415 protein-coding genes, 3 tRNA genes, 3 rRNA genes and 7 pseudogenes (1 of these 428 cut by a window edge) are annotated in these 461,373 nt (G+C 61.4%); 265 read left to right on the plus strand and 163 right to left on the minus strand.

Features of this window, described 5'->3' with window-relative positions; translation table 11 throughout:
- Positions 1-435 precede the first annotated feature (435 nt).
- Together DAES_RS02000 and DAES_RS02005 are read left to right on the plus strand one after the other, a co-directional pair.
- A complete protein-coding gene (locus tag DAES_RS02000) occupies positions 436-1,425 on the plus strand; it encodes a hypothetical protein (protein ID WP_013513364.1) in 990 nt (329 codons plus the stop codon).
- A gap of 32 nt (positions 1,426-1,457) precedes the next feature.
- The gene (locus DAES_RS02005; protein WP_157864783.1) at positions 1,458-1,922 is read left to right on the plus strand and encodes a hypothetical protein; all 465 of its coding nucleotides are present in this window, start codon (positions 1,458-1,460) and stop codon (positions 1,920-1,922) included.
- A 5-nt stretch (positions 1,923-1,927) separates the two neighbouring features.
- Here DAES_RS02005 and DAES_RS02010 read toward each other — a convergent pair.
- From DAES_RS02010 to DAES_RS17490, 7 genes and pseudogenes are all read right to left on the minus strand, one after another.
- Positions 1,928-2,126: pseudogene (locus DAES_RS02010) on the minus strand (helix-turn-helix domain-containing protein); the annotation flags it as partial.
- A gap of 133 nt (positions 2,127-2,259) precedes the next feature.
- Entirely contained in the window at positions 2,260-3,249 is a 990-nt protein-coding gene (locus DAES_RS02015) for a glycosyltransferase family 2 protein (RefSeq protein ID WP_013513367.1), read from the minus strand.
- The gene (locus tag DAES_RS02020) at positions 3,246-4,166 is read right to left on the minus strand and encodes an SPASM domain-containing protein (protein WP_083808611.1); all 921 of its coding nucleotides are present in this window, start codon (positions 4,164-4,166) and stop codon (positions 3,246-3,248) included. Before DAES_RS02020 ends, DAES_RS02015 begins: the two co-directional genes overlap by 4 nt.
- 3 nt (positions 4,167-4,169) lie before the next feature.
- The gene (locus tag DAES_RS17170) at positions 4,170-4,985 is read right to left on the minus strand and encodes a radical SAM protein (RefSeq protein WP_013513369.1); all 816 of its coding nucleotides are present in this window, start codon (positions 4,983-4,985) and stop codon (positions 4,170-4,172) included.
- A 187-nt stretch (positions 4,986-5,172) separates the two neighbouring features.
- On the minus strand, positions 5,173-5,760 hold the full coding sequence (locus tag DAES_RS02030; protein ID WP_013513370.1) for a Fic/DOC family protein: 588 nt from the start codon (positions 5,758-5,760) through the stop codon (positions 5,173-5,175).
- Complete coding sequence (locus tag DAES_RS02035; RefSeq protein ID WP_013513371.1) at positions 5,738-5,974, minus strand: antitoxin VbhA family protein; 237 nt, start codon at positions 5,972-5,974, stop codon at positions 5,738-5,740. Before DAES_RS02035 ends, DAES_RS02030 begins: the two co-directional genes overlap by 23 nt.
- A 71-nt stretch (positions 5,975-6,045) precedes the next feature.
- Entirely contained in the window at positions 6,046-6,315 is a 270-nt protein-coding gene (locus DAES_RS17490) for a hypothetical protein (RefSeq protein WP_157864784.1), read from the minus strand.
- Between the two features lie 432 nt (positions 6,316-6,747).
- On the opposite strand from DAES_RS17490, the gene DAES_RS02040 reads away from it, so the two are divergent.
- The 3 genes from DAES_RS02040 to DAES_RS17180 all read left to right on the plus strand — a co-directional run bounded on the left by DAES_RS02040 (position 6,748) and on the right by DAES_RS17180 (position 9,440).
- A complete protein-coding gene (locus DAES_RS02040) occupies positions 6,748-7,113 on the plus strand; it encodes an IS5 family transposase (protein ID WP_013513372.1) in 366 nt (121 codons plus the stop codon).
- Between the two features lie 266 nt (positions 7,114-7,379).
- Positions 7,380-8,876 (plus strand): B12-binding domain-containing radical SAM protein, encoded by a 1,497-nt coding sequence (locus DAES_RS17175; protein ID WP_013513373.1) that lies wholly within the window; start codon positions 7,380-7,382, stop codon positions 8,874-8,876.
- A 9-nt stretch (positions 8,877-8,885) separates the two neighbouring features.
- Complete coding sequence (locus tag DAES_RS17180; RefSeq protein ID WP_013513374.1) at positions 8,886-9,440, plus strand: AAA family ATPase; 555 nt, start codon at positions 8,886-8,888, stop codon at positions 9,438-9,440.
- Here DAES_RS17180 and DAES_RS02045 read toward each other — a convergent pair.
- The 7 genes from DAES_RS02045 to DAES_RS02080 form a co-directional block, all read right to left on the minus strand.
- On the minus strand, positions 9,424-11,172 hold the full coding sequence (locus DAES_RS02045) for an HD domain-containing protein (RefSeq protein ID WP_157864785.1): 1,749 nt from the start codon (positions 11,170-11,172) through the stop codon (positions 9,424-9,426). The genes DAES_RS17180 and DAES_RS02045 overlap by 17 nt on opposite strands.
- Before the next feature lie 492 nt (positions 11,173-11,664).
- Positions 11,665-12,785 (minus strand): IS3 family transposase gene (locus DAES_RS02050; protein ID WP_157864786.1). Its coding sequence is split into 2 segments (ribosomal slippage): positions 11,665-12,509 and positions 12,509-12,785, totalling 1,122 coding nucleotides; the frame shifts between segments, so codons are not numbered across the junction.
- Between the two features lie 287 nt (positions 12,786-13,072).
- On the minus strand, positions 13,073-14,065 hold the full coding sequence (locus tag DAES_RS02060) for a hypothetical protein (protein ID WP_041271314.1): 993 nt from the start codon (positions 14,063-14,065) through the stop codon (positions 13,073-13,075).
- A 207-nt stretch (positions 14,066-14,272) separates the two neighbouring features.
- Positions 14,273-14,491, minus strand: coding sequence for a hypothetical protein (locus DAES_RS02065; protein WP_041271315.1), 219 nt, complete (start codon positions 14,489-14,491; stop codon positions 14,273-14,275).
- Between the two features lie 174 nt (positions 14,492-14,665).
- A complete protein-coding gene (locus DAES_RS17185) occupies positions 14,666-15,883 on the minus strand; it encodes a site-specific integrase (RefSeq protein ID WP_013513379.1) in 1,218 nt (405 codons plus the stop codon).
- Positions 15,884-16,233: 350 nt separating this feature from the next.
- Positions 16,234-17,265, minus strand: a complete 1,032-nt coding sequence (locus DAES_RS02070) for a tyrosine-type recombinase/integrase (protein WP_013513380.1) — start codon at positions 17,263-17,265, stop codon at positions 16,234-16,236.
- A gap of 297 nt (positions 17,266-17,562) precedes the next feature.
- The gene (locus DAES_RS02080) at positions 17,563-18,081 is read right to left on the minus strand and encodes a helix-turn-helix domain-containing protein (RefSeq protein ID WP_013513382.1); all 519 of its coding nucleotides are present in this window, start codon (positions 18,079-18,081) and stop codon (positions 17,563-17,565) included.
- Between the two features lie 335 nt (positions 18,082-18,416).
- On the opposite strand from DAES_RS02080, the gene DAES_RS02090 reads away from it, so the two are divergent.
- From DAES_RS02090 to DAES_RS02140, 13 genes are all read left to right on the plus strand, one after another.
- Entirely contained in the window at positions 18,417-18,899 is a 483-nt protein-coding gene (locus DAES_RS02090; RefSeq protein ID WP_013513384.1) for a phage regulatory CII family protein, read from the plus strand.
- 8 nt (positions 18,900-18,907) lie between these two features.
- Positions 18,908-19,258, plus strand: a complete 351-nt coding sequence (locus DAES_RS02095; protein WP_013513385.1) for a hypothetical protein — start codon at positions 18,908-18,910, stop codon at positions 19,256-19,258.
- 1 nt (position 19,259) lies between these two features.
- A complete protein-coding gene (locus tag DAES_RS16800; RefSeq protein ID WP_013513386.1) occupies positions 19,260-19,502 on the plus strand; it encodes a hypothetical protein in 243 nt (80 codons plus the stop codon).
- Complete coding sequence (locus tag DAES_RS02100; protein ID WP_013513387.1) at positions 19,495-22,176, plus strand: toprim domain-containing protein; 2,682 nt, start codon at positions 19,495-19,497, stop codon at positions 22,174-22,176. The genes DAES_RS16800 and DAES_RS02100 overlap by 8 nt, the downstream gene beginning before the upstream one ends.
- Before the next feature lie 9 nt (positions 22,177-22,185).
- A complete protein-coding gene (locus tag DAES_RS17770) occupies positions 22,186-22,410 on the plus strand; it encodes a hypothetical protein (protein WP_013513388.1) in 225 nt (74 codons plus the stop codon).
- The gene (locus DAES_RS17495; protein WP_013513389.1) at positions 22,407-22,571 is read left to right on the plus strand and encodes a hypothetical protein; all 165 of its coding nucleotides are present in this window, start codon (positions 22,407-22,409) and stop codon (positions 22,569-22,571) included. Before DAES_RS17770 ends, DAES_RS17495 begins: the two co-directional genes overlap by 4 nt.
- Before the next feature lie 2 nt (positions 22,572-22,573).
- Entirely contained in the window at positions 22,574-22,789 is a 216-nt protein-coding gene (locus DAES_RS02110; RefSeq protein WP_013513390.1) for a hypothetical protein, read from the plus strand.
- Between the two features lie 175 nt (positions 22,790-22,964).
- Positions 22,965-23,276: a hypothetical protein gene (locus DAES_RS02115; RefSeq protein WP_236608448.1), complete on the plus strand. Its 312-nt coding sequence runs from the start codon at positions 22,965-22,967 to the stop codon at positions 23,274-23,276.
- A 289-nt stretch (positions 23,277-23,565) separates the two neighbouring features.
- The gene (locus tag DAES_RS18090) at positions 23,566-23,802 is read left to right on the plus strand and encodes a Lar family restriction alleviation protein (protein ID WP_013513392.1); all 237 of its coding nucleotides are present in this window, start codon (positions 23,566-23,568) and stop codon (positions 23,800-23,802) included.
- Positions 23,799-24,032 (plus strand): hypothetical protein, encoded by a 234-nt coding sequence (locus tag DAES_RS17500; protein WP_013513393.1) that lies wholly within the window; start codon positions 23,799-23,801, stop codon positions 24,030-24,032. Before DAES_RS18090 ends, DAES_RS17500 begins: the two co-directional genes overlap by 4 nt.
- Positions 24,033-24,108: 76 nt before the next feature.
- Positions 24,109-24,543, plus strand: a complete 435-nt coding sequence (locus DAES_RS02130; protein WP_041271317.1) for a hypothetical protein — start codon at positions 24,109-24,111, stop codon at positions 24,541-24,543.
- Between the two features lie 462 nt (positions 24,544-25,005).
- A complete protein-coding gene (locus DAES_RS02135) occupies positions 25,006-25,209 on the plus strand; it encodes a hypothetical protein (RefSeq protein WP_013513394.1) in 204 nt (67 codons plus the stop codon).
- Positions 25,210-25,335: 126 nt separating this feature from the next.
- Entirely contained in the window at positions 25,336-25,515 is a 180-nt protein-coding gene (locus DAES_RS02140) for a hypothetical protein (protein ID WP_013513395.1), read from the plus strand.
- 60 nt (positions 25,516-25,575) lie between these two features.
- Here the strand turns inward: DAES_RS02140 and DAES_RS02145 are convergent, their stop codons facing one another.
- Together DAES_RS02145 and DAES_RS02150 are read right to left on the minus strand one after the other, a co-directional pair.
- Complete coding sequence (locus DAES_RS02145) at positions 25,576-25,983, minus strand: type II toxin-antitoxin system HicB family antitoxin (protein WP_013513396.1); 408 nt, start codon at positions 25,981-25,983, stop codon at positions 25,576-25,578.
- A 73-nt stretch (positions 25,984-26,056) separates the two neighbouring features.
- On the minus strand, positions 26,057-26,254 hold the full coding sequence (locus DAES_RS02150; RefSeq protein WP_013513397.1) for a type II toxin-antitoxin system HicA family toxin: 198 nt from the start codon (positions 26,252-26,254) through the stop codon (positions 26,057-26,059).
- 120 nt (positions 26,255-26,374) lie between these two features.
- Here DAES_RS02150 and DAES_RS16810 point away from each other — a divergent pair, with 120 nt between their 5' ends.
- Positions 26,375-26,737, plus strand: coding sequence for a BRCT domain-containing protein (locus DAES_RS16810; protein WP_013513398.1), 363 nt, complete (start codon positions 26,375-26,377; stop codon positions 26,735-26,737).
- Here the strand turns inward: DAES_RS16810 and DAES_RS02160 are convergent.
- The gene (locus DAES_RS02160; RefSeq protein WP_013513399.1) at positions 26,727-27,359 is read right to left on the minus strand and encodes a hypothetical protein; all 633 of its coding nucleotides are present in this window, start codon (positions 27,357-27,359) and stop codon (positions 26,727-26,729) included. The two genes, DAES_RS16810 and DAES_RS02160, sit on opposite strands and share 11 nt — an antisense overlap.
- Before the next feature lie 292 nt (positions 27,360-27,651).
- Between DAES_RS02160 and DAES_RS17505 the strand changes: the two genes are divergently transcribed.
- The 3 genes from DAES_RS17505 (at position 27,652) to DAES_RS02175 (ending at position 29,095) form a co-directional block, all read left to right on the plus strand.
- Positions 27,652-27,819, plus strand: coding sequence for a hypothetical protein (locus DAES_RS17505; protein ID WP_013513400.1), 168 nt, complete (start codon positions 27,652-27,654; stop codon positions 27,817-27,819).
- Between the two features lie 291 nt (positions 27,820-28,110).
- Positions 28,111-28,299: a hypothetical protein gene (locus DAES_RS02170; protein WP_013513402.1), complete on the plus strand. Its 189-nt coding sequence runs from the start codon at positions 28,111-28,113 to the stop codon at positions 28,297-28,299.
- Positions 28,286-29,095 carry a DUF6414 family protein gene (locus DAES_RS02175; protein WP_013513403.1) on the plus strand — a complete coding sequence of 270 codons (810 nt, stop codon included), beginning with the start codon at positions 28,286-28,288 and terminating at the stop codon, positions 29,093-29,095. The genes DAES_RS02170 and DAES_RS02175 overlap by 14 nt, the downstream gene beginning before the upstream one ends.
- A 44-nt stretch (positions 29,096-29,139) precedes the next feature.
- Here the strand turns inward: DAES_RS02175 and DAES_RS02180 are convergent, their stop codons facing one another.
- From DAES_RS02180 to DAES_RS02190, 3 genes are read right to left on the minus strand one after another with little or no spacing between them, the layout of a single operon-like run.
- Complete coding sequence (locus DAES_RS02180) at positions 29,140-29,466, minus strand: ogr/Delta-like zinc finger family protein (RefSeq protein ID WP_013513404.1); 327 nt, start codon at positions 29,464-29,466, stop codon at positions 29,140-29,142.
- A gap of 22 nt (positions 29,467-29,488) precedes the next feature.
- Positions 29,489-30,469: a phage portal protein gene (locus DAES_RS02185; protein WP_013513405.1), complete on the minus strand. Its 981-nt coding sequence runs from the start codon at positions 30,467-30,469 to the stop codon at positions 29,489-29,491.
- A gap of 9 nt (positions 30,470-30,478) precedes the next feature.
- Complete coding sequence (locus DAES_RS02190; RefSeq protein WP_013513406.1) at positions 30,479-32,251, minus strand: terminase large subunit domain-containing protein; 1,773 nt, start codon at positions 32,249-32,251, stop codon at positions 30,479-30,481.
- A 112-nt stretch (positions 32,252-32,363) separates the two neighbouring features.
- Here DAES_RS02190 and DAES_RS02195 point away from each other — a divergent pair, with 112 nt between their 5' ends.
- The 16 genes from DAES_RS02195 (at position 32,364) to DAES_RS17780 (ending at position 40,563) form a co-directional block, all read left to right on the plus strand.
- Positions 32,364-33,227: a GPO family capsid scaffolding protein gene (locus DAES_RS02195; protein ID WP_013513407.1), complete on the plus strand. Its 864-nt coding sequence runs from the start codon at positions 32,364-32,366 to the stop codon at positions 33,225-33,227.
- Between the two features lie 11 nt (positions 33,228-33,238).
- The gene (locus DAES_RS02200) at positions 33,239-34,273 is read left to right on the plus strand and encodes a phage major capsid protein, P2 family (RefSeq protein ID WP_013513408.1); all 1,035 of its coding nucleotides are present in this window, start codon (positions 33,239-33,241) and stop codon (positions 34,271-34,273) included.
- A 75-nt stretch (positions 34,274-34,348) separates the two neighbouring features.
- A complete protein-coding gene (locus DAES_RS02205) occupies positions 34,349-35,026 on the plus strand; it encodes a phage terminase small subunit (protein ID WP_013513409.1) in 678 nt (225 codons plus the stop codon).
- A gap of 84 nt (positions 35,027-35,110) precedes the next feature.
- Positions 35,111-35,572, plus strand: a complete 462-nt coding sequence (locus tag DAES_RS02210; RefSeq protein ID WP_013513410.1) for a head completion/stabilization protein — start codon at positions 35,111-35,113, stop codon at positions 35,570-35,572.
- Complete coding sequence (locus DAES_RS02215; RefSeq protein ID WP_013513411.1) at positions 35,569-36,024, plus strand: phage tail protein; 456 nt, start codon at positions 35,569-35,571, stop codon at positions 36,022-36,024. Before DAES_RS02210 ends, DAES_RS02215 begins: the two co-directional genes overlap by 4 nt.
- A gap of 10 nt (positions 36,025-36,034) precedes the next feature.
- Positions 36,035-36,727: a phage virion morphogenesis protein gene (locus tag DAES_RS16815; protein WP_269077526.1), complete on the plus strand. Its 693-nt coding sequence runs from the start codon at positions 36,035-36,037 to the stop codon at positions 36,725-36,727.
- 15 nt (positions 36,728-36,742) lie between these two features.
- Entirely contained in the window at positions 36,743-37,861 is a 1,119-nt protein-coding gene (locus tag DAES_RS02230; protein WP_013513413.1) for a DUF2586 domain-containing protein, read from the plus strand.
- 11 nt (positions 37,862-37,872) lie between these two features.
- Positions 37,873-38,325 carry a DUF2597 family protein gene (locus DAES_RS02235; protein WP_013513414.1) on the plus strand — a complete coding sequence of 151 codons (453 nt, stop codon included), beginning with the start codon at positions 37,873-37,875 and terminating at the stop codon, positions 38,323-38,325.
- A gap of 9 nt (positions 38,326-38,334) precedes the next feature.
- Positions 38,335-38,535 carry a TraR/DksA C4-type zinc finger protein gene (locus DAES_RS02240; protein WP_013513415.1) on the plus strand — a complete coding sequence of 67 codons (201 nt, stop codon included), beginning with the start codon at positions 38,335-38,337 and terminating at the stop codon, positions 38,533-38,535.
- Positions 38,535-38,756, plus strand: coding sequence for a hypothetical protein (locus DAES_RS17775; protein WP_173358446.1), 222 nt, complete (start codon positions 38,535-38,537; stop codon positions 38,754-38,756). Before DAES_RS02240 ends, DAES_RS17775 begins: the two co-directional genes overlap by 1 nt.
- Entirely contained in the window at positions 38,701-39,270 is a 570-nt protein-coding gene (locus DAES_RS02245; RefSeq protein WP_083808685.1) for a transglycosylase SLT domain-containing protein, read from the plus strand. Before DAES_RS17775 ends, DAES_RS02245 begins: the two co-directional genes overlap by 56 nt.
- An 11-nt stretch (positions 39,271-39,281) precedes the next feature.
- Complete coding sequence (locus tag DAES_RS16820) at positions 39,282-39,689, plus strand: hypothetical protein (RefSeq protein ID WP_157864788.1); 408 nt, start codon at positions 39,282-39,284, stop codon at positions 39,687-39,689.
- Positions 39,649-39,888: an Rz1-like lysis system protein LysC gene (gene lysC, locus DAES_RS17900; protein WP_083808613.1), complete on the plus strand. Its 240-nt coding sequence runs from the start codon at positions 39,649-39,651 to the stop codon at positions 39,886-39,888. The genes DAES_RS16820 and lysC overlap by 41 nt, the downstream gene beginning before the upstream one ends.
- An 8-nt stretch (positions 39,889-39,896) precedes the next feature.
- Complete coding sequence (locus tag DAES_RS02255; RefSeq protein WP_041271318.1) at positions 39,897-40,097, plus strand: hypothetical protein; 201 nt, start codon at positions 39,897-39,899, stop codon at positions 40,095-40,097.
- A gap of 20 nt (positions 40,098-40,117) precedes the next feature.
- Complete coding sequence (locus tag DAES_RS02260) at positions 40,118-40,399, plus strand: putative phage tail assembly chaperone (RefSeq protein ID WP_013513418.1); 282 nt, start codon at positions 40,118-40,120, stop codon at positions 40,397-40,399.
- Between the two features lie 20 nt (positions 40,400-40,419).
- Positions 40,420-40,563, plus strand: coding sequence for a DUF6890 family protein (locus DAES_RS17780; protein ID WP_013513419.1), 144 nt, complete (start codon positions 40,420-40,422; stop codon positions 40,561-40,563).
- A 56-nt stretch (positions 40,564-40,619) separates the two neighbouring features.
- Here the strand turns inward: DAES_RS17780 and DAES_RS02270 are convergent, their stop codons facing one another.
- The 3 genes from DAES_RS02270 to DAES_RS02280 all read right to left on the minus strand — a co-directional run bounded on the left by DAES_RS02270 (position 40,620) and on the right by DAES_RS02280 (position 41,747).
- Positions 40,620-40,847 (minus strand): hypothetical protein, encoded by a 228-nt coding sequence (locus tag DAES_RS02270; protein ID WP_013513420.1) that lies wholly within the window; start codon positions 40,845-40,847, stop codon positions 40,620-40,622.
- Positions 40,848-41,141: 294 nt separating this feature from the next.
- Positions 41,142-41,456: a HigA family addiction module antitoxin gene (locus DAES_RS02275; protein ID WP_013513421.1), complete on the minus strand. Its 315-nt coding sequence runs from the start codon at positions 41,454-41,456 to the stop codon at positions 41,142-41,144.
- Between the two features lie 12 nt (positions 41,457-41,468).
- Positions 41,469-41,747 carry a type II toxin-antitoxin system RelE/ParE family toxin gene (locus DAES_RS02280; protein ID WP_013513422.1) on the minus strand — a complete coding sequence of 93 codons (279 nt, stop codon included), beginning with the start codon at positions 41,745-41,747 and terminating at the stop codon, positions 41,469-41,471.
- Between the two features lie 50 nt (positions 41,748-41,797).
- Between DAES_RS02280 and DAES_RS02285 the strand changes: the two genes are divergently transcribed.
- From DAES_RS02285 to DAES_RS02295, 3 genes are read left to right on the plus strand one after another with little or no spacing between them, the layout of a single operon-like run.
- A complete protein-coding gene (locus DAES_RS02285; RefSeq protein ID WP_013513423.1) occupies positions 41,798-43,603 on the plus strand; it encodes a phage tail tape measure protein in 1,806 nt (601 codons plus the stop codon).
- A 14-nt stretch (positions 43,604-43,617) separates the two neighbouring features.
- Entirely contained in the window at positions 43,618-43,950 is a 333-nt protein-coding gene (locus tag DAES_RS02290) for a DUF2590 family protein (protein ID WP_013513424.1), read from the plus strand.
- The gene (locus DAES_RS02295; protein WP_013513425.1) at positions 43,947-45,122 is read left to right on the plus strand and encodes a baseplate J/gp47 family protein; all 1,176 of its coding nucleotides are present in this window, start codon (positions 43,947-43,949) and stop codon (positions 45,120-45,122) included. The genes DAES_RS02290 and DAES_RS02295 overlap by 4 nt, the downstream gene beginning before the upstream one ends.
- Positions 45,123-45,194: 72 nt before the next feature.
- On the opposite strand, the gene DAES_RS17200 is transcribed toward DAES_RS02295, so the two are convergent.
- On the minus strand, positions 45,195-45,413 hold the full coding sequence (locus DAES_RS17200) for a hypothetical protein (protein ID WP_013513426.1): 219 nt from the start codon (positions 45,411-45,413) through the stop codon (positions 45,195-45,197).
- Positions 45,414-45,591: 178 nt separating this feature from the next.
- Between DAES_RS17200 and DAES_RS02305 the strand changes: the two genes are divergently transcribed.
- From DAES_RS02305 to DAES_RS02340, 8 genes are read left to right on the plus strand one after another with little or no spacing between them, the layout of a single operon-like run.
- A complete protein-coding gene (locus tag DAES_RS02305) occupies positions 45,592-46,206 on the plus strand; it encodes a phage tail protein (RefSeq protein WP_013513427.1) in 615 nt (204 codons plus the stop codon).
- A gap of 9 nt (positions 46,207-46,215) precedes the next feature.
- Positions 46,216-47,655, plus strand: a complete 1,440-nt coding sequence (locus tag DAES_RS16825; RefSeq protein WP_013513428.1) for a phage tail protein — start codon at positions 46,216-46,218, stop codon at positions 47,653-47,655.
- A gap of 8 nt (positions 47,656-47,663) precedes the next feature.
- A complete protein-coding gene (locus DAES_RS02315) occupies positions 47,664-48,464 on the plus strand; it encodes a hypothetical protein (RefSeq protein ID WP_013513429.1) in 801 nt (266 codons plus the stop codon).
- 12 nt (positions 48,465-48,476) lie between these two features.
- Positions 48,477-48,794 carry a hypothetical protein gene (locus DAES_RS02320; RefSeq protein ID WP_013513430.1) on the plus strand — a complete coding sequence of 106 codons (318 nt, stop codon included), beginning with the start codon at positions 48,477-48,479 and terminating at the stop codon, positions 48,792-48,794.
- Between the two features lie 4 nt (positions 48,795-48,798).
- Positions 48,799-49,704 carry a hypothetical protein gene (locus DAES_RS02325; protein WP_013513431.1) on the plus strand — a complete coding sequence of 302 codons (906 nt, stop codon included), beginning with the start codon at positions 48,799-48,801 and terminating at the stop codon, positions 49,702-49,704.
- Positions 49,701-50,240 (plus strand): baseplate complex protein, encoded by a 540-nt coding sequence (locus DAES_RS02330; protein WP_013513432.1) that lies wholly within the window; start codon positions 49,701-49,703, stop codon positions 50,238-50,240. Before DAES_RS02325 ends, DAES_RS02330 begins: the two co-directional genes overlap by 4 nt.
- Positions 50,237-50,941 carry a hypothetical protein gene (locus DAES_RS02335; RefSeq protein WP_013513433.1) on the plus strand — a complete coding sequence of 235 codons (705 nt, stop codon included), beginning with the start codon at positions 50,237-50,239 and terminating at the stop codon, positions 50,939-50,941. Before DAES_RS02330 ends, DAES_RS02335 begins: the two co-directional genes overlap by 4 nt.
- Positions 50,911-52,008 (plus strand): bacteriophage T4 gp5 trimerisation domain-containing protein, encoded by a 1,098-nt coding sequence (locus DAES_RS02340; protein ID WP_013513434.1) that lies wholly within the window; start codon positions 50,911-50,913, stop codon positions 52,006-52,008. The genes DAES_RS02335 and DAES_RS02340 overlap by 31 nt, the downstream gene beginning before the upstream one ends.
- Here the strand turns inward: DAES_RS02340 and DAES_RS02345 are convergent.
- Positions 52,005-52,280, minus strand: coding sequence for a hypothetical protein (locus DAES_RS02345; RefSeq protein WP_157864789.1), 276 nt, complete (start codon positions 52,278-52,280; stop codon positions 52,005-52,007). The genes DAES_RS02340 and DAES_RS02345 overlap by 4 nt on opposite strands.
- A gap of 792 nt (positions 52,281-53,072) precedes the next feature.
- Between DAES_RS02345 and DAES_RS02355 the strand changes: the two are divergent.
- Both DAES_RS02355 and DAES_RS02360 read left to right on the plus strand, forming a co-directional pair.
- Positions 53,073-54,148 (plus strand): annotated as a pseudogene (locus DAES_RS02355) (IS3 family transposase); the annotation flags it as partial.
- 138 nt (positions 54,149-54,286) lie between these two features.
- Positions 54,287-55,768 carry a DUF5906 domain-containing protein gene (locus DAES_RS02360; protein WP_013513437.1) on the plus strand — a complete coding sequence of 494 codons (1,482 nt, stop codon included), beginning with the start codon at positions 54,287-54,289 and terminating at the stop codon, positions 55,766-55,768.
- A 68-nt stretch (positions 55,769-55,836) separates the two neighbouring features.
- Here DAES_RS02360 and DAES_RS02365 read toward each other — a convergent pair whose 3' ends face one another.
- Both DAES_RS02365 and DAES_RS02370 read right to left on the minus strand, forming a co-directional pair.
- Positions 55,837-56,676 carry a hypothetical protein gene (locus DAES_RS02365; RefSeq protein ID WP_013513438.1) on the minus strand — a complete coding sequence of 280 codons (840 nt, stop codon included), beginning with the start codon at positions 56,674-56,676 and terminating at the stop codon, positions 55,837-55,839.
- Positions 56,677-56,777: 101 nt separating this feature from the next.
- Entirely contained in the window at positions 56,778-57,080 is a 303-nt protein-coding gene (locus DAES_RS02370; RefSeq protein ID WP_013513439.1) for a TM2 domain-containing protein, read from the minus strand.
- 141 nt (positions 57,081-57,221) lie between these two features.
- Between DAES_RS02370 and DAES_RS02375 the strand changes: the two genes are divergently transcribed.
- The 6 genes from DAES_RS02375 (at position 57,222) to DAES_RS02400 (ending at position 62,153) form a co-directional block, all read left to right on the plus strand.
- Positions 57,222-57,548, plus strand: a complete 327-nt coding sequence (locus DAES_RS02375; RefSeq protein WP_013513440.1) for a helix-turn-helix domain-containing protein — start codon at positions 57,222-57,224, stop codon at positions 57,546-57,548.
- A 100-nt stretch (positions 57,549-57,648) separates the two neighbouring features.
- Positions 57,649-58,239: a hypothetical protein gene (locus tag DAES_RS02380; protein WP_013513441.1), complete on the plus strand. Its 591-nt coding sequence runs from the start codon at positions 57,649-57,651 to the stop codon at positions 58,237-58,239.
- A 678-nt stretch (positions 58,240-58,917) separates the two neighbouring features.
- Entirely contained in the window at positions 58,918-59,517 is a 600-nt protein-coding gene (locus DAES_RS02385; RefSeq protein ID WP_041271321.1) for a tyrosine-type recombinase/integrase, read from the plus strand.
- A gap of 105 nt (positions 59,518-59,622) precedes the next feature.
- Entirely contained in the window at positions 59,623-59,859 is a 237-nt protein-coding gene (locus DAES_RS02390) for a helix-turn-helix domain-containing protein (RefSeq protein ID WP_013513443.1), read from the plus strand.
- Positions 59,860-60,882 (plus strand): tyrosine-type recombinase/integrase, encoded by a 1,023-nt coding sequence (locus DAES_RS02395; protein ID WP_013513444.1) that lies wholly within the window; start codon positions 59,860-59,862, stop codon positions 60,880-60,882. It begins immediately after the preceding gene.
- Positions 60,883-60,944: 62 nt separating this feature from the next.
- Entirely contained in the window at positions 60,945-62,153 is a 1,209-nt protein-coding gene (locus tag DAES_RS02400; RefSeq protein WP_013513445.1) for a type 2 periplasmic-binding domain-containing protein, read from the plus strand.
- Here the strand turns inward: DAES_RS02400 and DAES_RS02405 are convergent.
- Positions 62,147-62,524, minus strand: coding sequence for a hypothetical protein (locus DAES_RS02405; RefSeq protein ID WP_013513446.1), 378 nt, complete (start codon positions 62,522-62,524; stop codon positions 62,147-62,149). The two genes, DAES_RS02400 and DAES_RS02405, sit on opposite strands and share 7 nt — an antisense overlap.
- A 210-nt stretch (positions 62,525-62,734) precedes the next feature.
- Here DAES_RS02405 and DAES_RS02410 point away from each other — a divergent pair, with 210 nt between their 5' ends.
- From DAES_RS02410 to DAES_RS17205, 7 genes and pseudogenes are all read left to right on the plus strand, one after another.
- Entirely contained in the window at positions 62,735-62,980 is a 246-nt protein-coding gene (locus DAES_RS02410) for a CopG family ribbon-helix-helix protein (protein ID WP_013513447.1), read from the plus strand.
- Positions 62,970-63,245, plus strand: coding sequence for a type II toxin-antitoxin system RelE/ParE family toxin (locus tag DAES_RS02415; RefSeq protein WP_013513448.1), 276 nt, complete (start codon positions 62,970-62,972; stop codon positions 63,243-63,245). Before DAES_RS02410 ends, DAES_RS02415 begins: the two co-directional genes overlap by 11 nt.
- A gap of 258 nt (positions 63,246-63,503) precedes the next feature.
- Positions 63,504-64,682, plus strand: a complete 1,179-nt coding sequence (locus DAES_RS02420) for a Fic family protein (RefSeq protein WP_013513449.1) — start codon at positions 63,504-63,506, stop codon at positions 64,680-64,682.
- Positions 64,679-64,915, plus strand: a complete 237-nt coding sequence (locus tag DAES_RS17845) for a hypothetical protein (RefSeq protein WP_013513450.1) — start codon at positions 64,679-64,681, stop codon at positions 64,913-64,915. Before DAES_RS02420 ends, DAES_RS17845 begins: the two co-directional genes overlap by 4 nt.
- Positions 64,916-65,350: 435 nt before the next feature.
- Positions 65,351-65,938: a Fic/DOC family protein gene (locus tag DAES_RS02430; RefSeq protein ID WP_013513451.1), complete on the plus strand. Its 588-nt coding sequence runs from the start codon at positions 65,351-65,353 to the stop codon at positions 65,936-65,938.
- 590 nt (positions 65,939-66,528) lie between these two features.
- Positions 66,529-67,467, plus strand: a complete 939-nt coding sequence (locus DAES_RS17515) for a ParB N-terminal domain-containing protein (RefSeq protein ID WP_013513452.1) — start codon at positions 66,529-66,531, stop codon at positions 67,465-67,467.
- 66 nt (positions 67,468-67,533) lie between these two features.
- Positions 67,534-68,622, plus strand: a pseudogene (locus DAES_RS17205) (IS3 family transposase); the annotation flags it as partial.
- 333 nt (positions 68,623-68,955) lie between these two features.
- Here the strand turns inward: DAES_RS17205 and DAES_RS02450 are convergent.
- Together DAES_RS02450 and DAES_RS02455 are read right to left on the minus strand one after the other, a co-directional pair.
- Entirely contained in the window at positions 68,956-71,469 is a 2,514-nt protein-coding gene (locus DAES_RS02450; RefSeq protein ID WP_013513454.1) for a cytochrome ubiquinol oxidase subunit I, read from the minus strand.
- A 3-nt stretch (positions 71,470-71,472) separates the two neighbouring features.
- The gene (locus tag DAES_RS02455; RefSeq protein WP_013513455.1) at positions 71,473-72,519 is read right to left on the minus strand and encodes a hypothetical protein; all 1,047 of its coding nucleotides are present in this window, start codon (positions 72,517-72,519) and stop codon (positions 71,473-71,475) included.
- A gap of 203 nt (positions 72,520-72,722) precedes the next feature.
- Between DAES_RS02455 and DAES_RS02460 the strand changes: the two genes are divergently transcribed.
- Both DAES_RS02460 and DAES_RS02465 read left to right on the plus strand, forming a co-directional pair.
- Positions 72,723-74,852: a methyl-accepting chemotaxis protein gene (locus tag DAES_RS02460; RefSeq protein WP_013513456.1), complete on the plus strand. Its 2,130-nt coding sequence runs from the start codon at positions 72,723-72,725 to the stop codon at positions 74,850-74,852.
- Between the two features lie 160 nt (positions 74,853-75,012).
- Positions 75,013-75,783, plus strand: a complete 771-nt coding sequence (locus DAES_RS02465) for a type III pantothenate kinase (RefSeq protein WP_013513457.1) — start codon at positions 75,013-75,015, stop codon at positions 75,781-75,783.
- A gap of 87 nt (positions 75,784-75,870) precedes the next feature.
- Here the strand turns inward: DAES_RS02465 and DAES_RS02470 are convergent, their stop codons facing one another.
- The gene (locus DAES_RS02470) at positions 75,871-76,458 is read right to left on the minus strand and encodes a DJ-1/PfpI family protein (protein ID WP_013513458.1); all 588 of its coding nucleotides are present in this window, start codon (positions 76,456-76,458) and stop codon (positions 75,871-75,873) included.
- A gap of 224 nt (positions 76,459-76,682) precedes the next feature.
- On the opposite strand from DAES_RS02470, the gene eno reads away from it, so the two are divergent.
- From eno to DAES_RS02555, 17 genes are all read left to right on the plus strand, one after another.
- Positions 76,683-77,972: a phosphopyruvate hydratase gene (eno, locus tag DAES_RS02475; protein WP_013513459.1), complete on the plus strand. Its 1,290-nt coding sequence runs from the start codon at positions 76,683-76,685 to the stop codon at positions 77,970-77,972.
- A 229-nt stretch (positions 77,973-78,201) separates the two neighbouring features.
- Complete coding sequence (locus DAES_RS02480) at positions 78,202-78,450, plus strand: ArsR/SmtB family transcription factor (RefSeq protein WP_049776435.1); 249 nt, start codon at positions 78,202-78,204, stop codon at positions 78,448-78,450.
- Positions 78,451-78,510: 60 nt separating this feature from the next.
- Positions 78,511-79,812 (plus strand): permease, encoded by a 1,302-nt coding sequence (locus DAES_RS02485; RefSeq protein ID WP_013513461.1) that lies wholly within the window; start codon positions 78,511-78,513, stop codon positions 79,810-79,812.
- Positions 79,813-79,822: 10 nt separating this feature from the next.
- Complete coding sequence (locus tag DAES_RS02490; RefSeq protein WP_013513462.1) at positions 79,823-80,056, plus strand: thioredoxin family protein; 234 nt, start codon at positions 79,823-79,825, stop codon at positions 80,054-80,056.
- A 23-nt stretch (positions 80,057-80,079) separates the two neighbouring features.
- Complete coding sequence (locus DAES_RS02495) at positions 80,080-80,448, plus strand: putative zinc-binding protein (RefSeq protein WP_013513463.1); 369 nt, start codon at positions 80,080-80,082, stop codon at positions 80,446-80,448.
- 3 nt (positions 80,449-80,451) lie between these two features.
- Positions 80,452-80,949, plus strand: coding sequence for a thioredoxin family protein (locus DAES_RS02500; protein ID WP_407635888.1), 498 nt, complete (start codon positions 80,452-80,454; stop codon positions 80,947-80,949).
- Positions 80,950-80,952: 3 nt separating this feature from the next.
- Entirely contained in the window at positions 80,953-81,654 is a 702-nt protein-coding gene (locus DAES_RS02505; protein WP_013513465.1) for a cytochrome c biogenesis CcdA family protein, read from the plus strand.
- Between the two features lie 23 nt (positions 81,655-81,677).
- Positions 81,678-82,211, plus strand: coding sequence for a rhodanese-like domain-containing protein (locus tag DAES_RS16830; protein WP_013513466.1), 534 nt, complete (start codon positions 81,678-81,680; stop codon positions 82,209-82,211).
- Complete coding sequence (locus DAES_RS02515; RefSeq protein ID WP_013513467.1) at positions 82,208-82,645, plus strand: MauE/DoxX family redox-associated membrane protein; 438 nt, start codon at positions 82,208-82,210, stop codon at positions 82,643-82,645. Before DAES_RS16830 ends, DAES_RS02515 begins: the two co-directional genes overlap by 4 nt.
- 254 nt (positions 82,646-82,899) lie before the next feature.
- Entirely contained in the window at positions 82,900-83,757 is an 858-nt protein-coding gene (folD, locus tag DAES_RS02520) for a bifunctional methylenetetrahydrofolate dehydrogenase/methenyltetrahydrofolate cyclohydrolase FolD (protein WP_013513468.1), read from the plus strand.
- A gap of 178 nt (positions 83,758-83,935) precedes the next feature.
- The gene (locus DAES_RS02525) at positions 83,936-84,799 is read left to right on the plus strand and encodes an SDR family oxidoreductase (protein ID WP_013513469.1); all 864 of its coding nucleotides are present in this window, start codon (positions 83,936-83,938) and stop codon (positions 84,797-84,799) included.
- Between the two features lie 9 nt (positions 84,800-84,808).
- Complete coding sequence (locus DAES_RS02530; protein ID WP_013513470.1) at positions 84,809-85,576, plus strand: HD-GYP domain-containing protein; 768 nt, start codon at positions 84,809-84,811, stop codon at positions 85,574-85,576.
- Positions 85,577-85,662: 86 nt separating this feature from the next.
- Entirely contained in the window at positions 85,663-86,061 is a 399-nt protein-coding gene (locus DAES_RS02535; RefSeq protein WP_013513471.1) for a cupin domain-containing protein, read from the plus strand.
- A 19-nt stretch (positions 86,062-86,080) separates the two neighbouring features.
- A complete protein-coding gene (locus DAES_RS16835; protein ID WP_013513472.1) occupies positions 86,081-86,890 on the plus strand; it encodes an AraC family transcriptional regulator in 810 nt (269 codons plus the stop codon).
- 107 nt (positions 86,891-86,997) lie between these two features.
- Positions 86,998-89,283, plus strand: a complete 2,286-nt coding sequence (locus DAES_RS02545; RefSeq protein ID WP_013513473.1) for a PAS domain S-box protein — start codon at positions 86,998-87,000, stop codon at positions 89,281-89,283.
- A 291-nt stretch (positions 89,284-89,574) separates the two neighbouring features.
- A complete protein-coding gene (locus tag DAES_RS02550) occupies positions 89,575-90,513 on the plus strand; it encodes a glycine zipper domain-containing protein (protein WP_013513474.1) in 939 nt (312 codons plus the stop codon).
- A gap of 2 nt (positions 90,514-90,515) precedes the next feature.
- Complete coding sequence (locus tag DAES_RS02555; RefSeq protein ID WP_013513475.1) at positions 90,516-92,840, plus strand: DUF4852 domain-containing protein; 2,325 nt, start codon at positions 90,516-90,518, stop codon at positions 92,838-92,840.
- Here DAES_RS02555 and DAES_RS17520 read toward each other — a convergent pair.
- The 3 genes from DAES_RS17520 to DAES_RS02565 form a co-directional block, all read right to left on the minus strand.
- Positions 92,806-93,129: a hypothetical protein gene (locus tag DAES_RS17520; protein ID WP_157864790.1), complete on the minus strand. Its 324-nt coding sequence runs from the start codon at positions 93,127-93,129 to the stop codon at positions 92,806-92,808. The genes DAES_RS02555 and DAES_RS17520 overlap by 35 nt on opposite strands.
- Before the next feature lie 116 nt (positions 93,130-93,245).
- The gene (locus DAES_RS02560) at positions 93,246-93,542 is read right to left on the minus strand and encodes a flavodoxin family protein (RefSeq protein ID WP_013513476.1); all 297 of its coding nucleotides are present in this window, start codon (positions 93,540-93,542) and stop codon (positions 93,246-93,248) included.
- Between the two features lie 10 nt (positions 93,543-93,552).
- On the minus strand, positions 93,553-94,062 hold the full coding sequence (locus DAES_RS02565; RefSeq protein WP_013513477.1) for a nitroreductase family protein: 510 nt from the start codon (positions 94,060-94,062) through the stop codon (positions 93,553-93,555).
- A gap of 202 nt (positions 94,063-94,264) precedes the next feature.
- Here DAES_RS02565 and DAES_RS02570 point away from each other — a divergent pair, with 202 nt between their 5' ends.
- The 7 genes from DAES_RS02570 to DAES_RS02600 all read left to right on the plus strand — a co-directional run bounded on the left by DAES_RS02570 (position 94,265) and on the right by DAES_RS02600 (position 100,188).
- On the plus strand, positions 94,265-94,645 hold the full coding sequence (locus tag DAES_RS02570; RefSeq protein WP_013513478.1) for a winged helix-turn-helix transcriptional regulator: 381 nt from the start codon (positions 94,265-94,267) through the stop codon (positions 94,643-94,645).
- Positions 94,646-94,753: 108 nt separating this feature from the next.
- Positions 94,754-96,277, plus strand: coding sequence for a sensor histidine kinase (locus DAES_RS02575; RefSeq protein WP_013513479.1), 1,524 nt, complete (start codon positions 94,754-94,756; stop codon positions 96,275-96,277).
- Positions 96,192-96,842, plus strand: coding sequence for an IS1595 family transposase (locus DAES_RS02580; RefSeq protein ID WP_013513076.1), 651 nt, complete (start codon positions 96,192-96,194; stop codon positions 96,840-96,842). Before DAES_RS02575 ends, DAES_RS02580 begins: the two co-directional genes overlap by 86 nt.
- 89 nt (positions 96,843-96,931) lie before the next feature.
- Complete coding sequence (locus DAES_RS02585; RefSeq protein WP_083808614.1) at positions 96,932-97,753, plus strand: Hpt domain-containing response regulator; 822 nt, start codon at positions 96,932-96,934, stop codon at positions 97,751-97,753.
- Positions 97,754-97,845: 92 nt separating this feature from the next.
- Positions 97,846-98,391 carry a hypothetical protein gene (locus DAES_RS02590; protein ID WP_013513481.1) on the plus strand — a complete coding sequence of 182 codons (546 nt, stop codon included), beginning with the start codon at positions 97,846-97,848 and terminating at the stop codon, positions 98,389-98,391.
- A gap of 38 nt (positions 98,392-98,429) precedes the next feature.
- Complete coding sequence (locus tag DAES_RS02595; protein WP_013513482.1) at positions 98,430-99,209, plus strand: substrate-binding periplasmic protein; 780 nt, start codon at positions 98,430-98,432, stop codon at positions 99,207-99,209.
- A 214-nt stretch (positions 99,210-99,423) separates the two neighbouring features.
- The gene (locus DAES_RS02600) at positions 99,424-100,188 is read left to right on the plus strand and encodes a substrate-binding periplasmic protein (protein WP_013513483.1); all 765 of its coding nucleotides are present in this window, start codon (positions 99,424-99,426) and stop codon (positions 100,186-100,188) included.
- A gap of 34 nt (positions 100,189-100,222) precedes the next feature.
- On the opposite strand, the gene DAES_RS02605 is transcribed toward DAES_RS02600, so the two are convergent.
- The 3 genes from DAES_RS02605 to DAES_RS02615 form a co-directional block, all read right to left on the minus strand.
- The gene (locus tag DAES_RS02605) at positions 100,223-100,999 is read right to left on the minus strand and encodes an ATP-binding protein (RefSeq protein ID WP_013513484.1); all 777 of its coding nucleotides are present in this window, start codon (positions 100,997-100,999) and stop codon (positions 100,223-100,225) included.
- A 102-nt stretch (positions 101,000-101,101) separates the two neighbouring features.
- Positions 101,102-102,979 (minus strand): anaerobic carbon-monoxide dehydrogenase catalytic subunit, encoded by a 1,878-nt coding sequence (cooS, locus tag DAES_RS02610; protein ID WP_013513485.1) that lies wholly within the window; start codon positions 102,977-102,979, stop codon positions 101,102-101,104.
- A 145-nt stretch (positions 102,980-103,124) separates the two neighbouring features.
- The gene (locus DAES_RS02615; protein ID WP_013513486.1) at positions 103,125-103,775 is read right to left on the minus strand and encodes a Crp/Fnr family transcriptional regulator; all 651 of its coding nucleotides are present in this window, start codon (positions 103,773-103,775) and stop codon (positions 103,125-103,127) included.
- A gap of 186 nt (positions 103,776-103,961) precedes the next feature.
- Between DAES_RS02615 and DAES_RS02620 the strand changes: the two genes are divergently transcribed.
- Positions 103,962-104,585, plus strand: coding sequence for a class I SAM-dependent methyltransferase (locus DAES_RS02620; protein ID WP_013513487.1), 624 nt, complete (start codon positions 103,962-103,964; stop codon positions 104,583-104,585).
- Here DAES_RS02620 and DAES_RS02625 read toward each other — a convergent pair.
- Positions 104,570-105,304, minus strand: a complete 735-nt coding sequence (locus DAES_RS02625; protein ID WP_013513488.1) for a TerC family protein — start codon at positions 105,302-105,304, stop codon at positions 104,570-104,572. The two genes, DAES_RS02620 and DAES_RS02625, sit on opposite strands and share 16 nt — an antisense overlap.
- A gap of 180 nt (positions 105,305-105,484) precedes the next feature.
- Here DAES_RS02625 and pgl point away from each other — a divergent pair, with 180 nt between their 5' ends.
- Positions 105,485-106,216: a 6-phosphogluconolactonase gene (pgl, locus tag DAES_RS02630; protein WP_013513489.1), complete on the plus strand. Its 732-nt coding sequence runs from the start codon at positions 105,485-105,487 to the stop codon at positions 106,214-106,216.
- 31 nt (positions 106,217-106,247) lie between these two features.
- Here pgl and DAES_RS02635 read toward each other — a convergent pair whose 3' ends face one another.
- Positions 106,248-107,105: an AraC family transcriptional regulator gene (locus DAES_RS02635; protein ID WP_013513490.1), complete on the minus strand. Its 858-nt coding sequence runs from the start codon at positions 107,103-107,105 to the stop codon at positions 106,248-106,250.
- Between the two features lie 343 nt (positions 107,106-107,448).
- Between DAES_RS02635 and DAES_RS02640 the strand changes: the two genes are divergently transcribed.
- The 7 genes from DAES_RS02640 (at position 107,449) to DAES_RS02670 (ending at position 113,341) form a co-directional block, all read left to right on the plus strand.
- Positions 107,449-108,006: an RNA polymerase sigma factor gene (locus DAES_RS02640; RefSeq protein WP_013513491.1), complete on the plus strand. Its 558-nt coding sequence runs from the start codon at positions 107,449-107,451 to the stop codon at positions 108,004-108,006.
- Positions 108,007-108,054: 48 nt separating this feature from the next.
- On the plus strand, positions 108,055-108,570 hold the full coding sequence (locus DAES_RS16840) for an anti-sigma factor family protein (RefSeq protein WP_013513492.1): 516 nt from the start codon (positions 108,055-108,057) through the stop codon (positions 108,568-108,570).
- A gap of 19 nt (positions 108,571-108,589) precedes the next feature.
- Positions 108,590-109,087: a Spy/CpxP family protein refolding chaperone gene (locus tag DAES_RS02650; RefSeq protein ID WP_157864791.1), complete on the plus strand. Its 498-nt coding sequence runs from the start codon at positions 108,590-108,592 to the stop codon at positions 109,085-109,087.
- 103 nt (positions 109,088-109,190) lie between these two features.
- Positions 109,191-109,901: an ABC transporter ATP-binding protein gene (locus DAES_RS02655; RefSeq protein WP_013513494.1), complete on the plus strand. Its 711-nt coding sequence runs from the start codon at positions 109,191-109,193 to the stop codon at positions 109,899-109,901.
- The gene (locus tag DAES_RS02660; RefSeq protein WP_013513495.1) at positions 109,894-111,144 is read left to right on the plus strand and encodes an ABC transporter permease; all 1,251 of its coding nucleotides are present in this window, start codon (positions 109,894-109,896) and stop codon (positions 111,142-111,144) included. Before DAES_RS02655 ends, DAES_RS02660 begins: the two co-directional genes overlap by 8 nt.
- Positions 111,145-111,165: 21 nt before the next feature.
- Complete coding sequence (locus DAES_RS02665; protein WP_013513496.1) at positions 111,166-111,918, plus strand: outer membrane lipoprotein-sorting protein; 753 nt, start codon at positions 111,166-111,168, stop codon at positions 111,916-111,918.
- 16 nt (positions 111,919-111,934) lie between these two features.
- On the plus strand, positions 111,935-113,341 hold the full coding sequence (locus DAES_RS02670) for a hypothetical protein (protein WP_013513497.1): 1,407 nt from the start codon (positions 111,935-111,937) through the stop codon (positions 113,339-113,341).
- Positions 113,342-113,711: 370 nt separating this feature from the next.
- Here the strand turns inward: DAES_RS02670 and DAES_RS02675 are convergent, their stop codons facing one another.
- The 4 genes from DAES_RS02675 to DAES_RS02690 all read right to left on the minus strand — a co-directional run bounded on the left by DAES_RS02675 (position 113,712) and on the right by DAES_RS02690 (position 118,268).
- Positions 113,712-115,349 carry an AMP-binding protein gene (locus tag DAES_RS02675; RefSeq protein ID WP_013513498.1) on the minus strand — a complete coding sequence of 546 codons (1,638 nt, stop codon included), beginning with the start codon at positions 115,347-115,349 and terminating at the stop codon, positions 113,712-113,714.
- A 95-nt stretch (positions 115,350-115,444) separates the two neighbouring features.
- On the minus strand, positions 115,445-115,993 hold the full coding sequence (locus DAES_RS02680; protein ID WP_013513499.1) for a helix-turn-helix domain-containing protein: 549 nt from the start codon (positions 115,991-115,993) through the stop codon (positions 115,445-115,447).
- A 64-nt stretch (positions 115,994-116,057) separates the two neighbouring features.
- On the minus strand, positions 116,058-117,698 hold the full coding sequence (locus DAES_RS02685) for an AMP-binding protein (RefSeq protein ID WP_013513500.1): 1,641 nt from the start codon (positions 117,696-117,698) through the stop codon (positions 116,058-116,060).
- Positions 117,699-117,707: 9 nt separating this feature from the next.
- Complete coding sequence (locus DAES_RS02690) at positions 117,708-118,268, minus strand: helix-turn-helix domain-containing protein (protein WP_013513501.1); 561 nt, start codon at positions 118,266-118,268, stop codon at positions 117,708-117,710.
- A 249-nt stretch (positions 118,269-118,517) separates the two neighbouring features.
- On the opposite strand from DAES_RS02690, the gene DAES_RS02695 reads away from it, so the two are divergent.
- Genes DAES_RS02695 through DAES_RS02705 form a run of 3 tightly spaced genes read left to right on the plus strand, consistent with a single transcriptional unit; the run spans position 118,518 to position 120,774 of the window.
- The gene (locus tag DAES_RS02695) at positions 118,518-119,345 is read left to right on the plus strand and encodes a tetratricopeptide repeat protein (protein ID WP_013513502.1); all 828 of its coding nucleotides are present in this window, start codon (positions 118,518-118,520) and stop codon (positions 119,343-119,345) included.
- Complete coding sequence (locus tag DAES_RS02700) at positions 119,342-119,995, plus strand: ABC transporter ATP-binding protein (protein WP_013513503.1); 654 nt, start codon at positions 119,342-119,344, stop codon at positions 119,993-119,995. The genes DAES_RS02695 and DAES_RS02700 overlap by 4 nt, the downstream gene beginning before the upstream one ends.
- Complete coding sequence (locus DAES_RS02705) at positions 119,992-120,774, plus strand: ABC transporter permease (RefSeq protein WP_013513504.1); 783 nt, start codon at positions 119,992-119,994, stop codon at positions 120,772-120,774. Before DAES_RS02700 ends, DAES_RS02705 begins: the two co-directional genes overlap by 4 nt.
- A gap of 88 nt (positions 120,775-120,862) precedes the next feature.
- Here the strand turns inward: DAES_RS02705 and DAES_RS02710 are convergent, their stop codons facing one another.
- On the minus strand, positions 120,863-122,314 hold the full coding sequence (locus tag DAES_RS02710; protein ID WP_013513505.1) for a sigma-54 dependent transcriptional regulator: 1,452 nt from the start codon (positions 122,312-122,314) through the stop codon (positions 120,863-120,865).
- A 214-nt stretch (positions 122,315-122,528) separates the two neighbouring features.
- Between DAES_RS02710 and DAES_RS02715 the strand changes: the two genes are divergently transcribed.
- From DAES_RS02715 to DAES_RS02735, 5 genes are all read left to right on the plus strand, one after another.
- The gene (locus DAES_RS02715; protein WP_013513506.1) at positions 122,529-123,101 is read left to right on the plus strand and encodes a hypothetical protein; all 573 of its coding nucleotides are present in this window, start codon (positions 122,529-122,531) and stop codon (positions 123,099-123,101) included.
- The gene (locus DAES_RS02720; protein WP_157864792.1) at positions 123,091-123,522 is read left to right on the plus strand and encodes a hypothetical protein; all 432 of its coding nucleotides are present in this window, start codon (positions 123,091-123,093) and stop codon (positions 123,520-123,522) included. Before DAES_RS02715 ends, DAES_RS02720 begins: the two co-directional genes overlap by 11 nt.
- 140 nt (positions 123,523-123,662) lie before the next feature.
- A complete protein-coding gene (locus DAES_RS16845) occupies positions 123,663-126,431 on the plus strand; it encodes a response regulator (RefSeq protein ID WP_013513507.1) in 2,769 nt (922 codons plus the stop codon).
- Between the two features lie 84 nt (positions 126,432-126,515).
- The gene (locus DAES_RS02730; RefSeq protein WP_013513508.1) at positions 126,516-128,642 is read left to right on the plus strand and encodes a glycosyltransferase; all 2,127 of its coding nucleotides are present in this window, start codon (positions 126,516-126,518) and stop codon (positions 128,640-128,642) included.
- A complete protein-coding gene (locus DAES_RS02735; RefSeq protein ID WP_013513509.1) occupies positions 128,635-130,323 on the plus strand; it encodes a glycosyltransferase in 1,689 nt (562 codons plus the stop codon). The genes DAES_RS02730 and DAES_RS02735 overlap by 8 nt, the downstream gene beginning before the upstream one ends.
- Before the next feature lie 34 nt (positions 130,324-130,357).
- On the opposite strand, the gene DAES_RS02740 is transcribed toward DAES_RS02735, so the two are convergent.
- Entirely contained in the window at positions 130,358-131,533 is a 1,176-nt protein-coding gene (locus DAES_RS02740) for a THUMP domain-containing class I SAM-dependent RNA methyltransferase (protein WP_013513510.1), read from the minus strand.
- Positions 131,534-131,560: 27 nt separating this feature from the next.
- Positions 131,561-132,832, minus strand: a complete 1,272-nt coding sequence (locus tag DAES_RS02745; protein ID WP_157864793.1) for a hypothetical protein — start codon at positions 132,830-132,832, stop codon at positions 131,561-131,563.
- Between the two features lie 332 nt (positions 132,833-133,164).
- Here DAES_RS02745 and DAES_RS02750 point away from each other — a divergent pair, with 332 nt between their 5' ends.
- Positions 133,165-133,752 (plus strand): hypothetical protein, encoded by a 588-nt coding sequence (locus tag DAES_RS02750; protein ID WP_157864794.1) that lies wholly within the window; start codon positions 133,165-133,167, stop codon positions 133,750-133,752.
- Positions 133,753-134,191: 439 nt separating this feature from the next.
- Here DAES_RS02750 and DAES_RS02755 read toward each other — a convergent pair whose 3' ends face one another.
- The 3 genes from DAES_RS02755 to DAES_RS02765 all read right to left on the minus strand — a co-directional run bounded on the left by DAES_RS02755 (position 134,192) and on the right by DAES_RS02765 (position 137,190).
- Positions 134,192-134,524 (minus strand): STAS domain-containing protein, encoded by a 333-nt coding sequence (locus DAES_RS02755; protein WP_013513513.1) that lies wholly within the window; start codon positions 134,522-134,524, stop codon positions 134,192-134,194.
- An 11-nt stretch (positions 134,525-134,535) separates the two neighbouring features.
- A complete protein-coding gene (locus DAES_RS02760) occupies positions 134,536-134,955 on the minus strand; it encodes an ATP-binding protein (RefSeq protein ID WP_236608449.1) in 420 nt (139 codons plus the stop codon).
- Between the two features lie 114 nt (positions 134,956-135,069).
- The gene (locus DAES_RS02765) at positions 135,070-137,190 is read right to left on the minus strand and encodes a SpoIIE family protein phosphatase (RefSeq protein ID WP_013513515.1); all 2,121 of its coding nucleotides are present in this window, start codon (positions 137,188-137,190) and stop codon (positions 135,070-135,072) included.
- A gap of 158 nt (positions 137,191-137,348) precedes the next feature.
- Between DAES_RS02765 and DAES_RS02770 the strand changes: the two genes are divergently transcribed.
- Both DAES_RS02770 and DAES_RS02775 read left to right on the plus strand, forming a co-directional pair.
- Complete coding sequence (locus tag DAES_RS02770; protein ID WP_013513516.1) at positions 137,349-139,880, plus strand: ABC transporter ATP-binding protein/permease; 2,532 nt, start codon at positions 137,349-137,351, stop codon at positions 139,878-139,880.
- 311 nt (positions 139,881-140,191) lie between these two features.
- Positions 140,192-140,521, plus strand: coding sequence for a carboxymuconolactone decarboxylase family protein (locus tag DAES_RS02775; RefSeq protein WP_013513517.1), 330 nt, complete (start codon positions 140,192-140,194; stop codon positions 140,519-140,521).
- Positions 140,522-140,745: 224 nt separating this feature from the next.
- Here DAES_RS02775 and DAES_RS02780 read toward each other — a convergent pair whose 3' ends face one another.
- Complete coding sequence (locus DAES_RS02780; protein ID WP_013513518.1) at positions 140,746-141,813, minus strand: tyrosine-type recombinase/integrase; 1,068 nt, start codon at positions 141,811-141,813, stop codon at positions 140,746-140,748.
- A 522-nt stretch (positions 141,814-142,335) separates the two neighbouring features.
- Entirely contained in the window at positions 142,336-142,632 is a 297-nt protein-coding gene (locus tag DAES_RS02785) for a hypothetical protein (protein WP_013513519.1), read from the minus strand.
- A 1,187-nt stretch (positions 142,633-143,819) separates the two neighbouring features.
- Between DAES_RS02785 and DAES_RS16850 the strand changes: the two genes are divergently transcribed.
- The 14 genes from DAES_RS16850 to DAES_RS02860 all read left to right on the plus strand — a co-directional run bounded on the left by DAES_RS16850 (position 143,820) and on the right by DAES_RS02860 (position 161,671).
- A complete protein-coding gene (locus DAES_RS16850; RefSeq protein ID WP_013513520.1) occupies positions 143,820-144,875 on the plus strand; it encodes a helix-turn-helix domain-containing protein in 1,056 nt (351 codons plus the stop codon).
- 254 nt (positions 144,876-145,129) lie between these two features.
- On the plus strand, positions 145,130-146,947 hold the full coding sequence (locus DAES_RS02800) for an ABC transporter ATP-binding protein (protein WP_013513521.1): 1,818 nt from the start codon (positions 145,130-145,132) through the stop codon (positions 146,945-146,947).
- A 13-nt stretch (positions 146,948-146,960) separates the two neighbouring features.
- Positions 146,961-148,751, plus strand: a complete 1,791-nt coding sequence (locus tag DAES_RS02805; protein ID WP_013513522.1) for an ABC transporter ATP-binding protein — start codon at positions 146,961-146,963, stop codon at positions 148,749-148,751.
- Positions 148,752-148,862: 111 nt separating this feature from the next.
- Complete coding sequence (locus tag DAES_RS02810) at positions 148,863-151,028, plus strand: TonB-dependent receptor (RefSeq protein WP_013513523.1); 2,166 nt, start codon at positions 148,863-148,865, stop codon at positions 151,026-151,028.
- 83 nt (positions 151,029-151,111) lie between these two features.
- Entirely contained in the window at positions 151,112-151,999 is an 888-nt protein-coding gene (locus tag DAES_RS02815; protein ID WP_013513524.1) for a DUF4198 domain-containing protein, read from the plus strand.
- 98 nt (positions 152,000-152,097) lie between these two features.
- On the plus strand, positions 152,098-152,892 hold the full coding sequence (locus DAES_RS02820; protein WP_013513525.1) for an outer membrane lipoprotein-sorting protein: 795 nt from the start codon (positions 152,098-152,100) through the stop codon (positions 152,890-152,892).
- 2 nt (positions 152,893-152,894) lie between these two features.
- Positions 152,895-154,148 (plus strand): DUF1302 family protein, encoded by a 1,254-nt coding sequence (locus DAES_RS02825; RefSeq protein ID WP_013513526.1) that lies wholly within the window; start codon positions 152,895-152,897, stop codon positions 154,146-154,148.
- A gap of 9 nt (positions 154,149-154,157) precedes the next feature.
- Complete coding sequence (locus DAES_RS02830; protein ID WP_013513527.1) at positions 154,158-156,494, plus strand: efflux RND transporter permease subunit; 2,337 nt, start codon at positions 154,158-154,160, stop codon at positions 156,492-156,494.
- Between the two features lie 143 nt (positions 156,495-156,637).
- A complete protein-coding gene (locus DAES_RS02835; RefSeq protein ID WP_013513528.1) occupies positions 156,638-157,393 on the plus strand; it encodes a DUF3450 domain-containing protein in 756 nt (251 codons plus the stop codon).
- Entirely contained in the window at positions 157,390-158,817 is a 1,428-nt protein-coding gene (locus DAES_RS02840; RefSeq protein ID WP_013513529.1) for a MotA/TolQ/ExbB proton channel family protein, read from the plus strand. The genes DAES_RS02835 and DAES_RS02840 overlap by 4 nt, the downstream gene beginning before the upstream one ends.
- Complete coding sequence (locus DAES_RS02845) at positions 158,804-159,424, plus strand: MotA/TolQ/ExbB proton channel family protein (protein WP_013513530.1); 621 nt, start codon at positions 158,804-158,806, stop codon at positions 159,422-159,424. Before DAES_RS02840 ends, DAES_RS02845 begins: the two co-directional genes overlap by 14 nt.
- Positions 159,425-159,432: 8 nt before the next feature.
- On the plus strand, positions 159,433-159,843 hold the full coding sequence (locus tag DAES_RS02850) for an ExbD/TolR family protein (protein ID WP_013513531.1): 411 nt from the start codon (positions 159,433-159,435) through the stop codon (positions 159,841-159,843).
- Positions 159,843-160,502 (plus strand): energy transducer TonB, encoded by a 660-nt coding sequence (locus tag DAES_RS02855; protein ID WP_013513532.1) that lies wholly within the window; start codon positions 159,843-159,845, stop codon positions 160,500-160,502. The genes DAES_RS02850 and DAES_RS02855 overlap by 1 nt, the downstream gene beginning before the upstream one ends.
- Positions 160,499-161,671 carry a tetratricopeptide repeat protein gene (locus DAES_RS02860; RefSeq protein WP_013513533.1) on the plus strand — a complete coding sequence of 391 codons (1,173 nt, stop codon included), beginning with the start codon at positions 160,499-160,501 and terminating at the stop codon, positions 161,669-161,671. The genes DAES_RS02855 and DAES_RS02860 overlap by 4 nt, the downstream gene beginning before the upstream one ends.
- Positions 161,672-161,714: 43 nt before the next feature.
- On the opposite strand, the gene DAES_RS02865 is transcribed toward DAES_RS02860, so the two are convergent.
- The 11 genes from DAES_RS02865 to DAES_RS02915 form a co-directional block, all read right to left on the minus strand.
- Positions 161,715-162,539 carry a class I SAM-dependent methyltransferase gene (locus DAES_RS02865; RefSeq protein ID WP_013513534.1) on the minus strand — a complete coding sequence of 275 codons (825 nt, stop codon included), beginning with the start codon at positions 162,537-162,539 and terminating at the stop codon, positions 161,715-161,717.
- Positions 162,540-162,890: 351 nt separating this feature from the next.
- Positions 162,891-163,487, minus strand: coding sequence for an ATP-binding cassette domain-containing protein (locus DAES_RS02870; protein WP_013513535.1), 597 nt, complete (start codon positions 163,485-163,487; stop codon positions 162,891-162,893).
- Entirely contained in the window at positions 163,484-164,239 is a 756-nt protein-coding gene (locus tag DAES_RS02875; RefSeq protein ID WP_013513536.1) for an ABC transporter permease, read from the minus strand. Before DAES_RS02875 ends, DAES_RS02870 begins: the two co-directional genes overlap by 4 nt.
- Positions 164,236-165,234: a substrate-binding domain-containing protein gene (locus tag DAES_RS02880; protein WP_013513537.1), complete on the minus strand. Its 999-nt coding sequence runs from the start codon at positions 165,232-165,234 to the stop codon at positions 164,236-164,238. The genes DAES_RS02875 and DAES_RS02880 overlap by 4 nt, the downstream gene beginning before the upstream one ends.
- A gap of 36 nt (positions 165,235-165,270) precedes the next feature.
- Positions 165,271-167,268, minus strand: a complete 1,998-nt coding sequence (locus DAES_RS02885; protein ID WP_013513538.1) for a TonB-dependent receptor — start codon at positions 167,266-167,268, stop codon at positions 165,271-165,273.
- A 28-nt stretch (positions 167,269-167,296) separates the two neighbouring features.
- Entirely contained in the window at positions 167,297-168,175 is an 879-nt protein-coding gene (locus DAES_RS02890) for an ABC transporter substrate-binding protein (protein WP_013513539.1), read from the minus strand.
- Positions 168,172-168,930 carry an ATP-binding cassette domain-containing protein gene (locus tag DAES_RS02895; protein WP_013513540.1) on the minus strand — a complete coding sequence of 253 codons (759 nt, stop codon included), beginning with the start codon at positions 168,928-168,930 and terminating at the stop codon, positions 168,172-168,174. The genes DAES_RS02890 and DAES_RS02895 overlap by 4 nt, the downstream gene beginning before the upstream one ends.
- Positions 168,927-169,664: a GTP-binding protein gene (locus DAES_RS02900; RefSeq protein ID WP_269077524.1), complete on the minus strand. Its 738-nt coding sequence runs from the start codon at positions 169,662-169,664 to the stop codon at positions 168,927-168,929. Before DAES_RS02900 ends, DAES_RS02895 begins: the two co-directional genes overlap by 4 nt.
- Before the next feature lie 116 nt (positions 169,665-169,780).
- The gene (locus tag DAES_RS16855; RefSeq protein ID WP_013513542.1) at positions 169,781-170,680 is read right to left on the minus strand and encodes a helix-turn-helix transcriptional regulator; all 900 of its coding nucleotides are present in this window, start codon (positions 170,678-170,680) and stop codon (positions 169,781-169,783) included.
- Positions 170,681-171,715: 1,035 nt separating this feature from the next.
- Positions 171,716-172,918, minus strand: a complete 1,203-nt coding sequence (locus DAES_RS02910; RefSeq protein ID WP_083808618.1) for an MFS transporter — start codon at positions 172,916-172,918, stop codon at positions 171,716-171,718.
- A gap of 46 nt (positions 172,919-172,964) precedes the next feature.
- A complete protein-coding gene (locus DAES_RS02915; protein ID WP_013513545.1) occupies positions 172,965-173,402 on the minus strand; it encodes a MarR family winged helix-turn-helix transcriptional regulator in 438 nt (145 codons plus the stop codon).
- Between the two features lie 44 nt (positions 173,403-173,446).
- Between DAES_RS02915 and DAES_RS02920 the strand changes: the two genes are divergently transcribed.
- A complete protein-coding gene (locus DAES_RS02920) occupies positions 173,447-173,788 on the plus strand; it encodes an ATP-binding cassette domain-containing protein (RefSeq protein ID WP_236608451.1) in 342 nt (113 codons plus the stop codon).
- A 3-nt stretch (positions 173,789-173,791) separates the two neighbouring features.
- Here DAES_RS02920 and hydF read toward each other — a convergent pair whose 3' ends face one another.
- The 10 genes from hydF to DAES_RS02970 all read right to left on the minus strand — a co-directional run bounded on the left by hydF (position 173,792) and on the right by DAES_RS02970 (position 185,150).
- Positions 173,792-175,027, minus strand: coding sequence for a [FeFe] hydrogenase H-cluster maturation GTPase HydF (gene hydF / locus DAES_RS02925; RefSeq protein WP_013513546.1), 1,236 nt, complete (start codon positions 175,025-175,027; stop codon positions 173,792-173,794).
- Complete coding sequence (gene hydE / locus DAES_RS02930) at positions 175,017-176,015, minus strand: [FeFe] hydrogenase H-cluster radical SAM maturase HydE (protein WP_013513259.1); 999 nt, start codon at positions 176,013-176,015, stop codon at positions 175,017-175,019. Before hydE ends, hydF begins: the two co-directional genes overlap by 11 nt.
- Positions 176,012-176,644 (minus strand): hypothetical protein, encoded by a 633-nt coding sequence (locus DAES_RS02935; protein ID WP_013513260.1) that lies wholly within the window; start codon positions 176,642-176,644, stop codon positions 176,012-176,014. The genes hydE and DAES_RS02935 overlap by 4 nt, the downstream gene beginning before the upstream one ends.
- Positions 176,641-178,083 (minus strand): aspartate ammonia-lyase, encoded by a 1,443-nt coding sequence (locus tag DAES_RS02940; RefSeq protein ID WP_013513547.1) that lies wholly within the window; start codon positions 178,081-178,083, stop codon positions 176,641-176,643. The genes DAES_RS02935 and DAES_RS02940 overlap by 4 nt, the downstream gene beginning before the upstream one ends.
- Positions 178,084-178,094: 11 nt before the next feature.
- Positions 178,095-179,519, minus strand: a complete 1,425-nt coding sequence (gene hydG / locus DAES_RS02945; RefSeq protein ID WP_013513548.1) for a [FeFe] hydrogenase H-cluster radical SAM maturase HydG — start codon at positions 179,517-179,519, stop codon at positions 178,095-178,097.
- A gap of 16 nt (positions 179,520-179,535) precedes the next feature.
- Positions 179,536-179,778, minus strand: coding sequence for a TM1266 family iron-only hydrogenase system putative regulator (locus DAES_RS02950; RefSeq protein ID WP_013513549.1), 243 nt, complete (start codon positions 179,776-179,778; stop codon positions 179,536-179,538).
- 427 nt (positions 179,779-180,205) lie between these two features.
- The gene (locus DAES_RS02955) at positions 180,206-180,544 is read right to left on the minus strand and encodes an iron hydrogenase small subunit (protein WP_013513264.1); all 339 of its coding nucleotides are present in this window, start codon (positions 180,542-180,544) and stop codon (positions 180,206-180,208) included.
- A 13-nt stretch (positions 180,545-180,557) separates the two neighbouring features.
- Positions 180,558-181,817 carry a [FeFe] hydrogenase, group A gene (locus DAES_RS02960; RefSeq protein ID WP_236608447.1) on the minus strand — a complete coding sequence of 420 codons (1,260 nt, stop codon included), beginning with the start codon at positions 181,815-181,817 and terminating at the stop codon, positions 180,558-180,560.
- Between the two features lie 1,126 nt (positions 181,818-182,943).
- Entirely contained in the window at positions 182,944-183,795 is an 852-nt protein-coding gene (dapF, locus tag DAES_RS02965; protein WP_013513550.1) for a diaminopimelate epimerase, read from the minus strand.
- Between the two features lie 74 nt (positions 183,796-183,869).
- Positions 183,870-185,150 carry an APC family permease gene (locus tag DAES_RS02970; RefSeq protein ID WP_013513551.1) on the minus strand — a complete coding sequence of 427 codons (1,281 nt, stop codon included), beginning with the start codon at positions 185,148-185,150 and terminating at the stop codon, positions 183,870-183,872.
- Positions 185,151-185,272: 122 nt separating this feature from the next.
- Between DAES_RS02970 and DAES_RS02975 the strand changes: the two genes are divergently transcribed.
- From DAES_RS02975 to DAES_RS03005, 7 genes are all read left to right on the plus strand, one after another.
- Positions 185,273-186,166, plus strand: a complete 894-nt coding sequence (locus DAES_RS02975; protein ID WP_013513552.1) for a LysR family transcriptional regulator — start codon at positions 185,273-185,275, stop codon at positions 186,164-186,166.
- 93 nt (positions 186,167-186,259) lie between these two features.
- Complete coding sequence (locus DAES_RS18025; RefSeq protein WP_041271573.1) at positions 186,260-187,039, plus strand: polysaccharide deacetylase family protein; 780 nt, start codon at positions 186,260-186,262, stop codon at positions 187,037-187,039.
- 198 nt (positions 187,040-187,237) lie between these two features.
- Positions 187,238-187,909: an ABC transporter permease gene (locus DAES_RS02985; RefSeq protein WP_013513554.1), complete on the plus strand. Its 672-nt coding sequence runs from the start codon at positions 187,238-187,240 to the stop codon at positions 187,907-187,909.
- Positions 187,910-187,921: 12 nt separating this feature from the next.
- The gene (locus tag DAES_RS02990) at positions 187,922-188,692 is read left to right on the plus strand and encodes an ABC transporter ATP-binding protein (protein ID WP_013513555.1); all 771 of its coding nucleotides are present in this window, start codon (positions 187,922-187,924) and stop codon (positions 188,690-188,692) included.
- 3 nt (positions 188,693-188,695) lie between these two features.
- On the plus strand, positions 188,696-193,693 hold the full coding sequence (locus tag DAES_RS02995) for an FtsX-like permease family protein (protein WP_013513556.1): 4,998 nt from the start codon (positions 188,696-188,698) through the stop codon (positions 193,691-193,693).
- Complete coding sequence (locus DAES_RS03000) at positions 193,690-195,696, plus strand: DUF6785 family protein (RefSeq protein WP_013513557.1); 2,007 nt, start codon at positions 193,690-193,692, stop codon at positions 195,694-195,696. The genes DAES_RS02995 and DAES_RS03000 overlap by 4 nt, the downstream gene beginning before the upstream one ends.
- Positions 195,697-196,500: 804 nt before the next feature.
- Positions 196,501-198,459: an OPT family oligopeptide transporter gene (locus DAES_RS03005; RefSeq protein ID WP_013513558.1), complete on the plus strand. Its 1,959-nt coding sequence runs from the start codon at positions 196,501-196,503 to the stop codon at positions 198,457-198,459.
- Positions 198,460-198,560: 101 nt separating this feature from the next.
- Here the strand turns inward: DAES_RS03005 and DAES_RS03010 are convergent, their stop codons facing one another.
- The 6 genes from DAES_RS03010 to dnaE all read right to left on the minus strand — a co-directional run bounded on the left by DAES_RS03010 (position 198,561) and on the right by dnaE (position 205,170).
- On the minus strand, positions 198,561-199,997 hold the full coding sequence (locus DAES_RS03010) for a sensor domain-containing diguanylate cyclase (protein ID WP_013513559.1): 1,437 nt from the start codon (positions 199,995-199,997) through the stop codon (positions 198,561-198,563).
- Positions 199,998-200,036: 39 nt separating this feature from the next.
- A complete protein-coding gene (gene dtd / locus DAES_RS03015; protein WP_013513560.1) occupies positions 200,037-200,501 on the minus strand; it encodes a D-aminoacyl-tRNA deacylase in 465 nt (154 codons plus the stop codon).
- Between the two features lie 2 nt (positions 200,502-200,503).
- Positions 200,504-200,746 carry a hypothetical protein gene (locus tag DAES_RS03020; protein ID WP_013513561.1) on the minus strand — a complete coding sequence of 81 codons (243 nt, stop codon included), beginning with the start codon at positions 200,744-200,746 and terminating at the stop codon, positions 200,504-200,506.
- A complete protein-coding gene (queD, locus tag DAES_RS03025) occupies positions 200,746-201,126 on the minus strand; it encodes a 6-carboxytetrahydropterin synthase QueD (RefSeq protein ID WP_013513562.1) in 381 nt (126 codons plus the stop codon). Before queD ends, DAES_RS03020 begins: the two co-directional genes overlap by 1 nt.
- Positions 201,127-201,138: 12 nt before the next feature.
- Positions 201,139-201,486 carry a nucleotide pyrophosphohydrolase gene (locus DAES_RS03030; protein ID WP_013513563.1) on the minus strand — a complete coding sequence of 116 codons (348 nt, stop codon included), beginning with the start codon at positions 201,484-201,486 and terminating at the stop codon, positions 201,139-201,141.
- Between the two features lie 162 nt (positions 201,487-201,648).
- Positions 201,649-205,170 (minus strand): DNA polymerase III subunit alpha, encoded by a 3,522-nt coding sequence (dnaE, locus tag DAES_RS03035; protein WP_013513564.1) that lies wholly within the window; start codon positions 205,168-205,170, stop codon positions 201,649-201,651.
- A 238-nt stretch (positions 205,171-205,408) separates the two neighbouring features.
- Between dnaE and DAES_RS03040 the strand changes: the two genes are divergently transcribed.
- A complete protein-coding gene (locus tag DAES_RS03040; protein ID WP_041271328.1) occupies positions 205,409-206,656 on the plus strand; it encodes an SLC13 family permease in 1,248 nt (415 codons plus the stop codon).
- Positions 206,657-206,687: 31 nt separating this feature from the next.
- Here the strand turns inward: DAES_RS03040 and DAES_RS03045 are convergent, their stop codons facing one another.
- Entirely contained in the window at positions 206,688-208,985 is a 2,298-nt protein-coding gene (locus tag DAES_RS03045) for a hybrid sensor histidine kinase/response regulator (RefSeq protein ID WP_013513566.1), read from the minus strand.
- 692 nt (positions 208,986-209,677) lie between these two features.
- Between DAES_RS03045 and DAES_RS03050 the strand changes: the two genes are divergently transcribed.
- The 5 genes from DAES_RS03050 to rrf all read left to right on the plus strand — a co-directional run bounded on the left by DAES_RS03050 (position 209,678) and on the right by rrf (position 214,659).
- Positions 209,678-211,229, plus strand: a 16S ribosomal RNA gene (locus DAES_RS03050).
- A 60-nt stretch (positions 211,230-211,289) separates the two neighbouring features.
- Positions 211,290-211,366: transfer RNA gene (locus tag DAES_RS03055), tRNA-Ile, on the plus strand.
- Positions 211,367-211,382: 16 nt separating this feature from the next.
- Positions 211,383-211,458: transfer RNA gene (locus DAES_RS03060), tRNA-Ala, on the plus strand.
- A gap of 81 nt (positions 211,459-211,539) precedes the next feature.
- Positions 211,540-214,479 (plus strand): 23S ribosomal RNA (locus tag DAES_RS03065).
- Positions 214,480-214,544: 65 nt separating this feature from the next.
- Positions 214,545-214,659, plus strand: a 5S ribosomal RNA gene (gene rrf / locus DAES_RS03070).
- Together the 16S, 23S and 5S rRNA genes with 2 tRNA genes alongside form the textbook arrangement of a ribosomal RNA operon.
- Before the next feature lie 110 nt (positions 214,660-214,769).
- On the opposite strand, the gene DAES_RS03075 is transcribed toward rrf, so the two are convergent.
- The 3 genes from DAES_RS03075 to DAES_RS03085 form a co-directional block, all read right to left on the minus strand.
- The gene (locus DAES_RS03075) at positions 214,770-215,435 is read right to left on the minus strand and encodes a hypothetical protein (protein WP_013513567.1); all 666 of its coding nucleotides are present in this window, start codon (positions 215,433-215,435) and stop codon (positions 214,770-214,772) included.
- 63 nt (positions 215,436-215,498) lie between these two features.
- The gene (locus DAES_RS03080) at positions 215,499-216,113 is read right to left on the minus strand and encodes a hypothetical protein (RefSeq protein ID WP_013513568.1); all 615 of its coding nucleotides are present in this window, start codon (positions 216,111-216,113) and stop codon (positions 215,499-215,501) included.
- An 80-nt stretch (positions 216,114-216,193) separates the two neighbouring features.
- Complete coding sequence (locus DAES_RS03085; protein ID WP_013513569.1) at positions 216,194-216,541, minus strand: helix-turn-helix domain-containing protein; 348 nt, start codon at positions 216,539-216,541, stop codon at positions 216,194-216,196.
- A gap of 189 nt (positions 216,542-216,730) precedes the next feature.
- Between DAES_RS03085 and DAES_RS03090 the strand changes: the two genes are divergently transcribed.
- A complete protein-coding gene (locus DAES_RS03090; RefSeq protein WP_013513570.1) occupies positions 216,731-217,678 on the plus strand; it encodes a chymotrypsin family serine protease in 948 nt (315 codons plus the stop codon).
- A 216-nt stretch (positions 217,679-217,894) separates the two neighbouring features.
- Here DAES_RS03090 and DAES_RS03095 read toward each other — a convergent pair whose 3' ends face one another.
- From DAES_RS03095 to DAES_RS03105, 4 genes are all read right to left on the minus strand, one after another.
- Positions 217,895-218,230, minus strand: coding sequence for a hypothetical protein (locus DAES_RS03095; RefSeq protein ID WP_013513571.1), 336 nt, complete (start codon positions 218,228-218,230; stop codon positions 217,895-217,897).
- A 15-nt stretch (positions 218,231-218,245) separates the two neighbouring features.
- Entirely contained in the window at positions 218,246-218,971 is a 726-nt protein-coding gene (locus DAES_RS03100; RefSeq protein WP_013513572.1) for a DUF4198 domain-containing protein, read from the minus strand.
- Positions 218,972-219,550: 579 nt separating this feature from the next.
- Complete coding sequence (locus tag DAES_RS17525) at positions 219,551-219,907, minus strand: DUF7660 family protein (protein WP_157864796.1); 357 nt, start codon at positions 219,905-219,907, stop codon at positions 219,551-219,553.
- Positions 219,908-219,984: 77 nt separating this feature from the next.
- On the minus strand, positions 219,985-221,607 hold the full coding sequence (locus tag DAES_RS03105) for a peptide chain release factor 3 (RefSeq protein WP_013513574.1): 1,623 nt from the start codon (positions 221,605-221,607) through the stop codon (positions 219,985-219,987).
- A 663-nt stretch (positions 221,608-222,270) separates the two neighbouring features.
- Between DAES_RS03105 and DAES_RS03110 the strand changes: the two genes are divergently transcribed.
- Complete coding sequence (locus DAES_RS03110; protein ID WP_013513575.1) at positions 222,271-224,271, plus strand: sensor histidine kinase; 2,001 nt, start codon at positions 222,271-222,273, stop codon at positions 224,269-224,271.
- Positions 224,272-224,652: 381 nt separating this feature from the next.
- Here the strand turns inward: DAES_RS03110 and DAES_RS03115 are convergent, their stop codons facing one another.
- From DAES_RS03115 to DAES_RS03135, 4 genes and pseudogenes are all read right to left on the minus strand, one after another.
- Positions 224,653-230,130, minus strand: coding sequence for a beta strand repeat-containing protein (locus tag DAES_RS03115; RefSeq protein ID WP_157864797.1), 5,478 nt, complete (start codon positions 230,128-230,130; stop codon positions 224,653-224,655).
- A 94-nt stretch (positions 230,131-230,224) separates the two neighbouring features.
- Positions 230,225-231,299, minus strand: a pseudogene (locus tag DAES_RS03120) (IS3 family transposase); the annotation flags it as partial.
- A 50-nt stretch (positions 231,300-231,349) separates the two neighbouring features.
- Positions 231,350-233,344: a filamentous hemagglutinin N-terminal domain-containing protein gene (locus DAES_RS03130; RefSeq protein ID WP_013513579.1), complete on the minus strand. Its 1,995-nt coding sequence runs from the start codon at positions 233,342-233,344 to the stop codon at positions 231,350-231,352.
- A 10-nt stretch (positions 233,345-233,354) separates the two neighbouring features.
- Positions 233,355-235,100, minus strand: coding sequence for a ShlB/FhaC/HecB family hemolysin secretion/activation protein (locus DAES_RS03135; protein ID WP_013513580.1), 1,746 nt, complete (start codon positions 235,098-235,100; stop codon positions 233,355-233,357).
- Positions 235,101-235,549: 449 nt separating this feature from the next.
- Here DAES_RS03135 and DAES_RS03140 point away from each other — a divergent pair, with 449 nt between their 5' ends.
- The 6 genes from DAES_RS03140 to DAES_RS03165 all read left to right on the plus strand — a co-directional run bounded on the left by DAES_RS03140 (position 235,550) and on the right by DAES_RS03165 (position 241,819).
- Positions 235,550-236,176 (plus strand): response regulator, encoded by a 627-nt coding sequence (locus tag DAES_RS03140; RefSeq protein WP_013513581.1) that lies wholly within the window; start codon positions 235,550-235,552, stop codon positions 236,174-236,176.
- A gap of 375 nt (positions 236,177-236,551) precedes the next feature.
- The gene (locus tag DAES_RS03145) at positions 236,552-237,841 is read left to right on the plus strand and encodes a hypothetical protein (protein WP_013513582.1); all 1,290 of its coding nucleotides are present in this window, start codon (positions 236,552-236,554) and stop codon (positions 237,839-237,841) included.
- A 229-nt stretch (positions 237,842-238,070) separates the two neighbouring features.
- Positions 238,071-238,868, plus strand: coding sequence for a DUF3100 domain-containing protein (locus DAES_RS03150; protein WP_013513583.1), 798 nt, complete (start codon positions 238,071-238,073; stop codon positions 238,866-238,868).
- 2 nt (positions 238,869-238,870) lie between these two features.
- Positions 238,871-239,317: a hypothetical protein gene (locus tag DAES_RS03155; protein ID WP_013513584.1), complete on the plus strand. Its 447-nt coding sequence runs from the start codon at positions 238,871-238,873 to the stop codon at positions 239,315-239,317.
- Positions 239,318-240,472, plus strand: a complete 1,155-nt coding sequence (locus tag DAES_RS03160; protein ID WP_013513585.1) for an amidohydrolase — start codon at positions 239,318-239,320, stop codon at positions 240,470-240,472.
- A 126-nt stretch (positions 240,473-240,598) separates the two neighbouring features.
- Positions 240,599-241,819, plus strand: a complete 1,221-nt coding sequence (locus DAES_RS03165; RefSeq protein ID WP_013513586.1) for an L-serine ammonia-lyase, iron-sulfur-dependent, subunit alpha — start codon at positions 240,599-240,601, stop codon at positions 241,817-241,819.
- 318 nt (positions 241,820-242,137) lie between these two features.
- Here DAES_RS03165 and DAES_RS03170 read toward each other — a convergent pair whose 3' ends face one another.
- From DAES_RS03170 to DAES_RS03195, 6 genes are all read right to left on the minus strand, one after another.
- Positions 242,138-243,445 (minus strand): ABC transporter substrate-binding protein, encoded by a 1,308-nt coding sequence (locus DAES_RS03170; RefSeq protein WP_013513587.1) that lies wholly within the window; start codon positions 243,443-243,445, stop codon positions 242,138-242,140.
- Between the two features lie 68 nt (positions 243,446-243,513).
- Complete coding sequence (locus DAES_RS03175) at positions 243,514-244,611, minus strand: ABC transporter ATP-binding protein (protein ID WP_013513588.1); 1,098 nt, start codon at positions 244,609-244,611, stop codon at positions 243,514-243,516.
- A gap of 11 nt (positions 244,612-244,622) precedes the next feature.
- A complete protein-coding gene (locus DAES_RS03180; RefSeq protein ID WP_013513589.1) occupies positions 244,623-245,471 on the minus strand; it encodes a phosphodiesterase in 849 nt (282 codons plus the stop codon).
- A gap of 15 nt (positions 245,472-245,486) precedes the next feature.
- The gene (locus DAES_RS03185) at positions 245,487-246,317 is read right to left on the minus strand and encodes a carbohydrate ABC transporter permease (RefSeq protein ID WP_013513590.1); all 831 of its coding nucleotides are present in this window, start codon (positions 246,315-246,317) and stop codon (positions 245,487-245,489) included.
- Complete coding sequence (locus DAES_RS03190; protein WP_013513591.1) at positions 246,307-247,173, minus strand: carbohydrate ABC transporter permease; 867 nt, start codon at positions 247,171-247,173, stop codon at positions 246,307-246,309. Before DAES_RS03190 ends, DAES_RS03185 begins: the two co-directional genes overlap by 11 nt.
- Positions 247,166-247,975 carry an HAD-IIA family hydrolase gene (locus DAES_RS03195; protein WP_041271331.1) on the minus strand — a complete coding sequence of 270 codons (810 nt, stop codon included), beginning with the start codon at positions 247,973-247,975 and terminating at the stop codon, positions 247,166-247,168. Before DAES_RS03195 ends, DAES_RS03190 begins: the two co-directional genes overlap by 8 nt.
- A gap of 343 nt (positions 247,976-248,318) precedes the next feature.
- Here DAES_RS03195 and DAES_RS03200 point away from each other — a divergent pair, with 343 nt between their 5' ends.
- A complete protein-coding gene (locus DAES_RS03200; RefSeq protein WP_013513593.1) occupies positions 248,319-248,882 on the plus strand; it encodes a glycerol-3-phosphate responsive antiterminator in 564 nt (187 codons plus the stop codon).
- A gap of 118 nt (positions 248,883-249,000) precedes the next feature.
- Here the strand turns inward: DAES_RS03200 and DAES_RS03205 are convergent, their stop codons facing one another.
- The 5 genes from DAES_RS03205 to DAES_RS03225 all read right to left on the minus strand — a co-directional run bounded on the left by DAES_RS03205 (position 249,001) and on the right by DAES_RS03225 (position 256,864).
- Positions 249,001-250,311: a dicarboxylate/amino acid:cation symporter gene (locus DAES_RS03205; protein ID WP_013513594.1), complete on the minus strand. Its 1,311-nt coding sequence runs from the start codon at positions 250,309-250,311 to the stop codon at positions 249,001-249,003.
- A gap of 24 nt (positions 250,312-250,335) precedes the next feature.
- Complete coding sequence (locus DAES_RS03210; RefSeq protein ID WP_013513595.1) at positions 250,336-251,199, minus strand: substrate-binding periplasmic protein; 864 nt, start codon at positions 251,197-251,199, stop codon at positions 250,336-250,338.
- Between the two features lies 1 nt (position 251,200).
- Positions 251,201-253,312: a SpoIIE family protein phosphatase gene (locus DAES_RS16860; RefSeq protein WP_013513596.1), complete on the minus strand. Its 2,112-nt coding sequence runs from the start codon at positions 253,310-253,312 to the stop codon at positions 251,201-251,203.
- 436 nt (positions 253,313-253,748) lie between these two features.
- Positions 253,749-256,163 (minus strand): Cache 3/Cache 2 fusion domain-containing protein, encoded by a 2,415-nt coding sequence (locus tag DAES_RS03220; RefSeq protein WP_013513597.1) that lies wholly within the window; start codon positions 256,161-256,163, stop codon positions 253,749-253,751.
- Positions 256,164-256,345: 182 nt separating this feature from the next.
- Positions 256,346-256,864 (minus strand): thermonuclease family protein, encoded by a 519-nt coding sequence (locus DAES_RS03225; RefSeq protein ID WP_013513598.1) that lies wholly within the window; start codon positions 256,862-256,864, stop codon positions 256,346-256,348.
- A 57-nt stretch (positions 256,865-256,921) separates the two neighbouring features.
- Here DAES_RS03225 and DAES_RS03230 point away from each other — a divergent pair, with 57 nt between their 5' ends.
- Positions 256,922-257,758, plus strand: coding sequence for an MBL fold metallo-hydrolase (locus DAES_RS03230; RefSeq protein WP_013513599.1), 837 nt, complete (start codon positions 256,922-256,924; stop codon positions 257,756-257,758).
- 82 nt (positions 257,759-257,840) lie between these two features.
- Here DAES_RS03230 and DAES_RS03235 read toward each other — a convergent pair whose 3' ends face one another.
- The 6 genes from DAES_RS03235 to DAES_RS03260 form a co-directional block, all read right to left on the minus strand.
- The gene (locus tag DAES_RS03235) at positions 257,841-258,092 is read right to left on the minus strand and encodes a hypothetical protein (protein ID WP_013513600.1); all 252 of its coding nucleotides are present in this window, start codon (positions 258,090-258,092) and stop codon (positions 257,841-257,843) included.
- A 49-nt stretch (positions 258,093-258,141) separates the two neighbouring features.
- Positions 258,142-258,972, minus strand: coding sequence for a phage capsid protein (locus DAES_RS03240; protein ID WP_013513601.1), 831 nt, complete (start codon positions 258,970-258,972; stop codon positions 258,142-258,144).
- Positions 258,973-259,525: 553 nt separating this feature from the next.
- A complete protein-coding gene (locus DAES_RS03245; RefSeq protein WP_013513603.1) occupies positions 259,526-260,530 on the minus strand; it encodes an asparaginase in 1,005 nt (334 codons plus the stop codon).
- A gap of 92 nt (positions 260,531-260,622) precedes the next feature.
- On the minus strand, positions 260,623-263,244 hold the full coding sequence (gene glnD, locus DAES_RS03250) for a [protein-PII] uridylyltransferase (protein ID WP_013513604.1): 2,622 nt from the start codon (positions 263,242-263,244) through the stop codon (positions 260,623-260,625).
- A gap of 145 nt (positions 263,245-263,389) precedes the next feature.
- Positions 263,390-263,728, minus strand: a complete 339-nt coding sequence (locus DAES_RS03255; protein ID WP_013513605.1) for a P-II family nitrogen regulator — start codon at positions 263,726-263,728, stop codon at positions 263,390-263,392.
- A 22-nt stretch (positions 263,729-263,750) separates the two neighbouring features.
- Positions 263,751-264,953, minus strand: coding sequence for an ammonium transporter (locus DAES_RS03260; protein WP_013513606.1), 1,203 nt, complete (start codon positions 264,951-264,953; stop codon positions 263,751-263,753).
- 250 nt (positions 264,954-265,203) lie between these two features.
- On the opposite strand from DAES_RS03260, the gene DAES_RS03265 reads away from it, so the two are divergent.
- The gene (locus DAES_RS03265; protein ID WP_013513607.1) at positions 265,204-265,653 is read left to right on the plus strand and encodes a hypothetical protein; all 450 of its coding nucleotides are present in this window, start codon (positions 265,204-265,206) and stop codon (positions 265,651-265,653) included.
- A gap of 335 nt (positions 265,654-265,988) precedes the next feature.
- Here the strand turns inward: DAES_RS03265 and serB are convergent, their stop codons facing one another.
- Positions 265,989-267,203, minus strand: coding sequence for a phosphoserine phosphatase SerB (gene serB, locus DAES_RS03270; protein ID WP_013513608.1), 1,215 nt, complete (start codon positions 267,201-267,203; stop codon positions 265,989-265,991).
- Between the two features lie 878 nt (positions 267,204-268,081).
- Between serB and DAES_RS03275 the strand changes: the two genes are divergently transcribed.
- Positions 268,082-269,773, plus strand: a complete 1,692-nt coding sequence (locus DAES_RS03275) for a hypothetical protein (protein ID WP_013513609.1) — start codon at positions 268,082-268,084, stop codon at positions 269,771-269,773.
- A 1-nt stretch (position 269,774) separates the two neighbouring features.
- On the opposite strand, the gene DAES_RS03280 is transcribed toward DAES_RS03275, so the two are convergent.
- Positions 269,775-270,617, minus strand: a complete 843-nt coding sequence (locus DAES_RS03280; RefSeq protein WP_013513610.1) for a mechanosensitive ion channel family protein — start codon at positions 270,615-270,617, stop codon at positions 269,775-269,777.
- A gap of 84 nt (positions 270,618-270,701) precedes the next feature.
- Between DAES_RS03280 and corA the strand changes: the two genes are divergently transcribed.
- The 3 genes from corA to DAES_RS03295 all read left to right on the plus strand — a co-directional run bounded on the left by corA (position 270,702) and on the right by DAES_RS03295 (position 274,061).
- A complete protein-coding gene (corA, locus tag DAES_RS03285) occupies positions 270,702-271,754 on the plus strand; it encodes a magnesium/cobalt transporter CorA (protein ID WP_013513611.1) in 1,053 nt (350 codons plus the stop codon).
- A gap of 142 nt (positions 271,755-271,896) precedes the next feature.
- Positions 271,897-273,378: a sensor histidine kinase gene (locus DAES_RS03290; protein WP_013513612.1), complete on the plus strand. Its 1,482-nt coding sequence runs from the start codon at positions 271,897-271,899 to the stop codon at positions 273,376-273,378.
- A gap of 59 nt (positions 273,379-273,437) precedes the next feature.
- Entirely contained in the window at positions 273,438-274,061 is a 624-nt protein-coding gene (locus DAES_RS03295) for a LysE family translocator (protein WP_013513613.1), read from the plus strand.
- A 71-nt stretch (positions 274,062-274,132) separates the two neighbouring features.
- Here the strand turns inward: DAES_RS03295 and DAES_RS03300 are convergent, their stop codons facing one another.
- The 3 genes from DAES_RS03300 to DAES_RS03310 all read right to left on the minus strand — a co-directional run bounded on the left by DAES_RS03300 (position 274,133) and on the right by DAES_RS03310 (position 278,361).
- Positions 274,133-275,287, minus strand: coding sequence for an AI-2E family transporter (locus DAES_RS03300; protein ID WP_013513614.1), 1,155 nt, complete (start codon positions 275,285-275,287; stop codon positions 274,133-274,135).
- A gap of 168 nt (positions 275,288-275,455) precedes the next feature.
- Positions 275,456-277,375: an acetate--CoA ligase gene (acs, locus tag DAES_RS03305; RefSeq protein ID WP_013513615.1), complete on the minus strand. Its 1,920-nt coding sequence runs from the start codon at positions 277,373-277,375 to the stop codon at positions 275,456-275,458.
- Between the two features lie 107 nt (positions 277,376-277,482).
- Positions 277,483-278,361: a LytR/AlgR family response regulator transcription factor gene (locus tag DAES_RS03310; protein ID WP_013513616.1), complete on the minus strand. Its 879-nt coding sequence runs from the start codon at positions 278,359-278,361 to the stop codon at positions 277,483-277,485.
- 492 nt (positions 278,362-278,853) lie between these two features.
- Here DAES_RS03310 and DAES_RS17910 point away from each other — a divergent pair, with 492 nt between their 5' ends.
- The 3 genes from DAES_RS17910 to DAES_RS03320 all read left to right on the plus strand — a co-directional run bounded on the left by DAES_RS17910 (position 278,854) and on the right by DAES_RS03320 (position 279,760).
- On the plus strand, positions 278,854-279,081 hold the full coding sequence (locus tag DAES_RS17910) for an acetate and sugar kinases/Hsc70/actin family protein (protein ID WP_236608452.1): 228 nt from the start codon (positions 278,854-278,856) through the stop codon (positions 279,079-279,081).
- A complete protein-coding gene (locus DAES_RS17915; RefSeq protein WP_236608453.1) occupies positions 279,078-279,206 on the plus strand; it encodes a toxin-antitoxin system HicB family antitoxin in 129 nt (42 codons plus the stop codon). Before DAES_RS17910 ends, DAES_RS17915 begins: the two co-directional genes overlap by 4 nt.
- Before the next feature lie 296 nt (positions 279,207-279,502).
- A complete protein-coding gene (locus tag DAES_RS03320) occupies positions 279,503-279,760 on the plus strand; it encodes a hypothetical protein (protein WP_013513617.1) in 258 nt (85 codons plus the stop codon).
- Between the two features lie 4 nt (positions 279,761-279,764).
- On the opposite strand, the gene DAES_RS03325 is transcribed toward DAES_RS03320, so the two are convergent.
- Positions 279,765-281,072, minus strand: coding sequence for an acetyl-CoA hydrolase/transferase family protein (locus DAES_RS03325; RefSeq protein ID WP_013513618.1), 1,308 nt, complete (start codon positions 281,070-281,072; stop codon positions 279,765-279,767).
- Between the two features lie 356 nt (positions 281,073-281,428).
- Here DAES_RS03325 and DAES_RS03330 point away from each other — a divergent pair, with 356 nt between their 5' ends.
- A complete protein-coding gene (locus DAES_RS03330) occupies positions 281,429-283,687 on the plus strand; it encodes a KAP family P-loop NTPase fold protein (RefSeq protein ID WP_083808622.1) in 2,259 nt (752 codons plus the stop codon).
- Positions 283,688-283,823: 136 nt separating this feature from the next.
- On the opposite strand, the gene DAES_RS03335 is transcribed toward DAES_RS03330, so the two are convergent.
- A tRNA-Leu gene (locus tag DAES_RS03335) sits at positions 283,824-283,910 on the minus strand.
- A gap of 124 nt (positions 283,911-284,034) precedes the next feature.
- On the opposite strand from DAES_RS03335, the gene DAES_RS03340 reads away from it, so the two are divergent.
- A complete protein-coding gene (locus DAES_RS03340; protein ID WP_013513620.1) occupies positions 284,035-284,718 on the plus strand; it encodes a DUF554 domain-containing protein in 684 nt (227 codons plus the stop codon).
- Positions 284,719-284,768: 50 nt separating this feature from the next.
- On the opposite strand, the gene DAES_RS03345 is transcribed toward DAES_RS03340, so the two are convergent.
- From DAES_RS03345 to DAES_RS03365, 5 genes are all read right to left on the minus strand, one after another.
- Positions 284,769-285,257 (minus strand): hypothetical protein, encoded by a 489-nt coding sequence (locus DAES_RS03345; protein ID WP_013513621.1) that lies wholly within the window; start codon positions 285,255-285,257, stop codon positions 284,769-284,771.
- 113 nt (positions 285,258-285,370) lie between these two features.
- A complete protein-coding gene (locus DAES_RS03350; protein WP_013513622.1) occupies positions 285,371-286,279 on the minus strand; it encodes an AEC family transporter in 909 nt (302 codons plus the stop codon).
- 152 nt (positions 286,280-286,431) lie between these two features.
- Positions 286,432-287,181: an N-acyl homoserine lactonase family protein gene (locus tag DAES_RS03355; protein ID WP_013513623.1), complete on the minus strand. Its 750-nt coding sequence runs from the start codon at positions 287,179-287,181 to the stop codon at positions 286,432-286,434.
- Positions 287,182-287,709: 528 nt separating this feature from the next.
- Positions 287,710-288,963: a NupC/NupG family nucleoside CNT transporter gene (locus DAES_RS03360; RefSeq protein ID WP_013513624.1), complete on the minus strand. Its 1,254-nt coding sequence runs from the start codon at positions 288,961-288,963 to the stop codon at positions 287,710-287,712.
- 107 nt (positions 288,964-289,070) lie between these two features.
- Entirely contained in the window at positions 289,071-290,267 is a 1,197-nt protein-coding gene (locus DAES_RS03365) for an MFS transporter (protein ID WP_013513625.1), read from the minus strand.
- A gap of 217 nt (positions 290,268-290,484) precedes the next feature.
- Between DAES_RS03365 and DAES_RS03370 the strand changes: the two genes are divergently transcribed.
- Together DAES_RS03370 and DAES_RS03375 are read left to right on the plus strand one after the other, a co-directional pair.
- Positions 290,485-290,943, plus strand: coding sequence for a chemotaxis protein CheX (locus DAES_RS03370; RefSeq protein WP_013513626.1), 459 nt, complete (start codon positions 290,485-290,487; stop codon positions 290,941-290,943).
- A 32-nt stretch (positions 290,944-290,975) separates the two neighbouring features.
- Positions 290,976-292,562, plus strand: a complete 1,587-nt coding sequence (locus tag DAES_RS03375; RefSeq protein WP_013513627.1) for a HEAT repeat domain-containing protein — start codon at positions 290,976-290,978, stop codon at positions 292,560-292,562.
- Positions 292,563-292,658: 96 nt separating this feature from the next.
- On the opposite strand, the gene DAES_RS03380 is transcribed toward DAES_RS03375, so the two are convergent.
- Positions 292,659-293,549, minus strand: a complete 891-nt coding sequence (locus tag DAES_RS03380) for an alpha/beta fold hydrolase (RefSeq protein WP_013513628.1) — start codon at positions 293,547-293,549, stop codon at positions 292,659-292,661.
- Positions 293,550-293,654: 105 nt separating this feature from the next.
- Here DAES_RS03380 and DAES_RS03385 point away from each other — a divergent pair, with 105 nt between their 5' ends.
- The 3 genes from DAES_RS03385 to DAES_RS03395 all read left to right on the plus strand — a co-directional run bounded on the left by DAES_RS03385 (position 293,655) and on the right by DAES_RS03395 (position 298,611).
- Positions 293,655-294,686: a DUF1786 domain-containing protein gene (locus DAES_RS03385; protein ID WP_013513629.1), complete on the plus strand. Its 1,032-nt coding sequence runs from the start codon at positions 293,655-293,657 to the stop codon at positions 294,684-294,686.
- Positions 294,687-295,008: 322 nt separating this feature from the next.
- Positions 295,009-297,084 (plus strand): AsmA family protein, encoded by a 2,076-nt coding sequence (locus tag DAES_RS03390; protein ID WP_013513630.1) that lies wholly within the window; start codon positions 295,009-295,011, stop codon positions 297,082-297,084.
- A 135-nt stretch (positions 297,085-297,219) separates the two neighbouring features.
- Positions 297,220-298,611 carry an esterase-like activity of phytase family protein gene (locus tag DAES_RS03395; protein ID WP_013513631.1) on the plus strand — a complete coding sequence of 464 codons (1,392 nt, stop codon included), beginning with the start codon at positions 297,220-297,222 and terminating at the stop codon, positions 298,609-298,611.
- 76 nt (positions 298,612-298,687) lie between these two features.
- Here DAES_RS03395 and DAES_RS03400 read toward each other — a convergent pair whose 3' ends face one another.
- Positions 298,688-299,446 carry a dimethylarginine dimethylaminohydrolase family protein gene (locus tag DAES_RS03400; protein WP_013513632.1) on the minus strand — a complete coding sequence of 253 codons (759 nt, stop codon included), beginning with the start codon at positions 299,444-299,446 and terminating at the stop codon, positions 298,688-298,690.
- A gap of 202 nt (positions 299,447-299,648) precedes the next feature.
- On the opposite strand from DAES_RS03400, the gene DAES_RS16865 reads away from it, so the two are divergent.
- Entirely contained in the window at positions 299,649-301,982 is a 2,334-nt protein-coding gene (locus DAES_RS16865) for a GAF domain-containing protein (RefSeq protein WP_083808623.1), read from the plus strand.
- A gap of 322 nt (positions 301,983-302,304) precedes the next feature.
- On the opposite strand, the gene DAES_RS03410 is transcribed toward DAES_RS16865, so the two are convergent.
- From DAES_RS03410 to DAES_RS03435, 6 genes are all read right to left on the minus strand, one after another.
- A complete protein-coding gene (locus tag DAES_RS03410) occupies positions 302,305-303,132 on the minus strand; it encodes a class I SAM-dependent methyltransferase (protein WP_013513635.1) in 828 nt (275 codons plus the stop codon).
- A gap of 218 nt (positions 303,133-303,350) precedes the next feature.
- Positions 303,351-304,541, minus strand: a complete 1,191-nt coding sequence (locus DAES_RS03415) for a pyridoxal phosphate-dependent aminotransferase (RefSeq protein ID WP_013513636.1) — start codon at positions 304,539-304,541, stop codon at positions 303,351-303,353.
- A gap of 72 nt (positions 304,542-304,613) precedes the next feature.
- Positions 304,614-305,603, minus strand: coding sequence for a signal peptide peptidase SppA (gene sppA / locus DAES_RS03420; RefSeq protein WP_013513637.1), 990 nt, complete (start codon positions 305,601-305,603; stop codon positions 304,614-304,616).
- 77 nt (positions 305,604-305,680) lie between these two features.
- On the minus strand, positions 305,681-306,418 hold the full coding sequence (locus DAES_RS03425) for an adenosylcobinamide-GDP ribazoletransferase (RefSeq protein ID WP_013513638.1): 738 nt from the start codon (positions 306,416-306,418) through the stop codon (positions 305,681-305,683).
- Positions 306,419-307,243: an SAM hydrolase/SAM-dependent halogenase family protein gene (locus DAES_RS03430; protein WP_013513639.1), complete on the minus strand. Its 825-nt coding sequence runs from the start codon at positions 307,241-307,243 to the stop codon at positions 306,419-306,421.
- Between the two features lies 1 nt (position 307,244).
- Positions 307,245-308,123 (minus strand): YitT family protein, encoded by an 879-nt coding sequence (locus DAES_RS03435; protein ID WP_013513640.1) that lies wholly within the window; start codon positions 308,121-308,123, stop codon positions 307,245-307,247.
- Positions 308,124-308,327: 204 nt separating this feature from the next.
- Here DAES_RS03435 and DAES_RS03440 point away from each other — a divergent pair, with 204 nt between their 5' ends.
- Together DAES_RS03440 and DAES_RS03445 are read left to right on the plus strand one after the other, a co-directional pair.
- Positions 308,328-308,903: a PocR ligand-binding domain-containing protein gene (locus tag DAES_RS03440; RefSeq protein ID WP_013513641.1), complete on the plus strand. Its 576-nt coding sequence runs from the start codon at positions 308,328-308,330 to the stop codon at positions 308,901-308,903.
- 82 nt (positions 308,904-308,985) lie between these two features.
- Positions 308,986-309,951: a universal stress protein gene (locus tag DAES_RS03445; protein WP_013513642.1), complete on the plus strand. Its 966-nt coding sequence runs from the start codon at positions 308,986-308,988 to the stop codon at positions 309,949-309,951.
- A 129-nt stretch (positions 309,952-310,080) separates the two neighbouring features.
- Here DAES_RS03445 and DAES_RS03450 read toward each other — a convergent pair whose 3' ends face one another.
- The 12 genes and pseudogenes from DAES_RS03450 to DAES_RS03510 all read right to left on the minus strand — a co-directional run bounded on the left by DAES_RS03450 (position 310,081) and on the right by DAES_RS03510 (position 324,577).
- Positions 310,081-312,048, minus strand: a complete 1,968-nt coding sequence (locus DAES_RS03450; RefSeq protein WP_013513643.1) for a hypothetical protein — start codon at positions 312,046-312,048, stop codon at positions 310,081-310,083.
- 489 nt (positions 312,049-312,537) lie between these two features.
- Positions 312,538-313,613 (minus strand): annotated as a pseudogene (locus tag DAES_RS03455) (IS3 family transposase); the annotation flags it as partial.
- A gap of 50 nt (positions 313,614-313,663) precedes the next feature.
- A complete protein-coding gene (locus tag DAES_RS03465) occupies positions 313,664-314,185 on the minus strand; it encodes a class I SAM-dependent methyltransferase (RefSeq protein WP_013513645.1) in 522 nt (173 codons plus the stop codon).
- Positions 314,182-314,919: a class I SAM-dependent methyltransferase gene (locus DAES_RS16870; protein ID WP_049776374.1), complete on the minus strand. Its 738-nt coding sequence runs from the start codon at positions 314,917-314,919 to the stop codon at positions 314,182-314,184. The genes DAES_RS03465 and DAES_RS16870 overlap by 4 nt, the downstream gene beginning before the upstream one ends.
- A 97-nt stretch (positions 314,920-315,016) precedes the next feature.
- A complete protein-coding gene (locus tag DAES_RS03475; protein ID WP_013513647.1) occupies positions 315,017-316,786 on the minus strand; it encodes a hypothetical protein in 1,770 nt (589 codons plus the stop codon).
- 3 nt (positions 316,787-316,789) lie between these two features.
- On the minus strand, positions 316,790-318,685 hold the full coding sequence (gene asnB, locus DAES_RS03480) for an asparagine synthase (glutamine-hydrolyzing) (RefSeq protein WP_013513648.1): 1,896 nt from the start codon (positions 318,683-318,685) through the stop codon (positions 316,790-316,792).
- Between the two features lies 1 nt (position 318,686).
- Positions 318,687-319,433, minus strand: a complete 747-nt coding sequence (locus DAES_RS16875; protein ID WP_013513649.1) for a class I SAM-dependent methyltransferase — start codon at positions 319,431-319,433, stop codon at positions 318,687-318,689.
- Positions 319,426-320,388 carry a glycosyltransferase family 2 protein gene (locus tag DAES_RS03490; protein ID WP_013513650.1) on the minus strand — a complete coding sequence of 321 codons (963 nt, stop codon included), beginning with the start codon at positions 320,386-320,388 and terminating at the stop codon, positions 319,426-319,428. The genes DAES_RS16875 and DAES_RS03490 overlap by 8 nt, the downstream gene beginning before the upstream one ends.
- Entirely contained in the window at positions 320,388-321,842 is a 1,455-nt protein-coding gene (locus DAES_RS03495; protein ID WP_013513651.1) for a B12-binding domain-containing radical SAM protein, read from the minus strand. Before DAES_RS03495 ends, DAES_RS03490 begins: the two co-directional genes overlap by 1 nt.
- 79 nt (positions 321,843-321,921) lie before the next feature.
- Positions 321,922-322,446, minus strand: a complete 525-nt coding sequence (locus tag DAES_RS03500) for a winged helix-turn-helix domain-containing protein (protein WP_013513652.1) — start codon at positions 322,444-322,446, stop codon at positions 321,922-321,924.
- Between the two features lie 260 nt (positions 322,447-322,706).
- A complete protein-coding gene (locus tag DAES_RS03505; RefSeq protein ID WP_013513653.1) occupies positions 322,707-323,663 on the minus strand; it encodes a proline dehydrogenase family protein in 957 nt (318 codons plus the stop codon).
- 74 nt (positions 323,664-323,737) lie between these two features.
- Positions 323,738-324,577, minus strand: a complete 840-nt coding sequence (locus DAES_RS03510) for an AraC family transcriptional regulator (protein WP_013513654.1) — start codon at positions 324,575-324,577, stop codon at positions 323,738-323,740.
- A 239-nt stretch (positions 324,578-324,816) separates the two neighbouring features.
- Between DAES_RS03510 and DAES_RS16880 the strand changes: the two genes are divergently transcribed.
- The 11 genes from DAES_RS16880 to DAES_RS03565 all read left to right on the plus strand — a co-directional run bounded on the left by DAES_RS16880 (position 324,817) and on the right by DAES_RS03565 (position 339,262).
- The gene (locus DAES_RS16880; protein WP_049776375.1) at positions 324,817-326,460 is read left to right on the plus strand and encodes an ATP-binding cassette domain-containing protein; all 1,644 of its coding nucleotides are present in this window, start codon (positions 324,817-324,819) and stop codon (positions 326,458-326,460) included.
- Between the two features lie 160 nt (positions 326,461-326,620).
- Entirely contained in the window at positions 326,621-327,304 is a 684-nt protein-coding gene (locus DAES_RS03520; RefSeq protein ID WP_041271334.1) for an FkbM family methyltransferase, read from the plus strand.
- A gap of 8 nt (positions 327,305-327,312) precedes the next feature.
- Positions 327,313-329,316: a B12-binding domain-containing radical SAM protein gene (locus DAES_RS03525; protein ID WP_013513657.1), complete on the plus strand. Its 2,004-nt coding sequence runs from the start codon at positions 327,313-327,315 to the stop codon at positions 329,314-329,316.
- A gap of 51 nt (positions 329,317-329,367) precedes the next feature.
- Positions 329,368-330,345, plus strand: a complete 978-nt coding sequence (locus DAES_RS03530; protein WP_013513658.1) for a radical SAM/SPASM domain-containing protein — start codon at positions 329,368-329,370, stop codon at positions 330,343-330,345.
- 74 nt (positions 330,346-330,419) lie between these two features.
- Complete coding sequence (locus DAES_RS03535; protein WP_013513659.1) at positions 330,420-331,532, plus strand: glycosyltransferase family 4 protein; 1,113 nt, start codon at positions 330,420-330,422, stop codon at positions 331,530-331,532.
- A 31-nt stretch (positions 331,533-331,563) separates the two neighbouring features.
- A complete protein-coding gene (locus DAES_RS03540) occupies positions 331,564-332,310 on the plus strand; it encodes a class I SAM-dependent methyltransferase (RefSeq protein WP_013513660.1) in 747 nt (248 codons plus the stop codon).
- 6 nt (positions 332,311-332,316) lie between these two features.
- Entirely contained in the window at positions 332,317-333,423 is a 1,107-nt protein-coding gene (locus tag DAES_RS03545; protein WP_013513661.1) for a glycosyltransferase family 4 protein, read from the plus strand.
- 42 nt (positions 333,424-333,465) lie between these two features.
- Positions 333,466-334,296 carry a class I SAM-dependent methyltransferase gene (locus DAES_RS03550; RefSeq protein ID WP_013513662.1) on the plus strand — a complete coding sequence of 277 codons (831 nt, stop codon included), beginning with the start codon at positions 333,466-333,468 and terminating at the stop codon, positions 334,294-334,296.
- 1 nt (position 334,297) lies between these two features.
- Positions 334,298-336,190 carry an asparagine synthase (glutamine-hydrolyzing) gene (gene asnB / locus DAES_RS03555; RefSeq protein WP_013513663.1) on the plus strand — a complete coding sequence of 631 codons (1,893 nt, stop codon included), beginning with the start codon at positions 334,298-334,300 and terminating at the stop codon, positions 336,188-336,190.
- A 73-nt stretch (positions 336,191-336,263) separates the two neighbouring features.
- On the plus strand, positions 336,264-338,144 hold the full coding sequence (gene asnB, locus DAES_RS03560; protein ID WP_013513664.1) for an asparagine synthase (glutamine-hydrolyzing): 1,881 nt from the start codon (positions 336,264-336,266) through the stop codon (positions 338,142-338,144).
- Complete coding sequence (locus DAES_RS03565) at positions 338,141-339,262, plus strand: glycosyltransferase (RefSeq protein WP_013513665.1); 1,122 nt, start codon at positions 338,141-338,143, stop codon at positions 339,260-339,262. The genes asnB (DAES_RS03560) and DAES_RS03565 overlap by 4 nt, the downstream gene beginning before the upstream one ends.
- Before the next feature lie 460 nt (positions 339,263-339,722).
- Here DAES_RS03565 and DAES_RS03570 read toward each other — a convergent pair whose 3' ends face one another.
- Complete coding sequence (locus DAES_RS03570; protein ID WP_013513667.1) at positions 339,723-340,670, minus strand: lysylphosphatidylglycerol synthase transmembrane domain-containing protein; 948 nt, start codon at positions 340,668-340,670, stop codon at positions 339,723-339,725.
- 441 nt (positions 340,671-341,111) lie between these two features.
- Complete coding sequence (locus DAES_RS03575; protein WP_013513668.1) at positions 341,112-341,597, minus strand: CinA family protein; 486 nt, start codon at positions 341,595-341,597, stop codon at positions 341,112-341,114.
- Between the two features lie 123 nt (positions 341,598-341,720).
- Here DAES_RS03575 and DAES_RS03580 point away from each other — a divergent pair, with 123 nt between their 5' ends.
- The 19 genes from DAES_RS03580 (at position 341,721) to DAES_RS03670 (ending at position 359,325) form a co-directional block, all read left to right on the plus strand.
- Positions 341,721-342,143, plus strand: coding sequence for a hypothetical protein (locus tag DAES_RS03580; RefSeq protein ID WP_013513669.1), 423 nt, complete (start codon positions 341,721-341,723; stop codon positions 342,141-342,143).
- Positions 342,144-342,235: 92 nt separating this feature from the next.
- On the plus strand, positions 342,236-342,589 hold the full coding sequence (locus DAES_RS03585) for a DVU0772 family protein (protein ID WP_013513670.1): 354 nt from the start codon (positions 342,236-342,238) through the stop codon (positions 342,587-342,589).
- A 179-nt stretch (positions 342,590-342,768) separates the two neighbouring features.
- Positions 342,769-343,950: a bifunctional glutamate N-acetyltransferase/amino-acid acetyltransferase ArgJ gene (argJ, locus tag DAES_RS03590; RefSeq protein WP_013513671.1), complete on the plus strand. Its 1,182-nt coding sequence runs from the start codon at positions 342,769-342,771 to the stop codon at positions 343,948-343,950.
- Between the two features lie 20 nt (positions 343,951-343,970).
- A complete protein-coding gene (locus tag DAES_RS03595; protein ID WP_013513672.1) occupies positions 343,971-344,585 on the plus strand; it encodes an HD domain-containing protein in 615 nt (204 codons plus the stop codon).
- Between the two features lie 209 nt (positions 344,586-344,794).
- Positions 344,795-345,601: an MlaE family ABC transporter permease gene (locus DAES_RS03600; protein WP_013513673.1), complete on the plus strand. Its 807-nt coding sequence runs from the start codon at positions 344,795-344,797 to the stop codon at positions 345,599-345,601.
- Positions 345,602-345,611: 10 nt separating this feature from the next.
- Positions 345,612-346,472, plus strand: coding sequence for an ABC transporter ATP-binding protein (locus DAES_RS03605; protein WP_013513674.1), 861 nt, complete (start codon positions 345,612-345,614; stop codon positions 346,470-346,472).
- Positions 346,460-346,906 (plus strand): outer membrane lipid asymmetry maintenance protein MlaD, encoded by a 447-nt coding sequence (gene mlaD / locus DAES_RS03610; protein ID WP_013513675.1) that lies wholly within the window; start codon positions 346,460-346,462, stop codon positions 346,904-346,906. Before DAES_RS03605 ends, mlaD begins: the two co-directional genes overlap by 13 nt.
- A gap of 31 nt (positions 346,907-346,937) precedes the next feature.
- On the plus strand, positions 346,938-347,588 hold the full coding sequence (locus tag DAES_RS03615; protein ID WP_013513676.1) for a Tgt2/MlaC family protein: 651 nt from the start codon (positions 346,938-346,940) through the stop codon (positions 347,586-347,588).
- An 8-nt stretch (positions 347,589-347,596) separates the two neighbouring features.
- Positions 347,597-348,433, plus strand: a complete 837-nt coding sequence (locus tag DAES_RS03620) for an MlaA family lipoprotein (protein ID WP_013513677.1) — start codon at positions 347,597-347,599, stop codon at positions 348,431-348,433.
- Between the two features lie 12 nt (positions 348,434-348,445).
- Positions 348,446-348,925: a metallophosphoesterase family protein gene (locus DAES_RS03625; protein WP_013513678.1), complete on the plus strand. Its 480-nt coding sequence runs from the start codon at positions 348,446-348,448 to the stop codon at positions 348,923-348,925.
- A 202-nt stretch (positions 348,926-349,127) separates the two neighbouring features.
- Positions 349,128-350,387, plus strand: coding sequence for an ABC transporter substrate-binding protein (locus DAES_RS03630; protein WP_013513679.1), 1,260 nt, complete (start codon positions 349,128-349,130; stop codon positions 350,385-350,387).
- Entirely contained in the window at positions 350,384-352,957 is a 2,574-nt protein-coding gene (locus DAES_RS03635; RefSeq protein WP_013513680.1) for an EAL domain-containing protein, read from the plus strand. The genes DAES_RS03630 and DAES_RS03635 overlap by 4 nt, the downstream gene beginning before the upstream one ends.
- 109 nt (positions 352,958-353,066) lie before the next feature.
- Positions 353,067-353,807 (plus strand): tetratricopeptide repeat protein, encoded by a 741-nt coding sequence (locus DAES_RS03640; protein ID WP_013513681.1) that lies wholly within the window; start codon positions 353,067-353,069, stop codon positions 353,805-353,807.
- A gap of 33 nt (positions 353,808-353,840) precedes the next feature.
- Positions 353,841-355,268: a cobyrinate a,c-diamide synthase gene (locus tag DAES_RS03645; RefSeq protein ID WP_013513682.1), complete on the plus strand. Its 1,428-nt coding sequence runs from the start codon at positions 353,841-353,843 to the stop codon at positions 355,266-355,268.
- A gap of 33 nt (positions 355,269-355,301) precedes the next feature.
- The gene (locus tag DAES_RS03650; RefSeq protein WP_013513683.1) at positions 355,302-356,666 is read left to right on the plus strand and encodes an MFS transporter; all 1,365 of its coding nucleotides are present in this window, start codon (positions 355,302-355,304) and stop codon (positions 356,664-356,666) included.
- Complete coding sequence (gene amrA / locus DAES_RS03655; RefSeq protein ID WP_013513684.1) at positions 356,666-357,226, plus strand: AmmeMemoRadiSam system protein A; 561 nt, start codon at positions 356,666-356,668, stop codon at positions 357,224-357,226. Before DAES_RS03650 ends, amrA begins: the two co-directional genes overlap by 1 nt.
- Before the next feature lie 198 nt (positions 357,227-357,424).
- Positions 357,425-358,627 (plus strand): HD-GYP domain-containing protein, encoded by a 1,203-nt coding sequence (locus DAES_RS03660; protein WP_013513685.1) that lies wholly within the window; start codon positions 357,425-357,427, stop codon positions 358,625-358,627.
- 6 nt (positions 358,628-358,633) lie between these two features.
- Entirely contained in the window at positions 358,634-358,897 is a 264-nt protein-coding gene (locus DAES_RS03665) for a hypothetical protein (protein WP_013513686.1), read from the plus strand.
- Positions 358,897-359,325, plus strand: a complete 429-nt coding sequence (locus tag DAES_RS03670; protein WP_013513687.1) for a hypothetical protein — start codon at positions 358,897-358,899, stop codon at positions 359,323-359,325. Before DAES_RS03665 ends, DAES_RS03670 begins: the two co-directional genes overlap by 1 nt.
- Positions 359,326-359,362: 37 nt before the next feature.
- Here the strand turns inward: DAES_RS03670 and DAES_RS03675 are convergent, their stop codons facing one another.
- The 4 genes from DAES_RS03675 to DAES_RS03690 form a co-directional block, all read right to left on the minus strand.
- The gene (locus DAES_RS03675; protein ID WP_013513688.1) at positions 359,363-359,698 is read right to left on the minus strand and encodes a cysteine-rich small domain-containing protein; all 336 of its coding nucleotides are present in this window, start codon (positions 359,696-359,698) and stop codon (positions 359,363-359,365) included.
- Positions 359,695-360,012 carry a DUF4389 domain-containing protein gene (locus DAES_RS03680; RefSeq protein WP_013513689.1) on the minus strand — a complete coding sequence of 106 codons (318 nt, stop codon included), beginning with the start codon at positions 360,010-360,012 and terminating at the stop codon, positions 359,695-359,697. Before DAES_RS03680 ends, DAES_RS03675 begins: the two co-directional genes overlap by 4 nt.
- Before the next feature lie 101 nt (positions 360,013-360,113).
- Positions 360,114-361,997, minus strand: a complete 1,884-nt coding sequence (locus DAES_RS03685) for a FapA family protein (protein WP_013513690.1) — start codon at positions 361,995-361,997, stop codon at positions 360,114-360,116.
- Positions 361,998-362,201: 204 nt separating this feature from the next.
- Positions 362,202-363,494 (minus strand): BPL-N domain-containing protein, encoded by a 1,293-nt coding sequence (locus tag DAES_RS03690; protein ID WP_013513691.1) that lies wholly within the window; start codon positions 363,492-363,494, stop codon positions 362,202-362,204.
- Positions 363,495-363,793: 299 nt separating this feature from the next.
- Here DAES_RS03690 and DAES_RS03695 point away from each other — a divergent pair, with 299 nt between their 5' ends.
- The 4 genes from DAES_RS03695 to purN all read left to right on the plus strand — a co-directional run bounded on the left by DAES_RS03695 (position 363,794) and on the right by purN (position 369,757).
- Positions 363,794-366,460, plus strand: a complete 2,667-nt coding sequence (locus tag DAES_RS03695; protein ID WP_013513692.1) for a valine--tRNA ligase — start codon at positions 363,794-363,796, stop codon at positions 366,458-366,460.
- 194 nt (positions 366,461-366,654) lie between these two features.
- Positions 366,655-367,293, plus strand: coding sequence for an Abi family protein (locus DAES_RS03700; RefSeq protein WP_013513693.1), 639 nt, complete (start codon positions 366,655-366,657; stop codon positions 367,291-367,293).
- Between the two features lie 24 nt (positions 367,294-367,317).
- Positions 367,318-368,838 carry a uroporphyrinogen-III C-methyltransferase gene (cobA, locus tag DAES_RS03705; RefSeq protein ID WP_013513694.1) on the plus strand — a complete coding sequence of 507 codons (1,521 nt, stop codon included), beginning with the start codon at positions 367,318-367,320 and terminating at the stop codon, positions 368,836-368,838.
- Positions 368,839-369,052: 214 nt separating this feature from the next.
- Positions 369,053-369,757 carry a phosphoribosylglycinamide formyltransferase gene (gene purN / locus DAES_RS03710; RefSeq protein ID WP_013513695.1) on the plus strand — a complete coding sequence of 235 codons (705 nt, stop codon included), beginning with the start codon at positions 369,053-369,055 and terminating at the stop codon, positions 369,755-369,757.
- A gap of 134 nt (positions 369,758-369,891) precedes the next feature.
- Here the strand turns inward: purN and cbiD are convergent, their stop codons facing one another.
- The 4 genes from cbiD to DAES_RS03730 are packed head-to-tail and all read right to left on the minus strand — an operon-like array spanning position 369,892 to position 373,854.
- Positions 369,892-370,968 (minus strand): cobalt-precorrin-5B (C(1))-methyltransferase CbiD, encoded by a 1,077-nt coding sequence (cbiD, locus tag DAES_RS03715; RefSeq protein ID WP_013513696.1) that lies wholly within the window; start codon positions 370,966-370,968, stop codon positions 369,892-369,894.
- Positions 370,965-372,476, minus strand: coding sequence for an SDR family oxidoreductase (locus tag DAES_RS03720; protein ID WP_013513697.1), 1,512 nt, complete (start codon positions 372,474-372,476; stop codon positions 370,965-370,967). Before DAES_RS03720 ends, cbiD begins: the two co-directional genes overlap by 4 nt.
- A 49-nt stretch (positions 372,477-372,525) precedes the next feature.
- The gene (locus tag DAES_RS03725; protein WP_013513698.1) at positions 372,526-372,843 is read right to left on the minus strand and encodes a hypothetical protein; all 318 of its coding nucleotides are present in this window, start codon (positions 372,841-372,843) and stop codon (positions 372,526-372,528) included.
- 18 nt (positions 372,844-372,861) lie between these two features.
- Entirely contained in the window at positions 372,862-373,854 is a 993-nt protein-coding gene (locus DAES_RS03730) for an NAD(P)H-dependent glycerol-3-phosphate dehydrogenase (protein WP_013513699.1), read from the minus strand.
- A 172-nt stretch (positions 373,855-374,026) separates the two neighbouring features.
- On the opposite strand from DAES_RS03730, the gene ahbB reads away from it, so the two are divergent.
- The 6 genes from ahbB (at position 374,027) to DAES_RS03760 (ending at position 379,649) form a co-directional block, all read left to right on the plus strand.
- Positions 374,027-374,503 (plus strand): siroheme decarboxylase subunit beta, encoded by a 477-nt coding sequence (gene ahbB, locus DAES_RS03735; protein WP_013513700.1) that lies wholly within the window; start codon positions 374,027-374,029, stop codon positions 374,501-374,503.
- 9 nt (positions 374,504-374,512) lie between these two features.
- Positions 374,513-375,772, plus strand: a complete 1,260-nt coding sequence (gene hemL, locus DAES_RS03740; protein WP_013513701.1) for a glutamate-1-semialdehyde 2,1-aminomutase — start codon at positions 374,513-374,515, stop codon at positions 375,770-375,772.
- Between the two features lie 86 nt (positions 375,773-375,858).
- Positions 375,859-376,893: a cobalt-precorrin 5A hydrolase gene (locus DAES_RS03745; RefSeq protein ID WP_013513702.1), complete on the plus strand. Its 1,035-nt coding sequence runs from the start codon at positions 375,859-375,861 to the stop codon at positions 376,891-376,893.
- Positions 376,887-377,645: a precorrin-3B C(17)-methyltransferase gene (gene cobJ, locus DAES_RS03750; RefSeq protein ID WP_013513703.1), complete on the plus strand. Its 759-nt coding sequence runs from the start codon at positions 376,887-376,889 to the stop codon at positions 377,643-377,645. Before DAES_RS03745 ends, cobJ begins: the two co-directional genes overlap by 7 nt.
- Before the next feature lie 154 nt (positions 377,646-377,799).
- Entirely contained in the window at positions 377,800-378,204 is a 405-nt protein-coding gene (locus tag DAES_RS03755; protein WP_013513704.1) for a cytochrome c3 family protein, read from the plus strand.
- A gap of 74 nt (positions 378,205-378,278) precedes the next feature.
- Positions 378,279-379,649 carry a hypothetical protein gene (locus DAES_RS03760; RefSeq protein ID WP_013513705.1) on the plus strand — a complete coding sequence of 457 codons (1,371 nt, stop codon included), beginning with the start codon at positions 378,279-378,281 and terminating at the stop codon, positions 379,647-379,649.
- A gap of 70 nt (positions 379,650-379,719) precedes the next feature.
- On the opposite strand, the gene DAES_RS03765 is transcribed toward DAES_RS03760, so the two are convergent.
- The gene (locus DAES_RS03765; protein ID WP_013513706.1) at positions 379,720-380,289 is read right to left on the minus strand and encodes a hypothetical protein; all 570 of its coding nucleotides are present in this window, start codon (positions 380,287-380,289) and stop codon (positions 379,720-379,722) included.
- A gap of 217 nt (positions 380,290-380,506) precedes the next feature.
- On the opposite strand from DAES_RS03765, the gene DAES_RS03770 reads away from it, so the two are divergent.
- The 18 genes from DAES_RS03770 to DAES_RS03855 all read left to right on the plus strand — a co-directional run bounded on the left by DAES_RS03770 (position 380,507) and on the right by DAES_RS03855 (position 396,077).
- Positions 380,507-381,655 carry a pyridoxal phosphate-dependent aminotransferase gene (locus tag DAES_RS03770; RefSeq protein ID WP_236608455.1) on the plus strand — a complete coding sequence of 383 codons (1,149 nt, stop codon included), beginning with the start codon at positions 380,507-380,509 and terminating at the stop codon, positions 381,653-381,655.
- A complete protein-coding gene (locus DAES_RS03775; RefSeq protein WP_013513708.1) occupies positions 381,652-381,987 on the plus strand; it encodes a TraR/DksA family transcriptional regulator in 336 nt (111 codons plus the stop codon). The genes DAES_RS03770 and DAES_RS03775 overlap by 4 nt, the downstream gene beginning before the upstream one ends.
- 386 nt (positions 381,988-382,373) lie before the next feature.
- Positions 382,374-383,879 (plus strand): signal recognition particle protein, encoded by a 1,506-nt coding sequence (gene ffh, locus DAES_RS03780; RefSeq protein ID WP_013513709.1) that lies wholly within the window; start codon positions 382,374-382,376, stop codon positions 383,877-383,879.
- A 92-nt stretch (positions 383,880-383,971) separates the two neighbouring features.
- Entirely contained in the window at positions 383,972-384,211 is a 240-nt protein-coding gene (rpsP, locus tag DAES_RS03785) for a 30S ribosomal protein S16 (protein ID WP_013513710.1), read from the plus strand.
- Between the two features lie 84 nt (positions 384,212-384,295).
- Positions 384,296-384,529, plus strand: a complete 234-nt coding sequence (locus tag DAES_RS03790; protein ID WP_013513711.1) for a KH domain-containing protein — start codon at positions 384,296-384,298, stop codon at positions 384,527-384,529.
- 183 nt (positions 384,530-384,712) lie between these two features.
- Entirely contained in the window at positions 384,713-385,312 is a 600-nt protein-coding gene (gene rimM, locus DAES_RS03795; protein WP_013513712.1) for a ribosome maturation factor RimM, read from the plus strand.
- Entirely contained in the window at positions 385,309-386,604 is a 1,296-nt protein-coding gene (trmD, locus tag DAES_RS03800) for a tRNA (guanosine(37)-N1)-methyltransferase TrmD (RefSeq protein WP_013513713.1), read from the plus strand. Before rimM ends, trmD begins: the two co-directional genes overlap by 4 nt.
- Before the next feature lie 31 nt (positions 386,605-386,635).
- Positions 386,636-386,986 carry a 50S ribosomal protein L19 gene (gene rplS / locus DAES_RS03805; protein WP_013513714.1) on the plus strand — a complete coding sequence of 117 codons (351 nt, stop codon included), beginning with the start codon at positions 386,636-386,638 and terminating at the stop codon, positions 386,984-386,986.
- A gap of 883 nt (positions 386,987-387,869) precedes the next feature.
- Positions 387,870-388,493 carry a ribonuclease HII gene (locus DAES_RS03810; RefSeq protein WP_013513715.1) on the plus strand — a complete coding sequence of 208 codons (624 nt, stop codon included), beginning with the start codon at positions 387,870-387,872 and terminating at the stop codon, positions 388,491-388,493.
- Positions 388,494-388,570: 77 nt separating this feature from the next.
- Entirely contained in the window at positions 388,571-388,963 is a 393-nt protein-coding gene (locus DAES_RS03815; protein ID WP_013513716.1) for a YraN family protein, read from the plus strand.
- Positions 388,960-389,790 carry a 16S rRNA (cytidine(1402)-2'-O)-methyltransferase gene (rsmI, locus tag DAES_RS03820; RefSeq protein WP_013513717.1) on the plus strand — a complete coding sequence of 277 codons (831 nt, stop codon included), beginning with the start codon at positions 388,960-388,962 and terminating at the stop codon, positions 389,788-389,790. The genes DAES_RS03815 and rsmI overlap by 4 nt, the downstream gene beginning before the upstream one ends.
- On the plus strand, positions 389,787-390,812 hold the full coding sequence (bioB, locus tag DAES_RS03825) for a biotin synthase BioB (protein WP_013513718.1): 1,026 nt from the start codon (positions 389,787-389,789) through the stop codon (positions 390,810-390,812). Before rsmI ends, bioB begins: the two co-directional genes overlap by 4 nt.
- 15 nt (positions 390,813-390,827) lie before the next feature.
- Positions 390,828-391,379, plus strand: coding sequence for a biotin transporter BioY (locus DAES_RS03830; RefSeq protein ID WP_013513719.1), 552 nt, complete (start codon positions 390,828-390,830; stop codon positions 391,377-391,379).
- Between the two features lie 24 nt (positions 391,380-391,403).
- On the plus strand, positions 391,404-392,198 hold the full coding sequence (locus DAES_RS03835) for a PTS system mannose/fructose/sorbose family transporter subunit IID (protein ID WP_013513720.1): 795 nt from the start codon (positions 391,404-391,406) through the stop codon (positions 392,196-392,198).
- A gap of 50 nt (positions 392,199-392,248) precedes the next feature.
- Positions 392,249-392,554 (plus strand): HPr family phosphocarrier protein, encoded by a 306-nt coding sequence (locus DAES_RS03840; protein ID WP_013513721.1) that lies wholly within the window; start codon positions 392,249-392,251, stop codon positions 392,552-392,554.
- On the plus strand, positions 392,555-394,339 hold the full coding sequence (gene ptsP / locus DAES_RS03845; RefSeq protein WP_013513722.1) for a phosphoenolpyruvate--protein phosphotransferase: 1,785 nt from the start codon (positions 392,555-392,557) through the stop codon (positions 394,337-394,339).
- A 102-nt stretch (positions 394,340-394,441) separates the two neighbouring features.
- A complete protein-coding gene (gene smpB, locus DAES_RS03850) occupies positions 394,442-394,918 on the plus strand; it encodes an SsrA-binding protein SmpB (RefSeq protein ID WP_013513723.1) in 477 nt (158 codons plus the stop codon).
- A gap of 517 nt (positions 394,919-395,435) precedes the next feature.
- Positions 395,436-396,077: a M15 family metallopeptidase gene (locus DAES_RS03855; RefSeq protein ID WP_013513724.1), complete on the plus strand. Its 642-nt coding sequence runs from the start codon at positions 395,436-395,438 to the stop codon at positions 396,075-396,077.
- Between the two features lie 324 nt (positions 396,078-396,401).
- Here the strand turns inward: DAES_RS03855 and DAES_RS03860 are convergent, their stop codons facing one another.
- Complete coding sequence (locus tag DAES_RS03860; protein WP_013513725.1) at positions 396,402-397,808, minus strand: sigma-54-dependent transcriptional regulator; 1,407 nt, start codon at positions 397,806-397,808, stop codon at positions 396,402-396,404.
- A gap of 581 nt (positions 397,809-398,389) precedes the next feature.
- Between DAES_RS03860 and DAES_RS03865 the strand changes: the two genes are divergently transcribed.
- Genes DAES_RS03865 through DAES_RS03905 form a run of 9 tightly spaced genes read left to right on the plus strand, consistent with a single transcriptional unit; the run spans position 398,390 to position 409,681 of the window.
- Positions 398,390-398,659, plus strand: a complete 270-nt coding sequence (locus DAES_RS03865) for a transposase (protein ID WP_013513726.1) — start codon at positions 398,390-398,392, stop codon at positions 398,657-398,659.
- 21 nt (positions 398,660-398,680) lie between these two features.
- Positions 398,681-400,711, plus strand: coding sequence for a CoB--CoM heterodisulfide reductase iron-sulfur subunit A family protein (locus tag DAES_RS03870; RefSeq protein WP_013513727.1), 2,031 nt, complete (start codon positions 398,681-398,683; stop codon positions 400,709-400,711).
- A gap of 9 nt (positions 400,712-400,720) precedes the next feature.
- Positions 400,721-401,146, plus strand: coding sequence for a hydrogenase iron-sulfur subunit (locus tag DAES_RS03875; RefSeq protein WP_013513728.1), 426 nt, complete (start codon positions 400,721-400,723; stop codon positions 401,144-401,146).
- Positions 401,147-401,170: 24 nt separating this feature from the next.
- Entirely contained in the window at positions 401,171-402,313 is a 1,143-nt protein-coding gene (locus DAES_RS03880) for a 4Fe-4S binding protein (RefSeq protein ID WP_013513729.1), read from the plus strand.
- Between the two features lie 27 nt (positions 402,314-402,340).
- Positions 402,341-405,814 (plus strand): 4Fe-4S binding protein, encoded by a 3,474-nt coding sequence (locus DAES_RS03885; RefSeq protein ID WP_013513730.1) that lies wholly within the window; start codon positions 402,341-402,343, stop codon positions 405,812-405,814.
- Positions 405,815-405,830: 16 nt separating this feature from the next.
- Positions 405,831-406,400 (plus strand): 4Fe-4S dicluster domain-containing protein, encoded by a 570-nt coding sequence (locus DAES_RS03890; protein ID WP_013513731.1) that lies wholly within the window; start codon positions 405,831-405,833, stop codon positions 406,398-406,400.
- On the plus strand, positions 406,397-407,407 hold the full coding sequence (locus DAES_RS03895) for a CoB--CoM heterodisulfide reductase iron-sulfur subunit B family protein (RefSeq protein WP_013513732.1): 1,011 nt from the start codon (positions 406,397-406,399) through the stop codon (positions 407,405-407,407). Before DAES_RS03890 ends, DAES_RS03895 begins: the two co-directional genes overlap by 4 nt.
- Positions 407,400-408,302: a universal stress protein gene (locus DAES_RS03900; RefSeq protein WP_013513733.1), complete on the plus strand. Its 903-nt coding sequence runs from the start codon at positions 407,400-407,402 to the stop codon at positions 408,300-408,302. Before DAES_RS03895 ends, DAES_RS03900 begins: the two co-directional genes overlap by 8 nt.
- A gap of 59 nt (positions 408,303-408,361) precedes the next feature.
- On the plus strand, positions 408,362-409,681 hold the full coding sequence (locus DAES_RS03905) for a (Fe-S)-binding protein (protein ID WP_013513734.1): 1,320 nt from the start codon (positions 408,362-408,364) through the stop codon (positions 409,679-409,681).
- A gap of 93 nt (positions 409,682-409,774) precedes the next feature.
- Here DAES_RS03905 and DAES_RS03910 read toward each other — a convergent pair whose 3' ends face one another.
- From DAES_RS03910 to DAES_RS03920, 3 genes are read right to left on the minus strand one after another with little or no spacing between them, the layout of a single operon-like run.
- Entirely contained in the window at positions 409,775-411,886 is a 2,112-nt protein-coding gene (locus DAES_RS03910; RefSeq protein WP_173358459.1) for a tetrathionate reductase family octaheme c-type cytochrome, read from the minus strand.
- Between the two features lie 44 nt (positions 411,887-411,930).
- Positions 411,931-413,094, minus strand: coding sequence for an NrfD/PsrC family molybdoenzyme membrane anchor subunit (gene nrfD / locus DAES_RS03915; protein ID WP_013513736.1), 1,164 nt, complete (start codon positions 413,092-413,094; stop codon positions 411,931-411,933).
- Positions 413,084-413,992, minus strand: coding sequence for a 4Fe-4S dicluster domain-containing protein (locus tag DAES_RS03920; protein WP_013513737.1), 909 nt, complete (start codon positions 413,990-413,992; stop codon positions 413,084-413,086). The genes nrfD and DAES_RS03920 overlap by 11 nt, the downstream gene beginning before the upstream one ends.
- Before the next feature lie 111 nt (positions 413,993-414,103).
- On the opposite strand from DAES_RS03920, the gene DAES_RS03925 reads away from it, so the two are divergent.
- The 5 genes from DAES_RS03925 (at position 414,104) to secA (ending at position 421,245) form a co-directional block, all read left to right on the plus strand.
- Positions 414,104-414,766 (plus strand): Crp/Fnr family transcriptional regulator, encoded by a 663-nt coding sequence (locus DAES_RS03925; protein ID WP_013513738.1) that lies wholly within the window; start codon positions 414,104-414,106, stop codon positions 414,764-414,766.
- A gap of 371 nt (positions 414,767-415,137) precedes the next feature.
- A complete protein-coding gene (locus DAES_RS03930; protein ID WP_013513739.1) occupies positions 415,138-416,535 on the plus strand; it encodes an FAD-binding oxidoreductase in 1,398 nt (465 codons plus the stop codon).
- Between the two features lie 2 nt (positions 416,536-416,537).
- Positions 416,538-417,680 (plus strand): (Fe-S)-binding protein, encoded by a 1,143-nt coding sequence (locus tag DAES_RS03935; protein ID WP_013513740.1) that lies wholly within the window; start codon positions 416,538-416,540, stop codon positions 417,678-417,680.
- A 13-nt stretch (positions 417,681-417,693) separates the two neighbouring features.
- Positions 417,694-418,506 (plus strand): hypothetical protein, encoded by an 813-nt coding sequence (locus DAES_RS03940; protein ID WP_013513741.1) that lies wholly within the window; start codon positions 417,694-417,696, stop codon positions 418,504-418,506.
- A 192-nt stretch (positions 418,507-418,698) separates the two neighbouring features.
- Positions 418,699-421,245 carry a preprotein translocase subunit SecA gene (gene secA, locus DAES_RS03945; RefSeq protein WP_013513742.1) on the plus strand — a complete coding sequence of 849 codons (2,547 nt, stop codon included), beginning with the start codon at positions 418,699-418,701 and terminating at the stop codon, positions 421,243-421,245.
- A 217-nt stretch (positions 421,246-421,462) separates the two neighbouring features.
- Here the strand turns inward: secA and DAES_RS03950 are convergent, their stop codons facing one another.
- The gene (locus DAES_RS03950) at positions 421,463-421,804 is read right to left on the minus strand and encodes a DMT family protein (RefSeq protein WP_013513743.1); all 342 of its coding nucleotides are present in this window, start codon (positions 421,802-421,804) and stop codon (positions 421,463-421,465) included.
- Positions 421,801-422,235, minus strand: coding sequence for a hypothetical protein (locus DAES_RS17530; RefSeq protein ID WP_157864801.1), 435 nt, complete (start codon positions 422,233-422,235; stop codon positions 421,801-421,803). The genes DAES_RS03950 and DAES_RS17530 overlap by 4 nt, the downstream gene beginning before the upstream one ends.
- Here DAES_RS17530 and DAES_RS03960 point away from each other — a divergent pair.
- Together DAES_RS03960 and DAES_RS03965 are read left to right on the plus strand one after the other, a co-directional pair.
- Positions 422,234-422,491, plus strand: coding sequence for a hypothetical protein (locus DAES_RS03960; protein ID WP_013513744.1), 258 nt, complete (start codon positions 422,234-422,236; stop codon positions 422,489-422,491). The two genes, DAES_RS17530 and DAES_RS03960, sit on opposite strands and share 2 nt — an antisense overlap.
- On the plus strand, positions 422,492-423,448 hold the full coding sequence (locus DAES_RS03965; RefSeq protein WP_013513745.1) for a ubiquinone/menaquinone biosynthesis methyltransferase: 957 nt from the start codon (positions 422,492-422,494) through the stop codon (positions 423,446-423,448). It abuts the gene before it with no gap.
- Positions 423,449-423,486: 38 nt separating this feature from the next.
- Here the strand turns inward: DAES_RS03965 and DAES_RS03970 are convergent, their stop codons facing one another.
- Positions 423,487-423,693 (minus strand): DUF2065 domain-containing protein, encoded by a 207-nt coding sequence (locus DAES_RS03970; RefSeq protein WP_013513746.1) that lies wholly within the window; start codon positions 423,691-423,693, stop codon positions 423,487-423,489.
- 61 nt (positions 423,694-423,754) lie between these two features.
- On the opposite strand from DAES_RS03970, the gene DAES_RS03975 reads away from it, so the two are divergent.
- The 12 genes and pseudogenes from DAES_RS03975 to DAES_RS04025 all read left to right on the plus strand — a co-directional run bounded on the left by DAES_RS03975 (position 423,755) and on the right by DAES_RS04025 (position 436,433).
- Positions 423,755-425,077: a nucleotide sugar dehydrogenase gene (locus tag DAES_RS03975; protein ID WP_013513747.1), complete on the plus strand. Its 1,323-nt coding sequence runs from the start codon at positions 423,755-423,757 to the stop codon at positions 425,075-425,077.
- Between the two features lie 81 nt (positions 425,078-425,158).
- Positions 425,159-425,857, plus strand: a complete 699-nt coding sequence (mqnB, locus tag DAES_RS03980) for a futalosine hydrolase (protein WP_013513748.1) — start codon at positions 425,159-425,161, stop codon at positions 425,855-425,857.
- 42 nt (positions 425,858-425,899) lie between these two features.
- Positions 425,900-426,868: a polyprenyl synthetase family protein gene (locus DAES_RS03985; RefSeq protein ID WP_013513749.1), complete on the plus strand. Its 969-nt coding sequence runs from the start codon at positions 425,900-425,902 to the stop codon at positions 426,866-426,868.
- A gap of 71 nt (positions 426,869-426,939) precedes the next feature.
- Positions 426,940-429,936 carry an AIR synthase-related protein gene (locus DAES_RS03990; RefSeq protein WP_013513750.1) on the plus strand — a complete coding sequence of 999 codons (2,997 nt, stop codon included), beginning with the start codon at positions 426,940-426,942 and terminating at the stop codon, positions 429,934-429,936.
- A 145-nt stretch (positions 429,937-430,081) separates the two neighbouring features.
- A complete protein-coding gene (locus DAES_RS03995; RefSeq protein WP_041271341.1) occupies positions 430,082-430,567 on the plus strand; it encodes a cytochrome c family protein in 486 nt (161 codons plus the stop codon).
- 9 nt (positions 430,568-430,576) lie between these two features.
- The gene (locus DAES_RS04000) at positions 430,577-432,592 is read left to right on the plus strand and encodes a methyl-accepting chemotaxis protein (protein ID WP_013513752.1); all 2,016 of its coding nucleotides are present in this window, start codon (positions 430,577-430,579) and stop codon (positions 432,590-432,592) included.
- Positions 432,593-432,864: 272 nt separating this feature from the next.
- Complete coding sequence (locus tag DAES_RS04005; RefSeq protein WP_013513753.1) at positions 432,865-433,263, plus strand: Fur family transcriptional regulator; 399 nt, start codon at positions 432,865-432,867, stop codon at positions 433,261-433,263.
- 351 nt (positions 433,264-433,614) lie between these two features.
- On the plus strand, positions 433,615-434,187 hold the full coding sequence (gene rbr / locus DAES_RS04010; protein WP_013513754.1) for a rubrerythrin: 573 nt from the start codon (positions 433,615-433,617) through the stop codon (positions 434,185-434,187).
- An 18-nt stretch (positions 434,188-434,205) separates the two neighbouring features.
- Positions 434,206-434,595, plus strand: coding sequence for a desulfoferrodoxin (locus tag DAES_RS04015; protein WP_013513755.1), 390 nt, complete (start codon positions 434,206-434,208; stop codon positions 434,593-434,595).
- A 75-nt stretch (positions 434,596-434,670) separates the two neighbouring features.
- Positions 434,671-434,895: pseudogene (locus tag DAES_RS17920) on the plus strand (rubredoxin); the annotation flags it as partial.
- Between the two features lie 87 nt (positions 434,896-434,982).
- A pseudogene (locus tag DAES_RS17925) lies at positions 434,983-435,132 on the plus strand (rubredoxin); the annotation flags it as partial.
- 98 nt (positions 435,133-435,230) lie between these two features.
- Positions 435,231-436,433 carry an FprA family A-type flavoprotein gene (locus DAES_RS04025; RefSeq protein WP_013513757.1) on the plus strand — a complete coding sequence of 401 codons (1,203 nt, stop codon included), beginning with the start codon at positions 435,231-435,233 and terminating at the stop codon, positions 436,431-436,433.
- Between the two features lie 120 nt (positions 436,434-436,553).
- Here DAES_RS04025 and DAES_RS04030 read toward each other — a convergent pair whose 3' ends face one another.
- The 4 genes from DAES_RS04030 to DAES_RS04045 form a co-directional block, all read right to left on the minus strand.
- Positions 436,554-437,009, minus strand: a complete 456-nt coding sequence (locus DAES_RS04030; RefSeq protein ID WP_013513758.1) for a YaiI/YqxD family protein — start codon at positions 437,007-437,009, stop codon at positions 436,554-436,556.
- A 6-nt stretch (positions 437,010-437,015) separates the two neighbouring features.
- Complete coding sequence (locus DAES_RS04035; protein ID WP_013513759.1) at positions 437,016-437,231, minus strand: YwbE family protein; 216 nt, start codon at positions 437,229-437,231, stop codon at positions 437,016-437,018.
- A 74-nt stretch (positions 437,232-437,305) separates the two neighbouring features.
- A complete protein-coding gene (locus DAES_RS04040) occupies positions 437,306-437,827 on the minus strand; it encodes a hypothetical protein (protein WP_013513760.1) in 522 nt (173 codons plus the stop codon).
- 77 nt (positions 437,828-437,904) lie between these two features.
- Positions 437,905-438,963, minus strand: coding sequence for an OmpA family protein (locus DAES_RS04045; RefSeq protein ID WP_013513761.1), 1,059 nt, complete (start codon positions 438,961-438,963; stop codon positions 437,905-437,907).
- Positions 438,964-439,205: 242 nt separating this feature from the next.
- On the opposite strand from DAES_RS04045, the gene rfaD reads away from it, so the two are divergent.
- From rfaD to DAES_RS04070, 5 genes are read left to right on the plus strand one after another with little or no spacing between them, the layout of a single operon-like run.
- Positions 439,206-440,186 carry an ADP-glyceromanno-heptose 6-epimerase gene (gene rfaD / locus DAES_RS04050; protein WP_013513762.1) on the plus strand — a complete coding sequence of 327 codons (981 nt, stop codon included), beginning with the start codon at positions 439,206-439,208 and terminating at the stop codon, positions 440,184-440,186.
- A 13-nt stretch (positions 440,187-440,199) separates the two neighbouring features.
- Entirely contained in the window at positions 440,200-442,590 is a 2,391-nt protein-coding gene (locus tag DAES_RS04055) for an LPS-assembly protein LptD (RefSeq protein ID WP_013513763.1), read from the plus strand.
- Positions 442,590-444,515, plus strand: coding sequence for a DNA mismatch repair endonuclease MutL (mutL, locus tag DAES_RS04060; RefSeq protein WP_013513764.1), 1,926 nt, complete (start codon positions 442,590-442,592; stop codon positions 444,513-444,515). Before DAES_RS04055 ends, mutL begins: the two co-directional genes overlap by 1 nt.
- 3 nt (positions 444,516-444,518) lie before the next feature.
- Entirely contained in the window at positions 444,519-445,673 is a 1,155-nt protein-coding gene (gene alr, locus DAES_RS04065; protein ID WP_013513765.1) for an alanine racemase, read from the plus strand.
- A gap of 23 nt (positions 445,674-445,696) precedes the next feature.
- Complete coding sequence (locus DAES_RS04070; RefSeq protein WP_013513766.1) at positions 445,697-445,918, plus strand: hypothetical protein; 222 nt, start codon at positions 445,697-445,699, stop codon at positions 445,916-445,918.
- Positions 445,919-446,004: 86 nt separating this feature from the next.
- Here the strand turns inward: DAES_RS04070 and DAES_RS04075 are convergent, their stop codons facing one another.
- Positions 446,005-447,672 carry a methyl-accepting chemotaxis protein gene (locus tag DAES_RS04075; protein ID WP_013513767.1) on the minus strand — a complete coding sequence of 556 codons (1,668 nt, stop codon included), beginning with the start codon at positions 447,670-447,672 and terminating at the stop codon, positions 446,005-446,007.
- Positions 447,673-448,011: 339 nt separating this feature from the next.
- Between DAES_RS04075 and DAES_RS04080 the strand changes: the two genes are divergently transcribed.
- The 4 genes from DAES_RS04080 to DAES_RS04095 all read left to right on the plus strand — a co-directional run bounded on the left by DAES_RS04080 (position 448,012) and on the right by DAES_RS04095 (position 452,876).
- Complete coding sequence (locus DAES_RS04080) at positions 448,012-449,793, plus strand: HAMP domain-containing sensor histidine kinase (RefSeq protein ID WP_013513768.1); 1,782 nt, start codon at positions 448,012-448,014, stop codon at positions 449,791-449,793.
- A gap of 49 nt (positions 449,794-449,842) precedes the next feature.
- Positions 449,843-451,081: an inorganic phosphate transporter gene (locus tag DAES_RS04085; protein ID WP_013513769.1), complete on the plus strand. Its 1,239-nt coding sequence runs from the start codon at positions 449,843-449,845 to the stop codon at positions 451,079-451,081.
- 41 nt (positions 451,082-451,122) lie between these two features.
- A complete protein-coding gene (locus DAES_RS04090; protein WP_013513770.1) occupies positions 451,123-451,797 on the plus strand; it encodes a DUF47 domain-containing protein in 675 nt (224 codons plus the stop codon).
- A 389-nt stretch (positions 451,798-452,186) separates the two neighbouring features.
- Positions 452,187-452,876, plus strand: coding sequence for an HD-GYP domain-containing protein (locus DAES_RS04095; RefSeq protein ID WP_013513771.1), 690 nt, complete (start codon positions 452,187-452,189; stop codon positions 452,874-452,876).
- A 56-nt stretch (positions 452,877-452,932) separates the two neighbouring features.
- On the opposite strand, the gene ilvD is transcribed toward DAES_RS04095, so the two are convergent.
- Positions 452,933-454,594 (minus strand): dihydroxy-acid dehydratase, encoded by a 1,662-nt coding sequence (ilvD, locus tag DAES_RS04100; protein ID WP_013513772.1) that lies wholly within the window; start codon positions 454,592-454,594, stop codon positions 452,933-452,935.
- Positions 454,595-454,862: 268 nt separating this feature from the next.
- On the opposite strand from ilvD, the gene DAES_RS04105 reads away from it, so the two are divergent.
- From DAES_RS04105 to DAES_RS04115, 4 genes are all read left to right on the plus strand, one after another.
- Positions 454,863-455,930 carry an IS110 family RNA-guided transposase gene (locus DAES_RS04105; RefSeq protein WP_013513773.1) on the plus strand — a complete coding sequence of 356 codons (1,068 nt, stop codon included), beginning with the start codon at positions 454,863-454,865 and terminating at the stop codon, positions 455,928-455,930.
- 419 nt (positions 455,931-456,349) lie between these two features.
- On the plus strand, positions 456,350-458,104 hold the full coding sequence (locus DAES_RS17210; RefSeq protein ID WP_157864802.1) for an AIPR family protein: 1,755 nt from the start codon (positions 456,350-456,352) through the stop codon (positions 458,102-458,104).
- Positions 458,105-458,644: 540 nt separating this feature from the next.
- Complete coding sequence (locus DAES_RS04110) at positions 458,645-460,162, plus strand: catalase (protein WP_013513775.1); 1,518 nt, start codon at positions 458,645-458,647, stop codon at positions 460,160-460,162.
- 235 nt (positions 460,163-460,397) lie between these two features.
- Positions 460,398-461,373 carry the beginning of a cobyric acid synthase gene (locus DAES_RS04115; RefSeq protein ID WP_013513776.1) on the plus strand. Its footprint extends 1,757 nt past the window's final position, so the window shows 976 of its 2,733 coding nt (coding positions 1-976); the start codon lies at positions 460,398-460,400; the stop codon falls past the right edge of the window.

Below are 461,373 nucleotides of genomic sequence, written 5' to 3' on the forward strand. Positions count from 1 at the left end.
AGTCTGAAGACGCGATGCCGTGCTCGATTCAGCCGATTAACCCACACCATTAAATCTCGGGATGTTCTGCGGAACGTCCTACTATCAGAACATCCGTCCTGGAGGGGGACATACAGGGTGCTCACAACCGTGCGTGTTCCATGTCCACTGTCCGCTAACCTGTCCGGTTAGTTGGGCGGTGTGCATGGGCAAAACTCGCACGGCTCTAAGAGCGAAGCTCACTTTTGTTCGCAGAACAAAAGTGAGCGACCTCTGGCTCAGCTTGTCTGAGCCAATTCCTTATCCGGTCGGTCCCGAAGGGGCAGCTGGTTCATATAAACAGGAGACACCTGGACTCCTGCAAATAAACAGAGGACCACGGAGCCGCACTCCTAAACTGTTCTATCTTAAGAATAATCGCAGCCCCTCGCAGGGCGGGCCGGAGGGATACAGAGAATGAGAGGAAGTATAATTCGTCAATGCGGCGATGCTCTTCAGACAATCACCAGAATTGGGGAGAGCCGCCATGAGGCCAAGGCAGTCGGTGAAGTTGGAATCTATTCTACGAACACGAGGCATATAACAGGGCAGCGCCTGTTACCTTTGCAGGGGTTCTGCAAGGATCATGGAATCAAAGACATTGAAAGGTTAACGACTGCAAACATTAAGGAGTATGTCGAAGCGCGATTGCGACACCACATGGCACAAGGCAATGCTCTGACGACATTCCGGGCAGAGCTTTCAGCATTGGGGAAGCTTGAGCAGGGTTTGAACCGGTATTTTGAGCTGCATCGAGCGGATCGGATTAAATATGATTGGAACCAACAGAGAAAAGAGATTTCACGACAGGCTGGAGAAGTGCTTTCTCGTTCTACCAGCACATACCGGGATCGGGCCTTTAAAGACCCTCAGGCCGTCGTTAACGCCATTTTTGACCCTGTGCACCGGCTTCAGGCGCAAATTCAATTAGAGGCTGGCTGCCGATCAGAAGGCGTCGGTGCCCCCTCTAAGGGCGTAAAAGGGCGCAACAACAATCCCATCACTATGGCCAATTGGTATGAGCCGGGTGGCGGTAAGGCTCTAGGAGTCGTTCGAGATCCGATTTCAGGCCAAAACGTGGCTACTTTCTGGACGAAGGAAAAAGGCGGCAAAGTCGCGTTTCATTTTTGCACGCTGCGGACGAAGGATGCCATCCTGAGTCACATAGAGAAACACGGCAAACTTGAATCCAATTACAAGCAATACCTCGATTCGGTGAATGAGGCGGCAAAAGCTGTTGGGCAGTTCCATCAAGGCCGTGGCACTCACTCTCTACGGCATTGTTTTGCCCAGGGGCGGTATGACCAAGCCGTACGTCGAGGTTACTCCGATGAGCAGGCCAAATATGCGGTGAGCCAAGAAATGAGTCACAATCGAGCTGATATAACGGAGACCTATTTGCGATGAGAGATACGGCCAAAATAAATCGGATAACAGGCATGTCGGTCCAGGAACGGCAAGACGCATTGCGCTGGTATGCTCGGCAGACCGAAGAGTTTAGGGTCAATCTGATGACAAACCGGTTCCGGCTTTTCTGCGATCTCAAAGCCAAACAGGTGGATAAAGATTTGGCCTTGCTTGAGTACGCCGCACTTTGCTTGGTATTGAAGTCAGAAGGATTTTTTGCGGAGAAGCGATACCGCAGCAAAAAGGTATTAGCCGACAGCGAGATCCAGTTGTTGAGGAAACGACGGACGGAAAAGGCCCAGGCAATCCAATTGAGAACTCGGAAGCGCGGCCAGGTCATGGAGCGATTGGCAAAAAAATGGGGAGTTGTCGTTGAGCTACGAGAGAATGGTCTGAGTTTTCGGGATATCGCGGTCTACTTGAAAGAGAATCATCAGTTAAAGGTGTCATGCGGCTACCTGCATGAAAAGTTCGTAGAGTGGGAAAAGAAGGAGTAGCTACAGTTCTCCAGATTCGGTTTGCGCCGGTTAATTGTCGAGCAATGCTTCGACGCCGCCCTCTTCCTTGGCTGCCTGGTATCGGTAAAAGGTGCCCCGCGAAAAGCCCATCAGCCGACAGGCCTTCGAAACGTTGTCGAGCTCTTCCGTCAGATTGAGCAACCCGACCTTGTGTTTTATGACGTTGTGATTGAAGCTGGACATGAGGTTCTCCTTGAGCGCTGGGCTCAGTTTGATGGTCTTCGACATTTCCATCAAAAGGGAGAACCTCTTGATTTTCAAGAGGAACTATCAGATCAAATCGAAACTACTTCACTTAAGCTGCTCTCGGGGAATTTCACACTTTGGTGCCAGCAATTTCACTCGCGACCACCTCTTCACTATTTATAAAAGCGTCATAGTATTCCGAATGCCGTGTAAGCAAAAGTTTCTCCCCTTCTGCATACCTACGGAACTGTTTCCAGAATTTCATGAGAGCTTGGTGGCGCGGGAGAGACTCATAGCCAAAATTATGGTGGACAACAGCATTGGGGCAATGCTCGATTGCCCAGCCCTTTTTGTTGGCTCGGTAGCAAAGCTCGATGTCTTCGGCTGCGGCAAGCGGGAATTGCTCATCAAAACGCATGATCTTGGCGACGTGGGCGCTGATAGCGAGGTTGCATGTGGGGCCGTAGAGGAGCCTGTCGGTCTCTGTGAGTCTGCGCCCGTTGAGTGTCCCATTCCGCTCATGGTACTTCCCAAGCCAGCAACGGTCGTGGGAAAGAGTGATGCCTGACAGCAGATGTACGTATGGAGAATCGATGTAGCCATCATGGAGAGCTTTGAGCCAATCCTTAGAGGGGAGGCAGTCAGAATCTGTGAAGGCTATGAAGTCCGCACCAAGCGCAAGCGCTTTCTCCATCCCCTTGTTTCGAGCTACGGCTGGGCCTGAATTGCTATTCAAGAGCAGGAGCTCGATGTCAGGATAGAGGGGACATGGGATTGGCGACGCATCGTCAACAATTATGATCTGACCGCCAAGCGTTTGATTCTTCAAGCGTGAGACCAAGTCGTTCAGCATTTCCAGATCAGCGGCGGTTTTGAGGTAAGCTGGTACGACGACAGCCGGGGCCGACCTCTGATATATTTCATTAGGTACCAGCTTGAGTGGGAAGTTGACCTTTCCTTCCTTGCGAGCAAGCTTTTTGTTTTGACTGATACTATTTCTGAAGGCCGAGACTTCAATAGCTTTGGTCAGCAAGAAACGAATCCGGTTGGGCTCCCCCTTCAAGGCTTGCCACCAGTAGTCGAATATCTGACCATAGGGGAGGCTGGTAAGACAACTCATGCGGTACCTCCCATACAGGCGCAGTTCGCGCAGTAGGAATGAGCTTTGTTGTTTTCGAGAAACCATCGGCGCTTCTCGCTTTCGAGGATGACACCCAAGCGTTCCTGCAGGATGTTTCCATACTCGTAGGGGTTGAACATGTTGCAAGGTGTAACTGCCCCATTGTGAAGAATACATAGCTCCTCGCGAAGAGCTGGGCATTCTTTTTTGCCGCCGAACGTCTGGTTCGTGCCATTTTCTTGTATGATGATACCTTGGATTGAGTTGGGGAGAAGGCAATTTAATTCCGTCCCATCATACAAAGCATGTATCAACCGATACGCCTCTGCAAGCTCTTCGCGTTTGTTTTGTACCATTTCAATGAATGGCTCAATTCCTTCGTCTCTTCGAATTGTGTTGAAAATTATGTGCATATTCCTATCGATACAGTATCGAGCCATGTCGACCATTCTGTGTAGGTTGGCCTCTTGTATGGTGAAAACTACGTGAGGCCTACGTTTCATTATGGCAAGTCTCTTTATATTCTTTTCGAGGATTGAAAATCGCGCACCTCGGCGAATTGATTCAAGCTCTAGTGCATTCGGGCTATCCATTGAAATGAAAAGCTGTACCTCTTTCTCAGCCAGGGAATAGACCAAGTCCTTGTTAGTCACCATCAGGTTGCTGAATAGATTTATGATAGATTGCGGGTATCGCGACTGAACATGCTCCATCATGGGGATGAACGCAGGGTGGATCGTGCTTTCTCCTCTTCCGTTTAGGCGAACTCGCTCTGGGACGGATGGAACTTGGTCGAGTATGAGATTGAGGGTCTGCCATGTTATGAACCGTTTGGGACTCGCAGGCTTACCTCCAAAACCGCACATGATACAAGCTAGATTACAATTGTGGCTTAGTTCGATGATGAGTTCTTTCATTGTCTATTGGTTGCACTTCAACTTTTTGCAGGGGAGGTTGCATGTCTTCATACAATTAAGCACGTTTGATGAATAGACTGAAGACAACATGGATATTATGGACGCTTCACCGAGTCTCCCGAGCGGTTGGTCGCAGCCATGCATGAGTGGTTGTTGGAAACATGTCAAGACGCTGCCGTCAGGCATGATGGAGAGATTACGCCCTGCGGCTTGGCATCGGTCCGTTGGGACGGGCGCAGAGAGTGATTCGGGGAGTTCTGTCCACTCGCCTTCAAAGCCCTGCTGAATATAATTTTGCACCGAGTGGAAGCGATTCAATTCACGGCAAAATGCCCCAACTGCCTGAACATGCTCCACAGTCTCTTGGGCGAGAACCGACTGGACACTAAGTTGTTCAGGGGCGAGTTGGTTAACGGCATAATGAAAATGCTTCATGACCCGATCGTAAGAGTCCGTCCCTCGAACGTATTTCCAGAAGGTGGGATCGATCGTGTCGAGGGAGAAGATGATATGCAGGTTGAAATCCCGAACGCGGTCAATGAATTGAGGCGTACAAGCTACTCCATTGGTGATGAGGATTGTACGTACAGATGTGTCGGCAATTCCTTCCAACAGGTTGAGAACTCTATTTTTGTAAACGAGTGGCTCGCCTCCAACAATGCAAAGTTCTTGTGCTTTTTCCAGGTCGTGAATTGCGTCGATGACTGCGATCAAGGGCACTTGAAGACCATGATCAGTAAATGTCCAATGAGAGCATTTTGAGCAGCGTTCGTTGCAAAGCAATGACATGAGATAGTAGAGATGGGTCGGAGAAAACATAGATTTTTAGTGTCTGAACGGTGAGTTATGACGGAGTGTTTTTTTAAATAAGAGGTAGAATCGTCGATGAGTTCATTCTAATTCAGGTTGATATAAAGACTTCACATTTTGGAATTATTTCTTCGTCCCTTTTCTCTATGTCCTTGGTGGCGCATGGTGCATCATGAAAAATGCCTTTGGCTGAGGTTTAGTCTTCGTACACAATTAAAGCACTGGCAATCAAGTCACACATGGGTTGTTCGCTCCCGGCCACTCCTTCGATGCATGCGTCCAGCCAGCCGTGTTTGAGCTTTTCCGTGTCAATGTCATACCCTGCGTTGTGGGCCAGCAGGGAAAGATAGTAGCGAGCCGTGCGCCCGTTTCCTTCCCTGAAAGGGTGGGCAACGTTGAGTTCCAGCATATAGTATGCTGCCTGTTCAACGAATTTTTCTGGAGAATTGTTTTTGAGATGGTTTTCCTGTGCCAGTTCGGCGGTCAGGGTCGTAACTGAGTTGGCGATGAAACGCGGATTGCAGAATAGAGTCTCCCCCTTGCTGATGGAAACGGTTCTCTCCTCCCCGGCCCAGTCGTAGACGTCCTGGAACAGGTGACGGTGGATGGCTTTGATGTGCTGGTAGTCGAAGTTGCCGTTGGGCGGGTCTTCAACCATGCGGTTGGCAACTGAGAGGCGCTCGAATTTATCAAGCGCCTCTTGGTCTCTGTGGCCGGCCTTGTTTTTCAGGACGGACGAATTTTCGTATGTGTATGCGTCTTTATGCGCGTATCGCGTAGTCATAATTGGGGAAGCGTTCCTTCAACCGCTTGCTGCGTTCTTCTAGGGTGCATTCCTTGTTGATGCACTCTTCGAAGACGGCAATCTCTTCACTGGTCAGTTGGAATCCTTCGATCTCAAGCGAGGCCTTGGCGTGCATGAAGCGGCGAGTCAAGACTTCGACTTTCGTTTTTGGGCGTTTGGCCTTTGCGAAGGTGTATTTACGACTGCTTTTCATCCATCAAGATTAATCATTCTGGAAGGGAAAAGCAAATATTACGAGTCCGGCAAGTCGATGAAGCTCAAGAGCTAAACCAATCGGAGAGTGCATCCCACTTCGCCCAGTGCCTCCCATATGTCATCCAGCTGGATTCCAAACGGGGAAAGCTCGATTTCGATTTCTCTTGATGGGAATGTGCGTTCGAATATGTCGATTTTCTTTTCATTCTGGAGCCGAGCTGAGGCAATTCGAGCTGTCAAATCAACGATGGGAAGTGGACTCGTTTCAGTGAGGCCGTCCAACGCATATGCCAGCGAGGGTTCGTCTTTGAGGAAATGTTCTGTCGGCAGCAGGGGCATGGTCATCTTCGGTGAGATAGATCGACCTCGTAGTAATCGACATGGGCATAATCGGGATGCCAGAAAAGCCAACCTCTAGCCGGGACATTTCTCCATGCCTTCAGAATCAGGGACGGGCTTCCTTTCATCGAAGCCACAGCGGGGGAGCGTCATAGAAATCGAAGACGACGGCCTTCTCTTGCCTAGCTTCGTCCGGGATGAATGTAGCGAATTCCTCATCTGATATTCCCACGTTGTGCCTGGCGGGCGATTGGGGGATGCCGGTTGTATGCCGGGGCAATTCGGGCGTTGGTCCAAACATCAGTCGGCCCTGACAAATTCACAACAACCTGAAACAGAAAGACAAAATTGGATCCTCAATGTTTCATTCTTGACCAGTAACTGTAGTAATTCTGCAAGAAACCGGTCGCGCACGCCGGGTCGAGAGTGCTCATGAAGGCCAAACCCGCCAGAAATGACCAGGGCAATTTTCTCTACGAGGACCTCATCGATCAACTCAATCCCAAGGATCCTCTGCTCAAGCTCGCGGCGGCCATCTCCTGGGAGCGGTTCGAGCAGGAGTTTCCCGGTCTCTACAGCGAGCATGGCCGACCGGCAAAGCCCATCCGGCTCATGGCCGGCCTCATGATCCTCAAGCGACTCGAAAACCTGAGCGACGAACGCGTCATTGAGGAATGGGTCCGCAATCCCTACTATAGGCCTTCTGCGGCGAAACACATTTTCAATGGAAGTTTCCCTGCGACCCCACAGACTTGGTCTATTTCCGCAAGCGTATCGGCGAGGAAGGCGCACTGCTGATCTTTGAAGCCTCGGTCACATGCACGGTGACGCGCAGAGGTCTCCAGGAAGTAATCGCCCAACCGAGGCCCCTTCTGTCGAATAGCCATACCCTCCTACTTTGAATAAAGAAAGAATAGCATAATAAACCGAATGTTTTAAGAGAAAAGTGTAAGTTTGCCGTGCAGAAGCCTCATAAAAGGTATCGACGTCTATATCGCGTTTGATGTATATGGTTTTCGCATCGTCTGAGTGCCGAAAATTGTCCCTTTCAAGCTGTGGTGAATATGAATCTTGCACTGTTATCTATTCCTTTGGATGCTACGAAAAAAGAATCTGATCGGGCTCTGCCTTTTTCAATTGCTCTTAATTATGGCCTGCTGTCCATAGCAACCTATGTCTCTCAACATGGGTTTAAGGCTGAAGTTTTTGACACCCAACCTCTGCCTCGAGCAGAGGCAGTGGATCGAGCACTTGAGTGGCTCTTAGATGCCAAACCTCATGTGATAGCACTCTCCTGCATCAGCGGTTTTAGCTATAATAATTTAAAAGAATATTCAACTCGCATTCGTGAACAATTTCCGACCACACCAATTGTAGTTGGAGGACAAGATCATGTCGGTAGATTAGGGGAGAGGGTGTTCGATGATATCCCTGAGATCGATGTTGTAGTCTATGGCGAAGCAGAAAAAACAACACTAGCTATACTTCGGCATTGTATTGCTCAAAAGGATTTGGAGCCACTTTGCCGAGAGTATCCGATTTGGGTTAAAAGCCGTGACAACAAAGTATCTACTTTTTCTTCTTGTTCAGAATATAATGTAGAAGAGATCGGAGGGCTAGATTATTCGCTGTATTGCAATGCTAAAGCTTTTCCTGCTTCAATTGAAGTGGCAAGAGGTTGCCCTTTTCATTGCAGGTTTTGTTCAAACATAAAACGTAGATATATAAAGAAATCAGTAGTCAATATTTTAGGTGAAGCAAAGGAACTAGTCAAATTTTATGAAAAAAATGACATCTCGATTTATTTCCAGTCTCCCATTTTTCGGATGGAGAAAGAAGAAATTGAGTTGTTGAAGGCTGAAAGGAATAGGGAAGGACTTTGTTTCAAATGGAGAGCTCAAACTCGTGTAGATACTTTGTCGCCAGACGACATCCCATTGCTTGTTGAGGCCGGGGCGGCGGTTATTGATCTTGGATTCGAAAGCGGAGCTCCCGAAATTTTGTTGGCAATGAAGAAAACTAAAACACCGGAAAGCTATCTTAACGATGCAAAACAAATTTTGTTGGCCGCCCATCAAGCTGGTTTAATTATCAAGCTTAACATCCTTTTTTATGCAGGAGAAAGGGATACTACTTTGCTTGAAACATTTGATTTTTTGTCAAGCAGTGAGCGTTACCTTCATTCAATTTCAGCATATCCATTGTTGGTGTGCCCTGGCACACAACTTGAGGAGTCGATCGAACCAATCCTTCTCAAACATGGTGGTTCAGTTTGCAGATCACCGGAGTGGGCAGAAAGGCACATATTTCCCGTCAATAGTAGTGCGGCATATTCATATGACAGGCTTAAAGAAATCGGCAAGATGTTTGGAAAAGCTTTTCAAACAGTTGACAACTATTATCAAGAAAGGCGTCATGGGTATTATCGCCCTGGACTGACAAAGAGTGAATTTGATGCTCAGTTGAACTCAGGTGTGATAGAGCTATTGCCATGCTCTATTGATAAGAAAAGTATGCTTGAATATCGTAACCGACTACATCAAACAATCATTGAAGGATAGGTTGTTTCAATGAAAATAGCATTAACTGGCCCCTCCTCAACCGGAAAGACTACCCTAATGAACGATTTGTTGGATTGCAGTAGCATGTCGCAGATAGACGCTTCGTGTGCACGAGTGGATATTCGGTCATTGCTTCGCAATCTCGGCCTGAGAGCTGACGGTAAAGGGTGCAATAAAGAGCAGATGAGAAAAATGCAATGGGCTATTCTAGAGGAAAAGCAACGTGTTGAAAAAACGTTGGATAGCTTGGTTACTGACAGGTCTTATTTAGACCTGGCAGCTCACTGGCTTCATAGAGATGGAACTGACGATGAAGAAACAAAAGTATATGTTAATCAATGTGTAGAACTGGCGAGTGCTAACTACGATTGGCACATTTATCTTCCTTTAGGAAGAATTCCATTTGTCCCAGATGGAGAACGTCCTGAGGACATGGGCTTTCAACTGGCCGTCAACACGAGTATTGAGCAGCTTTTAGGGAGATGCGATTCAAACGTGCTAGTTCTTCGTGAAAGTGACCGAAGGGCTAGCATCAAGGAAATACTGCTTAATCTGGGTCTTTAAGAGACTCAACTGGTATGTCGCAATGCTCTTGGAAGTGGTCATTGATTCGAGCTAAAGTCGTATTGATGGCTTCCAACGCTAACTCCTCGGAGGCGAAGGATTGCCATATTGTTGAAGTACTTCCGACAGAATTTTCATCATAATCAAGAAAGTACCTAACTGGGAAAGCTTTCTCTGATCTACTAAAAAAGCTTATAAAAAGAATTCGAACGACGCCTTGAAAAACCTGAGGGAAGATTGCAAAAGGTGTTTCAAATTCATTGTTTTCAAACGGCCTAACCCCTTGGTTCACAATTGCCTTGTGGATGAAGTCGTACACGGAACGTCCACTTATATTACTTGTCTTAAAGACTAGAACTCTTCCGTGTCGCGTTCCCGTTAATCCTTTTTCAGCTATGATTTTTGTGAAATCTGTAGCTTTTGACGTGAAGTGCTTTAGATTATTTTGGATGATGAGAGACATCAGCTGCTCATAATGGTCATCTTCTTTTTTCTCTTGCCCAGAAACCATGATTTCATATCTTATCCCCATGGCAACGTCATGCTCTTCTCTTGTTATACCTGCTACGTGAGGATTGTCGAAGTTGCATAAACCGGCCACTTTCATCCAAAAAAGCGAATTTGAATCGAGCGAGTTGCCCGTGAATAGAGCCCGTTCATCACACAAATAGAGATTGATCCCTGCTGAAATCATCTTTTTTACTTCGATCCCAGTGATCGCGAGCGGAGATGCGAAATGCCAAGAACAATTTGAATTTTCTTGGATTTTCTTAAGAGTGACGTCGAGCAGTGAGGGGGACAAATATAGGTCTAAAAGTGATACCGAGCTGTATTCTCTGAAGTCAAAATCTTGGAATGTTTCCTTCCAAAATGTTGTGGTTGAAAAAGTCTTATTGTGATTGCAAATCGTCGTCACTTCAAAGCCTTGCTGCTCAAGTTGTTTTTTTGTGATTGAAGCAGAAATTAAGCCATGCGCGTTGCAGTAGGCAAATACGATAGCTTTCTTCTTGGATGCGACCTCTAGGCTGCTTTGAGGTAAAGATGGGTGAATGGGGACCAGTTGCACAGGCCAAGAAAATCGAATTCCCAACAGTTCCTCTATCAGTCGGTCAATCTGCAGGCTTGCTAATTTGAAATTCTCAACGAAAAGTTCCAGTTTGGTCCCAATATGATTCACGCGCAACCTAAGAGCTATAATACTAAGCACGCTCAAATGATGTGGAATCTGGTCTTTGTTTATTCTTTCGATGATTTTTTCTCGAGATCCTTGGAAATCGGGACTTCTTCTGTAGTCTAAGTCCATACTGTCAGCAATGCGTATCATTGAGGCCAAAAGGCCCGTCCTAATTTTTAATTGCTCCTCCACTTCATCCGGATCGAAATCTTTTCTATGCCATTTACAAAGGGTGGCAACTACATGGGCTTCTTCGGCGGAGAAAGGGAGTTCTCCAGACTCAGAGAGCTCAAGCACTAAATCATGTGCGACGATGTGGTGATTGTCTCTGTCGTCTGCCATCCCAATGTCATGGAGAAGTGAGGCAGCGAGTAAAAGAGCTTTTTCGTGCGGTGAGATGTCAAAAAGAGAGCAAAGTAACTTGGCATTCATGTACACCCGCTGGGCGTGGAGTGGCCCATGATCGTTCATTTGCAGGGCATTGGCCGTGTCCTTAGCCGCCTCCATAAAGGGCAGGCTCGCTTTATAAACATATATTTCATTTGATAAATCATACATTTAAGCACCATTGACCATAGTGATTCGGTTCAAGAACAACACAATAAGTGGTTCGAAACATAAGAAGATCTATCCACAAACCGTGAAGCAACTCAGCTGCTGTTCTATATTTTTTCGCCCCTTAACTCTAGCACGCTCAGACTCGCCTTTCTGGGAGCAATTCCTATTCACTGCAGATTGAACGATCAAAGCTAGTTTCAAATTCTCAAAGTCCGCCTCTCCGATATCGCTTCGCCTGAAAACCGTGCTTCCCATTTTTGAGTGAGGCTTTCTGCTTTGGCGTGATCATTTGAATCCAAGTGGACTGGCATAATGACCTTTGCGCCTCCACCCATCCTTTGGACCACTGATCGGTCTTTTTAAGGTGGAGCCCGGCGTCCGAGTTTGTGCCTCCGAGGAGGCGGGTCGCCATAGCGTTGTGGAGCGTAGCCCGTCCCCGTAGGGGCGGCCCGAAGGGCCGAGGGCGGAGCGGAGCAACGGCTACGAGCCAAGTCAATGAACATTCAAGTTGCCCCTGTATACGTCAGCGGGAGTTCTTTTGTCCAACGACGAATGACCGCGCTCCTCGTTGTAGTACCGTAAATAGCACGTAAGCCCATGGTATAGCTCGATTCCTTCACAGTACGCCCTGGGGTAAATATCCTCATATTTCACCGTCCACCACAGCCGCTCAATGAAGACGTTGTCGATTGCGCGACCTTTGCCGTCCATGCTGATTGCAATTCCCTTGCTCTGCAGAACTCCGGTAAATTCACGACTCGTGAACTGCGCTCCCTGGTCCGTGTTGAACACCTCCGGCGTAGAGATGCGCAAAGCCTTGTTGAGCGCATCCACGCAGAAAGAACTATCCATCGAGTTCGATAGCTCCCAAGCCAGCACGAAGCGGCTCCACCAGTCTATCACTGCCACCAAGTACAGAAAGCCGCGCTGCATGGGGATGTAGGTGATATCAGCGCTCCAGACTTGATTTTTTTGTTCAATGGCAACTCCTTTCAGCAGATAAGGAAACACGGGATGCTCCGGGTTGGGGACACTCGTATGCGGCCCTGGAGTAATAGCCTGCAAACTCATCATCTGCATCAGTCGCTCAACCCGCTTGTGGTTGACCTGATGCCCTTGTGTCCTCAGCCAATCTGTCATGCGCGGCGAGCCGTAATCAGGCTGACGCAGGTACTGCTCGTCGATCAGACGCATCAGGGCCAAATTTTCATCGGATTCGGCCTCAGGCTTGTAGTAAAATCCCGAACGGGAAATGTCTGCCAGCTTGCATTGCCGCCGGATGGAATACTCCCGATCCGGTTTGATCCACTGGCGGCGCAGCTCAAGCGGCAGGCTTACAATTTTTTTTCAAGCCACTTGATATCCATTTTGAGCCGACCGATCTCCTCAAATAAAGGTGCGGTGATCTCTTCCTGGCCCTTGGCTTTCTTGCCACTGGAAAAGATGCCCTCGGCATTCTCAAGAAGCTGCCGCTTCCACGTGGAAATCTGGTTTGGGTGCACCTTGTGCTCCGCAGCCAGTTGCGCCAGCGTCTTCACGCCACGAATCGCCTCAAGCGCGACCTTGGCCTTGAACTTGTCCGACTGTTTCCGTCTTTTGCTGCTCTTTGTCATACGTCCTTCCTTATCGGTTTAAGGACGCTGATTCCACCTTAACCGGGTGGTCCGAATTTCGGGGGAAAGCGTAGTATGTACCAGCTGAGAAAACGGAAACAATTTGATCAGGCTGTGGGTGGCAGAGGCGCACGCGCGTCCTGACATCCATCGGTGAAGTTGCGAGGTGAAGTCGGGGATATCGTCTTTTGGAAAGAGTTGTGTGAGAAACTCGCAGAAGCAGGGGGCTTGGGTTGTCCCAGACAATATGTCGTTGATGATTTTGCTAGCGCTTGAAGGGGTAATCTTCATTTTTGAGTGCTTTGTTCGGCTCTTGCTTTTGCTTTTTTGAACTCGCCCTGTTGCCAATTTGCCTTTTTGATTTCGTTGATAAAAGGACTGGTCGGGTACACCGTCACCACGTAGTCCACGACCTTCTTCCTACCTCCGGCTTGATAGACCGGCTTTATCTTGTAGCTGGTAAACTTGCAGCGCGGTTTACCTATGTTTGGATTGTCGAGCCGAATTTGTAGGTTCAAAATCTGCCGCCTGATATCTTCGTATCCCGACTTCTCTGCCAACTTTTTCGCATAGGATCTCTCTAGTTCCTTGATCTCTCGTTGGAATTTCTCAGATTCTGTTTTATTCTCCGAAAATCGGGCGTCCAAAGTTATTTGATCCAGTGCGACTCGAAGCTGCCGCAGCGATTCGCGCAACCTTTTACCCACCGCAAACCCTGCACCAGTGAGAAATTGGATAAGTCCAAAACTATAGCCCTTACCGTCGAGCTGCTTATGAGTATGAACAATCCGCTCTAGGAGTTTGCGACCCAAGGTGCTGATCCGGATCGAGGTCTCATAATCAAGAATTCTAAAGTCGCCATCTATGACGGCCGCAGTGGTGAGGGTGTTGAAGCTCACCACCACTTTTTTATTCTTGCCCTCCCCCATCACGCCTAGGCCCAAAATGTATGATTCCTCAAAACTAGTGCCCAGCTCGCTTTTGAGGATAAACGAAGATCTCCGCAGAATTTGAAGGCTCGTTAGAACCTCGACGTGGCTTGCCGTATGCCCCACCCTTCTTAGTTCTCTTCTAATCTCGCGGATCGAAAAAATCACGGTCATATGGCTATCCAGTACAGTGGCTCTTCCTGTGGTTGCCGCCATGTTCTTGAGGACTTCCAGAAGAATTTCTTCCTTTCCGCCTGGGTAGTAGTCCTGCCACTCCCCTTCCTGGTGACCCTTTATGATTTCCACCCTACCGGGCAGGATCGAAACAGAGGCAACTAAGCCATTACACACGCAAAATGTCCTATTCAATACAGGCAAATGGCCACTCTTACTTCGCGGCTGTCGAGTTTGGTAAAAGAATAAAGGCGCCATGTTGATACGGGTTGTGAAAGAATGATTGAACGACGCTTTTATCTGACTAAAGAGGGGTAGCCACTTAGGCCTACTCTCTACCATTGCTGATAGGTCATCATATTTTGTTCGGGTAAGCATAGGCGTCTACCCGAATGTCTCTTTCAACCATTCCAAAAAGCGATCCCGCTGGATCACATCCTTCTTCCCAAAGCGAAGCAAAATGCTTTGCGGGAACTCCCCGCGGGCTTTCATGTTTTGCAGAGTTCGCCAACGCACAGCTCCACCGGTGTATTCATCAACCGTCTTACCTGCAAAAATAGCAGGCATCTCTGCCCTCAGTTGCTCGATAATACTTTCGTTCATTTTATTAACCCTTAAAACAAAAAGGAGAGGACCACGAAAGCCATAGCCATCGTTGTTTCTCTCCTTTTGCTGGCATAACCAGCTTGGGGTTTCCGCTAGGTGGGTTAATCCCTAGCCCCCCGGTGGTCCACTAATGAGCGCATTGCTGCACTCACTAAATCCTGTAACTCAATTTTATTGCTTCTCCAAGCTGTTTTTTAACAACTTATCCCACATCTCCATTACCAACCGCTTCTCAGCCACGTGCTGAGACTTGTCATAGTGTTTTTCGCCCACGCCTTGTTCCCCATGATTAAAATGCCAATTAAGTAAATATGGAGCGCAGCCAGCATCAGACAAATGGGTTCGACACGTCCTGCGAATGTCACTTGGGCGCCAAAGCTCAACTTCCTCATGAGCACAAAACTTTTTCACAATGTCATTAATACTAGTGCAAGGCATAGTTTCCTTGGGACGCCAACGCTTCGGGAAAAGATATTGACTCTCGCCCTTAAGGCTTTTTATAATACTTACAGCGCGTTCAGTAAGCGGTACAACATGCTCCCTCTTATTCTTGGTTCGTTCGCCAGGAATAATCCAAATCATTTCTTCTAGATTGAATTCAGAAAAAGGAGCTTCGAGCACTTCTTTAACTCGCTGGCCACCAACCGCCAGAACAAGCCTAAAAAAAGAAGCAGTCTGGACAGTACAGTATTTATCCATGTTTTCCCATAACAGTTTAATTTCTACATAGCTTAAGAACCGATTTCTAGGTTGATATGCTGCTGCGTTGCGGGGAACAACTGCAACCGGATTTGCTTTCAAATCAAATTTGACGCACTGATTTGGGCGAAAGTAGTCAAATTCCCGCGAGATACCATAAGCAAATGCCCCATGAAGATATGACCTCAGGTGCGCCGCCATGGACGGCGCATCAGCGTGAACCTGCTCTAAAACGCGCTGAATATCCCGACTGCTGATTGTATTTGCCGCCCGATTTCTACCTAAATTGTCTGCAGCAGGAGTTACATTTCGGGAAGTAAGTAAAGAACGCGCAACCTCTTTCCAAGATGTTTTATTTTGGGATCTTAGGTGATCAACATAGCCTTCAAAAAGGTCTTCAACGCTGCCGACGTCCCTCTCCTCTTCAAAAGCATACTGCTTGGCCTCCTTCATTTCGGAGTAGGTTTGAGGCCCCTCACAATTGCGGTGATTTGCTTTGAGTTGTCGAAGAATGTCATCACACTCTTTAGCGCTCACTTTATGCGAAGCCCAGCCAATAGCCTCCGACTTCGTTTTCCCTTTCAATTTGTAGGTTATCGTGAAGTACTGGTCATATTTGACCCCATGTCTTCTTTTCTTGTGTTTTCTATATCTTACGCCAGGAAAATCTGTCTTGTGCCAAACAGTCATTCAGTACAACTCCTGTACAACTTTTCTCTGTGAACTGTTTATATATTCTGTGCACGATTGTGCAGGTTCACAAATTAAACTATTAAATAAAACATCGGACTGTCAACGTGTTAGTGAAGAGCTGTGTACAAATGTGAAGGTTTGATATTTCAAAGAAATACCGATTCGTAATCAGTAGGTCCGGGGTTCAATTCCCCGTTCTGGCTCCAAGGAAATCAAGGGCTGACAAGGGTTTCTACCCAAGTCAGCCCTTTTTCATACTGTCGAAAATTGACGAAAATTGACGACCGAGGGACCCTTGTGCGGGTCCCTCGGTCCTGTTTTTGGGTCCCTAACGGGTCCCTCAAAAATCACTTCTTGTCGGTGGTCAGGTCGAGCGGACCTAGGCGCACGAGATTGACGGCGAGCTGCAAGGCATCATCCGTGACATCCGCGTATGTGTCGGCGGTCACCCTGAACTCGGAGTGGCCAAGCAGTTTTTGCAGGGCCTTCATCCCTCCGCCGGATTCCAGCATGGCCACGGAGAAGGAGTGCCGAAGATCGTGCAGGGAAAGGTGGCCGAAGCCGCCGCGCTCCAGGGCGCGCTTGACCTCGTGGGTGTAGGTGTCGGCGTGGGCGTAGCGGTTGAAGATCCGGCCCTTGCCCCTCGGCATGGACTTGAGCACGGCCAGGAACGAGGCGCTCATCGGGTACGTCTTGCAGAGGTGCCGCTTCTCCTTGGCGATGAAATACTCGCGCCGGTCCCACATGATATCTTCCCACCGCAAGGCGACCAGCTCCGACCGGCGACGGCCGGTGGCCAGGCAGGCGACGACAAAGCGGCGCAGCCCGACATCCTCAATGGACCGGATGAACTCGGATATCTCTTTCGGCTCGATGAAGCCCACGCGCTTGGCCTGGGGCAAGAGCTTGGCTCCCTTGAAGGGATTGGCCTTCAGGTAGCCCCACTCGACGGCCTTGTTCATCACCGCCTTCGCGTGGCGCACGTAGTTGTTGATGCTTGACGGCTTCAGGTGGCGGTGCGTCCGCTTCAGCTCGTCCATGGTTTTCAGGGTGAGCATATCCAGGCGCTTGGTGCGGCCCTCGATGTCGATGACCTTGCGCATGGCCAGCCGGTTGGCCTTGAAGGTTTTGACCGGCTGTGTCTCGATGGCCCACGCCTCGAACTCGTCAGCGAACTGGCCCAGGTTCTTGTCGTTCTCACCTGTGATCCGCTGTATCTTGCCCTTGAGATATGCGTCCTTTATGGACCGGAGCAGTCGGCAAGCCTCGGAATAGTTGGTCGTACTTAGCGACAGCCGACGCCCGTCGAGCTTGTAGTAGTAGCTGGCCTTCCCGGCGACCTTGAGCGGCTTTTTGCTGATGCCCATGATGTCCGTCATAGGCCCGCCTTTTTCATGAGGACCAGGGCCTTGCTTTCCAGACCATCAGAAAAAACAGGCAGCGAGCTCTCCAGAATCCGCCAATCGTGGCGGCTCCCGGCCTGGACCTTTCGAGCCACCACATACCCATCGCGACACCACTTCCGCATAGTGTCGCGGTGGACATCTGCCAGCGCGCAGGCCCTGCCCATTTTGATCCAACGGTCCATTGATCAGCCCTCGTTTTATGAAGGGCTGAACGTTGCCACGTCGCAACGCTATGCGTCAACTAAACGTTCGCTTTCCACCAAGGCAGAATCATTCTTCCCCGCGCAGGGTCTCCGCTCGCTTCAGGATAACGCCAGGGTCAACTCCCACGGCACGGCAAATCTTAGAGAAGTCGCTGGCACGCATTGAGGCTTTTCCGCGCATCATCGCTTTGATGTCGGGTAAATTCAGTATTTCAAGCTCTCGCGCAATGTCCGCTGTGCCTTTGCCCACAGCCTTGGCCACTACCACCAAGGTTGAGGCAATAGCCTTGTCCAGATCGGTCGGGGCCCGGTCAGGAGAGGGCGGTGGGAGTTCCCCATCATCCGACAAAAACACTTCGCGAAGCGGGATGCGCAGCCGATCTAAATACCTGATCATGTCTCGGAAAGTGGTTCGCTCGCCACCCCTTCTGTCCTGAATCCACCGATTGACTGTGGCCCTGTCGCAGCCAAGCATTCGAGCAATTGACGACTGGGTTGCACCGGCCTTCAATCGCTCGTTGATTCTGGAAAGGATGAGTCCCCAAGCGCGTTCATTGATTTTATAGCTATCCATGATTTCGGCCATATATCCTCCAATGTTAATATGGCGCAGTTTTTGTCGTTGACCTTTGCGTTGTACTATGACAACACTCCACCCATGAAAAACGCACTTGAGCTCTATCGGGAGTCAAATGGCTTTGGCTACGCGGAACTTTCGCGCTTGGTCGGGTTCGACCGGGCTACCGTCTGGAGGCACTGCAAGGCCACATTAGTGCCCGAGGCGGCAGCCGCGCGCTATCACGCAAAACTGCAGATCCCTCTGGAGGACCTGCGGCCGGATCTGTTCGCAAGCGATACCACAACCTAGCACCCGGGTGTGGCCATCGCCACCTATGTGCTGAAACCACGGAGGAGAACACCATGGAAACCAAGCTGGACACCCAAGCCCTGGCCGGGATGGACGCTGTGGACGCATTCAAGGTCGCCATCATGAAGTCGTCAAAGGAGTTGCCCGCAGTCGCCAGGGAGATGGGCTGGAGCGATTCGCACACGCGCCGGATATTCTCCACGGATCGCTACTTCCCCTCCTTCGAGGACATCCCCAAATTTTGCCATGTCGTCGGCAACACCCTGGTCGTCCAGTGGCTGCAGGCAAAAGCCATGACCTACGGGCTGCCCCAGGACGTGCGCAATCTGGACTGCGAGAATCTGGTCTGGAAAATCGGCGAGCTCTTTGCAGAGGTCGGCGACGTCGGGCGCAAAGGGCAGGAGGCCATAGCGGACGGCCAGCTTGAAGCGCACGAGCTGCGTGAGATCATCAACGAAGTGAAGGACGTCCTCACTGCGGGCATGGAGCTGGTAGGCGACCTGCGGGTACTCGAGCGCGAACTGTCCAAGAAGTAGGAGGCCTCATGACGAGCAGAGCCGCAATACGCACAGCACGACAAAGGACCCTAGCCCGACTCATCAAAGAGGGGCTTGCCTCCCACAAGACATGCCTGGAACTCGTAGAGATCCAGGCGCGGTTTCGGGGAGACGCCGCATTCCCCCTCCTCTCACAGCTGCATCTGTTCGTGTCCACCCAGCACGTATCCGCCCCGCACCCCGGCCCCGGCCAAGTGCGCAGAGTCATTCTCCTGAACAACCTCGCCAAGCGCTACGCCAACGAGATCCTCGGGGCCGCGGAGAGCGAGGACTTGGCGACCGCCGAATTTGGCTCCATTGGCGACCCGATCTTCACAATGTCAGCAGCAAGGATGTGACATGCAGGAACTCACCCAGACCCTTTGGGCATGCACCAAATGCAACAGGCTTTTCGCGGGAATCCCGATGCCGGGCGGGGGACTGCCATGCGGGCACACCTACGAAGTCGCCGCAACTGCCCAAGAGGTAACCCGCTCCATGCGGATCGCCCTGGAGGTGGAGGTGCGAATCGCGGAGAAGGACAGCATCGACTTCGACCTACAAGACTTCGTGGAGGGACTGGAGGAGCTGGTGAATGACTAGCTTCCGCCAGGACATCGGGGCCGAGGACGTTGTCCGCGTGCTGCTGAACGACACGACATATGAATTCAAGCGCGAGGGCGGATTCCTGCGCAAGGGCGTGTGCCCGAGCTGCGGCAAGCGGGAGTTGTTCGTAGGGACAGACCACCCCTGGGTCGTGCAATGCGGCAGGCTGAACAAGTGCGGCTGGTCATCGTCGACCAGGGAGCTGCTGCCGGATCTGTTTGCCGAGTTTTCCAAACGATACCCGCCCACGGAGCAGGATCGCAATGCGACCGCCTCCGCCTACCTCGGCATGGATAGAGGGTTCGACCTGTCCAAGATCCGTGGCTGGTACGAGCAGGGGGCGCATCAGTTCCCCAGGAGCAACGACTTCGCGCCCACGGTACGCTTCTATCTGGACAGGGAAGCGGGCGTTTACTGGGAGCGGTTCATAGACATCCGCCCCAAGGACGGACGCAAGGCGCATTTTCAGGGCAGCTACCGGGGCATGGCCTGGACGCCGCCGAACTTCGAGCTTCAGGATGGCGACCGTTGCTTTCTGGTCGAGGGATGCTTCCACGCCATCGCCCTGGCGCACATCGACATCAAGGCCGCGGCCTGCCTGTCGTGCGTCAACTACCCAGCCAAGTTGATCGAGACGAACAAGGGCAAGGGCGTCACATGGGTCATCGCCCTGGACGGAGACCCCGCCGGACGCCGGGACGCAAGGAAGCATGCCGCGGCATTGCAGCAGGCTGGCGAGAAGTACGAGGTCCTGATCCTTCCGGACAACGGCATGGACTGGGACGACTACTACCGGGCCGGGAAGCTGACCAAGGCATTCATCCAACAGCGGCTCTACCACGGCAAGCTCTTCATGGCCGAGAGCGTGGAAGAGAAGGCATATCACTATTACATCCACACCCACTACCGCACCTTCATCCTCGACTTCCGCTCGGCACTCTACAGCGTGGAGATCAACACCACGTCCCTGCGCAACGACCTGACGCCAGGGAAGAAGGACGACCAGGAGCAGGAGCCGGACCCCATCGCCCTGGAGACACGGCAAGGCTGGGACGTCTTCATCCGCCACGTGAACGTCGACCAGATCTCAAACATCTATCCCCGCTTCCTCTACATGGAGCGCGATGAAATCATGGAGGAGCAGCGCTATGTCTTCCAGGTCAACTACTCCAACGGCAACCCTGCGGACATCATCGGCCTGGAGGGTACGAACATCACCAGCCCGGACGCCTTCCACAAGTCACTGCTCAACAAGTCCCGCGGCGGCACCTTCGACGGGGATCCGCGCCAGCTCAAATTTCTGCGCGACGGCTGGCTCAACTCCAAGATGCTGACCGTCACCTCCATCCCGTTCGTGGGCTACGACCGCGACTCCAAGGCATACGTCTACCAGCAGGCTGCCTACTTCAACGGCCGCGAGATCACGCTGAACCGCGATGGCTATTTTCAGGTCGGCAAGACCGGCATCAAGACCAGCCTCAACGGCGTGTCCATCACCACGGATGGAGATTTCTCGCCGGACTGGCTCGACAACTTCCACCGCGCGTTCCACTGGCAGGGCCTCGCCCTGCTGGCGTTCTGGCTGGGCAGCCTCTTTGCCCAGCAGATCCGCGCCATCCACAAGAGCTGGCCCTTTTGCGAGTTCACGGGCGAACCCGGCGCGGGCAAGTCCACGGTCCTCGAGTTCCTTTGGAAACTCATCGGCCGCGACGACTATGAAGGCTTCGACGTCATGAAGGCCACCACGGCGGGACGGCGGCGCGCGTTCAACCAAGTCTCGAACATGCCGGTGGTCATCATCGAGTCCGACCGCGACAACGGCGACAAGGACGCCAAGGCCAAGCAATTCGACTTCGACCTGTGCAAGCCGTTCTTCAACGGCCGCGGCACCGGCACCCTGGGCGTGGCCCGGCGTAACAACGACGTGGAGGAGAGCCTCTTCCAGGCCGCGCTCGTCATCAGCCAGAACGCCGAGGTCGACGGGTCCGAGGCGCTGCTGCAACGCATCGTCCACTTCCACGTGGACAAGCGCCACCACGGGCCGGACTCGCGCGAGGTGGCCCGCTGGTTCGAGAGACAGACCAGCTCCACGGTGGGCGGCTTCCTGCGCACCGCCCTGCGCAACGAGCGGCGGATCCTCCAGGTCTACGAGGAAGCCTTCCATAAATACGAGGCCCTCTTTGCCCGGAGCGAGAAGATCCGCAACGAGCGCATCGTGAAGAACCACGCCCAGGTCGCAGCATTCGGCGATGCCCTGGGCGTGATCTTCCCGGCAATGACCGCCGAGCGCCAGGACAAGCTGGCAGCCTACATTCTGGCGCGGGCCGAGACCAGGGAGCAGCGCCTCGCCCATGACCACCCCATCGTCGAGCAGTTCTGGGAGAGCTACCACTACCTGAACAGCCAGCACGACACCAAAGTCGACGGCTTCCTCAACCACGCCAACGACGACGGGATCCTGGCCATCAACCTGCAGCAGTACCGCGAGATGTGCCAGAAGCACGGCCAGGAGCTGCCGGACTTGAAACTGCTCAAGAAGCTGCTGCCCCAGGGCAAGCGCCACAAGTTTGTCGAGGCCGGCCGCAATGTCTCCAGCAGACACATGACCAGGACCGACGCCATGGGCCGGGAAGTGCCCAGGGCGATCCGCTGTTGGATTTTCCAAAAATAGGAGGAGCAAGTGGACACGAGCATGAATGCCGCCATTGAGCCGAAGGCCCGCATGGGCGCGAGCCGGATCCCTGGCGGGCTCAACCGTAAGAGGCCCCGCTGCATTACCCAGCGCTGTCCGAGCAGGACCAGATGCCAGTGCCCGGAGTTCGACGGGCCACCGCGCGATTACTCGATCAACCTCGGCGCGTGCCAGTTCTGCGGATACTTCAAGATCAAGGAGGAAGACCAATGAAGATCGCAACCCGCCTGCTGTCCATGGCCATGCTCCTGTGCGTCCTCGCCTGGGCCCCGTTCTACCGGCTGGTCATGTCCATCCGCGACGGGATCTCGCTCACATGGATGGACTGGCAGGAGGACCTGGAGGTGTTCCGCAAACTGTGGCGGGAGGCATAGCCATGGCCAGCCACGATGTCCGCACCCGCCTCGAGGCCGTTTCCCAGGAGCTCAGTGAGCTGGTCTCCGAGTGCATGGATTCTCCGGTGCGCGTCGAGGGGACAGGCAAATTGAGCATGGCCAACTTCTTCGCCCGGCAGGCCCTGGAGGCCATGACGGCCCGGCCGGTCATCCCCCGCGGCGGCTTGGACCGAAGCCTCCCGGGCGGGGATCGGTAGGATGGGAATGATGATCACGCAGGAAGTTTTAGACGCATGCTGCGGCGGACGCATGTTCCACTTTGACAAAAACAATCCTCAAGTCCTGTTCGCAGACATCCGGCAAGAAGATTGCCGACTCTGTGATGGCCGGTAGTTCACAGTTTCGCCGGACACTATTGAGGACTTTCGGGACATGTCTTTCGACGACGAGGCCTTCAACCTCATTATATTCGACCCGCCTCACCTTGTCCGCGCGGGAGACAATTCGTGGATGAAGGCCAAGTATGGGCGGCTCGACCGCGACAACTGGAAGGATGATCTCCAGAAGGGTTTCGCCGAATGCTGGCGCTGCCTCAAACCGGGAGGGACTCTGATTTTCAAGTGGAACGAAACGCAGATCAAAATAGGAGAGCTTCGCCCCTGCTTCCCAGCCACCCCGCTGTGTGGCCACACGACAACCCACAACCTGAAAACGCACTGGGTAGTTTTCTACAAGGCAGCATAGGTCTGGCTATCCGCAATGGAGTGACAATGAGCGACTACATCATCGAATGCAGAAAGACTCTCCGGGGGCAACTCCGGGAGATACAGGACGAAAACGGGGACTACCCAGGTATTACCGTCACCTGTCCGTGTGGACGCACCCTCGCCATGTTCAGGGCGTTCCGGTGTTTCCATTGCGGGATTTGGTTTTGCTCGTCCTGCGCAAAAGAACACTTCGGCCCGGACACGTCTGAACACGCTGACCCGTTCAAGACTGGCCGAGTCGTCAACTCATAGGGAAGAGGTAGGCCATGTTTAACCGCCCATGCCCGTTCTGCAAATCCGACAAGGTTACGGCTGTAGGCCGCGATACATCGGCAGAGGTCGCCTATTACACTACCCGCAAACCGAAGATCCAAATCCATTGCACCAACTGCCGCGCCCGTGGGCCGATTGCCCGAACAGAGGCAGAGGCGTGGGACGCATGGAATGGCAAAAAGAAAGCAGACCTTCCGCTGATGTATATGGCCGGGGAGGTGGTGGCGTGACCTACCGAGCAGACGAGATCCAGCGACAGGAGTTCCTCATGCGCGCCAAGCCCGGCCTCTATTATGATTTGGTGGTGTGCCCTCGGTGTTGTGGCCACGGCCAGGAGCCTGCCGGCTTCCATGGGGATGACACGGTACCGTGCCGGGCCTGTGGCGGGCACAGGGTCGTGCAGCGCCGGGTGAGCGTGCGGGTTGACGACGTGCCCGTGGGCTCCCGGTTCCCCAGATAGCTTTCCCTCAACCCCCTGGCCCTGCCGCCGTCCTGGTTCCTCCGTGCCAGGGCGGCGGCTTCATAGGATAATACAAATGGAAAAGACATTCGCACGGCAACTGGACAAATCCCGGCTTGATTGCGTCGTCAAGACGTTGAAGCGGCGGACAGGGATTCCCTTCTCTCCGCAGGACATCCTGGACATGTTCCACGACATAGACATCGCCCTCGGCCATGCCGAGGAAGGAACCCTGCCCGACCACTGGGTCGTGGAGCACTTCTGGGATCTGGTGGAGGAAATAGGGCTGGACAAGCTGGACCACTCGCCGAAGCCGGACATGGTGGCCATCAACCTGCGCGAGTTCCGGGAGGCGTGCTGGGAACGGGTCTTGCCCGAGCCGAGCTTCAGGATGCTGACCCACTACCTGCCCACGTCATCAACACGGTATACGTGGATCGGACCACACCGGAACGTGATGAGCAAATTGACGGGGCAGGTGAAGCGCTGCTGGGTCTTCCATAAAAACTAGGCCACCCACGCCACACCCACGAAAAGCCCTCTGGAGTCATCCAGAGGGCTTTTGTCTGTCATAGGCTTTTTTACGCGCACGCACGCGCAGGCGCACGAGGCTTGCGGGCGAAAATTCCCAGAGCAAAGAGCATCACGGAAAAGTGTAATATTTGTAATTGAGGTCGGCAAAAAGCCCGCAAAGCTATGAGTGGCAACGGTTCCCGGAGATTATGAAAATGTAATAAAAGTGTAATATTTTTGTAATATTATTACACTTTGTGAGTTACATTTTCCAAAAAATCAACATATTGAAATTACTGAATATTACATTTCATATTACATTTGTTTACAGAAATATTACATTTGACTCCTGCCCTGAAACCTATGCACCATGCGGGCTAGCGGGGATTTTGAGCAGTCAATTACAAATATTACACTCTTCCGTGATGACCTCCCGGCTAGAGAAAAAAGGAGAACCTCCATGAAAGCTGGCGACTACATCCTTATTTGTGGGAAACCTAAAAGGATTCTAAGGGCTAACGACAGATTCATTGTCGTTGATGGCGGTCTTCGGCTGACGCTGGCCGAGGCGGAACGATTCAAGCGCAGCTCCGCCCCCTCGCCGGAACCAGGCCCCGGCCAAGGCGACAAAGGCAGGCCCGCCAGGCAACTGGCTCTGCTCTGACTTTGGGCACACGGATAATTACAAATATTTCATGGGCATCCATCTGGCATGAGTGAGCACCCTCTCACACGTCATGCGCATTTTTTGACGCGCGGGCACACTCATAATCCATACAGGAGAAAGCTCATGCTCGAACAGAAACAGACGACTCTTGACGAAGCCCTGAACAAACTCTCCCTGGTGGCCGAGAGCCTCATCCACCTCGGCCAGGCCGAAGCCAGCCCGCTGGGCTCCCTGCTCCAGCTCCTGGGCCACAACATCAACGACTGCGTTGCTGCGCTCGATGCCCAGGAGTCGGAACGATAGAAGAAAGCCCCGGCAGCGTGTGTGCTGCCGGGGCTCGGATTATGAGTTGTTCCTTTCTGCCTAAATCCCGCACGCGCCTGATGCCACATGCTTCCCGGCCATGGCCAGGAATTCGGACCTGTCCATGTCATACTTGGCTGCGGCCTGATCAATTATAGCCAGGTCAGACTCGGTGAAGCTGACGTTCTTACGGATGCGCTTCACCTTTTCAGGGGTGACCACCAGCGTCACGGAGTGAAAGCCCTCCCTGCCCGACACCTCGCGGTGGATCGCCTTGAAGCCGCGCGGGGCCGGGATCGCGCCGCCGTCTTCCTTGCTGGCATCAAGCCACACGAACAAGGCGTCCTTCAACATTGCGTCCAGCATTTCCAGGCTGTCGGCCTGGGTGACGCATCCTTCCAGGTCCGGGAACTCGGCGTAATAGCCGCCCTCTTCGGCGGTAAAGATCGCTGCGTAATAAGTTGCCATATTGATCACTCCTTGGTTTCTCGTTTGCAGCGCCGTGCGGCGCTGCGGGTATATGCCTTGGGGCGGGGGGGCCTTAGCCCCTCCCCCCTAGCTTGACTCCGGTTGCTCTTTCGATGCTCTTCAGAGTCCCGATTTTGATTTCGCCTTTCGGGATGGTCACCTTCCCCGGCTTGTCCGGGTGCCGCATCACGGTGTGGCTTCCCTTTCCGCGCCGCTTCATGGTTTCCCATCCGGCCTTCGCCAATGTCTGTATAACTTCCCTGTCGTTCATGTGTATAATTTACCCACGGCGGCGTAGTGAGTCAAGTGTTTTGTGTGTAAAAAATACCCACAAAACAGTGTTTCACCAAGGCAACACGACGTGTGGTATCGGGCGAAAAATGGAGGAACTATGCCCGAAAGCAGAGCACGCGCAATTATGGTGGAGACCGGCTTGGCTGAAGAGGAATACTCGGACCTTTCCGAGTGGGAACTGTGGGAGGCTATCTGCAAGCTGCCCGGCAGTTTCAGACAGCAATTCTATGCCCCGGAGATATGCTTCACCGGCTTTGGGCGGGGCAAGGAAAAGGCCATGCTACAAGAGATAGCAAGGATGAACGGCTATATTGTCCGCAGTGATGTGACGAATGGTCTCACGTTTCTTTGTTGCGGCCCCGAACCTGGGCCAGCGAAGATTGAGAAAGCCGAGTTTCGAGGAGTTGAGATGATTTCCTTGGAAAGCTTCCTTGGCGCGGTTGGTATACCTATGCCCTGATGTTGCCAGTCATAAGGAATACAATGAATTCATCCTGGGTCATGGTATGAAATTCAAGCTCGGACAATCCATCACGAGCTGCGTTTGGTCGTTTGATAACGAATTCGACTTGCCCTGGGAAACGTGGGTAGTCAGCTTCAAGAATCCAGAACCACCGCCGAGCATTTGGCTTATACTTCAGTTCAACGGTGTATCCCTGTGACGTCAAGGATGCCTCCTGTTCTCTGGCGGCTTCCTTGTCACTTCTTTCCCACTTGCCAGAGACATGAATGGCCGGGGTAGCGGGCATTCCCTTCTTGACCTGGATTACAGCACGGATGGACTTTAACGCTTCACCCCACGGCTGATAGCCATTCGGGGTGTCATAGATGGTCACGCCTTCGTCGAAGCAAAAGGCGCTGCCTTGGGTCCATTGAAGCCCTTCATCAATTGTAGGCGTCTGGGCAATATCCAGCGGGCGGATGAACCGGGCGTCAACAAAATAGACCCAGCCGTCCGCAATCCCATGAATGAGGCCATCCTCGCCAACCGCCATTCCTCCCAGAAATGTCCTTTCGCGGTACTGCCTTTTGCTGAACCTCGGAGTCAGCCTCTCCAACAACGCTATATCCTTGCTTATCATATCCACCTCGTTTGACTCCCACGCTATATTGTTTTGCTTTCTGTCGCAACTTGACAACGGCTCTTCTCTGTGGCTTATTGCTTTTGGTGCTAAACACACCTAGGCGGCAGCCACGCCCGATAGCAGTGGTTTTTTTGCGCCCGACGGAGGGGGCAAATGGCATTGATCTTCATGCCGGGTGGTGGCCGAATACAAGACCCTTCGGGGGAATACGCCAGCAGCTCCTAGCTGTGTTTACCACCCGGCATTTTGCTTTTTGCGATGCCGAATTAAACACACTAGGAGTTTTCCCATGGCACAAGCCACCACCCTTTCCCCTGTCGAGGACATCCGCGATGTGGCCGGAACGCTGGCCCAGCTGTACGACCTGGCTCCCGAAGAATTCACGGCCCTGGACTACCTGGCCGGACAGTTGTTCGGAATTGCCGAAGCACTGGAAACGCGGGAGGCGGCGTCATGACTCCCGCAGACGCACGGCACCGGCTCTATCTCATTTCCTACGCGCTTGACGAACTGGGACTCGTGACAGAGGACGCCACAGAGACAACGCTATCCAGTACCTTGGGAATCCTGTCCAAGGCCATGGAGGATTGCATTGCTGTAATCCATCCCTTTGTCCCGGACCCTGTCAGACATGACGATTAATGAAAGCCCCGGCATTCGTGCCGGGGCTTTCTTGTTGACCAAGCCCTATTCGATTATATACGGTCAGCCTATCCCGTAGATGACCCCCACCCATCAGGAGATTGTCATGACAGAAAGACAGCCCCAAAATAACAAGGCCTGCTCAAAAGGCGATTCGCTTGGCTGCTACATAAAGACTCGTGACCAGATTCTGAAAGACATGGATAAGCAAGCGGAAAGATTTAAGACTCTTCACGATAAAGTGACGCGCAAAATAGCCCAGGGCGTTAGGCGGTACACTGATGACGCTCTATGATTTTCTGTACATCGATCTGGACAGAATGCAGTCCCTTTACGCCCAGCTCAACTCTGGGCTTCTTCATGCCATGGAGGCTCTTGCCAGCACGTCCGAAGAAAAAAGCAATAGCGGGCAACTCGGTGGAGACCCTGTGGGCAACCTGCGGCATGAGAACCGTTCCGCAGTATCGGAAGCGAGTACGCAACACATCTCGCCTCATGACATCATCCTCAGCGACGTGCTCGGAGGACTGCACGAGAAAGGGCTTATCAAGGACGAAGACGAAAACCTCAATGTCGGGAATTTCGTCGTACTGGAAGGGAAGGTCTCCTTTTTGAACTACGGCATAGGGAGAGAGTTTATTGACCTCATCCCCATCTTTGCCGGTTCATCGTCCCCTGATGTGTCTCACTTGCCCAAGAATGAGCGGAAGAAGGCCATCAGAGAACAATCAAAACACCAGGAAACCGGCGCTGCTCTAGTTTCTGCGATAGCCAAAATGCTCCCATGGGAAATCCAGATGGTGATGACCACGGGCAGACGCGAAGCCTGGGCCGTCATCGACAAGCAAAAGCTGCGTAACTCTGCGGCCGGGCTCGGGCTCATGTACGGCATGACGCTAACCGGGAAGTGGTCCGTTCTCGGCATTGTAGACCAACTCCACGACGAAAAGCCCCCACGCCCAACCGCTTTCACGGCGAATGATATGGCCTCTGGACTATGTGACGCGTCAATAGGCATCAAAGACTTGGTCGGCTGTCCTGACTCGGCCATCGGTTTGACTCCACTTCTCCTTTTCCGAAAGGTCGGATAAAGACGAAGCCCCGGCCTAGGCCGGGGCTTTCTCGTTCCTGTCGGCTAGAACCTGATGGGTTCAACCTCCTCGGCCTCCTGCCGAGGCCGTGGCGGCGGGGGGATGTACGCGCCCGGCGCGCCCCGCCTCTCGGAGAACAAACTCGCCTGCTCCTGGGGCGGCGTCGTGCGGATCTGCGCGCGCAGCTCGTCGGGCAGGTTGTGGGCCGATGGGCTCAAGGTGTGGCTGAACTCCACGTTGACCACAAAGGTGTGGCCGCACTCCGGGTCGCGGCAGGCGCAATATGCCTGCTTGAAACGGAGGTCGATCTCGTTGGAGCTGGTGATGGTGGCCAGCCGGCCGCAGGCCGGGCAACGCACACGGAAGGCCATGGTGTTCTCCTGTGGGGTTTCGCTACATTGGGGAGCTTTCAGAACCAGTGTCAAACGTGACCCAGTCCCTGGGCAGCAAGACCTCGTTGATGGATTCCATCAGCAGCTCCTGCACGGGTTTGACCTCGTTGCGCTGATAGACCTCGTCTATCTTGGTGATGTCGCCGAAGCCGCCGGTGTTCTGCGGGATGAGGCAGGCCATGGCCGGGGGGATGCGGTGCGCGGCGATGATGTCATCGCGCGACAGGTTCTTGATCTTCTCCAGCTCGTCCTTGGTGGAGAAGTCGCCCACCGGGATGATCTGGATCTCCTTCTCCTTGCCGTTTGGTATGTGGATGAACATCGAGCGGAAGTTGCCGATGCCCTTGGTCCCCTGGATTCGCTCCTTGATGGCGGTCTGGGTCTCGGGGTCCAGCTGGCCCCCGGCATAGAAGATGTACCCCATGTGCGCCCCGTTCTTGTAATACTTGCGCCGGAACAACGTCGCGTCCTCATTGAGAAGCATGGACTGGATCGCGCCGAGGTATCCGGGCAGCCCGTATATCTCCTGGCACACGTCGTAGTTTTTGACGTGCAGGACCTCGTCGGGCTCGAAGGTGACGACCTTGCCGGTCTCGAGCAGCAGGCAGTACACGCCGGTCGCTTTTGCCCGGCGCATGTTGATGCTCGGCAGCTGGCGCAGGCCGACCACCTCGCCGAAATGATTGCGCACCTTGAGGAAGAAGGCGTTGTAGAAGACATGGAAGTCGGTGCAGCCCGCGTGCATGGTCCGGCGCGACACCGCGCGCGACGCCTTGAACCCGCGCATGACCTGGTTGACTTTGAACTCTATGGCCGGACCGTGGTAGGCATTGGCCCGCAGCAGCCGGGCCAGCCCCTTGAAGGGCACGGGCGGGGCATAGTATGTGCCGTTGTCCGTCAGCCAGGTGCCGAGGTAGTCGTAGATGATCCCGCTCAAAACCGGCTCGGGATCGCCGAAGGTAAACAGCAGCGGTTCGCTCATGAGGGCTCCTTACTTGCCGAAGGCCACCACGGCCTTGCGTTGATGTTGTGAGTTCAGCGGCTCGTTGGCCAGGGCGTGCATGATGGCCCAGGCGACATCCGCGTGGCCGGTGGCCTCTGTCCGCCCGGCGGAATAGGTGATCATGCCGTTGCCGGTGGTGCCCTGGCGGATGGTCAGGAAGGCGTGGGCGATGTCGGTCAGGCTGGCGTCCCACTGAATGCGGCCGGACTCGATGACGTCCTTGGCCTTGAGCACCAGGGTGGTTTTGGTCTGCACCCCGTAGGTGATGGGCATGGCCGCGGGGAAGAACGCCTGCACACTCTCGAAGACGCCGATGCCCGGGCCGGTGACATCGATGCCGATGTGAACGAAGTTGAACTGCTGGGTCAGTTCCTTGATGCGCTGCGCCTGCCAGGTGTAGGACTTGTCCACCCACTTGTACCGGGCCAGCACGCGGAACATGCCGCCGGGCTGCAGCGGCGGGGCCAGGATCACGAAGGAGGCGTCGTCGCGGTTGCGGCTCGGATCATACCCGCCCCAGACCGGCAGGTTGCCAAAGGGCCTGGCCGCGTCGGGGTTGAAATCCGTCCACTCGTCCATGTCGCCGTAGCACGCCTCCAGATTGTGGAGCCGGAACACGGCCTGCAGATCGTCCACGAACTCGCACATGAACAGGTTGCGGAATTCGTCCGTGCTGTACTGCAGATTGAGATCTTCGAAGTCGAAGAGGTCACAGCCTCCGGCCTCGGCATCCTTGATGGTGATGACCTTGCGCCACACCTTGTCGGGACAGACCACGCCGCGCTGCATGGCCTCGAAGGACGGGAACTCCTTGCGCTTGGCCTGGCGCGACCACCGCTTGTTGAATCGGTCGCCCGTCCACAGGTCGTAGGCTTCATGCGTGACCGCCGAGGGGGTGGAGAACAGGGTGATCCGCCACTTCTTGTGCGCGGCCATGGCCGAGGCGACCTTGTAGAGCTCGTTGAACTTGGTGATCCAGAAATACTCATCGATGTAGACATGGCCGTGGTAGCTCTGGGCCGACTTCGAGTTGTTGGAGAGGAAGTAGAGCGTGGCCTGGCCGTGTGCCGTGTGCAGCACGATCTCGTCCTTGCCCTTGAGCTCGATGTCGAACTTCTCCTTGACGATGGCCACAATGTAGGCGCGGAAGACATCGGCCTGGCGGCGGGTGGCCGAGAGGAATATCTGATTGTCACCGGACAGGCAGGCGTCCTCGAACGCCTCCTGGGCAAAGTACCAGGTGGCACCTATCTGCCGACTCTTGAGGATGTTCCTGACCCGGTGGGTCTCCTTGGCCTGGCGCAGCTCGTGCTGGTATTCATAGAACCGGCCGTGGAACTTCTCCCGAAAGTCGCTCTCGGTCAGGTGCGAGACATCGTTCTTGATGATCTTGCCGCGCTTCTTCTTGGGCCTGCGCGTGCGCCCTCCCACCACGGGCCGCCCCTCGTCGCGCGCCTCGTTGGCGGCCTCGATCTCGCGCACCTGCATCTCGCGCAGCCGCACCATGTGGTCCAGCAGGCGGTCCATCTCCTTCAGATCGCCATCGGCCTTGCCGTCGCGGCCGACCAGGAGGGTGTAGCGCCTGGCGACGCAATCCAGGGCGGACTCGCCACCGAGCATGTCGTCCCATTGACCGGCTGATCTCCATTGATATACCGTCCGCTTGGGGACGGCCAGCGTTGCGGCAATCTCCGGTACCTTGTGTTTTTTCAAATACAAGGATTTTGCTGCCTGTATTACCTCGTCAGTATGCTGCTGCATGCAGTATCAATACATGCCTCTTTATCTCGATGCGCCCCGGTTGATTCCGATTATGCCATAATCGGAATCCGCTTTGTTGCGTCACTGTTTTTTGCTGGCGTAGTCTTGCGCCATGCCTGCCACATTCATCACCGACTGGAAGAAGATAGGACAGTCCGGCCCGACCATCGACGGCCGGAACATCGAGCCGCAGTGGCTCATCGATGCCGCCGAATCCTATGATCAGGCCACGTACACCGCCGTGATCTGGGTCGACCATTTCCGCTTCTACGGGAACATGGGCAAGGTGGTGGAGCTGAAGACCGAGCGCGAAGGCGACATCGTCAGCCTGTATGCCCGGCTGCAGCCCAACGACCATCTGCTCACATGGAACAAGGAGCAACAGAAGCTCTATACCTCCATGGAGTTGACCCCCGATTTTGCCGGGAGCGGCAAGTGCTACCTGTCCGGCTTGGCCGTGACCGACCAGCCCGCCAGCCTCGGCACCCACGAGTTGCATTTCAACTCCCGCCTGCAGACCCCCGAGAGCTTTGTCCTGTGCGGTGTCGAGCTCGACTCCCTGCGCGATCTGGACGGGGATGCCGCTCTCCCCCAGTGGCTGACCTCGTTGCTCGGGGCTCTGGGCATCAACTCCCCCCACAGCAAGGGGGCAACCTCAACGGAAGAGGAAACCATGACCGAAGAGCAGATCAAGCAGTTCGCGGAACTCGTCGGCGAGCGCGTCGGCAAGAAAATCGACGAGATGCACGCGCAGCTCGCCGAGCATTTTTCGGCCCCCACGGATGAGCCCGCGCCCGCCCCGGCAAAGGACGACAGCACAGCCACCGGCCCCATCGACTTCACCGCGAGCCTCGCCGAGGCCGTCAAGCCGCTGGCCGACAAGCTCGATGCGCTGTCCGCCCGGTTCGAGCAGGCCCGCCCGGGCCCCGCCGTGCCCGAAACGACCAACCCCGCCGGCGAAGCGGGCCTCGTCTAGGAGATCGCGAAATGAAACCTTTCACTGAGCTCAAGTTTTCCGAACTCTGCGCCGCTCTGGCCGAGGGCTACGGCGTCGAAACGGCCAAGGTGACCCAGGGCTTCACGGTCGCCCCGACCGTCGAGCAGCGCCTGCAGGACGCCATCACCGAGCAGTCGGAGTTCCTGCCGCTGATCAACGTCATCACCGTGTCGGAGCTGGTCGGCCAGAACGTCCTGGGCAGCGCGTCCGGGCCTGTTTCCGGCCGCACCGACACCAAGGTCGACGGCAACGAACGGACCCCGCGCGATGTTTTGGGCCTGGGCAGCTTCCCTTACCAGCTCTACCAGACCAACAGCGACGTCTACATCCGCTACGACACGCTCGACGCCTGGGCCAAGTTCAAGGACTTCGCCGAGCGCTACACGCGCTACGTGCAGGAGCGGATCGCCAACGACCGCGAAATGGCCGGCTGGTACGGCGTCGATGCCGCGGCCGATACCGACATGACCGCCAACCCCCTGCTGCAGGACGTCAACAAGGGTTGGCTGCAGTACATGCGCGCGCACCTCCCCGCCAACATCCTGATCGAGGGCGCGACCACCGGTGAAATCCGCATCGGGACCACTGGCGACTTCGCCAACCTCGACCACGCCGTGTCCGACCTGCTCCAGGGCATCCCCCGCTACCTGCGCAAGGGGCTCATCACCCTGGTGGGCGACGAGCTCATCTCCCACGAGCACGCCGGGCTCTACAAGGCCATCGGCAACACCCCCTCGGAGAAGGTCCTGGCGACCCAGTCCCTGTCCCTGCTGGGCGGCCTGCCCTGGATGACCCCGAGCAACTTCCCCGGCCGCGGCCTGGTGATCACCCCGCTCAAGAACCTGTCCATCTACGTGCAGGAAGAGTCGTGGCGCCGCAAGGTCGAGGACAACCCGAAGAAGGATCGCATCGAGGACTACAACTCCCGCAACGAAGGCTACGTGGTGGAAGTGCCCGAGCAGCTCGTCGGCGTCGAGTTCGACAACGTCAAGATCAGCCGCGACGGCGGCACGACCTGGGAATAGCCTCCCCGACCTTTGAGAGGGGTGGCGGTCCTGCCGCCACCCCTCGTCGCAAAACTCCAACCCATGGAGGAGCCCATGAGCCTGATGAGACACTGGCAGAAAACATTCAAAGACGCGGGCGCAACCTCGGATACCCCCAAACGGGTTCTGGTGGTCGGAGGGACGATCAACCAGCAGCAGCTGCTGGCCCTGATCGGCGCATCCCTGTCCGAGGACATGAAGGCGCTTGGCGAAATCAAATCCGTGGAGGCCAAGGCCGACCTTAAGGGGGCGCTGATCCCCAAGTACGCCGACTACGTCGCCCGGCTGCGTGCCGAGGACTGGCAGCACGAGCTGCTGACCACCTACATGATCTGGCTGTTCGACATCGGACGCATCGAGGCCGCCCTCGAACTCGGCCTGTACTGCGTGCGCAAGGACATCCCCATGCCCGAGCGGTTCACGCGCGAGACATACGTGGTCGTGGCCGACAGCGTGCTGGAATGGGCCGTGGCCGAGTTCGAGGCGGACCGCAGCCCGGAACCTTTCTTCTCCACCGTCTTCGGATTCGTGGACGGCATGAACAGCGCCTCGCCCTGGGACCTGCCCGACAAGCTGCGGGCCAAGTTCTACCGGCTGGCCGGGCTCCTCGAGGACAAGGCCGGACGGCTGGAAGCCGCCGAGGCGTGCCTGATCCAGGCAGCCGCCCTGGGTGCCCAGGTCAAGACCAAGCTCGGCGCGGTGCAGAAGTCCCTGGACGAGAAAACCAACTAGCTCCTCCATACGCCGCTTCCCCCAAGGCCCGCCCGGGCAACAGCCTGGAGGCGGGCCGAAGGGGGAAGCCAAAAAGGATAGACCATGAGTTTTTCCGGCAACGACACGCAGACATCGCCCACCGTGGTCAGCAATGCCCCGTGGTGGCCGTCGCTGTCCGTTGCCGACTTCCAGACCCGCTACCGGCTCCCGCGGGAGTATGCCGAGAGCGTGCTGGTCGACGGGCTGCAGATCGGCATGATCTGGGCCAACATGGCGCTGGCGTCCTGGCAGGCCAAGCAAGATGCCGCGGGGCATGAGTCCCTGTCGGTTGTCCCCTGCGTGGAGATCGGAGGCGAACCGTCCCTGGTCATCAGCTACCGCAGGGCGGTGATGAGCTATGCCAAGGCGTACCTGATGCAGCAGTTCCCGACCATCAACCGCCGGGAGGCTGCCAACAACGAAGCCAGGGAAAGCGAGGCGACCGAGGACAAGTTCCGCGAGTACGCCAGCCAGGCTCTTGCCCAAGTCCTCGGCGTGCCGAGCATAGCCGTGGAGTTGATATGAGGAAGCTGCAGGCGCTGACCAAGGCTCTGCAGACGGCAGGGGCCGCGTCCGACGCGACGCATGCCTTTGCCGACCGGGGCGTGCTCATGCCCACGGGCCGGGATCTGGGCCACGGCATCGAGATCGGCCGGTTCAAATACGACGCCGTGATCCAGCTGGAGCGATACCCGGACGACGCATACGCGCTGCTGGCCTTTGTCACGGCCTGGCTGCAGGAGCACGACCCCGACCGTGAAGCCTACGGGCTCGCTGACCCGGACGTGGACGTGTCACTCAACGACGACAGGACCGCCGATGTCGAGCTGTCCGTGGAGTTCGAGGAAGCGCTGGAGCTGGTGCCCGACGAGTCCGGCCCCATCGAATTCAACGGCCAGCGATGGAGGGTCGCCGAGGTGCCCATAGACGTTGCCGATGCGCTGGAATCCATGGAGGGACGCGCCGATGCCGGGTAGCGCCATGCGCATGGACACAGACAAGGCCGGACGGCTGCGGCTGGGCGAGCAGCTCGGCGTTCTGTCCATGAGCCGCAAGGAGCGGACCGCCATCGCCTTGGAAATAGGTGCCCAGATTCGCAAGCTCTCCAAACAGAACATAGCCTCCCGGCGGACCGTAGACGGCAAGACTATGGAGCAGAGGAAACAGAGCCGCCGCGAGGGGAAAAACAACAGGCTGATGCTTCGCGGGCTGCGAAGGCTCATGGGCCTGAAGAAGGGCCGCGACGGGCAGGCCGATGTCACCTGGAAAAACCCTATCACTGCCGAGATTGCCTACAGACATCAGCACGGCGGTGTCGAACAAAGCGGCAGCATCAAGGCTCGACGGGAAGAGAGCTATGTGAAGCGCAAGGCTCCTTGCCCCAGGTGGCTGGCAAAGGAACTGAAACGCCTGGGATGGCAACAGGAGATCGTAATCCGCAACAAGCAGGGGCAGGCGGTGAAGACCATCCGCAAGCGCAGGCCGCTCAAATGGATAACGAGTAATATGACGCGCGGTGAGGCGTCAGTGGCCCTGTACCTGCTGGAGAACCGATCTCCCAAGGAGAAGTGGGAGATAAGGACCCCGGCCCGTCCCTTCCTAGGCCCCAAGCCGGGAACCGAAAACAAATTTCTGAACAACCTGGCGCGTGAAGCCGTGGCCAAGATCAAAAACCGTTAAACCAGGAGTCCGCATATGTCGCTGGGCACAGTACAGGTCAACAAACTCAATTTGCTGCAGGGGGAGCTGGCGGACGTCGAGCGCTACTTCCTGTTCATCGGCCTCGGCGCTGGCACCAACGAGGGCAAGCTGCTGACGGTCAACACCGACACGGATCTCGACGACGTCCTGGGCGCGGCCGCCAGCAACCTGAAGACACAGGTGCAGGCAGCCAAGGTCAACGCGGGGCAGAACTGGTTCGCGGCCGTGCTGCCCCTGGCCGAAGGCGCGGCCTGGGCAGATGCCGTGGACTACGCCATGGAACGGACCTCGGTCGAGGCCATCGTCATCACCGACCCCGTCACCGCCGCCGCGGAGATCGAGGCGATGCAGGCCAAGGCGGAGGAGATCATGGGCCAGTACATGCGCCCGGTGATCTTCATCCCCACCTGCGCGCCCATCGACCCGGCCACCGAGGACTGGAGCGCCTTCACCGCTGACCGCAACGCCCTCCTGACCGGCCTGGCCTGCGACCAGGTCAACCCCGTGGCCTCCATCTGGCCCGACGACCAGGGCGCCTATTGCGGCCGCCTGTGCGATGCCGCCGTGACCATCGCCGACACCCCCATGCGCGTCATCACCGGCCCGGTGGTGGGCATCCGCTCGGCCAGGCCGGTGGACTCCGCCGACCGCGAGGTGGACATGTCCGTGCTCAAGGCCATGGACGCCGCCCGCTGGACCGTGCCGCAGTGGTATCCCGACTATCCCGGCGTCTACTACGGCGATGGCAACGTGCTGGACGTGCCCGGCGGCGACTACCAGGTCATCGAGTACCTGCGCGTGGTGCACAAGGCCATGCGCAAGGTCTACCCCCTGGCCGTGGCCAAGATTGGCGACCGCAAGCTCAACTCCACCCCGGCCTCCATCGCCTACCACGCGAGCTACTTCATGCGCCCGCTGCGCGAGATGAGCCGCAGCGTGGAGATCCTGGGCGTGACCTTCCCCGGCGAGGTGGAGCCGCCCAAGGATGGCGACATCTCCATCACCTGGACCACCAAGACCAAGGTGCAGATCTACATGGTCGTGCGCCCCTACAACTGCCCCAAGGAAATCACCTGCAACATCATGTTGGACCTGTCCAACCACACTGAATAGGAGGCCCGGCCATGAACCGGATCAGCGGAAAGAGCTTTGACATCAACATCGGCGACATGCTGGTGCACGTCGACAAGGCGACCCTGTCCATCACCGACAACAGCGCGGTGGCCAAGGATCGCGGCGTGCCCAACGGCCGGGTGCCCGGCGACGTGGAAGCCGCGGGCGAGGTCGAGGTGGACGCCACCGCCCTCAACCTCATCATCGAGGCCGCCAGGAGCGCCGGGTCGTTCCGCGACCTCGATACCTTCGACATCCTCTTCTACGCCAACTCGGGCTCGGGCGAGGAGCTGAAGGTGGAGGCGTTCGGCTGCGCCTTCAAGATCGAAAGCCTGCTCGACATCGACTCCAAGGGCGGAGAGAAGCACATCACCAAGCTGCCCTTTGACGTGACGAGCCCGGACTTCATCCGCATCAACGGCGTCCCGTACCTTTCGGCGTCCGAGACCAAGGACCTCATCTAGGGGATTGCCATGCCCGACTTCTGCGACATGGGACACGAGGCCGAGGAGCTGGCCCGCAAGGCGGCGCTCTCCATGGCCGGGACACGGCGGGCCGATGCGCCGAGCCGGGAGACGTGCGCCGAGTGTGGCGCGCCCATCCCCGAGCCCCGGCGCGTGGCCGTGCCCGGCGTGACCCTGTGTGTCGCCTGCCAAGCCGCCAAGGAGGAATAATGGTCGAGCTGATCGGATATTCGTTCGTTGTGGACCTTTTTTACACGGCTGTGGCCCTGCTGCTGCTCTTTTTCGGCCTCCGCTTGTTGGATGCCAGGAGCGGCCGTCCCTGGACGGACACCATCAGAATAATCAGGAAGGACCCGCATGCAACGGCTCTTTACTATGCTGCTCGCTGGATTGGCGCTTGTCTACTTGTTGGCCTGCTCCTCTCGCGCTGACGCCGGACGGTTCCCCACCCGCTACGATGGGCTCATACGGACGGCTGTCCACAGGTGGTGGCCGCGCCACGAGCTTGCTGGGTGGGAATGGTTCAAGGCGCAGCTCTATCAGGAGAGCCTTCTTTCCCCTGACGCCGTGTCCCCAGTCGGAGCGCGAGGGCTGGCTCAATTCATGCCCGCCACATGGGCGGAAGTCTGCTCGCAGTTGGGGACGGGGCTTGTTTCGCCACATGTCGCCGAGCACTCCGTCAACGCCGGGGCATACTACATGGCGAGGCTTTGGCTCGGGTGGTCATCCCCTCGTCCGGAGGCTGACAGGTGGGATCTGGCCCGGGCCAGCTACAACGCGGGATTCGGCAATATGCTCAAAGCGCAGAAGAAGTCTGGCGGGGCCATCCTTTACACTGACATCATCGCGGCGCTCCCCAGTGTCACAGGCCACCACGCCAAGGAGACCCAGACCTATGTCGAGCGCATCCATCATTGGCACAAAGAAATAAGAGGGGGGCGGTGATGCCTGCATGGGTGTCCGCAATCGTATCTGCCGTGACCGGTCTGTTCTCCGGGGCTGGCTCTCTCTCCTCGGTCGCCAAGTGGGTGGGCCTAGGCATAGGTACGCTGGCCGTTGTCCTGCTCATCGTTTGGCTCGGGTGGTCCAGATCCAGCCTCAAGGCTGACCTGGCAGTGGCCCAAGCAGATCTTGCCGCCGTCACCACGGCCTTGGACTCAAACCGTGCCGCCCTCGACGAGCTCAGGGCAGCCGCCGCGACCCAGGCCACGGCCCTAGCTGAACGGGACAGACAGATTTCGAAGATCAACGCGCAGGCCAAGGAATGGCGGCGCAAGTGGCAGGAGGCTCTCCGCAATGACAAGACTACTCGTGAATGGGCTGATGGTCCTTTGCCTGACGCTGTGCGCGGCATGCTCCGGTAGGCCCAAGGTGGTGACTGTGACCGAGGTCGTGCGCGTGGTCCCACCGGCCCACCTTATGGCGCCGACGCCGCTCCCTAGCTGCGCTTCGGCCTCCACGAATGGCGATCTTTTGCAGTGCGCCCAGGAACGCCTTGAGGCGCTGCAGCGCGCCAATGCTGACAAGGAAGCCATCGCCAGGACAGTCGAGGTAAGGCCGTGACTCCGCCCATGGAAGAAAGCGCCCGCGACTTGCTGGTGCGGATCGACGAGCGGGTCAAGGCCATTCAGATTGACATCAAGGACATCAACGAGACCCGGTCATGTGCGAGTCATGGCGTGAAGATAAGGAACCTGGAGCGCATGGTGTGGGGATGCCTGGCCGGACTGGCCGGACTCGGCGTCCGCATCATCTACTCCGCAATCAGATAACCAACAACGTGGAGGAAACCATGAATCGGAACATCACCCTGGACATCAACAGCCGCGAGATCGAGTTCAACGTCAACCCGGACGCCTACAACAAATTCATCAACGAGTTTCAGCCGACCAGCAAGGTCGCGCCCTCGCATGCCTTCCTGATGCGCACCGTGACCGAGGCCAGCAAGCCCGCCCTGCGCGAGCTGCTGGCCATGCCGGGCGCGGCGGTCGAGATCGTGGGTGCCCTGGTCGAGGAGTACAAGCCCAACCTGATTATCACCGTGGGAAAGTCGAGCTCGTCGCCGAGCGAATAGGCGACAACGCGCTGGCCCAGATGCTGGCCCTGCACCACAAGTGGTTCCCCGGCCGCGAGGCGACCGTGCAGACCATGGGCGAGGCCCTGCACCTGGAGACAGACTACTGGGACAAGATGCGCACGGCCATCACCAACGGGATAGCCAGGGCATTCAAAGGATAGAAAAGGCCCCGGAACGGGGAACCGAACCGGGGCCATAAAGGGACGACAGGATGCGATCAGAGACAGGCGGTATCAACCAGATCAGGCTTGGGCGCATGCACCAGAGGGTGCAGCGTCACGGCGCAGTCCTCGGCCAGCTTGTAGAGCAGGCGCAGGGAGCTGGCCATGCCGCCGTCGCCCTCATGGGCCTGGGACTCAAGGTCGGACAGTTCGTCCAGGGTGTGGGCGATGTCCCACAACCGCGCAACGGCTTCTTCCGGGGTCATTGTGACGGGATGCAACATAAAGACTCCTGTAGTTTTGATATGACACCCCGCAAAATGCGAAATGCCGGGTGCTATCAACCGCTACAGGAACGGCGGGTTTATTCCCCTAAGGTCTTGTATTCGCCCACACCCGGCATCGTAAACTCTGCGCTTTTGCCCCCTCCGTCGGGCGCAAAAAAACCACTTCTTTCGGGCGTGGCGACCGCCTGTAGCAAAGGTGTTGATAGCACCTGTTCGAACACATATGGCGAAACCGGGCGCGTTGTCAAATTACAACACGCCCGGTCGGGAGAGGGGGTGGCAGGAAATGGGCTACGCGTCCGGCGAGGGTGTGGCCTTGTCCTTGGGCACGGCGGCTTTCCAGCCGTCCGTCTCGTGCTCGGCCACCCAGAGGTCGTGCCTGCCCTGCAAGTTCATCCAGATCTGCGGCGTGGTGCCCAGGCGGCGGGAGAGGCGCAGGGCCATGTCCGGCGTGACCGCGCCCCGCTCGTTGACGATCTTGGACAGGGTCTTACGGCTGACGCCCAGCTGCTCGGCAAAGGCCTTGACCGACAGGTTCAGCGGCTCGATGCACTCCCGCAGGATAATGCCTCCGGGATGGACGGGCTTTCTCGTTCTCTCAATCATGACGACCTCCTTCTAGTGGTAGTCAAGGTAGTTGACGACATACGCACGGCCGTCTTCAAAGTAAAAAGTCACCCGCCAGTTGCCGGAGACCTTCACGGACCAATGATCTTTCAGCGTGCCGATCAGCGGGTGGAGGTTGAAACCGGGGAGGTTCATTTCCTGGGCCTCATCGGCGGCATGCAGGAAATCAAGAATTCGCTCCAGCTTGTCGGCATGCTTCGCCTGGATGCCCTTGGTGGTGCCGGTCCTGAAAAACTTTTCCAGCCCTTTGTGCTTGAAGCTCTTGATCATGGGGAAACCGTAACCGCAAGGGTTACGCCTGTCAAGGGGAGGTGTGCGGCATGAGCTCCAAACTTGAGAAGCTGTCCTTTTCCATCAGCCTGCTGGACCGGGTGTCCAAGCCTGTGGCCAAGATTCAGCGGCAGCTCGGCGGGCTGGCCGACAAGGCCCGGTCGTCCTTTGCCAATATCGCCGCTGGCGGTCTCGGGGTGCTCGGGTCGGGCATGGGCATACAGCAGCTGGTGCAGCCCGCGCTGGATTTCAACCGGGCCATGGGCGAGGTGGCCTCGCTCGGCGTGGCCGAGGACGTGCTCAAGGGCCTTGGCAAGGAGGCCATCCGCTTTTCCAACCGCTATGGCGTGGCTTCGACCGACTTTGTGCGCTCGTCGTACGACATCCAGTCGGCCATCTCCGGGCTGGCGGGCAACGAGCTGGCCACCTTCACCTCTGCCTCCAACCTCCTGGCAAAGGCCACCAAGGCCAACGCCGCCACCATCACCGACTACATGGGCACCATGTACGGCATCTTCCAGCAGAGCGCGGACAAGATGGGCAAGGCCAAGTGGGTGGAGATGATGGCCGGGCAGACGGCCACCGCCGTGAACATGTTCAAGACAGACGGAAACAAAATTTCAGCGGCCTTCACCGCCCTGGGGGCAAACGCCACGGCGGCGGGCATAGCGGCGGAAGAACAGATGGCCGTGCTCGGCAAGTTGTCGCTCACCCTGCAGGGCGGCGCGGCCGGCACCCAGTACAAGGCTTTCCTGGCGGGCGTGGGCAAGGCGCAGAAGAAGCTCGGCCTGTCCTTTGTCGATTCGCAGGGCAACATGCTCGGCATGCTGGACATCCTGGGCAAGATCAAGGGCAAGTTCGGCGACAAGTTGAGCGTTGAGAGTCAGGATCTGATCCAACAGGCGTTCGGTTCCAGCGAGGCCGGTTCGCTCATCAACAGCCTGATGAAAGACACTCAAGGACTTGCCGACAGCATTGACGCCCTGGGCAAGGTCAAGGGCATGGATGCGGCCTCGATGATGGCGGGGACCATGGTGGACTCGTTCCAGCGGTTCTCCGCCGCCGTGACCAACACGCGGATCGCCTTCGGCAATGTCCTGCTGCCCATCCTCAATCCCATCGTGGACAAGTTCTCGCGCGGCCTGGCCGTGATCACGAAATGGACCGACAGGTTCCCCAACCTCGCGCGGCTCATCGGGCATGTAGCCCTGGGGCTGCTCGGGCTGACCGCCGTGCTCGGCCTCATGGCCATGGCCGGGGGCATCGTCGCCATGGTTTTCAGCCCCGTGTTGCTCGTCGCCGCCGGAGTGGTCGCCGCCCTGGCCGGGGTGGTCATCTATTGGGGCAAGCTGAAGGCCCTCTTCCAGAACACGGCATGGGGGCAGTCAATCCTGCAACTCTTTGACTTCATCCTTCTTCCTGTCCGGGTGGTCATATTCCTCATCGGGCTGCTCATCACCCATTGGGACGCACTGAAAAACGCCTTCATGGACACAAACTTCGGCAAGGGGTTCGTCATGCTGCTGGAGAATATCGGCGAGCTGCTGGGCATCATCTGGAACAGCGCGGCCAGCCTGCTGAACATATTCACGTCCTCGCTGGACTGGTGGTCCAAGGCAACCTCCATGATCCCCGGCTTTGCCAGCTCGGACCCATCGGAGGGCGCGCCCTCGTCCTCGCCTTCGCTTGATGCGTCCAGGCGGTCATCCGTGGCGCCGGGCGGGGTGACCCAGCACATCTCCAACACCATGGCATCGAGCCGGAACAACCAGCGCACCATCGGCCAGGTGGTCATCAACTCCGACCAGCCCATGACCAAGTCGGCCATGGACGAGCTGCTCTTCATGGGGGCCTGAAGATGAGTGTGACGATGGCTGACGGGAAGTATTTCGACCTGCTGATCACCGACGACGACATCACCCTGGATAGGGGCGGGATCCCGGAGCGCTGCCGCGACCGCGACTCCATCGCCCAGGACATCAAGCACATGATCCGCGAGACAGGCCTGCTCGTGGAGCTGGTGGGCAACCGGGACGCCCGCAAGAAGCAGGAGAACATCATCAGGCTGACCATCGCGGTGGACAACGACGAGCGGATCGTGCCCGGCTCCTGCTCCATCCACGAGGTGTCCCTGGGCACCTTCTACCTGGTGGCGGAGACCGCCGAGTTCGGCCCCATTGATTTCAAGCTGGAGGCTCTATGAGCGACAAACTGTTCGAGGGCATGCTCAAGGAGGCGGGGGTGCCGGTCACCGAGGCCGAGATGGAGGCCCGCTGGAAGGCCATCAACGAGGCCGAGGGCAGCCTCATCACCAACGACTCGGCCTGGAGCCCCTTCTGGCGGCTCATCACGGCCATTGTCACCACCCCGTGCAAGTCGCTGGTCAGCCTGCTGGTGACCAAAGCCCTGCCCAATCTCTTTTTGCAGTATGCCGCGGGCACGTGGCTCGATGTCTACGCCTGGGGCGTGGACCTGACCCGCAAGGCCAGCGCCAAGGCCCAGGGCGTGGCCACCTTCACCCGCGCGGCGTCCGCCGGCGCGCTGACCATCCCTACGGGTACCCTCATCGAGAGCCCCACCCTGGACGGATACATCTACCGGCTGGTGGTCGACCAGGACACGGTGTGCCCTGACGGCGTGCTGACGTTCACCGCGCCGGTCACGGCCCAGCAGGCGGGGTCCGCGTACAACCTGGGGCCGGGCTATTACTCCATCCTGCCGTCCCCGATACCGGGCATCTCCTCGGTGACCAACGGGGCCGACTGGCTGACCACGCCGGGGGCCGACGAGGAAACCGACGAGGAGCTGCGGCTGCGCAGCCGCAACCAGTTCAGCGCCGTGGGGCAGTATCATCACGATGCGGCGTACAAGGCCATCATCGCCGGGTACGCCGGGATCCGCACGGACTATCTCTACTTCGAGCACGATGGCCCGCGCGGGCCGGGCACGGCCAACTGCTACATCATCCTGGACACCGGCGCGCCGCCGCAGGAGTTTGTGGACAACATCAACGCCTTTGTCCGGGACTCCGGCAACCATGGCCACGGCGACGACATGATCTGCTACCCCATGCCGGAGACGCCCTACGACCTGGCCTCCACCGTCCACCCGGTGCCCAACCTCTCCGAGGATCGGTGCGCCGCCCTGGTGCAGGACGTGGAAGACATGATCCGCTGCGCCTTCCGGCAAAACAGCGACTTCAACGTGTCCAAGACCTGGCCGCACAGCCGGTTCTCGTTCTCGCGGCTCGATCAGGATCTGCACGCGGCCCTGCCCGACCTGCTGTCCGTGGAGTTCGACCGCACCGAGGACATTGTCTCTGTCATGGACCTGCCGGTGCTGGGCAGCCTGACCGTCGCCCTGGGAGGCGCATAGATGGCTCGGCAAACGAAAAGCCCCGGAACGGTGAACCGAACCGGGGCCATGCGAAAAGGACTATGGATGCAGTCAATGACGGGACGAATCGGGCAGAGAGTGATGCACCAACGGGCGCAGCGCCACGGCGCAATCCTCAAGGGAGTGGTAGAGCAGCATGAGCGTACTTGCCAGCCCCTCTTCTCCTTCGTGGATTTGCGACTGTTGGGTGGAAAGTTCGTCCAGCGTGTGGGCGATCTGCCACAGTCTGGACTCGGCTTCTTCAGGGGTCATTCTGACGGGATGGGACATGGTTCCTCCAAAAAAAGATGCCGGAGTGTTCCTAGCCTAACCAGGCTCGGGGACCTCGCGGTTACCCCACACTCCGGCAAATTCCTTTTCGGATTGCCTAATAAAAAAACCGACGTTTTGCGCCTGTCGATTAAGGGCGGGTTAGTTAGGAACTCCATCAAGCACGAAAGGATCGGCCATGTCAAGTGATCAGCCGACCACCCCCGACGTGTCCCTGCCGTTCTGGATGTCCGGGCCGGAGCTGACCAAGCTCGCCCGCGCCGCCCAGCGGTGGTTCGAGCTGCTCATGGGCTGGGCCATCTGGCCCGCCCAGCAGATGGACCCGGACACCTGCACCGAGGCAGTGCTGAACCTCATCGCCTGGCAGCGCGACATAGACCGCTTCGAGGGGGAGCCCCTGGCCCTGTACCGCAAGCGGGTGAGATACGCATACGCCAACGCGCGCGACGCCGGATCCGTGGAGGGGTTCGCCCGCATCTTCGAGCGGCTGGGCGTGGGCTACCTGGAGACCGAGGAGCGCATGCCGAACCGGGATTGGGACGTCATCGCCCTGTACCTGTCCGACTCGCAGCTGGCCGACAACCAGGGCCTGCTGCAGGTGCTCATCCAGCACTACGGGCGGACATGCCGCCGCTACGAGTGGACCATCATCACGCCCCTGCCCGTGCAGGTGCGAGTGGAGTCCTTTGACAACGACTATCAGGCCATATGCGCATCCGTGCCCGCGCTGGGCATCGGGCCGCGCTTGCGCGAATTCAACCACGACCATGCCGTCATTGCCGCCAAGCTGTAAGGAGCCAACATGAGCAGTGCCATCACCAACGCGGGCGAAGCCCTCATCGCCCTGCACCAGAACCAGGAGACCGCCCTGGTCATCGACACGTTCATCGTCGCCAACGTGACCGGGGTGGACCCGGCCGGGCCGGTGGACCGGGCCGAGGGGCTGCCCGATCCGGGCGACATCGTCTACCAGTACACGATCCCGGCCGAGAACAAGGGCTACATCAACCCCAACCAGGTGGTGTATTCCATGCTGCTGGGGTCGGACATCGGCGACTTCGAGTTCAACTGGCTGGGGCTCTACAGCTCGGCCGACGACACCGTGGTGGCCATCACCTACTGCCCGAGCCTCTCCAAGTGGAAGACGGCGCACCCGGCCATGGGCAACGCCATCACCCGCAACTTCATGCTGGAGTACACCGGGCTGCAGGCCACCACCCAGATCACTGTCGAGGCCTCCACCTGGCAGATAGACTTCACGGCCAGGCTCAAGGGCATCGACGAGCGGGAGCGGCTCTCCAACCGCGACCTGTATGGCCGGGCCTGTTTCTTTGACTCCGGGTTCCTCGTGGTCAACGACGCCGGGGCATTCAAGGTGCAGCCGGGCACCGGCTATGTCGAGGGCATCCGCATCGACCAGGGTGCCGTGCAGGCCATCAGCCCCGGCGCGCTGCCCGCCACCGTCTACCTGGACGTGGCCCTGCAGGCCCAGGGGTCTGACCGGGTGGCCGTGGCCGCTGTGGCCTTCGCCGACCCTGGCGACTACACAGACGCCACCAACGACACCCATTACGGCCAGCCCATCGCCGCCATCGACGCCGGGGGCGTGGTCACGGATCTGCGTCCCACCCGCGCCATGGGCACCGGGATCCTGGCCGGGGTGGCCGGGGTGGACCACACGCATGACGGATACGCTCTGGAGGGGCACACCCACCCCACCATCGAGACCGACTACATCGACGCCAGCGCGTTGCTGCCCACCGAGGACGGCGGCGCGGCCAGCGGGGTGATCGCCACCGCCACCCACGGGCAGCGCTACGGCTACCGGGCGCTGCCCGGCGACACGGACGCGAGCGTGGAGATCACCTACCCCATGCCCGAGGCGTGGGACCGGGGGCCGATCAAACTGCGCGCCGTCTGGACGCCGGGCGAGGGCGCAGCGGCAGGCGAGGACATGACCCTGGTGGCCCAGGCCGTGGCCGTGGGCGATGGCGAGAGCATGGACGCCGCATATGCAGTGGCGGGCGTGACCATTGCGGATCAGGCCCAGGCCGTGGGCGCGGCCCATGTCTCGCCCGCGTCCGCCGGACTGACCGTGGAGGGCGAACCGGCCCTGGGCGACCTGATCCACCTGCGCATCATGCGCGACGTGGACGCCGGGGCCACCCCCATGGCGGCGGACTGCCAGCTGATGGGCATCTGGATACAGTACACGTGCAACCAGGCCGTCACCGGCTGGTAGGAGGCGATATGAGCAGATTGGCATTTGGCGCGCCGGGCAAGAGCGGCATTGATGGCAAGTACAAGTTTGTGCCCTTGCCGTGGGAAGAGAACGCGGCGGACGAGCTTACCTACGTCTGCGAGTTCACCGGCGCAGCCGGGACCAACGAGGTGGGCGTGGGCGCGGGTTTGTCAGGGGCTGACCTTGTGCTAACCCAGTATGCCAACCCCGGCTCTGACGGCACCCACCGCACTATTCAGGACGGGACGTTCCAGTCGTTCTACGGCACAATGGCGTTTTACACTGCCTTTGCACAGTCCCCTCTGGGGTGGTCGTTCGTGCTCAGAAATACCAATTTGAATGGGGCAAACACATACCTCGTTAATCTGATGGGTCAAGACACATCTGGTTCTCAGTCCATGGAGTTGCGGCTGCTGAAAAACACCTCGACATTTACGCTCTCGGTTGGCTCGTCAAACAGTGTATTAGGCATGGGGGTTGGGTTAAAACTCCCTGCCACCAATGAACTCTGGCCCGTCACCGGCCAGCCTTACATGACCATCGCCAGTTTGGACTATGCCAAAGGCATATGCTTCGCAGGCATACTTCAAGACAACGGGGTATTCCCGTCAAAGCTGACCGACTTCCTGACTTTCTCAATCAATCAATTCCCGGAGGATTTTGCCGGGCCAAACCAGATTACGGCTTATAACTCTGGAGTTTATAAGTGCATCCTCGGCTCGTTTTTGAGCTATGGCAGCAACTATTCAGGAGGCCAGACTGTAAAATCTCTCACCCTGGCCAAGCGGCCTTGCTACATCCCCGCATAAGGAGAGCCAAGCATGATCTACACGCAATACACCCTGACCGACCTCGGCTACCGCGCCCCGGTGGCGGGCATCGACCCGCTGCCCGAGATTTGGGGGCTGTCCAACCGCGACGAGGAGCGGTTCGAGCACAAGGGATTCCAGGGCTACCCGGAGACCCACGTCTGGATGGCCGAGCGCGAGGGGCGGGTGCTGGCCGCATTCGAGGCCGAGCCGGACGCGGGCGGCGTGCCCGTGCCTGCCGAGGACGTGGCCGGTCTGCTCATGGCCGACTACGGCTGGCCCGCTGGCACCGCCCTGGGCGCGGACGGGCTGCCCGTGGCGGTGGAGTAGGCACATGGACTGGGCACCTGTCGCATTCTCCGCGCCCACAACGGCGCAGTCGTGGGCGGACTCGCTCATCCCCGCCCTGGGCGGGGCGGCGGTCGAACTGGACGGCAGCCAGGCACGCCTGGCCTCGGTCACAGGATTGGCCGCTGTCGCGCAGAATCCTGTTGCTGGCGAAACAGCGATGGTCGCGGCCATCCGCCAGGGCATGGGCAACCTGCTCCAGGGCGGCGGGCGGTTCTTCTGCCTGCACCCGTTCATCCATCCCCAGGGCGACCGCAGGGGGGACTATGCCTACATGACCCCGCAACAGGCAGCCTCCGGCCTGGCCGACAAGCTGGCCGACACCGTAGACATCCTACCTGCCGGGGCGCTCTCTTGCGTGGCCGTGCTCATCCGCGGCGTGGACTTCGCCGGGCTTGCCGGGGCGCTGGGCGCGTTCAATGAGGTGTTCCCTGCACCGGAGCTGCGCATGGCCCAACGGAGGGCGGACGACCTGGCCGCGCTGGAGCAAAGCAAGCTGGCCCGGCCGAACGGCGGCATCGCCCCGAGGTGGCTCCAGCAGGACGCCCGACGCCACCCAGCCATCAGGCAGTTGGACACAGCCATGGGCAACCTGGTTGCGGCTGGCGAAGGCTACGACCAGGAGAACATCGGCCCGGAAGCCGAGCTGGCCGAGCTCATCGACAAGAAGCGCGCCTCCCTGGCCGGCATCGAGGACGCATGGGCGGCGACGTGCGCCTCGCTCGAGGGCGGCGCCGGGCTCCGGCTTGGCATCGATGGCACGCGCGACACCCTGCACGGCCAGATGCGCAGCGCTATCCCGGCCGTGGAGGGCTACAAGCTGGCCGCGGTGGCCTGCTGGGTGGGCAGCCCGGAGCAAATGACGATCTTCAGGGAGGTATTCGGGGCATGAACAGCATCCTGCGGCTGGGCGACTACAACGTGCCGGGCTACAGCCTGAACGTCACAGGCAACATGGACATCCGTACCTCGGACGCCTCCGGCGAGACCAGCAGCACGGACGAGGTGGACAAGGGCACCAAGGGCAAGACCCTGACCGTGGCCCTGAACATCCTGTTTTCCCGAGAGGCGGACCTGCGCGGGCTGATCCGGGTGGCCGAGGCCAAGGACAATGGATCGCGCCGGATCTACACCATAGCCAACGCCACGGCCAACGCCGCCGGCATCAGGCAGGTGCGCTTTGCCGAGCGCGTGACCTGGCAGGAGCAGGAGGGGCTGCGGGCCTGGGCCGTGTCCTTCACCCTGCGCGAATATCTCTCGAATCCGGAACGGGTCGAGCTGCGGGAGGAGAAGACGGCAACCGTGGCCCAGACGAGCGACGGCACGGCCACGGAACCGGAACGCCCGGCCGAGACGGCGGCGCCGGTCGAGGAGGCAATAACAGGGCTGGAGCGCCTGCTGAAAAAAGTGGACGGCTGGCTGGCATGAAGCTGCGCAAGACGTTCTATGTCAACGACGAGCCCGTGAAGCTTGTCAGCGACGACACCCTACTGTCGCTCTATTCGCCGGGCCGCGCCGTGTATCAGGTGCAGAGCCCCCGGCCCCTGGCCGGGCATGTGCGCCTCGAGGTGGGCTACTCCACCCAGGACAAGGACCAGGTGTTTTTCATCGGCGTGATCCGCGAGAGCCACGTGGTGGACGGGCAGCAGCAGCGGCTGATGTGCAACGAGCTGACCTGTGTGCTCTACACGCACCTGCCCGCGGCCATCCGCCACCCGACCCTGGTGGACGTGGCGCAGTGGTACGCCGAGCAGACCGGGCTCCGGTTCGTCGTGCCGGATCGGCCCTATGCGACCCGGCGTGTCCCGGCCTTCTACACGCTCGGCAACGGGTATCACGGCATCAACTCCCTGGGGGCCGTCTTCGGCATCGAGCGCTACATCTGGCAGCAGCAGGGGGACGGCTCGGTCTATGTGGGCTCCTGGGACGACTCGCGCTGGGCCAGCAGGCCGGTGCACATCCCCGAGGAGCGGTTCTCCCAAGTCAACGCCACGGGGAGCAAGGCGTGCGCGGTCCTGCCCCAGCTGCGGCCCGGGGTCAACCTCAACGGCGAGTACCTAGCCAGCGTGCAGATGAAAGGGCTCGAAATGGTGACGACGTGCGAAAAGCAATTGAGAAAGTTATCCTGAAGATCTTCCCGGAGCTCTCCGGGGGGCTGCATCTCGACCGATACGCGCGCGTCCTGGCCGTGAGCGACGCGCCTGCGGCCGGGGGGCCATCGGAGCGGTTCCGCCCCCGGTATGCCGTGGATCTCGAGATCCTGACCCCTGACGGGGCGAGGGACGAGGCATTCCCGGTCTATGAGGCCGTGCCCCTGCCTGTGCCCGCCGGGTGCGGCCAGGAGGCCGGGCTCTATGCCTTCCCCGAGCCCGGCGCGCTGGTGGTCATCGGCTTTGCCTATGGCCGGGCCGATCATCCCCTGGTACGGCAGATATACCCGCAGGGCATGAGCCTACCCGAGGTCGCCCAGGGCCAGCAGCGGTGGCAGCAGTCCGCGGACGTGTACCAGGGTGTTGACCAGCACGGGAACTGGACCCGCAAGACCGGCCAGGCCATCAGCGACGAATCGCTGCACCGGGCGGCCCGGGCTGTCGAGAACCTGGACGAATTTTCGCGCGAGCTGCGCCGGATCCACGAGCACAGCAAGGAGGTGGTCGGCGGGACCAAGACGCTGGAGGCCCTGGGAGCCCTGCGCCTTCGCTCCGGCGGCTCCGCCAACCTGGTTGCCGTGGACAACATCAACTTCGCCACCAGCCGGGACCGGACCCTCATCGTGGGCCAGGACCGGCACGAGGTGGCCGGCCGGCACATGGTATCCTTGGTCAAGGGCGATATGGAGGAGACTGCCCACGGCAACCGGACAGAGGACGTGGGCGGCAACCGGACGGAATCGACCGGCGGCGATCACACCTCGGACGTGGGCGGCGAGTCCGTCGAGACCGTGGACGGCAACAAGACCATCGCGGCCCTCCACATCAACCTGGAAGCCTCCACCATCCGCCTGGGCCAGCCCGGCTCCGGCATCAGCCTCCTGCCCACCATCATCAGCTTCATGGAAGAGATCCGCTGCGCCCTGCACGACATCGCCATCCACCAGCACAACGGCAGCGTCCCCCCCGACAACGGCGGCGAAATCGACGGCCACTCAACAGCAGTCGGCACCCTGAAGGGGAACATGGGGACGATCAGCGGTTAGGGGCAGATATGAGGTCCATATCCGAGGAAGGTAAAAACCTCGACAACAGCAACTGCCGCTGTCGCTACAGCCGCCATAATCGCGAATAACCCTTGCATCCACGTAAGGGTTATTTTCTTGCTCAGTGCGATCTGCTCTCCATCAAAATAGAGCGCACCGTTTCCCCCCACTCCCAGCTTATCCATCTCCCCAATGGTTATTGGGCGAACCCCTGTCGGCCAATGTGGATATGGCCGTTCTCCTTGTCCACGACTTGTTCCTTCTGTCGCCATAAAACCTCCTCGTTATGTCTCATATGCCTAGGTCGGAAGAAAAAGAAAAGCAGCCCAAAAAATCACTCCTCCGCTCCCGCCTTCGAGCTTTTTCGTCAAAATTTTGTGCAATATCGTGAATGCGCAAAACGGCCACGCGAAGTATGGGGCTGTAAGGCTCTAAAACATTGATCAATCCTGCACGACCGGCAAAGGAATGCAGGGCCATGCGAAATACATGAACCCCCAGCAAACTGACTCGCAATCAGTTTGTCACTAGAGCCATGCGGCTTCCGCCAGTTTTTTCAAAACGCGCGACTTCTCTGACAAGCGAAATTGGCCCCCAGGAGCGAAGCTGTCCCGCGACGAGTTCCGCCATGAGCCGCGCGGATAAAGGCTTCTTGAGGCAGCAATGGGCAGCTTGCACAAACCAGATTCCGCTGGATCGCCCGAGGTCCCTATCGGGTCCCTCCCCTCTGGCAGCCCTTTACTGGAGCCATCCCGCGCCTAATTCGTAATCAGTAGGTCCGGGGTTCAATTCCCCGTTCTGGCTCCAAATAAAATCAAGCACTTATGACACAATCATAAGTGCTTTTTTCATGCCCTGGTATACAGGCTGATATACATCTGAGTGCAGGGGGATGCCCTGGGGTGGTGGGGGGTGTATATCATAAGGCTTGTTGAAGATGTAATCTTTTTTTTGGGGGCGGCTCGCGTTGGCAAATGGACCAACGTGGTCGGGTGTAAAGTCCCCGTAAACTAGGTCCATTGCCAAGTAGAGACTTCTGGCCCAAAATGGGACAGGAGTTTTGTATGCGTAAATCGAAGTTCAGTGAGTACCAGATCGTCAAGATCCTGAAGGCAGTGGAAGGCGGACGGACTGTCGTCGATGTCTGCCGCGAGCACGGCGTGAGCAGCGCCACGTACTACAAGTGGAAGTCAAAGTATGGCGGCATGGAGGCATCCGATATCCAACGGATGAAGGATCTCGAAGCGGAGAACCGTAAGCTCAAGCAGATGTTCGCCGACCTCAGCCTGGAAAACATGGCGCTCAAGGATGTAATCGAAAAAAAACTCTGAGGCCAGTTCAACGCAAGGAAGTTGTCACGCACATGGTCAACGCGTTTGAGCTGAGCTCGCGCAAGGCCTGCGCGGCCATGGGCATCAGTAGGAGCTACTACGCCTACAAGCCGCACCCGCGGGACGATAGCGATGTCATCGCAGCCTTGACTGAACTGGCCGAGAAAAAGCCTACATGGGGCTTCAGTAAACTTTTCAACGTCCTTCGACAGCAGGGCAAGCCCTGGAACCACAAGAAGGTTTGGAGGGTTTACTGCCTCTTGAAAATGAACCTGAAGCGCAAGGCCAAGAAGCGGCTTCCGCAAGCCTCTCGGACGGCAGTGGCCCAGCCGCTTGCGCCAAACCATTGCTGGTCGATCGATTTCATGCGGGACACCCTTTACAGCGGTCGCGTCTTCAGGACTTTCAACGCTGTAGATGATTACAACCGTGAGGCCTTGGCCGTGGAAATCGATACCAATATGCCAGCAGGAAGAGTGGTAAGGGTGCTGGATCGGGTCGCCGAAGAGCGTGGCTGCTATCCCGAAAGGTTGCGAATGGACAATGGTCCGGAGTTCTCGGGGACTGTCATGGCGGCCTGGGCAGAATCGCATGGCGTGAATCTGGAGTTCATTCAGCCTGGCAAGCCCACCCAGAACTCATACATCGAGCGGTTCAACCGGACCTACAGAGAAGAAGTGCTTGATTTGTACGTGTTCAACAGCCTGAGCGAAGTTCGGGCCATTACGGAGGACTTTATCCGTGAGTACAACGAGGGACGTCCTCATGAATCCCTGGGGAATATGTCGCCGATAAATTTTGCTGCCCAGAGGGCAGGGGGTACCCCCTGCCCTCTGGGCAACCCCCCCGAAAACTGTCGGGAGTCTCTACCGTTAACTGGCCCTATGAAAGGGGACTTTACACCGTCTCGCGCATCATCAACAAGATTGTAAGGAACAGAATGCAGAATGACTGAAAACGAAATGACCAACAGCGAGAAGGAGTTGGTCAAAACCCTCATCGAAGAGGCAACGATCCACACTGACGACATCCCGCTACTGATGGGGATGAACCGCCGTTACTGCGTTGTCAGGCACGAGGGCGACATGTGTATCATGGAGAAGACGACTGACCACGAAGACAACATCGTACACAATCCGTTCTCGGAGCGGGCGTTCGGCCTCCGACACCGAGGCGAGATGGTTAGAGTTCTCCACTACACCAAGAACGGCCCGGCATACTGCCCCAAGTCCTTGGCCTCGTTCTGGCTCGGCTGGAAGCACCGCAGTATCAAGGACAGCACCGTCTTTGATCCACGCGGCTCTAAAAGCAAGTACGCCAAGCGGTTCTACAACTTATGGCCAGGTTACGCGATCACGCCAGAAAAGGGTGACTGCTCCCTGATCATCGCCCACCTCCGTGACATCTGGTGCAACGGCAACGAGGAGCAGTTCACGTATCTGATCACTTGGTTTGCCCATATGTTCCAGTACCCGTGGGAGAAGCCGAACGTGGCCTTGGTTGTCAAGGGCGGCAAGGCAGCAGGAAAGAGCACCGTCTTTGATGGCATCCTGCTGCCAATCCTCGGAACGCTGTACAGCAAAATGACCCACCAGGAGCAGTTGGTTGGCAAGTTTAACCGCCATACGCTTTATAAGCTTCTCCTGGTTGCTGAGGAGGCGTTCTGGGCTGGTGATAAAAGCGCTGAAGGACCTCTAAAGGCGATGATCACGGACAAGCCCCTACAGGCTGAGCCGAAAGGCGTCGACGCTTTCGATACGTACACATACTATCGGATCGCTTTCGTCTCCAACGAGACCCGCGTCGTCCCGGCAACAAAGGACGAGCGTCGGTTCTTCGCCATCCGCGTGTCGAGCGACAAGATGAGGGACGTCGGCTACTTCAACGCGCTCTGGAAACAGATCGAGAACGGCGGGGTGGCCGCGTTCATGGACTACCTGATGACCTGGGAGGTCGACCGCAACCTTGTCTTCAGCCCGCCTCGCACGGACGTCCTGACCGAGGACATCCTGGAGAACCTGTCCGCATTTGAAAGATGGGCCTTCGAGTTCCTTCACGCGGACGAGGACGACGACCTGATCGAGTGGGACGCCCCGGTGACGACGTTTGACATCTACGACCACTACAAGCGGTGGCTGAAGGAGGCCAAGGAGCTTGGCGTCTACGTCAGCCGTGCAGAGATCGGCACCCAGACGAGGATGACCCAGGAGTTCAAGCGCCTGTTCGGGTTCACCTTGGCCAAGGCCGGGGGGAAGCGCTGCTTCATCCTCCCTAGCCGCGAGGCAGCTAGGAAGGTCTTCCAGGACAAGGTCAATGCGAAGATCGTTTGGCGCGACATGGTGGTCGAAGAAGAAGGGTTCTTCGACGAGACCCCCGCCAAACCCGAGCACAGAGGGTTCGGCGACCTTGACGAACTCCTAGAAGACTAGGCCCGAAACAGAACCAACAGAAAGGCCCCCGGATTCCGGGGGCCTTTTTCGGTTCCAACGCCAGGAGGCTATCCCTCCTCGACGTAACCCTTTTCGATGATCGATTTCAAGATGACGAACCAGTCCTCGGGCGTGATCGGCCACCACTTGTCATGGGGGTATTGGTCGGTCTGCAGGCTGGCACCAAAAAGCTTGAGAAATGAATCGGCCCTAGTCTCGCCGAACCTCCTCGCCAACTCGTTCTTCAGAGGAGGACATGTGTAGACCACGACCAGCGTCAGTTTCAGCGCCATACCCTCGGCAGCGTTCGCCACGGTCACGAGGATCTCGTGAAGTCCCTTGATGCCGTCCGCATCGGGCTGCTCGAACTCATCATACAAGATGGAAGCGTCAACAGTAAAACCCCTCTCTTGGAAGTACCGGCACACGCCAACGAAATTGTTCATCGGCACTTGGTACACGGGGTCCCAGAAGATGCCGGTCAGCGACGTCTCGATGATCTCCATCTCCTCGGCGGTCAGCCCTTTGGGCAGCTTGATCCAGTCATGCTCGGCCAACTTGGACGGCGTGGGCGTTGCGGCGTTGTCGGCCTGATCAGGCTTGGGCTCAACTCCAGGCAGTTCGGGACTGTCAATGCAGAAACCCCAAACCGGGGTATCTATGACTGTCCCATTCACGACCACCTGCTTCCCCACGTTCTTCGAGAGATAGTCCCGCACCTCCGCGCTCAGCATGGAGTCATCGCCGCACCCGACCAGAAAGCCCATGCCCGAATCGTAGAGCCGATAGTAAACCTCGCCGTTGTCCTCGGACTGCTCGACCACACCCGTCATCGCCTGTGCGGCAGCCGCGCTACACATCGCCGTCAGCACCAGCGCCAACGCCATCATGAGTTTTCGCATGATCATAGTGTCTCCCATGGTCTCGGCGGACGCCCTGTGCCCGCCCTGAACGCGCGAAAGGCCGGGGGCGTAGCTCCCGGCCCAATCCGTTGGTCAAAAATCACCGGCTACCACTCCCTGAGCGGCGCTCCTGCGTTGTCCTTGAAGCTCCCGCTTGAGATGGCGATGGTGTCCATGATCGGGCCAATGACAAAGAGGCCTCCGGTCATGGCGTAGAGCAGACCCTTGCCGTACCTGCCGACATAAAACAGATGGCCTCCAAAAAGTCCCAGCGCGAGGCACAGGAGAAGCGCGGTCTTCCTGCGCTTCTCGGACGACATGGTCATGTATCGGCTGCCGCCGCCCGAGTTCACGTTAACGTTGATGGTCTGCCCCTGGCCCGCTGCCTGCTCCGTGGTCCCTTGCGTCATCACGAATTCTCCTTGTCTCGTGTTCGAAAGTTGCAAATATCAAGGCCGAACACCGATATATCAACCCTGTTGTGAAAAGTAAATATATATCAGGTCCACATCATGTGAGGCCGGATATATCCATGGGGCACGGAGGAACCCATGGACGACATCCTGCTCAAGCTCGGCAAACGGATTCGAGAGCTTCGCAAGAAAAAGGAGCTGTCGCAAAGCAGGCTGGCCGAGATGGCCGGGCTCAACGACAAGTATCTCGGCGAGGTGGAGAGGGGATCGAACAACATCTCGGTCAAGAACCTCGGCCAGATCGCCGCTGCTCTCGGCGTGGAGACCTACGAGCTGCTCGACGGCGCGCATGAGTACGAGATCGACCGAAAGGACATCACCCAGAAGCTTCACGCGATCATCGAGGCAGCGTCTGATGAGGATCTCTGCGCCATCTACGGCTTTGCCTCGGACATCGTCGCCTGAACAATCGTTCCGCCCCGCATAAATAGAAGCGCGAGAGGCACGCGGATCGTCCGCCAGCCCTGATCGCGCTCTTCTACTCTATGTAATACGGGAGGACACGATGACCGAAACCATCGACTTCAAGGACCTTTTCATCGAGCTTGGGCTCGACCCAGCCGACCACAGCGGCAACCTTGCCTGCCCATTCTGCGGCAAGAAGTCTTTCACGCCGTATCGTGACAACGGCGTGGCCCGGTGCCATGCCTGCGCATGGTCCGGCAACGCCATCAACCTCTACGCCCAGGTCAAGGGCGTGGACACCAAGGAAGCCTTCGCTGACCTCGTCGCGCTCTACAACGCGAAGGCGATCAAGCTGAAGCCCAAGACCCGCAAGGAGGCGGTCGAGCAGCTCGCCAGCGACCTCGACTTCCTGGCCTGGGTCCGCCTCCATTTTGCTTTTTTCAAGTCCGAGCGGATGGGCGCGGCCCACTACCAGAAGAAGTCGGGCTACAGCAGGTCGCACTTCACCAAGGTCCTGAACGGCCAGTTCGACAAGGTGTCGCGCAAGGCGTGGAACGAGATCGTCCTCTTCCTCAGGCAGGCCATCAACGTCGGCCAGCTCAAGAAGGACATGGGGATGAAGGCCGCCTACTGGAAGGGACGCATCAAGGCCGACGCCCTGCTCAGGGAGAGCGTGTCGAGGTTCCTGTAGGCGCAAGGGTCGGCAAGGGAGAGTGACGGTTTGGGCGTTCGTGGGTTGCGGCCTGCGAGCGCCTTCTTGCTTTTAGCGTGAACGGCCTTTGAAACGGATTGATTCAATCTGCCAATTCGCAATGCCCTGAAATTTTTCAGCTAGGATTCATTTTGGCACAGATTGAATCCACATCGGCACAGCCATGATTTGTCCTCTTGAGCATCCTCATCACGATGTTCGCCTTGGGTGTTGTCAGCCTGAGATTTTGGAAATCTTAGAATCGACGCAGAGTCATGGGATGACCCATCGAGCGCTTCGCGCATGAGCCCGCCCAACGGAATGTGTGGGCTTCGCCCACCCATCCGATGAGCGATGCTCATAGGTGCATTTCTATCAAGAAATGGCACCTCCGCTGAATCGCCCCGCCGCTTCACCTCCGCTTGCTATTATTTATCAGATCAATGTTTCCGTAAAACACCAAAATCAATGACTTTTCAAAAAAGTTTGACCTTTTTTGGTTTGCGTTGGTTCACGTTGGATTTCCTCACATGTTAAGTTCTTCCAAAAACTTAACGTTTCCAAAATTTATTCAATAATTTCATATATTTGAATGACATAGAAATCAAGTCGATTCTCGAACGTTAAATTACCCATGAAAAACAGCAAGATACTTAACATCCATAGATGTGCCCGAAAATGACCAAAAGGAACCCAAACCATCCCGCCAAGGGGAGTTCCACCATGGTCGAGCCCATCCGCTCCCTTGACGCCATCTCGGCCATCAAGACGATGCTCGGCGACAAGCCCCGCGACCTGCTCCTCTTCGTCATGGCGACCAACAACGGCATCCGTTGCGGCGACCTGCTCAGGCTCAAGGTGGGCGACCTGCGCGGCAAGAGGGTCGACGACATCATCACCATCAAGGAGTCCAAGACGGGCAAGACCAACATCCTCGCCGTCAACGACTCCGTCCACCACGCGCTGACCCGGTACCTGGCATCCGGCTCGCTCAACGACGGGGCATACCTGTTCCGATCCAAAAAGGGCGAGAACGCGCCCCTGACCATCCAGTCGGTCAATCGCATGGTGAAGTCGTGGTGCCGCGAGGCTGGCCTTGACGGCAACTACGGAGCCCACAGCCTGCGCAAGACCTTCGGCTACGTCCAGCGCGTCCACTTCGGGGTCGGGTTCGAGGTGCTCTGCAAACGCTTCAACCACGCCTCGCCCAGCGTGACCATGCGCTACCTCGGCATCAGCGACACCGAGGTGGTCGGCATCCTGAGAAATTCGATCTGATTCCACACGGGCCGTTTACTTTTCCATACGGAATACTGCCAAATGAAAATGGAGGGAGCTGTTCCCTCGCTTGGACAAACCCTTTTACCCAGGAGGATGCCGACAATGGGCAGACCCATCACCGTCGAGAGGCAGTTCTACACCCAGAAGGAGGCCGCAGAGTACTGCGGCTACAGCGTCGTCAAGTTCAGGCAGTTCGCCAAGGACTACGACATCCCGAGGTGCGGCCCCAAGCGGGACCGCTATCGCAAGGAGGACCTGGACGACTTCATGACCGACCCGGCCAGCTTCCACAACCCGATCCGCTCCCGCAGGCCCGGCTTCGTTCCAGTGGAGGTCTAGGTGAGCGTCGGGAAGACACAGGACGGACGTTTCTACGTCCAGTACAGGGTTCAGTACCGCAACAGCCCGAAACGGGAGTACTTCGGGAAAGGAACCGAGGCCAAGAGAGCGGCCAGGGAACGGGATGCCGAGATCAAGCTGATGAAGACCCGCAACGAGGACGTCAGGGAAAGCCACATCTACCTGGACGAGCTTGCCAAGGCATACATCGAGCATGAAAAAGTGAAAGGGCGTGACCGGAAGTTCCTCATAGAGGTCAGGAACCGGCTGAACAAATCCTTCCTGCCCGCGCTGAACCACGTCCCGGTCCACAAGCTCAAGGCCAGGGATTTCGACAAGCTGGCGCTGGAGTACAAGGACCTCTCCAACAGCTCCTTCAACCGCTACATCACGTACCTGAACGTCATCTTCAACTTCGGCGTGGAATTCGAGCACATCGAGAAGAACCCGATGACGAACTGGCGCAAGCGAGTGATGAAACGGGAAAAGCCCCGCGACCTGGAGATCACCATCGACGACGTCAGGGCCATCATGGCCCACGCCGCGCCGCACGTCCAAAAGGCGATCAAGCTGATCCTGAGCACCGGCTGCCGACCCGGCAAGTCCGAACTGCTCAGGATCAAGTACAGCGACGTGGACTTTGATGCCAAGCGCGTCAGGATTCGCGGCTCCAAGACGGCCAGGAGCGACCGCTACGTCCCCCTGCGCGACGAGTTCCTCGCCGAGATCAGGGGCTGGCAGGACGCTGCGGAGAGCGACTACATCGTCGAGTTCGAAGGCAAGCAGCTCAACGGCTTCAAGAAGGGGTTCAACGCCGCCGTCCGCAGATCGGGCATCGGGAAGAAGGTCGTGCCTTACCACCTGCGGCACTTCTTCGCCTCAAGCCTGCTCGCCAACAAGGCCGACATCAAGGCCGTGGCCTCGCTCATGGGCCACGCCGGACCGGACATGCTGTTCAAGGTCTACTACCACCTGATCGGCGACAGCGAGAAAGAGGCCGTGGAGAAGCTCCCCACTCTGTGACCAACCCGCTCGCGTGCTGTCATGTTGCCGCGAGCTTCAACCATCCCCAGTCAGGACATGTCATGACAAATTTCCTTTCGATGACAAAGGGCAAGCTGGTCAACGACGGCTTGCAGCCCACGGACAAGGCCAAGCTCGTCCTCCTGACCGAGTCCGAGAATGCCCAGCCGTCATTTCTATTAATCCTTGAGAACCTTGGGCTCCACGCCTGCCTGGAGGCCATGGGCACCGCCCCATACGAGCACGAGGATCTCGTCGACAGGACGCTCAGGCTCCTCGCCGTCGACGCGGCCTATCGCGCCATGCCTCTGTGGGAGGACGCCAACATCGCCCAGGACGGCCTCAAGGAGCTCGTGGGCATGGCCCACCTCCACGCCCACGGCGAGGTCGAGTACGAGGAGCTTCAGGATCTGCTCTGGGAAACGGCCCAGCCGATACTGGGCGACAATGTCGCTGACTCGGCGTTCTCGACTCGCGACGCGCGGGACTGCGCCCTGCTGACAGGCTCGCACAACCTGATCCCCGCGCTGTACAAGGCGGCTGAAGCCGCCAGAACGCAACATGGAGCCATGGCCAGGATCTGCGCTTACAGCGGCAAGGGCAGCCGGGAGATGGCCCTGCAGTGGGCCTGGAAGCAAGGCAGCCCGATATCGTTCGGCGGGGCGTTCGGAGCCACATCCAAGCACGTCCTGGCAGCCGTAGAGGCCGAGGTGTGGCAGGTCGCCTACACCATCGCCGATGAGTTGCTCACGCTCATCGAGTCCGAAGGCATGAAGATCACGGCCAAGGAGATGGAGGGCTTCCTCCTGGAAGCCCTGGCGTCAGCGGCAAAGGACATCGCGCACGAGGTCGTGCACAAGGGCGCGCGCAGGGTGATCGAGGCGGTGATGGCCGCACGGACCTACGATGAGGCGCAACGGTTGGCGAAAGACGCCGCGCAGGGCTTCTTCAGGGACGCCTGCGCCAGGCCGGACCTGTACGAGCAATTGGCGATCGGCAGGACCACGCTCGCGGTCGCCTGCTACGACTTCGAGGACCACGACACCTTCGCGATCTGCCACACCCTGCACTATCTGCACGAAGGGAGCTTTCACAAGGTCCACCCGCTGCGTCCAAAGTCGGACGAGATCGCGAAAAGGGTCGCCCTGGACGCCAGGAAGCAGCTTTGCCTTGAGCAGGTGGCAGACGCCGCTGCCGGAAGCTACGCCGGGAAGCGTGAGACAGACGCCCAGGCGGCGGTCTTGGCGCGGCTCCTGGCTGAAGATCAATAGCGCACGATGTTCGGATACTTCGCGGCCATCTTCGGCCAGAACGATTTGGCCTCGCCCTCGGTAGAGTCGTAGACGCACACCTTCATGTCCTCGGGCAGGCAGTCCATGACTACGGACACCAGCCCGGTCCCGCCGCCCTTGATGCATGACTCGACCGTGACGATCTGCACGTGCTCCCCGTACTCCTCGTCCTCAAGGTCGAAGTTGAAGTGTAGCGCGATGCAGACGTTGCCCGGCTCGGTGTTGGCCTGGCACTCTCCATCCAGCGACGCTACGAGGACGTCCTTCGACCATGATATCTGGGGCAGATTCAGCTCGGTCAGCCCGTCGACGATGTTTCGGACGACGGGGTGGTTGCGGTATTTTGACATTTTTTGCTCCGTTTTCGCATTCGTTTTGCGGCATACCTTGTCCATGATATCTATTTATCTCGGCGCGATAGGATCAGAAATTTTGTGCCGCCATCGAGTGTACAGGATCAGGAGAAGGGGATAGATTGCGCTTCATTCCCACTTCGGCAGGCGGGGGTTGCCCGTCCCTACCGAGCGTGCTACATTTGTGGCACAAAAGGAGAGCGCGTTATGCAGACGACATCGATAAGCGCACGGTTTGACACTGAAACACTGAGCAGGCTGGACGAGATCGCCAAGGGGCTCGGCAAGTCAAGGACTGCCATCATCAAGGATGCTGTTGCCAACTACCTGGACTATGACTTCTGGTTCAGGGAACAGGTTGCCAAGGGCTTGGCCGATCTGGATGCTGGCAAGACCGTGACGCACGATCAGGTGAAGGACACCATCCGGGATATGGGCTACAATGTTGATTAAATGGGCGGAGAGCGCCCATCGGGACATTGCTGCCATCCTGAGATATTTCATCGAGATTCAGGAAAAGGACGTCGGTCAGCACCTCGTCAAGAGGCTCTTCGCTACAGTCGATATCCTCGCCGAATTCCCCAACTCTGGCCGCCCAGGTCAAGTGAAGGGAACCCGCGAGCTGGTGATCCCCGACCAATCGTATGTTTTGGTGTACAAGGTCACCGACCACGTCGAGATTGCCCGAGTGCTCCACTCCCGCCAGAGATGGCCGTAGCAGGAGCATTTCAGGACGTTCCCTGCTCGACGAGAAAGACGATTTGTATGGAAAATTTACCCTTTGGTGGTGAATTTTCTACCACGCTACCGAGCCCGCCCATCTGGCCAAGCCCGTTGCTCATTCCGAGCGGCTCGGTTCAGCGCGGTCTTGGAGCATATACAGGTTCTCCTACCGTTAATTTCAAGTTGTACTTCCCGCTTGCCTTAATTTACAAAATATGGGATTTTTTAATTAACGCACAGAGCAAGGAACAACATGCAAAGAACGAACACGGGCGAATACTACCTGTCACAGACGGGCGAAGAGAAGGTGCGAGCCTTCATCCCCGCCCCGCTGCCTCCGGTTCCTCCCGTCGAGATGGAGCCGAAGCTCGTAAACGCCCTAGCCGACACCATGCTCGCCCTCGGAAGGCTCAACAGCCTTCGCATCGCCCCTGACTACGGCCTATTTCTGTACCAATATGTTCGGAAGGAGGCTGTCCTCTCTTCCAAGATAGAAGGAACGCAATCGACCCTTGCCGACCTGCTCGCCCATGAGGACTCGGACATCCCAGGCGTTCCCCTGGATGATGTGGTTGAGGTCAGCAACTACATGGCGGCCATGGAATATGGCAGAAAGCGCGTCATGGAGGACGGGTTCCCCATCTCCTCGCGCTTGATGCGGGAGATCCACAAAGTGCTGCTCGCCTCTGGGCGCGGAAGCGACAAGAATCCCGGCGAATTCAAACGCTCGCAGAACTGGCTTGGCGGCACGCGTCCCGGCAACGCGCATTTCGTCCCGACACCGCCGCATGAGACCGCCAGATGCATCGGCGAACTGGAGAAATTCATCCACGACGACCAAACCGGCCTGCACACGCTCCTCAAGGCCGGGTTGGTTCACGTCCAGTTCGAGACCATTCATCCATTCTTGGACGGCAATGGACGCATTGGGCGCATGCTGGTGCCGCTCATGCTCATGCAGGAAGGCATCCTCGACGAGCCGACCCTCTACCTCAGCTTGTTTCTCAAGGAATACCGTTCCGAATACTATGCCCATCTCCAGGCAGTCCGGGAGACTGGCAACTGGGAGTCCTGGCTCCTCTTCTTTCTGGATGGGGTTCGGCTCGTCGCGCTTGACGCCGTCCATGCAGCCGACAGCCTTCAGGAGATTTATCAGAAGGACCGACAGCGTCTTGTGGAGTCGGGAAAGAACTCCAAGGTGGTCATGCAGGTGCATGAGTGCATGATGATCCGTCAAGCTGCGAACCCCAAGCGCATCAGCGAACAGACCGGCCTGTCCATGCCATCCGTCATGCGGGGCCTGCGGACCTTGATGGAAATGGCAATCGTGGAGGAAACAACCGGAAGGCAGCGCAACACCCGATACAAGTACACCGAGACCTGTGCCCTGCTGGCGACCGAAATCGGCAACTTCAGCCAGGAGTCATCGTGAGTGGGACTTACCCAACTCCAGAAAAGGACACCCGGAGCAAGCGCACGGCGGGAAACGGACCGAACGGCGAAACTGACGAGCTGGCCCGCAAAGCCAAGGAGCAGGTCGACGGGATGAAGCTTGATGCACTACGCAAGGAACTCCACGTGGGCGCTGCCCAGGCCGAAGCCGGGGAGTTCGTTGAGGGCGGCGTGAAGTCCATCATTGTCGAGGCCAAGGAGCGCCGTGGCTGAAGCCGGAATCACGCCAGCCGCGAAGGCCCATCTGCTCGACATCTGGCAGTCACGCAAGCGACATGGGGCGGACTCCAGGCTGCCGCATGCCCCATAGGAAGCGGATTCATCTTCTCCGCCCAGGAATGTACAAAATTCCGCAATATCAATATGATACCAGAAACTGACCATTTCCCATATGTCTGTTGGTTGCCTTTCAACCCTTGATCTCTTATAGTTTGATGATGAGTACGTCTAACTACACCTTCACCAAGGCGAAACGCCCGAAGACGAGCCTGGAAATCATGGCCCATCGCTTCAGGAACGCCAAAGCATCGCTCGCAATTGAGGGATTCCATTTGACTCCTGAAGAGGTAGCGGCATTCGAGGAGTGCATCAGAAAAGGATGCAACCTGGAAGAGCGGCAAAGAATCATGAGAGAGCGTTTCCCCAATTATGACAACGCGCTACGCCCATAAAGATGGCTACACATACGACGATTCGCCTGTCCTGAAGAATTTGGCTGGTCATCGGACCCAAGAAGACCTGGACAAATTCGAACGAATTTCAGTCGCCATCCGCATGATGGAGGCTCCTCCTGACGGCGATTTCGACTACCCCCACCTCAAGCGCATCCACCACCACTTGTTTCAAGATGTCTATGATTGGGCGGGCGATGAGCGCAATGTCTCGATCAGCAAGGGCGCAACCCAATTCTGCAATCCGCGCTTCATAGCCAGCTTCGTGACAGGCCTCTTGTCTGAACTGGCGGAGGAAAACCACCTCAGAGCTATCCCTGCCGAGGATTTTGTGGACCGGGCTGCCCACTACATGCTGGAACTCAACATGGCTCATCCCTTTAGGGAAGGAAATGGACGAGCCTGCCGTTATTTCCTGTTTCTGCTGGCTCAGAATGCTGGATATGGGCTTGATGGAGAAAGGCTGGAAAATGGATGGCTGGACGCGTCCATCAAGGGAGTGTCAGGCGACAAGTCCCCCATGCGTGGTCTTATCGCGCAAGCCATCATCCTCTATGAGGATTAGCTCACATTCTTCTGCAAATTTATTTTGGGTGAGCGTTTACCCATTCAGGGCGAATGGTTTATGATATTGGAGGGAGTGGCAGAACTCTGACAAACAGTCAGGGGCGCGTAGCATAAGTGTTTGAAATCACAGACACCGCGTTCGCCATAAAAATCATCATTGGCGCCCGAATCAAGTGCAAGGTCACAAAATTCTTGGATTTCCTTTGGTATACAAAGTGTATACCAGGACGTGCCGAAATGGCGATTCCTGGCCGCTCGCACCAGAATAAAGTCAACAATTACAAGGCTTTTAGATTTGACCCAGGGCTTCGTAATCAGTAGGTCCGGGGTTCAATTCCCCGTTCTGGCTCCAAATGAAATCAAGCACTTATGAGATAATCATAAGTGCTTTTTTCGTGCCCTGGTATACACCCTGATATACATCTGAGTGCAGGGGGATGCCCTGGGGTGGTGGGGGTGTATATCCACAGCTATCTTGATAACCAATTCGGCGTTGTAATTGGCAACCTCAAATGGTATAGGATTCGCGTATCAATTCAAACCATTTTCAATTTGCAGGCTATATGATCCAAGCTGAGGAAGAAATTCATGGCAAAAGAAAATGATATGCTTCTTGGCCCTATCGTTTCAGAAGAGATCGAAAAAAAGAAAGAATATGCCCTACGCAAAGATCCCGTATACTTCAAAACCGTTAAAAGAACTCGTCTCGACAGCTATCTCGATGAGGGGTGGGAGTATGTAAAAAAACTAAAAACAGGGATAAAAATCCAAAAGCCACGTTCCTACGACGAAGTCGTGGAGAACAAGATGTGGTGTCTTCTGTATAAAATGGGGTTTAACGATCTAAATTCTACAAGAAACTTCAAAATTAAGTACAAATTGTCTGGCAAGAACACGGTATCAAAACAAATTGATGTCTTTGCTAAAGACGATGACACTGTAGTTGTAGTTGAATGTAAAAGCGCAGAAGAATTAAAGCCTAAGGGACTGGCATCAGAACTAAGTGAATTTTCAAATTTAAGAACAAGGTTATCGAATTCAATTAAGAAACATTATGGCGATGAGTTTAAGCCCAAAATAATATGGATTTTTTATACTTCAAATATTATATGGTCAAAAATTGATACAGAGAAGGCGCGTGACCATCGCATCAAAATCATTACTGACAGAGAATACGACTATCTAAATCAAATTGTTAATCACTTAGGGGCTGCTGCGCGGTATCAATTTTTAGCAGAATATTGTGGAGGAGAAGCAATACCGAACCTCAAAAACAAACCAGTCCCAGCTATTAAGGGTCGCCTCGGTGGACGCTACTTTTATAGCTTTGTTACTACCCCAGAACACTTGCTCAAAATCGCATTCGTTAACCATAGGGCGCTTGACGATCCCAAGGGTATTCCAACCTATCAACGCCTTGTTCAGAAATCTCGCATAAAACAGATTGAGCAATTCATCCAAGGCGGCGGTTATTTTCCGACCAATATCCTAATCAACTTCACCCACAACCTCGACTTTCAAGTGTAAAGTCCCCGTAAACTAGGTCCATTGCCAAGTAGAGACTTCTGGCCCAAAATGGGACAGGAGTTTTGTATGCGTAAATCGAAGTTCAGTGAGTACCAGATCGTCAAGATCCTGAAGGCAGTGGAAGGCGGACGGACTGTCGTCGATGTCTGCCGCGAGCACGGCGTGAGCAGCGCCACGTACTACAAGTGGAAGTCAAAGTATGGCGGCATGGAGGCATCCGATATCCAACGGATGAAGAATCTCGAAGCGGAGAACCGTAAGCTCAAGCAGATGTTCGCCGACCTCAGCCTGGAAAACATGGCGCTCAAGGATGTAATCGAAAAAAAACTCTGAGGCCAGTTCAACGCAAGGAAGTTGTCACGCACATGGTCAACGCGTTTGAGCTGAGCTCGCGCAAGGCCTGCGCGGCCATGGGCATCAGTAGGAGCTACTACGCCTACAAGCCGCACCCGCGGGACGATAGCGATGTCATCGCAGCCTTGACTGAACTGGCCGAGAAAAAGCCTACATGGGGCTTCAGTAAACTTTTCAACGTCCTTCGACAGCAGGGCAAGCCCTGGAACCACAAGAAGGTTTGGAGGGTTTACTGCCTCTTGAAAATGAACCTGAAGCGCAAGGCCAAGAAGCGGCTTCCGCAAGCCTCTCGGACGGCAGTGGCCCCAGCCGCTTGCGCCAAACCATTGCTGGTCGATCGATTTCATGCGGGACACCCTTTACAGCGGTCGCGTCTTCAGGACTTTCAACGCTGTGGATGATTACAACCGTGAGGCCTTGGCCGTGGAAATCGATACCAATATGCCAGCAGGAAGAGTGGTAAGGGTGCTGGATCGGGTCGCCGAAGAGCGTGGCTGCTATCCCGAAAGGTTGCGAATGGACAATGGTCCGGAGTTCTCGGGGACTGTCATGGCGGCCTGGGCAGAATCGCATGGCGTGAATCTGGAGTTCATTCAGCCTGGCAAGCCCACCCAGAACTCATACATCGAGCGGTTCAACCGGACCTACAGAGAAGAAGTGCTTGATTTGTACGTGTTCAACAGCCTGAGCGAAGTTCGGGCCATTACGGAGGACTTTATCCGTGAGTACAACGAGGGACGTCCTCATGAATCCCTGGGGAATATGTCGCCGATAAATTTTGCTGCCCAGAGGGCAGGGGGTACCCCCTGCCCTCTGGGCAACCCCCCCGAAAACTGTCGGGAGTCTCTACCGTTAACTGGCCCTATGAAAGGGGACTTTACACCGGCCCCCCCCTTCAAAACGTGTTGGGTCTCCGCCGCAAGGAAGGGCGAAGTGCAAGCAAGGGCTTGATGGCAGCGTAGGGGGCTGCCGTCAGCACGAGGCGGGCTTCTTTTTGTCCATACTTTCTGTAAAAGCTCTGCCTTTCCGCGCATCCACGCCATCCCCGCCGCCCTCTGTCTTTCTGCTTCCCCAGCCTCTCCTTGCGGCGGAGCGTAAGCGGTTTCCCCCCCCCTCTGGCCGCCGGAGGCATGCTTACTCCACGCCCATGCCGGGGTGGTGGGCGGCGTCTTGCATTTCGGTCTGGTGGCAGGCGGTGCAGGAGCCGTTCGCGCCGATGGTTTGGGGTTTGCCGGTGTATTGCGCGGGCTGGGTGGTATCGCGCTGGGTGGCCGGGTAGATGGCGTGGGGTGCGCCGTGGCAGGCTGCGCAGTGGACCGCGCCCAGGTCGTCGCGTCGGGTGGCGAACAGGGCGGCGGGGGGGTCAGTCCCGGCGTTGAAGGCGTCGGTGGTGTCTGGCGCGGCATAGTCCGCGTGGCAGGTCAGGCAGTCCGGCTCACTGAGCCAGGGTGTCCGGGGCTTGATGGCGGCCTGGGTGCCCAGGGCGCGCGGCGGGATCAGGGCCAGGAGCCTGTCCGCTCCGGGTTTGCCTGCGGCCTGTTCGCCCTTGAGCAGGGCGATGGAGAAGTCCTCCATGGTGCCGTGGCAGTTGGTGCAGTCCAGTCCGGCCTCGTCGTGGCCGCCACGCAGGGTGTTTTGCGGGTGGCACTTGAGGCAGGAGCCGTCGGCGTCGCGCCCGGCCAGATGGACGGCGTGGACGCCGTGGATGGCAGCCGAGAGGTTGGGCAGGTTGCCTGCGCCCCTGGCGTTCTGGATGGGGTCGTCGTGGCATTCCACGCATAGGATGGGGCCTTTCCTGGACCGGGTCACGTGGTCGGTGTTGTTCATGCGGTCGTGCACGGCCAGGATGTTGTCCGCCGTGGCCGTGGAGATGCCTGATCCGTCGAGGGCCCAGCCGCCGCCGTGACAGTTGCGGCAGCCCATCTGGTCGCTGACGGGCAGGGCCACGCGGGTGGCGGCCAGCACCTGGCCGTTGGCGTCGCGCGCCTCGAGGGTGGCCATGGGCAGCGGGTTGAAGGTGCCGTCCTCGTAGGGGCGGACGGTCAGGGTGGCTTCGAAGCGTCCGCTGTCTTCAAGCGGGGCCAGGGTGCCGGTCAGGTTTTCGCCCGCAAAGCCGGGATCGACCTCGTAGGTCAGGGTGATGTCGTTGGTGACGATTTCGGGCAGGGGGTCGCGCAGGATGAGCTGGGCGCGGACCGTGATGGCCGGGGGCAGCAGGGTCCAGCGGTCGGTCTGGGCGTAGAAGGCCATGCCCTGGTCGGTCCAGGCCAGGAGGACGTGGGTGTCGGCGTCCGGGTCAAAGGGGGCCGGGGTGGCCTTGGCCGGGGCCGGGATCGTGGCCTGTTCCACGGCGGGCTGGTGGTTGAGTTCCTCGGCGATGTAGGCGGCCAGGGCCATGCGCTCGGTCGGGGTGCCCAGGAACGGGGGCATGTAGGTGTTGAGTTTGCCCATGCCGGTCAGGAAGGAGTCCATGCCGTTGGTGTCGTACATGGCGGTGCGTTTGCGGATGTCGTTCATGGGGCCGCCGATGGAGTGGCAGGATGCGCACTGGAGCTGGTAGAGGAAGGCTCCGGCCTGGATGCGGTTGTCGTCGGTGATGGCGTTGCGCAGGTCGGGCGGGGTCCATCTGGCCCTGGCCAGCGCGCCGTCCTGGGTAATGACCGCGGCGTGGGATTTGAGGATGGAGTTGGAGTAGGCGTAGTCCCAGATCAGGTAGGGCTTGCGCCCGGCCTCGCGGATGAATTCAAAGGAGCCGAACAGCCCCTGTCCGGCCAGGAGCACGATCAGGGCCAGGGGGAAGGTCATGAGCCGGGGCAGGCGCAGGGCCAGGATCAGCCCGCCCATGAGGGTCAGCCCGGCGAATATCCAGAACCAGCGCATGAACCCGGCCACGCGGTGGGACTTGAGGGCCACCAACTCGTACTGGGCGGGCGGCAGGTCGGCCATGTACCAGAATCCGGTGGCCACCACGGCCAGCACGCCCGCGATGGTCCAGGCCGAGCAGGTGCGCAGCACCTGTGTGCGGGTTGCCTCGTCGCTGATGCGCGTGGCCGTGACAAAGCTGAACAATCCGGCGCAGGCTGCCGAGAAGAAGGATCGGAACACGAGCGACGACCAGAAGGTGGGGTTGAAGATGCCGTCCCAGAAGTCGCGGGTTTGGAGCCATTCGCCAGGGGTGAGCATGAAGCCGACGATGCCGTTGATGAGGAACAGGGAGAACCAGCCGAAGATGAAGTAGAGGGTGCCGACCATGAGGTGGTCGCGGCGGTTCATGGTCTCCCAAGTATAGTAGTAGATGATCAGGGCCACGATCTCGCCAGTGAAGCAGACCCACTCGGCGGCCCAGGCAAAGACGAAGTTGTGGATCAGGGTGATGGTGGCCTGCGGGGCCAGCAGGGCGATGGTGAACCAGATGGCCACGCCCGAGACTGCGCCAAACGCCATGGTCAGCAGCAGGAAGAACTTGGTGTGTTTCTTGGCGTATTCGAGCAGATGCGGGTTGCCTGAGCGGTAGGCCGCCCGCTCTGTCAGGATCAGGAAGAGCCCGCCGCCCACGGCGAAGTGGGCCACATAGACATGGACCGTGGCGATGAGCGCGATCCAGAATCCGCCGCCAAGGGTCGTCAGTTGCCAGATGGGATATTCCATGGGTTAGGCCCTCCCCTCGCGCGATTTGAAGTAGAGCTTGAGCATGTAGCCCACGGCTGCCAGCCCGGCCACCAGGAAGCCGAGGAACAGGAAGAGCGGGGAGTACTGGCCCGTGACCGGGGTGTCCTCGATGCGGAACCAGGGGCTGAGGAACAGGCTGCGCAGCCAGTGGCGGGTCAGGCTCATGAAGAAGACCGTGAGCACGGCCCAGACCGTGGCCTGGACCGGCTGTTTGCGGAACCCGGCGGCCAGGAGCATGCCCGCACAGCCCAGGCCGATGACCAGGGTCGCGGTGGCCGGGATGCTGCCGCCCATGAAGGCGAGGAGGATCTCGCGCGGCAGGGACATGAGGAACCACAACCCAACGCCGAGATTGACCAGGGTGGCCCGTGTCAGCCAGAGCATGCCCAGGTCCACGTACTCGTCTTTTTTGCCCCAGCGGCCAAGCAGGGCCACGAACAACCCGCCGATAGCCGCCGCGCCGACCATGAAATGCAGGAAGCGCGGGTAGATGGTGGGGTCGCCCCAGTTGAGGAACGCGGCCCCGGCCTTGTCGAAATATTGCGGCCAGTATTCGGGCCGCAGCATCAGGGTCATGTTGGTGGAGAGCATCAGGGCCACATAGAGGGTTCCGGCCAGGGAGACGGCGAGGAGCAGGGTGCGCCGGGCCGGGCTCATGGAATCGTAGCCGAACTTGAAGGCGTAGAATCCGTAGTAGGAGACCATGAGCGCGGCGATGACGGCCAGCCACCAGCCGCCCATGAGCACGGAGCTGACGTAGTCGAACAGGCCGTAGTTGACCTGGAGGAAGAGCAGCGGGGCCACGCCCAGGTTGATGGTCAGGGCGAGCAGGGGTGGCGACTTCATGCCCACCGCGCGGGCCAGCCCGCCATCGCCGCGCAGGGCGCGGACCAGTCCGATGGCCGCCGAGCCGAGCAGGGCGTTCATGAACAGGATGTGCGCCGTGAAGGTGGTCACGAGCAGCACGTCGAACCACGCCCAATGGATGGGGATGGGCTCTGCCAGGGGGATGAGTGATGCCGGATTCATGATGCGCTCCTTTGGGTCTCGACTCACCATATATTGAATTTAAGGGACATGCACAAGGGCGGGCCATAATTGGTCCGATGGTGCCCAAACGGCTTTCTCTCCATTCAATAATTCTTGTTTGGACAATATGTTTCATGTATAGTGCCTCTGCACTCGGCTGAGTTGACCGGGTTTTGCTTATCGAAAAACCGCACGGGGGAAATATGAAGATAGGGGCACGCATGACACTGCTGGGGTCGGCCTTGATAGGGCTGACCACGGCGGGAATACTGGGGATTTTGGTCTGGAAGAGCGCCACCGTGGCCGGGACGCTGACGGAATCCTTCAATCAGCAGGCGCGTAGCGAGATGGGTGTGGCCGTGGCCGATGCCCGCAACATGCTGGCCACCCAGCACGCCACGCTGGTCAAGCAGCTCGGCAACGACATGCGCGTGCTCCTGGACATCGTTTCCAGGAACGGCTCCCTTGGCCTGCTCGACGAGCGGGCCGACTGGGAGGCGGTCAATCAGGTCTCGGGCGAGCGGCGCACCGTGTCGCTGCCCAGGATGGCCCTGGGCGGTCAGTGGCTGGGCCAGAACAGCGATGCGCACACGCCCACCCCCCTGGTGGACGAGATCATGACCCTGACCGGGACCACCTGCACCGTGTTCCAGGCCATGGACGGGCAGGGCGACCTCTTGCGCGTGGCCACCAACATCCTCAAGGCCGACGGCAGGCGGGCGGTGGGCACCTATATCCCGGCGGCAAGCCCGGTGGCCAGGACGGTCATGTCCGGCGAGACCTACCAGGGCACGGCCTTTGTGGTCAACGCGTGGTATCTGACCCAGTACCGGCCCATCCGCGACGCGTCGGGCAAGGTGCTGGGCTGTCTCTATGTGGGCATCCTTCAGGAGGGGGTGGAGCAGCTGCGTGAGGGGTTCAGGTCCGTGGTCATCGGCTCCACTGGTGCCCTGACCGTGGTCGGCGGCTCCGGCGATGCCCGCGGCGTGGTCAAGATGCACCGCGAGGCCAAGGTTGAAGGCACGGCCTTGCTGGACCTCAAAGACATGGCGGGCAAACCGGTCTACGCCGAGCTGATCGACGAGGCCAAGGCGGCTGGCGGCACTCCGGTGGACCGGGCCGTGACTGTGACCGAGCCGGGCGCGACCGGGCCGCGCGACATCTATCTGACTGCTGTCTATTTTGCGCCATGGGACTGGGTCATCATCGGCACCGGTGCTGTGGAAGAGTTCATGGCCGGCAAGCGGGCCGTGGACGCGGCCCTGCGCGACACCAAGGTCTGGGCCGCCGGGGTCGGCCTGTTCATGCTCGCAGCCGCCATTCTGGTGACCCTGTATTTTGCCAGGGCCATGAGCGGGACCATTGGCCGGGTGGTCGACTCCATGAACGCCATCAACAGCGGCGACCTCTCGCTCGACAGGCTGCCCGTGCCGGAGCGCGGCCCGCGTGACGAATTGGAAGAGCTGGCCGACGCCCTCAATTCCATGGGCGACGTGCTGCGCAGGGTGGTGGCCTCGGTCCAGGAAGGCGTCGAGAGCGTGGCCCAGGGCAGCGCGGCCCTGGCCGGAACCTCGCAGTCCCTGTCCGAGGGCGCGACCAATCAGGCCAGTGCCGTGGAGGAGGTCTCGGCCTCCATGGAACAGATGACCTCCAACATCGAGCAGAACACGGACAACGCGCGCCAGACCGAGCAGATCGCCCGGCAGGCCGCTGGCGACGCGCGCCAGGGCGGCGAGTCCGTGGGCCGGACCGTGCAGGCCATGCGTTTGATCGCGGACAAGATCGCCATTGTCGAGGATATCGCGCGCCAGACCAACCTGCTGGCCCTCAACGCGGCCATCGAGGCGGCGCGGGCAGGCGAACACGGCAAGGGATTCGCTGTGGTGGCAGCCGAGGTGCGCAAGCTGGCCGAGCGCAGCGGTGTGGCCGCAGCCGAGATCAGCGAGCTTTCGGGCAACAGTGTGTCCATTGCCGAGCAGGCGGGCCGGATGCTGGAGAAGATGGTCCCGGACATCACCCGCACCGCCGAGCTGGTGCAGGAGATCGCAGCGGCCAGCGCCGAGCAGTATTCCGGCGGCAGCCAGATCAAGGCCGCCATCCTTGAGCTGGACCGCGTGGTGCAGCAGAACACCGCCGAGTCCGAGCACGTGGCCGCAGCGTCCGAAGAGCTGGCCAGCCACGCGGCCCAGGTGCGCGAGGCCATAGACTACTTCCGCATGGAGACCGGCCCGGTGCGCCGGGCCGGGACAGCCCAGGCCAGACCCAGGGCGCTGCCCGCGGGCGGATCGGGCAGCGGGTCTGGCGGCATGTCTGGCGGTTTCGAGCGCTACTAGCGCCTGCCCGGCACAGGACGATCCTTGTCGGCCCGCGCCCGGAGCATATGGGCGCGGGCCTTGCCATTTGCCGGAAAACAGGTAGAAATTCCCCATGCGCCGGACCTTGGGGCAGCCGGACAGGGCGGCCCGGCCCGGCATCCCAACCAAGGAGATTGCCATGGGCACCGTCCTGCTCGTAGACGCGGGCAACACCAACACCAAGATATGTCTGGCCGATGACGCGGGCCTGGGCGAGAGCTACACCCTGCCCACCCGCCCGGCCAACACCGACGACGACTGGGGGATCAAGGTCGAGGCCATCCTGGCCCGCGAGGGCGTGGAGCCAAGGAGCGTCGAGGCGTGCGTCATCTCCTCGGTGGTGCCGCCGCTTGATCCGCTCTTCATGCGCATGGCGCGCCGGTTTCTCGACTGCGAGGCGGTCTTTGCCGGGCGCGATCTCACCATAGACCTGATCAACGAATACGCCCGGCCCGAGCAGACGGGCGCGGACATCCTGGTGGGCTGCCTCGCGGCCCGGCTGACCTATGACGCCGCGAACCTCATCGTCATCGATTTCGGCACGGCCACCACCCTGGCCTGCGTCATGGGCAACGCCTTCAAGGGCGGGCTCATCTGCCCCGGCGTGCTCTCGTCGCGCTCGGCCCTGGCGAGCAACACGGCCAAGCTCCCCAATGTCGACCTCAGGGTCGAGACAGACACCCTCACTTGGGGGAGAAGCACTGAAGAGTGCCTCAACCAGGGCCTTGTCTTCGGCTTCGCGTCCATGATCGACGGCCTTGTCGCCAAACTCTCGGCCCGCATGGACGACCCCTTTGTGGTGGCCACCGGCGGCCTGTCCCGGACCATCGCCCAGGTGGCCGTGTCCATCGACGAGCTGCGCCCGGACCTGGTCATGGAAGGGCTGTGGATGGCGTATTACAATAGGTAGGCCGCGACCCCGCCGATAGCTGAAAAAATGAAAGACGGCACCGGACTCGCGCTCGGTGCCGTCGGTCGTTTCTTGCTGCCGGGAGGCTTACGGTTTGATGGTCGTGCCGAGCAGCTCAAGGAATTTGCGGATCAGCTCCGGGTGGGAGGGCCAGGCCGGGGAGGTGACCAGATTGTCGTCCACGTGGGCGTTGCTGAAGGTCTCGTTGGTGTTGACCCAGGTCGCGCCCGCTACTTCAAGGTCCGGGCGCACTGCGGGGTAGGCGGTGCAGGACTTGCCCTTGAGCACGCCTGCGGCCACCAGGATTTGCGGGCCGTGGCACACGGCGGCGATGGGCTTGCCCGCCTTGGCGAAGTGGCGCACGATGTCCAGCAGCCGGTCATTGAGGCGCAGGTACTCGGGCGCGCGGCCGCCGGGGATGACCAGCCCGTCGTAGGCGGCAGGGTCCACCGCGTCGAAGTCCGCGTTGACCAGGAAGTTGTGGCCCGGTTTCTCGGAATAGGTCTGGTGTCCCTCGAAATCGTGGATCGCGGTGGCCACGGTCTGGCCGGGTTTCTTGCCCGGGCACACGGCGTGGACCTCGTGGCCGACCATGAGCAGCATCTGGAACGGGACCATGACTTCGTAGTCCTCGACGAAATCGCCGACAAGCATAAGTATCTTTTTGACAGACATGGGGATCCTCCTGTGGGTTTTCTGGATTCCCATTCCTACCCCGATTCGGCGGGGGGCACAACAGTCGCGAGGCGTTTTGACGGCATTTGTCTGCGTAGGTCTGGTGACAATATAACTGCAGGCCGGGAGGTTTCCGTATATCCGATTGAGCATCGGGCGGAATTCGTCTAGTATCCGCAGGATCAACGGGAATGCAGTTTTCCAATCACCATAAGGAGTCGATCATGAGTACCATTACAGGCGTCTGGGCCCGCGAAATCCTGGATTCGCGCGGCAATCCCACGGTTGAAGTCGAAGTCATCCTCGAGTCGGGCGTCATCGGCAGGGCTGCGGTCCCGTCGGGCGCGTCCACCGGCTCGCGCGAGGCCCTGGAGCTGCGCGACAAGGAAGACCGGTACGACGGCAAGGGCGTCATGACCGCCGTGGAGAACGTGCGCGGCGAGATCGCCGGGGCGGTCATCGGCATGGACTGCCTGCGCCAGACCACCCTGGACAACACGCTCATCAGCCTGGACGGCACCGAGAACAAGGAACGCCTGGGCGCCAACGCCCTGCTCGGCGTGTCCATGGCCGCCTCCCGCGCCGCAGCCCGGTTCCTGGGCCTGCCCCTCTACCAGTACCTGGGCGGCGTCAACGCCAAGCTCCTGCCCGTGCCGCAGATGAACATCATCAACGGCGGCCAGCACGCGCCCAACAACCTGGACATCCAGGAGTTCATGATCATGCCCGTGGGCGCGGAGACCTTTGCCGAGGCCCTGCGCATGGGCGCCGAGACCTTCCATAAGCTCAAGGGCATCCTGGCCAAGGACGGCCACGTCACCTCGGTGGGCGACGAGGGCGGTTTCGCCCCCAATCTCAAATCCCACGCCGAAGCCTTCCAGTACATCATCCGCGCCATCGAGGCCGCGGGCTACGAGCCGGGCCGCGACATCTGCCTGGCCATCGACGCCGCGGCCAGCGAGTTCTACAAGGACGGCAAGTACGTCCTGGCGGGCGAGGGCAAGACCTTCACCTCTGCCGAGCTTGTGGACTTCTACGACGACTTCACCGAGAAGTTCCCGCTGGTCTCCATCGAGGACGGACTGGCCGAGGCGGACTGGGACGGCTTTGCCCTCCAGACCGACAAGATGGGCGACCGCATCCAGCTGGTGGGCGACGACATCTTTGTCACCAACCCGGACATCCTGGCCGAGGGCATCGACCGGGGCGTGTGCAACTCCATCCTGATCAAGCTCAACCAGATCGGCACCGTGTCCGAGACCCTGGACACCATCGAGCTGGCCAAGACCGCGGGCTACACCACGGTCATTTCCCACCGCTCGGGCGAAACCGGCGACCACTACATCGCCGACCTCGCCGTGGCCGTCAACGCGGGCCAGATCAAGAGCGGCTCCCTGTCCCGCTCTGACCGGCTCGAAAAATACAACCAGCTCCTGCGCATCGAGGAAGACCTGGCCGACGACGGCGTCTACTACGGCCCGGTGCTCGGCAGCAGCTTCTTCGAAGAAGAATAGCAGCTCAGGCCCCACCCCCTTACCCGCCCCCTTGCCGGGCAGGGAAGGGGAGCAAACACAGCGCTGTTCTCCGACACGGAGAACAGCGCTTCTTGATTGAGGCAGACTGACCCTTGACAGCGCCGCTATTTGGTCATATTGCCAAGCAGACACGACACCAAGGAGCGTCAGACCCGTGCAGCCGATTCGAACAGACACTGTTGAAGACTACCGCCGCAAGGCCAAGGTCATGAAGGCGTTGGGGCATCCATCCCGCCTGATGATCGTGGACGAGCTGTCGCGCGGCGAGCGGTGCGTCTGCGACCTGACCGCCCTGGTGGGCCACGACATGTCCACGGTTTCCAAGCATCTCTCAGTGTTGCGCGAGGCCGGGATCGTGGTGGACGACAAGCGCGGGCTCCAGGTGTTCTACCGGCTCAAGGTGCCGTGCGTGCTCAATTTCTTCAAGTGCGTGGATGCCGTGCTCGCTGCGAAGTGATTTTTTTTGGAGCCATAATTTGGCGAAACCTGCAAATAGAGCATTGAAAGAGGCCGTGAAATGACCTGGAAGACCGAATGGAAACCGCTGGCCGTTGTCCTGGGCGTGTTTCTGGCGTTCTACTATCTGCCCCTCGGCGGGGAGCGGTTCGACAACGCCGTGTTCGAGGCGTTGTATCTGGCCAAAGACTATGCGCAGGAGCATGTCCTGCTCTGCCTGGTGCCCGCGTTCTTCATCGCCGGGGCCATCGGCGTGTTCATCAGCCAGGCCTCGGTCATGAAATATCTCGGCCCCAAGGCCAACAAGGCGGTGGCCTACGGCGTGGCCTCCTGCTCCGGGACCATCCTGGCCGTCTGCTCCTGCACCATCCTGCCGCTCTTTGCGGGCATCTGGCGCATGGGCGCGGGCCTTGGCCCGGCCTCGGCCTTTCTCTACGCCGGCCCGGCCATCAACATCCTGGCGGTCATCCTCACGGCGCGCATCCTGGGGCCGGGGCTTGGCATTGCCCGCGCCCTGGGCGCCATCGTCTTCAGCATCGTCATCGGGCTGCTCATGCACTTCTTCTTCCGCAAGGAGGAGCATGCGAAGGCCGCCCGGATGGCCGAGATGCCCGAGCCGGAGGTGGCCCGCCCCCTGTGGCAGAACGCGGTTTACTTCGCCACCATGATCGGCGTGCTCGTCTTTGCCAACTGGGGCAAGCCCACCGAGGCCACCGGCCTGTGGCACGCCATCCACTCGGCCAAGTGGATCATCACCTCGCTCTTTGCCCTGGGTTTTGCGGCTTGTCTGGTGGGCTGGTTCAATGTCCGGCTGTGGCACATGGTCCTGGCCGCGCTGCCTGCCGCGGCCCTTGGGCTGCTTTTCCCGCAGATGCCGCAGCTCGCCTTTGTGGCCGGAGTCATCGGCCTGTCCATGCTGACCTCCACCCGCGAGGACGAGCTTGGCGAGTGGTTTGGCCAGAGCTGGGGATTTGCCAAGCAGATCCTGCCGTTGCTCCTGTTCGGCGTGCTCATCGCGGGCATGCTGCTCGGTCGGCCCGGCCATGAGGGGCTGATCCCCTCCGAGTGGGTCAGCCAGGCCGTGGGCGGCAATTCCTTGCTCTCCAACTTCGTGGCCTCGTTTGCCGGGGCCTTCATGTACTTTGCCACTCTGACCGAGGTGCCCATCCTCCAGGGGCTTATCGGCAACGGCATGGGCCAGGGTCCGGCCCTGGCGCTGCTCCTGGCCGGTCCGGCCCTGTCCCTGCCCAACATGCTGGTCATCAGGAGCGTCATGGGTACGCAAAAGACGGTAGTGTTCGTGCTGCTGGTGGTGGTCATGGCCACCATAAGCGGTATGCTGTATGGAACCTTTTTTGGATAAGGAGACGACAATGAAGAAGATTCTTGTTCTGGGCCCCGGCTGCCCCAAGTGCGAAAAGCTGAAGAACGACGTCGAGGCCGCGGCCAAGGCGCTGGGCATCGAGTACGAACTGACCAAGATCGCGGACATCAACGAGATGATGCAGTACGGCGTCATGAGCACGCCCGCCCTGGTGGTGGACGGCGAGGTCAAGGTGGTCGGCAAGGTGCCGTCGGTGGACGAACTCAAGAAAATGCTCGCCTGACCGGCGATTGTGAGGAAGAACCAATGAGTAATGCATGTGCATGCAGCGCGGCCCCGACACTGATATTTTCTTGTTCCGGCGGTGCCGATGTCGGTGAGATAGCCGACCAGTCCGCCCGGCTGCTGACGCGGCAGGGCACGGGCAAGATGTTCTGTCTGGCCGGCATCGGTGGCCGGGTGTCGGGCATCGTCAAGAGCACCGAGGCCGCGGACCGCATTCTGGTCATCGACGGCTGCCCGCTCAATTGCGCCCGGAAAACGCTGGAAGAGGCCGGGATTACGCACTACAGCCATCTCCAGCTCGACGAAATCGGGCTGAAGAAGGGCGCGTCCGAGCCGTCGGCGCAAAACATCAAACTGGCTGCCGACAGGGCCGCCGAAATCCTGAAGTAGGCAATGATGAAAAAACCCCTCCTGCTGGCCGGGCTGCTCGTCCTGGCCGTGGTCGCGAGCGTGGCCGTGTATCTTCTTGATCCTGACCCGCAGGCAGCCTCGACCGGAACAACGCCCCAGGCCATGGCGGCGGACCCGGCCCCGGCCTCGGGCAGCCCGACCCTGTCCGCCGGGGTGGCAGACCTGCTCTCCGGTCGTCCCCAGGTCACGCCGGTGCCGGGGATGGTGACCATGGTGGACATCGGCGCGCATTCCTGCATACCCTGCAAGATGATGGCCCCAATCCTCAAGGAGGTGGCTGCCGAGCAGGAAGGCCGCGCCGCCATCGTCTTCATCGACGTGTGGCAATACAACGACGAGGTGAAGAAGTACGGTATCCGCGTCATTCCCACCCAGATATTCTATGATGCCGAGGGGCGGGAGCGGTTCCGCCACGAAGGGTTCATGAGCAAGGCGGATATTGTGGTCAAGCTCGTTGAACTGGGCATGCCCGGGGAGTAGCGGATGGACCAGTTCTACCTGCTCATCAATGAGTGGATCGGGGGCGGTCTGGCCCTGGCCGCCTTGGGGTGTTTCCTGTGGGGTGTGGTCAGCGTGCTCTTCTCGCCGTGTCATCTGGCCTCCATCCCGCTTATCGTCGGCTATGTGGGCGGCCAGAACGAGCCGGTGCACGGACGGCGCGCCGTGGCCTACGCCCTGCTCTTCTCCTTCGGGCTGTTCGTCACCATCGCCCTGGTGGGCATCGTCTGTGCCATGCTGGGCCGGATGCTCGGCGACGTGCCGTCATGGTGGACGATTCTGGTGGGGCTGGTGCTGCTGTGGGTGGCCCTGGACATGCTCGGCGTGGCCCGCTGCTCCATGTCCGGCAGCTTGATGGGCCGTCTGCGGCTTCGGGGACTGACCGGCGCGCTGGTGCTGGGCCTGGCTTACGGCGTGTTGTCCGGGTCGTGCACCTTCGGGTTCATCGCCCCCATCCTGGCCATCATCCTGGTCCAGGAGCGCGTAGCCTCGGGCATGCTGCTCATCATCCTGTTCGGCATCGGCCACTGCCTGCCCATCCTTCTGGCCGGGAGTTCCACGGCCTGGGTCAGGCGGGTGCTTTCCAGCAGTGCCTTTGGCAGCGCGGGTCAGAGATTCCGCCGTCTGGCCGGGGCGACCATCGGCCTGCTGGGGGTGTACTTCATCGCCCTGCCGTTCTTCGACTGATCCCTTTTCCACGTGAGGCAATCATGAAGCTGCTGCGCCGCATCCTGTTCCAATCCATGTCGATCGTGCTTCTGAGCGCGATCCTGGCCCTGGCCGCCAACGCCGTGCGGCCCGACGCAATCCCCCTGATCCACGCCGAGAGCAGCGCAGTGGACCTCGCCGGCGGGTCGGACACCATCGAAATCAAGGACGCGGCCATGCTCTTTGCCTCGGGCCGCGCCCTGTTTCTCGATGCCCGCACCCGGCTCGAATACAACTACGGCCACATCAGGGGCGCGCTCTCCCTGCCGCCCGACGAGTTCGGCGAGCTGTACCCGCTCCTTGCCGCGAAAATCCGGCAGGCCGAGATCCTCATCACCTACTGCGACGGCGAGCGGTGCCCGCTCAGCCATGAACTGGCCGAGAAACTCACCGCAGCCGGGCTGGTCAATGTCCGGGTCCTGGTCAACGGCTGGACCGTGTGGACCAGGGAACAACTGCCCACGGAAACAGGCGGGGCGAGCCTGCATTCGGCCTACCCGCCGCCCTCGGCCCTGTGCCCCGACTGCGGCCAATGACCCCCCTGGCCCCTGTCGCCCTGATCCTGAGGCTGGCCCTGGGAGCGGTCTTCCTCTACGCCAGTTGGGACAAGCTGCTCAACCCGGCAGATTTCGCGGCCATCGTGCGCGACTACCGCATGGTGCCGGACTGGTCGTCCAATGTGGTGGCCGTGTGGCTCCCCTGGCTTGAGGCCGTGCTCGGCCTCCTGCTGCTGGCCGGGGTGTGGCGCTGGGGGAGCCTGCTCCTGGCCAACCTGCTCCTGCCCGCCTTCTGGGGGATGCTTTTTTTCAATTACCTCAGGGGGATCGATGTCGGTTGCGGCTGCTTTTCCACCACGCCGGGGGAATCCGGCGACATGGAGTGGTTTCTCCTGCGCGACGGGCTGCTCGTGCTCCTCGGGCTGGCGGCAGCCCTTGCCCAGTGGAAACAACGGGCAGCCAGCCGGGCGTGAGGAACAATCAGGCAGGGGAGGGGGCATGATCGCTCCCTGCGGGTTGCATATTCCTGCCGATTTCTCTACGAGACTTGGAGCGCGGCCAGCCCGCGCCTGTGTGAACGATCCGCGATCCATCAACGCTCCGGGACACGAGACGCCGCCCCTGCATCACTGCTTTCGCTTCTGCGCAGCGTCCTTTTCGCAGTCGGTCCCGGAGATTCTCACGGGGTCTTGTCCAAAAGATTCCCTGAGCCGCCGGAGGCAACACCATGATTCTACTCGACGGCAAGGCAACAGCGGCCACTATCCGGGCCGAAATCAAAGTGGAAGTGACCGAACTCTCGGCCAGATTCGGGCGCAGTCCCGGCTTGGCCGTGGTGCTTGTGGGCGAGGACCCGGCCAGCCAGGTCTATGTGCGCAACAAGGAGCGCGCCTGCGAGGACTGCGGCATCGTCTCCATGCCCTACCGGCTGGAGAGCGCCACCCAGCTTGAACTGGAGGGGCTGATCCAGCAGCTCAACCGCGACGTGAACGTGGACGGCATCCTGGTCCAGCTGCCCCTGCCCAAGGGGCTGGACAGCCAGCGTATCCTCGACCTGATCGATCCCAACAAGGACGTGGACGGCTTTCATCCGGTCAACGTGGGCAGGATGAGCCTCGGCCTGCCCGGATTCAAGCCATGCACCCCGGCGGGCGTGATCACCCTGCTCAAGCGGTACAACCTGGACCCGGCCTGCAAGAAGGCCGTGGTCATAGGCCGCTCCAACATCGTGGGCAAGCCCCTGGCCATGATGCTCTCCCAGGCCGGTCCCTGCGCCAACGCCACCGTGACCCTGTGCCACTCGCGCACCGCAGACCTCAAGGCCGAGTGTCGGGAGGCGGATTTCGTGTTCGCGGCCATCGGCGTGCCCAACTTCGTGACCGCAGACATGGTCAAGGAGGGCGCGGTGGTGGTGGACGTGGGCATCAACCGCACTGACGAGGGTCTGGCCGGGGACTGCGATTTCGAGGGCCTCAAGGACAAGGTCCACGCCATGACCCCGGTGCCGGGCGGCGTCGGCCCCATGACCATCGCCCAACTGATGGTCAACACCCTGGAGGCGTTCAAGCTCCACGTGGGCGCGTAACCGTTTGTATTGAAGCAAGGCGGGGCGGTCCGGGTCTCCGGGCCGCCCTTTTTGCGTGGCCGGAAAACGCCGATTTTCCGGGCTCGGCATTTGCCTTACCCGCCCGGTTTCGTGTAGCGTGGCCCGGACTTGAAACAATCATGGCCCAGGCCGCGAGGCCAAGGGCGGGAGGCAGGCAATGAGCAGCATTTTCGTGGCCGGGGCAGCCGGCACCATTGGGTCCGCAGTTTTGACCGCCCTGCGGGACGCGGGCGCGGACGTGGTGGCCGGAGTCCACACCCCGGAGCAGGCCGAGGGACTCGGGCAGTCTGGCGTCACGGCGCGTCCCTTTGATTTTGCGGACCAGGAGTCCATGGCCAGCGCCATGCAGGGGTGCGACCGGCTCTTTCTCGTGCTGCCCCTGGCCGAGAAGATGACACGCTTTGGCCATTTGGCCGTGCAGGCGGCCAAGGCCGCAGGCATCGGCTACATCGTGCGCTCCAGCGGCTACGGCTCGTCGTCCGATGCCCACTGGCGGCTGGGCCGGGAGCACGGCATGGTCGATCAGTTCGTGGAGGATTCGGGCATCCCCTTCACCACCCTGCGGCCCAACACCGTGATGCAGAACTTTGCCACCAAGCTGGCTCCCATGGTCCGCTCCGGCGTGCTGGCCCTGCCCGAGGCCGAGGCCAGGGTCAGCTACATCGACGCCCGCGACATCGCGGACTGCGCCGCCAGGCTCCTGCTCGACAACGCCGGGCACGAGTCCCGCGTCTATGCCCTGACCGGCCCCCAGGGGCTCTCCCTGGCCGAGGTGGCCGACATCCTGACCCGGACCACGGGCCGCCCGGTGGCCTATCGCCCGGTTGAAGAGGCCGAATACATGGACGCCCTGGCCCGGGCGGGCGTGCCCGAATGGAACACCAACATGCTGGTCAGCCTGACGCGCGTGGTCAAGCTCGGCATGGCGGGCAACGTGACCGGGGCGGTCGAACACCTGACCGGCAGCCCGGCCCGGAGCTTTGCCGACTTTGCCGCCGCCAGCGCGGCCAGTTGGGCCTAGGGGCGGGCCGTGCGCAAGGGGCAGGACCGTCTGATCGGGCTGATCCGGGAGATCGCGGCAGGCCGGTATTCCGACGAGATCATGGAACTGACCAGGCCGGGTTATCCCGCGGAAATCCGGGAGCTGGCCGAGGCAGTGGGCCTGATGATGGTCGGGATCGAGGCCAGGGAGTTTCACCTGGAACAGCTCACCGAGACCATCAGGCGCAACTCCCTGAACACGGTCACTGCGGTGGTCAACGCCCTGGGTGCGCGCGACGCCTATACCGAGGGCCATGGTGAGCGGGTCAGCGTCTATGTCGAGCGGCTGGCCCGACGGCTTGGCCTTGACAACGACGAGGTGGAGCGCATCCGCATCGCGGGCGTGCTGCACGACATCGGCAAGATCGGCTTCAGCGACCTGATCTTCTCCAACGAAGACACGCAGATGAGCGAGGACATGCTCCTTGAGATCCGCAGCCATCCGCAGTGGAGCTACGACATCCTGAAGAATCTCGACTTTCTCGGGCCGTCCCTGGAGTATGTCTACGCCCATCACGAGCGGCTCGACGGGCGGGGCTACCCGCGCGGGCTCATGGCCGACGAAATCCCCCTGGGCGCGCGGGTGCTGGCCGTGGCCGACTGTTTTGACGCCATGACCACCGATCGCCCCTACCAGCGGGGCAAGACGCCGCAGGAGGCCCTGGCCATCCTCGGCTCCCTGGCCGGGAACGCCCTGGACCCCGCCGTGGTGGACGTTTTCATCGTCGAGATCGAGGACAACGGCATGGTCGGGTAGGCCGGGTGTGGCGGGAGAGGGACAAGATCGTGCAAGACCGCTTTGTCCGGCCTGGGGCATCTTCCCGAAAAACACGGGAGGAACCCATGAACGATCTCTTTTCCGATCTTGATTGCGGCATCGTGGCCCGCCTTGCGGACAATGCGGTGGCCGAGACCCTATCCGGCGAGCAGCCCTGGCACGCCCATCCGATTTTTGCGGGTGTGGCCCTCAAGCATCTGGTGACCGGCGCGCAGACCGGGGGCCGATTCAGCGCGCATCTGGTGCGGCTGGAGCCGGGCGCGGAAATTGGCGACCATCTCCACGAGGCGAGCTGGGAGCTGCACGAGGTGGCCGCCGGTTCGGGCCGGTGCCTGCTTGGCGGGCGGCCCATCGACTACGCGCCGGGCGTGGCCGCCGTGCTGCCCCAAAACGTGCCCCACAGCGTGCGCGCCGGGCTGGACGGCCTGCGGCTCCTGGCCAAGTTCGTCCCGGCCCTGCTCTGACCGGGGGCACTGGAGGTCCATGACCGCGCCCGATCAATTTCATTTCACCGCATATCCCGGTCTGGACGGGGTCCACCTTGTTCGCAGCGCCGGGTCTGTGCCCACTGCGGCCCGGCACAGCCACCGCTCCCTGTGCGTGGGCGCGGTCCTGTCCGGCGAGCGCGTTCTGGTCCTGGCGGGCGGAGATATCCGTGTTGCAGCTGGTCAGGTGCTGGTGCTTGCCCCTGGACTGGTCCACGCCTGCCCGGACGCGGGCGCGAGCGAGGCCGTGGTCATCAGCGTGTCCGCCGACCAGCTGGACCGGCTCGGATTCGACGCGGCCTGTCTTGGCCGGGTGGAGCCCTGTCTGGACGACCCGGACCTGTTCGGGTGCGTGACCGGGCTGGCCGGGCTGGCCGGGGGCAGTGTTGCCAGCCTGGAGCGGGACGGTGCGCTCCAGGCCTTGCTGGCCCGGCTTGAGGAGAGAGGCCGGGGCAGGCCCGATCCGGAAGCGGGCAGCGGCTCCAGGCCCGCTCCTGTGGAAGCGGCTGTCCTCCATCTCACGGCGCATGCCGGTGAGGAGGTCCGGCTGGACCATCTGGCCCGGCTGGCGGGCATGAGCCCGTGCCGTTTGAACCGGTTGTTTTCGCATCACATCGGCATGCCCCCGCACGAATACCAGACCCTGCTGCGCGTCCAGGCGGTCAAGGCGGCCATCGGGGCGGGAGTGGGGCTGGCTGAGGCCGCGGCCCAGGCCGGATTCTTCGACCAGAGCCACATGACCCGGTGCTTCAGAAAGGTCGTGGGCATGACTCCGGGCCAGTACGCCAGGGGCGTGTCCCGTTCCTGACCCGCCGAGCGCCCTCCATTTGGAGGCGCATTATCATTTACATTTCATTTGGGTATGCTATGTGCTTGGACGGTAGGTCATGCCGTCATGGCCGCCGGAAATCGAGCATGCCAAGAAGAATCGCCTATCTGATGCCCCTTGTGGTTGGTCTGGTCATGGCCGCGGCCCTGGCCGCCACGATCTATGCCGACGGGCAGCGCCATGCCCAGCAGGCGCGCCTGGAGGTATTTCACCGGCTGTCGGCTGTGCAGAGCGGGTTCGAGAACGCCCTGAACACCCGGCTGCACCTGGTCAGGACCCTCAAGGCCTTCATCGCCCTCAACCCGGACCTGGATCAGGCCACCTTCGCCGCCCTGGTCGGCGGGCTGCTGGCAGATGTGGGCGGCATCCGGTTCATCGAACTGGCCAGGGACAACGCGGTTTCGCATGTCTACCCCGAGAGCGGGGGGGAGGCGGTCCTTGGCAGGAAGCTGACCGCGGAGTATCCCCCGGAGGTGCGCAAGGCGGCCCTGCTGGCCGCAAGGACCGGCCACACCCTGGTCCTGCCGCCCATGGCCGTGCCCGAAGGAGGCGAGGCCATCGTGGCTCTGGCCCCGGTTGCGCTTGGCGCGGATGGCGGCCACTGGGGCATGGTCCTGGTGCTCATCGATGTCCGGACCCTGTTCCGCGAGGCCGGGCTGCCCGGCGTCTCGCAGCTCGACATCGCCTTCAGGGAGCTCTCGCCCGGCGGGAACGACCGCATGATTTTCGGCCAGCCGTCGGTGTTCGACATGGACCCGGTGATCATGAACACCCCGGTCCCCCAGGGACTGTGGCAGGCCGGGGCGCTGCCCTCTGGCGGCTGGCACCCCTCGCCCAACCGCGTTCCGCTGCTCTATGGGGGCGTCGCGCTCATCGCCCTGACCACCGGGTCGCTGCTGGCGGTCATGGCGCTGATCTTCGGCAGGCTCCGGGAGCGCGAGAAATACCGCTATCTGGTGCAGAACGCACGCAGCATCATCCTGCGCGTGGATATCAACGGGCAGATCACCTTTTGCAACGAACACGCCGAGGCCTTCTACGGTTACGGGCCGGGCGAACTGCTGGGCAGGCCGCTGGTGGGGACGCTGATCCCGGAGCGTGGGCCGGGCGGCGAGCCCATGAAGCGGCAGCTCAACAGGCTCCTGGCAAACCCGGCGGAGCCGGTGCTGGCCGAGACCACCTCGGTGCGCCGCAACGGGGAGCTGGTCTGGGTCTCCTGGACCTACTCGCCCGTGTCCGGCCGGGACGGGGCCATGGTCGAGCTCCTGTGCGTGGGCACGGACATCACCGACCGCAGGCAGACCGAGGAGGCGTTGCGCCAGAGCGAGCGACAGTACCGGCTGCTGGCCGACAACATCATGGACATCATCTGGGGCACTGACGCGGACCTGCGCATCACCTTTGTCAGCCGGTCGGACACCGAGCTGCGCGGCTATACCCGGGCCGAGATCATGGGCCGCCCGATTCGCGAGTACCTGACCGGCGTGTCGCGCAACAGGCTGGACGAGGGGGTGACCATGCTCAAGGCCATGGCCCGGACCAAGGAGCAGCCCCTGGCCGTGACCCAGGACCTCGAATTCCTCTGCGCCGACGGTGGCACCCTCTGGCTCGAGACCCGGCTGGGGCTGCTCCTCAGCGAGTCCGACGACATCGTGGGCGTGATCGGCGTGGGTCGCGACATCACGGACCGCAAGCTGGCCGAGGCCCTGCGCGACGATGTGGAGCGCATGGCCCGGCACGACCTCAAGACGCCCCTTGGCGCGGTCATCGGTCTGCCCGGCGAGATATCGCGCCTGGGCGGCCTGACCGGAGCGCAGACCGGGATGCTCAGGACCATAGAGGACGCGGGCGAGGCTATGCTGGCGCTCATCAACCGCTCCCTGGACCTCTTCAAGATGGAGCGCGGCACCTATGCCCTGGACCGCCGCGAGGTGGACGTGCTTGAGGTGCTGGAGCGCTTCAAGGCCGAGGCCCGGTCCATCTTCAGGGAAAAGGGGATCAGCATGGGCATCGAGATCACGGGCGGCCTGCCCGAGGATGGCGTCGTGCTGCTGGCCGAAGCGGAGCTGTTCCGCTCCATGCTCTCGAACCTCCTGCTCAACGCCCTCCAGGCCTCGCCCGAAGGGGGCTCGGTCACAATCACCCTGACCCGCACCGACTCCCTGGCCATCGCCATCCGCAACCAGGGCGAGGTGCCTGTCTCCATCCGCGAGACGTTCTTCCAGAAATACGTGCGCGCCGAGTCCTCCCCCGGCTCGGGCCTGGGCACCTACTCGGCCCGCCTCGTGGCCCGGACCCACGGCGGCGACATCACCCTGGACACCTCCACCCCCGGCGAAACCTGCGTGGTCGTGACCCTGCCGCTGCGCTGATCCCTGTGCCGAAGCGTCGAGCCCGAAATGGTTCCAATTACTGATCATGAATGCGTTGGATGCATATGCATGATGTTGACACTCCTTTGCTTTTTTAATACCTGAACTTGGAGACAAGTCCATTGCTTGATGAAGACGGAAGACTCCGGATATCCGTGAGATTGTCGGGTCGAAGTTGCCTTCTCCTGTGTTCGTCCACCGCATATTTCAATGTGCTGTCCCTGTGGCTTGCTTGTTCGATCTGGCACAGAACATACCTTGCGCTCGCGCATACCGCACCTCGGAGGATTCATGATGTTTGGCCTTCAGAAAACCCGCTTTCCCTCTCTTGCACTCACTTCCCTGTTGATTCTGTGCCTGTTGCTGCCGGGTTGCCAGGCCACCAAGAAGGACACAGGTACCGCTGCCGGGGCTGTCTTGGGCGCGGCAGCCGGAATGTTTTTCGGCAAAGGCGTGGGCAAGGTCGTTGCCATTGGTTTGGGCGCGGTGGTCGGCGGCTTTATCGGCAATCAGATTGGCGGGTACCTTGACGAACAGGACAAGCTGGCCCTTGAAAAGGAGTCGGCCAAGGCTCTCTCGAATCTGAATGATGGAGACACCGCCAAATGGGATAACCCTGACACCAAGGCGGAAGCGGAACTCACTGTTGTCAAAACCGAGACCGTCCAAAGGAGTATCCCGATCGTCAGGCACAAGGAAGTCCAGAAGCCTGGAACCCTTTCTTTGATCGGTGAACCATATGAAATCCTGACGGACTCTAACGTGCGCTTTGGGCCTTCGATGGAGTTCGATGTGGCCCGGGTACTCAAGAAGGGGAGTGTCGTTCTCGCTGTCGGGCAAGTGAAGAATGCCAACTGGATTCTGGTAAATCAGGATCGTCAGGCCATCGGGTATATCCATGCCTCTCTTGTCGGAAAGGAAGGCACTCTGGCTGCCCATGAGGCCGGAAGGAAGGCTACAAGCACTGTAGCCGTGATGCGCCCCGCCCTCGATCTGGATGCGTTGTCGGGCGACATGGCGGCGACAAAGGCCGTTCGGCCAGCCATTGACCTTGACGAGATGGTGGCTAGCTATCCCGATACCCCCGAGACTGAAGACTTGGTTGCAGAGAGGGTGGATGTGGAAGCTCCGGCCAGAACCATGAAAATGAAAGTTGTCACGCCGCGCGGAGTGGAAGAGACTACGGTCGTGGCAAGCAAGGGGACGGACGGAGCCTGGGAGATCCTTTAACTATGCAGATTTGTTGTAGGGCCTTGCTGCTGGCTGTCGTTTGCGCTCTTGTACCAGCAGGGTTTTCCCATGCCGCTTCCTGGCACAAGGTCGCTTACTCAAGGAAGCTGGGGGCGGAAGTGTTCGTCAGCCAGGGGCAAGGCAATTGGTGCAAGGAGACTGTCGAGGCCAAGATCCTTCTTGATGCCGAGAGTCCCTTGTTGGTTGAGGGGCTCGAAGATTTCTTGCAAACCGCGAGCGCGGTCATCGCCCGTGATTGTGAAGCGGTGAGTAAAACGCGCCTGCGCGTGTTCAACAGGTCGGGAGAGGGATTGGTTGCCAATTATATGGCCTCCATTCAGGATGAGTGGCGACCCGTCAAAGCTGATCCGTCGGCTATGCCGGTTGAAATGGCATCCAGCGAACAGGCCGGGCATTCCGAGCCCGCCAGGACGCAGGACACCAAGGCCGCCAAGGCCGTCAAGGCGGATTACATCAACCTTGTCGCGGGAGTCATGCCACCCGCGCAGGACGTTCTGGCCGATGAACAGGCAATAATCGACTATGTAAAAACCAAAGATTGCGAGGCGGTCCAGAGAGCTGAAAGGGACGAGTTCGCCCTGGCGAAATTGAAGCACGATGCCAGAGCCGAGGCCGAGGCCTTTTTGCGGAGTGCAAAACCTGAGCTGGTTGAACTGACTTTTCCGGCTCGGCTTGGCGAGTATGATTTTGACAAGAGCGCCTTTCCTTTTGCGCCAATGCCTACGGGCACGAGCAAGAAGGTCGGTGCCGGTTGGTCTTTGTGGTGTCCCAAGAATACCACTTTTCCCGAGAGCATCCAGGTGTCTATCAAAGGCGGTGAGGTGATTCAGCATCTCGCCATGGCCCCTGACGCCGCGGAATCCCTCCTGAAGTCCATGCGTGGAGACAGGCAGGTCACGATCAGGGCAACACTCAGGGTCGTGCAGTGGGGGCAGTATTTACGGAAGGACCGTACGCCGCCGACCGTCACGACGGTTCCTTGCGCCGTGACGGTCTCCATGCCTAAAACAGGTGAAGCATTTTTTGAATATCCAAGCAGTTGGCTTGAACCCCGTGTGGCCGCATGGCAGAAGGAAAATGAAGAGATAGAAAGAGAACAACGGCTGCGGCAGGAAGCGGAGCGTCTCCGGCAGGAGCGCGAGAAACAGGCCCAGACCGAACGCATTATGACAGGAACCGAGCCGATTCTTGCCACCTCAGAAATTGTCCTTGCCCATTTCAAAAAGCTGTCCGACCCGAAAACGTCCGGTGCGACCACAGTCAATGGCGTCGATGTGAGACGCCCGCTCCTTCTCCAGGTGACTCCGCAGTTCAAGGAAAATGTCTTCAAGGTGCTCTCCACCACCCAAGACGCAGTGGCGGTTCTCAACCAGGGCGGGGCAAGCGCTGGAGCCGATATTGGTTTCCGATCCGACGAGGGAAGGATTACGGTCGTTGTGCAAAATAGCAGGGATTTTGCAACGGTCGTCATTCCCGCCGATGTCTTGCCTGGCGTGAAGGAGGGACTGGGCGCCGCAAGGTTTCCCCTGGCCCCCACAATACAGCTGAGCTATGTGGCAGAACCTGTGGGATATGCGCAGGACCCGTGGAAGGATGGCAGGCTCCTCTATGTCCACGCCGTCAAATGTCGTTACCACATAAAGATGATGGATCAGGGCAATGGACAGACCTGGGAGGTCGAAGCCTCATCGAAAAAACAGCCGTTCACCCAGAAAAAAGATGATCGTACTGCCCGGACGCTGTCGTTGATTGGCGTCACGGGGGGCATGGAGAGCGACAAGGTTGAAAGCCTTGTGGCCGAGACGCTCAAACTGCCCCTGAAGTTTGATGAGCATGTCAAGATTCTCGCTTCACCTGATACGACCCCGTCAACGCAGAGAGATATTCTCGCGTTATTGTATGGGGGAGAAGCTGTTGTCCCAGGCCATCGGGATTTCAAGGGTTTTTTCGTCCAAACCGGCAAGTCGCTGATGGGCTTTGGTTCTCCGGTGTACTCCCTGCGCCAGGCTGTGCTGAAGCAGACGGCTGCGCCTCAGGAGAAAGAGGCCATTCTTGAAGGCCTGGTTGCCAAGTTCGGTGAACCTGATCTGACATTGAGCGAAAGAGGGTTGGACGTTTACAACTGGGGCAGGAGGATCACGGATGACAGGTCGGGAATGCCTGTCGGAAAAGAACTTCGTCGTCCGGTTTCGGCGCTCGAAGCTCAGGTGTACAGCAGCGAAACCGGAGTCCTTACCGTGCTGATCCTCACGGACGGCGAGCTCTACCCGGTCAAGGCCAACATAACGACGCAGACGGTTTTTTGATGTGTTCCAAGGTGGTTGCGACAAGGCCGCGCGGATCGGTATGGTCATGAAGCGCTTGGCGCGCCTTTTCCCATTCCTGCTGGGTTTTTTCCTGCTTGCTGTCCATGCTGCCAACGGCGCGGACGGTCCTATCCATCCACGAATAGCTTCTTCCTTCCTGCTGCTTGTGAAGCACATAGTTCAAGAGAGGAGTCAAAACGCCCCTGGAAGTCATAAGAACTAAAATTTCGCTCCTGACTCCAGAGTCGTCTTCAATGACGATGGCTTTTCTTCTGACTGCTAAATCCAAATTAGTTGTCCTCTTGTTTTTTACAATAACACACATTATACACTATAACTCTATCCTTTCAACCCCAAAATGAATGCCCCTTCGAGGGCGTTTTCAGGGTTTAGGTGCACACTTTATTAACCCGATATAACGGCGGAGACGTTGGCAAAGTAGGTGGGTGAGCCGAGGATGATGCCGTCCGCCGCGTCCATGGCCGCGATACAGTCATTGACGAAATCCTTGGTGACCGCGCAGCGGCGGTCCTTGTTCTTGGCGCACTTGTAGCAGGCGATGCAGCCGTGCATGGCCTTGCCCGACAGCTCGATCATTTCTGTTTCGATACCCTCGGTCTCAAGCTCCTGGAACACGCGGCGGATCATCAGGGCGGTGTTGCCTCCCTTGCGCGCGCTGCCGTTGATGGCGATTACCTTCATGGCGAACTCCTTAGAATGTGTTGGAGTGAATCCTGTCCTCGCGGAACCGGTCGGCCTCTCCGCCAGGTTGGGCGGGCCAGCCCAGGGGCACGAACCCGAGCGGCACCACATGGCCGGGCAGCCGGGCCAGCCCGGCGAATCCCCTGACCCGGTCCTCTATCGGATACACCCCGGTCCAGACCGCGCCAAGGCCAAGCCCGTGGGCGGCCAGGAGCAGGTTTTGCATGGCCGCCGAGCAGTCCTGCACCCAGTAGCCGGGATACTTTTCCAGCGAGAGGTCGCCGCAGACCAGGATGCCCACCGGGGCCTGCGCCGCCATCTTGACGTGGGGATGAATGGCGGCTGCCGCCGCGAGTTTCTCCGGGTCGGTCATGACCACGAATTGCCAGGGCTGTGCGTTGCCCGCGCTGGGGGCCGACATGGCCGCCCGGAGAATCTCGCGGATCATGGCCTCGGGCACGGGTTTGTCCTCGAATTTGCGTATGCTGCGCCGGGTGCGCAGGGCTTGGGTCAGTTCCATTCCAGCCTCCGTTGTGCTTGCGCCCCGCAGGGCGTTGTTTACCCTTGGTATCTTTTCTGCTACTGCTGAAAAAAGATCAAGTACGCACTTCAAAGTGCCATAGTTACCAAAAAGATACTAATGGCGATGCGCCCGGCGGGCCTTTCTCCCGGATCGCGGAGGAGGAGCGGGAGCGTCGGCGGGCGCGGCGACAGGAGACGAGATGAGCGGGAACTGCACTCTGAGGCATTGCGGCAACAAGACCTATTATTGCAACGTGGAGCTGACCCTCCAGGTCATCGGCGGCAAGTGGAAGCCGATCATCATGTACCGGCTGGGCGACGGGGGCACCCTGCGCTTCAGCGAGATCAAACGGTCCATCCCCAACATCACCCAGAAGATGCTCACCCAGCAATTGCGGGAGCTGGAGGCGGACGGCGTGGTCCGCCGCGAGGTCCATGCCCAGGTGCCGCCGAGGGTGGACTACTCGCTGACCGAGCTTGGGCTCAGCGTCATGCCGGTCATTGAGTCCCTGTGCCGCTGGGGCGCGCGCTACGAGGAGTGGGCCGTTTCGCGCGAGTCCGGGGTGGCCCGCTCGGCCTGATTTCCGGCCCGAGTTCCAGCCCGAGTCTGAGACAATCGGGGCCTCTTACTTTCCGCGGCGATTTGGGGTACTGGGGTGTCTGCCCCAGGTGAAGCCACGAGGTGAGCCATGCCCCATTTCCACGACGGTCTGTTCCGCATCCTCCGCCAGCCTTCGGTCGCGCCCGAGCTGCGCCAGGAGTTCCGCCGGACGGTGGCCTTTTCCAACTCGAGCAGGCTCAAGGCCGTCACCTGGCTGCTGTTCTGGTCCCTGGTGGGCTATCTGGTGGCCGATTACTTCACCATCAGACAGGCGGCCACGCCCCGCGCCGATGCCATGTGGGCGGGCATCGTGGGCATGCGTGCGGTGGCCATGGCGACCTGTGTGGCCTTCCTGTGGCTGTTCGGCCCCCTCCGTAGCGAGGATGATCTGCGGTCCAGGCACGGCTGGGTCTGGCAGGCGTACATCGCCTTTTTCCTGATCTACACCGCTGTCATCGTGGCCTACATGTTCCCGCTCAAGGGGAGTATCGGGCCGGTTTACATCTTCATGCTCGGCCCGCCCGCCTTCATCGCCATGACCACGCGGCAGGCGGTTCTGCACCAGACCCTGGGCATGGCGGCGGTGATCGGCTCGCTGTACTGGTTCGCCCCCGGCGCGGCCACGGTCAAGTATCACATCATCAACGCCGCTATCATCTCGTGTATCTCCTTTATCGTGGCCCACGTCACCTATGCGAGCACCCTGCGCGACTTTCTCAACAAGCACCTGATCGAGACGCGCAACGTCGAGCTGGAGGTGGCACGCAAGGCGGCAGAGGCGGCCAGCCAGGCCAAGAGTGACTTCCTGGCCGCCGTCAGTCACGAGATCCGCACACCCATGAACGCGGTGCTCGGCATGACCGAGGCGGTCCTGCACACCCCGCTCGACGCGCGCCAGCGCGACTATGTGGAGACCGCGCGCGAGTCCGCCCTGCACCTGCTCGACGTGCTCAACGACATCCTCGACTTCTCGCGCATCGAGGCGGGCAGGCTCAGGCTTGTGTCCGAGGATTTCGATCTGCCCGCGGTCGTGCATTCGGCCATGAAGACGGTCGGGCTTGAGGCCGGGCAAAAGGGAGTTGCCCTTGATTTCGAGATGATGGAAGGCGCCCCGCGCTTTCTCCGGGGCGATCCGGGCAGACTGCGTCAGGTGCTGATCAACCTGCTCGGCAACGGGGTCAAGTTCACGGAGCAGGGGGCGGTGCGGGTCACGGTCGGCCCCTGGGACGGCGGACAGGGCGGTGAGAGCCCGCCAGACCCCGAGCGGCCAGTGGGTGTGCGTTTTTCGGTCAGCGACAGCGGGCCGGGGATTCCCCCGGAGTTTGGTCAGGCCATCTTTGAGGCGTTCCGGCAGGGGGACGGCACCACCTCGCGTCGCTATGGCGGCTCCGGGCTGGGGCTGGCCATCTGCCGCGACCTCGTGCGGCTCATGGGCGGCGAGATCACGGTCCGGTCCACGGTGGGCAGGGGCAGCGAATTCATTTTGGGGCTGTACCAGATAACTCCTCTGGGTTATCAGTATGGCAATGCGAAAAAGTCGTTTGAGCAAGGACAAGCAGCTTCGTTTAATCGAACATTTTGTTGCCGGCACGACAGCTCGTTGTGCTGCTGATCTGGTTGGTGTGAACGTCAAAACAGCCGCCTATTACTTTCACCGGCTCCGGGAAATCATAGCGGAAGAAGAGTCCTGTGAAGGGATGGATTTTGGCGAATTTGAGGTCGATGAAAGCTACTTCGGTGGCAAGCGAAAGGGCAAAAGAGGACGTGGGGCGGCTGGTAAGGTTCCTGTTTTTGGAATCCTTAAAAGGGGTGGGAAGGTATATACACAGGTGATTCCTGATGCAAAAGGTAAAACCTTGCTTCCCATTATTCAGGAAAGAATCCAGCCAGACAGTGTGGTTTACTCGGACTGCTGGTATGGCTACAATGTCCTCGATGTGTCAGCATTCAAACACTTCCGAATCAACCACTCGAAGCTGTTTGCAGATAGCCACAACCACATCAATGGAATCGAGAATTTTTGGAACCAGGCCAAACGCCATATGAGGAAATTCAACGGCATTCCAACCAAGCATTTTTCTCTGTTTTTAAAGGAATGCGAGTGGCGTTTTAATAACAGCAATCCGCGAAGTCAGTTTAAACAGCTGAAACAGTGGGTTAGAAGGTATATGGGCTAGTTATCTGGCACAGCCCCTTCATTTTTACGGCCCGGTTCGCCCCGGGCGATCCGCAGCGCGCCACCCGGGCCGCTGTCCTGACCGCGTCCATGAACGCCGCTCCAGCTCCAGTCAGGCCGTCGCGGGTGTTGCTGGTGGACGACAACCCCACCAATGTCAAGGTGGCCCGGCTCCACCTGGACCGCATGGGCATGACCACCACCGTGGCCGGGAGCGGTCCTGAGGCGCTCATGCTCCTGGCCGGGCAGGAATTCGACCTGGTGCTCATGGACCTGGAGATGCCCGGCATGGACGGGCATGAGACCATGCGCCGCATCCGCTGCGGCCAGGGTGCGGACAGGCCCGTGCTCCGTCCTGACGTGCCGGTGCTGGCGGTCACGGCCCATGCCCTGGGCGAGGTGCGGCAGCAATGCGGGGCAGAGGGCATGCACGGAGTGGTGACCAAGCCCGTGAGTTACGGCGATCTCGCGGCGGCCATGCGAGAGCTGCTGGGCAGCGGCCTTGCCGGGGACGCAGAGGGGGTGGCGGTCGATCCGATCCGCGGGACAGGGGGTGCCGCGCCGGGGAGGGTCGGTGACGAGCCGGTTCTCGACCTGGACATGGCCGCCTCGTTGCTGGGGGTGTCCCAGGCCGAGATTCGCCGCCTGCTGCCCAACGCCATGGCCGAGATCGGCCATAAGCTGGGGCTGGCCAAGGGTGGGGTGCGGACCGCAGTCCTGCGCGAGACCGCGCTCCAGGCCCATACCCTCAAGAGTGTGGCTGCCTCCATCGGGGCCGAGCGGACTCGTCGCGCCGCCCTGCGGCTTGAGAATGCGGCCCGCCGCGAGGATTTGGAGCGCAGCCGCGAGCGGGTGGCCGAGCTCACCGCCGAGGTGGCCCGGCTGGAAGCCGCGGTGGCTGCCCTGGGCTAGCCGCAGCCAGGGAGCCGTGGAATTGGCCTTTGAACTATTGTTCACCTTTGTGTACGATCTTGCCAGCGCACAAACACAATCGCGAGGTATCCATGCCTGATCCCTTCTCATTCTATCTGACCGAAGCCAAATCAGGGTGGCTCGAATCGCGCATCGTCCTGGACGGCCAGCACTATGACCTCAGCGCCCACTGCGCCCTGTCCGAGCCGCTCAAGGACCTTTTTCGCTGTCTGTGCGACGCCCACGGCCTGGATGCGCCGCCGGACATGGCCTCAGACTACCGCCACCTGGAGTTCGAGTGGGTGGGCGAGGGGTGGCTCTACTACTGGGAGCTGACCCCCGGCCCGGACCGACGCCTGGACGTGAGCGTGGAGTTCAAGGGCAAGCGCGAAGTGGGCGGGGCCGAATACCCGGTCTGGAAGATCGCGTTTGCCACCGATTGGCCCACCCTGGCCGGGCAGGTGTTCACTCAGGCCTCGGAGCTGTTGTGGATGTACGGCTTTTCTGGCTACTTCGAGCGCTGGACCAAGGACTTTCCGGCGGGGCTGATGATGCGGCTGGGCCATCTGCTGCACGGCGCGGCGTCAGGGACCGAGGATTTCGCCCGCGAGATGGGCTATCTGGCCGAAACCCGGTGAACTTTTCGAACACCACGCGACCCAGGCAGAATCCCGGCATGCCCGCAACCCGTTGTCCAGCACTCCCGTTTCTGCTTTGCGCCCTGCTCCTGGGCCAGCTGCTGTGCTGTCCGCGCGCCCTGGCGGGCGGGGTGCATGTCATGACGGAGCAGTATCCCCCCTTCAGCTATCAGGTGGACGGGGAGGCGCGCGGGTTCTGCGTCGAGCTCGTGCAGCGCATTCTCGAGAGGCTTGGCCTGGGCGAAAGCGACATAGTTTTCTACCCCTGGGCCAGGGCGTACATGAAACTCAAGGAAGAGGACGGACACGTCCTCTTCCCCATGAGCCGCTCGGTGGAGCGCGACGGGCTGTTCCGATTTGTCGGCCCGGTCTTTGACGACACCCTGTATTTCTTCCGCCGCAAGGGCTCGGCTGTGCAGGTGCAGGGTCTGGCCGACGCCCGGCGCGTCGGTGCCATCGGCGTGACCCGCGACGACTTCTATCACCAGTTTCTGGTCGAACACGGCTTTGCCAACCTTGATATCAGCGTCTGCCAGCTCCACGACTTCAGAAAGCTGGCCCAGGGCCGGGTGGACCTCGTGCCCATGGGCGAGAAGGCGATGTCCGGGTTCATGGCCCGGCAACAGGGCCTGGACCCGGCCATGTTCGAGAAGGCGGGCCCGGCCATCTACCGCTCCGAGGTGTTCATCGGCTTTTCCGGCTCCACGCCCGACGAGGTGGTCGAAAGCTGGCAGAAGGCGCTGGACGAACTCAAGGAGGCCGGAGTGTACGGAGCCATCATGAACCGGTATTTTCCCCCGGACACCCAGCCTGAGTAGTCGCCTGTGAAAGGGCATCCCCATCACAACCGTCTGTTTGCGGCAGCGTGTTGACATTCCATTGAATGCTGGTAGGTTGGCATAATGCCCAGCCATTTTTGGTGCGATACCTGGGTGCAAGAGGAGCTGAATGCGGGAGACAGGGAAAACCGTTCCCGGCCAGTGCCGGGCATGGGGTGATGCTGCGGCAGGGGGTGCTGCGCGAGGGTGGTCATTGGCGGGATTTGTTCTTGCCCTGGTTGCCCTGGCCGCTTTGGGTTTCTGTCCCCCTGTCCTGGCTGATGGCGGGGTGCTGCGCGTGTCCTTCAACGACCTGCCCCCGTGGAAAGTGCTCGGTCCCAAGGGCGAACCGACGGGCATCGATGTCGAATTCCTGAACATGCTGGCCGCGCGGATGGGGTTGACCGTGGAGTATGTTCACTATCCCTTCAAGCGGGGTCTCAAGCTGACGGAGAGCGGCGATGTGGACGCCATGATCGGCGTGCTGCGCAGGCCGGAGCGCGAAGCCTATCTGCACTACATCGAACCGGCCTACAAGCACGAGACGAGCAAGGCTTTCTTCGTGCTCAAGGGACGCGAGAACACCATTGCCCGGCACGAGGACCTCTACGGTCTGCGCGTGGGTACGGTCCTGGGCGGGCGCTACTACCCCGGATTTGACGACGACACGCGGATATTCAAGCATCCGGTCACTTCCTATGACCTGAATTTCAGGATGCTCTTGGCTGGGCGGATCGACGCCGTGGTCATGACCGAGACCGCCGGAGTGTATCGCGTGGCCCAGCTCGGGCTGGGCAACACGGTGGTCAAGGCAACGTATGTCCACCGGGACCACCAGGATGTTTACATGGTGCTGTCCAAACGGTCGGTCCATGCTGACCGGCTTGAGGAATTCAGCCGGGTCATGGACGAGCTGGTGCGCGAGGGCGCGCTGGACGCCGTGGCCGCGCGCTTTTTCAAGGAGACGGCCCCGCAATAGGTTTGGCTGTGGAGCCAACCCGGCCCGGAGTCCGTCAGCCTCCCAGCAGTGCGAGTACGCGGGTCAGGGCCGCGTCCACGATGTCGGTTTCAGGCAGCGCGAGGACCGAGGCGTCGGTCATCTGCCGTCTGACAAGGCCGGGCAGGGGCGGCATGAGGATCGACCGCTCGGGCAGTCCGGGCAGGTCGGGCACCTCGCCCCCGGCGTGGCGGTTGACCACCAGCACCTGATTGTTCAGGCCCAGGTCGCGGGCCATGCGTCCCACCTCGGCCCCGGTCAGCAGGCTGCGCATGCTCGGCTCGCTGACCACCACCAGCCCGTCCACATGGGCCACGGTGCCACGGCCCAGATGCTCCACCCCGGCTTCGAGGTCCACCAGCACCCATTCGTCGCGGTCCATGACCAGATGGGCCAGCACCGCCTTGAGCAGGGCGTTGGCGTCGCATGCGCAGCCGCCGCCCGCGTTGGTCACCGCGCCCATGACCAGGAGCCGCTTGCGTCCCGCGGCCACGCCGGGCAGGGGCGCGCCGCCCAGGGGCACGTCCACGGCCAGGGTCTCGGGCAGGTCGCCCACGTCCGGGTTGAGGTCAAGAAACCCGCCCGCGTGGATGCGTTCGCGCACGAGATCGGCCCGGCGCACCAGCGGCTCGGGCAACGCCCCGGCGGGCAGGCCCGACGCCTGCCCCAGCGACAGGGCGGTGTCGGCATCGATCATCCAGACGTTGTGGCCGCTGCGGGCCAGCAGGTCGGCCATCCAGGCGGCCAGCGAGGTCTTGCCCACCCCGCCCTTGCCCGCAAAGGCGATCTTCATGCGCGCTCCTGTGTCCTTATCGAGGTTCAGCCAGCATGGCGGCGGGGGGGGCGCACGGGGTTTTCCCGCCGCCGCCCCTCCCGCCGTCGTCCGAAGTCATGCCTATTCGCTCAGCCCCAGCCCCTTGCGCTTGGCCCTGATGCGGATGTCAAAGAGTTCCGCTGCCTTGACCGGGTCGGGCTCGATGACAAAGCACGCACCCACCAGATCCTCCAGGCCGGAAACGGCCAGGTTGGTGACCGTCTCGGAGCCGAGGATGTTGGGCGGATGGCCCAGGTGGGTGTAGATGCCGCTGGCCACGGCGTAGAGCCCGATGGCCGCCGCCTTTTCCGAATACCACTCGGGCGAGGACGCGCCCACGGGCAGGTCCGAGATGTCCACGCCCAGCCCGTTGGCCAGGGCGGCGCAGAGCTGGAGAATGCGCGCATTGTCCACGCAGGAGCCGTAGTGCAGCACCGGCGGGATGCCCAGCGACCCGCAGATCTTGCGCAGGCCGGGACCGGCCTGATCGATGGCGCTGGGCAGGAGCAGCCCGGCCTTGCCCGCCGCCGTGGTCACGCAGCCGGTCACCAGGACCAGGATGTCCTTTTTGATCAGCTCTTTGGCCAGGCCCACGTTCATGGAGTCCTGCTTGAACTTGGGGTTGTTGCAGCCCACGATGCCCACCGCGCCCCGGATGTCGCCGCTGGCAATGGCCTGGATCAGCGGGTCGAGCGAGCCGCCCAGGGCCTTGATGACCGCCTCGTTGGAGAATCCGGTCATGATGTCCACGGGTTCGCCTGGGATGTCCACCCGGCCCGGATCGCGCTCAACGAATCCCTGCACGGCCAGCCCGACGATCTTCCGTGCCTGTTCCATGGCGTTGTGCGGGTGGATGTCGAAGTGAATGGCCCCGGTGAAGCGCGCCTTGGCTGCGGTGTCGATGAACTTGGTGTGGTAGCAGCCCGAGATCTGGACCAGGCTCGGCATGATGCACTGGTAGTCCACCACCACGGCCTCTACCGCGCCGGTGATGATGGCCAGCTCGGTCATCAGGTGGTTGCCTGCCATGGGGATGCCCTGGCGCATGAGCAGCTCGTTGCCCGTGCAGCACAGTCCGGCCACGTTGATGCCCGTGGCCCCGAGCTTTTTGGCCTGCTCGATCAGCTCCGGCTCGCGGGCCGCGGCCAGGATCATCTCCGAGACCACAGGGTTGTGGCCGTGGACCAGGATGTTGACCTGATCCTTCTTGATCACCGCGAGGTTGGCCGTGGACATCTTGGGCGTGGGAGTGCCGAAGATCACGTCCGACAGCTCGGTGCCGATCATGGACCCGCCCCAGCCGTCGGCCAGGGCAGTGCGCGCCGCATGGATCATGGTGTTGGGGGCGTCGTTGTCGCAGCCCATGTGGGTGCGGTGCATCATCTCCGCGATCTCGCGGTCCACGCCGCGCGGGGTCATGCCCAGCTTGGCCCAGATGGCCTTGCGCTTTTCGGGCACGCGGCACAGGAAGCTGATGGATTTGCGGCGGCTGCCGAAGTCGGCATAGAAGGCGTCCATGACATCGCGGGCCACCTCCATGACTGTCCGGCCCTCGGTGGCCACGCCGATCTCGGCGGCAATGGCCCTGAGCTTGGGCTCGTCGGTGATGCGGTAGTCCTTGGTCTCGCCCTCGACGATGGCCTCAAGCACTTCGATCAGGTCGCGGCCATGGTCCGAGTGGCCCGCCGCGCCGCCTGTCACGAAGCGGCCAAAGTTGCGCGCCACCACCACGTCCGCGTCTGCGCCGCATACGCCTCGCGGGGCCTTTGCACTGATGCGGCAAGGCCCCATGGTACAGTTGCGGCAGGTGGTGCCCAGTTCGCAGAATTTGCAGTGGGGCGTCTGCTGGTCCAGCCGCTCGTGCACGGTCTCGATGCCTTCCTTCCTGGCCTTCCTGATCATGGCCCTGGCATCTTCCCAGATGGAGAGTTCTTCGACGGGTCTTGGTTCCTTTGCCATTTCTACCTCCGAATTCCTGGAGCCGCACGAATCGCGCGGTCTGTTGATGATCGCAACCCAATTGAATCTTCAGGATAGGCGTCGGCGCGGCCTGTGTCTGTCGGATAGCCGACAAAAGAGGTCGGAAAAGCGAAAAAGGGGCGGATCAGCCTGCGGCGGCCCGTTTCAGGGCGTCGAGGCTGGGGATGTGGAAGCGTCCGCGTCCGCGTTTTTCCATGAATCCGGCCCGGACCATGTCGTTGAGCAGGGTGGAGACGGTCTGCCGGGTGGCCCCCAGGAGCTGGGCCAGCTGCTCCGTGGTCAGACCCAGGGAGATGGTCAGCCCGTCGCCCTCGGGCACGCCGTTGTCCTGGGCCTCGATGAGGATGTAGTCCATGAGCCGGTCGTAGATGTCCTTGAAGGCGAGGCCGCCGATGATGGAAAAAGTGTTCTGGAGGATGTTGCCCAGCACCCGGACCATGGTCCGGGTGAAGACCGGCATCTCGGTCATGCACCGTTTTACGGACTGCACGTCGGCCAGCAGCAGTCGGGTGTCGTCGAATGCCTGCACATAGCACCCGGCGTGGGTGGCGTAGAGGTCGCCCGGCCCGAGGATGCCCAGGGTGAACTCCTTGTCCTCGTAGGCCAGGTAGACGCGCACCCGCCCCTCGGCGATGATGAAGACGAGGTTGTCCGTCTCGTCGGCGTCGAAGATGATGGCGCCCTTGGACCATGCCCGCTCTCGGAAGACATTCCGCAGCTCGCCAAGTTCGTCCCGCCCCAGCTCGTCGAGCAGGTTGACTCCCGTGAATTTCATGCATGCCCTCCCGGATGTGGGTCACTGCCGCAATCATAGCACGGCGCGGGCCTGCGCGTCCAATGGACCTGGCTGTCCTGCCTTCTTCTTTTGTATTGAACTGGGGCGGGTCCTGGGCAAGGGTGGAGGCATGACTGTTTCCGACATGAAATCCCTGCCCGCCATCCGGGGAGCCGGGCGGACCTGATGGACGAGTACGCCCGCATCGCTCCCCTGTACGACACGGTGGTCGGTCCGTTTCTGCGCCCGGTGCATGCGGCCCTGGTCGAGGCCCTGCGCGCAGTGGCCGGGGACGGCCCGGTGGTCGATCTGTGCTGCGGCACCGGGGTGGTGGCCGGTATGGTGGCCCGGACCGGTCGTGAGGCCATAGGCGTGGACCTTTCCCCGGCCATGCTCGACCGGGCGCGCGCCCGTCATGGCGGCGCGAGGTTCCTGCTCGGCGACGCCACGGCCACCGGGCTGGCTGGCGGCGCGTTTGCCGGGTGCGTGATCAGCTTTGCCCTGCACGAAAAGCCGCCGGAAACAGGGCTGGCCATGCTGGCCGAGGCGCGCCGGCTGGTCGTGCCGGGCGGGGCCATCCTGGTGGCCGACTATCGGGTGGTTCGGGGTGCATGGCTGACCGGGCTGGCCATAACCCTGGTCGAGCGGTTGGCCGGACGGGCGCACCACGACTGTTTCAGCCGCTATATGGCGGGCGGAGGCAGCGGTCCGTTTCTGCGCCGGGCCGGGCTGGCTGCCGGGCCTGCGCCGGGCGCGCTGCGCACCCGGTTCATGGGCGGCTGGGTCGGGCTGTATCAGGCCGTGGTCTGACCGGCCCGGTCGCGCTTCTTCTTGATTCTGAGGTTGAGGAATTCGACGAAGAGCGAGAAGGCCATGGCAAAGTAGATGTAGCCCCGGTCGATGTGTTTGTGCATGCCCTCGGCCATGAGAAAGATGCCCACCAGGAGCAGGAAGGAGAAGGCGAGCATCTGGACCGTGGGATGTTTGGAGACGAACGCGCTGACCGGTCCGGCGAAGAAGAGCATGACCGCCACCGCGATGACGATGGCCGCGACCATGACCGTCAGGTGCTTGGCCATGCCCACGGCGGTGATGACCGAATCGAGCGAAAAAACCATGTCGAGCAGGGCGATCTGGATGATGGCGCTGGCATAGGAGTAGCGGGTGCGGACCATGCCTCCCAGCCCGTTTGATTCCTCCAGCTTGTCGTGGATCTCGTGGGTGGCCTTGGCCAGCAGGAACAGCCCTCCGGCCAGCAGGACGATGTCGCGACCCGAGACCGCATGGTCGAAGACCGAGAACAGGGGCGCGGTCAGCCCCATGATGGCGCTGATGACCAGCAGCAGGGCCAGGCGCGTGACCATGGCCAGCCCGATGCCCAGCCGCCGGGCGTTGGCGCGCACCGCTTCGGGCAGTTTGTTGGTGATGACCACCACAAAGACGATGTTGTCGATGCCGAGCACGATCTCAAGCCCGGCCAGGGTGACCAGGGCCACCATGTTTTCAAGGGTCCACAATCCTTCGAGCATGCCTGCCTCCGCGTTTGATCCGTCATCGCGAACCATGCGCCCGGTGCCTGCGAAAATCAACGGGCGTTCCGCCTGGGGTCTTATAATTTCACGGGAAATCTTGACGCGACCGCGCTGGTGGTGCAAAGGTCCGGCCCATTGGCCGGGCGCATCTGTTGCCCAGGTCGCCGGAGGGAACCCATGGCGGAATTTCATGTCTTCGCGGATGTCGAGGCCCAGAGCCGGGCGGCGGCGTCGCTCATCGTCGGTCTTTCCCACAGGGCGCTCGAGGCGCGGGGCCGGTTCACCCTGGCCCTGTCCGGGGGCAGCGGCCCGGTGCGGCTCATGGAGCTGCTGGCCGGGGAGCCTTGCCGGGGGTCGATTCCCTGGGACCGGACCCTGATATTCTGGGGCGACGACCGGGCCGTGGGGCCGGAACACGAGCTGAGCAATTTCCGGCTGGCGCGCGAACGGCTCCTCTCCCGCGTGCCCGTGCCAGAGGCCAATCTCGTGCGTATCCGGGGCGAGCTGGGCGCGGTGGACGCGGCCCTGGAGCTGCGGCTTGATCTGGCCGAATGTTTTGGCGAGAGTGCCCCGCCCCGGTTCGATCTCGTCCTGCTGGGCATGGGGCTCGACGGCCACACCGCCTCGCTCTTTCCGGGCCGGCCCGAGCTGGACTCCGCCGCCTGGGCCGAGCCTGTACCCGCCCCGGACATGGAGCCGCGCGTGGAGCGCGTGACCATGACCCTGCCGGTGCTGGGCGCGGCCCGCACGGCCCTCTTTCTGGTGGCCGGGCAGGACAAGCGCGCCCTGGTCGATCAAATCAGGCACGATCCAACAGCTCCGGCCCGCTACCCGGCGGCCCGCGTGGCCGCGGAGCAGACCCTCTGGTATCTCGACGAGGCCGCCGCCGGCCCCGGTCGGTCAGACTAGACCTGCACCGGGGCGGGCGGGGCTAGGCGCATTATTTCAAGGGAACATAGACCTCGGTGCGCAGCTCTTCGGGCGCGGTCTTGTCCGGGGTGTTGAGGTATATCTCGATGCTTGCCCCGGCATCGGCCTCGCATCCGTTCTGCGGGGCCCATTGGCCGCACAGCTGGGCATAGGTCTTGTGGAGGTCCGAGTACGGCCCCTTGTGAAGGGTCTTGGCGTACCGCCCGCCAGCAATGGTTTTCATCCCGATGGGAGCCTGCACCTCTGTCTGTCCGGCGACCGTGATGCACGCGTCATAGCGGATCTTGTCCTCGGGCGTGACATCGGGGTCGTCGTGGCAGAGGGCCAGTATCCGCGCATCGGCATTGACGAGCCCCCTGGGGCCGGCCCAGCCGCAGAGGGTGGACCAGGCATGGTTGCAATCCTTGTAGGGGCCGGTGTGGCGGACGAAAACGACGTTCATTTCCTCAAGATTCACGACTGATGCTTCCATGACAATCTCCTTCCAGTAGTTGCAGTGTTTGTGATCAAGGGTCCCATGGTGCGCCTGACGAAACCGCTGGGGAGAAAGGCCGAACATGGCGTTGAACGCGCGGGTGAAGGACTCGTGGGTCTCGAACCCGGCCTGGAACGCGATGTCCGTCACCGGAGCCTCGCCGAGCTTCAGCGTGATGGCCGCCCGCTCCAGGCGAAGCCGCCTGATGTGGGATTTCACCGATTCGCCGATCATGCCGCTGAAGATGCGGTGAAAATGATACGGCGAGAAACAGGCGATGTCGGCCAGGTCAAGCAGTTGCATCGGGTCGTCGAGATGGGCCTGGATGTGTTCGAGCACCCGGTCCATCCGCTCCGCATGATCCTTCTTGGTTTCCTCTTTTGTCGTGCGCATGGGTCTCCTTGTGTCATGGCGTGGTCGCTGCCGCTTGACCGTTTTTGCGCATTCGCAGGCCCGGTCGAAGCGTGTCGGGATCGTGCCCTGCATTGCGCAAAAAATCACCCCGCTTCTCACTGACAAGGCCCCTGGATCAAGGGCTGGGAGGACGGGCCGTGGGAACGCGTGCCTTGACACCGGGCACGACGTTCACCACTGTATCTGCGCGACGACTTAAATGAAATAAAGCGGTTCGCGGTGGAGGCGGATATGATCGTGCCGATTCCCTGGGGTGTCCCGGCCTGTGCGCGGGCGCGGCTGACAGGACTGCGCCGCGGCACCAGGTGCGGGGGAGGCTGCATTGCCTGAACGCGCCAGGGACGACGCGCAGTTGATGCAGGCGGTCGCCCAGGGCGACCTGCACGCCTTTGGCGAGATCGTCCGGCGCCATCAGGCCTGGGCCTGGCGGGTGGCCCACCGCTTTCTGGGCGACGAGGCCGAGGCTGCGGACATCGTGCAGAGCGCCTTCCTGCGCCTGCTGGACGCGGCGGGCCGCTATCGCCACGAGGCGCGCTTTACGGGCTATCTGTCGCGCATCGTCACCCGCCTGTGCCTGGACCGGGTGAAGAAGAAAGAGCCGCTGTTCACGGACACGGTCCCAGATATCGCTGATCCAGCCCCGGACGGGCGCGAAGCCCTGATACAGCGGGAAACCGCCCTGGCCGTGCGCACCGCCCTCGACATCCTGGCCCCGAACCAGCGCATGGCCGTGGTCCTTCGCTACTACGAAGACCTGGCCTACGACGAAATCGCCATGGCCCTGGACACCACGCCCAAGGGCGTGGAACGGCTGTTGGCCAGGGCGCGTGAACGTTTGAAAACCCTGCTTTGCGACCAGCGCGATTTTTTTGCCCCCTGACCGGGGGTTTTTCTTTTTTCAGTCGTTTACCCACAAGGATCGTGCATCATGACAGGCTGTAACAAACACCGCGCCCGGCTCGGGGCCTACCTGGACGGCGAACTTGCCGACCAGGACCAGCGGGAGTGCGAACGTCATCTGGCCGGGTGTCCGGCCTGCCGGGCCGTCCTCGACGAGCTCAAGGGACTGGCTCCGGTCCTGCGCGCCCTTGGGGCAGCGCCCGTGCCCCACGGTCTGACCGCGCGCATACTGGCCGGGGCCGCCGACCGGCAACGGTCCTTCCTGCCCGCCGTTGTCCGGGCCTGGATCTATGAGATTCGCGCCGTCTCCTGGCTCGACGGCAGCCTGACCGCAGCCACCCTGTGCGCGGTCATCGTCATCGGCGGGTTCATGGGCTGGACCAGCCATGCGCCGGGCGAATCGGCCACGCAGACTGCCCATGAAGCCCGCCCGGAACTCTTTGACACGTTTGGCGCGCTGCCGGGCGCGTCCATCGAAGCCGCGACACTCGACCTGTTGACCGGCGACCTGTTGACCGGCGACCAGTCGGTCCGCGACCTGTGAGGAAATGATGTCCACACTCATGCGAAGATCCCTGCTTGTCCTCTCCCTGTGCCTGAACATCGCCTTTGTCGCCTTCTGGGCGGTCCGGGCCATGCCGGACATGTTCGACCCGCCACCCGTGCTGCGCGGCACCGGCCACGGTCTGGTGGCCGTGGCCTTGTTCGACGAGCTGGACGCCACGCCTGAACAGCGGGAACAGCTCGCCGCCTTTGCCGCCCGATTCAGCGAGGAGGCGGGGGCGACGCGCCGGGTCGTGCGCATGGAGCGGGAGCGCCTGCTCGACCTGCTGGCCGCCGAGAATCTGGACAAGGCGGCCATCCAGGCCGCGCAGCAGCGGATACTCGACGGACAGGCCCGGATGAAGGACGCGGTGGTGGACTTGCTCATCGAGGCGCGGGCCATGCTCTCCAGGGAGCAGTACCAGATCCTGATCGCCAGCATCCGCGCCCGCAGCGAACGCCCTGGGGCCGGGATGCCGGGAAGAGGGGGCTTGGGTTCCGGCATGGAACGGGAGTAGCCGTCCGCCGATTTGTTTCCCCTGACAACGAGAATGGGGTATGATGCCCTGGAAATCCGTTGTCCTATTATGACCGCCCAACACGCAACCAGAGGAGCCGACCATGGCGCTCATCGAACTTGACCACATTTCAAAAACATACGTTACCGGCGAAGTGGAGTCCGTGGCTCTGCGCGAGGTCACGGTCTCCATCGAGGCCGGGACGCTGGTGACCTTTGTGGGGCCGTCGGGCAGCGGCAAGACCACGCTGCTCAACATCCTCGGCTGCATGGACAAGCCCACTGCGGGCGAGGCGCGCATCGACGGGACCCTGCTCGGCTCTCTGGGCAGGCGGCAGGCCGCTGCCTTTCGCGGCGAACACCTGGGGTTCATCTTTCAGTCGTTCAACCTCATCCCGGTGCTGACGGTCTATGAAAACGTCGAATATCCCCTGCTGGTCATCCGCAAGACCCCGGCCCCGGAGCGGCGCGAGCGGGTGCTGCGCGTGCTGGAGGCCGTGGGCATGCTTGACCACAAGGACAAGCGGCCCGACCAGATATCGGGCGGGCAGAAACAGCGGGTGGCCGTGGCCAGGGCGCTGGTGACCAATCCGGCGGTGGTGCTGGCCGACGAGCCCACGGCCAACCTGGACCACGACACCGCGCACCGGATCATCACCCTGATGCGCGAGATGCGCGACGCCTTTGGCACCACCTTTGTCTTTTCCACCCACGACCCGCGCATCGTGGAACACGCCGACGTGGTTCACGGTATCGAGGACGGCAGGCTCACGGGCAATATTTCGGCAATGCAGGGAGGACACCACCATGGGTAGCATCCTCAAGATCGCGTTGCGCAACCTGACCCGCTACAAGCGCAGAACCGCCCTGACCTCGCTGCTCATCGTCCTGGGCGTGGCCCTGGTGGTGATCTTCTCCGGGCTGGCCGGGTCGTTCAAGTCCATGATGATCGGCATCATCACCGATTCGAGCCTGGGGCACATGCAGATCCACAAGCGCGGCTATGTCTCGTCCATCGACACCACGCCCCTGAACATGAATCTCAAGGCCAAAGGCTACCAGCAGATGGCCGACATTCTCGACCAGACCGAGGGCGTGGCGGCCTATGCGCCCCGACTCAAGTTCGGGGCGGTGCTCAGCAACTATCTGGAAAGCACCAACATCCGGCTCTCGGCCATTGATCCGGAGAAAGAGGTCGCCGTGTGCACGGCCCTGCCAGGGCGCATCGCCGAGGGCGCGGCGCCGGGAGAACCCCTGCTCGGACGCGGGCAGGTGGTCATTCCCCAGAAGGTGGCCACCAGCCTCAAGATGAAGCCGGGCGACTCGGTGGTGCTCGTGGCCACCAACAAGGACGGCTCGGTCAACGGCATGGAGTTTGAGGTGGCCGGAATCATCGAGGACATCATGGGGCCGGGCGGCAAGGACGCCTACATGCACATCGAGGACGCGCGCTCCCTGCTGCGCACCGAACCGGGCGAGGTGACCGAGATCGTCATCCGCGCCGAGTCCTTTGACAAGCTCGACGCCCTGGCGGCCCGGCTGACCCGGCAGATCGACGCAATCACCAACCAGCAGGGCAAGCCCGCCCTGGAGCTGCACACCTGGGCCAAGCTCTCGCCGTTCGCCAACATCGCCAGCATGATCGACCTGATGCTCATCACCGTGAAGATCGTCATGGTCGCCATCGTGCTCATCAGCGTGCTCAACGTCATGCTCATGTCGGTGTTCGAGCGGGTGCGCGAGATCGGGACCATCGCGGCCATGGGCACCCAGCCCTCCACCATCATGGGGATGTTCGTGGCCGAAGGCGTCCTGCTCGGCATCCTGGGCACCGCGCTTGGCCTCCTGGTCGGCGTGGCCGGGCTGTTCGTCTTCAAGGTCTCCGGGGTCACCTTCTCCTTCGCGCGCATGGACAATCTTGTCCTGCAACCCGAAATCAACGTTCCGGAGCTGGCCCTGGTGGTCGCCATCGTCCTGGTCGCCTCGGCCCTGGCCGCCCTGCAGCCCGCCTGGAAGGCCAGCCGCATGGAGCCCGTGGACGCCCTGGGCCACGTATAACCGCATCCAAGGAGCCATCATATGCATGTCTTGTCCCGTCTTATTTTCGCCGTCCTTGCAGCGCTTGTCCTGGCCGCGCCGGTTGCCCCGGCCCTGGCCGGGATGACCCCGGAGGCCGTGCTTGAGGCCGTGGACCGCAATCTCGCCCCGGTCAGCTACGAATCGTACCGCAAGCTCATCAACATCGAGCCGGACGGCAGCCGACGCGAATACACCCTCTACACCGTCAAGAAGGGGCAGGACATGGTGGCCTCGGTCTTCCTGGAGCCGTCCAGCGAAAAGGGGCGGGCCACGCTCAGGCTTGGCGACAACATGTGGCTGCACATCCCCAGCGTGGGCAAGCCGGTGCGCATCACCAGCCTGCAATCCGTGACCGGCGGCATCTTCAACAACGCTGACATCATGCGCCTTGACTACAGCGTGGAGTACACGCCCGAATCCATGGACGAGCTGGACAACGCCTACCGGCTGCACCTCAAGGCCAAGAGCAACGAGATAGCCTACGACCGCCTGGAGATGCTGGTGGACAAGGAACGCCTCGTTCCCACCGAGATCAAGTGTCTGGCCGCGTCGGGCATGCTCATCAAGACCCTGCGCTTCAAGAAGCCCACGGATTTTGGCGACGGCCTGGCCCGTCCGGCGGTGGTGGAGACCGACAGCCCCCTGCACAAGGGGTATCTCTCGGTCATGATCTTCGCCAGGATGCAAGCCCGCGAGTTCAAGGACGAGGTTTTCACCCTGACCTATCTGCCGCGCATCGAATCCCTCAGGTAGGCAGGGAGTGAAGGGCATGCACGAGGCGCAGTCTGCGTGGCGGTTCCTGGCCGTGATGGTCTGGGCCGCATTCTCGCCGCTCATGGCGCCGCTTATGGCAGCGGACTGGGCGCAGGCCCAGGACGCGGAGCACGACTACAGCATGGACTTTGCCATCCCTGAGCCAGAGGGGAGCCGGTTCGAGGTCTGGGGCCAGGCCGAGCTGCGCGCCGTGGGCCGGGTGATCAACGACACGTCCGCCATCTACCGGCAGCGTTACTACGACGATCCCCAGGAGGACACGGCAGCCGATTTCCTGGTCCGGGTCAAGCCCGAGCTTTCCTTTCATTACAACGACTTCAGCGCCTACGCCAGGCCGCGGGCGGATGTGGCCTGGAGCCAGCTGCCCCTGACCCAGACCGACTACGACGACCCGTCGGTCACCCTGTTCAAGAAGGACAAGCACTGGGCAGGGGAGGTGCTGGCCGAGGAGGCCTTTGTCACCTGGCGACCGGCCCCTGCCTTCACCCTGGAGAGCGGCAAAAAGGTGCTCAAGTGGGGCAAGGGGTATGCCTGGAACCCGGTGGCCTTTGCCAGCCGGGCCAAGGACGTGGACGACCCGGACCAGACCCGCGAAGGGTATGTCATGGCCTATGCCGACGCCATTGCCAGCTTTGACGGCCCGCTCAAGACCGTGGCCTTTACCCCGGTGGTCCTGCCGGTCACCGGCAGCGTCAACCAGGGACTGGCCGACGACTCGTCCCTGGTCTACGGGACCAAGGCGTATTTGCTGCTCTTTGATGTGGATATCGACATGCTGGTCATGGCGGGAGATAACTACGACACGCGAGCTGGCGTGGATTTCGCCGCCAACCTGATGGAAAATCTCGCCATCCACGGCGAATTCTCGACCCGTTTCGACTTTGAGAAGACCACCATGGACCGGGCCGGGAACATCGGCAAGCGCAGGCAGGACGCCCTGAGCTTCCTCCTCGGCCTGCGCTATCTGACGGAGAACGACACTACGTACCTCGCGGAATACTATCACAACGGCGAAGGGTATTCCCACGAAGAGCTGTCGGACTACTACGCCGCCATCGACGCAGGGTATGCGGATTTCACCGGCGGGGCAGGGGACTCGCTGCTCAAGAAGACGCGACAGGTCTCGAACAAATACAACAAGAGCAGTTCTGGTCAGGATTATTTATATTTCCGGGTGTCCCAGAAGGAGCCCTTTGGCATCCTCTACCTGACGCCGACCCTGACCACCATCCTCAACCTCGGTGACGGCAGCTTCACCCTCAATCCCGAGGCCACCTACATGCTCACGCCCGCCCTGGAGATCCGCCCCCGCCTGATCATCCCGGTGGGCGGCGCGGGCAGCGAATACGGCGAAAAGCTCAATTCCCTGCGGGGCGAAATGCGCCTGACCTGGTATTTCTGACGGCCCGGCCAGCCAGGTTGTCCCGGCTCGCCCGCCTGCTCTCCACGGCCTAGAAGCTGATCCAAGCGGCTCCGTGATTCGAAGAGCCGTAGCCCTCGCTTGGTCAGCTTCTGGACCTTAGGATGCTTAAGGGCTGGGGCTGGGTACGGGTGAAGGTGTGTGATTTTGGATGGTTGAAGCATATTTTGCCTGCGAAAAGAGGAGAGGGTTGTCTTGTCGTGCATCCAGGCCCTCTCCGCCGCTCTCCGTTGTCTGGCTCTCGCAGTCTCGCCTTGCGGCGGAGCGCCAAAAAGTTCTGGAAGGGGGAGTCCAGAGGGGGGAAACCTCTTGCAAGAGGTTTCCCCCCTCTGGCCGCCGGAGGCATTGATGGTCAGTTGGCGTATTTTTGCAGGTCCGCTTCGCGGATTTCCTTGCGTTTGATCTTGCCGCTGATGGTCTTGGGCAGTTCGGGGACGTATTCGATGATGCGCGGGTATTTGTAGGGCGCGGTGAGTTCTCGGACGAACGTTTGGAGGGTCTTGGTCAGCTCGTCGGAGCCTTGGTATCCGGCGGAGAGGACCACTGTGGCCTTGACGATCTGGCCGCGCACCTCGTCGGGCACGCCGGTGACGGCGGCTTCGACCACGGCGTCGTGGGCGACCAGGGCGGATTCGACCTCAAAGGGGCCGATGCGGTAGCCCGAGCTTTTGATGAGGTCGTCGGTGCGGCCCATGAACCAGAGGTAGCCGTCCTCGTCGGCCCAGGCCTTGTCGCCGGTGTGGTACCAGCCGTCGAACTTGACCGAGGCGGTTTTTTCCGGCTCGTCCATGTAGTTGTCGAACAGGCCGAGCACGGGGGAGTCTATGTTGATGCAGATCTCGCCTTCCTCGCCTTGGGGGACGGGCTGGCCGGCTTCGTCGAGCAGGGCGATGTTCCAGCCGGGCACGGGCTTGCCGATGGAGCCGGGCTTGGGGGTCATGAACTTGAAGGTGGCCACCTGGAGCGTGGTCTCGGTCTGGCCGTAGCCTTCATAGATGGGCATGCCGAGCGCCTTGTGCCAGGCGTGGTAGACCGAATCATTGAGCAGCTCGCCCGCGGTGGTGCAGTGGCGCAGGGCCGAGAGGTCGTATTTGGCGAGATCCTCGCGGACCAGGAAGCGGTAGACCGTGGGCGGCGCGCAAAAGGTGGTGATGCGGTTGTCGGCGATGATGCGCAGCAGGGCGTCGGCGTCGAACTTGCCCCGGAAGTCCCAGACAAAGACCACGGCATCGGCCATCCACTGGCCGTAGAACTTGCCCCACACGGACTTGCCCCAGCCGGTGTCGGACAGGGTCAGGTGGATGTCGCTTGGGGTCAGGTCGTGCCAGACCGCGGCCGTGGTGTAGTGGCTGTAGGGGTACTTGTGGTTGTGCAGCACCATCTTGGGCAGGCCGGTGGTGCCGGAGGAGAAGAAGATGACCAAGGGGTCGTTGCCGCCGGGCGTGGCCTTTGTGCGCGGGCACTGGGGCGCGGCCTGGGCCATGATCGCCTCGAAGTCGAGCCAGCCCTCGGCAGGGGAGCCGTCCACCTGGATGCGCAGGCCCAGGCCGGGGCAGTCAGGCAGGGCCGCGTCCACGCGCGCGGTGATGGAATCCTCGCAGATGATGGTGGTGATCCTGGCGTAGTTGACGCGCTGGGTGATGTCCTTGGCGGTCAGCAGGGACGGCGAGGGGATGGGCACAGCCCCGATGCGATGCAGGGCGAGCATGGCGGTCCAGTATTCCACCCGGCGGTAGAGGATGAGCATGACCCGGTCGCCGGGGCCGACCCCGCGCGCCAGGAGCGCGTTGGCCAAACGGTGGGAAGTCTGCTGGAAGAAGCCGAAATCGAGATCGCGCCGGGTTCCGGTGTCGTCCACGTGGATCATGGCGGGCTGGTCCGGGTTCTTGGCGTCGAGCACGTCGTAGGCGAAGTTGAAGTCGTCGGGGCAGTCGAGGCAGTAGTTGGCCCGCATGTCGTCGTAGCTGGTGAACGTGGGTTTGGTGTGCATGGCGGTGAGTCTCCGTGCTTGCGTGTCTGAAGGGGTGTCCGTTGTCCTTGGATTCGACACTGTGGTCCGGGCGGGCCGAAGTCTTCCGGCCAGCCCTAGAGAATCACGTCGATGAACTTCGCGTCCCTGTTGTCCAGGCCGCGCATGGCGTGGGGCGTCTCCGAGTCGAAGTAGACCGAGTCCCCGGCTTCGAGGATGAGCGGTTCGCCGGCCAGCCTGAGTTCGAGGCGGCCTTCGAGCATGTAAATGAATTCCTGGCCCCGGTGGCTGGTCTCGGTCATGGTTTCGCCGTCCTTGGGCGGCACGCTGATGAGAAAGGGCTCCATCTGCCGCCCGGCGAACTTGTAGCCCAGGCTCTTGTAGTCGTAGTCCTTGCGCCGGTCCACGGCGAAGCCCTCGCCCTTGCGCACCAGGGCGTGGGACTTGAGGTGCGGCTCGCGGCCCGAGATGAGGGTGGTCAGGTCCACTCGGCACAGGCGCGAGACATCGAGCAGGTAGCCCACCGGGATCTCGTTGGTGGCCGACTCGTAGCCGACCACGGTCTGCTCGCTCACGCCCAGCAGGTCGGCCATTTCCTTGACGGTCCAGCCGATGCTCTCGCGCAGCCCAATCAGTCGTGGCGCTATTTCCTTGTATTGGTCCATGGTTCCTCCCATCGGCTGTTGAAAAATGCCCGATTGCGGCCACGGGCGACGGTCAACGTCTCTCCTACGCGTCGGGCCACAGTTCGGCGGCCAGTTCGCGCAGCTTGTATTTCTGGATCTTGCCCGACGCGGTCATGGGGTAGGCGGTCAGGAAGGTCACGTATTTTGGCGTCTTGTAGCGGGCGATATTGCCCCGGCAGTAGTCGATGACATCCTCGGGCTCCATGGTCGCGCCGTCCTTGAGGATGATGAAGGTGCCCACTTCCTCGCCGAATTTCTGGCTGGGCACGCCCGCCACCTGCACGTCGCGGATGCCGTCCATGGCGTAGAGGAATTCCTCGATCTCGCGCGGGTAGACGTTCTCGCCGCCCCGGATGATCATGTCCTTGAGCCTGCCGGTGATGGACAGGTAGCCGTCGTCGTCCATGACGCCGAGGTCGCCGGAGTGGAGCCAGCCTCTGTCGTCGATGGCACCCTCGGTGGCCTTGGGGTTGTTGTAGTAGCCGACCATGACGCTGTAGCCCCTACAGCAGATCTCGCCCTGGGTGCCGTTTGGCACGCGCCTGCCCGAGTCCGGGTCCACGATCTTGATCTCCACCTCGGGCATGGCCTGGCCCACGGTCTCGGTCATCTGGCGGATGGAGTCGCCGATCTTGGTCTGGCTCATGACCGGGCTTGATTCGGTCAGGCCGTAGCAGATGGTGATCTCCTTCATGTTCATCCTGTCCATGACCCGTTTCATGACCTCCACCGGGCAGGGCGATCCGGCCATGATGCCGGTGCGCAGGCTCGAATAGTCGAACCGCTCGAAGAGCGGGTGGTCGAGGATGGCGATGTACATGGTGGGCACGCCGTACAGGGCGGTGCACTTTTCCTGATCCACGGCGGCCATGACGTCGAGGGGGACGTAGTCCTCCAGGATGACCATGGTCACCCCGTGGTTGACGCAGGCGAGCACGCCGAGCACGCAGCCGAAGCAGTGGAAGAGGGGCACGGGCAGGCACAGCCGCTCACCGGGTTTGAAATCCTGGTTCTTGCCGATCCAGTAGCCGTTGTTGGCGATGTTGTAGTGGGTCAGCTGCACGCCCTTGGGAAAGCCGGTGGTGCCGGAGGTGTACTGCATGTTGACCACGTCGTGGGGGTCGAGCTCCCCCTGGCGGGCGCGGTACTGGGCGTCGGTGACCATGGCGGCCATGGCCTGCAACTCGGGGATGGAGTACATGCCCCGGTGCTTCTCGTGGCCGAGGTAGAAGAGCCGCTTGAGCTTCGGATACTTGTTGGTGCGCAGTTGGCCACGTTCCTGGGTCTTCAGTTCCGGGATCAGCTCGTTGATCGTGGCCAGGTAGTCGTGGTCGCGGTAGTTGCCGATGATGAAGAGGTTCTCGGTCTCTGAGTTCTCAAGCAGGTACTTGAATTCGTGGGAGCGGTAGTGGGTGTTGACCGTGAGCAGGATGGCTCCGATCTTGGCCGTGGCGAACTGGAGCGCCACCCAGTAGGGGACGTTGTTGGCCCACAGGGCCACCTTTTCGCCCCTTTGCACGCCAAGGGCCATCAGCCCCTTGGCCAGGGTGTCCACCAGCGCGCCGAACTCGCGGTAGGTCAGGTGGAAATCGCGGTCCACGTAGACCACGGCCTCGGTGTCCGGGTATTTGGCCACGGTCTCGTCCAGGAGCGCGCCCAGGGTGATTTCTCGGATTGCTGCCATGGGTGCCGCCTATTCGGGGAAGTAGAGGACTGCGTATATTTCGGCCTTCTCGTCTCCGGCGCAGGCCACGTTGTGCGGGACCACGGAGTTGAAGTAGGCGGAATCGCCGGGCGAGAGAATGGACTCCTCCTGGCCGTAGCGCAGGCGCATGCTGCCGGACTGGACCACGATGAACTCCTCGCCCTCGTGGGAGGAGAGGGTGTCGTCCAGGCCGGACTTGGGCAGCAGCTCGATGAAGAACGGCTCCATGTGGCGGTCGGTCTTGCCCCGGCCTAAGGAATGGAAAACCACGCCCGGCTCCTTGCCGTCGGGGTGCATGGTCAGCTCCTCCTCGCGGTCGGCCAGCCGGACCACGAGCGGATCGCTCGACACCTGATCGTCGAGAAAGGTGCCAAGACGCACGCCTAGAGCGCGGGCCAGCTTCACCAGCGGGCGCAGGGACGGGTACATGTCGGTCCCCTCCACCGCCTGGATGAACTCCTCTGTCAGGCCCGTGCGCTCGGCCAGATCCTCGATGCTCAGTTTCTGCCGCTCCCTGTAGGACCGTATCCTGGTGCCGATGCTGCTCATGAAAAGTGCTCCTTGCGTGCATGTCCCTGGCTTGTGGCCGTAATATCTTCAGAAATTCCCTGCGAACCGGGATGCCGATTTGCCGCCCATGCGTGTACCCGAAACAGCGGCAAATGTCACCTTCCCATGAACAACGGGGGCTTGCGGGCAAAATGCCATGCTTGGGCAGAGCGGTTTGGTTGCCTTCATATGTCGGTCGGTGTAGAATATGAACATGCCCACAGCCAGCCAAGAGCAGCGAGGACGCAGATGACCGAACAGGAACGAGTGACCGGGACCAAGGTGTCGCAGGACGCGTCCATGCCGGAGGTGGAGAGACCCGCCTCCGTGAACCGGCATCGGATATCGGGCGTGTTTTCGAGCCAGTCCGTGGTCAGGGTCGGCACTGGCACCACCTCGCGCAAGGTCATTCAGAAGGCGTACTGGTATGCCCAGGAAACGGATCCGGACGAGGACGGCAGCGTCATGGTCATGGTCCGGCCCCTGAATAAGAACAACGTTCCGTCCGGCCAGGCCGAGGCCGTGCCCAAGGCGGACTTCCTGGAGCGGTACAGCCCGGAGCTGGAATATTACCAGAAGGAAGTCTTTCCAAGGATGAAGGAGCTTGACGCCACCCTCAAGCGCGCCGAGACCCAGCGCGAGCAGGGCGCGCTCTATTCGGCCCAGTTCGAGTACGAGGCCGCGCTGAACGTGGACGAGGAGAACGTGCGTGCCAACTTCGGCCTGGGGCTGACCTACATGGAGCGCGGGGACACGGGCAAGGCGAGCGACATCTTCACGCGCGTGGTCGCCCTGGACGCGGCCTTTGCCCCGGAGCACAAGCATTTGTTCAACGAGTTCGGCATCAACTTGCGCAAGTCAAAGCTCCTGGATCAGGCCGTGGAATACTACGAGCGCGCCCTCAAGATCACCGACAACGACGAAAATCTCTACTACAACATTGCCCGCGCCTATTTCGAGCGCGGCGACCGCCAGGAGTGTCTGGACACCCTGCACAGGGCGCTTGAGCTCAACCCCGGTTTCGAGGAGGCGCAGAAGTTCCTGACCTATCTCGAAAAAGAAGGGAACCGGGCGTGACCCTGGCCCTTGACCGGGTGGGGTTCGCCTATCCGGGCCGCGATGCGCTCTTTGAGAACGCCTCGCTGACCATCGCGGACGGTTCGTTCGTGCTGGTGCGCGGGGCTTCGGGTGCGGGCAAATCCACCCTGCTGCGGCTGCTGTGCCGTCTGGAAGAGGCGCAGGCAGGGCGCATCCTGCTCGATGGCGTGCCCATCGACGCCATGGACCCCGCCGACCTGCGCCGGAGCGTGGCCTATGTTCAGCAGATGCCGATACTCCTGCCCGGCACGGTGCGCGACAACCTGCTGCTCCCGTTTTCCTTCAAGGCCAACAATGCGCTGATCCCGCCAACCGACGAGGCGCTGGCCGCCATGCTCGGCGGGTTCTTGCTCGACGGGGTGACGCCGGAGAGCCGGGCCGACACCCTGTCCGTGGGGCAGGCCCAGCGCGTGTGCCTCATCCGCAGCCTGCTGCTCGGCCCCGGAGCCGTGCTCATGGACGAGCCCACGGCCTCGCTCGACGCGGACAGCGCTGGCGTGGTGCTGGCCAAGGCTGCGGAACTCAGCCGCCAGGGCATGACCGTGATCATGGTCTCCCACTCGCCGGACACCCCGGCCGGGATCACCCATGTGGTCCGGGTGACGGGCCGCGCCCTGGAGTACGCATGACGCCGTCCATCATCGAGATCGGCCCGTGGCAACTTGTCTTATGTCTGGGGTTCGTGCTCCTGGCCGGGGGCGTGTCCCTGTACCATCGGCTGGGCCTGGAGCGCGACCTGCTGGTGGGCACGGTGCGCACCTTTGCCCAGCTCTTTCTCATGGGCTATGTGCTCACCTTTGTCTTCGAGGTGCGGCTCGCCTGGGTGGTGCTGCTCCTGTTCACGGTCATGGTGGCCGCCGCGGTCCACATCATACGGGGACGGGTCAAGGAGCGCAGCGTGCCCTTTGTCATCCCCACCTTCGTCTCCATGCTCCTGACCTACGCCCTGGTCTCCTGGGTGGTCACCGGAGTCATCGTGGGGGCCAGCCCGTGGTGGGCGCCGCAATATTTCATCCCCCTGGCGGGCATGATCGTGGGCAACTCCATGACCGCCATCTCCCTGTCGCTGGAGCGACTCTTTGCCGATCTCAAGGCGCGCCGCGCCGAGGTGGAGATGTGTCTGGCCCTGGGCGCGAGCCCGGTAGAGGCGTCGCGCGACATCCTGCGCGGGGCGATCCGGGCGGCCATGACCCCGTCCATCAACTCGCTCATGGCCGTGGGGCTGGTTTCCCTGCCCGGCATGATGACGGGCCAGATCCTTTCCGGCACCGACCCGCTCATCGCCATTCGCTACCAGATCGTGGTCATGCTCATGCTCGTGGCTTCCACCGCCCTGGGGGCCATCCTGGTCACCGGGCTGGTGCGCAGGCGATGCTTCACCAGGGCGCACAGTCTGGCTCTGCGCTGATTCGCCCCGGACAATCCCAGCCTTGAAAAACATGAAGGCCGTCCTCCCTGCGGAAGTCGGCCTTGCTCGTCGATGACGCGGGGGGATGCTACACGTCGATGCCCTGCAACTTGTATTCGTTGAGCTTGTTGCGCAGGGTGCGCACCGAGATGCCCAGCAGCTCGGCGGCGCGGGTGCGGTTGCCCGTGGTTTCCTCCAGGCTCTTGAGGATGAGGCGTTTCTCCATCTCGTGCAGGGGCATGACCGAGAGGGCCTCGTCCATGGAGGCTGGCGGCGCGGCCTCGCTGGCGGCCTTCTGGTCCGCGCTCACCCCGGCCAGATCGTCGGGCGTCCACTGCTCGTCGCCCATGAGGAAGTGGCGGGTCTGGATCGGTCCGGTTCCGGCCAGGAGCACGGCGCGCTCCATGAGGTTCTGCAACTCGCGCACGTTGCCGGGCCAGTCGTAGTCCATGAGCCATTGCTTGGCACTCTCGGTGAAGGCGAGTTGGCCCAGGCCGTAGGTGGCGCAGAATTTGTTGACGAAGAATTCGGCCAGCAGGGTGACATCGTCGCCCCGCTCCGTGAGGGAGGGCAGCTTGAGCGGGATGACGTTGAGGCGGTAGAAGAGATCCTGGCGGAACTTGCCCTCGCGGACCACGTTCTCGATGTCCCGGTTGGTGGTGGCCAGCACGCGCACGTCCACGCTGACCGTCTCCACGCCGCCCACCCGGTCAAACTCGGACTCCTGAAGCACGCGCAGCAGCTTGGCCTGGAGGCCGAGGTCCATCTCGGTGATTTCGTCGAGCAGCATGGTGCCGCCGTGGGCCAGCTCGAATTTGCCGAGCTTGCGGCTGATGGCCCCGGTGAAGGCGCCCTTTTCGTGGCCGAAGAGTTCCGACTCCAGCAGATGCTCGGGCAGGGCCGCGCAGTTGATAGCCACAAAGGGCTTGTCCGTCCGGTCCGAGTTGTGGTGCAGGTAGCGGGCAAACATCTCCTTGCCGGTGCCGGACTCGCCGGAGATGAGCACCGTGGCCCTGGAGCGGGCCACCTGTCTGGCCAGGGCGAGCACGCGCAGGACCGCGTCGTGGCGGCCAATGATGTGAAATCTGCCGGGTGCGGAGGATGCCCCGGAGGCCTGGGACGCTGCCGGGGCGCGGTGCCCCTGGGGCGTTGCGCTGCGGGGCGCGTCGGGGTTCGGCCTGTCGGCGGGTTCGGGCGGGAGCACCAGCCTGATCTTGTCCCAGACCAGCGGCTCCACCCAGTAGTCGCGTGCGCCGTTGCCCAGGAACCGGGTCGCCTCCTCGGCATTGCCGTTGGCTGTGAAGATGACCACCGGCGGGAACCCGTCGATCTTCTGCGCCTGTTCGAGCAGGGCCATGGCGTCAAACCCCTGCAGGGTGGGGCGGCAGAAGATGAGGCAGGGGTGCGATTTCCTGATGAAGCCGAGCGCCCCGTTCAGGTTGTCAGCCAGTCCGGCCTGCAACCCGGCCTCCTTGAGGGTGGGGAAGACAGCGGCAACGGACTGCGGTTCCGCGATGAAAAGCACGGTTCTGGCTGACATGATCCTGTCTATTAACGGTAAGTTGATTTGTTTACAAGAGGTTCGCATGGCCGTGCGGCATCTTGCCCGCTTGAAACCCTGTCAAGCGTCTTCTGTATGCCTTTTCCGCCTGTTTTCATCCCTCTGGCGCCCATTCTCATCCCGGGCCAAAAGTAGGGGATATGGTTTTGGGAAACAACCAATATGGCTTCAAACAGTGAAAGGAGAAAGACGCATGGCGAAGAGAAACGTGCAACATATCGGCGATGATCAACTGGTGTATGGATTGCCCAAGCATATGGTTGGAAGCCCCTCGCAAAAGAACGCAAAGAGAGAAAACAGTCCTGGTTCGAGAGATTCACCCGACAAGCCGGACACACAAGTATTCTGGACTGTTCACCCCAAGGACAAAGCCTGCGACGCTTGCAAGGCCATGGAAGGCATCAAGTTCGCGGAAGAACCGGAACGACCGCATCCGAATTGTAAGTGCGAGATCAGGCGGCATGAGCATACTCCCGGAAAGAGGCGTCTCGGCGGCTTCATTAAAGGGTATGATGGCAATGCCGTGGAGCAGTTCTTCGGGCTAGGGCTTGTCAGGGTAACAATCAGGCACGTAACGGGAGCGTTGGGATCAGGCGTTCATGTCTATTCAAATCTGGATGGAGTAAGACAGGGGCATACGCTCGGAAAGGAGGTCGTCTTTACCTTTGGCGCGTTGACGGATACACCTATTCTCTGGAACATCCATATAGTTCAAAAGGGTGCAGACAACACGCTGGTAAAATACGAGATCGAGTATGAACAATAAACAACTCCTTCAATGGGTTTTGATCCTGGTACTGTTAGCTTTCTCAACAGGGCGGGCTCGAGCCGGAGAGCTCGCTCCTTTTGCCATTTCGTGCGAGGATGTGAAGCGCGTGATCGTTGAACTTGTCGATGAGTTTGGGAAATCTGAACGTTTAGTCGTTGGATGCCAGGTCGAGTTGACTTCAGCAGCCGGGAACAGGCTGGATACGCATTGCGCCAAGTGGTTTGGCGAAATGTTTCCTGTCACTGCCGGTGGTCGTCAAATTGTCATGTACGACAGCACCACTCGATCGATTCCGCCTAAGTTGTTCTTCATGGAAGAGACTTGGGAAGACATCAAGGCAAAGCTCATGGCAATATGCCCGGACAAGATGCCTGAGATTCCCCAACGTGTGTTGGATCATCGACCGGCAGAACAATGAAAGAGCCGCTTCTTGTGAGAGCGGCTCTTCTTCCCTGTCTCAATTGGGTGCCGTGTCCAATTTTCATATTCGCCGGAATGTCCGTGTTTGCCGTCAAAAAGGGTCTTTGTTGTTGAAATGCCCCGGTGTCGGTGGTAACAATGAAAAGGCTGGAATCCGACAGCAAGGAGCGGCATGGACAGCGGACAGGGCTGGGCGAAACAGAACCGGACCGGGCGGGCGGGCGCACTGCCGGGGCGACCTGCGAGCGGGAGCCGCGAATGCCGTTGAGATTCTTTCACGGCTCCATCCGCAAGAAGCTGGTCATCCTGGTGTTGCTGGCCACCCTGCCGCCCTTTGTCGTGCTCGCCTTCAACGAGCTGGCCGGGCGACGGCATCTGGTGGAGATGGCCGGGTCCGACACGGCCACTCTGTTGCGCGGGTTCACCGAGGTGCAGCGCCGGGTGACGGACTCGACCCGGACCCTGCTCCAGACCGTGGCCGCCATGCCCGAGGTGCAGGCAGCCGATGCCGATGAGGTGCATACGATCCTGTCCACCCTGATCTCGGCCAACCCCGTCTACACCAACGCCTTTCTCCTTGATCTCGACGGCAAGGTCGTGGCTGGCAGCATTCCGGGCCGACCCGATTTCGACTTTTCCGATCGCAAGCACTTCATTGAAGCGATGGAGACCGGCTATTTCGCCTCGGGGGAGTTTGTGGTGGGCCGGGCCATGCTCAGGCCCATCTTCCCCTTTGCCATGCCCGTGCACGGCCCGGACGACTTGCTGCGGGGCGTGATCATCATCGGCGTGGACCTGAGCCATTATGGCGTGTTGTTCGATAAATCCGCGTTTCCGACCGGTTCGTTCTTCGGAATCTGCGACCACAAGGGACGCAGGCTCTTTCGCCATCCGGCCAGCGAGGCCACTCCCCTGGGCGCACCCATCGCCCAGGAGGTGTTTCTGGCTGCCAGCCGGAACGACGGACCGGGGATCATGCATTCCATGGGTTCTGACGGGCCGCGCCGCATCGTGGCCTACGAGTCGATCAGGCTGTGGTCCGGCAGCGAGCCCTACATGTACATGTTCATGGGGTTTCAGGAGGCCGAGCTGCTGCGTCAGGCCAACATCCAGGCGGTGCTGGGCGGGGTGACCATCGCGGTTTCGCTGGCCTTGGCCCTGCTGCTGGCATGGTATGCGGGAGGCCGCCCGCTGGCCCGCAGCCTCGAAAAACTGACCAAGGCGGCCTGCAACGTGGGCGAGAGCGGCAGGATGACGCCGAGCAATCTGGACTATTCCGATGGCGAGATGGGGCAGCTCGGCAAGGCATTCGACACCATGGGCCACCTGCTTGAGGAGCGTGAGGCCGAGCGCAACGTGGCCCTGGTCCGGCTCTCGGAGAGCGAGGAGCAGTACCGGATACTGCTGGAGAGCAATCCGGCGGGCATCTGTCTGGTGGACCCGGAGACCATGGCCATCGAGTTCGCCAATCCCGCCTTTTTGCGGCTGCTTGGCCTGGGGCCGGAAGACGTGGGCGCCATCCGGGTGAGCGACATCCATCCGCCCGAGGACCTGGAGGCCATCTCCGAAAGCTTCATGCGGCACAGTCGGCAGGGCGTAAGTTTCAGCGCGGCCATCCCCTGCCTGACCCGCGGCGGCGAGCGGATTCTCGTGGACATCTCGTCGGCCAGGGTCAGGATCTATGGCCGGGTGCTGCTGGCCGGGTTCTTCACGGACATCACCGAGCGCAAGCGGTACGAGGACGCCCTGGTGGTGGCCAAGGAGGCGGCGGAGCAGGCCAACAGGGCCAAGGACGAGTTTCTGGCCAACATCAGCCACGAGGTGCGCACCCCGCTCAACGGCGTCATGGGCATGCTTCAGCTGATCAGGGTTTCGGCGACCAGCGGGGAGCAACTGGCCAACGTGGATATCGCCATCCAGTCCTCGCGCAATCTCCTCAGGGTGCTCAACGACGTGCTCGATTTCTCCAAGATCGAGGCGGGCAAGCTCGATCTCTACAATGAGCCTTTTGATCTGGCCGGGCTCATGCGCCAGTGCGTCAGCCTCTTCAAGCAACAGGCGGACGAAAAGGGACTGGTCCTCGACTCCCGCATCGACCCCTCGGCGCGGGAGTGCTACCTGGGTGACGAGGGCCGCATCCGTCAGGTGCTCTTCAACCTGCTTGGCAACGCCATCAAGTTCACCATGTATGGCTCCATCACCCTTGAGGCATACGCCTTGGCGCACCCTGAGCCGGGGTGCGAGCGGCTTTTCTTCTCGGTGACGGACACCGGCGTGGGCATCCCGGATTCCAAGGTTGACTACATCTTCGACTCCTTCACCCAGGTGGACAGTTCGCTGTCGAGGAAATACAAGGGCGTTGGCCTTGGGCTGCCCATCGTCAAGCGGCTGATCCGGCTCCTGGGCGGCACCCTGGTGGTGGACAGCGAGATGGGCGCGGGCACGACCATCCTGTTCAATGTCCAGGTCCGCATCCCGGCCAAGGGTGCCTGCGTCAAGCCAAAGGGTGTCCCGGCCCCTGAATCGTCCATCCCGTTGCGCGTCCTGCTGGTGGAGGACGAGCGGGTGAACATGCTCATGGCCCGGCGGCTGCTCGAAAACCTGGGCCACACCGTGACCTGCGCCGAAAACGGCGAGAAATGCCTCCAGGTGCTGCGCGGCGAGCGGTTTGATGTCATTCTCATGGACATTCAGATGCCGGTCATGAACGGCATGGAAGTGACGCACCTCATCAGAAATTCCGAGGACTTCCGCCATGTGGCCGACATCCCCATCGTCGCCCTGACCGCCCACGCCACCCGCCGCGACCGCGAGGCGGCCCTCAAGGCCGGGATGAACGAATACATCAGCAAGCCCTTTGAAAAGGAACATCTCGAAGCCACCCTGCAACGGTTTGCGGGCCGGTGATCCGTCCCGTTCGCATCCTCACTCCTTCTTGCCCTGCCCCGGCCCATCTGCTACCACTCGATTGCCCATGCAAGCGAGAAAACCATGATCCTCCCTCTGCGTCCTTCCGTCCCGGTCCTGTGCTACCACAATGTCAGCGAGGTGGACGGCCACACGCCCGCGCGCTTTTGCGAGCATCTCGACGCCATTGCCGACGCCGGGTACCGCACCCTTTCGGCCAGCGAGCTGCTGGCCGTGACGCGGGGCGAACTGAAGCCGCCGCCCAAGGGCGTGGTCCTGACCTTTGACGACGGTCATGTGAGCAACTGGCTGACCGTGGTGCCGGAGCTTGAGCGGCGGGACATGGCCGGCACCTTCTTCATCCTGACCGATTTCACGGACCCCGGCGCGGCACGCTGTTGTGCCGACGCCCCGGCCATGCGGCCCATGCCCGAGGCGCTCAAGGCCGCCCTGCAGGGCGGCGATCACTCCCAGTTCGTCAACGAGGGCGAGGTGCGGGCCATGCTCGACAGAGGCATGGAGGTCTTTTCCCACGGCTGCCGCCACCAGGGCGCGTTCCGCTCCCTGCGCCCCCTGGCCCGCATGGGCGAGGCCCTGGCCCGCTGGCCCGCCTGGTCCATCTATCCGGGCTTTGACCCGGACTGGCCCACCTTCGAGGACGGCAGCGGCTATGTTTACGACGGCTTCTGGCCGCGTATCGACCATGCCGGGCAAGTGCGCATGGTCCAGCGGTCCACGGCCGAGCGGCTCGCCTTCTGCCGCGAGGATTTCGCCCGCAGTTGTGCCCGCATCCGTGAGTTGAACGGGCTGAAAACGCAACTTTTCTGCTGGCCCTGGGGCCATTTCTGCGACGATGCCGAGGCCGAGCTGAAGCGGGCCGGATACGCCGGGGCCTTCACCCTGGAGCGGTGGGTCAACGCGCGCGGGACCGATCCCTTCCGCCTCAACCGCATCGGCGTGGGGCGGCCCAAGACCGGCGACTGGGTCCAGGCCCGGCTGCGCATGTACGGCTCCGACCCCACGGCCCGCGTCTTCTTCAAATTTTGGCGCAAGCGGCCCGAGATCAAACGGGTGCTCTACGTCTCGGACTCCCTGCGCCTGTCCGGCGGCAGCCGCCAGATGCTCAACAACATAGCGGCCATGCGGGCCATGGGCGTGGACGCCTGCGCCGTGCTCGACCCGGCCTCGCCCCTGGTGGGCGCGCTGGAGGGGAGCGGGGCCAGGGTCTTTCCCTTTGCCCGGTTCAAGGAGTATCTGGCCGCCGGATCGTTCCTGAAGCAACTGGTCCGCGACCAGGGCATCGACGTGGTCCACACCTTCCACAACCGGGCCTACAAGATGGGCGCGCTGGCCCGGCTCATGGGCGCGAAGTTCCGGCTGTTCATCAACCGGGGCGTCATCTCGCGGCCCAACGCCATCTTCTTTCTCTGGGCGGCCCTGGCCCACGGCGTGGTCTGCAACTCGGCCAAGTGCGCCGAGGTCCTGCGCGGACACCGGGTGGGGGAGGGACGCCTGAGCGTGGTCTACAACGCCTATTGCGGCCCGGATTTTGGCGAGCCAAAACCGCGCCGGAAGCGGGGGGCGCGGCTGATCTACGTGGGCAACGGTGCGCCCATCAAGGGATTCGACGTGTTCCTGCGCGCCGCGGCCCGGTTCTGCGAGACCGGCGATTACCGCGATGTGGAATTTGCCGTGGTGGGCGTGCGGCCCGACGAGATGGACCGCTACGACGCCATCCTCACCCCGGCGGTGCGCGAGCGGCTGCATGTGACCGGGGAGCTGGCCCACGAGGCGGTGCTGGACGAACTGCGCTTCTCGGACGTGCTGTGCGTGACCTCGCGTCTGGAGAGCCTGCCCAACACCCTGCTCGAAGCCTTTGACCTCGGCCTGCCTGCCGTGGGCACCAGGGTGGGCGGGGTGCCCGAGCTGGTGGTGGACGGGGTCAGCGGGTACCTATGCGAGAGCGGCGACCACGAATGCCTGGCCGCCAAGATGCGGCTGCTGGTGGAAGACCCGGCGGCCCGGTTCGCCATGGGCCGGGCGGGCCGCGCCGTGGTCCGCACCCTGCTCACGCCCGAGGCCAAGGGGCGCGCCCTGATGCGCGTCTACATGGGCGAGCGGCTGCGCGACCCGCTGCCCGTGGCCGAGCTGGCCCGGTCCCTGTCCCCGCTGGACCCGGAAACCCTGTTCGGCGGGAACTCCCATGACTGATTTCGACCCGGCCACCCGGCCCATTGTCTCGTTCTGGGGCGTGCTGCCCGAACCGTTGCGCCACAAGCTGCTGCTCGGATTCACCGGCAGGCTCCACCTGCTCGACATGGCGGGCTGGTGCCTGCGCAGCAATGATCCGGGCCTTGGCCCGGTGGCTGCCGGGGCCATTCAGACGGCCTTTGGCGAAAATCCCCTGGACGGGGGTATGGCCGGAGAGCTGGCCGCCCTGGCCCCGCTGCGCGACCTGTTGCCAGAGACCACGCGCCTCTCCCTGGCCGCCCTGGCCGCCAACTGGCGCAGGCCGGACAGCTCCGGATATTATGAGCGGCTGCTGGCCCGGCGCGATTTCGAGAAGATCCTGGATTTCATCGAAAAGTCCGTGGCCCGCGAGCCGGACAACCTCTATTGGCGCGAGCAGGCCGTGACCATGGGGTTGATCGGCAACGCGCCCGACCGGGCCGAGTCCCTGGCCCTGGACGGTTTTCCTTCCCTGCCGGCCCTGGCGGGCGTCAGGGATTGCGTGGCCGCACGCCTCTATGCCGTGCGCGGGCGCGGTGCGGACGCGGCCCGGCTCTTCCAGCGCACAGGCGATGTCTTTGGACCGGCCTTTGGCTCCCTGAATGCCGGGCTGTGCATGCTCGGCGAGGGCGACCGCGCCTCGGCCCATCTCCTGCTCCTCGACGCCGTGCGCCGCGCGCCCTGGAACACCAGCCTGCTGCTGCGCGCGCACGACCTGCTGGCCGGACACAGCGAGGAGCAGCGCAGCCTGGGCGGCTCCACCGCCATTCTGCTCTATTCGTGGAACAAGGGCGTGGAACTGGACGCCACCCTGCGCTCGCTCATGCAATCCGAGCTGGCCGGGTCGTCGCTCTTTGTCCTGGACAACGGCTCCACCGACGACACGCCCCAGGTGCTCCGGTCTTGGCAGGGGCGGTTCGACGCCCGGCTCGGATCGGGCCGGTTCACGGTCATCACCCTGCCGGTGAACATCGGCGCGCCCGCCGCACGCAACTGGCTCATGCGCCTTGAGGCGGTGGGGCGGCACGACTATGCCTGCTATCTCGACGACGACGTGGAGGTGCCGACCGACTGGCTGCTGCGTCTTGGCGCGGCGGCCCATCACTATCCGGACGCGGGCGTGTGGGGGTGCAAGGTGGTGGACCATGCCAATCCGGCCCTGATCCAGAGCGCGGACAGCCACCTGCTGGTGGAGCCGGACGCAGGCCCGCTCGACCTGTCGCGCATGGCCCCCAACCCCTTCCGGCTCTCGGACCTGCACATCCAGACCCTGGACAGCGGGCTGTTCGACATCCTGCGTCCCTGTGCCTCGGTCACGGGCTGCTGCCACCTCTTCCGCATCCGGACCCTGCTCGAAACCGGGGATTTCGCCATCCACCTCTCACCCTCCCAGTACGATGACATGGAGCGCGATCTGCGGCTGTGCGAGGCCGGGAAGTTCCCTGTCTACCAGGGGCACCTGACCGTGCGCCACAAGAAGCGCACGGGCGCGGCCTCGCGCGTGTCGGGTCAGGAGGAGGGCAACGCCCTGGGCAACCGGTACAAGATGCAGACCATGCACGACCGCGACGCCCTGCTGGCCGCCATGCGCGCCGAGCGCGACCTGCTCGACGCCGACCTGCGGCGCAAGCTCGGGCTGGTGGAACGGGCCGTGCTCGACTGAGCCGGGCCAGGGCCTACTGGGCCGGGCTCCCTTGTCACTTCTGCTTGCGGGTGCCCTCGTAGAGCTCGTATTCGAGCAGGCGGCATTCGATCTTGGCGTTGTAGAGGATGTGCCTGCGCTTGGCCTTGAGGCCCACGCACTTGGACAGGGCGGGGTTGCCGGTGAAGATGAACCCCTTCTTGCCCCCGCACCGCTGCTTGAAGAAATCCCCGATGGCCTGGTAGACCGGCTCCAGCGCCTTGGCGTCGCCCATCCGCTCGCCGTATTCCGGGTTGAGCATGACCACGCCCGGTCCGTCCGGCACCTCGGTCTGGCTGAAATCGCAGACCGCGAACTCGATGAAATCCCCCACCCCTGCGTTGCGGGCGTTGTCGCGCGCCGCCTCGATGGCCGTCGGATCATGGTCCGTGGCGATGATGCGTCCGCCGAAATCCGGGGTCTCTGCATCCTCGGCCTCGTTGGTCAGCCGCTCCCACAGGGCGGGATCGTATCCGGGCAGGCGCATGAAGGCGAAGTCGTCGCGCAGCAGGCCGGGCGCGCCGTGCATGGCCATGAGCGCAGCCTCGATGGCCAGGGTGCCGGACCCGCACATGGGCGCGATGAAGTGGCCGCCCTGCGCGGCCAGCTCTGGCCAGTCCGAGGCCATGACGCAGGCGGCGGCCAGGGTCTCCTGCATGGGTGCGGTGTGAGGCCGCTTGCGATAGCCCCGGCGCGGCAGCGGCTCGCCCGTGGTGTCGAGATAAAGGGTGGCCAGCCGTCCCCGCCAGTGGAGGAAGAGGCAGACCCCGCGCGTTTCCGGCCCGGAATCCGGGCGGCTGCCGAACCGCTCCATGAACCGGTCGGCCACCGCGTCCTTGACCCGCACGGAGGCGAATCGCGAGTCCGTGACCGCGGTGTCGCGGATGGAGGCGTCCACCCGGAAGTAGCCGTCCTTGCGGATGTGCTCCTCCCAGGGGATGGATCTGACCGCTCGGTACAGCTCGTCCGGGCCTGGGGCATCGAACCGTTTCAACTCGTAAAGCACCCGGTGGCCGGTGCGCACCTGCAGGTTGAGGCGCATGCAGTCCTCAAGGGTGCCGCTGCCCAGCGCCCCCGCTTCGAGAATCTCGCCGCTGGTCAGGCCCAGGCCGGCCAGTTCGGTTGCCAGGAATCCGGACATGCCCTTGGGGCAGGTCACGAGGATGGGGGCTGTATCGGAAAATTTGGTCATGGTGTACCTGGGCGTGAAAGGGTGGTGTTACAGGGGACGCAGATCCCACTCGCTGACCGGGTCAGGCGCGGGTTCTACGGTATGGATCGGGTGGGGCGTGGGGATGTCGGCCTTCGGTTTGGGCCTGCCAAGGGCCAGGATGAAGGCCAGGCCCACCGGGGCGGCCATGGCCGGGTCGTAGAGCAGGGGGGTGGACATGCCCTGGGCGAACAGGGCCGCGGTCAACCCCGCGCCCAGCCGGGTGGGGCGGCGCAGGAGCATGGGAAGGAGCGTTGCCAGCACGAGCACGGGCGCGGCAAGGCCCCAGGCCAGCACCGAGCGCAGCCAGAAGGACGGAACCTGCGAGACCGAAACCCCGAACAGGGTCGAGGTGCCCGTGGCCGTCTCCCACACGGCGGTCATGCCCTCCGGGAACTCGATGGGCAGGGGGACGGACAGGGAAAAGCCGGTCAGGAGCGTGGCCGGGTCCGTGCCCCACAGCCTGAGGGCTTCGATCCACAGCCAGGAATCCACGAAGCGGGCCGAGTCCGAGGCGGTGAGCGGGAGCAGGAATGTCCCGGCCAGCAGGGCGGCGCACGCGCCGCTGTACAGGGCGCGCCGTCCGAGGCTCCCCCGGCCAAAGCACAAGACGACCCAGGCCCCGGCAAAGAGTCCGGGCCGAGACAGGCAGGCGAGCAGGCCGAGCATGACCAGCCCGCGCCACAGAGGGCGCCCCTGATCCGGCTCGCGCATGCCGCGCTCGCCCTGGCCCGGCCTGAGCCCGGCGCACAGGGAGACGAGGAGCAGCCCGGCCAGCACGTCCGCATTGCCGATCAGGCGCACGGCGGGCACGGCTCGGAACATGGCTGCCTCGATGGCAAGGTCGATGATGCACAGCGCGCCCAGGAACGCGCCGAAGCGTTGCAGGTCGGCCCGGTCCGGCAGCCCGCAGGTGGCACCCCACAGGACGCACAGCAGCAGCATGACCAGCGGGGAGAGCTCGCGCAGATGGGGCAGGGCCGGGGCCAGGGCAGCCACCAGTCCCGGCGCGTAAGAAGCAAGCCCGGCAGCGAAGAGCGCGAAGAGCGCGGCGTTGAACACGCGCCCGGTGCGCGCGGGTGCGCCGGGGAAAGGGCGGAACATGGCGGTCAGCGTGCCGATGGCGGCCAGGATCAGCCAGGGAAGGAACAGGGATACATCGACCGACATCCCGGCCAGGCCGGTGAAGGCCATGGCCAGCGGGACCGCCCCGTAGGAGACGGCCAGGGGCAGTCCGGTCAATCCGGTCCGTCCGGGCTGTTGCGCTCGCGTGCTGTGCATCAGGGTTGTCGAATACCCCGTTGCCGCACCAAGGTAAAGGCGTGAGCCGCCCGGCCAGCGGCGCGCACGCACGGTTGCCGTTTAATTTTCTCAAGTATTTCAAGATAAATTTTTCAACTTTCTGCTTTTCCTGGATAAAAAAGTCGCGCAAAATGAACATAATAACAGTTTGTTTTTATTGAGTTTTGTCGGGCATAAAAATGATTAATTTCTCAAGTGCTCTAAATGCTTCGTAAACATTGTCCGATAGGAAAAAAGAGTGTAGGGTGGCAATGCGTTATCCGGCTCATTGGGGAATGAGGGTGGTCAACGAAATACCTGTGGGGGTGACCATGAAAGGAAGCGCACGGGCCGTTTTGAGGAAAACGGCCATCATCATTCTGCTGGCGGTCGGCCTGTCCGGCCTGCCTGGCTGCGCGGTCGTGGGCCCGCTCTTAAGCGTTGGCGGCATGGCCGGTCTCGCGCCGCTTCAGTACGCCTCGTCGGTGTACACTGTGGGCGAGTTCACCTATGAGTACGCGGCCAACGACAAGGACCCCGGCGAGGTCATCCAGGCCAAGATCGACGGCGTGGTCACTGGCGACGCCTTTACCCTGCCTGATTCGGCCAGGGGCTACGACGCGCCCAAACGGTATGAGGCGCCACGGCCCATGCCCGACGCCATGCTGGCCCGTGTCGAGACCGGCCCGTCAGCCGGGGAACGGGACGTGGACAGTAATCCGAGCCTGTCGGCCAGCGCGCGCCAGAAGCGGGTCGAGCAACTGCTTGGCCGCCGCACGCTCCAGTTCGAGCGGCTGGAGACCCGGCGCATGGCCTTTCAGCAGTCCCGCTCCAGAGGGCGGCTGACCCTGCGCCAGACAGCCATGGCCTCGACCCCGAACCTCTTCCAGGGTGCCAAGGGCGAGACCACGTTGCGCTAGCAGGCTGTTGACAAACGGTGATCTGCTGCGTTGCTGCAAAAAGCTCAAATCCTCGCGTACAGGGAGTACGTTTCGGCCTTGAGCTTTTTTTGCGCCTAGCACTCGAACCTTTCTCAACAGCCTGTCAGAGCTGGCTTTGTCAATGCTCTGGGACGCCCTGCGGCGTCCCTCTTTCATGAAAAAAGACGGCCCGGACATGCGGGCGGCACAGGAGGACAGGCATGGCCGAGGCAGCCATCAGGCGCATGGCCCTGATCGGCGGGCGGATGGCGGCCCGGTTGGGAGCACAGGCAGGAACGCCCAGCAGGGAGAACTGACAGGCCCACACCAGTAACTGCCGACCTTGGCCGGGTATGCCGGACTGCCTGAGGCAGAGAAGGGGTGAACGGGTTTTGGGCTGCGCCCTGCCCCATCGGGCGGGCATATGCCGCCAGGACGACTACATCCCGGAGACGGCACCCTCCCTGTCGCGGAACAGGGGGAATATCTTGTCATAGCCCGAAACCTCGAACACTTCCTGGATGTAGTCCTTGACCCCACAGATGGCGACCCGGCCCGAGGACTTCTTGAGCCGCTGGTAGGCCAGCACCAGGATGCGCAATCCGGAGCTGTTGATATAGTCCAGCTCGGAGAAGTCGAAGAGCAGGCATTTTTCCCCGGCTTCGAGCAGGGCAAGGACCTTCTCCTCCATGGCCTGGGTGCCTTCGGCGTCGAGGTTGCCGTTCACGGTCAGAATGATGATTTCGTTTTCCTTGGATTCTATCAGTGCCACAGTAGACCTCCCTATGCGGGCTTTTCCCCTTCGGGGAAGCACTCGTTGCAGATGCGTTTCTTGAGCAGCAGGATGTTCCTGCCGTTTTCCCTTGCGTATTCGATCTGATCCATCATCCTCTTGACCAGGTGGATGCCCATGCCGCCGATGGGGCGCAGCCGATCCTCAAGAGGCACCTCCAGCTCAGGGTCCGGGGCTTCGAGGAGGTTGAACGGCTCGGCGTCGTCCTCGATGCGGATGGTGACACAGTCGCCGTCCAGGCTGATGGTCACGTCGATGGGGTGCTCGTCAAAGTCGGCATACCCGTAGTCGATGATGTTGGTGACCAGCTCGTCCAGGCACAGTGTCAGGTGGAACACGGCCTTGGGGGGCAGCCCGTGGGTCAGGCCGAATTGTTCAACCTCGGGCTGGAACCGCCTGAAGCAGTTCATTTTGTTTGTCATTCGAAAGGATGTGACGTATTTGGTCATGCCCTGTTCCATGCGCTGCCGTGCCGGTGTCCCATGGTCTCCGGGCGGACGCCCGACCCGCTGGTGTCCCGTTTCTCAGCCATTGAGTGTCTTCCTGATCACCACCACGGCCATGTCGTCCTCCTGGCCGCCGGCCTGATGCCGGGTGGCGGCCTGCATGAGCGCGGTCCGGATGTCTTCGGGACATTTATGAGCGTTCTCCCGGACTAAGGCAAGCACTCTCTGCTTGCCGAACATCTCTCCGGCCTCGTCGCGGGCCTCCCACACGCCGTCCGTCGCCAGGACGAGCAACTCGCCCTCCTCAAGCACGGTGTGCTCCTCCACATACACGAAATCGCTGGCAACCCCCAGGGGCAGGCCCGCGCCGTCCAGCTCGCCGAACTCGTCCCTGTCCGGCGAGTAGCGGATGGCCGGGTCGTGTCCGGCGCGCACCCAGCGGACCGAGCCCGAGCCGTCGAGCAGTTCCAGGTAGAACAGGGTCAGGAACCGTCCGGTGCCGTCCAGGTCGCGGGCGAGGCTGGCGTTGACCGTGGAGATTCGCGCCTCGGCGCTCATGGGTACCTCGGTCAGGCTGTGCATCTGGCCTCTGGCCGAGGCCATGATCAGGGCCGAGGGCACGCCGTGGCCCGACACGTCGCCCAGCAGCACGCCCAGGGCGCGGCCATGCTCCACTCTGGTGTCGAGGAAATCGTAGTAGTCGCCGCCGGTCTGGTCGCAGTAGACGATGCCTCCGGCGATCTCGTAGCCGGGCAGGGTCGGCACGCTGCCGGGCAGGAGCAGCCCCTGCACCTCCTCGGCCAGGGCCAGGTCGCGCGACAGGCGCACATGCTCGGCCAGCTTGGGCACCATGTTGTTGAAGGAGTCGGTCAGCACGTCGCGTTCGTCGCCGGTCCTGACGGTGTCCATTCTGGCCGAAAAGTCCCCACGCGACAGCCGCTCGGCGGCCTCGGTCATGCGGATGATGGGCCGGGTGATGGCCCTGGAGCCGAACCAGGCGATGAGCCCGGTGGCCACGAGCATGATGGCCGAGATGATGGCCGAGACCGACCTGATCCTGTTGAACATGGTGGTCAGCGATCCGGACACCTCGTCCGGGAGTCGGGCCACCACGCTCTCGGGCGCGATGAGCAGAAAACTGAAGTTCGGGTTGGAGGCAAAGGCCCAGACGCTGTCCTCGCCGTGGTAAGGCAACCGCATGGCCCCGCTGTCGGACGCGTCCATGGCGGCCAGCAGACGGGCAAACGCCTCGGAATCGTCCGAGGCCATCCGCTCCGGCTCGATGCCCGCCCGCCAGTGCTGGCTCTTCGTGGCCTCATAGGATTGCTGGGCCAGGATGAGCAGGCCGCCCCCGGGATCGCGTGCGACCATGAACGAGCGGGTGTCCTCGCTCCAGCGCGAGGTGATATCCGTCTCGTGCAGCACGGACTGGATGGGGATGTCGATGGCCGCCACCCCGGCGAATCCGCCGGAGGCGTCATGCACCGGATGGGCGATGGTGGCCATCACCTGTCGGGTGGTGGGGTCGATCTGGGGCAGGGTCCAGACGGCATGTCCACTGGCCTTGACGTTTTCATACCACGGCTGGTCGCGGTGGTCGTAGACCATGGGGAAACTGTCCAGGCCGGGATAGCGCACGAGCAGGCCGGATTCGAGCCCCACCTGGACCCAGGTGGCGCTGGAGTCCAGCTGGGCATAGACATCGGCAAAGGTGGGGAGCAGCCCGTGGAGTCGGTCCACCTGGGACAGGACCGACGTGTCGCGCACAAAGGGCGAGACGTGGAAGGTCTGGGCCTCGAAGTCCACGAGCAGCGAAATGGTCGCGCCGTGCATGATCTGCTTGTCGTAGCGGCCCTTGGGCGCGGTGATCTTTTGGGCCAGGGGCCAGGGGGAGGGGGGCCGGGCCGAGGTCAGGCTCTCCGGCTTGGTCTCGTCCAGCAGGCTCCCGGCTTGGCGGGCCAGCATCATGGTCCCGAGCCTGAGGGCCTGGCCGCGACCCTCCACGGTGCGCAGAATGGACATGGCGCTGTGCTGCAACTCGGCGGTGACGATGTCGAGCAGTTCGGTCCGGGTTCTGTCCGAGAGGGTCTCGGCCATGGTCGTGGCGGTGTGGCTGGTGACGGTGCGCGAGAGGAACAGCGGCAGCAGGCTGAACGCGACAAGCACGAGGAATATTTTTATGCGGATGGACAGGTTCATAAATCGTCACCTCGCCGGGCGGGCCTGGGCGGCGCGGAATCGCGCCCCTTGCCGCCGTGTGCGCCTATCCGAATATAGCACACTTTGCGCTTGGAAAAGAACTATATTCCGTTTATAGGTTTGTGGCGTTCAAATTCTTCCATCGCAGGGAACCTATCATGCCACATCCCAACGAAACCAAGCGGATCACCAAGACCTCCCTCTATTCCTGGGTCCTCTTCAGGAATCTCCACCTCCAGCTCATCGTGGTCGGCATTATCGTGGTCACGGTGGTCATGCGCGTGCTGCCGCTTGAGATGCAAAAGCGGATCATCAACGAAGCCATAGGCATGAAGGATCTGCACGCCCTGTACCTCTACTGCGGCCTGTACATAGGCACGGTCACCCTGGCGGGCATCCTCAAATATGTCATCAACCTGATGCAGAACTACATTGGCGAAAAAACGCTGATGACCGTGCGCGAGCGGCTCTACGAGCACCTGCTCTCCCTGCCCATCCAGTTCTACCGCCGCACCTCGCCGGGCAACGTCATCTCCTACATCATCACCGAGTTCATCCCGGTGGCCACCTTCATCGGTCAGGCCGTGGCCGTGCCCGCTGTCAACATTCTGACCTTCTTCGCCATGGCCGGGTACATGATCTACCTCAACCCGACCATCGGGATCATCTCCATCACCCTGTATCCCATCGAACTCATTCTCCTGCCGCGCATCCAGAAATATTTCCGCCGGGCCAACCGGCAGCGCATCAAGCACACCCAGCGCCTCTCCGGGCTGGTGGGCGAGGCAGTCACCGGCGTGCATGAGGTCCATTCCAACGCCTCCATTCCCCTTGAAAAGGCGCGGTTCAAGAATATCCTGACCAAGCTCTACAAGGCCACCCTGATGCAGAACGCGCTGCGGTTCGGCATCAAGTTCATCAACAACTTCTTCATGAGCCTTGGGCCGTTCATCCTTTTTCTCATCGGCGGCTACTACGCCATCAAGGGCCAATTCGACGTGGGCGCCATCGTCGCCTTCCTCTCGGCCTACGAGAAGCTCTACGACCCGTGGAAGGAGTTGATGGAGTTCTGGCAGGTCTATCAGGACAGCTCGGTGCGCTACAAGCAGATCATGCGCGCCTTTGACCACGCCCCGGAGTTCGCCCAGGCCGTGGAGGGCCGCGAACCCTACCGGCTCGACAACGACATCGAGGTGCGCGACCTTTCGTTCGTGGTCGGCGGCAACATCAAGCTGCTCGACCGGGTGTCGCTCTCGGTCAAGGGCGGCGAACACGTGGCCCTGGTTGGCTTCTCCGGCTCGGGCAAGTCCACCCTGGCCCTGTGCGTTGCCCAACTCTACAAGTACACCGGCGGCAGCATCCTGGTGGGCGGGCGCGAGGTCACGGAGCTGACCAAGCCCGATATCTCGTTCAACCTGGGCATGGTGGCCCAGCATCCCTTCATCTTCGACGGCACGGTGCGCGACAACCTGCTCTATTCCTGCCGCGCGCTGTCCATGCAGGGCGGCGGCTGTACCGAATCGGGCGGAGAGCCGGATCTCGATACCCTGATCAAGCTCACCCAGCAGGTGGGGCTGTTCACCGATATCCTCGCCTTTGCCCTGCGCGCCCGGCTGGGCGAGGAGGCGAAGAACCCCGGCCTGCGCGACATCATCGTGGCCTCGCGCCGCGAGTTCCAGCAGGGCGAGACCGGCATGTTTGCCGATGTGGCCGAACACATCGAATTCTTCGACCAGGGTACCTACAGCCGCTACATGACGGTGGTCGAAAACATCGCCTTTGGCGCGCCCGTCAAGGATGAATTCGACCAGGAACACCTGCCCATGCTGCCCTGGTTCATCGAGTTCCTGGAGAGCCACGGCCTCATGGCCCACCTCATGGTGCTGGGTGAAACCCTGGCCAGGGTCGTCACCGACGAGATGGGGCCCGAACCCGCCCACGATGCCTTTGCCGGCTGCCCCATCCCCGAGGCGCGCTACGGCGACTATCTGATGGTCGCCAACCGTCTCGATTCGGGCGAGCCGCTGAACAAGGAGGAGACCGGGCTGATCATCAGGCTGGCTCTCGGCTTCATCCCCGGCGTGCATCGGCAGATGGACCTGGACAAGGGGTTCGTCAGCCGCGTGGTCAATTCGCGCCGCGACTTCATCGCCCTGGCCGGGCAGGATTTCCCGGACGCCTTCAGCTTCTTCCTCGCCGACTCCTACATCGAGAGCCTCAACATCCAGGACAACATCCTCTTTGGTCGTGTGCGCACCGATTCGCCCGGAGCCGAGGACGAGATCAACCACCGCATCATGCAGGCCCTGATCATGCAAGGCGCGCTCGAACCCGTGGCCGAGATCGGCCTGGGATTTGAGGTGGGCTCCATGGGCGACCGCCTCTCGGGCGGACAGCGCCAGAAGATCGCCCTGGCGCGCACCTTCCTCAAGAGCCCGCCCGTGCTCATCCTCGACGAGGCCACTGCCGCTCTGGACAACAAGTCCCAGGGCCGGGTGCAGAACATCATCACCTCCAACCTCAAGGGCAAGTCCACCGTGCTCGCGGTCATCCACCGCCTGGACATGCTCCCCTATTACGACAAGGTCGTGGTGCTCAAGGCGGGAAAGATCGTGGAACAGGGACCATACGAGGAACTGCTCGAGCAAAAGGGCGCGCTCTACACCCTCATCCACGGCAGGGAAGAATAGCGGGCAGGATCGCCGGAAACGGTTTTTCCAAAAGGAAAGCAGTTGCAGCCGATTTTGCCCAGCTTGGCGAAATCGGCTGCTTTTTTGAGAAAATGCGCAATAAAATTCTTGGAATTTGAAAAAACAGCGTGGGAATTTCGCTTTACAGGGTGTTTTTTTGGATGTAGTCCCTGATCTCCCAATCGGGACTCTCTCCCTCTCATAGATACTCCGGCTCCGGGGATGGCCCCCGGAGCCGGGGGATCCGAAGGCGCTCGACAACGCTGCCAGCCTGAACAGCTTCTCCCACAGTACCTTTCAAGGAGGCGATCATGTCCGAACCCGCAGAAAAGGCCACCGAACTCTTTCGCCAGATGAACAAGAACCGCCGGGATGTCTTCAAGGCATACCAGGGGTTCACCGCCACCATCAAGAAGGGCAGCGCCATCGAGGACAAATATCAGTCCCTCATCCTCATCGCCTGCTCCATCCTCTCCCAATGCGACATGTGCATCTCGCTCCACGTGCAGAACGCCGCCACCCACGGTGCCAGCCGCGACGAAATCATCGACGCCGGACTCCTCGCAGTCGCCATGGGCGGCTCACCCAAGATGATGTACATGCGCTACGTCTACGAAGAAGTGGACAAACTCTTCGACTAACCCCCACGCACCAGCACATGAAACGGCTGGCCTGTCCACACGGACAGGCCAGCCGTTTCATATGGGAGGGGCTGGGTGTGGGTGGGAGATTCCGGGGGGAAAACTTTTGGAAATAGCCGCCACCTTGTGTGGGACTATCGGCTCTTGCCTTCTGTTTTCAACGGGTTGCGACCGATTGGTCGCAGCCCGTTGATCTTTGTGTGTGACTGCCGTGTGTGAATCTGTCAGGCAACCTGGCGACTTTGGGCTTCATAGATTGCCATGGCGTCCCGTTCCACGTTCCGCAGCTTTTCCAGATAGATCTCGGTGCTCCGTCGGTCGGCATGCCCCAGCAGATGCTGAATGCCCGAGATGAGCGCGCCGTTGTTGTCCATCACCGAAGCGCCCGATGCCCGGAATCGATGGAAGGAATAGTAGCCGACACCGGCTTTCTCGCATGCCGTCTTGAGCATGGAGTAGCGACCCTTGGTGTACGGCCCGACCACCATCCGTTTCTGCTTGTGGCTGTAGCTGCGGCACCAGAACACCCATTCCTTTTCAGGGTCGCGCCTGGCATACAGCTCACTGAGCACCTCGTAGAGCTTGTCGGTCATCGGTACCTGCCTGAGCACGGGCTTGCGGTCCTTGTTCTTGAAGGTCTTCAACTCCACGTACCGCTCTTCGAAGTTGACCCGCTTCCATTTCAGCCGATGCACCTCGACGCTTCGAGCCAGGGTCTCGCGGATCACCCACAGGTATGGCTGGTCTTCAGGTTTGGCCGCCGCAATGATCCGGTCCAGTGCCTGGGAATCCGGTGTCCGCTTCTTCTTCTCGGCCAAATGGCTTGGAAACGATTCTAGCCCGGCAAAGGGGTTGTCGGCGATGAACCGCTGTCCCCTTTTCATGGCCCAGGCGAATGTTGCCCGCAGTAGCAGCAGATCGGCATTGGCCGCCACGGGCGTCGACGACCTGGACCGGGACAGCAGGTAATCGTCAGCCATTCTGCTGGTGATGGTGCTGCACGGCACGTCGCCAAAGTGCCTGAGCAGCCGCTGGGCGGCGTAGCGGGTGTTCTTGTAATATTGGGTCGAAAAGCAGCGCTCCAGCAGCGCATCAAGTCGCCTGTTGAGCATGTCAAGCAAGTCCATGTCGTTCCTTTCGGCCATCCCGTCTGCCTTCGCCACCTCCTTTTTTCTTTGCGCCTGCGCCGCCTGCGCTTCGCGTTTTGTCCCAAACCACGCCTTGGTGTAGCGCTTGCCCTTCACCATGAAGTCGTACCGGAACCCTTTTCCGGCTTTGGAATAGATGGTCATAAATGTCCCTCCGGGAAGGGAAGAACCATGACCCACCGCGTTTGACGCCGCCGATGTCTTCGGCATGGCCGTAGACCCAGTCCACGCTTTTGCCCAGATAGTCTGCGACATCCTTCACGGTGAGTATGCTCAGTTCCGCTTCGTTGTCAAAGCCCACAATTCTTCCCCGGTCTTTTCATTGAATCTCTCGCCCTGTCCGCCGTGAGCCGACATGGATTGTCGCCCCACAGGTCAGTTTGACACTCCCGGAATATGAAAACGCAAGCTCGGCAAGGGGGAAAATTTCAGAAAGTGACATTTTTCCCGGTGGCACTCGGGCCTCCTTGCTTTCGAGTACCATTTTTGGTGCAGAGACTGGCACCATCGGTCTGATGCCAGAGCGCTGCCGGATTGAATGAACGAGTCAATCTCAACCGCTGCGCCTCGCAACCTCATCTGACGAAATCGACATTCGTTCCCAGGTAGCGGACCTCATTTGGCGACCTCACGCCCGAAAGGAAACCCCGCCGAAGCGGGGTTCTGTCAATGGCTGTTGCCAAGGCAGGCATCGGACACGTCACGGCGGGCGGGGGAATGGCCGGCAGTGACTTTGATGTCGTCACGGGCCGCCGGAAAAACTTCGGCGATGCACCCGTCACCCCTGCCATCGTCTTTCATTTGCCGGGCAACTGCCGCAAAATGCGTGCTCGTGATATTGGTCCATTTGCGAACACCCAAGCCCGCACGGCGAAGCCGCCTGGCAAAGGCCTTGGCGTTTTGGTGGGTCCTGTACTGTTTCGATTTGGGGCCGGACAGGGTTGCCCTGTTCGCGCACTTCATATGGATCTCCTTCCTGAAGTTCGGGGCAGCGCCCCGGGACAAAGCAGGTCGGACCTTCCCCGTTTGCCGGGGAATGACCTGCCTATGGCGCGAATGCGCCACACAACAACCGACACGAGACAAATCAATGTCCGTTTCCCACAGAAGAAAAAATCCTGAAAATCCAGTCAATAAGGGGTGCCACCACGCAGGCTCGTTCGTCCTGCGCATAAAGCGGTGGCCGTGGGGGAATTTTGACAACGGCAGATTTCTAGACATCTACCGTTTGTCCGGCGGGGGTGCTGTGTTCCAGCCTGGCGTTTGGATGTGAAACTGTGCCGTTTGGAAATGAACGGCAGCGAAGTGCTCGGTGTTACGGCATGTTAGTGCCACTTTAAGCGTTCATCAGTTTAGACTTCGTCAAAACTTATGAACGCGCCTTGGTTGCGTCATACCTCCTTTTGATTACGAAATTATCCAACGGATATGCCCTACCATATGACGCCGCAAAACCTTCGCGCAAGCTTCAGCGAAGGGATATTTCCCCCTCCCGCCGTTTTTTCCGCGAGCGTGACGCAAGCAGCCGCCGGGGCAAGGCCGAGCCCTTCGGGCGTCCGTCTTCGCCGGACGGCCTTGCCCCAGCGACTTTGCTTGCGTCGTCATCCACGCAGGCGACGGCGAGAGGGATGGCGGAGGCGGCTCCGGCTCAAGGGATTGAAGGGCGCATGCAAGCCAGCAGAGCTTGAAGTGGCTGAAAATCTTTGCGCTGATGCGGGATATGCAGGTGAGGGGCCGCGAAATGCTATCGAAAAAGCAGGGTATGCTCCGCATGTTCGGCCACGAGGAGAAGAGGTTGCGGAAAAAGAGCGCAACCCTGACTTCAAACCTCGGATGGGTCGTTGATGTGAGCCTGTCTTGGCTCAACCGTTTCAGATACTCTTGGTTAGATTTGATAACTTCTTTCATCTCACATGGCTTTGACTCATTTGGCTGCTGCTATCTTCACCTTGATAAAAACAGGAGTTATTGACGGATACATTCTAAAAATGATCTGCCATGATCGCTTGACAGTGCAACACCTTGTTGATAATGAAATTCAAAATCACGAAAGATGGGGGCTGTTTCCCATGCCTGGGCGCAGGCTTTGCTTTTCTTTTTGTTCTGCGGATTGTTCCTAAACGCCTTGTTGAGGCTGTGAGGTTTGTGCCATGTTCATGGATTTGGACCAGGGCGCGGGGGTCGGGGACCCCTCTCCCATGGTTGCCCGGCATCGGGAATATTACGGCAGCCTCGGTATGTTCGAGGAGATGCCCCGGCCTGCACAGCCGCTTTGCTCTGGCTGCCGCTGGGAGGTGGTCCAGGGGTTTGGCGCGGGATTCACCGAGGTGCTGCATCTTGGCAGCGGCCCCAACGTGGGTATATGCGGCTACAAGTTCGACACCGCACCGGAAGGTGACTACAGGAAGTATTGCTCATCCCTTCAGTTCAGCATCATGCTGACGGGATCATTCAGAATATCTTCCCTGGGCGACGGGAGGTCGGAGACCGTGCGCGCCGGTGATGTCTGGTTCTCTGCCGAAGGGGCGGAGGACGAGGTCCGTTGCACCCATCCCGCCGGTGAGCTCATCAGCGGCGTATCGGTCGAAGTGTCGAGGAGCATGCTGGACCATTGGCTCGGCACAGCCTCCTGCAAGCTCAGCCGGACTCTCGAACGGATGGTGGACAAGCGTCTCAGCCACAGGGAGTTCATGGTGTGCGGGTCGTTCCCCAGGATGCGCTGCCTGTCAGCCTGCCATCCACTCATGCAGGTTGCCCGCAGCCTGCTCATGACCGAGCATGACACCGTTTGCGGGCGCTTGATGTTCGAGTCGCGCGCCCTGGATTATCTGAGCCAGGCTCTTGCGCTTGATGGCTCTTTGCCGGAGCGCATGCAGGAAGACCGGTCGCAGCGACGGAAGGCCGTGGAGGCGGCGGTGGACATCCTTGACGAAGAGTGGGGCGCGCCGCCCACCATCTCCGCGTTGTCGCGCCGGGTCGGGGTCAACGAGTGCTACCTCAAGACGGATTTCCGTGAGCGCACCGGGCTGTCCATCGGCGAGTATGTCCGAAGAATCCGGATGGAAAGCGCCCTGGCCCTCATTGAGTCCAGTCGCTGCTCGGTGCTCCAGGCGGCCACCTTTGTCGGGTATTCCAATCCCAGCCATTTCAGCCGCGCGTTCAAGCGGTTCCACGGCTATCTGCCATCCTCCTGCCTCTGCCGATGAGGAGAAACGCCTCCCCCGGATATGGATCGCGAGGATCGGGGCGGGGCTGTTTTCTGAATCTTTCTTTCTGACCGTAGCTGCCTGCCCGTGAATCCCGGTGGAGTTTTTCCCGGTCGCGATTCAGTTATTACCGATCGGGGTGGAATTCCCGCCCTGGCCCCTGCATTGTCCTCGTGTTCCGCTCCAATGCGGCGATCAAAGCGGATCGGGGACGCCATGCCCGGCGTCTCCTTCTTTGCCAAGCGAGGTATTCAATGCGATCACAGGAAGATTGTTCGGGCTGCGGGCAGGAACATGTCGGTTCCGCCCGGCATCGGGAAGAACGGATTCCCGGCATTTGGGAGCTGATGCGCCCGGTGCGGGCGGGCATCCGCACGGCCATAGCCATGTCGGCCATTGGCTCGGTGGCCGGGTTGGCCGGAGTGGCCGCGCTGGCCCTGGTGGTCACGGCGTTGCTGGGTCACGATCCCCGGCTCTGGGTCTGGGTGTGCCTGTCCATCGGGCTGACCCTGGTCAGCATCCTGCTGCGGGTGCAGGCATTCACCGTCTCCCACCTGGCGGCCTTCAAGCTGGAGGTCAGGCTGCGTACCGGACTGACGGACCACCTGGCCCGGATTCCCCTGGGCTATCTTCTGGGGCAGGGGTCCGGGGTCATCACCAAGGTGGTGCAGGACGATGTCAAGAACCTGCACGCGTTCGTGGCGGACAGCACGCCGTTGTTGGGCCGGGGCGTGGCTACGCCCGTGGTCACGCTGGCCCTGCTGCTGGCCATAGACTGGCGGCTGGCGCTGGTGGCGCTCGGCGTGCTGCTGGTCGGCGCCCTGGCGGTGTGCCTGTGCATGCGCGGCAAGACCGAGCTGCAACGCCGCTATGACGCGGAGCGGGAACGGATCAACGGCACGGTGGTTGAGTTTGTCCAGGCCATGCCCGTGGTGCGGACCTTTGACGACGGCGCCGCCTCCTTTGGCCGCTACCAGGCCGCCCTGGACGGATTCAAGGCGACCATGTCCGAGTGGCTTCGGGTCTCCGGCACCAGCGGCAAGCTGGCCATCACGGTGCTTGCCCCTATGCCCACCCTGCTGGCCCTGACGCTGGGCGGGCTGATGCTCTACCACGGCGGTGATCTGGATTTCGCCTCCTGGGCCGCAGTCCTCCTGCTTGGAACAGGCATGGCCGAATCCCTGGCCCCGCTCATGTGGCTCAACTTCTTCATCCGCAAGGCCAACGCCAGCGCGCGCCGCATCCATGAGCTCATGGCCGTGCCCGAGCTGCCCGCCTCGGTCAGGGAGACCCTGCCGCAGGACGCGTCCGTGACCTTTGAGAACGTCAGCTTTGCCTACGAAGGCCGGGATGACGACGCCCTGATCGACATCGGCTTCACGGTGCCAACCGGGACCGTGACAGCCCTGGTCGGTCCGTCGGGCGCGGGCAAGAGCACGGTGGCGCGGCTGATCCCTCGTTTCTGGGACGTGCGCCGGGGCGCGGTACGGATCGGCGGGGCAGACGTGCGCGACATGACCCCGCAGACCCTGATGGGCAACGTCTCCTTCGTCTTTCAGGACGCATTTCTTTTCCACGACACCATTGCCGCCAACATCCGCATGGGCCGTCCCGACGCCTCCATGGAGGAGGTGGAACAGGCCGCCCGCGCCGCCCAGGCGCACGACTTCATCAGCGAACTGCCCAACGGATACGAGGCCATGGCCGGGGAGCGCGGCACCCGGCTCTCGGGCGGACAGCGCCAGCGCATCACCATCGCCCGCGCCATCCTGCAGGGTTGCCCTGTGGTGGTCCTGGACGAGGCCACGGCCTTTGCCGATCCGGAAAATGAGGCGGCGCTCATCGCGGCGCTGGCCAACCTGATGAAGGGACGCACGGTGATCATCATCGCACACCGTCTCTCCACCATCCGCGACGCCGATCAGATCGTGGTTCTGGACTATGGGCGGGTGGCGGAATCAGGCCGCCATGACGGCCTTGTGGCGGCGGGCGGTGTCTACGCCCGCCTTTGGGACAGTTACGAGCGGGCGCGCGGCTGGACATTGGGCCGCGGCGTCGATGCAGAAGCCTGAGGGAGGATGAGCCATGACTATAAGAACTGACGCGGTGCCGCCGTTGGCCGAAACGTGGAAAAGGATGCAACTGGCCAGCGGGGACCAGGTGGGGGCGCTGCGGACGTGCATGCTCTTCTCCATCCTGTCCGCCGTGGCCCAGGGGCTGGGCTTCGCCTGCTTCTATCCGCTGCTGGGGAATCTTCTGGCCACGCCCTCGGACTGGGACACGGTCTGCCTTTGGGCGGGCGCGCTGGCCGTGTGCGCCGTGCTCGACACGGCCTTTGTCTGGATGTCCCGCCGTTTCGACTACACCGGCTGCATTGCCGAAGTGACCCACCAACTGCGGATCAGGCTGGGCGAGCAGCTTCGCCGGATGCCCCTGGAGAATCTCTACGACAGGCGCACAGGGGAGCTCTCCGCCGTGCTGACCGGCAACGTTGACGAGGTGGTCACGCCCATGGGGATTCTCTCCTCGGCCTTCCTGACCATCCTTATCACCCCGGCGGTGTCGGTGGCGGCCACGGCGCTGGTGGACTGGCGGCTGGCCCTGGCCATGGCCGCGGTCTTCCCGCTGGCCCTGCCGCTCTATTATTGGCGGCGTCGCAGCTCGGGCCGGTCCATGCGCACCCTTGCGGCGGCCCACGCCAGAACCAACTCCGAGATGATCGAATATGTCCAGGGGCTGCCTGTGCTCAGGGCCACCAACCAGGTGGGCGGGCGGTTCGAGCGGCTGCGGGCCGCCCTGGCGCATCTGCAAGAGGTCCAGAAAGAGGCGCAGCTGCGGGCCGTGTGGCCGGGCGTGCTTTTCTCCTCCCTGGTCCAGATCGGGATCATCGTGGCCCTCTCCCTTGGCGTGTGGTTCATCCTGGCCGGGACGCTGGACGTGGCCGTGCTGGTGGCGCTGCTCATCGTGGTCGTGCGTTTCAGCGAGCCTCTGGCACTGATCTACGGGCTCAGTCCGGTGTTCGACTACATGGAGGCAGGCTTCGAGCAACTGGAAAAGCTGTTTTCCGTGAGACCCCTGCCCGTGCCTGAATCCGCCAAGACCCCGCAGCGGTTCGATGTGGCCTTTGAGGGAGTCCGGTTCCGGTATGCCGACACCGACGTGGACGTGCTGCAAGAGGTGAGCTTCAGGCTGCCCGAACGCTCCCTCACCGCACTGGTCGGGCCGTCGGGTTCCGGCAAGACCACCATCACCAAGCTGATCATGCGCTACGCCGACCCCCAGGCGGGGCATGTCCGCATCGGCGGGGTGGACGTGCGGGACATGGAACCCAGGGCGCTGATGGGCTGCGTTTCCGTGGTGTTTCAGGATGTCTACCTGTTTGACGACACCATCCACGCCAACATCCTCATGGGTCGGCCCGGAGCCACCGACGCCGAGGTGGAGACCGCGGCCAGGGCCGCGCACTGCCACGAATTTATCACCCGACTGCCCGACGGCTACCGGACACGGGTCGGCGATATCGGCGGCTGCCTGTCCGGCGGCGAGCGTCAGCGCATCAGCATCGCACGGGCCATTCTCAAGGATGCCCCCATCGTCATGCTGGACGAGCCCACGGCCGCCCTGGACACCGAGAGCGAGGTAGCGGTGCAGCAGGCCATCGACACGCTGGTGCGGGACAAGACCGTGGTTGTCATCGCGCATCGGCTTTCAACCATTGTCGGTGCCGACACCATCCTGGTCATTGATGATGGAAAGCTCGTCCAGCAGGGCGGGCACGCCGAACTGCTGGCTCAGGCCGGACGGTATCGCAGCATGTGGGAGGCGCAGCAGGGCGTCAAGGACTGGCACTTTGTCAAGGCGGCCAAGGCCCGATAGACGCAGGGTTTCCCGGTCGGGGCTGGTGTTTTTCCCGATCCGGGTGGACCCGTGCCCCTCCACGCCACTACACCTGCCGAATTATCCATAACCTGAGGAGGATTAATAAGGATGAAACAGATATCGACTCGCTCCGCCACAGGGCGACCCGCTGGCCTGCCTTCGCGGCTGGCGGTCCTGGCCTTGCCGGTACTCGCCTTGTTCCTGTTGTGCGGGGGCGCGCTGGCGGCAGAGAGCGAAACGCGGCAGGAGGGCGCGGTCACGCTGGAGGCGGTCAAGGTCACGGCCAACAAGATGGAGGAAGACCCCATGGACGTGCCTCAGAACATCACCGTGATCAGCGAAATGGACATTGAGGAAAAGGGGATGAAGGACATCACGGATATCATCAAGACCGTTCCGGGCATGTCGTGCTCTCCGGACCACGGCGTAGCGGTCAACTTTCGCGGTCTGAACGCCTCGATGTTCACCAACAACAACCCCGTGGCTCTGTATGTCGACGGCGTGGGGCAAAGCTCCCGCTACGGATTCGACACCTCCCTGGTCAATGTGCAGCGCGTGGAGGTGCTGCACGGCGCGCAGTCGACCCTGTGGGGCAAGGACGCCATGGGTGCGGTCATCAACGTCGTCACCAAGGATCCCACCAACACCTGGGATGGCAAGGTCGGCGGCGAGTACGGCAGCTGGCAGTATGGCAAGGGCATGGCCAGCCTCAACGGCCCCCTGGTTGAGGACAACCTGTTTTTCGGCTTCGGAGCCCAGTATCAGCGGGACCAGGGTTGGATCAAGAACGACTACCCCGGCACGGAGAAGGACGCCAACCGCCAGCGGCAGATGCGCGGCAACAGCTACCTGCTCTGGACGCCCGAAGGCAACCAGGATTTGAAGGTGCGCCTCTCTGTGCGTCATGACGAAGACAAGCGTTACTGGGGCGACATGTACAACATGGGCGCTGGCAAGACCCTGTCCTCGTTCAGCGCTTCCGATGCCAAGCACGTCAGCTATGAAGTGGACACCTGGACCAAGACCACTGATGATGTCCAAAGTGTGAAGGTTGACAATGAATTCAAAAGGTTCAACCTCGAATCCATCACCGCGCACAAGACCCAGAAGATTAAAGGCGTCTGGGACGGGGATCACGCCGATATCGCCGCCAACCTGGGGTTGAGAATGTTCGATGAGAACCACTCGGAGACCTGGTCCCAGGAGTTCCGGTTCTCCAGCCCCGAAACCAAAGGATTCCGGTGGACGGGCGGTGTGTATGCCGACTCCGAGCGGCGCACCCAGGGGCCTTACGGCCAGCAGATGATCTCCGGTGGCATTCCCTATGACTACGATGCCCGCTCCAAGGCGCACAGCGATACCATGGCGACCTTCGGCCAGGCCATGGTCCCGTTGTGGGAGCGTTTCGAGCTGACGCTGGGCGGCAGGGCCCAGCGCATCAACAAGGGCATGGACATGACCTTCAACCAGACCGATCTCTCCACCGGGACGCTGGTGTATTCCTATCACATGAGGGGAGACAAGACCGAGAACGCCCTGCTGCCCAAGGCCGCGCTGACCTACGACTTCAATGACAACTGGGCCACCTATGTGTCCTACTCGCACGGATACATGCCCGGCGGATTCAACTACTTCGCCATGGCAGGCTCGGCGGACGAAAACTCCTTCAAGCCGGAGAAATCCATCAACTACGAGTGGGGTATCAAGGCCGGGCATGATTCGTTCCGTATGTCTGCGGATGTCTTTTACATGGATATCAAGGATATCCATGTCTACAAGGTGGTGGGCGGCATGTTCGTCACGGACAACGCCAAGAAGGCGCACTCCACGGGAGCCGAATTCCAGGCCACCTATCTGCCCTGGGAGACGGTGGAGTTGAGCGCCTCGGCCAGCGTGATCCGGGCCAGGTACGACGATTACGACACCGGCTCGCAGCAATTCAAGGGCTATCGGATCGAGCAAACTCCCGATTATTCCATTATGCTTGGTGCCGCCTACCATGATCCCAGTGGCTTCTATGCTCGGGTGGATGGCCGCCACTATGGCATTCGGACATTCTACAACGGGACCTCCATGGACTTCACCACAGCCGACCCGTACTCCGTGGTCGACGGCAGGATCGGCTACCGCGTTGATGGCTTTGATGTCTATGCCTACATGAAGAACATGTTCAACGAAGGCTATGTCACTGCGTATCGCGCCAACAGCCTGATGACCATCGCCGGCGTCGGGGAACCCCGGAACATGGGCGTCGGCGTGCTCTACAGCTTCTGACGATTTTTTTTGTCAGTGCGGTGATTTTGATTGTCGCCCTCATGATGGGCTGTGTCGGATAACCTGCAATCATAGGAGAAAACATGAAAAAGCTACTTTTTGTCCTCTTCTGCCTGGTCTTTGGTACAGCGGTCAGCGCGCAGGCGCATTCGGTCTGGATCAACAACTTTGTGTCCGAGGCGCACCAGCCGCCCCATTCCATTGTCTCCATCGGCTGGGGGCATGCCATGCCCATGGACGACATCCCCAACTCCCCCAACGGGCGCATCCTGCTGGAGAGCTTCCAGGTGATCGATCCGGACCTGAACCGGACCGACTTGCGCACGCCTGCCGCGGACGAGAGCAAGCCGTCGCAGGTCACGGCCAATTTTGACGTCTTCCCCGGTGATCTGGCCGTGCAGAAGGTCGCGCTGAAGAAAGAGAGCAAGCCCGGCGTATACCAATTCAGCGCGGTTTCCGTGCCCACCTTCTACACGCAGTATCTGGACAAGGGCGGTCGCCAGCGTATCGCCCTCAAGCCCCGCGACCAGGTCAAGGACATCGACAAGCTACTCATGTCGGTCAAGTTCCAGGCCTTTGCCAAGTCCTATATGACCGTGGGTGGCCAGTGGACCCAGCCCAAGCCCCTCGGGCACGGCCTGGAGATCACTCCGGTCACGGACCTGAGCAACCTTCGCGTGGGTGACCTGGTCCAGGTGGAGGTGCTGTTCAACGGCGAACCTCTGAGCGTCACGGCCAAGAGCGTTGACTACATCACGGCCTACAGCGCCGGGTTTGGTCAGAGCGATCATTTCTCCCTGCAATCCTACATCATGCAGGGCAAGGCCCAGTTCCGCGTGCAGTGCGCCGGGCAGTGGATGGTCAGCGTCAACCACAAGGAAGACGTGACCAGCGACGGCCCCATGAAGGAACTCTCCGGCAAGGCGGACCAAGTGTACCACGGCGCGAGCCTGACCTTCACCGTCAAGTAGCCTCCTCCCTCTGGCCGGGGGCTTCGGCCCCCGGCTCCTCCGGGGAGACCCGGTTTTCATTCGACCCTCAGCTTATATCCGACAAGGAGACGTGCGACATGTCGAGATACGCACTCCCGATTCTGGCCTTGATGCTGGCTATTGTCGCGGTTCCGGCCCTGGCCGGGGATCTTTCTGTGGACCTGCCCGGCACGGACATCATGACCCTGGTGCACGACCGGCCCGACGGCGATGATCGGTCCTCGGTCATCATCATGACCCTGCTCAACAAGCGGGGCAGCAAGCGCGTGCGCGAAGTGAAGAGTTATTCCAAGGACTTCGGCAAGGACAAGCAGTCGATCATGGTGTTTCTTGAGCCAGCCGATGTCCGGAAGACGGCCTACCTTTCCTGGGAGTACGACGAGCCGGGCAGAGAGGATGACAAATGGCTGTACATGCCTGCAATGCGCAAGACCCGGCGCATCAGCGGGGCGTCCAGGAACGAGTATTTCATGGGCACGGACTTCACCTACGACGACATGGGCAAGCGCCGCGTGGACGAGGACACCCACCGGCTGCTGGGAGAGGAGTCCGTAGACGGGCTTGATTGCTGGAAGGTCGAGTGCGTCCCCGTGGACTCGGAGGACATGTACACCCGCCGGGTCGTCTGGGTGCGCAAGGACGCCTGCGTGGTGATCAAGGCCGAGTATTACGACAAGGACGGGTTATTGAAGATATTCAGGGTGTTGGACGTACGCAACCAGGACGGAATCTGGACGGTGTTCCGCTCCGAGATGGAAAACGTGGTTCGCGAACATCGGACCGTCATGGAAACCACGACCATCGCCTATGACACCGGACTTGAAGACAGCCTGTTCCGCGTTGCCACCATTGAACGGGGATGGATGCAGTAGGCATGGGACGCCTGTTTGCTGCCGTTGTGCTGATCATCCTGCTGGCTGGCGCGGAAGCCATGGCGGCGGAGGTTCCGGAGTGGCTTGAGCGCGTGGCCTTATCCGGGTGGATCGAGGGGGTCCAGTCAGCTGCGGTGAAGGCTCCCCACGACCCGGTGACCTCGCGGGCGCGGATGCGCCTGATAGCCGAGGCGGATTGGGACGCCGTGTACGCCAATGTGTCGGTGGACGCCGAGAAGAACTGGAAGATCGATGGGCAAAAGGCCCTGAGCCTGCACGAGGGCTGGCTGGAGCACGTCGGGCAGGGGTGGGATGTGCGGCTGGGGCGGCAGACCATCATCTGGGGCAGGGCGGACGGTGTGCAGATCACGGACGTGATCTGCCCGCCGGACTATACCGAGTCCATCACCAGAGACCTGGACGAGATCCGCATTCCGGTGGAGGCGGCCAAGGTGCGCCTGCTCGGCTCGTCCATGGACCTGGAGATGATCTGGATTCCCGTGTTTCAGTCCGCGACGCTGCCTGGCAGGGACAACCCCTGGGGCAGCGAGACCTCCTGGCCGGCCGGAATGACCGTGGTCCAGAACGACACGAAGAAGCCGGACCTGTCTCTGGGCAACAGCGAGGTGGCCATGAAGCTCGCGGCCTACCGATCAGGGTACGACATGTCCGCGTCCGTGTTTTACACCTGGGACGACTTCGCGGCCAACCACCGCACCGTGTCCACCGTGGGGCCGTCCTCGGTCGAGTTTTCGCCCCGCTACCACCGGATGACAGTGCTGGGTCTGGACTTCGCTCGCCCCTGGTCGGATTTTGTCTTTCGCTTCGAGACCGCGGGCTACCTGGGCAGATACTTTGAAACCCGGCAACTGGCCATCGACCCCAAGCGGAAGAATTCGGTGAAGTGGCTGGGAGGCATGGACTGGACGCCGGGCGGGGACTGGTCGGTAATCGCGCAGCTCTACGGGGAGCATCTGCTCAACCACGAGTCCTGCCTGGTGGCCGAGCGGGACGAGGTTTCCACCACGCTGCACGTTTCGAAAAAGGTTCTGCGCCAGACCCTGACCCTGTCCGGCATGGTCTACTACAGCGTGAACGACCAGGACACCTTCTTTCGGGCCAAGGCGGACTATGAGTGGTCTGACGGGCTTCATTTCCTGGTCGGGGCCGATTTGTTCAACGGGCGGCACAGCGGCAGCTACGGTCGGTATGAGGACAACTCCCAGCTGTGGGTGAAGGTCAAATACAGTTTCTAAGGAGCGGATATGTTGAACATAGGCAGGATCAACGCGTGGTTTCATTCTTTTGGCGGGTCGGTCATCCGGTTCAGGTGGCTGGTGTTCGCCGCCTGCGCCGTCCTGACGATCGCAGCCGGGTCCGGGCTGCCGCAACTCAAGGCGGATGTGGACCAGGACAACTGGTTCATGGAGGACGACGCCCTGCTCAAGGCCAAGGAGCGCATGGAACACATCTTCGGCAACGAGGACTTCTGCGCGGCCCTGGTCACGGTGGACGACATCTTTACTCCGGAGAACCTGGGGCTGCTCAGGGAGTTGGGTGACGAACTCCTGGAGCGCGTGCCTTACGCGGACGATGTCATGTCCCTGGCGGACATGGAGTTCACCGAAGGCGTTGAGGGCGGCATCAGCATCGAGGATCTCGTGCCGGAGAGGATCCCCACGGACCCGGCAACCCTTGAGGCCCTGCGGCACAAGGCGCTGTCCAAGACCTCGCTGAAAAACCGGATGGTCTCGGCGGACAGCACCGAGACCTGGCTCATCCTGCGGCTGAAGCCGCTGCCCGGCAACCTCGACGGAGAGGATCCGGTCGTGACCGTGGGGCGGCTCTTCAGCGAGGTGGTTAACCAGCCCCGGTACGCACCCCTGAACATCAAGGCCGCCGGGCTGCCCGTCGTCTTTGTGGACAAGATGGACTTCTTTGCCAAGGAGACGCCCCGTCTGATGGGCATTTCCCTTCTGTTCACCGTGGTGGTGCTCTTCGTCCTTCTGCGCAACCTGCGGGGAATCCTCTTCCCTCTGGTCACGGTTCTGTGCGTGCTGGGCATCGTTTTCGGGGTGCAGGGCTGGCTGGGCATCCGTACAGACCCGTCGGTCATTTTCATGCCGGTGTTCATCACCCTGGCGGTGTCCATCGGGTATTCCATCCACCTGTTCAACCACTTTAACGTCGAGTTCCGCAGGACAGGGCGCAGACGGGAATCCCTGATCCTGGCCGTGGAGGAGGTGGGCTGGCCGTTGGTGTTCAGCGCGCTGACTACGGTGGCGGCGCTGGTCTCATTCCTGTTCATTCCGCTTCGGCCCATCCGCTGGGTGGGCCTGACCTCCGCCTCACTGGTTTTTCTCGCCTGCGTGATCGTCCTGACCCTGCTCCCCGCGCTGCTCAGTTTTGGCAGGGACGGGACGCCGGAGGCTGAAAAGGCTGATGCTCGCGAAAGCCGCATCCAGCGGCTCATGGGGTGGCTGGCCGGTGTCTCCCTGAGGCGGCAGAAGCTCGCTCTGATTGTCCTTGCCGTCGGCATGGGCGTATGCTTGGTCGGCACAAGCCGTATCGACGTGTCCTTTGACGTTCTCAAGACGTTCGGGCGCAAGGTTCCCTACGTGGACCGCATCTACAGCGTCGGCCAGTCCCAGGTGGGCTCGCTCTATTCCTACAATCTGGCCTTGGAGTTCGACCAGCCAGGCGCGGCAAAGGATCCGGACAACCTGCAAAAGTTCGACCAGCTGGTGGCAGAAATAGACAACCTGGAACTGACCAAGAAGACCACGTCCCTGCTCCAGATTCTCAAGGATCTCAATCAGGTCATGCACGAGGGCGATCCTGTCTGGTACAGGCTGCCCGAGAGCCGCGACATGGTGGCCCAATTGCTTCTGCTCTACGAGAACGCCGGCGGCGACGAGGTCGAGCGCTGGATCGACTATGACTACCAACGTCTCAAGCTTCAGGTGGAGATGGGGCACTACAACTCCGGGGAGGCGGCTCGCGAACTTCACTGGATCAGGGAGGAAGCCGCTAGGCTCTTTCCGGACGCCCATGTGGTGCTGACCGGCTCAATCTCGCAATACACGGTCATGCAGGACTATGTCTCCTTTGGCCAGATCAAGTCCTTCTTCATCGCCTTCACAGTGGTCACGCTGCTGCTGATGATCGTCTTCGGCAGCCTGCGCATCGGGCTTATCGCCATGATCCCGAACATCGCCCCGGTCCTTGTGGTGGGGGCGATCATGGGGTTTGCGGACATCCCGCTCGATCTGGTCACCGTGACCATCATGCCCATGCTGCTCGGGCTGGCAGTGGATGACACGATCCATTTCATCAACCATAGCCAGCTCGAATTCGAGCGATGCCGCGACTATGCGCTGAGCAATCGCCGGACGTTCCTCGCCGTGGGCGGGGCGTTGCTGATGACCACCGTGGTGCTGACCCTCAACTTCTCGGCCTACATGGTCTCGGTGGTCAATATATTCGTCAGCATGGGGTTCCTGGTGGGGGCCGGTCTGTTCGCCGCCCTGGCAGCCGACTTTTTCATCACCCCGGTGCTGCTCTCCATGACCAAGCCCTTTGGTCCTGAGCGGCGAGGGTGACGGCGGACTTTACATCAAATCAAAATGGGCATAGGTGATGTTGAAAGTCATTATCGTCAGTGGTGGTGTCAAAGATATATGCCCAACCGTTCGGTAATTGAAGCAATAAACGTGGCGGTTCGTCACTCGCAACTGAGGTGGATATGAATGTGGGGAAAATGGTGGCAGTGGCCGCACTGCTGTTGATGCCGGTCCTGGCCCGGGGGGCGGACACGCCTGTGGCGGTGCATGCGCAGATGGCCGGGGCCGTGGCGTCCGAGGCTGGCGCACAGGCGGCGTACAACCGCTGGTCCGACGAGAAGGCGGGAGTGGCCGACGAGATCCGGGACATGAAGGCTATGGACGACTGGCTGGAGTTCCAGAACAGAAAGTATGTAAAATACATAGAGAAACAACGCGCCACAATCGCCGAATTGGAGCGGCGGAAGGAAGAGGTCAAGCGGATCGCCATGGAGCTTGAGCCGTTTCTGGAGACCGTGGTCGATCGCCTGGAGGAGTTCGTGAACAGCGACCTGCCGTTTTTGGCTGAGGAACGCCGTCAGCGCATCGTCTTCCTGCGCGCCTCTCTGGACGACTACCACCTGAGTCTCAGCGAAAAACTGCGCCGCGTGTTCGAGGCGCTGCTTGTGGAGACGGAGTACGGGCGCAACGTGGCCACCGTTTCCCAGGCGCTGGAACTCGACGGGATCCCGACCCAGGTCACGGTCTTCCGGCTGGGGCGGACCGCGCTCTTCTATCAGGCTGCCGACGGGTCTTCCGCCGGATTCTGGGACCAGGAATCCCAGTCCTGGAGTCCGCTGGACCAGGGGGTGGCCCGCACCCTGCGCCGGGCTCGGGAAATGGCCGAGCGCAAGCGCGCCGTTGAACTTCTCGAACTGCCGATCGGAGCCGCACAATGAAGACCATCATCATGACCTTTGTCGCCGCCGTGTTTCTGGCGATTCCGGCCCAGGCCCAGGCCCCGTGGCAGCAGGTGGCCCAGCAGGTGGCCGCAGTGGCCCGGCAGGCCCGGGAAAACGCCGACCAGACCAAGACCATCATCGAGGGAGAGCGCCGGGAGATCATGGCGGAACAGGACTCCCTCAAGGCGTCCATCAACGCGCGCCAGAAGCGGTTCGACGCCCTCAAGGCAGAGTACGAGAGCTTGCTGGCGCGGGAAAGGGAGTTGCAGGAGGAGCTGGCAGCGCAGGATCACGAGTTGAAGACCATCGACGGGGCCATCCGCACCGCTGCCAAGCAGGCGCGCGACTACTTTCACGAGAGCCTGACCACGCCTGAATTCCCGGAGCGCGGGACCGTGCTGGCCACCGTGCTGGAACCGGACAAGTTTCCCGGCCTTCAGGGCATTCAGAGCCTGCTCACCCTGTTCCTGGACGAGTTGCGGGCCTCGGGTTCCGTGACGCGGCGCACAGGCGGGTTCATCGGCCCGGACGGCAAGGACAGGAGCGGCGAGCTGCTGCGGGTGGGTACTTTCACCATGGCTTATCGCCAGCCCGACGGACACATCGGTTTTTTGCGGCCCAACAGCGACGGCAGCAGGCTGACCGCAGTGCAGGGCGATCCGGGATGGACTCTTTCCGACATGATGGCCGATTATTTCGACGGCAAGGGGCTGTTGTTCCCGGTGGACATCTCCAACGGCGCGGTGTTCAGCCGCCTGGCCCGCCAGCAAACAGGCGTGCTGGAGTGGCTGAGCTCCGGCGGGTTGCTGGTGTGGCCCATCATTCTGGTGGGCGTGGCCGCCCTGATCCTGGTGGTGGAGCGTTTCTATTCCCTGAGCCGGATCCGGGGCAACTCGGCCCGGAACATGACCACCATCCTGGAAATGGTCAACAGGGGGCAGTGGAAGGAATGCCGCAGGTTCTGCCAGGAGCAGAGCAGCTATCCAACCTGCCGGATCATAAACCACACACTTCAGTATCTGGGGAACACGCGTGAGATCATCGAGAACGCCTTTCAGGAAGGGTTGCTCAAGGAGCTGCCCATGCTGGAGCGGTTCCTGCCCACCCTGAACGTGCTCGCGGCCGTGGCGCCGTTGCTCGGACTGCTGGGCACCGTGACCGGCATGATCAACACCTTCCAGATCATCACGGTGTATGGCACCGGCGATCCGCGCATGATGTCCGGCGGTATTTCCGAGGCCCTGATCACCACCCAGCTCGGCTTGGCCGTGGCAGTGCCCATCATGATCCTGCACCATGTGCTGGAGAGGCGGGTGGACAGGATCGTCGGCGACATGGAGGAGAAGGGAACCGGTTTTGCCGTGGCGCTCATGAAGGTCGGCAAGATCAAGACGCGGGAGGAACTTGATGTCGCTGCATAATCTTGGCGAACAATTGGTGGATTATTTTCAGGCCGGGGGCAGCATCATGCTTCCCCTGCTGGTCATCTCGCTTGTCATGTGGACCCTGGCCATTGTCAAGGGGCTGCGCTTTCTGAGCGAACGTCGCAGGGAAAGAACCCCGGAGCGCTGTCTCGACTTGTTCAGAGGGGAAGCCGGTGTGTGCAAGGCAGGACTGGCGCAGTGGCAGTGGGACATCCTCTCCCAGTATCTGGAGCAGCGGTGCGACGATCCTGAACTCAACCGCGACATGCTCGATGCCATGCGCATGCGCCAGGAGATCAAGGCCATGCGCTACATCGGCACCATCTTGCTCCTGTCTGCTGTGGCGCCGCTGCTTGGGCTGCTCGGTACCGTGACCGGCATGATCACCACCTTTGATGTCATCTCCGAGCTGGGGACCGGCAATGCGCGCGCCCTGGCCTCGGGCATCTCCGAGGCCCTGGTGACCACGCAGAGCGGTTTGGTGGTTGCGGTTCCGGGGTTGGTGCTCGGCGGCTTCCTGTTTCAGCGGGCGCAGAAGATGAAGGGCCGCATGGAACTCTTCTGCATCGGCCTGCAGCACCAGACTGAAGTGACGCCAAACTAGGAGGATCCATGCGCAGTATCCGGTATTCGCGCAGCAGGGGGTCGCGCCGTAGCGAGATCAACATGACCCCGCTCATCGACATGGTGTTTATCCTGCTTATCTTCTTTATCGTCACCACCAGCTTCGTTCGCGAATCCGGAGTGGACGTGGAGCGGCCTTCGGCCGAGTCCGTCGAGACCAAGGAAAAAGCCAATGTCCTGTTGGGACTGACCAGTGACGGGCAGATATTCGTCGAGGGCCGCCCTCTCGACATCCGGTCCGTGCGCGCCTACATGGAGCGTTTCCTGGCTGAGGTTCCCAACGGCTCGGTGGTCATCGTGGCCGACAAGGAAAGCTCCACCGGCAACGCCGTGCAGGTGCTGGACCAGTGCCGCATGGCCGGGGTCAAGAACATCAGCATCGCGGCAAGGAAGCAGTGATGGCCGTGCGCGACAGGGGCGCGGGGGAGTTCATGCTGTCCTGCCTGCTGGCCGTCTTTGTGGCCGGTCTGCTGTATGTGGGAGTCCTTCTGCTCAACGAGGCCCCGCCGCCTGACGGGATGATCGTGGTCGAGGGGGCTGTCCGCCTGGCCCAGCCGGAGCGCGACCGGACCGAGCCCGAACTGCGACGCAAGAAGCTCGATGAGGCCAAGCCGCCTGAAGAGTTGCCCAAGACCTTCACTTCCCGGTCGGACAACCGGCCTGCCAAGCCGCTCATGACCATGAGCGTCCCAGGTTTTTCGGCAGACCTTCATCCGGGTATCATGGGTGGCGTCGCCCTCCCTGCGGGCGGTTTCGGCAGTATCGGCTTTTCCATGGACGAGGTGGACGACATCCCGCAGGTGGTCAGGAGCGTTCCGCCGGACTATCCCTATGTGGCCAAGCGCAACCGGGTGGAGGGCGAGGTCGTGGTCCGCATGCTGGTGGACAGCGAGGGTCGCCCGCAGAAGCTGTCCGTTCATTCCTCAACCCCGGCAGGGGTGTTTGACGAGGCCGCCCTGGGCGCGGCTGGACGTTGGCGCTTCAAGCCGGGCCGGTACAAGGGGAAGGCCGTGGACACCTGGGTTCTTCTTCCCTTTGTTTTTGAGTTGAAGCCATGAGCATGAAACGCATCCTTTTCTTGGTGTTGGCCATTGTTGTTGCCGCCGTGCCCGCATACGCCGGGGAGAGTCTTCCCCCGCTGGCCCGGCAGGCTCTGCACACGGCGCAGGTGCGGATGGACGCCGGGCAGTTTGCCGACGCCGCGCTGGTCCTGCGCGAATACATGGCCCAGGCCGGGGAGACGGTCCCCAGCCACATCTACCTCATGCTGGGGAGTGCCCACCATCAGAACAACGACAGAAAGAAAACCCTGGACGCCTTTCAGGCCGGCCTGAAAGCCTACCCGGACAATGACCAGCTTGCCCGCAACTGCGCCGTGGCCTGCTACGAGCTGGGGCGCCATGCCGATGCAGGCCGCCTGTTCGAGAAAGCCTACGCGCTCAAGACGCCAAGAGATCCGGCCCTGTTGTTCCATGCGGGATCGGCCTACTACAGCGGGGAGGATTTCTCCGCAGCGGCCCGGGTGCTGGAACGTCTCCTGGCGGATCAGGCGCAGCCCGAAAAAGACTGGGTGCGCCTGGCGGTCCACGCCCACCTGGAGGCAGGCCTGTCCGAAAAAACCGAGGCGATTTTGAGCCGCTATCTGGCGATCAATCCCGATGAGGCTCCCTATTGGGAACTGCTGGCCAAGCTGCACATGGACCGGGAGGAATACGCCAAGGCGGGTGCGGCCCTGGAAATCTGCTACCGTCTGCGCGAGCCTTCGGGCAAGGAGTTGGAACGGCTGGCCTCGCTGTACGCCTATTCCGATGCTCCGCTCATGGCTTCGGCCACGCTGCTGCGGGCCAGGCCCGACTCCGCGGACATGGAGTACGGAACCAGAATCGCCCGCCTGTACACCGCTGCCGGACGACCGGATGAGGCCATGCGCCTGCTTTCCAGATATGACCGATCAGCCTCGCTGGCAGGGAAGAAGGGAAGGATTCTCTACGACGCCCGCCGGTTCCGGGAGGCCGAGGCCGAACTGGGCGAGGCGCTGGGCCAGGGCGATGGAGCTGCCGAGAACGTGTACCTACTCGGCATGTGCGCCTGGGAGCGGCGGGATTGGGGGGCCGCCAGGGACAATTTCATGAAACTGCTGGGTGACAAGTCCTATTCACGGCTGGTCAAGGTCCCGCTTGTCGTGATCGAGGACATAGAGACCGCCCGCAGGGAGAGCGGCGACTAGCGAAGACAAGCCCCGGAACCATGGTTCCGGGGCTTGTCTTTGGTCATGCTCCGGCGGGGTTCATCTGATAGTGCAGGATTCTGAACGCCTTGGCAAAGGCGGGGATGCGGGCCATGACCCTGCTCAGGAAGTCCCAACGGCGCGGTTCCTTGTCCATATAGTATTCCACGCTGTTCAGTGAAAGGTTGTAGGCCCACAGCTCCAGGCGCTTGTCCTCGTCCATGGCCCACAAAAACCGCGCCCTGGTGTGTTTGATCGTGTCGTGCCGGGAGGAGATCCGGCAGCCAAAACCGGTGCAGGCGTCAAAGAGCAGCTCCCCCGGAGCCAGGACCTCCGCGATCCGTTTGATGAGCGGTCGGACCGCGTCTTCGGAGAAGTACATGAGGACGCCCTCGGACAGGACCAGGATGGGCGCGTGCGGGTGTTTGTCCCTGATCTCCCGCATCCAGGCCGGGTCGAACATGGAGCGGCGCACCGAGATGTTGCGCTCGTCTGGGGGCAGGAGCTGGTCGCGCAGCGCCATGACCTCCGGGAGGTCGAGGTTGTAGAAAATCCCCCTGCCAGGGCCCAGGCGGTTGGCGCGGCTGTCCAGCCCGCAGCCGATGCTGACGATCACGGGATCGTCGTGGGCGTCGATGAACCTCCGGGTGATCCCGTCGAAGTGTTTGACGCGCAGGCACACGCCCACCTGGCTGCGCGTGGCCTTGTCGTATTTGGAGAAGTCGTAATCCAGGCTGCCCACGATGCGGCAGGCGTCGGGGTCCGAGATGATGGCGTCCGGCCTCCCAGTCTCCAGGCATCGCATGTACAGGGGTATGAAGAGGGTGTCCGCCACTGCGTCCGTGATGTTGGTGGTGATGGCTTGCATGTCTGCTCCTTTGACGCGCGCACAGGGGGCGTTGCGTCTGCTCTGTCGTGATGAAACCCGAAATGCTCTGCACAAAACACAGCTGAGGTCGTCGTGGTCAGCTGTTCTCAACAGCCAATGGCCGCATTTGAAAATGACATTCGAAATCAAATGCTGTCAACGGCCACAGGGTTGAAACAAGGGTAGGGCGCAGAAATATTCCCGATCGGGTCAGCCGATTCCCGACCGGGTGGTTTGCCAGCAGGCATTCACACCGGTTTCACTGCCCGAAGAGGGGATCTCTGGCCGATTTGAAGCCGGTTGTCAGCGGCCTCGCGATCAAGACCCTTCGGATCAGGCGCCGTGGCGCGATTATGCTGTCAGTGTGATGGGGCTGTGGTCGATGGAGATGGTCCGGCATTGGAAGGCGTCCAGGTACCGCTCCTGGTGGCTGACCAGGAGCACGGCACCGCCAGCCAGCCGATGGGCCTCAATGAGCATGGCCGTAGTGGTCTGCCATTGATCGTCGAGAAAGGCGAACGGCTCGTCCAGCAGCAGGATATCCGGCTTCACGGCAAAGGCCCTGGCCAGGGAGAGACGCCTGCGCATGCCGCCGCTCATTCGGGGCGGGCGCATTCCGGGGTCGAGTCCGAACCGGTCCAGCCAGCAGCCCGCTCCGGTCTTTGCGTGCGCCGTTGGCTTGGCCATGACCAGGAGCAGATTGTCGAGCGCGGTCAGCCATGGGACGAGGATGTCGTCCTGAAAGGCGCAGCCGATCCGTGTCGAGCCGAGGGCCACGGTGCCGCTGTCCGGGGCGGTCAGTCCGGCGGCGATCTCAAGGAGCGTGGTCTTGCCTATCCCCGAGGGGCCGCACAGGCAGACGGCCTCACGGGCGGCCACGTGCAGCGTCGTGTCGTGGATCAGGGGTGTGCCGCTGATGGCAAAGGTCACGTTGTTCAGCGCTATCATGCCTGCTCCCGTATCTTTCCGGTGAAGGTCTCTGCGGATTTGCGCAACGGGGCAATGACAAGCAGCTCCAGGGCGACGCCGAGCAGGATGACGATGCCGGCCCAGGCGAAGAGCCTGGGGATTTCGAGCATGCGGTAGGCCCAGAACACCTTGGCCCCGATGCCGGTGGACGAGCCGAGGAACTCCGCGACTGCCGTTATCTTCCAGCTGGTCGCCGCCGCATAGGACAGCCCGGCCAGCAGATAGGGCGCGAGGCCGGGCAGGACCACGCGGGCGAGCATGCGGACCTTGGGAATGCGGTAGAGCCGGGCCATGTCGAACAGCCGTCTGTCCAGGGCCATGCACCCTTGGGCGATGTTGGCGAACAGGGGCGGAAAGACCGAGGCGAACACCACGGTCACGGCCACGGTGGACCCGGTGCCCACCCAGACCATGAGGAGCGTGATCCACAGGATGGGCGGGCAGGATTGCAGGGCTGCCACCAGCGGGGTGATCATGCGCATGGCCGTCGGACTGCTGCCTGCGGCCACGCCGAGGACCAGGGCGCAGGCAAGGGCCGCCACAAGGCCTGTCAGTCCCCGGGCGATGGTGATGGCCAGCGTGGTCCAGGTTTCAAGCTGCAGGGCCATGATGCCCAGTTCGCGGCAGACGCTTGCCGGGGTCGGCACGAGCATGGCGCCAAAGGTCAGTGACGCGGCCCACCACGTGCCCACGGCGATGGTCAGGGACACGGCCAGGGGGAGTCCTTTCATCGGCTCCCTCCGAAGAAGTCATCCGGCAGCGGTATGATTCCGTCCGGGCCGACGCATTCAGGGAAGACCATGCTCAGGTATTCGCGGATCATGGACTCTGACTCGGCTGCGGATCGGACCCGGATGATGTCGCGGGCCAGGGACGCCCTGACTATCTCCGGCTCGATGAATTGTTCGAATTCCAGAGGCAGGGTCGCCAGACCCGATTCCGGGTCGTCAAGGAGCGGTTGCTCCTGTTTGCGCATGGCCGCCGCCAATCGGTCGTCCAGGCCGGGATGCAGGGCGAGGGTCTTCGTGTTGACGGCGATTCCCGCCATGGGGAGCAGCGGCTCGCGCCCGGTCATCCTGCCGTACTCCTCCTCGACGCTGGCCACCACGCGCAGATTCGGGGCCTTGGCCAGCAACGCCGTCACCAGTGGTTCGGGGAGGAGCAGTAGGTCCGTGTCGCCCCGCATCGCCTTGAGCGCGAGCTGTTTGGCTTCGTACGGCGCGTAGTTGAACCGGGGCAGCCCGACGCCCTCCAGCGAGTGGAGCACTGCCACGGCTGGGGAGTGGGGCGGGGCCGTGGCTATTTCCGCGCCCTCGGGCAACCGGACGATGTCGTCAAAGGTGCGGATGTCGGGGCGGCTCGTGAGGATGAAAAACTTTTTCCAGCCGGTGACGCAGACGAGGCGGATGGGCGTTCCGCGCATGGCCGCCTGGGCAAAGCCGTCTATGTGGCCGACCCAGATGTCGCCCTTGCCAGCCAGCAGGGTGCCGCGCAGGTCGTCGAGATTTTTCCAGTAGTGGATATCGGGCGCGAAGGAGAGATCGCCCTCGGCCAGAGCCTTCCACAGGGGCATCTGCGGGGTCGTGGCCTGTCCTGTGGTGTAGATCGAAAGCATGGTCCGCCCCCCTTGGGGGGCGGACTGCTTCGCGTGGGGCATCAGGTGCAGGCCGCCCCAGGCCGCAAGGGCGAGCAAGAGCGCCAGCGACGCCAGTTGTGTTTTCTTCATGTCAGCCCGGTGTGCCTCTTCTGCCCGAGGGCAGCGCTAGAATGAAACCGCGTAGTTGATGGATCCGTTGATGCCCGGCTCCAGCAGCTCGATGCTACGGGCGTTGGCCAGGTAGTTTTTGTATTTCTTGTCAAAGAGGTTGTTGATGGCCAAGGAGACCTCGTGGTGCAGTTTGGACCAGTCGAACCCGTACCCCGCTGCCGTGTTGACCGTGACCCAGGCATCGGTCCTGCTGGTGCCGTCCGGCACCTCACTCTGGCCCAGGGCCCAAGGGGTTTCGATGCGCGCCCAGAAACCGTTGCCCGCCGTGTACTTGATGCCGCCCAGGCCGTTGACCGGAGCGATGTTGCGCAGGGCCTCGTCGTTTCTCGTGTCGCGCCCGTTGGTCAGGGCGAGGTTGCCGTAGAGGTTCCAGGCCTCGGCGAAACGCCAGTCAGCCTCAAGCTCTGAGCCGTAGATGCGCGCCTCGCCGATGTTGCCCATGCGGTACAGGGTCGGAGAAACCTGCATCTCGGCGATGTAGTCGGTCAGGAAGTTGGCATAGAGCGAGCCCGCCGCGCTGAAGTTTTCCGTGTTGAAGTGGAGCCCGTATTCGAGGAAATAGGACTTCTCAGGGTCCAGGTCCGGGTTGCCGAGGCTGGTCACGCCGCCGCCCAGGCTGACGTTCTTGAACCGCTCAAGGATGTCGGGCACGCGGTAGCTGGTGGCAGCCAGGAAGGTGTGAGACCAGTGCTCCGCCGGGTTCCAGGTCAGGCCGGTATGGAGGTGCCAGCCCGCCTGCTCCTTGGTGCCGCCGGAATAGTCGGCGTTTTCCTTGTTGGTGGACTGCACCCTGTCCAGCCGTCCGCCGAGGTTGAGGGTGAACCGGTCGTCGAGTTTCCAGTCGTCCTCGGCAAAGATGCCCATGGACGTCTGCGTGGTGTTGGGCGTGGGCTGGTCCTCAAGGGTCGTGCCCGCAACAAGGTACCTGATCCGCTTGGAGGTCATGTGCCAGTTCCAGGCGTCGGCCCCGGCGATGACAGTGTGGTCTCCAAGACCGAGTTCGGTCTGCGCCTTGCCGCCCACTGTCTCGTGAAGGGCCTGGGGGTTGATCAGCTTGACCGCCGCGGTGGGGTTCTCGATCTCCACCTTGCGCTGGTTCTTCATGTAGTAGGCGTTGAGGGCCACCTCTCTGACGGTCTCGCTGTCCGGTGTGAAGGTCAGGTCCGCGCTGGTCATGAAGTTGGCCGTCCGGGGATACCGGATGGGCGCGGTCTGGGGCATGGTGCTTGATCCGCCGGGGATGCCCACATCGTTCGCCTCGATGTTCATGACCTGAAAGGCTCCGGTGAGCAGGTCGCTGAAGCGCGCCTCGCCCGCCATGCGCAGATAGACATCGTTGAACTGGCTGTTGGGTATGCGGGTGGAGTCACCGCCGAAGTAGCTGTCGTGGTCGCGGACGCCGCCGGAGACCTGGAGCCAGAAGTTCTCCCGGCTGAGGACCGAGCGCACGTATCCGTCCGGCCCCTGCGGGTTGGTGGACCAACTCGCGATCATCTCGCCGCCCAGTTCCTGCTCGGGCGTGAACGCGCCTTTTTTCGTGATGATGTTGATGACGCCGCCCGTAGAGCCGGTTCCGTAGAGCGCACTGGCCGGTCCCTTGAGCACCTCGACGCGCTCCACGTCCAGCGGATTGATGAAGCCCAGCCGGGCGTTGATCTCGGTGGCCGTGTTTACGCGCATGCCGTCGATAAGCACGACCACGGACGTCCCGGACAACCCCCGGATGGATACGTCCTGGCCCCACGGGGACTCGCCGCTGCGCGAGACGCCCGCGATGCGCGAGATGGAATCGGCGATGCTCGCCTTGGGTGCGAGCTGGATATCCTCCTTCTCCACCACACCGGTTCCGCCCGGAGTCTGCGACTGCATGCTGTCCACGCCCCGGGCCGAGACGAGGACCTTGTCCAGAGTTATATCCTTTGCCAGGGCCGGGGCAGTGCCGAGCGCGAGCGCGAGCAAGGCCAGCAGGGCGGAAGCGAATCGCCGTTTCATGGTCTCTCCTTTTGAATAGCCTTGTGAATTATTGGGTCGCGGGTCTGCCCAGCGAAACCAGGGCATCCCAGCCGGGCCAGTTCAGCCGGCCATTGTTTTCGGCCATTTCCTCAAACCAGGGGATGCCTTCCACCACAGGGATGAGCGAGCCGGATTCGGCCAGGAACCGCTGGTATTCATTGGAAAGCAGGTAGCGCAGGAATTCCATGGCGTCCGGGTCCGCAGCCTGGCGGACCGCAGCCATGAGCGGCACGGGCCAGGCACCGGAGCGAGGCCAGACCATGATCCCGTTGTCCTCGCGGTAGTTCCGGCTGAAGGCGGGGATGCTCAACCCGGCCAGGAAGGTTCCGGCGTCCACATGCTTGTTGATGTCGAGCGGGGTGTAGTCGGTGTTCTTGGCGGCGATGACCCCGGCGGCCCGCTCGCCGCAGGCCGCAGTCATCATGGCGTCGAAGAGCGCGGGCAGCGGCGTGTCGTGCGGCGGGACCGCGATGGAGTCGCAGATGTCCGGGCGGCACAGGTCCTCCCAGTCCTCGATGGGCGGGCTGACGCTCTTGGCTGCGGCGATGACAAAGGGCACGATGCCGACGACCCGGAAGTATCTGGACGGCTCGGCCATGCCGATGGAGGTCAGCTCGTGGCGCATGGGCGGCAGAGAGTCCGGCAGCGGCGCGAGCAGACCCGTCTTCTGATACTGGAGCAGGTTGTGCAGGAACTCCGGGTAGGCGCACAGCGTGAGTCCCGGCACGGACGCGTCGTTGCTGCCAAAGGCCCTGGAGAAGTCGAGCATCTCCTGGTGCGTCTGGGGCGGGATGAGATCCAGCGAAAGGTTGAGCCGGGCCAGGTCCTGCACGGTCTTGCGCAGGATGTTCGGGGCGATAGCGAGGCATACCGAGCGTGTGGTCATAACATTATCTCCTTTGCCGCCAGGGTTTTGCCCATGCGCAGCGCCTCGCGGGCCTGCATGAGCGTGCTGTCCATCCGCTTGAGATCCTCGGCGCACTCGCGTTCGCCGTCGCTGGAGCGCAGCAGGGCGGACATGCCGCCGTTTTGCATGACCAGCCGGGTGTCGTTCATCAGGATCAGGACCGGATCGTGGGTGGCCGTGACGACCACTTTCCGCCGCCCGGCCAGGACGCTGAGGGCCTTGAACTTGTGGATGCCCGCGTTCTCGACCTCGTCAATCAGCACGATGGGCGTGTCCGAGAGCATGGCGATGTCCGCGATCATCAGGGCGCGGGACTGGCCGCCGCTCAAGACCTGAAGGGACATGTCGGCCCGGATCGGTTCGCCGCACAGGGAATTGGTCATGTCGAGGAGCGGCTTGAGCAGGGCCTGCCCGTCGCGCCCCTTGCTCTCGGCGTGCAGGAGGATGAACTCCTCCACCGTGGCATCCATGACGAAATTGGTTTTCTGGGAGAGGGTTGCGACCAGTCCGGCGGGCAGCTCGGCCAGGGGTTCGCCGTTGACCAGGATGGTCCGGCCTGTCTGCGTGTCCTGGCATGCCGCCTGTTCGACATCGGATAACAGCTCGCTCTTGCCCGATCCGGTGGGGCCGACCAGGGCCAGTGAATCGCCGGGACGAAGATCCACCCGGCCCACCTTTTCGGCCCGGCCTTCCTTGTCGAATCCGGCCAGGATGGTGACGGTTTCAATGATCATGCGGCGCACTCCTCAAGCAGCAGTTTTTCCACGTTGCCCGACTGGAACCGTTTGCCGATGCGCGTCTCACCCGTGCAGTAGGAGCAGATGGACGCGGGCATGGAGTAGCGCAGCGACGCGCCCTCCGTGTCGATCAGGTGGTCCCAGGTGTCTGTCAGCCTCCTGAGAGGCAGCGACCCGGTCCCGGTCAGGCCGTTGACATGCAGGACGCGGGCGGCTGGGTTGACCTGGCTGATCCGGTGGGCGAACACTTCTTTCTCGGCTTGGGAGACGAGGTCGCTCTTGGTGACCACGACCACGTCCGCCAGTGTCAGAGCCGGACCCATCTTGCGCGGGGCCTCCATGCCGCCCAGGTTGTCGATGACCGTCACCGCCGGAACGCCCCGGATGTGCGGCGCGCATCGGTAACAAAGCCCCGCAGTCTCTATGAAGAGAAAGTCGGCCTTGTGCGAACGCCCCCAGTTGCACGCCTCCTCGAAGTTGGAGACAAAGTAGTGGTCGGGGCACAGATAGTCGGAAAGCCCCTGAATGGCCGGTATGCCGAGCTTGTCACGGTATATCCGGTCATCAGTGGTTCCGAGGGTGTCGAACTTGACTGCGGCGGAGCGCTTCCCTTCCTTGTCGAGCTGGCGGATCAGGTGAAGGATCACCGCGGTTTTTCCTGCGCTTGGCGCGCCTGCAACGGTTACTGTTTTCATGGTTTTCCCGGTGTTGAAATTGACTCTCTTTATCATTGCTGAGGGCTAAAAGAGTCCCGGCAAGGATTGTCGGGACAGGCGGAGAGTATCCTGGCAGAGATAAATGACCACCCCTGGACGGTAAAAATAAGCCCGAAGCGGGGGGATTCCGGTCAGGAGGGGCAGTGGGGCTGGTTGGCCGCGAAGAAGACGTTGTCCTTGCGGTAGCGGTAGGGGGTGACGCCGTGGCGTCCCTTGAAGGCCGCGCAAAAATGGCTGACGTTGGTATAGCCCACGCTGCTGGCCACTTCGCTGACCGTGGCCGTGCTCTCCAGCAGCCGCTGGCGGCCCATGTCCACCCTGTAGGCGCGGAAGTATCCGTAGACGGTCTGCCCGAACAACACTTTAAACCCGGTCTTGAGCTTGGTCTCGTTGAGGCCCACGCTCTGAGCCAACTGTCGCAGTCCGGGCGGGTTCTCCAGGTTGGTAGTCAGCATCTCCCTCGCTTTTCGGAGGCATTCGATCTCGTAGGAACTCAGCCGCGTCCGGCACGGTTTGGGCGACTGCTCGGCCAGAACGTGGGACAGCAGTTCCAGGGTCTTGCTTTTCAGGTAGAGGGTGCGGGCCGCGCCAGTGTAGGGGCACTGGGCCAGTTGTGAGGCTGCGACGAACTGTTCCGGATTCATGTCGCGGCTGACGGTCGCGATGGGAAGAATCTCGCCCTTCACCAGTTGCAGGAGAGGATTCGGGAGGCCGCAGGCCTCGTTGGCCAGCGCGATCCCCAGAAAAGACGGACTCAGGACGACATCCACCCAGCGGTGGGTCTGCCGGGCATCCAGAGCGATTGTGCCGCTTGTGGCCGGGAAGAACCGGATTTCGTAGTGGCCCCGACTCCGGGCAACGCTTTCCTGGTTTTCGGCGTCCGAAACGCCCTTGCCCTCGATGGTGAAGCTAAAGCGCAACACCGGGGCGTCAAAGGCAACAGAGAATCGAAGCGGTTGTTTGGCCGCGCATTCCCAGAAGAACACGGCCAGATCGGGCCGAAGGGGGAACCGCCTGACCGGGGCGGCCACACCAGCCTCAAGAAGAGAGTGGCAAGTTCCCGGCCGGACATCACTCGGGCCGCAATTGGTGACAGTCATTTGCATCTGCGCAACCCACTTGAGCAAAATTGGTGATGGAAGACGAGGGTGGCGACTTCCACGCCACACAACAGGACACTAGTGAAAATGATTTTCAAAGTCAACGCCGTGGCGTATGTAGGACACTTTTGTCTCTGGGTTGGCTGAAGTCCGAGCCCCCCCCCATGTATTAGAAAGTTGGAGTTGGCCTTGCGTTTTGAAGCTTGCCATAGGAGATGCTTGTGTCCGCTTTTTCCCCGACGCCGTGCGTAATTAACGACATTCCGCGCCTTCTGCACGGCATGCGACAGGGCGTTTCGAATAGGCTTGGCTGCAAATAAGTCCAATATTATTGTTGTGTTATGTTGTGATCGTGGTCGACAATCCTCAAGAATGGCATTCAAGAGGTCATGGGTTCGGTTCCCTCCAGCTCCACCACAAGAGAGTTTAGGGTTTCAAATAAATACTTGGAATCCTTTTTCCGTGCCTGATGGCGGATTTCAGGAAAACGTCCGCTATCCAGCGTATGTGCATATATCATCTCCAGTCTCCACTATATCCATTTGTGGATAGGCCTACCGTCTTGTTGGTCAGCAGAGCAAGCCAACCTTCTGCGCGTCATCTTTTCCGGAGATACGAGAGCCCCCTTGCTGAAGCCGGGTCACAATGCTAGGGCATTCCCCATGCACAAAGGACACGCCGAAACAGAATAGACAAATAAAATCAAAGCATTGCCGCCCTGCCGAAAAGCGAGAAGTTCCGAGTCTTCTCTTCGGCACCCGGATGATCAAGGGTTGCGGCTAACAAGCTGCAACCCTTTTTCTTTTTCATCCGGCAACGTGCACGATCGTCCTCTTCCGGCGTGATTTGACCCCTCTGGGTCAAAGTGGCGGGTCAGGAAGCGGGATCCTTTCCGCCAAAGGAGGATGCTTGAAGGAAGTGATGTGACGGTTGCGTTGTTTCAGGAGTATCTCGGCGATTGGACTGTCACGCGGTGACCGGGTCCTTTTGAACGGTGTTGCTGTGACGAATCATGATGAGGATAAGCGGCTGAATCAGAGCCATGACTATTGACAGGAGACCCACCCACTTCATGTTGATCAAGTCTCCCTCCGGTCCGGTTGACAGGATTGCAGACGCCAGAAATGCGCCGATTCCGTTGCCGAGGTGTTGTATGGAGGAAAACAGGGACATGAAGGCGGCTCGTTCATGGGGTTGCGGAATCTTGGAGGCTTCGGTCGTGGCCGAGACGTTTCTAAAGCAGACCATTCCCATGAACATGCTGAACACAACCAGAAGAGAGGATGTTGGCTGGTGCATGAATCCGTCATACAGGAAGACCACCAGCAAAATGGTTCCCAGGATGTTGGTCGGAATCGGACCGATCTTGTCCGAAGCTCTGCCGCCGATCTGGATCAGGATGAGACTGAATAGCCCGCCGACGAGGTACAAGAAGCCAAGCGACGACCGGGGGTACCCGAGGTTGAGTTGAAAGTACGCTGAAATGTTCGGGATGATCGCATATGATGAAATCATCGCCGTTGCCATCATGATGAATGCCAGCAGGAACTTGCCGTTGGAAAACAGCCGAGTCAGCTCAAGCGTCCGGGGTTCGCCCTTCAGATGCTCCTTCAAGGAGGGAGTGAGCCGGAGGATGAGCCAGAACACGATGAATCCCAGGATGGATATGGCATAGAAAGGCGTACGCCATGTGCCTTTTTCGGCGAGTTCGAGGCCAAAGGGGATGGCCGCCACAGCTGACACCGAGAATGTCCCCATGACGATGGCCATGGCCTTTCCCCGCCGTTCTGGGGGAACAACGTCGCAGACGATGGAAAAAGCAATGGCGGCTGCCGGTCCTCCGAATAGTCCGGCCAGCACCCTTGCCCCGGTCAGCGTTGTCAGATCCCAGCTAAAAGTCGCCCCTAATGTTGCCAGGGAAAGCCCGAGCACGGCGACGAGGGCGACGTGCTTTCTATCGAACCGGTCCAGAAATTTTGCACAAGCAATTCCCGAGATGCCGACCGCCAACGTGTAGCACCCGCAGATGATGCCGATATCCGAATTGGTGACAGGCAGGTCCTTGGATATGTCCGGCCCCAACGGCATTACCATCATAAAATCAACAATGTTGATAAGTTGAATTATGGCTGCGATCCAGACAATTCGACTTTCCTGTTTCATGTTCATTCCTTTCCCTAATTCGTTTGGAGTCCATACGTTATGAGTAAAAAAATTACTGGTGGTCTTCGATCATTTCGTGCGCCGTAGTAAGAAATTTTTCCAAAACCATGCGGTTTTCAGCATTCAAGGAAACGAGGAAGCATTCCATTTCCTGATGCTTCCGCAGGTGATAGTTGACATGGGTCTGATAGGCCGTCATCCCCTTAATCGTCAGGCAGACTAATTGGCGCGTGTTATTGTTTTTGTCCACGGATTTTTCCGCCAACCCCTTGGCTTCAAGCCTGCTGACGATTTGCGAAACCGTTCCTTTGGTTACTCCGATCAGCCTTGCGATTTCGGAGATGAAAACCTCTCCACGGTCGCCGATCAGCTGGATGATGTGAATTTCACTTCGGTAAATATTTACATCCGTGCCAAAAGATTTGTGTGCCTTGGTCGTGTTTGATATCTTTTCGACAAGCAGCATGTATTTTTCGATGATCGAGTTCATGGGCTAAATATTGTATGGACACCATACGCTTGTCAACACAAAAAATGCTTTCTGCGACGACCTTCAATCGCTGCTTAACAAGACTGGATGTTCTGGGGGTGGACCCGGCCTGGAGCCACCGCTATCCGCACGAGCTTTCGGGCGGCGAGTTGCAGCGAGTCTGTCTTGCCCGCGCCCTGGACCGCAGAACGCGCTACCTGTTGTGCGACGAGATGACCTCCATGCTGGACGCCCTGACCCAGGCGGGCATCTGGAAGGCGGTGCTCAGGGCGGTCCGCGAGCACGGGCTTGGCCTGCTCGTCATCAGCCATGATCACGCCCTCCTTTCAGGGCTGTGCCAGCGCACAGTCAGCCTCTTCGACAGCGGAACGCGCCCCGCTGCCTGACGGTCATCCGCCCGCCAGGCCAAGGGGGGCAGCCCTGAGTTCTGGAAAAGGCGCGATGATCCTGTCGAGCACGCCCTGGACCTTGGAGATGGCTACCCCGTAGTTGGTCACGGGCAGTCCCCGGCGTGCGCATTCGTTGATGCGCCGCAGCATCTCGGTGCGGCCCAGCATGCAGGCTCCGCAGTGGACCACAAGCCGGTACCGCTCCAGGTCGTCCGGGAAATCGTGGCCCGCATACACCTCAAAACGCAAATCCCGGCCTGTGTACTGAGTGATCCAGCGTGGGATCTTCACCCGTCCGATGTCATCGGCCACATCGTGGTGTGAGCACGCTTCGCCGATGAGCACGGTGTCGCCGTCCTCAAGGGTGTCGATGGCGTCTGCCCCGCGGACGAGGCTTGGCAGATCGCCCTTGTAGCGGGCGAACAGGGTGGAGAAGGTGGTCAGCGGGATGTCGTCGGGCACGTCCCCGGCCACGCTCATGACCACCTGGGAGTCGGTGACCACCAGGGCTGGCTTGCACCCCATCCCGGCCAGGACCGCTTCGATTTCGCGCTCCTTGACTGTCACGGCCACGGCGTCGCAGTCCAGAATTTCGCGCAGCACCTGCACTTGGGGCAGGATCAGGCGGCCCTTGGGCGCGGCCAGATCAATGGGCACCACGCAGACCACCCAGTCGCCTTCACTGATGAGGTCGCCCACCAACAGCCGCTCCTGGCGGAATTCCAGAGGCGCGGCATCAATGATGGCCCGCTTGAGTTCGTCCGCCCCGGCTCCGGTCCTGGCGCAGACCGTCAGGCAGGGCGCACCCAGGGACCGGCACAGAGCCAGCTCCTCGGACGCGGGCGTGCGCAGGTCGGTTTTATTGAAGGCCACGATGCACGGGATGGACAACCCCTTGACCATGTCGAGGATGGCCCGCTCGTGGGCGGTGACGCCCTCCTCGCCCACCACGACAACGGCCACGTCAGAGCGGTAGAGCACCTTGCGCGTGGCCTTCATGCGCAAACCGCCCAAATCGCCGGTGTCGTCCAGGCCCGCCGTATCGTAGAAGGTCACCGGTCCGAGCGGCAGCAACTCGTAGTGCTTGGCCACCGGGTCGGTGGTGGTGCCGGGCGTGTCCGAGACTATGGCCGTCTCCTGACCGGTCAGGGCGTTGAGCAGCGACGATTTGCCCGCATTCCGGCGTCCGGCAAGGGCAATGACCAGCCGTACTCCGCGGGGCGCCTTATCCGACATGGCTCCCCCGTGGCGAGAACCCCTTGGCCGATGACGAAATGAACCCGCCGTCCCTGACGGCCTGGCGTGCCGATGCCAGGGACGGCCCGTCCTCGTCGGTCCCGGCGTTCTTGCCGGGATAGATGGCGTAGTCGCCCCGCAACGGCGCCGGAGTCATGGAGGGCATGAGCACGTTGCAGCCACGGGTCAGGGCCAGTGTGCGGCTTCCGGGGCGCAGTGCGTCCAGGGCTGAGGTGGCCGGAATGTTGGCCTCGGGGTTGAGGATGCGCAGCAGGGCGGTCATCCTGTACGACAGATCGACCGAACCGGGAGCGTTTCCGGCCATGGGGGTATCCGGGTTGGGCACGAACGGCCCCACCGCGATCATGTCCAGCCCCAGATCCGTGAGGAAGAGGATGTCGCGCAGGGCGTCCACGGGCGTGGTGCCAGGCAGCCCGGCGATGACCCCGGAGCCGACCTCGTAGCCCATGCGCCGCAACTCCTCCACCCGGTGCAGGCGGGCGGAAAAGTCCTCGCCCTGGCGCAGTTGCTTGTAGCGGGCCGGGTCGGTGGTCTCCAGCTTGAGCAGGCAGCGGTCCGCGCCGCATTCGCGCCAGTACGCGTATTCGTCCAGGCCCCGGTCGCCCAGGGAAAGGGTCACGGCCACGTCGTGGCGGGCCTTGATCTGCCGGACCAGTTCCCCGATGTACTCGGCGGTGTAGCTCGGATCGTCCCCGGACTGCAGCACCACGGTTCCTGCCCGCTGGTCCACGGCAGCCGCGACCGTCTCCAGGATGTGGTAGGCGCGCATGCGGTAGCGGCGCAGGGTGCGGTTGTCCGCGCGCAACCCGCAGTAGCGGCAGTGCTTGTTGCAGGTGTTGGAAAATTCCACGATGGCCCGGATGTAGACCTCGTTGCCAAAGACCCGCTGCCTGATTTCATGGGCATGGGCGAAGAGTGAGGGGTCGTCTGCCCCAATCAGAGCGATGAGAATGTCGTGTGCTTTCATGGTGTATTGGGTGCTGGGATGTCCCGGCGGTCTGGGTGTTGAAAGGAAAACGTCGGGCAGGCGCGGCAGGCGCACATGGCCCGGACGCACTCGTTGATGAGGCGGAAGGCGGCCACCTCCTCGCGGGAGGCCGAGGCCGGGGGCTTGCCGGTATCGGCCCAGCCGAGAAGCGTCTGCACATCGGCCTGGATCATGCCCCAGAAACCCTGGGGCGCATGAATGTCCGCATGGGCGTACTGGCCGAAGACGATGGTGTCGTCGATGACGAGGATGGGCAGGCACGGCAGCCTGCGGGCGGGATGCACACGCACCTGGCCCGGATGACGTGCGGCCAGCTCGCTGACAAAGGCGTGGGACGCGGCCACCTCGTCGTCAGCGGCCTGTCTCGATATGCCGAACCTGAGGGCCTCAAGGAAGGGGCGCACCCAGGGTTCGCAGCATCCCGGTTCCAGAACGATGATGTCGAGACGCTCGAAGCCCGGTTTTGCCAGGGCCGTCTCAAGGCCGTGGCGGTGGGGACGGGATCGGGCGAATGCCCCGTACACCGCCGCGTGCAGGATGATGCGCCGCTCACTGGCCGCGAACAGGCTGGGCGTGTCCAGGGCGTTGATGTCTGCCACGAGCTTCATCGGGGTTCCACTCCTTCGAATTCTCCGGGCGTGAAGCCGAGCTTGCACAGCCGTTTGGGGGAAAGGAGCTTGTCCAGGGTTTCGGGCGAGGCCAGTCCGTCGAGTGCGGCCTGGTCGCGCACGCTGCGCCCGGCGGCTTTGGCCTCGGCCAGGAGCCGCTCCACCCGGTCGTATCCCAGCGCCGGGACAAGCACGGTGGCCAGCGCCCCACTCTGCTCCACCAGAAGCAGGCAGCGCTCCCTGTCGGCCAGGATGCCGTCCACACATCCGGTCGCCAGCCCCTGGCAGGCGCATGTCAACAGAGTCAGGGACTCAAGGATGGCATGGGCCAGGAGCGGCATCAGATGGTTGAGTTCGAGTTGGCCCATGGCCGCGGCCAGGGTCACGGTCTGGTCGTTGGCCATGACCCGCAGGGCGGCCTGGATGACCGCCTCGGGCATGACCGGGTTGATCTTGCCCGCCATGATAGAGGAACCGGCCTGGAGCGGCGGCAGTATCAACTCTCCGAGTCCGGCGCCGGGGCCGCTGGCGAGCAGACGCAGGTCCGAGGCGATCTTCATCAGGGTGGCGGCGCATGCCTTGAGCATGCCCGAAACCTCGACGAACACGTCCATGTTCTGGGTAGCGTCCACGAGGTTTTCGGCCCTGGACACGGGCAGCCCGGCCAGGGAGGCCAGAGTCCCGGTCACGGCCAGGATATAGTCGCGCGGCGCACCGAGCCCGGTGCCGATGGCCGTGCCGCCGAGATTGACCCGCTTGAGCCGCTCCCGACACTTGAAGATGCGCCAGCGATCCCGGGCCACGCCGTCGGCAAAGGCCCCGAACGACATGCCCAGCGTCATGGGCACGGCGTCCATCAACTCGGTACGTCCAGGCTTGACCACGTCGCGGAACTCGGTCTCCTTGCGCTGGAGCGACTCCTGAAGAGCGGACACGGCGGTTTCCAGGTCCAAGAGCATGGTCAGGGCCGCCACTCTGAGGGCGGTGGGGTACACGTCGTTGGTGGACTGGTGCATGTTCACGTGCAGGATGGGGTGGACCCGCTCCCAGTCGCCCCGTTCGCCGCCGAGCAGCTCCGCTGCCCGGCTGGCGATGACCTCGTTGAGGTTCATGTTGGTCGAGGTTCCGGCCCCGCCCTGAAACGGGTCCACCACGATCTGGTCGTGCAGCGCGCCTGCGGCGATCTCGGCGCAGGCCGCGTCGATGGCCTGGCCGCGCTCCCCGGACAGATGTCCGAGGAGCGCGTTGGTCTGCGCGCAGGCCCGCTTGACCAGGGCAAAGGCGCGGATGAAGGCCGGATGCAGCCGGTATCCGGAGAACGGGAAGTTGCGAACAGCCCTCAGGGTGTGGATGCCATAATAGGCGTGCGCAGGCACCTCCAGCTCGCCCAAGGCGTCTCGCTCCAGGCGGAACCCAGGTGCGGGCGCGATTTTCGTCATGTGCCGCATGCCTACAGGTAGAGGTCCCGTTCGCCCGCTTCCATGCGTGTCATTCTGTCGGTGAGCAGGCTTTTGCGGTCCAGGTCGGGGTAGTTTTCGATTTCGTGCCGGATGAGGGCCTCGCCCACTTGCTTGGTTTCTTCGGAGGCGTAGTCCTCCAGGTATTCCTTGAAGGTCAATAAGCCGTTGGGCAGGCAGAACTTCTGGATGAAGCCGGTCTTGGCCAGTTCCATGAAGTGCTCACCGGTGCGGCCCAGCCGGTAGCACGCCGTACACCAGGACGGCACGTAGCCGTGGTCTCCGACAATGGACCGGATGACCTCGTCCAGGCTGCGGCTGTCGCCGATGCAGAACTGCTGTACATCGGGCCGGTCGTATTCCGGATCGCTGTATGCGCCGGGGTAGGTGCGCGAGCCGCCCGAAAGCTGGGAGACGCCGACTTCCAGCAGTTCCTTGCGCATGGCCGCGGTTTCGCGGGTGGTCAGGATCAGCCCGGTGTAGGGCACGGCCAACCTGAGCACGGCGACGATCTTCTTGAACTCGTGATCCGTGGTCGGATAGGGCGGGTTGAAGGCGATGTCAGAGTTCAGGGCGGGCTCCAGCCTGGGGAAGGAGATGGTGTGCGGCCCGACACCCCAGTCGAGTTCCAGCCTGCGGGCGTGGTGGAGCAGGCCGAGCACCTCGAAGATCGGGTCGTAGAGGCCGAAGAGCGCGCCCATGCCCACGTCGTCGATGCCCGCCTCCTGGGCGCGGTGCATGGCGTGCAGCCGCCACAGGAAGTCGGTCTTGCGTCCGGCCACATGCAGCTTTTCATACGTCGGGCGGTGGTAGGTCTCCTGAAAACACTGGTAGGTGCCGATGCCAACCTCATGAAGCTTGCGGAACCCTTCCACGTCGAGCGGAGCACAGTTGACGTTGACCCGGCGGATTTCGCCGCTCTTGGCCGAGGTGACGGCATACACGTCCCTGACGGTCTGGGCGAGCCAGTCCGCGCCCAGGCGGGGATGCTCGCCGTAGACCAGGAGCAGCCGCTTGTGGCCCAGATCCTCAAGGACCGTGACCTCGCGGCGGATCTCCTCGGACGAGAGGGTTCGCCGGTCCAGGTCGCTGTTCTTGGCGTTGAAACCACAGTATCTACACTGGTTGCCGCACTCGTTGGTGATGTAGAGCGGGGCAAAGACTACCAGCCGGTTGCCGTAGATGCCCTTCTTGATGGTTCTGGCCGTTTCGAAGATGGCCTCGTCCAGATCCTTGTCCCGGTTGCCGAGCAGGGCGGCGGCCTCGTCCGGGTCGAGTCCCTGCCGCTCTCCGGCTTTGGCCAGGATTTCGCGAATCAGGCCCGATGCCGGGTTATTCGCCTTTTCCATCTCGGTGCGGATGACTTTTTCGTCGATGAAGTTTTCAAGCCCCTCACTCAGTGAACTGTCCTTTTTCATGATGCAGCCTCCTTGTTTAGACCAGAAGAGATTTGACCTGGACCCCGTCAAGCATGCCGAGCTTGCCGGTCAGGGCGCCCACCTCGTCGGTGGTCGCCTCGATGATCAAATCAATGATGTTCATGCCCCTGTCCCGAAAGGGCAGCCCCATGCGACCGACGATCATCTCCCCATGATCGCTCAGAATAGCATTGACCTTGGAAGCCGCCATGTTCCTGTCCTTAATGATGATGCCGATGATGCCGATTCGTTTCTGCATGTGCAAAACCCCGCTGTTCGTGGTTTCCTGCCGAAAAGGAGAGAGCCCGGAATAGCACTCCCGGGCTCTCTGCATGCTGGGAAGGGGTGGGAGCTTCTGGACGGTATCCTGCCAACGGTGAGGGCAGGGCCAGATGGCTCCACCCTGGGGTTCAGGCTAACCCTTCCCGCAGGCAGACGGTCTCCGGTCGGAGGTGCTCTGGGAATGTCACTACACGCATGCGCTATACGAATCAAGAAAAAGTTATACTACAAGCATAACTTTTTAAATTTAGTAATACCAGAAATGCCGGAGGGGCGCGTCAGGACGCACAGCTTGTCTGGCTGTGTCGCGGGCATGGTGGCCGATGGCTGGCAAAGGTGGTTCGCAGAAGGAATGTCGCCCTTGGATCAGAAGCATCCTCGCCGCAGGTGACATTTGTGAGGCGTTAGAAGTTCAGCTTGAAGCCCTTGCTCTTGAGGGCAGCCGCCTTGGCGCTGCGATCAATGTAGTGGGTGTGCAGCAGATGGTGGGACATGTGGCCACAGGGACCGTCATGCAGGAAGCCGTCCTTGTGGTCGTAGAGCTTTTTGATCATGGGGTTGTCCTGAGACTTCCGCAGCTTGTAGATCTTGGGGTTGGCGTCAGTGGCGTACACGGATTTCTGGCGCAGGCCCACGAAATCCATGACATCGGCCGCAGCCTCCTTGGCCAGGTTCAGTCCGAGCACGGCGTAGCCGGTCATGATGCCACACGTCTTGATAAAGGCACGTCTGTTCATCTTCATGTCTCATTCCTCCTTACGCGCCAACGGTGCGTGCCCGGAAGCGATTGTTGATGCGGGCGACGGTGCTCCTGAACAGGGATGCCCTTACCTCGGGATCAATGGGCTGCCCGCCGCCGTTCACGCAACCGCCGGGGCAGGTCATGATCTCGATGAAATGGTAGGGGGACTTGCCCGCCCGTACCTCGTCGCACAGCTTGGCTGCGTTCTTGAGCCCGCTGGCCACCGCCACCTTGACCGTGCCGAAGCCGGGAACCGCAACATCCGCAGTTTTGATGCCCTCGTGAGTGCGCACCACCAGGATGTTCGGATCGGCCAGCTTCTTGCCGGAGAGCACTTCGTAGGCAAGCCGAAGAGCTGCCTCCATGACGCCGCCGCTGTTGCCGAAGATGGTGGCCGCGCCCGTGGAGTCGCCCAGGATCGGATCGGGCTGCTGCGAGGGCAGGCTGTTGAAGTTGATGCCTGCGGTCTTGATCATGTAGGCCAGCTCGCGGGTGTTGATGGTGGCGTCGATGTCGCGGAATCCGCTGTCGGCCAGCTCCGGACGCAACCCTTCATACTTCTTGGCGACGCAGGGCATGATCGAGACCGTGTAGATATTCTTGGCCTCGGTGTGCGTCTCGTGCGCGCCGTAGGTCTTGGCCAAGGGGCCGAGCATCCCGATGGGCGATTTGCAGCTCGACAGGTTCGGCATGAGGTCCGGGTAGAAGGTCTCGGCGAATTTGACCCAACCAGGGCAGCAGGAGGTGAACTGCGGCAGGGGGCGGGCGTTTTTCTTGCCCTGCTCCTGCACGCGCTGGATCAGCTCGGTGCCTTCTTCCATGATGGTCACATCAGCGGTGAACTCGTTGTCCCAGATGTAGTTGAAGCCGAGCTGGCGCAGGGCCGCGTGCATCTGTCCGCCCACATAAGTGCCGGTGGGGGCGCCAAAGCATTCGCCCAGACCGTAACGCACCGCAGGCGCGGGCATGGAGACCACGATGGTGTTGGGGTCCTTGAGTTTCTCAAAGATCTCATCCACGTAGGACACGCCCTCGTAGATGGCCCCGTAGGGACAATGAGTCAGACATTGACCGCAGTTGATGCAGGCCGCCGGATCGACCACGGCCCGAATGCCGTCGTCGTTTATGGGCTGAATCGCTCCGGTGGCGCAGACCGCCTCACATTCGCCGCACGCCTCGCACTTGGTGGCATCAACCTGGACAAAATAGATATTGTCCGGGTCGACCCCTTTGGGTGCGTTGGTCTGGTACATGACGCCTTCAATCAGTCTCATGGTGCCCTCCTTGTTGGGGTGGATCGAAGACAAGTCCGCCGGCACCACTGCCGGTGTGGACTTTGGTGTGCATCCTGACATCGGATACCCTCCTTTGCCGCCACCGCCCGATTCGGCAGTGTTGGCACGAAATTGAAAATAATAACACAATACGGCTATTATTTTAGAAATGGTAGTTGTGTCAAGTCGTGATGATGATCGGCAGGGTGAAATCAAGCGAGGGCTTTGATCGCATGGGCCAGATACGACCTGATCCGGCATCCAGTTTGTTGACTAAGGTCAATACACTCCATCTGAGCAACTTCGGTCAACGAATCGTCCCGTTGTCTTTTTAATTATCAATCGTGGACGGTCGTGCCGCCGGAGTACCGCCCGGGTGAGTGCAAAACGGTTTGGGCCACTTTAGGGTCCTCCCCTTGCTGAAGCCGGGTCAAAATGCTAGGTCATTCCCCATGCACAAAGGACACGCTGAATCAGGATAGACAAATAAAATCAAGATATTGCCTCCAAGGCGAAAAGCGAGAAGTACCGAGTCTTCCCTTCGGCACTTGAGGTTTGGGCCCTCGCTTTTCATGGGCACACGAAGTATTGTAGCTATTGTCGTTATCCGCATGTTGACGAGGTTTAGTTTCTTAGCTGTGATTGCTTGAAATACGTAGACTATTTGTGTTGAGCCTGTGTGAAAGTATGTGTTGATTCTGTTCCAAAATCACCAGGAATAGTCTGCAATCGCTGAGAATCGCCAAAAGTAAGTCCCCGCCATGTTGGGAAAACACGGCGGGGACTCGCTTCTCGAATACGCGGTGGGTCTTTTTGGAAAAGTTTTCCCCCCGGACCCCCCTTTCAAAACTTGTTGGGTCTACGCCGCCTGGGAGGGCGTAGGGCAAGCAAGGGCTTGATGGCGGCGTAGGGGGCTGCGCGTCCGCACGAGCTGCGCCTCTCTTTTTTACTCTCTAAGAAAAACGCCGTCTTCTCGCGCATCCACGCCCTCTCCGCCGCTGTCCGTCTCCTGGCCACCCTCAGCTTCGCCTTGCGGCGGAGCGCAAAAAAGTTCTGGAAGGGGGGAGTCCAGAGGGGGGAAACCTCTTCCAAGAGGTTTCCCCCCTCTGGCCGCCGGAGGCAGGCCTTATCGGGTCAGTCCGAGGGGGTGCAGGTAGAGCTCGCCTTTGAAGGTGAGTTCTGCCGCGCCCTGGAGGAAGATGGTGTTGTTTTCGAGGAACACGGTGAGAATTTCGCCGCCGGTGGTGGTGAGGTCGGCTCGTGGGTCGGTCAGGCCCAGGGCGTTGGCGACCAGTTGGGTGGCGCAGGCTCCGGTGCCGCAGGCGTAGGTTTCGTCTTCCACGCCGCGCTCAAAGGTGCGCAGGAGCATGGTGGAGCGGTCCTTGACCTGGGCGAAGTTGACGTTGGTCCCGGCTGGGGCGAAGCGGGGGTGGAAGCGCAGCGAGCGGCCCAGTTCCCTAACGTTGACCGCGGCCACGTCGTCCACCAGGACCACGGCGTGGGGCACCCCGGTGTCGGCGAAATGCACGGTCATGGGGGTGTTGTCCACGTCGAGGCTGATGTTGGTTTCGAGTCCCTTGGGCGGGGTGAGCTGGACCTTGACCCGTCCGGCGTCCGGGCCGTCGAGCAGCACTTTGGCCCGGATGGGGCCTGCGTCGGTGCCGAAGACGTGTTCTGCCGGGGCCAGTCCCAGGGCATGGGCGAGCTTGCCTGCGCAGCGCGAGGCATTGCCGCACATCTCGGCCCGTGAGCCGTCGGAGTTGTAGAAGTGCCAGCGGTAGTCGAGGCCCGGCTCGTCGGGGTCCTCCAGGAAGAACAGGCCATCGGCGCAGACGCCGAAGGCGCGGGCGCAGATCTTTTTGGCCCAGTCGGCCATGACTGTGGCGGGCACGCGGGCCACGCGATTGTCGATGACCACGAAGTCGTTGCCGCATCCCTGCATCTTGTGGAAGGGGACGCTCTCGCCGAATATGTTCATCTGTCGCTCCGTTTTTCTGGTTGGTGGCGGCAGGTCCGCCGAGGTCAGAATCCTTGATGGAAACCGCGCCGATGTCAAGACGGGGCCTGGCCTGCCTGGCTCGGGGCAGGGCGCTTTGCGGTTTGGCGTGCGCGGACGGTGGTGATCAGCCCCAGGCAGACGATGGCCGTGAGCACGGGCCAGGCCGAGCGGGTGAGCACGGCGAACACGGCCAGGGCCAGCAGCCCGGCCACGGTCCGGGGCAGAGGCGTGGTGAAGAGCCGGGCCGCGGCCATTGTGCCGAGCAGGGCGTTGGCCAGGAAGAATCCATCGGCGATGGTGACGATGCCCGCCACGTCGAGGGCGCCCAGGGAGACGAGGGCGATCAGGGCCAGGTGGGCCAGGGTGTACAGCCCGATGACCACATGGGGCACGCCGTGTTGGTTGCGGGTGTCGAGGACGGCGGGCAGGGCGCGGTCACGGGCCAGATGGGCCACCAGCCGGGCCACGGCACCGACGATGAGCAGGTAGGTGGTCACGCACAGGGCCATGACCAGCCCGGACATGATCCAGGGCGCGAAGGGGCCGAAGAGCGGGTGGAGCAGCCCGGCCACGCCGTGGCCCGCTTCGGGCGGGAATGTGCCGTATTGCAACCCGGCGGCCACGGCCAGGCTGACCAGCCCGACCACGATGGCGGCCATGACTGCGGCACGGGGCACAGTGCGGCGCGGGTCGGCCACCTCGGCCCCGTAGTTGCCCACCACCTCCCAGCCGACCACGGCCCAGAAGAGCAGGAGCAGGGTGTAGCCCATGGCCGGAGGGTCTATGGGCGGCAGGGTCGTGACCAGGTGTGCGCTTTCTGGCCCGGCGTGCAGGGCGAGGGTGACGATTGATCCGCTCAGCAGCAGGATAGTGGCCGTGACAGCCAGGAGCGTGCCCACCCGGCTCATGGTCCGCAGGCCGGTGGTGAGCAGCAGGGCGCAGGCGACCTGCACGCCCCCGGCGGCCATGCCCCGGACCAGGGGCGAGCCGGGCTGGATGGCCGGGGGCAGGTAGTCGATGATGGTCAGCATGACCGCTGCCGGGCCGAACAGGGCGGCCCCGCACAGGGTGCAGGCGGCGAGGTTGCGCACGCCGGGCCCAAAGGCGCGCTCCACGGCGTCGGCTGCACCGCCCTCGCCGGGAAAGAGCGTACCCGCCCTGGCAAAGACATAGGCAAAGGCCACCCCAAAGACGGCGGTCAGCCCCCAGGCCGGGAGCGCCCACGGCCCGGCGACCTCGATGGCCAGGGGCGGGAGGATGACGATGCCTGATCCGAGCACCGCGCCGATCATCATGCAGCACAGGGGGAGCGTTCCGGTTTTCCGTTGATTCATGATGGATATTCCGCCTTGATTTTTTGCTTTTATCATGGAATGAGCGGGATAAATCCAATTTGAAATTTTTTGGGGACCGTTCTCATTGTCAGAACGCTTGTCCGTCCCGATCCGGAGGGGACATGGATATCAGGAAATTGCAGTGCTATCTGGCCGTGGCCTTTGAGGGCAACCTGACGCGGGCCGCCGAGTCCCTGTATCTGAGCCAGTCGGCCCTGAGCGGCCAGATCAAGCAGCTGGAGGAGACGCTGGGCTATCCCCTCTTTGTCCGGCTGGCCAGGGGAATGGCCCTGACCGCAGAGGGCGAGACCCTGCTCCCCTATGCCCGCAACGCGGTCCAGGCCCTGGAGGATTTCCGCTCGCGCGGGGCTGGGCTCAAGAGTCCGGCAGCGTCCCGGCTCATCGTGGGACTGAACACGGACCCTGCCTTTTTGCGCATGGCCGAGCTGGCGCGGCACATGCGCGTCTCGGTGCCGGGGGTGCAGCTCTCGTTCATCGTCTCCCAGAGCCGGTACACCGCCGGGGCGCTGCGCACGGGCGAGATGCATGTGGGCTTCCGCTACGGCATGTGGGGCGAGGAGGGGGTCCATGACGAGTTCGTGGCCTCGGTCACGCTGGTCATCGCCATCCCGTCGGTCATGGCTGGCCGGGTGCAGCCGGGCGATTGGCGCGGGCTGGCGGCCCTGCCCTGGATATATTCCTTCAGAGGGTGTCCTTTCCACGTGGCCGTGCGCGAGCGCATGTCCGCTTTTGGCGTGGAGCCCAATCCGGTGGAGCAGACCGTGGACGAGAACATCATGCGCGAGCTGGTGGCCGAGGGCATGGGCGTGGCCGTGCTGCGCGAGGACGACGGCAGGCGGCTGGCCGATGCGGGCCAGGCGGTCCTGTGGCCCGAAACCCTTCAGATTCCCCTGTGCCTCTCCTATCCGGCGGGCCGGGGCTACACCGCGCCGCTGCGCGAGTTCCGTGACGTGGTCCGCTCGGTCTGGGGCGGCGAGCGGGCGCTGGTGGCGTGATCTTCGGGATTCGCCCCTGCCCGGCCGGGCAGGGGCGCGCCGTCTGTTTCCGCTTTTGCCATCCGGGCCGGGAGTGTGCTACCTGTGCCCATCATGATCGTCAAAACCGCTGTTTCCGCCCTTTGGTCCGCGCCGCCAGCCCTGCTTGGCGAGGCGGCGCATCGGCTTAATGCGCTCCTGGCCGGGGCCGCGCCGGGCACGGAGATATTCTTCCGCGCCGACGACGTGGCCGCGCCGGGCGAGGCGTGCCGCCGGATGCTGGAGACCTTTGCCCGGCACGGGCTGCCCCTGCATCTGGCCGTGACCCCGGCCTGGCTGACCCCGGCCCGCTGGGACGTGCTGCGGCACTGGGCCGGGGAGCGCGACCTGTGGTGCTGGCACCAGCATGGCTGGCGGCATGTCAACCACCAGCGCGAGGGGCGCAAGGGCGAGTTCGGCGCGGACCGGTCCCTGGCCGACAAGCGGGCCGATCTGGCCAGGGGGCGCGAGCGGCTTGAGGCCATCATGGGGGCGCGGTTCAGCCCGGTCTTCACCCCGCCCTGGAACCGGTTCGACGCCCAGACCGCGCAACTGCTGCTTGAGGCGGGCTATGTGTCCGTGTCGCGCTCGGACGGGGCGCAGCGCAGGGTGCCCATGCCCGGCGGTCTGCCTGATATTCCAATCAACGTGGACCTGCACACCCGGCGCGAGAATGATCCCGCCCAGGGGCTCGCGGCCCTGGTCCGGGAGTTTGAGACCGCCCTGGCCTCGGGCCGGGTGGGGGTGATGCTCCACCACCAGCGCATGAACGAAGCGGCCTTCACCTTTCTCGATCACTGTCTGGCTGCCGTGGCCCGGTCCGGTCTGATGTTCATCCGGCTGGATCGTCCCTGATGGAAACGGTCCGGGCAGGCGCTGTTCCGGATGTGTGTCGAGCCGGAAAATTTTTGCCCGGCCTTGCTCTTTGCGCTTGTCATGGAAGAAGCTTGTGCATAACATTTTGAGAATATGGAAAGTAAGCCGATCACCCCGCCCACCGTGCACGGTTCTCCAAAAAATGCCACAGGCTCCGGCCTTGGCAGGGGATCGGTCATGGGCAGGCCGCAGGGACGGATCGACCGGCTCATCACCCTGCCGTTTTCCAAGTCCGTGGAGATCAGCTTCAAGAGCCTCAGGGTCCGATTTTTCCGGTCCATGATCACGGTGTCCAGCCTTACGCTGGCCGTGTCATTTCTCGCCTTTGTCCTGGTCAACCTTGATGTGGCCACGGGCCTGCTGACCCATGGCGGGAGCCATGCGGCCACGGTGCTGTCCGCCGCAGGGTACGACGTGGATCAGGCAGGCGGCGCGGTGGCCATGTCGGCCAAGGAGCGGTGGATCGTCATCCTTTCCCTGCTGGTCTGCACCGTGGGCATCGTCAATGCCCAGCTCATGTCCGTGACCGAGCGGTTCTCGGAGATCGGCGTCATGAAGTGTCTGGGCGCGCTCGATTCCATGATCCTGCGCCTGTTCCTGCTCGAGGCTGCCATGCAGGGGCTGGTGGGCGCGCTGGCCGGGGCTCTTCTGGGCTGCCTGTTTTCGCTGCTCACGGGCGCGGTCCGGTTCGGGTGGGCCGCCTGGACCGACATCTCCTGGGCCGGGGCGCTCGGCTCCGTGGGGCTGGCCACCCTGGCCGGGTGCCTGCTCAGCCTGCTGGGCGTTCTCTATCCCGCGCTGCTGGCCGCGCGCATGGAACCGATCAAGGCCATCCGGGCCGAGCATTAGGGGTATCCTGCTATGACCGAAGAACGGCGCACCATTGTCCGCGTTGTGGGCGTGACCAAGAGCTTCACCATGGGCAAGGTCGAGGTCATGGCCCTCAAGGGCGTGGACCTTGAAATATTTTCGGGCGAATACGTGTCCATCATGGGTCCGTCCGGTTCGGGCAAATCGACCCTGTTCAACATGATCGGCGGGCTGGACAAGCCCACGGACGGCAAGGTGTTCATCGACGAGGTGGACATCTCCCAGCTCGACGCCTACGAGCTGGCCTGGCTGCGCAACCGCAAGATCGGCTATATCTTTCAGACCTTCAACCTCATCCCGGTCATGTCCGCCCTGGAAAACGTGACCCTGCCCATGACCTTTGCGGGCATGAACTCGGACGACGCCCAGGACAAGGGCATCGAGCTGCTCAAGCTGGTGGGCCTTGGCGAGCGGTTCCAGCACAAGCCGCTGGAGCTTTCGGGCGGGCAGCAGCAGCGCGTGGCCGTGGCCCGCTCCCTGGCCAACGACCCGGCCATCGTCCTGGCCGACGAGCCTACCGGCAACCTCGACCTGACCACCGGCGAGGAGATCATCGAACTGTTGCGGATGCTCTCTCAGGAGCGCGGGGTGACCATCATTTCCGCCACCCATGACTACAAGATGCTCAACGTGTCGGACCGGGTCATCTGGGTGCGCGACGGCGTGGTGGACCGCATCGAGCGGCGCGAGGAACTGAACATCACCGTGGGCGGCATAGGCGGCAAGGGGAACGGAACAGCCCAGACCGGAGAGAGGGGCTAGCCCATGGTCCGGCGCGGGCTGCACGTGTTCCTCGGCCTCCTGCTGCTGGCAACGGCGGCATGGGCCTCGCCCATGGACGAAGCTGCGGGCAACGGCAGGAATTTCATTGAACGGCTGGCCGCCCTGGGCGACCGCTCGCCCGGCGCTCCCGGCGCGACGCTGGCCGCGGACATGGTCGAGGCGGAGTTCAGGCGGCTGTTTCCGGGTGCGACCATCGGGCGGCAGAGCTTCCGTGTCCCGGTGGTGGTGGCCCAGGGGGCCGAGCTGCACGTCATGGGCTCAGGCCGTACCATCAAGCTCAGCCAGCTGCGCGCAAACGCCCTGTCGCCGGGCGCGGTGACCCCGCCCGGCATCCACGGTCCGCTCCTCTATGTGGGCCAGGGCGCGGTCAGGGATTTCAACGGCCTGGATGTGGAAGGGGCCACTGTCCTCATGGACATGGACTCGGGCAAGAACTGGAACAACGCGGCCATGCTCGGCGCGCGCGCCCTCATCTTCGTGGGCCAGGGCGGCGACGGCGGCCCCTCGCCCCGGTCCCTCTTTGATTCCAAGTTCGAGCTGACCCCGGTGGATTTCCCCATTTTCTGGATGTCGGACGAGCTGGCGCGGGTGGCGCTCGGCAACGATGTGGCCGAGGGCGGCCCCCGGCTTTTGGGCATGGCCCGGCTCGCCTCGCGCGCCCAGTGGCGCAACGTGGTCGCCGAGAACGTCTACTGCCTCGTTCCGGGCAGCGACCCTGACCTGACGGGCCAGACCCTGGTCGCCGAGGCGTTCTACGACGCCACGGCGCTGGTGGCGGGCGATTCGCCGGGCGCGGACGAGGGCGTGTCTATCGCCACTCTCATGGAGGTGGCCGCCGGATTTGCCGACAGCCCGCCCAAGCGGTCGGTCATGCTGGTGGCCACGGCGGGCAAGTCGAGCGCCCAGGCGGGCATGCGCGAATTTACCTGGGCCCTGGTGACCAAGGGCAAGCTGCTCAAGGAGCGGCGCAACGAGCTCGACGGGCGCGTGGCCGAGGCCACCCGGATCATAGAAATTCTGGACATGGCCGATCCCTTTGCCGAGGCGGTCATGGCCGACGAGGCGGACCGCGCCCTGGTCAAGCGGGCCATCAAGGCCATGGTCCGCGACCGCGAGGACGACCTGACCAATGAACTGATGCGCCTGCGCCTGCTGAGCCAGACTGGTCGGAGGGACATGGAGTCCAGGCCGGGCAGGGGCCGGGGAATGGGCCGGTCCATGGAAAACGGCATGGGCCACGACGCCATGAGCGAAGCGGCCCGCCAGGACCGGATCAAGCACTTGGCGGCCCAGCGGATCATGCTCAAGAGGCTCAACTGGGTCAATTCCACGGTGGCCGACTTTCCCCTGTCCGACGAGGAGCGGCTCATCCTGGCGGACTTCGTGGCCCCGGCGCGCGGCTATCAGGTCGCCATCCTCGACGACGCCACGGGCCAGTTGCAAGACATCCGCTCGGCCCGCGCCCTGCGCGACACCCTTGGCGAGCGGAGCATCGCGGGCCATGTTTCCCTCTATCTTTCGAGCCACGGCGACGGCGTGGGCGGCTTTGACAAGGGGTGGCTGCACGACCTGATGCCCACGGTCAACCGGACCGCCTTCTTCCGCCCGCTGGACACGGTCATGAAGCGGGCTGTCAGGGAGCTGGAGCAGGACCGGCCCGCTGAGGCCGCGCTTTTCAAGGACACCCTGCGGCCCGGCAGGCGCGCCTGGCAGAGCTACCTGCCTGACATGCCGGAGCTGGGCGGAGAGCCCATGGCCCTGGCCGGATTCGCCGGGATGACCCTGGCCACGGTTCATGACGCCCGCCCGGCCTGGGGCACGCCCTATGATCGGCCCGCGCGGGTGGATTTCGACTTCGTGCGCCGACAGGCCGGACTGGTGCGCACCCTGACCCGCGCCCTGGCCGACCAGCCCATGGACAACGCGGGCGAGCGTGTGGACAGCCATTTCGTCACTGTCGAGGGGCGGGCCAACCTGTTGCGCAAGGGCGAGATTTTTCCGGACCGGCCCGGCACGGGCATGGTCGTGCTCGCGTCCCAGTGGCAGACGCTCAACTACGGCATGGTCGATACCGCGGGCCGCTTCCGCATCCCCGGCTTTGCCAGCAGAAAAGTCAGCTATCACAAGGCGGTGGTCGAGGCCCTGCGTTTTGACGAGCAAACCGGGCTGGCCGTCTGGGCCGTGGACAAGCCCAAGACCGGCAAGGATGCCTATCGGATCAAGCTGAGCCGGGCCGTGCAGGGGACGGATCTGATCCTCTTCACCTGCACCCAGACCACGCTTTTCAATCTGGTGGACCCCCGGACCTTCAAATACCTCTACCTGCCTACCCTCATCGACGGGCGCACCGAAGCCCCGCCCGTGAGCTATTGGTACAGCAGGCTCGACACCCGGCGGTCCACGCTGGGCACCCTGTTCCTGGAGCCGGACACGCCCATCAAGCTGACCCTCTCGGACTCGGTGCTCGACAAGAAGGTGCTGCTGCTCAACGCGGACGCGGACAATCCCCTTGGCCGGGGCTACATCGCCCGGCAGTGGCCGGTCATCCCCATGACCGAGTTCCAGGCCGCGCGCGACATGTGGAGCCTGCTCGACCCGCGCATCGACAACCTCGAAGACAAGGGCATCGTCAACGAGCGCATCCGCACCCTGCGCCGCCAGGGCAACGAGGACCTTGAGCGGGCCGTGGAATACCGGGAGCTGAAGCAGTGGGACCGGTTCGTGGAGGCCTCGCGCTCCTCGCTGGCCAAGGCCAGCCGGGTCTACAGCGATGTGGACAGGACTCAGAAGGACGTGCTCGTGGGCGTGCTCTTCTACGTGGCCCTGTTCGTGCCGTTCGCCTACTGCATGGAGCGGCTGTTCTTCTCCTACTCGGACATCAAGAAGCGCATCTCCGCCTTCCTCGGCTTCCTGGTCCTGATCATCACCGTGGTCTATTTCGTCCACCCCGCGTTCCAGCTGACCTATTCGCCCCTGGTGGTCATCCTGGCCTTTTTCATTCTCGCCCTGTCGATGCTGGTTTCGCTGATCATCTTCCTGCGCTTCGAGCGCGAGATGGTCGATCTGCAAAAAAGGTCGTCCCACATCAAGCTCACGGGCATCAGCCCCATGGCCGCCTTTGGCGCGGCCTTTGTCCTGGGCGTGGGCAACCTGAAGCGCAGACCGGTGCGCACCTTCCTGACCTTTGCCACCCTGGTCATCCTGACCTTCACCATCATGAACTTCACCACGGTCAAGTCCGTGCGCCAGAAGGGATGGGCCAATTTCAGCCCCACGGCCACCTACACCGGCCTGATGCTCAAGTATGTCAACTGGCAGGACGTGCCGCTCGAGGCCCTGGCCGTGGTGGAGAACGCCTACGAGGGCCGGGGCGTGGTCGCCCCGCGCGCCTGGTACGACACCGGGTTCACCAGCGACAAGTCGCGCGCGCCGCTCATCCCGGTCTTTCTTGGCGACCGGGAGACGCCCGGACGCGGCATGGTCGGCCTGTCCCACCGCGAGCCCGAGGTCAGCGGGCTTGACCGCATCCTGGTCAAGGGCCGGTGGTTCCGCGAGGGCGAACGGTTCGCCGTCATCCTGCCCGAGCGCATGGCCGACCAACTCGGCGCGGACCCGGACGACCCGGACCTCAACAAGGTCACCATCTGGGGCATCGAGCTGATCCTGGTGGGCGTGTTCCGGGACGACGGTCTGGGCAGCAATCCCGATCTCGACGGCGAACCCATCACGCCCATCGTCTTTCCCAATCAGGCGGCCAGCCAGCTCTCCGAGGTCGAGGCCGAGGCCATCGAGGACGGTCAGGACATCATCACCACCGAGAGCCGTTACCAGCACATCCCGGACTACGAGACCATCCTGGTCCCGGCTGAGATGCTGCTCTCGCTCGGCGGCGGCGCGGGCCGGCTCAAGGGCATTGCCATCAAGCCGGGACCGGGCAGCGGCGACCTGGGCGATCTTGGCGACCGCTTCGGCATGCTCCTGTTCCGGGGTGGCGCGTCCGGCACCTCGCTCTATTACGCGGCGGATGCGGTCAGCTATTCTGGCATGGCCAACATCCTGATCCCGTTGTGCATTTCAATACTCATCGTCCTCAACACCATGATCGGATCGGTCTACGAGCGCAAATCGGAGATCGCGGTCTACACCTCGGTGGGGCTGGCCCCGCCCCATGTGGCCTTCCTGTTCATCGCCGAGGCCCTGGCCTTTGCCGTCATCTCGGTGGTGGTCGGCTACCTGCTGGCCCAAGGGGCGTCGGCCCTGCTGGCAGGCACCCCGCTGTGGGAGGGCATGACCGCCAACTATTCGTCCACCGCAGGCGTGGCGGCCATGCTCCTGGTCATCGGCGTGGTCCTGGTCTCGGCCATCTATCCGGCCAAGGTGGCGGCGCGCATCGCCATTCCGGACGTGAACAAGTCATGGACCATGCCCAAGGCCGTGGGCGACGAACTGACCGTGGTGCTGCCCTTCCTGATCAAGATCGGGGAGATGTCCAGCGCAGGCGGATTCCTGCATCAATACTATCTGGCCCACTATGACGTGTCCCACGGCGCGTTCTGCACCGACGACATGCAGTGCAACTTCCTCGACCTGGAAGAGCAGGAGGCCAGAACCGGCCTGCTGGCCGGAGTCGTCGACCGGATCACCATCCCGGACGACCTGTGCTTCTACATGAGCCTGCGCGTCTGGCTCGCGCCGTTCGACTTCGGCGTGCGCCAGAAGGTCCGGCTCGTGTTCTGCCCGTCCGATCTCTACGGCGGGTTCAGGCAGGTCAAGGTGGTCATCCAGCGCGAGGCGGGCGAGTTCAAGGCGTGGGAGAATCTCAACAAGACCTTTATCAACGACCTGCGCAAACAGCTCCTGGCCTGGCGCTCGCTGGACGACGAGGCCGTGGGCAAGTACGCCGGGGATCTCGACGCGGTCAAGCGTGATCAGGTCCAGAAAAACCGGGTCATGGGCGAGACCGGGGAGGCCGGACGATGAATGGACGACTCAGGTTGCGGGCACTTGTGACCGGCCTCGTCCTGGGGCTGGCGCTGTGCGTGTTCACCCCCTACAACAGCGCGGTGCTGCACAACGCGCACCTCGGCGGCGGGCATTTCCCGCTCGCCCCGTTCTTCATCGTTGCCTGGATGTTCGTGATCGATGCCCTGGTCTCGCGGCTGACCCGGCGACCGCCCGTGTTCTCGGGCGTGGAGCTGCTGGTGGTCTGGCTGATGATGGTCCTCTTTGCCGCCATCGGCTACACCGGGCTGACCGAGACCTTCTTCGTCAACATCACCGCGCCGGAGCGGTTCGCCAAGGACGCCTACCGCTGGACCGAGGTGCTGACCCCGCTCCTGCCCGAGGCGTGGTTTCCCCATTCGGAAGCGGCGGTCAGGGAGTTCTACAACGGCGTCAAGGGCGGGCGCGACATGGGCGTGCTGGGCGTGCTCGCGGCCATTCCCTGGGGGGTGTGGCTGCCGGTGCTGGCGGTCTGGTCCTTCTTCATCCTCGGCTCGTTCTTTGTCATGCTCTGCCTCATGGCCCTGTTTGGCCGCCAGTGGGTGGTCAACGAGCGCGTGCTCTTCCCGCTGGTGCGCGTGCCCGTGCTCATGGGCGAGGCCCTGGACCAGAAGCAGTTCCTCTCCTGGTGGGGCAACACCTACCTGCTCGTGGGCCTGACCCTGGCCGGAGCCCTGCACCTGCTCAACGGACTGCATTTCTACTATCCCTCGGTGCCGGGCATGCCCACCCTCATCCTGGCCGGGGCGTACTTTCCCAAGTTCGGGCTCTTCTCCGGCTTCCACAAACTGAAACTTTTCATCGTCCCGGCCTTCATCGGGTTCGCCTTCCTGACCACGCGGCAGATTTCCTTTTCCATGTGGGCCTTCCACATCCTCTCCGGCCTGCTCTTCGGCCTGCTCTACGTGCTCGGCTGGCAGTTGCCCGAGGCCGCCCTGGGCACCACCCTGGGGCCGGATCTGGCCCGGCCAGAGGGCGCCCAGACCATTGGCTCCTATCTCGTCTTTTTCGGATTCCTCCTATGGCTGGCACGCCATCACTTGAAGGAAACCCTGCTCTGCACCCTGCGCCGGACCTGCAAGGAGCCGGAACCCGCGGGCAAAAGCCCGTTCGACACTGTCCCGGCCAGATGGGAGCCGCAGGTCTGGCCCCTGTGGGGGCTGGTCATCGGCATGGTCTGCCTGTCGGGCTGGTGCTGGTTCTTCGGCCTGCCGTTTGCCGCAGCCGTGCTTCTGCCCATCATGTTCGTGATCGTCATGCTCGTGTCCAGCCGCGTGGTCTGCCAGGGCGGGCTGCCCTATTTCACCCTGACCGCTGCGCCGTCGGATACCCTGATGGGCCTTTTCGGCACCGGGTTTTTCGGCTCGGCAGGCATGGCCGCCACCGCCGTGATGCAGAAGGTGCTCTTCCTCGACGTGCGCGAGGCCGTGGCCCCGACCCTCTTCCACGGGGCCAAGATCAGGCAGGAGGCGCGCAACCGCAACCTCGTGCTGGCCGCCATCGGGCTGTCGCTGGTGCTGGCCCTGGTCACGGCCTTTGTGACCATGCTCTTCATCGGCTACAAGTACGGGTTGCGCGAGCTGGGCCTGGACTGGGCCACCCAGACCGTGCTGGCCAACTACGAGAGCGCCCAGCGGCTGGTGGATCAGCCGGTCGGGCCCAACGTGTGGACCATCACCTATGCCGGGTTCGGGGCGCTGGCCATGATCGTGCTCATCGGCTGCTACTACCGGTTCCCGTGGTGGCCGTTGCATCCGCTGGGGTATCTGGTGGCGTATTCGTCGGGCATGCAGATTCTCTGGTTTTCCTTTTTTGTCGGATGGATGTGCAATCATCTGGTGTTGCATTACGGGGGGACAAAGTTGTTCAACCGGGTGCGATTCTTGTTTGTCGGGTTGATATTGGGGGATTTCCTGATGGGTGGGGTGTATGCGGTGATCGGGTTGTTCAGCGGGCAGAGTTATTCGGTGTTTCCGCTGTAGGGCGGAGTGGGAAAAGGAAGAGAAGAGGAAGCCGCCTCCGGCGGGATGGGGAGTTGGGTGAGGATTTCGCTCCTCCGTCGCGACTTACTTTTGGACAGGAGCGCCCAAAAGTAAGCAAAAGTCGCTCTTTGAAGACGTGTGATCGGGTCTCCCGCGCCGCGCGCCAGTAACGCCGACCCGCTGGCGAAACAGTTGGGAGCGGTCGAAGACTCCGCTCCCGCCGGGTTTCGCCCGAGTCGCGGGCCGACGCAACTGGCGCTGCGACGCTCCCGCCCATTGCGGGGCTGACGTGAGTGAAACCCGTGATGGTGTGGCCAGTGCAGAGACAGAGAAGGTCTGACGAGACCGCAGGCCCATCCGCCTACCGTGACCGAAGTTTTTCCGGTCTCCGCCTGCTCCAGCCCTTAAGCCTCCTAAGGCTTAGAAGCTGACCAATCAAGCGGAGCGGCTCTTCCGAATCACGGACGGAGCGAAGCGGAGGACTTGATTCGGGGAGCGAAACCGATTGGATCAGCTTCTTGGCCGTGGAGTGCAGGCGGCAAAGATGGAAAGGCCCTTTTCTTTGGTTACTTTCTTTTGGGCCAGCAAAAGAAAGTAACCCCGCCGGGAGGGCAATCAAAAAAGCTGGAGGAGCGAAAGCGACGGCTCTACATTCCTCCCGATGCCCCCCTCCGAGGTTTGCGGGGCTATCGTGAATGGGACTTGAAGAATGGATAGTGATTTTTCTAGACTTGCTTTGATGACGTTTTGCGTGATTGACAGAAAACCGCTTGCCCCTGCCCCGGCAGCCGGAGGCATCAACAGATGTACGATGACAAAGAACTGAACGAATATAGAAATCTGATGAAGCCGCCCGAAACCTTTGAAGAAGGTTTCGATTGGAAGACGATTGTCGGGGCGATTTTCATCGGATTTCTGATGATGCCGGGGTCCATGTATCTGCAACTGGTGATCGGGCAGGGCATTGGTCCGGCAGCGCGCTGGGTAACGATCATCCTGTTTGCGGAGATCGCCAAGCGGTCGTACACGCATTTGAAGCAGCAGGAAGTGTTCCTGCTGTATTACATGGCGGGCGCGGCGTTGGCCTCGCCGTTTCAGGGGCTGCTCTGGAGCCAGTATCTGGTGCAGTCGGACGCGGCGCGCATGCTCGGGCTGACCGAGTTCATCCCCCAGTGGGTGGCACCGGCGATGGGCTCTGGCTCGTATCTGGAGCGCACGTTCATGCATCGGGACTGGCTGGTGCCGATCATGCTGCTCATCGGGTCGCAGCTGGTGCAGCGCATCGACCATTTCGGGCTCGGATATTCGCTGTATCGCATCACCTCGGATGTGGAGAAGCTGCCATTTCCCATGGCGCCGGTGGGCGCGCTGGGCACCATGGCCCTGGCCGAGTCCACCGAGGACCGCAAGACCGGGTGGAAGTGGCGGGTGTTTTCCATCGGCGGGGTGATCGGGCTTGGGTTCGGGTTTTTCTACGTGTTGCTCCCGGCGTTGTCCGGGCTGCTGTTTACCGAGCCGATCCGGCTCATTCCCATCCCATGGATCGAGCTGACCCAGTATACCGAAGGGGTGCTGCCAGCGGTTGCCACTGGCTTGCAGTTCGACCTGGGGCTGGTCTTCATCGGCATGGTCCTGCCCTTTTGGGCGGTCATCGGCGGCTTGCTGGGGCTGATCATCACCATTGTCGGCAACCCGATCCTGTATGCCCACGGGGTGCTGCACCGCTGGCATCCGGGCATGGCCACGGTGGAGACCGTGTTTGCCAACAATTTCGACTTCTACATGAGTTTCGGCATCGGGCTGGGCCTGGCCATCGGCGCAGTGGGCGTCTATTATGTGGTCAAGTCGTTCAGGAGCACGGATGGCAAGGGGCTTGATTTCTCGGCTCTCTTCAATCCTCCCCAGGGGAGGGGCGACATCAATTTCTGGGTGTCCATCGGCATCTATGTTTTCTCGACCTTGTGCTACATCGCGTTCTGCGTCTGGCTGGTGCCGACGTTTCCGTGGATTTTCTTCGTCCTGTACGGGTTCATCTACACGCCGGTGATCTCCTACATCACGGCGCGCATGGAGGGCGTGGCCGGGCAGTTCATTGCCCTGCCCATGGTGCGCGAGTTCTCGTTCATCGCCGGGGCCAAGTTCTTCGGCTATCAGGGCCTTGAGATCTGGTACGCACCCATTCCCATCCACAACTATGGCGAGGCCACGGTCCAGTTCCGGCAGATCGAGCTGACAGGCACGAGTCTGCGCGGCATCATCAAGGCCGAGATCGTGGTTTTCCCCATTGTCATGATCTCGTCGCTGCTTTTTTCGCAGTTCCTGTGGCAGCTGGCACCCATCCCGTCGCCGGAATACCCGTTTGCCCAGGAGCTGTGGCATTTGCAGGCACTGAACACCCTGCTCATGCAGACCTCGACCCTTGAGGGCAACTCGCTCTTTTTCGAGGCGCTGTCCGGGCCGGTGGTGTTCTCCGGGCTTGGGCTCGGGCTGATCATGTACTCGGTGCTCAACGTGCTGGGGCTGCCCGTGCTGCTGGTCTACGGCGTGGTGCGCGGCCTGGGGCAGTCCACGCCGCACGGCATGATCCTGGAGGTGATGGGCGCGTTGCTGGGCCGCTATTATTTCCTGAAGAAATACGGCGCGCAGTGGCGGTACTATGCGCCGGTGCTGCTGGCCGGTTTTTCCTGCGGCATGGGCTTGACGGGCATGTTTGCCATGGGCTGCACATTGATCCTCAAGTCTCTGGGCAGGCTCGCCTATTAGGCAGGCTGCCGGGCGGACACATGGCGGAAAACGAAAGCGGCGGCTCCCTCGGAGGGGCCGCCGCTTCATTGTGTGTCATCACGCCACTGGATACGGGCTGATCAGGCGTCGGGAGGGCTGGCGATGAGGCAGCGGTCGCCTTTGGCCTTGGCCGCATACATGGCTTGGTCCGCCCTGTGGGTCAGGGATTTCAGGTCGTCGTCTGCCGTGAACTGGGCGATGCCGCAGCTGAACGAGATGGTCCTGCCAAGCGGCCCAGGCGGCATGTGCGCGCGGATGCGCTCGGTCACGATGGAGGCGTCCTGGGCCGTGCTCTCCATGAGGATGACGAATTCGTCGCCGCCCCATCGGGCCAGGAGGTCTGTGGGCCGAAGGGTGCGGGTGATGGTGTCGGCCACGGTCTTGATAACCGCGTCGCCTTCCATGTGTCCCAGGGTGTCGTTGATGGCCTTGAAGTCGTCGAGGTCGATGATCACGGCGGAGCAGGGCGTTGCGTTGCGGCGGGCTTTGTAGGCGGCCAGATGGAACCGTTCCTCCAGGGCGCGGCGGTTGGCTGCCCCGGTCAGGGGATCGGTCTTGGCCATGCGCTCCAGCCGGGCCTGGAAGTGGTTGACCGTCAGCACGCACAGGAAAATGATCAGCAGGGATGCGCCAAATCCCACGGACAGGGTGCGGATCAGGTTGTGGCGGGCCGTGGCCAGGGCCTCGCCCTCGTTCTGCTCCACGATGAGGTGCCACTGGAATTCGGGCAGGTAGCGGGAGGAGAGCAGGATGTGCTCGCCGTCAAGGTCGTATTCGTAGTTGCGTGCGTCCTCGTGCGGCTCAAGAATTTTTTGTGCCACAGTGCGGATTCCCTCGGTTTCGGTGATGTAGGATTTCTGGATGCGCGATTTGTCGAGAGCGACCTGGACCAGCCCGTCCTGGTCCACCAGGAAGATGTTGCGGCGGTAGTCGTCGTGGGCCTTCTGGAGCAGGGCCACGGCATTGTCCATGTTCAGGCCCACGCCGGTGACGCCGAGCAGTCGGCCTTGGGCATCCTCCACCCGGAAGTTGACGAAGATGGCGAGCTTGTTGTCCTCGGCCTGGTTGTTGTCCACATCCAGGTCGTATTCCCTGCCTGTGCTGGTGAAGGCGTAATACCAGACATCGTGCTCGTCACGCGCGCTGATCCGTTTGAGAATGCCCTTGTGATAATAGTATTTGTCGGATTTTGCCGAAACGAAGAATGCGGACATGAATCCGTACTTGCGGCGGATTTCCTCAAGATATTTGATGATCTCAAGGGGCTCCTGTTCCCCGCTGACAATCCAGTCCTTGAGAAAGGTGTCGTTGGCCATGGACGAGGAGACCAGGATGGGCCGCATCATGGCCGAGTGGATTTCCGAGTAAATGGTCTTGCCGGTCAGGGGAAGCGACGAGTTGATCAGCTCCTCGCGGATGGAGTCGCGCGTAACCGTGTAATTGACGATGCTGGTGGCCGCAAAGGACACCAGAAGAATGATGGACAGGGCGATGAGCAGCTTGGTCTTGACCGTCATTTTCGCAATATATGGGATTCGTAGTTTCATGACAATGGATTAGAACTGGTCCGAGTCGAGGGTTATGGTCACAGGGCCCCAGTTGGTGAAACGCAGCCGCATGTCGGCCCCGAACTCGCCGCAGGCCACCCGGCCCGGCGCGCAGGCGCGGGCGTCGGCCACGAAGCGGTCAAAGAGCCCGGCGGCCAGATCGGGTGGGCAGGCACCGGTGAAGGAGGGGCGGCACCCTTTGCGGCAGTCGGCATAGAGGGTGAACTGCGAGACAAGCAGCAGATCACCGGATATGGCAACCAGGGAGCGGTTGAACCGGCCCTGGTCATCGGGAAAGATGCGCAGCCCCACAAGTTTGTCGAGGGTCTTGCGCCACACCGGAGAGCCGGGCAGTGCCCCGGTGTCCGTACTGCCAAACCCGACCAGGGCGAGCAGGCCGGTTTCGATTTCGCCCACCACCGCGTTGCCCACCAGTACGGCAGCCTCGGTGACCCGCTGGATGACCAGACGCACGGCTACCCGATCCAGATGGAGACCGCAGCGCGGGACTGCTGGCCCGGTTGGCTGTCGAGCGGCTGGGCGGGCTGGCAGCTCCGGCTTAGGGCCGCGAACAGAAAGACCACGATCAGGGCGATGAAGGCGATGCCGCTGATCACCCGCAGCGGATTGGAGCGCAGGTTTTTCGGGATGAGCAGATCGGTCATGATCCTGCCGTAGGACGGTTCCTTGTCGTTTGTCTCGTCATGCTTCTTGCGCATCATTCTTCCCAGTAGGTCGCTTTGGAGGAGTCTTTTTCCGACACCGAAACCTCGGCCAGCCGGACGTTCTCCGGCATGGAGTCCTTCAATTCCTTATATATGAACATGGCCAGGTTCTCGGACGAGGGGTTGATCTCGGTGAAGCACTCGACCTCGTTGAGGTGCTTGTGGTCGAGCCGGTCAAGCACGGCCTTGGTCAACCGCTTGATCTCCTTGAAATCCACGAGATAGTGGACCTTGTCGTCCAGCCGGTCGCCCTCGACAGCCACCTCGACGCCGAAGTTGTGGCCGTGCATGTTCTCGCACTTGCCGCCGTAGTTGCGCAACTGGTGCGCGGCGGAAAAATCCTGGGTGATGGTCAGACGCCACTTGCCAGCCATAGTCTAGTTCTCCTAGCCCTGGTCCGGGCGGCGATACTCGCCCCGGAAGGCTTCCTTGGGGTACTTGCGGTCGTTCCTCTCGCATTTTTCATGGGCCGCGGCAACCAGATCAATGCCCAGCTCGTCGGCCATGCGGGTCAGGTAGATGAGCACGTCCGCCATCTCCATAGCCACGGCCCGCTTCTTATCCCCGCCGATTTCGCGGCTCTCGGCCTCGCCCAGCCACTGAAAATGCTCCACCAGCTCGCCCACCTCGGCTGTCAGCGCCATGACCAGATTCTTGGGCGACTGATGCCTCTGCCAGTCCCGCTCCGCCACGAAACGGCGTATCTTCTTCGTCAATTCATTCAACGAGTCCATACCATGCTCCATGCTCCGGAAAGCTCTGTCACCCATCCCGCGAAGCGACATAAAAAGTTTAGGAAGGGTGAGGGGATGGGGGGGCCAGGGGGGGAGGGGAGAGGGAAAGCCCTTTCCCAAAGGGTTTCCCTCTCCCCTTCCCCCCTGGCCGCCGGAGGCACCCTACTCCCCCCCGGCCTGATGGCGCAGGGCGTCGCCGTTTTGCCAGGTTTCGACGTCTTTCCAGAATTCGCGGCCAGGGTTGACCTGCCAGCCGTTGCCAAGGCGCATGTTGACCACCGAGTCGCGGGTGATGACGCCGAGGTTGACGGCGGTGGTGCCGGGGTAGCGTCTGAGGATGGTCTTGAGGGCGTCGAGGTGCGGGTCCACGGCGTTGCGCTCGCCGATCCACAGGGACACGGGCTGGTCCGAGCCCTGGACCGCGTCGGCCAGGAACAGGACCTTGTCGGCCAGGATCTTGGCGGCCTTGGGGGCGTCCTCCTGGCCTGGCTCCTCGCGGATGTCGATTTTGCCCTGGATGAGCAGGGGGCGGTCGGCGTCGAGCTTGTCGCGCGCCTCGGCGTAGACATTGGGGAGCATGGTGATCTCGCCGGAGGTGGTCAGGTCTTCGGCGGTGCAGAAGGCCATGGGGTCGCCCTTTTTGGTGATGAACTGCTTGTAGTCCGGGATGATGACGGCCACGCGGACCTCGGTGCCGTTGGGCATGGACTTGCAGTCCTCCAGGGTGGCGGTGCGCAGCCGGGCCAGTTCGTGGCGATAGGCGAGCAGCGGGTGGCCGGAGAGGAAGAAGCCGAGCACTTCCTTTTCCATTTCGAGCTTTTCGCGGTCGTCGAACTCCTCGCAGGAGGAGCAGGTGGGGGTGTGGGCGGCCTGGGCGGACGCGCCGCCGAGCATGTCGAGCATGCTGAGCATGCCGGATTCCTTTTCCTTGGCCTTTTTCTGGCCGAAGCCCACGGCCTTTTCCAGGTCTTCGAGCAGGGCGGCGCGCGAGCAGCTGAAGCAGTCGAGCGCGCCCGCCTTGATCAGGGATTCGAGCACGCGCTTGGTGACACGGCGCAGGTTGATCCGCTCGCAGAAAGCGAAGATGTCCTTGAAGGGACCGCCTGCCACGCGCTCGGCCACGATCTCGTTGATGGCCTCCTCGCCCACGTTCTTGATGGCGGCCATGGCAAAGAGGATGTCGCCGTCGAGCACCGAGAAGCGCGCCTGGCCTGCGTTGATGTCGGGCTGTTTGACCGTGATGTCCATGTCGCGGCAGGCGTTGATGTACATGACGATCTTTTCGGTGTTGTTCATTTCCGTGCTCATGAGCGCGGCCATGAACTCCACCGGGAAATGGGCCTTGAGATAGGCAGTGTGGTAGGAGATGAGCGCGTAGGCGGCGGAGTGGGACTTGTTGAAGCCGTAGGCCGCGAACTTCTCCATGGTGTCGAAGATGGCGTTGGCCACGGCCTCGTCGATCTTGTTTTCGCGTGCGCCTTCGAGGAAACGGGCGCGCTGCATGGCCATTTCCTCGGCGATCTTCTTGCCCATGGCCCGGCGCAGCAGGTCGCCCTCGCCCAGCGAGTAGTTGGCGATGATCATGGCCGTGGCCATGACCTGCTCCTGGTAGACCATGACGCCGTAGGTGGGTTTGAGGGTGTCCTCAAGGGACGGGTGGGGGTAGGAGACGGCCACCTCGCCGTGCTTGCGCTTGATGAACTCGTCGACCATGCCCATGCCCAGAGGGCCGGGCCGGTAGAGGGCGAGCATGGCGATGATGTCCTCAAAGCAGTTGGGGCGGAGCATGCGCAGGTATTTGCGCATGCCCGACGACTCCACCTGGAAGATGCCGTCGGTGTCGCCCTTGGCAAAGATGTCGTAGGTGGCCGGGTCGTCCAGGGCCAGGGTGTCGAGGTCCGGGGCGTGTTTGCCCTGCTCGCGGATGATGTCCAGGCAGTCCTCGATGACGGTCATGGTACGCAGGCCCAGGAAGTCGAACTTGATCAGGCCGACCTTTTCGACCTTCTTCATGTCGAACTGGGTGACGATTTCCCCTTTCTTGCCTTTGTAGAGGGGGAGGAATTCGGTCATGGGCCTATCCGAGATGACCACGCCCGCCGCGTGGGTGGAGGCGTGACGGCACAACCCTTCGAGCCGGGTGGAGATGTCGATGAGTTTGGCCACCCTGGGGTCGGTGGCCACCATGTCGTCCAGCTCGATCACGGCCTTGACCGCGTTGGGCACGCTGATCTTGGCTTTTTCCACGCCCAGCAGCTTGGCCATGACGCCGGGGTCTTCGGGGATGAGCTTGGCGATGCGGTCGGTCTCGCCAAAGGTCATGCCCAGGGCGCGGCCCACGTCCTTGATGACCGCCTTGGTCTTCATGGTGCCAAAGGTGGTGATCTGGGCCACGCGGTCGTGGCCGTACTTGTCGGCGCAGTATTTGACCACCTCCAGGCGGCGGCGCTCGCAGAAATCCACGTCGATATCCGGCATGGATATGCGCTCGACATTGAGGAACCGCTCGAAGAGCAGGTCATAGGGGAGCGGGTCGAGGTTGGTGATGCGCAGGGACCAGGCCACGATGGAGCCTGCGGCCGAGCCTCGGCCCGGGCCCACCGGGATGCGGTTGTCCTTGGCCCAGTTGATGAAGTCCTGGACGATGAGGAAGTAGGCCGGGAACCCCATCTTGATGATGACGCCCAGCTCGTAGTCGAGCCGTTTCCAGTAGACGGCCTCGTCCACGGGGTAGGGGATGGCCGCAAGGCGTTTGCGCAATCCCTCGCGGCAGAGTTTTTCGAACTCCTCGTTGATGTCGGCCACGCCCTCGGACAACTCGTATTCCGGGAAATAGTAGCTCCCGAGCTCGATCTCGAGGTTGCACCGCTCGGCGATGCGCTGGGTGTTGGCAATGGCCTCTGGCACGTGGGCAAACGCCTGTTCCATCTCCTCCGGGGTCTTGAAGTAGAGCTCGCGGGTGTCCATGCGGAACCGTTTTTCCGCGTCCACCGTGGTCTGGGTCTGGATGCAGAGCAGGGTGTCGTGGGCCTCGTAGTCCTCGGCGGTCAGGTAGTGGCAGTCGTTGGTGGCCACCAGGGGCAGGCCGGTCTTTTCGGCGCACTTGATGAGCAGTTCGTTCAGGCGGGTCTGCTTGCCGATGCCGTTGTCCTGGAGCTCAAGGTAGAAGTTGCCGGGAAAGATGGACTCGTATTCCCCGGCCATGGCCGCGCCCGCCTCAAGCCCCTCGTTCATGAGCATGCGCGGCACCTCGCCCGCCAGACAGGCGGACAGGGCAATGAGCCCTTCGGCGTGTTGCTTGAGCAGGTATTTGCTGACGCGGGGTTTGTAGTAGAACCCTTCGAGGTAGCCGGTGGTGACGAGCTTGATCAGGTTCTTGTAGCCGATCCGGTTCTTGGCCAGGAGCACGAGGTGGTAGCCGCCGCTCTTGTCCTTGACCTCGTGGGCGTGGGCGTCGTCGATGTCGCCCGGAGCCACGTAGACCTCGCAGCCGATGATGGGCTTGATGCCCATGGCCAGGGCCTCGGTGTAGAAGGTCATGGCCCCGAACATGGAGCCGTGGTCGGTGATGGCCACGGCGGGCATGCCCAGATCCTTGGCCCGCGCGAGCAGGTCGTTGATGCGGATGGCGCCGTCGAGCAGGCTGTACTCGGAATGGACGTGAAGATGAACGAATTCGGCCACGAAAACCCTCGGTAAAATCAGCGGTGAATCAGGACTTCAAGCTATACTGGATTCCGGGTGCCAAGGGAAGGCGCATGGGGACAGCCGATGATTTTTGGCTGCAACCGATTGATATGAAGAATGTATTGTCGTGGTTTATCGAGTTTCGCCGCAGTTCCCGGACCGGGCGGCGTTGACAAGGGCGGCGGAAAAAAACCACTGTACGCACAGTGTCATCACCGACAACACGGGGGATTGCGTGGACGCATCCGGCGAATTCGGGACATACCTCTGGAGCAGGCTGCCGCTCATCCTGCTTTTTGCGGGGGGGTATCTGGTCTACCAGCTCATGGCCGCCACCCGGCTGACGGACGCCTTTGTGGCCTGGGCGCTCAGGCGCAGCCATGGGCGCGCCTCGGTCATAATATTGTATGTAATAGGCGTGGCCGCAGTGCTCTCGTCGTTCATTCCCAACGCCATCACCGTGCTGGCCCTGCTGCCGGTGCTCAAGCGGCTGGACGCGGACTTTGCCCGGCAGGGGGTGGGGGGCATGACCACCGTACTCATGTGCTCGGCCATCTACGGTTCGGCCATCGGCGGGATGGGGTCCATGATCGGCTCGCCCGCCAACGCCGTACTCCTTGGCGCGCTCGATCTGTTTGAGGTTTCCGGGCGGGAGCGGATCACCTTTTTCAACTGGTTCCTGTGGTCTGTGCCTCTGGTGGTCATGCTGGTGGCCGCGGCCTGGGGCGTGGCTGTGGGCCTGGGGCTGCCCGCTGCGGCCAGGACCGTGACCGTGCGCATGGACTGCGTGGGCGAGGAGTGTCAGACCACCTCGCGGCAACGGTACGGTGGCGCGCTCTTCTGGCTCTACATGGGGTTCTGGGTGCTGGAGTCCGTGGCCCGCGAGACCGTGCCGGGCTTGGCCGCAGTCGCGCCGGTGGCGGGGCTGGTCTTTACGGTCCTGTTTGTTTACCTGCTCTTTGTCAGGCATGCGCCCCCTTCGCAGGCCGGGCGCGGCCCGTTGCTGCGCCCGCGCGATCTGGTGTCGTCCGTGCCGCGCCGGGGGCTTACGTTCATCCTCGCACTGGCCGCGCTTTATGGCGCGGTCCGCTGGCTGGGCTGGGACGAGCGGCTGGTGGCCGAGGCCGGACGCCTGCCGCTGGGCGACATCGCGCCCGAACTGCTCTTCCTGCTCCTGGTCATGGCGGTCATCTTTCTGACCGAGGCGCTTTCCAACACTGCCGTGGTGGCTGCGTTCTTCGCCATCGCCCACTATGCGGCGACCAGACACGGCATGGACCCCTTGACCCTGATGGTGGGCGTCAGTGTGGCCTCCACCTGCGCCTTCATGACCCCCATCGCCACGCCCACCAATGCCCTGGCCTTTGGCGAGATGCGGGGCGCGTCCCTGTGGACCATGCTCGGCCTCGGCGCCGTGCTCAACGTGCTCTGCGGCGTGCTCATCGCGGGCTGGCTCGGCTGGGTGCTGCCCCGGCTCTATTGAGGGCGGGCGGGTCGCCCGGAGAGCGGGGGTGCTATCCCGTCTGATCGACCGGGTCGAGACTGACCCCCAGGTGCTGGGCCACGGTTTGGCGCAGTCCGGCCTTGGTCACGGGCTTTGACAGGAATCCGGAGCAGCCGTGCTCGCGGCTTTTGTCCTCGGCCTCGATCAGGGCATGGGCCGTGACCGCGACGATGGGCACCTCGGGCAGTCCGGCCTTGCGCTCGCGGGCGCGGATGGCCTGGGTGGTCTGGTAGCCGTCCATGCCCGCCATCTCGATATCCATGAGGATCAGGTCGTAGGGGGCCGCAAAGTGTTTGCGCAGGGCCTCCTCGCCGTTCTCCGCAGTGTCGAGGGTGTGGGGAATGTCCTTGAGAAACAGGGTGAACAGGAGCCGGTTGCGTTCGTCGTCCTCCACCAGCAGGATGCGTTTGGCCGATGCCGCGTCGCAGGCGCGACATTGCGCGGCGGGCAGTACGTCGCCGAATCCGGTGTTTTGATCCAGGGGCAGCCGGACCGTGAAGGTCAGGGTGGTGCCCTCGCCGGGCTGGCTGTCCACGGCAATGGAGCCGCCCATGAAGGTCACTAGGTTGCGGCAGATGGACAGGCCAAGCCCGGTGCCGCCGTACTTGCGCGAGGTGGAGCCGTCCGCCTGGGAGAACCGTTCGAAGATCACCTCCTGCTTGTCCACCGGGATGCCTATGCCCGTGTCCTGAACCGTGAACTCCAGGGTGCAGGTCTGGCCATCGGCCTCATGCCCGGCCCCAACGCTGCGCACGCCGAGGCTGACCGAGCCTTGGGGGGTGAATTTGATGGAGTTGCCCAGGAGATTGACCAGCACCTGCCGCAGGGCGGTGGGGTCGCCCACCAGACGGTCCGGGGTGTCCGGGTCCACACAGCAGCGCAGGTCGAGCCCTTTGTTCCTGGCTTCCAGGGTGAAGACCGCGCACGCCTTGTCAATGGCCGAGCGCAGGGAAAAGGGCGTTTCCTCCAGGCGGAATCTGCCCGACTCGAAGCGGGACAGGTCGAGCACATCGCGGACCAGCTCGCGCAGATGCTCGCCCGCGCTCTGATAGATGGACACATAGCGCCGCTGGTCGCCGTTGAGGCTGGTCTCGGCCAGCAGCTCGCCCGCGCCGAGCATGGCGTTCATGGGGGTGCGGATCTCGTGGCTCATGCGGGCCAGGAACTGGCTCTTGGCCTCGTCCGCGCTTTCGGCCATCTCCCTGGCCCGGCTGAGTTTGTTGGCCACCAGAAGGCCGATGATCAGGGCGATGACCACCGCCACCAGGGCGATGAGGATGTTCACGGTGCGGTTGGCCTTGATGGAGCCGAGGTAGTCGTCCTCGGGCATGTAGATGCCGATGACCCAGGGCCATTCGGCCCCGGTGAAGGGCGCGAACATGGCGTTGTACTTTTCGCCGGCCAGGGTGAAGGTGGTGAAGATCGGCTCCCTCAAGTGCAGGTTGTCGTAGGGCAGTCCCAGCGAGAGGAAGGCCTCGCGGGCCACGGGGTCGTCCAGTTCGGTGATGCGCGTCAGGCGGGTCTTGTCGTCGCCGTCCTCCTGCTTGAGCTTCTCCACGTCGGGGTAGGCGATGATGTCGCCTGACTGGCTCATGATGAAGGCTCTGCCGTTCTCGCTGACATTGAGCTTTGAGATGAAGGTGGAGAGCTCCTCGATGCCGATGTCCACGCCGATGACGCCCAGGAACTGGCCGGAACTGTTATAGACCGGGTTGGCCGTGGTGATGCCGGGCTTCTTGGCAGTGTAGAATATATAAGGATCGGTCCAAGTCAGATCGTTGGCCCGGTGCGCCCGCTGGTACCACGGCCTCGTCCTGGGGTCGTAGGCGTCTGTGGGGTCGAACTGGTGGCGGATCAGGGTGCCGGCGGCTGATTTGTATATCTGTTCCACCGACCGCACGCCGTCGTTGATCCGGATGAGCTTGGTGTAATAGCCGCCCTCCTCAAGCAGATTGTAGCGCGAGGCCATGATGAACTCGCCCTGGTCGCTGCCGAAGTAGATGCCTGAAAACTGCGGGTGAAGGTAGAGCTGCTCGTAGAAGTAGGCCACCATGGACTCGACATCCTTGCTGCTGACGATGTTGTTCCTGGACAGCCCGCGAGTCAGCCGGGCGGCCTGGCGAGCCGGGATGAGGTGGTTCTGGGACTTGTCTATGGTATAGGAGGCGATGTTCTCCATGATGGTCCGGGCGTGGCGGTGCAGGACAGAGCGCGATGTCAGCGACGAGGAGAGGATGATCGTCGAGGCGAAGACCACAATGAGGCCTGCGAACACTGAGGTGATGGCGAGTCTTGACTGTATGCGCATGGCGTGATGGCTCCGGGCTGCTTGGGTGGTGGGCAGGGGCCTGCATACCATGAACGGCCCGCCCAGGCGAGTCACATATGGGCATCGGCACCGATCAGGCGGGCAGACCAAAGAGGCAGCAACCCGAAATGTCAAATTATTAATCAAATTAAACAAGGTGGTTAGACAAAAAAATGCCGCCCTTCAAAAAAAAGCGCTTGACCTGGGTGTGGGTTTCACCTAGAACTCCACTTCGCCGCACGGGAGAGCCCGAAAGAGCGCACCGGCAGCTTGTTCTTTCTCAAACATATTGAACAGTTGGCACCATCGACCTCAGCTCGAAAAAGTTGAAAAAAGGTGTTGACGGGAGCGGGTGAAAACACTAGCTTGCCCTTCCTGCCTGACGGCAGGGTCCACACCGGACGCGACGAAAAAAAGTTGAAAAAGGTGTTGACGGGGACAAGCGAAAGCACTAGCTTCCCCTTCCTGCCTCCGGGCGGGGTCGGCACGGGACTCGACGAAAGAAAGTCGAAAAAAGTGTTGACGGGGATGAGCGAAGTCAGTAGCTTGCCCTTCCTGCCTGACGGCGGGTGTTCTTTGAGAGACGATGCAAATGGTCTTTGACAATTAAATAGCGAGTTGAGCAAATAAGATCACGAAATCACAGCCCGTTTAATAACGAGTAGATGAGTGATCACATTCTCCAAGTTTATCAACTGGAGAGTTTGATCCTGGCTCAGATTGAACGCTGGCGGCGTGCTTAACACATGCAAGTCGAGCGAGAAAGTTCTCTTCGGAGAATGAGTAGAGCGGCGCACGGGTGAGTAACGCGTGGATAATCTACCCTGAAGATCGGGATAACAGTTGGAAACGACTGCTAATACCGGATATCCTGCATATTTAACTTTATGTGGTAAAGGCGGCCTCTATTTATAAGCTGCCGCTTTGGGATGAGTCCGCGTCTCATTAGCTTGTTGGTGGGGTAATGGCCTACCAAGGCTACGATGAGTAGCTGGTCTGAGAGGATGATCAGCCACACTGGGACTGAAACACGGCCCAGACTCCTACGGGAGGCAGCAGTGGGGAATATTGCGCAATGGGGGAAACCCTGACGCAGCGACGCCGCGTGCGGGAAGAAGGCCTTCGGGTCGTAAACCGCTGTCAGGAGGGAAGAAACTGTTAGGGTATAATACGCCCTTTCACTGACGGTACCTCCAAAGGAAGCACCGGCTAACTCCGTGCCAGCAGCCGCGGTAATACGGAGGGTGCGAGCGTTAATCGGAATCACTGGGCGTAAAGCGCACGTAGGCGGCGCATCAAGTCAGGCGTGAAAGCCCTCGGCTCAACCGGGGAATTGCGTTTGAAACTGGTGCGCTGGAGTCTCGGAGAGGTTGGCGGAATTCCAGGTGTAGGAGTGAAATCCGTAGATATCTGGAGGAACACCGGTGGCGAAGGCGGCCAACTGGACGAGAACTGACGCTGAGGTGCGAAAGCGTGGGTAGCAAACAGGATTAGATACCCTGGTAGTCCACGCTGTAAACGATGGATATTAGGTGTCGGGGGTTACCTTCGGTGCCGCAGTTAACGCGTTAAATATCCCGCCTGGGGAGTACGGTCGCAAGGCTGAAACTCAAAGGAATTGACGGGGGCCCGCACAAGCGGTGGAGTATGTGGTTTAATTCGATGCAACGCGAAGAACCTTACCTAGGCTTGACATCCTGAGAATCTTCCCGAAACGGAGGAGTGCTCTTCGGAGAATTCAGTGACAGGTGCTGCATGGCTGTCGTCAGCTCGTGCCGTGAGGTGTTGGGTTAAGTCCCGCAACGAGCGCAACCCCTATTGCTAGTTGCCATCACGTAATGGTGGGCACTCTAGTGAGACTGCCCGGGTCAACCGGGAGGAAGGTGGGGACGACGTCAAGTCATCATGGCCCTTACGCCTAGGGCTACACACGTACTACAATGGTGCACACAAAGGGCAGCGAGACCGCGAGGTGGAGCCAATCCCAAAAAATGCATCCCAGTCCGGATTGCAGTCTGCAACTCGACTGCATGAAGTTGGAATCGCTAGTAATTCCGGATCAGCATGCCGGGGTGAATACGTTCCCGGGCCTTGTACACACCGCCCGTCACACCACGAAAGCTGGTTCTACCCGACAACGGCAGACTAACCCTCGGGAGGTAGTCGTCTACGGTAGGGCTGGTAATTGGGGTGAAGTCGTAACAAGGTAGCCGTAGGGGAACCTGCGGCTGGATCACCTCCTTTATAGAGTAAGCTCAACTCGCTATTTAATTGCAAGGACGATTTGTTTCTTGCGCGGCCAAGGGGCCTATAGCTCAGTTGGTTAGAGCGCACGCCTGATAAGCGTGAGGTCGATAGTTCAAATCTATCTAGGCCCACCACGCTTGTCCTCCAAAAGGGGGTGTAGCTCAGCTGGGAGAGCATCGGCTTTGCAAGCCGAGGGTCGTGGGTTCGATCCCCTCCACCTCCACCAGGAGGGCAGGCGGGAGTCGGCACCAGCCAGGCCGCAAGATCTTTGACAGTTAAATAGGGTAAGAAGAGAGAATTCCTAGTTGAATAAGTTACTAAGGGCACAAGGTGGATGCCTTGGCACTAGGAGGCGATGAAGGACGTGATAGGCTGCGATATGCCTCGGTGAGGAGCCAAATATCCTTTGACCCGGGGATTTCCGAATGGGGAAACCCACATGGAGTCATATCCATGTATCTCTTGGCTGAATACATAGGCCTTGAGAGGCGAACGGAGGGAAGTGAAACATCTCAGTACCTCCAGGAGAAGAAATCAAAAGAGATTCCGGTAGTAGCGGCGAGCGAACCTGGAAGAGGCCAAACCGTGAGGATTCGTCCTTGCGGGGTTGTAGGGCCGGCATAATCGATCCGTGATTAGATAAGGGAACAGGTTGGGAAACCTGGTCATAGAGAGTGAAAGCCTCGTACCTTAAATCGAAATCGGCGTAGCCGGTACCTGAGTACTGCGGGACACGAGAAACCCCGTGGGAATCCGGGAGGACCATCTCCCAAGCCTAAATACTCCCTAGTGACCGATAGCGAACCAGTACCGTGAGGGAAAGGTGAAAAGAACCCCTGTTAGGGGAGTGAAATAGAACCTGAAACCTTGTGCCTACAAGCTGTGGGAGCGGACTTGTTCCGTGACCGCGTGCTTTTTGCATAACGGGCCAGCGAGTTACTCTGTAGTGCGAGGTTAAGCGTAAGTGTAGCCGTAGCGAAAGCGAGTCTGAATAGGGCGTCAAGTACTGCGGAGTAGACCCGAAGCCGGGTGATCTATCCATGAGCAGGTTGAAGCTTGAGTAAAATCAAGTGGAGGACCGAACCAGTATCGGTTGAAAACGATTTGGATGACTTGTGGATAGGGGTGAAAGGCCAATCAAACCCGGTGATAGCTGGTTCTCCCCGAAATATATTGAGGTATAGCGTGTGATTAGTCTTGCGGAGGTAGAGCACTGAAAGGGCTAGGGGCCCCACCAGGTTACCAACCCCTATCAAACTCCGAATGCCGTAAGATGATGTCATGCAGTCAGGCTATGGGTGCGAAGGTCCATGGCCAAAAGGGAAACAGCCCAGACCAACAGCTAAGGTCTCGAAATCAATGCTAAGTGGGAAAGGTGGTGGAGTTGCTGATACATCCAGGAGGTTGGCTTAGAAGCAGCCATCCTTTAAAGAAAGCGTAATAGCTCACTGGCCTAGCGATTCTGCGCCGAAAATGTAACGGGGCTAAGCATTGTACCGAAGCTTTGGGTTCATAGTTTACTATGAGCGGTAGGGGAGCGTTCTCAGATGGGATGAAGGTGAACCGTGAGGTTTGCTGGACTAATGAGAAGTGATTATGCTGGCATGAGTAACGATAAAATATGTGAGAAACATATTCGCCGTAAACCTAAGGTTTCCTGGGTAAAGTTAATCTTCCCAGGGTAAGTCGGCCCCTAAGGCGAGGCAGAAATGCGTAGTCGATGGGAAACAGGTTAATATTCCTGTACATGCATGTGTGTGCGATGGAGGGACGCAGAAGGATAGACGGTCCGGGTGTTGGATATCCCGGTGCAAGCAGGTAGGCTTGAGGAGCAGGCAAATCCGCTCTTCTCTAAGGCCGAGATGTGATGCCGTGTCATTAAACCGACTGAAGCCGTTGATTCCATGCTGCCAAGAAAAGCTTCTAAGTTTAGCACATGCGTACCGTACCGCAAACCAACACAGGTAGGTGGGTCGAGCAGACCAAGGCGCTTGAGAGAACTCTGGTTAAGGAACTCGGCAAAATGACCCCGTACGTTCGCAATAAGGGGTGCTCAGAACCGTGATTTTATTTACTAAATGAGCGGTTTTGAGACGCAGATAATCGGGGGGGGCGACTGTTTACTAAAAACATAGGTCTCTGCTAAGTCGTAAGACGATGTATAGGGACTGACGCCTGCCCGGTGCCGGAAGGTTAAGAGGTGGGGTTAGACTTCGGTCAAAGCTCTAAATTGAAGCCCCGGTAAACGGCGGCCGTAACTATAACGGTCCTAAGGTAGCGAAATTCCTTGTCGGGTAAGTTCCGACCTGCACGAATGGCGTAACGATCTCCCCACTGTCTCAACCAGAGACTCAGTGAAATTGAATTCCCAGTGAAAATGCTGGGTACCCGCGGAAGGACGGAAAGACCCTGTGCACCTTTACTGCAGCTTGACATTGGTATTTGATTAATCATGTGTAGGATAGGTGGGAGACTTTGAAGCGTGCTCGCCAGAGTGCGTGGAGTCAACCTTGAAATACCACCCTTGATTACTTAGATATCTAATCCAATGCCGTCATCCGGCTTGGAAACAGTGTCTGGTGGGTAGTTTGACTGGGGCGGTCGCCTCCTAAAAAGTAACGGAGGCTTGCAAAGGTTCCCTCAGGCTGATTGGAAACCAGCCGTTGAGTGCAAAGGCATAAGGGAGCTTGACTGTGAGACAGACATGTCGAGCAGGAACGAAAGTTGGTCTTAGTGATCCGGTGGTTCCGCATGGAAGGGCCATCGCTCATAGGATAAAAGGTACGCCGGGGATAACAGGCTGATCGCGTCCAAGAGTTCACATCGACGACGCGGTTTGGCACCTCGATGTCGGCTCATCACATCCTGGGGCTGAAGCAGGTCCCAAGGGTACGGCTGTTCGCCGTTTAAAGTGGTACGCGAGCTGGGTTTAAAACGTCGTGAGACAGTTTGGTCCCTATCCTCCGTGGGCGTAGGAGAATTGAAGAGGGTCTGCCCCTAGTACGAGAGGACCGGGGTGGACGAACCTATGGTGTTCCTGTTGTCACGCCAGTGGCACTGCAGGGTAGCTATGTTCGGATAGGATAACCGCTGAAAGCATCTAAGCGGGAAGCCAGCCTCAAGATAAGTTCTCCCTGGACATTAGTCCCTGAAGATCCCTTGAAGACCACAAGGTTGATAGGCCGGAGGTGTAAGCAGCGCGAGTTGTTCAGCTTACCGGTACTAATAGATCGTGCGGCTTATTTGACAATTATAGGAATTCTCTCTTCCCCCTATTACTGATATATTCGAGTAATAACTCACTGCCTTTTTCTTGGTGACCAAGGAGGAGGGGGTACACCCGGTCCCATTCCGAACCCGGTAGTTAAGCCCTCCATCGCCGATGATACTGCATGGTAGCGTGTGGGAAAGTAGGTCGTTGCCAAGAAATCTTTCCAAAGCCCCGATTCGCAAGAATCGGGGCTTTGTGCGTTTGTGCGCCATGACCCCGCCGCCTGGGCCAAAGGCCGCCCCATATGACTCCGCCCCAGAGGGCAGCTACGCCAGATACGAGATGGAAATGGCCGGCTTGCCGTCCGGCCGGACCGTCACATTCGCCAGGGCCTGCGTCCTGTGCGGCGTCAGGGCCACTGCACAACTCGCCAGCATGTCCTTGGGTGTCAACGGTCCCTTCTCGCCGCCCTGTCCGCCTTGGTCCGACTCAGCCACCACCCGTCCTATCTCCACCACTTGATCCGGAGAGAGAAGGCCAAGATAGTAGGTTGGCGCCATCTTGAAGATCACGTTCTCGTTGCTCAGGATGTCCTCCATGTACAGCGCCCCGATCCGGTCCATGCCGATGCCGACAATGACCTTGGTGCCGGATCGGTTTTCAATGATCACATCGTCCTCAATGGTGGTGCCCGGGTCCGGCTCCTGAAGCAGGGAATAGCCGTCCTCCCCAGACTCCTTGCCATAATGCAGTGACCAGCGGGTATGGTACGTTACGCTCCAGAGGTCTCCCTGAGTGATCCTGCCGTCGGCTTTGGTTCCGAGGACCACGCACAGGGCATCGGTCCAGATGAGGGGCGGGGAGCTTTTGGGCGGCACCATGCCGGTCTTCCAGACGACGCTGGTGCAATGCTTGGTGAGTGCCAGCCGTTGAAACAGGATGTATACGTAGCCAGCCTCGCCAGGATTCATGATGGTCAATCCGAATTCCATGTTCACCTCCGAAGGTTGAGAAAAGCGGCGGCCACGGGTGTGGCCGCCGCTGGAAGTCAGTGGCTAGGAGCGCGAGTACTTGGTCGAGTACTCGATGGAGTCGCCCAGCCGGACCGCAGTGACAGTGGCCACGTTGGAGCCTTCGGCAAAGGCGAGCTTGATCGGCCCGACTTCGACGTTGCTGCTGATGACCTCACCGAGCTGCACGTCGCGGAACAGGCCGACCCAGTAGGTGGGCGTGACCTTGAACTGCGCCGACGAGTTGCTCAGCACGTTGCGCTTGAACACCGAGCCGGTGCCGGACATGCCGATGCCGGGGTTGGCCTCCAGGCCGGACTTGTTGTTGATGAGGATGTGGTCATCCAGGCCCACGGGCAGGGCTTCGACCAGTTCGAGCTGCTGCACGCCGTCCCTGTAGACGATGTCCCACTCATAGCCGAGGTGGGTGTCCAGGGCCTGGGAGGAGTAGTACACGCCCAGGGGGGTGTCCTGGCGGTAGGAGGCGAGGGCCACGTTGTAGCTCACTTCCCAGAACACGCCGCTGGAACCGGACCTGGGTACGGTGGACAGCTTCCAGGCCACGCTGTCGAGCCCGATGGAGCTGGGAAGGGTCTGATACACGGCCAGACTCCAGGTGCGATCAGTGTTGTTGTCGAAGTTGACATAATACTTGTCCATGAGATTCTCCTTGAGGTTTGGAAGGTTGTTTTCCCGTCCGTGGCGCCTGAACGGTGTATCGAAAGACACGACCCATCGTGTCATTCGGTCTTGCCTGCGTAGTGGATGAAGCGGCCCGGCGTGGTGCAGAAAACCTTTTTGAATTTCGCGCGGAATTGCTGCGGCTTGGCGATGCCAAGCTGCGACGCGATTTCCTCGACGGTGGCCCGCTCCATGCTGGCCATGAGGATGCGCGACCTGACCGCTTTCTCGAGGTCGATGTAGTTCGAGACCGAGAGGTCAAGATCCTCCTTGAAGCGCTTGGACAGGTAGCTTTTGTTGATCTTGAAGGTCTCGGCAATACTGTACCGGGTCAGCTGCGTCAGCTCCTCGGTAGTGCGCGACATGATGTACAGCGCGATTGTTTCCGACAGAGTCAGGTGTTTCATCGTGGCCACTACCCCTGGTATCATGTGTCTGTTGTCAACCAACTAACCTGTATCCGACCTACGAAGATAGTCCCATATCGTCGCCTCGCTGTCGACGATATGGGTCTTTTTTAACTTGTAATCGTTTACTATTTTCCCCTTGCACCGTGTCATGCCGGAGAGGCCCGGCAAACTAGCAAGGAGTAGGATATGAAACGCATGAGAATCGGAGAGATGGATTTCGAGGCCGTCAGGCTGTCACAGGAGGAGCTGGTCCGTGTGGATGCAGTGCATGCCGAGGCGGTAGAGCGGCTTCTGGACAGGAGGGTCAGGAATGTGGTGGGTGTGGGCCGCGCCCACAAGTGGGTCAATGGTCGGGCTCTGCCTGAGGCATGCATCCAGGTGCAGGTGGTGGAAAAGGTCGATGCCGACGAGTTGGCCGATGCGGACCTGATCCCGCTGATGATCGGCAACGTCAAGACCGACGTGGTGGCCGTGGGCGAGCTTGAATTCCACGCGCTGACAGCCAAGGTCAGGCCGCTGGAGTCCGGCTACAGCCTTGGCGCAACGCATCAGGGCAAGAAGTCGACAGGCACGCTGGGCGGGTTTGCCCAGAGCGTGTTGAGCGCGCAGCAGCACTATTTTGTCCTGAGCTGCAACCATGTCCTGGCAAAGTTAGGCGCGTTTCCCCTGGGTGTGGAAGTGACCCAGCCAGGCCCGAACGACGGGGGCGTTTCCGCTGACGCAGTGGGCCAGCTGTGGTCCTACTCGCCCATGTCCACCACGCAGGACAACCCGGTGGACGCTGCGCTGGCCACAGTGGAGGAGGACATGATCACTCCCGTCCGGCCCTATGTTCCTGGTTTTCTCCCAGCCAAGGACATCGTCATCGGCATGGCGGTCCTGAAGAATGGGCGCACCACGGAACTGACAACAGGCGTGGTGGTGGCGGACAAGGTCACCGTGGAAATCGGCGGCTATCGGATGGTGGATCAGGTTACTGCGACCTACGGCTGCGCCGGAGGCGATTCCGGCTCGCTCGTTCTTGTCCGGGACAACAACAAGGCTGTGGGCCTGCATTTTGCCGGAAGCTCTGTGGGGGGCTACATGAACACCATCGAAAACGTGCTGGCCGTGATGAAGGTCTCGCTGTACTGACAACCCCCAATGCCGGGAAGCCCAGCAGGCCGGTGCAGGGTCGGGGCTGATCCCTTTCATGAATGAAGCTGGCCGGAGGCCGCCGATTGCGCCTCGCCGGTTTTGACGCCCAATGTCGAGGGACCCCAGGCAATGCGCCTGGGGTCCCTTTTTGCGGATCGGTGAAACGATAAGGGGTGGGCCGTAGCTCACCCCGATGGTGCAGGTTGAAGGGCCCTATTCCACGATGTCCCTGCTGTCGATCTCGACCTGATGGCCGGGGCCGGCGTCGAAGATGACCGTGTAGGCGTCCTTGGGCTTGTCGAACGTGAACTCGCTGTTGTCGTCCATCTTGCCGCGGGCGACTGTGGCGTCGTCGGAATCGCGGACAAAGACGCGAACCCCGGCTGCGGACGAACCATCCGAGAAGCTGCCTTCGCAGGTGACGGTGTTGTCGCCGTTGTCCAGGCACGAGCAGATGGCGGCGTGCGCCAGGGCGCTGGCCGGAACCAGCACGGACACGGCAATGAACGCGGCAATGAACGCGGCTGGCAGGCGGTGGTGCTTGTTCATGGCTCCGCTTCCCGGCTATCTGGTGGTGAAGGTCAGGGAGAAGGCGAACCAGACGCGGCGGGTCTCGTCAAGACGGTGCTCGTATTTGCCGATGATGATCTGGTGGCCAGTGGGGCCGACCGTGACGTTGAACGGCTTTTGGGCTTCGAGTTTGCCCATTTCCGGGTGTTCGGCGGCGGCGTCGGATGTAACCGAAACCTGGGCTCCCTCGACAGGCATGGGCTTGCCTTCATAGTAGAGCATCACGGGCAGGGTGTCGCCCGGTTTGAGGGTGGTGGGGTCCTTGAGGGGAACGATTTCCGCGCGCTGGCCGATGGGCTTGGCCAGGAACGGCTGCCAGGCGATGATTTCCTTGGAGAGTTTCCAGGAACGGCCTTCGTCAATGATGGTGCCGCGCACCTCGCGCGGGTCAAGGAAGTTGCGCCAGCCGTCCTCTTCGGTGTTGTACCAGTACTTGTTGTCGAAATCGACGGTCAGCACGGCAAAATCGTCATTGAGCCAGGCAAAGGCCTCGCCCTTGTGCTCCACGGGCTCCAGTTCCACACCCCACTGGTTGGCCGTGATGCCGGTCATTTTTGTGATGCGGGAGAGGGGATAGGGATCGGTGCTGCCCGGATGCCCATACAAGAGCCACGCCTTGTCGCCCTTTTTTTGCAGCCACATGTCATGAGCCTGCGCCGAGGTGGCGGCAAACAAAATCAGCAGACTCATCAGCCCCAGAGCAATACGAAACACTTTCATGGCAACTCCTTCGTTGTGAATATGAAAATCATTTTCAGTGCAATGAGGCTGCTTTTACGGTGAAAATTCCGGGATTGTCAACCCCTGACAGGATCAAAGTAGGGCGTTTGCGTGCCACGGTTGCTCTGTGCCATGGCAGAGGAAGGGGGACGGCAACTCAAGATGCCATGTGACTGATGCGCCAGGGGCGGAGGCGTGATCTTTTCGGGCTGCTGTTGGGCGCGGTCCGCTCCTGGAGGTATTTCAGAAGAAGCTTTTGGGCCTGCTTGTCGAGCTTGTCCAATTCCTTTTCCGCAGCTGCGTCGAACTCAATCCGCCAAGTCAAGGCACTGAGTGCAGGGGGATGCCAGGGGTGGTGGGGGTGTGTACCACCTTTCGTGGACGTGACATGTCTGCTTTTTTCTAGGGCCGACCCTTTGCTGTGGCAAGTTGACCAACGTGGTCGAATCAGGCCTTCCTGGACGGCATCGTAAAAGGCAAGGAAACGGAAACCGAAGAAGCGCGTAACTCATTCCGCCAGGGGCGGCGGTGTCAGGTGAATGCTATCACTATACAATCTGAATATAATATCTGTACATCCTATTCGTATATCGTTGCAGCTCGTAGTATCCTCGCAAAAGTCCTCCACATGGGTTCATTTTTAATGTCAATTTTTAAATTACTATACAACCCGCCCATGTCATTTATCCAAGCAGACATAGCTTCTAAGTAGTCTTCCAGTGTTGTATTTCCCCAATTGCACTCTCTACTAGCAACCTCTAATTCCAATTGTTTTATAAAAACGACTAGATCTTCACGTGTTTCTACCTCTTCCAGGATCATTTCAGCCCACCCTCCTCTGACTTTTATGGTAAGTCCGTCTGTAACAGTTGAAAACTTATCAGGTAACTCAGCTGCGATCTCTTTCTCCGTTGCCTTCTGGATTTTAATAGGCACATTCCCGGCCTTTTCCTGAGCAAAAAGACACAATCACCTACAGTATCCATCGCTGGCAAAAATCATGTCCGTGGACCTTAACTCAAGACACATTCGCGAGTGTCGATAAACTTGATATCGGACCAATCTTCCGTCGTTTTCGTAAGCTGCCAATCACTGTTGAAAAGCATTGCCATGCAGTCGTCGGCATCTTTGACGATTGCTTGTTGGTTTTGTTCAGCTATCCGTTTCAGAGCCTTTATATCTCCGGTGAGCCAGCGTACCCTCTGGTAGGGTAGCTGTCCGTATGTGACATGGACATTGTACTCGTCAGCAAGTCTGGCGGCGATGATTTCAAACTGAAGCACGCCTATGGCCCCTAGAATGTAATCGCGCCCGGTAACTGGTCGAAAATACTGGATTGCACCTTCTTCTGTTAGTTGAGTGAGTCCCTTTTCCAGTTGCTTGGCTTTAAATGGATCTCTAAGGATTATGCGCCGAAAGAACTCTGGAGCGAAGTGGGGAATACCGGGAAAGACAAGAGGCTCATCGCTATACAGGGTATCACCGACACGGATAGACCCGTGGTTGGGCAGACCGATAATGTCACCGGGCCATGCCTCTTCTACTCCAGAACGATTCTTGGCCATGAAAAAGATGGCATTGGCCGCCTTGAAATGCTTGCCGAGGCGTTGGTTCTGCAGCTTCATGCCGCGGTTGAACTGCCCTGAACAGATACGCACAAAGGCGATCCTGTCCCGGTGCGCCGGATCCATGTTGGCCTGAACCTTGAATACGATGCCGGAAAAGTTCTCCTCAAGGGGAGACACTTCCCGCGTCGTGGCCGCACGGGCTTTGGGCGCCGGGGCCAGGGAGGTAAAGCCTTCGAGCAATTCTCGCACGCCAAAGTTGTTTATGGCGCTGCCAAAAAAAACGGGCGTCTGCTGGCCGGCCAAGTAGCGCTTGTGATCGAAAGGAAACCCGGCTCCGTCGAGCAGTTCTATTTCGTTGCGAAGATCTGCGGCGGCCTCACCCAAATGCTTATCCAAGGCAGGGTCGTCAAGGCCGAACACCGTGACCGTATCCTGAGGCCGAACGTTCTTGTTTCCGTCGGATCGGAAGAAGCGGATCAAGCCCTCTTGGATATCATAGACGCCTTGGAACGACTTCCCCATGCCTATCGGCCAGGAGAGTGGAGAGCACTCGATGCCCAAGTGCTGTTCGATCTCGTCTATGAGCTCCAGCGGCGCTCGGCCTTCGCGATCCAGCTTGTTGATGAAAGTGATGATGGGCGTATTGCGCATCCTGCATACATCCATCAGCTTTTTCGTTTGCGTCTCCACTCCTTTGGCACTGTCTATGACCATGAGCGCAGAGTCGACGGCCGTGAGGACGCGGTATGTATCCTCGGAAAAATCATGGTGCCCCGGGGTGTCCAATAGATTCATCGAGAACCCATTGAACTCGAAGTTCATCACAGAGGAAGTGACAGAAATTCCACGCTGGCGTTCAATCTCCATCCAATCGGAAGTCGTATGTTTAGTGGTCTTTTTGGCTTTAACCGCTCCCGCAAGATTGATCGCCCCGCCAAAAAGCAGGAGCTTTTCCGTCAGTGTCGTTTTACCCGCATCGGGGTGGCTGATAATTGCGAAAGTGCGACGTCGCTGCACCTCTCGCCGAATATGTGGTGCAGTCGGGATGTTGTTCACGGTGCCTGTCAATGCGTATCCTTTTTCTGGTAGTGCTGTGCAGCTTTTGGAGAGCGACGGTGTTGTTGCATCTTCACGATGTTCGAGGCGGAGTCGTGAGCACGCGTGTCGTCTTGATCAAGAGTGCTGTTGCTTTTTTACGCACAGGGAATAGGAGCGCTTTTAAAAAGTGTGTGCTCTTTGATGCGTAACACAAACTATATATTATAATTTGATTTGCCGCGAGAGTCAATCTTTAGGTGACACCAGAACATTCTGGACATTCAGACCTTTACGGGTTGAAGTACACTGAGGCCTGCTCCCTGTTGGCCCGGGATTGGCTGTCGGGCATGTCATGAGCAGAGGGTGTGAACGATGGGGCGATCAACTGAGTGTATGCCAGAAAGCCGCCTGTCGCAGTTGATTGATATTGCAGGGATTATGGGGTGCATTTGCTGGCATGTCAAACCGTGAAATCAAAAGTGAACGTCAAAATTCATGAGTTTTGTTCACTTGGATAGCCACGACCCAACTCAGAGGGATTCTCTCAGTCCATAAGAACCGAATCTGTCCATAACACACCGATAAGTTCAATTTAATTACGAGAGCTTATTGAAAAGTCACGGTGTCCTTTGTATGATCGCTCAACCATTGTCCGAGCAAAGACAGGCCGTCTTCCCCAACAAGGCATCATGAATGAACCGCTTCGAGCCGAACTTTCGCGCCGGAATCCGTCCGACAGCTGCCTTCTTGGCCATGGTCGCGCTGCTCGTCCTGTCCGGTTGCATGTTTTCGACGCACTCCACTCCCCAGGCGAAGAGCGGGGTCCTCAACCTACAGACCCATGATCCAGCCGCAAACGGGCCGGCTCCCCTCGACGGGCAATGGGAATTCTATTGGGACCGCCTCCTGAGCCCAAACGACTTCGCGCCGAACGGCGAAGCTCTCGATACGGCTCATTATCTGGCCTTTCCGGGCACCTGGAAGGGCTTCCACCTTGACGGCGAAACCCTGGGCGGCACTGGTCAAGCCACCTTCCGCCTGCGGCTCAAGCTCTGGCCGGATGCCCGACGGCTGGTGCTGCGTCTGTTTGACATCACCATGGCCTACAAACTGTGGGCCGACGGCAAACTTGTCGCGCAAAGCGGCACGGTGGGCACGGACGCGGACACGGAAATCCCCCGCCGTTCGCTGGTGCTGGTTGAGATTGAACCCAGGGGAAATGACATGGAGCTGGTGCTTCAGGTCTCCAACCATCATTTTCGCGAAGGCGGCGTACCCGAAAGCATTGAGATCGCGCCACCCGGCCCGCTGGAAAAAGATCTCGCCCGACAGTGGGCCATATCCTTCCTCTTCGCGGGGTGTCTCCTGATAGTGGCCGTGTACCATCTCTTCCTGTTCCACAAAAACCGGAAGCTGCAAGCAGCCTTCTACTTCGGAATCTACTGCCTGTTCATGTTCGGCTACTGCACCACTTCGAATACCTCGTTGTGGGCCGCGAACCTGTTTCTTCCGCCGCTTCCGCCAGCTCTCGCGGAATATTTCCCACTGTTCTGCTACCTTGCCCTGGGACCCTTTCTTTACCGATTCTTCAAGTCCCTCTACCCGGAGGAAATACACAAGGCGGTCCGGTACATTGTCGATATCCGCCTCGCAATCTTCGTCATTCTTCTCCCCTTTGCCCCGGACTACCGAATCTCCCAATACATTGCCCTCGCCATGCTGGCGAGCGCACTCTACGGCATCTACTACGTCCAGCGGCTCATGATCTGCGTGCGGCGGGGGCACAACGGCGCCGGACTGCTGCTCACGGGCTCCCTGGTCTTTCTGCTCACCAGCCTGAACGATACCCTGGCCCACGCCAAGATCATCAATAGCCTGTATCTCCTCGAACCGGGCATGTTCTTTCTTGTGAGCACCCAGTCACTGACTCTGGCCAAACGGTTCACCCATGCAATGGAAGCCGAGGAAAAGCTCTCGGGCGAACTGGAACGCAAGAATGCCTCCCTGCTGGCGGAAATCGAAGAACGGAACCGGCTGGAGTGTGAAGTTGTCAACATCAGCGAAGAGGAACGCCGTCGTTTCAGCTCCGAGTTGCACGATGGCCTGTGCCAGCAACTCATCGGAGCGCGGCTGCACGCATCCATCCTGACCGATCAGCTTTCAGGCACCAAAGAAGGCGAGGCCATGGCCAGCCTGACAGCACTACTCGAAGCATCCACCAATGATGCCTACCGCACCTCGCGCGGGCTCTGGCCTGTGGAGCACGATCCTGCGACCCCCGGCCCCTCGCTGGAGGAGTTGGCGCGCACAATCGCCAAGGACACCGGCATTACCGTGACCTTTGAAAAAGACTGCCATTGCGTCCAGTGCACCAACCCCAATGTAACCACCCTCTACCGCATCGCCCAGGAGGCATTGTCCAACGCGGTCAAACACGCCTGTGCGAGCACGATCCGCATCGAACTGCGCTGCTTCGCCCAAGGCGAAATCACCCTCAGCGTCCGCGACGACGGCATCGGTCGGGAGGCGGCTGCGCGGCAAACATCCTCCAAAGGCGGACTGGGACTCCGCATCATGGCCCACCGCGCGGCCATCATCCACGCGGATCTGCAGATCAAGGACGACTCGAACCACGGCACGGTGGTCACCTGCATCGCCCCTTGCACTGTGGCTGCAACGATCAAACGAAAATGAAAAAAACGGCACCCCAAGGCACTCTCTGATTCTTCCGCAGTCCGCACGCTGCGTATCAACGCCTTCACGCCTTGCGAGAATGGGGCGGACAAGAATGAGAGTGGCGCCATGCCAATTCCCCATCATCCCCAAATCAAGCGTCCATCCAACTGTTTTCACATGTATGTCATTGAAATATCCTGCGAAAAAAAGGCTTAGAAGGGAGATCTTCTAAGCCTTTGATATGTGTGGCAAAGTTGGAGGGTCTCGACAAAACCGCAGGACAGCGGATTTTGACCTCGCCCCAAGGCGCGACTCCGGAGGGGCGAGGGACAACAAGCGCGAACTAACTACGTCATTTGCACAACACCAACATACAAGACCACTCCACCTTGCGTACTGTTAAGGGCGAGGAGGAACAGCCCCGCCATTTTGCATATTCTTCATGGAAATCGGCGGAACGACACCTGTTGCCGGAGCCATTCCAGGCGTTGTCGCTGCGCCAGCAGAGGATTGGTCATACACGGGAACCGTGCTGACGCCCTCATTCACTGCTGCCGGACCGGAGTTGGTGTCGGCACTCAAAAGACCGGTATCCTTCTCTGTTTTACGTTCAACACCACCTTCGGCATTGATATCCGCACCGGAGGCGGCCTCGATGTCTGTGTTGACCAGTGTCGTCTTCCCATCGGAAGTGATATTCACCGCTCCACCAGCATTGATGGTCGCACCCTGATTCTGGGTACTCGTTCCACCACCTATGCCAACGAAAGCACTCGAGGAGGTATCCTGATCCTCTTCTGTTGATTTGAAAACTCCCTTTTCTACATTCCATTCGCCTGATGTCGAAGGCTTGGCGCCGGTTGTGCCGATCGAAAGACCGGTGTCAATCATCTTGGCTGCCGTGGAGGTCGGCGGGGTAACGGCCTTGGCCGGGTTGGAGGCCGGAGGTGTTGCTGCCTTGGCCGGTGTTGCCGCCTTGGCCGGTGTGCCGGTCTTGGTCGGCTTGTCGGTTTTCTTGTCTGAGGAAGCAGCAATCGTTATGCCGAAGCTGGATTCTGTATTCTTCGTGGTGGTAATGTTCACGTCACCTTTGGTTTCGATATCAACATCTCCTGCGGTCGACATATTGGTACCCACAAGATTCACATCGCCGCCAGAAGCGTTGATCGTAATTCCCTCAGCCCCGGCAGAGATGCTGCCAGCCTGCTGGACCGTCTGGTTCTTCTTTCTGAACTGAATACCGGCTGCAACAGATTCCTTTGTTTCAGTGGTAGGAGCAGTTGCATCCGTCGCCTGCGTGTTTGTCGGGACAACCGGTGTCGTTGGGGCTTGCTGATTCGCTGTGCCTGCGCCAGCAGCCTGCTTATCCTTGAGCTGTTGCATTACGGTGCCATGATTATCCTGCCAGGTCGCCAGATCCTTGTTGCTCTGCGCGCTTCCGTCAGAGCCTTGCGTACCACCGGTTCCAGTCTTGGCAGCAGGTGCCTTGGGTGTCGTTTTCGGGGTTTTATCCGTCTTTGAAGCCGATGCGGAAAGCGCGACGCCTACTGCTGTGGATTCGGAGGTACTTTCTGCCGCATTAAAGTTCACAGCGCCACCGGCGTTGATGCTGGCTTTCTTCTCTGCGCTCAGCGCAGTGCCTTCAAGGTTGACATCCTTGCCGCTTGTTATGGCGAGGTTGCCGCCAGAGGAGAGGCTTCCGGCCTCGGCTGTGGATTCCTTGGCTTTGCTGTAGCCCACCTCGGCAGTTACATTGACGGATTTGCCATCGGTGGTTCCCTGGGCGTTTGAGGTTTTTGACGTTCCGAATCCCGCGCCTGCACGAACACTTGTGGATTTGCTCTCGGATGTGCTGTGGGCCGCGTCGAAGTTGACACCTTCCGTGCCGCTGATGGTTGCGTCACCGCCAGCCGCCATATTGGTGCCTTCCAGGGTGACGGCTTTGCCTGCTGTCAAATTCAGCGTGCCACCGGTTGCGATGCTGCCGGCAGTGGCGGTGTCGGAAGAGGCGGTGTCCTTGATGTAACCACCGGCAACCTTGGCATCCATGTTCGACTTGCTCGATCCGCCACCGGCGGCATCCCCGACGTGGAGGCTTGCGCTGGCGTCATACGAAGTTGTGCTGGAGCTTGCTGTGTCGCGGGCTGCATCGAATGTGATGCTGCCGCCGGCCTCAATGCCAGTGTCGCCAGTGGCGGCAAGGTTGGTGCCTTCGAGGCGGGTGTCACCTTGTGTCTTGATGGTGATATTGCCGCCGGAGGTGATGCCACCGGCAACGGCGGTGGAGGCGCTTTCACTGGTGTCGGTTTTGCTCGTGCCGCCGGAAGCGCTCGCCTCAAAGCCCTTGCCTGAGCCTCGCGTGAGCCCTGCACTGGCGGCCCCATTGACGTTACTGACGGACGAGGATGAGGTCTCGGTGTTCTCCGCTGCCTTGAAATCCAGGGAACTCGCTTCAAGCGTTACCCCTTGGCCACCGCTGAGCTGCGTCCCTTCCAGGGTGGTCTTCCCGGAGGTCTTGCTCGTGATCTTTCCACCGGCCTTGATGGTGGAAACAACGGCGTTGCTGGAGGCAGACGAACTGTCGTTGGCATCTCTGCTGTAGCTGACCTTGATGCCTGCGCCAACGTTGGCCGTGCCTTCTGCGCCAGCGCCAGCTTCTGCCTTGGGCTGGCCGTTCAGGTCCATCCCTGCGCTGGCTCCTGCGCGGGCATTGGCGCCCGCATCGGCCTTGGCGTATACGCCTGCCTTGGCCACATCGGACGTGCTTGAGCTTGTCTTGTAGCTGGTGTTGGCTGCGGCCTGGCTGTCATATGTCTTGGCCGTCTGGCTGAAATCGCCGCCTGCTTCGATGGCAGTCCCGACATCGGTGATGCCATCCTCTGCGGTGCGGGTAATGGACCCGGAGCCGGAGGTGATGGAAGACACCCGTGCGGTGGTGCTCCCTTCAGTGTCAGTGGTTGAGGAACTCTTTTTTTGTACTCCAACAGACAATTCGGCCTTGACATTTGCCGAAGCGCTCGCTCCTGCGGTGACACCGAGTCCGGCATTGGCTGCGGCGGAGCCTTGCGCCTTGGCGCTTGCCTTGCCGTCAACATACAGGCCGGCGCTTGTCGAGGTCGTCTCAGAGGTGCTCGTGTGGCTATCCTCGGCGGCCAGGAAATACATGTCTTTTGCCGTGATATCCACACCGGTCTCTCCGCTCAGGTCAGAGCCCTGCACGACGAGATTCTTTTTGGAATTGATAGTGAGATTCCCGCCGCTGGCGAGCGTTGTTCCCTTGTTGGTAATATCGACCGTCTCGTCCGTCGTTGTCTTGGTGCGGAGAAGGTCGATACTCGTGCTGGATTTCGCGTTGGCGGTTGCCGTCGCGCTGGCACCGGCGCTGGCACTTCCGGTATTGGCCTCTGCGTTGTATCCAGCCGTTGCCTCGGCATCAGCCGAATTGGTCGTGCTCGCGTAGAGACCAACCTTGGTCGTGGTGGTTTTGCTGGAAGTGACATGTGTATCTTGTGCAGCAAGGATCTCCACGTTTTCGCCGGAGAGATTGGCATCCCCCCCGGCTGTGACCTCTGCGCCCCGCAGCACGACATCTTTCTTGCCCGTGATGGTGAGGTTTTTTCCGGCATTGAGCCGAGAAGCCACGGCAGTGGTCGAACTGTCGAGGGTATCCGTAGTCGTGGTTTTCATCAAATCGATACCACCGGCATCATGGGTGGCTGATGCCTCGGCGCTCGCCTCGACTTTTCCCGAAGTCTCGGCAGAGGAATCCGTTGATGAGGATTTTGTATTGCCCTCCCCTTTGGATAAGGTAAGGACACTGGTCGTTTCAGTGCGTGTCGTCGTGCTCTCCGTATCGCGAGCTTCGAGGATACTCACATCCGTCGCGGCAATGGTGATATCGCCTTTGGACTCCAGCGTGGCTCCCTCAAGCGTGACCGTCTTGTCGGCAGACAGGTTCACGTTGTTGCCGGTCGATATGGTCGAACCAATGGCCGTGGTCTGCTGGTGTTCCGTGGTTTTCTTTTTCTTACCCCACAGGCCGCCGCCGACAAAAAGACCTGATTTGCTGGAGGTGGAGACTTCTTGCGCACTGTCTTCGCGGGCCAGGATATTGATATCATTCCCGGCGTTCAAATCCGCGTTGCCACCGGCACTGACGGCGGACCCGGCCAGCGTGATATCCTTCTTGGCTGTAACCGTCAGATTGCCGCCGCTGGAAAGGGTGGAACCGATCTGCTTCGTTGTGCTGGTGGTGGTATCCGTGTGTTTGGTATGCGTTTGAGATATTGTCGTATTTTCGATGGTATCCAGAACCACGTCGTTGCCCGCGGTCAGGCTGGCGTCGCCCCCGGCAGCGATATTCGCCCCCAGGTTTGTAATGTCCTTGGCTGCGTCGAGTTGCAGGTCGTTTTTGGCAACTATGCCCGCCTTTTTGCCTATGGTCGTGGTGGTAGACGTTTCGTCTCCGGTGGTCTCGGCCAGAGTCTTGTTGATGATGCTGCCGCCGGTGGAGGTCAGGGCCACGTCACCGCCTGAAATGGTCCCGCTGATGTTGGTGATATCACCCTGCGTGGTGACGTTCAGCGTGTTGGAGGCTGAAATGGTGCCGCCCGTGTTGGTCAGCGAGGTCAGGTTGAGATTGGCATTCGTTGCGGAGATGTTCGCCCCATCGTTCGCGGCGAACATCTGTTTGGTGGAAGCCGCCAGATAGACCACCGGCGCAAGAACTTTCTGGCCATCGACAACGGTCTCCACCATCCAGAGCATGTCTTCCTTGAGCACAGATTGCTGATACGTACTCAGCTTGATTCCTATCTTCAGGCCGAGCGTCCCGGCCTGATTGGCAGCGCTGTCCATGAGGCCTTGCATCTGCTCTTTTTCGTTGGAATATTCTGGAAGGAGATTGCCCCCTGTCTTGGTGGCCAACTGTTGACCCACGAGATATGTCTCATAGCCCGCATCGCCCAGACGCTTGATCACGTCATCGGAGTTGAACTTATATTTTGCAAGAAGATATTCACTGCCCAGGAAGTTGTCGATATTGGCATACAGAGGGTTGGACTCCACCAGATAGCCAGCGTTTGGATCCTTGTTGGTGACGAACATGCCATTGGGGTTGGTGGGCAGGTTCAGCGTCAGGCCGGGAAAAGTCGATCCTGTAGCCGTTCGAGCGACAGGTGAGGCGGTGTATGGCGAACCGTTGTTCGTCAGTGCAAAGCCACTCATGGAGAGGGTGTTTGCCCGGATGTAAGATTTTCGTACAGTCTTGGTGCCTTCCGGGCCATAGACGAGATCGCCGATAATCGATTCTCTTAGTTCGTCGCTTTGGTACGTGTCTCTCCTATCCCTGGAATATGTTTTTGTTTCAACCATCAGATCGCTATTGTCGAATGTGGAATGTTGATTCCCAGATATAATTACCGTGTTGCCGGAAATGGAACTTCCTAAATTGAGACCGGAATCGAACCCCTGAATGGTGACTGTTCCCCCGCTTCCGCCAGTGATATTCGGTGTGTAATCAGGAGTGTGCAAAAACGCATAAGTCTCTGTCCATGTGATCACAAAGTCGTAATCGGCACACTTATATATGCCCCCGCACAAATGATTGCCACTATAATTAACCAATTCCTCTTTCTGATCTGTCACCACCAAATTCTTGTCGCCAGTCTTGATCTTATTCTGAAAGTTGGTCGCAGTGATGTTAATATCATGCCCAGCATCAATTTTGCTGTAATTGATGAAGTTCCTGGCGTTAATGGTAAGATCATGGCCGGAACCAATCGTGCCAAGAGGATTTTCCGGCGTCGCTTCATTAATCAGCCCACCAGTTGATGAAAGGAAGAGGTCATTCCCGGCGTACAATGCACCTGCGTTCACCTGTAAAGTCCCCTTTCATAGGGCCAGTTAACGGTAGAGACTCCCGACAGTTTTCGGGGGGGTTGCCCAGAGGGCAGGGGGTACCCCCTGCCCTCTGGGCAGCAAAATTTATCGGCGACATATTCCCCAGGGATTCATGAGGACGTCCCTCGTTGTACTCACGGATAAAGTCCTCCGTAATGGCCCGAACTTCGCTCAGGCTGTTGAACACGTACAAATCAAGCACTTCTTCTCTGTAGGTCCGGTTGAACCGCTCGATGTATGAGTTCTGGGTGGGCTTGCCAGGCTGAATGAACTCCAGATTCACGCCATGCGATTCTGCCCAGGCCGCCATGACAGTCCCCGAGAACTCCGGACCATTGTCCATTCGCAACCTTTCGGGATAGCAGCCACGCTCTTCGGCGACCCGATCCAGCACCCTTACCACTCTTCCTGCTGGCATATTGGTATCGATTTCCACGGCCAAGGCCTCACGGTTGTAATCATCCACAGCGTTGAAAGTCCTGAAGACGCGACCGCTGTAAAGGGTGTCCCGCATGAAATCGATCGACCAGCAATGGTTTGGCGCAAGCGGCTGGGCCACTGCCGTCCGAGAGGCTTGCGGAAGCCGCTTCTTGGCCTTGCGCTTCAGGTTCATTTTCAAGAGGCAGTAAACCCTCCAAACCTTCTTGTGGTTCCAGGGCTTGCCCTGCTGTCGAAGGACGTTGAAAAGTTTACTGAAGCCCCATGTAGGCTTTTTCTCGGCCAGTTCAGTCAAGGCTGCGATGACATCGCTATCGTCCCGCGGGTGCGGCTTGTAGGCGTAGTAGCTCCTACTGATGCCCATGGCCGCGCAGGCCTTGCGCGAGCTCAGCTCAAACGCGTTGACCATGTGCGTGACAACTTCCTTGCGTTGAACTGGCCTCAGAGTTTTTTTCGATTACATCCTTGAGCGCCATGTTTTCCAGGCTGAGGTCGGCGAACATCTGCTTGAGCTTACGGTTCTCCGCTTCGAGATTCTTCATCCGTTGGATATCGGATGCCTCCATGCCGCCATACTTTGACTTCCACTTGTAGTACGTGGCGCTGCTCACGCCGTGCTCGCGGCAGACATCGACGACAGTCCGTCCGCCTTCCACTGCCTTCAGGATCTTGACGATCTGGTACTCACTGAACTTCGATTTACGCATACAAAACTCCTGTCCCATTTTGGGCCAGAAGTCTCTACTTGGCAATGGACCTAGTTTACGGGGACTTTACACACCAACGACGCCTTGATGGTGCGCGCGGTCAGATCATGAATGGCAGAGATGCCGCCGGTAGACTCATTGGAAAAGAATTCATGGCCCGTTACGGTGAGATCATATCCGGAATGAAGCGAGCCATAATTGATAAATTTATCTGTAGTGGTAACGGTACCGACGCCTGCGCCCGAAGTGGCAGCCAGAATGCGGGAGGTTGTGTCATTCTCGCCACCAATAATCAGATAGTCAGCCGTCACGCTCATATCTCCGGAACTTTCCAGTGTGCCGCCGTCAACGACGTACAGCGATCCGGTCTGCATGTTCACAGAGCCACCCCAAAGAGAACCCGAGTTGTTTACTGAATGAGAGGCTCCGACAGTCTTGGCTTTGAAATCAAGAAGGTTGTGCGCATAAATGGATGCTCCGGCATAGTTATGCAGCGATCCATCATACTCCATAATAACATCGCCAGCATCTGCCGTTATGGTCCCTTGATAGTTGTTCAGGCCGGTGCCGGCAAAGATATGGATATCCCCTTCAGTGCTCTGCACGCCTTGTCCGACCTCATTGTCAAAGCTCACTGTCCCGGTGTTCGACGTCAGGACCATATCCCCCACAGATTTGAGCGCTGTCCTGTTAAACAGAAGGGCACCGTCAGTGGAGGTCGCCCTCATGGTGCCGCCGGAATTCAGAGTGGTCGGATTAAAACCTCCGACTCTGAGACTTTGGGCGGACAGGTCCATTGCCGAACCTGCGCCATAGTATACACCATCAATAACCCAATACCCAGAACCGCTGAGGTTGACCGTGTTGCCGTACCGTTTGTTGGCATCGACAATGCCAGCCGTGTCAGACGATAAATCCGTCAACCCACCAAGGTTGTAGGCGAGATCACTGTCAGCCTTGATTCCACCGCCAGTGAGAATGGCACCGCCATTGGTGGCAGTCAGGCCGATATTGCGTCCGGCGGAAAGATTTGCGTCAGTGATTTTGATGGCATCTGTCGCGGCGCTCGTGCTGGTGAGGGTCAAGTCCTGTTGGGCCGAGAGCTTGCTGCCTAGTTCGATCTTGCCAGATGATGTAATAACAAAATCATCAGCCGTGGCTGCGGCCTCGCCCTTTATGCGGACGCCGACTCCTGCCTCGGTGGCCTGCATGTTGATGCGGTTGGCGTACATGCCGCCCAGCGCGCTGGAATCAATGGCCCATGTCGGCGCAGGCGTCCCATCGGAGGCAATGGCGGACGTCGCACCTGTCGCATGGTTCCAGTGATTCGTGCCAGCCACCATATTCAGCGTCTGAGCATTGATCTGCCCATCAACAGCGATCTTGCGGGAAACGAGATCGAGGACCTGCTGGGCGCTTGCGTTGATGCCGGTGCCTGTAATGAGAATATCACCGCCGCGCACGTTGAAGCCGTTGAGCGTGCCGCCTGTCATGTCTGGCGTACCCGTAACGAGGCTGGCTTGATCCGTGTTGATGAAACCGCCGCCGCTGCTGGTGATGCCAAAGGGGTTGGCGATGATGATATCGGCCTTGCCGCCCAGCACCTCGGTAAACCCGTTGAGATAGGTACGGCTGTTGCCGGTCACCTCATTGAGGATGATGCTCGCCTGATTGCCTGGGGCGAGATTCGAGTTGCCAGCGACCTGTCCGGCCAGTTGGGACTGGCGAAACGCTTCGCTCATATCGCCGTTGTTCAGCACCAGGCCATGCGGATCGACATTATAGTTCGTAAATGCGTTATGCGACATGCCGGAGCCGTTGGGTGTGGCGATGTTGACCACGGGTACGCCATTCCCGGCGGGGGTCACGGTGGTATTCGTTGCACCGGACGGAACCGGGTCTGCCGCCAGAACCATCTGGGGAGGGCACAGGAGCAGGAAGCACAGGAACCAGACCAGTGATCTGAATCCGAGATCCATGCACTTTTGACTCATCTTCCGAATCCTGATTTGACGCATCATGGTGTGTCCCATCGCAATAGTCATAAGGGGCTCCTTAAAAGCTCACGGTCATGGTCGCAGAAAATTGTACCGGTTCCCTCTCGATGGCGGTCGGGACGGCTATGGATTTCGCAGCGGACAACTCGCCCGATACATATTTGCCGGCAAAGCGGATACCGAGTGCCGCACCCGAGAGTTCGGCGTCATTGGTGGTCTTGAATTGTTCTATGCGGCCCATATCAAAGCCGATGAACGGTCTCGGCGTAATGCCGATGAATGGGATAGTGGGCAGGGATGTGGTTATTTCGTTGCGGACATACAGGGCGCGATCACCCGACAGGCTGTTTCGGTTGAAACCGCGTACGGTGTAAAAACTGCCGACGGTCAGTTGCTCCGATCCGTACAGCGGCACCAGCGCGAACTGTCCGGAAAGCTGGCTGCTGAAAGTCATGCCCTGCCCCATCACGTCGAAGGGGACGGTCACGCCGCCGGAATATCTGAATTTTGATCCTTGCGCCTGCGGGGAGGAGGTCGGCGCGCCATCCACGTCCTTGAGTGCGCCGAAATCCGTGAGACCCTTGCTCCATCCGATTCCGCCGTTGACTATGAATCCGGGAAAGCGGGAAAACCAGTTGGCATCCACATCCACAATAGTCAGCTTGCGGCTTGAGACTTGCAGGAATTCACCATCAAGGTAGTTCTTGGAATTTTTTGTGTTGATGGCAATGAGCGTGGACAATTTCTGGTTCTGATCGCGGTAGGCGACCCAATCCAGCTCGCCACGAAAGGTCTCGTTGGTACCGCGCGCGACGAGGGTCTTGGTGCTGGTTTTGACGGGAGAACGATAGCTGGAGTTGCTATAAAAAAGCTGGACTCCGTAATAGCCGAACGGCAGCGAATAGTAGAGGCTGTCGGAATCGGAATCATGGAATTCTGCGTCCTCGAAGAGCGTATTCTTGTGCGTATAGTTCAGATAATCATTGAGCGACAGCGGATGGTCCAGACCTGCGGTGACGCTCCCCTGATGACGACCTGTCGAAAGACCGCCCAGATTGTCTATGGTGCCGGAGATGGAAAGGGGAAAGGACGGGGTGTTGGTGATGGTGACAACGCTGGCGCCCGCTTCTTCTCCAGGGCTTATTTCCATGGTGGCGCTATTGGATTGCAGACGGTTGACCTGATCCAACCCCTGCTCGATATCCCGCAAATTCAGCGGTTCTCCCGGAATGAAGGGGAAAGCCGTCGTGAGATTCACGCTCTTCTTGTCGCCGTCCTTGAGGATGAGCCGCTCGACCTTGCCTTCGACAATGAGGATTTCAAGCCGCCCCTTGTTCAAATCCTGCGCCTGGACATAGGGGCGCACGGCGATATACCCCCGATCTATGTATGCCTTGAGGATTTCACCGAGAAGCTTCTCGATATCTTCCACGTAGAGGCATTTGTTCAGATAGGGGGCCGTCAGGCTGTTTTTGACGCTCTCCGGCAGAAGTGTAACCCCGTTGAGCACAATTTCCTGAATATCCCGGCACACACCACTTTTTTGCAGACTCGGTGCCTGGACCTCCGGCAATGCATACGGCGTTGTCTGCGTGCCACGATTGGAATCCTTGAGCAGCTGCTGTTGCATGCGCTCCTGTTGCTCATTCTGAATGCGCTGCGCCTCGCGGTTGGCGGCATCGATCTCGGCCGGAGTCGCGGCGTGGGCCGGAACAGTGAGCAACAGCAAAGACCATGTCAGCAAGGTTGCAACAAAAATATCATGGGGCAACCGCCTGAGAGCAAATGGGAAAAACGTGATCATGTATTGGCACCTGCAAAGTTCAAAGGCTTGTGTATTTGGCTATAGATTCAAACGAGTTACATGTTCGTTTGAAATAATATTAAATATATAGTCCATGCCGAACTTCAGGTCTGTACGGGGAATCCCCCACATGGGGAATTTTTCTGGCAATAGTTTGTTTTTATTGATAAATTTTTGGACAAACCCCGTCTTGCAATCAATGTGCTTCGATGCTAGCTGTTAGCCTTGGTGCTTTTTTAAACAATGCCATGGTGTGAGTTTTAAGAGCGGCTCAACGCCTTTTCGCTCTTTGCTCTTTACAGATGTTCTGACGGCGAATCGGTCATGCCCAGGGCCAGGCGGGGAGTGCTTGATCTCTCGATGGAAGATGCGAGGGAGGGCGGGACAATCCCTATGGACACAGTCCCTTACAATACCAACATGCACGCACGGCGCGATGGGATAAAATCATGATCTCAACTCCGGCCCAGGGGATGCGGATATTCCTGGTGGATGACCATCCCTCCATTCTTGATGCCCTGCAGACTATTTTCATACGGAACAGCCATGAGGTTTGTGGCACGGCAACCAACCTGGAAAAGGCTGTGCAAGCCCTGGAAACTTGTGAGCCGAACCTGGTCGTGGTGGATTTGAGCCTTTGTGGAGAGAGCGGGCTGGATCTTATAGCTCCTCTCGTGGAGAGAGATATTCATATTCTTATCTACTCCATGCACGAGGATGCCGCTACGTTGAGACGTGCTTTGCAGGCAGGAGCAATTGGCTATGTTTCCAAGCGTGAACCAATGCCAATATTGCTTGAAGCCCTACAGCACATCCTCGCAGGCAAACGGTATATCAGTCCCCTGGTGGCCCTCAATATTGAATCCTCCTCTTTCACCCATACCTTTCAAGCGCTCAGTGAACGGGAACAGCAAATACTTGCTTTGCTGACGAAAGGTGAAACCAATGCTGAAATAGCTGAATCCCTTGAGATCAGCATCCGCACGGTGGAGTCATACTACGCCCGTATGATCAGCAAACTGGACATGCAGGGGATGAAGGATCTGCGCAAGTACGCAATAGCCGAAGGGCGGTAGCTTTCCCATTCCCAGCGAGAGCTTGCGCCTCGCCAATGAACCAGAAGTGATGGGATGAGAAGTGGCCCGCCCGGCGACAGGAGTCGTGCATTGGCGTGAGCCAGGGAGCGGGCAAAAACCGATGCCGGGCAAACCAAAGAAAGAGAGTGTCGTATCTCCGTGTCCCCCCAGGTTTTCCCCAGTTGAGCCGAAGACTCGCGCGGCCATGCCTTTGGGCAAGCTCCCTGTTTTTCCCGGTCTGCGGCGTGCCGCTCTTGACACGACTTGCGCTTCAATGGCATAGGCACATTGATTAAGGACTTTTTTTGGACATGTCCGCAATTGCTGCATCACAGAGTGACGTCATGGAATCCTCTGCGCAAAATCGGGAAGCCAATGCGAAAAAGACTCGCCCTGATCGGCCCGTCAGACTCCGTGGAGATCATGCAGGAATCGGTGAAACGGTTCTTCCCTGATGCTGCGTTCAAGGCCTATGTCCGGGAGCGCACCGAAGATGTTCACGAAGTCCTGGAGCAAAGCCAGAGCGAATGCGACGGCTTGCTTTTCTCCGGCATCGGTGTCCAGGAAGCGGCCAGGTCCAAGGGCGTCCTCACAAAGCCGTACACCCAGATCGAACGCGGCGCCTACAGCCTTATCCGCGCCTTTTCCGAAATACACCGTCGCGGCCTGTCCTTTGACCGCATCAGCGTCGATGTCGTCAACCAGCAGGTGATTTCCGAGGTCATCCGCGAGTTTGGCATCCCCTTCGGCCAAGTGTATTCCATGCCTTTCACCACGGAACATACCGAGCAGGAGTTTCTGGAGTGGCACCGCGAACTTTTGGAATCCGGCAAAGTGGACTTGGCCATTTCCGGTTTCGGCTCTGTCTATCAGCAACTGGTCGAGCTTGGTCACCCAGTATTCCGCATGCTCCCCAGCTCCCTGCAGGTTCGTGACACCGTAGAACATCTGCTGGGCACCATTGCGGCCAGGGGCTTGCGCTCCGCAGGCATCGCCATTCAAATCATCCGATTGTGCCGCAACGAGGAGCATTCAATCAATCAGTATGATCGCATGAAGGATGAAGGACGCTTTTTCTTGGAACTCCTCGACTATGTCCGCGCCATACAGGGCAGCATCTTCACCATCGGGAAACGCGAATACGCCATTTTTTCTACCCGCGGAGTCATCGAGAGCCCGGTGCATCTGGGCTTGTTCAGCACTCTTTTGAACTGGGGCCGCAAGAACAACATCAAGGTATGCTCGGGTATCGGTATCGGCTCCACGGCGTTCGAGGCGGAAAAATCCGCCCAGATGGCACTCTCCCATAGTCGCGAACGGCCTCATGGAGGGGTGTTCCTCGTGCACGACGATCAGATACGCGGCCCTCTGGGAGAGGAAGAAGAACTGCGCTACCGCACTCGCATCGGGGACAACACCCTGTTGCGTATCGCCAGAGAAATCGGCATCACCCCAAGCTACGTGGACCGCATCCGGGCCATCATGGACAAAACCGGCAAAAACACGTTCGACTCCGGGGACCTTGCCGCATGCCTGGGGATCGGCGAGCGCAGCGCCCGGCGAGTGCTCAAGAAATTCTTGGACAGCGGCCATGCGACTCTGGTGGGCAAGGAAAACTCGTACAATGTGGGGCGTCCTAAAAATCTTGTCCAAATAAATATCTAAGGCGCGAACCATATTTTGTATCCATTTTCGGACATGTTTATGACATGTCCGAAATAACAGAGCCGACGGCGGACAAAGGGAGGGCGAGAGGCAGAACAAAAAAGTGGCTGAAAGACATCCGGTGTAAGAAGAGGCGCCGCGAAGATGCGGTTACATCATTGCGACAACGCACAAGAACAACAGGCGATGCAACGTCAAGCGCAATCATTTCAACCATAGGAAACACAACATGTTAGACGCAATCAAAAACGTGAAGATTCACCTGCTCGTGCTCGTGCTGGTGATCGTCTCCGAGCTGGTGGGCATCCTCACATTCGACGTCGGGCCGGGCAAGCTGGTCCTTCTGCCCATGCTCTACGCCGTCTTCATCGGCATCTTTCTGGGTCCGAAATTCCTGAAGGTCGTCAAGGATAGGGATATGGACCATGCGAGTTCCCTGGTCGCCCTGACCCTCATGCTGCTCATGGCCCGCTACGGCACCCTGGTGGGGCCGAAATTTTTCGAAATCCTCAAGGCTGGCCCGGCCCTCATTCTGCAGGAACTTGGCAACATCGGCACCCTGATCATCGGCATCCCCATAGCCGTGTTCCTGGGCCTGAAACGCGAATCCGTGGGTGCGGCCCATTCCATCGCCCGCGAGCCCAACGTCGCCCTGATCGGCGACATCTACGGGCTGGATTCCGCAGAGGGACGCGGCGTCATGGGTGTCTACATCTGCGGTACGGTCTTCGGCACCATCTTCTTTGGCTTGGCCGCCTCTTTCCTGAGCGTTTTGAACTGGTTTCATCCCTATGCCCTGGCCATGGCCTCCGGCGTGGGCTCGGCCAGCATGATGACCGCCGCGGTGGGCAGTCTCTCGGCCATCTATCCGGACATGGCGGAAAAAATCCAGGCTTTTGGCGTTGCCAGCAACACTTTGTCCGGATTGGACGGCGTGTACATGTCCATGTTCATCGCCCTGCCACTGGCAAACAAGCTCTATAAAATCATGTACCGCATCAGGTTCGGCACTGCTCAGGAGGTTTAGTCATGAACAAGATAATTGAATCCGCAATCGTGCTTCTGATCGTGGCCGTCGTCACCCTGGTGGGCAACTGGATCGGCTATGGCTTCGGCATCATCGAAGCCATGCCCGGCATGGCCGTACTCGTAGGTGTGTGTATCCTTGGCGTCCTGGCCAATCGGTTCATTTATAAACTGCCCACGGTCCTTTACGTGATCACTTTCGGCATGATCATCACCATGCCGGGCGTCCCGGGTCACGAAACCGTTGCCGTCTGGGTATCCAAGGTGAACTTCCTGGCCCTGACCACCCCCATCCTCGCATACGCCGGTATCGGCATTGGCAAGGATCTGCCCGCCTTGAAAAAAACCGGCTGGCGCATTGTGATAGTCAGCTTTTTCGTCATGGCAGGCACATACCTCGCTTCAGCCGCTATCGCCCAGGTCGTGCTCAAGTCCCTCGGGGAAATCTAAATGAACCTGAAGCCAGAAATCGCAGCCCGCTTTGAGGAGCTGCAAAGTATCCGCAGACACCTGCACACCTGTCCGGAAGTCGGACTGGAGACAGTCGAAACCGTCGCCTTCGTGAAGACGAAACTCGACAGCTTCGGCATCGGCTACGAGGACATCGGCGTCAATTCGCTGCTGGCAAAGGTCGAGGGTCGCGGACCGGGCAAGACCGTCGCCTTTCGCGCCGACATGGACGGCCTGGAAACCACCGAGGAAACCGGACTGCCCTATCAATCCAGCACGCCGGGGCGGATGCATGCTTGCGGCCATGACGGCCACACCACCACCATGCTGGCATTCGCCCGCTATCTGGCTGATCACCACGACTTCGACGGCACCGTGCTCCTCCTCTTCCAGTCCGGCGAGGAGGGATTCGACGGCGCGCTCAAGATCATCGAAGACGGGCTGTTCGAAAAATATGACATCGACTGCATGTTCGGCCTGCACAACTGGCCGGGCTACGCGGAGAATCAAATCGTCGTGCACCCCGGCCCCTGCATGGCCTCAGAAGACCGCTTCGACCTGACTATCCAGGGCAAAAGCGGACACGCTTCGGTGCCGCATCTCTGCGTGGAGCCCTTTGCGGCAGTCGCCGATTTCATCAAGGGTGCGCAGTCGGTCGTTGCGCGCAGGATCTCGGCCCACGACAAAGCCGTTGTCAGCATCACGCAGGTACACGGCGGCAGCGCATACAACATTATCCCGGGCACAGTGGTCATACGCGGCAATGTGCGCACCACGGACAGTAGCGTCCAGGATATCATCGAGCAATCCCTGGGCAGGCTGGCCGAGGGCGTGGCCGCCATGTACGGCGTGCAGGCCTCGTTCAACTATCATCGGAAACATCCGGTGTTGGTGAACACCATGCCGGAACCGGCCATCAGGGCCGCAGCCCGCGTGGTGGGCAAGGAAAACGTGCTCACCGACGAACTCTCTGCCATGGGCAGCGAGGACTATGCCTTCTTCATGCAGCACGCCAAAGGGTGTTTTGTATGGGTCGGCAATGGCAAGAACTCGCCCGTGATCCACAACAGCAAATACGACTTCAACGACCAGGTCATCCTGGTGGGAGCCTCCTTCTTTGCGGAGCTTCTCGAAGAGGTTCTGCCGCAGTCCTGACTTTGCAAACGGCCACATGAAGTCGGTCCCTTGAAACCGCCCGGCGAACTCTAGCCCATAAGGCTGCCCTGTCCCGCAATATCCGGCGGCAGGGCAGCCTTATCCCGATCCGTATGGAGTCAAAAAATGGATTCCCTGAAAGAATTGTACAAAGTGGGCAACGGCCCCTCCAGCAGCCATACCATGGGGCCGCAAAAGGCGGCCAAATCATTCATGAGCCGCACGCCCAACGCCGCCCGCTACCAAGTAACCCTGCTCGGCAGTCTGGCCGCCACGGGCAAGGGGCATCTCACAGACTGGATCATCGAGCAGACACTGGGCCCCGAGCGGACAAGAATCCTCTGGAAGCCGGACGAGGTGCGCCCCTTTCACACCAACGGCATGGTCTTCGAAGCCCTGGACGAACTCGGTGGGGTTGTGGATTCATGGGAAGCATACAGTGTGGGCGGCGGAACCATAGCCGAAGCCGACGCGCCGAACCGGGGCGCGAAATCCCTGTATCCGCATACCACGCTGGCAGCCATCATGGAATACTGCAAGGTCAACACCATGGAGCTGTGGCAGTATGTGGAAAAACAGGAAGGCCCGGAACTCTGGCCATTCCTGAAAGACATCTGGCAGGCCATGCTGGATTCCATGGAGCGCGGCCTTGAATGCACGGGAGTCCTGCCTGGCACGTTGCGCTATCCACGCAAGGCCAATACCTTTTTCAAGAAAGCGCGGACACAATCCGGGCATCTGCGGAGTGTTGGCAAATTGTTTGCCTATGCCCTGGCCGTTTCCGAGGAGAACGCCTCGGGCGGCAGGGTCGTCACAGCGCCCACCTGCGGCTCGGCTGGGCTGATCCCCGCCGTATTGCGCTCCCTGCAGGAGGACTACGCCCTGGAAGAACAGGAGATTCTGCGTGCGCTGGCCGTGGGAGGTCTCATCGGCAATCTCGTCAAGGAAAACGCCTCCATCTCTGGAGCGGAGGTCGGCTGCCAGGGGGAAATAGGCACGGCCTGCGCCATGGCCGGAGCCATTGCCGCCTATCTCTTCGGCGGCTCGCTCATGCAGATCGACTACGCGGCTGAAATGTCCCTGGAGCACCATTTGGGCATGACCTGCGATCCGGTTGGAGGCTATGTCCAGGTTCCGTGCATCGAGCGCAACGCAATCTCATCCATCCGGGCGATCAACGCGGCGCAGTACGCTCTTTTCACGAACGGCGAACATCGCATCAGTTTCGACCAGGTGGTGCAAACCATGGGCGAAACAGGCCGTGACCTGAAGTGCGGGTATCGCGAAACATCCATGGCAGGATTGGCCAAGCACGGTCTCATGGATAATTGCGGCACGGGCTGCTAGCGGAACATTCCATGTGATGCGTTTCGTGTGCTTGCACACGAGCGACGAACTTCTTCATTTATGAGGAAGCGTCAGACCGGATCAAACCGCTTCAGGCTGAGGGGGGGGCGGCACGCTCCCAAGAGTGAAGACTTTGGAGCAGGGAAGACATTGACCACAATGGACACAATGTGTCCTTTGCGAGAAAGAAGTTGACCCTGTGTCCTGCAACCGCCCGCGTTCCGTAAGAGACCGCCGGGAAGTTGAACGCCCTTGCCAACGCAAAAAGGCGGGGGCAATGTGCGCCCCCGCCGTTTGCTTGGAAGGGAAACGATGTTGCTAGGGCAGTTGCAGGGCCGTCTTCTCCACATAGGGAGCAAGGATCTCGTCGGCTTCCTTTTGTGCGTCCCGTGCGGCGTCAGCAGGCTTCAGGTCCGGGTCATTGAGCAGGCGGGCCAGATTGTTTTCCATGGCCTTGCGCACGGCGATGGTCTCGTAGGTGGAGTACCAGGGCTGCGCATACTTGAGCTGGTCCAGCGCGGTCTTGGCGTCGGGATACTCTGCGAGGTACTGTGTCATTTCCGGCAGGTCATAGGCTTTTATGCGCGGGGCAAAATACCCGGTGAAACGGCTCCAGCGGCCAGACACCTCGGGACTGGTCAGATAGCTCATGAACTTCCATGCGGCCTTCTGCTGCTCTTCGGAGATGCCGTTGAAGGTGACCAGGGAAGCGCCGCCGATGATTACGCCGCGGGTGACCTTTGTGGGCATGAAGGCCACGCCCAGCTCGAAGTCCTTGGAGTTGTCCCGCATGTGGCCCAGCGCGCCAGTGGACAGAAAGGCCATGCCGAGCTTGCCGGCAAAGAAGGTGGAAGAGATGGTGTTGGGGGTGAGAACGCCCTGGGGCATGACCTTGTGCTTGAAGACCAGATCGCGCCAGAAGGTCATGGCTCCGACGGTGGTGGGTGCGGTGTAGTAGACTTCGCCAGGATACTTGGAGTTGTAGTACTGGCCGCCATTGGCCATGACCAGGGAGGAGAGGATCCATCCGCAGTAGTCGGTGTTCACGCTCGGGAGCATGATCCCCCAGCGGCCTTCGTCCGGGTTGGCGATCTTCTTGGCCGCCTCGACCACTTCCGCCCAGTTGGTGGGCACCGTGATGCCCATCTTCTTGAACATGGTCTTGTTATAGTACATGACCGGGGTGGAGTTGTGGAATGGGATGCCGTAAGCCTCGCCGTTAAAGGATGCGTTTTGGCGCAGCGCGGGCCAGAACTCCTCGGCCAGGAACGTGTCGGCGTTCACATTGCCGTGGCGGGACAGGGTCTGGATGGGGGCGATGAAGCCATTGATGGCCAGGTCGGGAATGAGGTTTGCCATCATGATGACCAGCGCCGGAGGATTGCCCGCCTTGGAGGCGGCCTCGGCCTTGACCTTGGTGGTGTCGTAGTCGCCAGTGAAGATGCCGCGCACTTCGACCTCGGACTGGGACTTGTTGTACTCGCTGACGATTGTGGTCATTTCCTTGGCCAGTTTCCCCTGCACCGGGGAAGGGAACATAAAGTCGATCTTGGTTGCGGCCAGCGCGGCGCTGCTGATCAGCATCACCGCGAGGGCCAGGAACAGCACGATGCGTCCATTTTTCATGATCATCTCCTAATGGTTTGATTTACATATACCCCCCTGCACCCATGCAGGGGGGAGCTTCGGTATGATCAGCACAGGCGTTCTTTGCCCTCGGCGGAAAAGAAATGGGCCTTGCTGAGGTCCAGCAGGAGCCGGGTGGTATCCCCGGCAGTATAGGGCACTCCGTGGTTTGCCACGCGCACTCTGAGTCCGCTGGATCCCCCGGTTGTGTGCAGCACGATGTCGCTGCCGAGCATTTCGATAGCCGAAAGCGTGCCCGTGAGGCTGACGAGGCCGCTGCTTCGATCTTCGGTCTGCCCCTCTGGGGCCAGAAGTATGTGCTCGGGACGGATGCCCATGCGCGCTGTCCTGGCTTGATTGAGAACAGGCTTCACGAACGCGGGGGTGGGTATTTCCAGCCCGTTTGGCAGGCGCAGCGAGCCATTCTCGCAGGCTATGTCGATGATGTTCATGGCGGGCGAGCCGATGAACCGCGCCACAAAGAGGTTTGCCGGAGTCTGGTAGAGCTCCTGCGGCGTGCCCACCTGCTGGATGATCCCGTCGCGCAGCACCACGATGCGGTCGGCCATGGTCATGGCCTCCACCTGGTCGTGGGTCACATACACGGTGGTGGTATTCAGTTTGCGGTGAAGTTCCATGATGGACAGGCGCACCTCGTTTCGAAGCTTGGCGTCGAGGTTGGAGAGAGGCTCGTCCATGAGGAACAGCTCGGGCTCGCGCACGATGGCGCGGGCCATTGCCACGCGCTGCCGCTGCCCTCCCGAAAGCTGGCGCGGTTTCCGCTTCAGCAATCCCTCAAGGTGCAGGGTTTCCACGACCCGGCTCAGGGCCGCCTGCTGCTTTTCCCGGCTTTCCTTTCGAATTCTCATGCCAAAGAGGATGTTGCGCTCCACGCTCATGTGCGGGTAGAGCGCGTAGTTCTGAAAGACCATGGCCACATTGCGCTTTTTCGGATGCAGGGCGGTCACGTCCCGCGCGCCGATTCTGATGGTCCCTCCCGTGACCGGCTCAAGGCCTGAGATGAGCCGTAAGACCGTGGACTTGCCACTTCCCGAAGGGCCGACAACAGCGATGAATTCTCCGTCCTCGATGGCCAGGGACAGGTTATGGATGACTTTTGTGGTCCCGAAGTCTTTTGCGACGTTGTTCAGGTGGACACTGCTCATGGCGTTTCTCCTTACAGTTGACCTTCAGGGCAGGCGCAGGCGCTGTCGAACGGGTACGGCCCGTCGAACGGAGCCAGCGACTGGCTGTAGGTGACCAGCCCGGTTTCAGGCGTATGGCGGTGGAAGTAGAGGGCGGGGGGTTCCAGGGTGTACGATCCGTCCAGGTCCGTGCTGTGAAAGGGGACCTGGTGGGCGGCGCCGGGCACGGTGCAGATGAGGATGCGGCCCACGTTCTGAAAAATGGAGCGGTGGGTGTGGCCGCAGATCAATCGCGTGACATTGGGGTATCTGCTCAGCATCTCGATGAGCGCTTCGCCGTCATGGCACTTGATGGCGTCCATGTGGGCGTTGCCCGATGGCAGGGGGTGATGGTGCATACACACGGCGGTTTCCCTGCCCGTGCCCTTTTGCAGTTCCTTTTCCAGCCATGCCATCTGCTCGCGGCCTATCTCGCCGTGAAGTTCGCCTCCGATGGAGGAATCCAGCATGATGAAGCGCACAGGGAACTCTTCGATGGTGTAGCGTATGGTGTGTTCCCCGGTCTTCCCGACGTTTTCAAGCGGTGGACAGATGTCCGTGAGTGCTTCGAGCAAGTTCGCGTTGTTGTCGTGGTTTCCAGGGATGATGTAGAGGGGCATGGTGAGCTGCCCCAGGATGCGGCGGGCCATGGCATACTCTTGCTTCTGCCCGCAGTTGACAATGTCTCCGGTGATGAGCACTGCGTCAGGGCTGTCCGTGGTCTTGGCGATGCTGTTGAGCGTTGCCACATGGCGGCTGATGAGCGCGTTGGTATCCACGAAGTCGTAGAGCTTCTCCCCGTGTGGGCGAATGTGCAGATCGGATATGTGGGCTATGAGCATGGATGTCCTCCGTCTTTATTTGTATTGAGTGAACCCGAAGCTGCTGATGAAGTGCTTCTGGAACAGGATGAACGTTACCGTTATGGGCAGGCATACCAGCAGAGTGCCTGCGGCAATGAGTCCCCACTCGGCACCGGATTCGGCGCTGGTGGTGAAGCTGACCAGCCCGATGGTCAGGGTGTGGGTGTCCATGTCGCTGAGGACCATGAGCGGCCAGAGATACTCGTTCCAGTGGGTCGTCAGGCTGACGATGCTGAAGGCCAGGAGCGTCGGCCAGATGGCGGGCAGCAGCACGTAGATGAAGATGTGGATGAGGTTGGCGCCTTCCACCTGCGCGGCTTCGATCATCTCCTTTGGCACGCCCCGGAGCGCCTGACGGACCATGAAGATGCCAAAGGCCGAGGCCATGTATGGGAGCATTGCGCCCAGAAGCGTATCCAGCAGGCCCATGGACTTGAGCGTGACCATGTTGGGCACCATGAGCACCACCGGCCAGAGCATGAGTTGCACCAGAAAGAGCCGAAAGACCATTTCTCTGCCCCGAAACGGCACAAAGGCGAATACATATCCTGCCGTAGTGATGGACAGAAGCTGGGCCATGAGGATGCCGACGCTGAAGAAAATGGTGTTGCGGTAGAGGTTCCCCCAGTCCGCGCAGTTGAGCGCGTCCTTGAAATACTCCACGCAGAGGGGCCACTGGGGAATGAGCGAGGCGATGTCTGCTCCACCCGAATCCGGGCGCAGGGAGGCCGTGATCATCCAGACAAAGGGGACGGCCCACACCGCGCTGATCATTGCGCAGATGACCGTGCCAGAGTGCGTGTATGCCAATAGGTTATCGCTCATAGTCAGCTCCGGAATCGAGAAGCGCGTTGTTGAGCCAGGTGAGGAAAAAGAGGCCGACAACCGTGCACAAGGTTGCGGCGTATGCCTTGCCCAGATCCTGCGACTCCATGGTTATGGTCTGGATGTAGTAGAGCAGCACGGTGGTGGAATGGCCTGGGCCGCCGTTGGTCATGGCCGGAATGTGGTCGATTTGGGTAAAGGAGTAGACGAGGGCTATGGTGCCCACAAAGGTGAGCGTAGGCCGCAGGAGCGGCAGGGTGACGTGGTAGAATCCCTGCCAGGGCGAAGCCCCCTCGATATGGGCCGCTTCCAGCGCATCGTCCGGGATGGATTGAAGGCCGGCAAGGAAGAAGAGCATGTAATAGCCTGAGTATTTCCAGATGCTGATGATGATAAGCACGGTGAGCGCGGTGCTTTCCTGTCCGAGGAAGTTGTGGTGGCTGCTGTGAATGAAAAGGGAGAGGTAGTGGTCCAGCAGGCCAACGCCCGGCAAAAAGATGAACGACCACAGGGCAGCGGCAGCAACCAGCGGCACAAGGGTGGGGAAGAAGAATATGGACCGCAGCCAGCGGTTGGTCCGCGTGTTTTCCTTGAGCAGCAGCGCGAAGAGCAAGCCCAGGATCAGGCTCGGGATCACGGTGAACACCACATATATGAAGTTGTTGATGACGGCGGCCATGAAGGCGGGATCATCAAAAAGCCGTGCGAAGTTCGCTAGCCCCACGAATTCGCCGCTGCTGGCGGCGCGGGAGTCGTAAACCGATTCGATGACCGCCTGGAAGAAGGGTTTGTAGGTAAAAAGGAACAGCAGCACCGCGCTGGGTGCAAGCAGCAGAATGTGAAGGCGCCTATGCACAGTCCGCCTCCTTGCGGTCGGCCATCTTCAGGGCGTGGGCAAGCTCGCCCACATGGGAGAACACATGCGGGGTTCTGTAGGGTGACTGGTCGTATTCAGTGCGGGAGGTGACTCCGCTGAACACCAGTGCCGTGGAGATGCTGCCGTACACGCCGAGGGCAATGTCGGTGGTCAGCCTGTCTCCGACCATGACGATGCGCTCCAGCGGCACCGAGTGGTCCTCGCGGATCACGGAGAGCACATACGGATTGGGTTTTCCCGTGCTCAGAGGCTGGAGCCCGGTGGCCGCCTGAATATAGGCCAGGGTGCAGCCGATATCCGGCACGACCCGCCCTTCTCCCACCGGACAGATCATGTCGTGATGGGTGGCCAGGTAGCGCGCTCCAGCCTTGAGGCACATGCAGGCAGTGGCGAGTTTTTCGTAGTTCAAGGTGGGGTCGAGGCCCACCAGCACCGTCTCTGGCGCAGGCTCCGGGCTGTCGTTGGTCACTCTGAGTCCGTACTCCCTGCACGCGTCCTCCAAGGCCGTATTGCCGACCACATAGACGCTTGATCCCGGCCAGTGGGATGCAATGTAATGGGTGGCGATGATCCCGGCGGTGTAGATGTTCCTTTCTGGAACTTCGCAGCCAAATCCGGCCAGAATGTCCTGGCATTCCCGCCTGGTCCTGGAAGAATTGTTGGTCAGTATGCAGGAGTGCGCCCCCATGTCCGCGATGGCCTTCAGGCACTCGACCGTGCCCGTGATGCCTTGCGCCCCGTTGTGCAGAGTCCCGTCCATGTCGAACAGGAAAAGACGCATTTCGCTCAGCGGTTGAAAAGTATGAAGCATTGGAACCTGTTGTCTTGGTTGCGGGTTGAATAAAAAAAGGGCGCCACATTCGTTTGGAAGCTTTTCCACCAGACGCGACCGGTGGATTTTCAGGAGCTTTCCCCAAGAACGAATATGACGCCGCTTTCACATGATCTCTGACGCAGCTAGGGACCATCGTACAATAGAAAACGTGTAAATCAAGTGAAATTTATGACTTTTTTCGTTTCACATCTGTCGCTTGAGTGTCACCTGCTCGACGCGGATAAGGGGGGCTGATTCAGGTATGATGCTAGGAAAAAAGGGGCGAGTGGTGAGCGCAAAGGATTCGATCATGGACACCATCAGGCACGAGCGGGTCATTGCGGCCATTGCCGATCTGCGGCATGTGGTCACGGCTCTCGAGTCCGACATCCATACGGTGTTCCTGCTTCACGACAACGTGAGGGAGCTTGAGCAGGCGGTTCGTCTGCTTCGCGCCAATGGCAAGCGGGTGTTCATCCACTTTGATATGGTGGACGGGGTGGCTCCGAATCCGGCGGGACTGGAGCATTTGACGAGTCTGTTTCCGTTCGATGGCGTGATCACCACCAAAGGTGGGGTCATTCGCAAGGGCAAAAAGCTCGGGCTTGTGACCATTCAAAGAATCTTCATGATCGATTCCCGTTCCATCGACATGGCAGTGAGCGCGGTCGAGAAGTATGAGCCGGATGCCGTGGAGATCATGCCTGGCCTGCTCGCCAAGGCCGTACACCGGCTTCATGAATTCATCAGTCCGCCCCTGATCACGGGCGGCATGATCTCCACCCGGGAAGAAGTCGAAATGATGCTCGCAACGCCTGTGGCCGCAATTTCCGCCTCCACCACAGGGCTGTGGATTCCATCGCCTTGCGCCTGATCTTCTTGCACGGCAAAGCGTTGACGGCCCGCCAGCTGATGGGGCGTCTATTTCATCCAGAAACGTGATCTTGGTTCTGCGGAGTTCCCGCTTTTCAGTGTTTCTTCCCTGATGTCAGTCAAGCGGCCTGTTTCAGTACGCTCTGTTGCTCTTCTGTCTTTGCTGAGAGCATGGCAGCAACCGCGTAGTTGGGATAGGTTGAAACAAGTGTGATGATTGGATCCGTAATGGGATCAACGGTGAGGAGAATAATAATGATTGCCTCTGAAGGAATTCCAAGAGGAAGGAGAACGAGGGAAATCATTGTTCGAGAAATTATGCTTGGTGCACCGGATGCAGCCATGCCTGCCAATATGGAAAGAAATAAAACACTCACTAAGCTAAAAAATGAAATTGGCACATTGTAGAGATAGAATGAATAAATTGCTCCAATGCAGAACACCATGCTTTTCCCATATTTGCACAGTGTATGCCCCAGCGAGACAGAAAGATTGGTACTCTCTCTTGTCAGGCCCAGATCATCCAGTGCCGTGAGCGCGGCTGGCAAGGTCGGGAAGCTGCTTCTGGTTGAAAGAGCTATGAATATGGGTGCTTTTAATAATGTTGCTTGTTTGATGGGGCCAAGGCCCGTGGCTTTCCAGAAAAAGAACACAGCAACGCCTAAAACAATGATGGATGAGGCCCATACCATGAGCACAAAGTTGCCCAGCGCGGCCAAGAATTCCATGTTAATGTTACTGAATTGATTGGCGAGCAGAGCCCATAAACCGATAGGAAGAAAACAGATGACAAGGTCTATCAGCTTTTGCATCACGGAAAAAATCGCATTGGAAAATGAAATGATCAATTCCCGCTCTGCGTCATGAACGTACTTGAGCATGACCGAGAAAAGGAGGAAAAATGTCAATATCTGCAAGAGCCTTTGAGAGGCAAGGGATTCAAAAATATTACCGGCAACGATTTGATCCAGAAAATAGCTGACCCTGTCTTCCTCTTCGACAGACGTGGCAGTAGTGGTAATATCATAAACAACGGACTGAAAGCCAGTTGTACCAGATGCCTGCTGCTGTGCATCGTTGTCGACCATGAGGGCTCCAACGGTCGCCCCCAGATTGTCGCCAAAATGAAAGAACTTGAACATGCCCAACGGGGTCGCCAAGCCAATAATGCACGAAAGCGCTATAAAAAAGAGATACAGTGACAGCATTTTCTTAATGCTTCCACCATTCTTTGTTTTATTGAACAACGCCCCAACACTGCTGATGATTGCACAAATAATTATCGGCAATACGCACATGTTCAAAAGAGTGAGAAAGACTTCGCCGATAGGTTTGATTGCTTGGGTCAGTTCCGGCGAAGTCACACCAGTCGCAAATCCAGCCAGACATGCAATGACAATCAACAATGGATGCATGAGTATTTTTTTCATTGGAATTCCCAACTGTATATATTCTTATTTTTCCCAAAGTTCAGGATAGGTGGCGATCAAGTCGTCTGCGGACATGGGCTGCGGATAATGCTGTGCTAAATACAGATCCAACCAGTATTGCAGCATTGAGTTTGATTGCGCCGTCGCTATGGCGATGGGGTCTTGCATGTCTTTTATCCTATAAATATTCAGGTAAAGAGCGACATCAGGCCTTTCTCGAACCAGGGACATGAGGGTGAATTCATCGCGCATGAGGCCATCAATTTCTCCGCGAAGGAGCTTTTCAACCAACTCTTCCCATTCTCCCTCGATCACTTTTGCATTGGGAAAAACAGTTTGAGCGTACTCCACATAGGATGTGGAGTAACGAGCCCCCACTTTGAAGTTCATTTTCGCAAGGTCCACTATGAGCGAATTGTTTGTGAGTTTGTTTTTAGAAATGAATGTCTTGTTGAGCGCAAGGCCCTGGTGGAAGACAAGATACGGCTTGGTAAAACGCACCATGAGTGCCCGGCTCAAGGTCTGGCTCAGCTTGCAGATTACAATGTCGAAATCTTCTCCTGTGGACATGCGTTCGGTAAGCTCTGCATATGTTTTCGACGTTCGATCAAACACGACCTCAACACCCATGGCCTGGGCGATGCCATTGGCTATATCAATGTCAACGCCATAGAGTGAGCCATCTGCCCTTGTCATGACAAAGGGAGGTTTGTCTTGATAGTACATGCCCACGCGCAAGACGCCTTTTTCGAGTATCTCGGAAGGAGTACGCATATGCCCTGTCTCTTCTGCAAAGAGAAAAGAAGGGGAGCCGCCCAATAGCAATATTGCAAACAAGTTTACCAGGACCACTTTCGCAACAAGTGGCAGATCAAAGCCCCTTATCATTCTAACTGTCCTTACCTTTGTATTCAAAAAACAGCATGGTGATGTCGTCGGACTGCTCTGCGCCGTTCGCAAACTTTTCCACATCCTTGGTTACAGCCGCCACTCCCTGCTCAATGGAAAGAGCAAGGCCCTCACTGAGAATACTCTTGAGCCGAGCGTCGCCATAGAGTTCTTTTTTCGGATTAAACGCTTCGGTGACGCCATCGGTATAAAGGAATAGGCGATCTCCAGAAGAAAGCGTCAGGAAACCGGATTTGTATTCCATGTCTTCCATGACGCCGCACACAGGGAAAATCGGCTTTGCCGGAACATACTCTACAGAGTCTTTGCTGATATGTATTGGAGGATTATGACCGCCATTGACATATTCACATTGCCCGGTTTCAAAATTGATAACAATGCAGAACAAAGTAACGAACAACATCTGGTCATTGTCCTTACACAGGTCCGCATTCATTCGGCTGACAGCGGCGCCGAGATTCTCCGAATCAGACCGGACACAATTTTGCAAAAGTGTTTTTGAGATGACCATGAAGAGCGCTGCGGGGACTCCCTTGCCTGAAACATCGGCGATAACGATGCAGATTCTTTTTTCATCAAGGAGGAAGAAGTCATAGAAATCCCCCCCCACTTCCTTGGCTGGAGTCATGGATGCAAAGACATCGATCTCCTCGATTTCAGGAAAGGCCGGAAAAATACGAGGCAGCATGGAGGCCTGTATATCCGTAGCGATGGACAACTCACTTTGAATACGCTCTTTCTCGGCAGTGGTTTTTTCCAAATTGTGCATATATTCATGCAGCGCTTCACCCATGGAATTGAAGTTCTCTGCAAGCAACTGGAGTTCATCACCTGTTTGAATATCGATTTTCCCTTGGAAGTTGCCACCGCCGATAGCTTTTGTCCCTTCAGTGAGCAGGCCAATAGGTTGAATGATCGCCCGTGACATTCGCATGGCAACAACAAGAAACAGGACCATTATCAGGCCTAATACCACGATGGCATTATTTCTGGTCCGCGCAAACTGTCGTGTCAGCTCTTCGCTTGTCGAGTCCTTGGCTGTGAGTATCTTTTTGCTCACTTCCTGCGCGATGGAATTGACGCTGCTTACCGGAACGAGCATGCACAGTGTCCAATCGGTCTGCTCGATCGGATTGTAGACGATGTAGGTGTCAGTATCGCCTAACATGGTTTGCGTCAGTCCGCTCTTGTTCATGGCAACGCGTTTGAAGATATCCTCGACCTCTGGACGGAATCGCGCCTTTTCGAGCTTTGCCACATACGCCTCGCCCCCTTTCGAATAGGCAACGGCCTCCCCCTTCCTGCCAAGCAGGACGCCGACGCCGCCGTCATAGGGCGTTTTCAAAATCGTTTCATTGAGTGTATTGAGCGATACGTCGATGCCTATGACGCCCTTAAGCGTCCCTTGATCACCATAGACTGGTGAAAAGCAGGTCACCATGAGCACGCCTTCCGAAGCACTGGTATACATATCGGTCCAGCCGGTCTCTCCTGATGAAACAGCCTCGGTGTACCAAGAGCGTTCTCGAGGGTCGTACCCTTCTTTGTGTGCGGCAACCCATGGCATTCTGAAATGCAAACCATTCTCAGTACCGATATATATGGACTTCATGATTTCATTTCGCGTTATCGCGTTCCTGAAGAACGGATTGAGAAGGGACGCAAGCGACACATCGCGTTCGATGGCTTTTGTATTGGCATCCGGAGCAATGCGAATAACTGACTCTGTGTCTGGCTGGGCTGGAAGGTCGGTGTGCAGATACCCCTTTTCCGTTGTCGAGGTTTTTCCCGCTTTCCAGATGTTGGACGCCTCCAGTGCCAGGGTGGAAGCCAAGTCACTGATTCTGGCCGTGGCTTGGTAGCAGAGAAGAGCCCTGGCCTTGGCTTCCTGTTCGATGAGGGATTTTCCATAATCTTCCAGAGCATTACGGCTTTCAATTGCAGCCTCATTGCTCATCGACATGGCTTTATCCACCCCTGACAGGGATAGATTCTTCGTTTCCCTGAGTGTGTACCCGGCAAAGAGTATCAAAGCCACGATAGGGAAAAATAACCCCAACAGAAATATCTTCTTCTTAATCCCGATCTTCATGGTTTCCTCCGAACAGTGTCGGAATCCAGCTCAATACCTGTTTAATCTGCCAACACCTTGTTCGTTAATACTGCCAGAGGCAAATGGAGAAGACTCTCATAGCGGATATTCTTCATTAGGCCAACCTTCCAGTCAAACTGAAAAGTCCCGGTATATCAGCCCCATTGCCAAGTTGAGATGTCTGGCTCAAACGGGGGATCAGGAAATGTGTGCAATCGCGCCCTGTGTGCCGCCCCCCCCCAACGAACCACTGGCAGTGCAAGGCAACTGCCCGGAGGCATAGCCGGGATAGCGTCGAATAAGGAGAATCACCGTGGATTGGAACGCTTGGAGGAGTCCGTGGCCTCCATGGGTCTGCCCGGTTCACGGGCGGCTGCGATCGCAAAAGGGCCGCCCCATTTGGGGTGGCCCTTTGTTGTTTTTGGACTGTATCCGGTTATTCCTGCATGCGCTGGATCAGGCCCTTGAGCTGGGTGGCCAGGGCCGCGAGGGAGTCGATGGCCTCGCGGGACTCCTGCATGGCGCGGGAGGTCTCGGTGGAGATGACGTTGATCTCGTCCGTGGCCCGGTTGACCTGCTCGCTGGTGGCGGATTGCTCCTCTGCGGCGGTGGCTATGTTGCGCACCTGATCCGAGGACTGCTGCACCAGGGCCTGGATTTCCGCCATGGCCTGCCCGGTGCGCCGTGCCAGCTCCGTGCTCTCCACCACGGCGGTGACGGCCTGCTCGGTGGCGGTGATATTGCGGCGCGCGCCGCTTTGGATGTCGGTGATGGCCTGTCCCACCTGCTTGGTGGCGTCCATGGTCTTTTCGGCCAGCTTGCGCACCTCGTCGGCCACCACGGCGAATCCCCGGCCAGCGTCGCCCGCGCGGGCCGCCTCGATGGCCGCGTTGAGGGCCAGCAGGTTTGTCTGGTCCGCGATGTCCTCGATGACCTGCATGATGGCCCCGATGCCGTCGGCCTGCTTGCCCAGCTGGGTCATGCTGCCCTTGAGCTCCTCGGAGCGCCTTTCGATCTGGGTTATGGCGCTGATCACCTCGGTGACCAGTTGCGCGCCCTCTTCAGACTTTTCGCGCGCGTTATCGGCGTTTTCAGCCGCGCTCGACGCGTTCTTGGCCACCTCGAACACGGTGGCGTTCATTTGTTCCATGGCCGTGGCGGTTTCCGCAATCCGTTCCTGCTGCACGTCGGTGCCCTTGGTGGACTGCTCCACCTGGGCCGAGAGTTCCTCTGCGGCGGATGAAACCTGGGCGGCGATGGTGTCCGCCTCCTGGGCCACGCCCAGAAGCCGCTCGTGCCGCTCCCTGGTTTCACGCTCGCCCCGCTTGATGGCCGTCATGTCCTTGATCAGGGTGAAGCCGCCGATGATCTGGCCGTCGAAGTCCTTGAGCGGCGCGCTGTCCACGACGATGTCATAGGCCTTGCCCGTCGAGGTCGTGCCCGAGGTTTCCTGCCCCAGGAGGCTACAGTCCTCCCGCATGCAGCGGTGCAGGTTCGTCTTTTTGGCGGCATTGCCGTAGACGAACTGGCCAAAAGCCTGGCCGATGTAGTCTTCGGGCTTGCCGGGCTTGTCAAACAGGTCCAGCTCCTGCTGGTTGATGAAGGTGATCTTCTCGTCAAGATCCATGACCACGCACGGAACGGTCATCCCCTTGAGCAGCCCTTCGGAGAATCCGAGCTTGTTCTTGAGCTCGCTGGTCATGTCGCGCACGGCCTGGATGGTGTCGCCGATGGCGTCCTTGGCCGGGTAGTCAATGGTGGCGTTGTAGTCCCCCTTGGCAATCTCCCCGGTGAAGTCGGAGAGGGCGCGCAGAGGCCTGATCACCAGCCTGATGATCAGGGTCATGAGCAGGGCGAGGCCCAGGATGGAGACGGCGGCCACGCCGATGTTCCAGTACAGGACGCGCGTGTCCACGCCGTGCATCATCTCCTGGTCGGTCAGGGAGAATCCGAAGCTCCAGCCCCACGGAGCGAAGTGGACGATGTGGACCTGCTTGCGCTCGCCGTTGAAGTCGTACTCCACGAACTGGTCCTTGGCCTCCTTGAACGCGGGCCAGAAGGGATAGTCTGTCAGGGATTTCCCCTCCAGGGTCGGGTGCATGATGAGCTGACCCGCCTGATTGAAGATGAACCCGTAGCCCTCGCCGCCGACGCTGGCCGACTGAACCGCCTCGCGAAAGGTCGGGGAGAGGATCTCCCTGCCCACGTAGATGACGCCGATGGTCCTGCCCCCGCTGTCCTTCAGGGGCTTGTAGGCGGTCTGGTACCAGGCGTTCACCACAAAGGCGATGCCGTAGTATGTCTCGCCGTTCATGATGGCCTTGTAGACCGGGCTGGTTTCGGGGATGTAGGTGCCGGTGGCGCGGTTGCCGTCGAGCTTGAGGACGTTGGTGGAGATGCGCAGCAGCTTGCCGGGCAGCAGCTGGAAGATGGTGGCTGTCCCGCCGACCCTTTTTTGCACGGTGTCCACCACGCTGAAATTGCCGTTGACATCGGCGTACCCGAACTTCATGGCCGGGATGGTGATCTGCTCGCGCTCGGAGGTGAACTGGTTCATGATGCTCATGGAGAGGGGCTCCGAGTCGTCAAGCCTCGGAACTCCGGCTCCGGCAATGGCGTCCTCCAGTATGGACAGGTCTCCCTTGACCTTGTCCATGAGCAGATCCTCCTGCATTTTCATCATGTTGATGGTGCTTTCGCTGGAGGATTCCATGGAGGTCTCGCCCAGGATTTTCAGCGATTCATGCACCTGCACATAGGTGACGCCCGACATCATGACGATGGCGGCGGTGACGGCGGAAAGGATGCCAACCTGGAGCTTTGTCTGAAATGGTAGATGGCGCAGGCTCACGATTCCCTCTCAATGTTGCGGTTGCGTTGCGATCGCGCTCCCGATGGGAGCGAGGACGCCCCCATGTGCTTATGACAATTGTAAATTTCGTATCATCGTATCGTGAATTATGTCAACGGATGCCTACTCTTTTCAAACAGTTTCCTGGGCGATCCGGGTTTGCCTGCTGGCCGGGCAGGTCGTTATCTTCCGTGTTTTTTGCGCCACTGCGCCGGGGTCATGTCCAGGCCGCCCTCGGCCCAGAATCCCCGGCGGGCGGCGCGCGCCTCGGCCTCGGCCCGCCTGAACCTTTTGGCGTGGGCCGTGTTGGGTTTCACCGGCAGGGGCAGGGCCAGCCCGGCGCGGATCATTTCTTCGTTGACCATGACATCCCCGGCATGGACATAGGCCAGGAGGCGGCCATAGCGGTCCCGGCGCTCGGCGTCATACTCCAGCCGCAGCTCCCTGTCGATGCACAAACGCAGCACGTGGGACCGGGCCTGGTCGCCGAACCGCTGGCGGCCCTCGGGCGCGTCGATGCCGATGAGCCGGACCTCCTCGATCTTTCCCCCAAGCTCGACCCGCAGGGAATCGCCGTCAATGGCGGCCAGCAGGCGCGCCGGGTCGGCCAGGGCAAACCCGGCGGCCAGCATCAAGGCGGTGAAGATCAGAAGGCCAGAAATGGCAGATACGGTTCGGACATGGGGGTTGCGCGCTGGCATGGGCCCATCATATAGGAATCAGATTGAGGCATAAAGGGCAAACCCCGGAGAAGACCGATGAAACTGACCGTGCTCGTGGACAACAATACCCTGACAGACAGCTATTTCCTGGCCGAACCGGCCCTGTCCCTGTTCATCGAGGACACTGGCGCGCGTGTGCTTTTTGACGCGGGCTATTCCGACGCGTTCCTGACCAACGCCCGGCGCAAGGGGCTCGACCTGCTGCGCCTCGACTGGGTGGCCCTGTCCCATGGCCATCTCGACCACACCTGGGGGCTGGATGCCCTCATCCGCCACCACCTGGAGAGCGCGGCCCAGGGCATGGCCGTGGCAAAACCAAAGCTGCTGGCCCATCCGCAGGCGTTTGCCACCCGCCATGCGGACTCGCTGCCCGAAATCGGCATGCTCCTGGCCGAGGGCAAGCTTTCCCGCCATTTCGAGCCGGTCCTGGCCACCGGGCCGGTCTGGCTTACCGAGCGGCTGGTCTGGCTAGGCGAGATTCCCAGGACCAACGATTTCGAGCAGTCGCGCCCCATGGGTCGGCGCGAGGAACCCTCCGGCCCGGTGGGCGACCACATCCCGGACGACACGGCCCTGGTCTACATGGGTGAGGGCGGGCTGACCGTCATCTCCGGCTGCGCCCACGCAGGCATCTGCAACACCGTGGAACACGCCCGCAACGTCACGGGCGTGGACCGGGTGCGCACCATCCTCGGCGGCTTTCACCTGCTCGACGCGCCCGCATCCCGGCTGGCCGCCACCGCCGACTATCTGGCCCGGCTCGACCTCGACGCGCTCTACCCCTGCCACTGCACCGACCTCGCGGCCAAGATCGCCCTGGCCGCCCGCTGCCCTGTCCACGAGGTGGGGGCGGGCATGGAGCTTGTCTTCTGATTCCACTCCATTTTGTCCACAAAAAATGGGGGCTTCCCCATGGAAGCCCCCGGTGTTCATGCCTGGAGGGGGTGTCTGGTCGCTAGCTGGCTGCGGTCACGCTGACCGCGCCCGCGGTGTTGCTGGCCACGAGCAGGTCGATCGCCCCGGCCCGGTTGGGGCCGGTGCAGGCGATGATGATGTCGCCGGTGTCCAGGTTGTAGTCCTCGGTCGCCTGGTCGAAGTAGCCTGCCGCCTTGATCGCCGCCGCATCGTCGAGGCTGCGGTAGACAAAGAGCTGCTGGCCGGGCACGCCGCCCATCAGGCGCATGTCCTCGCTCAGATATCCTGCCATGATTGTCTCCTTTGGTTTTGCAGAGGGTCGCCCCTCCGGTTGTCGGTTGCTAGGCGATGACCGCGTCGTCGTCGCAGCGGATCTCGATGACCCCGTCCGGGTCGATCAGGCACGCGCCCGCGGAAAGCATGTGGTCCACCAAATGGGCGGCCTTTTCCGGCACCCAGTCCACAAACGCCTTGATGTCCTGGCCCTCGGCCAGCCCCAGGGAGTTGCGGTGGTAGATGAAGCAGCTGCGTACGCCCTCGATCAGCGGCAGCCCGGTGTGGAACATCCAGGTGATGCCCAGCCAGGTGCGCGACTCGGTGCCGGTCAGCCATGCGAACTGCTCCCCGGCATAGTCGCTGGACTTGAACTCCTGGATGTTGAGCAGCTCGTTCCACTGATGGGGGCCGACCATGGCAAACCGGTGGCCGTCGTCAGCCACGTCCGAGGCGTTGAGCGTGCCGAACCCGCGCAGGATCTTGTCCTTGGTCAGGCCCGTGTTGCCCTCTTCGATGACGTTGGCCGCGCCGGTCAGCCGACTGATGAGCAGCTCGTCGATCTTGCGGCCCAGAGCCCAGGCCCCGGCCTCGGCTGCCACCTTGTGCTCGTCCTGCTTCTGCTTCAGCTCGTCGAGCTTGTCGACGTACTCCGCCGCATACCAGTCCGACAGGGTGCACGAGACCGAGGTGTGGTCCAGATTCATCAGCGGCACGTTGCCGTGGCGGGTCTTCTTGCCCGCCGCGCCGCGCCCGATGCGCTGGAACACGCAGCTTGATCCGATCACGCCGGTCTGCAAACGGACCGTGTTGCGCATCTTGGACCCGCGCTGCTGGTAGGACTGATGCACCATCTCGGCATATTCAGTCACAAAAGAGTTGGTAATGGTCGTGGACATTGTCTTTGCGTCTCCTTGGTTGTCGGTTGACTCCAAAACCGGGTGTCCGACACACCTTCCGACCGGGTGTCCGCACCCCCATGCGCAAAACCGCTTCGCACACAGGCTGCGGGCCGAACCGGAACCGTCGGGCCGATGCAGACAACCTACCCCCGACTTCCTGCCCAAACCAAAAACGGGCGCCACAAGGACGCCACAGGGCAAAACAAGACCAACATTCCCTGTTGACAGGGTGGCAACGGGGCGGGGGGGAGTGAGTGGGGAGGAAGATTCCGGGGGGGAAAACTTTTGAAAAAGTTTTCCCCCCGCCCCCCCTTTCAAAACTTGTTGGGTCTACGCCGCCTGGACAGGCAAACGGGCAAGCAAGGGCATGATGGCGGCGTAGGGGGCTGCCGTCCGCACGGGGCGAGCCGCTTTTTATCAAATAGAAAAGAAGGTTGTCTTTTCGCGCATCCACGCCCTCTCCGCCGCTGTCTGTCTTTCTGCTTCCCCAACCTCGCCTTGCGGCGGAGCGTAAGCGGTTTCCCCCTCTGGCCGCCGGAGGCATCCCTCCTCAGGCGTCTTCGAAGAGGTCGCGGATTTCGTCCATGTTGCGGGTGAGTCCGAGGGCGCACATGAGTCGCAGGCGGGCTTTGGGGCCGCCCAGGCGTCCGCAGAGGATGGCACCGCGTCTGGCGAGGTCGGCCCCGCCGCCGGGGTAGCCGTAGATGGGCCACACGCCGCCTTCGATGCATCGGGTGGTCAGGACCACGGGGATGGTGTCGGCCAGGCAGGCTTCGAGGGCCGGGACCAGGGTGGGCGGCACGTTGCCTGCGCCGAACCCTTCGATGACCAGTCCGCGCATGCCCTGGCTTCTGGCGTGGTCCACCAGGGAGCGGTCCATGCCGGTGTAGGCAGTGATGAGCGGGACATTCGGCTCGATGTCGCGGGGCTTGAGTTTGCGGCGCGGGGCGTGTGCCAGGGGGCAGCCGGCCAGAATGACGGATTCGCCGGCCACGTAGCCGACGATGCCTGCCTCGCGCGACTCGAAGGCGTCCACGTTCAGGGAGTTGACCTTGACCGCTTCGCGGGCCGCGAAGATGCGGTCGGTCATGAGCACGCAGGCTCCGGTGCCGGGCGGCAGGGGGAGCAGGCAGGCGCGCACCGCGTTGATCAGGTTGCGGATGCCGTCGTAGCCGGATTCCGAGTAGTAGCGCATGCTTCCGGTCAGGATGACGGGCTTGTCCGAGTCGATGACCAGGTCACAGAGGTAGGCGGTTTCCACGAGCACGTCGGTGCCGTGCAGGATGACCGCGCCCAGCGTTGCGGGTTGGGCCAGGGTTGTCTCCACCTCGCGGGCCAGTCGGAACATGTCTGCCGGGGTCATGTGCGGGCTGGGCTTGTCCGACCACTCGACCGGGCGCAGGGTGACGCCCTGGCGCTGGGGTGCGAGCTGGTTGAGGAGCTTGTCGAAGTTGCCGCCCGGAGCCACGCCGCACGCGCCCTCGGTCGGCGACATGCCGATGGTGCCGCCGGTGAAGAAGACGGCTATTTCGCCCTGTCTGTTGGTCTTGGTCATGGGTCGCCCCGTGTTGGCTGGAGTTGGTCGGGATTCCCTCACGCCCGATGTTGCAGAGTTTGGCGCAAAGCGCAAGGGCGGGGGGCGTGGGATCAGGCGGGTTCTGCGGCGTGCAGCAGGTCGCGGCGCAGGGTCTCGATGCGCTCCGGGTCGGTCAGCTTGGCGCCGGTGTGGTCGCGGACGTGGAAGATGTCGGCGGCGCGGCCCTTGATGGTGGTGATTTTGGCGATGTGGATGGACAGCCCGTGGCCGGACAGGGTGCGGGCCATGTCGTGCAGGAAGCCGATGCGGTCGGGCGCGGCCACCTCGACAAGGGTGAAGAAATCGCTGCCCTGGTTGTCCACGGTGACGATGGGGCGCAGCCGGGGCGCGGAGTTCCCTTTGTGCAGGGGGGAGTTTCGCCGCTCGGCGAGCCGGGCCGCGAGGTCGAGCCTGCCGGTCAGGGCCTGTTCGATGGAGCGGGCCACGCGCGGCCATATCTCGTCCATGAACAGGGTGTCCTGCGGCTCGGATACGGTGAACACGTCCACGGCGGTCTTGTCTGCCCAGGTGAAGAGGTCCGCGGCCAGGATGTTCAGCCCGTGCAGGGCCAGGGCACCGGCCATGGTGGCGAAGAGGCCGCTGCGGTCCAGGGCCGCGATGGTCAGGCGGCAGGTGCCTTCGGCCCGGCCTGGCCCGGCCTCGATCAGGGCGATGCCCTGGCCGCCGGGGGCCGAGGGGTCGCGCAGCCGGTCGCGGGCCACGCTGTCCCAGAGTTGCCGCACCAGCCGGACATGCCCGGCCAGCTGGGCGTGGTCCAGGGCCAGGAAGGCGCGCGGGGGCATGGCGCGCAGGGCCGCGTCCACGAACTCCCTGTCCAGGTCGGTGCAGGTGTGCAGCACGGCCTCGCGCGCGGTCTCGATGCGCTTGGCCGCGTCCGGCTCGGCCAGGGGGCCGTGCAGGAGCAGCCTCCGGGTCTTGAAGTACAGCTCGGCGAAGAGGGAGCGGGACCAGCTGTTCCAGGCGCGCGGGCCAGTGGCCATGGAGTCGGCCACGCTGAGCAGGTAGAGGGCGTCGAGCCGCTCCGGGCTGCCTGCCGTGGCCGCCATCTCGCTGGCCACGCGCTCGTCAGAGAGGTCGCGCCGGGTGGCGGCCTTGGGGATGAGCAGGTGATGGCGCACGAGCAAGGCCACCTCCTGGGCCGTGTCCTGGTCGAGTCCGAACCGGGTCAGAACCTCGCGGGCCATGGCCGCGCCCGCCTCGGAGTGGTCGGGGTTGCCCTTGCCCAGGTCGTGGAAGAACCCGGCCAGGATGAGGATGTCGTAGCGGGGAACGCGGGCCGCTATTTCGGCGGCCCAGGCGTTGGCGTCGGATTTCGAGTTCCCGTGAAAACGGAATCCGGCCAGCCGGGCCAGGGTGACCATGGTGTGCCGGCCCACCGGGTGGACATGGTAGTCGTTGAACTGGATCAGGTGCTCCACCTGTCCGAATTCTGGAACCACGGCGGGCAGGAGTCGGGTTTCGAGCAGTCCGTCGCAGGCCGGGCCGGAGCGCGGGGCGGCGAATATCTTCACCAGCCCGTCCAGGGTCTCTGGCCGGTTTGTGAGCCCGGCGGCGAGGCTTTCCAGGTTGTCGCGGATGGTGCGGCGCGCGGCCCAGGTCAGGGGCAGGCCGGTGCGCGCGGATTCGAGAAATGCTGTGAGCACCGCGGCTGGCGCGGGTTTTGGTTGTGGAACAAGGCCGACGCCGCGCGCGTCGAGGAAGATGCCGGGTGCGGACGGCTGGGGCGGCAGGGTCGCGGATTGGGCCGGGAAGACCTCCTGGAACATGGCCTCGCGCATGGCCTTGATCCGGGTCATGGCCTGATGCAGGCGCGAGAGGAAAAATTCCACGGCCCGGCCCGTGTCCTCGGGCGAGTCGTGGTGCGTGGCAAAGCCCATGAGCCGGGCCGTGCGCGGCTGGAGGTCGAAGAAGAGGCGGTCGGTCTTGCGCCCGGCGCAGATGTGCAGGGCGGTGCGCACCCGGTTGAGGAAGGCCTGATCGTCGCGCAGTCGGGCCAGCTCTTCGGGCAGGAACAGGGGCGGCAGGCCGAGGGCGGCCATGACCGTGACGAGCCAGAACACCTGCTGGCCGTCGCGCAGTCCGCCCAGGCCGTTCTTGAGTTCCGGTTCGAGCATGCCGGTGGCGTCGCCGTACTGGACGGCGCGCGACTCGTTGTGCTGGCTCAGGCTGCGGGCAAAGGTGCGCCCCTGTCGCTTCAGGGCCTTGGCCGCAAAGGCGGCGCGCAGCCGCTCGAAGACCTCGGCATCGCCCGCCAGGGGCCGGGCGTCCAGGAGCGAGGCCAAAACCTGAAAATCCTTGTCGGCCAGCGCAATGCAGTCGGCCACGGTGCGCACCCCGTGGCCCAGATCCAGGCCGATGTCCCAGAGGGGGAAGAGCAGCGACTTGACGAAGGATTCTGTGCTGTTGGGAATGCGGCGGCTGAACAGGAGCAGGATGTCCACGTCCGAGCCGGGGCAGAGCCTGCCGCGCCCGTAGCCGCCCACGGCCACCAGGGCAAAGGCGAAGGGCTGGTCGCCGAGCTCCAGGATGCGCTCCTCGAAGTAGCGGTCCACCAGATGGGTGTATTCCCAGGCAAAGCCGCCCACTGCGCCGTGTCTGGCGCGCTCGAAGAGGTCGGCGCGGGCCGCCTTGAGGCGCAGGGCCGGGGCCGGGAGGCTGGGCTGGGAATCCATGGCGTGACCTGCTGTGCCGCGCGGCGGCCTGGATGGAGCGTTGGCGCTGCCGGGCCGGGATGGCCGGTTGGGCGGCGGGAGGGGGGATTCCCGCCGCCCATGGTACCGAGCCCGCCTGGGCGAGGGTCCGGGCGGGAAGTGGCAGCTAGATCGCTTCCTCGCCGGTTTCGCCGGTGCGGATGCGGATGACCTCGTCCACGGTGGAGACGAATATCTTGCCGTCCCCCACCTGGCCGGTGTGCGCGGCCTTTCTGGCGGCCTCGACCACCTGGGGGGCGAAATCGTCCTCCACGACCACGTCGATCTTGATCTTGGGGACGAAATCCACCTGATACTCTGCGCCGCGGTAGACTTCCTTGTGGCCGCCCTGGCGTCCGAAGCCCTTGACCTCGTTGACGGTCATGCCCTTGACCCCGATGCCGGAGAGGGCTGTCTTGACCTCGTCGAGCTTGAATGTCCGGGTGATGATCTCGATTTTCTTCATAACTGTGTCTCCTTGCGACGGGTTACCACTGGTAGCCGGTTTCGCTGTGTTCGGCGATGTCCATGCCCCGGTCCTGGGCCTCGTCGCCGGCCTTGAGACCGATGGTGGCGTCCACGACCTTGAAGATGATGAAGGTCATGGCAAAGCAGAAGCCCCACGTGGCGATCACGGAGACGAACTGTACCCAAAGCTGGTGGCCGTTGCCAAGGAGAAGCCCCTCGGCCCCGATGGAGGCGAGCACGCCGGTTGCCAGCGCGCCGTAGGTGCCGCCCACGCCGTGGATGCCGACCACGTCAAGGGCGTCGTCATAGCCGAGCTTGTTCTTGAGCATGATTCCGCCGTAGCAGATGATGCCCGCGCCAAGGCCCAGGACGATGGCGGCCATGGGGGTGACGAACCCGGCGGCAGGGGTGATGGCGACCAGTCCGGCCACTGCGCCCGAGGCCGCGCCCAGGGTGGTGGGCTTGCCGCCGTGCAGCCACTCGGCGGCGATCCAGGACATGGCCGCAGCAGCGGTGGCCATATGGGTGGTGACAAAGGCGTTTGCGGCCAGACCGTCGGCGGCCAGGGCGCTGCCCGCGTTGAAGCCGAACCAGCCGAACCAGAGAATGCCCGCGCCGAGGATGGTCATGGGCAGGTTGTGGGGGATGAAGGGCTGGGAGCCGTGCCCCTTGCGTTTGCCGATGAGGAGGGCGCAGCATAGGGCTGCCGCACCCGAGCTCATGTGCACCACCGCGCCGCCCGCGAAGTCAAGCGCACCCATCTGGCCGAGCCAGCCGCCGCCCCAGACCCAGTGGCACATGGGGGCGTAGACCAGCAGCAGCCACAGGGCCGAGAAGGCCAGGAAGCCGGGGAATTTCATGCGCTCGGCAAAGGCGCCGGAGATGAGCGCGGGCGTGATGACCGCGAACATGCACTGGAAGATCATGAAGGTCAGATGGGGCAGGTTTTCGGCAGGGGAGCCCGCGTTGTCCATGCCCACGCCGTTGAGGAAGGCAAAGTCCAGCCCGCCGATAAGCCCGCCGATGTCGGACCCGAAGGAGAGCGAATAGCCCAGCACTGCCCAGAGCACCGAGACCAGCCCAAGCATGATGAAGGACTGCATGATGGTGGCCAGCACGTTCTTGGAGCGGACCAACCCGCCATAGAACAGGGCCAGACCCGGAGTCATGAACATGACCAGGGCCGCACAGATGAGGATGAAAGCGTTGTCGATAAAGTTCATATGAGTACCTCCGGATAGCGCCAATGCAAAACCGGGGCCAAAAATTCGATGGCGTATTTCCTTGGTTTCCACAAAATCGTGTTTTTTACCCTTGACAAAAGTGACAAAAAACAAAAAATTTTATCAAATTTGTTACATTCGCCAAATGCAAAAACGCATCGCCCGGTTGCGGGGGCAAATTGACCTTTGCCCAGGCAGCCCCTATGATTTTGTCTGCTGGGCTTTTCCGTGGCCGGAGGAGGGTGCCTGTGTGACGCGATTCAAGAGTGCGGCGATTGTTTTTCTCGTGCTTGCCGGGGCGGTGGCGGTGGCCCTGTCCATCGACTATACGGACACCTATGTGGCCGACAGGTTCCGCAAGGCTCTGGCTGCCGGGCTGTATCAGCCGGGGGAGCCGTTTTCTCTGGATGCCTTCCTGGACTATTACGATTGGGACACTGTCTGCGTGGTGGCGCCTGGCTCGCCCGAGCCGGAGTTGCGCAACCGGTTCGGCCTGCCGTATCTGGCCTCCGAGCCGACAGAAGGCCGCTGGAGCCTGATTTTTTCCCGTGGCGGCAGGGTGGTGGCCGAGGTGGATTTTGCGGACGAGGAGCTGGCTCCGCCCCGCGGCCTGCCCGATCTCTGCCCTGAGCGCTGGGCGGCCTTTGTCAGCATTGAGGAAGACGCCTCAGGCCGCCGCTTGGTGGTTCTGGGTCACTGATTCCGGTCTTTCGGTCCTGATCCGGCCCGCTTCGCCCTGCCCGAAATGGCGGGATTGTCAAAAATGTCCCTGCGCGAAATCTTCCTCCACCAAATTCCCCTTCTTCAAACAAGGCATGCCCCAAGGCTCGTCAGAGCCCCTTTCGTCTTTCCCGCCCGAAGCCGGAGCAGGGGGGGAGGTGGGGTAGTGCAGCCTTGAGCCGTTGATGAGCCGTCTTCGGCGCATCTTACGGATCAGGACAGCAGAGATAGGCGCAAGAGCAAGGTGAGACCGAAGTGGAGTCCTTCTCCACGAGGGTGCGCCTTGCTCGCAGCAACGCAGCAATCGGCTCCGCCTCACTCCCCTGCCACATCGCGGTCGCGGACGCCGATGAGATAGAGGATGGAGTCGAGTCCGAGGGTGGAGATGGCTTGGCGTGCGCCCTTTTTGACCTTGGGCTTGGCATGGAAGGCGATGCCCAGGCCCGCGAGGTTGAGCATGGGCAGGTCGTTGGCCCCGTCGCCCACGGCAATGACCTGTTGCAGGCTGATGCCCTCCTGGTCGGCGATGGCCTGGAGCAGTTCGGCCTTTCTCTGCGCATCCACGATCTCGCCCAGGGCGCGGCCCGTGAGCTTGCCGTCCACTATCTCCAGTTCGTTGGCGTAGACGTAGTCGATGCCGAGCCGTTCCTTGAGGATGTTGCCGAAATAGGTGAACCCGCCGGAGAGGATGGCGATCTTGTAGCCCACGTTCTTGAGGGTGGAGATGAGCCGTTCGGCCCCTTCGGTCAGGGGCAGGCGGGCGGCAACCTCGCGCAGCACGGATTCGTCGAGGCCTTTGAGCAGGGAGAGGCGTTTGCGCAGGCTCTGCTTGAAGTCGAGCTCGCCGCGCATGGCCGCCTCGGTGATGGCGGCCACCTCTTCGCCCACGCCCGCCACCTTGGCCAGCTCGTCGATGACCTCGGCCTGGATCAGGGTCGAGTCCATGTCAAAGGCCACCAGCCGGCGGTTGCGGCGGAAGATGTTGTCTTCCTGAAAGGCGATGTCGGCCACGAGATCGGCGGAGATATCGAGAAATTTCGAGCGGATGGCCGCCATGTCGCGGGGCGTGCCGCGCACGGTGAACTCCACGCAGGCGCGTGCCGATTGAGCCGGGCGACCGGTGAGGGGCACGCGGCCCGAGAGGCGGTGGATGGTGTCGATGTTCAGGCCCGATTCGCTGACCACGGCGGTGATGGCCGCGATCTGCTCGGCGGAGATGGACCGGGCGAGCAGGGTGATGATGTGCCGCTGCTTGTCCGCCTCGCCCACCCAGGAGGTGTAGTCTGCCTCGTCCAGCGGGTGGAGCTTCATGGTCACGCCCAACTCGTGGGCCTTGAAGAGCAGATCCTTGAGCACGGGCTGGGAGTTGGCGGGCAGCCTGATGAGTATGCCCAGGGTCAGGAAGTTGTGGATGACCACCTGGCCGATATCGAGGATATCCACGCTGAACCCGGCCAGCACGTCGGAAAGCTCCGCCGTCAACCCCGGCCTGTCGTTGCCGGTCACATGCACCAGTATGATCTTTTCCATGCTTTTCGCTCTCCCGCGCAGGTTTTGCGGACCTTGGCACAAATCGCCACGGCAGTAAATGGCGCGGGGAGTGGGGAGTGGGGTGGGCGGGGGAGAGGGAGAGAAGAGCCGTCGCTGGCGCTCCTCCAAGTTTTTTTGATTGCCCTCCCGGCGGGGTTACTTTCTTTTGCAAGGCCCAAAAGAAAGTAACCAAAGAAAAGGGCCTTGCCAGCTTGGCCGCCTGCACTCCACGGCCAAGAAGCTGATCCATGCGGGGCTGCTCCCGAATCAAGTCGCCGAAGCGGCTCCGTGATTCGAAGAGCCGCAGCCCTCGCATGGTCAGCTTCTAAGCCTTAGGAGGCTTAAGGGCTGGGGCGCACTGAGGCCGGAAAAGCTGCGGTCGCGGTAGGCGGATGGGCCTGCGATCACCTCAGACCTTCTTTGTCTCCACGCTGGTCACATCATTTTCGAATTAACTACCGCAGACCCGCAATGGGCGGGAGCGACGCAGCGCCAGTTCGTCGGGCCGCGTCTCGGGCGAAACCCGGCGGAGGCGGTAGTCTTCGACGCCGACAACTGTTTCGCCAGCGGGCCGACGTTACTGGCGCGCGGCGCGGGAGACCCGATCACAGATTCTTGAAAAGCGGTTTTTGCTTACTTTTGGCCGCTTTGGTCCAAAAGTAAGTCGCGACGGAGGAGCGAAATCTATCCATCAACGCCTTTGGTGACCGAGGAGAAAAAGAGCGGGGCATACGCATCACATTCCGAGCCAGTGAATTGACGATGTGCTTGCCCGACGGTGGGCTTCCCTTTTGGCATGCAATGTTGCATATCGGAAGAAAGGCGGAAGCTCCGGGGAATCGACATTTCGGGAAACCAGAAACGAGACGAGCAAGACCATGACCCTGCTGGAACTGGCGAAAGAGCGGTTTGAAGACCTGACTGAAAACGAGGAAAAGCTGTTCTCGGAGATTCAGAAGACCGGAGTGGCAGTGTTCCATGAGAAATGGGAAAATATCGATCCCTCCACCGCCGACCTGCCCGAACTGCGCGCCGAGTGCGTGGCGTGGCTGTTGACGGACAGAAAGGCGGTTGAGTTGATCACTCACCGGGGGGTGACGGTGGCTGGAGCGCGGTTGAACGGGAAGCTGGATGCGTCGTTCTCGCGGTTTCCGTTGCAATTGGGTTTGATAGGGTGCCGTGTGCCGGGGCGGGTCGTGTTACTGGATGCTTCCTTTGGCCTATTGAAGCTTTCAAGGTCACATGTCGGGGGAATTTGTGCCGACCGCATGCAGGTTTATGGAGATGTCTTACTTGATGAAGGCTTCATCTCGGATGGTGAGGTGCACCTTTTAGGTTCGTCTATCGGCGGTATTCTGGCTTGCCGAGATGGAAAATTCCTCAATGAGGGCGGAGATGCGTTGAGCGCAGACCGAGTGCGTGTTTCAGGGGGTGTTTTTCTTGACCAAGGATTCAGTGCTCGTGGTCGCGTGCGTCTTTTGGGGGCATTCATAGGCGGGAATTTGCAATGCCATGGTGGAGAGTTTCACAATGAAAACGGTATGGCGTTGTGTGCTGATTTTATGCATGTTTCAGGGTCAGCCCACTTTGAAGATGGATTCATCGCACATGGAGAGATGCACCTTTTGGGGGCATCAATCGATGGGAGCTTAGTGTTTAGTGACTCTGTAATAAGTAATAATGACGATTCTGTTCTTAATGGGGAACGTCTCGTCGTTGCAGATATGTTTTTTCTAGGGGGCATGGAGATCAAAGGAGATGTCGAACTCGGAGCGTGTTCGCTGGAAAAGGGGCTCAGGATACATGACAATACTTGGGAAGTAGACAGTTCCCTGTCTCTTCGCGGGGCTTCTGTAAGAATGCTCTATGACACCCCGTCGGGGTGGCCCGCAAAAGGGGAGCTTTTTCTGAACGGTTTCAGTCTTGGGTCTTTCCAAGATGGGGCCACAATGGATGTCGCCGACCGCCTCGCCTGGCTCGACCTCCAGCCGGACGATGAATACCGGCCCCAGCCCTATGAGCAGTTGGCGGCGGTGTACGCGCGAGCCGGGTATGAAGGCCAGGCCAGGGAGGTTCTGATCGCCAAGAATAAGCGGCTGGCTGATTTTTACAGGCGCGACTTTCTGCCGAGCTTCAAGCACGGTTTTCAAAAGCGTATTTCACGGTCTGCGACAGAGTCACAGCCGCCGCAGTTCGGCCTGCTGGCAGGAATATGGCATCATCTCCTCGGCTTGTTCGTGGGCTACGGCTACCGTCCACAGCGTTTGTTGTACATGGCCCTTTGCATGGTGGCTCTGGGCTGGGTGCTGTTCGGTTGGGGGTTCGGGCGGGAGGCCATTGTTCAGGTCCAGGCCGGGGCGGGCGGGCATCCACCGTTTCAGGCTTTCGTCTATTCCCTCGACACCTTCCTGCCCCTGGTCGATCTGGAGCAGAAAAGCCGGTGGATGCTGGACAGTCGAGCCGGGTGGCCGGGTGGCTTGCTGGTCTGGTATCAGGTCTTTCACATCCTCATGGGCTGGATTCTGACGACCTTTGCCTTTGCCGCCCTCATCGACCGGCTCAAGCGCTAGCCTACTCCACCTGCATGGCCGCCAGTTCGAGCTGGCCGGGGGCGAGGTGGGTGAGGAAGCGGGTGGTGATGAAGTCCTCGCTGTCGCGGGTCAGGCGGGAGCGGCAGAGGTAGCGCAGGGTCAGGCGGATGCCGCCTGAGGCTGTGGTGACGTAGACGCGGGGGGTCATCTCGCGGAAATAGACCGAGCGGCGCTCAAAGGCGTTGCGGATCTTGTCGAGGTCCATGGACTGGGATTCGCGGTAGGCCTCGGCTGCGTCGAGCAGGATGGTGCGCGCCTGCTGCCAGTCGCTGGCCGGGGTCAGGGTCAGGCGCAGCTCGTTCCACAGGTAGCCCGCGCCGCGCGTGGCGTTGATGACCGGCAGGGTCAGGACGTGGGCGTTGGGCACCTTGACCAGCCTGCCCGTGCTGTGGCCCGTGGTGGAGCTGCCGCCGATCTCCAGCAGGGTGAAGTAGAGCACGCCCTTGGCAATGACATCGCCCGCGTTGTCGCCCACCTGCACCCGGTCGCCGATGGCGAACAGCTCGCGCCAGAAGATGACGAACGAGCCGAGGAAGTTGAGGATGACCTCCTTGGACACGATGGTCAGGGCCGCGGCCACGATGGTCAGGGCCGCGAACACCGGGCTCAAGCCCTCGAACCAGATGAAGACCAGCCCGATGACGAACACGATCACCGCCACATAGGTGGTGGCGCGGGGCGTCTCGGCCACGGGCCTGCCGCGCCGGGCGGCGAATGACCGGGCCATGCGCGCCAGCACCAGCACGGCCAGAGCCAGGGCCAGGGTGTGCAGGGCCTTGATCAGGCCGGGATGGTCCAGCAACTGCCGAATGATCGATTCCATGAAAGCTCCCGCATGGACTTGGTGGTTTGGTCAGTGTAGTACACTAGCAGGAACCCACCCCCCTGACAAACTGCGGGAGGCCCCATGTTCGATTCCCTGCGCTGGATGCGCGTCAAGCACGACAGCGCGCCCGGATCGCTTATCTACGCTGGCGAGGCGCGCGATTTCACCCCTTTCATCGAGTGCTGTTCTTATTCCAGGGATGAATTGACCGAGGTGCGGCTGGCCCCGGATCAGGACATTGCTCTTGCGCCGGACAGGGTCAATCTCGTCCTGGTGGTGGGCATTCACGACGCCGAGACCATCCGCCGGGTCGGGGTCGGGCTCGATTTCCCGATCCTGGCACTGGAGGATGTCATGAACGCGGGCCAGCGGCCCAAGTTCAGCTGGGCCGACGACGAAACCGGGTTCATGGTCCTCAAGAGCCTGAGCGAGGATGCGGCGAGTCTGGTCAGCGAGCAGGTCAGCCTGTTCTGGCGCGACAATCTGGTGGCTGTCTTCCTGGAGCGCGAAAGCGGCGTGCTCGACGGCGTGATGGGGCGCATCCGCAAGGGCAAGGGGCGGCTCAGGAGCGAGGGCGGGGCGTATCTCATGGCCGCCATCCTCGACGTGCTGACCGACTGCAACATGAACACCCTGACCCGGTTCAGCGAGCTGGCCGAAACCCTGGAGACCAAGCTGGAGGGCAGGACCACCGACGACCTGCTGGGCCAGCTCTACACCCTCAAGCGCGAGGTCATCCTGCTGCGCAACCAGCTGCTGCCGATGCGCGAGATATTCAAGGCCCTGCTCGGCGTGGATGCCGAGATCTCGGAACCGGCCCTGCCCCTGCTGCGCGACACCGCGGTCCATCACGAGCAGGCCGTGGACCACGTGACCACCCTGCACGACATCCTCAAGTCCATGATCGACTACCAGATCTCGCTCATCTCCATGCGCACCAACCGGGTCATGCAGCTGCTCACGGTCATCGCCACCATCTTCATCCCCCTGACCTTCATCGCCGGGGTCTACGGCATGAACTTCGAGCACATGCCCGAGCTCTCCTGGCGGTATGGCTATCACTACTCGCTGGGCCTCATGGCCGCCGTGGCCCTGGTCATGCTCTTCTACTTCGTGCGTCGAAGATTCTTGTGACCAGAGCCGTTTTTCCCCGGCTTTGCTTGTATTCGCCGTTGCTTGCCTGTATGCTGATTTCAACTGTCGCGGCGATGTCCGTGCATTGCGACATTGTACGCCCATTGTCCGGCCATTGCCCGGTCACTTGCCTGGAGGGGGCATGAGAACTCCTGACGGCCCGCAGGCCGAGCGTGAAAAGCCCAAGAGCGGCCTCGACTTCGATTCTGTCGAGGATCGGTTCGACTATGTGGTCAAACGGATCGAGGAAAAACTCGACGACTACGACGGCTATGATTTTTCCCTGCGCCAGACGCGCGCGCTGAACATCTTCTTCGAGCTGGCCCAGGAGGTGCGTGGGCGGGACATGTTCTACGCCGTGTGCATGATGATCCCCCGCGTGCTCTTCAGGCTTGAGAGCTCCATCTACCTGCTGGAGGACGAGGAGACCTTTTCCCTGGCCGACAGCTCCACGGACCGGGGCAGACTGGAATCCGTCCGCACCTGGGACCGCGAGCTGACGGACCGGGTGGTCCTCTCCGGCGACCACCTCCACATCCCCATCCAGTGCAATCCCCAATACGCGGACCTGCTGCCCTTCAAGCCGCCGCACAACATCCTCGGCTCCTTTGTCATGCACCCCTGCAGCGCGGTCCAGGGGCACGAGCATCTCTTTCTCGAAAAATACGTCAACCGCGTGGGCTACCAGCTCCACCAGCGCATCATCGGGTCGCGCAACCGCGAACACCTGCGGTTCATCAAGTCCATGGTCCAGGACATCGGGCATAACGTCATCGTGCCCAACATGTACTTCAAGCTCTATTTCAACCGGCTCAAGCGGCAGATCGAGGATCTGCATCTGGTGACCGGGCGCGTCCTGACCCGCATGGCCGAGAGCGGCGACCCCGAGAGCGTGTCCGAAGGCAACAGGCTGGCCCAGACCGCAGCCTCCATCGAGGCCCAGTACCAGGAGATCTATCGCCACTACGAGACCACCTCCATGTTTCTCGAAACCCTGCTGCGCCGTCGCCATTTCGAGGAGGGCCGCTACGTGCTCGAAAAGCGCGAGGTGGACCTGCGCACCAGCGTGCTCGAACCGCAGCTGGAACGCTACCGTCAGGCCCTGGAGGAGCGGGGCATCCGGATCGGCTATCAGCTGGGCGGCGCGCCGGACCAGGAGGTGCGCATGGTCATGGACCGGGGGCTCATCGCCCAGGTCTTTGCCAACTTCCTCTCCAACGCGGTCAAGTACACCGAGGAGACGGTCCTGCCCGGCGGCGAGGCGGGCAAATTTCTCTCCTACGGCTGGCAGGTGCTCAAGGACTACTTTGGGCCTGCCCTGCCCGGCATCAGGCTGTGGGTGACCACTTCCGGCCCGCCGCTGCGCCTCAAGGACCCCATGACCGTGTTCAAGCCCGGCTTCAGGGCCGACAACGTGGCCCTTGAGAGTGGCACCGGGCGCGGGCTCTACTTCGCGCGTCAGGTGATCGAGCTGCACGGCGGCAGCGTGGGCTACCGCCACGATGGCCGGGGCAACGAATTCTACTGCACGCTCCCATTTGAACAGGAGCCGAGGCCACCCCGAACCTTGTCCGAGCCGGGTGGGCAGCCCAAGGGTTCCGAGGCGGACGCCCCGGCCCCTTGACTTTTGCGGCGGGCAGGCATTGACTGGCCCATCAGCAACCCAGCGCCCAGGAGCCTGCCGTGACCGCCGAGACCTATGCCGCCTATCTGCTCGCCACCGTCATCGTCCTGATCATTCCCGGCCCGACCATCATGCTCGTGGTCAGTTGCTCCCTGACCCAGGGGAGACGGGCGGCCCTGCCCCTGGCCCTTGGCGTGGGCCTTGGCGACATGGCGGCCATGGCCGCCTCCCTGGCCGGGCTGGGCGCGCTTCTCAACACCTCGGCCACCCTGTTCACGGTCCTCAAATGGATCGGTGCCCTCTATCTCATCTATCTGGGGATCAAGACCTGGCGGGCCAGGCCGGAGCTTGGGGCGTCCATGGCCCGGATGCACGATGCCAGCAGCCGGTCCAACTGCCTGCGCGCCTTTGCGGTCACGGCCACCAACCCGAAATCCATCGCCTTCTTCTGCGCCTTTGTGCCGCAGTTCATCACCCAGGCCGCGCCGGTCCTGCCCCAGGCCCTGCTGCTCGGCTCCACCTTCGTGATCCTGGCCGTGGTCAATGCCGTCCTCTACGCGCTTCTGGCCGCGAGGGCGCGAAAGGCCGTGGCCAGCCAAAGAGCCATGAAGATCGTCAACCGCGTGGGCGGCTCGGCCCTCATCGGCGCGGGCGTGCTCACCGCGGCCATGCGCCGCGCCTGATCAATTCGAAGGGTTCGCAAAGGGCGTGTCAGAATGGCCGCCTGATTTGGCGGAACCGGTCCAGAAGCCGGTCAGTCCGTTGGCGTGTTTATGGTCGTGCCGGGGGTCGTGCCGGGGGGCGCTTTAATGGGCGCGTCTCGCTCGGCCAGCAGGCGGCGGTAGTAGGAGAGACACAGACAGGTCATGGGCAGGGCTATGAGCAGGCCGAGAAAGCCGAGCAGCTTGCCCCAGATGGAAAGCGAAAGCAGGATCAGCCAGGGGGACAACCCCAGGTTCTCGCCCTGGATCTTTGGAATCAGAATGATCTCCTGAATGGCCTGGACCACCACGAAGACCGCCAGCACCAGCAGGATGCCGATCCACGGCGGCTGGCCCGCCTCCAGCGAATCGAGCCCGGCCAGCAGCACGGCGGGCAGCAGGCCCAGGGTGCCGAGGTACGGGGCGATGTTCAAAATGCCGATGAACATGCCGAGTATCACGGCCATGGGCAGGCCGATGATCATGAATCCCACCGACAAAAGCGCCCCCACCAACAGGGCGATGATGACCTGCCCCCGGAAATAAAGGCTCATGGTCTGCTCGAATTCGCCCATGAAATCGATGGCCCTGGCGCGGTACTGCTGTGGCAGATACTCCGGCCAGCGCTCTCTGATCCTGCCGAAATCCATCAGCAGAAAGACCACATACAAGAGAATGACGCCCAGTCCGAGCAACCCGGCCAGGAAACTCGCCGTGCCGCTCAACACGCCCCGAACGCCGGGCAGTATCGTCGCAACCACCTTCCTGGCAGCCTCCATTGCGCCGTTGCTGGTGAACAGGGCGCGAACATTCTGGTCGTCTGCCAACGCCCGCAGCCAGACCCAGACCTCGTCAGGCAGATATTCCCGCACCCGCCGCGCCAGGTCTGCATTGCCCGCCAGATCGGCCAGCACCCGGCCCATGTGCGAAAACTCGGCACCTATGAGGGGAGCCATCACCCACACCAGCCCGGTCACAGTCCCGGCCAGAAGTGTCACCGTGACCACCACGGCCAGCCATCGGCTCCGGACCACACGCTCCACCCGGCTGGTCAGCGGATTGAGCAGATAGGCCAGAAGCAACGCCACCACAAAGGGCACCAATACCCCCGACAAATAGCCGAGCATCCAGATCAGGCCCACAATCAGCAATGCCCCAAGCACCATGCGGACCACGCTGTCCAAAGTGTATGGTTTGTCTGCAAGCATGGAACCGTCCGTGGTAAAAATGTGGCTGGCCTCAGGGCATCACTACCAGCCCGCAACACTTTAAACAAGCCGCTCGCTATGCTGTCCCCGCCCCTCTTCTCCCACCAAAAAGGAAAGGGCACCCTCTACGGACGCCCCTTTCCTCTCCCCATCAAACCGGGAAAAATCCTACTCCTCATCCTCCCCGCCGGTCAAATCCCCAATCCCTGTCCCGGTCTCCTCGGCCTTGAGCACCCGCCGCATGATCTTCCCGGACCGCGTCTTGGGCAACTCCTGGCGAAACTCGATGGACTTGATCACCGCCACCGGCCCAAGCTCGTTGCGCACGGTTTTTTTCAGTTCCTTGATCATGCCGTCGCTGGCCTCGAACCCGTCATTGAGCACGACAAACCCCTTGGCCGCCTCGCCCTTGATCCGGTCCGGCACGCCGATGACCGCCACTTCGCATACTGCCGGGTGGGCGGCGAACGCGGCCTCTACCTCTGCCGAGCCGATGCGGTGCCCGGCGATGTTGATGACATCGTCGGCACGGCCCTGCATCCAGATGTAGCCGTCCTCGTCCTTCCTGGCCACGTCGCCCGCGTAGTAGACGCCGGGGATCTTGGTCCAGTATTCCCTGTAGCGGTCGTCGTCGTTCCACAGCCCGGTCATCATGGCGGGCCAGGGTTTGGTGATGACCAAGAGGCCGCCCTTGCCCGTTGGCATGGGGTTGCCCTCGCGGTCCACCACCTCGGCCTCCACGCCGGGCAGGGGCTTGGTCACCGAGCCGGGCTTGAGCAGCGAGATGGGCAGGGGCGCGATCATGAACATGCCGGTCTCGGTCTGCCACCAGGTGTCGAGCACCGGGCATTCGCTGCGGCCTATGTTCTTGTAGAGCCATATCCAGGTCTCGGGCGAGATGGGCTCGCCCACCGAGCCGAGCAGGCGCAGGCTGGAGAGATCGTGCTGCTTGGGATACTGCGCGCCAAAGCGCATGAGCATGCGGATCATGGTCGGCACGGTGTAGAAGATGGTCACCCCGTACCGGGCCACGATGGACCAGAGCCGGTCGGCCTGTGGATAGTTGGGATGGCCCTCGTACATGACCGTGGTGGTGCCCGCCAGGAGCGGCCCGTAGATGCCCGCGCTGTGGCCCGTGACCCAGCCGGGGTCGGCGGTGCTCCAGAAGATGTCCGTGGGCTTGATGTCAAAGACCGAGGTCAGGGTGCGGTGCACGCCCACCATGTAGCCCGCGTGGGAGTGGACAATGCCCTTGGGCTTGCCCGTGGTGCCCGAGGTGTGGAGCATGAAGAGCGGATCAGCCGCGTCCATGACCTCGGTGGGCGCCTCGTTGCGCTCCTGGCGGATGAGATCGTCGTAGTGAAAATCGCGGCCATCGACCATGTCCACGCCGATGTTGCAGCGGCGCACCACGACCATGGATTCCACGCAGTCGGCGCACGAGCCGACCAGGGCGGCGTCCGCGGTCTCCTTGAGGTTGATGATGTGGCCGTTGCGGTAGAAGCCGTCCGAGGTGATGAGCAGCCGGGCCTGGCAGTCGTTGATGCGCTGGCGCAGCGCCTTGGCCGAGAAGCCCGCAAAGACCAGGGAGTGGATGGCCCCGATCTTGGCCGTGGCCAGCATGGCGATGACGGTCTCGGGCAGGGGCGGCATGTAGATGACCACCCGGTCGCCCTTGCGGATACCCAGCGAGCGCAGGGCGTTGGCGAACCGGTTGACCTCGCGGTAGAGCTCGAAATAGGTGTATTTGCGCGAGTCGCCGGGCTCGCCCTCCCAGATCAGGGCGAGCTTGTTCTTGTTGGCGGTCTCGATGTGGCGGTCGAGCGCGTTGTAGACGATGTTGCAGCGCGCCCCGGCAAACCAGCGGTAAAAGGGCGCGTCCTTGTCGTCGAGCACCTGGTCCCATTTCTTGAACCAGTCCAGCTCGTCGGCGGCCTCCTCCCAGTAGCCAAGATGGTCCATGGCCGCGAATTTGCGCGCGGCCTCCAGCTCCTGGGGATTGATGTTGGCCTCGATGACCAATTGGGGCAACGGGCGGAGTACCCGTTCCTCGGTAAGCAAGCTGTCGAGTGCGCCTGACTGATCCATAGTTTCCTCCTCGCCGCCAAAAGCCTGTCAGCGAGCCTCTTTCATAGCACGGTGCCGCCGCAATGCCCGCGATATTCGGCAAGCGGTCCAAGCGGCGGGGCGAACGGTCACAGCCCGATGACCTTTTTCAGCTCCGCGATGCGGCGGCGGCTGATGGGCAGTTCGATGCGGGTGCGGCCCGCGGTGCGCAGCATGAAGTTGGAGCCGGGCATGCTGGCGATCTCGGTGACCATATCCAGATTGACGAGATACTTGCGGTGCACGCGGAAAAACCGGTGCGGCTCCAGCCTGTCCTCCAGGTTCTTGAGCCGGTGCGACGACAAAAACTTCTGGTTGGCCGTATGCACATAGGAATAATCCTCAAACGCCTCGACAAAGATGATCTGGTCGTAGGGGATGAGGATGGTGCGGCCATCCTGGGAGACCGCGAGCTTCTCTATCTCCAGCCTGCGTCCGCCGGTCTGGTCCCAGGCCGACTTCAACGCGGCCAGGAACGAGTCCTGCTCCTCCTCGGGCAACGGAAGCTGCACCGTGCGCTCGCGCTCGCCGTTCGGATCGTCCGGATCGTCGGCGTCCGCGGCAAAACTCGCCGGGGTCGGCACCTCGCGAAAACGTGACTTGAAATTCTGGAGCCGGTCCACGGTCCGGGCCATGCGCCCAGTCGCTGGCGGCCACAAAAGATAATCCGTGGCCCCCAACTCAAAGGCCGCATAGGCGTGGGTCTCGGTGTCGGAGATGAAGACCAGGGCCGGCTTGTGCTTGCGACCGGCCAGCATCTGGGCCATCTCGATGCCCGATGCGCCGCCCGGCAAATCCACACCCACGAAAAACACGCCGTAAGGAATCGCCTCCAACATCTCCATGGCCTCAAAGGCCGAAACCGCCTCGCCGAGCACCTGGATGAAGCGCACATCCTCCAACACGTCGCGCAAAGCGGTGCGAATCTCCGGATCCGGATGGATGAGCAAAGTCTTGAGCTTGGGCATCCCGACGCGTCCCTGGTAGAAAATACACAGTCCCTGGGCCGAGTTCGACCCACTCCCATCACCTACCCGGAATCCCCCCCGCGCGCAAGGGCGAGAAGGAGTGTGGGTGGGGCGTGGTCGGAGTGTGGGTGGGGCATGGGTGTGGGTGGGAGATTCCGGGGGGAAAACTTTTGGAAATAGCCGCCACCTTGTGTGGGACTATCGGCTCTTGCCTTCTGTTTTCAACGGGTTGCGGCCGCTTGGTCGCAGCCCGTTGCTGGTTGTGTGTAACTGCCGTGTGTGAATCGGTCAGGCAACCTGGCGGCCTTCCCTGTCCACGTCATGCCGTACTACTTCCCCTCCTTGTACAGGCCGGATATCCTGGGCCGGAATATGTCGAAATGCTCGGTTCGGATTTGCCGGACCTGTAGCGTCTGGGCGGAACCTTGCCGCCGTATACGCTTTCTGTCTCGGGAAGTCGCGCCAGTGTGGACAAGCAGGAAGGAGTGCCAGATGAACGTGAAGCATTACACTTACCGAGTTCTCTGGTCGGAAGAGGATCAGGAGTATGTCGGCCTGTGCGCCGAGTTCCCCGCTCTCTCCTGGCTCGATGAGGAGCAAGCAGCCGCCCTTGAAGGCATCGTCCATCTAATTCGCGACGTGGTGGCCGACATGGAGGCCAGCGGTGAGCCGATCCCGGAACCGTCAGCCAGAATAATTTTTCCGGCAAGATTTCATTGAGGACCACGCCCGCCGTTCACCGCGACTTGGCTCTGTCGGCAGCAGAGAACGGCGTGAGCTTGAACAGGCTGATCAATGCGCTGATTACGGGTCGGGGGTGTCATAAGGTGGAATTGAATTGCTGAGTGGTGCGGTCATGGTGTGACGGAGTGACGCAGGTATTCCTGGACAGCACGTCAAAGGCAGGACTCGGAAACCGAAGAGGGCGCGCAACTCCGCTCGTCAAGGGCGGCGGTGTCAGGTAAATACCATCACTGTACAAAAAGTGGTTGAGCTAAAAAAACATTGCCGCAATTCATTCATCATGGGTCGAGAGAGGAGCCAACAATGTCGTATCTTGTTAAAAATGAACACTGTTGTGTTTTAGATGGCGATCCTTTCAGAAACGACATGATGTTATGAAAGGGGGCAATTAAGCACCTTGGCCGAAGGTGATCTCGACCGCGCCCGCGAACTGGGCGTGCAACTGGCCGAGGTCAAACTCAGGATCGAGGGGCTCCAGGCCGAGAACGATGTCCTGGCCGAGGTCAAGGTCGACCGCCTGAGCACCCTGGCCGAGCAGGTCCGGCGCTGCGGCATCCTGACCATCAACGCTGAATGTGAGACCTATATGGCGCACCGGGCCGAGGTCATGGCGGCCATCGCCAAGGGCCGGGCCGACCTGCGGCGGGGCGGCTGAGCCGCTACAGCAGGCGCATCCGCTCTGCCTCGCGCATGAGCTGGTCGCGGAAATCTGGGTGGGCGATGGTGATGATGGCCATGGCCCGCTCCCCCACGCTCCTGTGCTTCAGGTTCACCAGCCCATGCTCGGTGCACAGGTAGTGCACGTCCATGCGCGGCGTGGTCACCACGGCGTCGGGGTCCAGGCGGGGCACCACCCGCGAGATGGTTCCCCCCTTGGCGGTGGAGTAGAAGGTCAAGACGGACTTGCCGCCCTTGGCAGCGTATGCCCCGCGCACGAAGTCCAGCTGGCCGCCGGTGCCGGAGAACTGCTGACCTCCCATGAACTCGGCGTTGCACTGCCCGGTCAGGTCCACCTGGATGATGGAGTTGACCGCGATCATGTTGTCGTTCTGGGCGATGACCGCCGGGTGCATCACATAGTCCGAGGGGGCGCTGGCCAGGCTGGGGTTGTCGTGCATGAAGTCGAAGGTGTCCCGGGTGCCGTAGGCCAGGGAGAAGACGTGCTTTCCTGGCAGCAGGGTCTTGCGCCGACCAGTGACGATGCCTTGGCGGATCAGGTCCACCATGCCGGGGCCGAAGAGTTCGGAGTGGATGCCCAGGTCCCTGTGCCCGGTCAGGCAGGGGCAGATGGCGTTGGGCAGGCTGCCGATGCCCAGTTGCAGCACCGCGCCGTCGGGGATGATTTCGGCCACCAGCCGTCCCACTGCCTCGTCCTCTGGCCGGGGCGGGGGCGGCGGCAGTTCCATGAGCGGCACATGGTTTTCCACAATGGCGTCCACCTCGGAGATGTGCAGCGGCGAATCGCCGAACACGCGGGGCATGTTCTCGTTCACCTCCACCACCAGGGTGGCCGCCTCCCGCGCGGCGGTGGAGGTCAGGTCGTTGGCGGTGCCGAAGCTGAAGTATCCGGCCTTGTCCATGGGCGAGACCGTGGTCAGGCAGGCATCCACCTGCATGTATTCGCGGATGAACTTGGGCACCTGGTGCAGATAGGAGGGGATGAACTGGACAATGCCCGTTGCCGCCAGCTTGCGGACCGCGGCGCTCAGAAACCAGGTCTTGGCAAAGATGGAGTCCACCAGGTCGGGCTTGAGGTAGGTCTCGGCGGCATGGCGCTGGGGGTTGAAGGAGTAGATGCTGACGTCCTTCACGTCTCCGGAGCGCGCCCTGTCGGCCAGGGCGGCGAGCAGGGCCGGCGGCTCGGCCAGGGTCACGCCGTGGATGACGGTGGCACCGTCCCGGATGCGGGAGACGGCGTTGTGCGCACTGGTCAGCTTTTCGCGGTACTGGCTGGCATACGGGTTCATGGGCACTCCTGAGTTTGGACCTATGCTACTGTATGCCCCAGCGCGGGCCGAACTGTCAAATGCGGCGGGGGACCACGCCCGCCGTTCACCGCGACTTGGCTCTGTCGGCAGCAGAAAACGGCGTGAGCTTGAAAAGGCTGATTAATGCGTTGATTACGGGGTGGGGGGGGGCATACGGTGGAATTGAATTGCTGAGTGGTGCGGTCATGGTGTGGTGAGCTCGCCACGCCAAGCCTGCGGAGAAATGCTCCTTTGGCTTCCCTATCTTTTGACATGACACCGCGCTGTTAGTATTGTTTACCCTATCTTCGTGAAGCCCTTACAAGCGATACTGCTGCATCAGCTCGGATTTGATTATGACCAGAACCTGCCTTATTCAGTGTGTTAAGCATGCTTGGGATAATGTCAGGTCACGTAAAGCAAAGGCTACTGGTGCGCCAAAAGAGGCTCAAATGACTATTTCGAAAGGCTATGAAAAACCAATCCAATCACTCAAAGATGACTCTTTAGGGCGGCAGAGAATCGCCAAACAAATCGCACAAACCCTTATAGGGCTTGACGATACTTGGTCAGTCCGAGTCGGATTATATGGGGGCTGGGGAGAGGGTAAGACAAGTGTTGTCAACTTGGTAAAATGCCTCGTGAAAGATGAGGGACATCTCTTTTGCTCTTTCTCGCCATGGGATTGCGACAACATACAAGACTGGTGGGTTGGGCTGGTTGAAATCATCATTGCCGAACTAGAAGCCAATAAACATGACCTCAAGACGATAAACAATCTTAAAACAAAATTAAAAGCACACAAAGCTAAAAGGTATATTTCATTTATCCCTGAGGCAGCCGGAGCTTGTTTTCCCGGCGGGAAGGCCTTGGTGGGCGCGATCAGTCAAGCGGGAGATGATTACCTAAAAAAATACATAACCATTAGCGACGAAGAACTGACCGCAATCCATTCACTGTTGAAAGGGAAACGGATCATCATTGCCATTGACGACCTCGACAGATGCAACCCTAGCATTATCCCGAACCTACTCCTATCGCTAAGAGAGATACTAGACAAACCTAAGCTTTCTTTTCTTTTGGCATTCGACGATGAAATCATCTCCAAAGCTCTGGTACAGCAACACAGGGCATGGGGAAAAGGGGAAAAATTCCTTGAAAAAATCGTTGATTTTAAATTTCACCTAGACCCTCTGGGGCAAAAAGAAAAGCAAACCCTTGTGAACGCTCACAGAACGACCATGCCTGAACTCTTAGGGGATCATTTTCCTGATTTAATAGACGCACTTCCATCCAACCCCAGAAGACTAAAAAGTTTCTTTCGCCATTTCGACTTATTAGAGGTCGAAGTCAAAAGGCACAACAAAGAAGAAGTTAATTGGTATGTCTTATGTTTATTGCTGATCATCAAAATGGACTCTAACAAACTCGTTGATAAAATATTCAATGAAATCGTATTGAACGATGAAGTCATTCAGAACTCTATGTTCAGAAAAGAGAACGATGAAGACCTTAAAGAAAAAGCCTTCACTCAATTAATAAAAGACGAAAGCAACAATAATTGTCGTGAAGCAATAGCAGCTTTTAAAAACGCACTAGAATCAACACGCGATAATAGTGTGAGATATGCCAGAGATTTTTTATTTTCACCTCATGACATAACATGGAAAGAGTATGATGATCTATTAACCGCATACGGTTGCGATATGGTCGATATGGTGTCGTGGATTTCAGGGCATGCCGCCAAAATGTCAAGCAGTCCTGAAGTCGTTCTTGATGAATTGGTCAAAATCACTTTCAGTATGATCAAAAGCCGACTTTATAGTGCCGCAGACGCTCTGCTATTAAAACAACACAACGAACACATCATCTCCTCAATTGGTGCCCTCAACTTTCTCAAAGATTTAATCACTGCCGTGAGCAGCTATCCCAACCTCGTTATCAACACGCAACACATACTTTCAGAACTGGTTGATTTGTCATGCTATTGGCGAAACTTTAGAACAAACGAGTATGATATCAAGGCCAGAAACGAAGAAGAGGCTATGCTCTTATGGCTTCTTCCTAGAGTAAACGGCGGTCTTGTGTCTCTCTATGGAAAGATCTTGGACACAGAGAGGAGTTTCCCATCTGAAAGAGACAATATGTTTACGGAGAAAAATGCCACTTTTTTTCATGCACTTGAAGAGTCAGCAATCAATGAGGTGTTTGTTTATTTTTATGAAAGCAGCAAATATTCCAAGATTAAAGAGCTTGAAGGGGAATATTATGGCGCAACTCAACTAATATTCTCCCCAGACAGTGCCTTACAGAAGAAGCACAACTTGGAAAATCTCGTTAGACAAATGAAGGCCCAGGATAGTGTAAAAGTGCAGTTAGCTCTTTTTGAGTTTTTCAAACTATTGCGCGAGCGTCTGTTTAGTGGCACTATAGGTCTAACTAAAGAACAAATACAAGAAGTTGTCCGCAACGAGGGCTACATCCTGCCATTATGGGAATTCTACATACAAGAACCTTTGAATTTTAGATTCCATCATGATTTGTTGAAAACACATAATTGCATAACAGAACATATCAATTACGAACTGCCAATTCCCGACTGGATTGATAGCTAAACTTCACTAGCCTTCTTCCGTGACAAATGAAAAGACCCTGCCGTGTGCGGCAGACACAGGGTGTACATCCAAACAATAACGCTCCAACGCAAATCAGCGGCCCGCGATTATCCATCGCAAGCCGCTGTTTTCATTCTGGTACCAGGGAAGGGACTCGAACCCTTACAGTATCACTACCGGCGGATTTTGAGTCCGCTGCGTCTACCAATTCCGCCACCCTGGCGTGGGAGAGGTCATTCATAGGGCAGGCTGGCGCAACCTGTCAATATTCTTGTCACGCGGGGCGCTTGGTGGTAGCACCGCTTCTGCGGAACCGGTCTGTCATAGCAACCACAAGGATGCGCCCAATGCTCCCTCTTGGCTCCATCGTCAACGCACTGGCCATCATCGGCGGCAGTCTCATCGGCTGCTGGCTCCAGTCGCGCTTTCCCGATCGCATCCGCACCATCGTCTTTCAGGGGCTTGGCCTGTGCGTGCTGCTCATCGGCATCCAGATGGCCCTCAAGGTCGAGAACATCCTCATCGTCATCTTCGCCGTGCTGCTGGGCGGCATCTCCGGCGAGCTGCTGCGGCTCGACACCCTGTTCGCCCGCCTTGGCGACCGCTTCAAGCGGCTCATCAAATCCGACAACGCCAAGTTCACCGACGGGCTGATCACCGCCTCGCTCATTTACTGCATCGGGGCCATGGCCATCATCGGCTCCCTGGAGGAAGGCATCAACGGCGATACCACCGTCCTCTACACCAAGTCCATCCTCGACGGCTTTGCCTCGGTGGCCCTGGCCGCCACCTATGGCTCGGGCGTGCTCTTCTCCTTCATCCCGGTCCTCGTCTACCAGGGGGCCATGACCATCGGGGCCAGCTTCTTCCAGCAATACTTCTCGCCCATGATGATCAGCCAGGTCACGGCCTGCGGCGGCCTGCTCATCATCGGCATCGGCATCAACCTGCTGGAGCTGACCGAGATCCGGCTGGCCAACCTGCTGCCCGCCCTGGTCTACGTGGTCGCCCTCACCGCCTTCTTTGCATGAAAAAAGCCCGCCATGGGCGGGCCTCTTGCATCGAATCCAAGCCATCCGGCCTATTGGGAGGCCTTTTTCGCCACGGGCTTTTTGGTGCCGCAGCCGCTGCCGCAGCCGCCAGCGCGCTTGAGGTTCACCTCGGGATCGACAATGCGGATGTCGTCCTCGGAATCCATCTGATCCTTGCTCATGGCGTACTCGATGACATCCTCCAGAACCCGCTGGCAGTGCTCGGTGGGGATGAGCTCGCCGACCATGGCCCGCTGGAATTCCGGCCTGTCAAAGGGCGCGGCCCAATCCTTTTCCTTGAAGGCATCCCACGCCCCGATGATGGGCACGTCGATGGGCTTGTCCACCTGGCGCAGGCTCACTTCCCACTTGGTGTAGGCGTAAATGTCGTCCAGAGTCTGCGCCGGCTCGCACGCATGCGTCTCGCTGGCCTGAAAGGACAGCACCACCTTGATCCCTATGGCCAGTTCCTTGAAAAAACGGCCAAACTGCTCGTGGCGCGAAGACTCGACGAGCATCTCTCTGAAATCTTTAGCCATAATATCTCCTTTCACAACCTGTTATCTCAGTACGGGCATAGTCGCCCAATTGCCCCGCGACTTCAAGGGGTTTTCCGGTTTTTGGACGGGCGAACCGGGCCGCCGGGCGTGCATCAGCCAAGAAGGGCGAGCACCAGGGGCAGGGTCAGGGCGGAGAGGATCGTCTGGGCCGTGATGATCAGGGCCATGACGCGGTGGTCGCCGCCCATCTGGCGGGCCAGGATAAAGGCCGAGACCGAGACCGGGATGGCCGTGTAGATGAGCGCGGCGTTGCGCGACACGGCATCCAGCCCGAGTGCCTGGGCGCAGCCAAAGGCGATCAGGGGCAGCACGAGCAGGTGGGCCGCCGAGGCCGCGGCCACGGGCAGGGCCGTATCGCCCACTCCCTCGAAGCGCAAGCCCGCGCCCACGGCCAGCAAGCCCATGGGCAGGGCTGCCTTGCCCATGATGGAGAGCAGGTCGGCCACCACGGCGGGGAGCATGATGTCGAATCCGTTCAGGGTGAACCCGACCACGCAGGAGAGGATGAGCGGATTGCGGGCCAGCTCGATGGCCGTGCGCCGGATGCCGCCGCCGTTGTTGCCGTGGCGCGCCAGCACGAGCACGCAGAGCACGTTGACCAGCGGTATCAGGGTCAGCAGGGCCACGGCCGAGAGTTTCATCCAGTCCGGGCCGAGCAGCGCAGCCGCCGCAGACATGCCCACATAGGTGTTGGGCCGGATGGCTCCCTGAAATACCGAGGTGAAGACCGCTCCGGACATGGGCAGGAGCCGCCGGATGGTCAGCAGCACGCCCGCCATGAGGCAGACGGCAACAAACAGGGTCACGGCCAACCCGGTGGCCGACTCGTCAAAGGAGCGGCCCGACAGCCCGCCCACCAGCAGGGCCGGGAAGAGCGCGTAATAGGTCAGCCGCTCGGACGCGGGCCAGAATCCCGGAGCCGGGAACGCGGCCCGGTTCAGGACAAACCCCAGCAGGATCAGCCCGAAAATGGGCGCCACGGCGAGCAGGATGGGAGACATGGGCGGACACTACGCCCCTTGCGCCTGAAGTGGCAAGCAAAACGGCGGTCCGCCGACAGGAATCGTCAACATGGACGTAGTCTTGCGCGCCAGAAAAACCCCCCGCGCACCGGAGTGCGCGGGGGATCAAATCATTGGCGTTGCTCGGCCCGCTACTCCGGCACGGTCTCCATGGACGCCCACTTGGGCTCGTGCAGGGGCAGGACGAAATCGGCCATGTCCTTGGCCCGGAGCAGGATGTCGTAGGCGTCCTGGGCGTTGGTGTGGGTGCCGGGCGGGATGACCTCCATCTCCATGGCCTTGACCTCCATGGGCGGATTGAGGTTCTCGAGAATGGTGCAGAAACCGCAGATGAGCACGCTGCCCTTGTCGGTCTCGATCTTGACCGACATGCCCCCGGCAGTGTGGGCCGGGGTGTGGATCATGGTGATGCCGGGCACCACCTCGGTGTCGCGGTCCACCACCACCAACTGGCCGTTGTCCTCCACGTCCTCGATGTAGTCCTCAAGATAGCGGAAATCGAGCGGGTGCGGGTTGTGGATGTGCTCCAGTTCCTTCTCGTGCACGTAGATGCGCGCGTTGACGCATTTGTAGTCGTTCTCGCAGTGGTCGTTGTGCAGGTGGGTGTGGATGACGATGTCGATATCCTCCGGGGTTAGGCCGTACTTGGCCAGCCCTTCCTCAAAGGTGTGGATCTTGCCGCCGATGGCTTTTTCGCGTTCCTCGGAGACGATGGGGTGCATCTCGCCGGTGTCCACGAGGATTTTCTTGTCGCCCCCTTCGATGTACCAGGTGTAGATGGGGATGGTGTAGGGGGTGCCGTACCCGTGCTGGTAGGTCATCATGCCCTTGTCAAAGACTTTGGTTCCCATGACGATGGGGTGGATTTTATATGTGTTCATGGTTCACCTTGTGGGTTGTTAATTTCTTTGAAGATATGGGGACTGGTTGGATAAAGTCAAGGTTTGGCGGCGAGGCGGGAGGAGAAGAAAGAAAAGGAAGCCGCCTTTGGCGGGATGAAGAGTCGGGTGAGGATTTCGCTCCTCCGTCGCGACCTCCTTTTGGATCAAAGCGCCCAAAAGGAGGCAAAAACCGCTTTCAAGACCTGTGATCGGGTCTCCCGCGTCGGACACCAGTAGCTTTGGTCTGAGCATAGGGCTGCTGGCGAAACAGTTGGGAGCGGTCGAAGACTCCGCTCCCAACTGTTTCGCCGGGCCGCAGGCCGACGCAACTGGTGCCTCGACGCTCCCGCCCATTGCGGGGCTAGCGAAGGGGGGTTGGAATTGGCGTGGCCGGGCAGGACACAAGACAAGGTCAGGATACTCTTTTGAATTAACCCCTGCCGCGTGAAACAGCGATGGCCTGCCCATCCCGTAAGGGTGGGCGGGCCATCGCCGTTTCATGCGGCTCTTGCCGCCGGAGGCATTCTTTTACGGGATGATGACTCCGACCACGGCGCCGGTCATGAGGGTGGCGAGGGTGCCGGAGATGATGGAGCGCAGTCCGAGGTTGACGATTTCGCCGCGTCGTTGCGGGGCCATGACGCCGAGTCCGCCGATCATGATGCCGAGGCTGCCGAAGTTGGCGAAGCCGCACATGGCGTAGGTCATTATGATGCGGCTGCGTGGGGAGAGGGCGTCCGGGGGCAGTCGGGCCATGTCGAGGTAGGCGAGGAATTCGTTGAGCATGGTTTTGGTGCCCATGAGGCTGCCTGCGGTCTGGGCTTCGGCCCAGGGGATGCCGATGAGCCAGACGATGGGGCTCATGAGCCAGCCGAGGATGCGTTGCAGGGTCAGGGGGGCGTCGGCCACGTTGGGGGCCAGGGCGAGGGCGGCGTTGCCCAGCGAGACGAGGGCCACCAGGACGATGAGCATGGCCACGACGTTGATGAGGATGTTGACGCCGTCCACGGTGCCGTGGGTGACGGCGTCCATGGTGGACACGGACGTTCGCGGGGGGATGGCGCGCCCTTCGGTGGTTTGCTCGGTCTCGGGCACCATGATGCGCGAGACGAGGATGGCTGCCGGGGCGGAGATGATGCTGGCGGCCAGGATCTGGCCCATGGCACCGGGGATGGTGGCGGAGAGGATGGAGGCGTAGAGCACGAGCATGGTCCCGGCGATGGTGGCCATGCCGCAGGTCATGAGCGAGAAGAGCTCGCTGCGGGTCATGCGGGCGAGGTAGGGTCGGACCACGAGGGGGGCTTCGACCATGCCCATGAAAATGTTGGCTGCCGCAGCCACGCCGAGGGCGCCGCCGACACGCATGGTTCGTTGGAGCAGGAAGGAGAATCCCTGGACCACGAGGGGCAGGATGCGCCAGTGGTAGAGCACGGCGGACACGGCGGACATGACCAGGATGATGGGCAGGGCGCGGAAGGCGAGGATGAAGCTCGCGCCGGGATAGGGCTCGGCAAAGGGCAGGTCGCCGCCGCCGAGGTAGCCAAAGACGAAGGAGGTCCCGGCCATGGTGGCTTTTTCGATGACCAGGGCGACCTCATTGAGGCCGAGAAAGAACCGTTCGAAGAGCGGCACCTTGAGCATGAGCAGGGCCAGCCCGAGTTGCAGTCCCAGCCCGATGGCGATGGGCAACAGGCGCACCTCGCGCCGTTTCTCGCTCATGAGCCAGGCCAGCCCCACCAGCGCCATCAGTCCCATGGCGCTTTGCAGCGTGTTCACATCCATTCCCCACCCCCCTGAATTGAAAGTGTCACCGGGTGGAGTACCGGCTTGGCCGATTTGGCGCAAGGGGCCAGACGCAAGGGGCCAGATGCAAGGGGCAGCGGGTGTGTCTAGTCGTCGCGCCCGGCGGTGCCTGCGGGCAGCAGACGCAGCATGGGCATGGCCGCCAGCAGGGCGCAGCCGAGGATCATGAATCCGTGGTCAAAGCGTCCGGCATCGCCCATGGCCCCGAGAAAGATGGGCGCAACGCCGATGCCGATGACGGCGTTGATCGGCCCCATGAGGGCCAGGGCCACGGTGCGGTGTTCTGGGGGAAAGACCGTGGATACCAGGGTGAATCCGGGCGCGAACATGAACACCGAGCACATGGGCTGGAGCAGGACCACGACCATCAGTGGCGTGTCTGAAGTCAGGCCAAGGGCGATCAGGGCGCTTCCGGTCAGGAGCAGGAAGAGGAATATGGCGGGCCTGGCTCCCCATCGGTCGGTGATCCAGCCCGCCACAAAGGGGGCGAAGCAGGCCAGCACTCTGGACACGGACAGGAGTTTGTTGGCGGCCTCGCGGGTGTAGCCGTGGGCATCGGCCAGATAGAGCGGGAGCATGGAGTATGGGCCGACGGACGCACAGACGCCCAGGCAGAAGAAGAGCACGAGCACCCAGAATATGGGCCGCCTGACGATCTGCATGACCACGGGCGGACCGGGCACGGTGCCTGGGAACTCGCCGCCCCTGCCCGATCGCAGGAACCACAGGCCCAGACAGAGCTGCACCGCGCCGAGCAGATGGAGGGAGGCCCGCCAGTCGAAGCAGAGCAGCACGGCCTCGGCCAGGATCGGGGCCGTCACAAAGGCGAGATTGGGGGCCAGTTCGTGCACGGCCATGGACTTGCCCCAGTCCTCCTTGCGGATAAGGGAGAAAATGGTGGCGATGCCCGAGGGCAGGTAGAAGCCCGCAGCCACGCCCATGGTGAAGAGGGCGGCCAGCAGCCCTGCGTAGTCCCTGGCCAGGGGGGTGGCCAAGGCACACGCGCCCACGAGCAGGGACGAGATGCCCACGGTCCGCCGGTGGTTGACGGCCCTGGAGAGGAAGCCGCTCAGGAGCAGCCCCAGGGCGTTGCCCGCGCCAAGGGCCATGAAGAGCACGCCCGCCCCGGTGTGGGCAAAGCCGAGGTCGGCCTGGATCACTGGCATGATCGGCGCGAGGACGACACGGGAGAGAAAGTTGAAGAAAAAGATGGCCGTCACGAAGATCACTCCGGGGAGGGCGACGCGAAAAGGGGTGCGGGTGTCGAGTGCGCGTGACTTCATAGGTGCCTTCCCGTGTATGGCTCATCCATTTTCCCGGCAAGGCCTTTCTGGAAAGCGTCTTATTTTCAATATACACGGCTTGACCCGTCCTCCCGAAGCCGATACCTATTTCCCATACTTGGCCGTGCCAGCGCGCACGCCCTGAATACGAAATTAAGAGACACTATTCAGCCCGGCAGCCTTTTTGGCGCGGGGTTTGAGTTCAAGGAGAGAAGTCATGGATGTCGAACTTGCAAAGCCCTTCATCAAAGCAGCGGTCGATGTCTTGTCAACCATGGCTTTCGTCAAGCCGCAGGTGGGCAGGCCTTACGTCAAGAAGAACAATGTTGCCGCGGGCGACGTGTCTGGACTTGTCGGCATCACCGGCGAGCGCAACGGCAGCGTGTCGCTCTCCTTTTCCAGGGGGTGCGCGGTGGCCATCGTCAAGAACATGCTGGGTGAGGAAATCGACGACATCATGCAGGATGTCAGGGACGCAGTGGGCGAACTGACCAACATGATCTCCGGGCAGGCCCGAGCCGGGCTGGCAGAGCGCGGCTACGTGTTCCAGGGGTCAACCCCCACGGTCATCATGGGGGACGGGCACACCATCTCGCATATGGCCAAGACGCCGATCATGGCCATCCCCTTCACCACGCCTGACGGCCACTTCACCATCGAATTCTGCTTCGAGTAGGCACCAGCCCACCTCAACCGTTGGAGAGAAGCATGGCGACGCTAGACGATTTCAGGAGCAAGGAATTTCTGGATCAGATCATGGTCCTCAACGAGATATCCGGCGACAAGGATGCCGAGAACCTGCCCGGCCTGATCGACCTTCTCAAGAACCCCGTGGGCGACACCTCCATCGACTACATGGTGGTCAACGCCCTCAATGCGGTCCTGTCCAGCAACGAGGACATGGTCATCAAGGGATTGTCCGACACGCACGCCGGGCTGCGCACCCTGTGCATCCGGGTGGCCGGCGAGCACGGATTCAGGCGCGCCGCCGAGCCGCTCGTGGCCATAGCCGGGACCGAGAAGGACCCGGACCAGCTCATGGACATCCTCAACTCCCTGGCGCGCATCGCCGATCCTTCGGTCACGCCCGTGTTCCGTGCGCACCTCGGCCACGATGACCCGTTCATCAAGTCCGCCTGCATCGAGGCGCTGGGCAGGCTCCAGGACGCCGGGTCCGTGGACAGCTTCAAGGCCATGATCATCGAGAGCGAGGCCCCGGACCGGTATGAAGTTTGCGACATCACCACCTGGAAGGCGGTGGAGGCGTTGTCTTCCTTTTCCGGCGAGGAGACCATCGGATTCCTGGTCGAGAAGCTTCACCACAAGAACCCCACGGTGCGCCGCATCATCACCGACGCGCTCACGAACATGGGCAAGCCGACCGTATCCCTGCTGCTCAAGGCGTTCGAGAGCGGCGATATCGACATGCGCATCCTGGCCGCCAACGTCCTTGGTTTTGTGGGCGACCGCTCCGGCGCGGACGGACTGGTGGCCGCCTTTGACAAGGGGCAGGCGGACGACCCCAATGTCCGTTACGCCGTGTACGAGGCCCTTGGGCGCATCGGGACCATGAAGGGCATCATTTGTCTGGTGGACGGGCTCCACGAACCCGACGAACTCCTCCTCATGGCCGTGGTCGGCGGGCTGGAGCGGCATGTCAATCCGGGCATGACCGCCGCCCTGACCGGGCTGATCGCCAAGGGTGATGATCAGAGCGACCGGCTGGCCAAGGCGGTCATCGCCACCAGGGCCACCACCATTTTTGACGCCCTGTACGAGAACGCGGGCGCGGGCGACGCCCTGGTCGACGTCCTGGCCGAATCCAGGGATCAGGAGATCATCGACGAGTTCCGCGCCGTGCTGGACAGTATCGGCGGAAGCCGCGCCGAGGACGACCTGGACAGACTGCCGCAGGTGGCCGCAGGCGGCAGGCAGGCTCTGGCCGCGGACGACTCCCGCTCCATGTGCGCCATGCACCGCGCCATTCTGACGGATCTCGGATTCGAGCCGTTCATGGCTTCCAACGGCGAGGAGGCCTACGACTTCATAGAGCAGGGCAAGGACTTCGAGGTCATCATCACCGACATGAACATGCCGGTCATGGACGGCATGGAGCTGGTGGGCAAGGTGCGCCACACCCCCGGCTACGAGGAGGTGCCCATCATCATGGTCACCACAGAGTCCGAGGCGTCGCAGCAGGATATGGCCCGCAAGGCGGGCGTCACTGCCTTTATCACCAAGCCGTTCAAGCCCGAAGCCCTCAAGGCCAAGATTTTGGAGGTGGTGGGCGGCTGATTTCGTCCGCCGCAGTAGCGGCACCCCAGCCCAGACTACCGGGAAACCGGGCGCAGAGGAGTATCCCCTGCGCCCGGTTTTTCTGTTGTCGTCCTCTTAGCGGCCTTGACGGCTGGGCGGGCGCGGTGCATCGCGCACGGCGGATTTGAGGAAGTCCGTCACCTGGGCCGTCACCTCGCGCGAATAGAGCATGAAGACATGGCTCATGGGCGCGACCAGACGCTCGTCCCAGCCGGGACGGCCCGTGCGCAGGCAGGAGGCGGGGAACACGAAATCGTCCACCGGCGAGATCAGGGCCAGCCGGGGGCAGTCCGGGTCGGGCACCGCTGCCACTGTCGCGGGTATGCCGTGTTGGGCGATGGTCCGGCCAGGGATGAGGCCGCGGGCCATGCCACCCATGCCCAGACGGGCCAGTTCCGACCCGTGGTGAGGCGTGCCCAGGGTGATCAGGGCCGCCACCCGGCCAGCGAACCGGGGGTCGCCAGCCGCCGCGCGGCAGACCAGCCCGCCCAGGCTGTGGCCCACCAGGATCGCCCGCGCGCCGGGCCGGGGGCCGAGCAGTCGGTCCAGGGTTTGGCACAGGGAATCCGTTGCCGTGTCGAAATCCCCGGTAAAGGTGTTGTATTGAAAGGTGTGCAGGTCGGTGAACCCGGCCCGGGCCAGCCAGCGGGCAAAGAGCACCCAGGCCGAGCGGTTGTGATACAGGCCGTGCACCAGCACCACGGGCAGCAGGCCCGGCTCGCGCTCCCGGCGCGGGAGCCAGGCCAGCGGATACGCGGCCAGGGCCATGATCCCGGAGACCACGGACGTTCCAAGCCCGGCCAGCAGTGGACGCGCCAGTCCGCCCCGGTCGTCATGGGCCTGGGCCAGCAGCCCGGCCCGACTGTTGGACACGAGAAAGGCCGTGTAGCGCACCAGGGACAGGGCGATCACGATTATCACGGCGATCACGCCGATCACCAGCAGGGTCCATGCAACAGATGTCATGGGCGCATGGTACAGGGCGCGCGTCCTGTCCGCAACCGCATCCCGCCCTTGCCTGCATCACGGGAGCAAGGTACTCTCCGAGCCTGAAACCAAAGGAGATTCCTCGTGGCGAAAACCACCCTGTGCATCGATATCGGCAGCGGCACCCAGGACGTGCTGCTCCACTCGTCCGGCATCGAGGTCGAGAACTGCCCCAAGTTCGTGCTCCCGGCCCCGGCCCTGCAGATAGGGCGGCGCATCGAGGGGCTGCGCCTCCAGGGCCGGAACATCTGGCTTTACGGCAGCAACATGGGCGGCGGGGTGAGCCGGTTTGTCCGCGCCCATCAGCAGGCCGGGCTGGCCGTGGCCGCCACCCGGAGCGCGGCCTATACCATGGCCGATGATCTGGTCAGGCTGGAGGCGTCCGGCATCCGGCTTGTGGAGACCTGCCCGGACGGATACGAGCCGGTGCGGCTCACGGATTTCGACGAGGCGTGGTGGCGGCGGTTCTTCGAGGCGGCGGAGCTGCCCTGGCCCGACGCGGTGGCGGCCTGCGCCCAGGATCACGGGTTCCACCCCGGCCAGTCCAACCGCATGGGCCGTTTTGCCCTCTGGCAGAGCCTGCTCACGGACGGTGGGGGCCGCCCCGAAGCCCTGGTCTGGGATACCCCTCCCGCCATGCTCACCCGGCTGGCGGACCTGAGCCGCGACATTGGCGGCGGGCCGGTGGCCGACACCGGGGCAGCCGCCGTGCTCGGCGCGCTCTACGTGGACGAGATCGAGCGGCGCAGCCGCGAGACCGGCATCACCCTGGTCAACATCGGCAACTCCCATCTTATCGCCTTCCTGCTCTTCGATGGCCGCATCCACGGGGTGTACGAGCAGCACACCGGCTGTGTGGACGGCTCCAAGCTCTGGAGCGACCTGGAAAAATTCCGCTGCGGTTGCCTGACCTTCGAGCAGGTGTTCGAGGACAAGGGACACGGCTGCCTGACGCTGGACCTGCCTGCCGGGGGTGACGGATTCGGCCCCACCTATGTCCTGGGGCCGCGCCGCAGGCTTTTGTCCGGGTATGATGTCGCGTTCCCGGCCCCTGGCGGCGACATGATGCTGGCCGGGTGCTTTGGCCTGATCAAGGGATTGTCCCTGCGCGGCTGATATGCGTCAGGTATCGAAACACTGTGACAAACATTCCTTTGTCGCTAGCAGGCCATTGAAAAAGTATTTTCGCAGGCTGTTCAAAAATGTTCGAGTGCAAGGCGCGAAAAAAGGTCAAGGCCGAAGCGTACTTCCAGTACGTGAGGATTTGACCTTTTTGAAGCAACGCAGCAATCGAACGTTTTTCAACAGCCTGCTAGGCATGGCGGTCGTGGCGTGGTAGGCTGCCTATTGAATTCCATAAGGGCCTTCGGGAAGTGGGCATGATCAAACCTCGCCCCCGGCGGCATCATTTCGTCAACATTCTGCCAAGGAGCGCATAATGAACAAATATCTGAAGATCGGCCTCATCGTTTTCGGTTCGCTGGTCGCCCTGTTCGTGGCCGCGGCGATCATCCTCGTGGCCACGGTGGACCCCAACGAATACAAGGCCGAGATCGCCCAGGCGGTCAAGGAGAACACTGGCCGCGAGCTGGTGTTCGAGGGCGACATCGGGTTCAGCTTCTTCCCGTGGCTGGGCCTTGAGGTCGGCCCTGTGGCGCTGGGCAACCGGCCCGGCTTCTCGCCCGACGCCATGATCCGCATCAACCGGGCCGAGGCGTCCGTCCAGATCATGCCACTCTTCTCGGGCAAGGTCGCCATCGGCGTCATCGCCCTTGACGGGTTCACGGCCAACCTCGCGGTGGACAAGCAGGGCGTCAACAACTGGGACGACCTGACCGCCGCAGGCAAGAACGCTGACAAGAACGGCGGGGCTACTGCCGCGCCGGAGGCGCAGCCCGCTGCGGACGGTTCCGGGCAGTCTGTCAAGGATCTCTCGGTGCTCGGCATCGAGATCACCAACGCCAGCCTTGTCTATGACGACGCCATGGCCGGGAAGAAAACAGCCCTGGCCAATCTCGACCTCGTGGTGGGCGAGGTGGGCGACAAGCGTCCCTTCCCCTTTGAGCTGGCCTTTGATCTGGTCATGGACGCGCCGAAGATCAACACCCGGCCCCGGCTCGCGGGCACGGCCACCTACGACATCGACGCCGCCACCCTGGATATCAGTGGGCTGACCCTCGACGCGCTGGGCATGGAGATCACCGGCCTGTTTTTTGCCAAGGCCAAGGACGGGGTCAGCTATTCCGGCGAGATCGACCTGGCCCGGACCAGCCCGCGCGAGCTGATGAAGCAACTGGGCATGGAGTCGCCCGTCACTGCCGACCCGGCTGTGCTTGAGGCCCTGGACGCCGCCATCAAGTTCAACGGCACGGCGGATTCCGCCTCCCTCGAATCCCTGCGCCTGAAGCTGGACGACACCACAGTCACCGGCACAGGCACGGTCAGGAACTTTGCCAAGCCCGCCATCGAGTTCGCCATCAACGTGGACGACATCGACGCGGATCGCTACATGCCCCCGGCCTCAGGCGGCCAAGGGAGCGAGGCCAAGGCCGGACCCGCTGCCGCGGGCTCGGCTGAACCGGCCACCGAGCCTGACCTCTCGGCCCTGCGCGACCTGGATCTGAGCGGGCGCATCACCGTGGGCAAGGCCAAGGCCATGAACCTGCGCGTGGCCGAAATCCTTTGCCAGATCCTGGCCAAAAACGGCGTGCTCACGGTCAAGCCGTTCACGGCCAAGCTCTACGACGGCACCCTGAACGCCGTGAGCGTGCTCGACGCCAGGAGCACCCCGGCCATATGGCGGGAGCAGGCCACGGTCTCCGGCGTTCAGGCCGGCCCGCTGCTCATGGACCTGACCGGCAAGGATCAGGTGCTCGGCGCGGCAGTGGTCAAATACGATGTGACCGGCGCGGGCCTGACGCCCGAGGCCATCAAGCGGACTCTTTCCGGCACGGCCTCCTTTGCCTTCACCGACGGCGCCGTCAACGGGATCAACGTGGCCAAGATGCTGCGCGACGCCTTCAACACCATCAAGGGCAGGCCGACATCGGGCGACGAACCCATGCGCACCGACTTTGCCGAGATGCTCGGCAGCGCGGTCATCACCAACGGCCACATCGTCAACGAGGACCTGCTCATGAAGTCGCCCCTGCTGCGCGTCACGGGCAAGGGCTGGGCCGACCTGCCCCGCGACAGCGTGGACTATCTGGCCACGGTCACGGTGGTGGGCACCCTCAAGGGCCAGGACGGCGCGTCCATCGAGGAGTTGAGCGGCATGCCCCTGCCCATCCGGGCCAAGGGCAGTCTGGCCGATCCGTCCATCAGCCTGGACATGAAGGCCCTGGCCGAGGCGCTGCTCAAGGACTCCTTCAAGGAAGGAACCAAGGGCATCGAGGACACCCTGCGCAAGTCCATCCTCGGCGGCGGCAAGACCACAGAAGGCGCAACCGACGGCACCGCCACCGAGCCTGAGAAGAAGAAGTCCCCTGGCGACCTGCTCAAGAAGCTCTTCTAGTAATCCGGGATCGCATGAACAGGGGGAGCCCCCTGTTCATGCGTCGTCCCCGGATGTTCACCGCTTCTTGACCGTATTGACACACCACCTCAGAGGGTACCTCCTATTACAGGAAAAAATCACAGGAGGCCCTCCATGCTGCGTTTCATTTCACTGCTCATGCTCATATTCGCCACCGTCGCCTCCCAGGCGCTGGCTGCGGAAATCATCGTCGAACAATACGACATTGAGATTCCGAAAGCGTTTAACGTCCCCTATCACGGGCTCTATGCCGACGCCTTTCCCGATGGCTTTTCCATCGGCATAGGCTCGGGCCTGTGCTATGTGGGCCGGGACAAGGATGGCGCGCGCGTCTTCTACGCCATAGGCGACCGCGGCCCCAACGCCGATGCCCCCAAGTACCTCAAGGGACAGGGCAAGTCCGAAGCCGCCAAGATGTTCCCCGCCCCGAGCTACACGCCGTCCTACGGTGCCATCCGTGTGGCTGACGGCAAGGCCGTGCTGGCCAGCCTGATCGACCTGAAGAACGAGAAGGGTGCGCTTATCTCGGGCCGCCCCATCCCGCTAGGCGCCGTGGGCTCCACGGGCGAGACGCCCCTTGACGACGCTCTGGGCGTGCTCGATTTCGATCCCGACGGCCTGGACACCGAAGGTGTGGACATAGACCGCCAGAACCCGCGCAATCTCTGGATATGCGACGAGTACGGCCCGTTCATCGCCAAGATTGACGGCTATACTGGTCGGATCATCAAGAAATACACGCCGGGAAAGGAACTGCCCATGATCGCGGCCACCCGTCAGGCCAACCGGGGCTTCGAGGGCATTGCGGTGACTCCGTCCAACAAGGTCCTGACGGCTATTCAGTCCGTGTGCGACGTGGATGGCAAGATCAAGGAATCGAAGGCCACGTTCATCCGACTGCTGCTCCTTGATCCCGAAACCGGGACAGTGAAGCAGTACGCCTACCCGCATAACCGCGACGACTACAAGAAATCCGGCGATGCCATGATCGGCGACCTTGCCACCATCTCCGAGACAAGATTCCTGCTCATCGAGCGCGGCAAAAGCGCCGACGGCAAAACCCGCATTCCCTTCTACGTCATCGACCTCGCTGACGCCACGGACATCTCCGGCGTCAAGACCGCTGACGGCAAGGAACTCGAAACCCTGGCCGACCGGGCTGCTGTCGAGGCCCTTGGCGTCCGCTATGCCACAAAGACCAAAATCATGGACATCACGGATCTGGGCTGGAAACCGGGCAAGGCCGAAGGCTGCGCAATCCTGCCTGACATGCGGACCATTGCCGTGACCTCGGACAACGATTTCGGCTTCACGTTCAAAGTGGTCAATCCGGCCACCAACGACGCGGGTGAGGTGGTGGACAAGGTCGGAGACTACACCACCGACGGCACCGGCCAGATTTATTACAAGGGCAATGCCGTGGACACCAAGATCGAGTTGGAACCCACGGGCACGGCCTCCAAGCTCTGGCTTTTCACCCTGGACAAACGGCTGGACACCTACTAGCCAGCGTACGAACGCGCAAATGAAAAGGCCACCCGCCGGTGCGGGTGGCCTTTTTGTTTGACCTCGGCATCTGCGCCTAGAACCGGAGCGAAAGACAGGTCAGCCCGCCGTCGAGCTTGCGGAATTCGGACATGTCCAGCTCAATGGTGGGTCTGCCCAGCCCCTTGATTGCAGCCAGGGTCCGGGGGAATCCGGCGGGCACGATGACCGTGCCGTTGATGAACAGGCAGTTGCGGGCGTATGCCTCGTTCTCGTCCACCACGATGCGTCGGAACCGGGCCAGCTCAGGCGCGGTCTCGAAAAAGGGCGACACGAGCAGGGTGTTGTCGCCGATGAAGCTGACATCGGTCTTGAAATGCAGGGTCTCGCCCATCTCCATGGCGTGCCACGTGGAGCCGTGCCGGGCCAGGGTGTTGCCCAGAGCCTTGGCCCCGGCCATGTTGGTGCGCTCGGACAGGCCGATGAAGAAGGTGTCGTCCACCTGGAGCACATCGCCGCCCTCGAACAGAGCGGGCGGCCTGACGCGGACCACGGGCCTGAACCGGGCCAGCACTGGCTCGATGGATGTCTCCTCACCCTGGCGCGAAGGCGCGCCCAGAGGGGCCAGGGCCGCCACATGGTCGCAGACCACGGCGGTGTCCTCGACAAAGCAGCAGTCCGGATACCCCGGCTCGGCGTCGAGCACGGTCACGTCGAGGCCGAGGACAGCCAGGGTCAGGCAATACGCCTTGTGCTGGGCCAGGGCCAAGTGGTAATCCGGGGTTCCAAGGTCGGCGGTGGTGATGCCGTTGGCCATCTCTGCGGACGGGCGGCGGGTGATGGCGTGCGTGAACATGGGGCTTGATACTGCAATTTCTGGCGGCGGGGAACCCCCTATTTTGTCCTGACGGGCGGCGGGCGGGCAAAGGGTGAAACACCGGGAAAGAGGGGCGACCGGGGAATTTGCTGGCCCCTTGTACCGTCCTGGGGTAGGGTTATCCTCTACGCGGCAACCCTCTTCCTGATATTATAATGGCTTGCAGGCGGATAGACAGGATATGGGATACGCTATGCGGCATGTTTTCCTGATCGCTCTTGCTTTTCTTGCGGTCATCGCATCCCCGGCCCAGGCCGGGGCCGGGCTGCCCGACGCGTTGCAGAGCCACAGCGCCATGGTCCTGCTCGTCGACCCGGCGGACGGGCTCATCGTGGACGCCAACGACGCGGCAGCGGCTTTTTACGGATATGGCCTGGAGCAATTGCGCACCATGCGCATCCAGGAGATCAACCAGCTCGCTCCTGAGGAGGTGGCTGCCGAGTTCCGGCGTGCCAGGGAGGAGCAGCGCAACTACTTCGTCTTCCCGCATCGGCTTGCCAGCGGAGCCGTGCGTACTGTGGAGGTCCACAGCTCGCCCTTTGTCGATGCTTCGGGCCAGACCTTGCTGCTCTCCATCATCCACGACGCCACCGGGAAAATGCTCCTGGAAAAGGAACTGCTGCGGTACCAGACCCGCATGGAGGAACTGGTGGCCCTGCGGACCGATGCGCTGCTCAAGGAGCGCTCGCAGAAGCAGTGGATAGCCCTTGGAGCCGGGGGAGTGCTGGTGATTTCCCTGGCCCTGGTCGTGATCGCGCTGATGTTGCGCCGCTCCAGGGATCAGCTGGCGCTCAACGGCGAGCGTCAGGAATTGCTGCTCGATCTGGACAAGATGGTCAACGCCTCGCAGCAGGAACTGCTGGATTTTGCCCTGGAGGCCTCCCTCAAGGCGGCCCAAAGCCGCATCGCCTTTGTCGGGCTGCTTGATGACGACGAGTCGGGCATGGCCTTGCATGCCTGGTCCAAAGACGTCCTGATCGGGTGCGGGGTCCAGGATACGCTGATCCATTTTCCCATTGTCCAGGCCGGCCTCTGGGGCGACTGCGTCCGGCACCGGCGTCCGTTTTTCGTCAACGATTACACGGTGGATCACCCCGGCAGGAAAGGATGCCCGACAGGGCATGTGCCCATCATCCGGATGCTGGCCGTGCCGGTCTTCTACAAGGAGCGTATCGTGGCCGTGGTCACGGTGGCCAACAAGGAGGGCGACTACACCGGGTCGGATTCGCAGGCCCTGACGGTGCTGTTGCAGCGGGTGTGGTCGCGTCTGCTCCGCAACCGGGACAAGGACTCCCTGCTGGCGGCCAACCGGGAGATCGAGCTGCTGCTGGGGGCCATTCCCAGCATGCTTGTGCGCATCAGTCCCGACAAGGCGGTGGTGCGCTGGAACGAGACGGCCAATGCCCTGTTCGGTGTGGAAGCCTCCAGAGTCCTGGGCAGGCCCCTTGGCGTGTGTCCGCTTTCGTGGCAGTGGCCTGTGGTGGAGGAGGCCATCGAGGCATGCATCCTGGCGGGCGAACCCGTGTCAGTCCCTGATCTGCGCTTTGTCAACGCCGAGGGCAAGCCAGGAGTGCTTGAACTGATCGTGAGCGCCATCCGCAGCGATGACGACAGGCTGGTGGGCGTTCTTATTCAGGGGCGCGATGTGACCCGGCTGCGCCAGATGGAAAGCCAGCTGCTCCAGGCCCAGAAGCTGGAGGCCATAGGCCAGCTGGCCGCGGGCATCGCCCACGAGATCAACACGCCGGCCCAGTTCGTGGGCGACAATGTCCAGTTTCTCCGGCAGGCCTTCGAGGACCTGCAACCCGTGCTGAACCTCTTCGGCGAGCTGCTGGCCGCCGCTGGGGCAGGCCGGGTCCCCGGGCCGCTGCTTGAGCGGGCGCGGGCCATGGCCGAGGACCTGGACATGGACTTCCTGCGCAAGGAGCTGCCCCTGTCCATAGAACATATCCAGGAGGGCATAGGGCGGATCAGCAACGTGGTCCGGTCCATGAAGGAATACGCGCATCCCGGCGGCAGGGAGAAATTGCTGACCGACCTCAACAGGATGCTGGAGAACACCCTGGTGGTGGCCCGCAGCGAGTACAAGTATGTGGCCGATCTGGAGATGGACCTTGATCCCGACCTGCCCCAGGTCATCTGCCTGACCGACGACATCAAGCAGGCCTTTCTCAATGTGGTCATCAACGCCACCCACGCCATTCAGGAGAAGATCGGCTCCAATCCGCAGGAGCGTGGCCGCATCCGCATCAGCACGGCCCAATCCGGCGATCATGTGGAGATCCGCATCAGCGATACCGGAACCGGCATCCCCGAATCCATCCGTTCGCGCGTGTTCGACCCGTTTTTCACCACCAAGCCCGTGGGCAAGGGCACGGGCCAGGGGCTGAGCATCGTCTATTCCACCATCGTGGACAAGCACGCGGGCACGATCACTTTTGAAACCGAAGAAGGCAAGGGCACAACCTTCATTATCCGTTTGCCCGTGGAAAAAGACACCGCCTTTCATCCCTGATCAGGGGAATCCTCTTGAACGGCTGCCACATTGAAGGCCCATGACCGGCCATCGGCCCTGCCTGAAAACGAGAAAGGCCTCCGTGAGGAGGCCTGGAATTTCTCGGTGCAAAAAAAGGAAGATGCTTTTCTTTAGCAGGAGCCGTGCCACAATGCGCATGGGTTGCAATATTTATAAAATCATCAAGAATTGCATCACGTTACGTCAGTGTTGCCTGCGCGGCCTCAGGGCTGTGCAGGGGGCGTGCGGTACAAAAAACTTGATTCTTCCGCCAATGCGGACCTAAGGAGCAAAAATTTTGTATGAGCTCCGAGGCCGACGCCTATCGGGAGGCACCGGTTCCGGTGTGCAGGGGCGCTCTCTGGGCGGCGTGGACGGGCCCGGGCCGCAGCTTGAAGTAGCCGATGCCGTCCGAGTGCCGGATCGCCTCAGCCGCCAGTTTCGGATGGTCGAACACGCCCGTGCCCTCCAGTATCTCGACCCTGGCCAGACCGTCGAATTCGACCCGGAATTCCCTGAGCGCCCGGTTCACGCCGGGCCAGCTGACCGCGTCGTGGAAGATGATTGATCCTCCAGGCGCCAGGAGCTTCAGCGCGTGGCGAAAACCGTCCACCACGGCGTTGTACGAGTGGTCCGCGTCGATGTAGATGCAGTCGAATGTCTCCTCCCACCCGCCGTCCAGTTCCTGTCTGGTCGCGATGAGTCGGCTGACCCACTCGCGGGAGCGGTTGGGGAGGTAGGTGTCGTAGTCGCTCGTCCACTGCCCGTGCGCGCCGAAGAAGCCGGATATGATGTCCAGCCTGCCCTGGAGGAACCTGGCGTTCATGCTCTCGACCATCCAGCGGGGGTTGTCGAAGACGCGGTGTCGGATGTTTGGGTCCACGGCAGTGACGTGCATGTCCCAGGCGCTGCCGCATTCCAGAAGCCACCGCGTCGAGAAGCCGAGAAAGCTGCCGATCTCCAGGCACCGCTTGGGCTTCTGGGCTTCGAGGAGTTTCTGGATAGTATAGCAGTCGCTGTATTTGACGCTTCCTTCCAGCGCGTGTCTGGTCCGTTCATGGGGCGGATACGGGTTGTCCATGGCGTGCAACAACATGACCATGTGCTCACGCAGCCGGAGGTACAGCTCGTAGCTTTCTTCGATGTTCATCGTGTCTCCTTGCGCTTTCGTCCGCTCCGGTGCGCCTGTGGCCGCGTGATCGCACCGCGCGTGTGGTGGGAAATTATCGCCTGATCCGGGGAACAGCAAAAACCGGGCCGTGAGGGCCGGACAGAGAAAGAAGCGAGCCCGGCAGGGCCGGGCTCGCGTGTGGTGTCGTGGTGTCGTGGTGTCGTGGGGAGGCGTCAGGGGCTCGCGGACCGCAAGGATCAGGCGGTCCTGGTCACGGCCCGGACAAAGGCGTCGGCGGAGCGGGCGATGATCTCCTCGCCCACGCAGAAGGCGAGGCGGAAAAAGCCGGGATAGCCGAAACCCGTGCCCGGCACGGCCAGGATCTTCTCCTCCTGCAGGGTGGCGCAAAAAGCCACGTCGTCGCCGCCCGGTGCCTCGGGGAAGAAGTAGAACGCGCCGCGCGGCATGGTGTAGCGGATGCCAGCCTTGTCCAGCACCTGGGCCATGGCCTTGCGCCGGGCGTCGTACACGGCCACGTCCACCGAGCTGCCCAGCGCCTTGCCGAGCAGCTTCTGGGCCAGGGCCGGGGCGTTGACAAAGCCGAGGATGCGGTTGGCCATGACCACCGCGCCCACGAGCTTTTCACGCCCTTCGATGGCCGGGTTGATCAGGGCGTAGCCGATGCGCTCGCCCGCCATGCTCAGGTTTTTTGAGAAGGACGAGCAGACGATGGAATAGGGGTAGATGGGAAGCAGGCTCGGCACCTCGACCCCGTCAAAGGCGAGGAAACGGTAGGGTTCGTCCGAGAGGATGTAGATGGGTTTGTCGCGGCCCTGGTTGTGCCGGGTCAGGATGGCGGCCAGCCCGTCCAGCTCCCGGCGCGAGTAGACCGCGCCCGTGGGGTTGTTGGGCGAGTTGATGAGCACCACCTGGGTTTTGGCGGTAATGGCCGCGTCGATGGCTGCAAGGTCCAGCTCAAAGGTGAGGGGCTTGGAGCGCACCGTGACCAGCGTGGCCCCGTGGTTTTCGGCGTAGAAGCCGTACTCCACGAAATACGGGGCCGGGGCAAGCACTTCGTCGCCCGGTTCGAGCACGGCCCGGAAGACCGAGTTGAGCGCGCCCGCCGCGCCGCAGGTGATGACCAGACTGTCCGCAGGCACGGCCACGCCCTGTTCGCGGGAGACCTCGTCGGCCAGTTTGCGGCGCACGTCCGGGTAGCCGAAGTTGGGCATGTAGCCGAGAAAAAAAGGCTGGTCCGCCTGATCGGCCAGCTCGGCCAGGGCGTGTTTGACCGCCGGGGGCGGCGGCAGGTCCGGGTTGCCCAGGCTGAAGTCGAAGACCGCGTCCTCGCCGAACTGCTGTTTCAGCCTGATCCCTTCCTCGAACATCTTGCGGATCCAGGACGAGCGTTCCGCGTACTTGACCATCTGGGACGATATGAGCTGCATGAATATCTCCTTAGTGAAGCGGGTGAAGCGGGCAGGGTACGGCAAAGCGCACCCGGTCGCAACCTGGGGCTGTTACCGGTCCACGCCCTGGGGCCAGACGTAGTAGAAGCCCGCCCTGGGCGGCATGATGAAGCTGGCGTCCACGCCGAGCAGGGAGGCCTTGGCCGGGTCGGCGCTGGTCATGGTGTTGTAGGGGTTGTCGTTGGGATAGGTCTCGCGGCGGTAGGTCACGACGCGGGCGTTGTCGGCCAGCCCGGACAGGGCGCGCGCCCTGGCAAAGGCGTCCTGGATGTAGCCCACCTGATCCACGAGCCCTGCGGCCAGGGCCTGATTGGCGGTGAAGACGCGGGCCGTGCGCACCAGGGCCATGTTCTGCGGGGTCAGGGCGCGGTGTTTGGCCACCAGGGCCAGGAAACGGGCGGCGTAGTCGTCGATGATGGCCTGGAACAGGGCCGCCTCCTCCGGGGTGGTGGGCCTGAATGGCGAGCCCATGTCCTTGTCCTCTCCCGACTTGGAGACCTCCACGTCCACGCCGATCTTGTCGAACAGGCCGTGCAGCTTGGGCCGCATGAAGACCACGCCCACCGAGCCGGTGATGGTGGTGGGATGGGCCAGTATCCAGTCGGCGGGCAGGGCTGCGTAGTAGCCGCCCGAGGCGGCCACGTCGAACATGGCCACCACCACCTTCTTGCCCGTGCGCTGCTTGAAGTCCGCGATCTCGTGATAGAGGATGTCCGAGGCCGTGGTGGTGCCGCCCGGCGAGTCGATGGCCAGGACCACGCCCTTGACCTCGGTGTCGGCCTCGGCCAGGGCCAGGGCGCTGACCAGCTCCTGCACCTGGCTCGGGGTGGAGCGCAGCATGCCCTGACGCGGCTGGGCCGCCAGGAAGCCGGTCAGGTGGATGAGGGCCAGCTTGCCGTCGCCGTCGCCTTCAAGGACCACTTCCTTGAGCGGGTCGGTGGTCGGGGCCGTGAAAATCTTGATTTTCGGCGCGCAGCCGGGCAGGGCCAGGGCCAGAACGAGAATCAAGGCCAGCAGGGGGGTGGTCCGCGTCAATCGCATGGTGTCTCCGTAGGATTCTGGTTGATGCCCTTGGGAATGGTCAGGAACGGAACGTGGTCGGCTGCCCTTGCCCCTGGTCAGCCCAGGAGGACGAAGCCGAGCCCGGCGGAAAGCTCGCCCAGGATCACGGCACAGCCCAGGAAGTCGCCGTTGGCCCCGCCCACATGCTCGGCCAGCCCGCGCAGGGGCATGATGGCCAGGGTGGCGATGACGATGGCCCCGACGGTCGCCAGCGGTCCGACCAGGAACACGCCCGTGCCAAAGGTCAGGGCCGAGGCGGTCAGGGCCACGCCCAGGGTCGCGCCGTCGATGTAGAGCTTGCCCAGGCCGGGCCGGGTCAGGTGGCGCACGGCGTAGCCCAGGCAGACGGCGGCGGTGCGGCCCAGGATGAAGGCCCAGACAATGGCCCCGAAGGCTCCGGCCAGGAGCATCTCATGAAAGAGGATGATCTGGCCGCCCAGGGCCATGACCAGCCCGATGACGCCAAAGGCTCCGGCCCGGCTGTCCTTGATCACGGTCCAGAACCGGGCCGGGTCGGCGTGGGTGGTGACTGCGTCGCAGACATCGGCCAGCCCGTCGAAATGCAGGCCGCGCGTCAGGTAGAGGCTCAAGACTACCATGAGCCACGCCTGGACCCACGGCGAGGCGGCAAAGATGCCCAGGAAAAAGGGGAGGGCCACAGCCGCGCCCAGGACCGCGCCCACCAGCGGCAGGTGGACCATGCACCGGTTCATTTCGTCCTCGGCCATGATCCGGGCCGGGGCCAGCCGGGTCAGGAAACCCAGGGTGTTGATGAAGCTGCGGAAGAATCCCATTCATGCCTCCCAGGCCAGTTCAATGGCGTCGCCCATGGACAATCCGAACTGTTTGGCCGCCGAACGCTGGTTTACGGCCAGTTCCAGAAATCCCTGGCTGCCTTCGAGCAGGCCGGGGCCGCCCTCCGGCATGTCTCCGTAGGTGCGGGCGTAGGTCAGCCCGCCTCCGGCGGGCACGGTCAGGCGCAGGCCGGTGGGCACGCCCAGGCTGCCCGCCTCCAGGTTGAGCACGCAGTTGCCGAAACGGTCGATGTGCAGGACATGGCCGCAGGCCCGACCGGGCCGGATGTCCGGATGGCTCCAGGGCAGGCTGACCAGGGTTTCTGGGTCGATCTCGCGGCCCAGTTCGCCGGGCTTGCCGCCGAGTGCCAGCCAGGCGGCCAGCGGGGCGAGCACGTCGCGCCCGTGAAAGGTGTGCGAGACCCGGTTCGGGGCGTCCATGGCCGCGCTCAGGTCAAAGGCGCGGATGCTGGCCGCCCAGGCGTTTTTCTGGGCCAGGGCGAGCAGGCCGTTGTCAGGGGCGATGAGCATCCGTCCGTCCACCTCCAGCCCGACGATGGCCCGGTCCGTGCCCACGCCAGGATCGACCACGGCCAGGATCACGGCGTCGGCAGGGAAATGTTCATAGCTGGCGGCCAGGAAAAAGGCGGCCTGGGCCACGTTGAACGGGGCCACGTCGTGGGAGATGTCCACCACGAGGCAGCCCGGCGCCTTGCGGGCGAGCACGGCGCGCATCTGGCCCACATAGGGGTCGGAGAGCCCGAAGTCGGTAATCAGGCCGATGGTCCGGGGCGGCGGGGTTTCCTTCTTCATGGCCGTGAACATCTCAGTAGACCTTCCTTGATGAAAAACCGCGGCCCAGCACGTGGAAGCCGGAGCCCATGATGGTGAAGGCGTCGGGATCAATGGTGTAGACCAGCTCCTCCAGCCGTTTGAGCTGGATGGACGAGACCATGGTCAGGATGACCTGCTTGCGCTCGCCCGACCAGCCGCCGCGCCCTTCGAGCATGGTCACGCCCCGGTCGAGCGGGCCGAGGATGGCCTGGCGCACCTCGTCTGGCTTGCCGGTGATGACGATGACCATCTTGCGCTCGCTGAACATGCCCATGACATACTCGATGGCCAGGGCGATGACAAAGGTCATGGCGATGGAATAGAGCATGATGTGCAGATCGAGAAAGGCGAAGCCCGCCACAAAGCCTGTGAGATTGAACCAGAACTCGAAGCTGCCCATGGAGAGGTTGAACTTCTCCTTGCAGATGACGGCCAGGATGTCGGCCCCGCCCGTGGAGCCCAGCGAGCGCAGGGCCACGCCCACGCCCGCGCCCATGATGCCCCCGCCGGTGAGCACGGCCAGCCAGATGTCCTCGATGGGCATGGTCCAGGGGATGATGTCGATGAAGACCGATGTGGCGATCATGCCGTAGAGGCTGTAGAAAAAGAACCGCCTGCTGACAAAGATCCAGCCGAGCACGAATACCGGCAGGTTGAGCAGCAGATACCACTGGCCCGTGGTCAACCCGCCGAACACGTAGTAGCACAGGAGCGCGATGCCGGACATGCCGCCGGTCAGCAGCCCGTGGGGCACGGCCACGGCCTTGATCGCAAAGGCGATCAGGAACGACCCGAAGGTCAGCAGCATCAGGTTCCAGGGCACGCCAAAGGTCATGGCGCGAAAACGGTCACTTATCTCGGCTTGTTTCATGGTGGTCTCCACGGAGTCTTTTAGCCGGTTTTGTCGACACTGAAAACCACTATTCGGTGACACGGTCACTGTTGCGTCCCACCGTCTCGCTCCTCTTTGCGCGATGCCTGGGGCGGCATCGGCCTTGCGCGCCTGGGCGAATGAGGGTAATCCGAAAACGTTTCCCCGGACCGAACCACCCTGCGGGGGGCACCCAAACATGTCATGGCGGACATGTCCGGCGTGCTCACCGGAGACAGGGCAATCTCCATCATCATGCTCAAGAATCACGAGGGAAGGGATTTTCAGATGCATCTGACCGATTTGCAACCAAAGGAAAAATGGGTTGAGTTGCAGCAGGAGCTGCACGACCGCTTTCATCTCAACGCCGATGTCATGGACCGGGACGGCACCCGGCTGACGGGCAACACCTGGGGCAACGACCTGTGCCGGGCCATCCGCGAGGATGCCAAGGGGCACGGGGCCATCTGTGCCCCTGCCGGGCAGGTGTTCGTCCACCTGATGCAGGAGGGCCGGGCCGCGTTCGTCGAGGAGTGCGACGCCGGCATGGTGCGCATCAGCGTCCCGGTGATCAAGGACGGCGAACTGCTCGGCTCGGTGGGCGGCTGCGGCTTGATGCCCGAGGAGGGCGAGGTGGACGAGTTCATGGTCGAGATGTCCACGGACATGGACGCCGAGACCGTGGCCGGGCTGGCCAAGACTGTCCCTGTTGCTTCAGAACAGCGTGTGCGCGAGATTTTGGAGTTCATCGAGGCCAGAGTGGCCGAGTTGATCACCTAACAGGTCCGGGGGCGTGTTCCCCGGTCCATCATCCGCTCCCCCGGCCTGTGGCAGGTCAGGGGGTGCGACCACAGGAGGCCTCATGCACGACGAGAATTCCGGGACCGCAAGGCCGGTCATTGATCCGACCCTGACCCCGTCCGGCAGGCACAAGGGCGACGACACCCTGGACCGCCATCTGCTCGTGGCCCTGTCCGCGCATTCCAAGGCCGGGGCCGGGGTCGAGTTCATCACCCATTTCTTCACGGCGCGCGAGCACATCGGCCTGACCCTCTTCCATATCCCGGCTTCCCAGGGGGCTGTCTGGGCCGAGGAGGCGTCCTACGAGACCCTGGACGCCCTTGAGACGCGGGTGGCGGCCAGCGCGGGCAAGGGGCGCAAGGTGGTGGACGGCGTCAGGCGCACCCTGGTGGCAGCCGGGTTTGATCCGGAGAAGATCGCGGACCGTGTGGTCTCGCCCCAGAGGGGCAAGGGGCACGATCTCATCCGCGAGGCCGCGCAGGGCCGGTATGACGCCGTGGTCCTGGGCCGCCGGGCGCAGGTGGGCCTGGGCGAGATCATGGACAAGTCCCTGTCGCGCCATCTGCTCGAAGGGCTGTCCCACTCCATCAGCTTTCCCCTGTGGATATGTCGCCTGCCCGAGCATGACCGCCGGAACGTGCTTCTGTGCGTGGATGGCTCGCCGCCCTCGGAGCGAATGACCGATCACGTGGGCTTTATCCTCGCCAGGGAGCCGGGGCATACGGTGACCGTGTTCCACGTCAGCCCCGGCGGGGAGGACGCGCCAGAGGCCCGCGCGGTCATCGACCGGGCCGTGGCCCTGCTGGCCGAGGCGGGCATGCCCGAAGAACGGGTGGTCGCCACCGTCCGCACCGGCGCGAACCCGTCCCGGCTCATCGAGGCCGAGTACCACGCGGGCCGCTACGCCGTGGTGGCCATCGGCAGCTCCGGCTCGGGCCGGGGCCTCTGGGACCGCCTCTTTGTCGGCTCCGTGGCCCGGACCGTGTTCGACGACCTCTCCGGCGCAGCCCTGTGGGTGTGTTTCTAGGGGGTGTGAAGCTCCTGGTCGCGAGCCGCGGGGTTCTCTGCTGCCGAGTGTCTGGCCAGGGCATGTTTTCGGCCCTGTCCAATCGGCTGTGTAGCCCATCGAGACATCTGGACAGGTGCAAAGCGGAGGCTACGAGGCTTCATCTCTTCCATTGTTCCGCTTAAGGATGACAAAATCACTGCTGTCGTCCCATACTTCGAAACCTTTCCCCTCGGTAAAAGGCGAGGCGGATTTGAATTCGAAATTGAAAGGCAGTCGCTTCCCGAATCTGTCAATCCATGTAAAAAGAATTCCGTTGTTCCACGGCCAGCGTGCCTTATGCGTCGTGTCAAGGCTGATTGCACGTATGGTGAAAGGTTGATTGCGGGCCTGCAAAATGAGTTTTGACCCCACGGGGGTTACGCCCAGCCACTGCCCATTTTGCTGCGTGGACAGAGTCCTCCCATTGCCGTCACTGATGGCAACACTCTTGTTTCCCTGAACAAAACGCACAAAGACTGTACCGGGAGCAGCGGCGGCCGCGAAATCCAACTCAAGCCGCCCGCCGTGTGGCACGTGAATGTCCCCCTTTTTTGCCACGGTGTAACCGCTGTTCGACTTTGCATATGGCGAGTCAATTATTGTAAAGTTAATTTCAGGGTAGTTATTTTCTATGGTGTCTTTGTCGAAAAGGTATCCCGCTACGGGCTTTTCAGAACGGATACTGTTGGCCAGAGCGTAGTAGAGAGGCCCCATGTCTTCAAATAAGACCATGTCCTCTTTGGAAAGCGATTTGTTAAACGATGAGAACACGTCATCAGAGTAAACGATATTAGACTCAACTGTTTCCATTTTCATTACCTGGATAGCTAGCAGCCCTCGTTGAGAGATATAGCCGATGAAAAGAAAGGCAAGAAAATAGACCATCCATTTTTTGCCGAGGGCCGAGGCGTTGTTATGCATCGGCTGATTGTTATGTTGTATGGCGCGGCACGTCATCAAGGTGATGGTGATCAGGAATACGACCAGAGCAGGAGCGACGCGGACAAAAATAATGCCGACGACACCGGGGATCAGGACGACCTGTGAGAGTCCGAACGCTCCCATCGAAGCGATGAACATGGCTTGGATCATGCGGGCTTGTTGCCTGGAAAACAGACGAGACCTATATGCTTTGATGAACACCTTGGAAAGTAAAATGAAACCGATGAAATGGAGCGCCAGGATGGCATAATGCGCTGCATGAAGGGCATCGTACGAGGTTGTTATGTGCTCTTTGAATGTGGAGTACAGGATGTCGTACTGGACAAAGAACGAATACATATATTTGAGATTTTCGATCAGTTCGGCGAGGTAGTCCCAGTTAGGGTGGGTGTATCCCTGCGAGGCGTGACGTAGATACCCGATCGCCATGATTGCGGACATGGCGGCGGGAATCCAGTAAGTCATTTTCTCCGGAGTGCGCTTGGCTGTCACATACAGCAGGCAGGTCATGCCGACGATGATCACTCCTCCGGGGTGGAATAGAACGGTTGCCGCAGCCAGCAGCGGGATGGTCCACTGTATTCGCCGGTTGTTCGTGAAAAGAACAGCCCATTGGGCCAGGCCGAGAGCGACCACATAGGTATGTGCATTTGGGAACCAGAAGATGAATCCCCTACAATCAAGAAACGCACAGATCGCCAAGGCAACCCCTCCCCACTGCCACCCCAGTGTCACTACCAAAAAAGCTGCCAGGCACACGCCGAAAAACACTTGGGCGAAGAGGGTTGTTGCCCAATAGATATCCCTCCACTCAAACCCTAGTTTTCTTGCTTGCGCGTAAATGAAGGTGTGAACGGGGTGGTAGTCGTATGCGATGGCCAAATATACGCTGATGGCCCCAACCGCCTTGTCTTCATATGAAGCGGACTCGACTTGCGAATAAAGGTACTCACTTTGTTTCTCTCGGGCCGGGGCGAACTGGAGCCCTGGTTGCACTGAGTTTATATAGGCGTCGTCCGGTTCAATGGGTTCGGCGCGCTGGTCCATCATATAGAAGACACCAAACAGTCGAATTGCCAGAAAAAAGACGCAGCACAGAGAAAATGTTAGGGTGGTTATTTTAATGTTTGTCATTGTGTGAATGATTGTGTTGATGTTTGTGGCAAAGTGATTCGCATCGTATCACGCTGTCGTTCTCCGCGCGCTGTTGTGTCGACTGAATGGGGTGTCTTCTAGGGGGAGTCCGCACTTCGTCAATCCTCAGGCTTCTTCGTGCAGATGAATGTCCGAATAAGACTCATGTCCATCGGAAGCCATGAAAACGGTCGGTTTTTTGTAAACATCATTTCAAAATGGTTTCGGAGTTCGCGGTCGATGAGGTCGCAGAAGTTCGGGTGTTCCCAGCAGATCAATTTGTCATAATCCAGTCCAAGCGTTCCTTTCACGTGTCTTCTGGTGGTCATTATTCTGCCAAGACCCCAGGCCACCCCCCCCTCGCAAGGTATTGATCCTACAAGCACGCCGCTGTCTTGTAAAGTCCCCTTTCATAGGGCCAGTTAACGGTAGAGACTCCCGACAGTTTTCGGGGGGGTTGCCCAGAGGGCAGGGGGTACCCCCTGCCCTCTGGGCAGCAAAATTTATCGGCGACATATTCCCCAGGGATTCATGAGGACGTCCCTCGTTGTACTCACGGATAAAGTCCTCCGTAATGGCCCGAACTTCGCTCAGGCTGTTGAACACGTACAAATCAAGCACTTCTTCTCTGTAGGTCCGGTTGAACCGCTCGATGTATGAGTTCTGGGTGGGCTTGCCAGGCTGAATGAACTCCAGATTCACGCCATGCGATTCTGCCCAGGCCGCCATGACAGTCCCCGAGAACTCCGGACCATTGTCCATTCGCAACCTTTCGGGATAGCAGCCACGCTCTTCGGCGACCCGATCCAGCACCCTTACCACTCTTCCTGCTGGCATATTGGTATCGATTTCCACGGCCAAGGCCTCACGGTTGTAATCATCCACAGCGTTGAAAGTCCTGAAGACGCGACCGCTGTAAAGGGTGTCCCGCATGAAATCGATCGACCAGCAATGGTTTGGCGCAAGCGGCTGGGCCACTGCCGTCCGAGAGGCTTGCGGAAGCCGCTTCTTGGCCTTGCGCTTCAGGTTCATTTTCAAGAGGCAGTAAACCCTCCAAACCTTCTTGTGGTTCCAGGGCTTGCCCTGCTGTCGAAGGACGTTGAAAAGTTTACTGAAGCCCCATGTAGGCTTTTTCTCGGCCAGTTCAGTCAAGGCTGCGATGACATCGCTATCGTCCCGCGGGTGCGGCTTGTAGGCGTAGTAGCTCCTACTGATGCCCATGGCCGCGCAGGCCTTGCGCGAGCTCAGCTCAAACGCGTTGACCATGTGCGTGACAACTTCCTTGCGTTGAACTGGCCTCAGAGTTTTTTTTCGATTACATCCTTGAGCGCCATGTTTTCCAGGCTGAGGTCGGCGAACATCTGCTTGAGCTTACGGTTCTCCGCTTCGAGATCCTTCATCCGTTGGATATCGGATGCCTCCATGCCGCCATACTTTGACTTCCACTTGTAGTACGTGGCGCTGCTCACGCCGTGCTCGCGGCAGACATCGACGACAGTCCGTCCGCCTTCCACTGCCTTCAGGATCTTGACGATCTGGTACTCACTGAACTTCGATTTACGCATACAAAACTCCTGTCCCATTTTGGGCCAGAAGTCTCTACTTGGCAATGGACCTAGTTTACGGGGACTTTACAGTCTGTCAGGAGTCTATCGATGGATTGCAGATACTTGTCCAGAGGGGTCATGTGTTCCAGGCAATTGAAGGCAATGACCACATCATAAGACTTGGGCTGAACAGGAAACGCCCATCGGGTTTCGGTACTCAAGAGTATGGCTGAATAGGTCACCCCCCACTGCTCCAGTTGGTTTGAGGCAATGTCAAGGCACTCAGGCGCGACATCCATGATCGTGTAGTGATCCGGACGTGTGTTCATGTATCGGAGATGATCAATCCTGCCCGGACCAATCTCCAGAACGTTTTTCCCTTGAAAATTTATTTTCGAGACAACATCGTAGCATAAATCGTGAATCTTGCCGAGGGTACCCCTCTTCAAATACTGGTCATAAAACGCGTGGTATCGCTGCTGCTGCCACTTGATCCACTCTTCGTCGTTGGAGTTGGCAAGCGTTCCGTAACGGCGCCGATCTCCCCAAAGAGCGGATTGTAGGAAATATGGAAGGATTGCACGTATCATTTGACAATATCTGCATGGTTGCGAGCCGTTACCACCCACATGGCTCCAAGCCACGGCATATTAAAGTCAATATATTTTGCCGCCCCGAAGAGGGCAAAGCCAAAGCCCACAGGGACAATGCTTACCGCGGCGAAGGCACTGAACGCATCATTCAATTCCTTTCGCGTGTAGGAGTTGAGAATGGGCACTTCAAGACATTCATGCAACATGGTCCCCAGAAGATGGTCTGTACCAATTTTGTCGAGCATTCTACGAACGGAATCGTGAGCGGCGAACAGGCGGACTCCAAACCTGACAGGAAGGCGAAGGGCATATGCGCCAAGCAGTTTGGGGGAGAACAGGCGATACAGAGATATGACAGCCAGACCGTCGGGCCGGAGCACCCGTCTGACCTCGCTCAAGGAGTTCTCGAGGCTTGGAGTGTGGTGCAAGACACCAGTTGAAACCACGCAGTCGAACGAACTGTCATCGAAGGAAAGATTCTCCGCGTTCCCTTGCACGAGCGTTGGCAGCACGCGCAGGGTGCTGCTCATGGTGGTCACTGCGCTTTGGGCGTTTTGGACGCTGATGGGTGAGATGTCTATGCCGGTATATGAAGCACTTTCGTTCATCCTCTGGCAGCAGTAGATAGCGTCGGTGCCTTGTCCGCAACCTATTTCGAGTACGTTCTCGTGCTCGGCTATCTCATCGAGCAGAGGTGGAAGCCAAGGCTCTTTTCTATAGCGAAACTGCATGCGCCTCCGAGTTTCCGATTGCCCATCGCAGGGGTTCGCATCCCAAAAATCCCGAGTTTGTGACAATTTGTCCTGTACCATGACTGCTCGCATATCTTCAGCTGTTATCGGTTTCTGATCTGCAGTTCCTAGTTTTAGCGTCCACCTGAGGAGTCCTTGGGATATGCCGATCGACACCTTCTATTATCCGCCCCTGTACGACAAGTTCATCTCCGGTCCAGTGCTGGCGCAGATCCTGAGCGCGAAAATATCGAGCAGATGCCATGTATACCGAAGAGAAAAATCCTCTTTCCTTCAAGGAGATGAGTTCGTTCCCCTCTGATAATGCGAAGCTGTCTCGGATGTGAATTCCCGAACTGTCAAAACGAATCTGTCTGCACACATGGCCGAGGGGGGGTGTTCGCCGCTTGAGAAAAAAACCGATTATAAGATGCTTTCTCACGAGATCGTTCACTCGTCTTATCCTGCCGATCGTATGGTTGAACAGCCTGAAGAGCAAGAACCTCAGGGGCGTGTTCAGTCTTGATGGAAAGAAATGGAATAAGGGCGCTTGCACTTCCACAAGGGATATCGGACTGCCCGATGAGCAGCGATCGTCTTGAGCGGGACTGCACGCCATCTGGTGGCCGACCGAATGCATGAGTGTCGTGACGTGTTTTTTCTTGGTGGTGATGCCCGTATAGCCGCAGCTTGAAAACACCAATTGCCTGGTAGTCTTGTCATAAATTTTGACGACTCCACCTTTTGAAGCGCCGAATACCGTATAGTGTGTCGCATCGGATCGGACACAGATCCCGGCTTCTGCCCAAACTTTGGAAACATTCAACTCCATGGGCAGTTTTGCGGAGTCGCTTTCTGTGATGGTGTCGTCTGGCGCGGAAAGAGCCCATGCGTAGCTTGTCGCAAGCGGGATGAGGTTGCGAATGTCCGCATCATGCACTCCGCAGGAATCTTTGTTGTAAAGACCGTGAGCGCATGCTTCAGCAGCTCGGTTCGCAAGTGGAATATGGCGAGCGAAGACTTCCATTCCGCCGGGGAAAAAATGTGGACATCCTCGGCTCCCGTAATCTCCCCCGATACTTCCATCCGGGTGAATAAAGTGGCTGAAAAAGCCTATGGACTTTCTCGCGGAGTGAAGGACTTCCGGCGATTTCCCGCTTTCTACGTAGAGAATGGACATGTAGTGCAGGCCCAGGGTTTCATATCCCGGATCGGCTCCGCCATACTCCACAAACCATCCCTCCTCCGACTGTTTTTTAAGAACTCCAGCAAAGAGTGCGGCGGCTCTATCGCGATATCGGCTATTTCCTGTTTCGGTGGAGAGCATCATCAGGCCGGCGGCAGCTCCGAGCCTATGGTTGCTAATGAATCCATGCTCTTCATCTCGATTGATCAAGCAGTCCCCTGCGCGCTCCATTGCACGTAGCCATTTCTTTTTGAATGAGTCGTCAAAGTTGTCGGCAACGAGGCGATACGCGAGCAGCATGTCGACCAATGTGAAGGCTGCGGCCATCCAGCTTTTTTCGTGGAGATATAGATGGTCGAAGCTGCCATCACTCTTCTGACTACGCTGCCAGCAATCCACACCATAGCCGATCCAGTCGATCAAGGTTGCTTCGTTAAAGAAGACATTGCCTTCAAAGTTTTTTGAATAAACAAATGCAAGTATATAGCAGCCGCGTTGAAGGTCCATGTTGGCAAAGTCCTTAGTCGCCCACCCCCAAAATTCCCGATCAAAACTGCCACAACTGGCGGACACAGGGCATCTGTCTTGAGAGGAGAGCAATTGATGGCTTACGCGGAGGATTTCTTGTCGGTACAAGCTTTTCCGGCTTTTCAGGGAGAGGCCGGTATTGAGATTTGTCACTGCTTACGACCTCCCTTGCCCCATTATGAATCTGTCCAACCACAGCTGGAGACTCAATAAGGCCCAAAGCTTGCGGCCATTGTCCTGCCTGCGCTCCATGTGCTGTGAGATCAGGCGGTTGACGGCCTGAGGGTTGAACACCCGTTGTCTGGCAATTCTGTCCGGGGAGAATGTCTCGATCAGGGTGGAGCGGAGCGGGCCGCGCAGCCAGGCCGACGAAGGAGGGCCGAATCCCTTTTTGGGCTTGTTCACCACTTTGCGAGGAAGCCGGTTGACCATGATTCGCTTCAAAAGCCCCTTTGGTTTTCCGCCTAGCATTTTAATTTTTGCCGGTAAGGAGTTGACGTATTCGAGCAGTTCGAAGTTCAACAGGGGAACGCGTGCTTCAAGTGATGCCGCCATGGAAATTCTGTCCAGCTGAAATAACCCATTGCCTTCCATGAAATAGCGGCTGTCCAAGTGGAGAATGCGGCTGATGATGTCTTTTTCAGGTAAAAACTCAAGCATCCTCTCGATGGGAGCAAGCGCTGTCTCGTGCTGCTGGTTAAGTACATCTGAATGCAAGAGGGCGTTCACTTCTGCGTTGGAAAAATAGCCCATCCAAGAGAAATGTTGCAGTTCGGGAGGCAGGTTCATTCCGTCCACAAACCGTTTGGCTTTGAACTCAAAGCTCATGTAGGCATCGGAAACAGGCAGTTTGCAGACCAGCCAGGGGACGAGACGTTGTCCGATGGCGTCGGGGATCTTTCGATATGCCTGGGCCAGCAGGTGTGCCTTGTATGTAGGGTATCCCGCAAAAAGCTCATCGCCGCCCCAGCCTGTCAACACGACCTTTACGTCTTCCCGCGCGTATCGTGAAAGCGCCAGCAATGGCAGGACGGTGGAGTCGCCGAAGGGTGCGTCCATGACATCGGCAGTGTCTTGCAGACTTTGGACAAGCTGGGAGTTTGAGAAAAAGTACTCCTTGAAGGGGATTCCGATGGTGTCGGCCACGAATCGGGCATCGCCCGACTCGTCATGCGTGGTCTCCTCGAACTGCAATATGTAGGAGCAGAATCGCTCGGGCGATAGTTCCCGAGCATAGGCCGCCACGGCGGACGAGTCCAGTCCGCCGCTCAGAAATAAACCCACCGGGACATCGCTCATTAGTTCCAGCTCGACACTGCGGCGCAGAAGGCGTTCCGTTTCGGCTTCGGCCTCTTCGGCGGTCACCCCTTCCAGGCTCCCGTACGTCGGCTCCCAGTAATGGTGTATGGCGAGCGTGCCTTCCGCATATTCGGCCCAGTGTCCGGCGGGCAGAGCAGACACGCCGGAGAAAGGGCTGTCGGGCGAGGCGATGTAGCCTAACTGCAGATAGCGAGCAATCGCAGTCCAATTCGGCGTCGGACTGTTCTCCATGCACGGGATGAGCCCTCGTTCTTCAGAGGCGAAGCACAACCTTTCCTGTGAGGTTATGTAATAAAGAGGTTTTATGCCCAGCCTGTCGCGCGCCATGAAGAGGTTGCGCTCGCTCCGGTTCCAGATGGCGAAGGCGTACATGCCGTTGAACCGGTGAAGGCAGCCGGGGCCGAACTCCTCAAAGGCGTGCAAAACAACCTCAGTGTCTGACCGGGAAGAAAACCGATGTCCCAGGGCCGTCAGTTCGTTGCGCAACCCCTGGTAGTTGTACAGTTCCCCATTATAAATGATGACGAGGTTGCCGTTTTCGTTGAAAATGGGCTGGCTCCCGGTATCGAGGTCGATGATGGCCAGCCGGTTCATTCCCAGAGCCGCGCCGTGTTCGCTGAAGCGCCCACTGTGGTCGGGGCCGCGATGGAGGAGGGCGCTCTCCATCGCCTCTACCATGGAGTGCTCCACGGGAGAGCCTGAGCTGTGGATGATCCCGAATATTCCGCACATTTCAGGACGTCTTCCTGATGTCGATCATCATGTACATACCCGCCTCGGGCGGGAGCACGAGCGCGTGTGCCTTCTCCCATGCGGACCCCATGAGATAAATAAGCCTCGCCGGTACCTGCATCCAGCCCTCCGGCCAGCCGAGAAAAAAGCCCAACGCACGGAGCACGAAGCTTCCTTCCACATATTGCAGCTTGGTTGGCCCCAGCCTGCGGGCCATGGCCTGGAGTTGTTCCGGCGTGGAGTTGCGCATGCCCCGCTCGACCGGGTTGACCAGCATGAACAGTCGACTGAGCAGCCGCCGTCCGTGGGACTCGAGAATCACGATCCTCCCGCCTGGTTTGAGCACTCTCCATGCCTCATCCAGCACAGTCTCCCTGGCGAAATCCACATGGTGCAGCAGGTCGCGAAGGTAAACTACGTCAAAGGTCGCGTCGCAAAACGGGAGGGCGGTGGCATCTGCGCACACCGGGGTCACCTTCGGGACCCCAGGGCTCATGAAAATGACTTTTTCTTCAGAAAAATCCACTCCCGTCAAAGAACATCCAGAGGCATGGCGTGCGAGGTAAGCCAAGTTGCTTCCTTCCCCACAGCCGACCTCAAGCAATTTTCCGCCCTGAGGCAGGAAGTGGGCAACCTTGGAAGCCAAGGCATGTTCTTTGATCTGCAAAAAAGGGTTGCGGAGTCGATTGTGGTAGCGTTTGGCATCCGCGCCGGAATGGTAGTCGAGCTGGGCGCTCCTTTCACACATCTGAGACGTCCTCGGCCTCGCTGTAGTGTTTGATCAGTGTTTTCCGCCATGCAGTGTCATTTAGGTAGCTTGTCATGGCTTCAAGGTGCAGCCCGAAGAATGGACACAGGGTTCCAACCAGCACAAACCAGCATCCCAGTCCGAGCAGAATCGCAGACGATGCCCCTGCCGAATCGAAACCATAGGCAACGGCAAGCCAGAGCCCCAGGAGGAGAATGCCGATCACGCTAGAAGAGAAGCCCATCTCCGTGAATACGTGAAACGGCCGGGTTTGCGTGCTGCGGATGGCCGAAAAGGCGAACACATCGAGCAGCCCCCGGTGCCTGACCAGCCGATACTTGGATACGCCATATCTGCGCGGCGCGTGGTCTATGGGCACTTCTCCGAACCGCGCGCCGGTAGTCACCGCCAGCAGGGGCATGAGCCTGTGCATGTCTCCGCGCAGGTCAAATCGGGAAGCCACGTCATGCGTGAATGCCTTGAAACCACAGTTTATGTCTTTGAAGTGGGAGCCGGCCAGCTTGTAGACGAGCCAGTTGAAGAGCTTGGAGGCGATCCATCTGAGCTTGCCGTCCTCGCGCGACTGCCTGCAGCCTCCCACCATGTCATAGCCATCGACGAGCTTGGCGAGAAATTTCGGGATATCCTCGGGCTGGTCCTGCAGGTCGGCATCCATGGTCACCAAAATCCGTCCGCGCGCCACGTCGAACGCCTGCATCAGGGCCAAGGATTTCCCGTGGTTCCGGTAGTGGCGCAAGATCGCTATCTGTGGGTTCTCCCGTCTGAGCTCCATGAGCCTCTCGGCGGTTCCATCGGTGCTCCCGTCGTCCACGAGTATGAATTCGTAAGTTACGTTGAGTTCGTCCATCACTTTCTTCGTCCGAAGAAAAAGCTCCTGGACGCTTTCGGCTTCGTTGAATGCCGGGACTACTATGCTGATGTGGGTTGTGTTCACTATTTCTTGCCACTCAGTGAGAAGTGGAAAATGTTCGTTCCGGCCACGATCAGAGTCATGAGTTCGTCATAGCTTTCGATGCCGCGCAGCCGTTTCCAGATGTAGCCGGGGCGCAGATAGAAGCTCCGGTAGCACCTAGTCAGCCACTTTGACAAAGTGTCACCGGAAATACCACAAACGGACTCGGAATAAAAGCCCGACACATGAAGATTGCTCATGTTGGAGGCCGAGCCGTCCTTGATCTCGGAGTGTTTTGCGGCCACTTCCTCAAACAGTTCCGTGCCTGCGTAGGGGGTGAGAATGCCGAAGCTCGCCGTGGTCGGATCAAGCTCTTTGACGAACTCGATGGTGTGAGCGAGCGTAGCCTCGCTCTCTCCTGGCCCCCCCACCACGAGGTGGGCGTGGGTATCAAGCCCCACCTCCTTCGCATATCTGAACGCCTGGCGGGCTTGTTCCGCCGTAGTGCCCTTTTTGTATCGCCTGAGGATTTCGTCGCTGCCGGTCTCCACGCCGAACTTGATCATGTGGCATCCAGCCTTCTTCATGGCGGCGAGAGCCTCACTGTCCACGAGGTCGACCCGTCCGTTGGCAATCCAGCTCAAATCGAGACTGTCCTTGACCATCCTGGCGCAGATTTCGATATTTCTCTTTTTGTATGCGGTGAAGGTCTCGTCGCGAAAGAAGACCTCGCGGTAGCCGAGACTTTTGATCTCGTGCAGCTCCTTCAGCACGTTGTCCGTCGATCGGCAGCGGATTCTTTTGCCGTAAAACTCGGGCGCCGTGCAGAAGATGCACTTGCCGGGACACCCCCGCGACGTCTGGATGGTGGTGTACGGCATCCGCTTGACGACAGGGTTGAAATAGTCCACCCGGGCGGGCAGCAGCCGTCGGTCGGGAATGGGGAGCTCGTCCATGTCGATGAACGGCCGCGGCGGCGTGAGTTGCACCGAGCCGCTTTTGTCGCGGTATCCTATGCCTGCCACCTCCCCGAGGTCTCCACTAGAGTCGATGGTTTGCAGTAGCTCCCGTATGGTGTCCTCCGGTTCGCGAATGACTATGAAGTCCACGGCGGGAGAGGACAGGCAGTACTGGGGCATGAATGTCGGGTGGGAGCCGAAGAGAATTGTGCGAAGCTGCGGAGCTCTTCTCTTGAGGTCGGTTAACAGGGCGATGTCGGCCTGGAACGACTGCGTGGAAGAGAGTATGACGACGGCACCGAACCCTCCGAGCTCAGTGCGCAGCAAGTTTTCGTAGCGCCCCATTTCGAATTGGGCGTCGATAAATACGCTTTCGATGCCGTGCTCTCTGGCGTGCGTGGCCACGTATAGGTCGTTGAGGGGGGGCATCTGCATGCCGCCCACCCTGCGGCCGTTGCACCAGCAGCCATAGACGAAGTCTCTGACCGCGTTTCGGGTGCCGCTTCCGAGCGGGGGTTTCAGAAAGAGGGTTTTCATGGAGCTCCTGCGGCTTCATGCCCGCACGGGGCAGGGTGTTGATCGGGCGGCGACCTGTCGGGTGTGGGCGCCTGGGGGGCTATACCACTTGCCAGTGGGGTCTTCCAAGGAAAACTTCCCGGCTGTCGTTGAACTCCTCTGGGGTCACGTCGAACACGCGCACCTTGCGTTCCAGCTTGCCCTCGACAATGCGGCGCAGTTCGTCAAGTCGCCCTCGGTCTATGTCGCCAACGATCAGGACGTCGATCAGTCCGGAGTCTATGCCGCGTGCATAGTCGTCAAGGATGAAGACGGCATCGACTTTGCCCAAGCTGTTCATGACCTCGTCCACCAGTCGGTCGATGCCGATGGATTTGCGGACCATTGAACTGATCTCGGGAAAGCACGGGTGGTTTTTGTTTGCCCGAAAATAGATAGAGCGCCCACCTTGCTCCCGCTCCAGGTATCCGGCCTCGTAAAGATGATCCAATTCGCCTTTGAGGGCGTTGGGGGAGAGGTTGAATTCCGACGCGAGCTGCCTCAGGTAGCAAGCCACATCAGGGTTAAGGAATAGTTTGAGCAAGACTTTGATGCGTGTCTTAGATGTGAAGAGCTCCTGAAGCATGAGGAGTTCGTACACATTTGCTGAACATTTGTCAAATTCAGTACGAACCTCTGCACACAGCGAATGGGCAGTAGATTTTACGCCTCATCACTCCCCCTCGTCCGGGATGAGCGGGACTTTCTCCCGCGAAAAAACACCCACAACGGGAGCCTCCCCTATTGCTCAGGGGGCAGGGATGTGGTCTGTATTGCACACATGCCCGGCGTTCCCCGCCGGGTCTTCCTCGGAAAGGCCCTGATCACCGCCACAGGGCCTTTCTTCTATTTTCCGGCCAGCCCGTCGAGCATGGAGCGCAGGACGAACCAGGCGTTGGCCGGGCGTTCGCCCACCCGGCGGACGGCATAGGGGAACCAGCTCTCCCCAAAGGGCAGATAGAGGCGCAGGGCGCGCCCTTCGACCGCGAGTCGGCGCTGATATGTCGGCCTTACTCCCAGCAGCATTTCCACCTCCCACTGGTCCGGCCGCCAGCCGTGCCGGGCCGCCAGAGCCGCTCCGTACCCCACCATCCTGTGATCGTGGGTGCCCAGCACCGGATACACGCCGCGCTTGAGTGCAACGGGCGAAAACAGCTGGTCCAGGCAGGCCCGGTAGGTCGCGTCGCGGGCGGTCCGTCCGGTGGCGGCCACCTCCGGGCCCTCGGCAAAGGCGCCTTTGACCAGCCGGACCATGCCCCCGCACTCCACCAGCCGGTCAAGGTCTTCCCGGCTCCTGTGCAGGGACGACTGGATAGTCACGGCCACGGGCAATCCCCTGGCCCGCAGCTCGTGGTAGAGGTCAAGGGTGCGGTCAGTCACAGAGGAGTCCTCCATGTCGAGCATGACCACGGCCCGGCCCGATCCGCGCAGCCCGGCCACTCTCTGCGCCAGGGCGGTCACGTTCTCGCGGCACAAGTCCCACGAGAGCATGGCCCCCACCTGGGTCGGGTCCACCGACAGGTGGATGTCGAGGCTCGCGTCCGCCAGCATGGGAGCCACGCCCTCGAGTTCGGCCTCGTTGCGCCGGATCAGCTCCGGGTCGCGCACATATTCGCCGAGATAGAAGAGCGAGGCGGCCATGCCTTCCGCCCGCAATTGCCGAGCGCGCTCCAGCACCGCAGCCGCGTCGCCGCCGCCCACGAACATGCGCGAGAACCGCCGCATGCACCTCGCATCCTGCATCCGCGCCGTGAGCCGGTCGTTCCGCGCCAGCCCGATCATCATCTTTTGCCACAGTCTCATGATTCCTCCCTGGTTGAGGGAGGGGTGTAGCCCGTTGCGGGTCAGGAGTATGGAAGGAAATTGCGCGGCCCTGGTCAGACGTGCGTCCCGGCCTGATACTGGCGCGGCGTGGCTCCGGTGAACTGCCTGAAGACCCTGGTGAAGTGGCTCTGGTCCGCGAAGCCGACCTCCGCCGCCACCTGGCTGATGGGCTCGCCCTGGGCCAGCAGCACCTTGGCGCGGACCACGCGCAGCTGGTTCTGGTAGGCGTGGGGCGGCAGCCCGGCCTCGCGGCTGAAGACGCGCAGCAGATGATAGCGGCTGATGCCGACCAAGGCGGAGAGATCGTCGAGGCTGACCCGTTCGTCGAGCCGGGCGGCCAGATGATGGCGCACGGTTTTCACCGCATCGGGCACCCGGCCGCACTGGCGCGGGCTGCCGAGGCGGCCGTGGCGCGTCAGCAGTTCGGCCAACCCCTGCATGAGCAGGGACTGCTTTTCCAGGGCATCGGCCCCGGTGGCCACCGCCGCGTGCAGCCTGCGCCAGAGTCGGTAGAGGTCTGCATCGTCGATGACGGGCGTGCCGAACCGGGGGCTCCCCCCGGAGCGCGCCCGGCCGAACACTTCGGCCGCGACGCCGTCAAGCAGACCGGGCGCCACGTAAAACATGCGATAGGCCATGACCGAGTTCGGGTCGGGATTGCAGGCGTGCACCGCGCCCGGCGGGATGACCACAATTTTCCCCCTGGCCGCTACGTGCCGGGCCTCTTCCAGAACAAACGTGGTCCGCCCGTCCTCGATCAGCCCTACGGACCAGGCATCGTGAACATGGCGGCAGAACGCCTCCGCGTTGTAGCGGGAGGTACGGATCTCGACCCCTGGCAAATCCGGGTCGCGCCAGAAGCGCACGTGCGTGTTGGCCGGGTTTCTGCCCATTGGACTTGATAGCCTCTAGGCAGAGGGTGTCAAGCCGAAACACCTGACCAGAGAGCCATCCAGGCAGGCTGTTGACAACTTGTTCAATTTTCTTGTACGAGATGGCGGTGTCAGGCTGTTGCTCCTGACAAAACCATATGCTGGGCGTTAGCTCGCTGGCAGGGTGGATAGCTATGCCATTATTAAAGGATAGGTCTTGGTTCTATTTTTTTCGTGAGTTCCCCGGAGAAACGGTGGCCATGGGCACCCTCTTTGTGCTGTCCGGCTTGGCCGAATCGGTGGGGGCCATCAGTCTTATCCCTCTCCTTGGCGCGCTCTTTGGCGAAACGGCAACGTCTAATCCTTTGCTGGAGCAGATACGGGGGCTTTTCGGGCTGGTCGGGATCGAGCCGACACTGGAGGCCTTGCTCCTCGTGTTGTGCGCGGCAATGGTCTGCAAGGGCGGGCTCGTCTTTTTTGCATTCAGGCAGGCGGGCTACATCGAGGCTGAGGTCATGACGCGACTGAGACTGCAACTGCTTGACGGATTGCTGGGCGCCCGTTGGCCTTACTTCGCCTCGCAGTCTGCAGGCAGCCTTACCCATGCTCTTTCGCTGGAGACCAATCAGGCGGGCGTGGCCCTGCGCTCTCTGGGGCAGGCCATGTCGCATCTGGTGCAGGTGATCGCCTACCTGGGCACCGGCCTGCTGGTCTCGTGGCAGTTGCTCGTCGTGGGAGTGTTCGGCGGAGCCCTGTTCTCGCTGGTTTTTCGGGGTCTGGTTTCCTCTGTTCGCAGGGCGGGCGCCCGGCAGGCGGAGGCAGCCAACCGGATGACGGCGATGTTTACCGATTCGCTGGTCGGGGCCAAGCCGCTTAAGGTTATGGGCGCGGAGAAGGGATTCATTCGATACGTCAAGGTGCAGGTGGATCACTTCAAGACGGCCACCAGGCAGTATGTGGTGGGGAGCAGCTCCCTGGTTTCGGTGCAGGAGCCCTCTCTTGTTCTGCTTCTGGCTCTGGGGTTGTATGTCGCCGCCACGCGCCTGTCCCTTCCCTCTTCCACCCTGCTGGTGATGGCCTTTTTCTTTTTCAGGATACTGAGCCGTTTTTCGAGTTTCCAGCAGGCTGTGCAGATGTACGCCGCCTGCGAGGGCGGGTTGCTTTCGCTATTGGGCAAGCTTTCTTCCATCACCGATCATGCCGAGGGAGAGAATGGCTCAAATGACGTTGTCCTCTCGCGCGCCGTGACACTGCGCAAGGTCTGCGTGAGCTACGGCGACAGGCAGGTGCTGCGGAACCTTGACCTGGAGGTGCGTTTTGGATCGCTGACGTCGCTGTGCGGTCCCTCGGGCGTTGGCAAGACCACGGTAGCCGATGTCGTGACGGGACTGATCATGCCAGATTCCGGAGAGGTGCTGGTCGATGGCGTTCCTCTCCGGGAGATTGAAATGCGATGCTGGCGACAGCAGATCGGATACGTGCCACAGGAGTTGTTTCTTTTCAACGATTCGGTCAAGAACAACGTGCTGCTTGGCCGCGACTATCCGGACGAAGAGGTCTGGGAGGCGTTGGAGCGGGCTGGGGCGGCCGGCTTCGTGCGAAGCTGTGCAGGGGGGCTGGATTTCGTGGTCGGAGAGCACGGGCGTATGCTTTCGGGTGGGCAGCGGCAAAGACTGATGATCGCTCGCGCCTTGATTTCCAAGCCCCGTTTGCTCATCCTTGACGAGGCGACCACGGGGCTGGACGCCGAAACCGAGGCGGGAATCCTGGAAAGCCTTTCAGCGATCAAGGGAGAGATGATGATACTTGCCATATCCCATCAACCGGCAATCAAGGCGGTCTCCGACGCGATACACGACTTCGGCGTGCCGGGAGAAGGTGAAAGGGTGACGCATGAGAGCTAGGCTACTGGCTGGATTCAACATAGCGCGTCATTACATTCGGAACTATCCCGTGCTTGTGTCGCCCAGCAGGTCACTCGGACTGTTCAGGGACGGCTCGCCATGGGATTACGAGGCTGAGCTGCGTTTCGGCTCGAGAAGGTTCTTTGCCAGAAAGGAAGACATGAACGCCGTCCACGAGGTGCTCCTCGACGACGCTTACGGCTTCGTCGCCGGGTTTCTGAAGAGCCTTCCGCGGCGGCCGGTGGTTCTGGACCTCGGGGCCAACATCGGCTGCTTCGCCCTGCGGATATTCTCAGCCCACCCCGATGCGCGCGTTGTCTCCGTGGAGGCCGCGTCGGACACCTACGCAGTGCTGCAGAAGAATATCGCACGAAACGTCGATCTCGACTGGCAGGCGCTCCATGCCGGCGTGTGGGAGTCCGATGGCGTGCTGCACCTTGATCGTGGCGAGCGCCCTGTCCTGAACCAGGTGTCGAGCGACGGGGACGGCGATCCTGTTCCGGCTTTGACTGTCGCATCCCTGAAACGAAAAATGACTCTGGACTCCATCGATCTGATCAAGATGGATATCGAGGGTGCCGAAAACGCGGTGATACCGGCGTGCATCGATGACCTTGAGGCCAAGTATCTGGTGGTCGAAATGCACAGAAGCCTTGGCGATTGCACCGTGGCGTGCGCCATGCTGCAGAACCGTTATCCATACGCGCTCACCCACGACGCGTCTGGCTCGGAGAATCCGGTATATCTGATTTCCAGGCATGAGGTGGCAGCCCCCGGTATGTCGCTGGTGAACATGGTCAGCCACCTGACGGCGTTCGGTCCGCAATCCCGTCAGGCGAGCTAGGGGGCGAGATGGGCGCAAGCAAACTGCTGATAGTCAATCCCAGTTGCCCCGGGTGGCCGGAGTGGCCCGTGGGCATGGCCTATGTGCTCGCATGTCTTGAGCAGCGCGGCATCCCCTTTGATCTCATCGATCTCGCCCGGGTCGAAAATTGGGAAAAATCGCTGGCCGCCGCGCTGGACTCCGACCGATACCTGGCTGTCGCCAGCGGCGGACTCATCGGCGACTACCGTTTCTTCCGGCGGCTGCGTGAACTGGCCGGGAAGAAATCGCCGGATACGCCTTTTGTGCTCGGCGGCAACATCACCAAGGACGGCAACGACCGGCTGCTCTTCGACATCATCGGGGTCGACTACGCCATCCTGGGCGAGGCGGAGACATCCCTACCCGCCTTCGTGGAGGGGTTGCGCGCGGGCCGCGAGGATTTCCACGGCTACGACGGCGTCATCTTCCGCGAAAAGGCGACCGGCCAGGTGGTGAGGAACAAATTCAAGCGGCTGGATCTGAAGCGGCACAAGGTGCGGCCAGCATGGCACCACTTTGATTGTGACTATTTCATAACAATGTCGAGCTTCCCCTTCATGGGCGGCGGGCTCAGGTCCATGCCCGTGCTTTCGGGGCGAGGCTGCGTGGGAAAGTGCGGGTTCTGCTCGCCGTCAATCGGCGGTTTCAGAAAAAGGGAAATTGCCGATCTCATAGACGAGATACGATTTTTGATCCGGGAGTACGATTTTGACAAGCTCTGCTTCCTCAACGAGATGTTCTATCCGACGGCCCGCGAGGTGAGGGAATTCTGCGCCGCCTACGCAGCTCTTGAGACCAGAAAGCCATGGTTCGTCCAGGTCCGCATCGACGCGGGGCTTGATGCCGAAACGCTGGTCATGATGAAGGAAGCAGGCTGCATAGCGGTATCCGCAGGCATAGAAAGCGGCTCAGACGACGTGCTGGCGGCGATGAACAAGAAGACGACGGCAGAACAGATTCGGACGTTCTTCAGAAACTGCAAGGCGGCCGGCATGCCCTCCAATGGGACGTTCATCATCGGCTACGATGGGGAGACCGCCGAAGATCTGCGCAAGACCATCGACCTGCTCATTGAGGAGGACATCAGCTCTGGCGACGCCCTGCTCGTGGCATACCAGGGAACCAAGGTGTACCGGAAGGCGCTGGGTGCCGGGCTTATCGAGGACGAGGACAAGCACCTGGACGATTTTTGCTGCGACATATTCGCTCCGGACGCATACAGCCGATTCTGCAACATGACGGCCATGAGCACCGACGAGTTCTTTGACCTAGCTCCGAAGGAAGTGCGTCGCTACAATACCTATGTTTTCGACAAGTACAAGGTCCGCGACCTCTCGCTGACCATTGATGGGAACTGGCGGTGGACCTCTGTGCTTCTTGAGGGAAAGTGCCGCGAGTGCGGTGCGCCCGTGCGGGAAAGGTTCCTGGCCTACGGAGCCGAGTTCCTGGGCCTTCTCGGAATAGGAATGAGTCGCAACACCTTTTGCGGCCATTGTTTCAAACCCTTGGCCTTCGACATCTTCGAAGCCGGGGAGATGCCGGAGGGCAGGGCGCATGTCCGCGAAGTGTCCAAGGCGCTTGCCCGCTACAGGCGCATTCTCGTCTGTGCGCCCACGAATGACGTAAACTTCTTGTTGAGAATAAATTTCCTGTCACTGGATTATGAATTGATCCACGGTATCTATCTCTACCGCGACGAACCGGTCGGGCGATATCTTAAATACCCTGTGCTCAAAGAGGGCGAGATAGTGGGGAGCGGGGCGGACTGCCTACTCTGCTTCGACGTGGACGCAGGGGCTTCTGTCAGGCGACTGTACGCGAGGCTGGGCCGGGAGTGCCCGCCGGTCGTTCATGCCCATCCGGAGGCGTTCCGGCGGAGCGTGGCGGCCAAGGTTCCTCACGCCTATCGAATCAATCAGGTGTTCAAGCGGCTTTTCGGGGTGTCCGTCAGGACGGTCCTCGACAGGGCGCGCGCCCTGGTTGGCCGTTGATCCGTGCGTGGGAGCGACCCGAGACGCATTAAACAACAGGGAGGCCGGACTGTGCCGCTGAAAAGAAAAATTGACGCAGCCGCGGTTGCTGCAAGGATGACGCTGGCAGTAGCCACAAACACTGGCAACGTGCCTGCAGATTACAAGAGTATGGTCCTGATCGAGCCGACCTCGGTGTGCAATCTCGCATGCCCCCTGTGCCCCACCGGAACGAAGACTCTGGAGCGGGAGAACAAATTCATCGACATGGACGTGTTCGATCGAATCCTGGAGGTGACCGCCCCCGTGGCGGAGGGCTATATCATCAACCTCTTCGGCGAACCGACCTTCCATCCCCGCTTCTCGGATATTCTGGCCAAAACAAGCCGTCTGCCCACATGGCTTTCGACCAACCTCAGCTACGGCGAAGAAGCCGTGCGCGAGATGGCGCACTGGCCGCATCTGCGGGTCATTTGCTCGGTAGATACACTGGACCCCGAAAAATACAGCGAATACAGGGTCGGTGGAAACTATGACACGGTGATGCGAAATCTGGAAATTCTTTCCAAGGGACAGTGTCAGGTATATCCACAGTTCCTCGTGTCCGGCGATGCAGAAGACGAAGCCGCGTATGTCGCATTTGCCAAGCGTTTCGACATTCCCGTGGCTAATGTCCTTCTCAAGGCCAAGTTCCAGAGCTTCCGGCTCGACGAGACGGACAAGCCCGTTTCCGGAGTCTGTCATTCCTGCTACACCGGGATTTACTTCAATTGCGATGGGTATCTTGTGCCCTGCTGCAACAATGTGCGGCGAGAGCTATACATTCACCACATAAGCGAGATCAATTCCATCGACGACATCTACCGGGGTGAGCGGGTCCGGAACATCCGCAGGGAGCTGGTCAGAAACAAGAACCGCTTCAAGAGTTGCGGTCGTTGTCCCGGGCTTGGCTTCTGGGACACCAAGTTTGTGGAGTACCTGCAATGTGCGAGATCGCTTCTCCCCGGAGGGGGGGCGAAGCGGGAGTCGCCTCAGAATATAGCTTTTTGACGAGTCGCGATCACGGTTCCTGGTTGTCATGAAGGAACGGATTGACGGTACATTGACCGGCGCGGCGGAGGACTATGCGAATTACCTTGGTTCTTGAAAACATACGTGGAGGCGGTGCGCCGTTTTCGGCGGTCAACTGGGCCAACGCCTGGCAGCGCAGGGGACACCAGGTGTCCATCGTTGTCGTTCATCCCAACGAAGGGCAGGGTGCCGACTTCGCTCTGGGTGAGGGCGTGACGCTGACGCGCATCGACGTGCAGGATCGTGCTGTCTCAAGCCGATTTGGGGCGCTGCGCCGTCTGTGGAACTGCCTCTCCCTTCTTCGAGGTACTATCAGGGCTACGAAACCTGAGGTGGTCCTCTCTTTTGCCGCTCCCATCAACGTGAGGATGCTCATGGCCTGCATTGGCCTGCCTTTTCACCGCATCGTAATGGAACAGACCCACCCGGGCATGGAGTCGCATGGTAAGTTCTGGGAAAAATGGAGGAAGCGTCTGTATCCGCGGGCATCGGCCCTGGTCAACCTCACGCGGGATGCGCACGACTGGTGTCAGGAGCGGTTTCCCGTGGCTCGCACGGCCGTTATTCCCAACCCCGTCCTGCCGCCTGCCACCACCGGGCAGCCGAAGCGCCGGGGCCGTCTGGTAGTGGCTGCGGGCCGACTGGTGGAGCAAAAACGTTTTGATCTGCTGATAGCCGCCTTTGCCATGGTGGCGGAGGAGTCTCCCGACTGGAACCTGGTCATCTACGGCGAGGGGGCCGATCGGGAGTGGCTGGAGTCGCTGGTGGCCGGACACGGGCTGGCCGGGCGCATATCCCTGCCGGGCTGGGCGGGTGACCTTTCCGCAAAGATGGCGGAGGGAGAGTTCTTTGTCCTTTCGTCGGGGTACGAAGGGTTCGGCAACGTCATCTGCGAGGCCATGGCCGTCGGGAGGCCTGTTGTGTCTTTCAACTGCCCCAGCGGGCCGGGGGACATAATCCGACACGAGGTGGACGGGCTGCTAGTCCCCCCGCTCGACACTGAGGGCTTGGCCGCAGGCATGGCGCGCCTCATGCGCGACGAGGCCCTGTGCGCCAGGTTGGGTGCACGCGCTCCCGAAGTGCTTGAGCGGTTCTCGCTGGAGAGAACCCTCGAGATGTGGGATGCGCTTTTCGAACGGGTCATGGGCGAGGGGCGCTCCCGATGACTCTGCACAGCGTAAGAGCCGGAGGGAAACGGTGAAAGAGCATCTGAAGAAGGTAGTGTGTAAGGCCTATACCGCTTATGTTTGGTGCTACGATCTGCTGTGCGGGCGACACCCTCGGCTGTACCCCTGGCATTTCCAATGGCACGCCATACGGTTCCTCAACAGGGACATGGACGATGTGCTCCCGACCCTCAGGGGAAGGGTGCTCGATCTGGGGTGCGGTCTCCAGCCCTATCGTGGCCTGCTCGACAAGTCGGTTCAGTACGTGGGAGTGGATATCGCCGCCGCTCCAGGGGTGGACGTGGTCATCGAGGAGGGGGCGGGGCTGCCCTTTCCCGACACATCCTTTGACGGCGTGCTGAGCACGCAGGTCTTTGAGCACGTGGCCGACCTCGAGCAGTGCGTGGCCGAGATCCGTCGTGTTCTCAAGCCAGGCGGAACGCTCGTGCTCTCCGTTCCATTCATATATCAGCTCCACGGCAAGCCGCACGACTATCGCAGATTGACGGAGTACGGAGTGGTCCAGATGCTTCGGGGGTTCTCCGTCGATACGGTGCGCCGGGAGGGGGCTGTGGGCAGTACCTTGGCGGTCCTCTTCCTCGGGTGGGTCAACGCACAGCTTAGTGTGAACACGTATGTGTGGGCCATAAAGGCTCTGCTGCTGCCAGTGTGGATAGTGGCGTCTCTGCTGGTAAACATGCTGGGGCTGCTTCTTGACTTCGTGGATTCCACCGGTTCCTTCTACGGCAACTTATTTGCCCTCGCGCGAAAAGAATAGCCGGGCATGAAGATAGTTCTTCTCAGCACATTGTTTTCCGCCGGAGGCGCAGCCCGTGTCATGACTACGATGGCCAATTATTGGGTTGCGGCCGGGCACGAGGTGCACTTGTTCAGCTTTGAGGACCGCGGGGAGGTGCCGTTTTATCCTCTGCACCCCAGGGTGTGTGTCACCAACTTGTCACTCAACCGGTGCTCGCCGAATCTGCTTGCCTCCATGGTCAACAATTGGCAGCGTCTTGCCACGATCCGGAGCAACGTGAAGGCGGTGGAGCCAGATGCAGTCGTCAGCTTCATCGATACGGCCAACATCCGCACGGTGGTCGCGCTCCTGGGCACGGGCATCCCCGTGATCGTATCGGAGCGGGTTCACCCCGGGCACGAGCAGATCGGCTGGCTCTGGGGGACGCTGCGGCGACTGGTCTACCCCCTGGCAGAATCTTTGGTGGTCCAGACGAAAGACATTGGGGAATTCTTCAGCGGCTACCGGCTGCGCGATCTGCGGGTCATCCCCAACGCCGTGGTCGCCCCGGCACCAGATGCGGGGGGGGAGACGCTGGACGGTTTGACGCTTCTCGCCGTGGGTCGGCTTGACAGGCAGAAGGGATATGATCTGTTGGTGCGCGCATTTTCCAGGGTGGCGGCGAAGCATCCGGGCTGGACCCTCCGCGTGGCCGGGGATGGCCCCCTGCGTGACGAACTGGCGCAACTGACCGGAGCCCTCTCGCTGGACGACAGGGTAGTGTGGATGGGGCAGGTGGCCGATGTGGCGGGACTCTACGCCCAGTCGAACGCCTACGTCATGTCGTCGTCCTACGAGGGGTTTCCCAACGCTCTTTGCGAGGCCATGGCGGCGGGGCTTGCCTGTGTATCCACGGACTGTCCGTCGGGGCCGGCGGACATCATACGGGACGGGGAGAACGGCCTGCTTGTTCCCTGCGACGACGAACACGCCCTGGCCGCCGCCCTGGACCGGCTGATGGCCGACCCCGACCTCAGGCGCACCCTGGGAGCAAGGGCCGCAGGCGTGGTCGACAGGTTCAGCCAGGACAGAATAATGGGAATGTGGGAAGAGTGCATTCTTGAGGCGATCGGAAGACGGGTCAGGTCGTGACGACCTGGCGGCATCAGCAAACGCAGACGGGAGTGGTTTGACGTGAATCGTGATATGCCCATGTCGGAACGGTTCGCCTTTGGCGAGAACTGGAGGCGGTTTCTGGGGGATTTGTCTGATGAGCGCATCGACGAGGCCCAGTGGTCTCTTGTCGATATGCTGGGGGACGGTCGGCAATTCGAGGGCAGGCACTTTTTCGACATAGGATGCGGGAGCGGCCTGTTCTCTCTGGCGGCCAGAAACCTCGGGGCAGAGGTCGTGTCGATCGATTTTGACCCGGAGTCGGTGGAGTGCGCCAGGTATCTCAAGGAGAAGTACCATCCGGGGGACGAGAAGTGGCGGATCATGCGGGGCTCTGTGCTGGATCGCGAGTTCATGGCGCAATGCGGACAGGCGGACATCGTCTATTCGTGGGGCGTGCTGCACCACACCGGGAGCATGTGGGAGGCCATGGCCAACGCCCTTGACGCCGTGGCGGACCGCGGGCTGGTCCACCTGGCCATATACAATGATCAGGGCGGGTATTCTGATCGCTGGAAAACCATCAAGCGCTGGTATGTGGGGATGCCTAAGTGGGCGCGCCCGCTCCTGTGCACGGCCGTCCTCGTCGTGCGCGAGGCCAAGCCCACCCTGGGGCAGCTGCTCCGCCTCAGGAATCCCTGGAATTACTGGATGTCGAAGAAGCAGGAGCGGGGCATGTCGTTCTGGACCAACGTGGCCGACTGGGTGGGTGGGTACCCTTTTGAGGTAGCCAAGCCCGAGGAGGTCTTCGATTTTTGCCGTGCAAGGGGCTTCGTGCTTTTGCGGCTGAGGACCAATCGCGGCGAGGCCGGGTGCAACGAGTTCGTGCTGAGAAAGGGCGGAGTCGTATAGCATGTGCGGCATCGCGGGTGTTTTTTCCTCAAGCCCTGTCCGTCCCGAAGTCCTTGGGGCGATGACGGACTCGCTGGCGCACCGCGGGCCTGATGATTCCGACATCTGGATCGATGCCGCGGCGGGGATCGGCGTCGGACACAGGCGGCTTTCCATCCTCGACCTCTCTCCCTTGGGCCGCCAGCCCATGCACTCCGCCTGCGGGCGCTATGTCATTGCGTACAATGGCGAGGTATACAACTTCCCTGCTCTCCGTAACGAGCTGGAGGCCCTGGGGCATCGTTTCAAGGGGGGCTCGGACACAGAGGTCATGCTGGCTGCCTTTGCCCAATGGGGGGTGGAGGGCGCCGTGTCCAGGTTCGTGGGCATGTTTGCCTTCGCGGTATGGGACAGGGCTGAACGAAGACTTTTTCTCGTACGTGATCGCTTGGGCATCAAGCCATTATACTATGGCTGGGCCGGGGACGCATTCCTTTTCGCGTCTGAGCTGAAGGCTTTCCGGCAATATCCCGGATTTGACCCGTCCCTGGATCGCGATGCACTGTCCTTGTATTTCCGCCATAACTATGTTCCTGCGCCATGGACCATATACCAGCGGGCCAGAAAGCTGGAGCCGGGGTGCATCCTGGCGCTGGATGCCCCTGCGGGCGAGCCCCGCCTCACTGTCTACTGGTCCGCGCTGGACGCCTGGAACCACGGCGCGGCCAACCCGTTTGCAGGCACCGAGGAGGACGCCGCCGATCGTCTGGAGGCTCTGCTTGCGGACGCGGTGAGGATGCGGCTGATCTCTGACGTCCCCTTGGGTGCGTTACTGTCGGGCGGGATAGATTCGTCGCTCGTGGTCGCACTCATGCAGCGGGCGTCCGACACGCCGGTCAAGACCTTCTCCATAGGTTTTCATGAGGCAGGCTACGACGAGTCCAGGCATGCCAAGGAGGTGGCCAGGTATCTCGGCACCGATCATTCCGAGCTCTACGTGACCCCGCAGGATATGCTGGATGTTGTCCCCTCGATCCCCGGATACTGGGACGAGCCGTTCGCCGACCCCTCGCAGGTGCCGACCTACTGCGTTTGCGCATTGACCCGGAACCATGTCACCGTGGCCCTGTCCGGCGACGGCGGGGACGAACTGTTCGCGGGCTACCAGCGCTATTTTTGGATGGAGCGCTGGGCCAGGTTAGCTCGCGTTCCGCTGTGCGTTCGAGAGTTTTTTGCGCCCATCGTCCGCAACGCCCCGCCGGGCATGTTCCGTGCCCTCGGCGCACTCGGGCAAAAGCTGCGCTGGCGCGTGGACATGCTGGGTATCAGGGAGTTCGCCGAGTTTTATTTGTACTTCATGAGCCATAATCGAAGGCCGACTCTGTTTGTTCCCGGGTCAAGGGAACCGGAAAGCCCCATGACGCGGCACTATGCCCTGAGCAGCCAGGACCGGATAAGGCAAATGACGTTCTGGGACACCAAGGCGTATCTGCCCGACGACATCCTGACCAAGACCGACAGGGCCAGCATGGCTGTGGGGCTCGAGTTGCGCGTGCCCATTCTTGATCATCGCGTGCTGGAATTCGCCGCCACCCTGCCCACGCACATGAAGATGGCCAATGGCGAGGGCAAGCAGGTGTTGCGGCGGATTCTCTATCGCCACGTCCCGCGCGACATCGTTGATCGGCCCAAGATGGGGTTTGGAATCCCTCTGCGGGAGTGGCTCGGGGCAGAGCTTTCAGGCTGGTGCAGGGACACCCTTTCGCTCTCCCGGATAAGATCCCAGGGTTACCTGGACGCCAGGGAGGTGGGGCGGATGCTCAAGGCATTCTATTCTGGCGACGCGGCCCAGTGCCAGCCCCTTTGGAATACGCTCATGTTCCAGGCTTGGCTCGACCTGTGGGGTGAACAGTGAGAACGCCTTACGTTGCGAAAAGAATCTGCCCGTCAGTACTCCGGCTGGGCAGACTTGACGGGAAAGTGTCGTCGTGTGCGGAATAACCGGATTTCTTGCCAATTCCGGCTGGCCGTTCGAATGCATTGATTCGATGGCGGGTGCCATTGCCCATCGGGGGCCGGATGATTCCGGCTCGTGGGCCGACCCTGGGGCCGGGATAGCCCTTGGGCACCGAAGGCTGTCAATCCTCGACCTCTCCGCGCTTGGCCGCCAGCCCATGGTCTCGAACTGCGGTCGATTCGTCATCGCCTACAACGGCGAGGTCTACAACTTCAGAACGATTCGGACCGAGCTGCGAGCCCTTGGCCATGAGTTCAAGGGCGACTCGGATACCGAGGTCATTGTCGCTGGCATGGCCCAGTGGGGGGTGCAGGAGGCGGTCAAGCGGTTCGTGGGCATGTTCGCCTTCGCGCTCTGGGACAGGGGGGAGAGGGCGCTGTATCTCGTTCGTGACCGCCTCGGCATAAAGCCTCTGTACTACGGACGAGTCGCCAACGCCTTTGTCTTCGGTTCGGAGCTCAAGGCGCTCCGGGCCTTCCCCGGATTCTGCAACGACATAGACCGGGGCGCGCTCTCTTTGTATTTCCGGCATAATTATATACCGGCTCCACATTCAATATATCAGGGAGTGCGCAAGCTGGAGCCCGGGAGCATCCTGCGGGTTCAGCCGGGCGGCGAGCCCTCGGTCATCAGGTACTGGTCTGCCGACGAGGTGTGGGATCGAGGTCTTCAGGCGCCCTTTGCCGGGAGCATGGACGAAGGTGCAGAGCGTCTGCACGATCTGCTTGCGGATGCGGTCGGGCTGCGCATGATCTCCGATGTGCCCATAGGAGCATTCCTTTCGGGCGGTATCGACTCCTCCCTGGTGGTTGCCTTGATGCAGGCCCAGAGCAGCAGGCCGGTCAAGACGTTTTCCATTGGCTTCCGTGAGCAGGAGTTTGACGAAGCCCATTATGCGAAGGCGGTTGCCGCCCACCTGGGGACCGACCACACCGAGCTCTACGTGACCGCCGAAGACATGCTCTCCGTCATCCCGCTGCTGCCGAAGATATGGGACGAGCCCTTTGCAGACTCTTCACAAATACCCACCTATTGCGTGTCCAGGCTGGCTGGCGGGCACGTGACCGTCAGCCTCTCGGGAGACGGAGGAGATGAGCTGTTCGCGGGCTACGACAGGTATTTCTGGAGCCGCAGGGTGCGCCGCCTTCTGGCTGTTCCGTTGCCCTTGCGCAAGCTGATTGTCGCCGGTCTGCCCCGATCCGTGCTCGCCTCGCTCGGCTCCCTGGGACGCAAGGCGGCCTGGCGCCTCGATGGGTTGGGATGCGCCAGTTTCGCAGAACTCTATCGCTTCCTCGTGTCGCATCAAAAGAAACCGGCGGAATTCGTGCTGGGTGGCTTCGAGCCCGAGGCCGAGCTCTCGCGCAACGCTGACGCGCGCGGCGACATCTTTCATCGCATGACCCTCTGGGACACGGTGAGCTATCTTCCGGACGACATCCTGACCAAGGTGGACCGTGCCAGCATGGCCGTGGGTCTTGAGGCGCGCGTGCCGATTCTCGATCACCGCGTGGTGGAGTTCGCCGCCTCGCTTCCTCTTTCGATGAAGGTGGAGAAGGGCCAGGGGAAGCGGATTCTGCGCAAGGTGTTGTCGCGCCATGTGCCCGACGCCCTGGTGGACCGCCCCAAGAAAGGCTTCGGAGTTCCCATGGAGCGCTGGCTGGGACGGGAGCTGCGGGATTGGAGTGAGTCCCTGCTGGATCAGAACCGCCTCGTACGGCAGGGCTACCTTGACCACCAGGCCGTGAGGCGCATGTGGGAACGATTTCTTGCAGGCGACACGTACTATTGCCACTTTCTCTGGGACATCCTTATGTTTCAGGCGTGGCTGGCCGAATGGGAGGAAAATCGGTGAGAATACTCCTCCTGGCCCCATCCCTGGAAGCTGGCGGCGCAGAGCGTCAACTGGTGGTTCTGGCCAACGGGCTTGCCGCTCGCGGGCATCGGGTTTGTGTTGCGCTGTTTCGCATGACGGGTCCGCTGCTTTCGGATATTTCACGGCAAGTGGTCGTGCACGACCTGCGCAAGGGAGGTCGGGCAGACGTGATAGGCCTGTTGTTGCGGCTGCGCCGCCTGCTTCGTTCAGAGTCGCCAGATGTGCTGTATACTTTTCTAGGCGTACCCAATCTTGCCGGGGTGGTCATGAAGCTTCTCGTCCCCGGCACCTGCTGCCTTGTATCGGTTCGCGCCTCGAATATGGATATGGCCCGGTACGGTACACTGGCCAGACTATGCGGCATGGCCGAGACCCGGCTGGTCCGTTTTGCCGATCGGATTGTGTCCAACTCGCATGCGGGAGCTGAAAGTGCCGTGGCGCGCGGAATGCCGCGTCGGACAATGACCGTTGTCCCAAACGGGATTGATGTGGACCTATTCCATCCCGATCGGGCTGCCGGGGCTGCCTTGCGGCGTCAATGGGGGGCCGGTGAGGGGACCTTGTTGGTTGGCTTGATTGGACGTATCGATCCGATGAAGGATCACGAAACGTTTGTGCGGGCGGCACGGATTGTAGCAGATCAGGACGCCAGGGTGCGTTTTGTCTGTGTTGGGGACAACCGGAATTCGCTTGGGGCGCGTGTGCGCGAGCTGTCCGACGGGCTTGGCTTGGGGGGACGGCTGGTCTGGGTCGGGCGGCGGGATGATATGGTTTCTGTCTACAACAGCCTTGATGTCTGTTGTCTGTCCTCGGCCTTTGGCGAGGGGTTCCCCAACGTGCTGGGCGAGGCCATGGCCTGCTCCGTTCCCTGCGTGACCACAGATGTGGGCGATGCCGCCTTGATCGTCGGTGATACCGGGATAGTCGTGCCGCTAGGGAATCCGAAGGCCCTGGCTGCGGGAATCCTGTCCATGGGAGGCAGGATCAGGCGGGGCGAGGTCGCCGGTGTCCGGGAGCGGATCAAGGAAGGTTTTTCGGTTGAGGCCATGGTCGATGCCACGGAGCGCCTCATGGGGGAATTGGCATGCCGCGTCTAGCCCGTCTTGGGCCTTGGGTGTCCATCAATACCCCGATCTGGGACGGCATGACCACTTCCTCTTGGAAGGGCCAAGTGTTAGGTTATAACCATCTCACTTCAGCCAAAGAAAAGAGGTTCTGCCAGGATGCTCGTGCCGAATTTGAGCAGGAGGGCGTGTAACAGTGAAGGACGCATGGGCTGCTATGGGGGCGATGCCGAAGAATCGGCGCAGCGCGAAGGCAAACGCGGCAAGGCCCGCAGTGGCAACTGTCACCTGGAAGGCAACAACGGCCTTCAAAAACCCCGACCCCCATATGCCCTCGGACCAGTCAAGCAGGAGCGGATAGAGTGGGGCTCTCAAAAGTGACTTTCCAATGTATGAGCCATGTCTGGATGGATGACCGGTTGGGATGTCAGCAGAACGAACAGTACCGCCAGATTCACGGCCCCCAGCACTATGTGTGCGGAGTGTTTTTTACTCATGACGCTAGTCTGTCTTTCTTGGAAGACCCGGCACGCAAAAAGGAACTAGGCATCAAGAACAGGCCGATCAGTGTGGGAATCAGAAGCTGCATGATGTGCAAGACGATGGCGATGGCCAGAGCTTGTTCTTTGCTTGCGCCAGTTCCGATCAGGGCTCCAGCCACGAGTGACTCGTAGACGCCAATTCCGGCTGGAGCCGAGGGGATGGCCACACCCAATATGCTTGCCACAACGACGGTCAAGATCTGACCGCTGTCGAGGTCAAGGCCAGTGCCTGCTGCGATGAGATAATATATGAATCCCATGAAGAGAAGCCAGATGGCGATAGTGCATGCGGCCAGCTTGAAGTAGTCGCTGAACGTTCTCTTCTGGGACAATGCAGAAAGCATGCGGTTGATGAAGTCTTTCAGTGGAACTGATGGTAAGCGATCTGTCAGGGCCGCGAACCAATGCGGGCGTGTCTTCAGCAAATAAAGGCAGGCCCAGATGAGTCCGACAAGAAACGACAAGGGGAGCAGGGCGGCAGAGATATCAAGCAGGGCAAAGGTGGCTATGCCAATAAGAAGGAGACAGTTCAGATCCGCAAGCCGCTCCCAGAAAACTGCGCTCATTGCTCGCTCAATTGGCATGTTTGCCTCTCTGTTGAGCACGTAAGCCTTGGCCACCTCGCCAAGCCGAACAGGCAGGATTGTGTTGGTTGCTATCCCTACTGCAACGGCCCTGAAAGAGGTCATTAGTCCCGCTTCGTTGTTGGTAATCGAGGCCATCCGATATGAGTTTGGAATAAAACATAATAAAAGAATGCACTGAGCAATAATGATAGAATGAACTGACAGCATGCGAAACGCATCAGCAAGTTCGCTAAAATCAACTTCCCACAACAGATACACTATGCACGCCGTACTCAGTGCATATGGGAGAGCTCTTTTTATGACCGTTGGCATGACACGGGGTTTTGGGTAGGCATATTCCCTTCACAGCGCGGTTATTGACAGTGTCCTAGGATCAGGATGGCTTTGACAGCAGCGAGTTGATGAGTCAACCTGCGTCCGGGGCTGTTAAGAAGAAATAGCAGTACATTCCTGAGCGCGCGGCCACATTCTCATCAACCAAGTCATCAGACAGCAGTATGCCAGTCATCTCAGGCTTCCGTCTACCCCCCGAGGCAAGGTATTTGACGCCCTTGAGTTTTGTTTTACCCTTGGCCTTTGGCGGGCTGGGCTCGCTGCGTCCAATGAGATGATGGCGATCGCCAGGGAATGGCTGTCTGTTGACGACGAGTCATCCCAAATGGCTTTGACCATTGTTGCTGCTGGAATCATCGCCTTGAGAAAAATAGGAATTATTTACGGATTATCTCTAAGGACTCTTGGGCACATCCCCCCTCACCGGCAGACGCTGAGCAGGCCGTTGAGGGCGGCCATGACGGACTGGGCCTTGATGGACTCGCGGGGGCCGGAGAAGGTGTGGAGGCGGGCGCGGGTGCCCGAGGGCCAGGCCCAGGCCATCCAGACGGTGCCGACGGGTTTGTCCGGGGTGCCGCCCGAGGGGCCGGCGATGCCGGAGATGGCCACGGAGATGTCCGCGCCCACGGCCTTGAGCGCGCCTTGGGCCATGGCCAGGACCACGGGCTCGGAGACTGCGCCGTGATCCCTGAGCAGGGCCGGGTCCACGCCCAGCAGCCGCTCCTTGACCGCGTTGGAATAGGCGACCACAGACCCGGCGAACCAGTCTGAGCTGCCGGGCGTGTCGGTCAGGGTGCTGGCCAGCAGGCCGCCAGTGCACGACTCGGCAGTGGCCAGCATGTTGTCGTGAACGCGCAGGCATTCGCCGAGTTCGGACACGGCAAGGGAAACAAGGCGGCTGTCCATGGGCATCCTCCGTGGAGCTCTTTGGGGCGGGTTGTTGGCAGCGTGTACGCTCCGGGTTCTACAAAATACGGGCAATGGTTGCAATCCTTCCCGTCTCGTCCGTATGGTGGCGCAGGAGAGACCATGCCCGTCACCCCGTCCGAGATATTCGATCTGGCCCTTGAGCGCCACCGCAGGCCGTGGAATTTCACGGTTCAGTTCGTCGCAGTCCTGTGTTTCGGGCTGACGCTCCTGCTGCACAGCTTTCTGCTTTTTGCCACCAGCCTGATCCTGTTCGGTGTCGGGTTCTTGGAGTTGTCGCTGCCCGACATGCCCCAGGGGCGGTGGCGCGCATTCGTGCACGCCTTTGTGGAATGGGAGAGGAATTGGTCGGCCCTGCCCTGGTCCTTTGGCAAATGGGTGTGGTTCGGCTTTGTCCTGCTCCTTGGCTGTCTCCTTGTCTGGGCGTTGTGGACCCGCGATCTGGCCGTGCTGGCCCTGTTCATTGGCTTTGGCTATCTGGCCCGCGTGGTGGCCGAGAACAGGGAGGGGGGCATAGATCCCTAGGCGACAAGCCGACAGTCAGGCCGGGCAAAACCGTGGACGGGTAGGGCCGCGGATGGTATGATACAGTGACCCAAATTCATTCGGAGGAATTCATGAGCGACGACACCAACGCCTGCGAGCAATGGCTCAACGAAGTCAACTGGGACATGATCCACGAGGACGCCGTCACCCTGTACCTGGAGTGGGGCAACAACAACTACCGCGACGCCATGCGCACCCCCGTGACCAAAAGCGGCGAGTATTCCATCTATTTCGCCGTGGACACCTGGGAGGAACCCAGGGTGGTGCTCATGCGCATGGACAACTACGGCTCCACCATCCTGTGTGCCAAGAAGCTCCCGCCCACGCTGGTCCAGGAGCTGCACGACGATATCAAGGGCATCAAGGGCATCCTCGAACTGCCGCCCTACATCAAGGAGTGGCTGATCAAGGAACTCGAAAAATAGCCTGCCCGGCTGATCGGCTGAGGGCCGCCCCGGCGACGGGGCGGCCCTTTTTCATGGGCTTGCGGCAGTGCTCTGACGGGCAACCCAGTTTCTCCTTTTCAGGCGGGTCGCTCTGGGGTAAGGCATTGGGTCTTGGCGGGCATCGAGGCCCGCGATCACGACATCATTGGAGACCAGCCATGCATATACCCAAGGGATACAGGTTCGCCGCCGCCCAGGCGGGATTCAAGAAGGTCGGCAAGTACGACCTGGGGGCCATTGTCAGCGACGTTCCGGCTGTGGCCGCGGGCGTGTTCACCACCAACAAGTTCAAGGCCGCCCCGGTCCTGCAATGCCGCGAGATGCTGGCCGATGGTCGGAAGATGAGCGGCTTTCTCGTCAACTCGGGCCAGGCCAACGCCTGCACCGGCGACCAGGGCCGCGCCAATTGCCGCGAGACCCTGAACATGGTCGCCAGGGCGCTGGGCGTCCCGGCGGACGAGCTGCTGCCCGCCTCAACCGGCGTCATCGGCGCGCAGTTCGATCTGAGCAAGTGGGAGGCGGCCATGCCCGCCCTGGTCAAAAGCCTTGAGACCGGCACGGCTGAATTGGTGGCCCGGGCCATCATGACCACCGACACTGTGCACAAGCTGGCCCACGCCAGTTTCGAGATGCCGTCGGGCGAGGTCCGCCTGCTCGGCATGTGCAAGGGCGCGGGCATGATCAGCCCGAACATGGCCACCATGCTCAGCTTCATCCTCTGCGACGCGGACATCTCGACCGAGGCGTGGCAGACCATGCTGGCCGACTGCGTCAACCTGACCATCAACCGGATCACGGTGGACGGCGACATGTCCACCAACGACTGCGTTATGGCCCTGGCCAACGGCGCGTCCGGGGTGGCCATCGAGAGCGAGGACGACTACGTCACCTTGCGCAAGCATCTGCTGGCCGTGCTTGAGGAACTGGCCTATAAAATAGTAATGGACGCCGAGGGCGGCACCAAGGTGGCCTTCATCCAGGTGTCCGGAGCAAGGAGCGACGGTGATGCCGAGAAGGTGGCCAGGGCCGTGGGCAACTCGCCTCTGGTCAAGACCGCGCTCTTCGGCTCGGACCCCAACTGGGGCCGTATCATCTGCGCCGCGGGCTACTCCGGAGCCGAGTTCAACCCCGACGACCTGGTGCTCAAGATCGGCGGCATCCTCGTGTTCCGCAACGGCACGCCCGAACCGGGCGACATGGACGGGCTGCTGAAACCGATCATGAAGGAGCGCGACATCGTCATCCACATCAACGTGGGCGACGGGCCGGGCAGTTCCCTGCTCCTGGCCTCTGACCTGAGCCGGGACTATGTGTCCATCAACGCGGACTACCGCTCGTAGGGGGGCAGGGGAGAGTGCTCATGGCGGACATGGACGGACGCGACAGGCTGACGAGGCTGGCGGATTTTTTTTTCGAGTGCGGCATGCTCAGGAAGACCCCGCGCACGGGTTACCAGTTTCTGGGCACAGGCAGCGAGACAGTGGCCGAGCACTCGTTCCGCACCACTGTCATCGGGCATGTGCTGGCCCGGATGGCCGGGGCGGACGTGGCCCGGACCACCTACCTGTGCCTGTTCCACGATCTGCACGAGGCGCGCACCGGCGATTTCAACTACGTCAACCGCATCTACAACTCCTCGACGCGCACCCTGGCCCTGGAGCACGCGGTCAAGGGCACCGGGCTGGAGGAGGATATCCTTGGCTATTGGAAGGAGTTAGAGGAGACCGCGACCCTCGAAGCCAGGCTGGCCCAGGACGCGGACCAGCTCGATTTCATCCTCAATCTCAAGGAGGAGGCGGATCTGGGCAACGCCTATGCCGCCAAGTGGCTCGAAACAGCGCTCCAGCGGGTGCGCACCCAGTGGGGCCGCGAGCTGGCCGACACCATCGCCGTGACCGACCACAAGGACTGGTGGTTCCTGGGGCCGGACCCCTCCTGGTGGTCGCGCAAGAACGGCAAAACCAGCGGAAAATGATGGAAATTTGAACGGTTTCTCGATTTGCGTACAGTCTTTCTAATGACCTTGCTGTTTTCTTTATTTTTGGGTAGAGACCCTGAATTGCATTTTCTTGTTTCTTTTCCCGGGGGTGGTCCGGGTGGATTGCTTGAAGGATCTGCCCGGAATCTATAGAATGACACGGAATGGACCGTCCGAATCCGGGCGTTCCGGGGGTGGAGCCGTATATGGCCGAAAAGGCGCAAGGCGAACCGTTTTCCATCGCGATTCCCGGCAGGATGTTCGGGCGGGTGCTGGATGAGCTGGGAGGAATGTTCCTGTTCTTCCTGAGTGCCGTTGCGCTCATGTTCGCCGGGTGGGGTCAGTTCTCCAAGACGGTCCGCCAGATATATTTCATCGGCGTCCAGTCGGTCACGGTCATCGCCCTCATCGGACTTTTCACCGGCATGGTCATGGGCATGCAGCTCTATTACGCCCTGTCGGTCTTCGGGGCGGACGGGTTTCTGGGCACGGGCGTGGCCCTGTCCATGGTCCGCGAGCTGGCCCCGGTGCTGGCGGCCATCATGCTCACGGGCCGGGCCGGATCAGCCATGACCGCCGAGATCGGGGTCATGCGCATCTCCGAGCAGATCGACGCCCTGACCATCATGGGCATCAATCCCATGCGTTATCTGGTGGCCCCCAAGATGGCCGCCTGCCTGATCAGCTTTCCCATTCTCAACGCCTTCTTCAACCTCATCGCCCTGTGGGGCGGCTGGCTCACCGGCGTCAAGCTGCTGGGGGCCAACGAGGGCGTGTACTGGGCCAGGGTCCAGGGTTCTCTGGATTGGAGCGACATTCAGGGCGGGTTCATCAAGTCGATGGTCTTTGCCGTGCTGGTCTGCACCATCTGCTGCTTCGAGGGATACTACACCCACACCCGTTCGGGCCACGCAGGCCCCGAAGGCGTGAGCCAGTCCACGACCAACGCGGTGGTCAAGTCCTGCGTGATCATCCTGGCGGCGGACTATGTCCTCACGTCGCTTCTCTGGTAGGGCCGGGATTATGAGCAGCGCACCGAGCATCCGCCTTGAGGGGCTGACCATAGGGTACGGCAGCAAGGTCGTGGCCGAGAATCTCGACATCGTATTTCCGGGCGGCAAGCTCTCCATGGTCGTGGGCGGTTCCGGCTCCGGCAAGTCCACGCTGATCAAGCACATCCTCAAGCTCCTGCCCTCCAAGGGAGGCAGGGTGTTCATCGGCGAACACGATCTGAGCATGCTTTCCAACCGCGAGCAGCGGTGCATCCGCCAGCGTACGGGTGTGCTCTTCCAGGATGGGGCGCTGCTCGGCTCGCTGAGGCTCAAGGACAACATCGCCCTGCCGCTGCGCGAGCACACCCGGCTTGGCGAGGACGAGATCATGCAGATCGTGCGGGACCGGCTGGCCACGGTCGGGCTGGATCACGCGATGGAGCTGTTCCCCAACGAGCTTTCGGGCGGCATGCGCAAGCGCGCCGGGCTGGCCAGGGCGCTGGTCATGGACCCGCAGATGCTGTTTTGCGACGAGCCGACCTCGGGCCTGGATCCGGTCATGTCGGCGGAGCTTGACCAGTTGATGCTGGAGATGATGTGCCAGTTCGACATGACCATGGTCGTGGTCACCCACGATTTGCGGAGCATGCACGCCCTGGCTGATTTTGTGGTGGTCCTTGGCGAGCAGCGGTGCCTCTTCCAGGGAACCATCGAGGAGCTGGACGCCACCAACGATCCCTACCTGCGCCGATTTCTCGACCGCTCGCCCGGCGAGCGCGATGCCTCCGGGCTGACCCTGCCGCCCATCAGCCAGGACATGATGAAACTCAATTGCGCCGACATGCTGGGCGCAAAAGCCACAGGCCGAAAGGATGGACGATGTTCAAGCTGAAAAAGGAAACCGCCGTTGGGCTCTTCGTTCTCGTCGGGCTGATCGCCGTGGGCTATATGAGCGTCAAGCTGGGCAAGGTCCAGCTCTTCACGGACAAGTATTATTCCCTCCACGCTAATTTCTCTGATGTTTCAGGCCTGAAGGCCAACGCGCCGGTGCAGATGTTCGGGGTGGACATAGGCTTTGTCAAGACCATCACCCTGGATCAGGACAAGGGCGTGGCCCGCGTGAGCATGATGATCGAGAAACAGGTGGCACTGACCGACGACGCCATCGTCTCGGTCAAGACCAACGGACTCATCGGCGACAAGTACATCAAGATCGCCCCGGGCGGTGTGGGTGATCCGGTCAAGCCGGATGACACCCTGTTCGACACCAATCCCGCCATCGACCTTGAGGATCTGATCAGCAAATTCGCCTTTGGCAAGGTTTAAACGCGTAATTATGGGAACAGGACGGAGATATATGGTGTTCAAACGACTGGTTCTTTCGATGATCTTTGTGTGCCTTCTGGCGGTCCCGGCGTATTCCGGGTCCGGTCAGACCCCCACCCAGCGGGTCAAGGATGGCGTGGACCAGCTCATCGTGATCCTCAGCGACCCCAAGGCCAAGGATCCGGCGCAGCACGACCAGACCATTGCGGAACTGCGGACAGCCGCCGAGAAGTTCATCGATTTCAAGCTTGTGACCATGTACGCCGTGGGCAAGCCCTGGACCACCATGTCGCCCAAGATGCAGGATGACATGACCGAGGCGTTCATCCAGCTGCTGGAGCGGTCCTATCTCAAGAACATCCCTGCCTACGGCGGGCAGGATGTCAACTACACCGGGGAGCAGATCGAGGGCAACCGGGCCAAGGTATTCACCGAACTTGTCGACAAGGACAAGAAAATAATAGTTGAATTTCGGTTGAGAATCGTTCAAGAACTATGGATGATATACGATGTCGTTGCCGAGGGCGTGAGTCTGGTGGCGAACTATCGAAGCCAATTCTCTCAGGTGCTGAGCAGCGGAACGCCCGAGGACCTGTTGAAACTGATACACGAACGGATTGAGAAATTGGACCGTGGCCAGGAAGACGGGTCCGAGACCGTGGCCGCGCCGCAGAAAGGATGACAAGAATCATGACCGCAAGGATCGCAGTCTGTCTTTTACTGGCGGCCCTCCTCCTGATGGGGGCTGGGTCCGTTTTCGCTTCCGATGCTGCGCAGCCCGACGGGACTGTTGAGGTGGCCCAGTTTTCCGACATGAAAGGCCACGGGGCTGCGGCTGACGCCAAGAACGCGGTGGCGGAAGACGACGTTGACGATTTTGACGAGTACGCCGATACCGAAGACCTCATCGCCGACCCCTTCAAGGGGTGGAACATGGTCTGGTTCAGCTTCAACGACGCCATGTACCACGGGGTGTTCAAGCCCGTGGCCACCGGCTATGCCTGGGCCATCCCGGCCAAGCCGCGTCAGTGGGTCAGGAATTTCTTCACCAACATGCTCTTCCCTGTCCGCTTCGTGAACAATGTCTTTCAGGGCAAGTTCGATGCGGCCTACATGGAAACCTCCAAGTTCATCGCCAACACCAGCTGGGGCCTGCTCGGCTTTGCCGACGTCGCCTCCGGCATGAAGCGCAACTGGGAGCCGGAGCGCCCCACGGCAGACGGCTTTGGCCAGACCCTGGGCAAGACCGGCCTCGGACACGGCGTCTATCTCGTCTGGCCCTTCCTCGGCCCCAGCTCCATCCGCGAGTCCGTGGGCTGGGTGGGCGACACCCTGCTTGATCCGCTCACCTACTGCGACCTGACCTTTATCGAGTTCGTTGCCGTTCGCGCCTACAAGAACGTCAACCAGCTCTCCCTCGAACTGCGCGGCAACGAGTACGAGACCATCACCGATGGAGCCATCGACAAGTACGCCGCCGTGCGCGATGCCTATGTCCGCTTCCGGGCCAAGAAGGTCAAGGAATAGCCTGAATTCCCCATGAAGATCGCGGTCATATCCGACACCCACATGGGCGACCTGCCTGGGTGGCTTGACCGTGTCTACGAGCAGTGGCTCGGTCCTGCCGACGTGCTCATTCACTGCGGCGACATCACCTCCTTTCAGACATGGTCCTATTTCATGCGCCACGACCGGTTCATCTGCGTGCGCGGCAACTGCGACTGGGACCCCAACCTCGTCGGCCAGCTGGAGCCCATGGTCACCGCCTCAGTCGGGCCTTTGACCGTGGGCGTGGCCCATGGCTGGGGCGCTCGTTCGCTGGTGCCCGTGACCGTTGTCCAGGCGTTTGGGCCGGGCTGCGACCTGATCTGCTACGGCCATACCCATTGTCGTGACTGGTCCCTGGTCGAGGGTGTCCGGGTGGTCAATCCCGGCTCCCTGGGCGAGGTCGGCTCCATGGCCGAGATCACTGTCTCCGACCAGGGGGACATGGACTGCCGGTTCATCGACGTTTTTTGATTTTCCTCCGCATTCTCCGTTTTCTCCGCATTCTCCGCGTTCTCCGCATCTTTTCTGCTCATGCAGGCCGACCCCTGGCCGGATGACGCGTTGTTCCCGTCCGCAACTCTTTGTCACTGGGCCGCTGCCGGCGGCTGTCGGGGCGGCTGGTTTCGAGAAAAGGTCTGTTGCACTTTTGTTGCAGGAGTGGCATGGCTTTGCTGTGCTGGAAATAATAAAACGCCTGTGTATTGCTGGGGCAGTCATCCTGTTCGTCAGCTGCATGCTGCCGACCCGCTCGTCGCATTCGGGGGAGCCAGGGGAGCCGGGGGAGCTGGTCTTTGGCATGTCCGCCGCCTTTACCGGGGCCAACGGTGAAATGGGTATCGAATTTTACCGGGGACTTATGGCCTACATCGAGCACTTCAACGCGAACGGCGGCGCTTCGGGGTGGACCATCAAGGTGCTGCCCGCCAACGACGGATACAATCCGCTGCCCTGTTTCGAGAACACGGTCCGGTTCATTGAGGAGGAGGATGTCTTTGCCCTGTTCTCGTATGTGGGAACGCCGACCACCGCGCACATTCTGCCACTGCTTCAGAAATTCAGCGCGCGGCACACCTTTCTGCTTTTTCCCCTGACCGGGGCGCAGCCCATGCGCACAGAGCCCTTTGGGGAATACGTCTATACCTTGCGCGCGTCCTATTTCGAGGAGACGGCGGGGCTGGTGGACAATCTGCTCAAGGTGGGCCGCAGGCGCATCGCAGTCTTCTATCAGAACGACGCCTACGGGCGGACCGGCTGGGACGGCGTTCGCCGCGCCCTCAGGCGGCAGGGCGAGCAGGTGGTGGCCGAGGCCGCCTATCGCCGGGGCGCAACCTACGAGCAGGACTTCACCTCCGAAGTGGCGCATCTCATGGAGGCCGGGCCGGACGCGATCATCTGTGTTGGCACCTATGCCTCCCAGGCAGCGTTTATCCGCGACATGCGCAACGCCGGACACGATCTGCCCGTGGCCGGGCTGTCGTTTTCCGACAGCGACAAGATGCTCGAACTGTTGACCCTGGAGGAGCGCAGGTCTGGCCGCAAATATACGGAAAAACTCATCTGTTCCCAGGTGGTTCCGTGTTACGAAGACCTCACCCTCAGTGGCGTGCGCTTCTACCGGGAGTTGATGGACAACTACAAGGGCACCGGTCAGGTGGCTGGCCAGGGCTACAGCCCGCGCCGGTTCAGCTACGTCAGCTTCGAGGGGTTCCTCAACGGGATCATGCTGGGGGAGATGGTCAGGCGGATGGCCGACGACCCGAGGCGCGAGCGCATTCCTGAGGTCATGGACTCCATCGTTGACATGGACCTGGGCATCGGCGTCAACGTCAGTTTCGGCCCTGGTCGCCGACAGGGGCTGGATGCCGTGTACTTCACCACCGTGGCGGGCGGCCATTTTCAGCCCATCCGCGACTGGGCGGAATGGAGCCGATGAAAGCGCCAAAGCTCTTCCTCAAGCCGCTGTTGTTCATGGTGGTCATCTTCGGACTGATCTCCCTGGTCACGTCCGTGACCTTTGGCAACCGGCTCAAGCGGGAGATGACGCGCGAGCACGAGTCCAAGGCCCTGGCCCTGGCCGACAGCGTGGCCGAGTCTGACATCGTCACCATTCTCAGTCAGGATGCAGGCGGCGTGCAGGCGCGCATTGACCGCTACCAGCGCATCGCCGGGGTTTCCTACGTGCTGGTGGCCGATGAGCGCGGCGAAATCATGGCCCATACCTTTGTCCCTGACGTGCCCAAGGTGGTGCGCGCCCTGGTGGCCGGGACCGCACAGCTGCCCGGTGACGAGGTTGTGCTGCGCGACATCGTCTACGGCGACAACCGGTATCTCCATGTCTCAAGGCCCATCCTCGCCGGGCTGGCCGGGTCGGTCCACATCGGCATGGATTCCGAAATCATCGCCAGACACATCCGGGAGGCGGTGCTGGAGCAGCAACTGGTCACCCTTGTCCTGTTCGGGGCCAGCCTGCTCGTGGCCTTTGTCTTCATCCTCAACATTTCCAAGCCGCTCAACCTGCTGGCCGAGTATGCGGGCCGGGTGGCGGCCAAGGATTTCGACAGCGTTCCCGAGATTAACTCCCGCGACGAGGTGGGCCAGCTGGCCAGGGCCATGCGCTCCATGGCCAGGCATATAGCCGAGTTGGTGGGCAACCTCGAGGACCGGGTGCGCAGCAAGACCCAGGAGTTGCAGGAGGCGCGCGACGCCTTGCGCCAGAAGGTGGACGAGCGCACCAGCGAGCTGTTGCGGGCCAACACCCAGCTCAAGATCGAGATTGCCGAGCGCAAGGTCATCGGCGACGCCCTGCGCAAGGCCGAGAAGAAATACCGGACCATCTTCGAGAACGCCCTTGAGGGCATCTACCAGACCTCGCCCAGTGGCCGTTTCCTGAGCGCCAATCCGTCGCTGGCGCGCATCCTCGGCTTCAAGTCCGCCGACGAGATGATGGGCTCGGTCTATGACATCGGCACCCAGATGTACCTGGAGCCGGGTCGGCGCAAGGAGTTCCTGCGCCTGATCGAGGAGACCGGGGAGGTCAAGAATTTCGTCTCCAAGGTACGGCGGCGCGATGGCCGCATCATCTGGATATCCGAGAACGCCCGGCGCATCACCGACGCCGACGGCTCTGTCATGTGCTACGAGGGCTCGGTGGAGGACATCACCCTGCGCAAGAAGGCAGAGGACCAGCTCAAGCGGCAGGCGTTTCACGATCCGCTCACCGGCCTGCCCAACCGCGCCCTGTTCCTGGACCACCTGCGCATGGCCATGGAGCGCGGTCGGCGGCGCAGGCACCTGTTCGCGGTCATCTACATGGACCTTGACCGGTTCAAGGTCATCAACGACTCCCTGGGGCACGAGACGGGCGATGAACTGTTGCGCAGCGTGGCCCGCGTGCTGGAGAAGTGTGGCCGGTCCGTGGACACCATCGCCCGGTTCGGCGGCGACGAGTTCGCCATCCTGATCGAGGAGATATCAGCGTCCAGAGACGCCATCGCCATTGCGCGGCGCATTCTCGACGGCGTGCGCCAGCCCTTCACCATCAACGGCAACGAGGTTTTCACCTCGGCCTCGCTGGGCATCGTGCTCAAGACCGACGGCTATGACCGGCCCGAGGCGCTGCTGCGCGATGCGGATACGGCCATGTACCGGGCCAAGGAGCACGGCAAGTCCCGCTTCAAGGTCTTCAACCAGAAGATGCACGATCAGGCCCTGCGGCTCATGGCCCTGGAGACGGACCTGCGCCGGGCCGTGGATCTGCGCGAGTTCGAGGTGGCCTACCAGCCCATCGTCTGCCTCGACACGCGCCGGGTGTGCGGGTTCGAGGCGTTGGTCCGGTGGCGGCATCCGGAGCACGGCGTCATCCTGCCCGGCGATTTCATCTCCCTGGCCGAGGATACCGGCCTCATCTATGCCATAGACAATTTCGTGCTGGTGGCCGCCTGCGCCCAGGTCAAGCTGTGGCAGACCACCTTCGGGCACCTGATGGGCGAGCTGTTGACGCTGAACATCAACATCTCCGGCAAGCACTTTGGCCAGCCCATGCTGCTCAGTCAGGTGACGCGCGCCCTGGACGACTCCGGCCTGAATCCCCAGGCGCTCAACATCGAAATCACCGAGAGCGCGCTCATGGACAACCCGGCAGTGGCCGAGGAGGTGCTCAAGCAGCTCAAGTCCCTCGGGGCCAAGGTGTGCATCGACGATTTCGGCACCGGCTACTCATCCCTGTCCTACCTGCAACGTTTCCCCATCGACGTGGTCAAGGTGGACCGCTCGTTCATCGACGGCGTGGAGGGCAACCTGGACAGCCAGGCCATCGTGCGCACGGTCTTTTCCCTGGGAGAGTCCCTGGGGCTCAAGATCGTGGCCGAGGGCGTGGAGACCCCGGCTCAGCTCGCCTTCCTCGAGAACGAAGGGTGCCGCTATGTCCAGGGGTTCCTCTTCTACAGGCCGCTCTCGGCGACCGAGGTGGACGAGCTGCTGGCGGGCGGCTCCATCGGCTCCTGATTTCGTCGGGCCATCCGGCGGTGAAGTCCTTCTCTTCGCGGCCAATCCGGTGTATGGTCGCCCTGCGGCTTATGAAAGTCTGCCCAACAACAACGACGAGCGACGAGCCATGACCATACCCACCCAGGAAGGACTCATAGAGGGCGTTTTCTCCATCGAACGCATGGCCAGGATAGGCACCGGGGCCACGGCCAAGCGGGTCAGCCAGACCGCTTTGTACTACGCCCGGCAGATGGACGAATCGACCATCGAGTTGCAGGGGCTCAATCAGAAGAATGTCCCTTTTGGCCCCACCGAGCAGATCACCAAGGAACAACTGCTGGCCGACTACCTGCCCATGCCCCAGCTTTTCAAGGAGGTGGTGGGCAACCTGCGCCAGGTCCAGAAGGCAGTGGCCCGCGGCGACAAGTTTCGCAAGCGCGGCGAGACGTTTACGGCGGAGTACGAGTACGCCAACGCCCTCAACCTCGACGAGCAGAACGTGCGCGCCAACTTCGGCATCGGCCTGTGCCTGCTGGCCCGCGACGAGACGGACAAGGCCAAGCAGGTCTTCGAGCGCATCCTGGGCATCGACTCCGCCTTTGCCGACGAGCACAAGCACCTGTTCAACGAATACGGCATCGAATTGCGCAAGAAAAAGCTCTTTGGCCAGGCCGTGGACTATTACCGCCGCGCCCTGTCGTTGTCCGACGACGACGAAAACCTCTGGTACAACCTCGCCCGCGCCCATTTCGAGCGCGGCGACTTTGCCAAGGCCCTGGAGGGCGTGACGCGGTGTCTCGAATTGGACAACGGTCACGACGAGGGCCGCAAGATGCTTGACTACATGACCAGAAAGGGGCTGGCGTAGGGGGTTTCCCCGGCGTCACTCTGGGGAGAGAGCGTGGCCACGATCAAGGCCTTCATCATCGCCGGGACGCACAGCGGGTGCGGCAAGACCTCGGTTTCGCTCGGAATCATGGCCCTGCTCGCGCGACGTGGCCTGCGCGTCCAGCCCTTCAAGTGCGGGCCGGACTTCATCGATCCCGGTCACCACGCCCTGGCCTGCGCCCGTGAGGGCAGGCCCGTGTCCAGCCACAACCTTGACGGCTGGATGCTCTCGCGCGAGACCAATGCGGACATCTTCAACCGCTACGCCGCCTGGTGCGATGTTGCCGTGGTCGAAGGGGTGATGGGACTGTTCGACGGCATTTCCGGCACTGGCGAGGACGGCTCCACGGCCCAGATCGCCAAGATGCTCGGCCTGCCCGTCATCCTGGTGGTGGACGCCCGGTCCATGGCCCGGTCCGCCGCAGCCATGGTCTCTGGCTATGCCCGTTTCGACCCGGCGGTGAACATCGCGGGCGTGATTTTCAATCAGGTGGGGAGCGACTCCCATGCCGAGCTGCTCATGGAGGCCATGTCCCTGCTGCCGGGTATTCCGGTGTTGGGCTGCCTCAGGCGCGACGGGTCCATTGCCGTGCCCTCGCGCCACCTGGGGCTGGTCACCGCCGAGGACGACGGCGCGGGGGCTGACCGCTATCAGCGGCTGGCCGGGTGGATCGAGTCCGGCATGGACCTGGACGACGTGCTCGACCGCCTGCCCGATGTCGAGGCCGTGGCCCCGTTCGAGCCGGTGCCGGAGCTTGGCAGCGTGACCATCGGCGTGGCCCGCGACGCGGCGTTCTGCTTCTACTACGAGGAGAACCTGCGCCTGCTGCGCGAGGCCGGGGCCAGACTGGTGGAGTTCTCGCCCCTGAGCGACACGCACCTGCCTCCCGGCGTCCAGGGGCTCTACCTGGGCGGCGGCTATCCAGAGCTCTCCGCCTTCGAACTGGGGCAGAACACCCGGCTGCGCAGGGAGATCAAGGAATTCTGCGATCTGGGGCATCCGGTCTACGCCGAGTGCGGCGGCTTCATGTACCTGATGAACGACATCGTCACCGGGCGGGGCCGCTACGCCATGGCCGGTGTCTTCCCCGTGCGCGCCGACATGGACGAAAAGGCCCGCGCCCTGGGCTATCGCGAGATAGCCATCAGCGAGGATACGGTGCTTGGCCCTGCCGGCGTTGTTGCGCGGGGCCACGAATTCCACTACTCGTTCATCAAGGAGGGGTTCGATCCTGTCCTGATGCGGCCCGTCTACACCATGACCGGGCGCAAGGGGCGCATCGACGCGGCAGAGGGATTCCTGCACGCCAACACGCTCGGCTCATATGTCCATCTCCATTTTGGCAGCAGCCCGGAGCTGGCCGCCTCGTTCGTCAACGCCTGCAAGAGTGGGCCGCTTGACGGGCATGGCGTGCCCGGCGACCCCGCCGGGGAAGCCTAGACGCCAGCGCATCCCGACGGACAGCCACGCATCATGCCGACTCCGCATCCATTCACGCCACGCCCTGCGGTCGGAACCGCGGCGACAGGGCCGGCGACAGGGCCGGCGACAGGAACCGCGGCGACAGGGCCGCTGCCCGGCTCGACCCGCTCCCTGTGGGCCTGGGCCTTCTACGACTGGGCCAATTCCGGCTTCGCCGCCCTGGTCCAGACCTTTGTCTTCGCCGCTTTTTTTGCCCGGGCCGTGGCCGAAAACGAGACCGTGGGCACCGCCCTGTGGGGGAACATGATGGGCGCAGCCGGGCTGGTCATCGGCCTTGGCGGGCCGCTGCTGGGCGCGGTGGCCGACCGCAGCGGGCGGCGCAAGCCATGGCTCGCGGCGTTCAGCGGGCTGTGCATCGCGGCCACGGCCTGCCTCTGGTTCGTGCGGCCCGATCCGTCCTTTGTTTGGCTTGGGCTGGTCCTGGCCGGACTGGGCACCATCGGCTCGGAATACGCCATGATTTTTTACAACGCCATGCTGCCGGGGCTGGCCGATGAGCGAACCCTGGGCCGCTGGTCCGGCTGGGGGTGGGGGCTGGGCTACGCGGGGGGGGTGGTGCTGCTGGTCATCGCCCTGTACGGTTTTGTGGAGCCCAACGCCTGGTTCGACCTGCCGCGGGCCGAGAGTGAGCATGTGCGCGCGGTGATGCCCCTGACGGCCCTGTGGTATCTGGTTTTCTGCCTGCCCCTGTTCCTGCTCTGCCCGGACGCGCCGTCCAGGGGGATCGCCCTTGGCCGGGCCGTGGCCGAGGGAGCGGCCCAGCTGCGCAACTCCCTGCGCCGCGTGCGCGACTATCGCGACATCGCCGTGTTCCTGCTGGCGCGCATGCTCTACAACGATGGCATGACCACCATGTTCGCCTTTGGCGGCATCTATGCAGCCGGAACGTTCGGCATGGGTCCGAGCCAGATCATCGTCTTTGGCATCGGGCTCAACGTCACCGCCGGACTGGGCGCGGCGGCCTTTGCCTGGCTTGATGACCGTGCCGGGCCGCGCAGGACCATCATCGTCTCCCTCATCGGGTTGATCGTGCCGGGTGTGCTCATCCTGCTGGTCGAGAGTCAGACCCTGTTCTGGATTTTCGGCCTGTCCCTCGGCATCTTCGTGGGCCCGGTCCAGGCATCGAGCCGGTCGTACCTGGCGCGGGTGGCCCCGGAGGCGGTGCGCGGCGAGATGTTCGGCCTGTTCGCCCTGTCCGGCAAGCTGACCTCGTTCCTGGGGCCGCTTCTGGTGGGCTGGCTGACCCTGGCCTCGGGCAGCCAGCGCGTGGGTATGGCCTCGGTCATCGTGTTGTTCGTGCTCGGCCTGGCCGGGATGATGCTGGTACCGCCCGCAAGGGCACACAAGGGGGAATGATGGCAAAAGAGTTTGGATTTGCCCTGGCCGACGAGGAGAAGACCTATCTGCGCGAACTGGTCCAGTTGTCCATCGCTTCGCGGCTCAGTCCGGCGGGTGCGCCGTCCGGCCCGCCCGAACCTCCCACCCGGACCCTGCGCGAGCATCTGGGTGCCTTTGTCACCCTCAAGCTCGGCGGCTCGCTGCGCGGCTGCATCGGCAATGTCCGGGGCACGGGCGAGCTGTATCGCACCGTGTGGGACATGGCCCGGTCCGCCGCCTTCGAGGACCCGCGCTTTCCGCCGCTCACGCCCGGCGAGTTCGAGGCCATGGAGTATGAAATCTCCATTCTCGGCCCCATCGAGTCCTGCCCGGACCCGGAGCTGGTGGAGGTGGGCCGTCACGGGTTGATCATGTCGCGCGACGGTCACTCTGGGCTGCTCCTGCCCCAGGTGCCCGTGGAGTGGCGCTGGGACCGCGAGACCTTCCTGGATCAGACCTGCGTCAAGGCCGGGCTGCCGCGCGACGCGTGGCGCGAACCGGCCACCACCATCCTCTGGTTCGAGGCCGTGGTCTTTTGAGCCGACTCTCATTGGCCTTCCCGGAAGAGGGTATCGACAAGACGGCTTTGAACGCGGTATAGGTACAGTGAAGATTGTGGGCCAAAGAACTGGAACGCCATTGCCAACGCGACAGGGAGGCCGGGATGACCTTGAAATTCCATGACATCATGACTCGACCCGCACTGCTGGGTCTGGCCTGAGCCGGGGACGCGCCGCATGATCAGGAAGGTTCCGGTTGAAGAATTGCAGCCCGGGATGCATGTGGTCAAGCTCTCAAGCGAGATCTGGGAGCATCTGCCCTTTCTCTATTCCAAGCCGGGCGTTCTCCAGTCGCGCAAGCAGATCGAGCGCATCAGCGCCGACGGCTACCTGCACGCCTTTATCCAGGTGGACGGCCCGGACGAATCCGGCGCGACCCTCGACACCCTCCTGACCGGGCCGACGCAGGACGCGCCGCCCAAGCCCAGGGTGCCTTTCGAGCAGGCCATGCAGGTGGCCGAGGTCGTCTACTCCAAGGCCATGCACCACGCCAAGCGGATCATCCATGATGTCAAGCTCGGGCGCAAGGTGGACTTTGAGGCCTCGGTGGAGACCGTGGACGCCATCGTCGATTCCGCCATCCACAACCCCGACACCCTGCTGTGTCTCTCCAAGCTCTCGGACTACGACGAGTACACCTACGCCCACTGCATCAACGTGGCCGCCATCTCCGTGGTTTTTGGCGAGTATCTGGGGCTGCCGCGCGACGAGCTGGTCAGGCTCGGACTGGCCGGGATGATGCACGACCTGGGCAAGACCGCGGTGCCCGCCCGGATCATCAACAAGCGCGCCCGGCTCACCGAGAGCGAGTTCGAGGAGATCAAGCGGCACCCGGAGTATGGATGCGACATCCTGGCCCGCCAGCAGGAGGTGGCCGACGACATCCTCGAAGCCGTGCGCGACCACCACGAGAAGTACAACGGCTCAGGCTACCCAGAGCGGCGGACCAAGAAGACCATCGCCCCCTTTGCCCGGATCATCAGCCTGGCCGATGTCTACGACGCCCTGACCAGCGACCGCTCCTACAAGGACGCCATCCTGCCCAACAAGGCTCTGGCCATCATGTACGGCATGCGCGAGCAGGATTTCGATCCCATTGAGGTGCAGAGATTTATCAAGTGCCTGGGCATCTTCCCCTCCGGCAGTCTGGTCAGGCTCAACACCGGCTTTTATGGCGTGGTCTACGAGTCCAACCCGGCTCTGCCGCTGATGCCCAAGATCAAGATCATCCTCGACGAGGACCTGCACCCCATCCCTGCCGAGCTGGTGGATCTGGCCGCGGCCCAGGCCCTGGGCAACAGGGATCTCGAAATTCTGGAGTGCGCCGATCCCGCGGCCTACCGCCTGAGCCTCAAACCCTATCTGACCCGCAAAGGATGACCCGCCATGGACCGCATGCAAACCATCCAAAGGCTGCTGGCCGTCAAGGACACTGTCTACGGCCTGCTGGAATGGGCCGAGAACGTGAGTGATGAGGAGTTCGGGCGGTGCTGCTCCCTTGATTGCCTGCCCCCTGAGGAGACACTGCTGCGCATGGAGGCCTTCTGCCAGCTTGCGCAGGAGCTTGCCCTGGAGTGTGGGGGGATTGTCCGGGGGCTTGACCGGGTGTGCGTAGGGGACGGCGGTCCTGCGACCGGCGGGGGTGCCTGATGGACACGAATTTCTGGCTGGGCCTGATTGCCCTGACCTGCGCCCTGTACATGCTCAAGTGGTTTCAGGGACGGCGCAAGGTCACGGTCTACCGCATCAGCCCGGCCTCGCTCAGGCGGTCAAAAGAGGTCATGCTCCGTGTGCTCCCGCTGGTGGAGGATGGCCGCGACTGTCCCCTGGACGTGACCAGCCTGCCTTGGGACAAGGCCACCATCAAGGGCGCAGCCAAAATCCTGGCCTACCACTTCTGGAGGGAGAACCAGCACGAGGAGCTGATCCGGATCAAGCAGTGCTTCGTCTCCCTGGCCCGCTTCCAGAACCGCGATCTCGACTTCGAGACCTGCGAGCGGCTGCTGACGCGCGAGCGCGAGCGGCTGGTGCGGGAGATCGACTGTTATCTGACCCACGCCTCGTCACGCAAGGGGTAACAGGCGCTTCTGGCTGCCGGGGGGAGCGCACTCCTGGTCAGGGCCCCTTGACGCCATCCCGCGCGGCCTCTTCCCCCCGCGTTTTCTGCTCCGCGTCCGGGCCTGCATCGGCGCTCTTTCTGATGGCGTCGAATCGCTCCTTGAGCCGGGTCAGGATGTGGTCATACCCCTTGGGCGTGTGGGGGACCATGCAGGCCGTGCAATCCTTGACGCCCGATTCAAGCACCGTGAAGTTGCCGCCGCAGTCGTCGAGGAAGTAGAGCGGGCAGAAGCAGAAGAGGCAGTTGAATTCGTCCGGCCTGCTCGTCCTGTGGCAGGGGAAGTACCGGCACTCCCGGTTGCAGAAGAAGCGGTGGCTGTTGTGCACGGTCACTTGAAGAGGACCTGCTTGGCGGGCTCCTCGCACTCGGCGTCTTCAGGGAACCGGGCAAAGGGGAAGGGCCGGGCGTTGTCGTTGAGGGTGTTGTAGCGCATGAGCCGGTAGCCGTAATGAGAGAGCGAGTTGGTGAACCGGCGCAACGGCTCGCTGCGTTTTTTGGCTATCAGCAGATAGCCATACTGGAAGAGCACGGCCAGCTGGATGATGAATCCGGTCACCTCGAAGAAGATCATGCACACCAGGGTCACCAGGAACCGCTTGAGGATGGCTCCCCTGTCCACAGTGGTTGATACCGTGTCGTTCGTCATGGTGCCTCCTTGGCAAAGGGGTTGTCCCCAGTCGGGGTTGTCCCGCGATCGGGGTGGTTGGGCGAGTCCGGGTCAGCCAGGGCGCGAGGCCCGGAGTCGGGCTAGGAGAATACGATCTCTCCGGCCCTGGCGTCCAGGGATATGGTAGAGCCTTCGGTCCTTTTTGAGACCGCAACGCTCTTGTTGCCGAAGATGATGACCACGCCGGGATGGATCAGCCGGTGGACCCTGATTCTGATGCCGGCCAGCTCCTCCTGCCGGGCCAGGGCGTTCTGGGTGAGCTCTTCGGACACGGCCTTGCGCTGCTTGATCAACGCTATCCGGTGCCTGAGGATCTCGGCCACGGCGGCGCGCTTTTCGGGCTTGGTGCGGGCCAGGATGACCCTGGCCGGGTCGTGGCCCAGGATGTCGTTGATCTTGCCGATGGAGTCCTTGAGCTTCTTGCGCTCGGCGCGCAGGGTTTCATCGCCGTCGTGGCCGATCTGCACGGCCACCGTGGTGCGCACCCCCAGCTCGGAGCCGAGTTCGTTGACCTCCATGCCCTTGCCGGTGACGATGTTGCCGCCCTGCACGTGGCCCTTGCCGCGGGTGCCGATGAGGCGCCCCTCGGCCCTGATCTCCGAGTTGGTGATGTCGTTGGTTATGATCACATCGCCGCCGGCGCTGATGCGGGCATTGGTGGCGTAGGCGGCGGAGATGGTGCCCTCGGCCCGGACAGATCCGCCGTCGGGCATGAGGATGCCGCCCGTGACCTCGATGTTGCCGCCCGCATGCACGGTGGCGCTCTCCACGGACCCGGCCACGATGATGTGCTTGGGCGCGGCAACCGAGAATCCGGCGTGGATCGAGCCGAGGATCTTGACCGAGCCATGCTCCAGGGTGACGTTGCCTGTGGCGAGGTCCACGTTGTCGTTGATGATCAGGCAATCGGTGACCGAGAGGGTGGTTCCCTCCATGACCATGACGCCCTTGGCCGTGGAGGTGAAGGTGATCTCGTCCAGCAGCACCTCCACGTTTTCGCCCCGGCGGACTGTCAGATCCCTGCCCGAGCTGGCCGGGATGGTCTTGCCGTAGATGTCGATGCCGCCCTTGCCCGAAGTGGGGTGGTGCAGCCGGGCGATGGCCTGTCCCGGCTCCACATGCGGGTAGGTGCCCCGGTCGCGGAAGTTGAGCCTCCCGGCCTCGTCCTCTGTGCCTGCCAGTTCGCGCGTGGAGACCAGCGGTTCCAGCCAGCCGTCGTGCCCTGGCGCCGGGAGTTTGCCCATGACCACGGTCTGGTCCGTCAGGGGGCGTCCCAGGGACTGCGCCTGCTTGAGCAGCGCTTCGAGCCGAGCCACGTCGATGTCGATGACCACGCCGAGGTCGCGCAGTTCCTTTTCCAGCCGGGCGGCGGTCACGGGCTGGCCCCTGAAATCCCGGTGGTGCAGGGTGGCCTTGATCAAGACCGAGTCTTCGGAAATGTGCGTCACCGGGTCCACCGAGATGGTGGTTTCCTTGAGCCTGGCCATGCCCCAGGCGCGGGACACATAGGAGTTGGTCAGGGGATCGAAGCCCACGTTGTCGCCCAGAGTCACCTCGATGTCCTCTGGCTCGAAATGTTTCTTGGGATGGATGATGCGTCCGTCGATGGTCTCGCCGTCGCGGGCATGCTGCGGCGGGTGCTTGCGCGCGAACCTGTCGCCGGGAAACACCGGATATTCCAGGTTGCCCAGGGCCACGAGAGAGGCGTGGGAAGGCTCCTGCACCTCAATGCCGCGCACCAGCACCACACGGCGGATTTCCTCATCGCGCTGGATGGCGCTGATGATTTCCCTGGCCGCTTCCTCGTCCACTGGCAGGCCCACCCCGGCCTTGGCCACCTGCCGCTTGAGCAGCGCCACAGAGGGGCCTTCCCCGCCCTGCGGCGGAGAGTAGCGGCTGACACCGAGCTTCATGCCGTCCTCGGACATGGCGAACCGGAATTGGGCGTCGCGGGGTTCTGCCATCACGCCCCCGTGCGACAGCCTGGCGCGATGTCGGGACACGCGCCGGGCGAACGCACGAAACCCGTGCCGGTCGAACCGGTCGGGTCAGGGGCTGTATGGCAGACGGTGTTGGTCACTTGCGGTCCTGTTGATTGCAAAAGTGTCACAGGTGTATGATGTTTTTTCGTAACATACCGGGCGGCCACATGGCAACTTCGGATCAGGTCAGGTGCGGTCCTGGCCTGGCCGGGAAAGACGCCAGCAGAGTTCCTCCAGGGTGGCGGCCAGGTCGGCGTAAATGCCGCCCGGTTCCGGGGGCAGGCCGAACAGGGCGCGTCGCTGCTCCCGCAGTCCATGTACGGACACGGCGTCAGATGCCGAGTGGAACATGGTCATGGACAGCCGCTCGGCCAGGAGATAGCCGGACAGGCCGCTGGCCAGGAGCCCGACGAGGGTGCCGAACCCCGCTGCTTGGCCGCGCCAGTAGGCCAGGGTGGCGTTGTCCGGCTCATGGGCCATGGCCTCGCAGATGAACGAGTACAGGGTGTTGATGCCCGCGCCTGGAATGCCGCGCCGCCAGCCCAGCAGCCACGGCGTGCGCCAGAAGAGCAGAAAGTGGCTGGTGCCCGTGGCAATGGTGGCTTCCATGGCCCGGCGCGCGGCCATGAGTGCGGGATCGTCCCAGACCACGGGCCGCGCGGCCACGTCCCAGGCCGGGACCGGCCCGCAGCTCTGCCCATGATCGCCGCCCAGCACATGGTCGAGAATGTGCGCCAGCCAGCGGTTGGCATGGGGCGAGGCGGGCGTCTCCAGGTGGGCGTAGCTCAAGATCACCCGGCCCGCGCCGAAATCGTTGGCTGTAACGCAGGGCGTGCCTTCCATGAAGTCGGGGTCCAGGTGGATGCCGTAGAGGTTTTCCCAGTCGGCCATGGTCCCCTGGGGCAGGGTGGACAGGTTCAGGTCCGCCACCCAGAAGTCCGGCCCCGGCCTGCCGTAGCGGGCCAGGACCGTGACCGAGGCGTCCACGGGATCGAAGCGGCCCGGCCACCAGACCGGCAGCATGGGGCCTTTGTCAGCGCTTTCCCCCGTGCCTTCCCTGATCAGGTCTGGCGGTACCAGGGGGTCGGTCTGGTTCAGGGAAACATGCACATGGCCGGAGAGGAAGTGGTGGAGCCGGTTGGTGTATCCCTTGCGGGTCCAGGGGGAGAGGCCGAGGCCGTAGGGGCCGGTCAGGGCCAGCCCGGCCCCGCCGCAAAAGCCGAGGTAGGCGCCGCCGTCGTGCACGAACTCGCAGATGGCGTCCATGCCGCGCACTCCCAGCCGGTCTGCCTTGCCCTTGGCCCGTCCGCCCGGCACGATGAGCAGGCGCGGCGCTTCGCCGCACTTGCCAGCCAGCACGCCATCGGCTATCTCGGAGCCGCGCACCAGGCGATGGGGAATGCCCCACGCCTCAAGGGCGCGCGCGGCCAGCAGGCCCCAGAAGTGGGACTCGTCCCAATATATGTGTATGCTTGACATAATCGGCTCCCTCGACAAGGGTAGTCCGCACGCTACCAACCGGCAGGCGCGACCGCAAGGGGAGAAGAGCGAATTTCGGATATCCGGGGGAAACTTGTGAAAAAGTTTCCCCCTTGCATCCGATTCCGTCCTTTCAATCAGGCACTTCGCAACACCGTGGCAGCACCAACAACGAACACCCTCCACGCCGCCGTCCGCCTCTTCGATGACGGCCAGTCCAAAAGGCGGCGTGGCACAAAAAAGTTTTGGAGGGTCCAGGGAATCTTTGTCGAAAGGTTCCCTGGCCGCCGGAGGCAAACATGGCCCGCAGGGAACTGGCCAAGGCATACGAGCCTTGGGATGTCGAGGAAAAGTGGGAGAGCCACTGGGAAGCGGACAAGACCTTCACCCCGGACCCGGACGGGCCGGGCGACCCGTATTCCATCGTCATCCCGCCGCCCAACGTCACGGGCGTGCTGCACATGGGCCACGCCCTGAACCTGACGCTTCAGGACATCCTGTGCCGGTTCCACCGCCAGCAGGGGCGCAACGTGCTCTGGGTGCCGGGTACGGACCACGCGGGCATCGCCACCCAGAACGTGGTGGAGCGCCAGCTCAAGGAAGAGGGCAAGAGCCGCCACGACCTGGGCCGCGAGAAGTTCATCGAGCGCGTCTGGGAGTGGAAGCAGGAAAAGGGCGACCGCATCCTCGGCCAGATCAGGCGCATGGGCGCGTCCGTGGACTGGACCCGTGAGTGCTTCACCTTTGACGACCAGCGCGCCAGGGCCGTGCGCGAGGTGTTCGTCGAGCTGTACCGGCAGGGGCTCATCTACAAGGGCGACTACATCATCAACTGGTGCAACCGCTGCCACACCGCCCTGGCCGACGACGAGGTCGAGCACGAGCCGAAACCCGGCCATCTCTACCACATCCAATATCCCCTGGCCGACGGCTCGGGCCATCTGGTGGTGGCCACCACCCGGCCCGAGACCATGCTCGGCGACACGGCCATTGCCGTGAACCCGGAGGACGAGCGCTTCAACCACCTCATCGGCAAGGAGGCCGTGCTGCCGCTCGTGGGCCGCAAGCTGCCCATCATCGGCGACGCCTACGTGGACGTGGCCTTTGGCACTGGCTGCCTCAAGGTCACGCCCGCCCACGACATGAACGACTGGGAGCTGGGCCGCAAGCACGGTCTCGAAGTGCTGGCCATCCTCGACGAGGACGGCAACATCAACGAGAACGCGCCCGAGCGCTATCGCGGCCTGCACAAGGCAGAGGCGCGCACGGTCATCATCACGGACCTCAAGAACGAAGGGTTGTTCGTGGGCGTGGACGACCACGACCATTCGGTGGGCGCGTGCTACCGCTGCAAGTCGGTCATCGAGCCGCATGTCTCCACCCAGTGGTTCGTGTCCATGAAGCCTTTGGCCGAGAAGGCGCGCGCCGCCGTGCCCGCACAGACCAAAATTCACCCGGAGCACTGGACCAAGACCTACTACGAGTGGCTCGACAACATCCGCGACTGGTGCATTTCGCGCCAGATATGGTGGGGCCACCGCATCCCGGCCTGGACCTGCGAGAAATGCGGCGCTCTGACCGTGTCCATCACCGACCCCAGCGCCTGCGAATCCTGCGGCAGCCGCAACATCATCCAGGACGAGGACGTGCTCGACACCTGGTTCTCGTCCGCGCTGTGGCCTTTCTCCACTCTGGGCTGGCCCGACAAGACCCCGGAGCTGGCCAGGTACTACCCGACCTCCTGTCTGGTCACCGGGTTTGACATCCTCTTTTTCTGGGTGGCGCGCATGATGATGATGGGGCTCCAGTTCATGGAGCGGGTGCCGTTTCACGATGTCTACATCCACGCCCTGGTGCGCGACGAAAAGGGCAAGAAGATGTCCAAGTCCACGGGCAACGTCATCGACCCCCTGGACATGATCGAGAAATACGGGGCCGACGCCCTGCGTTTCACCCTGACCAGCTTCGCGGCCATGGGCCGCGACATCAAGCTCTCGGAGCAGCGCATCGAGGGCTACAAGCACTTCATGAACAAGATCTGGAACGCGGCCCGGTTCGCCATGATGAACCTGCCCGACGAGATTCCGGCGGTCCCCCTCGACCAGACCTCAAGCCTTGCCGACACCTGGATTCTGCACCGGCTGGAGGAGGTCAAGACCACCGTGGCCGAGGCTACCGCGGCCTACCGCTTCAACGAGGTGGCCCAGACGCTCTACAAGTTCATCTGGTCCGAGTTCTGCGACTGGTACCTGGAGATGATCAAGCCCGCCCTCTACGGCGAGGACGAGGCAGCCAAGGCGGCCACCCAGAAGGCGCTGTGGACCGTGCTCTCCGAGACCATGGTCCTGCTCCACCCGGTGGCCCCGTTCATCTCCCAGGAGATATGGTCCGTGCTGCCCCGCCCGGCAGGCGACGACCGCTCCGAGGACATCGCCACCCTGCCGTTCCCGTCCCCGCGCCCCCAGTGCCTGAACCCGGACGCCGTGGCCCGCATGGAGCTGTTCATGGGCGTGGTCTCCGGCATCCGCAACATCCGCACCGAACTGCTCATCGAGCCGGCCAAGAAGCTCGACCTGCTGGTGCGCACGGCAAACGACGCAGACAGGGGCGTGCTCGAATCCACCCTGAACCTGATCCGCTTCCTGGCCCGCGTCGAGAACGTCACCATCGGCCCGGATGTCAAGGGCCCCAAGGCGTCGGGCGCAGCCGTGGTCCAGGGCAACGAGCTCTTCGTGCCCCTTGCGGGCGTGGTGGATTTCGAGGCCGAGCTGGCGCGCCTGGACAAGAACCTGGCCAAGCTCGACAAGACCATGAAAGGCGTGTCCGGCAAGCTCGCCAACCCCGGCTTTGTCAACAACGCCCCGCCCGAGGTGGTGGAGGGCGAAAAGCGCAAGCTGGCCGAGATGGAAGAGGAACAAACCAAGCTCGCCCAACTCAAGGCCCGCCTTGAGAGCGTGATGGAGTAGAAAAAACGAAGCCCCTCGTTGGAGGGGCTTCGCATTGAACCTTGAGGACATCACTGGCTCGGAGCCGGGAGGGGTTTCTCTCAAGGACAGCAATCAATACATACACACGATTCGCATGAAAGGCAAGCCTACAAGAAATGTCTGATCAGTCACAGATACAAAGACGTCTTGAAGAACTGGTCAGGAGTTTGTCTGTGGAACGTCTTCAGCCATACAAGTTGCCCAGAAATGTCAACCCGGACGAGGGCGATTACGACTGGCTTCTTCGTTACGTATGGAATATCAAGTTGTGCGAATCGTTGTATCCTGGACTTCAGAATCTTGAAATCGCGTTGAGAAATGCAATTCACAACACCCTCTCCAAGGCATACGAAACAGAGTTTTGGTTTTTGAAAGAAGGTTTGTTGAAGGTCGGCGAGTCCGAGCAGATACGCCGTGCTGAGCGGCTTATCCCAACAGGAAAGCGGAAAATAGCCGGGAAATACGTCGCGGAATTGGGGTTTGGCTTTTGGGTTTCCCTTCTCCACAAACGATACCATGATTCATTGGTGCCGAAAATCATGAAAACGGCCTTTCCCGGCAAGGCCCACCCCATGAAGAGATCATTGGTTGCAGGAGAACTCGACACGATTCGCAAGTTACGCAATAGAGTGTTTCATCACGAACCCATTTGGAACAATCCACGACTTGCGGTTTTGCACAACCAGATTTTGCAGTATGTCGCTTGGCTCAACTATGAGTTATTTATCGTAACCAGGGGAGTGGACGGGTTTGAAACCATCCACCAGTCCGGGACCACTCCGTATAAAGAAATAATCGCGGAAATTGGTTAGCCGCGCATGTCAGGAGAGAATACCATGGCAAACGTTTTCCTCGTCGGAGCCGGTCCGGGCGATCCGGGCATGCTCACACTGCGGGCCAAGGAGATCATCGAGACCTGCGATGTGATGATCTACGATTATCTGGCCAACGCGGATTTTCTGAAGTGGTGCAAGTCCGACTGCGAGATCCTCTACGTGGGCAAGAAGGGCGGGGATCACACCCTGCCCCAGGACCAGATCAACGCGCTGATCGTGGACAAGGCGCGCAGCGGCAAGACCATCTGCCGGCTCAAGGGCGGCGATCCGTATGTGTTCGGGCGCGGCGGCGAGGAGGCCGAGGAGCTGGTGGAGGCGGGCATCGACTTCGAGGTGGTGCCGGGCATCACTGCGGGCGTGGCCGCCCCGGCCTATGCGGGCATTCCGGTGACCCACCGCGACCATACCACCAGCGTCTGCTTCATCACCGGCCACGAGGACCCCACCAAGGGCGAATCCGGCAACAACTGGGCCGTGTACGGCCAGTCCAATTCCACCCTGGTCTTCTACATGGGCGTGGGCAACCTGCCCATGATCGCCGAAAATCTCATGAAGCATGGCCGGGCTGCCGACACCCCGGTGGCCCTGGTGCGCTGGGGCACGCGCTGCAATCAGCAGTCCTTTGTCTCCACCCTGGAGAACGTGGCCGCCGACGCGGCAGAGCGCAAGTTCAAGGCCCCGTCCATCATCATCGTGGGCGGTGTCTGCTCCCTGCACGACAAGCTTGCGTGGTTCGAGAAGAAACCCCTGCTCGGCCAGGGCGTGGTGGTCACCCGAGCCCGCGAGCAGGCCAGCGGGCTGGTGGACATCCTGCGCGGCCACGGGGCGTGCGTGCACGAGTTTCCGACCATTGCCGTGGAGCCGCTCGACGACTACGCCGAGGTGGAGACGGCCATTCTGCAACTGGCCCGCTACCAGTGGGTGGTGTTCACCTCGGTCAACGGCGTCAAATTCTTCTGGGAGCAGCTCGGAGCCATCGGCCTGGATTCGCGCATCTTTGGCGGCATGCAGATCGCGGCCATCGGCCCGGCCACGGCGGATGAGCTCAAGGCGCGCGGCATCATCCCGGATTTCGTGCCCGACAAGTACGTGGCCGAGCATGTGGTCGAGGGGCTGCTTGCGCTGGGCATCCAGGGCCAGGACGTGCTCATCCCGCGCGCGAAAGTCGCCCGCGAGGTCTTGCCGGAAGAGCTGAAAAAGGCGGGTTGCAACGTCACGGTCCTGCCCGTGTACGAGACCAGACTGGTCCAGCAGTCCGGTGACGAGATCGTGGCCGCGCTCGACAACGGCGACATCCGATACGTCACCTTCACCTCGTCGAGCACGGTGGAGAACTTCTTCGAGCTGATCCCGGCAGACACCCTGCGCCGGTATCCGGACGTGCGGCTCGCCTCCATCGGGCCGGTCACGACCGCCACCCTGTCCCGCTTCGGCTTCACCCCGGCCATCGAGCCGGAGGACTACACCATCCCCGGCCTGGTGGCCGCGCTGGTGGCCGCAGTGACGGCGGACAAGGGCTGATCGCCTCGCATTTGAACGATGCTAAGGGGGCCGGTCCATTGCCGGTCCCCTTTTTTTGCGCCCAAAGCCATGTCCGCACCCGGCGGTTGGTGAAAACAATCCTTGAAAAACGCGGCGGATTGGGCCAACTATGCGGGCGGGGCGCGGACGCGCCTCTTTTGCAGCCACATCCGACCATGCGGCCCATTCCGCCAAGCGTTTTACAGGAGTGCCGATGTCCTTGCCCATAGCCGTCCTCGTCTCGGGGAGCGGGTCCAACCTGCAATCCATCATCGACCGCATCGCCGAGGGAGTGCTCGACGCCGAGATCCGGCTCGTGGTCTCCAACCGGGCCGGGGCCTTTGGGCTGGAGCGGGCCAGGAAGCACAACATCCCCACCAAGGTGCTGCTGCATACCGACTACCCCACGCGCGAGGCGTTCGACGCGGCCCTGGTGGATTCCATCCACAAGGCGGGTGTGGACAAGGGCGGGCTGGTGGTCATGGCCGGGTTCATGCGCATCGTCACCCCGGTCTTTCTCTCCGCTTTCCCGCACCGGGTGGTCAACATCCATCCCGCCCTGTTGCCCGCCTTCCCAGGCGTGCACGGGCAGGCCGACGCCGCGGATTACGGGGTCAAAATATCGGGCTGCACCGTGCATTTCGTGGACGAGGAGATGGACCACGGCCCGGTCATCATCCAGGCCGCCGTGCCCTGTCAGGCAGGCGAGGACGGCAATGTGCTCGGCCCGCGCATCCTCAAGCTCGAACACCGCGTCTACCCCCAGGCCATCCAGTGGATCGCCGAGGACCGGCTGACCATCCGCGACCGTCATGTGGACCTCAAGGTCTCGGGCCGCCCCAAGGCCGAGCAACCCAGGGCCGACATCGACACCCCCACCTATGCCCTGGTCTGGCCGCCCCTCGAAGCGGGCTTCTAACCGGGCAGGCCGGGCTACGCTCCAGCCAGTTGCGTTGCCGCAACACGGATCAGGCCTCGTGTGGAAATCCACGCGAGGCCTGATCCTTTGCGTCTTGCCGTGGATGTCAGGGCTGGACACGGTCAGCCGCCCGCTCAGATCAGCCGCTGTCCGTCAAAATCGAAGACCGCGTAGCTCACTGCGCAGCGACCGCCGGAAAAGGCGCGGGCCGCGCTGGCAGCTCTGGCCGTGAGCAGGGCGAGCAGGGCAGGCAGGGCCGGATCGGCCCGCAGCAGGTCGAGCACCTGCCGGGCGGTGTTGGCCTCGCGGATGGCGGGCAGGAGGCCGGGCGCGCACCCTGCCTTGACGCACAGTTCGGCCAGCCGGGCGAAATCCACGGGGTGGCTTTTGGCGTGGGTGTAGGCCAGCCCCTGGGCCTGTTTGACCAGCTTGCCGAAGAAGAGCGACCACGTCACACGGATAAAACCGCGCTGCGCTGCCCCGTCCATAGAAAATTCAAAAAAATCAGCAGCCTGGATCATGGCGGTCTCCGGCGTGTGGGGAAAGGCGTCCAGGTAGAGCCGCTCGGTGCGGCGGCCCGTGGTGAAGACGGCGTGCTCCAGGCCCAGGGCGCGGGCCACGTCGAGCCCCTCGGCCACCGTGGCCTTCCACGAGTCGTGGGAGTAGGGCTTGACAATGCCCTGGGTGCCGAGGATGGAGATGCCGCCCACGATGCCGAGCCTGGGATTCATGGTCTTGGCCGCCAGCCGTTCGCCGTCCGGCACCTCGACCACCACCCGGACGCGGCCCGCGAAATCCGGTCCGGCAGCGTGGCGCACCCCGGCCTCGATCTGGCGTCGCGGCTCCGGGTTGATGGCGGGCTGGCCAACGGCCACGGGCAGGCCCGGCAGGGTGGCGACACCCACTCCGATGCCGCCTTCGACCAAGACGACCATAATGTCTGTGTCGTTTTGATTAATTTCGACCACTGCCTGAATGTCGCAGCCATGGGTTGCGTCTGGATCGTCGCCGCCGTCCTTGACGACCGTGACGCGCACCGCGTCGCCTTCATGCTCATAGCGGGCCACCGGCACTTCGAGGTGGCCGCCGGGCGGGAGCGGGACCATGAACGTTGCCGGGCGCGCGCCGGTGAGCAGGAAGACCGTCCCGGCCATGGCCGCTGCCGTGGCGCAGGTGCCGGTGGTGCGGCCCGTGCGCAGGGGGGTGGTCATCCGCGTTTCCTGACGCGTTCGGGTTTGGAGTAGAGGTGCGTGCCCGCCTGGGCCGAGATATTCTTGATCATGTTGCCAAAAAGCAGGACGTGGAATGGATGCATGGCGAACCAGTAGAGGATGCCCAGCAGTCCCCTGGGCAGGAAGCGGGCGGTCATGACGATGTCCACGGCGTTTTCCCACTGGCTGTCGAGCCGGAATTCGAGCAGGGCCTCGCCCGGCAGCCGCATCTCGGCCAGCAGGAGCAGCCTGCGGCCCGGATCGCTGGCCAGCACCCGCCAGAAGTCGAGCGCGTCGCCCACGCGCACCGGGTCGCTGCCGCGCGGTCGGCCCCTGGCCATGCCCGGTCCGGCCAGGAGCCGGTCGATGAAGCCGCGCAGCCGCCACAGCGGGTCGCCGTAGTACCATCCCTGCTCGCCGCCGATGCGTTCGATGAGCGCCCAGACCTTGGCCGGGTCGCCCTGGAGCCGCGCCTTGTAGCCCAGCTCGTAGCTGGTGCCGCCCGCATAGGTGGGGTCGTCTCCCGAGGCCCACTCGGGCATGCACGCGCTGCCCACGTCGAACAGGCAGGTCTCCACCTTCTGGTGCTCGGTCTTGTCCAGGGCGCGGCGGATGGCCTCGCGGCAGGAGAGCAGCTCCTGGGGCACCAGTTCGCGGATGGTCTGGTCGCGGCAGACCACCTCGTTGCGCAGCCCCTCGATAAGGGATCGGGCCAGGGACATGGGCACCGGAGTGATCAGGCTGACCCAGAAGGACGAAAGTCGGGGCGAGAGAAAGGGCGTGGCCAGGATGCGCCGCCTGGGGATGCCCGCCACCTCTGCGTAGAGGGCGAAAAGTTCGGCGTAGGAGAGCACGTCCGGGCCGCCGATGTCCAGGGTCAGCCCGGCGGTGGCCTCGTTCTCCAGGCATCCGGCCAGATAGCCCAGCACATTGCGGATGGCGATGGGCTGGGTGCGGGTGGTGACCCAGGTGGGCGCGAGCATGATTGGCAGCCGGTCGGCCAGATAGCGCACCAGCTCAAAGGACGACGAGCCCGAGCCGATGATCTGGGCGGCGCGCAGGATGGTCACCCGCGACGGGGCCAGGGAGAGGATGCGGCCCACCTCGGCCCGCGAGCGCAGATGCTTGGACAGCGGGTGGTCGTCGTGGTCCTCGCCCAGGCCGCCGAGGTAGATGATGCGCTCAAGCCCGGTGGCCGAGGCCGCGGCCACCATGTTGTAGGCCGCGTCTCGCTCCTGGGCCGAGAAGTCTCGCCCGGGCTGGTTCATGGAGTGGACGAGGTAGAAGGCGGCGCGGCAGCCGTCGGCGGCCAGGCGCAGGCTCTCTGCATCGTGCATGTCGGCGCGGACGATCTCGAGGTTCGGATTGTCCGCCCACTGGCGCGAGCGGATCTTGTTCACGCTGCGCCCGGCGGCGCGGACCGTGAAGCCGCGCTCAAGCAGCAGGGGCACGAGCCTGCCGCCCACATAGCCGGTGGAGCCGAGTACGAGAACAGGGCGGGTGTCCATCAACTGCCTCCGGGATGCTTTTCAGTGGGCCGTCTGGCCGGGCATGCCACTATTTTTTTGGGGTGCCGGTGCTGAAGCGGAATTCGCCATCGCGGATGACCCAGCCCCGATCATTCATGCACTGGCTGTAGACCTTGTACTGCTTGTCCTTGCTCAGGGGGTATTGTTCCCCGGCGATCACGTCGCAGGCGCGCGAATCCGTGTCGAACCGGCTCTTGGCCTCGGCTGAGTCCTTGATATCGGGATTCTCCCACTGCTTGGAGCAGCCCGTCAGGAGCGAGGCGGCCAGCAGGGCACTGAGCAGGGCGGCTCCGAGCGCAGCGGTCAGACACAGGGAGCGCATGGGGTGGCGCATGGGGTGATGCATGGGGAATCCTTTCGGCGGTTATTCGTCCTTGAGTTCGCGGCTCATGAGGTCCTTGACCGCACGGGCCGGGTCCTTGTCTTCATAGAGGATGGCGTGGACCTCTGCGGTGATGGGCAGATCCACGCCGAGCTTGTGGGCCAGTTGGTGCAGGGCCTTGGTTGTCTTGACGCCCTCGGCCACGGCCTTCATCTGGCCGATGATGGCGTCAAGGCGCAACCCCTGGCCGAGCTTGAGGCCCACCTGCCGGTTGCGCGAGAGGTCGCCGGTGCAGGTGAGCACCAGGTCGCCCATGCCCGAGAGGCCCATGAAGGTGCGTTCCTGGCCGCCCATGGCCTGCCCCAGGCGGCTCATCTCTGCCAGCCCGCGGGTGATGAGCGCGGCCCTGGCGTCGTGGCCAAAGCCCAGGCCGTCGGAGATGCCCGCGGCAATGGCGATGACGTTCTTGACCGCGCCGCCCAGCTCCACGCCGCGATAGTCGGGGGTGAAATAGACGCGGAAGGCCGGGGTGGAAAAGGCGGCCTGCAACTCGCGGCCCAGTTCGTGGTCCTCGCAGCCAAGGGACACGGTGGTGGGCATGCCCGCGCTCACCTCGGCGGCAAAGGACGGGCCGGAGAGCGAGGCGTAGCGGGGGTGTTTGCCGTCGAGCGCCTGGGCCACCACGCGGCTCATGGGGGCCAGGGTCTCAAGCTCGATGCCCTTGGAGGCGCAGACCATGACCGGGTTGTCGGGCAGGAGGTCGCGAAAGCCGACCAGGGCCGGGCGGATGAACTGGCTGGGGATGACCAGCAGGAAATAGTCGGCCCCGGCAAAAGCGGTCTTTGGGTCGGACTCCACGGTCAGGGCGTTGCTCAGCCTGACTCCGGGGAGGAAAGTGGTGTTTTCTCCATCCTTGAGGATGGCGGCGACGACCTCTGGCTCGCGCGCCCACAGGGTGGTCCGCACCCCGTTTCGGGCCAGCATGTCGGCCAGGGTGGTGCCCCAGGCTCCTGCGCCGAGTACGGCAATTTTCATGGAAATCTCCTTTGATGCGTCAGCAAGCGACAAGCATACGTGCGCCCGCCGTTCGTGGCAAGCCCCTGGTGGGACTCGGCAGGCGAATGGTGGTGTGCCGCAAGCGTCGGATTGCCCGTCCGCTGTTTGCCACGGTTGCATCCTGTGGCGCGGGCGGGTATAGACCACTGCCATGGCAATACACTTTACCGAGACCCAAGCGCGGATTCTGGCCCTGGCTGGCGCCGACCTGCCGGACACTGAGCAGCCGTTCCTGACCATCGCCGAAAAGGCGGGCGTGGACGAGCAGACCGTCATCGACCTGTTGACCGACCTCAAGGGGCGCAGGATCATCCGCCGTTTCGGGGCCACCCTGCGGCACCAGAAGGCGGGCTACAGCCACAACGCCATGGTCGCCTGGCGCGTGCCCGTGGAGCGCACCGAGGCCGTGGGCGAGATATTCGCCGCCCGGCCCGAGATCAGCCACTGCTACATCCGCCGCACCTACCCGGAGTGGACCTACAACGTCTACACCATGATCCACGGCGAGCGGCCCGGCCAGACCGACGAGGTGGTGGCCGAGTTGGCGGCGATCACCGGCATCGACGACCACTGCACGCTCAAGTCCCTCAAGGAACTCAAGAAGACCTCGATGGTCTATTTCAAATAGGAGCCGCTCATGGATTCCAAAGCCCTGTACGCCAAGGCCCTGACCCTCATGCCCGGCGGGGTCAACTCGCCGCTGCGCGCCTGCCGCTACGTCAACGCCGAGCCGGTCTTCATCGACCGCGCCAAGGGCGCGCGCATGTGGGACGTGGAAGGGCGCGAATACATCGACTATGTGCTGAGCTGGGGGCCGATGATCCTGGGCCACCAGGACCCTGCCGTGACCGAGGCCGCCCACCGGGCCGTGGACAAGGGGTCCAGCTACGGCGCGCCCTGCCTGGGCGAGATAACCCTGGCCGAGGAGATTTCCAGGCTCGTCCCGTCCATGGAGATGATGCGCATGGTCTCGTCCGGCACCGAGGCCACCATGTCCGCCCTGCGGCTGGCGCGGGGTTTTACTGGCCGCAGCAAGTTCGTCAAGTTCATCGGCAACTACCACGGCCACGCCGACTCCTTCCTGGCCGCGGCGGGCAGCGCGGCGGCCACGGTGCCCGGCACGCCCGGCGTACCCGAGGAGATCGTCCGGCACACCCTGCTGGCCCACTACAACGACCTCGACGCCGTGCGCGCCCATTTCGCGGCCAGCGGTTCCGAGATCGCCTGCGTCATCGTCGAGCCTGCGGCGGGCAACATGGGGCTGGTCCTGCCTGCGGACGGCTTTCTCGAGGGGCTGCGCGACCTGTGCACCGAGCATGGCGCGCTGCTCATCTTCGACGAGGTCATCACCGGCTTCCGTCTCGCTCCGGGCGGGGCGCAGGAGCGGTTCGGCATCAAGCCCGACCTGACCACGCTGGGCAAGATCATCGGCGGCGGGTTCCCGGTGGGCTGCTACGGCGGCAGCCGCACGATCATGGAGCATATGGCCCCGGTGGGCGGCGTGTTCCAGGCTGGAACCCTGTCCGGCAACCCCGTGGCCATGGCCGCGGGGCTGGCCACTCTCAAGCGGCTTGGGGAGTGCGACTATCCCGCGCTCGAAGCCCGCACCCTGGCCTTTGCCCGCGAGCTGGCCGCCATCATGGAGTCCAAGGGGCAGGCCGTGACCCTCAACGCCATTGCCTCGGCCTTTACCATGTATTTTTCCCAGGGGCCGGTGACCAACATGATCGAGTCCGGCAAGTGCGACTCCAAGGCCTACGCCACCTTCTGGCAGCAGATGCTGGCCCAGGGGATTTACCTCGCGCCCGCCGGGTTCGAGTGCGCCTTCACCTCGTTCGCCCACACGGACGAGGACTTTGCCACGACCCTTGACGCGGCCCGCAAGGTCCGGTTCTAGCCGGGCTTGCCGGAAGCTGGCGGCGCGGTCGTTCCATTGTCTGTCCAGCCTGCCGCCAGCCGGGCAGGGACCAGGGAGCACGGGCCATGCCTGAATCGCTGCACATCGCCGTCTACGCCCTGACCGGGCAGGGATACCCCCTGGCCGCGCGCATCGCCCGCGAGACGGGTGGCACCCTCTTTGCCACGGCCCGGCTCGCCCAAGGCCGCGATGTCCCCTTCGAGTCGCTGCCCCATCTGGTGGGTGCGCAGTTCCACAGCTTTGGCGGCCACGTGTTCGTGGCCGCGGCGGGCATCGCGGTGCGCTGCATCGCGCCGCACCTGCAGGGCAAGGACACGGACCCTGCCGTGGTCTGCCTGGACCAGGACGGGCGGTTCGCTGTCAGCCTGCTCTCGGGCCACCTGGGCGGGGCCAACGAGCTGGCCTCCCGCTGCGCGGCCATCACCGGGGGGCAGGCGGTCATCACCACGGCCACGGACTGCGCCGGGCTGCCCTCGCTCGACCTGCTGGCCCGCGAGCGCAACATGGCCATCGGCAACCTCAAGCGGGTCAAGACGGTCAACGCGGCCCTGCTGCGCGGCGAGGCCGTGCAGTTGTACGATCCCGGCGGGTATCTGCGGACAGAAGATCCGAAACATTTCCTCCTGGTGGACGATCCCGCCGCATGGCGACACAATGCGCCCGGCGTCTGGATATCCTGGCGCAGGGACTGCCCGGACCAGGAGGCGCTGCGCCTCTATCCGCGCGTGCTCATGCTCGGCCTGGGCTGTCGCCGGGGCGTGAGCGGGCAGGATATTTCGGCCCATGTGCGCGACTCGTTCCGGGCTGCGGGCCTGTCGTTCCTGAGCATCGGCGGCCTGGGCAGCATCGTGGCCAAGCGCCACGAGGCGGGATTGCTCGAGGCGGCAGAGGGGCTGGGCGTGGTGCCGAAATTCTATGACGCCGACCGGCTGGGCGCGGTGGACGTACCCAACCCGTCGCCTGCGGTCGAGCAACGCATGGGCGTCTCGTCGGTGGCCGAGGCCGCAGCCATGCTGCTGGCCGGGGGCGGCCCGCTGGTGATGGAGAAGACCAAGACGGAAAACGTCACGCTGGCCGTGGCAAGGAGCGAATCATGCTGACAGCCGTGAGCCTCGGACCGGGCGACGAGAGCCTGCTGACCCCGGCGGCCCGCCAGGCCATTGCCCAGGCCGATGTGGTGGCCGGGTACAAGGGATACATCGAGCTGGTGCCGCCTGGGCTGCTCGCGGGCAAGGAGGTCGTGTCCACGGGCATGATGGGCGAGGTGGAGCGGGCCAGGATGGCGGTGGCCTCGGCCCGGTCAGGCCGCCGCACGGTCATGGTCTGCAGCGGCGACGCGGGCATCTACGCCATGGCCGGGCTGCTGCTGGAAATCCTTGAGGTCGAGGGGCTGCTGGACGCGGTGGCGTTCTCGGTGGTGCCGGGCGTGCCCGCCTTTGCCGCCGCCGCCGCATTGCTCGGCGCGCCGCTGATGCATGATTTCGCCTCTGTCAGCCTGAGCGACCTGCTCACCCCGTGGGAGGTCATCGAGAAGCGGCTTAAGCTGGCTGCCGAGGCGGATTTCGTCATCGCCATCTACAACCCGCGCTCAAAAAAGCGGGATGATCACCTGACGCGCGCCCTGGCCGTCATCGGCGGCAGCCGTGCTCCCGGAACCCCGGTGGGCGTGGTGGGCCGGGCCAACAGGCCGGGGCAGAGCGTGCTGGTGACCACCCTCGGCGCGGTGGACACCGGTCTGGTGGACATGCAGACCGTGCTCCTGGTGGGCAACTCCGCCACCCGCATCGCGGGAGGCCGGATGCTGACTCCGCGCGGCTATCATCGCAAGTACGAAATGGGCAATAACGCCTGAAGTGTCAAAACTCCCTTGCCTATCAGGGGCTTTTTCAGGTAAACCCAAGCGTCTACGATGGCATCCCCCGCTTGACAGGGGGGGGATACTTATTTATCCCGCACAGTAGAGAGTGTGACGGTTTCTTATTCATGCAACAGGAGGAAGTAGGTACATGAAAAAATCTCTGATGATCTGCCTTATGGTTGGCGCTCTGGTCTGTATTTTCGCGCTGCCCGCAGTGATTGCCGGCGCCGCGGTTCCCGACAGCGTCACCATGAAGGCCCCTGAAGGCTCCCCGATGACCAAGCCCGCCGTGGTCTTCCCGCACAAGAAGCACGCTGACGGCGGCATCGACTGCCTGGTCTGCCACCACAAGTCCGAGTCCAAGGAAGCCGTCACCGGCTGCGCCGTTGAAGGCTGTCACGTCGACAACAGCAAGGAAGCCAAGAAGGATCCCAAGGGTTTCTACCAGGCTTTCCATGGCAAGGACTCCGATGCATCCTGCATGTCCTGCCACAAGAAGGAAAAGAAGGCCGGCAAGGCCGCTCCCGTAGCCTGCAAGGACTGCCACAAGTAGTCTGACAGTCGAACTCAAGGGGAGCTGTCCGCGACAGCTCCCCTTTTTGCAAACATTCTCTTCCGGAGGTATCCATGACCCCGGCTCCCCCGCCTCCCCCGACCGACGACAGCGTCGATGTCAACGACGTGCTGAACGCCGGAAAGCCCGAGAACGAAGGTCTTGACCCGGATTCCCTCGACGCGGACTTCGAGCAGGAACTGGAAGATCTTTTTTCCGACGACCTTGAGGAGGAAGGGGCCGCTGCGGACGAAGGCGACGACGAGCCCATCGTGCTCGACGAATATGTCACCGTGGAGAATGACGGCAACACCGAGGTTCAGGACGACGAAAGCATGGACGATCTGGCTGGTGATGACGAGGCGCTGCTCCTGCTCGACGATCTGACCGACGAGGACGACCCCATGCTCCTCGACGACGTGGCCGAACCCTTTTCCGAAGGCCCGGCAAAAGACGCCGGGGACGACGACATGGCCGCGCTGCTCGACGATATAGCCGAGGATAACGCGCCCGAACCGGAATCTGACGCCGATGAGGTCATAGAACTGGACGACCTACTGGACGAGGGCGATGACTTGGCCGATCTCGACGCCCTGCTGGCCGAAGTCGACGAGGCTCAGGGCCTGGACGGCGATGCGCTGGCCGACGCCGATGTGCTTGAATCCGACGCGGACGACGACGAAGACGACGTGCTGCTGCTCGACGACACCCTGTCCGATACCCTGCTTGAAGAGGCCATGACCGACGACACCCTGTCCGACGACATGCTGGCCGAAGATTTTTCTGCCGTGGCGGATGGAGACATTTCCGCTCCCCAAGACCTGATGGAAGCGGCCCTGGCCGAGGACGCGCACACCGATCTGTCCGTGGAGGAGAGCGTGGCCGAGGACGAGCTGGACCTGCTCATGGACGAGCCCGAGGGCGCGGACCATGGCGGGGTTTCCGATCTGACCGGGCTGGACAGCCTGGAGGACGACATTGAGGACATGGACAGCCTGCTCGACAACGTCGAGGTGGATGTCTCTGGCGTGGTGTCCGGTTCCGCCGACGAAACCGGGGGCGGCGGAGTCGATTTTGACGATCTGCCCGATGCCGACATCTCCGATCTGGACGATTCCGACCTGGACATTATGGGAAGCGACATGGGCGACGTGATCACTGCCGAGGCCATGCCGCCAGACGCCGGGGTGGACGTGTCCGACGACGTGGACGTGGACCAGCTGCTGGCCGACGTCCGCACCGAATCGGCATCCGCGCCCGCAGCCGTGCCCGGTTCTGCTCCCGCATCCGTGGCCGAGCTCCAGGACAAGGTCGCCCGGCTCGAAGCCCGCGTGGCCGAGCTGGAAACCCGCATCAGGGAAGAGATCGCCCATCTCCTGCCCGCCGAGGCCGCCCGGATCATCCGCGAGGAGATCGCGGCCCTTGCCCGCGAGATGGACGACTAGGCGACAGACTCTTTTCGCAAGAAAAAGGCCCGCCATTGAGCGGGCTTTTTCGTCTCTTGTGGGGTGGCCCCTACAACTCGTCGGGGATGCCCAGGGCGGTGCGCAGTTGGTCCACGTTGTTGAGGATCAGGGCCTGCTCCGAGGCAGGCACCTCGCTGTCGATTTCGTCCTTGAGGGCCTGGACCTGGGCGCTCATGGAGCCGCCCAGCGCCTCGCTCATGGTGTCCATGGCCTGCTCCATGGCCTGTCTCTCGGCTTCGGGCAGGGCCGCCATCTGCGCCCGCATCTGCTCCATGGCCTGGTTCATCTGGTCCAGGCTCAGGACGGTCACGGCGTGGCTGTAGATGTAGAAGAAACGCTCTTCGGTCCAGCCCATATCCCTGATGGTGTCCAACACCTCCTCAGGCAGGATGGCGTTGCCCCCGGCTTCCGTGTTTTCCGCGCCAAGGGCGGTCAGTTCCGGAATGGTGGGCAGGTCGGCCAGGAACTTTTCGAACTCGTCGGCGGTGAAGGGGCCGCCCGCAGCCTCGACCACGAGGCGGGCCTCTTCGGACAATGTGCCAGCCTGGGCCTGTCCGGCAGCCAGCAGGAGGAGGAGGCTCAGGGCAATGCCCGGACACAGGGCGGGACAGCGTTGCATGGGGACACTCCTTGCGCCCGCAGGCGCGATATGCGGCACTGTATATGGGTTTGGCGGGGTGGCGTCAACTGCCGTGAAAGATTGCGGCTGCCCGGACCTGTCCAGAGAGACTCCAACGGCCACAAAGGTTTTACTCCGCAATGAAGTCATGTATGTTCCGGGTTCCTGAGCAGACCGAATGAAAGCAAACGCGGGATGAAACACGATGTCATTGAGAGTGAGCAGGCGACGGCCCCTGGTGGCCCAGTCCGAGATACGGAACATGTCCATCGAGTGCGCCAAGGTCGGCGGCATCAACCTGGCCCAGGGCGTGTGCGACCTGCCCGTGCCCGAATCTGTCATCCGCGGGGCCGAGGAGGCCATGCGGCGCGGCAGCAACATCTACACCCGCTTTGACGGGCGCGTGGAGCTGCGCCGCGCCATCGCGGCCAGACAGCTGCGGGACACCGGCCTGGACGCGGACCCCGAAGGGCAGGTGGTGGTTTCTGCCGGGGCCACGGGCGCATTCTACTCCGCCTGCCTCGCCCTGCTCGACGAAGGGGACGAGGTGATGGTTTTCGAGCCGTACTACGGCTATCACATCGTCACCCTGGCCTCGCTGGGCATCAAGCCGGTCTTCGTCACCCTGGCCCCGCCAAACTGGGAGTTTGCCGCCGCCGACCTGGAGCGCGCGGTCACCCCCCGGACGCGGGCCATCATCCTGAACACGCCCTCCAACCCGGCGGGCAAGGTGTTCAGCCGCGAGGAGCTGTCCCTGGTGGCCGATTTCGCCCAGGCCCATGACCTGTTCGTGTTCACCGACGAGATATACGAGAACTTCGTCTTCGACGGGCTTGCGCACATCGCCCCGGCCACCTTGCCCGGCATGGCCCGGCGGACCATCACCATCTCCGGTCTGTCCAAGGTCTTTGCCATCACCGGCTGGCGCATCGGTTACGCCATCTGCGACCCGGAGTGGGCGCTGGCCATCGGCCACTTCAGCGATCTGGTCTATGTCTGCGCTCCGGCCCCGCTGCAACTGGGCGCGGCGCGCGGCCTTGAGGAGCTGGGGCCGGACTACTACCAGGGCGTGGCCAAGGATCACCAGCGCAAGCGCGATCTCTTTTGCGCCACCCTGCGCGACATCGGGCTGACGCCTCATGTGCCTGCCGGGGCCTACTATACTCTGGCCGACATTTCGACCCTGCCCGGCGACACGGCCAAGGCGCGCGCCATGCACCTGCTTGAGCGCACCGGCGTGGCCTGCGTGCCCGGCTCGGCCTTCTACCAGGGGGACACGGGCGAGACCCTGGCCCGGTTCTGTTTTGCCAAGGAAATGAAGATACTTGAAGACGCCATGCGCAGGCTGAGGACATTACCGTCATGACAGACAAGGAAAGACAGGATTTCAAGCGGTTCGCCAGCGAGGAGGTCGAGGCCCTCAAGGCCGAGATTCCCCGGCTCGAAGCCCTGCTCGTGCCCGTGGCCCCGGACAACGCCATTGGCCGCATCTCGCGCATGGACAACATCGTCAACCAGTCCGTGTCCGAGGCCCAGCTCTCCAAGACCAGGGTGCGCCTCGCCCGCCTGGGCGAGGCCTTGCGCCGCGTGGACGACGACGAGGACTTCGGCCTGTGCATCGACTGCAGCAAGCCCATCCCCATGGCCCGGCTCAAGGCCATGCCCGAAACCCAATACTGCGTGGACTGCGCCGAGTAGTCTGTAGGAATTTGGGTTAGCAGTCGCGCTTGAAGACAGGAGGGGAGTTCAAGGCTTTTGTATACAGGGTTTGTTGTTTGTTCAAACTCACAGGATTCAATCGTGTCGCCTCTGATAGGGAAAAAACACCGACCACCATTTCTTTCCAACCATTTGCAAAACTCATCATATAGGTCAGAAGGATCATAAGGATCGTACCAATCTTCGCCGTACATTTTTGATGCCCACCCATCGAATCGGGCTTCTCTGGCTCACCTCACGCCCATCCGCCATCGGCGGGCAAAGCTTGACTATATCCCCATTCTGGCTTAACAAACCACCTCTTTGCCCGCGCTGGACGGGGTTTTTGTGCTTGGATAACGAGGGAAACTCGGGAGATAGAACACTTGTTCGAGAGCCTGCAAGAGAGACTTGGCAACGCCTTTCAGAAATTCAAGGGCCAGAAACGACTTGATGAGGACAACATCAGGGAGGGACTGCGCGAGGTGCGTCTTGCGCTCCTTGAGGCGGATGTCAACTTCAAGGTGGTCAAGGGCTTCGTCGATCAGGTGAAGGAGCGCGCCCTGGGCGAGGAGGTCATGAAGGGCCTTGATCCCGGCGCGCAGATTATCAAGATCGTCAATGACGAGTTGGTCGAGCTTCTGGGTGGCGAGCAGCAGGGGCTGGACCTTGTGGCCAAGCCGCTCAAGGTGATGATGGTCGGTCTCCAGGGATCGGGCAAGACCACCTCGTCGGGCAAGATCGCGCTCTTTTTGCGCAAGAACCATGGCCGCAAGCCGTACCTCGTGCCTGCGGACGTGTACCGCCCGGCGGCCATCGACCAGTTGAACACCCTGGCCCGCCAGCTCGACGTGCCCGTGTATCCGTCCACCACCGGCATGAACCCGGTGGACATCTGCCGCGACGCCATGGCCAAGGCCGGGGAGCTGGGCTGCGACCTGATCCTTTTCGACACTGCGGGCCGGCTGCATATCGACGAGACGCTCATGGACGAGCTTGAGAACATCAAGCAGGCGTGCTCGCCCCAGGAAATTTTGTTCGTGGCCGACGCCATGACCGGGCAGGACGCGGTCACCGTGGCCGAGGCCTTCAACAACAAGCTCGGCATCACCGGCGTGGTGCTGACCAAGATGGATGGCGACGCCCGCGGCGGCGCGGCCCTGTCCATCAAGTCCGTGACCGGCAGGCCGGTCAAGTTCGTGGGCATGGGCGAGAAGCTCTCCGAGCTTGAGCTCTTCCATCCCGACCGCATCGCCTCGCGCATCCTGGGCATGGGCGACATGATGACGCTCATCGAGAAGGCCCAGTCCGAGATCAACGAGGACGAGGCCAAGGCCATGGCCGAGAAGATGGCCAAGGCGGAGTTCGACTTCGAGGACTTCCTCGGCCACATGCGCAAGATCAAGAAGCTCGGAAGCATGGAAGGGCTGCTCAAGATGATCCCCGGCATGGGCAACATCATGAAGCAGCTCGGCAAGGACACCCTGCCCGAGGACGAGATGCGGCGCACCGAGGCCATCATCTCCTCCATGACCCGGCAGGAGCGCCACCAGCCCGCGCTCATCAACCAGAGCCGCAAGGAGCGCATCGCCAAAGGCTCCGGGGTCAAGGTCATGGATGTCAACGTGCTCATCAAGAATTTCAAGCAGATGAGCAAGGTCATGCAGGCCATGATGGGCGGCGGCAAGAAAAAGGGCAAGTTCGGCCTGCCCAAGCTGCCCGACATGAGCGCCCTGGGCGGCATGCCCGGCATGGACGCGCTGGGCATGGGCGGTATGCCCGGCATGGGCGGGGAAGACGAATCCGCCAAGCGCACCGTGTCCAAGAAGACGCTCAAGGAACGCAAGAAAAAGAAGCTGAACAAGCAGAACCGGAAGAAGAAAAAGAAATAGGGAAAAAAAGACGGCGTCGTCTTTCCACGGATAATCACCTTGCCAAGCAATAGGCAAAAACGTATTAAAACACTATTGGGGGTATAATTACCATGGCTATGAAAATCAGACTGACCCGTATGGGTGCCAAGAAGCGTCCCTTCTACCGCGTGGTGGCTCTCGACAGCGCCGTGCGCCGCGACGGACGTCCCGTTGAATACCTCGGATACTACAATCCGATGGTCGAGCCCGCCGAGGTCAGCCTCGACATGGAAAAGATCGAGAAGTGGCTCAAGCAAGGCGCCGAGCCGAGCAACACCGTTCGTTCCCTGCTCAAGAATGCCGGCAAGTAGCACCGTGCTTCTCTCGTCCGGCTTTCCGTTTGGCAGCTCAAGTTCAGGGCGCGGGACAACGCGCCCACCCCGGAGGATGACGTCATGCTGAAAGAGATGATCGAGTACATTGCCAAATCGCTGGTGGACAACCCGGATGAAGTGCGCGTGTCGGAAGTGGAAGGCGAGCAGACCTCGGTGATCGAGCTGAAGGTGGCCAAGGAAGACCTCGGCAAGGTGATCGGCAAGCAGGGCCGCACAGCCCGCGCCATGCGCACCCTGCTGGGGGCTGCCTCCACCAAGGCCAAGAAACGCTCGGTCCTGGAAATTCTCGAATAGAGCCCGGTGCCCCGCACGGGGCGCTGCGATCATGGTTCCCCGCTGGCCGATGCGGTCGCGGGGCGCAGGAAAAGCTCAAGGCCAAGGCGCAGAGGCGCGGGGCTTGAGCTTTTCGCGACATGGCCCGGTCGCGTCGCCACGCGCAAGGCGCGCCGGGACGCTCAACCAGCGGAAAAAGTATTCATGGGACAGACCGGACTCATTCTCGTGGGCGGGGTGGTCAGGCCGCACGGAATTCGCGGGGAGATCTGCATCAAGAGCCATGCGGACTCCCCGTCGCTTTTCGGCCTCGTGGCCGCCCTCTACCTGCAGGACAAGGGCAAGCCGCCGATCCCTCATGCCGTGCGCTCCTGGCGCGAGCACAAGGGGATGGTGCTGCTTACCCTCGACGGCGTGGACGACCGCGACAAGGCCGAAGCCCTGCGCGGGCGCGAAGTCCTGGTGCGCGAGGCTGACCTGCCCGAACTGGACGAGGGCGAGCACTACCTCTACCAGCTCATGGGCTGCCGCGTGACCCTTGCGGACGGGACCGACGTGGGCGTGCTCGAACACTTCTTCGAGACCGGCGAACAGGACACCTGGGTCATCATCAACGAGGCCGGGACAGAGATCATGCTGCCCGCCGTGCCGGAATTCGTCCTTGACGTGGACCTCGACGCCGGGGTCATCGTCATCGACCCGCCCGCCGGGCTGCTCGACCTCTACCTCAATCCCGAGCCGCCCAGGGCAAAGCCCGCTCGCCCGGAGCGCGCCAAGAGTGGCAAAAGGGCCAAGGGTTCATGAACTTCCACATCGTCTCCATCTTTCCGCACTATTTCGAGACGCCGCTCTCGTCCGGGCTCATGGGCAAGGGTGTGGAGGGCGGTCTGGTCACCTTCAACCACATCGACGTGCGCCACTTTGCCGGGGGCATCCACAAATCCGTGGACGACCGTCCCTTTGGCGGCGGACCCGGCATGCTCCTCAAGCTCGACCCCATGGTCAAGGCCCTGGCCTCCATCCCGTCGCCAGGGCGCATCCTGATGCTCTCGCCGCGCGGCAAGCCCCTGACCCAGGCCCGCGTGCGCCAGCTGGCCAGCGAGGACGACATCACCCTCATCTGTGGCCGCTACGAGGGCATCGACGAGCGGTTGCTTGAGCTTTTTCCCATCGAACTGGTCAGTGTGGGCGATTTCGTGCTCAACGGCGGCGAGGCGGGCGCTGTCTGCCTCATCGAGGCCGTGGCCCGGCTGCTGCCCGGCTTCATGGGCCACGCCGATTCCGGTGACGAGGAGAGCTTTTCCTCAGGCCTGCTGGAATACCCGCACTATACCCGGCCCGACGAATTCGAGGGACTGGCCGTGCCCGAGGTGCTGCGCACCGGCGACCATGCCAGGATCGAGCAATGGCGGCGCGAGCGGTCGCTGGAAGCCACCCTGGGCGACCGGCCCGACCTGCTGCCCGAGGCCCGGCTGAGCGTGGAGGACGTGGATCACCTGCGCTCCCTGCCGCGCACCCGGCTGGGGCGCAATCTCTATCTCGCCCTGGTCCACTACCCGGTGCTCAACAAGTTCGGCGAAAAAGTGGCCGTGTCCGTGACCAACCTTGACCTGCACGACATGTCGCGTGTGGCCCGCAGTTATGGCCTGGGCGGGTTCTATGCCACCACGCCCATAGAGGATCAGAAGGCGCTGGCCGGGCAGCTCCTCACCCACTGGCGCGAGGGCGCGGGCAGCGTCGCCAACCCGGACCGGGCCGAGGCCTTCTCCAAGGTCAAGGTTTTTGACGATATCGAGGCGGCGGTCCTTGACATCGAGGTGCAAACAGGGCAATGTCCCCGCCTCGCAGCCACGTCAGCGCGGCTGGATCGCAGGCCCGGCGCAGAGCCTGCGCTCACATACCGGAACCTGCGGGAATGGCTTGAGAAATCGCCGGTTTTACTCGTCTTCGGGACAGGCCACGGGCTGGCCGAAGAGGTGCTGGGCAAGGCCGAGGGCGTGCTCAGACCGATCAGGTATCTGGACGATTACAACCATCTGTCAGTGAGGAGCGCAGTCGCCATCATTGTCGACCGGCTCGTGGCAGATGAATACTAGAATAGATTTTCCGTTCACAAGGAGAATGACCATGGACATCATCAAGCAGATCGAATCCGAGCACATCCGTCTCGACATCCCGGACTTCAAGGCCGGTGACACCATCAAGGTCCACTACCGGATCGTTGAGGGCGAAAAAGAGCGCATCCAGGTCTTCCAGGGTGCGGTTCTGCGTCGTCGCCGGGGTACCACCAACGCCACCTTCACCGTGCGCAAGATATCCGATGGCGTGGGCGTGGAGCGCGTGTTCCCCACCAACTCCCCGTTTATCGACAACGTCGAGATCGTCTCCGAAGGCAAAGTCCGCCGCAGCCGCATCTACTACCTGCGCAACCTGCGCGGTAAGGCCGCCCGCATCAAGTCCAAGCAGATCTGGGAATAACTCCGGCCCGCCGGAACACCCCCGCTGCATCAGTGACACCCCAGCCCGGAGCGCCAACGCGCTCCGGGCTTTCACGGTTTGCGCCTACAACAACGCCTTGAGCGGCAAAGGGGTGAAGAAAGGTCAGAGCCGTCGCTGGTGCTCCTCCCTGTTTTTTGATTGCCCTCCCCTGCTTGAGCCGCTTCGCGTCTCTCTGCCCTTCGGGCAGGCGCACTTCGTGCGACGCTGGATTCCCTTCGGTCACCGGCGGGGTTACTTTCTTTTGCTGGCCCAAAAAAAAGTAACCAAAGAAAAGGGCCTTGCTATCTTGGCCGCCTGCACTCCACGGCCAAGAAGTTGATCCAATCGGGGCTGCTCCCGAATCAAGTCGCCGAAGCGGTTCCGTGATTCGAAGAGCCGCAGCCCTCGCTTGGTCAGCTTCTAAGCCTTAGGAGGCTTAAGGGCTGGGGCGCTCGAAAGAGGGTAAAACGGCGTTCGTGGCTGGGTGGGACTTGGTGCAATCGTGCGCCGTTGATTCTTCTCATTCAAGCTGGTCACAACATCACGGGTTTCACTTACGTCAGCCCTGCAATGGGCGGGAGCGTCGCAGCGCCAGTTGCGTCGGGCCGCGTCACGGGCGAAACCCGGCGGAGGCGGAGTCTTCGACGCCGACAACTGTTTCGCCAGCGGCCCGATGCTACTGGCGCGCGGTGCGGGAGACCCGATCACAGATTCTTAAAAAGCGGTTTTTGCTTACTTTTGGCCGCTTTGGCCCAAAAGTAAGTCGCGACGGAGGAGCGAAATCCTCCCAGACTCTTCATCCGCCGCAGGCGGCTTCCGCTTCCCTCTTCCTCTTCTCTTTTTCCACCAAATCGGGCAGACATACCCCAAGGAATCCCTGCATATGAACCACCCCCCATTCCCTCCAGACGCCATCGCCGGTGTGGACGAAGCAGGCCGCGGCTGCCTCGCCGGCCCGGTCGTGGCCGGGGCATGCATCCTGCCCCAAACCTACGACCTCCCTGGCCTCAACGACTCCAAACAACTCTCCGCCGCCAAACGCGAAACCCTGTACCCCCTCATCCGCAGCCAGGCCGTGGCCTGGGCCGTGGGCCTCTCCTGGCCGGGCGAGATCGACCGGGTCAACATCCTCCAGGCCACCTTCCTGGCCATGGGACGGGCCGTGCGCGCCCTGAAATTGTCACCGCGGTTCCTGCGCATCGACGGCAACAAGATCATCCCGGCCCATGCCCTCGGGCTAGGCGTGAGCCAGGAGTGGGTCATTGGCGGCGACGGCTCTGTCCCGGCCATCTCGGCGGCCTCGGTGCTGGCCAAGACCTTTCGTGACCGGCTGATGGTCAAGCTGGCGGCCCGGTATCCGGGGTATGGACTGGAGCGGCACATGGGCTATGGCACCAAAGAGCATATGGAGGCGGTCGCCCGGCTCGGCCCATGCGCCATGCATCGGCTCACGTTCCGGGGCGTCAGGCCCGAGCCTGCGGTGCAGCGGCAGGGCCGTTTGATCTGAGCCCAAGGCTGTTGCAAGGCGTGGAGCCCCCCGGCTTGCGCTGGCGTCCCGCCCCCCCCTGTGCTATCACTCCCCCCATGGGATTGCTGGACAAACGCACGCCCGCCAAGTGGCGCGGCGATCTTGGCGAGGATGCCGCGGCCCGGTATCTGGAGAGCCGGGGCATGCGCGTGCTCGACCGCAACTGGCGGTATCGCCAGTGGGAGCTGGATCTGGTCTGCCGCGACGGCGACACGCTGGTGTTCGTGGAGGTCAAGACGCGCGTGGCCGGGTCCATGAGCGCCCCGGCGGACGGCCTGGGCCGGGCCAAGCGGGCGCGGCTGGTCAAGGCGGCGGCGCGCTATCTGAGCGCCAAGGGGCTGTGGGACGAGCCGTGCCGGTTTGATCTGGCCGCCGTGGTGGACACGGGCGTGTCCATGGATGTCGAGCACACTGAAAACGCTTTCGATCTTACGGGGATGCGCTTATGAGCGGGGCCGGAAAACTCTGGGTGGTGGCCACTCCCCTTGGCAATGCGGACGATCTGTCGCCGCGCGCCCGGCAGATTCTGGGCGGGGCGGAGATCATCCTGGCCGAGGACACCCGCCGGGCCGGGCTGCTCTTCAGGCGGTTAAATCTTGAGCGGCATGGCAAACTGGTCAGTTTTTTCGAGCACAACGAGGACAAACGTCTGCCCAAGGTGCTTGAATATCTTGAGGAGGGGCTGACCGTGGCCCTCATCTCGGATGCCGGGACGCCGCTGCTGTCAGACCCCGGCTTCACCCTGGTGCGCGCCTGCCGCGAGCGCGGGATCGCGGTCTCGCCGGTGCCTGGGCCGAGCGCGCCTGTGGCCGCCTTGTCCGCATCCGGGCTGCCGCCGCTGCCCTATACCTTCCTCGGGTTCCCGCCGCGCAAGAAGAGCCAGACCGAGGCGCTCTTTCTGGCCCATCGCGACACCGGGGCGACCCTGATTTTTTTCGAGCGCAAGACGCGCCTTGCGGGCACGCTGGAGATCGCCGCCGACATCCTGGGCGACCGCGAATTCTGCGTGGCCCGCGAGTTGACCAAGGAGTATGAGGAGTTCCTGCGCGGTCGGCTGGGCGACCTGACCGGGCTCGACCCGGAGCTGCGCGGCGAGCTGACCGTGATCATCGGACCGGCCACGGCTGGGGGCAGGACAGGAGAGGCCGAGCTTGCGCAGTTGGTGGCCGAGGAGGGCGGGGCTGGCGGCAGGCCCAAGGAGATCGCCCGCCGGGTGGCTGCGCGCGCCGTTGGCTGGACAGCCAAAGAGGTCTATGCGACCATGTGTCCCCAATGAGCCTGAATGCCGCATACCGCAAGGTTCTGGACGGAAAGTCCCTGGCCGATGCGGACATCCGTTTTCTGGTGGATCTGCCGCTTGACCGCGTCCCGGAGCTGGCGCGGCTGGCCCATGCCCTGCGCCTGGCCCGGTTCGGCGACCAGGTGGGGCTGTGCGCCATTGTCAATGCCAAGTCCGGCGGGTGTTCCGAGGACTGCGCCTTTTGCGCCCAGTCGTCCCGGAGCACGGCAGACGGTCCGCGCCATCCGCTGCTCCCGGCCCGCGACATCGCGGCTGCGGGCGAGGCGGCCAGGGCGCGCGGCGCGAGCCGGTTCGGCGTGGTGGCCAGCGGCAAGACCGTGACCGCGCGCGATTTTGAGGGCTTTGTGGAGGCGGTGGGGCTTGTGGCCGGGCTGGGGCTGGCCCCGGACCTGTCGCCGGGCATCCTGGACCGGGCGCAGTTGCAGGCGTTGCAGCGGGCCGGGTTGCAGGGGTATCATCACAACCTGGAGACGTCGGCTTCGTTTTTTCCCAGCATCTGCACCAGCCACGCCTATGACGAGGACGTGCGGGCCGTGCGCGCCGGGATTCAGGCCGGGCTGCATGTCTGCTCCGGCGGCATCTTCGGCCTGGGCGAGAGCTGGGACGACCGGGTGGAGCTGGCCCTGCTCCTGGCCTCGCTTGGCGTGGACTCGGTGCCGATCAACTTTTTGCAGCCCATCCCCGGCACTCCGCTGGCCGGGCGCGAGGTGCTTGCGCCGCTGGAGGCGCTCAAGATCGTCGGGGTCTACCGCTTCCTGCTGCCGGACGCGGCCATCCGCATCTGCGGCGGGCGGCTGCCCGTGTTCGGCGCCGGGGACGGGGCAGGGGGCGGGCGCGAACTGCTCGCTTCGGGCGCCAGCGGCCTGATGATCGGCGATTACCTGACCGTGCGCGGCGGCGACGCGGACCGCGACCTCGCCGATATCCGCGCCCTGGGCCTGAGGCCGGAACCCTGCGCAATGGGTCACATGCCGCACCCCTGCATCATGGATAATTAACCCGACAGGAAACAGATGCCCAAGGATTCCCTGACCGATCTGCACCAGCTTGTCTGGACCGCGCTCTTGGCCGCCACCATCGGCGCGGGCGCGTACCTCATCGTGCCCATCGGACCTGTGCCTGTTTCCATGCAGCCGTTCTTCGTCTTTCTGACCGGGTTTGCGCTTGGACCCCGGCGGGGTGCCATGGCTGTCGGGCTGTATCTGCTGGCCGGGACTTTGGGACTGCCCGTGTTCGCGGGCGGCAGGTCCGGCCTGGGCCACTTGTTCGGTCCCACCGGCGGGTACATCTTCGGCTGGCTGGCGGCGGTCTGGCTGTGCGGGCTGGCCCGGCAGCAGGACGGGACCGTTCCCTGGGTGCGCGGCGGCGGCTTCGGGCTGGTCGCGCTGCTGGTTCTCTATGCCATGGGCGCGGGCTGGCTCAAGTTCGCCCTGTCCATGAGCTGGCACAAGGCGTGGCTGGCCGGGGTCGCGCCGTTCATTGTGTGGGACATCATCAAGCTCGCGGCCTCCCTGGCCTGCGCCCGGTACATGGTCCGGCTCGGACTGCTTCCGGGCCAAAGATAGCCGCCCGGCGGCACGGATGGTGTGATGATGAAGGAGAGCAGCCCGGCAAGCCCACGCGAAGACACGCTGGTCATGGCCTACCTGCGCAGCTTCATGCGCTGCTACATGGCCGGGGCCGGGTTCAACACGCGCGGCATGCAGAACATCGGGCTGGTCTACGCCATGCAGCCAGGGCTTTCGGCCATCCACACCGATCCCAAAAAGTACCGGGCGGCCCTGAAACGGTATGTGCGCCACTTCCAGTCCCACCCCTTCTGGATGCCGTGTCTGGTGGGCATCTTTCTCAATGTGGAAAAGGCCGTCGCAGCGGGGCGGTTTCCCCCGGCCATGCTGTCCAAGGTCAAGGACACCACGGCCTACACCCTGTCCGCTCTGGGCGACTCGGTCTTTGCCGGGAGCCTGCTCATATTCTGGGCGCTGTTGACCATCTGTCTGCTGCTTTCCGGCCAGACCGCCGCGCCGCTGACGCTGGGCATCTGTTTTTTCATTGGGCTTCAGGTGTTCCGGGCGTATACCTTTGCCTGCGGCGCGCGTCAGGGGTTCCGGTTCCTGGAGCGGCTCAAGCGATGGGATCTGATCAACTGGGGGCGGCGGATCAAGTATGTCAACGCCGGGCTGCTCCTGTGGCTGTGGGCGCTCATCTGGCCGCGCCCCTTTGACTGGTGGGAGTGGCTGGCCGGGACGGGCGCGCTGATGCTGTTCGCCCGGTTCGTGCGCACAGGGCTGCTGTCGCGCGTGCTGGCCGCGGCGGCCTTTGTGGCGGGCATCGAGGTTTTTCCCCGGTTCGAGCAGATGATCCGGGGATTTTTGAGCTTGTGATTATTGGTACAATTCGACATAGAAAGATGTGTCTAACGAGCAGGTAGGTCATGACCGAGACGAATCAGAGCATGGACGAGGGACAGGGCGATTTTCTCTCCCGGCAGGTGGTCGTTGCCAACGAGCACGGGCTCCACGCCCGTCCCGCCGGGAAACTCGCCCAGCGCGCCCAGGGGTTTTCGGCGAATATACGCATCGTCCTTGATGGACAGGAGGTGGACGCCAAGTCCATCCTCGACGTGCTGACCCTGGCCGCAGGGCCTGGGGATGTCCTCGAAATCCGCGCCAGCGGCGACGACGCGGCCCAGGCTGTCGAAGCCCTGGAGAGACTGTTTCACCAAAGGTTCAGCGACTAGATGGCAGAAAAGATCCTCACGGGCATTCCGGTGGCCACCGGTATCGCCATCGGCAAGGCGTTTTTCGTCAACCGCAACCACAAGGCGCATCTGCCGCGGCACACCGTGGCCGCCCTGGCGGTTGAGGGCGAGACCGCGCGGCTGCACGACGCCTTTGTCGCCGTGGAGGCCGAGCTTTCCGCCATCCGCGAGCAGGTGCCCGCCGAGCTCAAGGACTACGGCCTGCTCATCGACACCCACATCCTCATGCTCAAGGATCCCAAGCTCTCCGGGGTGGCCGGGGAGTACATCCGCTCTCTGGGCCTCAACGCGGCCTGGGCGCTGGAAAAGGCCGTGTCCGACCAGGAGGTCGCCTTTGGCGCGGTGCATGATCCCTACATCCGCGAGCGGATGCAGGATGTACGCGTGGTGGCTGACAAGGTCCAGGCCAAGCTCATCGGGCGTGAAAACGACCTGACGGCCATACCGGGTCGGGTCATCATCATGGCCCACGACCTGACCCCGGCGGATACCGTGGAGATCCAGGTCAGCCGGATCATGGGCTTTGCCACGGTGCGCGGCGGCAAGACCTCGCACACAGGCATCATGGCCCGCTCCATGGGCATCCCGGCCCTGGTGGGCGTGGAGCGGCTCGAAGATTTCGTGCACGACGGCGACCTGGTGATCATCGACGGCCTGACCGGCAAGATCGTGGTCAACCCCACCGAGTCCGAGCTTGAGGACTACAACGAGCGCGCCGCCTATTTCGAGGACTACACCCGCAAGATCAAGCGCGGCTGCCACCTGCCCGCCGAGACCTTTGACGGCTCCCGCGTCCAGGTGCTGGCCAACATCGAGCTGGTGGAGGAGATCGCCTCGGCGCTGGACAACGGGGCCGAGGGCGTCGGCCTCTATCGCACCGAGTACGCCTACCTCAATCGCAAGGATCTGCCCACCGAGGACGAGCTGGCCGAAAAATACATCGACCTCGCCGCCATCCTCTCCCCGCGCAAGGTGGTCTTCCGCACCCTGGACCTCGGCGCGGACAAGTTCATCTCCGCCTTTGGCGAACTCAACGAGACCAACCCGGCCATGGGGCTTCGGGCCATCCGCTTCTGCCTGCGCAACCCGCAGCTCTTCAAGAGCCAGCTGCGGGCCATCCTGCGCGCCTCGGCCTACGGCAATGTCTCGCTCATGTTCCCCATGATCTCCGGGGTCAAGGAGGTGCGTCAGGCCAAGGCGTGGCTGGCCCAGGCCAAGGCCGAGCTGCGCCGCGAGGGCGTGGACTACAACCCGGACATGCCTGTCGGCATCATGATCGAGCTGCCCTCGGCTGCCATGATCGCCGAGTTCCTGGCCCACGAGGTGGATTTCTTCTCCATTGGCACCAATGATCTGATCCAGTACTCCATCGGCGTGGACAGGACCAACCACCATGTGTCCTACCTCTACCAGCCGCTGCACCCGGCCACCCTGCGCACCATCAAGCTGGTGGTTGACGCCGCGCATCAGGCGGGCATAGAAGTCTCCCTGTGCGGCGAGGTGGCGAGCGACCCGTTCTGCGTGCCCATCCTGCTCGGCATGGGCATCGACTCGATCTCCCTGACCCCGCAGGCCATCCCAGGCATCAAGCGCATCATCCGCCAGACCAACATGCACGACTGCCGCAAGCTCCTGCGCAAGGTGCTCGAATGCCGCACCGTCAGCCGCATCAACGGACTGGTCATGGACAACATCTTCAAGTCCTTTCCGGACGAGGTCACGTTCTTCTCGTCCCTGCTCGAAAACGACGAATCGCCGTCCTAGACCCAATACCCGCGCCGCCGCGCCCCACGGCCAGACGCGCACCCCCCGCCGCCACGCGCGACCGGGCCGGGGGCCATTCCCCCAAGGAACAGACGAACACCCATGGCAAAAAAGAAATCGACCACCACGCCGGACACCATCGGCACCAACAAGCAGGCCAGACGCCTCTACGATATCCTCGAAACCTTTGAGGCGGGCATCTCCCTGCTCGGCAGCGAGGTCAAATCCCTGCGCGGCGGCCACGTCGCCTTCAAGGACGGCTATGTCCAGTTCCGCGACCACTCCGCCTTCCTGGTGGGCGTGCATATCGCGCCCTACGAGAAGACCGGCGAATATGACCAGCACGATCCCGAAAGGCCGCGCCAATTGCTCCTGCACAAGCGGGAAATCCTCGTGCTCAAGGCCAAGTCGGACCAAAAGGGCCTGACCGTCATCCCCATGAAAATGTACTTCAGCCGGGGCAAGATCAAGGTGCTCATCGGCCTTGGCAAGGGCAAAAACGTCCACTCCCGCAAGCAGGACCTCAAAGACCGCGACATCGCCCGCGACACCGCCCGCCAACTGGCCGACCACAGATAGCGGGGTGGGGTGAGGGGTTCCGGGGGGAGAGCATGTGGAGACAGCCGCCACCTTGTGTGGGACTGTCGGTACTTGCCTTCATTTTTCAACGGACTGCGGCTGTCTGGCCACAGTCCGTTGGTGTTTGTGTGTCACTGCCGTGTGTGAATCCGTCAGGCAACCTGGGGGATTTGCGCCTTATAGATGGTCATGGCGTCCCGTTCCTCTGGCGTACGGGCTTGCGGTCCCTGTTTTTGAAGGCCTTCAGTTCCACAGCGCGCTCCTCAGAGTTGACCCGCTCCCATTTCAGCCGATGCGCCTCGACGCTTCGAGCCATGGCCTTGCGCAGTCCAGCTCAACCAATGATTGTAAAAGTTGAGAAGGTTTTCTTCCAAACCTCTTTTTGTGGGATATACAAAGGAATATACAAATGATATCAAGTGCATGAAGCTCGTTTTGGCGGGAGGATGAATAAGGTATTGTGTCCTCCCTGGTTCTTGGTGAATCTTGCAAATACGTATGCTCTCAGGAGGCTGATATGATGAAGAATTTTATAAAATTTACAGTGTTGTGCGTCTTGGCAGCACTCTCTGTTGTGTTGGGCAGTGCCCTGGTATTTGCCGAAGAGACGCCTATTGTAGATTCGGATATGACCTTTGCCGAGGCTGTGCAAAACATGCCCATGGCAGCGCCGAAAAACATTATGGAATCGCTCGAACTGGTGAGGGTTCACTATTTTTCTCTTGACGGAAAACTGCACCAGGGCCAAATCCTGGTACATCGGGAACTTGTTGATGAAGTGCAGGAGTTTTTTCGGCTGGCGCGAGAACACCGTTTTCCAATTTACTCGGTTATCCCTATTTCGTCTCCCAGATTTGACTGGAGTGACGATAAAAGCATGCAGGCCAACAATTCATCAGGGTTCAACTATCGTCTCATAGCAGGCAAGGATGTGCTTTCAAAACATGCTTATGGCCGCGCCATCGACATTAATCCGCAACTCAATCCGTACATCCTTAACGGCGTGAGTCAGCCAGCCGGAGCCGTGTACGAGCCTGGAAAGCCTGGAGTGTTCACCAGCGATTCCCCGCTGGTGGTCTATCTCAGGAAACAAGGTTGGAGTTGGGGCGGCGATTGGGTGGCACCCCGTCCTCAGGACAATCATCATTTCCAGAAGTAGACACGTCGCGGAATTGGGGAACACGGAAAGTTTTCCCCCGGCTCCCCTCTCAAAACTTGGTGGGGCTACGCCGCCTGGAAGGGCAAACGGCAAGGACGGGCTTGATGGCGGCGCAGGGGGCTGCCGTCAGCACGAGGCGCGCCTCTTTTTGTCCACATTTCCTGAAAAAAGCTCTGCCTTTCCGCGCATCCGCGCCCTCTCCGCCGCTGTCCGAATTTTCGCGTCCTCCTGCCTCGCCTTGCGGCGGAGCGCCAACAAGTTTTGGAGAGTCCAGAGAACCTTTTCCAAAAGGTTCTCTGGCCGCCGGAGGCATGAAGCGGCGGGTCAGGGCCTGGCTATGTTGTGGAGTTTGATCAGGGTATAGAGCCGGGCGCGGGAGAGGCCGGAGAGGGCGCAGGCGCGGCGGATGTCGCCGTTGGCCAGGTCCATCAGGCGCGCCAGGTAGTGCTGTTCGATGTGTGCGATCTGGTCGGCGCGGTATGTCTTGAGGTCCGGGAAGTGTTCGCGCTCGCCCATGGCGATGTCGTGGCCGGTTTCTGCCGGGTGCGGGTCTTCCATGGCGCGCCGGGCCACCCGCGAGCGGATCATCCGGGGCAGGTGGCGGGGATAGAGGATGTTCTCCCGTCCCGCCTTGTTGATGGCCTGCTCGATGGTGTTCATCAGTTCGCGGATGTTGCCGGGCCAGTCGTACTGCATGAGCGCGCCGAGGAAATCCGGCGAGAAGCCTTTGCTTTCCACCCGGAGCCGTTGGCAGTGCCGCCGGATGAAGTGGCAGGTCAGCTCGTTGATGTCTTCGGAGATGTCTCTGAGCGGCGGCAGCTGGAGGCGGGTGCCGTGCAGGCGGTAGAAGAGGTCGCGTCTGAAGTCGCCGCTGGCGACCATGGCTTCCAGGTCGCGGTTGGTGGCTGAGAGCAGCCTGAAATCGCTCACGATCTCTGTTGTCGCCCCCACCGGCCTGAAGCTGCGGCCCTCCAGGACGCGCAGGAACACGCGCTGGATGGGCAGCGGCAGCTCGCCGACCTCGTCCAGGAACAGCGTGCCGCCGTCGGCCTGCCTGACCAGACCGATGGCATGGGTGTCCGCGCTGGTGAAGGCTCCCCGCTCGTGGCCGAAGAGCAGGCTTTCGGCCAGGGTATCGGGCAGGGCCGCACAATCCACCACCACGAACGATTTCTTTCGGCGCGGGCTGTTCTCGTGGATGGCTCTGGCAAAGAGCTCCTTGCCTGTGCCGGTTTCGCCGATGATCAGGACGTTGCTTTCCGAGGCAGCGGCCATGGCCACGCTGTCCAGGGCGGATTGCAGCGAACGGCTGTTGCCCACGATGCCGCCCCGGCGCAGCGACACGGGCGGGCGGGCCGACCGCCGTTCCTGCTGATAGTCCGTGATCCGGCTGATGAGGACTGTCAGCCGCTGGATGTTGGGCGGCTTGGTCAGGTAGTCCCAGGCCCCGTCGCGGATGGTGCGCTCGGCTGTGTCCGGATCCCTGTTGCGCGAGACGAAGATGATCTCGGGAAAGGACGGAATTTCGCGGATGGTGGCGAGACAGTCGAGGCTGTCCCTGTCCGAGAGGTCGTCGCCGAGCAGGACCACCCGGTAGTCGCCTGTGTGCAGCATGCCCATGGCGCGGGCCAGGGAATTGCAACAGGCTGCCGACAGGTTGTGCCGGGCAAGGTCCTGTTCCAACCGGGCGGTGTAGGCGGTGTCGCCGTCAATGATCAGGATGTCGGACACGGGCCACGCTCCTCGGACTATTCCGATACGCTTTATAGCACAATTCTGTCGTTTTGTTCAATCGCTCCCCATGGCTGAATTCATGGAAGAAACCAGATTATAACGCGGATTCCGTCACTATTGTCCTGCCGGACAGGACAGAGGTGGCCCGCGTCTGGCCGTCCGGCGAGGAGAGCCCTGACCACGCCAACCGCTCAGTTGCGTTCTCCATTGTCATGACGGGACTCTCCTGAACAGATTCCAATGTCTTGCCGAACGGGACTGGTCTTGCCAGACAGGACGAAATCTTCTTGTTTTGCAGGTGTTTCAATCTGCCATCCCGTCGCCTCCCGCATATAATCCGTCCATTTCCCTGCGTTTATCCGCTTCGGCACGCAACTTGTTATTGAGAGCATGAGACATCTCGGAGGCGCTGGTGAGCAGTCGTGGCTGAGAGGTGACATGCCTTGCAAATACAGACTGTTGAAGAGGATGTGGACATGGCGTGACCGGTTGCTCGCGCATCGGGTCCGCTCTCCATCTCTCCAGGAGGGCAGCCGGGACGGAAGACAGGGGGGGACAGCGGCAAGGAGGTATGGCGGATGAAGCGCAAATGGGATCCCAAGACAAAGGCGAGGATCGTGCTGGAGGGTCTTTCCGGGGGATGCATCAACGACCTTTGCCGCGCGCACGATCTGCGCCCCGGACAATACTACAAGTGGCGCGGGTTTTTTTTGGAAAACTGCCACCAGGTCTTCGAGCGGCAGTCCGGCCCCCAGACCGAGGCCGATCTGGCCTCCGAGAATGAAAAGCTCAAGCGGCTGGTGGGCGAGCTGACCCTGGAGTTGAACAACGGCAGAACCATTCGCTGACCATGCGAGGAGGAGCGGGCCATGGCTGAAAGGATCGGCGTATACATTTGTCATTGCGGCTCGAACATCGCGGGCAAGGTCGATTGCGCGGATGTCGCAGGCTTTGCCGGGCGGATCAGGAACGTGGCGGTCTCGCGCGACTACCAGTTCATGTGCTCGGATCCGGGGCAGGAGATGATCATCAGGGACATCCGCGAATATGGCCTGAACCGCGTGGTGGTGGCGTCCTGCTCGCCGCGCCTGCACGAGAAGACCTTTCAGAAGGCGTGCGCCCGCGGGGGGTTGAACCCCTACCTGATGCAGCATGCCTGCATCCGCGAGCACTGCTCGTGGATCACCGCCGATCCGGTCGAGGCCACGGCCAAGGCCAAGCACATCGTGGAAGCCGCAGTGGAGCGGGTGGGTCGGCATCAGGAACTGTTTTCGCGCGAGGTGGACGTGCTGCCCGATGTCATGGTCGTGGGCGCGGGCATTGCGGGCATCCAGGCGGCGCTCGACATCGCCAAGTCCGGCCACCGGGTGCATCTGGTGGAAAAGGCGCCGTCCATCGGCGGGCACATGGCCCAGTTCGACAAGACCTTTCCCACCCTCGACTGCGCGGCCTGCATCTCGACCCCCAAGATGGTGGCCGTCTCGCAGGAGCCCAACATCAACCTCATGACCTGGAGCGAGGTGGTGGACGTGTCCGGCTTTGTGGGCAACTACACGGTCACTGTCCTGCACAAGCCCCGCTACATCAACGCCAGCATCTGCACCGGGTGCGGGGCTTGCCTTGAGAAATGCCCGACCAAGGCGCCCAGCGAATTCAACGAGGGGCTTGGCACGCGCAAGGCCATCTACCGCAACTCGCCCCAGGCCGTGCCCAACACCCCGGTCATCGACGGGACCATCTGCCGCAAGATCACCAAGGACAAGTGCGGCCTGTGCCAGCAGATATGCCCCACCGGGGCCATCGACTACACCATGCAGGAGAGCCGCGAGGTTTTTCATGTGGGCAGCGTTGTCCTGGCCACGGGCTACGACACCATGGACCCGACGCCCATGGCCGAGTACGGGTATGGCCGCTACGGCGAGGTCTATACCGCGTTGCAGTTCGAACGGCTGAACAATGCCGTTGGCCCTACCGGGGGCAAGATTGTCATGAAGAACGGGGAGTCCCCGGAGAGCGTGGCCATCATCCACTGCGTGGGCAGCCGCGACAGGAATTATCACGAATACTGTTCGCGCACCTGCTGCATGTACGCCCTCAAGTACGACCACCTGATCAAGGACAAGATCGGTCACCACGCCAAGGTCTACAATTTCTACATCGACATGCGCTGCTTCGGGAAGGGGTACGAGGAGTTCTACCGGCGCGTCCAGGACGAGGGCGTGACCTTCATCCGGGGCCGCCCTGCCGAGATCGTGCAGGAGAACGGCAAGCTGGTGGTGGTGGGCGAGGACACCCTGCTCAGCATGAACGTGCGCGTGCCCGTGGACATGGTGGTGCTGTGCACGGCCATGGAGCCCAGGGCGGACATGCCCGAGGTGGCCCGCGTCTTTGGCGTGGCCCAGGGGCAGGACGGGTTCTTCCTGGAGGAGCATCCCAAGCTCGGGCCGGTCTCGACAGCCACGGACGGCGTGTTCCTGGCCGGGGCCTGCCAGGGGCCAAAGGACATCCCGGACGCGGTCTCCCACGCCTCGGGCGGGGCGGCCCAGGCCCTGGCCCTGGCGGCCAGGGGCAAGGTCTCCATCTCCCCGACCACGTCGTGGATCAACCCGGACATCTGCATCGGCTGCAAGGTGTGCATTGGCCTGTGCGCCTACTCGGCCATCGAGTTCGACGAGCGCCGCCAGGTGTCGGTCATCAACGAGGCCATGTGCAAGGGATGCGGCAGTTGCGCCGGGTATTGCCCAAGCGGGGCGGCCCAGATCAAGCACTTCAACGAGAACCAGATATTCGACGAAATCGACGGGTTGCTGGGCATGATGCCCGGCATTCCGATCATGCCCGATGCTGCGGGAGCGGAACACGAGACGCAACTTCACGCCCGCGCGGGCGAACCGGCCTAGGAGGCTGTCATGCGCAACGAGTTCGAACCGACCATACTGGCCTTTGTCTGCAACTGGTGCACCTACACGGCGGCGGATCTTGCCGGGACCTCCCGCATGGTCCAGCAGCCCAACCTGCGGCTGGTGCGGATGATGTGCACCGGCATGGTGGACCCCAAGTACATCGTCAAGTCCCTGCTCTCCGGGGCGGACGGCGTGCTCGTCAGCGGCTGCCATCCCGGCGACTGCCACTACATCAACGGCAACTACAAGGCCCGGCGCAGGATCAAGCTCTTAAACGAAATCCTGCCCCAGTTCGGCATCGACAAGGGCCGCGTCAAGCTGACCTGGGTCGGGGCCAGCGAGGGCAATGAATTCGCGGCCACGGTGAACCATTTCATCAACGAGATCAGAGAACTCGGTCCCATGGAAGCGCGTTCCATGGCCGTGGTCTAACAGCGCTGACAAAGGGGTGACGACATGGCGACCACAGCGAAGATACAGGTGGAAGGAAACAATCCGGTCTTGGCCCTCCAGGGCTTTCTGAAGGGGTTGCTGGGCGACGAATCCATCGGCGGTGTGCTGGTGTCGGTCCACCATTTTGGCAAGGGCATGCCCATGCCGACCCTGGTGACCGATCCGGCGCAGCTCTCTGGCGCGGACCCGCTGGCCCCGGCCTTTCCCATGAACAGCGCCAAGCTCCTGTCCCGCCTGACGCGCGGCCAGGCGGGCGAGCGCATCGCGGCGGTCATGCGTCCGTGCGAGATCAGGGCGTTTGTCGAGCTGGTCAAGCTCAACCAGGGCAGCCTCGATAACGTCATCCTGGTGGGCATGGACTGTCTGGGGGCCTACGACAACGTCAACTACAAGCTGTTTCTGGGCGATCAGGACCCGTTTGCCGCCACCCTTGGTTTTCATGGCGTGAACGGGGTCGGCGTGTCCGCCGGAGGGGTCGAGATAGCCAACGCCTGCAAGGCGTGCGAGCACCCGTCGCCGACCAACGCGGACATCGTCATCGGCGTTGCCGGGGCGGACCTGCGCGAGAGCATCCCGGTCATGGCCACCAGCGCGCGCGGCGAGGCGTTGCTCAGCGCGCTGAATCTGCCGGAAATCCAGTCCACCAACGGGCGCGACAAGGCCCTGGCCGCCCTGGTGGAGGCCAGGACCGTCTACCGCGACGCCATGATCGAGCAGACCAAGAGTGTGACCGGCACCCTGACCGACCTGTCCGAGTACCTTGCGGGCTGCGTCAACTGTTACAACTGCCGGGTGGCCTGCCCGGTCTGCTACTGCAAGGAGTGCGTCTTCAACACCGATGTCTTCGAGCACAAGCCGTGGCAGTACGTGGAGTGGGCCAAGCGCAAGGGCAGCCTCAAGATGCCCACGGATACCATCTTTTACCACCTGACGCGCATGGCGCACATGAGCATGGCCTGCGTCGGATGCGGGCAGTGTTCCAACGCCTGTCCCAACGACATCCCGGTCATGGAGCTGTTCAGGACGGTTGCCGCGCGGACCCAGGCGAGCTTCGACTACGAGCCGGGGCGCAGCCTGGACGAGCCTCCGCCCATGTCGGTGTTCAAGGAGGACGAGTTCCAGGACACGGTGTCGCACATGGTCTGATCGGGAGCATGAGTTTGGGAGGTCATTATGAGAAAGCAATACGGCGCATTGGTGGTCGGAGCGGGTATAGGCGGCATCCGGGCCGCCCTGGATCTGGCCGTCACCGGCCACAAGGTCGCGCTCATCGACAGGCGGCCAAACCACGGCGGCATCCTGAGCCAGCTCGACCACCAGTTCCCGTCGGACCATTGCGGCATGTGCAAGATGCTGCCGCTCATGGCGCGCGATTCGTCGAGCCAGTTCTGCCTGCGCAAGGGGTTATTCCACGACAACATCGACATCATGCTCTCCACCGAGCTGGTGGAGCTTGAGGGCGAGCCGGGCAAGTTCTTCGTGTCCCTCAGCCGCAAGTCCACGCTGATCGACCCGGCCAGGTGCGTCAGTTGCGGCAAGTGCTCGGAGGTCTGCCCGGTGCGGGTGCCGAGCGAGTACAACGCCGGGCTGACCATGCGGGCCGCCGTGCATCTGCCGGTGCCTCACGCCATCCCCAACCACTACGTGGTCGACCTCGAAAACTGCCAGCGGTGCTGGAAGTGTCACGAGGCGTGCCCCACCGGAGCCATTGACTTCAAGTTCGACGAGCGCAAGGACTTCCACATCCTGGTGGCGGACAGCGATCCGGCGGTGGCGGCCATGATCAGGGAGAGTCTGGGCGAGCAGAACTTCCCCCTGCATTTCGCCGCTTCGGGCAGCGAGGCCGTGGACATGCTTGCCGAAGGGAGTGAGGCCGGAGGCGGGCGCATCAGGCTGACGCTGCTGGGCATGAATCTGGACGACATGGGCGCGGACCGCGTGCTGACGCGTTGCCGCGAGCTGCGGCCCGACATGCCCGTGGTGCTCCTGGCCGAGCCGGAACAGGCGGAACAGGCCGCCGAACTGGTCATGCAGGGCGCGCGCGAACACCTGACCAAGCCCCTGTCGGCCAAGCGGTTCGTGCCCTGGCTCGACAAGCTCTACATGCGCATCATGTCCGACACGGTGGAGGAGCTTGAGGTCGGGGCCGTGGTCCTGGCCGGCGGGTTCGAGTGCTACAATCCGGTCATGGACCCGGAGGGCGGCCAGGATGTGTGGTGCTACGACCACCCCGGCGTGCTCACGGCGGTGGAGTTCGAGCGGCTGCTCAGCCACGCCGGACCGACTGGAGGCCGCCTGCTCAGGCCGGGCGACAACGCCCCGGTGCGCAAGATCGCCTGGATACAGTGCGTGGGCTCGCGCGATGTGCAAAAGGGCGCGGATTTCTGCTCGGCGGTGTGCTGCATGTTCTCCATCAAGGAGGCCGTGCTGGCCAAAAAGGCCGCGGCCGGCGACCTGGACGCCACCATCTTCTACATGGACATGCGGACCACGGGCAAGGGGTACCAGCGGTATCGCAACCGGGCTGAGGCCGAGGATGGCGTGCGCTTCGTGCGCAGCAGGCCTCACTCTGTCGTGCCTGCTCCGGACGGCAAGGGGCTGAAGATCGAGTTCATGACCGACGACGGCGCGCTGGTCGAGGAAATCTACGACATGGTCGTGCTGGCCGCCGGGGCTCGCCCGCCCCGCGGCATGGACAAGTTCGCCCTGACCGCGGGCCTGGACCTCAACGAATGGGGATTCGTGCAAACCCAGCCCTACGCCCCGGAGCGGACCAGCCGCGTGGGCGTGTTCTCGGCAGGCGCGTTCGGCGAGCCCAAGGACATCTCGGAGTCGGTCATCCAGGCCGGCGCCGCAGCCTCGGCTGCGTCGCGGATCATCAAGATCTACGACGTGCTGGCCGGGATCGGCGGCGAGCCGGAGCCATCCTACCCCGACGTGTCCAGGGAGCCGCCCCGGACCTTTGTGGCCGTGTGCGCCTCCTGCCCCACCCTTGAGCTGGCCGTGGACCTGGACGCCCTGAGCCAAAGGCTGGCAACGGTCCATTCCGTGTGCAAGGTGGTGGCCGTGGGCAGCGCCTGCACCCATGCGGGCTGGAAGGACATCGAGCGCGGCGTGGCCGAGTTCAAGCCCAACCGGGTGCTGATCGGCGCGTGCATGCCCTATGCCTACATCCCCCGCCTCAAGGAGCTTGGCCGGGCCATCGGGTTGAATCCCGCCCTCATGGACGTGGTGGACATCTACAGCCCCACCTTTGACATGGGCCGGGACGACGACCCGGAGAGGCCGGACAGGACCATCAAGGCCGAAAAGGAGATTTACGCCGCCCTGGCCACTGCCGTGGCCCGGCTCCAGGGTGCGGACCCGGTGCCGCCGCCGACCATGGTGGACGTGGCCCGGTCCGCCCTGGTGGTGGGCGGCGGACTGGCCGGCATGACCGCGTCCATGTCCATCGCGGACCAGGGATACGGCGTCTGTCTGGTGGAGTCCGAGGAGGAGCTTGGCGGCATGGCCATGCGGCTGCACACGCAGCTCGACGGCACGGACCCGCGCAAGTTCATGGAGGAGCTGATTGGCCAGGTGGAGAAGCATCCGAACATCAAGGTGTTCAAGGACTCGCGCGTGGTGCTCTCGCGGGGCAGCGCCGGACGGTTCCGCTCGGCCATCGCCAGCCCGCGGGGGGTCTTTCCCCTGGAGCACGGCGTGACCATCCTGGCCACGGGCGGGCATGAGGCCAAGGTGTATGAGAGCGGCCTGTGTGTCCACAAGTCGGTCATGACCCATCTGGCCATGGAAGAGGGGCTGGCCAGCGGCACCATCGACGCCGGGGCGCTGGGGTCGGTGGTCATGATCCAGTGCTGGCGCGCGCCCGACGAGGACCGCAAGTATTGCAGCCGGGTCTGCTGCCCGGAGATGCTCAAGAACGTCCTCACCCTCAAGGAGCGCAACCCGAATCTGCCCATCTACGTGTTCTACCGCGACATCATGACCCAGGGGTTCCTTGAGACCTACTACACCAAGGCGCGCAAGGCCGGGGCCATCTTCATCCGCTACGATTCCGACACCAGGCCTGTGGTCACCTTCGAGGAAGGCAGGCCTGTGGTCACGGGACGCGATCCGGTCCTGGGCGCCGAGGTCCGGTTCAGGCCCGATCTCCTCTCCCTTTCGAGCGGCTTGGAGCCCAACGACGTGGAGGAACTGCTTGAAATCTTCGGGGTGGAGATCGACGGGGACGGCTTCTACCGCGAGGCGGACTTCAAGTGGCGGCCCGTGGATTTCCTCAAGCAGGGCCTCTACATGTGCGGCATCGCCCACTCGCCCCGGCGCATGGACGAGACTATCGCCTCGGCCAAGGCTGCGGCCCAGCGCGCCCTGCGTATCCTCAACGCCGAGAAGATCACCCGCGAGACCGTGGTGGCCCAGGTGCGCCACTCCCTGTGCTCCCTGTGTCAGGCGTGCGTGGCGGCCTGCCCCTATGGCGCGCGCTCCCTGGACATGGACGCCGGGCGCATCGCGGTGGACGAGATACTCTGCCAGGGGTGCGGGGCGTGCGCGGCCGTGTGCCCCAACAGCGCGACCATACTCAAGGGATTCCACGACGGGCCGATGATGTCGGTCATCGACGCGGCCCTGGAAGAACCGGCATAGCCAAGGACGGTGAGCCATGAGCGAAGTGAAGACAAGGACATGGAGCCCGGCGACAGACGAATACCAGGCCGTGCTGGCCGGACTGCGGGACATGGTGGGGGCGTGCATGCAGTGCGGCACCTGCACCGCGTCCTGCCCCAACTGGCACGCCATGGATGTGTCCCCGCGCCGCATGTGGCGGATGATCCAGTTCGGCATGCTCGACGAGATCCTGGAGAGCCGGACCTTCTGGCTGTGCTCGTCATGCTACATGTGCACCCTGCGCTGCCCGCGGGGGCTCAAGCTGACCTCGGCCATGGGCGCGCTCAAGCGGTTGGCGCGGCTCGACGGATCAAGGCAGGCCAGGCGCAACGGGGCCTTCTACGAGGCGTTCATGGCCGATGTGGAGGCCAACGGGCGGCTCCAGGAGGCGAGCATGATGCAGGGCTATTTCCTGCGGCGCATGGACCCGAGGCTGCCCCTGTCCTTTCTGCCCCTGGGGCTGAAGATGCTCGGCAAGGGCAAGCTGCACCTGCCGAACCATGCCCAGCGCGGACGGCTCGGACCCATGTTTGCCAAGGTCAGACAGATGGAGGCGGGATCATGAAGTACGCATACTACCCCGGCTGCTCGCTCATGGAGAGCGCGCGCGAATTCGATGTCTCGGTCCGGGCGGTCATGGACAGGCTCGGCGCAGAGCTGATCGAGATTCCGGACTGGACGTGCTGCGGGGCGAGCGCGGCCGAGCCGGTCAGCAAGCTCATGAACTACGCCCTGCCAGCCCGCAACTTGGCCATTGTCCAGGACGAGCTGCCGGGCCTGGACGTGCTCGCCCCGTGCAGCGCCTGCTACCTCAACCTGCTCAAGGTCAACCGCGAGGTGGTGGGCGAGCGGCATCTGCATGGCCGGGTCAACGAGGTGCTGGCCGCATCCGGCCTGACCTACCGGGGCGAGGTGAACGTGCGCCACCTGCTGGACGTGCTGCTCAACGACGTGGGCGCGGGGATCATGGCCCAGAAGGTGACTCGCGGTCTGGAGGGCATGAAGCTCGCGCCCTACTATGGCTGCCAGATTCTTAGGCCCTATCCCGTGTTCGACTCGCCGGGCAGGCCCACCTCCATGGAGCCGATCATCCGGGCCATGGGCGGGCAGGTGCATGAATGGGACTGCGGCAACCGGTGCTGCGGCGCGTCGCTCATGGTCGGCCACCGCGACGTGGCGCTGCACTCCGTGGCCGCGATCCTCGATCAGGCCGACGGGGCAGACGCCGTGGTTACGGTCTGCCCCCTGTGCCAGATGAATCTCGAAGCCTACCAGGGCCAGGCCGTCAGGGCGGGGGGCCGCCGGGTGCCGGTGCTCTACCTGACGCAGGTCATGGGGCTGGCCCTGGGCCTGGACGAGGAGGCCGTGCAGCTGGGCAAGAACCTGAGCCTGAACGCCGGAGCCAGACACGGCATTGAAACGCGGGCCTGGAGCCTTGGGCTTCAGGCCGAAGATGCCGAGTCCGGCCAGGGGGGTCCGGGCGAGCCCCGGCCAGATCGGCCAGACCGGCCAGACCGGCCAGACCGGCCAGAAAAGAAGAGTAACCTCAACAAGGGAGCGAATCATGTTTAAGGACATCATCGTCGGCGTCACGCCGTCCGGCGTGGACAAGTGCGCGGTCATGGCGGCTGCGGAGTTCGCCAGGAAGTTCGAGGCAAAGCTCTACCTGACCCACGTGGCGGGCATGGCCCAGGGCTGGGGCTCCATGGAACACCTCGAACCCTCGGGTGAGACTGAGCGGATCAAGAGCCAGATAGAGGAGATGTACAGCGACCTCCTGAGCGGCATCGCGGAGTACCAGATCAACGTCATTCCGGGTATCCCCCACGCCGAGATACTGCGGCTGGCCCGCAAGAAGAACACCGACCTCATCGTCATGGGACCGCACACCAAGGAATACGAGGAAAAGCGGTCCAAGATGTGGGGCATGGCGGGCAGCACCCTGGAGCGCGTCAGCCAGAAGGCCCGCTGCCCGGTCATGATCGTGCACAAGGACGTGGCCTGCAAGGACCCGCTGTTCGAGAACATCCTGGTGGCCACTGACTTCTCGGATCAGGCCGAGTGCGCCGTGAACTACGGCGGCCAGATGGCCCGCCAGTACAAGGCGAACCTGACGGTCATGCACGTGGTCGAGCCCGGCGTGAGCGCGGGCGACGTCGAGGCCCGCCTGGCAAACGAATACGGCCCGCGTCTGGATGGCGTGCCCGGATGCTCGTTCGGTGTCTGTAGCGGCCAGCCGCCCATGGAGATCCTGCGCATGGCGCAGCAGAAGCGGGCCGACCTGATCATCATGGCCCACCACTCCAAGGAGATGGACCCGGAGAAGGCGTTTCTCGGTTCCACGGTGGTCCAGGTGGCCCTCAACGGGGCCTGCCCGACCATGAGCGTCAACCGCCACTTCGATCTGCGCTGCGGCCTGATGTACGATCAGGCCGGCCAGGTCGTGCAGACCGAGGCCACAGTCTAGCCTGTCCGCCGCCCCTGCCTGCGCGGGCGGGGGCGGCGGCGTATCACAAGGAGCGGATCATGGACATGGTCATTCCAAAGCCGATGGATGTCGGGGTGCGCGACTTCCTGAACCGGTTCGACTTCAGCGCCTGCATGATCTGCGGGACATGCTCCAACGGCTGCCCGGTCACCGGCACGCCCGGCATGGGGGGCTGGGACACGCGCAAGGTCATGCGCATGCTCGCCTATGGGATGGTGGACGAGGTCGTGGACTCGAAATTCCCGTGGTTGTGCACCGGCTGCGGGCGGTGCGCCTATTCCTGCCCCATGGGCATCGACATCCCGGCGGTCATGGGCCACATGAAGAGCCTGCGTGACCGCGACAAGGTGCCGGGATCGCTGCACAAGGGCATGGCCAACAACCTGGAGACCGGCAACAACCTCGCCATCTCCAAGGAGGAGTATCTCTCAGGCATGGCCGAACTGGGCGTGGAGATGGCCGAGGAGTGCCCCGGCTTCTTTGTCCCGGTGGACAAGCAGGACGCCAAGGTGTTGTTCTTCCCCAATTCCAAGGAGGTCTACGGCGATTTCGAGGACCAGTACTGGTGGTGGCGGATCTTTTACGCGGCCAAAGAGGACTGGACCGTGCCATCCGAGGGCTGGGAGGCCGTGGACTGGGCGCTCTTCACCGGCAACTACGCGGGCAACAAGAAGCTGGCCAAGCGCAAGATCGACTACATGAAGCAGCACAACATCGAGCGCATGATCATGCCCGACTGCGGCGGCGGTTCCTACGGCTGCCGCAAGGGCATGGACACCTGCGTGCTGGAGGACCCCAACAACGAGGTCGGGTTCATCTACCTCTATGATTACCTGGTCCAGGTCATCCGCGAGGGCCGCGTCAAGCTCGACAAGTCGGTCAACGCGGGCAGGCGGTTCACCTGGCACGACTCGTGTAAGCATGGCCGCGAGCTGGCCCGCCACTTCGGCAAGGGGTTTTATGACGAGCCGCGCTGGATCGTCAGGCAGTGCGTGGACGACTTTGTCGAGATGTCGCCGGACCGGGGGCTCAACTACTGCTGCGGCGGGGGCGGCGGCATGTGGCCCATGCCCTTTGAGGACGAATCCGCCTGGCATGCCCGGCACAAGTACGACCAGATCAAGCGCAGCGGCGCGGACGTGGTGGTGGTCGGCTGCTCCAACTGCCGCGACCAGATCATGAAGCGCATCCCCAAGTACTACAAGGACTACAAGTACGAGGTGAAATACCTCTGGCAATTGGTGGCCGAGACCCTGATCCTCGAACCCTGGGAGCAGGACATGGTGGCCCGGGCCGAGGCCGCGGCCAAGGCCCAATGGGAGCGGCTGGGCGTGGAGCTGGACACGACTGAATACTGATCCGGCCTTGCGGCAAGGTCCCGGTCGGGCCAGGGAAACAGCCCCGGAATCAGGAGATTCCGGGGCTGTTGATGGTTTTCAGGCGGTATTGCCTTACTTCTTGGTGGCGCCATACCCCAGCGGCAGTGTCTTGAAGCGGCCTCCCGAGAGGATCGGGTCGTCCTTGTAGCCGAGCTTCTTGAAGTCGATGTAGTCCGTGGTGCCGATCAGGGAGCCGACATCGCGTCCCTTGAGCCGCAGGTGTTCGAAGTCAGCGCCTTTTTCCACCAGTTCGCGGAACTTGGCGTTGCGGCCATCCTGGTGGCAGCGGTCGCAGGTGCGATCGCCCTTGAGGCTCGTGTGGCATTGCACGCAGGACAGGGCGTGCTCCTTGGGCATGACTTCATGCTCGATGCGCCAGTACATGTTCGTGGCGACCCACATGTACTCGCCGCTGTAGGGCAGCTTGGCCTTTTTCATGCCTTCCTCGAAGGCAGCCTGCCAATCCGCGCTCACCCAGAATGCCGTTTTGTCTTCCTTGTCATAGGGGAACGTGTGGGGGACAAGCAGATGCCGATGCTCGGCATCGGCGGGCTGGATGGCGGCCATGATCTTGAAGGGCGTGATCTTGGAGTGCGGGTCCTTCATCGAGCCGATGGGTTCGGTGATGTTGGTCTTCACCAGGGCGCGCTTCTGCGCATAGGTCAGTTCCTCGCCCGGCCTGAAGCCCACGGCGTCGGGGTTGATGGTGTCGCCCAGGACGTGCCGCTTCATGAATCCGTTGTACCACGCGTATTCCGGCTTGGCGGATTCCTTCCACTCAAAGGTTCCCTTCATCCAGTTGTAATCCTCCTTGCCGTACTTGTCCTTCTGGGCCTTGCGATCCCTGTCTCCGGCAGTGGACCAGTCCCACCATGTCTTGGTGGCGAGGCATTTGGAGTATACGGGCGAGTGGCAGGTGTTGCAGCCCACCGTGTCGCAATGCTTGTTCAGGTGATGGTCGAGCAGGCTGTCGCCGTAGTGCGGGGCCGAGGTGTGGCAGTCCTCGCAGGCGCGGGACCCCTCGACCACCGGGGCGGACGTGGAGCGGCCCGATATCTTGTGATTTCGGGTTTGATGGCATTCCACGCACTGGAAGTCATACCCGCCCATGTGGATGTCGCAGTCGCGGCTGGGCCAGTTCAGTTCCGAGCTCATGTCCGCGTGCTTGACCGCGTCGCCGCCGCCGCCGCTGAAGTGGCAGGTGCCGCACGAACTGCGGCTGGTGGGGCCGACATTTTGCGCCACATGGGGCAGATCGACCTTGGGGTCGGGCATGCCCGCCTTGGGCGGCGCCTTGACGTAACTGCCGGTGGTGTCATGGCAGACCAGGCAGTCGATGTTTTCGGTTTTGCTGAAGTCGAAGGTGTCGTCCTTCCAGCCGTATCCGGCATGGCATGACGTGCAGCGGGCCTCGTTGCTGAGGATGGAGATGCAGAAGTTGTTGATCGTTGTCGTTCCCTTGCCCGACATGACGTCCTTCCTCTGCTCGGTCGTAAAGGGCGAAGGGCCGCGCCACAGCCAATGGGCCGAGGTCAGCATGTCCTTGCCCGCGTCCTCGTGGCAGCGCAGGCACTCCTTGGTCACTTCCTGAGGTGTGGGGTTGGCCGGGAGCTTGACCAGTTCCTTGTGATCCACAGGACGCGTGGCATGGCATCCTTCGCAACTGACCGGCCCCTTCTTCATGTCGGCATGACACCCCATGCACTGGATGTGGTAGGCGGCCTTGAGGCCGAGGCGCTCCTGGTCGCCGCCAGAAAACGCCTCCTGGTGACAGGATCTGCAGGCCACGGTTTCAGCAGCCTCGGGGTCGGCGGGACGGTAATGGTGACACGCCGCGCAGTCTCCGTCCAGCGATGCCGCATGCTTTGCGTGCATGAACCGCACCGGGCCATACTTTTTGTCGTAGGTGTCGACGTAGGGGCTGTCGAGAAGGATGTAGCTGCGCTTGATATCCTTGAACCCGATGTCAATGTTGCGCAGCCGCTGTTGCCTGAGCGGCAGGTCCTCCATGAGCACCTTCTCCACATACGGATACGTTTTCCTGGCCAGTTCTTCGGCCTCCTGCTGATCCGGAGCCACCCAGCCTTCCGGCTTGGGGGTCAGGTCCTTTCTGGATTTTTCAACCGGTTTTTGTGCCTCTGCGGGGGGTGCCGCAGACCATGCGGAGGCCGTGACCCACACCATCAGGGCAACGGCGGCGAAGGCCAGCCATTGCAGTGTGTTTCTCTTCATCGGGAAACCTCCTGTCTCCGGGCCGAGAGCACCGGGAAATGGGTGACGAACACCCGGTAGAGGAAGAAGATCGTGGCCACGGCTCCGACCGTGACGATGATCTCGCCGATGGCCGGATAGTAGGGCCCGGTCGCATAGGGTGCCTTGAAGGAGACGACAAAGACGTTGAACCGGTTCAGCATGACCCCGGCTACCACCAGAAGCGCGGCTATGAAGAGAAGCCGCCGCGACCGGCGCACTTTTCCGAAGAGGAGCATGAGCCAGGGCAGGACAACGCCCAATCCGACTTCGATGAGAAAGGAATTGCTCTGGGCCGATCCGTCCAGGAGCGTGACATACGCGTCCCGGTATACGAGATCGCCGAGCTTGAGGACCATGTAGATGCCGAGCAGCAGGATGGTGATCCTGGAAAGCGGCGTCAGGATGTGCATTTCCGATTCGAGCTTCAGCGACGAGGTGGCGATGGCGGTCTCCACCACGACCATGGGATAGCCCACGGCAAAGGCGGAGGTGAGGAACAGGAGCGGTTGCAGCGGCGTGTACCACAATTCCGACATCTTGGTGGGGGCAATGACCAGCAGGGTGCCGAGGCTGGATTGATGCATGCAGGAAAGCACCACTCCGAGGAGGATGAACACCCACATGGTCTTGTCCAGGATGCGGTCAAGGAACCTGAGCAGGGGGATTTTCTCCCCGAGCCGCTCTGCCAGTACCGGGATGAACTCGATCCACAAGACCGTGACATAGGCCATCACGCACATGGCGACCTCGAACAGGGCCGAGTTGTGGTTCTGGTAGACAACCGCCTTCCAGATGGCCCAGGACCGGCCTATGTCGATGAACACGGCTATGGCCACAAAGGTGTATCCCAGCGCCGCTGTCAGGAGCGCGGGCCTGGTGATGGCTTCGTAGTAGTGGCGTCCCATGATGTGGGCGAGGAAGGCGGTGGTGAACCCGCCTGCGGCCAGGGCGACCCCGGACGCGACATCAAGGCCGATCCAGATGCCCCACGGGTAGTGGTTGTCCAGGTTGGTCACGGCGCCGAGCCCGTATGTGTACCGAAAGACCAGGGTCACGGCGGCTGCGAACATGAGGGCCGCCATAACCAGGGTGCCCGGTGTCCAGAAGGGCGCGTCGATGGGTTGCGGCTTATGACTCATGGTTCGCCTCCTTGTCGGATTTGCGGGATGTGAGGCGCATGATTCCTCCCAGTACGCCGAACAGGACCAGGGGTGACCAGAGATAGCTGAACAGCGAATGCTGAATGGTCTCAGTGATCTTGGGCATGGGCTGGCTGGGCAGCTTCTGAAAGCCGACCTTCTCAAAGTCCACGCCCGAGACATACAGCCAGCTCGTGCCGCCGACTTCCGATTCGCCGTAGACGTGGTCCACGTATCGGGCCGGATCGCTGTCGATGCGCGTATGGGCCAGGGTCAGCAGTTGCGAGCGCTTGCCAAAGGTGATCGCCTCCACCGGGCAGATGGAGGCGCAACCGGGCTTGCCCCCTTCCTTTTCAATGCGTTCATAACAGAAGGTGCATTTGCGCACCCTGGGCGTGATCGGCTCGTGATATTCGTAGGCCGGGATCTCGAAGGGGCAGGCCGCCATGCAGTAGCGGCAGCCGATACACTTGTCGACATCGTAATGGACCGTGCCATTCTCTTTCTTTGTGAGCGCCCCGGTGATGCACGCCGAGACGCACGCAGGATCCTGACAGTGCATGCACTGCACCTTGACATAGGTGGGCACAGGCTTGTCGTTGTCGTCCAGCCGCCCCGAATAATGGCGGTTGATCACCGTGAAGCTGTCGTGCTCGGGACGGCGCTTGATGTCCAGAATTGTCAGGTCGTCGAACCTGACGGCTAACGCAGGCAGGCTGTTGACTTCCGAGCAGGCCTGTTCGCACTTGCGGCAGCCCACGCAGCGGGTCAGATCGACCAGACAGCCATAGGGGTCCGGCGGGGCCTTGGATTGCCATGCCTGAGCATCCCTTGGGGTAGTGGCGGCCACTCCCGCAACCCCAAGTGCGCCCATGAATAACCTTCGTGATATTTCCATGACTCAGTCCTCCAGCTATATTAACTGGTTACACATTATTCACGCACAAAGCATAGGGGAATTCCTGGTTTGGCGCATTGATAATGATCAATTTCTGTGAAAAAAAAGGGCATGAACGCTTACGAACTGCTGCGCCAGATTCCTCTCCTGGCGAATCTCGATGACGACGCCGTCCAGGCGTTGGCCGAGAGAGCCCGCACGCGGGTCTATGGTCCTGGCGAGCGGATCGTGAGCCAGTCCGACAATATCCAGGCGTTTTTCATCGTCCTTTCGGGTCACGTCAAAATTTTCAGAAGCAATGAGGATGGCAAGGAACAGATCCTGTATCTTGTGCAGGAAGGGCAGCCGTTCTGCTTTTGCACGGCGTTCACGGACAGGCCGTATCCGGTCAATGTCACCGCCCTGGAGAAGAGCCAAGTGGCCACCATCCCTGCCGCGGACATGGAAGATATGGCCCGCAGGGAGCCGCTGTTGCTGCTCAAGATCATGCAGACCCTGGCCGGGCGTCTGCTGGAGGCCATGAACATGGTGGAATCCCTGGCCCTGCATGGCACCCAGGAACGCATCGCCCATTTCCTCATGCACGCGGAAACCTGCTCGGCTTCAGGGCCGGGCGAATCCTTCCGCCTGCCGGTCTCCCACAGGGAACTGGCCAAGATCGTGGGAACAACGCCGGAAACCCTCTCCCGCGTCATTCAAAAATTCAAACGGAACAAGACAATAGAAGCCAACGGCAAAACCATCCGCATCCTCGACCGCAACGCGCTGGTGTAGGGTGAGAGATTCCGGGGGGAGAACTTTTGAAAAAGTTTTCCCCCCGGACCCCCCTTTCCAAACTTTTTGGGTCTACGCCGCCAGGAAGGGCAGACGGGCAAGCAAGGGCTTGATGGCGGCGTAGGGGGCTGTCGTTAGCAGGAAGGTGGGCCTCTTTTTTTCAAAGAGAAAGGAAGGGTGCCTTTTCGCGCATCCACGCCCTCTCCGCCGCTGTCCGTCTTTTTGCGTCCCCCAGCCTCGCCTTGCGGCGGAGTCACAAAGAGTTTTGGAGAGTCCAGAGAACCTTTTCCAAAAGGTTCTCTGGCCGCCGGAGGCATCACTCCGCAAGCGCGTCCATTGACACCCATCTTGAGCAGCCGTACCTTCCGGGCATGACTGAATATGCCACTTTCTTGACCGCTGCCCACGCGGCGTTTTTGCGCGACCTGTTCCCTGGGGACGGGTGTGTCCTGTCGCCCGAGGGGTTGGCCGCGTTTTCCACGGATGCCAGCCGGGAGCGGGCCATGCCCTGGGCTGTGGTCCGGCCCCAGGGGCGGGCGCAGGTGGTGGAACTGCTGCGCTGGGCTGATGCGGAGCGGATGCCCGTGTATGGCCGGGCGCGCGGCACCGGGCGGGTGGGCGGCGCGGTACCGTCGCTGGGCGGGGTGGTGGTCTCCATGCTGCGCATGGCGGGCGAACCGGTGGTGGATGCGGACGATTTCGTGGCCGTGGTCCAGCCTGGGGTGATCACCGCCGATCTCCAGGCGGCGTGTGCGGCCAAGGGGCTTTTTTATCCGCCGGACCCGGCCAGCGTGCGTTTTTCGACCATAGGCGGCAATGTGGCCACCTGCGCGGGCGGGCTGCGCGCCGTCAAGTACGGGGTCACGCGCGACTGGGTGCTCGGGATCGAGGCCGTGCTGCCGGGCGGGCGCGTCCTGCGGGCGGGCGGGCGGTCGCACAAGGACGTGGTCGGGCTGGACCTGACCCGGCTTTTCGTGGGCAGCAACGGCAGGCTCGGCCTGATGACCGAGATCATTGTCAAACTCATTCCCCTGCCCGAGACCTCGGCCTCGGCGTTGGTGGGCTTTGCCGATCTGGCGTCCTCCCTGGCCGGGGCCGGGGCCGTGTTCCGCGCGGGCGTCCTGCCCTCGGCCTGCGAGTTCATGGACCAGGGCACGCTTGAGGCGGTGCGCATGGGACCGGGCGGGGATTGCATCCCCCTGGCGCAGGGCGCGCGGGCCGCGCTGCTCTTCAAGCTCGACGGCACCGGGCCGGGCGTGGCTGCCGAGATGGACAGGCTGATCGCGGCTCTGGCGCCCCTTGGTCCGGTGTCTGTGGAGGTGGGACGGGGCGAGGCCGAGGAGGCTGTCTGGGCTGTGCGCCGGTCCGTTTCTCCGGCGACCTTCAGGATCGCGCCGGACAAGCTGGCCGAGGACATCGCCGTGCCGCGCGGCCGTGTGGCCGAGGCCGTGGAGCGCGCCCGCAGGATCGGACAGGCCCACGGGTTGACCGTGCTCTGCTTCGGCCACCTGGGCGATGGCAACATCCATGTCAATATAATGCATGATCGGTCGCAGCCCGGCGTGGCGGATGCGGCGCACCGGGCCGCCGACGAGATTTTCCGGCTGGCCGTGGAGCTGGGCGGCACCATTTCCGGCGAGCACGGTACAGGCCTGACCAAGGCTTCGTTTGCCGACGAGCAGTTGGGCCGCGATGCAGTGGAACTGATGCGCGGCGTGCGCCGGGTCTTCGACCCCCATGAGATCATGAACCCCGGCAAGGGGTGGTAGGCGTGGCGGGCGAGTGCATCCTGTGCGGCAAGTGCCTTGAGGTCTGTCCGCTGCTGGCCGCCACTGGGCGCGAGGAGCTGGGGCCGCGCGCCAAGGCGGACCTGTGCGCGCTCCTGGCCGGGGATGAGTCCCTGCTGGCCTCGGCAGACGTGGCCCGGCTGGCCGGGCTGTGTCTGGGCTGTGGCCGCTGCGCGACCGTCTGCTCCCAGGGCGTGGACGTGCCCGGTCTGGTGGCCGGGCTGCGGGCTGCGCACCCGGATTTCAAGGGCTGGCTGTGGAAGACGTGGCTGACCCATGCCAAGACGCTCTGGCCTGCGGGTTCCGCTGCGGCCCGACTCGTCCCGGAATCGTTGCGGCCCGACAGGTTCGGCCCCTTGCTCAAGATGCTGGCCGGGCTTGGGGCCGGGCCGGGGCTGACTCCGACCTTGGCCCCGTTCCTGACGCCGACCTCCTTTCCCGGCACCCACCGGGGCGAGCGGATGCTCCTGTTCGCGGGCTGCACAGCCACCTTGGTGCGCCAGCAATGGCTGGCCGCTGCCCGCAGCCTGCTCGACGGGCTGGGCGTGGACATCCAGTCCGGAGATTTCCGCTGTTGCGGCGGCGGGTTGAAGACCGCCGGATTCGTGGACGAGGCGCGGGCCATGGCCCTGCACAACATCGCGGTCTGGCGCGGGGCGGGCAGGCCGAAGGTGGTGACGTTCTGCGTGTCCTGCCTGTCCGGGCTGCGGGGGTACGACGCGCTCTTCGGCGATCCCGCCGAGGCCGAGGTCTGGCGGAACTCCATGACAACGTTATCAATTCTTGCAAAGGATACCGACTTCGTGATATCCGGGGCCGTCCCGGCGCAGATCGCCTATCACCGCCCCTGCCATGCGCATGGCGCGGACAGCGACTTCCTGTTGCTGAAAGCCGCCCTGGGCGACCGTTTGGTCGCGTCCACGGACCGGCAGTGCTGCGGGTTCGGCGGGGTCATGTCCCTTGGCGCGCCGGAGCTGGCCGACCGGGTCAACGCCCGGTGTTGGGACCAACTGGCCGGGGCCGAACTGGTCCTGACCGGCTGCTCGGCCTGCGTGGCGCGGCTGGCCGCCACCGCGCCCCAGGGCGTGGCCGTGGGCCACTGGCTGGAGACTGTCGAAATCACATAATTTGGAGGGTGGCATGGCACGGGTCGGGCTTGGAGCGGTGTTCAGGGAGAGTGTGGCGTTGTGCCGGTTCCGGGCCAGGTTTCTTGCCGGGATGTTTGCCGTCATCGTGGCGCTCATGCTGCCTTTCCTGTGGGTGAGGGTGGTCGAACCGCCTTCTTCTGCATTGCTGGCCGTGCTTATGGCATGCGTTCTCCTCTACTTCCTCGTCGCCACAGCCCTTCAGGTGAGCGTGTTTCACACCCTGATCACGACTCTGCGCGGGCAGGCCTCGCCGATTGTCCCTGCCGGGCTGATTCCCAGGACATTGCGGACGCTCCTTGCCGAGTTGAAGGTGGTGTTGGCTGTCATCATCCCTGGCGCGCTGATGTTGTTGCTGGCGGGATTCATCACCGTGATCTTCCTCACCTCGGAGGAAGGGCTTGCGTATCCGTTGCTCGCGGGGGTCATCAGCTCTTTCGGCCTGTTTGCCGTTGGCGGGTGGTTCAGTGTGCGCCTGGGAGCGGGCATCGCTTCCGCTGCCGTGGGGGAGAGGCTTTCGTTCAAGGATTCCTGGCGCATGACCCGGGGGCACTCCCTGGCCCTGCTCGTTTCCATCCTTCCCTTTGCCGTGGCCCCGCAAATTGCTTCCTATTTGCTGGCGGACGGGGCTAGCCCGCTGGGTTCGGGCTTATCGGCAGGGATGCTGGTAAGCATGCTTGTGAACGGTGTGGTTTACATGTTCACCTATGCTGTCCTGTCCGTATGGTATGTCCGGCTCAAGGAGCGCTACGACGTGGAACGGGAGGCTGCCGTTGCAGTCGCCGAGGCCGGACACGGAGCCAGCTGATCGCACGCGGGTGGCCCCTGATCAGGCCTTTTACTGTCTTCCTCCTTTGTGCTATTGCAGGACGCGCCGGGGTTGCAGCCCGTCCGCTTTTTGGCCCTGGCGCGTTGACTTTGCCGGGCAAAGACCTATTTTTTGTGGCAACGCCCGGTTGAAGCCGCGCCCCGCATACGATTTTCAGGAGAACCCCCCAGCATGCTCAAATTTCTCTTTGGTTCCAAGAATGACCGCTATCTGAAGAAACTCACTCCCGTCATCGAGCGGGTCAATGCCCTGGGGCCGGAGATGGCGGCCTTGGCCGACAGCGAGTTTCCGACCCGCATCGCGCAGTGGAAGGAGCAGGTGGCTGCCGGGGAAAAGACCCTGGACGACCTGCTGCCCGAGTGCTTCGCCCTGGTGCGCGAGGCCGGGGCGCGCGCCTTTGATCCGCCCATGCGCCATTTCGACGTGCAGCTTATCGGCGGCTGCGCGCTCCACGAGGGCAAGATCGCGGAGATGAAGACCGGCGAGGGTAAGACCCTGGTGGCGACCTTGCCCGTGGTCCTCAATGCCCTCTCTGGCAAGGGCGTGCACGTCATCACGGTCAACGACTACCTGGCCCGGCGTGACGCCGAGTGGATGGGCCAGCTCTATGCCTTCCTCGGCCTGAGCGTGGGCGTCATCGTCCACGGCATCGGCGAGAAGGAACGCCAGGAGGCCTACCGGGCCGACATCACCTACGGCACCAACAACGAGTTCGGCTTCGACTACCTGCGCGACAACATGAAATTCTACAAGGAGACGCTGGTGCAGCGTCCCCTCAACTACGCCATTGTGGACGAGGTGGACTCCATCCTCATCGACGAGGCGCGGACCCCGCTGATCATCTCCGGTCCGGGCGAGAAATCCTCGGGCCTCTACCGCCGCGTGGACGACATCGTGCCCCGGCTGGTCAAGTCGTCGCCCACGGACCCCGAAGACAAGGACGCCGTGCCCGACGGCGACTTTGTGCTGGACGAGAAGACCAAGTCCATCACCCTGACCGACGCGGGCGTGGAGAAGATCGAGGGGCTGCTCGGCGTGGACAACCTCTTTGACCCGCAGCATATCGCGCTGCAGCACCATGTGCTCCAGGCGGTCAAGGCACACTACTGCTACCACAAGGACGTCGAGTACATCGTCAAGGACGATCTGGTGGTCCTGGTGGACGAGTTCACGGGCCGCCTCATGCCGGGCCGCCGCCTGTCCGACGGGCTGCATCAGGCCATTGAGGCCAAGGAGATGGTCAAGGTCGAGGCCGAGAACCAGACCCTGGCCTCCATCACCTTCCAGAACTATTTCCGCATGTACGACAAGCTGGCGGGCATGACCGGCACGGCAGACACCGAGGCCGTGGAGTTCAAGCAGATCTACAACCTTGAGGTGGTGGTCATCCCCACCCACCGACCCATGGTGCGCAAGGATTTTCCCGACGCCATCTACAAGAGCCAGGTCCAGAAGTACGAGGCCATCGCCGAGGACATTGCCGACTGCCACAGGCGCGGCCAGCCCACCCTGGTGGGCACCGTGTCCATCGAGAAGTCCGAGCTGCTTTCGAACCTGCTCAAGAAAAAGAAGATTCCCCACAACGTGCTCAACGCCAAGCAGCACGAGATGGAGGCCGAGATCGTGGCCGAGGCGGGCCACGCCAAGAAGGTGACCATCGCCACCAACATGGCTGGTCGCGGCACGGACATCAAGCTGGGCGAGGGCGTGTGCGAGCTGGGCGGCCTGCACATCATCGGCACCGAGCGCCACGAGTCGCGGCGCATCGACAACCAGCTGCGGGGCCGCTCTGGCCGTCAGGGCGATCCGGGGTCGTCGCGCTTCTACCTCGCCCTGGACGACGACCTGATGCGCCTCTTCGGGTCCGATCGCCTGGCCGGGATCATGAACAAGCTCGGCCTGGAAGACGGCATGGCCATCGAGAACAAGATGGTCTCGAGCGCCATCGAGAAATCCCAGACCAGGGTCGAGGCCCATCATTTCGAGATACGCAAGCAGCTGCTGGAATACGACGATGTCATGAACCAGCAGCGCGAGGTGGTCTATTCCCTGCGTCGCGAGCTGATGATGGCCCCCGAGGTGGACAACATCGCGCGCGAATACGGCATCGATCTGCTGGAGGATATCCTGGGGCCCGCCCTGGAGGCCAAGGTGGCGGAACAGGAGATGACCGACTCGGTGCGTGCCCGGCTTGAAGAGGTCTTCAACTTCGAGCGGTTCGCGGCCTGGAGCGAAGGCGGGCTGCCCACGCGCGAGCAGGCCGAGGCCTGGGTGGACGAGATATTCGCCTACCTGCGCGCCTCCACGGGCAACCACTATCAGGAAGTCCTGCGCTATTTCCTGCTCGACTCGCTCGACCGCAACTGGAAGGAGCACCTGCTGAACATGGACCACCTGCGCGACGGCATAGGCCTGCGCGGCTACGGCCAGAAGGACCCCAAGCAGGAGTACAAGCGCGAGGGCTTTGCCCTGTTCGAGGAGCTTATCTACACCCTCAAGGAGACCGCCATGCGTGCCTTCTCCCACCTGCGCATCCAGGCCGAGGTCAAGGACGAGGAGTTCCAGCACGAGCAGACGGACCAGCTCGAATATACCGACTCCGGCTCTGCCGGGGACAAGAAGAAGGAGCCGGTCAAGCGCGCCGAGCCCAAGATATCCAGAAACGCCGTCTGCCCCTGCGGGTCGGGACGCAAGTACAAGAAGTGCTGCGGCTCATAGCCAGGCTGTTGAAAAACGGCGATCTGCTGCGTTGCTTCGAAAAGGGCAAACCCTCGCGTAGGAAGACTACGCGTCGGTCTTGCCCTTTTCTCGCGTCTTGCATCGCACCATTTTTGAACAGCCTGCAGTTGTGATATTGTCAAGAGCCTGTACGGGCCGCGCCGCCGAAGCTGACAATCAGGCCCGCGAACACGTTGTTCGCGGGCCTGCTCTATTCTCATGATCTGAAGATGAAATAGACCGCGCCGAGCAGGCACAGGGAGGCCCAGAGGTAGTCCCATTTCAGCGGCTGGTTCATGTACAGGATGCAAAAGGGCGCGAACACGGCCAGGGCCAGCACCTCCTGCATGACCTTGAGCTGGGGCAGGGTCAGGGCGGTGTAGCCGAGCCGGTTGGCCGGGACCTGGATCATGTACTCGAACAGGGCGATGCCCCAGCTGACCAGGGCGGCGATGTACCACGGGCGCTGGTTCAGCTCCTTGAGATGGGCGTACCAGGCAAAGGTCATGAAGATGTTGGATGCGGTCAGCAGCAGCGCGGTGTACAACGGTATTCTCACAGCAACCTCGCCATGAAAGAGGGATCGTGGAAAAGGGCGTCCCGACCGGACGGCAGAGCGTAGGGCAAGTCGGTCCCGCAGTCCACTGTTTCCGGCGCGGGCGCAGGGGCGCGGCCTCCCAAACTTCTCGACGGACCGGCCCGGCTCGTGGTAGGAAGGCGCAAAAAAGAGGGGGGCTTCACGGTTTCCGTCTTTTTCCCGCCCGGCACCTTGACCATGTTGGTCCAGGCCATTTCCCACCGGGCGGTTTTTCCGTTTGGCAGGCTGTTGAAAAACATCCGATTGCTGCGTTGCTTCAAAAAGGTCAAATCCTCACGTACCGGGAGTACGCTTCGGCCTTGCCCTTTTTTCGCGCCTTGCACTCGAACATTTTTGAACAGCCTGCGAAAAGAATTTTTCAACGGTCTCTGAACCTTTTGGAGCATCGGCATGGACAAGTACCAGAAGCAGGCCCTGCAGGTCGCCAAGGAAGTGGTGATCAAGTTCATCGAGGTCGGGCGCATCTCCCCGGCCAACTTCGGGCAGAATTTCGACGTGATCTTCAAGGACATCATGCGCACCGTCACCGGAGTGACCGCTGGCGACGGCTCCCGCGAGGCCGAGCTGGCCATGCGGGCCGACATGGAAGGCGACACGGAAGGCGACATGGACGACGACGCTGACGATGCCCCGGAGCGGAGCGAATAAATGGCCGGGGACCAGTGCCAATCGGCCACCGGAGCCAGCACCCCGGACGAACATGGGCGGCGCGTGGCCGACATGTTTGGCCGCATTGCCGGGTGGTACGATTTTCTCAACCACGCCCTGTCCGCCGGGCAGGACATCTACTGGCGCCATCGCCTGGTCCGGGCCGCCCGGCCCGCGCCCGGCGAGATGGTGCTCGATCTGGCCGCCGGGACCATGGACGTGTCTGTGGGGCTGGCCCGCCAGTATCCGGAGTGCCGGGTGGCCGCCCTGGATTTCGCCCTGCCCATGCTCACGCAGGGCAAGGGGCGCAAGCTCAAGGACGGCCTTGAGAAGCGCATCTTCCCGGTCCAGGCCGACGGGCGTGCCCTGCCCCTGCCCGACGCCAGCATGGGCGCGGCCACCATCGCCTTTGGCATCCGCAACATCCTGCCCCGCCAGGACGCCTACCGCGAATTTTATCGCGTGCTCAAGCCGGGCGCGCGGCTGTGCATCCTCGAATTCGGCACCGGCAGCCGCCGGGTCTGGAAGGGGCTTTACAATTTCTATCTCAACACCCTGCTGCCCTTTATCGGCGACCGCGTCTCGGGCGATCCGGGCGCGTACCGCTATCTGGCCGAGAGCATCAAGACCTTTCCCGACGAGCGCGCCCTGGCCCGCGAGCTGATGGACGCCGGGTTCGACCGCGTCTACCATGTGCCCATGATGTCGGGCATCGTCTATCTGCACGTGGCCGAGAAGCCGGGCAAGGCGGTGGTGGCTGCGGCTGATGCCTCTGCCGAGCCTCCCGTGTCTCCTGCCGAGCTTGCCGCAAAAACGACGGCTCCCAAAAAGACGGCGGCTCCCAAAAAGGCGGCTCCCAAAAAGGCGGGTGCAAAGAAGGGCGGGGCAAAGAAAACGGTTTCAAGGAAGGCCGGGAAACCCGCTGCAAAAGGGGCGTCGGCCAAGGGGACGAAGTAGGGAGGGGGATGGCTCAGGCCTCTGTGGACAGACGTTCCTTATGAGGATAAGGAGCGGCCAAAAGAGATGATGAGCAGGCCGAGGATGATGGCAGCCAGTCCGATGAAGCGCAGGAATTTCGGCGGCTGGGTGGCCAGCCTCAGCAGCATGCGCGGCATGCGTTCGGCAAAGAGAAAATAGGGGAGCCCCTCGAAGACGAAGGCCAGCCCCACGGCTGCGATCAGCAATGACCAGTCGATGTTCATACGCCCTTACTAGCCGGGAACACGGCCCGTGTCCACCCGACCCATACATGGAGACTCTTTCATGAGCATGATTACATTCGACAGGTTGCAGAGCAAGGAAGACACCATCGCCGTGGTCGGGCTGGGCTATGTGGGGCTGCCCCTGGCCGTGGCCCTGGGCCGCCATTTCCGGGTCATCGGCGTGGACGTGTCCGATAAGCGCGTGCGCGAGCTTGTCCGGCGGCATGACCGCACCGGCGAGGTGGACTTCTCCACCGTGACCGACGACGTGGACCTGATCTTCACCTCTGATCTCTCCAATCTGGCCAGCGCGCGGCTGATCCTGGTGGCCGTGCCCACGCCCATCGACGAGTACCGCTCGCCCGACCTGCGTCCCGTGACCGGGGCCAGCGAGTCCGTGGGCACCTATCTCCAGCCCGGCAGCGTGGTGGTCTACGAGTCCACGGTTTTCCCAGGCCTGACCGAGGATATCTGCGTGCCCATCCTTGAGGACCGGTCCGGTCTGGTCTGTGGCCGCGACTTCTGCGTGGGCTACTCGCCCGAGCGCATCAACCCCGGCGACAAGGTCCACCGGCTGGAAACCATCGTCAAGGTGGTGGCCGGGCAGGACGAGGCCACGGGCCGGCTGCTCCAGGCGGTCTACGGCATCGTGGTCGAGGCGGGCACCCATCTGGCCGCGGACATTCGCACAGCCGAGGCGGCCAAGGTCATCGAGAACACCCAGCGCGACCTGAACATCGCGCTCATGAACGAGCTGGCCATGATCTTCGACCGCATGGGCATCGACACCCTGGACGTGCTCGAAGCCGCTGGCACCAAGTGGAATTTCCTCCCCTTCCGGCCCGGTCTGGTGGGCGGCCACTGCATCGGGGTGGACCCGTACTATCTGACCTTCAAGGCCGAGGCCATGGGCTTTCATCCCCAGGTCATCCTGGCGGGCAGGCAGACCAACGACTCCATGGGCAAGTTCATCGCCGAGGCCGCTGTCAAGCGGCTGATCCGGGCGGATGTCAAGATCAAGGGCGCGCGCGTGGGCGTGCTCGGCGTGACCTTCAAGGAGAACGTGCCCGACCTGCGCAACACCCGCGTGGTGGACATCCTGGCCGAGCTGGCCGACTACGGGATGGTCACCCTGATCCACGACGCCATGGCCGACCCAGAGGAGGCGCGCCACGAACTGGGCATCGAGCTGTGCGCCCTTGACGCCATGCGCGATCTGGACGCGCTCGTTCTGGCCGTGTCCCACGACCAATACCGCGACATCCCCCTGGCCGAAATCAAGGAGTGGTTCGCTGATCCGGCCCGCGCCCTGGTGGTGGACGTCAAGGGGTTCTTCGACCGGGCCGAGCTTGAGGCGCTGGATATCACCTACTGGCGGCTGTAGCGGCCACGGATCCGCATTGAGCCCTGATGTTTTCCGCTTGCCCTCTGAACACTGTACGAACACCCGTCACAAGGGGAGAACATGATCATAGTCGTCACGGCCACGTCCAGGGAGATGCAGTCCGCCTTCGGAGCCGTGGGCGCGCCTGCGGTGGAGCAGGGCGGGACAGCGGAGTTTTCCCTTGGCGGGCATGACCTGCTGCTGGCCGTGAGCGGGGTGGGGCTGGTCAACACGGCCCTGGCCGCTGGCAGGCTCCTGGCCCTGCCCTTTGTCACCGGGGTGGTCAACCTCGGCATCGGCGGGGCGTACGATGTGGAGGAGTTCCCCATCGGCACCAGCGCCTATGCCTGGCAGGAGACCTGGCCGGAGTACGGCCTGCTCGACGAGGAGGGCAGGGTGGACCCCAAGGCCATCGGCTTTCCCCAGGGCGAGGTCCGGGGCAAGCCGGTGTGGAACCGGGTCCAGCTCAATCCGGTTAACGACGCGGCGGCCATGGGCCTGTCCCTGCCCGCGGATTGCGCCCGGGGCTCGTTCGTCACGGTCAGCAGCGTCACCGGCACCCCGGAGCGGTCTGGCTGGCTCAAGACGGCCTGCAACGGGGATGTGGAGAACATGGAGGGGTTTGCCCTGGCCTTTGGGACCATGCGGGCGGGCCTGCCCTTTTTGCAGGTGCGCAGCGTGTCCAACAGGGTGGGCTCGCGCCAGCCCGAGGACTGGGACCTCAAGGGCGCATTCCGGACGCTGGGCGACCTCGCCCCGCGCCTTTTCCTTGGGAAGTAGAAGGCTTTACTCCTTGCCCGCAACCTGACATAATTACCCGATATGAACGAACTGCTGCGCTACTTCCAGAGGGAACTCCCCGGAATCAACCAATTCCTTGACGCCGAGGCCGAGGCCCTGAATGGACTGGTGCGGGATGTCGCCAAGCACATCATCGGCTCCGGCGGCAAGCGCATCCGGCCCATGCTGACCCTGCTCTTTGCCCGCGCCATGGGTTATGATCGGGATGATTATCACGCCATCGCCTGCTCGCTGGAGCTGCTCCACTCGGCCACCCTGCTGCACGACGACTACCTGGACGATGCCGAACTGCGGCGTGGCCGGTCCGCCGCGCATCTGGTCTTTGGCCGCACCGAGACCATCCTGGCCGGCGATGCCCTGCTGGCCCTGGCCAATGAGATGGGCGCCCGCTACGGCAACGCCCGGCTCTGCTGGCTGCTGGCCCGGGGGATCATGGAGACCGCGGTGGGCGAGATCGAGGAGATCCGGTTCTCCAAGCATCCCACCCTGGACCGCGAGGCGTACATGAACATCATCATCGGCAAGACCGCCCGGCTCATCGAGTGCGCCTGCCGGTGCGGCGCGGCCCTGGCCGGGGCCACCCCGGAGCAGGAGGACGCGGCGGGCGAATATGGCCTCAACCTGGGCATCGCCTTCCAATTGGTGGACGACGCCCTGGACTACGCCTCGCCCACCTCGGAAACGGGCAAGCCAGAGGGCGGCGACCTGCGCGAGGGCAAGGTGACCCTGCCCCTGATCCTGTTCATGGAGGACGGCGACGAGGCGGCCAGCGAGACCCTGCTCGGCCTGATGCGCGACGGCGAGTTGACCGAAGAGCAGTGCGCCGAGATCCTGGCCCAGGTCCAGGACGCGGGCTGTCCGCAGCGCACCCGCGACGAGGCCGCCCACTACGTCGAGCGCGCCAAGGCATGCCTTGCGGGCTTCCCCCCTGGCGAGCCGGTCACCGTGCTCGGGCAGGCCGCGGATTACGTGCTGACCAGAACCAAGTGATTTCAGGCCGGCCCGGTCGCACACGCGAGACGGGCCGGTTTCTTTTCAGATTTCCAAGAAGGAGTATCCAGATGCTGTGCCGTGTCGTTGTCGGACTGAAAGAGGGCGTCCGTGACGTGGTGGGCGAGAAAGTCGCCCGCAAGATCAGGAGCGAGCTTGGGGTGGAGGTGGGCGATGTGCGCATCGTCAGCGTCTTCACCCTGGAGGGATTGACCCAGCTGCAAGTGGACACGGCCCTTGAACGGGCTGCTCTGCACGATCCGGTGCTGCACGAGGTCTCCCTGGCCCCCCTGGCGCGCGATTTCGACTGGATTCTCGAAGTGGGCTTTCGGCCCGGCGTCACGGACAACGAGGGGCGCACCGCGCGCGAGACCCTGGGCGTGGTCCTTGGCCTGTCCAAGGTCGGGCTGGAGTCGGTCAAGGTCTACACCTCGCGCCAGTACCTGATCCGGGCCGGGCTCGACGAGGCGGGCATCCGCCACATCGCCGCCGACCTGCTGGCCAACGAGCTGATCCAGCGGTTTGAATACAAGTCCGCCGCCCAGTGGGCCGCTTCGCCCGGATTCGAGGCCCGCGCGGCCAGGGTCACGGGCCAGGCCAGCGACGAGGTGGGCACCGTGGCCATCTCCACCATGACCGATGCAGAATTGATGGATTTCTCCAGGGCCAACACCCTGGCCCTGTCCCTGCGCGAGCTGCACGACATCCGCGCCTATTATGCCGACCCGGCGGTGCGCGCCGCGCGCGAACAGGTGGGTCTGACCGGCGAGCCCACGGACGCCGAGATCGAGGTGCTGGCCCAGACCTGGTCCGAGCACTGCAAGCACAAGATCTTCGGCGCGAAAATCGCCTACAAGGACCGCGAGACGGGCCGGACCTCGCACTATTCGAGCCTGTACAAGACCTTTATCCAGGGGTCCACCAAGGCCTTGCGCGCGCGCAACGCCGAATCCGGCCCCCATGGCGACTACTGTTTGTCGGTGTTCAAGGACAACGCGGGCGTGATCGCCTTTTCCGAGACCCTCAATGTCTGCGTCAAGATGGAGACGCACAACTCGCCCTCGGCGCTCGACCCCTACGGCGGAGCGCTGACCGGCATCGTGGGCGTCAACCGCGACCCCATGGGCACCGGCCTGGGCGCGAACCTGCTGTGCAACACCGATGTCTTCTGCTTTGCCTCGCCCTTTCACGAGGGCGGGCTACCGCCCCGGTTGCTGCACCCGCGCCGCGTGTTCGAGGGCGTGCGCGAGGGCGTGGAGCATGGCGGCAACAAGTCCGGCATCCCCACGGTCAACGGGTCCATTGTTTTTGATGAGCGCTACCTGGGCAAGCCCCTGGTCTACTGCGGCACCATCGGCACCATGCCCGTGACCGTGGCGGGCCGTCCCTCCCACGAGAAGCAGGCCCTGCCCGGCGACCTGATCGTCATGTCCGGTGGGCGCATCGGCGCGGACGGCATCCACGGTGCGACGTTCTCGTCCGAGGAGCTGCACGAGGGCAGCCCGGCCACGGCGGTGCAGATCGGCGACCCCATCACCCAGCGCAAGATGTACGATTTTCTCATGCGCGCCCGCGATCGCGGGCTGTACAACGCCATCACCGACAATGGCGCGGGCGGCCTGTCCTCGTCCGTGGGCGAGATGGCCGGGGACACGGGCGGGTTCGAGATGGACCTGGCCAGGGCACCCCTCAAGTATGATGGGCTGAGGCCCTGGGAAATCCTCATCTCCGAGGCCCAGGAGCGCATGACCATGGCCGTGCCGCCCGAAAAGATCGACGAATTCCTGGCCCTGTCCGCCGAGATGGACGTGGAGTCCACGGTGCTTGGCACCTTCACGGATTCCGGCAAGTACCTGGTCCGCTACGGCAAGCGGATGGTCACCTGCCTGGACATGGAGTTCCTGCACGACGGCGTGCCGCAGATGGAGCTGGACGCGGTCTGGGACCGGCCCGTGATCGCCACCGAGCCGGTGCCCGAGGTCGCGGACCAGGGCGGGTTGCTCAAGGCCATGCTTGGCCGCCTGAACATCTGCTCCAAGGAGTATGTGGTCAGGCAGTATGACCACGAGGTCCAGGGCAAAAGCGCGATCAAGCCCATGGTGGGCGTCAAGGCCGATGGCCCGTCGGACGCGGGCGTGCTGCGGCCCGAGCTTGAAAGCGAGCGCGGGCTGGTGGTCTCCCACGGCATCTGCCCGCAGTATTCCGACCTCGACACCTACTGGATGATGGCCAACGCCATTGACGAGGCCATCCGCAACGCCGTGGCCGTGGGCGGCGATATCAGCTACATGGCCGGGTGCGACAACTTCTGCTGGTGCGATCCTGTCCAGTCCGAAACCACGCCCGACGGCCATTACAAGCTGGCCCAGCTGGTGCGCGCCAACCTCGCCCTGGCCCATTACTGCCTCGGGTTCGGAGTGCCCTGCGTCTCGGGCAAGGACTCCATGAAGAACGATTACAAGGGCGGGGGGCGCAAGATTTCCATCCCGCCCACCGTGCTCTTCTCGGTCATCGGCGTGATTCCGGATGTGAACAAATGCGTCACCTCGGATTTCAAGGCTCCCGGCGATCTGGTCTACCTGCTCGGCCTGACCAGGCCAGAGTTTGGGGGCAGCGAGGTCGCGGCCCAGCTCGGCTTCTCCCATGGGAGCGTGCCGCAGGTGGACCTGCTCACGGCCAAGGCCCGGTATGAGACGGTGTTCGCGGCCATCCAGGCAAGGCTGATCAGCGCCTGCCACGATTGCTCTGACGGCGGTCTGGGCGTGACCCTGGCCGAGATGTGCATCGGTGGTCGCCTGGGCGCGGCCATTGACCTCGCCGCCGTGCCGGTCAATGGCGAGCTTGGCTCCACTGGCCTGCTCTATGCCGAGTCGGCCAGCCGTTTCGTTGTCTCCGTGCCACCGGCCCATCGCGACGCCTTTGAGGGGCTGTTTGCCGGGCAATGGTTCGCCCGCATCGGCGTGGTGGACGGCTCCGGCGCGCTGACTGTCTCCCACGAACAGCGCCAAATCCTGTGTGAGAATGTTCACGATCTGGCGTCCGCTTTCAAGAAGACCCTTGACTGGTAATAACCGCCCCTTCGCGTTGCGAAGGGGCGGACCCACTTTACCTGTTTGAAAAAACCATCTATAGACCCAAGGAGTCTTTCAGATGGCGAGGTGCGGGTTTCTCCTGCGGAATCGTCGCGTTTCAGACTTTTACGGGGGGTGGTTAATGCTGTTTTCTTCTGCGTGGTCCAGGGGTTGTCTGCTCTTTTTTGTTGCCACGGCGATCGTTGTCATCGGGACGGCCACGGTCGGGCGGTCCAACTCAGGTCGGTATGTCGGATCAGAGGCTTGTGCCGACTGTCACGAGGATGAGTTCGACAACTTCAAGAAATTTTCGAAAAAGGCCCATTCAGGCGACTCGGTCAAGGTCATGGCGGGAGACCTGGCCAAGGACGAGCTGGAGGAATGCTTTACCTGTCACATGACCGGGTTCGGCAAGCCGGGCGGGTTTGTCAGCTTCGAGGCAACGCCCAAGATGGCCGATGCCGGGTGCGAGGTCTGTCACGGGCCGGGTTACGACCATGTCGAGTCCGGGGGTGACACCGACCTGATCGTGGGCAAGCTGAGTGTCGCCGATTGCGAGCATTGCCACAACCCGGAGCGGGTGGCCGCCTTTGACTTCAAGCCGCTGCTCTACGGCGGGGCGCACTAGGAGACGATCATGAAAATCATCAATCAGTCCCTGGGCGTCAAGGTCATACTCCTGTCATCGCTGCTCACCATCATCGCGTTTACAGGGCTTTTCATTTACAATTCCTACTCCACCTACACGCACACGCTCCACGAGGTGGAGGTGGCGGCCGAGCGCGTGGGCGACATGCTCTACATGGCCATCGAAGATCCCATGGGCGTGGGCGACAACGAAGGCACGGCCCGCAAGTTCCAGGAACTCTCGGAGCGCTACGTCGACACCAGCGCCTATCTCACCGACTACAAGGGCGAGATCACCTACTCCACCAAGGCGGATGTGGTCCGCAAGGACATATTTGAAGTCCGGCAGGAGAACGGCCTGCCCGACATGATGCGCGAGGGGCTGGAAACCCCGGTGATCAAGGGCGAGCTCATGGAGATCGACGGCAAGCTCCAGTTTGCCGAGGTCAAGACCATCGAGAACAGTCCGTCGTGCTACCACTGCCACGGCAAGACGCGCAAGATCCTGGGCGCCCTGGTGCTGACCGTGGATGTCAGCCCGCAGTTCGACGCGCTCAAGGCCAACCAGATCCGGTCTGCGGGCATCTCCGTGCTCGGCGTGGTGGCCCTGCTGACCGCCCTGATCGTCTTCATGCGAAAGAGCGTGGTCAACCGCATCACCAGCATCGCCTCCACCACCGAAGAAGTGAGCAAGGGCAATCTTGAGGCCAAATTCACCGTGTCCGGCGAGGACGAGCTGGGCAGCCTGTCGCGCTACCTGGGCGAGATGGTCTCCCAGATCAAGGACCAGCTCCAGTACAACAAGAGCGTGCTTGATGGCATCGTGGTCCCGCTCTTCGTGACCGATGCCGAGGAGAGGCTCCAGTTTGTCAACGAGCCGTTGCAGGAGATCCTGGGCCTGACCGGGGCGGACGTGAAGGGCCGCAGGGTGCCGGACGTGTTCGAGTGCGAGCCCGGCGACGAGACCTGCGACGCGGCCCATGTCATCGCCAGCGGCGTGACCATATCCGGCAACTTCCACTATCGCAGGGCCGACGGCACCACCTTCCCGCTCCACTTCGAGGCGTCGCCGCTCAACGATGCCGAGGGCAGGACCGTGGGCGCCATCTGCGTGCTCATCGACCTGACCCGCGAGGAGCAGGACCGCAAGAATATAGAGGCCCAGCAGGAGAACCTGCTCGTGGTGGCCAACCAGGTGACCGAGGTTGCCAACAAGCTCAATGCGGCTTCGGACGTTCTCTCGCAGCAGATGGCAAATCTGGCGCGCGGGGTGGACACCACCGCCGACCAGACCAGCCAGGTGGCCACGGCCATGGAGGAGATGAACGCCACGGTTCTTGAGGTGGCCAAGAACGCCTCGGAGACGGCGGATGCCTCGGGCCGGGCCAACAAGGTGGCTGCGGACGGCGGCATAGTGGTCGGCAAGACCGTGGCCGAGATCAACACCGTGGCCGAGATCACCGAGAGTTTGGCCGAGGCGTTGGCATCACTCTCGACCCGGGCCGAGAACATCGGCAAGGTCATGGCCGTGATCAACGACATCGCAGACCAGACCAACCTGCTGGCGCTCAACGCGGCCATCGAGGCTGCGCGCGCGGGCGAGGCGGGCCGCGGGTTCGCCGTGGTCGCCGACGAGGTGCGCAAGCTGGCCGAGAAGACCATGACCGCCACCAAGGAAGTGGAGGGGGCCATCTCGCTCATCCAGCAGTCCACCACGGCTGTGGTCAAGGAGATGGACACGGTCAAGGAGCGCGTGCTCAACACCTCGGGCATGGCCAAGGAGGCGGGCGGCGTGCTCGACCAGATCGTGACCCATTCCGATTCCATCGCCGACATGGTGCGCGGCATCGCCACCGCGGCGGAGCAGCAGTCGGCCACCTCTGACGAGATCAACACCAGCGTCACCCACATCAATGAACTCTCCCAGGAGATCCTGACCGGCATCCGCGAATCCAACAAGGGCATCCAGGAGGTCTCGGAAATGGCCCAACACCTCTCCGAATTGGTGGCGAAGTTTCGCAACTAGCCGAAACAGAAAGTGATCCACTAGCGGCCCGGCTCCATGCCGGGCCGCTTTATTTGGCGGGCAGGCAGGGGACATGAACGTATGCGACGCCCGTGAGACTGGACCGTCTGCCGGGGGCAGAGGCCGGATTATCGGGAATGGGCGGCAGGATTTGCGCGTTTTGAGAAACTGGGATAAGGACACCCATTCAATCTGTGGAGAACGCCCCCCCCCTTGACATCGGGACGTCGATTGAATAGTAATCATTATTATGATCGGAACGGAGGTGGCCCATGGTGGCTAATATGGGTTTTCGGCTGTCCAAGCAGCGCAAGGTGATTCTTGAGGAACTCAGGAAGGTGACGTCACACCCCACGGCGGACGAGGTGTACGACATGGTGCGCAAAATCATTCCGCGCATCAGCCTTGGCACCGTGTACCGCAACCTGGAGTTTTTGTGCACCAAGGGGCTGGCCATGAAGCTTGGCGCTCCCGGCGCGCAGAAGCGGTTCGACGGCATGGCGGAGCCGCACCCGCACATCCGTTGCGCAATTTGCACCAACGTGGTCGATGTAGAATGCGATGTGATCCTGCCGCAGATTCCGAGCGAGTGCGCCGCAGGGTATGATATCCTGAGCACCAACGTGGAGTTTGTGGGCATCTGCCCCCAGTGCCAGGCAGCCCGCCAATAGTCGCTCAAATGCCCGTCAGGGGCGACCCTGCCTCCCCGCGAGGGAGGACAGAGTACAGCGCCCGAAGAACCGGGCGGCCCGCGTCACCGTGGGCCGCCCGGTTTTTCGGTGTGCGGGGGGAAGATTTCTTTGGCGCGCGGGTTGACAGTGCGCGTTCTTCTATGTAGTAATAATTCTCATGAAGTCGATAGCCATTCGATATTACAGGAAAGGCAGCGTGCTGACATGAAGCGAATTGGTGGTTTTTGTGAAAAAGTGCCGCTTGGCGGTGTACATTGTCCCTCCATGTGCTATGTTTCGGCTTAATGGGAAAGTTCTCTCTTGTTAATAATGAAAGACCAGGAGGATAACGTGTCGCTCAAAGGAACCCGTACCGAGAAGAATCTGCTCATCGCCTTTGTGGGCGAGTCGCAGGCCCGCAACAGATACACCTACTTCGCCAGCAAGGCCAAGAACGAAGGATACGTCCAGATTTCCAAGATATTCGAGGAAACGGCCAACCATGAGAAGGAACACGCCAAGCGGCTCTTCAAGTTCCTTGAGGGTGGCGAGGTGGAGATCACCGCATCCTTCCCGGCGGGCGTCATCGGCTCCACCCTGGAGAACCTCAGGGAGGCCGCCGCTGGTGAGAACCATGAATACACCGAGATGTACCCGGAGTTCGCCAAGATCGCCCGCGAGGAGGGCTTCCCGGCCATTGCGGCGGTCATGGAGCACATCGCCATCGCCGAGAGATATCACGAGGAGCGCTACAAATCCCTCATCGCCAATATCGAGAACAACCGCGTGTTCACCAAAGACAGTCAAATCGTCTGGCGGTGCCAGAACTGCGGATACAATCACACCGGTGTGTCCGCCCCTGACCGTTGCCCGGCTTGCGACCATCCCCAGGCCCATTTCGAGATCAAGGACACCAACTGGTAAACCCAAAGGAGCTGCCATATGGGCATCAAACTCGGTGAAGTCTACAAGTGTAACGTCTGCGGAAACATCGTCATGGCCATCCACGAAGGCAAGGGCGACCTCGTCTGCTGCGGGGAGGACATGAAGCTGATGAAGGAAAACACGGTCGACGCCGCCGTGGAGAAGCATGTGCCGGTCTGGACCAGGGACGGCGACAAGATCACGGTCAAGGTCGGTTCCGTGGCCCATCCCATGGAAGAGAAGCATTACATCGAATGGATCGAGGTCATGGTGGGCGACACCGTGATGACCAAGCTGCTCAAGCCCGGACAGGCCCCGGAGGCCGAGTTCTGCATCTGCGGGCTCAAGGGCGACGTGTCGGTCCGCGAGTACTGCAACATCCACGGTCTCTGGGCTGCCAAGAAATAGGCGCAGCCGGACCAGAAATATAGTGGGAGGGCGGACCGCACGGTCCGCCGCCTTCTCCCGCGCCCCGGAGGCGGCATGGCCCGATCCACCACCCGTCCGGAAGACCTGTGGCAGTGCCAGACGGTGAATTGCGGATTCATCTACAACCCCGACAGGGGCGACCGCAAGGGGCGGATTCCCAAGGGGGTTCTTTTCGAGGACCTGCCCGATACCTGGAGATGCCCGGTCTGCGGCGGCACCAAGCGGTGCTTCAGGCCGCTCGTTGGTCCGGGTTCCACCATGGCGGATTGCGAATTGCCTGTGCAAACCGGCGCGGCCACGTTGACAGCCAGGGCCGCTGCTGCAAAAGTGACTGATCAAAAGGAGACAGACCCCATGCAGAAATACGTGTGCGAGATTTGCGGCTATGTGTACGACCCGGCCCAGGGCGACCCGGACAGCGACATCCCGGCTGGCACCAGCTTTGACGACCTGCCCGACGACTGGACCTGCCCGGTCTGCGGCGCGACCAAGGAAAACTTCGTCCCCGAAGCCTGATCCCGACAGCCCGAATCACCGGGCAGGAGGCGCGCGCCGTTTGGTCCGCGCTTCTTTTTGACACAACGGTTGACCGACCGTTCAATGTGGAGTGAGACATGAGACCTGTTCAGCTAAAAGACGGTGTGTACTGGGTCGGGGTCGTGGACTGGAACCGTCGAAATTTCCACGGCTATTCCAAGTCACCCATGGGCACGACCTACAACAATTTCCTCATCCTCGACGACAAGGTGACCCTGGTGGACACCGTGGCCGAGGAGTTCTGGGGCACCCTCCAGTGCAATGTGGCCCAGGTTCTGGGCGCGGACCGGAAGATCGACTATTTTGTCATCAATCACCTGGAGCCGGACCACGCGGGCTGCCTCGCCCTGGCCATTGAGAAATACCGGCCCGAGAAAATTTACACCTCGCCCATGGGCCAGAAGGCCATGATGGCCCACTTCCACTATAAAGACTGGCCGGTCGAGGTGGTGCCCACCGGCAGCTCCATCAGCCTGGGCAAGCGCACCCTCAAGTTCATCGAGGCGCGCATGCTCCACTGGCCCGACTCCATGCTGACCTATTGCCCGGAAGACAGGATTCTTTACTGCAACGACGCCTTTGGCCAGAACTGGGCCACCAGCGAACGCTGGGCCGACGAGGTGGACCGCCATACCCTTGAGGAGCTGATGAAGGCTTACTACGCCAACATCGTGCTGCCCTACTCGCCGGTGGTGCTCAAGATCCTGGCCGCGCTGGCCGAGATGAAGCTTGAGATCGACATGATCTGCCCGGACCATGGGCTGATGCTGCGCGGCGACGATGTGCCCTGGGCCATTGCCAAGTACATCGAGTATGCGGAACAGAAGCCGAAGAACCGGGCCGTCATCGTCTACGACACCATGTGGCACTCCACCGAGAAGATGGCCGGGGCCGTGGCCAGCGGACTGGCCGACGCGGGCGTGTCCGTGCGCATCATGTCCATGAAGGCAAATCATCACTCCGAGGTCATGGCCGAGGTGTTCGACGCCGCTGCCGTGATTTTTGGCTCGCCCACGCACAACAACGGCATCCTGCCGCTCATGGCCGACATGCTGACCTACATGAAGGGGCTGCGGCCCCAGAACAAGATCGGCTCGGCCATTGGCTCGTTCGGCTGGTCCGGCGAGTGCACCAAGATCCTGACCCAGTGGATCGAGGACATGGGCATGGAGCTGGTGGCCCCGGTCAAGGTCAAAAACGTGCCTGATCACGAGGCCCTGGCCCAGTGCTATGAACAGGGCAAGGCCATAGCCGAGGCCATCAAGGCCAAGCTCAATTAAACCACTCCCCGAAAGTCAACTGAAGAAGCCCGGTTCACCCGAACCGGGCTTCTTTCATAACCCTGCCGGAGGCACCCCTGGGGTCCAGAGGCCTCTTTCTTGTGCAATTGCTGCCGGTTGTCAGCCCTGCTTCTCGCAACGGGTCAGGAACCGGTCGAGCTGGTTGGTGAATTCCTGCTTGTCGCGCGGGCCGATGGGCGCGGGGCCGCCGGCGACCATGCCTGCGCCGCGCAGCTCCTCCATGAGGTTGCGCATGCGCAGCAGTCCCTTGATGTTGTCCGGGGTGTACAGCTCGCCCCTGGGGTTCAGGCCGGTGGCACCCTTGTCCACGATGCGGTCGGCCAGGGGGATGTCGGCGGTCACCACCAGGTCTCCTGTTTCGGCCAGCCGCGCGATCTCGTCGTCCGCCTCGTTGAACTTGTTGCCGACGCGGACCGTGTCGATGAGCGGGGAAACAGGCACGGCGAGCGGGGTGTTGGCCACCAGCGTCAGCCGCACGCCCCGGCGCATGGCGGTCTTGTAGAGCACGTCCTTGATGACCACCGGGCAGGCGTCGGCATCAACCCAGATGCGCATGCGGCCTCAGCCTGCCTGTCCGGGAGTGTGGACCAGGATGTGCTTGACCCGGCCCACCTGGCCGTTGGTCAGGCGGACCTTGATGCCGTGGGGATGGGTGGGGGATTTGGTCAGGAGCGCGGCGACGGTGCCACGGGTGAGGGCGCCGGTGCGCTGGTCCTTTTTCAGGACGATGTCCACGGTCATGCCGGGCGCGAGGTTCTTGCGTATGGTGCCTTCCATGGATCTCCGGACGGCCTGCGCGGCCAAAAAAAAGCGGGCGCGTGGCCCGCTTTTCTTCGTGGTGGAAAAAGTGGCTATTGCCAGGAGCCTTGTTTGAAACTGAAGATGTGCCGGTTGGGAATGACCGCCACCGGGATGAACTGGGCGGTACGGCAGAGGTCGGGCGAAGTGGCCACGGCCTCGAATATCCGCTCTTTGTAGAAGAGGACTCCCACATAGGGGATGGTGGTGGACGAGGAGCGGCGCACATTGCAGACCAGGGATTCGCTGTCGATGGTATGGAAGCGGGCGCGGTAGGTGCCGTTGGACTGCCGCTCGATCTGCATGCGGCTGCGGGAGAGATTGTGGTTCTGGTTGAGGGAGCGGACCTTGGATTTCGCGAAATTGGAAAAGTCGGCGTGTTTCTTGACGAGGTCCTCATCAAGGTAGGTCGGGAGGTTCGCGGAATTCACGGGCGTGTTCGACGGTGCGGCCACGGCCACATCGATGGTCTGTGTGACAACCACATCTCCCGGCTCCTCGGCCAGAACGCGGGGAGCGAGAGCTGTCACGACCAGGGCCACAGCCAGGATGGAAAAAAGAATGTGTTTATGCATGGCGTTATGTTCTCTGGCCTGCGTGAGGCCGGGTATCGGTCGGGCGGCGGCGCCGCCCGACCGAAAGAACCATAGCCTTACTTGGTCTGAATTTCAACCCTGCGGTTGAGCTTGCGGCCCTCGGAAGTGGCGTTGTCGTACTTGGGCGACAGTTCGCCATAACCCTTGGACTCCAGGCGGGACGTGTTCACGCCGTTGGCGACCATCCATTCACGGACGGAACCGGCGCGGCGCTCGGACAGCCCCTGGTTGTAGGCATCGGGGCCGGTGGAGTCGGTGTGTCCCGCGATGATGTAGGAGGCAGAGGGATTCTCGTCCAGAATGATCTTGGCCTGTTCGAGCACCGGGATCATCTCGTCGGTGATCTGGTACTTGTCAAAGCCGAAGTGCAGGCTGAAGGTGATGGTTTCCTTGCCCATGGTATCGACCGGAGCCGCGACCGGAGTCACGACCGGGGCGTCGGCCACGTTGCTGTAGAAGACATCCCTGGCGTACTGGTCCATGGCGCCGGGGGCGGTCAGGGAGGTGTAGTCGGCCACCACGGTGCAGGAGGAGAGGGCGCGGACATCGTCGATGATCATCTGGCCCTTGGCGTGGTCCGCGAAGCTGACCACATGGATGCACAGCTTGTTGCCGTACTTGGCGTAGAGCGCACGGGCCTGGGCCACGGGGTCGGCACCCAGGTTGGAGAGGCCGTCAGTGAACATGATCAGCGCGGTGGTGCCGCGGAGGCCGGCGATGACCGGGTCGAGGTCGATCAGGCCGTTGCCCATGGGGGTGAGACGGTTGAAGATGTCGAAGTCGGTGTTGATCGAGCCGATGGCGTTGCTCATGGCCGCCTTGTTGTAGAGACCGGGCTGCAACTTGGCCTCAAAGGGGGCGAAGAGGAACAGGGAGGCGTTGTAGTCCAGATTGGGAATGACCTTGTTCATGGCCTGCATGGTCTCGATGGCCATGTCGATCTTCTTGGTGTCCAAGGTCTTGTGCTTCTGGGCCATGGAGCCGGATTGATCGAGGAAGAAGATGAAGTTGTCAACATCCTTGACCATCTTTGCGCTGGCCGTGGTGGCGAAGGCAAAGGTCAAGGTCAGTACCGCAGCGAGAGCCAGTAAAAGCAGTTTCTTGGATTGTCTCATGATATAACTCCTTTAGAGATTTATGTGACCAAGTAGGTAGGTGGCGTGAGGGCTGCCAACAACATTATATATGCTTAATGGCTGAATGGTGCAAGGGGTTGACATAAGATTGTTCGGTAATAGGTAAAAAATCCGTTGGGCAGATAGGTGGTGTCGCAGGTTGCGTCCTGGCCGTGAAATCAGTATAAAGAAGCGTTTACCGCTCGTGTTGGCGGCGTTTTCAGCGCAGACAAGGAGATCGCATGTATATAGTCACCGGCGGCGCAGGGTTCATCGGCAGCGCCATGATCTGGAAGCTCAACCAGCTCGGCATCGACGACATCCTGGTGGTGGACAATCTGTCAACCAGCGACAAGTGGAGCAATCTCGTTGGGTTGCGCTACGAAGACTACCTGCATCGCGACCAGTTCCTCAAGTTCGTTCTCGAAGGCGACGACCCCTTCGACACCCAGGCGGTCATCCACATGGGGGCGTGCTCGGCCACCACGGAGCGCGACGCCGACTTCCTCATGGAGAACAACTACCGCTACACGCAATACGTCTGCCGCCATTGCCTCGCCCACGATGCCCGGTTTATCAACGCCTCAAGCGCGGCCACCTACGGCGACGGCGAGTGGGGGTTCGACGACGGCCACGAGGGCATCGACCGGCTGCGGCCCCTGAACATGTACGGCTATTCCAAGCAGCTCTTCGACCTCTGGGCCAGCAAGGGCGGCATGCTCGACCGCATCGTCAGCCTCAAGTTCTTCAACGTCTACGGCCCCAACGAGTATCACAAGGACGACATGCGCAGCGTCATCTGCAAGGCCCACAGGCAGATCACCGAGACCGGCCAGCTCAAGCTCTTCAAGTCCTACCGCGAGGAATACCCCGACGGCGGGCAGAAACGCGACTTTGTCTACATCAAGGACTGCGTGGACATCATGGCCTGGTTCCTGGCCAATCCTGACAAGAACGGCATCTTCAACATCGGCACCGGCACGGCCCGGACCTGGAACGACCTGGCCCGCGCCGTGTTCGCGGCCATGGACCGGGAGCCGGTCATCGAATACATCCCCATGCCCGAATCCATCCGCGACAAATACCAGTATTTCACCGAGGCGAGGATGGACAAGCTGGCCGCCGCCGGATGTGATGTGGTCATGACATCCCTTGAAGACGGCGCGGCGGATTACGTGCGCAACTATCTCAGCCGGGACAACCCGTATCTTCTTTCAAGGTAGGTCGAGGTTTTTTTTGAAACGTACAGCGAAGCACATAGGGTTGCTGGGGTGCCTCGCGGCAGCCCTCATCCTGTGCCTGCCCTGGACACTGCTGGGCAAGAACCCCCAGCTCGACCGGGTCAGGCGGTATGTGCCCGAGACCCCTGTCAAGGAACCGGACCTCGACGAGTGGACCTTCTCGGCGGACCGCGTCAGCGGCGACCACACCAGCGAGTATGTGGAGGCGTTTGGAAACTGCACCCTGGCCCTGGGCGACAACCAGTTGCGCGCCGATTTCGCCCGCTATTATCAGGCCACGGGCTGGGTCTTTCTCAAGGGCAATGTGCGCGCCCAGTGGGGCGGCGACTTTCTCCAGGCCGACGAGGGCGAGTTCGACCTCAACACCATGACCGGCTGGCTCAAGAACGGCAGGCTGTTCATGGCCAAGCCCCATGTCTATGTCGAGGCCGAGCGGGTGGCCAAGACAGTGGGCGATACCTATACCTTCAAGAATGCCAAGGTCACGGCCTGCGACGGTGAAAAGCCCGCCTGGTCCGTGACCAGCGAGGAGGGCGAGGTGCAGATCGACGGCCGCGTCAAGCTCTACCGCTCCGCCTTCCGCATCAAGGACGTGCCGGTCTTCTACTGGCCCTACATGTCGCTGCCCGGACGCAAGGCCCGTCAGTCGGGCTTCCTGCCTCCGAGCATCTCGTCGAGCGACAAGCTTGGCATGCAGGTCAACCTGCCATACTACTGGGTCATCAGCGACGAGGCGGACGCCACCTTTTACCAGAATTTCATGAGCCGCCGGGGCTACATGCAGGGCTTCGAGTTCCGCCATTCCGAGGATTCGGCCACCAAGGGGGTGTGGCAGGTGGACGCCCTCAAGGACAACATCCGGGCCGTGAGCGAGGCTGACGAGTGGAAGGACTACCGGGGCGACGGCATGGCCCGGCCCAACCGCAGCCGGTGGTGGGTGCGCAGCAAGTACGACGGCTGGCTGGGCAGCACTGATCTGAAGGTCAAGCTCGACCTCGACGTGGTTTCGGACCAGAACTACCTGCGCGACTTCCAGAAGGGGCCCAACGGGTATGACAGCGTGAGCCAGGAATTCCTCGACACCTTTGGTCGCGACATCGACAAGAAGGACAGCGCCACGCGCACCAGTGTGGCCTATGCCAGCCGCAGCTGGGACCGGTTCGGGGCCACGGGCGCCCTGACCTATGTGGAGAACCTCGCCTTCATGAACGGCAATGGCCGCGACCAGGACAACACCACGGTCCAGACCCTGCCCGAGCTGAACCTCTTCGGCTTTCAGCAACAGATTCCCGGCACGCCGCTGGAAGTCTCGGCAGACGCCAAATACGACTATTTCACGCGCAACATGGGCGACACCGGCCACCGGGTGCGCCTGACCCCGGAGGTCAAGCTGCCTGTCAAAACCGACTATGTCACCTTCATCCCGTCCCTGTCCGGCGATCTGACCTCCTACGATCTGACCCGGCGCGAGGGATACGGCAACCAGACCGTGGTGGACGACGGCGGGCGCACCCAGTACATCGACACCAACGCCACCAAGAGCGGCTTCCAGGCCCGCAATAGCTGGGGCGCGGGGTTCAGCGCCTTCAGCGAGATGACCAGGGTCTTCACCCTGTCCGACGAGGTCCGGCCCGATCCGGGGCTGGCCGGCACGTCGAAGTGGACGCGGCTCAAGCATTCCGTCGTTCCCAGGGTGGAGTACGGCTACACGCCGACCATCACCGGCCAGGACGAACTGCCCTATTTCGACCGCTTCGACCGCATCCAGGGGCGCAACGAGGTCACCTATTCCCTGACCAACGTGCTCGACAGGCGGCGCGACACCGTGGTCCTCTCGCCCGGCAGCGGGGAGGAGCCGCAGGTCTCCACGGTCTCGGACTACCTCGACTTCCTGCTCTTCAGGGTCGAGCAGTCCTATGACCGCAAGGAGGCCACCCGCAACGACGAGCTGGCGGTCTACAAGCGCAGGCCGTACTCGGACCTGATGACCGAGGTGGTGGTCAAGCCGGAAAACTTCATCGACCTCGTCAGCCGCGTCTGGTTCTCGCCCTACAAGACCAGCCTGACCCAGAACGAGAACTACGTGCGCCTGCACCAGGACGGGCTGGGCGAGATCACCCTGGGCTACGACTATCTGGTCAAGATCGACGAGTACAAGCGGTACCGCGACAACACCATGTCCATCGTCTCCCTTGGCGCCAAGTGGGAGTTGAACGACACCCTGACCCTGAACGCCAAGTACCGCCACGACTTCAACAGCGAGCGCGATCTGGAGCGCACCTTGGGCCTCTCCTGGGCTGCGGACTGCTACATCATGCATGTGTCGGTCACCCAGAAATCCAGCGACACCCGCTTTGAGATCGGCTTCGACCTCTTCAACTTCTGATGCCAGACACCCATGAAATACGTGTCCTGCCTCCGGGGCTGAAGAACCAGATCGCGGCGGGCGAGGTGGTGGAGCGGCCCTCAAGCGTGGTCAAGGAACTGGTGGAGAACAGTCTCGACGCCGGGGCAACGCGTGTGGACGTGACCGTGGAGCAGGGCGGGCGCGGCCTGATCGTGGTCCAGGACAACGGGCGCGGCATCGCGGCGGCTCAGCTTGAGCTGGCCGTCACCCGCCACGCCACCAGCAAGCTGCGCACCTTTGAAGATCTTTCGGCCATCGCCTCCTTTGGCTTCCGGGGCGAGGCGCTGCCCAGCATCGCCTCGGTCTCGCGGTTCACCATGATCTCCAGGGAGCAGGGCGCGGCAGACGCCGCCTTTATCGAGGTGCGCGGCGGCGAGGTGGCTGGCCGGAGAATTGCCGCCCTGGCCGCCGGCACCCGCGTCGAGGTCCGCGAATTGTTTGCCAACACCCCGGCCCGGCTCAAGTTCCTCAAGGCCGAGTCCACCGAGAACAAGCGCTGCCAGGACACGCTCATGCGCATCGCCCTGGCCCATCCCGGCTGCGGGTTCTCCCTGACCGTGAACGGACGCGAAGTCTTCAGGCTCCCGGCGGATCAGGATCTGGCGACCCGGTTGCGCACCTTCTGGCCGCCTTCGGCGTGTGAAGGGCTCGGCCCGTTCGATTTCGAGCGCCTGGGCTACCGCGCCCATGGCGTGGCCGGGTCTCCGGCCATGGCCCAGAGCCGGGGCGACCGCATCCTGCTCTACGTCAATGGCCGCCCGGTGCAGGACAAGCTCATGCTCGGCGCGGTGCGCCAGGCGTACAAGGGGATGCTCCTTTCCCGCGAGTATCCCCAGGCGGTCCTTTTTCTCGAACTGCCGCGCGATGAAGTGGACGTGAATGTCCACCCGGCCAAGCTGGAAGTGCGCTTCATCGAGGAGAGCCGCGTCTTTTCGACCATCCGGGGTGGCATTGTCCAGGCGCTCGCCGTTCTGACCGATCAAGGCCGAGGGTATTTAGGTCCGGACAGTGGCCCGGACAGCGACCAGAGGGACCGCCGTGACGTTTCCGGCGCATACAGGCAGGATGACCGCCCGGATTACGGGCACCGCTCGCCGTCCGGCCCTGTCGGCCATGACGCCCCGTCCTTTCGCGAGAACGGCCAGAAATTTCCCTCCTACCGCGAGTATGCGGCCTTTGCGAGCCGTCCCGTACCCATGGACCTCGGTCCGGGTCGTGGAGGACTGGCCGGAGCCGACCCCGATCATGCGCCGGGGTATTCGTCGGAGCCTGATCCTGGGCTTGACCCCGCCCGCTTCAACGTGACCGACGCAGCCCGCCCCGCGCCCCTGGCCGGAACCGATTACGTCTACCTTGGTCAGGTGGCCGACACCTATCTGGTGCTGCGGCGCGGCCAATCGCTGGTGCTGGTGGACCAGCACGCAGCCCACGAGCGGGTGTTGCTGGCCGCCATGCGCCGCGAGCGGACCCGTGGCGACTCCCAGCCCCTGGCCCTGCCCCTTGAAATGGACCTGCATCCGAGCGAGGCCGAGACCCTGGACGGGCTGCGGGACGGCTTGCGCGCCATGGGATTCATCCTTGAAACCCGCGAGGCAGGCGAGTCGGGCGCTTCGGCGGCGCACAGGCTGCTGGTGCGCGGCATCCCGCCCACGCTGGATACGGGCCGGGCCAGGGAGTATCTGGCCGACGCCCTGGCCGCCAGGGCGCGCACCCTGGACGATCTGTGGACCATGATGTCGTGCAAGACGGCCATCAAGGCCGGGCAGCCCCTGGCCGTGGACGAAGCCCTGGCGCTCCTCGATGTCTGGCTGCGCACCCCTGAGCGGGAATACTGCCCCCACGGCAGGCCCGTGGTGGTCTCCTGGAACCCCCAGGAGCTGGAAAAACTCTTCAAACGGAAATAGACGATGATCGACTACAACAAGATCCAGGTCGAAATATCCCTCGACAACCTGGCGGCCAATGTCCGCCGCTTTCAGGGGGTGTGCGGCACCGTCATCCCGGTGATCAAGTCCGACGCCTATGGCCACGGGCTGGCCGAGGTGACGCGGACGCTGGCCGCCGAGGGCGCGACCACCCTGGCCGTGGGCTACGTCAACGAGGCGGTCAAGCTCCGTTGCCTGGGCTGGACCGGGCGCATCCTGGCCCTGCTCGGCCCGGTGGACGAGGCGGACGCGGCGGCCCTGTGGGAGCACGACATCCTGGCCGCCATCGCCAATATGGACCAGCTCTCGCGTGTGGCCGGGGCCGCCCGGACCAGGGGACGGCTCGACATTTGCCTGAAATTCGATACCGGCATGCGCCGCCTCGGTTTCCGGCCCGAGGGGCTGGCCGCGTTGGTGGACGCCCTCAGGGCGAATCCGGCCCTGGTGCCGGTCATGGCCAGCACCCATCTCGCCTCGGCGGACGTGCCGGAGCATGAGGCCAACGTGACCATGCAGGCGGGCCGGTTCCAGTCCGTGCTCGACGGGCTGGAGCAGGCCGGATACCAGGTCGAGGCGAATATCGCCAACTCTGCCGGGGCCATGGCCCACAAGGCGTGCCGCATGGACAGCATGCGCCTTGGCATCGCCATGTATGGCGGCAACCCTTTCCACGGCACCTCCTGGGAGGAGAGGGGGCAGGGACTTCTGCCGACCATGCAGGTCTCGGCCCCGGTGCTCCATGTCCACACCCTCAGGCAGGGCGAAGGCGTCAGCTACGGCTGGACCCATGTGGCCGGGCGTGACTGCGAGGTGGCCGTGGTGGGCGTGGGGTATGCCGACAACTACAGCCGGTCCCTGTCGAGTCGCGGCTTCATGAACATCAAGGGGTATCGCGTGCCCATCCTTGGACGGGTGTGCATGCAGATGACCGTGGTTGACGTGACCGGCCTAATGGGCGAAGGATTGGCCGGCGAGCTTGGCGACGGGCCGGGCGTCAGGCCGGGCGATCAGGCCTGGCTGCTGGGCGGTCCCGCGCCGGGAACCATCACCCCGGAAGACCTGGCCGGGTGGTGGGGCACCATACCCTACGAAGCTTTCTGTCTGCTCGGAATGAACCCGCGCAGCTACGGCAAATAACTTTCAGCGCAAGGAGTACCGCGATGCCCGCAGTGCAGGATGACGAATGGACCATGGCCGAGAGCTATACCGTGGCCGACCTGGAGGCCCAGGGAATCAGCCCCAAGTGGCTTGAGCGCAAATGGATGAACGTGGCCGACGACATGGCCCTCGTCCCGGAGAACAATGTCCGGGTCATTGAGGAAAACGACATTGTTCGTGTCGAGGTGTCCGTGTATCTCATGGAGTGCATGCGCGGCTTCTGACCGCTGCCGGAGATTCGGAGACTGTCATCCGGAGACAGGAATCAAGGGGAGACGCGCCGTGGCGCGTCTCCCCTTGCTGTTTGCCGCTAGAACCGCTCGAAATCCCCATCCGAACCGGCATCAAGGCTCAGGGTCACGCCGCCGTTGGTCGGCTTGGCCCGTGCCGTGGCCTTGGCCTGCCCGGCCTGGGGCAGCTGCGGAGCGGGGCGGGTCCGCTTGACGGTCTGGACCTGACGGGCATTGTCGAGCTTGAAGAAGGAGATGGACTCCTGAAGCTGCTCGGCCTGGGCGCTCATTTCCTCGGCGTTGGACGCGGTTTCTTCGGACACCGAGGCATTTTGCTGGATGATGGTGTCCAGATCCTGGATGGCCCGGTTGATCTGGGACGCGCCCGCATCCTGCTCGTGGCTGGCCGTCGAGATTTCCTGGATCAACGAGGCGGTGCGCTGGATGTCCGGGACCATCTTGTTAAGCATGGTCCCGGCCTTTTCTGCCACCTGCACGCTCGATGAAGACAGTTCGCTGATCTCGCCCGCGGCGGTGCCGCTGCGCTCGGCCAGCTTGCGCACCTCAGCCGCGACCACGGCGAACCCCTTGCCGTGTTCACCAGCCCTGGCCGCCTCGATGGCCGCGTTGAGGGCCAGCAGGTTGGTCTGGCGAGCGATTTCCTCGATGATGGAGATTTTTTCGGCGATGAGCTTCATGGCGCTCACGGTCTGGCCCACGGCTCTGCCGCCTTCCTCGGCGTCCGAAGACACGGATCGGGCGATTTTTTCCGTTTCTGCCGCGTTTTCGGCATTCTGGCGGATGTTGGCGGCCATCTGTTCCATGGACGAGGAAATTTCCTCGACCCCGGCGGCCTGCTGGGTGGCCCCCTGGGACAAGGTCTGCGAGGTGGAGGCGAGCTCCTCGGCCCCGGCGGTGACATTGCCCGAGGCAATCTGCACGTCCGTGACCACAGAACGCAGCCGGGAGACCATCTCGTTGAGCGCCGCAGCGAGCCTGCCCACCTCGTCATTCTGCTCGATGGGGATGTCCCTGGTCATGTCGCCCTCGGCCATGGCCCGCGCAAATTGCATGCTCAGGGACACGGGCGCGGTGATGGTGCGCGCTATGATGAAGGTCATGACCCCGCCGACGATCAGACCGAAGAGGACGGTACAGATCAGAAAGGTCAGGTTCCGGCTGTAGATGGCCGCTGCGCTGGCGGCATCGTCGCTCGCATGGGTAAGGATGATGTCGGTGAGTTTGTCGAGGTGGTCGCGCATGGCCTCGTACTTGACCGCCGCCTCGCCGAGGCTCAGTGCCTCGGCTGCCTTGCGGCTCTCCTCGGTGCCTGCGGCAAATCCTGCGAGCACCTGACGCGAGATGGGTTCCCACACGCCCAGGGCGGTGTTGAACTGCGGGATGATGGCCTGCTCCTCGGGCGATGTGGCCTTGGCAGCGTATTTGCCGAACCGCGTCTTGGTCTGGCCGAGGTTGTCCTCGTAATCCTTTATCTGTTTCTTGAAGGCGTCCGATCCCGGCTCGGCAAAGGCGAGGGAGCGCTCGGCCACCAGGAGCTGGTGCAGGTCGCGGTCCGCTTCGAGCAGCAGGTTCATGCCGGGCAGGCGGATGTCGAAGACATCTTCCAGGTTGCCGTTGATGGCGCGGTTGCCCATGACCCCGACCAGGCCGGAGGCGGCGAGCAGGACGGCGAGCAGACCGAAAATCAGAGCGAGTTTTGTACCGATGCGGATGTCTTTCAGGCGCATGGAATGCATTCCTCCTAGGCCGTATTGGGTGGTTCTCCGGGATGGCTCCGTTGGCGCGTTTCTGGATTTATACTCTCCCTTTATGCCAGTGGCAGGCGAACAGGAATTATAAATTCATGATAAAAGGGTGACCACGACGCTTGAAAACAGGAGCGGGGCATTCGTCACATGATTGCCACAATTGTCTGATATGCTTGCCAAAAGGTATTGTCACAGAACCGTAACACGATAGAGCGTTACAATTTGGTGACGATCATGTTACAGAGCGCGGGCGCCGTGTGGCGGGGCCCGTCAGGACATCCGGCACACCCGGCAACGGACAAAACGAGGGCAACGGGAATGAAGCTGCGTTCCTTTCAAATGCGCATTCTGTTGTGGACCTGGGCGCTCCTGCTCGTGGTTCTGGCGGTGGTGTTCTTCTACACCACCAGCATTGTTGGCAGCGAGTTGGTGCGCGAGACCGAGCGGCGGTCGCTCAACGAGCTTGAGACCCTCAAGTGGCTGATGGAGAACCATCGGCCCTTTGGGTCGGAAGAGGAATTCGCGGGCTGGGTGGACGCCATTGGGCTGAGGCTGGGCACCCGGGTCACCTTCATCGTCGGCGGCAGGGTGGTGGCCGACTCCGACGTGCCCTACGCCGAACTGGGCGGGGTGGAGGACCACAGCACCAGGCCAGAAGTGCTGGCCGCCATGCACAGCGAGCGCGGCACAGACATGCGCTACTCAGGCACCGTGCACACGGACATGCTCTATGTGGCCCAGCAGGTGGAGGCCGCGGCCGGGATGCCCGCCGGGGTGCTGCGGCTGGCCGTGCCCATCTCCAAGGTCAACGCGCGGCTGGCCATGCTGCGCGAGAATTTTTCCTGGATATTCTTCGTCACCCTGATCTGCGCGGGCGTGGTCAGCGCGCTCATGTCGCGCAACATGAGCCGCGACATCACGGCTTTTTCCGAACTGGCGCGGGCCATCGGCGAGGGCGACTACGCCAAGCGGCTGCGCGCCCTGCCCGGCGGAGAGTTCAAGCCCCTGGCCCAGTCGGTCAACGCCATGGCCCAGTCCATCGAGCGCAACGTGCGCGTCATCGAGGACCAGAAGGGCCAGCTCCAGGCCGTGTTCGACGGCATGCGCGAGGGGGTCATGACCATCGACACTGAAGGTCGCATCGAGTCCTACAACGGCGCGCTGGACGAGATGTTCAACCTGCCCGCCACCACCGTGGGCCGCACCCCCATCGAGGTCACCCGCAGGCTGGAGATACAGGATCTGGCCGACAGGCTGCTGGCCGACCGCGAGGTGAGCGAGGGCGGCGTCCAGATAGATCTGCTCGACTCGCGCACCGTGGAGGTCAGCGGGGTGCCCTTCTTCGACTACAAGGGCGTGCGCAAGGTCATTCTTGTCTTCTACGACATCACCGAGATGAAGCGCAGCGAGAAGGGCCTCAAGGACTTCGTGGCCAACGCTTCCCATCAGTTGCGCACGCCGCTGACATCCATCAAGGGGTACTCCGAAACCCTGCTCGACAATCCTCCGGCAACGCCCGAAGGGGGCCGCCAGTTCCTCGAAATCATCCTCAAGAACGCCGACCACATGGACAAGGTCATCTCAAGCATGCTCGCCCTGGCTCGATCCGAGCAGGTGGGCGAGGCGCTGGCCCTTGCCCCGGTCTCCGGGCGCGAGAGCATGGACCGGGCCGTGGCCGATGTCACCCCCTGGGCAGGAGAGCGCAACATCACCCTGCGAAGCCGGACGCCTGAAAGCGAGATGCTCGTCATGGCCGAGCCGGACGGGCTGCTGCACGTCTTTCACAACCTGCTCAACAACGCGGTCAAGTACAGCCCCGAGGGCGGGGTGATCACGGTCAGCGCCGAGGACGACGGCGAGTCCATCGTCTTCTGTGTCGAGGACCAGGGGCCGGGCATCTCGCGCGAACACAGCATCAAGGTCTTCGAGCGGTTCTACCGCGTGGACGAGAACACCATCGACGGTTCCGGCAGCTCCGGACTGGGGCTGGCCATCTGCCGCCGCATCGTGCGGAATTTCGATGGCGAGATATGGCACGACGGCTATGGAGAGGACATCAGGGGAGCGCGGTTCTGCTTCCGTCTGAACAAACCGGCTTGAACGGGCCGGATCACCCTCTAACCAACTCCCTCGCAAGAGGGGCCATGCAATGGATATCTACGACCTTTTCTTCTATCTGTCTCTGGGAGCGGGCTTTCTCATGGCCTTCAACCTGGGAGCCAACGATGTGGCCAACTCCATGGCCTCGGCTGTGGGCGCGCGGGCCATCTCCGTGCGCCAGGCCGTGTTCATCGCCAGCATCCTGAACTTCGTCGGCGCGGTGTTCATGGGCTCGCACGTGACGGCCACGGTGAGCAAGGGGATCATCAACTCCTCGGCCATATCAGACCCCAAGCTGATGATGATAGGGATGTTCTCCGCCCTGCTGGCGGCGGCGCTGTGGGTGCTTGTGGCCACGCTCACCTCGCTGCCCGTCTCCTCGACCCACTCCATCGTCGGGGCGATCATGGGGTTCGGGCTGGTGGCGGGCGGGCCGGACGTGGTCAACTGGCTGAAGATGGGCGGCATTGTCCTCTCCTGGATCATCTCCCCGTTCTTTGCCGCCATCATCGCCTTCTCGGTCTTCTCCCACATCCGAAAATACATCCTCTACAAGCACCACTTCATCGAGCAGGCCAAGCGATGGGCCCCCATCTGGGCTGCCTTTACCATCCTGCTGATCGCCCTCTCTTTTCTCTACAAGACCCCAGCTGGCAAGTCGCTTGACCTGCATTGGGTCACGGCCTTGGTCATTGCCGCTGCCCTGGGCCTGCTGACCTGGCTTGGCACGCGCGTGCTCGTCGGCAGGATGGTTATGGATCAGGAAGAGGGTGCAGAAGGGGTGGAGCGGGTGTTCCGGCGGATGCAGGTAGGCACCTCCTGTTACGTGGCCCTGTCCCAGGGGGCCAACGACGTGGCCAACGCCATCGGCCCGGTGGCGGCCATCTACCTGATCGCCAAGGAGCATCAACTCTACTCCCAGGCGGACATCCCCATTTCCATGCTTATACTCGGCGGACTGGGCATCGCTTTTGGCATCAGCCTGCTCGGCCACAAGGTCATGGCCACCGTGGGCGAAAAGATCACCACCCTGACCAACACGCGCGGCTTTGCCGTGGATTTCGGCGCGGCCTCCACCGTGCTGATCGCCTCCAACCTCGGCCTGCCTGTCTCCACCACCCACGCGGCTGTGGGCGGCGTGGTCGGCGTGGGGCTGGCGCGCGGGTTCAAGGCCGTGGATTTCCGCGTGCTGTTGCGCATCGTGGCCTACTGGGTGGCCACCGTGCCCATCGCGGCCCTGACCAGTATCATTTTCTTTGTGCTGCTGAAGTGGTTGTGTTACAGCTAGGCTACGCTAATCTCTGAATAAACGTTCGCGAGGATAGACATATGTTCATCAGAATGCCGTTTTTTGGTCTGCTTTCCAAGAGAGATCCCATGGAAGGACTCGTCGAGCACTACAACAAGATCGCCGAGTGCATCGCCACCATCGACGAGTCGCTCGAATGCTATCTTGGCGGCGGGATGTGCCGTGAATTCGAGGAGTTGACCAGGACCATCGACGAGATCGAGAATCACGCAGACATCATCAAGCGCAACATCCGCAACCACCTGCCCAGGGGCGTCTTCATGGCCGTGGAGAAACCCCTGTTCCTGAGCTACACCAAGAGCCAGGACAACATCCTGGACTCGGCCCAGGACGCGCTCCACTGGCTGGCCATGCGCAAGGTGGAGATTTCCGAGGATATCCAGAAGGATCTCATCTTTCTGCTCGACGCGGTGGAGCGGACCACGATTTTGCTCGGCCCGGCCCTTGATGCCACCATTGCCCTGGTCAATGGCGAATCCCTGGACCGCGAAGGCACCAAGAACCACTATTGCAAGGTGCGCTTCGAGCGCGAGAATGTCCGCACCCTCAAGAATGAACTCCAGAAGGCGGTCTACGCCAAGGACATTGAGTTCAAGGACATCTATCAGCTCCTGCACTTCATCGACTGCCTTGACGACATGGCCCACAATACCGAAAACTGCGCCGACTTCCTGCGGGCCATGATCGCACGCTAGCCGGCCCTGCCCCGACATGAGTGAAACCGCCCTGTCCGCTAGCCGGACAGGGCGGTTCTGCGTTTCGCGGCCCGTGTCTTGCCGGATATCAGGCTCCGGGCTTATCTCCCATTGCGCCCTTTCTTTCCTCCATTTTCCGTCGCCGGGGCCCAGCGTCCCATCCAACCACCCCCGCCTGTCGGCTTGTCCTGCCGCGCTCTGTGTCGCCATCGCGCCGGTTGCAAATTGCCAGCTAGCGCAAGAGGCTGTTCCGCTGCGAGAAATATATTGATATTGATTTTCAAAATCGATATATCAGTCTTCCAAACGATGCGGGGAAGGGGCTGCCCGCCTGTACCGACCAGGAAATTTCAGGGAGACGCATATGCAGGAAATGGGTGGTGATCGTGATGAATGAAGAGGCATTGCTCAAGGCAGGAGCACTCGGGGCGGTACAGGCCGGGCAATGCGGGTCGTCGGCCCATTTCGTGACCACCATCCTGCACCAGTTCGCCGAGTCCCTGGGCTTTGCCATAGACGCCAAGGACCAGAGCACCCGGATGCATTCGGACGAGGTGGCCAGGATATCCCAGGTGCTGGCCCTGACCATGGGGCTGTCCGGCACCGAAGGGCAGATCATCCATGTGGCCGGGCATCTGCACGACATCGGCAAGATCGGCGTGCCTGACGCGGTGCTCGGCAAGTGCGGCACCCTGACCCCTGCCGAGTGGAAGGCCATGCGCAGGCACCCGCAGGCCGGGGCCGACATCTTGCGCCCTGTGGCCGCCCTGAGCAATCTCGGCGTGGTGGATATGGTCCTGTTTCATCACGAGCGGTACGACGGGGCGGGCTACCCGCACGGTCTCAAGGGGCTGGCCATCCCGCTGGGCGCGCGCATCATCGCTCTTGGCGACACGCTCTCGGCCATGCTCCAGGATCGCCCCTATCGCAAGGCGCGCACCTTTGACGCGGCCCATGACGAGATCATCCGCTGCTCCTGCAGCCAGTTCGACCCGCGCGTGGTCGAGGCGTTCCGCGAGTCTGCGGGCAAGCTCGAATCCCTTGTGGAAAACGGCGCGGGCAAGACCCTGGCCGCATAAGAAAGGCCGACCGGAACCATGTCCGGTCGGCCCAGGGAAGGCTGTGTCGCGGGCCGCTACCGCTCGAAGACCGCGCCCCTGGATGCGGAGGTGACGAGCCGGGCGTAGCGGCGCAGGAACGGGGAAGCAATTTCCTTGACCACGGGCGTGTAGGTCTTGCGCCGCGCTTCAAGCTCGGCGTTGTCCACCAAAAGGGTGATGGACCGGGCCGGGATGTCGATGGCGATCCTGTCACCGGTCTGGATCAGCCCCACCGGGCCGCCCGCCGCCGCCTCGGGCGAGACATGGCCGATGGCCGCGCCGCGCGTGCCGCCTGAGAACCGGCCATCCGTGATCAGGGCCACCGAGCCGCCAAGACCCATGCCGGAGATGGCCGAGGTGGGCGTGAGCATTTCGCGCATGCCCGGGCCGCCCTTGGGGCCTTCGTAAAGCACCACCACCACGTCGCCGGGCTTGATCTCGCCGCCCAGAATGGCCTGCACGCTTTCCTCCTCGGAGTGGAACACCCTGGCCGTGCCCGTGTTGACCATCATCTCCGGGGCCACTGCCGACTGCTTCACGCAGCAGCCCTCGGGCGCGATGTTGCCGTAGAGGATGGCGATGCCTCCTTCCTCGGAATAGGGGGTGTCGATGGGCCGGACGATGTCGTGATTGGTGACCTTGGCGCCGAGATCCTTGAGGTTTTCGCCCAGGGTCTTGCCGGTGACGGTCATTACGTCGAGGTTGAGCAGGCCGCGCTTGACCAGCTCGCTCATGACGCCGGGGATGCCGCCCGCCTCGTTCAGGTCTTCCATATAGTGCGGGCCTGCCGGGGAGAGCTTGCACAGGTTGGGCGTCTTTCTGCTGATCTCGTTGAACATTTCCAGGCTCAGGTCGAGGCCTGCCTCGGCAAAGAGGGCGGGCAGGTGCAGGGTGGTGTTGGTGGAGCAGCCAAGGGCCATGTCCATGGTCACGGCGTTGTGCACGGATTTCGCGGTCACGATGTCGCGCGGGCGGATGTTGCGCGCAAGCATTTCCATGACCTGCATGCCGGTGTGTTTGGCCAGGCGTATCCTGGCCGACATGACCGCCGGGATGGTGCCGTTGCCCGGCAGGGCCAGGCCGATGGACTCGGACAGACAGTTCATGGAGTTGGCCGTGAACATGCCCGCGCACGAGCCGCAGGTGGGGCAGGCGGATTCTTCGAGCACGGTCAGCTCGTCCTCGTTCATGGACCCGGTCTTGACCCGGCCCACGCCCTCGAAGACCGTGATCAGGTCCGCGCTCTTCCGGCGTCCGGCCAGCATGGGTCCGCCGGAGACGATGATGGCCGGGATGTTCAGGCGCAGGATGGCCATGAGCATGCCGGGCACGATCTTGTCGCAGTTGGTGATGCAGACCAGGGCGTCAAAGGGATGGGCCGTGGCCATGATCTCCACCGAGTCGGCGATGATCTCGCGGCTGGGCAGGGACATTCGCATGCCTTCGTGGTTCATGGCCAGCCCGTCGCAGACGCCGATGGCCGGGAACTCCATGGGCGTGCCCCCGGCGTGGCGGATGCCGTCCTTGACGGCCCTGGCGATGGTGTGGAGATGGACGTGGCCGGGGATGATTTCGTTGGCGGCGTTGCACACGCCGATGAGGGGGCGGTTGAGTTCCTCTCTGGTCAGGCCGGTCGCGTAGAGGAGCGAGCGGTGGGGGGCTTTTTCCAGCCCGCCGGTCATGATCTTGCTGCGCATGGGGTGACTCCTTCGTTGGTCGAAATGCGGACGGTTACTTCACCGCCAATGGCAGCGCCTGTCAACTCATAATGGGGATGCGGGGGATGAGATGGGGAAGGGGGAGAGAGTCGGTCGAACCTGCGGTTCTCCCTCCAAGTTTATTGATTGCCCTCCCGGCGGGGTTACTTTCTTTTGCTGCCCCAAAAGAAAGTAACCAAATACCATGCTGGCCTTACCTGAGGTAGTCTGAGTTTGAACGACAACTTAGAACCGCAGGAGGCACAGCATGGCAAAGTATTCAGTATCACGAATCAGCGATTTTCTGGAAGCGTTTGAAGGCCGGGAGATTCACGTCGGCGTGGACGTTCACAAACTCAGTTATCATGTGGCGGTGCGTCGCGAGGATGGGGCTTGTGAGACATGGGTAGCGCCTGCCAAGCCATATGATTTGGTCCTGGCGTTGCTCGAATTGGGGCAGCCAATAGCACAGGTCACTTATGAATCCGGCCCAACGGGTTTTGGGCTATGTCGGGCCATGGAAGAGGCTGGCATAGATTGCTGCGTGGTTGCCCCGAGCAAGGTTCCCCGTGCTGTGGTTGCGGGGTCAAAGACAGATCGGTTGGACTGTATCAAACTGGCCGACTATGCCGCCAAGGGCATGCTTAAGGGGATCGCCGTGCCTACTCCTGCCGAGGAAGGAGAGCGCAGCCTGATTCGCCGCAGGTCGCAGATTGTCGACAACATCCGCCGCGCCAAGTTACGGATCAAGTCGTTGCTGCTTTACGTCGGCGCGGAGGAGCCGCCAGGGCTATCGCAGTGGTCCGGGCAAGCCGTTGGGAGACTGTCGACTCTTCAAATCGAGCCTGCCGCCAAGTTGACGCTGGACAGCCTGTTGCGCGAGTTGTCTTGGCAGAAGGTGGAGCTAAAAGAGATCGAGGCGACTCTGTCCATGATCATGGTAAAACGGCATGAAGAGGCTATGAAGCGGCTGCGGACGGTCCCCGGCGTCGGCCCGACGGTCGCCACCACGTTTTTGCTGGAGGTCTTTCGTCCGGAGCGTTTTCAGTGTCATGAACAGGTCGTGTCGTATCTCGGTCTTGCGCCGACGGTTCGCCAAAGTGGTGAGCGATCATCACGCGGCCGACTTGTTCCTGTCGGACAAAAACGATTGCGAAGCCTCCTGGTCGAATCCGCTTGGATATGGCAGGCAAAAGTTCCTAAAATCAAAGAACGTTACAACCAGCTTGTCGCAAAAACAGGAGTGCCGCAAAAAGCCATTGCAGCCATAGCTCGCCTCCTGGCAATCGTTTTATGGCGTTTGAGTCTTTCGGGCCGTTGTTATCAAAGTTCATAACCTGAATCACCAATCTGCGCGGGCGTTTTTCGGCTGTTTAGACAGCGTGAACCAAATGGCGCAATAATGATTTTGTACCGAACGAATGGTACTTGGTGCCAGAGAGCACGAATAGGAAAAGGCTATACACAGATTCCCTTGACGGTGGGCCACATAGGAGAAAAGGGGCTTTCCCACGCTTATCCGCGAGTAAGCCCGGCCAAGAATCTGATCAAATCCGGTCTGCTCCCGAATCAAGTCCTCCGTTTCGCTCCGTCCGTGATTCGAAAAGCCGCAGCCTCGGCTTTGTCAGCTTCTAGGCCGCACTTACTAATCGCTCGGGTTGGATTTGACTTGAAATATCTATTCTTGATATGCTATATGTATTTAAGGCAAACATTCTAATATCACTTGTTATCTCGAAGGGGTGTGGTGAAGTGATGAAAGCCAGTCGGCAAGACTTTTCGCTTATAAACACAAGGCTTAAACAGTTGATGGAGATTCATGATATTGAACATTTTCAAAATGCATTTTACTATTTAGTTCTAGAACTGTTGTTTGACCTCCAAGATGATGAAATTGATAATGCGGTAACAGATAGTTTTTATCTTTCAATGGCGTCAAACAATGCCTCTGGACACGATCGAGGTATAGACGCCATCTACATAGACGATAACTCGGCACCTCCGATTGTTCATTTGTTAAATTTTAAATATACTAGCAAATTTGACAACCTTTTGAGCCACTATCCTTCCCGTGAAATTGATAAGGTGCTCTCCTTTTTTCACGATTTGATGAGTGAGGGGATGGATTCGTTTGAAAATGCTAATAGTGCGTTAAGGGATAAGATTAATGATATTTGGAAGTTGATGGACTCAGATACTCCAAGTTTCCGCATTCATTTTTGCAGTAACAGCTATAATGCTTTCGAGGAATCTGAGAAAAAAAGAATTGATAGCAAAATTTGCAATTATTCGAACACGTCAGTGGAATACCACTTAATGCCAGACCTTGTTGAAATAATGACCCACAAAAGCAAAACGATAATCAGCGGGAAAATTAAAGCTATTGACAAAAAGTTTTTTGAAAAGTCTGAGGGTGATATCCGGGCTTTAATATTGGAGGTTGATGCAAAGGATCTTCTTAGGATTGTATGTGATGATGAAGGGCTTAGGAATGACGCAGCTCTTGAAGACTATGAAGTGTTGAAGACAAGAAAAATACTAGAGGAAGCCTTTGAGGATAATGTTCGTGTGTATTTAACACAGCGTTCAAAAATCAACAAAAACATCAGAAAAACGGCTCTTTCAGAAAGCAGTCACAGGTTTTTTTATTTCAACAACGGAATAACAATAACGTGTAGAAAATTTTCCTATCCAAACTATAGGGCTCCTATTGTAACGCTAGAAGATGCACAGGTCGTAAATGGTAGTCAAACTATTCATGCTCTTTTTGAGGCATTTCTAAAGGATAGTTCTAAATTCGATCATATTCAAGTGCTTTGTCGAATTTATGAAACAACCAATGCGGTCTTAAGTTCAGAGATTGCTGAGAACACAAATAGCCAAAATCCAGTTAAGAGTCGAGATATACGGTCTAATGACTATGTGCAAAAGAAACTGGAAGTTGAGCTTCTGTCGAAAGGCTTCTACTATGAGAGAAAGCGTGGGCAACATAGAGACAAGAAAGGTGGTGTTCGAATTGATGCAGAGAAAGCGGGGCAGGCATTGATGTCTTTCTATAATAAATTACCAGCTGAGGCAAAAGATAAGAAGCGCTTAATTTTTGCAGAAAAATACGAAGATGTGTTTTGCGATAGCATTACATCTGAAGAGATTGTTTTGTCATATACTTGTTATCAGTTTGTAGAAAAAATGAAGAAGAAGTGGAGGCGTGAAGCTATTTCTACAGGTGAATTTGATCAAAAATCATATTTAATGCATGCCTCGTATTATATACTTTCATTGATGCGTGTGTTGGCTGAAGGTGATGGAGTTGATATTCGTTCATCTGATCACGTTAGAACAATTGAAGCTTGCTATGAAAAAGCAGCAAGGATTGTTGAGAAAGCTGTTGAAAAAGAAGTTGACCGAGTCAAGAATACAGGCGAGACATACAGCAACCGGCTTTTCTTTAAAAGCGCCAGGCCCAAAAAATATATCTCTCAGCTCATTGATGATAAATATGAGTTTTGAGTAAGATTCATTCAAGTGGTGAGAAAAACAACTGCAGACCCAACCCGAGCGATTAGTAGGTGCGGCCTAGAAGCTGACAAAGCCGAGGCTGCGGCTTTTCGAATCACGGACGGAGCGAAGCGGAGGACTTGATTCGGGAGCAGACCGGGTTTGATCAGATTCTTGGTCGCGCCTACTCGCGGATAAGCGAGCGCCAGCCCCTTTTCTTTGGTTACTTTCTTTTGGGGCAGCAAAAGAAAGTAACCCCGCCGGGAGGGCAATACAAAAAGCTTGGAGGGAGAACCGAAGGTTCGACCAGCTCTTTTCCTCATTTTCCTTTCTCAATCTTCTCTCAGCCCCCCTTACGCACCGCCACCACCGCCCCTCTTTCTTTCCGATTATCCTTCCTCTCGTCGGCCAGATGGGGTAGACTTCAAGGTAAATCGAAAATAGTAGCCATTCCTATTTAGCTATGATAAGAAGGCTCAAACGAGATGTTGAAAACATGCCGGTGGGCGCACCCCCCGTGTTCATCGGCCTAAAGCGTATGGAGGAAATACAATGGCAAAAAAGAAAAAAGAGACGTTGACCGGCGCGTTTGGCCACCCTATTGGCAATGACCTCAACTCCGTGACCGCCGGGCCGCGCGGGCCGGTACTGATGCAGGATGTGCATCTGTTGGAAAAGCTCTCCCATTTTGATCGCGAGCGCATTCCGGAGCGGGTGGTCCATGCCAAGGGCGCGGGTGCCTACGGCTATTTCGAGGTCACGGCGGACGTGACCAAATACACCAGGGCCGCCTTTCTCTCCAAGGTGGGCAAGAAGACCGACGTGTTCGCCCGCTTCTCCACCGTGGGCGGCGAAAAGGGCAGCGCCGACGCCGAGCGCGATCCGCGCGGGTTTGCCCTCAAGTTCTACACCGAGGAAGGCAACTACGACATGACCGGCAATAACACCCCGGTCTTCTTCATCCGCGATCCGCTCAAGTTCCCGGACTTCATCCACACCCAGAAGCGCGACCCGGCCACCAACCTGAAAAGCCCGACCATGGCCTGGGATTTCTGGTCTCTGACGCCCGAATCCATCCATCAGGTGACCATCCTCTTTTCGGATCGTGGCACTCCGGCCACCTTCCGCAACATGAACGGCTACTCCAGTCACACCTATAAGTGGTATAATGCCAAGGGCGACTACTTCTGGGTCCAGTATCACTTCAAGACCGACCAGGGGATCAGGAACCTGACCGGCCCGGAAGCCGCCGCCATGTGCGGCAAGGACCCGGATCACGCCACCCGCGACCTGCACGACGCCATCGCGCGCGGCGAGTATCCCTCCTGGACCCTGGAGATGCAGATCCTCACGCCCAAGCAGGCCGAGAAGTTCGGCTGGGACATCTTCGATATCACCAAGGTCTGGCCGCACAAGGAAGTCCCGCCCATCACCGTGGGCAAGCTGGTGCTCAATCGCAACCCGGAGAACTATTTTGCCGAGGTGGAGCAGGCCGCCTTCAATCCGAGCAACCTGGTGCCCGGCATCGGCGTGTCGCCCGACAAGATGCTCCAGGGCCGCCTGTTCTCCTACCACGACACCCATTTGCACCGGCTCGGGCCCAACTACCACCTGATCCCGGTCAACCAGCCCAAGAACGCGCCTGAGAAGAGCTACCAGCGCGACGGTGCCATGCGCACGGACCACAACGGCGGGGGCGGCCCCAACTACTGGCCCAACAGCTTTGGCGGTCCGGCCCCGGACAACACCTCCATCGAGCCGCCCATCCCCCTGGACGGCCAGGGAGGCCGCCACGAGTTCGCCCACAAGAACGACGATTTCGTGCAGCCGGGCAACCTCTACCGCCATGTCATGACCGAGCAGGACCGGGCCAATCTGGTCAGCAACATCCTGGGTAGCCTGGGTCAGACGCCAAAGCCCATCCAGTTGCGCCAGTGCGCCCTGTTCTACAAGGCGGACGCGGACTACGGCACCCGTGTGGCCAAGGGGCTCGGCCTTGATCTGACCAAGGTCAAGACGCTGGCCTCCATGACCCAGGAGGAGCGCGTGGCCGCCACGCCCGTCAAGTAACATATTGTCCCGGATATCCCGGCGGGCCGTTCCCGCCGGGCAGCCCGCTTCCCCAAAGGCCCCTGTCCGCACCCCCGGCAGGGGCCTTGCCTTTGGCAGGGCGCCCGGTGGTCATCCGGGTTGTTCCCTGTCGCTCTTTGGCATATTTCACCCTTGTCTCGCGGCGGCTTTCAGCGTAGAACTTCGTGAAGTCTCAATAAAATCTAGACTTCGGGCCGCGTGACGCAGTCCGCCCATGTCCGGCAAGGGCTTTGGGGCGGTGGCAGGCGGCCTGGACGACGGAGGCACGGTGAAGCAGCGCGTTCTCGCGGGAATCCCCGATGTCCTGGACGAACAGCGGTTCGCCCATGGCGGCAACCTGCGCCGTCTGGCCGAGCAGGCCGGATGTCGGCCCGACGAGCTTCTCGACTTCTCGGCCAACGTCAATCCGCTGGGACCGCCGCCGTGGCTGGGCCAGGTGGTGGGGCAGGCGCTCCAGTCCGTGGATGCCTACCCGGACCCGGACTGCCACGATCTGCTCATGGCCGCTGCCGAGGCGTACAAGGTCTGGCCCACCCAGGTCATCGCGGGCAACGGCGCGTCCGAGCTGATCTTTGCCGCCGCTTCCCTGGGCGGATTCGGCCAGGCGGTCATCCCGTCGCCCACCTATGTGGACTACGCCAGGGCGTGCAAGGCGCACCGGCTCAAGGTGGTCGAGACGCCGCTCGGGGACGACCTGAGCGTCAACTTTCCGGCCATGGGGCGGCTTTTGACTACGCCGTCGCTGGTTTTTCTGTGCAATCCCAACAACCCCACGGGCGCGCTTTTTTCCCCGGCCGACCTGCGCGAGGTGGCGGCCATGTTCCCCCGCTCCCGTTTTGTGGTGGACGAATCCTTTGCCGAGTTCCTGCCCGAGGAAGCCGACCGCCTCATCCGCGACAGGCCGTCCAACGTCATCACCGTGCTCTCCATGACCAAGTTTTTCGCCATCCCAGGCCTGCGCCTGGGGTTGGCCTTTGCCGACCCGGACGTGATCCTGCGCCTCAAGCAGGCCATGCCCGCGTGGTCGGTCAACACCCTGGCCCAGAAGGTGGGCGCGCGCTGCCTGCGCGACACGGCCTATGCGGCGCGCACCCGCGAGCAGACCGCGCTCCTGCGCGAGAATCTCGCCTCGGGCCTGCGCCATGTGCCGGGCATCCGGGTGTTGCCGGGCGTGGCCAACTATCTGCTCT

The sequence above is a fragment of the Pseudodesulfovibrio aespoeensis Aspo-2 genome (assembly GCF_000176915.2).
Taxonomy (GTDB): domain Bacteria; phylum Desulfobacterota; class Desulfovibrionia; order Desulfovibrionales; family Desulfovibrionaceae; genus Pseudodesulfovibrio; species Pseudodesulfovibrio aespoeensis.

Excerpts from the sequence above, each read along its gene's own strand:
- DAES_RS03240 (WP_013513601.1), bottom strand. The coding sequence starts at position 258,972 with ATGTCCACGACCATTACCAACTCTTTTGTGACTGAATATGCCGAGATG.
- DAES_RS02285 (WP_013513423.1), top strand. The coding sequence starts at position 41,798 with ATGAGCTCCAAACTTGAGAAGCTGTCCTTTTCCATCAGCCTGCTGGAC.
- trmD (WP_013513713.1), top strand. The coding sequence starts at position 385,309 with ATGAACTTCCACATCGTCTCCATCTTTCCGCACTATTTCGAGACGCCG.
- DAES_RS16810 (WP_013513398.1), top strand. The coding sequence starts at position 26,375 with ATGCCCGAAAGCAGAGCACGCGCAATTATGGTGGAGACCGGCTTGGCT.
- DAES_RS04025 (WP_013513757.1), top strand. The coding sequence starts at position 435,231 with ATGAGACCTGTTCAGCTAAAAGACGGTGTGTACTGGGTCGGGGTCGTG.
- DAES_RS03790 (WP_013513711.1), top strand. The coding sequence starts at position 384,296 with ATGCTGAAAGAGATGATCGAGTACATTGCCAAATCGCTGGTGGACAAC.
- DAES_RS03985 (WP_013513749.1), top strand. The coding sequence starts at position 425,900 with ATGAACGAACTGCTGCGCTACTTCCAGAGGGAACTCCCCGGAATCAAC.
- DAES_RS02130 (WP_041271317.1), top strand. The coding sequence starts at position 24,109 with ATGGAAAAGACATTCGCACGGCAACTGGACAAATCCCGGCTTGATTGC.
- DAES_RS03990 (WP_013513750.1), top strand. The coding sequence starts at position 426,940 with ATGCTGTGCCGTGTCGTTGTCGGACTGAAAGAGGGCGTCCGTGACGTG.
- DAES_RS02920 (WP_236608451.1), top strand. The coding sequence starts at position 173,447 with ATGCTTTCTGCGACGACCTTCAATCGCTGCTTAACAAGACTGGATGTT.
- smpB (WP_013513723.1), top strand. The coding sequence starts at position 394,442 with ATGGCAAAAAAGAAATCGACCACCACGCCGGACACCATCGGCACCAAC.
- DAES_RS02590 (WP_013513481.1), top strand. The coding sequence starts at position 97,846 with ATGCCTGATCCCTTCTCATTCTATCTGACCGAAGCCAAATCAGGGTGG.
- serB (WP_013513608.1), bottom strand. The coding sequence starts at position 267,203 with ATGGAAAAGATCATACTGGTGCATGTGACCGGCAACGACAGGCCGGGG.
- DAES_RS03100 (WP_013513572.1), bottom strand. The coding sequence starts at position 218,971 with ATGAAAGTGTTTCGTATTGCTCTGGGGCTGATGAGTCTGCTGATTTTG.
- DAES_RS02780 (WP_013513518.1), bottom strand. The coding sequence starts at position 141,813 with ATGACCATCTATTCCAAAGCCGGAAAAGGGTTCCGGTACGACTTCATG.
- DAES_RS03580 (WP_013513669.1), top strand. The coding sequence starts at position 341,721 with ATGCCCGTCACCCCGTCCGAGATATTCGATCTGGCCCTTGAGCGCCAC.
- DAES_RS04070 (WP_013513766.1), top strand. The coding sequence starts at position 445,697 with ATGCCCGCAGTGCAGGATGACGAATGGACCATGGCCGAGAGCTATACC.
- DAES_RS02935 (WP_013513260.1), bottom strand. The coding sequence starts at position 176,644 with ATGAAGCTCGTGGCAGACATCAACGCCCTGGACACGCCCAGCCTGTTC.
- acs (WP_013513615.1), bottom strand. The coding sequence starts at position 277,375 with ATGGATCAGTCAGGCGCACTCGACAGCTTGCTTACCGAGGAACGGGTA.
- DAES_RS02940 (WP_013513547.1), bottom strand. The coding sequence starts at position 178,083 with ATGACGAAAATCGCGCCCGCACCTGGGTTCCGCCTGGAGCGAGACGCC.
- DAES_RS02415 (WP_013513448.1), top strand. The coding sequence starts at position 62,970 with ATGTTGATTAAATGGGCGGAGAGCGCCCATCGGGACATTGCTGCCATC.
- DAES_RS03210 (WP_013513595.1), bottom strand. The coding sequence starts at position 251,199 with ATGATAAGGGGCTTTGATCTGCCACTTGTTGCGAAAGTGGTCCTGGTA.
- DAES_RS17185 (WP_013513379.1), bottom strand. The coding sequence starts at position 15,883 with ATGACTGTTTGGCACAAGACAGATTTTCCTGGCGTAAGATATAGAAAA.
- DAES_RS03275 (WP_013513609.1), top strand. The coding sequence starts at position 268,082 with ATGACCCTGCTGGAACTGGCGAAAGAGCGGTTTGAAGACCTGACTGAA.
- mlaD (WP_013513675.1), top strand. The coding sequence starts at position 346,460 with ATGTTCAAGCTGAAAAAGGAAACCGCCGTTGGGCTCTTCGTTCTCGTC.
- DAES_RS02005 (WP_157864783.1), top strand. The coding sequence starts at position 1,458 with ATGTCGGTCCAGGAACGGCAAGACGCATTGCGCTGGTATGCTCGGCAG.
- DAES_RS02970 (WP_013513551.1), bottom strand. The coding sequence starts at position 185,150 with ATGAATCAACGGAAAACCGGAACGCTCCCCCTGTGCTGCATGATGATC.
- DAES_RS03445 (WP_013513642.1), top strand. The coding sequence starts at position 308,986 with ATGCACGACGAGAATTCCGGGACCGCAAGGCCGGTCATTGATCCGACC.
- DAES_RS03855 (WP_013513724.1), top strand. The coding sequence starts at position 395,436 with ATGATGAAGAATTTTATAAAATTTACAGTGTTGTGCGTCTTGGCAGCA.
- DAES_RS02710 (WP_013513505.1), bottom strand. The coding sequence starts at position 122,314 with ATGTCAGCCAGAACCGTGCTTTTCATCGCGGAACCGCAGTCCGTTGCC.
- DAES_RS02480 (WP_049776435.1), top strand. The coding sequence starts at position 78,202 with ATGAAGGCGTTGGGGCATCCATCCCGCCTGATGATCGTGGACGAGCTG.
- DAES_RS02150 (WP_013513397.1), bottom strand. The coding sequence starts at position 26,254 with ATGAACGACAGGGAAGTTATACAGACATTGGCGAAGGCCGGATGGGAA.
- DAES_RS03425 (WP_013513638.1), bottom strand. The coding sequence starts at position 306,418 with ATGGGATTCTTCCGCAGCTTCATCAACACCCTGGGTTTCCTGACCCGG.
- DAES_RS02950 (WP_013513549.1), bottom strand. The coding sequence starts at position 179,778 with ATGCAGAAACGAATCGGCATCATCGGCATCATCATTAAGGACAGGAAC.
- lysC (WP_083808613.1), top strand. The coding sequence starts at position 39,649 with ATGGTCCTTTGCCTGACGCTGTGCGCGGCATGCTCCGGTAGGCCCAAG.
- DAES_RS02375 (WP_013513440.1), top strand. The coding sequence starts at position 57,222 with ATGGACGACATCCTGCTCAAGCTCGGCAAACGGATTCGAGAGCTTCGC.
- DAES_RS02625 (WP_013513488.1), bottom strand. The coding sequence starts at position 105,304 with ATGCTCGAAGGATTGTGGACCCTTGAAAACATGGTGGCCCTGGTCACC.
- DAES_RS02615 (WP_013513486.1), bottom strand. The coding sequence starts at position 103,775 with ATGAAATTCACGGGAGTCAACCTGCTCGACGAGCTGGGGCGGGACGAA.
- DAES_RS16865 (WP_083808623.1), top strand. The coding sequence starts at position 299,649 with ATGGGATACGCTATGCGGCATGTTTTCCTGATCGCTCTTGCTTTTCTT.
- cooS (WP_013513485.1), bottom strand. The coding sequence starts at position 102,979 with ATGGCAAAGGAACCAAGACCCGTCGAAGAACTCTCCATCTGGGAAGAT.
- cbiD (WP_013513696.1), bottom strand. The coding sequence starts at position 370,968 with ATGACCACCCCCCTGCGCACGGGCCGCACCACCGGCACCTGCGCCACG.
- DAES_RS02505 (WP_013513465.1), top strand. The coding sequence starts at position 80,953 with ATGGACCAGTTCTACCTGCTCATCAATGAGTGGATCGGGGGCGGTCTG.
- DAES_RS04035 (WP_013513759.1), bottom strand. The coding sequence starts at position 437,231 with ATGGAAGGCACCATACGCAAGAACCTCGCGCCCGGCATGACCGTGGAC.
- DAES_RS02450 (WP_013513454.1), bottom strand. The coding sequence starts at position 71,469 with ATGGAATATCCCATCTGGCAACTGACGACCCTTGGCGGCGGATTCTGG.
- DAES_RS02335 (WP_013513433.1), top strand. The coding sequence starts at position 50,237 with ATGAAGCTGCGCAAGACGTTCTATGTCAACGACGAGCCCGTGAAGCTT.
- ahbB (WP_013513700.1), top strand. The coding sequence starts at position 374,027 with ATGGCAATACACTTTACCGAGACCCAAGCGCGGATTCTGGCCCTGGCT.
- DAES_RS03440 (WP_013513641.1), top strand. The coding sequence starts at position 308,328 with ATGGCGGACATGTCCGGCGTGCTCACCGGAGACAGGGCAATCTCCATC.
- DAES_RS03680 (WP_013513689.1), bottom strand. The coding sequence starts at position 360,012 with ATGACGAACGACACGGTATCAACCACTGTGGACAGGGGAGCCATCCTC.
- DAES_RS03900 (WP_013513733.1), top strand. The coding sequence starts at position 407,400 with ATGTTTAAGGACATCATCGTCGGCGTCACGCCGTCCGGCGTGGACAAG.
- purN (WP_013513695.1), top strand. The coding sequence starts at position 369,053 with ATGTCCTTGCCCATAGCCGTCCTCGTCTCGGGGAGCGGGTCCAACCTG.
- DAES_RS03670 (WP_013513687.1), top strand. The coding sequence starts at position 358,897 with ATGGACACGAATTTCTGGCTGGGCCTGATTGCCCTGACCTGCGCCCTG.
- DAES_RS02635 (WP_013513490.1), bottom strand. The coding sequence starts at position 107,105 with ATGCGCACGACAAAAGAGGAAACCAAGAAGGATCATGCGGAGCGGATG.
- amrA (WP_013513684.1), top strand. The coding sequence starts at position 356,666 with ATGGCAAAAGAGTTTGGATTTGCCCTGGCCGACGAGGAGAAGACCTAT.
- DAES_RS03090 (WP_013513570.1), top strand. The coding sequence starts at position 216,731 with ATGAAACGCATGAGAATCGGAGAGATGGATTTCGAGGCCGTCAGGCTG.
- hydE (WP_013513259.1), bottom strand. The coding sequence starts at position 176,015 with ATGAAAGCACACGACATTCTCATCGCTCTGATTGGGGCAGACGACCCC.
- DAES_RS02525 (WP_013513469.1), top strand. The coding sequence starts at position 83,936 with ATGAGCAGCATTTTCGTGGCCGGGGCAGCCGGCACCATTGGGTCCGCA.
- DAES_RS17515 (WP_013513452.1), top strand. The coding sequence starts at position 66,529 with ATGGCAAAAGAAAATGATATGCTTCTTGGCCCTATCGTTTCAGAAGAG.
- DAES_RS02990 (WP_013513555.1), top strand. The coding sequence starts at position 187,922 with ATGACCGAAGAACGGCGCACCATTGTCCGCGTTGTGGGCGTGACCAAG.
- DAES_RS02960 (WP_236608447.1), bottom strand. The coding sequence starts at position 181,817 with ATGAGACTGATTGAAGGCGTCATGTACCAGACCAACGCACCCAAAGGG.
- DAES_RS03180 (WP_013513589.1), bottom strand. The coding sequence starts at position 245,471 with ATGCTCATAGCCCACATATCCGATCTGCACATTCGCCCACACGGGGAG.
- DAES_RS02910 (WP_083808618.1), bottom strand. The coding sequence starts at position 172,918 with ATGAACATGAAACAGGAAAGTCGAATTGTCTGGATCGCAGCCATAATT.
- DAES_RS03660 (WP_013513685.1), top strand. The coding sequence starts at position 357,425 with ATGATCAGGAAGGTTCCGGTTGAAGAATTGCAGCCCGGGATGCATGTG.
- DAES_RS02365 (WP_013513438.1), bottom strand. The coding sequence starts at position 56,676 with ATGATCATGCGAAAACTCATGATGGCGTTGGCGCTGGTGCTGACGGCG.
- DAES_RS03830 (WP_013513719.1), top strand. The coding sequence starts at position 390,828 with ATGCCCAAGGATTCCCTGACCGATCTGCACCAGCTTGTCTGGACCGCG.
- DAES_RS02180 (WP_013513404.1), bottom strand. The coding sequence starts at position 29,466 with ATGGCCTTCCGTGTGCGTTGCCCGGCCTGCGGCCGGCTGGCCACCATC.
- DAES_RS03625 (WP_013513678.1), top strand. The coding sequence starts at position 348,446 with ATGAAGATCGCGGTCATATCCGACACCCACATGGGCGACCTGCCTGGG.
- DAES_RS02040 (WP_013513372.1), top strand. The coding sequence starts at position 6,748 with ATGAAGGCCAAACCCGCCAGAAATGACCAGGGCAATTTTCTCTACGAG.
- DAES_RS02240 (WP_013513415.1), top strand. The coding sequence starts at position 38,335 with ATGCCCGACTTCTGCGACATGGGACACGAGGCCGAGGAGCTGGCCCGC.
- DAES_RS02805 (WP_013513522.1), top strand. The coding sequence starts at position 146,961 with ATGACTATAAGAACTGACGCGGTGCCGCCGTTGGCCGAAACGTGGAAA.
- DAES_RS03245 (WP_013513603.1), bottom strand. The coding sequence starts at position 260,530 with ATGACCAAGACCAACAGACAGGGCGAAATAGCCGTCTTCTTCACCGGC.
- DAES_RS02100 (WP_013513387.1), top strand. The coding sequence starts at position 19,495 with ATGACTAGCTTCCGCCAGGACATCGGGGCCGAGGACGTTGTCCGCGTG.
- DAES_RS03840 (WP_013513721.1), top strand. The coding sequence starts at position 392,249 with ATGACCGAGACGAATCAGAGCATGGACGAGGGACAGGGCGATTTTCTC.
- DAES_RS03085 (WP_013513569.1), bottom strand. The coding sequence starts at position 216,541 with ATGAAACACCTGACTCTGTCGGAAACAATCGCGCTGTACATCATGTCG.
- DAES_RS02000 (WP_013513364.1), top strand. The coding sequence starts at position 436 with ATGAGAGGAAGTATAATTCGTCAATGCGGCGATGCTCTTCAGACAATC.
- pgl (WP_013513489.1), top strand. The coding sequence starts at position 105,485 with ATGGCGGAATTTCATGTCTTCGCGGATGTCGAGGCCCAGAGCCGGGCG.
- DAES_RS03925 (WP_013513738.1), top strand. The coding sequence starts at position 414,104 with ATGAACGCTTACGAACTGCTGCGCCAGATTCCTCTCCTGGCGAATCTC.
- DAES_RS03135 (WP_013513580.1), bottom strand. The coding sequence starts at position 235,100 with ATGATCACGTTTTTCCCATTTGCTCTCAGGCGGTTGCCCCATGATATT.
- DAES_RS03010 (WP_013513559.1), bottom strand. The coding sequence starts at position 199,997 with ATGACGGTCAAGACCAAGCTGCTCATCGCCCTGTCCATCATTCTTCTG.
- DAES_RS03570 (WP_013513667.1), bottom strand. The coding sequence starts at position 340,670 with ATGCCAACGGTCATAAAAAGAGCTCTCCCATATGCACTGAGTACGGCG.
- DAES_RS03535 (WP_013513659.1), top strand. The coding sequence starts at position 330,420 with ATGCGAATTACCTTGGTTCTTGAAAACATACGTGGAGGCGGTGCGCCG.
- DAES_RS03870 (WP_013513727.1), top strand. The coding sequence starts at position 398,681 with ATGGCTGAAAGGATCGGCGTATACATTTGTCATTGCGGCTCGAACATC.
- DAES_RS02810 (WP_013513523.1), top strand. The coding sequence starts at position 148,863 with ATGAAACAGATATCGACTCGCTCCGCCACAGGGCGACCCGCTGGCCTG.
- DAES_RS02515 (WP_013513467.1), top strand. The coding sequence starts at position 82,208 with ATGACCCCCCTGGCCCCTGTCGCCCTGATCCTGAGGCTGGCCCTGGGA.
- DAES_RS03030 (WP_013513563.1), bottom strand. The coding sequence starts at position 201,486 with ATGGACTCGTTGAATGAATTGACGAAGAAGATACGCCGTTTCGTGGCG.
- DAES_RS04015 (WP_013513755.1), top strand. The coding sequence starts at position 434,206 with ATGGGCATCAAACTCGGTGAAGTCTACAAGTGTAACGTCTGCGGAAAC.
- DAES_RS03500 (WP_013513652.1), bottom strand. The coding sequence starts at position 322,446 with ATGCTTCAGGAGCTCTTCACATCTAAGACACGCATCAAAGTCTTGCTC.
- DAES_RS02825 (WP_013513526.1), top strand. The coding sequence starts at position 152,895 with ATGGGACGCCTGTTTGCTGCCGTTGTGCTGATCATCCTGCTGGCTGGC.
- DAES_RS02690 (WP_013513501.1), bottom strand. The coding sequence starts at position 118,268 with ATGAGCAGCATCGGCACCAGGATACGGTCCTACAGGGAGCGGCAGAAA.
- DAES_RS17180 (WP_013513374.1), top strand. The coding sequence starts at position 8,886 with ATGAAAATAGCATTAACTGGCCCCTCCTCAACCGGAAAGACTACCCTA.
- DAES_RS03940 (WP_013513741.1), top strand. The coding sequence starts at position 417,694 with ATGGCACGGGTCGGGCTTGGAGCGGTGTTCAGGGAGAGTGTGGCGTTG.
- DAES_RS02955 (WP_013513264.1), bottom strand. The coding sequence starts at position 180,544 with ATGAAGATGAACAGACGTGCCTTTATCAAGACGTGTGGCATCATGACC.
- DAES_RS03835 (WP_013513720.1), top strand. The coding sequence starts at position 391,404 with ATGATGAAGGAGAGCAGCCCGGCAAGCCCACGCGAAGACACGCTGGTC.
- DAES_RS02900 (WP_269077524.1), bottom strand. The coding sequence starts at position 169,664 with ATGATAAAGAGAGTCAATTTCAACACCGGGAAAACCATGAAAACAGTA.
- DAES_RS03865 (WP_013513726.1), top strand. The coding sequence starts at position 398,390 with ATGAAGCGCAAATGGGATCCCAAGACAAAGGCGAGGATCGTGCTGGAG.
- DAES_RS03520 (WP_041271334.1), top strand. The coding sequence starts at position 326,621 with ATGAACGCCGTCCACGAGGTGCTCCTCGACGACGCTTACGGCTTCGTC.
- DAES_RS02815 (WP_013513524.1), top strand. The coding sequence starts at position 151,112 with ATGAAAAAGCTACTTTTTGTCCTCTTCTGCCTGGTCTTTGGTACAGCG.
- DAES_RS18090 (WP_013513392.1), top strand. The coding sequence starts at position 23,566 with ATGTTTAACCGCCCATGCCCGTTCTGCAAATCCGACAAGGTTACGGCT.
- DAES_RS03345 (WP_013513621.1), bottom strand. The coding sequence starts at position 285,257 with ATGGCTAAAGATTTCAGAGAGATGCTCGTCGAGTCTTCGCGCCACGAG.
- DAES_RS03695 (WP_013513692.1), top strand. The coding sequence starts at position 363,794 with ATGGCCCGCAGGGAACTGGCCAAGGCATACGAGCCTTGGGATGTCGAG.
- DAES_RS03435 (WP_013513640.1), bottom strand. The coding sequence starts at position 308,123 with ATGAAACAAGCCGAGATAAGTGACCGTTTTCGCGCCATGACCTTTGGC.
- DAES_RS04000 (WP_013513752.1), top strand. The coding sequence starts at position 430,577 with ATGAAAATCATCAATCAGTCCCTGGGCGTCAAGGTCATACTCCTGTCA.
- DAES_RS03815 (WP_013513716.1), top strand. The coding sequence starts at position 388,571 with ATGGGATTGCTGGACAAACGCACGCCCGCCAAGTGGCGCGGCGATCTT.
- DAES_RS03165 (WP_013513586.1), top strand. The coding sequence starts at position 240,599 with ATGGATTCCCTGAAAGAATTGTACAAAGTGGGCAACGGCCCCTCCAGC.
- cobJ (WP_013513703.1), top strand. The coding sequence starts at position 376,887 with ATGCTGACAGCCGTGAGCCTCGGACCGGGCGACGAGAGCCTGCTGACC.
- DAES_RS03975 (WP_013513747.1), top strand. The coding sequence starts at position 423,755 with ATGAGCATGATTACATTCGACAGGTTGCAGAGCAAGGAAGACACCATC.
- DAES_RS02860 (WP_013513533.1), top strand. The coding sequence starts at position 160,499 with ATGAGCATGAAACGCATCCTTTTCTTGGTGTTGGCCATTGTTGTTGCC.
- DAES_RS02420 (WP_013513449.1), top strand. The coding sequence starts at position 63,504 with ATGCAAAGAACGAACACGGGCGAATACTACCTGTCACAGACGGGCGAA.
- DAES_RS03620 (WP_013513677.1), top strand. The coding sequence starts at position 347,597 with ATGACCGCAAGGATCGCAGTCTGTCTTTTACTGGCGGCCCTCCTCCTG.
- DAES_RS02890 (WP_013513539.1), bottom strand. The coding sequence starts at position 168,175 with ATGACCACACGCTCGGTATGCCTCGCTATCGCCCCGAACATCCTGCGC.
- DAES_RS02385 (WP_041271321.1), top strand. The coding sequence starts at position 58,918 with ATGACCAAAAGGAACCCAAACCATCCCGCCAAGGGGAGTTCCACCATG.
- DAES_RS03905 (WP_013513734.1), top strand. The coding sequence starts at position 408,362 with ATGGACATGGTCATTCCAAAGCCGATGGATGTCGGGGTGCGCGACTTC.
- DAES_RS03205 (WP_013513594.1), bottom strand. The coding sequence starts at position 250,311 with ATGAAAAAAATACTCATGCATCCATTGTTGATTGTCATTGCATGTCTG.
- DAES_RS03375 (WP_013513627.1), top strand. The coding sequence starts at position 290,976 with ATGGCGACGCTAGACGATTTCAGGAGCAAGGAATTTCTGGATCAGATC.
- DAES_RS02750 (WP_157864794.1), top strand. The coding sequence starts at position 133,165 with ATGAAAGGAAGCGCACGGGCCGTTTTGAGGAAAACGGCCATCATCATT.
- DAES_RS02400 (WP_013513445.1), top strand. The coding sequence starts at position 60,945 with ATGACAAATTTCCTTTCGATGACAAAGGGCAAGCTGGTCAACGACGGC.
- DAES_RS16835 (WP_013513472.1), top strand. The coding sequence starts at position 86,081 with ATGACCGCGCCCGATCAATTTCATTTCACCGCATATCCCGGTCTGGAC.
- DAES_RS03300 (WP_013513614.1), bottom strand. The coding sequence starts at position 275,287 with ATGCTTGCAGACAAACCATACACTTTGGACAGCGTGGTCCGCATGGTG.
- DAES_RS03690 (WP_013513691.1), bottom strand. The coding sequence starts at position 363,494 with ATGTCAAGCATACACATATATTGGGACGAGTCCCACTTCTGGGGCCTG.
- DAES_RS03920 (WP_013513737.1), bottom strand. The coding sequence starts at position 413,992 with ATGGAAATATCACGAAGGTTATTCATGGGCGCACTTGGGGTTGCGGGA.
- queD (WP_013513562.1), bottom strand. The coding sequence starts at position 201,126 with ATGGCTGGCAAGTGGCGTCTGACCATCACCCAGGATTTTTCCGCCGCG.
- DAES_RS03045 (WP_013513566.1), bottom strand. The coding sequence starts at position 208,985 with ATGCGCATACAGTCAAGACTCGCCATCACCTCAGTGTTCGCAGGCCTC.
- DAES_RS02095 (WP_013513385.1), top strand. The coding sequence starts at position 18,908 with ATGACGAGCAGAGCCGCAATACGCACAGCACGACAAAGGACCCTAGCC.
- folD (WP_013513468.1), top strand. The coding sequence starts at position 82,900 with ATGATTCTACTCGACGGCAAGGCAACAGCGGCCACTATCCGGGCCGAA.
- DAES_RS03635 (WP_013513680.1), top strand. The coding sequence starts at position 350,384 with ATGAAAGCGCCAAAGCTCTTCCTCAAGCCGCTGTTGTTCATGGTGGTC.
- DAES_RS04105 (WP_013513773.1), top strand. The coding sequence starts at position 454,863 with ATGGCAAAGTATTCAGTATCACGAATCAGCGATTTTCTGGAAGCGTTT.
- DAES_RS02775 (WP_013513517.1), top strand. The coding sequence starts at position 140,192 with ATGTCCGAACCCGCAGAAAAGGCCACCGAACTCTTTCGCCAGATGAAC.
- rfaD (WP_013513762.1), top strand. The coding sequence starts at position 439,206 with ATGTATATAGTCACCGGCGGCGCAGGGTTCATCGGCAGCGCCATGATC.
- DAES_RS02620 (WP_013513487.1), top strand. The coding sequence starts at position 103,962 with ATGGACGAGTACGCCCGCATCGCTCCCCTGTACGACACGGTGGTCGGT.
- DAES_RS02230 (WP_013513413.1), top strand. The coding sequence starts at position 36,743 with ATGTCGCTGGGCACAGTACAGGTCAACAAACTCAATTTGCTGCAGGGG.
- DAES_RS03545 (WP_013513661.1), top strand. The coding sequence starts at position 332,317 with ATGAAGATAGTTCTTCTCAGCACATTGTTTTCCGCCGGAGGCGCAGCC.
- DAES_RS02405 (WP_013513446.1), bottom strand. The coding sequence starts at position 62,524 with ATGTCAAAATACCGCAACCACCCCGTCGTCCGAAACATCGTCGACGGG.
- DAES_RS03650 (WP_013513683.1), top strand. The coding sequence starts at position 355,302 with ATGCCGACTCCGCATCCATTCACGCCACGCCCTGCGGTCGGAACCGCG.
- DAES_RS17505 (WP_013513400.1), top strand. The coding sequence starts at position 27,652 with ATGGCACAAGCCACCACCCTTTCCCCTGTCGAGGACATCCGCGATGTG.
- DAES_RS02580 (WP_013513076.1), top strand. The coding sequence starts at position 96,192 with ATGCGAAAAAGTCGTTTGAGCAAGGACAAGCAGCTTCGTTTAATCGAA.
- DAES_RS03910 (WP_173358459.1), bottom strand. The coding sequence starts at position 411,886 with ATGGTGTGGGTCACGGCCTCCGCATGGTCTGCGGCACCCCCCGCAGAG.
- DAES_RS02545 (WP_013513473.1), top strand. The coding sequence starts at position 86,998 with ATGCCAAGAAGAATCGCCTATCTGATGCCCCTTGTGGTTGGTCTGGTC.
- DAES_RS02765 (WP_013513515.1), bottom strand. The coding sequence starts at position 137,190 with ATGAACCTGTCCATCCGCATAAAAATATTCCTCGTGCTTGTCGCGTTC.
- secA (WP_013513742.1), top strand. The coding sequence starts at position 418,699 with ATGCTCAAATTTCTCTTTGGTTCCAAGAATGACCGCTATCTGAAGAAA.
- DAES_RS03495 (WP_013513651.1), bottom strand. The coding sequence starts at position 321,842 with ATGAAAACCCTCTTTCTGAAACCCCCGCTCGGAAGCGGCACCCGAAAC.
- DAES_RS02070 (WP_013513380.1), bottom strand. The coding sequence starts at position 17,265 with ATGACGGACATCATGGGCATCAGCAAAAAGCCGCTCAAGGTCGCCGGG.
- DAES_RS02200 (WP_013513408.1), top strand. The coding sequence starts at position 33,239 with ATGAAACCTTTCACTGAGCTCAAGTTTTCCGAACTCTGCGCCGCTCTG.
- DAES_RS03575 (WP_013513668.1), bottom strand. The coding sequence starts at position 341,597 with ATGGACAGCCGCCTTGTTTCCCTTGCCGTGTCCGAACTCGGCGAATGC.
- DAES_RS03765 (WP_013513706.1), bottom strand. The coding sequence starts at position 380,289 with ATGCAACGCTGTCCCGCCCTGTGTCCGGGCATTGCCCTGAGCCTCCTC.
- DAES_RS16875 (WP_013513649.1), bottom strand. The coding sequence starts at position 319,433 with ATGTGTGAAAGGAGCGCCCAGCTCGACTACCATTCCGGCGCGGATGCC.
- DAES_RS04090 (WP_013513770.1), top strand. The coding sequence starts at position 451,123 with ATGTTCATCAGAATGCCGTTTTTTGGTCTGCTTTCCAAGAGAGATCCC.
- DAES_RS02650 (WP_157864791.1), top strand. The coding sequence starts at position 108,590 with ATGCGAAGATCCCTGCTTGTCCTCTCCCTGTGCCTGAACATCGCCTTT.
- DAES_RS02995 (WP_013513556.1), top strand. The coding sequence starts at position 188,696 with ATGGTCCGGCGCGGGCTGCACGTGTTCCTCGGCCTCCTGCTGCTGGCA.
- DAES_RS03505 (WP_013513653.1), bottom strand. The coding sequence starts at position 323,663 with ATGAGACTGTGGCAAAAGATGATGATCGGGCTGGCGCGGAACGACCGG.
- DAES_RS03995 (WP_041271341.1), top strand. The coding sequence starts at position 430,082 with ATGCTGTTTTCTTCTGCGTGGTCCAGGGGTTGTCTGCTCTTTTTTGTT.
- nrfD (WP_013513736.1), bottom strand. The coding sequence starts at position 413,094 with ATGAGTCATAAGCCGCAACCCATCGACGCGCCCTTCTGGACACCGGGC.
- DAES_RS02190 (WP_013513406.1), bottom strand. The coding sequence starts at position 32,251 with ATGCAGCAGCATACTGACGAGGTAATACAGGCAGCAAAATCCTTGTAT.
- DAES_RS03450 (WP_013513643.1), bottom strand. The coding sequence starts at position 312,048 with ATGACAAACATTAAAATAACCACCCTAACATTTTCTCTGTGCTGCGTC.
- DAES_RS03755 (WP_013513704.1), top strand. The coding sequence starts at position 377,800 with ATGAAAAAATCTCTGATGATCTGCCTTATGGTTGGCGCTCTGGTCTGT.
- ptsP (WP_013513722.1), top strand. The coding sequence starts at position 392,555 with ATGGCAGAAAAGATCCTCACGGGCATTCCGGTGGCCACCGGTATCGCC.
- DAES_RS03685 (WP_013513690.1), bottom strand. The coding sequence starts at position 361,997 with ATGGCAGAACCCCGCGACGCCCAATTCCGGTTCGCCATGTCCGAGGAC.
- DAES_RS03775 (WP_013513708.1), top strand. The coding sequence starts at position 381,652 with ATGACAGACAAGGAAAGACAGGATTTCAAGCGGTTCGCCAGCGAGGAG.
- DAES_RS02895 (WP_013513540.1), bottom strand. The coding sequence starts at position 168,930 with ATGATCATTGAAACCGTCACCATCCTGGCCGGATTCGACAAGGAAGGC.
- DAES_RS02820 (WP_013513525.1), top strand. The coding sequence starts at position 152,098 with ATGTCGAGATACGCACTCCCGATTCTGGCCTTGATGCTGGCTATTGTC.
- DAES_RS17495 (WP_013513389.1), top strand. The coding sequence starts at position 22,407 with ATGAAGATCGCAACCCGCCTGCTGTCCATGGCCATGCTCCTGTGCGTC.
- DAES_RS02115 (WP_236608448.1), top strand. The coding sequence starts at position 22,965 with ATGTCTTTCGACGACGAGGCCTTCAACCTCATTATATTCGACCCGCCT.
- DAES_RS03415 (WP_013513636.1), bottom strand. The coding sequence starts at position 304,541 with ATGCAGCTCATATCGTCCCAGATGGTCAAGTACGCGGAACGCTCGTCC.
- DAES_RS03730 (WP_013513699.1), bottom strand. The coding sequence starts at position 373,854 with ATGAAAATTGCCGTACTCGGCGCAGGAGCCTGGGGCACCACCCTGGCC.
- DAES_RS02735 (WP_013513509.1), top strand. The coding sequence starts at position 128,635 with ATGACTGATTTCGACCCGGCCACCCGGCCCATTGTCTCGTTCTGGGGC.
- glnD (WP_013513604.1), bottom strand. The coding sequence starts at position 263,244 with ATGGATTCCCAGCCCAGCCTCCCGGCCCCGGCCCTGCGCCTCAAGGCG.
- DAES_RS02745 (WP_157864793.1), bottom strand. The coding sequence starts at position 132,832 with ATGCACAGCACGCGAGCGCAACAGCCCGGACGGACCGGATTGACCGGA.
- DAES_RS17210 (WP_157864802.1), top strand. The coding sequence starts at position 456,350 with ATGAAAGCCAGTCGGCAAGACTTTTCGCTTATAAACACAAGGCTTAAA.
- DAES_RS03145 (WP_013513582.1), top strand. The coding sequence starts at position 236,552 with ATGCGAAAAAGACTCGCCCTGATCGGCCCGTCAGACTCCGTGGAGATC.
- DAES_RS03430 (WP_013513639.1), bottom strand. The coding sequence starts at position 307,243 with ATGTTCACGGCCATGAAGAAGGAAACCCCGCCGCCCCGGACCATCGGC.
- DAES_RS16870 (WP_049776374.1), bottom strand. The coding sequence starts at position 314,919 with ATGCAGTTTCGCTATAGAAAAGAGCCTTGGCTTCCACCTCTGCTCGAT.
- DAES_RS02430 (WP_013513451.1), top strand. The coding sequence starts at position 65,351 with ATGACAACGCGCTACGCCCATAAAGATGGCTACACATACGACGATTCG.
- DAES_RS02205 (WP_013513409.1), top strand. The coding sequence starts at position 34,349 with ATGAGCCTGATGAGACACTGGCAGAAAACATTCAAAGACGCGGGCGCA.
- DAES_RS02715 (WP_013513506.1), top strand. The coding sequence starts at position 122,529 with ATGGCGAAGAGAAACGTGCAACATATCGGCGATGATCAACTGGTGTAT.
- DAES_RS02245 (WP_083808685.1), top strand. The coding sequence starts at position 38,701 with ATGCTGCTCGCTGGATTGGCGCTTGTCTACTTGTTGGCCTGCTCCTCT.
- cobA (WP_013513694.1), top strand. The coding sequence starts at position 367,318 with ATGGCAAACGTTTTCCTCGTCGGAGCCGGTCCGGGCGATCCGGGCATG.
- DAES_RS02705 (WP_013513504.1), top strand. The coding sequence starts at position 119,992 with ATGACGCCGTCCATCATCGAGATCGGCCCGTGGCAACTTGTCTTATGT.
- DAES_RS03875 (WP_013513728.1), top strand. The coding sequence starts at position 400,721 with ATGCGCAACGAGTTCGAACCGACCATACTGGCCTTTGTCTGCAACTGG.
- DAES_RS16840 (WP_013513492.1), top strand. The coding sequence starts at position 108,055 with ATGACAGGCTGTAACAAACACCGCGCCCGGCTCGGGGCCTACCTGGAC.
- DAES_RS03965 (WP_013513745.1), top strand. The coding sequence starts at position 422,492 with ATGGCCGGGGACCAGTGCCAATCGGCCACCGGAGCCAGCACCCCGGAC.
- DAES_RS03465 (WP_013513645.1), bottom strand. The coding sequence starts at position 314,185 with ATGATACGTGCAATCCTTCCATATTTCCTACAATCCGCTCTTTGGGGA.
- DAES_RS03005 (WP_013513558.1), top strand. The coding sequence starts at position 196,501 with ATGTACGATGACAAAGAACTGAACGAATATAGAAATCTGATGAAGCCG.
- DAES_RS17775 (WP_173358446.1), top strand. The coding sequence starts at position 38,535 with ATGGTCGAGCTGATCGGATATTCGTTCGTTGTGGACCTTTTTTACACG.
- DAES_RS03230 (WP_013513599.1), top strand. The coding sequence starts at position 256,922 with ATGAAACTGACCGTGCTCGTGGACAACAATACCCTGACAGACAGCTAT.
- DAES_RS02045 (WP_157864785.1), bottom strand. The coding sequence starts at position 11,172 with ATGTATGATTTATCAAATGAAATATATGTTTATAAAGCGAGCCTGCCC.
- DAES_RS18025 (WP_041271573.1), top strand. The coding sequence starts at position 186,260 with ATGATCGTCAAAACCGCTGTTTCCGCCCTTTGGTCCGCGCCGCCAGCC.
- DAES_RS03895 (WP_013513732.1), top strand. The coding sequence starts at position 406,397 with ATGAAGTACGCATACTACCCCGGCTGCTCGCTCATGGAGAGCGCGCGC.
- DAES_RS02565 (WP_013513477.1), bottom strand. The coding sequence starts at position 94,062 with ATGGAACTGACCCAAGCCCTGCGCACCCGGCGCAGCATACGCAAATTC.
- DAES_RS02730 (WP_013513508.1), top strand. The coding sequence starts at position 126,516 with ATGATCCTCCCTCTGCGTCCTTCCGTCCCGGTCCTGTGCTACCACAAT.
- DAES_RS02390 (WP_013513443.1), top strand. The coding sequence starts at position 59,623 with ATGGGCAGACCCATCACCGTCGAGAGGCAGTTCTACACCCAGAAGGAG.
- DAES_RS04085 (WP_013513769.1), top strand. The coding sequence starts at position 449,843 with ATGGATATCTACGACCTTTTCTTCTATCTGTCTCTGGGAGCGGGCTTT.
- DAES_RS03340 (WP_013513620.1), top strand. The coding sequence starts at position 284,035 with ATGCTCCCTCTTGGCTCCATCGTCAACGCACTGGCCATCATCGGCGGC.
- DAES_RS02835 (WP_013513528.1), top strand. The coding sequence starts at position 156,638 with ATGAATGTGGGGAAAATGGTGGCAGTGGCCGCACTGCTGTTGATGCCG.
- DAES_RS02275 (WP_013513421.1), bottom strand. The coding sequence starts at position 41,456 with ATGATTGAGAGAACGAGAAAGCCCGTCCATCCCGGAGGCATTATCCTG.
- DAES_RS03330 (WP_083808622.1), top strand. The coding sequence starts at position 281,429 with ATGACCAGAACCTGCCTTATTCAGTGTGTTAAGCATGCTTGGGATAAT.
- DAES_RS17490 (WP_157864784.1), bottom strand. The coding sequence starts at position 6,315 with ATGCCCCTGCTGCCGACAGAACATTTCCTCAAAGACGAACCCTCGCTG.
- DAES_RS02695 (WP_013513502.1), top strand. The coding sequence starts at position 118,518 with ATGACCGAACAGGAACGAGTGACCGGGACCAAGGTGTCGCAGGACGCG.
- DAES_RS02020 (WP_083808611.1), bottom strand. The coding sequence starts at position 4,166 with ATGAAAGAACTCATCATCGAACTAAGCCACAATTGTAATCTAGCTTGT.
- argJ (WP_013513671.1), top strand. The coding sequence starts at position 342,769 with ATGCATATACCCAAGGGATACAGGTTCGCCGCCGCCCAGGCGGGATTC.
- DAES_RS03930 (WP_013513739.1), top strand. The coding sequence starts at position 415,138 with ATGACTGAATATGCCACTTTCTTGACCGCTGCCCACGCGGCGTTTTTG.
- DAES_RS03155 (WP_013513584.1), top strand. The coding sequence starts at position 238,871 with ATGAACAAGATAATTGAATCCGCAATCGTGCTTCTGATCGTGGCCGTC.
- DAES_RS03000 (WP_013513557.1), top strand. The coding sequence starts at position 193,690 with ATGAATGGACGACTCAGGTTGCGGGCACTTGTGACCGGCCTCGTCCTG.
- DAES_RS02985 (WP_013513554.1), top strand. The coding sequence starts at position 187,238 with ATGGGCAGGCCGCAGGGACGGATCGACCGGCTCATCACCCTGCCGTTT.
- dapF (WP_013513550.1), bottom strand. The coding sequence starts at position 183,795 with ATGAACATATTCGGCGAGAGCGTCCCCTTCCACAAGATGCAGGGATGC.
- hydG (WP_013513548.1), bottom strand. The coding sequence starts at position 179,519 with ATGAAAAAGGACAGTTCACTGAGTGAGGGGCTTGAAAACTTCATCGAC.
- DAES_RS02260 (WP_013513418.1), top strand. The coding sequence starts at position 40,118 with ATGAATCGGAACATCACCCTGGACATCAACAGCCGCGAGATCGAGTTC.
- DAES_RS03365 (WP_013513625.1), bottom strand. The coding sequence starts at position 290,267 with ATGAAGTCACGCGCACTCGACACCCGCACCCCTTTTCGCGTCGCCCTC.
- DAES_RS16830 (WP_013513466.1), top strand. The coding sequence starts at position 81,678 with ATGAAGCTGCTGCGCCGCATCCTGTTCCAATCCATGTCGATCGTGCTT.
- DAES_RS16825 (WP_013513428.1), top strand. The coding sequence starts at position 46,216 with ATGAGCAGTGCCATCACCAACGCGGGCGAAGCCCTCATCGCCCTGCAC.
- rimM (WP_013513712.1), top strand. The coding sequence starts at position 384,713 with ATGGGACAGACCGGACTCATTCTCGTGGGCGGGGTGGTCAGGCCGCAC.
- DAES_RS03725 (WP_013513698.1), bottom strand. The coding sequence starts at position 372,843 with ATGCATCACCCCATGCGCCACCCCATGCGCTCCCTGTGTCTGACCGCT.
- DAES_RS03020 (WP_013513561.1), bottom strand. The coding sequence starts at position 200,746 with ATGCGCAAGAAGCATGACGAGACAAACGACAAGGAACCGTCCTACGGC.
- DAES_RS03280 (WP_013513610.1), bottom strand. The coding sequence starts at position 270,617 with ATGGAATCGATCATTCGGCAGTTGCTGGACCATCCCGGCCTGATCAAG.
- DAES_RS02665 (WP_013513496.1), top strand. The coding sequence starts at position 111,166 with ATGCATGTCTTGTCCCGTCTTATTTTCGCCGTCCTTGCAGCGCTTGTC.
- DAES_RS03225 (WP_013513598.1), bottom strand. The coding sequence starts at position 256,864 with ATGCCAGCGCGCAACCCCCATGTCCGAACCGTATCTGCCATTTCTGGC.
- DAES_RS02670 (WP_013513497.1), top strand. The coding sequence starts at position 111,935 with ATGCACGAGGCGCAGTCTGCGTGGCGGTTCCTGGCCGTGATGGTCTGG.
- DAES_RS04045 (WP_013513761.1), bottom strand. The coding sequence starts at position 438,963 with ATGAGACAATCCAAGAAACTGCTTTTACTGGCTCTCGCTGCGGTACTG.
- DAES_RS03390 (WP_013513630.1), top strand. The coding sequence starts at position 295,009 with ATGAACAAATATCTGAAGATCGGCCTCATCGTTTTCGGTTCGCTGGTC.
- DAES_RS02535 (WP_013513471.1), top strand. The coding sequence starts at position 85,663 with ATGAACGATCTCTTTTCCGATCTTGATTGCGGCATCGTGGCCCGCCTT.
- DAES_RS03110 (WP_013513575.1), top strand. The coding sequence starts at position 222,271 with ATGAACCGCTTCGAGCCGAACTTTCGCGCCGGAATCCGTCCGACAGCT.
- DAES_RS02065 (WP_041271315.1), bottom strand. The coding sequence starts at position 14,491 with ATGAACGAAAGTATTATCGAGCAACTGAGGGCAGAGATGCCTGCTATT.
- DAES_RS02845 (WP_013513530.1), top strand. The coding sequence starts at position 158,804 with ATGTCGCTGCATAATCTTGGCGAACAATTGGTGGATTATTTTCAGGCC.
- DAES_RS02145 (WP_013513396.1), bottom strand. The coding sequence starts at position 25,983 with ATGGCAACTTATTACGCAGCGATCTTTACCGCCGAAGAGGGCGGCTAT.
- DAES_RS17780 (WP_013513419.1), top strand. The coding sequence starts at position 40,420 with ATGCTGGCCCTGCACCACAAGTGGTTCCCCGGCCGCGAGGCGACCGTG.
- DAES_RS02255 (WP_041271318.1), top strand. The coding sequence starts at position 39,897 with ATGGAAGAAAGCGCCCGCGACTTGCTGGTGCGGATCGACGAGCGGGTC.
- DAES_RS02915 (WP_013513545.1), bottom strand. The coding sequence starts at position 173,402 with ATGAACTCGATCATCGAAAAATACATGCTGCTTGTCGAAAAGATATCA.
- DAES_RS02110 (WP_013513390.1), top strand. The coding sequence starts at position 22,574 with ATGGCCAGCCACGATGTCCGCACCCGCCTCGAGGCCGTTTCCCAGGAG.
- DAES_RS02235 (WP_013513414.1), top strand. The coding sequence starts at position 37,873 with ATGAACCGGATCAGCGGAAAGAGCTTTGACATCAACATCGGCGACATG.
- DAES_RS02660 (WP_013513495.1), top strand. The coding sequence starts at position 109,894 with ATGGGTAGCATCCTCAAGATCGCGTTGCGCAACCTGACCCGCTACAAG.
- DAES_RS02195 (WP_013513407.1), top strand. The coding sequence starts at position 32,364 with ATGCCTGCCACATTCATCACCGACTGGAAGAAGATAGGACAGTCCGGC.
- rplS (WP_013513714.1), top strand. The coding sequence starts at position 386,636 with ATGGACATCATCAAGCAGATCGAATCCGAGCACATCCGTCTCGACATC.
- DAES_RS02135 (WP_013513394.1), top strand. The coding sequence starts at position 25,006 with ATGAAAGCTGGCGACTACATCCTTATTTGTGGGAAACCTAAAAGGATT.
- DAES_RS02015 (WP_013513367.1), bottom strand. The coding sequence starts at position 3,249 with ATGAGTTGTCTTACCAGCCTCCCCTATGGTCAGATATTCGACTACTGG.
- DAES_RS02490 (WP_013513462.1), top strand. The coding sequence starts at position 79,823 with ATGAAGAAGATTCTTGTTCTGGGCCCCGGCTGCCCCAAGTGCGAAAAG.
- DAES_RS03960 (WP_013513744.1), top strand. The coding sequence starts at position 422,234 with ATGGACAAGTACCAGAAGCAGGCCCTGCAGGTCGCCAAGGAAGTGGTG.
- mutL (WP_013513764.1), top strand. The coding sequence starts at position 442,590 with ATGCCAGACACCCATGAAATACGTGTCCTGCCTCCGGGGCTGAAGAAC.
- DAES_RS02330 (WP_013513432.1), top strand. The coding sequence starts at position 49,701 with ATGAACAGCATCCTGCGGCTGGGCGACTACAACGTGCCGGGCTACAGC.
- eno (WP_013513459.1), top strand. The coding sequence starts at position 76,683 with ATGAGTACCATTACAGGCGTCTGGGCCCGCGAAATCCTGGATTCGCGC.
- DAES_RS03885 (WP_013513730.1), top strand. The coding sequence starts at position 402,341 with ATGAGAAAGCAATACGGCGCATTGGTGGTCGGAGCGGGTATAGGCGGC.
- DAES_RS03525 (WP_013513657.1), top strand. The coding sequence starts at position 327,313 with ATGGGCGCAAGCAAACTGCTGATAGTCAATCCCAGTTGCCCCGGGTGG.
- DAES_RS03595 (WP_013513672.1), top strand. The coding sequence starts at position 343,971 with ATGGCGGACATGGACGGACGCGACAGGCTGACGAGGCTGGCGGATTTT.
- DAES_RS02325 (WP_013513431.1), top strand. The coding sequence starts at position 48,799 with ATGGACTGGGCACCTGTCGCATTCTCCGCGCCCACAACGGCGCAGTCG.
- DAES_RS03890 (WP_013513731.1), top strand. The coding sequence starts at position 405,831 with ATGAGCGAAGTGAAGACAAGGACATGGAGCCCGGCGACAGACGAATAC.
- DAES_RS02875 (WP_013513536.1), bottom strand. The coding sequence starts at position 164,239 with ATGAAAGGACTCCCCCTGGCCGTGTCCCTGACCATCGCCGTGGGCACG.
- DAES_RS02570 (WP_013513478.1), top strand. The coding sequence starts at position 94,265 with ATGAGCGGGAACTGCACTCTGAGGCATTGCGGCAACAAGACCTATTAT.
- asnB (WP_013513648.1), bottom strand. The coding sequence starts at position 318,685 with ATGTGCGGAATATTCGGGATCATCCACAGCTCAGGCTCTCCCGTGGAG.
- DAES_RS02370 (WP_013513439.1), bottom strand. The coding sequence starts at position 57,080 with ATGACGCAAGGGACCACGGAGCAGGCAGCGGGCCAGGGGCAGACCATC.
- corA (WP_013513611.1), top strand. The coding sequence starts at position 270,702 with ATGTTCGATTCCCTGCGCTGGATGCGCGTCAAGCACGACAGCGCGCCC.
- DAES_RS02885 (WP_013513538.1), bottom strand. The coding sequence starts at position 167,268 with ATGAAACGGCGATTCGCTTCCGCCCTGCTGGCCTTGCTCGCGCTCGCG.
- hydF (WP_013513546.1), bottom strand. The coding sequence starts at position 175,027 with ATGTCGGATAAGGCGCCCCGCGGAGTACGGCTGGTCATTGCCCTTGCC.
- DAES_RS02575 (WP_013513479.1), top strand. The coding sequence starts at position 94,754 with ATGCCCCATTTCCACGACGGTCTGTTCCGCATCCTCCGCCAGCCTTCG.
- DAES_RS02675 (WP_013513498.1), bottom strand. The coding sequence starts at position 115,349 with ATGCACACCAAACCCACGTTCACCAGCTACGACGACATGCGGGCCAAC.
- DAES_RS02760 (WP_236608449.1), bottom strand. The coding sequence starts at position 134,955 with ATGAACTGCTTCAGGCGGTTCCAGCCCGAGGTTGAACAATTCGGCCTG.
- DAES_RS16845 (WP_013513507.1), top strand. The coding sequence starts at position 123,663 with ATGAAAAGGCTGGAATCCGACAGCAAGGAGCGGCATGGACAGCGGACA.
- DAES_RS03235 (WP_013513600.1), bottom strand. The coding sequence starts at position 258,092 with ATGGCAGGATATCTGAGCGAGGACATGCGCCTGATGGGCGGCGTGCCC.
- DAES_RS03290 (WP_013513612.1), top strand. The coding sequence starts at position 271,897 with ATGAGAACTCCTGACGGCCCGCAGGCCGAGCGTGAAAAGCCCAAGAGC.
- DAES_RS16850 (WP_013513520.1), top strand. The coding sequence starts at position 143,820 with ATGTTCATGGATTTGGACCAGGGCGCGGGGGTCGGGGACCCCTCTCCC.
- DAES_RS03195 (WP_041271331.1), bottom strand. The coding sequence starts at position 247,975 with ATGCGTCTTTTCCTGTTCGACATGGACGGGACTCTGCACAACGGGGCG.
- DAES_RS17175 (WP_013513373.1), top strand. The coding sequence starts at position 7,380 with ATGAATCTTGCACTGTTATCTATTCCTTTGGATGCTACGAAAAAAGAA.
- DAES_RS04095 (WP_013513771.1), top strand. The coding sequence starts at position 452,187 with ATGAATGAAGAGGCATTGCTCAAGGCAGGAGCACTCGGGGCGGTACAG.
- DAES_RS02680 (WP_013513499.1), bottom strand. The coding sequence starts at position 115,993 with ATGGACCAATACAAGGAAATAGCGCCACGACTGATTGGGCTGCGCGAG.
- DAES_RS02215 (WP_013513411.1), top strand. The coding sequence starts at position 35,569 with ATGAGGAAGCTGCAGGCGCTGACCAAGGCTCTGCAGACGGCAGGGGCC.
- DAES_RS02855 (WP_013513532.1), top strand. The coding sequence starts at position 159,843 with ATGGCCGTGCGCGACAGGGGCGCGGGGGAGTTCATGCTGTCCTGCCTG.
- DAES_RS02460 (WP_013513456.1), top strand. The coding sequence starts at position 72,723 with ATGAAGATAGGGGCACGCATGACACTGCTGGGGTCGGCCTTGATAGGG.
- DAES_RS02880 (WP_013513537.1), bottom strand. The coding sequence starts at position 165,234 with ATGAAGAAAACACAACTGGCGTCGCTGGCGCTCTTGCTCGCCCTTGCG.
- DAES_RS02685 (WP_013513500.1), bottom strand. The coding sequence starts at position 117,698 with ATGGCAGCAATCCGAGAAATCACCCTGGGCGCGCTCCTGGACGAGACC.
- DAES_RS16815 (WP_269077526.1), top strand. The coding sequence starts at position 36,035 with ATGGACACAGACAAGGCCGGACGGCTGCGGCTGGGCGAGCAGCTCGGC.
- DAES_RS02465 (WP_013513457.1), top strand. The coding sequence starts at position 75,013 with ATGGGCACCGTCCTGCTCGTAGACGCGGGCAACACCAACACCAAGATA.
- DAES_RS03325 (WP_013513618.1), bottom strand. The coding sequence starts at position 281,072 with ATGAACCCGTATGCCAGCCAGTACCGCGAAAAGCTGACCAGTGCGCAC.
- DAES_RS02455 (WP_013513455.1), bottom strand. The coding sequence starts at position 72,519 with ATGAATCCGGCATCACTCATCCCCCTGGCAGAGCCCATCCCCATCCAT.
- DAES_RS03160 (WP_013513585.1), top strand. The coding sequence starts at position 239,318 with ATGAACCTGAAGCCAGAAATCGCAGCCCGCTTTGAGGAGCTGCAAAGT.
- DAES_RS02485 (WP_013513461.1), top strand. The coding sequence starts at position 78,511 with ATGACCTGGAAGACCGAATGGAAACCGCTGGCCGTTGTCCTGGGCGTG.
- DAES_RS02800 (WP_013513521.1), top strand. The coding sequence starts at position 145,130 with ATGCGATCACAGGAAGATTGTTCGGGCTGCGGGCAGGAACATGTCGGT.
- DAES_RS02470 (WP_013513458.1), bottom strand. The coding sequence starts at position 76,458 with ATGTCTGTCAAAAAGATACTTATGCTTGTCGGCGATTTCGTCGAGGAC.
- DAES_RS03400 (WP_013513632.1), bottom strand. The coding sequence starts at position 299,446 with ATGTTCACGCACGCCATCACCCGCCGCCCGTCCGCAGAGATGGCCAAC.
- hemL (WP_013513701.1), top strand. The coding sequence starts at position 374,513 with ATGGATTCCAAAGCCCTGTACGCCAAGGCCCTGACCCTCATGCCCGGC.
- DAES_RS02830 (WP_013513527.1), top strand. The coding sequence starts at position 154,158 with ATGTTGAACATAGGCAGGATCAACGCGTGGTTTCATTCTTTTGGCGGG.
- DAES_RS03665 (WP_013513686.1), top strand. The coding sequence starts at position 358,634 with ATGGACCGCATGCAAACCATCCAAAGGCTGCTGGCCGTCAAGGACACT.
- DAES_RS03170 (WP_013513587.1), bottom strand. The coding sequence starts at position 243,445 with ATGAAAAATGGACGCATCGTGCTGTTCCTGGCCCTCGCGGTGATGCTG.
- DAES_RS02865 (WP_013513534.1), bottom strand. The coding sequence starts at position 162,539 with ATGCAAGCCATCACCACCAACATCACGGACGCAGTGGCGGACACCCTC.
- DAES_RS04040 (WP_013513760.1), bottom strand. The coding sequence starts at position 437,827 with ATGCATAAACACATTCTTTTTTCCATCCTGGCTGTGGCCCTGGTCGTG.
- DAES_RS03075 (WP_013513567.1), bottom strand. The coding sequence starts at position 215,435 with ATGGAATTCGGATTGACCATCATGAATCCTGGCGAGGCTGGCTACGTA.
- DAES_RS02210 (WP_013513410.1), top strand. The coding sequence starts at position 35,111 with ATGAGTTTTTCCGGCAACGACACGCAGACATCGCCCACCGTGGTCAGC.
- DAES_RS03880 (WP_013513729.1), top strand. The coding sequence starts at position 401,171 with ATGGCGACCACAGCGAAGATACAGGTGGAAGGAAACAATCCGGTCTTG.
- DAES_RS03380 (WP_013513628.1), bottom strand. The coding sequence starts at position 293,549 with ATGACATCTGTTGCATGGACCCTGCTGGTGATCGGCGTGATCGCCGTG.
- DAES_RS02500 (WP_407635888.1), top strand. The coding sequence starts at position 80,452 with ATGATGAAAAAACCCCTCCTGCTGGCCGGGCTGCTCGTCCTGGCCGTG.
- DAES_RS03080 (WP_013513568.1), bottom strand. The coding sequence starts at position 216,113 with ATGGACAAGTATTATGTCAACTTCGACAACAACACTGATCGCACCTGG.
- rsmI (WP_013513717.1), top strand. The coding sequence starts at position 388,960 with ATGAGCGGGGCCGGAAAACTCTGGGTGGTGGCCACTCCCCTTGGCAAT.
- DAES_RS02975 (WP_013513552.1), top strand. The coding sequence starts at position 185,273 with ATGGATATCAGGAAATTGCAGTGCTATCTGGCCGTGGCCTTTGAGGGC.
- DAES_RS02595 (WP_013513482.1), top strand. The coding sequence starts at position 98,430 with ATGCCCGCAACCCGTTGTCCAGCACTCCCGTTTCTGCTTTGCGCCCTG.
- DAES_RS02410 (WP_013513447.1), top strand. The coding sequence starts at position 62,735 with ATGCAGACGACATCGATAAGCGCACGGTTTGACACTGAAACACTGAGC.
- DAES_RS02550 (WP_013513474.1), top strand. The coding sequence starts at position 89,575 with ATGATGTTTGGCCTTCAGAAAACCCGCTTTCCCTCTCTTGCACTCACT.
- alr (WP_013513765.1), top strand. The coding sequence starts at position 444,519 with ATGATCGACTACAACAAGATCCAGGTCGAAATATCCCTCGACAACCTG.
- DAES_RS03095 (WP_013513571.1), bottom strand. The coding sequence starts at position 218,230 with ATGAACAAGCACCACCGCCTGCCAGCCGCGTTCATTGCCGCGTTCATT.
- DAES_RS02870 (WP_013513535.1), bottom strand. The coding sequence starts at position 163,487 with ATGATAGCGCTGAACAACGTGACCTTTGCCATCAGCGGCACACCCCTG.
- DAES_RS02140 (WP_013513395.1), top strand. The coding sequence starts at position 25,336 with ATGCTCGAACAGAAACAGACGACTCTTGACGAAGCCCTGAACAAACTC.
- DAES_RS02555 (WP_013513475.1), top strand. The coding sequence starts at position 90,516 with ATGCAGATTTGTTGTAGGGCCTTGCTGCTGGCTGTCGTTTGCGCTCTT.
- rpsP (WP_013513710.1), top strand. The coding sequence starts at position 383,972 with ATGGCTATGAAAATCAGACTGACCCGTATGGGTGCCAAGAAGCGTCCC.
- DAES_RS02185 (WP_013513405.1), bottom strand. The coding sequence starts at position 30,469 with ATGAGCGAACCGCTGCTGTTTACCTTCGGCGATCCCGAGCCGGTTTTG.
- sppA (WP_013513637.1), bottom strand. The coding sequence starts at position 305,603 with ATGCGATTGACGCGGACCACCCCCCTGCTGGCCTTGATTCTCGTTCTG.
- DAES_RS17910 (WP_236608452.1), top strand. The coding sequence starts at position 278,854 with ATGAACGTGAAGCATTACACTTACCGAGTTCTCTGGTCGGAAGAGGAT.
- DAES_RS02785 (WP_013513519.1), bottom strand. The coding sequence starts at position 142,632 with ATGAAGTGCGCGAACAGGGCAACCCTGTCCGGCCCCAAATCGAAACAG.
- DAES_RS02850 (WP_013513531.1), top strand. The coding sequence starts at position 159,433 with ATGCGCAGTATCCGGTATTCGCGCAGCAGGGGGTCGCGCCGTAGCGAG.
- bioB (WP_013513718.1), top strand. The coding sequence starts at position 389,787 with ATGAGCCTGAATGCCGCATACCGCAAGGTTCTGGACGGAAAGTCCCTG.
- DAES_RS02380 (WP_013513441.1), top strand. The coding sequence starts at position 57,649 with ATGACCGAAACCATCGACTTCAAGGACCTTTTCATCGAGCTTGGGCTC.
- asnB (WP_013513663.1), top strand. The coding sequence starts at position 334,298 with ATGTGCGGCATCGCGGGTGTTTTTTCCTCAAGCCCTGTCCGTCCCGAA.
- DAES_RS03260 (WP_013513606.1), bottom strand. The coding sequence starts at position 264,953 with ATGAACTTTATCGACAACGCTTTCATCCTCATCTGTGCGGCCCTGGTC.
- ilvD (WP_013513772.1), bottom strand. The coding sequence starts at position 454,594 with ATGCGCAGCAAGATCATGACCGGCGGGCTGGAAAAAGCCCCCCACCGC.
- DAES_RS02270 (WP_013513420.1), bottom strand. The coding sequence starts at position 40,847 with ATGTTGCATCCCGTCACAATGACCCCGGAAGAAGCCGTTGCGCGGTTG.
- DAES_RS02175 (WP_013513403.1), top strand. The coding sequence starts at position 28,286 with ATGACGCTCTATGATTTTCTGTACATCGATCTGGACAGAATGCAGTCC.
- DAES_RS03810 (WP_013513715.1), top strand. The coding sequence starts at position 387,870 with ATGAACCACCCCCCATTCCCTCCAGACGCCATCGCCGGTGTGGACGAA.
- DAES_RS03745 (WP_013513702.1), top strand. The coding sequence starts at position 375,859 with ATGCCTGAATCGCTGCACATCGCCGTCTACGCCCTGACCGGGCAGGGA.
- mqnB (WP_013513748.1), top strand. The coding sequence starts at position 425,159 with ATGATCATAGTCGTCACGGCCACGTCCAGGGAGATGCAGTCCGCCTTC.
- DAES_RS03970 (WP_013513746.1), bottom strand. The coding sequence starts at position 423,693 with ATGAACATCGACTGGTCATTGCTGATCGCAGCCGTGGGGCTGGCCTTC.
- DAES_RS03140 (WP_013513581.1), top strand. The coding sequence starts at position 235,550 with ATGATCTCAACTCCGGCCCAGGGGATGCGGATATTCCTGGTGGATGAC.
- DAES_RS16860 (WP_013513596.1), bottom strand. The coding sequence starts at position 253,312 with ATGAAGATCGGGATTAAGAAGAAGATATTTCTGTTGGGGTTATTTTTC.
- DAES_RS04110 (WP_013513775.1), top strand. The coding sequence starts at position 458,645 with ATGGCAAAAAAGAAAAAAGAGACGTTGACCGGCGCGTTTGGCCACCCT.
- DAES_RS02080 (WP_013513382.1), bottom strand. The coding sequence starts at position 18,081 with ATGGCCGAAATCATGGATAGCTATAAAATCAATGAACGCGCTTGGGGA.
- DAES_RS02160 (WP_013513399.1), bottom strand. The coding sequence starts at position 27,359 with ATGATAAGCAAGGATATAGCGTTGTTGGAGAGGCTGACTCCGAGGTTC.
- DAES_RS03640 (WP_013513681.1), top strand. The coding sequence starts at position 353,067 with ATGACCATACCCACCCAGGAAGGACTCATAGAGGGCGTTTTCTCCATC.
- DAES_RS03360 (WP_013513624.1), bottom strand. The coding sequence starts at position 288,963 with ATGGATGTGAACACGCTGCAAAGCGCCATGGGACTGATGGCGCTGGTG.
- DAES_RS02090 (WP_013513384.1), top strand. The coding sequence starts at position 18,417 with ATGGAAACCAAGCTGGACACCCAAGCCCTGGCCGGGATGGACGCTGTG.
- DAES_RS03350 (WP_013513622.1), bottom strand. The coding sequence starts at position 286,279 with ATGTCTCCCATCCTGCTCGCCGTGGCGCCCATTTTCGGGCTGATCCTG.
- DAES_RS03600 (WP_013513673.1), top strand. The coding sequence starts at position 344,795 with ATGGCCGAAAAGGCGCAAGGCGAACCGTTTTCCATCGCGATTCCCGGC.
- DAES_RS03150 (WP_013513583.1), top strand. The coding sequence starts at position 238,071 with ATGTTAGACGCAATCAAAAACGTGAAGATTCACCTGCTCGTGCTCGTG.
- DAES_RS03130 (WP_013513579.1), bottom strand. The coding sequence starts at position 233,344 with ATGACTATTGCGATGGGACACACCATGATGCGTCAAATCAGGATTCGG.
- DAES_RS04080 (WP_013513768.1), top strand. The coding sequence starts at position 448,012 with ATGAAGCTGCGTTCCTTTCAAATGCGCATTCTGTTGTGGACCTGGGCG.
- DAES_RS03200 (WP_013513593.1), top strand. The coding sequence starts at position 248,319 with ATGGACACCATCAGGCACGAGCGGGTCATTGCGGCCATTGCCGATCTG.
- DAES_RS02290 (WP_013513424.1), top strand. The coding sequence starts at position 43,618 with ATGGCTGACGGGAAGTATTTCGACCTGCTGATCACCGACGACGACATC.
- DAES_RS16800 (WP_013513386.1), top strand. The coding sequence starts at position 19,260 with ATGCAGGAACTCACCCAGACCCTTTGGGCATGCACCAAATGCAACAGG.
- DAES_RS03720 (WP_013513697.1), bottom strand. The coding sequence starts at position 372,476 with ATGGACACCCGCCCTGTTCTCGTACTCGGCTCCACCGGCTATGTGGGC.
- DAES_RS17200 (WP_013513426.1), bottom strand. The coding sequence starts at position 45,413 with ATGTCCCATCCCGTCAGAATGACCCCTGAAGAAGCCGAGTCCAGACTG.
- DAES_RS03395 (WP_013513631.1), top strand. The coding sequence starts at position 297,220 with ATGCTGCGTTTCATTTCACTGCTCATGCTCATATTCGCCACCGTCGCC.
- DAES_RS02360 (WP_013513437.1), top strand. The coding sequence starts at position 54,287 with ATGACTGAAAACGAAATGACCAACAGCGAGAAGGAGTTGGTCAAAACC.
- DAES_RS03410 (WP_013513635.1), bottom strand. The coding sequence starts at position 303,132 with ATGAACATCGAAGAAAGCTACGAGCTGTACCTCCGGCTGCGTGAGCAC.
- DAES_RS03605 (WP_013513674.1), top strand. The coding sequence starts at position 345,612 with ATGAGCAGCGCACCGAGCATCCGCCTTGAGGGGCTGACCATAGGGTAC.
- DAES_RS17530 (WP_157864801.1), bottom strand. The coding sequence starts at position 422,235 with ATGCCGATGCTCCAAAAGGTTCAGAGACCGTTGAAAAATTCTTTTCGC.
- DAES_RS02170 (WP_013513402.1), top strand. The coding sequence starts at position 28,111 with ATGACAGAAAGACAGCCCCAAAATAACAAGGCCTGCTCAAAAGGCGAT.
- DAES_RS04030 (WP_013513758.1), bottom strand. The coding sequence starts at position 437,009 with ATGCGCATCTGGGTTGATGCCGACGCCTGCCCGGTGGTCATCAAGGAC.
- DAES_RS02655 (WP_013513494.1), top strand. The coding sequence starts at position 109,191 with ATGGCGCTCATCGAACTTGACCACATTTCAAAAACATACGTTACCGGC.
- DAES_RS03185 (WP_013513590.1), bottom strand. The coding sequence starts at position 246,317 with ATGAGCGATAACCTATTGGCATACACGCACTCTGGCACGGTCATCTGC.
- DAES_RS04075 (WP_013513767.1), bottom strand. The coding sequence starts at position 447,672 with ATGCGCCTGAAAGACATCCGCATCGGTACAAAACTCGCTCTGATTTTC.
- DAES_RS02320 (WP_013513430.1), top strand. The coding sequence starts at position 48,477 with ATGATCTACACGCAATACACCCTGACCGACCTCGGCTACCGCGCCCCG.
- DAES_RS02585 (WP_083808614.1), top strand. The coding sequence starts at position 96,932 with ATGAACGCCGCTCCAGCTCCAGTCAGGCCGTCGCGGGTGTTGCTGGTG.
- DAES_RS03355 (WP_013513623.1), bottom strand. The coding sequence starts at position 287,181 with ATGAACACATATAAAATCCACCCCATCGTCATGGGAACCAAAGTCTTT.
- DAES_RS02305 (WP_013513427.1), top strand. The coding sequence starts at position 45,592 with ATGTCAAGTGATCAGCCGACCACCCCCGACGTGTCCCTGCCGTTCTGG.
- DAES_RS03760 (WP_013513705.1), top strand. The coding sequence starts at position 378,279 with ATGACCCCGGCTCCCCCGCCTCCCCCGACCGACGACAGCGTCGATGTC.
- DAES_RS03310 (WP_013513616.1), bottom strand. The coding sequence starts at position 278,361 with ATGCCCAAGCTCAAGACTTTGCTCATCCATCCGGATCCGGAGATTCGC.
- DAES_RS02345 (WP_157864789.1), bottom strand. The coding sequence starts at position 52,280 with ATGGCGACAGAAGGAACAAGTCGTGGACAAGGAGAACGGCCATATCCA.
- DAES_RS17170 (WP_013513369.1), bottom strand. The coding sequence starts at position 4,985 with ATGTTTTCTCCGACCCATCTCTACTATCTCATGTCATTGCTTTGCAAC.
- DAES_RS03615 (WP_013513676.1), top strand. The coding sequence starts at position 346,938 with ATGGTGTTCAAACGACTGGTTCTTTCGATGATCTTTGTGTGCCTTCTG.
- DAES_RS02770 (WP_013513516.1), top strand. The coding sequence starts at position 137,349 with ATGCCACATCCCAACGAAACCAAGCGGATCACCAAGACCTCCCTCTAT.
- DAES_RS16880 (WP_049776375.1), top strand. The coding sequence starts at position 324,817 with ATGGGCACCCTCTTTGTGCTGTCCGGCTTGGCCGAATCGGTGGGGGCC.
- DAES_RS02280 (WP_013513422.1), bottom strand. The coding sequence starts at position 41,747 with ATGATCAAGAGCTTCAAGCACAAAGGGCTGGAAAAGTTTTTCAGGACC.
- DAES_RS02495 (WP_013513463.1), top strand. The coding sequence starts at position 80,080 with ATGAGTAATGCATGTGCATGCAGCGCGGCCCCGACACTGATATTTTCT.
- DAES_RS02560 (WP_013513476.1), bottom strand. The coding sequence starts at position 93,542 with ATGAAGGTAATCGCCATCAACGGCAGCGCGCGCAAGGGAGGCAACACC.
- DAES_RS02295 (WP_013513425.1), top strand. The coding sequence starts at position 43,947 with ATGAGCGACAAACTGTTCGAGGGCATGCTCAAGGAGGCGGGGGTGCCG.
- DAES_RS03255 (WP_013513605.1), bottom strand. The coding sequence starts at position 263,728 with ATGAAGAAAATCGAGATCATCACCCGGACATTCAAGCTCGACGAGGTC.
- DAES_RS02720 (WP_157864792.1), top strand. The coding sequence starts at position 123,091 with ATGAACAATAAACAACTCCTTCAATGGGTTTTGATCCTGGTACTGTTA.
- DAES_RS04005 (WP_013513753.1), top strand. The coding sequence starts at position 432,865 with ATGGTGGCTAATATGGGTTTTCGGCTGTCCAAGCAGCGCAAGGTGATT.
- DAES_RS03370 (WP_013513626.1), top strand. The coding sequence starts at position 290,485 with ATGGATGTCGAACTTGCAAAGCCCTTCATCAAAGCAGCGGTCGATGTC.
- DAES_RS02840 (WP_013513529.1), top strand. The coding sequence starts at position 157,390 with ATGAAGACCATCATCATGACCTTTGTCGCCGCCGTGTTTCTGGCGATT.
- DAES_RS02030 (WP_013513370.1), bottom strand. The coding sequence starts at position 5,760 with ATGACTACGCGATACGCGCATAAAGACGCATACACATACGAAAATTCG.
- DAES_RS03510 (WP_013513654.1), bottom strand. The coding sequence starts at position 324,577 with ATGGGCAGAAACCCGGCCAACACGCACGTGCGCTTCTGGCGCGACCCG.
- DAES_RS02035 (WP_013513371.1), bottom strand. The coding sequence starts at position 5,974 with ATGAAAAGCAGTCGTAAATACACCTTCGCAAAGGCCAAACGCCCAAAA.
- DAES_RS03585 (WP_013513670.1), top strand. The coding sequence starts at position 342,236 with ATGAGCGACGACACCAACGCCTGCGAGCAATGGCTCAACGAAGTCAAC.
- DAES_RS02315 (WP_013513429.1), top strand. The coding sequence starts at position 47,664 with ATGAGCAGATTGGCATTTGGCGCGCCGGGCAAGAGCGGCATTGATGGC.
- DAES_RS02740 (WP_013513510.1), bottom strand. The coding sequence starts at position 131,533 with ATGACCAAATTTTCCGATACAGCCCCCATCCTCGTGACCTGCCCCAAG.
- DAES_RS03175 (WP_013513588.1), bottom strand. The coding sequence starts at position 244,611 with ATGAGCAGTGTCCACCTGAACAACGTCGCAAAAGACTTCGGGACCACA.
- DAES_RS02605 (WP_013513484.1), bottom strand. The coding sequence starts at position 100,999 with ATGAAGATCGCCTTTGCGGGCAAGGGCGGGGTGGGCAAGACCTCGCTG.